350 protein-coding genes, 1 tRNA gene and 1 riboswitch (1 of these 352 only partly in view) are annotated in these 397,097 nt (G+C 36.0%); of the genes, 209 read left to right on the forward strand and 142 right to left on the reverse strand.

Annotated elements, in window-relative coordinates; translation table 11 throughout:
* From folP to ilvA, 7 genes are all read left to right on the forward strand, one after another.
* Positions 1-407 carry the 3' portion of a dihydropteroate synthase gene (gene folP / locus SCA31_RS02530; protein ID WP_410695601.1) on the forward strand. Its footprint begins 364 nt before the window's first position, so the window shows 407 of its 771 coding nt (coding positions 365-771); its start codon lies off the left edge, out of view; it ends in the stop codon at positions 405-407.
* Positions 408-773: 366 nt separating this feature from the next.
* A complete protein-coding gene (gene ilvE / locus SCA31_RS02535; RefSeq protein WP_410695270.1) occupies positions 774-1,646 on the forward strand; it encodes a branched-chain-amino-acid transaminase in 873 nt (290 codons plus the stop codon).
* A 211-nt stretch (positions 1,647-1,857) separates the two neighbouring features.
* On the forward strand, positions 1,858-3,534 hold the full coding sequence (gene ilvD / locus SCA31_RS02540; protein ID WP_410695272.1) for a dihydroxy-acid dehydratase: 1,677 nt from the start codon (positions 1,858-1,860) through the stop codon (positions 3,532-3,534).
* Between the two features lie 11 nt (positions 3,535-3,545).
* Positions 3,546-5,270, forward strand: coding sequence for a biosynthetic-type acetolactate synthase large subunit (ilvB, locus tag SCA31_RS02545; RefSeq protein ID WP_410695602.1), 1,725 nt, complete (start codon positions 3,546-3,548; stop codon positions 5,268-5,270).
* A 14-nt stretch (positions 5,271-5,284) separates the two neighbouring features.
* Positions 5,285-5,566: a hypothetical protein gene (locus SCA31_RS02550; RefSeq protein ID WP_410695273.1), complete on the forward strand. Its 282-nt coding sequence runs from the start codon at positions 5,285-5,287 to the stop codon at positions 5,564-5,566.
* Between the two features lie 42 nt (positions 5,567-5,608).
* Positions 5,609-6,655, forward strand: coding sequence for a ketol-acid reductoisomerase (ilvC, locus tag SCA31_RS02555; protein ID WP_284464536.1), 1,047 nt, complete (start codon positions 5,609-5,611; stop codon positions 6,653-6,655).
* A 14-nt stretch (positions 6,656-6,669) separates the two neighbouring features.
* Complete coding sequence (gene ilvA, locus SCA31_RS02560; protein WP_410695275.1) at positions 6,670-7,932, forward strand: threonine ammonia-lyase IlvA; 1,263 nt, start codon at positions 6,670-6,672, stop codon at positions 7,930-7,932.
* Between the two features lie 63 nt (positions 7,933-7,995).
* Here ilvA and SCA31_RS02565 read toward each other — a convergent pair whose 3' ends face one another.
* From SCA31_RS02565 to alaS, 4 genes are all read right to left on the reverse strand, one after another.
* Positions 7,996-9,465: a M20/M25/M40 family metallo-hydrolase gene (locus SCA31_RS02565; RefSeq protein WP_410695277.1), complete on the reverse strand. Its 1,470-nt coding sequence runs from the start codon at positions 9,463-9,465 to the stop codon at positions 7,996-7,998.
* A gap of 6 nt (positions 9,466-9,471) precedes the next feature.
* On the reverse strand, positions 9,472-9,708 hold the full coding sequence (locus SCA31_RS02570) for a hypothetical protein (RefSeq protein WP_410695278.1): 237 nt from the start codon (positions 9,706-9,708) through the stop codon (positions 9,472-9,474).
* 39 nt (positions 9,709-9,747) lie between these two features.
* Positions 9,748-12,144 carry a hypothetical protein gene (locus SCA31_RS02575; RefSeq protein ID WP_410695280.1) on the reverse strand — a complete coding sequence of 799 codons (2,397 nt, stop codon included), beginning with the start codon at positions 12,142-12,144 and terminating at the stop codon, positions 9,748-9,750.
* 217 nt (positions 12,145-12,361) lie between these two features.
* Positions 12,362-14,965: an alanine--tRNA ligase gene (gene alaS, locus SCA31_RS02580; RefSeq protein WP_410695281.1), complete on the reverse strand. Its 2,604-nt coding sequence runs from the start codon at positions 14,963-14,965 to the stop codon at positions 12,362-12,364.
* A 349-nt stretch (positions 14,966-15,314) separates the two neighbouring features.
* On the opposite strand from alaS, the gene SCA31_RS02585 reads away from it, so the two are divergent.
* From SCA31_RS02585 to msrB, 4 genes are all read left to right on the forward strand, one after another.
* Positions 15,315-15,866: a sigma-70 family RNA polymerase sigma factor gene (locus SCA31_RS02585; protein ID WP_410695283.1), complete on the forward strand. Its 552-nt coding sequence runs from the start codon at positions 15,315-15,317 to the stop codon at positions 15,864-15,866.
* 1 nt (position 15,867) lies between these two features.
* Positions 15,868-16,137, forward strand: a complete 270-nt coding sequence (locus SCA31_RS02590) for a hypothetical protein (protein WP_410695285.1) — start codon at positions 15,868-15,870, stop codon at positions 16,135-16,137.
* Positions 16,138-16,217: 80 nt separating this feature from the next.
* The gene (locus SCA31_RS02595; RefSeq protein WP_410695287.1) at positions 16,218-16,667 is read left to right on the forward strand and encodes a DUF417 family protein; all 450 of its coding nucleotides are present in this window, start codon (positions 16,218-16,220) and stop codon (positions 16,665-16,667) included.
* 17 nt (positions 16,668-16,684) lie between these two features.
* Positions 16,685-17,785 carry a peptide-methionine (R)-S-oxide reductase MsrB gene (gene msrB, locus SCA31_RS02600; RefSeq protein ID WP_410695289.1) on the forward strand — a complete coding sequence of 367 codons (1,101 nt, stop codon included), beginning with the start codon at positions 16,685-16,687 and terminating at the stop codon, positions 17,783-17,785.
* Positions 17,786-17,846: 61 nt separating this feature from the next.
* On the opposite strand, the gene SCA31_RS02605 is transcribed toward msrB, so the two are convergent.
* Both SCA31_RS02605 and SCA31_RS02610 read right to left on the reverse strand, forming a co-directional pair.
* Positions 17,847-18,692 carry an ABC transporter permease gene (locus SCA31_RS02605; protein ID WP_410695290.1) on the reverse strand — a complete coding sequence of 282 codons (846 nt, stop codon included), beginning with the start codon at positions 18,690-18,692 and terminating at the stop codon, positions 17,847-17,849.
* A gap of 2 nt (positions 18,693-18,694) precedes the next feature.
* Positions 18,695-19,597 carry an ABC transporter ATP-binding protein gene (locus SCA31_RS02610; protein ID WP_410695291.1) on the reverse strand — a complete coding sequence of 301 codons (903 nt, stop codon included), beginning with the start codon at positions 19,595-19,597 and terminating at the stop codon, positions 18,695-18,697.
* Between the two features lie 116 nt (positions 19,598-19,713).
* Here SCA31_RS02610 and SCA31_RS02615 point away from each other — a divergent pair, with 116 nt between their 5' ends.
* From SCA31_RS02615 to SCA31_RS02635, 5 genes are all read left to right on the forward strand, one after another.
* On the forward strand, positions 19,714-21,063 hold the full coding sequence (locus SCA31_RS02615; RefSeq protein WP_410695292.1) for an ATP-binding protein: 1,350 nt from the start codon (positions 19,714-19,716) through the stop codon (positions 21,061-21,063).
* A 93-nt stretch (positions 21,064-21,156) separates the two neighbouring features.
* Positions 21,157-22,263 carry an NAD(P)/FAD-dependent oxidoreductase gene (locus SCA31_RS02620; protein ID WP_410695293.1) on the forward strand — a complete coding sequence of 369 codons (1,107 nt, stop codon included), beginning with the start codon at positions 21,157-21,159 and terminating at the stop codon, positions 22,261-22,263.
* A gap of 18 nt (positions 22,264-22,281) precedes the next feature.
* Positions 22,282-22,779, forward strand: coding sequence for a hypothetical protein (locus tag SCA31_RS02625; RefSeq protein ID WP_410695294.1), 498 nt, complete (start codon positions 22,282-22,284; stop codon positions 22,777-22,779).
* Positions 22,780-22,931: 152 nt separating this feature from the next.
* Complete coding sequence (gene prfB / locus SCA31_RS02630; protein WP_410695295.1) at positions 22,932-24,044, forward strand: peptide chain release factor 2; 1,113 nt, start codon at positions 22,932-22,934, stop codon at positions 24,042-24,044.
* Between the two features lie 85 nt (positions 24,045-24,129).
* Complete coding sequence (locus SCA31_RS02635; protein ID WP_410695296.1) at positions 24,130-24,831, forward strand: DedA family protein; 702 nt, start codon at positions 24,130-24,132, stop codon at positions 24,829-24,831.
* Between the two features lie 41 nt (positions 24,832-24,872).
* Here the strand turns inward: SCA31_RS02635 and SCA31_RS02640 are convergent, their stop codons facing one another.
* Together SCA31_RS02640 and SCA31_RS02645 are read right to left on the reverse strand one after the other, a co-directional pair.
* On the reverse strand, positions 24,873-25,742 hold the full coding sequence (locus SCA31_RS02640; protein ID WP_410695297.1) for an alpha/beta hydrolase: 870 nt from the start codon (positions 25,740-25,742) through the stop codon (positions 24,873-24,875).
* Positions 25,743-25,767: 25 nt separating this feature from the next.
* On the reverse strand, positions 25,768-26,259 hold the full coding sequence (locus SCA31_RS02645) for a tetratricopeptide repeat protein (RefSeq protein ID WP_410695298.1): 492 nt from the start codon (positions 26,257-26,259) through the stop codon (positions 25,768-25,770).
* A gap of 145 nt (positions 26,260-26,404) precedes the next feature.
* On the opposite strand from SCA31_RS02645, the gene SCA31_RS02650 reads away from it, so the two are divergent.
* The gene (locus SCA31_RS02650) at positions 26,405-27,286 is read left to right on the forward strand and encodes a DUF808 domain-containing protein (protein ID WP_410695299.1); all 882 of its coding nucleotides are present in this window, start codon (positions 26,405-26,407) and stop codon (positions 27,284-27,286) included.
* 175 nt (positions 27,287-27,461) lie between these two features.
* Here SCA31_RS02650 and dnaJ read toward each other — a convergent pair whose 3' ends face one another.
* The 5 genes from dnaJ to proS form a co-directional block, all read right to left on the reverse strand.
* On the reverse strand, positions 27,462-28,580 hold the full coding sequence (gene dnaJ, locus SCA31_RS02655; RefSeq protein WP_106916500.1) for a molecular chaperone DnaJ: 1,119 nt from the start codon (positions 28,578-28,580) through the stop codon (positions 27,462-27,464).
* Positions 28,581-28,690: 110 nt separating this feature from the next.
* Entirely contained in the window at positions 28,691-29,230 is a 540-nt protein-coding gene (locus SCA31_RS02660; protein WP_410695603.1) for a nucleotide exchange factor GrpE, read from the reverse strand.
* A 147-nt stretch (positions 29,231-29,377) separates the two neighbouring features.
* Complete coding sequence (locus tag SCA31_RS02665; protein WP_410695301.1) at positions 29,378-30,712, reverse strand: Nramp family divalent metal transporter; 1,335 nt, start codon at positions 30,710-30,712, stop codon at positions 29,378-29,380.
* Between the two features lie 113 nt (positions 30,713-30,825).
* Positions 30,826-32,148, reverse strand: coding sequence for a DUF937 domain-containing protein (locus tag SCA31_RS02670; protein ID WP_410695303.1), 1,323 nt, complete (start codon positions 32,146-32,148; stop codon positions 30,826-30,828).
* A 116-nt stretch (positions 32,149-32,264) separates the two neighbouring features.
* Complete coding sequence (gene proS, locus SCA31_RS02675; protein ID WP_410695305.1) at positions 32,265-33,740, reverse strand: proline--tRNA ligase; 1,476 nt, start codon at positions 33,738-33,740, stop codon at positions 32,265-32,267.
* Between the two features lie 142 nt (positions 33,741-33,882).
* Here proS and SCA31_RS02680 point away from each other — a divergent pair, with 142 nt between their 5' ends.
* Positions 33,883-34,989, forward strand: coding sequence for a prolyl-tRNA synthetase (locus tag SCA31_RS02680; protein WP_410695307.1), 1,107 nt, complete (start codon positions 33,883-33,885; stop codon positions 34,987-34,989).
* 54 nt (positions 34,990-35,043) lie between these two features.
* Positions 35,044-36,447 (forward strand): OmpP1/FadL family transporter, encoded by a 1,404-nt coding sequence (locus SCA31_RS02685; protein WP_410695309.1) that lies wholly within the window; start codon positions 35,044-35,046, stop codon positions 36,445-36,447.
* A gap of 81 nt (positions 36,448-36,528) precedes the next feature.
* On the opposite strand, the gene SCA31_RS02690 is transcribed toward SCA31_RS02685, so the two are convergent.
* Both SCA31_RS02690 and SCA31_RS02695 read right to left on the reverse strand, forming a co-directional pair.
* Positions 36,529-37,257 (reverse strand): ZIP family metal transporter, encoded by a 729-nt coding sequence (locus SCA31_RS02690; RefSeq protein WP_109620646.1) that lies wholly within the window; start codon positions 37,255-37,257, stop codon positions 36,529-36,531.
* Positions 37,258-37,259: 2 nt separating this feature from the next.
* Positions 37,260-37,985 carry a class I SAM-dependent DNA methyltransferase gene (locus tag SCA31_RS02695; protein WP_410695310.1) on the reverse strand — a complete coding sequence of 242 codons (726 nt, stop codon included), beginning with the start codon at positions 37,983-37,985 and terminating at the stop codon, positions 37,260-37,262.
* 138 nt (positions 37,986-38,123) lie between these two features.
* Between SCA31_RS02695 and SCA31_RS02700 the strand changes: the two genes are divergently transcribed.
* The 3 genes from SCA31_RS02700 (at position 38,124) to SCA31_RS02710 (ending at position 40,794) form a co-directional block, all read left to right on the forward strand.
* On the forward strand, positions 38,124-39,290 hold the full coding sequence (locus SCA31_RS02700; protein ID WP_410695312.1) for a class I SAM-dependent RNA methyltransferase: 1,167 nt from the start codon (positions 38,124-38,126) through the stop codon (positions 39,288-39,290).
* Positions 39,291-39,302: 12 nt separating this feature from the next.
* Positions 39,303-39,704, forward strand: a complete 402-nt coding sequence (locus SCA31_RS02705; RefSeq protein ID WP_410695313.1) for a branched-chain amino acid ABC transporter substrate-binding protein — start codon at positions 39,303-39,305, stop codon at positions 39,702-39,704.
* 85 nt (positions 39,705-39,789) lie between these two features.
* Complete coding sequence (locus SCA31_RS02710; RefSeq protein WP_109620150.1) at positions 39,790-40,794, forward strand: glycosyltransferase; 1,005 nt, start codon at positions 39,790-39,792, stop codon at positions 40,792-40,794.
* A 101-nt stretch (positions 40,795-40,895) separates the two neighbouring features.
* Here the strand turns inward: SCA31_RS02710 and SCA31_RS02715 are convergent, their stop codons facing one another.
* The gene (locus SCA31_RS02715; RefSeq protein WP_410695314.1) at positions 40,896-42,122 is read right to left on the reverse strand and encodes an aminotransferase class I/II-fold pyridoxal phosphate-dependent enzyme; all 1,227 of its coding nucleotides are present in this window, start codon (positions 42,120-42,122) and stop codon (positions 40,896-40,898) included.
* A gap of 157 nt (positions 42,123-42,279) precedes the next feature.
* Here SCA31_RS02715 and SCA31_RS02720 point away from each other — a divergent pair, with 157 nt between their 5' ends.
* A complete protein-coding gene (locus SCA31_RS02720; protein WP_109620148.1) occupies positions 42,280-42,738 on the forward strand; it encodes an Lrp/AsnC family transcriptional regulator in 459 nt (152 codons plus the stop codon).
* 56 nt (positions 42,739-42,794) lie between these two features.
* Here the strand turns inward: SCA31_RS02720 and SCA31_RS02725 are convergent, their stop codons facing one another.
* From SCA31_RS02725 to SCA31_RS02740, 4 genes are all read right to left on the reverse strand, one after another.
* Positions 42,795-43,823, reverse strand: a complete 1,029-nt coding sequence (locus SCA31_RS02725; RefSeq protein WP_410695315.1) for a bestrophin family protein — start codon at positions 43,821-43,823, stop codon at positions 42,795-42,797.
* Positions 43,824-44,027: 204 nt separating this feature from the next.
* Positions 44,028-46,100, reverse strand: a complete 2,073-nt coding sequence (locus tag SCA31_RS02730) for a thiamine pyrophosphate-dependent enzyme (protein ID WP_410695317.1) — start codon at positions 46,098-46,100, stop codon at positions 44,028-44,030.
* Positions 46,101-46,175: 75 nt separating this feature from the next.
* Positions 46,176-48,347: a S8 family peptidase gene (locus SCA31_RS02735; protein WP_410695318.1), complete on the reverse strand. Its 2,172-nt coding sequence runs from the start codon at positions 48,345-48,347 to the stop codon at positions 46,176-46,178.
* Positions 48,348-48,671: 324 nt separating this feature from the next.
* Entirely contained in the window at positions 48,672-50,804 is a 2,133-nt protein-coding gene (locus SCA31_RS02740; RefSeq protein WP_410695319.1) for a S8 family peptidase, read from the reverse strand.
* Between the two features lie 270 nt (positions 50,805-51,074).
* On the opposite strand from SCA31_RS02740, the gene dnaE reads away from it, so the two are divergent.
* The 3 genes from dnaE (at position 51,075) to SCA31_RS02755 (ending at position 62,488) form a co-directional block, all read left to right on the forward strand.
* Positions 51,075-55,742, forward strand: coding sequence for a DNA polymerase III subunit alpha (gene dnaE, locus SCA31_RS02745; protein ID WP_410695320.1), 4,668 nt, complete (start codon positions 51,075-51,077; stop codon positions 55,740-55,742).
* 332 nt (positions 55,743-56,074) lie between these two features.
* Positions 56,075-59,572, forward strand: a complete 3,498-nt coding sequence (locus tag SCA31_RS02750) for a T9SS type A sorting domain-containing protein (RefSeq protein ID WP_410695321.1) — start codon at positions 56,075-56,077, stop codon at positions 59,570-59,572.
* Positions 59,573-59,698: 126 nt separating this feature from the next.
* Positions 59,699-62,488 (forward strand): T9SS type A sorting domain-containing protein, encoded by a 2,790-nt coding sequence (locus tag SCA31_RS02755; RefSeq protein ID WP_410695322.1) that lies wholly within the window; start codon positions 59,699-59,701, stop codon positions 62,486-62,488.
* A gap of 385 nt (positions 62,489-62,873) precedes the next feature.
* Here the strand turns inward: SCA31_RS02755 and SCA31_RS02760 are convergent, their stop codons facing one another.
* Positions 62,874-63,701: an ion transporter gene (locus SCA31_RS02760; protein ID WP_410695323.1), complete on the reverse strand. Its 828-nt coding sequence runs from the start codon at positions 63,699-63,701 to the stop codon at positions 62,874-62,876.
* 249 nt (positions 63,702-63,950) lie between these two features.
* On the opposite strand from SCA31_RS02760, the gene SCA31_RS02765 reads away from it, so the two are divergent.
* The 3 genes from SCA31_RS02765 (at position 63,951) to SCA31_RS02775 (ending at position 66,801) form a co-directional block, all read left to right on the forward strand.
* Positions 63,951-64,799, forward strand: coding sequence for a hypothetical protein (locus tag SCA31_RS02765; RefSeq protein ID WP_410695325.1), 849 nt, complete (start codon positions 63,951-63,953; stop codon positions 64,797-64,799).
* Positions 64,800-64,924: 125 nt separating this feature from the next.
* Entirely contained in the window at positions 64,925-66,022 is a 1,098-nt protein-coding gene (locus SCA31_RS02770) for a Nif3-like dinuclear metal center hexameric protein (protein ID WP_410695326.1), read from the forward strand.
* A gap of 2 nt (positions 66,023-66,024) precedes the next feature.
* Positions 66,025-66,801: a zinc ribbon domain-containing protein gene (locus SCA31_RS02775; RefSeq protein ID WP_109620131.1), complete on the forward strand. Its 777-nt coding sequence runs from the start codon at positions 66,025-66,027 to the stop codon at positions 66,799-66,801.
* Positions 66,802-66,986: 185 nt separating this feature from the next.
* Here the strand turns inward: SCA31_RS02775 and SCA31_RS02780 are convergent, their stop codons facing one another.
* Positions 66,987-68,765, reverse strand: coding sequence for an AMP-dependent synthetase/ligase (locus SCA31_RS02780; protein ID WP_410695327.1), 1,779 nt, complete (start codon positions 68,763-68,765; stop codon positions 66,987-66,989).
* Between the two features lie 356 nt (positions 68,766-69,121).
* Here SCA31_RS02780 and SCA31_RS02785 point away from each other — a divergent pair, with 356 nt between their 5' ends.
* Positions 69,122-70,261 (forward strand): acyl-CoA dehydrogenase, encoded by a 1,140-nt coding sequence (locus SCA31_RS02785; RefSeq protein ID WP_076353842.1) that lies wholly within the window; start codon positions 69,122-69,124, stop codon positions 70,259-70,261.
* A gap of 21 nt (positions 70,262-70,282) precedes the next feature.
* Positions 70,283-70,648 carry a hypothetical protein gene (locus SCA31_RS02790; RefSeq protein WP_047485689.1) on the forward strand — a complete coding sequence of 122 codons (366 nt, stop codon included), beginning with the start codon at positions 70,283-70,285 and terminating at the stop codon, positions 70,646-70,648.
* A gap of 166 nt (positions 70,649-70,814) precedes the next feature.
* On the opposite strand, the gene SCA31_RS02795 is transcribed toward SCA31_RS02790, so the two are convergent.
* The 3 genes from SCA31_RS02795 to SCA31_RS02805 form a co-directional block, all read right to left on the reverse strand.
* Positions 70,815-71,762 (reverse strand): DUF4349 domain-containing protein, encoded by a 948-nt coding sequence (locus SCA31_RS02795; protein WP_410695328.1) that lies wholly within the window; start codon positions 71,760-71,762, stop codon positions 70,815-70,817.
* Between the two features lie 341 nt (positions 71,763-72,103).
* A complete protein-coding gene (locus SCA31_RS02800) occupies positions 72,104-73,699 on the reverse strand; it encodes a peptide chain release factor 3 (RefSeq protein WP_410695330.1) in 1,596 nt (531 codons plus the stop codon).
* A 257-nt stretch (positions 73,700-73,956) separates the two neighbouring features.
* Positions 73,957-74,673 (reverse strand): hypothetical protein, encoded by a 717-nt coding sequence (locus SCA31_RS02805; RefSeq protein ID WP_410695332.1) that lies wholly within the window; start codon positions 74,671-74,673, stop codon positions 73,957-73,959.
* A gap of 228 nt (positions 74,674-74,901) precedes the next feature.
* Between SCA31_RS02805 and SCA31_RS02810 the strand changes: the two genes are divergently transcribed.
* The 8 genes from SCA31_RS02810 to SCA31_RS02845 all read left to right on the forward strand — a co-directional run bounded on the left by SCA31_RS02810 (position 74,902) and on the right by SCA31_RS02845 (position 87,702).
* A complete protein-coding gene (locus tag SCA31_RS02810) occupies positions 74,902-75,732 on the forward strand; it encodes a CPBP family intramembrane glutamic endopeptidase (RefSeq protein WP_410695334.1) in 831 nt (276 codons plus the stop codon).
* Between the two features lie 29 nt (positions 75,733-75,761).
* On the forward strand, positions 75,762-76,349 hold the full coding sequence (gene rdgB, locus SCA31_RS02815; protein WP_410695335.1) for an RdgB/HAM1 family non-canonical purine NTP pyrophosphatase: 588 nt from the start codon (positions 75,762-75,764) through the stop codon (positions 76,347-76,349).
* Positions 76,350-76,482: 133 nt separating this feature from the next.
* Positions 76,483-77,397 carry a ribonuclease Z gene (locus SCA31_RS02820; RefSeq protein ID WP_410695337.1) on the forward strand — a complete coding sequence of 305 codons (915 nt, stop codon included), beginning with the start codon at positions 76,483-76,485 and terminating at the stop codon, positions 77,395-77,397.
* Between the two features lie 6 nt (positions 77,398-77,403).
* Positions 77,404-78,174, forward strand: coding sequence for a TIGR02757 family protein (locus tag SCA31_RS02825; RefSeq protein ID WP_410695339.1), 771 nt, complete (start codon positions 77,404-77,406; stop codon positions 78,172-78,174).
* A gap of 11 nt (positions 78,175-78,185) precedes the next feature.
* Positions 78,186-78,743 carry a hypothetical protein gene (locus tag SCA31_RS02830; protein ID WP_410695341.1) on the forward strand — a complete coding sequence of 186 codons (558 nt, stop codon included), beginning with the start codon at positions 78,186-78,188 and terminating at the stop codon, positions 78,741-78,743.
* 207 nt (positions 78,744-78,950) lie between these two features.
* Positions 78,951-81,311, forward strand: coding sequence for a choice-of-anchor L domain-containing protein (locus SCA31_RS02835; RefSeq protein WP_410695343.1), 2,361 nt, complete (start codon positions 78,951-78,953; stop codon positions 81,309-81,311).
* A gap of 169 nt (positions 81,312-81,480) precedes the next feature.
* Positions 81,481-85,068 carry a choice-of-anchor L domain-containing protein gene (locus SCA31_RS02840; RefSeq protein ID WP_410695345.1) on the forward strand — a complete coding sequence of 1,196 codons (3,588 nt, stop codon included), beginning with the start codon at positions 81,481-81,483 and terminating at the stop codon, positions 85,066-85,068.
* 276 nt (positions 85,069-85,344) lie between these two features.
* Positions 85,345-87,702, forward strand: a complete 2,358-nt coding sequence (locus SCA31_RS02845) for a choice-of-anchor L domain-containing protein (protein WP_410695346.1) — start codon at positions 85,345-85,347, stop codon at positions 87,700-87,702.
* 87 nt (positions 87,703-87,789) lie between these two features.
* On the opposite strand, the gene rsmA is transcribed toward SCA31_RS02845, so the two are convergent.
* The gene (rsmA, locus tag SCA31_RS02850; RefSeq protein ID WP_410695347.1) at positions 87,790-88,560 is read right to left on the reverse strand and encodes a 16S rRNA (adenine(1518)-N(6)/adenine(1519)-N(6))-dimethyltransferase RsmA; all 771 of its coding nucleotides are present in this window, start codon (positions 88,558-88,560) and stop codon (positions 87,790-87,792) included.
* A 91-nt stretch (positions 88,561-88,651) separates the two neighbouring features.
* Between rsmA and SCA31_RS02855 the strand changes: the two genes are divergently transcribed.
* The 6 genes from SCA31_RS02855 to SCA31_RS02880 all read left to right on the forward strand — a co-directional run bounded on the left by SCA31_RS02855 (position 88,652) and on the right by SCA31_RS02880 (position 93,897).
* A complete protein-coding gene (locus tag SCA31_RS02855; RefSeq protein WP_410695348.1) occupies positions 88,652-89,551 on the forward strand; it encodes a cell division protein FtsX in 900 nt (299 codons plus the stop codon).
* 2 nt (positions 89,552-89,553) lie between these two features.
* Positions 89,554-89,850: a DUF3098 domain-containing protein gene (locus tag SCA31_RS02860; protein WP_410695349.1), complete on the forward strand. Its 297-nt coding sequence runs from the start codon at positions 89,554-89,556 to the stop codon at positions 89,848-89,850.
* Between the two features lie 93 nt (positions 89,851-89,943).
* Positions 89,944-90,762, forward strand: coding sequence for an undecaprenyl-diphosphate phosphatase (locus SCA31_RS02865; protein WP_410695350.1), 819 nt, complete (start codon positions 89,944-89,946; stop codon positions 90,760-90,762).
* A 20-nt stretch (positions 90,763-90,782) separates the two neighbouring features.
* On the forward strand, positions 90,783-91,481 hold the full coding sequence (gene truB, locus SCA31_RS02870; RefSeq protein WP_410695351.1) for a tRNA pseudouridine(55) synthase TruB: 699 nt from the start codon (positions 90,783-90,785) through the stop codon (positions 91,479-91,481).
* Positions 91,482-91,780: 299 nt separating this feature from the next.
* On the forward strand, positions 91,781-92,503 hold the full coding sequence (rluF, locus tag SCA31_RS02875; protein WP_332560421.1) for a 23S rRNA pseudouridine(2604) synthase RluF: 723 nt from the start codon (positions 91,781-91,783) through the stop codon (positions 92,501-92,503).
* A gap of 170 nt (positions 92,504-92,673) precedes the next feature.
* Positions 92,674-93,897, forward strand: a complete 1,224-nt coding sequence (locus SCA31_RS02880; protein WP_410695352.1) for a hypothetical protein — start codon at positions 92,674-92,676, stop codon at positions 93,895-93,897.
* Positions 93,898-94,011: 114 nt separating this feature from the next.
* On the opposite strand, the gene SCA31_RS02885 is transcribed toward SCA31_RS02880, so the two are convergent.
* Both SCA31_RS02885 and SCA31_RS02890 read right to left on the reverse strand, forming a co-directional pair.
* On the reverse strand, positions 94,012-95,280 hold the full coding sequence (locus tag SCA31_RS02885; protein WP_410695353.1) for a hypothetical protein: 1,269 nt from the start codon (positions 95,278-95,280) through the stop codon (positions 94,012-94,014).
* A gap of 187 nt (positions 95,281-95,467) precedes the next feature.
* Entirely contained in the window at positions 95,468-95,812 is a 345-nt protein-coding gene (locus tag SCA31_RS02890; protein WP_076353881.1) for a MerR family transcriptional regulator, read from the reverse strand.
* 179 nt (positions 95,813-95,991) lie between these two features.
* Here SCA31_RS02890 and SCA31_RS02895 point away from each other — a divergent pair, with 179 nt between their 5' ends.
* Both SCA31_RS02895 and SCA31_RS02900 read left to right on the forward strand, forming a co-directional pair.
* On the forward strand, positions 95,992-98,667 hold the full coding sequence (locus SCA31_RS02895) for a reprolysin-like metallopeptidase (protein WP_410695354.1): 2,676 nt from the start codon (positions 95,992-95,994) through the stop codon (positions 98,665-98,667).
* Positions 98,668-98,798: 131 nt separating this feature from the next.
* A complete protein-coding gene (locus tag SCA31_RS02900) occupies positions 98,799-99,680 on the forward strand; it encodes an AraC family transcriptional regulator (protein ID WP_410695355.1) in 882 nt (293 codons plus the stop codon).
* A 29-nt stretch (positions 99,681-99,709) separates the two neighbouring features.
* Here SCA31_RS02900 and ccoG read toward each other — a convergent pair whose 3' ends face one another.
* A complete protein-coding gene (gene ccoG, locus SCA31_RS02905) occupies positions 99,710-101,152 on the reverse strand; it encodes a cytochrome c oxidase accessory protein CcoG (RefSeq protein ID WP_410695356.1) in 1,443 nt (480 codons plus the stop codon).
* 257 nt (positions 101,153-101,409) lie between these two features.
* On the opposite strand from ccoG, the gene SCA31_RS02910 reads away from it, so the two are divergent.
* On the forward strand, positions 101,410-102,303 hold the full coding sequence (locus SCA31_RS02910; protein WP_410695357.1) for an SMP-30/gluconolactonase/LRE family protein: 894 nt from the start codon (positions 101,410-101,412) through the stop codon (positions 102,301-102,303).
* Positions 102,304-102,389: 86 nt separating this feature from the next.
* On the opposite strand, the gene SCA31_RS02915 is transcribed toward SCA31_RS02910, so the two are convergent.
* Entirely contained in the window at positions 102,390-103,697 is a 1,308-nt protein-coding gene (locus SCA31_RS02915) for a DEAD/DEAH box helicase (RefSeq protein WP_410695358.1), read from the reverse strand.
* Between the two features lie 83 nt (positions 103,698-103,780).
* On the reverse strand, positions 103,781-105,061 hold the full coding sequence (locus SCA31_RS02920) for a carcinine hydrolase/isopenicillin-N N-acyltransferase family protein (protein ID WP_410695359.1): 1,281 nt from the start codon (positions 105,059-105,061) through the stop codon (positions 103,781-103,783).
* Positions 105,062-105,338: 277 nt separating this feature from the next.
* On the opposite strand from SCA31_RS02920, the gene rpsA reads away from it, so the two are divergent.
* The 11 genes from rpsA to SCA31_RS02975 all read left to right on the forward strand — a co-directional run bounded on the left by rpsA (position 105,339) and on the right by SCA31_RS02975 (position 119,529).
* A complete protein-coding gene (gene rpsA / locus SCA31_RS02925) occupies positions 105,339-107,129 on the forward strand; it encodes a 30S ribosomal protein S1 (protein ID WP_076353893.1) in 1,791 nt (596 codons plus the stop codon).
* A 428-nt stretch (positions 107,130-107,557) separates the two neighbouring features.
* Positions 107,558-110,194 (forward strand): T9SS-dependent M36 family metallopeptidase, encoded by a 2,637-nt coding sequence (locus SCA31_RS02930; RefSeq protein WP_410695360.1) that lies wholly within the window; start codon positions 107,558-107,560, stop codon positions 110,192-110,194.
* A 128-nt stretch (positions 110,195-110,322) separates the two neighbouring features.
* Entirely contained in the window at positions 110,323-111,309 is a 987-nt protein-coding gene (locus SCA31_RS02935) for an EamA family transporter (RefSeq protein ID WP_410695361.1), read from the forward strand.
* Between the two features lie 83 nt (positions 111,310-111,392).
* Positions 111,393-112,388: an alpha/beta fold hydrolase gene (locus SCA31_RS02940; protein ID WP_410695362.1), complete on the forward strand. Its 996-nt coding sequence runs from the start codon at positions 111,393-111,395 to the stop codon at positions 112,386-112,388.
* Positions 112,389-112,505: 117 nt separating this feature from the next.
* Complete coding sequence (locus tag SCA31_RS02945; RefSeq protein ID WP_410695363.1) at positions 112,506-113,495, forward strand: hypothetical protein; 990 nt, start codon at positions 112,506-112,508, stop codon at positions 113,493-113,495.
* Positions 113,496-113,543: 48 nt separating this feature from the next.
* Positions 113,544-114,020, forward strand: a complete 477-nt coding sequence (locus tag SCA31_RS02950; RefSeq protein ID WP_410695364.1) for a DUF4280 domain-containing protein — start codon at positions 113,544-113,546, stop codon at positions 114,018-114,020.
* 2 nt (positions 114,021-114,022) lie between these two features.
* The gene (locus tag SCA31_RS02955; RefSeq protein WP_410695365.1) at positions 114,023-116,764 is read left to right on the forward strand and encodes a hypothetical protein; all 2,742 of its coding nucleotides are present in this window, start codon (positions 114,023-114,025) and stop codon (positions 116,762-116,764) included.
* On the forward strand, positions 116,748-117,440 hold the full coding sequence (locus SCA31_RS02960) for a hypothetical protein (RefSeq protein WP_410695366.1): 693 nt from the start codon (positions 116,748-116,750) through the stop codon (positions 117,438-117,440). Before SCA31_RS02955 ends, SCA31_RS02960 begins: the two co-directional genes overlap by 17 nt.
* A 2-nt stretch (positions 117,441-117,442) precedes the next feature.
* On the forward strand, positions 117,443-118,228 hold the full coding sequence (locus tag SCA31_RS02965; RefSeq protein WP_410695367.1) for a hypothetical protein: 786 nt from the start codon (positions 117,443-117,445) through the stop codon (positions 118,226-118,228).
* Between the two features lie 71 nt (positions 118,229-118,299).
* On the forward strand, positions 118,300-119,010 hold the full coding sequence (locus tag SCA31_RS02970; protein WP_410695368.1) for a hypothetical protein: 711 nt from the start codon (positions 118,300-118,302) through the stop codon (positions 119,008-119,010).
* Between the two features lie 27 nt (positions 119,011-119,037).
* The gene (locus SCA31_RS02975) at positions 119,038-119,529 is read left to right on the forward strand and encodes a DUF3592 domain-containing protein (RefSeq protein WP_410695369.1); all 492 of its coding nucleotides are present in this window, start codon (positions 119,038-119,040) and stop codon (positions 119,527-119,529) included.
* Here the strand turns inward: SCA31_RS02975 and SCA31_RS02980 are convergent, their stop codons facing one another.
* Positions 119,530-120,675, reverse strand: coding sequence for an MFS transporter (locus tag SCA31_RS02980; protein ID WP_410695370.1), 1,146 nt, complete (start codon positions 120,673-120,675; stop codon positions 119,530-119,532).
* 75 nt (positions 120,676-120,750) lie between these two features.
* On the opposite strand from SCA31_RS02980, the gene SCA31_RS02985 reads away from it, so the two are divergent.
* Together SCA31_RS02985 and SCA31_RS02990 are read left to right on the forward strand one after the other, a co-directional pair.
* Positions 120,751-121,533 carry an AraC family transcriptional regulator gene (locus tag SCA31_RS02985; protein ID WP_410695371.1) on the forward strand — a complete coding sequence of 261 codons (783 nt, stop codon included), beginning with the start codon at positions 120,751-120,753 and terminating at the stop codon, positions 121,531-121,533.
* A 101-nt stretch (positions 121,534-121,634) separates the two neighbouring features.
* A complete protein-coding gene (locus tag SCA31_RS02990) occupies positions 121,635-122,078 on the forward strand; it encodes an SRPBCC family protein (protein ID WP_410695372.1) in 444 nt (147 codons plus the stop codon).
* Positions 122,079-122,158: 80 nt separating this feature from the next.
* Here SCA31_RS02990 and rplS read toward each other — a convergent pair whose 3' ends face one another.
* Entirely contained in the window at positions 122,159-122,515 is a 357-nt protein-coding gene (gene rplS, locus SCA31_RS02995; protein ID WP_002980648.1) for a 50S ribosomal protein L19, read from the reverse strand.
* A 292-nt stretch (positions 122,516-122,807) separates the two neighbouring features.
* On the opposite strand from rplS, the gene SCA31_RS03000 reads away from it, so the two are divergent.
* Positions 122,808-125,546, forward strand: a complete 2,739-nt coding sequence (locus SCA31_RS03000; protein WP_410695373.1) for a fibronectin type III domain-containing protein — start codon at positions 122,808-122,810, stop codon at positions 125,544-125,546.
* A 277-nt stretch (positions 125,547-125,823) separates the two neighbouring features.
* Here SCA31_RS03000 and SCA31_RS03005 read toward each other — a convergent pair whose 3' ends face one another.
* Positions 125,824-127,371 (reverse strand): hypothetical protein, encoded by a 1,548-nt coding sequence (locus SCA31_RS03005; RefSeq protein WP_410695374.1) that lies wholly within the window; start codon positions 127,369-127,371, stop codon positions 125,824-125,826.
* 381 nt (positions 127,372-127,752) lie between these two features.
* Between SCA31_RS03005 and SCA31_RS03010 the strand changes: the two genes are divergently transcribed.
* Both SCA31_RS03010 and SCA31_RS03015 read left to right on the forward strand, forming a co-directional pair.
* Positions 127,753-128,451: a CoA transferase subunit A gene (locus SCA31_RS03010; RefSeq protein ID WP_109620056.1), complete on the forward strand. Its 699-nt coding sequence runs from the start codon at positions 127,753-127,755 to the stop codon at positions 128,449-128,451.
* Positions 128,452-128,456: 5 nt separating this feature from the next.
* Complete coding sequence (locus SCA31_RS03015) at positions 128,457-129,110, forward strand: CoA transferase subunit B (protein ID WP_410695375.1); 654 nt, start codon at positions 128,457-128,459, stop codon at positions 129,108-129,110.
* Positions 129,111-129,283: 173 nt separating this feature from the next.
* On the opposite strand, the gene SCA31_RS03020 is transcribed toward SCA31_RS03015, so the two are convergent.
* Positions 129,284-130,099: a DUF4197 domain-containing protein gene (locus SCA31_RS03020; RefSeq protein WP_410695376.1), complete on the reverse strand. Its 816-nt coding sequence runs from the start codon at positions 130,097-130,099 to the stop codon at positions 129,284-129,286.
* A gap of 242 nt (positions 130,100-130,341) precedes the next feature.
* Between SCA31_RS03020 and SCA31_RS03025 the strand changes: the two genes are divergently transcribed.
* The 5 genes from SCA31_RS03025 (at position 130,342) to SCA31_RS03045 (ending at position 136,027) form a co-directional block, all read left to right on the forward strand.
* Positions 130,342-132,591 (forward strand): beta-N-acetylhexosaminidase, encoded by a 2,250-nt coding sequence (locus SCA31_RS03025; RefSeq protein ID WP_410695377.1) that lies wholly within the window; start codon positions 130,342-130,344, stop codon positions 132,589-132,591.
* A 20-nt stretch (positions 132,592-132,611) separates the two neighbouring features.
* Positions 132,612-133,253: a Crp/Fnr family transcriptional regulator gene (locus SCA31_RS03030; RefSeq protein ID WP_410695378.1), complete on the forward strand. Its 642-nt coding sequence runs from the start codon at positions 132,612-132,614 to the stop codon at positions 133,251-133,253.
* A 262-nt stretch (positions 133,254-133,515) separates the two neighbouring features.
* On the forward strand, positions 133,516-134,928 hold the full coding sequence (locus SCA31_RS03035; protein WP_410695379.1) for an MBL fold metallo-hydrolase: 1,413 nt from the start codon (positions 133,516-133,518) through the stop codon (positions 134,926-134,928).
* A 20-nt stretch (positions 134,929-134,948) separates the two neighbouring features.
* The gene (locus tag SCA31_RS03040) at positions 134,949-135,512 is read left to right on the forward strand and encodes a YeeE/YedE family protein (RefSeq protein WP_410695380.1); all 564 of its coding nucleotides are present in this window, start codon (positions 134,949-134,951) and stop codon (positions 135,510-135,512) included.
* Positions 135,513-135,538: 26 nt separating this feature from the next.
* Positions 135,539-136,027 (forward strand): DUF6691 family protein, encoded by a 489-nt coding sequence (locus tag SCA31_RS03045; protein ID WP_410695604.1) that lies wholly within the window; start codon positions 135,539-135,541, stop codon positions 136,025-136,027.
* 142 nt (positions 136,028-136,169) lie between these two features.
* Here SCA31_RS03045 and SCA31_RS03050 read toward each other — a convergent pair whose 3' ends face one another.
* The 4 genes from SCA31_RS03050 to SCA31_RS03065 form a co-directional block, all read right to left on the reverse strand.
* Positions 136,170-137,570 (reverse strand): TolC family protein, encoded by a 1,401-nt coding sequence (locus SCA31_RS03050; protein ID WP_410695381.1) that lies wholly within the window; start codon positions 137,568-137,570, stop codon positions 136,170-136,172.
* Position 137,571: 1 nt separating this feature from the next.
* Positions 137,572-138,729, reverse strand: coding sequence for an HlyD family secretion protein (locus SCA31_RS03055; protein WP_410695382.1), 1,158 nt, complete (start codon positions 138,727-138,729; stop codon positions 137,572-137,574).
* Complete coding sequence (locus SCA31_RS03060) at positions 138,723-139,091, reverse strand: DUF3302 domain-containing protein (protein WP_410695383.1); 369 nt, start codon at positions 139,089-139,091, stop codon at positions 138,723-138,725. The genes SCA31_RS03055 and SCA31_RS03060 overlap by 7 nt, the downstream gene beginning before the upstream one ends.
* A 206-nt stretch (positions 139,092-139,297) precedes the next feature.
* Positions 139,298-139,903, reverse strand: coding sequence for a Crp/Fnr family transcriptional regulator (locus SCA31_RS03065; protein WP_410695384.1), 606 nt, complete (start codon positions 139,901-139,903; stop codon positions 139,298-139,300).
* Positions 139,904-140,015: 112 nt separating this feature from the next.
* On the opposite strand from SCA31_RS03065, the gene SCA31_RS03070 reads away from it, so the two are divergent.
* From SCA31_RS03070 to SCA31_RS03090, 5 genes are all read left to right on the forward strand, one after another.
* Positions 140,016-141,011, forward strand: coding sequence for an isoaspartyl peptidase/L-asparaginase family protein (locus tag SCA31_RS03070; RefSeq protein WP_410695385.1), 996 nt, complete (start codon positions 140,016-140,018; stop codon positions 141,009-141,011).
* A 169-nt stretch (positions 141,012-141,180) separates the two neighbouring features.
* Positions 141,181-141,741: a hypothetical protein gene (locus SCA31_RS03075; RefSeq protein WP_410695386.1), complete on the forward strand. Its 561-nt coding sequence runs from the start codon at positions 141,181-141,183 to the stop codon at positions 141,739-141,741.
* A 28-nt stretch (positions 141,742-141,769) separates the two neighbouring features.
* Complete coding sequence (locus SCA31_RS03080) at positions 141,770-142,432, forward strand: copper homeostasis protein CutC (protein WP_410695387.1); 663 nt, start codon at positions 141,770-141,772, stop codon at positions 142,430-142,432.
* Between the two features lie 143 nt (positions 142,433-142,575).
* Positions 142,576-145,056: a beta-mannosidase gene (locus SCA31_RS03085; protein ID WP_410695388.1), complete on the forward strand. Its 2,481-nt coding sequence runs from the start codon at positions 142,576-142,578 to the stop codon at positions 145,054-145,056.
* A gap of 147 nt (positions 145,057-145,203) precedes the next feature.
* Complete coding sequence (locus SCA31_RS03090; protein ID WP_410695389.1) at positions 145,204-146,112, forward strand: AEC family transporter; 909 nt, start codon at positions 145,204-145,206, stop codon at positions 146,110-146,112.
* A gap of 10 nt (positions 146,113-146,122) precedes the next feature.
* Here the strand turns inward: SCA31_RS03090 and SCA31_RS03095 are convergent, their stop codons facing one another.
* Positions 146,123-146,911 carry a sulfite exporter TauE/SafE family protein gene (locus SCA31_RS03095; protein WP_410695390.1) on the reverse strand — a complete coding sequence of 263 codons (789 nt, stop codon included), beginning with the start codon at positions 146,909-146,911 and terminating at the stop codon, positions 146,123-146,125.
* A gap of 62 nt (positions 146,912-146,973) precedes the next feature.
* Here SCA31_RS03095 and priA point away from each other — a divergent pair, with 62 nt between their 5' ends.
* From priA to SCA31_RS03110, 3 genes are all read left to right on the forward strand, one after another.
* On the forward strand, positions 146,974-149,421 hold the full coding sequence (priA, locus tag SCA31_RS03100; RefSeq protein WP_410695391.1) for a primosomal protein N': 2,448 nt from the start codon (positions 146,974-146,976) through the stop codon (positions 149,419-149,421).
* 161 nt (positions 149,422-149,582) lie between these two features.
* The gene (gene dacB / locus SCA31_RS03105; protein WP_410695392.1) at positions 149,583-151,052 is read left to right on the forward strand and encodes a D-alanyl-D-alanine carboxypeptidase/D-alanyl-D-alanine-endopeptidase; all 1,470 of its coding nucleotides are present in this window, start codon (positions 149,583-149,585) and stop codon (positions 151,050-151,052) included.
* Between the two features lie 87 nt (positions 151,053-151,139).
* On the forward strand, positions 151,140-153,071 hold the full coding sequence (locus SCA31_RS03110; RefSeq protein ID WP_410695393.1) for a M1 family aminopeptidase: 1,932 nt from the start codon (positions 151,140-151,142) through the stop codon (positions 153,069-153,071).
* Positions 153,072-153,110: 39 nt separating this feature from the next.
* On the opposite strand, the gene SCA31_RS03115 is transcribed toward SCA31_RS03110, so the two are convergent.
* The gene (locus tag SCA31_RS03115; RefSeq protein ID WP_410695394.1) at positions 153,111-153,989 is read right to left on the reverse strand and encodes a cupin-like domain-containing protein; all 879 of its coding nucleotides are present in this window, start codon (positions 153,987-153,989) and stop codon (positions 153,111-153,113) included.
* Between the two features lie 158 nt (positions 153,990-154,147).
* Here SCA31_RS03115 and kbl point away from each other — a divergent pair, with 158 nt between their 5' ends.
* From kbl to gldG, 4 genes are all read left to right on the forward strand, one after another.
* The gene (gene kbl, locus SCA31_RS03120) at positions 154,148-155,344 is read left to right on the forward strand and encodes a glycine C-acetyltransferase (protein WP_332560389.1); all 1,197 of its coding nucleotides are present in this window, start codon (positions 154,148-154,150) and stop codon (positions 155,342-155,344) included.
* A 172-nt stretch (positions 155,345-155,516) separates the two neighbouring features.
* Complete coding sequence (locus tag SCA31_RS03125; protein ID WP_410695395.1) at positions 155,517-156,068, forward strand: CopD family protein; 552 nt, start codon at positions 155,517-155,519, stop codon at positions 156,066-156,068.
* 60 nt (positions 156,069-156,128) lie between these two features.
* Complete coding sequence (locus SCA31_RS03130; protein ID WP_410695396.1) at positions 156,129-156,857, forward strand: ABC transporter permease subunit; 729 nt, start codon at positions 156,129-156,131, stop codon at positions 156,855-156,857.
* 4 nt (positions 156,858-156,861) lie between these two features.
* The gene (gene gldG / locus SCA31_RS03135; RefSeq protein WP_410695397.1) at positions 156,862-158,532 is read left to right on the forward strand and encodes a gliding motility-associated ABC transporter substrate-binding protein GldG; all 1,671 of its coding nucleotides are present in this window, start codon (positions 156,862-156,864) and stop codon (positions 158,530-158,532) included.
* 119 nt (positions 158,533-158,651) lie between these two features.
* Here gldG and SCA31_RS03140 read toward each other — a convergent pair whose 3' ends face one another.
* The 3 genes from SCA31_RS03140 to SCA31_RS03150 all read right to left on the reverse strand — a co-directional run bounded on the left by SCA31_RS03140 (position 158,652) and on the right by SCA31_RS03150 (position 160,700).
* Positions 158,652-159,467 (reverse strand): DUF2314 domain-containing protein, encoded by an 816-nt coding sequence (locus SCA31_RS03140; RefSeq protein ID WP_410695398.1) that lies wholly within the window; start codon positions 159,465-159,467, stop codon positions 158,652-158,654.
* 53 nt (positions 159,468-159,520) lie between these two features.
* Positions 159,521-160,159, reverse strand: a complete 639-nt coding sequence (locus tag SCA31_RS03145) for a hypothetical protein (RefSeq protein ID WP_410695399.1) — start codon at positions 160,157-160,159, stop codon at positions 159,521-159,523.
* A gap of 112 nt (positions 160,160-160,271) precedes the next feature.
* Positions 160,272-160,700, reverse strand: a complete 429-nt coding sequence (locus SCA31_RS03150) for a DUF4268 domain-containing protein (RefSeq protein ID WP_410695400.1) — start codon at positions 160,698-160,700, stop codon at positions 160,272-160,274.
* A 143-nt stretch (positions 160,701-160,843) separates the two neighbouring features.
* Between SCA31_RS03150 and SCA31_RS03155 the strand changes: the two genes are divergently transcribed.
* The 4 genes from SCA31_RS03155 to SCA31_RS03170 all read left to right on the forward strand — a co-directional run bounded on the left by SCA31_RS03155 (position 160,844) and on the right by SCA31_RS03170 (position 162,731).
* Positions 160,844-161,251 carry an RrF2 family transcriptional regulator gene (locus tag SCA31_RS03155; RefSeq protein WP_109620007.1) on the forward strand — a complete coding sequence of 136 codons (408 nt, stop codon included), beginning with the start codon at positions 160,844-160,846 and terminating at the stop codon, positions 161,249-161,251.
* Positions 161,252-161,339: 88 nt separating this feature from the next.
* A complete protein-coding gene (locus tag SCA31_RS03160; protein ID WP_410695401.1) occupies positions 161,340-161,462 on the forward strand; it encodes a hypothetical protein in 123 nt (40 codons plus the stop codon).
* 1 nt (position 161,463) lies between these two features.
* A complete protein-coding gene (locus SCA31_RS03165; RefSeq protein WP_410695402.1) occupies positions 161,464-162,351 on the forward strand; it encodes a sulfite exporter TauE/SafE family protein in 888 nt (295 codons plus the stop codon).
* Between the two features lie 89 nt (positions 162,352-162,440).
* On the forward strand, positions 162,441-162,731 hold the full coding sequence (locus tag SCA31_RS03170) for a putative quinol monooxygenase (RefSeq protein WP_076353985.1): 291 nt from the start codon (positions 162,441-162,443) through the stop codon (positions 162,729-162,731).
* A 134-nt stretch (positions 162,732-162,865) separates the two neighbouring features.
* Here SCA31_RS03170 and SCA31_RS03175 read toward each other — a convergent pair whose 3' ends face one another.
* Positions 162,866-164,182, reverse strand: coding sequence for a T9SS type A sorting domain-containing protein (locus tag SCA31_RS03175; protein ID WP_410695403.1), 1,317 nt, complete (start codon positions 164,180-164,182; stop codon positions 162,866-162,868).
* Positions 164,183-164,358: 176 nt separating this feature from the next.
* The gene (locus tag SCA31_RS03180) at positions 164,359-165,171 is read right to left on the reverse strand and encodes a choice-of-anchor J domain-containing protein (RefSeq protein WP_410695404.1); all 813 of its coding nucleotides are present in this window, start codon (positions 165,169-165,171) and stop codon (positions 164,359-164,361) included.
* Positions 165,172-165,267: 96 nt separating this feature from the next.
* Here SCA31_RS03180 and SCA31_RS03185 point away from each other — a divergent pair, with 96 nt between their 5' ends.
* From SCA31_RS03185 to SCA31_RS03225, 9 genes are all read left to right on the forward strand, one after another.
* Entirely contained in the window at positions 165,268-167,382 is a 2,115-nt protein-coding gene (locus SCA31_RS03185; protein ID WP_410695405.1) for a TonB-dependent receptor plug domain-containing protein, read from the forward strand.
* Between the two features lie 13 nt (positions 167,383-167,395).
* Positions 167,396-168,529: an HmuY family protein gene (locus SCA31_RS03190; RefSeq protein ID WP_410695406.1), complete on the forward strand. Its 1,134-nt coding sequence runs from the start codon at positions 167,396-167,398 to the stop codon at positions 168,527-168,529.
* A 22-nt stretch (positions 168,530-168,551) separates the two neighbouring features.
* On the forward strand, positions 168,552-169,430 hold the full coding sequence (locus SCA31_RS03195; protein WP_410695407.1) for a hemin ABC transporter substrate-binding protein: 879 nt from the start codon (positions 168,552-168,554) through the stop codon (positions 169,428-169,430).
* The gene (locus SCA31_RS03200) at positions 169,414-170,454 is read left to right on the forward strand and encodes a FecCD family ABC transporter permease (RefSeq protein WP_410695408.1); all 1,041 of its coding nucleotides are present in this window, start codon (positions 169,414-169,416) and stop codon (positions 170,452-170,454) included. Before SCA31_RS03195 ends, SCA31_RS03200 begins: the two co-directional genes overlap by 17 nt.
* Positions 170,454-171,227, forward strand: a complete 774-nt coding sequence (locus SCA31_RS03205; RefSeq protein ID WP_410695409.1) for a heme ABC transporter ATP-binding protein — start codon at positions 170,454-170,456, stop codon at positions 171,225-171,227. The genes SCA31_RS03200 and SCA31_RS03205 overlap by 1 nt, the downstream gene beginning before the upstream one ends.
* A 2-nt stretch (positions 171,228-171,229) precedes the next feature.
* Complete coding sequence (locus SCA31_RS03210; RefSeq protein ID WP_410695410.1) at positions 171,230-171,880, forward strand: class I SAM-dependent methyltransferase; 651 nt, start codon at positions 171,230-171,232, stop codon at positions 171,878-171,880.
* A gap of 4 nt (positions 171,881-171,884) precedes the next feature.
* Positions 171,885-172,913: a hemin-degrading factor gene (locus tag SCA31_RS03215; protein WP_410695411.1), complete on the forward strand. Its 1,029-nt coding sequence runs from the start codon at positions 171,885-171,887 to the stop codon at positions 172,911-172,913.
* A gap of 127 nt (positions 172,914-173,040) precedes the next feature.
* Positions 173,041-173,913, forward strand: a complete 873-nt coding sequence (locus tag SCA31_RS03220; RefSeq protein WP_410695412.1) for a ChaN family lipoprotein — start codon at positions 173,041-173,043, stop codon at positions 173,911-173,913.
* 174 nt (positions 173,914-174,087) lie between these two features.
* Complete coding sequence (locus SCA31_RS03225; RefSeq protein ID WP_410695413.1) at positions 174,088-174,717, forward strand: peptide deformylase; 630 nt, start codon at positions 174,088-174,090, stop codon at positions 174,715-174,717.
* Positions 174,718-174,799: 82 nt separating this feature from the next.
* On the opposite strand, the gene SCA31_RS03230 is transcribed toward SCA31_RS03225, so the two are convergent.
* Genes SCA31_RS03230 through SCA31_RS03240 form a run of 3 tightly spaced genes read right to left on the reverse strand, consistent with a single transcriptional unit; the run spans position 174,800 to position 176,322 of the window.
* A complete protein-coding gene (locus SCA31_RS03230) occupies positions 174,800-175,225 on the reverse strand; it encodes an organic hydroperoxide resistance protein (RefSeq protein ID WP_410695414.1) in 426 nt (141 codons plus the stop codon).
* Positions 175,226-175,660 (reverse strand): MarR family winged helix-turn-helix transcriptional regulator, encoded by a 435-nt coding sequence (locus SCA31_RS03235; RefSeq protein WP_410695415.1) that lies wholly within the window; start codon positions 175,658-175,660, stop codon positions 175,226-175,228. It abuts the gene before it with no gap.
* A 29-nt stretch (positions 175,661-175,689) separates the two neighbouring features.
* Positions 175,690-176,322 carry an NAD(P)H-dependent oxidoreductase gene (locus SCA31_RS03240; protein WP_106916399.1) on the reverse strand — a complete coding sequence of 211 codons (633 nt, stop codon included), beginning with the start codon at positions 176,320-176,322 and terminating at the stop codon, positions 175,690-175,692.
* A gap of 297 nt (positions 176,323-176,619) precedes the next feature.
* Here SCA31_RS03240 and SCA31_RS03245 point away from each other — a divergent pair, with 297 nt between their 5' ends.
* The gene (locus SCA31_RS03245; RefSeq protein ID WP_410695416.1) at positions 176,620-177,387 is read left to right on the forward strand and encodes an SDR family oxidoreductase; all 768 of its coding nucleotides are present in this window, start codon (positions 176,620-176,622) and stop codon (positions 177,385-177,387) included.
* A gap of 16 nt (positions 177,388-177,403) precedes the next feature.
* Here SCA31_RS03245 and SCA31_RS03250 read toward each other — a convergent pair whose 3' ends face one another.
* The 13 genes from SCA31_RS03250 to SCA31_RS03310 all read right to left on the reverse strand — a co-directional run bounded on the left by SCA31_RS03250 (position 177,404) and on the right by SCA31_RS03310 (position 188,569).
* Positions 177,404-177,715, reverse strand: coding sequence for a hypothetical protein (locus SCA31_RS03250; RefSeq protein ID WP_410695417.1), 312 nt, complete (start codon positions 177,713-177,715; stop codon positions 177,404-177,406).
* Between the two features lie 69 nt (positions 177,716-177,784).
* Positions 177,785-178,735 carry a protein-glutamine glutaminase gene (locus SCA31_RS03255; RefSeq protein ID WP_410695418.1) on the reverse strand — a complete coding sequence of 317 codons (951 nt, stop codon included), beginning with the start codon at positions 178,733-178,735 and terminating at the stop codon, positions 177,785-177,787.
* 294 nt (positions 178,736-179,029) lie between these two features.
* Entirely contained in the window at positions 179,030-179,758 is a 729-nt protein-coding gene (lipB, locus tag SCA31_RS03260; RefSeq protein WP_410695605.1) for a lipoyl(octanoyl) transferase LipB, read from the reverse strand.
* A gap of 31 nt (positions 179,759-179,789) precedes the next feature.
* Positions 179,790-180,524: a tryptophan synthase subunit alpha gene (trpA, locus tag SCA31_RS03265; protein WP_410695419.1), complete on the reverse strand. Its 735-nt coding sequence runs from the start codon at positions 180,522-180,524 to the stop codon at positions 179,790-179,792.
* An 85-nt stretch (positions 180,525-180,609) separates the two neighbouring features.
* Entirely contained in the window at positions 180,610-181,788 is a 1,179-nt protein-coding gene (trpB, locus tag SCA31_RS03270; protein WP_410695420.1) for a tryptophan synthase subunit beta, read from the reverse strand.
* A gap of 4 nt (positions 181,789-181,792) precedes the next feature.
* Positions 181,793-182,338, reverse strand: a complete 546-nt coding sequence (locus tag SCA31_RS03275) for a GNAT family N-acetyltransferase (RefSeq protein ID WP_410695421.1) — start codon at positions 182,336-182,338, stop codon at positions 181,793-181,795.
* A gap of 34 nt (positions 182,339-182,372) precedes the next feature.
* On the reverse strand, positions 182,373-183,056 hold the full coding sequence (locus tag SCA31_RS03280; protein WP_410695422.1) for a phosphoribosylanthranilate isomerase: 684 nt from the start codon (positions 183,054-183,056) through the stop codon (positions 182,373-182,375).
* 59 nt (positions 183,057-183,115) lie between these two features.
* Positions 183,116-183,889, reverse strand: coding sequence for an indole-3-glycerol phosphate synthase TrpC (trpC, locus tag SCA31_RS03285; protein WP_410695423.1), 774 nt, complete (start codon positions 183,887-183,889; stop codon positions 183,116-183,118).
* A 39-nt stretch (positions 183,890-183,928) separates the two neighbouring features.
* On the reverse strand, positions 183,929-184,915 hold the full coding sequence (gene trpD / locus SCA31_RS03290; protein ID WP_410695424.1) for an anthranilate phosphoribosyltransferase: 987 nt from the start codon (positions 184,913-184,915) through the stop codon (positions 183,929-183,931).
* A gap of 101 nt (positions 184,916-185,016) precedes the next feature.
* Entirely contained in the window at positions 185,017-185,625 is a 609-nt protein-coding gene (locus SCA31_RS03295; protein ID WP_410695425.1) for an anthranilate synthase component II, read from the reverse strand.
* Positions 185,626-185,666: 41 nt separating this feature from the next.
* Entirely contained in the window at positions 185,667-187,091 is a 1,425-nt protein-coding gene (locus tag SCA31_RS03300; protein ID WP_410695426.1) for an anthranilate synthase component I family protein, read from the reverse strand.
* A gap of 247 nt (positions 187,092-187,338) precedes the next feature.
* The gene (locus SCA31_RS03305) at positions 187,339-187,980 is read right to left on the reverse strand and encodes a hypothetical protein (protein WP_410695427.1); all 642 of its coding nucleotides are present in this window, start codon (positions 187,978-187,980) and stop codon (positions 187,339-187,341) included.
* A 133-nt stretch (positions 187,981-188,113) separates the two neighbouring features.
* Positions 188,114-188,569, reverse strand: a complete 456-nt coding sequence (locus tag SCA31_RS03310; RefSeq protein ID WP_410695428.1) for a cupin domain-containing protein — start codon at positions 188,567-188,569, stop codon at positions 188,114-188,116.
* Positions 188,570-188,768: 199 nt separating this feature from the next.
* Here SCA31_RS03310 and SCA31_RS03315 point away from each other — a divergent pair, with 199 nt between their 5' ends.
* The 5 genes from SCA31_RS03315 (at position 188,769) to SCA31_RS03335 (ending at position 193,738) form a co-directional block, all read left to right on the forward strand.
* Entirely contained in the window at positions 188,769-188,987 is a 219-nt protein-coding gene (locus SCA31_RS03315; RefSeq protein ID WP_076354041.1) for a hypothetical protein, read from the forward strand.
* Positions 188,987-189,358, forward strand: a complete 372-nt coding sequence (locus tag SCA31_RS03320) for a c-type cytochrome (protein ID WP_410695429.1) — start codon at positions 188,987-188,989, stop codon at positions 189,356-189,358. Before SCA31_RS03315 ends, SCA31_RS03320 begins: the two co-directional genes overlap by 1 nt.
* Before the next feature lie 3 nt (positions 189,359-189,361).
* The gene (gene rlmF / locus SCA31_RS03325) at positions 189,362-190,288 is read left to right on the forward strand and encodes a 23S rRNA (adenine(1618)-N(6))-methyltransferase RlmF (protein WP_410695430.1); all 927 of its coding nucleotides are present in this window, start codon (positions 189,362-189,364) and stop codon (positions 190,286-190,288) included.
* Between the two features lie 238 nt (positions 190,289-190,526).
* Positions 190,527-192,224 carry a lysine--tRNA ligase gene (gene lysS / locus SCA31_RS03330; RefSeq protein ID WP_410695431.1) on the forward strand — a complete coding sequence of 566 codons (1,698 nt, stop codon included), beginning with the start codon at positions 190,527-190,529 and terminating at the stop codon, positions 192,222-192,224.
* A 107-nt stretch (positions 192,225-192,331) separates the two neighbouring features.
* Positions 192,332-193,738: a T9SS type A sorting domain-containing protein gene (locus SCA31_RS03335; protein ID WP_410695432.1), complete on the forward strand. Its 1,407-nt coding sequence runs from the start codon at positions 192,332-192,334 to the stop codon at positions 193,736-193,738.
* A gap of 35 nt (positions 193,739-193,773) precedes the next feature.
* Here the strand turns inward: SCA31_RS03335 and SCA31_RS03340 are convergent, their stop codons facing one another.
* The 3 genes from SCA31_RS03340 to SCA31_RS03350 are packed head-to-tail and all read right to left on the reverse strand — an operon-like array spanning position 193,774 to position 196,640.
* Positions 193,774-194,289, reverse strand: a complete 516-nt coding sequence (locus SCA31_RS03340) for a ClbS/DfsB family four-helix bundle protein (RefSeq protein ID WP_410695433.1) — start codon at positions 194,287-194,289, stop codon at positions 193,774-193,776.
* 6 nt (positions 194,290-194,295) lie between these two features.
* Positions 194,296-195,300, reverse strand: a complete 1,005-nt coding sequence (locus SCA31_RS03345) for a cytochrome d ubiquinol oxidase subunit II (protein ID WP_410695434.1) — start codon at positions 195,298-195,300, stop codon at positions 194,296-194,298.
* Positions 195,297-196,640, reverse strand: coding sequence for a cytochrome ubiquinol oxidase subunit I (locus SCA31_RS03350; protein ID WP_410695435.1), 1,344 nt, complete (start codon positions 196,638-196,640; stop codon positions 195,297-195,299). Before SCA31_RS03350 ends, SCA31_RS03345 begins: the two co-directional genes overlap by 4 nt.
* 233 nt (positions 196,641-196,873) lie before the next feature.
* Between SCA31_RS03350 and gyrB the strand changes: the two genes are divergently transcribed.
* From gyrB to SCA31_RS03380, 6 genes are all read left to right on the forward strand, one after another.
* A complete protein-coding gene (gene gyrB / locus SCA31_RS03355) occupies positions 196,874-198,808 on the forward strand; it encodes a DNA topoisomerase (ATP-hydrolyzing) subunit B (RefSeq protein ID WP_410695436.1) in 1,935 nt (644 codons plus the stop codon).
* A gap of 82 nt (positions 198,809-198,890) precedes the next feature.
* Entirely contained in the window at positions 198,891-199,313 is a 423-nt protein-coding gene (locus SCA31_RS03360) for a DUF5684 domain-containing protein (protein ID WP_410695437.1), read from the forward strand.
* Positions 199,314-199,651: 338 nt separating this feature from the next.
* Positions 199,652-201,544: a DUF3857 domain-containing transglutaminase family protein gene (locus SCA31_RS03365; protein ID WP_410695438.1), complete on the forward strand. Its 1,893-nt coding sequence runs from the start codon at positions 199,652-199,654 to the stop codon at positions 201,542-201,544.
* A gap of 2 nt (positions 201,545-201,546) precedes the next feature.
* Positions 201,547-203,487: a transglutaminase-like domain-containing protein gene (locus tag SCA31_RS03370; protein WP_410695439.1), complete on the forward strand. Its 1,941-nt coding sequence runs from the start codon at positions 201,547-201,549 to the stop codon at positions 203,485-203,487.
* A 98-nt stretch (positions 203,488-203,585) separates the two neighbouring features.
* Complete coding sequence (locus tag SCA31_RS03375; protein WP_410695440.1) at positions 203,586-204,416, forward strand: RsiV family protein; 831 nt, start codon at positions 203,586-203,588, stop codon at positions 204,414-204,416.
* Between the two features lie 44 nt (positions 204,417-204,460).
* Complete coding sequence (locus SCA31_RS03380; RefSeq protein ID WP_410695441.1) at positions 204,461-205,312, forward strand: diacylglycerol/lipid kinase family protein; 852 nt, start codon at positions 204,461-204,463, stop codon at positions 205,310-205,312.
* Positions 205,313-205,495: 183 nt separating this feature from the next.
* Here the strand turns inward: SCA31_RS03380 and SCA31_RS03385 are convergent, their stop codons facing one another.
* Together SCA31_RS03385 and ggt are read right to left on the reverse strand one after the other, a co-directional pair.
* Positions 205,496-206,776, reverse strand: a complete 1,281-nt coding sequence (locus SCA31_RS03385) for a dicarboxylate/amino acid:cation symporter (protein WP_410695442.1) — start codon at positions 206,774-206,776, stop codon at positions 205,496-205,498.
* A 165-nt stretch (positions 206,777-206,941) separates the two neighbouring features.
* A complete protein-coding gene (gene ggt / locus SCA31_RS03390) occupies positions 206,942-208,630 on the reverse strand; it encodes a gamma-glutamyltransferase (protein WP_410695443.1) in 1,689 nt (562 codons plus the stop codon).
* 210 nt (positions 208,631-208,840) lie between these two features.
* Between ggt and SCA31_RS03395 the strand changes: the two genes are divergently transcribed.
* Positions 208,841-209,806 carry an NAD-dependent epimerase/dehydratase family protein gene (locus SCA31_RS03395; protein WP_410695444.1) on the forward strand — a complete coding sequence of 322 codons (966 nt, stop codon included), beginning with the start codon at positions 208,841-208,843 and terminating at the stop codon, positions 209,804-209,806.
* 84 nt (positions 209,807-209,890) lie between these two features.
* Positions 209,891-210,643, forward strand: a complete 753-nt coding sequence (locus SCA31_RS03400; RefSeq protein ID WP_410695445.1) for a polysaccharide deacetylase — start codon at positions 209,891-209,893, stop codon at positions 210,641-210,643.
* A gap of 151 nt (positions 210,644-210,794) precedes the next feature.
* Here the strand turns inward: SCA31_RS03400 and SCA31_RS03405 are convergent, their stop codons facing one another.
* On the reverse strand, positions 210,795-212,000 hold the full coding sequence (locus tag SCA31_RS03405; protein WP_410695446.1) for a metallophosphoesterase: 1,206 nt from the start codon (positions 211,998-212,000) through the stop codon (positions 210,795-210,797).
* Between the two features lie 69 nt (positions 212,001-212,069).
* Positions 212,070-213,137, reverse strand: coding sequence for a 3-oxoacyl-ACP synthase III family protein (locus SCA31_RS03410; RefSeq protein WP_410695447.1), 1,068 nt, complete (start codon positions 213,135-213,137; stop codon positions 212,070-212,072).
* Between the two features lie 101 nt (positions 213,138-213,238).
* Here SCA31_RS03410 and SCA31_RS03415 point away from each other — a divergent pair, with 101 nt between their 5' ends.
* From SCA31_RS03415 to SCA31_RS03450, 8 genes are all read left to right on the forward strand, one after another.
* A complete protein-coding gene (locus tag SCA31_RS03415; protein ID WP_076354080.1) occupies positions 213,239-213,808 on the forward strand; it encodes a hypothetical protein in 570 nt (189 codons plus the stop codon).
* 3 nt (positions 213,809-213,811) lie between these two features.
* Complete coding sequence (gene ubiE, locus SCA31_RS03420; RefSeq protein WP_076354082.1) at positions 213,812-214,543, forward strand: bifunctional demethylmenaquinone methyltransferase/2-methoxy-6-polyprenyl-1,4-benzoquinol methylase UbiE; 732 nt, start codon at positions 213,812-213,814, stop codon at positions 214,541-214,543.
* Positions 214,544-214,546: 3 nt separating this feature from the next.
* The gene (locus SCA31_RS03425; protein WP_410695448.1) at positions 214,547-215,329 is read left to right on the forward strand and encodes a porin family protein; all 783 of its coding nucleotides are present in this window, start codon (positions 214,547-214,549) and stop codon (positions 215,327-215,329) included.
* A gap of 139 nt (positions 215,330-215,468) precedes the next feature.
* A complete protein-coding gene (locus SCA31_RS03430; RefSeq protein ID WP_410695449.1) occupies positions 215,469-215,771 on the forward strand; it encodes a hypothetical protein in 303 nt (100 codons plus the stop codon).
* On the forward strand, positions 215,771-216,058 hold the full coding sequence (locus SCA31_RS03435) for a cell division protein ZapA (RefSeq protein WP_076354088.1): 288 nt from the start codon (positions 215,771-215,773) through the stop codon (positions 216,056-216,058). The genes SCA31_RS03430 and SCA31_RS03435 overlap by 1 nt, the downstream gene beginning before the upstream one ends.
* A 230-nt stretch (positions 216,059-216,288) precedes the next feature.
* Positions 216,289-217,854 carry a ribonuclease Y gene (gene rny, locus SCA31_RS03440; RefSeq protein ID WP_410695450.1) on the forward strand — a complete coding sequence of 522 codons (1,566 nt, stop codon included), beginning with the start codon at positions 216,289-216,291 and terminating at the stop codon, positions 217,852-217,854.
* A gap of 73 nt (positions 217,855-217,927) precedes the next feature.
* Positions 217,928-219,169 carry an MFS transporter gene (locus tag SCA31_RS03445; protein WP_410695451.1) on the forward strand — a complete coding sequence of 414 codons (1,242 nt, stop codon included), beginning with the start codon at positions 217,928-217,930 and terminating at the stop codon, positions 219,167-219,169.
* A 171-nt stretch (positions 219,170-219,340) separates the two neighbouring features.
* A complete protein-coding gene (locus tag SCA31_RS03450; RefSeq protein WP_410695452.1) occupies positions 219,341-219,529 on the forward strand; it encodes a hypothetical protein in 189 nt (62 codons plus the stop codon).
* A 93-nt stretch (positions 219,530-219,622) separates the two neighbouring features.
* On the opposite strand, the gene SCA31_RS03455 is transcribed toward SCA31_RS03450, so the two are convergent.
* The 5 genes from SCA31_RS03455 to SCA31_RS03475 form a co-directional block, all read right to left on the reverse strand.
* Positions 219,623-220,558: a YeiH family protein gene (locus SCA31_RS03455; RefSeq protein ID WP_410695453.1), complete on the reverse strand. Its 936-nt coding sequence runs from the start codon at positions 220,556-220,558 to the stop codon at positions 219,623-219,625.
* A gap of 184 nt (positions 220,559-220,742) precedes the next feature.
* Positions 220,743-221,618, reverse strand: coding sequence for a LysR family transcriptional regulator (locus SCA31_RS03460; RefSeq protein WP_076354098.1), 876 nt, complete (start codon positions 221,616-221,618; stop codon positions 220,743-220,745).
* Between the two features lie 169 nt (positions 221,619-221,787).
* Complete coding sequence (locus tag SCA31_RS03465) at positions 221,788-223,095, reverse strand: voltage-gated chloride channel family protein (protein WP_410695454.1); 1,308 nt, start codon at positions 223,093-223,095, stop codon at positions 221,788-221,790.
* Between the two features lie 31 nt (positions 223,096-223,126).
* Positions 223,127-223,194: riboswitch (Fluoride riboswitch) on the reverse strand.
* A 156-nt stretch (positions 223,195-223,350) separates the two neighbouring features.
* Positions 223,351-224,190: a GLPGLI family protein gene (locus SCA31_RS03470; RefSeq protein WP_410695455.1), complete on the reverse strand. Its 840-nt coding sequence runs from the start codon at positions 224,188-224,190 to the stop codon at positions 223,351-223,353.
* Between the two features lie 80 nt (positions 224,191-224,270).
* Positions 224,271-224,738: an acyl-CoA thioesterase gene (locus SCA31_RS03475; protein WP_410695456.1), complete on the reverse strand. Its 468-nt coding sequence runs from the start codon at positions 224,736-224,738 to the stop codon at positions 224,271-224,273.
* 120 nt (positions 224,739-224,858) lie between these two features.
* On the opposite strand from SCA31_RS03475, the gene SCA31_RS03480 reads away from it, so the two are divergent.
* Positions 224,859-225,215, forward strand: a complete 357-nt coding sequence (locus SCA31_RS03480; RefSeq protein WP_410695457.1) for an arsenate reductase family protein — start codon at positions 224,859-224,861, stop codon at positions 225,213-225,215.
* Between the two features lie 119 nt (positions 225,216-225,334).
* The gene (locus SCA31_RS03485) at positions 225,335-225,523 is read left to right on the forward strand and encodes a hypothetical protein (RefSeq protein WP_410695458.1); all 189 of its coding nucleotides are present in this window, start codon (positions 225,335-225,337) and stop codon (positions 225,521-225,523) included.
* A 56-nt stretch (positions 225,524-225,579) separates the two neighbouring features.
* Here the strand turns inward: SCA31_RS03485 and gcvT are convergent, their stop codons facing one another.
* From gcvT to idi, 3 genes are read right to left on the reverse strand one after another with little or no spacing between them, the layout of a single operon-like run.
* A complete protein-coding gene (gene gcvT, locus SCA31_RS03490; RefSeq protein WP_410695459.1) occupies positions 225,580-226,656 on the reverse strand; it encodes a glycine cleavage system aminomethyltransferase GcvT in 1,077 nt (358 codons plus the stop codon).
* A 9-nt stretch (positions 226,657-226,665) separates the two neighbouring features.
* A complete protein-coding gene (locus tag SCA31_RS03495; RefSeq protein ID WP_410695460.1) occupies positions 226,666-227,139 on the reverse strand; it encodes a hypothetical protein in 474 nt (157 codons plus the stop codon).
* A complete protein-coding gene (idi, locus tag SCA31_RS03500; protein ID WP_410695461.1) occupies positions 227,139-227,648 on the reverse strand; it encodes an isopentenyl-diphosphate Delta-isomerase in 510 nt (169 codons plus the stop codon). The genes SCA31_RS03495 and idi overlap by 1 nt, the downstream gene beginning before the upstream one ends.
* 350 nt (positions 227,649-227,998) lie before the next feature.
* Here idi and SCA31_RS03505 point away from each other — a divergent pair, with 350 nt between their 5' ends.
* Positions 227,999-228,409 (forward strand): phosphoheptose isomerase, encoded by a 411-nt coding sequence (locus SCA31_RS03505; protein ID WP_410695462.1) that lies wholly within the window; start codon positions 227,999-228,001, stop codon positions 228,407-228,409.
* Positions 228,410-228,492: 83 nt separating this feature from the next.
* Complete coding sequence (locus SCA31_RS03510) at positions 228,493-229,452, forward strand: D-2-hydroxyacid dehydrogenase (protein ID WP_410695463.1); 960 nt, start codon at positions 228,493-228,495, stop codon at positions 229,450-229,452.
* 78 nt (positions 229,453-229,530) lie between these two features.
* On the opposite strand, the gene mscL is transcribed toward SCA31_RS03510, so the two are convergent.
* On the reverse strand, positions 229,531-229,911 hold the full coding sequence (mscL, locus tag SCA31_RS03515; protein WP_410695464.1) for a large conductance mechanosensitive channel protein MscL: 381 nt from the start codon (positions 229,909-229,911) through the stop codon (positions 229,531-229,533).
* Between the two features lie 233 nt (positions 229,912-230,144).
* On the opposite strand from mscL, the gene SCA31_RS03520 reads away from it, so the two are divergent.
* The gene (locus SCA31_RS03520) at positions 230,145-231,662 is read left to right on the forward strand and encodes an NAD(P)H-hydrate dehydratase (protein WP_410695465.1); all 1,518 of its coding nucleotides are present in this window, start codon (positions 230,145-230,147) and stop codon (positions 231,660-231,662) included.
* A gap of 110 nt (positions 231,663-231,772) precedes the next feature.
* Here the strand turns inward: SCA31_RS03520 and lgt are convergent, their stop codons facing one another.
* Positions 231,773-232,621, reverse strand: coding sequence for a prolipoprotein diacylglyceryl transferase (lgt, locus tag SCA31_RS03525; RefSeq protein WP_410695606.1), 849 nt, complete (start codon positions 232,619-232,621; stop codon positions 231,773-231,775).
* A gap of 444 nt (positions 232,622-233,065) precedes the next feature.
* Complete coding sequence (yidD, locus tag SCA31_RS03530) at positions 233,066-233,317, reverse strand: membrane protein insertion efficiency factor YidD (protein WP_410695466.1); 252 nt, start codon at positions 233,315-233,317, stop codon at positions 233,066-233,068.
* Between the two features lie 101 nt (positions 233,318-233,418).
* Between yidD and SCA31_RS03535 the strand changes: the two genes are divergently transcribed.
* Entirely contained in the window at positions 233,419-234,696 is a 1,278-nt protein-coding gene (locus tag SCA31_RS03535; protein ID WP_410695467.1) for a replication-associated recombination protein A, read from the forward strand.
* A gap of 52 nt (positions 234,697-234,748) precedes the next feature.
* On the opposite strand, the gene SCA31_RS03540 is transcribed toward SCA31_RS03535, so the two are convergent.
* From SCA31_RS03540 to SCA31_RS03560, 5 genes are all read right to left on the reverse strand, one after another.
* A complete protein-coding gene (locus SCA31_RS03540) occupies positions 234,749-235,171 on the reverse strand; it encodes a hypothetical protein (RefSeq protein ID WP_410695468.1) in 423 nt (140 codons plus the stop codon).
* Positions 235,172-235,284: 113 nt separating this feature from the next.
* Positions 235,285-237,510, reverse strand: coding sequence for a DUF2339 domain-containing protein (locus SCA31_RS03545; RefSeq protein WP_410695469.1), 2,226 nt, complete (start codon positions 237,508-237,510; stop codon positions 235,285-235,287).
* Between the two features lie 110 nt (positions 237,511-237,620).
* Positions 237,621-238,331: a hypothetical protein gene (locus SCA31_RS03550; RefSeq protein ID WP_410695470.1), complete on the reverse strand. Its 711-nt coding sequence runs from the start codon at positions 238,329-238,331 to the stop codon at positions 237,621-237,623.
* A 371-nt stretch (positions 238,332-238,702) separates the two neighbouring features.
* Entirely contained in the window at positions 238,703-239,551 is an 849-nt protein-coding gene (gene pheA / locus SCA31_RS03555; protein ID WP_410695471.1) for a prephenate dehydratase, read from the reverse strand.
* A 143-nt stretch (positions 239,552-239,694) separates the two neighbouring features.
* Positions 239,695-240,102, reverse strand: coding sequence for an acyl-CoA thioesterase (locus tag SCA31_RS03560; protein ID WP_410695607.1), 408 nt, complete (start codon positions 240,100-240,102; stop codon positions 239,695-239,697).
* Positions 240,103-240,238: 136 nt separating this feature from the next.
* Here SCA31_RS03560 and dnaA point away from each other — a divergent pair, with 136 nt between their 5' ends.
* The 4 genes from dnaA to SCA31_RS03580 all read left to right on the forward strand — a co-directional run bounded on the left by dnaA (position 240,239) and on the right by SCA31_RS03580 (position 245,283).
* The gene (gene dnaA, locus SCA31_RS03565; RefSeq protein WP_076354134.1) at positions 240,239-241,693 is read left to right on the forward strand and encodes a chromosomal replication initiator protein DnaA; all 1,455 of its coding nucleotides are present in this window, start codon (positions 240,239-240,241) and stop codon (positions 241,691-241,693) included.
* 110 nt (positions 241,694-241,803) lie between these two features.
* A complete protein-coding gene (locus tag SCA31_RS03570) occupies positions 241,804-242,274 on the forward strand; it encodes a low molecular weight protein-tyrosine-phosphatase (protein ID WP_410695472.1) in 471 nt (156 codons plus the stop codon).
* 17 nt (positions 242,275-242,291) lie between these two features.
* Positions 242,292-242,990 (forward strand): SAM-dependent methyltransferase, encoded by a 699-nt coding sequence (locus SCA31_RS03575; protein WP_410695473.1) that lies wholly within the window; start codon positions 242,292-242,294, stop codon positions 242,988-242,990.
* Positions 242,991-243,483: 493 nt separating this feature from the next.
* Positions 243,484-245,283, forward strand: a complete 1,800-nt coding sequence (locus SCA31_RS03580) for a lytic polysaccharide monooxygenase (protein WP_410695474.1) — start codon at positions 243,484-243,486, stop codon at positions 245,281-245,283.
* Between the two features lie 139 nt (positions 245,284-245,422).
* On the opposite strand, the gene SCA31_RS03585 is transcribed toward SCA31_RS03580, so the two are convergent.
* Positions 245,423-246,316 (reverse strand): DUF4349 domain-containing protein, encoded by an 894-nt coding sequence (locus tag SCA31_RS03585; protein ID WP_410695475.1) that lies wholly within the window; start codon positions 246,314-246,316, stop codon positions 245,423-245,425.
* Positions 246,317-246,453: 137 nt separating this feature from the next.
* On the opposite strand from SCA31_RS03585, the gene SCA31_RS03590 reads away from it, so the two are divergent.
* Positions 246,454-247,521, forward strand: a complete 1,068-nt coding sequence (locus SCA31_RS03590) for a DUF2891 domain-containing protein (RefSeq protein WP_410695476.1) — start codon at positions 246,454-246,456, stop codon at positions 247,519-247,521.
* Here the strand turns inward: SCA31_RS03590 and SCA31_RS03595 are convergent.
* A complete protein-coding gene (locus SCA31_RS03595; protein ID WP_410695477.1) occupies positions 247,518-247,991 on the reverse strand; it encodes a DUF962 domain-containing protein in 474 nt (157 codons plus the stop codon). The genes SCA31_RS03590 and SCA31_RS03595 overlap by 4 nt on opposite strands.
* Before the next feature lie 72 nt (positions 247,992-248,063).
* Between SCA31_RS03595 and SCA31_RS03600 the strand changes: the two genes are divergently transcribed.
* The 7 genes from SCA31_RS03600 (at position 248,064) to SCA31_RS03630 (ending at position 257,263) form a co-directional block, all read left to right on the forward strand.
* Positions 248,064-248,909 (forward strand): helix-turn-helix domain-containing protein, encoded by an 846-nt coding sequence (locus SCA31_RS03600; RefSeq protein ID WP_410695478.1) that lies wholly within the window; start codon positions 248,064-248,066, stop codon positions 248,907-248,909.
* Positions 248,910-248,998: 89 nt separating this feature from the next.
* Positions 248,999-250,309 carry a TolC family protein gene (locus SCA31_RS03605; RefSeq protein WP_410695479.1) on the forward strand — a complete coding sequence of 437 codons (1,311 nt, stop codon included), beginning with the start codon at positions 248,999-249,001 and terminating at the stop codon, positions 250,307-250,309.
* 24 nt (positions 250,310-250,333) lie between these two features.
* A complete protein-coding gene (locus tag SCA31_RS03610; protein ID WP_410695480.1) occupies positions 250,334-251,440 on the forward strand; it encodes an HlyD family secretion protein in 1,107 nt (368 codons plus the stop codon).
* Positions 251,441-251,562: 122 nt separating this feature from the next.
* Positions 251,563-253,155 (forward strand): MFS transporter, encoded by a 1,593-nt coding sequence (locus SCA31_RS03615; RefSeq protein WP_410695481.1) that lies wholly within the window; start codon positions 251,563-251,565, stop codon positions 253,153-253,155.
* A 178-nt stretch (positions 253,156-253,333) separates the two neighbouring features.
* Complete coding sequence (locus SCA31_RS03620; protein WP_410695482.1) at positions 253,334-255,547, forward strand: TonB-dependent receptor; 2,214 nt, start codon at positions 253,334-253,336, stop codon at positions 255,545-255,547.
* A gap of 104 nt (positions 255,548-255,651) precedes the next feature.
* The gene (locus SCA31_RS03625; protein WP_410695483.1) at positions 255,652-256,464 is read left to right on the forward strand and encodes a siderophore-interacting protein; all 813 of its coding nucleotides are present in this window, start codon (positions 255,652-255,654) and stop codon (positions 256,462-256,464) included.
* Between the two features lie 94 nt (positions 256,465-256,558).
* On the forward strand, positions 256,559-257,263 hold the full coding sequence (locus SCA31_RS03630; protein WP_410695484.1) for a class I SAM-dependent methyltransferase: 705 nt from the start codon (positions 256,559-256,561) through the stop codon (positions 257,261-257,263).
* 191 nt (positions 257,264-257,454) lie between these two features.
* Here the strand turns inward: SCA31_RS03630 and metG are convergent, their stop codons facing one another.
* Entirely contained in the window at positions 257,455-259,491 is a 2,037-nt protein-coding gene (metG, locus tag SCA31_RS03635; protein WP_410695485.1) for a methionine--tRNA ligase, read from the reverse strand.
* Positions 259,492-259,824: 333 nt separating this feature from the next.
* Here metG and SCA31_RS03640 point away from each other — a divergent pair, with 333 nt between their 5' ends.
* The 4 genes from SCA31_RS03640 (at position 259,825) to SCA31_RS03655 (ending at position 267,539) form a co-directional block, all read left to right on the forward strand.
* Positions 259,825-262,557 (forward strand): SusC/RagA family TonB-linked outer membrane protein, encoded by a 2,733-nt coding sequence (locus SCA31_RS03640; RefSeq protein ID WP_410695486.1) that lies wholly within the window; start codon positions 259,825-259,827, stop codon positions 262,555-262,557.
* Positions 262,558-262,569: 12 nt separating this feature from the next.
* Complete coding sequence (locus SCA31_RS03645) at positions 262,570-264,183, forward strand: RagB/SusD family nutrient uptake outer membrane protein (protein WP_410695487.1); 1,614 nt, start codon at positions 262,570-262,572, stop codon at positions 264,181-264,183.
* Between the two features lie 15 nt (positions 264,184-264,198).
* A complete protein-coding gene (locus tag SCA31_RS03650) occupies positions 264,199-265,305 on the forward strand; it encodes a SusE domain-containing protein (RefSeq protein WP_410695488.1) in 1,107 nt (368 codons plus the stop codon).
* Between the two features lie 80 nt (positions 265,306-265,385).
* A complete protein-coding gene (locus SCA31_RS03655; protein ID WP_410695489.1) occupies positions 265,386-267,539 on the forward strand; it encodes a glycoside hydrolase family 97 protein in 2,154 nt (717 codons plus the stop codon).
* A gap of 88 nt (positions 267,540-267,627) precedes the next feature.
* Here the strand turns inward: SCA31_RS03655 and SCA31_RS03660 are convergent, their stop codons facing one another.
* Positions 267,628-268,602: a sterol desaturase family protein gene (locus SCA31_RS03660; protein WP_410695490.1), complete on the reverse strand. Its 975-nt coding sequence runs from the start codon at positions 268,600-268,602 to the stop codon at positions 267,628-267,630.
* Positions 268,603-268,975: 373 nt separating this feature from the next.
* On the opposite strand from SCA31_RS03660, the gene SCA31_RS03665 reads away from it, so the two are divergent.
* The 12 genes from SCA31_RS03665 (at position 268,976) to SCA31_RS03720 (ending at position 283,025) form a co-directional block, all read left to right on the forward strand.
* Complete coding sequence (locus tag SCA31_RS03665; RefSeq protein WP_410695491.1) at positions 268,976-270,838, forward strand: glycoside hydrolase family 13 protein; 1,863 nt, start codon at positions 268,976-268,978, stop codon at positions 270,836-270,838.
* Positions 270,839-270,847: 9 nt separating this feature from the next.
* Complete coding sequence (locus SCA31_RS03670) at positions 270,848-271,366, forward strand: nuclear transport factor 2 family protein (protein WP_410695492.1); 519 nt, start codon at positions 270,848-270,850, stop codon at positions 271,364-271,366.
* Positions 271,366-272,784: an MFS transporter gene (locus SCA31_RS03675; protein ID WP_410695493.1), complete on the forward strand. Its 1,419-nt coding sequence runs from the start codon at positions 271,366-271,368 to the stop codon at positions 272,782-272,784. The genes SCA31_RS03670 and SCA31_RS03675 overlap by 1 nt, the downstream gene beginning before the upstream one ends.
* 157 nt (positions 272,785-272,941) lie before the next feature.
* Positions 272,942-273,454, forward strand: coding sequence for a hypothetical protein (locus SCA31_RS03680; protein ID WP_410695494.1), 513 nt, complete (start codon positions 272,942-272,944; stop codon positions 273,452-273,454).
* Between the two features lie 339 nt (positions 273,455-273,793).
* Positions 273,794-274,522, forward strand: coding sequence for a pirin family protein (locus SCA31_RS03685; protein WP_410695495.1), 729 nt, complete (start codon positions 273,794-273,796; stop codon positions 274,520-274,522).
* 103 nt (positions 274,523-274,625) lie between these two features.
* Complete coding sequence (locus tag SCA31_RS03690) at positions 274,626-275,177, forward strand: NADPH-dependent FMN reductase (RefSeq protein WP_410695496.1); 552 nt, start codon at positions 274,626-274,628, stop codon at positions 275,175-275,177.
* Positions 275,178-275,460: 283 nt separating this feature from the next.
* Complete coding sequence (gene purM, locus SCA31_RS03695) at positions 275,461-276,453, forward strand: phosphoribosylformylglycinamidine cyclo-ligase (RefSeq protein WP_410695497.1); 993 nt, start codon at positions 275,461-275,463, stop codon at positions 276,451-276,453.
* Between the two features lie 83 nt (positions 276,454-276,536).
* A complete protein-coding gene (gene purN, locus SCA31_RS03700; RefSeq protein ID WP_410695498.1) occupies positions 276,537-277,103 on the forward strand; it encodes a phosphoribosylglycinamide formyltransferase in 567 nt (188 codons plus the stop codon).
* Positions 277,104-277,274: 171 nt separating this feature from the next.
* Entirely contained in the window at positions 277,275-278,792 is a 1,518-nt protein-coding gene (gene purH, locus SCA31_RS03705; RefSeq protein WP_410695499.1) for a bifunctional phosphoribosylaminoimidazolecarboxamide formyltransferase/IMP cyclohydrolase, read from the forward strand.
* A gap of 89 nt (positions 278,793-278,881) precedes the next feature.
* On the forward strand, positions 278,882-280,120 hold the full coding sequence (gene purD, locus SCA31_RS03710; protein ID WP_410695500.1) for a phosphoribosylamine--glycine ligase: 1,239 nt from the start codon (positions 278,882-278,884) through the stop codon (positions 280,118-280,120).
* A gap of 160 nt (positions 280,121-280,280) precedes the next feature.
* Positions 280,281-281,810 (forward strand): glutamine-hydrolyzing GMP synthase, encoded by a 1,530-nt coding sequence (gene guaA, locus SCA31_RS03715; protein WP_410695501.1) that lies wholly within the window; start codon positions 280,281-280,283, stop codon positions 281,808-281,810.
* A gap of 168 nt (positions 281,811-281,978) precedes the next feature.
* Positions 281,979-283,025, forward strand: a complete 1,047-nt coding sequence (locus SCA31_RS03720) for a hypothetical protein (RefSeq protein ID WP_410695502.1) — start codon at positions 281,979-281,981, stop codon at positions 283,023-283,025.
* Between the two features lie 324 nt (positions 283,026-283,349).
* Here the strand turns inward: SCA31_RS03720 and SCA31_RS03725 are convergent, their stop codons facing one another.
* Positions 283,350-283,526, reverse strand: coding sequence for a hypothetical protein (locus SCA31_RS03725; RefSeq protein ID WP_410695503.1), 177 nt, complete (start codon positions 283,524-283,526; stop codon positions 283,350-283,352).
* 248 nt (positions 283,527-283,774) lie between these two features.
* On the opposite strand from SCA31_RS03725, the gene SCA31_RS03730 reads away from it, so the two are divergent.
* The gene (locus SCA31_RS03730; RefSeq protein ID WP_410695504.1) at positions 283,775-285,283 is read left to right on the forward strand and encodes a nitrilase-related carbon-nitrogen hydrolase; all 1,509 of its coding nucleotides are present in this window, start codon (positions 283,775-283,777) and stop codon (positions 285,281-285,283) included.
* Positions 285,284-285,339: 56 nt separating this feature from the next.
* On the opposite strand, the gene SCA31_RS03735 is transcribed toward SCA31_RS03730, so the two are convergent.
* On the reverse strand, positions 285,340-285,507 hold the full coding sequence (locus SCA31_RS03735; protein ID WP_164463030.1) for a hypothetical protein: 168 nt from the start codon (positions 285,505-285,507) through the stop codon (positions 285,340-285,342).
* Positions 285,508-285,840: 333 nt separating this feature from the next.
* Between SCA31_RS03735 and SCA31_RS03740 the strand changes: the two genes are divergently transcribed.
* From SCA31_RS03740 to SCA31_RS03750, 3 genes are all read left to right on the forward strand, one after another.
* A complete protein-coding gene (locus SCA31_RS03740; protein WP_410695505.1) occupies positions 285,841-286,047 on the forward strand; it encodes a cold-shock protein in 207 nt (68 codons plus the stop codon).
* 34 nt (positions 286,048-286,081) lie between these two features.
* Positions 286,082-287,815, forward strand: coding sequence for an ABC1 kinase family protein (locus SCA31_RS03745; protein ID WP_410695506.1), 1,734 nt, complete (start codon positions 286,082-286,084; stop codon positions 287,813-287,815).
* Between the two features lie 125 nt (positions 287,816-287,940).
* The gene (locus SCA31_RS03750) at positions 287,941-289,293 is read left to right on the forward strand and encodes a DEAD/DEAH box helicase (protein ID WP_410695507.1); all 1,353 of its coding nucleotides are present in this window, start codon (positions 287,941-287,943) and stop codon (positions 289,291-289,293) included.
* A gap of 51 nt (positions 289,294-289,344) precedes the next feature.
* On the opposite strand, the gene SCA31_RS03755 is transcribed toward SCA31_RS03750, so the two are convergent.
* The 4 genes from SCA31_RS03755 to SCA31_RS03770 form a co-directional block, all read right to left on the reverse strand.
* Positions 289,345-290,001, reverse strand: coding sequence for a GDSL-type esterase/lipase family protein (locus SCA31_RS03755; protein WP_410695508.1), 657 nt, complete (start codon positions 289,999-290,001; stop codon positions 289,345-289,347).
* A 65-nt stretch (positions 290,002-290,066) separates the two neighbouring features.
* A complete protein-coding gene (locus tag SCA31_RS03760; protein ID WP_410695509.1) occupies positions 290,067-290,528 on the reverse strand; it encodes a lipocalin family protein in 462 nt (153 codons plus the stop codon).
* 209 nt (positions 290,529-290,737) lie between these two features.
* Positions 290,738-291,901: an iron-containing alcohol dehydrogenase gene (locus tag SCA31_RS03765; protein WP_410695510.1), complete on the reverse strand. Its 1,164-nt coding sequence runs from the start codon at positions 291,899-291,901 to the stop codon at positions 290,738-290,740.
* A gap of 156 nt (positions 291,902-292,057) precedes the next feature.
* On the reverse strand, positions 292,058-292,465 hold the full coding sequence (locus tag SCA31_RS03770) for a winged helix-turn-helix transcriptional regulator (RefSeq protein WP_410695511.1): 408 nt from the start codon (positions 292,463-292,465) through the stop codon (positions 292,058-292,060).
* Between the two features lie 100 nt (positions 292,466-292,565).
* Here SCA31_RS03770 and lpdA point away from each other — a divergent pair, with 100 nt between their 5' ends.
* On the forward strand, positions 292,566-293,966 hold the full coding sequence (gene lpdA / locus SCA31_RS03775; RefSeq protein WP_410695512.1) for a dihydrolipoyl dehydrogenase: 1,401 nt from the start codon (positions 292,566-292,568) through the stop codon (positions 293,964-293,966).
* Between the two features lie 170 nt (positions 293,967-294,136).
* Here the strand turns inward: lpdA and SCA31_RS03780 are convergent, their stop codons facing one another.
* The 3 genes from SCA31_RS03780 to SCA31_RS03790 are packed head-to-tail and all read right to left on the reverse strand — an operon-like array spanning position 294,137 to position 295,997.
* Positions 294,137-294,742 (reverse strand): hypothetical protein, encoded by a 606-nt coding sequence (locus tag SCA31_RS03780; protein ID WP_410695513.1) that lies wholly within the window; start codon positions 294,740-294,742, stop codon positions 294,137-294,139.
* A 50-nt stretch (positions 294,743-294,792) separates the two neighbouring features.
* Positions 294,793-295,374, reverse strand: a complete 582-nt coding sequence (gene def, locus SCA31_RS03785) for a peptide deformylase (protein WP_410695514.1) — start codon at positions 295,372-295,374, stop codon at positions 294,793-294,795.
* Positions 295,375-295,430: 56 nt separating this feature from the next.
* Positions 295,431-295,997: a Crp/Fnr family transcriptional regulator gene (locus SCA31_RS03790; RefSeq protein WP_332560315.1), complete on the reverse strand. Its 567-nt coding sequence runs from the start codon at positions 295,995-295,997 to the stop codon at positions 295,431-295,433.
* Positions 295,998-296,198: 201 nt separating this feature from the next.
* Between SCA31_RS03790 and SCA31_RS03795 the strand changes: the two genes are divergently transcribed.
* Complete coding sequence (locus SCA31_RS03795; RefSeq protein ID WP_410695515.1) at positions 296,199-298,733, forward strand: phosphoenolpyruvate carboxylase; 2,535 nt, start codon at positions 296,199-296,201, stop codon at positions 298,731-298,733.
* A gap of 213 nt (positions 298,734-298,946) precedes the next feature.
* Here the strand turns inward: SCA31_RS03795 and SCA31_RS03800 are convergent, their stop codons facing one another.
* The gene (locus tag SCA31_RS03800) at positions 298,947-300,551 is read right to left on the reverse strand and encodes a S8 family peptidase (RefSeq protein ID WP_410695516.1); all 1,605 of its coding nucleotides are present in this window, start codon (positions 300,549-300,551) and stop codon (positions 298,947-298,949) included.
* Positions 300,552-300,638: 87 nt separating this feature from the next.
* Here SCA31_RS03800 and SCA31_RS03805 point away from each other — a divergent pair, with 87 nt between their 5' ends.
* The 5 genes from SCA31_RS03805 to SCA31_RS03825 are packed head-to-tail and all read left to right on the forward strand — an operon-like array spanning position 300,639 to position 304,443.
* The gene (locus SCA31_RS03805; protein WP_410695517.1) at positions 300,639-301,763 is read left to right on the forward strand and encodes a DegT/DnrJ/EryC1/StrS family aminotransferase; all 1,125 of its coding nucleotides are present in this window, start codon (positions 300,639-300,641) and stop codon (positions 301,761-301,763) included.
* Complete coding sequence (locus SCA31_RS03810; protein WP_410695518.1) at positions 301,763-302,173, forward strand: hypothetical protein; 411 nt, start codon at positions 301,763-301,765, stop codon at positions 302,171-302,173. Before SCA31_RS03805 ends, SCA31_RS03810 begins: the two co-directional genes overlap by 1 nt.
* A gap of 9 nt (positions 302,174-302,182) precedes the next feature.
* The gene (gene galE / locus SCA31_RS03815; RefSeq protein WP_410695519.1) at positions 302,183-303,205 is read left to right on the forward strand and encodes a UDP-glucose 4-epimerase GalE; all 1,023 of its coding nucleotides are present in this window, start codon (positions 302,183-302,185) and stop codon (positions 303,203-303,205) included.
* A 9-nt stretch (positions 303,206-303,214) separates the two neighbouring features.
* Positions 303,215-303,979: a methyltransferase domain-containing protein gene (locus SCA31_RS03820; RefSeq protein WP_410695520.1), complete on the forward strand. Its 765-nt coding sequence runs from the start codon at positions 303,215-303,217 to the stop codon at positions 303,977-303,979.
* Between the two features lie 11 nt (positions 303,980-303,990).
* Positions 303,991-304,443: an adenylyltransferase/cytidyltransferase family protein gene (locus SCA31_RS03825; protein ID WP_076354225.1), complete on the forward strand. Its 453-nt coding sequence runs from the start codon at positions 303,991-303,993 to the stop codon at positions 304,441-304,443.
* Between the two features lie 46 nt (positions 304,444-304,489).
* Here the strand turns inward: SCA31_RS03825 and SCA31_RS03830 are convergent, their stop codons facing one another.
* The 5 genes from SCA31_RS03830 to pnuC form a co-directional block, all read right to left on the reverse strand.
* Positions 304,490-307,099 carry a TonB-dependent receptor domain-containing protein gene (locus tag SCA31_RS03830; protein ID WP_410695521.1) on the reverse strand — a complete coding sequence of 870 codons (2,610 nt, stop codon included), beginning with the start codon at positions 307,097-307,099 and terminating at the stop codon, positions 304,490-304,492.
* A gap of 131 nt (positions 307,100-307,230) precedes the next feature.
* A complete protein-coding gene (gene mltG, locus SCA31_RS03835) occupies positions 307,231-308,256 on the reverse strand; it encodes an endolytic transglycosylase MltG (protein WP_410695522.1) in 1,026 nt (341 codons plus the stop codon).
* Positions 308,257-308,289: 33 nt separating this feature from the next.
* Positions 308,290-309,057, reverse strand: coding sequence for a diaminopimelate epimerase (gene dapF / locus SCA31_RS03840; protein WP_410695523.1), 768 nt, complete (start codon positions 309,055-309,057; stop codon positions 308,290-308,292).
* Positions 309,058-309,148: 91 nt separating this feature from the next.
* Complete coding sequence (locus SCA31_RS03845) at positions 309,149-309,829, reverse strand: hypothetical protein (RefSeq protein WP_410695524.1); 681 nt, start codon at positions 309,827-309,829, stop codon at positions 309,149-309,151.
* A gap of 4 nt (positions 309,830-309,833) precedes the next feature.
* Positions 309,834-310,505, reverse strand: coding sequence for a nicotinamide riboside transporter PnuC (gene pnuC / locus SCA31_RS03850; RefSeq protein WP_410695525.1), 672 nt, complete (start codon positions 310,503-310,505; stop codon positions 309,834-309,836).
* A gap of 164 nt (positions 310,506-310,669) precedes the next feature.
* On the opposite strand from pnuC, the gene SCA31_RS03855 reads away from it, so the two are divergent.
* The 3 genes from SCA31_RS03855 to hemN all read left to right on the forward strand — a co-directional run bounded on the left by SCA31_RS03855 (position 310,670) and on the right by hemN (position 314,797).
* Positions 310,670-312,187, forward strand: a complete 1,518-nt coding sequence (locus tag SCA31_RS03855; RefSeq protein ID WP_410695526.1) for an amino acid permease — start codon at positions 310,670-310,672, stop codon at positions 312,185-312,187.
* A gap of 43 nt (positions 312,188-312,230) precedes the next feature.
* Positions 312,231-313,241, forward strand: a complete 1,011-nt coding sequence (locus SCA31_RS03860) for a WD40/YVTN/BNR-like repeat-containing protein (protein ID WP_410695527.1) — start codon at positions 312,231-312,233, stop codon at positions 313,239-313,241.
* Positions 313,242-313,438: 197 nt separating this feature from the next.
* Entirely contained in the window at positions 313,439-314,797 is a 1,359-nt protein-coding gene (gene hemN / locus SCA31_RS03865) for an oxygen-independent coproporphyrinogen III oxidase (protein WP_410695528.1), read from the forward strand.
* 114 nt (positions 314,798-314,911) lie between these two features.
* On the opposite strand, the gene SCA31_RS03870 is transcribed toward hemN, so the two are convergent.
* On the reverse strand, positions 314,912-316,285 hold the full coding sequence (locus tag SCA31_RS03870; protein ID WP_410695529.1) for a PQQ-dependent sugar dehydrogenase: 1,374 nt from the start codon (positions 316,283-316,285) through the stop codon (positions 314,912-314,914).
* Between the two features lie 216 nt (positions 316,286-316,501).
* On the opposite strand from SCA31_RS03870, the gene secD reads away from it, so the two are divergent.
* Positions 316,502-319,396: a protein translocase subunit SecD gene (gene secD / locus SCA31_RS03875; RefSeq protein WP_410695530.1), complete on the forward strand. Its 2,895-nt coding sequence runs from the start codon at positions 316,502-316,504 to the stop codon at positions 319,394-319,396.
* A 229-nt stretch (positions 319,397-319,625) separates the two neighbouring features.
* Positions 319,626-320,846 (forward strand): TCR/Tet family MFS transporter, encoded by a 1,221-nt coding sequence (locus SCA31_RS03880; RefSeq protein ID WP_410695531.1) that lies wholly within the window; start codon positions 319,626-319,628, stop codon positions 320,844-320,846.
* A gap of 169 nt (positions 320,847-321,015) precedes the next feature.
* Here SCA31_RS03880 and SCA31_RS03885 read toward each other — a convergent pair whose 3' ends face one another.
* On the reverse strand, positions 321,016-321,963 hold the full coding sequence (locus SCA31_RS03885) for a hypothetical protein (RefSeq protein ID WP_410695532.1): 948 nt from the start codon (positions 321,961-321,963) through the stop codon (positions 321,016-321,018).
* 270 nt (positions 321,964-322,233) lie between these two features.
* Here SCA31_RS03885 and SCA31_RS03890 point away from each other — a divergent pair, with 270 nt between their 5' ends.
* The 4 genes from SCA31_RS03890 (at position 322,234) to SCA31_RS03905 (ending at position 324,546) form a co-directional block, all read left to right on the forward strand.
* Positions 322,234-322,572 carry a twin-arginine translocase TatA/TatE family subunit gene (locus SCA31_RS03890; protein ID WP_410695533.1) on the forward strand — a complete coding sequence of 113 codons (339 nt, stop codon included), beginning with the start codon at positions 322,234-322,236 and terminating at the stop codon, positions 322,570-322,572.
* 3 nt (positions 322,573-322,575) lie between these two features.
* Positions 322,576-323,142 carry a phosphatase PAP2 family protein gene (locus SCA31_RS03895; protein ID WP_106916188.1) on the forward strand — a complete coding sequence of 189 codons (567 nt, stop codon included), beginning with the start codon at positions 322,576-322,578 and terminating at the stop codon, positions 323,140-323,142.
* A complete protein-coding gene (locus SCA31_RS03900; protein ID WP_410695534.1) occupies positions 323,139-323,954 on the forward strand; it encodes a tetratricopeptide repeat protein in 816 nt (271 codons plus the stop codon). Before SCA31_RS03895 ends, SCA31_RS03900 begins: the two co-directional genes overlap by 4 nt.
* Positions 323,955-324,090: 136 nt before the next feature.
* On the forward strand, positions 324,091-324,546 hold the full coding sequence (locus SCA31_RS03905) for a tRNA (cytidine(34)-2'-O)-methyltransferase (protein ID WP_410695535.1): 456 nt from the start codon (positions 324,091-324,093) through the stop codon (positions 324,544-324,546).
* Positions 324,547-324,618: 72 nt separating this feature from the next.
* Here the strand turns inward: SCA31_RS03905 and rlmH are convergent, their stop codons facing one another.
* On the reverse strand, positions 324,619-325,092 hold the full coding sequence (rlmH, locus tag SCA31_RS03910; protein ID WP_410695536.1) for a 23S rRNA (pseudouridine(1915)-N(3))-methyltransferase RlmH: 474 nt from the start codon (positions 325,090-325,092) through the stop codon (positions 324,619-324,621).
* 364 nt (positions 325,093-325,456) lie between these two features.
* On the opposite strand from rlmH, the gene SCA31_RS03915 reads away from it, so the two are divergent.
* Positions 325,457-326,470, forward strand: coding sequence for a YihY/virulence factor BrkB family protein (locus SCA31_RS03915; RefSeq protein ID WP_410695537.1), 1,014 nt, complete (start codon positions 325,457-325,459; stop codon positions 326,468-326,470).
* On the opposite strand, the gene nhaA is transcribed toward SCA31_RS03915, so the two are convergent.
* From nhaA to SCA31_RS03975, 12 genes are all read right to left on the reverse strand, one after another.
* A complete protein-coding gene (gene nhaA, locus SCA31_RS03920) occupies positions 326,467-327,645 on the reverse strand; it encodes a Na+/H+ antiporter NhaA (protein WP_410695538.1) in 1,179 nt (392 codons plus the stop codon). The two genes, SCA31_RS03915 and nhaA, sit on opposite strands and share 4 nt — an antisense overlap.
* A gap of 2 nt (positions 327,646-327,647) precedes the next feature.
* Entirely contained in the window at positions 327,648-329,858 is a 2,211-nt protein-coding gene (locus SCA31_RS03925; protein WP_273005445.1) for a RelA/SpoT family protein, read from the reverse strand.
* A gap of 108 nt (positions 329,859-329,966) precedes the next feature.
* Complete coding sequence (locus tag SCA31_RS03930) at positions 329,967-330,332, reverse strand: hypothetical protein (protein WP_410695539.1); 366 nt, start codon at positions 330,330-330,332, stop codon at positions 329,967-329,969.
* 340 nt (positions 330,333-330,672) lie between these two features.
* Positions 330,673-332,601 (reverse strand): acetate--CoA ligase, encoded by a 1,929-nt coding sequence (acs, locus tag SCA31_RS03935; protein ID WP_410695608.1) that lies wholly within the window; start codon positions 332,599-332,601, stop codon positions 330,673-330,675.
* A 164-nt stretch (positions 332,602-332,765) separates the two neighbouring features.
* Positions 332,766-334,652: an AMP-binding protein gene (locus SCA31_RS03940; protein WP_410695540.1), complete on the reverse strand. Its 1,887-nt coding sequence runs from the start codon at positions 334,650-334,652 to the stop codon at positions 332,766-332,768.
* A gap of 50 nt (positions 334,653-334,702) precedes the next feature.
* On the reverse strand, positions 334,703-335,068 hold the full coding sequence (locus SCA31_RS03945) for a response regulator transcription factor (RefSeq protein ID WP_410695541.1): 366 nt from the start codon (positions 335,066-335,068) through the stop codon (positions 334,703-334,705).
* 9 nt (positions 335,069-335,077) lie between these two features.
* Positions 335,078-337,780 (reverse strand): ATP-binding protein, encoded by a 2,703-nt coding sequence (locus SCA31_RS03950; protein ID WP_410695609.1) that lies wholly within the window; start codon positions 337,778-337,780, stop codon positions 335,078-335,080.
* Entirely contained in the window at positions 337,773-337,967 is a 195-nt protein-coding gene (locus SCA31_RS03955; RefSeq protein ID WP_076354255.1) for a hypothetical protein, read from the reverse strand. The genes SCA31_RS03950 and SCA31_RS03955 overlap by 8 nt, the downstream gene beginning before the upstream one ends.
* A gap of 75 nt (positions 337,968-338,042) precedes the next feature.
* Complete coding sequence (locus tag SCA31_RS03960; RefSeq protein WP_410695542.1) at positions 338,043-338,270, reverse strand: DUF6814 family protein; 228 nt, start codon at positions 338,268-338,270, stop codon at positions 338,043-338,045.
* 43 nt (positions 338,271-338,313) lie between these two features.
* Positions 338,314-339,894, reverse strand: coding sequence for an MFS transporter (locus tag SCA31_RS03965; protein WP_410695543.1), 1,581 nt, complete (start codon positions 339,892-339,894; stop codon positions 338,314-338,316).
* A gap of 51 nt (positions 339,895-339,945) precedes the next feature.
* Complete coding sequence (locus SCA31_RS03970; protein ID WP_410695544.1) at positions 339,946-341,325, reverse strand: porin; 1,380 nt, start codon at positions 341,323-341,325, stop codon at positions 339,946-339,948.
* Between the two features lie 165 nt (positions 341,326-341,490).
* Positions 341,491-341,907, reverse strand: a complete 417-nt coding sequence (locus SCA31_RS03975; RefSeq protein ID WP_076354259.1) for a helix-turn-helix domain-containing protein — start codon at positions 341,905-341,907, stop codon at positions 341,491-341,493.
* Positions 341,908-342,067: 160 nt separating this feature from the next.
* Between SCA31_RS03975 and SCA31_RS03980 the strand changes: the two genes are divergently transcribed.
* The 8 genes from SCA31_RS03980 to argH all read left to right on the forward strand — a co-directional run bounded on the left by SCA31_RS03980 (position 342,068) and on the right by argH (position 350,837).
* The gene (locus SCA31_RS03980) at positions 342,068-342,664 is read left to right on the forward strand and encodes a GNAT family N-acetyltransferase (RefSeq protein WP_410695545.1); all 597 of its coding nucleotides are present in this window, start codon (positions 342,068-342,070) and stop codon (positions 342,662-342,664) included.
* Positions 342,636-343,832, forward strand: coding sequence for an argininosuccinate synthase (locus SCA31_RS03985; protein WP_410695546.1), 1,197 nt, complete (start codon positions 342,636-342,638; stop codon positions 343,830-343,832). Before SCA31_RS03980 ends, SCA31_RS03985 begins: the two co-directional genes overlap by 29 nt.
* 52 nt (positions 343,833-343,884) lie before the next feature.
* Entirely contained in the window at positions 343,885-344,850 is a 966-nt protein-coding gene (gene argC, locus SCA31_RS03990; protein ID WP_410695547.1) for an N-acetyl-gamma-glutamyl-phosphate reductase, read from the forward strand.
* A gap of 264 nt (positions 344,851-345,114) precedes the next feature.
* Positions 345,115-346,254 carry an aspartate aminotransferase family protein gene (locus SCA31_RS03995; RefSeq protein ID WP_410695548.1) on the forward strand — a complete coding sequence of 380 codons (1,140 nt, stop codon included), beginning with the start codon at positions 345,115-345,117 and terminating at the stop codon, positions 346,252-346,254.
* A 113-nt stretch (positions 346,255-346,367) separates the two neighbouring features.
* Positions 346,368-347,321, forward strand: coding sequence for an N-acetylornithine carbamoyltransferase (locus tag SCA31_RS04000; RefSeq protein WP_410695549.1), 954 nt, complete (start codon positions 346,368-346,370; stop codon positions 347,319-347,321).
* Between the two features lie 92 nt (positions 347,322-347,413).
* Positions 347,414-348,208 carry an acetylglutamate kinase gene (gene argB / locus SCA31_RS04005; protein ID WP_410695550.1) on the forward strand — a complete coding sequence of 265 codons (795 nt, stop codon included), beginning with the start codon at positions 347,414-347,416 and terminating at the stop codon, positions 348,206-348,208.
* Positions 348,183-349,265, forward strand: a complete 1,083-nt coding sequence (locus SCA31_RS04010; protein WP_410695551.1) for a M20 family metallo-hydrolase — start codon at positions 348,183-348,185, stop codon at positions 349,263-349,265. The genes argB and SCA31_RS04010 overlap by 26 nt, the downstream gene beginning before the upstream one ends.
* 267 nt (positions 349,266-349,532) lie before the next feature.
* Positions 349,533-350,837 (forward strand): argininosuccinate lyase, encoded by a 1,305-nt coding sequence (argH, locus tag SCA31_RS04015; protein ID WP_410695552.1) that lies wholly within the window; start codon positions 349,533-349,535, stop codon positions 350,835-350,837.
* A 374-nt stretch (positions 350,838-351,211) separates the two neighbouring features.
* Here argH and SCA31_RS04020 read toward each other — a convergent pair whose 3' ends face one another.
* On the reverse strand, positions 351,212-351,673 hold the full coding sequence (locus tag SCA31_RS04020) for an Lrp/AsnC family transcriptional regulator (RefSeq protein WP_106916142.1): 462 nt from the start codon (positions 351,671-351,673) through the stop codon (positions 351,212-351,214).
* 240 nt (positions 351,674-351,913) lie between these two features.
* Here SCA31_RS04020 and SCA31_RS04025 point away from each other — a divergent pair, with 240 nt between their 5' ends.
* From SCA31_RS04025 to SCA31_RS04065, 9 genes are all read left to right on the forward strand, one after another.
* The gene (locus tag SCA31_RS04025; RefSeq protein ID WP_410695553.1) at positions 351,914-352,804 is read left to right on the forward strand and encodes an aspartate carbamoyltransferase catalytic subunit; all 891 of its coding nucleotides are present in this window, start codon (positions 351,914-351,916) and stop codon (positions 352,802-352,804) included.
* Between the two features lie 147 nt (positions 352,805-352,951).
* A complete protein-coding gene (locus tag SCA31_RS04030) occupies positions 352,952-354,034 on the forward strand; it encodes a carbamoyl phosphate synthase small subunit (RefSeq protein WP_410695554.1) in 1,083 nt (360 codons plus the stop codon).
* An 11-nt stretch (positions 354,035-354,045) separates the two neighbouring features.
* A complete protein-coding gene (locus tag SCA31_RS04035) occupies positions 354,046-354,408 on the forward strand; it encodes a four helix bundle protein (protein ID WP_273005408.1) in 363 nt (120 codons plus the stop codon).
* A gap of 47 nt (positions 354,409-354,455) precedes the next feature.
* Positions 354,456-357,635 carry a carbamoyl-phosphate synthase large subunit gene (carB, locus tag SCA31_RS04040; protein WP_410695555.1) on the forward strand — a complete coding sequence of 1,060 codons (3,180 nt, stop codon included), beginning with the start codon at positions 354,456-354,458 and terminating at the stop codon, positions 357,633-357,635.
* A gap of 128 nt (positions 357,636-357,763) precedes the next feature.
* The gene (locus SCA31_RS04045) at positions 357,764-358,135 is read left to right on the forward strand and encodes a hypothetical protein (protein ID WP_410695556.1); all 372 of its coding nucleotides are present in this window, start codon (positions 357,764-357,766) and stop codon (positions 358,133-358,135) included.
* 156 nt (positions 358,136-358,291) lie between these two features.
* Positions 358,292-358,792: a hypothetical protein gene (locus SCA31_RS04050; protein ID WP_410695557.1), complete on the forward strand. Its 501-nt coding sequence runs from the start codon at positions 358,292-358,294 to the stop codon at positions 358,790-358,792.
* 212 nt (positions 358,793-359,004) lie between these two features.
* Positions 359,005-361,179 (forward strand): TonB-dependent siderophore receptor, encoded by a 2,175-nt coding sequence (locus SCA31_RS04055; RefSeq protein WP_410695558.1) that lies wholly within the window; start codon positions 359,005-359,007, stop codon positions 361,177-361,179.
* A gap of 267 nt (positions 361,180-361,446) precedes the next feature.
* Positions 361,447-362,715, forward strand: coding sequence for a PepSY-associated TM helix domain-containing protein (locus tag SCA31_RS04060; protein WP_410695559.1), 1,269 nt, complete (start codon positions 361,447-361,449; stop codon positions 362,713-362,715).
* Positions 362,699-363,754, forward strand: coding sequence for an alpha/beta hydrolase (locus SCA31_RS04065; RefSeq protein WP_410695560.1), 1,056 nt, complete (start codon positions 362,699-362,701; stop codon positions 363,752-363,754). Before SCA31_RS04060 ends, SCA31_RS04065 begins: the two co-directional genes overlap by 17 nt.
* 188 nt (positions 363,755-363,942) lie before the next feature.
* Here the strand turns inward: SCA31_RS04065 and SCA31_RS04070 are convergent, their stop codons facing one another.
* The gene (locus SCA31_RS04070; protein ID WP_410695561.1) at positions 363,943-364,950 is read right to left on the reverse strand and encodes a hypothetical protein; all 1,008 of its coding nucleotides are present in this window, start codon (positions 364,948-364,950) and stop codon (positions 363,943-363,945) included.
* 29 nt (positions 364,951-364,979) lie between these two features.
* Positions 364,980-365,834 carry a hypothetical protein gene (locus tag SCA31_RS04075; RefSeq protein ID WP_410695562.1) on the reverse strand — a complete coding sequence of 285 codons (855 nt, stop codon included), beginning with the start codon at positions 365,832-365,834 and terminating at the stop codon, positions 364,980-364,982.
* Between the two features lie 68 nt (positions 365,835-365,902).
* On the opposite strand from SCA31_RS04075, the gene SCA31_RS04080 reads away from it, so the two are divergent.
* The 11 genes from SCA31_RS04080 to SCA31_RS04130 all read left to right on the forward strand — a co-directional run bounded on the left by SCA31_RS04080 (position 365,903) and on the right by SCA31_RS04130 (position 371,886).
* Positions 365,903-366,421, forward strand: a complete 519-nt coding sequence (locus tag SCA31_RS04080) for a Crp/Fnr family transcriptional regulator (RefSeq protein ID WP_410695563.1) — start codon at positions 365,903-365,905, stop codon at positions 366,419-366,421.
* Between the two features lie 123 nt (positions 366,422-366,544).
* On the forward strand, positions 366,545-367,093 hold the full coding sequence (locus SCA31_RS04085; protein ID WP_410695564.1) for a DinB family protein: 549 nt from the start codon (positions 366,545-366,547) through the stop codon (positions 367,091-367,093).
* A gap of 42 nt (positions 367,094-367,135) precedes the next feature.
* On the forward strand, positions 367,136-367,648 hold the full coding sequence (locus SCA31_RS04090; protein ID WP_410695565.1) for a methylated-DNA--[protein]-cysteine S-methyltransferase: 513 nt from the start codon (positions 367,136-367,138) through the stop codon (positions 367,646-367,648).
* An 89-nt stretch (positions 367,649-367,737) separates the two neighbouring features.
* Positions 367,738-368,502 carry an isocitrate lyase/phosphoenolpyruvate mutase family protein gene (locus SCA31_RS04095; protein WP_410695566.1) on the forward strand — a complete coding sequence of 255 codons (765 nt, stop codon included), beginning with the start codon at positions 367,738-367,740 and terminating at the stop codon, positions 368,500-368,502.
* A 2-nt stretch (positions 368,503-368,504) separates the two neighbouring features.
* Positions 368,505-369,548 (forward strand): bifunctional transcriptional activator/DNA repair enzyme AdaA, encoded by a 1,044-nt coding sequence (locus SCA31_RS04100; RefSeq protein ID WP_410695567.1) that lies wholly within the window; start codon positions 368,505-368,507, stop codon positions 369,546-369,548.
* Between the two features lie 29 nt (positions 369,549-369,577).
* Positions 369,578-370,180 (forward strand): DUF2911 domain-containing protein, encoded by a 603-nt coding sequence (locus SCA31_RS04105; RefSeq protein ID WP_410695568.1) that lies wholly within the window; start codon positions 369,578-369,580, stop codon positions 370,178-370,180.
* 3 nt (positions 370,181-370,183) lie between these two features.
* Positions 370,184-370,711, forward strand: coding sequence for a GNAT family N-acetyltransferase (locus tag SCA31_RS04110; RefSeq protein ID WP_410695569.1), 528 nt, complete (start codon positions 370,184-370,186; stop codon positions 370,709-370,711).
* On the forward strand, positions 370,708-371,079 hold the full coding sequence (locus SCA31_RS04115) for a cupin domain-containing protein (RefSeq protein WP_410695570.1): 372 nt from the start codon (positions 370,708-370,710) through the stop codon (positions 371,077-371,079). Before SCA31_RS04110 ends, SCA31_RS04115 begins: the two co-directional genes overlap by 4 nt.
* Before the next feature lie 7 nt (positions 371,080-371,086).
* On the forward strand, positions 371,087-371,311 hold the full coding sequence (locus SCA31_RS04120) for a hypothetical protein (protein WP_410695571.1): 225 nt from the start codon (positions 371,087-371,089) through the stop codon (positions 371,309-371,311).
* Between the two features lie 193 nt (positions 371,312-371,504).
* Entirely contained in the window at positions 371,505-371,696 is a 192-nt protein-coding gene (locus tag SCA31_RS04125) for a hypothetical protein (RefSeq protein WP_410695572.1), read from the forward strand.
* On the forward strand, positions 371,689-371,886 hold the full coding sequence (locus SCA31_RS04130; protein ID WP_410695573.1) for a hypothetical protein: 198 nt from the start codon (positions 371,689-371,691) through the stop codon (positions 371,884-371,886). Before SCA31_RS04125 ends, SCA31_RS04130 begins: the two co-directional genes overlap by 8 nt.
* A 95-nt stretch (positions 371,887-371,981) precedes the next feature.
* Here SCA31_RS04130 and SCA31_RS04135 read toward each other — a convergent pair whose 3' ends face one another.
* From SCA31_RS04135 to SCA31_RS04155, 5 genes are all read right to left on the reverse strand, one after another.
* Positions 371,982-372,725 (reverse strand): dienelactone hydrolase family protein, encoded by a 744-nt coding sequence (locus tag SCA31_RS04135; RefSeq protein WP_410695574.1) that lies wholly within the window; start codon positions 372,723-372,725, stop codon positions 371,982-371,984.
* A gap of 6 nt (positions 372,726-372,731) precedes the next feature.
* Positions 372,732-373,067: a hypothetical protein gene (locus tag SCA31_RS04140; RefSeq protein ID WP_410695575.1), complete on the reverse strand. Its 336-nt coding sequence runs from the start codon at positions 373,065-373,067 to the stop codon at positions 372,732-372,734.
* Positions 373,068-373,141: 74 nt separating this feature from the next.
* Positions 373,142-373,753: an HAD family hydrolase gene (locus SCA31_RS04145; protein WP_410695576.1), complete on the reverse strand. Its 612-nt coding sequence runs from the start codon at positions 373,751-373,753 to the stop codon at positions 373,142-373,144.
* 39 nt (positions 373,754-373,792) lie between these two features.
* Complete coding sequence (locus SCA31_RS04150) at positions 373,793-374,098, reverse strand: hypothetical protein (protein ID WP_410695577.1); 306 nt, start codon at positions 374,096-374,098, stop codon at positions 373,793-373,795.
* 181 nt (positions 374,099-374,279) lie between these two features.
* On the reverse strand, positions 374,280-374,711 hold the full coding sequence (locus tag SCA31_RS04155) for a type I restriction enzyme HsdR N-terminal domain-containing protein (RefSeq protein WP_089733520.1): 432 nt from the start codon (positions 374,709-374,711) through the stop codon (positions 374,280-374,282).
* 7 nt (positions 374,712-374,718) lie between these two features.
* Here SCA31_RS04155 and holA point away from each other — a divergent pair, with 7 nt between their 5' ends.
* The 4 genes from holA to SCA31_RS04175 all read left to right on the forward strand — a co-directional run bounded on the left by holA (position 374,719) and on the right by SCA31_RS04175 (position 378,685).
* Positions 374,719-375,756 carry a DNA polymerase III subunit delta gene (holA, locus tag SCA31_RS04160; protein WP_410695578.1) on the forward strand — a complete coding sequence of 346 codons (1,038 nt, stop codon included), beginning with the start codon at positions 374,719-374,721 and terminating at the stop codon, positions 375,754-375,756.
* A gap of 85 nt (positions 375,757-375,841) precedes the next feature.
* Entirely contained in the window at positions 375,842-376,732 is an 891-nt protein-coding gene (locus SCA31_RS04165; RefSeq protein WP_410695579.1) for a hypothetical protein, read from the forward strand.
* 201 nt (positions 376,733-376,933) lie between these two features.
* Entirely contained in the window at positions 376,934-377,875 is a 942-nt protein-coding gene (gene trxB / locus SCA31_RS04170; protein ID WP_410695580.1) for a thioredoxin-disulfide reductase, read from the forward strand.
* 432 nt (positions 377,876-378,307) lie between these two features.
* Entirely contained in the window at positions 378,308-378,685 is a 378-nt protein-coding gene (locus SCA31_RS04175; RefSeq protein WP_410695581.1) for a VOC family protein, read from the forward strand.
* A 67-nt stretch (positions 378,686-378,752) separates the two neighbouring features.
* Here the strand turns inward: SCA31_RS04175 and SCA31_RS04180 are convergent, their stop codons facing one another.
* Positions 378,753-379,607 carry a hypothetical protein gene (locus SCA31_RS04180; protein ID WP_410695582.1) on the reverse strand — a complete coding sequence of 285 codons (855 nt, stop codon included), beginning with the start codon at positions 379,605-379,607 and terminating at the stop codon, positions 378,753-378,755.
* A gap of 319 nt (positions 379,608-379,926) precedes the next feature.
* Here SCA31_RS04180 and SCA31_RS04185 point away from each other — a divergent pair.
* Positions 379,927-380,011: transfer RNA gene (locus tag SCA31_RS04185), tRNA-Ser, on the forward strand.
* Positions 380,012-380,285: 274 nt separating this feature from the next.
* Positions 380,286-381,668: a site-specific integrase gene (locus SCA31_RS04190; RefSeq protein WP_410695583.1), complete on the forward strand. Its 1,383-nt coding sequence runs from the start codon at positions 380,286-380,288 to the stop codon at positions 381,666-381,668.
* A 316-nt stretch (positions 381,669-381,984) separates the two neighbouring features.
* Here the strand turns inward: SCA31_RS04190 and SCA31_RS04195 are convergent, their stop codons facing one another.
* Positions 381,985-382,254, reverse strand: coding sequence for a helix-turn-helix domain-containing protein (locus tag SCA31_RS04195; RefSeq protein ID WP_410695584.1), 270 nt, complete (start codon positions 382,252-382,254; stop codon positions 381,985-381,987).
* Between the two features lie 454 nt (positions 382,255-382,708).
* Between SCA31_RS04195 and SCA31_RS04200 the strand changes: the two genes are divergently transcribed.
* Entirely contained in the window at positions 382,709-383,152 is a 444-nt protein-coding gene (locus SCA31_RS04200) for a JAB domain-containing protein (RefSeq protein WP_410695585.1), read from the forward strand.
* Positions 383,153-383,386: 234 nt separating this feature from the next.
* On the opposite strand, the gene traN is transcribed toward SCA31_RS04200, so the two are convergent.
* The 12 genes from traN to SCA31_RS04260 form a co-directional block, all read right to left on the reverse strand.
* On the reverse strand, positions 383,387-384,280 hold the full coding sequence (gene traN / locus SCA31_RS04205; RefSeq protein ID WP_410695586.1) for a conjugative transposon protein TraN: 894 nt from the start codon (positions 384,278-384,280) through the stop codon (positions 383,387-383,389).
* A 17-nt stretch (positions 384,281-384,297) separates the two neighbouring features.
* Complete coding sequence (gene traM, locus SCA31_RS04210; RefSeq protein ID WP_410695587.1) at positions 384,298-385,617, reverse strand: conjugative transposon protein TraM; 1,320 nt, start codon at positions 385,615-385,617, stop codon at positions 384,298-384,300.
* 11 nt (positions 385,618-385,628) lie between these two features.
* On the reverse strand, positions 385,629-385,880 hold the full coding sequence (locus tag SCA31_RS04215; protein WP_410695588.1) for a hypothetical protein: 252 nt from the start codon (positions 385,878-385,880) through the stop codon (positions 385,629-385,631).
* 11 nt (positions 385,881-385,891) lie between these two features.
* On the reverse strand, positions 385,892-386,515 hold the full coding sequence (traK, locus tag SCA31_RS04220; RefSeq protein ID WP_072923271.1) for a conjugative transposon protein TraK: 624 nt from the start codon (positions 386,513-386,515) through the stop codon (positions 385,892-385,894).
* A 16-nt stretch (positions 386,516-386,531) separates the two neighbouring features.
* Positions 386,532-387,524, reverse strand: coding sequence for a conjugative transposon protein TraJ (gene traJ / locus SCA31_RS04225; RefSeq protein ID WP_410695589.1), 993 nt, complete (start codon positions 387,522-387,524; stop codon positions 386,532-386,534).
* Position 387,525: 1 nt separating this feature from the next.
* Complete coding sequence (locus SCA31_RS04230; protein WP_410695610.1) at positions 387,526-388,131, reverse strand: DUF4141 domain-containing protein; 606 nt, start codon at positions 388,129-388,131, stop codon at positions 387,526-387,528.
* Positions 388,132-388,180: 49 nt separating this feature from the next.
* Entirely contained in the window at positions 388,181-390,688 is a 2,508-nt protein-coding gene (locus SCA31_RS04235) for a TraG family conjugative transposon ATPase (protein ID WP_410695590.1), read from the reverse strand.
* Entirely contained in the window at positions 390,685-391,017 is a 333-nt protein-coding gene (locus SCA31_RS04240) for a DUF4133 domain-containing protein (RefSeq protein WP_410695591.1), read from the reverse strand. Before SCA31_RS04240 ends, SCA31_RS04235 begins: the two co-directional genes overlap by 4 nt.
* Positions 391,018-391,028: 11 nt before the next feature.
* A complete protein-coding gene (locus tag SCA31_RS04245) occupies positions 391,029-391,334 on the reverse strand; it encodes a DUF4134 domain-containing protein (protein ID WP_410695592.1) in 306 nt (101 codons plus the stop codon).
* Positions 391,335-392,069: 735 nt separating this feature from the next.
* The gene (locus SCA31_RS04250; RefSeq protein WP_410695593.1) at positions 392,070-392,705 is read right to left on the reverse strand and encodes a conjugal transfer protein TraD; all 636 of its coding nucleotides are present in this window, start codon (positions 392,703-392,705) and stop codon (positions 392,070-392,072) included.
* Between the two features lie 3 nt (positions 392,706-392,708).
* Positions 392,709-393,110, reverse strand: a complete 402-nt coding sequence (locus SCA31_RS04255; protein ID WP_410695594.1) for a DUF3408 domain-containing protein — start codon at positions 393,108-393,110, stop codon at positions 392,709-392,711.
* 12 nt (positions 393,111-393,122) lie between these two features.
* Complete coding sequence (locus SCA31_RS04260) at positions 393,123-393,890, reverse strand: ParA family protein (RefSeq protein ID WP_410695595.1); 768 nt, start codon at positions 393,888-393,890, stop codon at positions 393,123-393,125.
* 455 nt (positions 393,891-394,345) lie between these two features.
* On the opposite strand from SCA31_RS04260, the gene SCA31_RS04265 reads away from it, so the two are divergent.
* Genes SCA31_RS04265 through mobB form a run of 3 tightly spaced genes read left to right on the forward strand, consistent with a single transcriptional unit; the run spans position 394,346 to position 396,270 of the window.
* A complete protein-coding gene (locus tag SCA31_RS04265; protein ID WP_410695596.1) occupies positions 394,346-394,501 on the forward strand; it encodes a hypothetical protein in 156 nt (51 codons plus the stop codon).
* Positions 394,502-394,553: 52 nt separating this feature from the next.
* Positions 394,554-394,985, forward strand: coding sequence for a conjugal transfer protein MobA (gene mobA / locus SCA31_RS04270; protein ID WP_410695597.1), 432 nt, complete (start codon positions 394,554-394,556; stop codon positions 394,983-394,985).
* A 7-nt stretch (positions 394,986-394,992) separates the two neighbouring features.
* Positions 394,993-396,270, forward strand: coding sequence for a conjugal transfer protein MobB (gene mobB, locus SCA31_RS04275; protein WP_410695598.1), 1,278 nt, complete (start codon positions 394,993-394,995; stop codon positions 396,268-396,270).
* Between the two features lie 27 nt (positions 396,271-396,297).
* Here mobB and SCA31_RS04280 read toward each other — a convergent pair whose 3' ends face one another.
* Entirely contained in the window at positions 396,298-397,011 is a 714-nt protein-coding gene (locus SCA31_RS04280) for a PDDEXK nuclease domain-containing protein (protein ID WP_410695599.1), read from the reverse strand.
* Positions 397,012-397,097: the final 86 nt, after the last annotated feature.

Genomic DNA, 397,097 nt, shown 5'->3' on the forward strand with positions numbered 1-397,097 from the left:
TTTTGATGCACGTTAACCCATCCTACGAAACGATGCACGATAAAATTAAGTTTGAAGATATAACGCTGGAAGTAAACCGATATTTTTCCGAAAAAACCAATGAACTTTTACAAAAAGGAGTACATGACATTATTCTTGATCCCGGTTTTGGCTTCGGAAAAACAGTAGAAGATCAGATGAAGATGATTCATGAAGTAGACTTTCTTGGTTTTGGGAAATTTCCTTTGTTGATAGGGATTTCCAGAAAGTCATTTATCTATAAACCTCTCGGGAAATCTCCTCTTGATATCAATGAAGAAACACAAAAACTTCATATGAAAGTTTTAGCGCAGGGAGCAAAAATTTTGAGGGTTCATGATGTGGCAGAAGCAAAGGAAACACTCGATCAGTTTTTACAGAAAAAATAAAAAGTTTCAAAAAAACTTGCGAGTAATTAAAAAGTTTATACATTTGCAGTATGAATTTTACGAATCAGAAAAATATTATTGTCATTTCTATTGTTGCTGTTGTCATTTACAACAGTAAGGAAACGGCATTTTAGAATAAATTTTTCTTTAAATTATACAAGCCGTTTCATTGTTGAAACGGCTTTTTTTATTTTAATTTTTTTATAGTCAAGAATATGTATCAGTTATTCGCAGTAATTATTATCGTCATTATTATTCCCTTGCGTCTGTGAGATGGAAGATGTATGACTGTACATATATTTTAGCCCTCTCACACTGTGAGAGGGCTTTTTTTATTCCCTTTTGTTAATTTTTAACCCCTATAACATGTATTACAACAACGACACGGTCATCTATTTTGATGGAAACTTTATGAAAGCAAAAGAGGCCGGTATGGATCTTTACGGACAATCTCTTCACTACGGATATTCTGTTTTTGAAGGAATCAAATCTTACAGTACTGCCCACGGAACAAGGATCTTTAAGGCAAAAGAACATTACGAAAGATTAAAAAGATCAGCAGAACTGATGCATATTCCTTTCAATTATTCAGCAGAACAACTTACAGAACTCTCCTATGAACTTCTAGAACTAAATGGCTTCACGGATGCTTATATCCGCCCATTGGTTACCTGTTCCCCCAATATGTCTCTTTCAAAAGGGAAAGAATCTTACTTGTCCCTGCTGGCTTGGGAATGGAATAATGGTTATCTGGCAGATAAAATGAAGATTATGACCTCGGGTTTTCAACGCCCCAATCCTAAAGCATTTAAAGTGGAAGCCAAGGTGGGCGGACATTATGTGAACTCTATTCTTGCCTGTCAGGATGCCAAGGACAAAGGATATGATGAAGCCTTGGTATTGGACGAAAATGGCAATGTTGCAGAAAGCTCGGGCGCCAATGTTTTTTATGAAAAAGACGGAACCCTCTTTACCCCCGCAAAAGGAAGCATTCTACCCGGGATAACCCGACAAACTGTTTTTGAAATATGCAGAGAACTTCATATCCCTGTTAAGGAAACTTTTTTTAAACCCGAAGAAATGAGAGGTGCTGATGCTGCTTTTTTCTGTGGTACCGCTGCTGAAATTGTTGCATTGGATTCCCTTGATGATATTCCTTTTGCAAGAAATTGGGAAGATACAGCAAGTCAAAAGGTACAACAAGCTTATTTGAAATTAGTGAGAGTTCTGTCATTGTAAAAACAATGGATTTAATTAGTTGATTATTAGGATATTGCGATCATTTTCTAAACAATTGAATATTGTAGTTTTTAGAAAATTTGAAGATTAAAAAATATTACAAGGTGTAGTTTTGGACCAAAATTAAGTAAAACCTCATTAGTGAATTTCAAAAAAAATGAAATTTTGATACCACACCAAGAGATAAGAAAAACAGGAAAAGAAGGATAATATGTTAAATAAATATTCAAAAACATTCACACAAAATAGCGAACAGCCTGCTGCAAAGGCAATGCTTTACGGAATAGGCTTTACAGAAGAAGATATGCACAAGGCTCAGATCGGGATTGCCAGTATGGGATATGACGGAAACACCTGCAATATGCACCTAAACGATCTGGCCCGAATTGTAAAAAAAGGAACATGGGATACAGGACTGGCAGGGTTGATTTTTAATACAATTGGGGTGAGCGATGGGATGAGTAATGGTACAGATGGGATGCGTTATTCTCTGGTAAGCCGCGATGTTATTGCAGACAGTATTGAGGCAATTTGTGGGGCACAGTATTATGACGGACTTATTGCTCTACCGGGCTGCGACAAGAATATGCCGGGAACCATTATCGCGATGGGAAGATTGAACAGACCATCGCTTATGGTATATGGTGGAACTATTGCACCGGGATGCTACAAAGGAGAGGCATTGAATATCGTCTCGGCTTTTGAGGCTTTAGGTAAAAAAATTGCCGGCGAAATTTCTGAAGAAGATTTTGATGGAGTTATTAAAAATTCCTGTCCGGGAGCAGGAGCATGCGGCGGAATGTATACAGCCAATACCATGGCCTCAGCAATAGAAGCCTTAGGAATGAGTCTTCCGTACTCGTCTTCCAATCCGGCCTTAAGCAAAGAAAAACAAAATGAATGTCTGCAAGCAGGAGAGTATCTGAAAATACTATTGGAAAGAGATATCAAACCTTCAGACATTATGACTAGAAAAGCCTTTGAAAATGCACTTCGTCTGATTGTTATTTTAGGAGGGAGTACCAATGCGGTTCTGCATTTTATAGCAATGGCGAAAAGCGTAGGAGTATCTATTACACAAAATGATTTTCAAAAAATGAGCGATTGTACACCTGTATTGGCAGACCTTAAGCCAAGTGGTAAATACCTGATGCAGGACTTACATGATCATGGAGGAACGCCGGCTGTAATGAAATACCTGTTGGAAGAGGGGCTGCTGCATGGTGACTGCTTAACAGTTACAGGAAAAACATTAGCTGAAAATCTGGAAAATATCCCGACGTTGGATTTTAATACACAGAAAATTATCAAACCATTATCAAACCCGATAAAACCCACAGGGCATCTTAGAATATTGTATGGAAACCTTGCAGAAAAAGGAAGTGTTGCCAAGATAACAGGAAAAGAGGGAGAAAGGTTTGTAGGAAAGGCCCGTGTTTTTGATGGAGAAAAGAACCTGATAAGAGGCATTGAAGATGGAACAGTACAACATGGAGATGTTATTGTTATCCGCTATGAAGGTCCCAGAGGAGCACCGGGTATGCCGGAAATGCTGAAACCTACCAGTGCCTTGATTGGTGTGGGACTGGGAAGTAGTGTTGCCTTAATTACAGATGGCAGATTCAGTGGAGGAACGCATGGCTTTGTAGTGGGTCATATTACGCCCGAAGCTCATGAAGGTGGCCTGATTGCCTTTGTAAAAGATGACGACCTCATTGAAATAGATGCCGTAAATAATACAATACAGCTTAAAGTTTCGGATGAAGAAATTGAAAAAAGGAAAGAAGGCTGGCAAAAACCTGCTCTCAAGGTAAAGAAAGGGTTGCTTTATAAATATGCATTAACAGTATCATCTGCCGCCGAGGGCTGTGTAACGGATGAAATTTAAAATAAAACATGATGAACAACCTAAATCTATCAATAGAAACAGAACTGAGCGGAAGCCGGATTATACTTGAAGCATTCCTTCAGGAAGGTATACAGACTGTTTTTGGATATCCCGGAGGCGCCATTATTCCGATCTATGATGCGCTTTATGACTATAAAGAACAGCTAGAACATATTCTTGTACGCCACGAACAAGCTGCAGTACATGCCGCACAAGGATTGGCAAGAGTATCAGGAAAAGTAGGAGTGGTAATGGCAACCAGTGGTCCCGGTGCCACCAATCTCGTGACAGGGCTGGCTGATGCCTTACTGGATAATACACCTATTGTATGCATTACAGGACAGGTCTTTGAACATCTCCTAGGAACAGATGCTTTTCAGGAAATAGATGTAATGAATGTAACTAGCCCTGTTACCAAATGGAATTATCAGGTTACAGATGCCAATGAATTGCCTGAAGTGCTCGCCAAGGCTTTCTATATCGCAAGATCAGGCCGTCCGGGACCCGTACTCATTGATGTTACAAAAAATGCTCAGCTACAGAAAGTTCAATATAAAGGATATTCACCCTGTCGTTCATTGAGAAGTTATAAACCGGATCCGGTTCCATCCATGGAATGCATTGAACAAGCTGCAGATTTAATTAATAAGGCAGAACGTCCATTCATTATTGCTGGTCAGGGGATTATGTTGGGGGAAGCTGAGGGAGAGTTCCTGCAGTTTGCCGAAAAATCAGGAATTCCGATTGCATGGACTGTCTTGGGAATGGGTGCTGTTCCTACAGATCACTTTCAGGCGGTAGGAATGGTGGGAATGCATGGAAACTATGGTCCCAATATTCTTACCAACCAATGTGATGTGCTTATTGCTGTGGGAATGCGCTTTGACGACCGTGTTACAGGAAGACTGGATCAATATGCGAAACAGGCAAAGATCATTCATCTGGATATTGATAAGGCAGAGATCAACAAAAATGTAAAAGTGGATGTGCCAATTCTTGGAAACTGTAAGGAGACGCTGCCACTTATTACAACATTTATCAATAAAAGAGAACATTCGGATTGGCATCAAAAATTTAAAGATTGTCTGGAAGTTGAAAGTATTAACCTTATTAATGATGAATTATATCCTACAGAAGAAGAAATCACAATGGGGGAAGTGATCAGATGCCTCAACGAAATAACAAAAGGAGAAGCGGTTATTGTAACCGATGTGGGACAACATCAGATGGTAACCTGTAGATATTCAAACTTTAAAAATCCGAGAACGAATATTACAAGCGGCGGACTGGGTACCATGGGATTTTGTCTTCCTGCAGCAATAGGAGCAGCTTATGGGGAACATAATCTTCCTGTAATTGCTGTAATGGGTGATGGAGGTGCCCAGATGAATATTCAGGAGTTGGGAACAGTGATGCAGTATCATCCGGATATTAAAATTTTAATTCTTAATAACAGCTATCTGGGAATGGTAAGGCAATGGCAGGAGCTTTTTCATGAAGAACGATATTCATTTGTGGATATTCAAAGCCCTGATTTTGTACAGGTTGCGAAAGGTTATGGCATTTCTGGAAATAAAGTGGCCCAAAGGAAAGATCTGGAGAGTGCGCTCCGTGAAATGCTTGATCATAAAGGAGCATTTCTCCTTGAAGTGATGACAGGAAAGAAGCACAATGTATTTCCTATGATTCCACAAGGGAAATGCGTTTCAGAGATTGTATTGAATGGTAAACAATAACATAAACATAAAAAATGAAAACAGAAAATAAAGAATATACCATAACAGCCTATACAGAGGATTGTTTGGGATTGATGACCAGGATCAATGCTATTTTTTCAAGAAGAAGGATTGCAATTATGAATTTCAATATGGGACCTTCCGAAATAGAGAAGATAAAAAAGTTTGTCATTACTATCAGGGAAACAGAAGAATCTGTTCAGAAGATTACCCGACAAATGGAAAAACAGATAGATGTACTGGAAGTTCATTATCATAAAAATCCACATCTGACTGTGGTAGAATATGCAAGTTAGACAGAAAATAAAAATCATATATAACAAATAAAATTAAAAGAAATGGCAAAATTGAATTTTGGAGGAGTAGAAGAAAACGTAGTAACAAGAGAAGAGTTTCCATTGAAAAAGGCTCAGGAAGTATTAAAAGATGAAGTGGTAGCCGTAATCGGATACGGTGTACAGGGACCTGGACAGGCACTTAATCAAAAAGACAACGGTATTAATGTCATTGTAGGCCAGAGAAAAAATTCAAAATCATGGGATAAGGCTGTTGCAGATGGGTTTGTTCCGGGTGAAACGCTTTTCGAAATAGAGGAAGCTCTGCAAAAGGGAACTATCATCTGCTATCTTCTGAGCGATGCCGCACAAATAGAATACTGGCCAAAAGTAAAGCAACATCTTACTGCTGGAAAGGCCCTATATTTTTCCCATGGATTCGGGATTACCTTTAATGAGCGTACAGGAATTGTTCCACCTGCAGATGTAGATGTGTTCCTCGTAGCTCCCAAGGGATCAGGAACTTCATTAAGAAGAATGTTTCTTCAGGATAGAGGATTGAACAGTAGTTTTGCCGTGTATCAGGATGCCACAGGAAAAGCCAGGGAAAGAGTTACTGCCCTTGGAATTGCCATAGGAAGCGGGTATTTATTTGAAACCAATTTTAAAAAAGAAGTTTACAGTGATCTTGCCGGGGAAAGAGGAACATTGATGGGTGCTGTACAGGGAATATTCGCTGCCCAATATGATGTATTAAGAAAAAACGGACACAGCCCTTCTGAAGCATTTAACGAAACCGTAGAAGAACTTACCCAATCATTAATGCCTTTGGTCGCAGAAAACGGAATGGATTGGATGTACGCCAATTGCAGTACAACAGCTCAAAGAGGAGCTTTGGATTGGTGGAAACGTTTCAGAGATGCTACTTCTCCATTATTTGAAGAGTTGTATGATAGCGTTGCCCAAGGAAATGAAGCCCAAAGATCCATAGACAGCAACAGTAAGCCGGATTACAGAGAGAAACTGGAGGTAGAGTTAACTGAATTAAGAGAAAGCGAAATGTGGAGAGCCGGAAAAACGGTCCGCAGTCTCAGACCCGAGAATAATTAATACAAAAAATAAAAATGAGGAAGGGAGAAACCTATCTATCCATATTGGATAATGTTTATAGCGCTGCAGAAAGACTTAAAAATGTATGTGTCAGAACTCCTTTGGCTATTAATAATAATCTGTCAACGGTGTATAATGCGAAAATAAGCTTTAAAAGAGAAGATCTTCAAAGAGTAAGATCCTATAAAATTCGGGGAGCCTACAATAAAATGGCAACAATGTCTCAGGAAGAACTTTCCCGGGGTGTTGTTTGTGCCAGCGCTGGAAATCATGCTCAGGGAGTTGCCTTTGCCTGCAATTCTATGAAGGTGAAAGGAACTATTTTTATGCCTTTACCAACGCCGGGACAAAAACTGGAGCAGGTGAAAATGTTTGGTGGAAATTATATTGAAGTCATTTTATTCGGAGATACCTTTGACGAAGCCAAAGATGCTGCGATGAGGTTCTGTAATGAAAAAGACGGAATATTTATTCATCCGTTTGATGATCCTGCGATTATTGAGGGACAGGCCACTACGGCATTAGAAATTCTTGAACAGGCCGAAGAACCTATTGATTATCTTTTTGTACCGATAGGAGGTGGGGGATTGGCTGCAGGCCTATGTTCTGTTTTTCATGAGCTATCTCCCCAGACAAAAATCATTGGAGTAGAACCATCGGCAGCAGCAAGTATGAAAAAAGCCCTGGAAAATGGAAAGCCTGTACTTCTTGAAAAAATCAGTCGCTTTGTAGATGGAGCAGCCGTACAGCAGGTAGGAAATCTCACTTTTGAGCTTTGCAAAAATGTTTTGCATGACATGGCAACCGTAGAAGAAGGGTTGGTATGCGAAACCATACTTTCATTGTATAACAAAGATGCCATTGTTGTAGAACCTGCAGGAGCGCTTTCCGTTGCCGCATTGGAAAAATATAAAGATCAGATCGAAGGAAAAAATGTAGTATGTATTATCAGTGGAAGCAATAATGATATCACCCGAATGGAGGAAATCAAGGAAAAAGCCTTGTTGCATGCCAACTTAAAGCACTATTTTCTGGTAAGATTTCCGCAACGTCCGGGAGCTTTGAAAACCTTTGTAATGGAAGTCTTGGGGCAAAACGATGATATTACTTTTTTTGAATACACTCAAAAAAATTCAAAGGAAAAAGGAATAGCAGTGGTGGGAATTGCTCTAAAGCAAAAAGAAGATTTTACACCATTAATAGATAACATGAAAAAACACGATTTCTTCGTCAATTATCTGAACAATGATCCGTCCTTAATGAATTTACTTATATAATCAGGCAATTACTAAAAACACGATGATGAAAAAAGCTTCACAATTTGTGAAGCTTTTTGTTATTTATCTTTCAAGGGTAAAATTTGAAATAATTTTCGGACGTTCAGCTTCATTAGCTACTTTCCAGGAAGTTCTGTACATCCATTCAGTCATTTTATACAACTTTTTGTAATTGATGTTTTCGGATTCATCCTGTGGGGTGTGGTACTGATCATGCAGGACACTGGTGAAAAATATGGCAGGAATCCCAACTTTAGCATAAGGAAGATGGTCACTACGGAAATAAAAGAATTCTGCATGACTAGGAGAGTCCCAATCTTTCAGATACTTGAATTTAGTACTTTCATTATTGGCTTCCTCTGCCATTTTTACCAATTCCTCAGAGTTTTTATGTGGAGCATTTCCTCCTAATAAAGCGGCTTCATCATTGCTGTTTCTTCCGATCATATCTCCATTAAGGACTGCTACAATTTTCTCTTTTGGAACTACAGGATGGGCTGCATGCCATCTTGATCCAAGTAAACCCCTTTCTTCAGCACCATGGAAAACAAACAGCATGCTTCTTTTTCCAGGTTGTTTTCTATAGGCTCTTGCCATTGCTAACATCGCTACGCAGGTACTGGCATTATCATCAGCTCCGTTGTAGATGGTATCATTCTTTACAGGATGTCTGATCCCGTCGTGGTCCTGATGTCCGCTAAGCAGAACATATTCATCCTTAAGGGAAGGATCTGTTCCTTCAATTTTTCCGATGATATTTACGGATGGATATTTATAGGTTTCTGTTATAAGGTTAAGAGAAACTTTCGGGTTGTTCTTTACCCAGCCTGCATTTTCTTTTTTGATCCAAAGAACAGGAATGTTGTTCGTTATTTTTTCTCTTAATCCCTCTACGCCATAGCTTCCTCTTGTCATTTGGGGAAGAACTTCCGGCCAGCTTTGCTCCGACAGATCATCAGTGATAAAGATGATTGCCTTAGCTCCAAGTTCATAGGCTTTATTGTAGTATTTGGTTCTTACAAATCCGGGATATCTTCTTACAAAAAGAGTCATTTCCTTGTCTATGTTTTTATCAGAAGCATTTACTGCCAATACTTTTCCTTTGATATTCAATGTAGAAAGCTCCTCAGGCTCTGCATTTCCTGCGTATACAACTTCAGCATCCAGAGAAGCATTTACAGGCTCTGCCACAAGATAGTCTTTCCATAGCTTTAAACTATTGTCTCCAATTTTCAGGCTGCTTTGAGGGATTACCTGATGTCTGTACATATCAAAGAACTGGAAAAAGGTACCATGATCACCGGCAGGCTTCATTCCTGCTTCCTTGGCTTTGTCGGCAAGCCACATGGAAACCTTTAATTCATCGAGGGTTCCGGCCTCACGTCCCCAAAATTGGTCTGCTGCCAATTCATACATATCTTTTCTAAGATCAGACTCCTTGATAGCAGAAACCAGGGGCTTCTTATAACTTTGAGCATTCCCGATACTGAATACAAGAATACTCAACAGGGAAAAAATATAATTTCTATTCATCTGATTTTAATTTAAATGATCTAGTTTATCAGCAAATTGCTTTGAAAACTCCTTTCTGTCCTCTTCCAGTTTCTCTGGATTAGATGGTAAAACATAATTGAAGAGAATTTTATCTTCATTATCCAAAAATATAATTTCTTTTTCTTCTCCGTTAATCATTTGTGAGAATATTTCCCACATGGAAGTATCTTTTAATTTTAATAATTCAAAAAATGCTTCCGCTTTTATTTCTATTCTCTGCATGGTAGCTTATATATATGATGTATTGTATAATGATTGTAATTAAAATTCCAGGAACTTTAATTTGAACTGGATGGCGAAATTTTCCTTGAAGTGTGGCGTTGCATAATAACCCACTCTGTAGAATAATCCCAGATTGAAATAGCTCGAAAGGAAATTGTTCCATTCCAAACCAACCTCCTGATACAGGTGGTCGAGCTTCTTGAATCTAAACTGATGATACTCCGGATGCTTCATATCTCCAATGGTTCCACGCAGTACAAAATCAAAGCTGGAAACATTATGTCCAAAGCTTTTGAAGTAAAAAGGCAGTTTATGCGTGAAATAATAGGCAACGAACTTATCATTATAAAACTTACCACCTTCCAGGGTTGCAAACCCAAGGAATGAAGTAAGGTTAAAATTGAAATCCTTACCAGGAGAGGCTAGTCCGTTCATGGTAAAGTTCTTCCATATTGGAGCTTCACCCAAAACTACCCCTCCATACAATCTGAAACCTGTAGTTCCGATCGGAGTCTTGAAATTATGTACAAAAAGGGCATCAAAACGGGAGTAATTGAAACTTCCACCCGCTATTTTATAGCTTTGTTCATAGTTAAAATAAAGCTCCGGATACTTCTGGTCAATCAGGGATTTCCCCTGTGGAGTCATAATATTGGTAGAATTGGGAGAATACTTTAACGTAAATAAGGTGTTGAAATTCTTAAACGAAGATCCACCCTCTCTAAACTGGTAATCAAACTCAGCCTCTTCAATATTTCTTCTTACAGCAAAAGCAAGAGTAAGCCCGTTGGTAACATCGTTCAGATAAGACAATGACGCACCCTTGAAGTGGAAATACTTATCATTATTAAGGTTATTTCCAAAGTTCATCATCCTCATTTTGAAATTCCAAAGTCGTCTGTAAAACTCCCCTGAAGCCGTGACATCATCATAAAATTCAAACCTGAAGAATGAGTTTTTTCTTAATGTAGTCTTTACGTCTATACCCATTCCGTATTTCCACCTTCTGTCCTTTACACCATAGGCAAAATAGTAATCAGGAGAAAAATAAGGGTTGAAATTTTCATTGATCTTGGCCTTTAATCCAAGCCTGAACCCCTCATACGAGTTATAGTTAGCAATCTCATCCACTGCAAAATCTACCGCTTTTACTCTGATTTGCCCATTAAGCAAGCCTGAAATGATCTGTGCCTTACTATCAATTTTATATTTCTTACCAAGGCTGTCAATTGTTTTATAGGTATTTTGTTCTCTTTCAGTAAGCGGATCTGTTCTATATCGGTCCAGAGAATGCCCGTCGATACTTTTCACAGAGAATGTATACCCCTTGAAGTCCTGAGCTTTTTCCTCAATGGGAGATTCAAAGTCAAAGTATTTGGACGTGAGGAAAGCATAGGTACCAAAGCTTTTTTTGTCCTTTTTATTTACGTGTTCCTTGTCATCCATTGCCATTTTGCCCATTTTAAGCTTGGTTTTTTCATGGGCAAGGAACCATTTATTATTATAAAACACCCAGGTACTGGTGATAATTCCGTCGTTCTTGTTTTTACTAAAATTTTCAATTTTTTTAATTCCGTAGGTCTCAGTATCTATATAAATAGAGCCGTTATATTTTCTTTTTCTGTCCGGATTTTTGTAGTTCACTTCACGGAAACGAATCACAAAGCTTTTTCTTCCATCAAGTTCAATGGTATCCGAAAGAAAGAATCTGTAAAGACCTCTATTCTCCGGTTTTACCTGTTCCGGTACAACATCTCTGTTACTTTGCTGGAGGGCAATCATCTCATAAACAGGCTGCTTTAAACCTGAGATTCTGTTGTCCAGAATATTGATCTTTTCTCCATATTTTTTGGAATATAAAAACTCCTGTGCTCTTTCCCAGAGGAAGAGTTTACTTTTTGCAAAGATCTTTCTTGCATTGATGTTATTCAGAGAGTCTTTTTCTCTTTTTTTCTTGAAAATGTTGAGGTCATTAAAATATTGATTAAACTGAGAGAGACTATCCTCGTCAATATCCAGTGAGATTTTTTCGTAGGATTTGTAAGCATAGGAACCTAAACTTTTAGGAGAGTTCTCATTGAACATTTTGTTCACCTTTTTAAGGATTTCCAATGCTCTTGGATCACTTTTATCCTCAATTACAACTGCTTCAATGGCTGTTGTCTTTGATGACTTTTTGGTAAGAGAAACCTCCATGCTGCTTTCCACAGATGTTGTTTCCTTTTTATAGGATTCCGCTTCTACTTCTATATTCCTGCATGCTGTTTTAAATTCTAAAACCCCTTGTGCATCGGTATAACCAAGGATTTTATCATCACAGTAAACCTTAGCATTAGAGACAGGTTTTTGATTGGTGTCATCCACTACTTTTATTTTCAGTTGCGAATAACCCAAAAGATATATCAGAAAAAATAATAATTGTAAACCCCTTTTCATGTAAAAAAACTATGTCAAAATTAATGATATTTATTCTTGTAGAAAAGTTTTTTAACAGAGTATAACATTGATTTAATCTAATGAGTAAATGCATATTTCCTACAGAGTGAATATTAAGCTTGGGGGTAGATCATCTTTCTGTAATTCTTTGAAATTTCCAATAAAAAAACTCCTGAACAAATTAAATTCAGGAGTCTTCTATATTTTAAAATATTGTTTAAATATTCAATGCTTTTTGATAAGCATTTTCCAATCCGGAAAGGTTTTTCCCCCCTGCTGTTGCAAAGCCCGGGTTTCCACCACCTCCGCCTTGGATTTCTTTTGCCAGATCCTTTACAATAGCTCCGGCCTGATAATCTGCGGCCAGATCATCAGAAACTCCTACAGTGATCATTGGTTTTCCATCTGCGTCAGAAAGAATGATCGTTACCGAAGTAGGGATTTCTCTCTTCAACTGAAATACAATATCCTTAACAGAACCTGCATCCAAAGAAGTCTTCTTCACTAGCAATTGCTTATTGCCTTTCTGCTCGTAGGCTGTCTTCCAATCACCGATTTCTCCTTTTGCCTTTTCCTTTTTAAGGGCATCTACCTCAGCTTTTAACGAAGTATTTTCCTCAATAAGTTTTTCGATGGATCTTACTACATCTTTAGATTTCAGTAATTGTGAAAGCTCAATGATCTGCTTTTCAAGATTATTGAAGTATTCTTCAGATTTATCACCGGAAATAGCTTCAATTCTTCTGATTCCTGCTGCTGCAGAACCTTCAGATGTAATCTTGAAATGACCGATTTCGCTGGTGTTTTTTACGTGAGTTCCCCCGCAAAGTTCTCTTGAACTTCCGAACTGTATCATTCTCACACTGTCACCGTATTTTTCTCCAAATAAAGCCATTGCCCCTTTGTCCAAAGCCTCCTGAATAGGAATATTTCTGAACTCCTGTAAAGCAATGCTTTCTTTGATCTTATGATTTACTTTTTCTTCAATTAAAGCCAATTCCTCCTCAGTCATTTTATTGAAGTGAGAGAAGTCAAAACGAAGATAATCCGGACCTACGTAAGAACCTTTCTGTTCAACGTGCGTTCCTAAAACATCTCTCAATGCCTCATGTAAAAGGTGGGTTACAGAGTGGTTAGCCTGAGAGTTCTTTCTGTCAGTAGCATTTACCTTAGCATAGAAAACAGCTCCTGCATCCTTTGGAAGACCATCAATCAATGAAACGATTAATCCGTTCTCCTTTTTAGTTTCCAGAACTTCAAAGCTTTCTGAAGCATTTTCTAGAAGACCTTTGTCTCCAACCTGTCCACCTCCTTCAGGGTAGAAAGGAGAGCTGCTCAGTACTACCTGATAAAATTCCCCGTCTTTATTTTCTACCTTTCTGTATCTTGTAATATACGTTTCAGATTCAATCTGATCATATCCTACGAATGATTCCGGTTTTTCTTCCAAAACTACCCAATCATAAACCTTTTGAGCAGAATCTGACTTGGAACGTTGCTTTTGCTTTTCCATTTCAGCCTTGAAGCCCTCCTCATCAATGGTTAATCCTTTTTCCTCAGCAATAATTCTTGTTAAGTCATCGGGGAAACCGTAAGTATCATATAATTCAAAAACTTCTTCACTTGGTAATACCTTTAGATGATCCGTAATGGTCTGTTGAATTAATTTTTCAACTCTGATCAATCCGTTTTCAATGGTTTTTAGGAAAGATTCCTCTTCACTTTTAATAACTTCAGAAACTAGTTTTCCTTGTTTTTCAAGTTCAGGGAAGAAAGATCCCATTTGCTCCTGTAGAACCGAAACCAATTTATAAAGGAAAGGTTCTTTCATCCCAAGGAATCGGTAAGAATAAGAAATACCTCTTCTTAAAATTCTTCTGATTACATAACCTGCTCCTCCGTTAGAAGGAAGCTGTCCGTCTGCAATAGCAAAAGAAACCGCTCTGATGTGGTCTACCACAACACGGATGGCAATATCTTTTTCGTCCTCTAAAATTCCTGTATATTTTTTACCTGAAAGTTCTTCAACCTTAGAAATAAGCGGAGTGAAAACATCTGTATCATAGTTGGAAGATTTCCCTTGAAGTGCCATACAAAGACGCTCAAATCCCATTCCTGTGTCTACATGTTGGGCAGGAAGTTTTTCCAGAGATTTGTCAGCCTTTCTGTTGAATTCCATGAAAACCAGATTCCATACCTCAACAACCTGAGGATGATCATTATTCACCAATTCAAGTCCTGAAACCCGAGCTTTTTCTTCAGGGGTTCTTAAGTCAACATGGATTTCTGAACACGGTCCACATGGTCCGCTTTCACCCATTTCCCAGAAATTATCCTTTTTATTTCCGTTGATAATTCTGTCCTCAGAAATGTGAGATTTCCAGAAATCATACGCGTCCTGATCTCTTTCAAGGTTTTCAGATGAGTCTCCTTCGAAAATAGTTACATATAAATTTTCTTTTGGAATTCCGTATACTTCAGTCAGTAATTCCCAGGCAAAAGCAATAGCCTCTTTTTTGAAGTAATCCCCGAAAGACCAGTTTCCTAACATTTCAAACATGGTGTGGTGGTAAGTATCTCTACCTACATCATCCAAATCATTGTGCTTTCCTGAAACTCTCAGACACTTCTGTGTATCGGCAATTCTTGGGGCCGTAGGTGTTTTGTAGCCTAGGAAGAAATCCTTGAACTGCGTCATTCCGGAGTTGGAAAACATAAGGGTAGGGTCGTCTTTCAGCACAATAGGAGCCGAAGGAACGATAAGGTGCTCCTTACTTTTAAAATAGTCTAAAAATTTTTGACGTATCTCTTGTGATGTCATAGTATTGCTTTTGCTTTTTTTAATATCAAATTTTGATAAGATGCAAATTTAAGATTTTTAGGTGATTTAATATCTAATATTAGATTTTTTCAAGGATGTTTTATCAAATGTCAGACATAATATTGGGAATAACTTCGATTTGTTCTTTTAAAAATGGGATAGGATGCTGAAGAAATTTATCATTTAATATACATCATACTCAATAATTACCATTAGAATATACAGTCTAAAATTTTATTAAGAATAAAGCTCTTTGTATGCTTGCCATATCCTGCACTAATTATTTTTTCTTTCCATTTAACTTATTATCTTCGCTATGATCTGAATAAGATAAAACAGCCCTGCAATAATGAAAAATGAAATCCTGAAAAGCTGGATAGAACAATATTCCGGACCCCTTTTGAAGCGGGCATTGTATGTACTTTCGAATAAGGAAGACGCTCAGGATGTAGTTCAGGATGTCTTTATAGCTGCATTTTCAAATTATGATTCATTTGCGGGGAAAAGCCAGCCTTTAACCTGGCTGATGGCGATCCTTAATAGAAAAATTGCTGATTTCTACCGGAATAAATATAAATCAGAACCTACTATAAAGCTAGATCATTTCTTTGATGAAACAGGATCATGGAAAGATAAAAATGTCATCAATGACTGGAATGTGTCAACAGAATCGGAACTTTTGGATAATCAGGAATTCAACAAAACCCTTGAAGAATGTATTGAAGAATTGCCTGCCAGATGGAAGATTTTATTAAAGATGTATTACCTGGAAGAAAAAAAAGCGCCCGAAGTAAGTCAGGAATTGAATGTTTCTACGACTAACCTTTGGAAGATTCTTCAACGAAGCCGGGTACAACTTAGGGAATGTCTGGAGTTTAACTGGTTTTCAAGATTATATTAAAATGCTAAAAAAATTATTACATACCTTATTTCTACCATGCAGTGAAGCAACTCTGCTTATGGAAAAACGAAATGCCGGATCTATTTCTACCAAAGAAAACAGAAAGCTGGGTGCCCATTTAATGATTTGTAAATGGTGCAGGATGTACAATGAAAAGCTGGCTCTATTGGATAAGGTGTTTAAAAAGACAATTTCTCAGAAGTCTGTAGAAATTAATGAGTCTGAAATTCAGGATTTTAAAAATAAAATGATTGATAAATTAAATTTCTAGAAAAATTTTTGTCAGGATTTTGAAATAGCTCCGACTATACTTTTGAAAACAATAAAAGTATTAATTCAAAATCTTAAAAAATGGTCGGAACAACAAATAAAACGGGTAATTATCAATCAACGTACAATCTGGGATACTACATTTCCCTCTTCGGAGCTGCTCTTATTTTGCTCTGGATCGGTATTTTCAAATTTACTCCCACGGAAGCTGCTGCAATAAAACCTTTGGTTGAAAACCATTTCCTAACTTTTTTCGTATATAAGATTATGAGCGTTCAGACTGTGTCAAATCTTATCGGAGCGATAGAAATTATCATTGCCTTACTACTCCTATTTAGTGCGAAATTTGCATGGGTAAGAAAGTACGCAGGACTAGGAATGATTGTTACTTTCCTCGTCACTTTAAGTTATCTGTTTACCACTCCGGGAATGTGGAAAGTAGTAGATGGAGTGCCGGTCACAGACTTTTTTATCTTGAAGGACCTTATGCTTTTAGGATTTGGATTAATGATGGTTCAAAATAATAAATAATAAATAAAAAGCTAAATATGAAAAATATATTAATAGTACTTGGAATTATTCTGGGTATCGCAGTTTTTGCTGCAGAATCCGGGCTTTTTAAAAAGAACAAGCCCAATGAAGTAGAGATAAAGAAAGAAAAACAAGAAATTATGGATAATAAAAACATCAGAGAGATTTATTTTGCCGGTGGATGCTTCTGGGGAACAGAGCATTTCTTTCAACAGATTCGTGGAGTTGTAGGAACAGAGGTTGGGTATGCAAACGGAAATACTCAAAATCCTACCTACGAGGAAGTGGTAAGTCATACAACAGGTTTTGCAGAGACTGTAAAAGTGAAGTATGATCCGGAGCAGGTAGATCTGAAACTATTGATTGATCTGTATTTTAAGACTATTGACCCTACAAGTATTGATAAGCAAGGCAATGACCGTGGAAACCAATATAGAACGGGAATTTATTTCACGGATAAAAACGATGAAACTGTGGTAAAAGGAGAAGTTCAGATGCTGGCTAAAAATTATAGTAATCCGTTAGTGGTAGAAACTGTTCCATTGAAAAATTTCTACAAGGCAGAAGATTATCATCAGGATTATTTAGATAAAAACCCTGGAGGTTACTGCCATATTGAACCAGGCCTTTTTGAAATGGCAAAGAAAGCAAACCCGCTTCCAAAGGCTACAACGTATCAAAAACAGGATAAAAAGGTTTTAAAGGAAAAGTTAAGTGCAGAACAATATAACGTAACTCAGGAAAACGGAACAGAAAGACCTTTCCAAAATGAATACTGGAACGAAACAAGAGAGGGAATTTATGTGGATATTACCACCGGTGAACCTTTATTTATATCAACCGATAAATTTGAATCAGGATGTGGATGGCCAAGCTTTTCAAAACCCATTACAAAAAGTATGATTGATGAAAAACTGGATCGTACCCATGGAATGACCAGAGTAGAAGTAAGAAGTAAAATTGGAGACGCTCACTTAGGACATGTCTTTACTGACGGACCTACAGATAAAGGAGGACTTCGCTACTGTATCAACAGTGCTTCTCTGAAGTTTATTCCAAAAGCTGAGATGGAGAAAAAAGGATACGGAAAATATCTTCCGTTGTTAGATAAAAAGTAATGTGAAAGGAAGGCTGCCATTGGGCAGCCTTTTATTTTTGAGTTAATAATGCAATTGAAATCTACCAATCTCTTTTCTTCAAAATCCAGTATGATCCAAATATGAAAACAGCAGACCAGATCAGACAGGCAATAAGGCTTTCTGTAGGGTAGTGGAATTCATACTTTACGCCCATCATTTTAGCCATATTTAATCTCATCATCGGATTAGGAATAAGGCTGGACATACTTTCCAATGGTAAAAGATGTGTTATAAAAAAATCATTCTGAAGAGCATCATTTCTTTGTGGACCCTGCATTCCTTTTACTTTTGAATATACTTCGAACGCTGTTAAAATTCCCTCACCAATCCAGAAAACAAAAAGAGCAAGAAATACAAAAATCGATTTTCTCAGTAAAATGGAAAGAAACATTAGAAAACAGAAGAATGTAAAGAGTTTAACCAGGTAATTTCCAATAAAGAAAACCTCTGCAAAAACCTTTGTGGATTCTGTTGTATTGGAGTATTGATATCCAAGAAATAAAGTAATTCCCAATACAACTATCGTGGAAACAATTGTGAAAATACTTATCGTCAGCAATTTTGAAATGATAAATTCCTGTCTGCTTAATCCATCAATCGTATTCTGCTTGAACATCCGGTTGCTGAATTCCTGCGAAATAGAGAAAACAATAATCAATCCCAGGAAAATTTTAAGTAAAGCAACAATCCATGTGGTGAAATTCCAGATTTCCGGGAAATTATAAATTCCTTGTTCTTTTAAGTTAATTGTTCCTCCGAAAAGGTCAAAATCTACCAATCCAATGAAAAGCAAGGCAATAAGAATGGCGAAATATAGTATCGTGAAAACCTTAAACGGTTTATAGTTCAGGTTTTTGTAGTATTCCAGTTTTAATAATTTTATCATGACTAATGGGTGTTTTTTACAAGTTCAAGGAATTGAGATTCAAGAGATAATTTTTTCTTGGTCAAATGAGAAAGATAGATCCCCCTTTCAGCCAGTTTCTGATTCATAGCCGACGCTGAAATTGAGGCATCATCACGAATCTGTGCTTTGATAAGATCACCTTCCTGATTGATGGATGAGAACCATTGAAGCTCATTTAAAGCATTTAAAAGCAACGTATTATTGTCTGCTTTTAACTCAAAATACCCATTGTTGGAAGTCATTTCATCCACTCTTCCACAGTAGATAGAATTTCCTTCTTTTAATACAATTACATGGCTGCATATTTTTTCAATTTCATCCAAAAGATGACTGGCAATGATAATGGTGATTCCCTGTTTGGCAATATCGCTGATGATTTCTCTGATCTGAATAATTCCTTCAGGGTCCAATCCATTGGTTGGTTCGTCTAATATCATCACTTCAGGATTGTTCAGCATAGCTGAAGCTATGGCCAAACGTTGTTTCATTCCTAAAGAAAAGGTTTTGAAAGGATCTTTTTTCCTTTCGTACAGCTTAACGATCTTCAGAACTTCATCAATTCTTGAATAAGGAGCATTTTTAATTTCTGCCACAATTTTCAGGTTCGTTTCCGCACTTAAATAAGGGTAGAAGTTGGGTTGTTCGATAATAGCTCCTATCTTTTTTAAAGTTTCAGAATCTGTACCTTTTTTACCAAACCAAAACCAGTCTCCGCTGGTAGGGTTGATGGTTGAAAGCAGCATCCCGAAAGTTGTGGATTTCCCGCTTCCATTCGGGCCCAAAAGCCCATATACATTTCCTTTTTCGACATCAAAAGAAATATTGTTGACTACAACTCTTTTAAACTTTTTTGTCAAATTTTTTACTGATAAAATCTTTTCCATGTAATTTGTTTTACATAGTAGTAGTCTATCTAAACTAGATATTGTTACAAAATTATCATAAATCAATATAAATTTAAATGTAAATACATTAAATTTGATTGAACTAATAGGGAATTATGAAGTTAATTGAACTCGCAGAAGAACTCAATGTTTCTGCAGAAGCCATAAAGCAGTTTATACAGGATTTCGACCTAGAATTGGTAGATTGCGTTAGTACAAACTTTGATGTAAAGGAAGATTTTGAAAAATTTGCTCGTGAAAACGTAGATTTTTTAAGATTATATGAAAAGGATCTGGACAAGAATAAAACCTTGGAACAGATTGCAGAAGTAATTAATCAGCCTAAAGACAAAGTGGAAAAAGCCATAAAGGATAATAATCCTAATATCTTCGACAATGGTTTTTTCAAATCTTCTATTTCAAGTTATGGTATCGATAACAAGATGGGAGGGAACTATAAGTTCGTATATGACTACTTTGGCCATAAGACCCGTTTACAGCAAAGAGATTTTATAGGATACAGAGACTTATTTTTCTATACTTCTGCAGTATTAGAACCATTTTTAAATCCCCAGCAGATCAAGGATTGGGGAATCAATAAACCCGCAGGAATTATTTTATATGGACCTCCGGGAAGTGGAAAGATTTTTTGGGCCAATAAAATTGCTGAGATCATAGGATATCAGTTTAAAGAAGTTAAAAAACACTATCTGGGAACTTCATTTATTGATGGAAATGAAATTAATTTTAGTGACTTTCTGCAAACCATGATGAAAGAGAATAAAATGTTGCTTTTCCTTGAGGATTTTGATGAAATTATGATGCAGAGAAAAGCAGAAAAAGATATTGCTTCTTGTAATCTTGAGGTTCAGGAATTGATTCTACATTATATTGGTAAGTTTGAAAAAGAAGGAGTATTAATGGTAGGTTCTGCCAATTCTGTTTCAGAAATTGATGAAGAAATTCTGGCGCCGGGAAGATTTGATGTGATGATTCCCATATTCCCGCCCAATGCTTCAGAACGTTCCGAGATTATATTATATGCAATGACGAGAGGACTTGAAGAAGATTCTTTACTTTACATGATTCTTAAAAATAATAAAGCAGATAAACTTCCTTTCTGGCATGATGTTTCTTCAAGAATGAAAGCTTTTAGCAACACCATGCTGATTGACTTTACCCAAAGTTTAAAAAAACGTATTAAAAACCTCTACCAAAGAACGCGAAATGAAAAGCTTAAAATTGACAAGAATCTTTTGAATGGAGCTTTAAGAGATGCCACAGCAAAACTTACTGAAGAATATCTGGATCAGGTAGCAAGATTTCTGGCTGATGCAATCATTAATAATTTGGAAGAATTTCATTTTAGAATTCAGGCTTTGAAGAGTGAATTGGAGACTTATAAGATCGTTGAGGAACCAAGGCGTGCCATTGGATTCCATCATAATGGAGAAAAAGACGAGTAGCTTTTAGAGTTTTAGGATAAGAGTGTTCTATTTTTAGACTCTGATCTACTGTGCACTATCCAATATTTTATACATTGTACAAAAATATTACTCATGATCAGTATCTGGGAATTGGAAACCTTTTACCGTAAAAGAGATGTCATTATCATTGGGGCCGGGTTTTCCGGGCTTTGGACTGCCATATCCATCAAAGAGAAATATCCTGAAAAGTCTGTATTGATTATAGAACGGAATTCAATTCCATTGGGAGCTTCAACGAGGAATGCCGGATTTGCCTGCTTTGGAAGCCTTACAGAAGTGATTGCAGATTCCCAAAATATGGGTTGGGAAAAAACACTGGATCTTGTTCAGATGAGGTTTGATGGACTTCAAAAGATCAGACAATATTTTAAAAGTGATGAAATAGATTTTGAATTTAGCGGCGGTTATGAGATATTAAATAATGACGAACCCTTATCACACCTGGATGAGGTGAATATTCAACTGAAATTTGTAACAGGACTCGAGCAGACCTATTCCTTGAAACAGAATAAAATAAAGGAATTTGGACTAGGAAAATCTCGGTTTTTACTTGAAAATCCTTGCGAGGGAAGCCTGCACTCAGGGAAGTTATTACAAAAGCTTACAGAGAAGTGTCATGAACTGAAGATTGAATTTTTATTGGGAACAGAAGTGAAAAATATTGAGGAAACCTCAGACGAGGTTGAAATTTATCTATCAGAAGATCTCTCTGTGAAAGCTGACGCGCTGATATATTGTACCAATGCTTTCAGTTCAAAATTTCTTGAAAACGAAAATATAATTCCTGCTCGCGGACAGATCCTATTAACAGAACCTATAGAAAATTTAAAACTAAAGGGAACTTTTCATTATGATGAGGGATTCTATTACTTTAGAAATTTAGGAAATCGAATACTACTTGGTGGCGGGCGAAATCAGGATTTTAAAACTGAAGAAACTACTGCCTTTGAAACTACAGAATTTCTCCAACGACATTTGGAAACCTTTTTGAGGGAAGTTGTTCTACCCAATCATGAATTCAAGATTGCCCTCCGATGGTCCGGAATTATGGCTATGGGTGCAGAAAAGACCCCTATCGTAAAACGGGTTTCTGAAAAACAGTTTTGTGCAGTGAGACTTTCAGGGATGGGAGTTGCTTTAGCTCCGAAGATTGGTGAGTTGGTCGCAGAAATGATATAAATACAACGTTGTGTACGCATGAAATATTTACCTTTTGAACGCATTACATATAGAACGAATTTATCTGAGCAGGAAGTGCTTACAAAACTTTCCAGCTTTGTTGAACCAAGAAAATTCGGTTTGGGAAGAAATCAAATAAAGGAATACGAGGGTTACATAGATAATTACAGTTTTGAAATCAGTAGAGTTATCAAATATAGAAATTCTTTTCTCCCTGAAATAAGTGGTAGACTCCAAAAAAACAATTTAAATTTAGGAACACAAATAGAAGTGACCATGAAGTTGAATTTGTTTGTACTCTTTTTTTTGTTAGTTTGGTGTTCATTTGCCCTATTTTTTTTCCTAGGAATATCTATGAAAAGTATAAGAGATAAAGAAATATCTGTAGAATTTTTTATTCCTCTATTGATGCTATTATTTATTTATGCTTTAACAATATTGAGTTTCAAAATGGAAAGTAAAAGGACAAAAGAGTATCTGAAAAAAAGCTTTCAAGCGGAAATAATAAAGGAATAGTCACTCATTAATTATTTTCCAACCAATCAAAAATATCCTTTACCAACTTTTCTTTATGAAAACTCCAAAATCCCCATTCCAAAACGTGGAACTTTTATCCCAAAATGCTCCACTCTAAAAGAATTCCTTATTTTTGTAAAAAAGAAAACCTCGTGATTAACAACGACCAGATAAAACAAGTTCAATCCAGGATTGAAGACCTGCACAGATACCTTCAGATTGAAAAAAAGAAGATAGAAATAGCCAACGATGATGAAAAAACAGCCGCTCCTGAGTTTTGGGATAATCCTAAGACTGCAGAAGCTTTTCTGAAACAGCTTCGATCCAAGAAAAAATGGGTGGAAGGGTATGATGAAATTCAGACACAGTTTGAAGACCTACAGGTTTTAGTTGACTTTGCCAAGGAAGATCCTGATTCTGAAAAAGAATTGGATGAGACTTTCCCACAGCTGGTTGAAAAAATAGAGGACCTTGAATTCAAGAATATGCTTTCCAATGAGGGTGACGAGCTTTCTGCTGTTCTTCAGATTACGGCAGGAGCAGGAGGTACAGAAAGTTGTGATTGGGCATCTATGCTGATGAGAATGTACACCATGTGGGCAGAAAAGCAGGGCTATAAGATCCGTGAACTGAATTTTCAGGAAGGTGAGGTAGCCGGAGTGAAAACCGTTACTCTTGAAATTGAAGGTGAATATGCCTTTGGATACCTGAAAGGAGAGAACGGGGTACACCGTTTGGTAAGAATTTCACCCTTTGACAGTAATGCTAAACGTCATACCAGCTTCGTTTCCGTGTATGTTTATCCGTTGGTGGATGATACCATTGAAATTAATATCAATCCTGCCGATATATCATTTGAAACAATGAGATCTTCCGGAGCAGGAGGACAGAACGTCAACAAGGTTGAAACCGCAGTACGTCTTCGTCACGCACCTACCGGAATTATCATTGAAAACTCAGAATCCCGTTCACAGCTTCAGAATAAAGAAAAGGCAATGCAGCTCCTTCGTTCCAGACTATATGAAATGGAACTGGAAGAACGTATGAGAGCCAGAAATGAAATTGAAGCCAATAAAATGAAGATCGAGTGGGGAAGCCAGATCAGAAATTATGTGATGCACCCTTACAAATTGGTAAAAGATGTACGTTCAGGTCATGAAACATCAGATGTGGATGCGGTGATGAACGGAAATATCACCTCTTTCCTTAAAGCTTTTCTAATGGCTGATGGTACGGCGGTTTCCGATGATGATATGGAGCTATAAAATATCATATGATTTTTAGTTAAAATCTTATAATTAATTTTTGTTTCAGACATTTTAGACTTATTTTTGTTGTTCATCGATATATATGGAAGATTTCAATAGCTGGAAGGATTTATTAAACCCGGAGTTTTATATTAAAATGGGAGGGTTTTGGCTTATTTTGTTCATTGTTTTTGCTGAAACAGGTCTTTTTGTAGGATTTTTTCTACCTGGGGACTCATTACTGTTCGTTTCAGGAATTTATGCCGTTGAAATCATCAAGGAGACTTTCGGCTCCACGGGGAGTGATTTCTTAGATACAACACTTTTAGCTTCCGGTGTAGCTATAGCTGCTATTATTGGAAATGAAGTAGGTTACTATTTTGGACGTAAAGCAGGTCCGGCTCTGTATAAGAGACCAGATTCAATGCTTTTTAAGAAAAAATATTTATATCAGGCTCATGATTTCTTTGAAAAACATGGAGCATTAGCTATTATTATGGCTAGATTTTTACCTGTGGTAAGAACCTTTACCCCGATTGTTGCAGGAATTGTAAAAATGGATAAGAAAGAATTCCTAAGGGATAATGTTATCGGAGCTATCTTGTGGTCATTTATTTTGATCTTTGCAGGGCATTACCTGGATAAATTATTCATGGAGCAATTTGGAATCAACTTAAAGGAGAAATTAGAGTATATCATCATTGTGATTGTATTGGTAACAACACTTCCGGTGATTATCAAATTTGTTTTTGGTAAAAAAGAAGACTTTTCAAAATATGAAAACAATGATTCCGACCCTGAATAGGAATCATAAAAATATAAAAAAATAACCTGCTTTTTAGTAGGTTATTTTTTTATCCATTCCAGAATATTCGGATAGATAATACTATCTCTTTTTGTTTTACTGAAAAACCTCGGAACATGGCCTGTTTTCTCCATAAAGATAAACTTATGGGGAACATTCATATGGGTGAGCGCAGAGTCCATTGCCTGCCCTTGATGATGGTTAACCAGAAAATCATTGTTCCCCTGAAATAATAGGGTAGGAACATGGGTGATGTTGGCAATAGGGCTGGCTTCCTTAAAGGCTTCAGAAATATTGTTACGATCAAACTTAGTACCCACTACTTTTTGAAAAGTAGGAGAAGTATATTTAGAATAAAATGAATTCAGATATTCCTGGCTGTAGAAATCTGTCGGTCCACTTAGAGAAATGATCTTTTTGATGTGATCAGGATGCTGATATCCATATAATAAAGCAAGATGCCCACCGGCACTTTCACCCAAAAGAATATAATTATTGGGTAGAAGTTCTGCTTTTTCAGCCAGAGAATTAAACTTTTCGATGGCCAGGCCAATATCCTCCAGTTGCTGCTTATAGGTAATATTTTTCTTCTTAGATACCAATCGGTAGTTCATATTGATACTGGGAATCTTATTTTCAAAAAGCATTTTCTGAATTTGGATCATATGTTCTTTTTTACCGAGCGTCCAGGCCCCACCATGTACAATCAAAACAACAGGAGCGTCTTGGACATAATCTTTTGGAAGGAAGACATCCATTTTTTGTTTTTTATGCTCTCCGTATTTTAAGTTATAGATTTTTTGCTGGCTATCCGTACCTACCCAAACCCTGAACTTTGTATTACAAGACTGCAACAGGAAGCTGATGCTTCCCATAGCGAAAAAATGATATCTGAGAATGAGCTTTTTCATAAATTAGAATCAAGAAATAGTAACTTTAAAAAGATTCTTTATATAGTGCGTCTGCATAATTAGACAAAGATTGATTGTATCTGGGTAAATGTAGGGAAATTGCTTTTAAGGTTAATGATAGTGCTTCTTTATATTCTCCTGCTGAGGAAAGGGAAAGTGCTAAAAAAGAATCTACCGCATCATTCAGTTCATCTGAGTAATTTGCTTTTTCTTCTCTTAAAATATGGATGCTTTCTTCTATTTTTCCATTATTCCTTAATGTACTTGCCAGTTGGATTCTTGCTCTCCTTCTTCGTAAGCCGGATAATCCCTGGGCCAATGCAGATCTGTATAAAGGTTCAGCCTCCTTTTCATGTCCGGTTGAGTCAAAAGTACACGCCATTTCAAAATCAGCAATAGCTTGTGAATCTGTAATTAATATGATATGGTCTTTGATTTGTTGAATAAATTCTTCATTGCTTATTGTTCCAAGCTTCTGCCAAATCCTCTGTAATTGGATTTCCCAGTTTTCATCCATGATATAATTTTAAACAAAGATATAAAATATTGAAAACGAAATATTGCTTTATAATTCTTGAAATAATTGTCGTGTTATGAATCATAAAATGGAATTAAATATTTATTTTTGCTGAACTTAACAAAGATTAAAAAAAAATTAAAATATGGCATCAGGCTTTTTTGCGATTTTAGATGATATTGCAGCATTGATGGATGATGTGGCAGTTACCAGTAAAATAGCTACACAGAAAACAGCAGGAATTTTAGGAGATGACCTGGCTGTAAATGCAGAAAAAGCCACCGGCTTTCTTTCTTCAAGGGAACTTCCTGTTTTGTGGGCAATCACAAAAGGCTCATTTATCAATAAGCTTATTATTCTTCCCATTGCTTTTCTGCTCAATTGGTTGTACAAACCAGCCATTGAGATGATTCTTATTTTGGGAGGATTATATCTAGCCTTTGAAGGGGTAGAGAAAATCATTGAATTCCTGTTTCATCGTTCCAAAAAAGGACATGAAGTAGTGCAGGAAGGTAATGAAAGTGAAGATTCGGAGGTTTCTGAAAAAACAAAAATAAACTCGGCAATCAGAACAGATTTTATTCTTTCTATTGAAATTGTAATTATTGCATTGGGAACGGTAATTCAGGAAAATCACCCACTTCTTACACAGATTCTTACCGTAACATTTGTTTCATTTATTGCTACAGTAGGGGTTTATGGAATCGTTGCCCTTATTGTGAGAATGGATGATGCAGGTTTTAAATTAATCAAAAAAAGCCACGACAAGGGATTTTTTTCCAAGTTGGGTCATTTGTTGGTAAAAGCATTGCCGATCATTATTAAGATTTTAGGAGTAGTAGGAACCATCGCTCTTATCTTGGTTTCAGGTGGTATTTTTGCCCATAATATTCATTATTTACACGAGTTATTACCAACATGGCCAGGTATGCTTAAAGAGTTTACATTCGGTATTGTAGGAGGTCTTGGTGCAGTTGCTTTGTTTACAATTGGTAAAGCAATATATTCTTTGGCTACAAAAAAATAAGATATATTTTAAATAATAAGAGAATCCTGTACTTGAAATAATAGTACAGGATTTTTTATTTAAAGTCACTGATTACAGTATCAATTTTCTTTTATTATTTTTCTACCCTAATGCTTTTAATGGAATTGTAGTACAGATTGATACAATAAAAAAGAGACCCTAAGGCCTCTTTATATTAATTGAATAAATCTTTTACTTTATCAAAAAAAGTTTTTTCCTTTCCGGATGGTTCTGCAACCATTTCTCCGCTGGACATCTGCTTTTCAAAGAAGTCTTTTTGCTCCTTGTTAAGCTTCTGTGGAGTCCAGACATTGATGTGAATAAACATGTCTCCTTTTCCATAACTGTCGATGCTTGGAAGTCCTTTTCCTGCAAGTCTTAAGATTTTTCCAGATTGTGTTCCCGGATCAACAGTAATTTTCACTTTTCCGCCAACGGTAGGAATCTCTTTTTTAGTTCCTAAAGCAGCTTCAGCAAATGAAATATAGAGTTCCTGGTGAAGATTATCTCCCTCTCTCTTGATCGTTTGATCTACTTCCTCTTCAATGATCACCAATAAGTCACCCGGAGTTCCGCCAAATGGAGCATCATTTCCTTTTCCTCTTACATTAAGCTGGATTCCGTCTCTTGCTCCGGCAGGAATATTAATTGTAATTTCCTCTTCATCTTTCACAAGACCTTGTGCATTAGCTCCTGTAGGAATTTTATCTGCAACTTTCCCAATTCCCTGGCAAGTACCACAAGTGGTTTGGGTTTGCATTTGACCGAACATGGTATTCATTACTTTAAGCTGAACACCAGACCCGTTACAGGTAGGACAGGTTTTTGAAGTAGCACCTTCTGCCATCTTCATTTTTTTAACCTTAATGGTTTTGTGGGTTCCGTTTACCATTTCCTCAAGGTTCAGCTTGATTCGGATTCTTAAATTAGAACCTCTTACCTGCTGGCGACCACCGCCACCGCCGCCGAATCCTCCGAAACCACCACCGAAAATATCTCCAAACTGACTGAAAATATCCTCCATGTTCATTCCGCCTCCGAAGCCTCCGCCTCCGAAACCTCCATTTCCTCCCATTCCGGCATGTCCGAACTGGTCATATCTGGCACGTTTCTGATCGTCGCTTAGTACTTCGTAAGCTTCAGCAGCTTCTTTGAATTTTTCTTCAGCCTCCTTATCTCCTGGATTTTTATCCGGGTGAAATTTGATGGCCATTTTTCGGTATGCTTTTTTTATTTCGTCGGCCGATGCAGATTTGCTGATCTCAAGAACCTCGTAATAATCTCTTTTTGACATGACTTTCTATTCTATAATTGATGATTGATAAATGATAAAAGATATTTAAAATTTAGTAATAAAAGTATAGCGGTCTATCCATTATCACTCATCATTTATCATTAATAATATTAGTTTCCTGTTACTACTTTTGCAAAACGGATTACTTTATCACTTAAAGTATATCCTGTTTCAATAACATCTACGATTTTTCCTTTCAGATCTTCCGATGGAGCAGGAATTTGAGTGATAGCTTCATGGAAATCTACATTGAAACTGTCTCCAGCTCTCACTTCCATTGGTTTTAAACCTTTTTCGGTAAGTTTATTTTTGAATTTTTGATAGATCAATTCTACACCCTGCAGATCAGCTGGATTTCCGTTTTTAGCAATTTCCTTTAATGCTCTTTCGAAGTCATCCAAAACGCCTAACATAGAAACCATCATTTCCTGATTAGCATATTGGAAGAACTCCATTTTTTCCTTAGATGTTCTTTTTTTATAGTTTTCGAATTCAGCATACAATCTGATGTAACGGTCTTTCTCTTCTGCCAAAAGTTCCTCTGCAGAAGGAGTCGCTGTCACATTGTCCTGAGACGCTGTGTCATTCTGAACATTGTTATCTTCCTGATTATTGATGCTTTCTTCGTTAATATCCTGATTTTCCATAATTCAATATTTATTTACTCAATTGTTTGACAAAGACTCTGCCAAAGGAGAAAACAAGACATTAAGGCAGAAAAGTACCACTCATACAACCCGTAAATGATGATGAATTGTCAATGAGATACTAGATTTAGACAGTTATGCTTTTGGCTGTTATTCCCCTGCGAATGTCTGATACAATAAATAGAGATTTAAAACAATAATAATAATGGAAATGATCCATACACAAACCTTAAGAAACGGCTTGTTGACAAATTCTCCCATTTTAGCCTTATCATTGGTAAACATAACCAGCGGAACAACAGCAAAGCTGAGCTGCATAGATAGAATAACCTGGCTTAAAACCAACAATTCAGTTGTTCCCTGTTCCCCATAAAGAATAGCTACAATCAAGGCAGGAATAACTGCAATAAGCCTTGTGATCAATCTTCGTAACCAAGGTTTTAATCTGATATTCAAAAAGCCTTCCATAACGATTTGCCCTGCAAGGGTTCCGGTAAGCGTCGAGTTTTGTCCAGATGCCAATAAGGCAATAGCAAACGCAATACTTGCCATGGAAGCTCCCAAAATAGGAGTCAACATTTTATAAGCGTCATGAATATCCGCAACATGCTCATTTCCTGTAGTGTGGAAAGTAGCTGCAGCAAGGATTAAAATGGCTGCATTGATAAAAAAAGCCAGCATCAAAGAAACTGTACTATCTAATGTTGCGAACTTTATTGCTTCTTTTTTTCCTTCCCTGTCACGGTTATAATCCCTTGTCTGTACAATACTGCTGTGCAGATATAAATTGTGAGGCATCACGGTGGCACCTAAAATCCCAATGGCAATATAAAGCATTGCTGGATTCTGAATAATTTCTTTTTGTGGAACCAATCCACCCAAAATTTCATTAAAGGCTGGCTGAGAGATAACAATTTCATAGATAAAACAGGCGAGAATAATAAAAATAAGTCCTCCTACAATACTTTCTATCCATCGGAATCCTTTTGCCTGAAGTAAAAGAATAATTAAAACATCTACAGTAGTAATCACAATTCCCCAGGTCAGCGGAATATGGAATAGTAAATTCAAGGCAATGGCTGAACCAATGACCTCTGCGAGATCACAGGCGGCAATGGCTATTTCACAAAATACCCAAAGAATAAAATTGGTGGTAGGACTGAAGTGATCTCTACAAGCCTGTGCTAGATCTCTTTCTGTGACAACTCCTAATTTAACGGATAGGTGTTGTAACACCATCGCGAAAATGTTGGAAATAAGAATCACCGAAAGCAATGTGTAGCCAAACTGCGCTCCTCCTGCAATATCCGTTGCCCAGTTTCCGGGGTCCATATATCCTACTGCAATCATAAGTCCGGGTCCTGCAAAAGCAAGATATTTCCTCCAAAAACCAGCCTTTTTAGGAACTTTGATGGAAGAATAAACTTCTGATAAAGAGTGAGATGTTTTATCTTTACGCCAAGCGCTTTTTAAATTGAAACTCATAAATGTTAGAAATGACTAACAAATTTAATTAAATAAATGTAAACACAAAAATTAGGGGATGAAAAAATCCCGGAAATAACTTTCCGGGACTTAATTTTTATTGATTCTAAAGATTATTTTGCAAATCTTACAGACATTTTTCTATCAGCAGCTCTTTCTGCATCAGAAGCTTTTGCATCTACTGTAGCAAACTTGCTTCCGTAACCTTCAGCTCCAAGAACCTGGTCTCCAACTCCTGCTTTTCCTAAAGCGGCTTTGATATAATCAGCTCTTGCCTGAGATAATTTTACATTAGAAGCTTCATTTCCTGTTTTATCAGTATAGCCTCCGATTTTGATTTTTGAATCAGGGAAAGCTTTAAGGATAGCTACTAAGTTATCCAATTGTCCTTGTGATCCTGTCTCTAATTCTGTAGAACTTCCTATTTTGAAGTTAACATGGTCAAAGTCATACCACTTGTCTTTCAATGCTGAATCATCAGCAGCACTCTTGTATCCGCCAGATTTCAGGAATCCAATCATTTGGTCTTCCATTCCTCCTTTGTAACCTTTCAACATTACACCGTTTAGGTCAATGTTTTCATCAGTTTTAGCTGCTGGTGTTGCAGGGGTAGCCGGTGTAGTTGCAGAAGCTGTATCTGCAGGTGTTCCTGTAGAATCTGTGGAAGAAGCCATCGTAGTGGTGGTCTGTTTTTTCTCACACTGCTTCCATAGGAAATACCCAGCTGCAATTAATAATAAAAGCGGAAGCAACCATTTCCAGATTGAGCCTCCGCCTTGATTATTATTGTTATTATTAAATTGCTCTCTTATTTCTCTAGCGCCCTCGTTAACATTTTCTCTAGCTGTAGCAACACCCTCAGCAAGGTTGTCTTTAGCAGTAGATGTTACTGAAGAAACTGTTTCTTTAGCCTGGCCAAACCAATTTTCAGCTCCTAATCCAAAGGAAGCCAAAGAAAGGCCTGCTGGCAATAAAGAAGAAATAATGCCTTTCTGATCATTCAGTAAGCTGGAAATACCCGAAGCACCCAAGTTATTGTCTGCTGCGTATTTTCCAACAGTGCCTACTGTAGCCCCGGTAACCAAGTTTAGCAAAGAACCTGCAGAATTGTTGCTGATTCCTGAAAAACTGGCAATGGAATTTACTAACCCGCCAATCTTATCTCCGAAAAGTGAAGATAATAAAGTAGTAATAATAGGGTTACTAGACGATCCGCCTAATAGATTTCCTAAAATTCCACTAGAAGAGGCTTTTGTAATAGCATCCACAACACCCGGGTTGTCTGCGTTATTGGCTAATCCACCTACTACGGCAGGTAATAAGCCACCAATTGCTTTAGAAATACCAGATTCGCTTTCTCCAAACTGTGAAGCAGCTTGTGAAACCAAAGCGGGACCTAATTGCCCTTTAATTAAATCAATGACATTTAAAGACATAATAAATTTTTTTAGATTAATGTTGTGATAAATTTAAACAAAAATCTGTCCAGATGTCATTTTTTTTTGAGTATTTCTTTAAAAATTAACGTTTTTTTTAAAAATTGTTAAAATTATTAATACGCTTTTGCGAATAATACACGTCTCTTAGATGGTTTTCCAGAAATTAGAGAGATCCCTTCTTCTACATCATCATCTAAAGGAATACATCTAATGGTAGCCTTGGTTTCATCTTTAATTTGTTCTTCTTCTTCAGCAGTACCATCCCAATGAGCGTAAATGAAACCTCCTTTTTCTTCTAAAACCTTTTTGAAATCTTCATAAGTATCAACTTTTGTTAGGTTATCCTGTCTGAAGTCCAGGGCTTTGTTGTAAAGATCTTCCTGAATAGTCTTTAATAGCTCTTCAATATAAGTATCCAGTCCGTCTATAGAACGAACTTCCTTGGTAAGATTGTCTCTTCTTGCAATTTCAACAGATTTGTTTTCCAGATCTCTTGGACCCATTGCGATTCTTACTGGTACACCTTTCAATTCGTACTCAGCGAATTTCCATCCTGGTTTGTTTTGGGTATCGTTATCGAATTTCACAGAAATACCTTTAGCCTTTAACTTAGCTTGGATATCTAAAGCAACTTCGCTAATCTGTGCCAATTGTTCTTCTCCCTTAAAGATTGGAACAATTACTACCTGAATAGGGGCCAAAGTTGGAGGTAATACCAATCCAAAGTCATCAGAGTGCGTCATGATTAGAGCGCCCATAAGACGGGTTGAAGTTCCCCATGATGTTGCCCATGCATGTTCTATCTTTCCCTCTTTGTTGGTGAATTTTACGTCAAATGCTTTAGCAAAATTCTGTCCTAAAAAGTGAGAAGTTCCAGCTTGAAGTGCTTTTCCATCCTGCATCAATGCTTCGATACAGTACGTTTCGTCTGCTCCTGCAAATCTTTCGGATGGCGTTTTCAATCCCTGGATAACAGGCATTGCCATAAAGTTTTCTGCAAAATCAGCATATACTTTGTTCATTTTTTCAGCTTCTTCTACTGCTTCGTCTTTTGTGGCGTGAGCGGTATGCCCTTCCTGCCATAAGAATTCTGCAGTTCTAAGGAATAAACGGGTTCTCATTTCCCAACGTACAACGTTTGCCCATTGGTTAATAAGTATTGGTAAATCTCTGTAAGACTGGATCCAGTTTTTGTAGGTATTCCAGATAATTGCTTCTGAAGTAGGACGAACGATCAATTCTTCTTCCAGTTTTGCATCTGGATCTACAATAAGTTTTGAAGGGTTGTTAGGATCTGTTTTTAATCTGTAGTGAGTTACTACAGCACATTCTTTTGCAAAACCTTCTGCATTCTTTTCTTCAGCCTCAAATAAGCTCTTGGGCACAAAAAGCGGGAAGTATGCGTTCACGTGACCTGTCTCCTTGAATTTTCTATCCATTTCATCACGCATTTTTTCCCAGATTGCATAGCCATACGGTTTGATTACCATACATCCACGCACTCCTGAGTTTTCAGCTAAATCAGCTTTTACAACCAGCTCATTATACCATTTGCTGTAATCTTCGCTTCTTGAGGTTAATTTTGCCATTATCTTTTAAAATTTTTTTAACTTTTGCACATTATTGTTATCTAAAAATAAAAATCTATTTTTGATAGATTTTTTAATCAGTATTGGTACATTTTTGGTACTGATTGCAAATATAATTTAAATTAAAAATTTTTACGTTATCATGAAAAGAAATATACATAAAAATTTGCTTGGTCTGCTAAAATCCAAAGGGATCTTGGCAATATCAGGTGGATTATTGCTTATGTCTTGTGGTGCTCAGATGGGAGGGTATAGCGAGACGGATGGGGTATATTATGACCCTAATAAGGATACGCTGCCAGAAGGAGTTATCATTAATGGTAGCGAAAATAGAGTAGGCGAATATTATGACTACTATCAGGATTCTAACGTGATTCAAAATGCACAGACGAATTCAAGAGAACAACAGAATAAATATAACGAATGGAGTGGTACCAATGCCAATTGGACCTCCAATGCTACAGACTCTGATTGGGGAATGTATGCAGGTTCCCAAACTAATTACTATGATAATTCATGGGGTTGGGGATCTCCTTGGGGCTGGTATGGAGGCTATAGTCCATATTGGGGCTTTAATCGCGGCTGGGGCTGGGGTGGAAGCATGTCCTGGGGTTGGGGCGGATCATTCGGTTGGGGCTGGGGAGGCTCTATCGGATGGGGAAGTCCATACTGGGGCTACGGATATTCTCCTTACTGGGGTGGATACTATGATCCATTCTGGGGCGGATATTATGGTAACTCATGGGGTTACGGAGGAGGTTATTGGGGTGGTAATTACTACAACAGACCTTACAAAAGAAGTGGTGCCAGCGGATATGGATTCCAGAATTCTGGTATAAACAATGCTGTGTACAGAACCAATACGGCTTCTGGTTTTAGAAATAGCAATAATGGCTTCAGAAATAGCAACAGTGGGTTTAGAAATACAAACGACGGCTTTAGAAATGGAAACTCTGGTGGTTTCAGACAACAGGGGAATTCAGGAGGCTTTAGAAATGGAAATTCCGGTGGATTCAGAAATTCAAACTCTGGAGGATTCCGTAATTCAACACCTCAGGCAAGACCTAACTATAACTATCAACCACAATCTCAGCCAAGATATAACAATAGTGGAGGCTTCAGATCTGGTGATTCCGGAGGCTTTAGATCTAGTGGAGGTTTCAACTCTGGTGGCGGAGGCGGCTTTAGAGGTGGCTCTTCAGGCGGCGGAGGCGGCATGAGATCCGGAGGTAGTGGTGGCTTCAGATAATTTTCAACTTCATAAACTATTAAATAAATAATGTTAAAAAAATCTTTAGTATTAATGAGTATTTCTGCTGCATTTTTTGCGCAGGCTCAAGATATATCAGTGATTAGAAACTCTGTTGAGATTTATTCAAATTCCCCTAATATTGGTTCATCCAAGTTTAATGCAATGGCAGGATCCAATGGAGCGTTAGGAGGAGATGCAAGTTCACTTTTGACTAACCCCGCTGGTTTAGGGGTAGCCATTTCCGGAGATGTTTCGGGAACATTATCGATAAACAGTAATAAAAATACAAGTTCATTAGCAGGATCTTCTGTAAAATATACCGTTAATAAGACAGATCTTGGAAATGCTGGTGGGATCGTAGCAATTCCGCTTATGTCAAAAACGGGATGGAAGTTTATTAATATTGGTGTTAATTACTCCAATCAGTCTATTGAAAACTATGTAGAATCTCCAGGAAACGGAAATATAATTATTCCTAAAAAGCTTGTAGATCAAAATGGCAATGATGTTAATGGGAATTTATCATATCTGGGACATAATTATGACCGATATGGTAACCAGTCTAAAATGAACATTGGGGTGGGTGCAAACTATGAAAATCGTTTGTATCTGGGAGCAGGATTAAATTTCCACTATGCGAGCATTGATCAAAGTGAAACGGCCAGATTCGGATTGGATTTAGATAATTCTGTAGATAGCTTTACTAAACAATATACGCCTAATTCTGAACGCTCCAACGGTTTTTCTGCGAGTGTCGGGGTTATAGGTAAGCTAAGTAATGAGTTCCGACTTGGGGCTTCCATAGAAACTCCAACATGGTGGACTATTGACAGAGCATTTAGTGAGTATTATACAGGGGAAGACGGATCCATCTATTACAAAAACTTTGGAGAAGACAGAACATTTACGTCTCCAATGAAGGCTACAGTGAGTGCCGCTTTTGTTCCTAGTAAGAACTTCTCTTTAAACGTAGATTATACATTAGGTTTAACTAAACCAAAATATAAAGTACAAGGTGATGCAGAAAGTGAACTGAATTCTTTCTTCAGTGACAAGTATAAGAATCTTTCTGAGGTAAGAGTAGGGGCAGAATATAGAATTAAAAGCTTCAGACTAAGAGGTGGATATTCCTATGCTTCAAGTCCTTTTGATGCATTCACAATTAGTGCTTATTCTAATGCGGGAGCTGCAACAAATACCAATTATAGCGATCTGATTCTGGGTTCAAGAAATACGATTGGTGCTGGTATCGGGTATGACTTTGGACAGTTTTATCTAGATGCTGCTTATCAAAATATCAGTTCTAATTATAAGAATCCTTTTCTACAGAGCAATGCTGATTATGGAACAGGATATTACTCTGGTAACTTTGATGTTTCACCAACTTCTTCTGCAGTATCGGAAGTTAAGAATAACAGAAGTAACTTCTTCCTTACATTTGGTTGGAAATTTTAATTTTCATACCACTTGAAGAATAGTAAAAATTAAAAGCTCCGAATTGAAAAATTCGGAGCTTTTTTATGAGTAAAAATAAGTTTAATGATGATGAACAGGGCTAGGGTGATGATGGAAAATATGCATAAGCAATGCCAGGGAAACTCCTAAAACCACAAGCCCTATTTTAAGCCAGTCAATATTATGATTTTTGTTGCTCTCAAAAATGATCACTGATGAAATGTGAAGGAAAATACCCCCTACAATCGCCAGAAAATAAGGCTGAAGATCCGGATTGAAATAATTCCCCAATAACATTCCCATAGGTGAAGCCAATGCAAAAAGGGCAACAATTAAGAGGGATGGGTAAGATGATGAACTTTTTGACTCACCTTTTCTATTAAATAAAAATGCCCCCAAAATAAAGGAAATAGGAAGATTATGGAATACAATTCCCAGAAGGTAAGGAGATAACTCATGTTCTTCATTGGCTAGAGGAATACCCTCAATAAATGCATGAATGAAAAGCCCTACCATTAATGCCATAGGAAGGATATTATGTTCACCATGATGATGAAAATGACCATGCTCAAAACCTTTGGTCAGAGCTTCCAGAATCATTTGCAAAAGAACTCCTGCAATGACAAATATCCCAAGATTACTGCTTTCTGTGGAAGTGTATACCTGAGGAAAAACCTCATTCAAACAAATGGTAATCAGGAATCCGGCACTTAATATCAGTAGATTTTTGGCCAGTTTCTCTTTTTTTCCAAAATGTTTTCCAAGAAATACTCCTGTAATTACACTTAAAATCAGTAAAAGTACTGTTATCATTATTTTTTCTTAAATAAATTGATGCAACGTGGGGAACTTTCTTTATTAAATTCATTGAGCTGATAATCTCCCCAGATTTTTATTCTTTCAAAGCCACATTCTGAAGCATAGGCATGTATGGCTTCCAATGTATGAAGCTTTACTTTTTCAAAAAAATGAAAAGGCTTGCCATCTGTTTCAAAACGAATGTCCTTGATAATATGCCTGCCCTCAATTTTCTTAAGAATCTTAAAATCTATATCACCGCGGGTAACTAAGGTTTCAGGAACCATGGTATTTCTTACATATTCCTCATTCAGATAATCCAAAACAAAATATCCTCCCGGTTTCAAAGCGTTGTAAACCGACTGAAAAACTTTTTTATCGTCATTTTCATTATCAAAATATCCGAAACTTGTAAACAAATTGAAAACAGCATCCATAGGATCCGCATCAATGGGATTTCGCATATCATGAACCTCAAAAATTAAAGTTTGATTTTCATATTGTTTATCAGACTCAATGCTTTGTCTTGAAAGATCCAATCCTAAAACGTCATAGCCCAATTTATTAAGGAAAACAGAGTGTCTTCCTTTACCACAGGCAAGATCTATAATCTTGGATTGAGGCGGAAGCTGTAGGTCCGCAGTAAGTTTTGTAATGAAGTTTTCGGCTTCAGTATAGTCTCTGTTGCTATAAAGCAAATGATAATAAGGGGTATCAAACCAAGATTCAAACCATTCCATAATGCAAAAATAACTAAATTTGTGCGGTTAAAAGCAAAGTATTTTACAACATTAAGAGATTGAAAAATTCAATTGGTCAATAAGTTGGATAGCTAATCTTTTAATTATTAATCCTTTAAATCTTTTAATTAATTACTTATGGATATAGAAAATCTACAAATACAGATAAAAACATTCTTCGGACTAGAGCAGATTCTGGCGGAAGAAATCAAAAAATTGGGTGGTAGAAATGTTGAAATCAAAAATAGAGCGGTAAACTGCGAAGGAGATTTGGGCTTTCTTTATAAGATCAATTATTCGGCAAGAACAGCATTAAAAATTTTAGTGCCGATTCATCAGTTTAAGGCTTTTAATCAACATCAGTTCTATGACAGATTGTTCAAGTTTGAATGGGATGAATTTATGGATGTAGATCAGTCTTTCTCTATTGACGCTACGGTAAATTCTGAAACATTTAAGCATTCTCAGTTTGTAACTTTGAAAATGAAAGACGCCATCGTAGATTATTTTCAGGAAAAACACAGAAGACGTCCCAATGTAGAAACCAAAAACCCGGATATTAAATTCCACCTTCACATTGACAGGGAGCTGGTCATGATTTCTATGGATTCTTCAGGAGATGCATTGTTTAAAAGAGGATACAGAAAAGAACAGGGTGAGGCACCGATTAATGAAGTTCTTGCAAGTGGAATGCTTCAGCTTGCCGGATGGGACGGAAAAGGTAACTTCCTGGATCCGATGTGTGGTTCCGGTACATTGTTGATTGAAGCAGCAATGATTGCAATGGATCTTCCGGCTCAAATCTTCAGAAAAAGATTTGGATTCCAGAACTGGAAAAACTATGATGCAGATTTGTTCTCAAAAATTAAAGAGTTCAGAATTAATAGAGTGAGACAGTTTGATGGAAAGATCGTTGGATATGATATTGATTCAAGAATGCTGAATGCTGCGAGAATGAATGTAGAAGCTGCAGAAATGGAAGATGTTATCGAGATCACAAAGCAAGATTTCTTTGAATCTAAAAAAGAACTTTTCCCTTTATTGATGGTATTTAATCCTCCGTATGATGAGAGAATTTCCATTAATGATGATGATTTCTATAAAAAGATAGGAGACACCTTTAAAACGCACTACCCAAATACTCTTGCTTGGTTAATTTCATCGGACCTTGAAGCGGTGAAGAAGATTGGATTGCGTCCTTCTAGAAAAATAAAGCTTTTCAACGGAAAATTGGAAACAAGATTCTTACAGTATGAAATGTATGAAGGAACGAAGAAAGTGCATAAATTAGAAGATAAGTCTTAATTAATATTAGTTATGCCCTGGAATTTTTTTGATGGATTGGAAATGATGGCAGATGTATTCTCTGCTACAGGAACTCATCCTATTAAAGATTCCAAAGCTCGTACCCGTAAGAAAGGTAAAGAAAAAGATAAATATTTTACAGAGAAAGTCAGCGCAGGATTTATTCTTGCGTCTGTCATTCTCTTTGTAATTGCTTTTAAAGATCCATTACCAGTGGAAAATTATATACAGACTTTAGTTGTAATCTCATTAATTGGTTTTGCAATTTCATGTGTGTTGTTTTTTGTTCTGAATTTGATGGAGCTTTATTACTTTAAAAATGTTTTCAAGCTTCTTCTTTTTAGCTGTTCTGTAATTGCATTTTTTATTGCCTTGGTAATGTGTGTTTATTTTCAATCAGGAGTTTTTATATAAACTTATAAAAGTTAATTTCTCCGAATAACCTGTTAAACTGTTTGCGGTTTCTTCTGCGAATAAGTAATTTTGAAAAATTTTCAATTTGAAACCTACGATTTCTATTATTGTTGCTATTTACAACCGAAAGGATGAACTTTTCGAGTTACTGACCTCATTGACCCAGCAGACCGATAAAGAGTTTGAAATCATTATTGTGGATGACGGTTCTCTGATAGACTTGAAACCTACAATAAAGAACTTTGAGGAAAGCCTGGATATTAAATATTTCAGAAAGGATAATTCCGGACCTGGGCTTACGAGAAATTATGGGGCGAAAAGAGCAGCCAATGAATGGTTGGTATTTGTAGACAGTGATGTAATTGTAGAGAAAGACTATATAGAGCATATTAAAAATGATATACTGACCATTCCATGTGATGCATTTGGAGGTGCAGATAAGGCTCATAAAGGCTTTAATCTGATGCAAAAGGCCATTTCATACTCTATGACTTCTGTATTTACGACAGGAGGAATCAGAGGGAATAAAAAAGCGGTTTCGAAATTTCAGCCAAGAAGTTTTAATATGGGAGTGAAAAAAGCTGTTTTTGAGAAAGTAGGCGGCTTTTCTGAGATGAGAATAGGAGAGGATCCTGATTTGTCTATGACCCTTTGGGAAAATGGGTTTACCACTGCTTTTTTTGATGATATTGCTGTATATCATAAGCGTAGGGTGGATTTTGGGAAATTCTCCAAGCAAGTCTTTCAGTTTGGCTGTGCCCGACCGATTCTTAATCAGAGACATCCTAATTATGTGAAGATCTCTTTTGCGTTTCCTACCTTATTTATGTTGGGGTACATTATGGGCTTTTTTGAATATTTCTTTTTAGGAAGAGGAATTATTCTTACATTTTATGGGTTGTATACCTTTTTGGTATTATTTCATGCCCTGCTATTGACTAAAAATATAAGTATTGCCGGTATGGCAGTAATTTCCACCTATATTCAGATGCTTTCCTATGGCTATGGTTTCCTTAAGTCATGGGTTCTTTTAAATGTTTTCAAAATGAAGCCTGAAGAAGCATTTCCGCATCATTATCATAAAAAATAATACATTGATTAAGTTTGTATTACTTGTGAAAATATTGGTGTTTACCTATAAAAAATAAAGAAGGCTGTTTCAATTAAGACAGCCTTCTTTTTACAATAAATTTAGGATATAGAAATGTTTTCATGGTTAAGAACACCTGCTTTCAGCATACATTCTTTCATTTTATGATAGGTTCTTTTAATATCGTGATCTAAACCGATAGAGAATCTGATTAATCCGTCAGAAATACCGATTGATGCACGTTCTTCTTCAGGAATTTCAGAAGAGGTAGATTTTCCTGAGCAGGAGAATAGGGTTTTATAAAAACCAAGACTTACTGCCAGATAACCCAAGTTGGCTTCCTGCATCATTTCCATCAGTTCATTGGCCTTTTCCGTAGTTCCTGCATCCAGTGTCAATAATCCTCCAAATCCGTATTCCTCATCAATCATACTTTTCATTAATTCATGATTTTTATGGGATGGTAATCCTGGATAAGAGACTTTTAAGCCATCTTTTTCAAATCTTTCGGCAAGGTATAAGGCATTATGGCTGTGTTGCTTTATTCTGATATGAAGGGTTCTCAGGTTTTTCAGGATACTTGAAGCTCTTAAGCTATCCATGGTAGGTCCAAGAAGCATACAAGCTCCGGAATTTACATTTTTTGTATCATCAATAAATGCCTGTGTTCCACAATATACCCCACCAACGGTATCGCTGCTTCCATTGATGAACTTTGTCAGACTATGGATAACGATGTCTGCTCCAAATAGTTGCGGAGAAATGGAAAGGGGGGAGAATGTATTGTCTACAATCAGTTTTAAGTTGTGTTTTTTACAAATCTCAGAAAGTTTTCTAAGGTCTGCAACTTCAAGCAAGGGATTACTTACACTTTCGCAGTAGATTACTTTTGTATTGGAGGTTATAGCGTTTTCTATGGAATCAAAATTATTGATATCCACAAAAGAAGTTGCTACATTAAACTGGGGTAAAAAGTTTTTAAGAAAAGCATAGGTTCCCCCATAAATGGTTCTGCTGGAAATGATATGGTCTCCACTTTTGCATACCTGCATTAAAACGGAAGTGATGGCTCCCATTCCTGATGCTGTAACGTTGGCAGACTCTGTATTTTCCATTTTTGCCAGAGCTTGTGCCAGGTAAAGATTCATTGGGGATGAATGTCTTGAATATAAATAACATCCTTCTGCATTGCCCTCAAAGGTATCAAACATAGTCTTTGCGGAAAGGAAAGTATAGGTGGAACTGTCTGAAATAGATGGGTTTACTCCTCCAAACTCACCAAAATACTGAAGATCCTGAATCTCGTTGGCTGCGTTAAAGTTTTCCATAAGCGTTGTTTTTATTTTATGGGCCTAATTTGGGTTATTTTCCTAATTATTACAACATAAAATTGAATTTATAGAATATAAAACTGAAAAATATTGATTATTTAGAAAATATAATGGGTATATTCGGGGATATTAAATTTTCACCAAAAAATTATCTATGGAACTTGACGAAACGGATAAAAAACTGCTGCTGTTTTTGCAGGAAGACTGTAAGCAAACCACCAAAGAGCTTTCCGGTAAGCTTGGATTATCGGTTACAGCTATTTATGAACGAATAAAGAAACTGGAAAATGCCGGTGTTATTTCAAAATATGTTGCCTTGCTGGATAAGAACAAGGTTAAGCGAAACTTTATCGTTTTATGCCATGTAAAATTAACACAGCACAAGAAAGAATTTGTACTGCAGTTTGAAAAAGAGGTGATGAATCTTCAGGAAGTCACAGAGTGCTTTCATGTGAGTGGAGATTATGACTATATCCTTAAAATAGGAGTGAGGGATATTGAAGACTATCGAAATTTTATGCTGACAAAGCTTACGACGCTTCAACACATCGCAAGCACGCACAGCTCATTTATGATTTCTGAAGTAAAGAATACCACAGCAATTGTATTGTAAGAGCATAAAAACTAGGAATGACGCATCCATTATCAGTGTCATTCATTGCTTATCATTTAAACCAGCACTCCATTTTTGGATGCTATTGGGTCAGGTAGTTCTGTTTCTCCAGTCATTTGAAGCAGATCAATCTCTATAGTTCTACAGATGGAAAGCATGGGAACATCAAACATTAATCCGGCAAAAGGATTTTCAGAATAATCTCCAACGAGTTCCATGATAATATAAATCCATCCAATGATGATACAGAAAGGAATCGAGGTCCAGATTCCCCAATCACCCAGTTTGGCAAATTCATTTACCAGCCCCAGTGGAAGTAAAGTGATGAACAGGATGTTAAAGACAAATGCTGTGCTGGCAAATTGTCTTGGTGAAGGAAATTTTTTGATTCTTTCTGCCTGGCCCTGAAAACCATAAAACTCATTCAGGCAGTTCTGTAACTGGGTTTGATTAAAGTCTGTAATGGCGTTCATGTTTTTAAGTTCATTAATGTCTTTTGCCTGCTGAGAGATCAGATAGGTGGCAAAATTTTTATATTCACTTTTTCGGTCATATTCTTCTTCTGAAAGATATTTATGAAGGAAGATTGGAGCTCTTCCATAATCCGGAAATCCAGCTTTGATTAATCTGTTTCTTCTCAAATTGATATTGCCGAACTTGTTTTCGGTACTGATGTGCTCCCATTCTGTAGGAACCAACAGCTGCTCACGGAAAGTATATAACCATGCAATATGACGGTAAATGATTCTTTTTTTTCGGTCTTCGAGATCAAATGCGCCAATCTCTTCATTTTTTGTATCGAAAGCCTGCACCATAGATGCAAAGGAGCGGCTGGAGTTTACAATTCCGCCCCATATTTTGCGGGCTTCCCAAAGTCTATCATAGGCCTGGTTGTTCTTAAAACCTACCAGAAATGCTTCTGCTGTACCAATTAATGCTACAGGAACCCATGGAATAGTCATCCAGTGCCAATTGAAGAAATAAAAAAGTACAGCAATTAGGGTACACCATATTGAAATTAAGATAAGATGTACTCCAGATAGATTGAGAACTTGTTTATAATTAACGTATTTTGTAGTGATCATAATGAGGGATGTGTTTTTCTGTGCAGACAAAATAAATACCAAACTTTATAAAAGCTTGTTCCATGATGTCGGTTGCCTATTGGTTTTTCAAGTTTTCTTTAGTTATAATGTCTTAAGATTGAGGTTAATAATCTTAAATAAAAGTAATGAAAAAAAAGCATAAAAAAACCTCTAAAAATTTTTAGAGGTTTTATTGATATCAATTTAATATTGTAGTATTTCTTCTATCTTTTTGGAAAGCTTTTCAGCATTTGGAAGCATTTCCTTTTCCAGTACAAGGTTAATAGGAACAGCCGGTACATCCAGGGATCCTATTGTTTCTACCGGAGCATCCAGATATTTGAAGCAGTTCTTGGAGATTCTGTGTGCAAAAGCCTCTGCAAAGGAGTTATTAAGTTGTTCTTCCGTTAGAACTATACATTTACCGTGAGCTTTTACCCTTTCAAAAACAAGTTCTTCATCCAAAGGAATTAAAGTTCTTAAATCAATGACTTCAACTCTTCCATTGAAATTCTTAACAGCTTCTTTCGCCCAATAAACTCCCATTCCATAGGTAACTACTAATAGAGTCCTTCCTTTTTCAGTTTCGTTTTTGTCTGCCTCAATCACTATTTTGCCTTTTCCAAATGGAAGAACATAATCTTCGGCAGGTTCAATTGTTTTGGCATCCTCGGTTCCCGGAACTTTGCTCCAGTATAATCCTTTGTGCTCAAGCATAATCACCGGATTTGGATCATAGTAAGCTGCTTTCAATAATCCCTTAAAATCTGCAGCATTGCTCGGGTAGGCTATTTTAATCCCTTTTATATTGGCTAAAATACTTTCTACACTTCCGCTATGATAAGGACCACCTCCGCCGTAAGCTCCGATTGGAACACGGATAATATTGCTTACAGGGAATTTACCTTGGCTTAAATAGCTTGATTTTGAGATTTCTGTAATTAACTGATTAATTCCCGGATAAATATAATCTGCAAACTGAACTTCAACAATAGGTTTTAATCCTACAGCACTCATTCCTGCTGTAGAACCTATTATGTAAGCTTCCTGAATTGCCGTATTGAAAACCCTTTTGCTTCCAAATTTTTTACCCAAGGTAACGGTTTCACGGAAAACTCCGCCGATTCTTTCCCCTACATCCTGGCCATAAAGAATAGCTTCAGGATGTTTCCACATCAATTCCTGTATAGCATGGATGGCTGCGTCTACCATTACAATCTTTTCTCCGTTTGCCGGCTCACGTGTTCCTGCTTCCTCAGTAATTGGAGTAGGAGCAAAAATGTGCTGCATTACAGTGTCTGGTTTTGGGTCTTCAGCATTTTTAGCTCTTTCAAAAGCTTCTTCAGCCTCAAGACGTGCTTTCTTTGTAATTTGTTTCAAAAGATCTTCGTCAGCTCCTGCTTCCAGCAATTGCTTTCTAAGGATTTCTCCCGGATCCTTTGCTCTATGTTTAATTAGGTCTTCCTCATCTCTGTAGAACTCTCTTCTTACTCCTGAAGTGTGGTGGCCGATCAATACTGTTTTTGCACAGACAACTAAGGGTTTTCTCTCTGTTCTTACAAAGTCTACCGCTTTTTTCATGGCTTCAAAACTTTCTACAAAATCAGTTCCGTCAACTCTCATTCTGCTTAATCCCGTAAACCCTGCTACAAAATCGTAGGCATCACAGGTTCTGGCTTCTTCCTTGGTTACGGAAATTCCCCATTCATTGTCCTGAACAAGAAATATGATAGGTAGTTGATGTAGTGCGGCAAATTGTAATGCCTCACTTACTTCTCCTTCAGTTACAGAATTATCACCAAGGCTACAGATTACAACAGGATTGTTTTCGAAATTCTGAAGTTTAAATTCCTGAATGTATTTTATTCCCTGTGCAACTCCAGTGGTAGGAATAGTCTGCATTCCTGTTGCTGAGCTTTGGTGGATGATCTTTGGTTTATTTTCATCTCGGCTTGATGGATGAGAATAATAAGATCTACCTCCTGAAAAAGGATCTTCAGCTTTAGCCAATAATTGAAGCATAAGTTGGTACGGTTCAAAACCAATTCCTAAAAGAATACTTTCATCTCTGTAGTAAGGAGATATCCAGTCTTCTTTTTTTAATTGGTAAGCGGTTGCTAACTGAATGGCTTCGTGGCCTCTTGAAGTACTATGAACGTATTTACAGATATTTCTGTTTTCTTCGTAAATATCTGCCATGGCTTTGGTAAGCATCATGTGATTGTACGCCTTAAGTAAAATATCCTGAGAAACTTTTTCGTGAAGTGTATTTTCCATAGAAAGCAAATATACATAAAAAAACAAAATACTAACAACTGTTAGTATTTTGTAAGAAATTTATGAAATCGCTGATTATTCCTTAATTACTTTTTTAGAAATTACATCCCTGTTTGTTTTTACTTCGATGATGTAGATTCCTTTTGAATAGGCGGATAAATTGATGGTTTCTTTATCGCTATTGATGGTTCCGCTCTGTAATTTTTTTCCAGTCATATCATAAAGGGTGAATGTTGATTTTTTAGGAGCCTTTAGTATATTGGTTATGTCTTTGGTAATAGAAGGGGCAATGGCAAAAGCACTTAAAGTTTCTGCTTTTGACTCATGAGTTCCTAATATTCCGCTATGACCTGTTACAATAATTGAATAGTTTTGTGGAGATGTAATCCCGTTATCATTGACTAATGTTCCTTTGTTACCTATTTCAATTCTATAATTTCTTCCTGCTGTTGGGGTGTTAATGACTACTTGTTCAACATTATCCACCGTATTGTCTGCTTTTGTGGCAGGAGACATTGGATTGTTGGCGTCAAGTTTCCATGGCATGTAAACGGTGTTGTTTTCTGTGTCTATGATTCTTAAATCCAAGTCATTGATTAATCTTGAAGCTCTGATGTTATACCCTGCCAAATCAGTTCCTGGTAGGTTTGTAAAGGCGGGATCAATCCATGATATGGTGACTTTCAAAGGCTCTGTTCCTGATGCTGTCACCGTTTTTGTATTTTGTATACCATTATTTAAAATTTCGTTATTGAAAATCACATTATTATTTGATTTTCCTACGAGAAGCTCGGCTCCTTTTTTGGCGTCAATCAATCCCCATCCGTACCATGGGTCTGGTCCTACATTTCCGGCTTCAAGTGCAGAGTGAATCATTAAGTTTTTTGCAGAAGCTGCATTGAGTTCTGAGTTATCGAAAAGTTGTTTATGAATCTGTGTCCATAAACCGATGATTCCAGTAACGATAGGACCGGAATATGAAGTCCCGCTTCCATATTCATAAGAAGGTTGGTTATTGGATTTTACACTTGCAGATACAACATCGGTTCCTGTAGCTGTAATATCGGGTTTGATTCCTCCATCATCTCTTGGTCCTGCACTGCTATAAGATGAGTGAACAACATCAGTAGAAGTGATATATCTTCCTTCATTGGCTGTGATGATATCATTGGCTCCCACTACGATGATGTTTTTCGCTAAAGATCCGGCACCAATACAATCATAGCCATTAGAACAGTTTTGAGGGGGTAAGGTATCTGTATTTGTAAAAAATTTCCAAAAAGCATTTGTTGATCCGGATGGTAAGTTTGGATTATAATTCGGATTTGGATAAAGTTTATAATCATTAGCTTCTGGTTGATCACCGAAAGAATTTCCTGCAGACTTTACAATGATATAGGATGGGTTACTGTAGACAATTTTATCATATTCACGGTCATTTTCCTGGTAGGTCCCTTCCAATGATGTTGGTGTAGCTGGGCTTGTAAAAGTTCCTCGCCAATACCAGGCTCCATTATTGGGATTTTGCCACCATCCCTGAGGAACTCCGTAGGAGTGATTGGAGATTTTGGGTTGTGATAATAATATTTTTTGATACACTGAACTTTGGGTAGTGTTTCCAGGAAGAGTAGTCTCATTGTATGAATAGGAATCCATTGTTGAGTTTTGGGCAACACCCTGAAGGTTAAGATTGGTGAATTGGGCTATAACTACCCCTGAATTTGTGGTCCACGATCCTGTAAAGTTGTAGTTTTTGGCTCCAACGAAACCTGCAACAGCAGTTGAATGGAAATGATAGTCTACAGAGTCTGCATTTTCCTTATTGGCGATTCGGTTGGGTAAGTTGTCAAATAGTTGATGTGTTTCCAGTACCCTTCCACCATCGAAAATAGTGTATTTAATATTTTCTCCATTGAATGAACCGGATAAACCATTTACTTGTCCGTTTTGAAGGTAGTCGGCATTAGAGTTTTTAGGTTGCCTAGAGTCTTGAGAGGAATAAAATAATGGTATTCCACTTGGGGTAAATCCTGCCAATTGACTTCTTTGGCTTTTAAAATCCAATAAGACTTTTTCTAAAGGATTATTGCTTTTTTCGTTGGGAGTTTGTTTTTTAATACGAGCTTCAAATTTTTTGCTATTTTCCACTCTTTGTTTTTCAAACTCTTTCATTAAGGTTTCGTTACTCTTTTGCGCATATGCTAATGAAATAGCCAAGATGCTGATCGAAATAAAGATTTTCTTCATAAAAATTGTAAAATGTTAAAGATTTGTTGTGTTTTTCAAATGTATGAATAAAGTTGATTATTTCTAATTTTAATGATTATAATTTGTGTTTTCGTTCGTTTTATTATTTTTTGAACGTTTTTATGTTTAAAAAATTAAATATTTTATAAATTTTATAGTTTTATTTTTTGTTTAATTGGGGATAAAGAATAATGAAATAGGCTGCCTTAATGTTTTTTTTCTATGAGAATCGACTTGATATCTGGATGTCAATGTTTTTTTATGTAAAAAAAATGGGGTACTGACAAGTGTCGGTACCCCATATAGATTTTATGTGTCTTAGGATTACTCCTTGATTACTTTTTTAGTAACTACATCTTTTTCGGTTTTTATTTCGATGATGTACACCCCTTTTGTATATGATGACAAGTTAATTGCTTCCTTATCACTATTGATATTTCCGCTCTGTAATTTTTTACCAGAAACGTCATATATATTGAATACTGATTTTTTAGGAGCATTTAAAATGTTTGTCACATCTTTAGTAATGGATGGTGCTACAGCAAGGTTGCTTAAAGCATTTGCAGCAGACTCTTTAGTTCCTAATACTTCGTTGTATCCTGTTACAATGATTGAATAGTTCTGTGGAGTAGTCGCAGCCGGAATAGCATTGTTTAATAACGTTCCTTTATGAGAGATTTCAATTTTATAAGTTCTTCCTGCTATTGGGTTGTCAATAACAATTTGTTCTACATTGTCTACTGTGTTGTCTCCTTTGGTAGCAAGTGCCATTGGGTTTTCAACATTAAGCTTCCACGGAAGGTTTGTAGTATTGGTCGTTAAATCTGTTACTCTTACATCCAGGTCATTTATTAATCTTGAAACTCTGTTATTGTAAAGATTATCCCACATATTGGTAATATTGGTGAATTCCGGATCTATCCAGGAAATCGTTACCTTAAGTGGTGTGCCTCCAGTTGCTTTAACAAATTTGGTATTGGTTGTACCATTTGTTAATGTTTCATTGTTAAAAATAACAGTATTGTTAGATTTTCCTACCAATAATTCTGCTCCTTTTTTAGCATCAATGAATCCCCATCCGTACCATACATCTGGACCTACATTTCCTGCTTCAAGTGCTGAATGAACCATTAGAGTTTTTGAAGCGGCAGCGTTTAGTTCTGCGTTGTTGAATAATGTTTTGTGTATTTGTGACCAAAGACCGATAATTCCTGCAACTTGAGGAGCGGCCATTGATGTACCACTGTTAATTTGCCATGATAAGCTGCCAGCTGTTGTTTCAGCAGTTGAAGCCATCCATATGTCTGTTCCAGGAGCTGAAATATCTGGTTTAATACCTCCATCATCTCTAGGTCCTGCATTACTATATTCTGCTTTTACCACATCAGTAGCTGCTGTATATTTATAGTTATTTGTAGTAATAACATTAGTTGCTCCTACTACAATGATATTTTTGGCTAAAGAGCCATATCCAATACAGTCAAACCCTTGTGCACAGTTTGCTGCTGGTGCAGTACCAGCTGGGTATAATTGAAAACCTGTAGCTGTTTGATAATAGCTGGTTGTTGTTGTTCCCTGATAACCGGGCCCGTAGTTATAGTAATTACCGGCTGATTTTACAATTGTATAGGCTGGGTTATTGTAAACAATCGCATCATATTGCTTATCATTTAGGTTATAAGTACCCATTTGATCGTAGTTATTTCCTGAGATATAATTTCCATTCCAATACCATGCGGTAACAGGATAACCTGCAGACGTCGTACCATAGGTCCAACCTGGATTTACGCCATAGGAGTGATTTGAAATTTTAGGTTGTGCAATTAATATTTTGGCAAAGACATCGGTTGGGGTAGTAGATCCAGGCAATGTTGTTTGAGCAAACCTATATGAATCCATTGTTGAATTAAGTGCAATACCCATTGCATTACCTTGTGCTACGATATTGCCATTTTGATCTTTGCTTGTTAACGGTGAGCTTTTTGCGCCAATAATACTAGCCACCCCTGTTGCATGGCCACTATGTATATTTGTATCTGCTTCTTTGTTTGTAATTCTTCCTGGCAGGTTATTAAATGCTTCGTGAGCAGCGTAAATTCTTCCTCCATCAAATATTGTGTACTTAATTCCGTCTCCATTAAATGCTGTAGTAAGACCATTTACTCCTCCGGCTGTAGTAAGTGCATCAACATTATTGTTTTTGATTTGATTTTGATCATCAGTCTCGTAGAAATTAGGAATATCACCACTGAAACCTGCAAGGTTTGCTCTAAGTTCTGTGATTAATTTTTGAGTTTCAGCATTTCTCTGATTTCCGAATCTTTTTGCAACATAAGAGTCAAACTTTGCGTTGTTCTCCTTGTTTTGTTTTTCAAACTCTCTTTTTAATCCTTCGTTGTTTTGTGCACTTAGCATTGAAATGGCTAAAGTGCCAACCAAAAGTAAATGTTTCTTCATAATGGTTAGTAAAATATTAAAAATTGTAATTGGTCAAATATATGGTAAAATAATTAAATAAGTGGAGTTATTAATGATTAAACATTGTTTTTGATTGAAATTTTTCATATTATTCGTTTGTGTTGGTTGTTTTTGTGTATTGCTTTAATTTGTTTTTATTTGCGAATTGTTAAAACGATATCTGTTGTTTGTGTTGTTGTTTTAGATGGGTTTTTGGAAAAAATGAAGTAACTTTACATTCTCTTTTTTATAAAAAAGTTAGAAAATTATATGTATTTAATTTTTGACACAGAAACAACCGGTTTACCTAAAAATTTTAACGCACCACTTTCAGATTCAGATAACTGGCCGAGAATGGTACAGATTGCATGGCAGGTGCATGATGATAATGGTAATTTAATTGAGAATCAGGATTATATAATAAAACCTGAGGGGTATGATATTCCCTTTAATGCTGCAAGGATTCACGGGATTACCACTAAAATTGCTAATGAAGAAGGACGAGATCTTCAGGAGATTTTGGAAGAATTTTCTAAAGTTCTTGAAAGGGTAAGGGTGGTTTCCGGACATAATGTTGAGTTTGACTACAATATCGTAGGAGCAGAATTTTATAGGAAAAATTTAAAAGATAATCTTCAGGAAAAGCCAAAGGCTGATACCATGATTCTGGGAACCGACTACTGTAAGTTGGGCGGTGGAAGAGGAGGGAGATATAAGTCTCCAAAACTTGAAGAACTCTACGAAAAACTTTATGGGACTAAATTTGATGAAGCTCACAATGCTGCTGCAGACGTAAATGCTACAGCAAGGGTTTTCTTTGAAATGATGAGAATTGGAATAGTTCCTGCAGAAATTCTGAAGATATCGGAAGATCAGCTGAGTTATTTTAAGAGTCTTTATCCTGATCCCATTAAACCTTTTGGAATTGTTATCCGTAGGCAGGTTGCAGATTTTAATAATAAGAAAAAGCAGCAGGATTTTGGAAGTATTGATGAGATTGATCTCGGTAAATACTTCAATTTTGACAATCATAGTGTTTTCTCAACATTAACGGCTACCTCGAGTATTAATGATTTGATTAAAAAGGCTTCTGATGAAAACTTTCCGGCTGTCGGTATGGTAGATTTGGGAAACATGATGGGAGCTTTCAAGTTTGTTTCTGCCGTAGAGGGAGCGAATGGAGACAGAGCAAAAAAACATAAAGAATATTTAGCAAAAAAACAGGAGGCAGAAGAAAATGGAACAGAATTTAATGACGTAGAGCCTGTTTCAGAACCATTGATTCCTGTTGTGGGATGTGAATTTTATATTTCAGACCGTTATGAGCAAAAGCAGTTTACCAAGGATGATCCGGATAGAAGGACGCAGGTTGTACTTTTAGCAAAGGATTTTAACGGCTATAAAAACCTGGCAAAACTTTCGAGTATTGGATTTTTGAAAGGATTTTACTTTGGGGTTCCTAGGATAAGTCGTGAATTAATAGCTCAGTACAAGGAGGGAATTATTGCTTTAACTTCAGGGATTCTTGGAGATATTCCTGATGCTATCTTAAATACGGGTGAGCAAAAAGGTGAGGAGCTTTTTAAATGGTGGAAAGATACCTTTGAAGATGATTTTTATGTTCAGCTTCAGAATCATAAATTACCGGAGGAAGAGCATTTGAATGAGGTGCTTCTCTATTTTGCAGATAAATATAATGTAAAGATTCTAGCTCAAAACCAAACTTTTTATAGCAATAAAGATGATGCCAATATTCAGGATATTGTAAGTTGTATTAAAGATGGTGAAAAACTTTCCACTCCTATTGGAAAAGGATTTGGTAAGAGGAGAGGGCTTTCAACCGGAGAATATTATATTAAGAACTCTCATGAAATAAAAGAGACCTTTTTAGCATATCCTGATGCATTTGAAGCTTACGATGAATTTTTTGCAAAATTTAAACCTTATACATTAAAAAGGGATGTGCTTCTTCCAAAGTTTGATATTCCGCAAGAGTTTATTCACGCTGAAGATGAGGTAGATGGCGGGAAGCGCGGTGAGATGGCTTATCTTACCCATTTGACTTATGAAGGGGCAAGAAAAAGATATGCAGAAACGGGAATTACAGATGAGATAAAAGAACGTCTTGACTTTGAGTTGGAGGTAATTGCCAATACCGGTTATCCGGGATACTTCCTTATTGTACAGGATTTCTGTAATGAGGCCCGTAACATGGGAGTTTGGGTAGGTCCCGGAAGAGGATCTGCTGCCGGATCTGCGGTAGCTTATTGTATTGGAATTACGAATGTGGACCCAATTAAATATGATCTCCTTTTTGAGAGATTCTTGAATCCGGAAAGGGTTTCGATGCCCGATATTGATATTGACTTCGATGATGAGGGAAGGGATAGAGTTATTAAATGGGTAATTGATAAATACGGTCAAAGTCAGGTAGCGCAGATTATTACCTATTCTGTATTAGGTGGTAAATCTGCCATTAAAGATGCAGGAAGGGTATTGGATGTGCCTATCCCGGATACCAATAATATTGCCAAGCTGATTCCTTCAACACCAGGAATGAACATTGCGAAAGCATTGGCAAAATATGATAAATTAAAACCTGAAGAACAAATGCTTGTCGATGAGATGAGGTATGTTCTTGAAAGCCCTGATGATTCACGCCACGGAGTTTTGGCAAGTGCTAAAAAAATGGAGGGCTGTATCAGAAATACAGGAATTCATGCCTGTGGGGTAATTATTACGCCGGAGGATGTGAGTAATCTGGTACCTGTGACTATTGCAGCCAAGGATGCCGATATTTTGGTATCTCAGTTTGATAACTCAGTAGCAGAAAGCGCCGGTCTTTTGAAAATGGACTTCCTTGGGCTTAGAACATTAACGATCATTAAGGATGCTCTAAAGCTTGTAAAAGCAAGGTATGGTGTGGATATTGATCCTGATGACATTCCATTGGACGACACGAAGACCTATCAGTTATTTAAAGAGGGAAGAACAGTTGGTATTTTCCAGTATGAAAGCCCCGGGATGCAAAAGTACATGAGGGAGCTTAAGCCTACGGTTTTTGCTGACCTTATTGCCATGAATGCATTATATCGTCCAGGTCCAATCAAGTATATTCCAAACTTTATTAACAGAAAGCATGGTGTTGAAGAGATTGTATATGACTTACCGGAAACAGAAGAATATTTAAAGGAAACCTACGGAATTACTGTTTATCAAGAGCAGGTAATGCTTTTGTCTCAAAAACTGGCCAACTTTACAAAAGGTGAGGCAGATACCCTGAGAAAGGCAATGGGTAAAAAGCAGATTGATGTTCTTAATAAAATGTATCCTAAATTTATAGAAGGTGGTAGAAAAAATAATCTGAATGAAGAAAGGCTTGAAAAAATTTGGAACGACTGGAAAGCCTTTGCGGAATATGCATTCAACAAATCTCACTCTACCTGTTATGCTTTTATTGCCTATCAAACTGCCTATTTAAAAGCGAATTACCCTGCTGAATATATGGCAAGTGTAATGAGTAATAACATTAACAATACGGATTCGATTACCATGTTCATGGAGGATTGTAAAAGTATGGGAGTTGATGTTTTAGGTCCTGATGTGAATGAATCTCAATATAAATTTTCAGTAAACGAAAAAGGACAGATCCGTTTTGGATTAGGGGCTATCAAGGGAATTGGTGAAGGGCCAAGTGAAGCGATTACCAGGGAGCGAGGAAATGGAAGATTTAAAAATATCTACGATTTTTTTGAAAGAATAATGCCTTCTCATATGAATAAAAGGGTAGCGGAAAGCTTGGTACTGGCTGGTGCTTTTGATGAATTAGGTTCTTTCCACAGAGGTCAGTATTTTGATATTGATATGGCAGGTAGAACTAATTTGGAAAGACTAATCAGATATGGACAAAGTTTTCAGGAAAGTAAAAATGAGATGGAACATTCTCTATTTGCTGACTTTGCAGATGAGGTACAGATTGAACAGCCCAAATTAGCACCTTGTCCTGAATGGCCAAATATGCATAAATTAAACAAAGAAAAAGAAACTATCGGATTCTATCTTTCTGCTCATCCATTAGATGAATTTAAATACCAGTTTCAGTTTATGCAGGGGCGACTTTCTAAGAAATCTGTTCTGGAAAAAGAAGAAGAGGAAAAAGTAACTACAGATGAAGCTCCTGTATTGGAACAAGATTCACAAGATGAAACTGCAGATCTTACAGAGATTGTTTCTGATGAATTGTCTGTGGGAGATGAAGAGGTAATAGAAGAAGTAACAAAAAAAGCAGAACCAAAGGGAACTTTTGGATTCTTGAATCTTGATGAGGTAGATGCTTATAAGGAGCAGGCATTTGCCAATAAACCTGAAGAATTATTTGAGGAAAAAAAGAAAGACTGGAAAACACTTCAAAAAGAAAGAGAAAATGGCGGCGGTGGAAAAGAGTATACTGTTGCAGGTTTGATTACAGAATATAGAGTTCAGGATGGTTTCAGAAGTGGTGAAAAAGTAGCTTTTGTAACCTTGGAGGATTATTCAGGGTCCTATTCCTTTAGATTAGGGGATAGGGATTATATGAGATTGAAAGAAAAACTTGAGGTTCAGAGATTTGTTATATTCAAAATAAAATTTGCCCAGGTAAAGGATGGACGTGTTTTCGTGAATGTAAATGATGTGATAGAGCTTCAGGAAGCTTTTGAAAGATTTGCTAAAAGTATTTCTCTTGTAATGGATGTGATGGATGTAAGACCGGAAGATTTGGACTTTTTCAGAACAGTGCTGGATCGAAATAAAGGAAGTCAAAAATTGAAATTCTTTATTAAAAATATTGATGATGACTCCCATATTGAAGTTCAGTCTATGAAGCATTCCGTAGATTTAAATGGCGATTTGATCAAAGAAATACAACTACTTAATAAGTATGAATTCTATTTGAATTAAAATTGCTGATACAGTTGATTAAAAAGTGGCTTTTTGCCACTTTTTTTGTTTTTATTAATCAATGTTATGTTTTTTTAGATAAATATATTTTTATGTTAAATGGTATTTTATGTATAGGTAGGAATTAGTTTATTTTTATTTAATCAGCTGATATTTAATTAGTTGAATTATTTTTATTTATTTTTAAATATGTGTTAAAATTAAATAAATATTTAGTTTTTTAATAAAAATAAAAGGATTTTGTCTTTTATTAAATAATATTTTTTAATAATTTATGATATTTATTTAAATATTATTTACTTTTACCGTCCTAACTATTATTATTACTATTTATGAAAAAAATTCTACTGATGTGTATGATGGCCCTCGGTGTAGGGGCCTCTGCACAGATTCTCGTTAATGAGGGATTTGAAGGATCGTCCCTGCCTGCCGGGTGGACCTCATCTGCGCTACCCTCAACAGCAACACAATCCTTATCAATAGGAATGTGGTCTGGTTCTGGTCCTGCTTGTGCAGGATCAAATATGGCGTATAGAAATCTTTATAACAATGTAACGTCTTATAATCTTGTTTATTCTTCTCTCAATTCGAATGGCTTGGCTCTTGATTATTCATTCCAGTATGCGGCCAAAGGATATTTGAGTACAGGAGCTATCAAGGGGAATTTTACAGCGGAGTATTCTCTTGATGCGGGAGCAAACTGGACTACATTGGTTGCTCCTGTTAATCTTGATAGTCCAAATGCGACTCCAATTCCTTGTACTACTGTTTCAGGAACAATTCCCGCAGGAACAATTCCTGCAGGGGCGGATTTTAAATTCAGGATTACGGCAAACTATGTTTCTCCGTCAGATTTCTATTTAGGATTTGATGAGATCAAGTTGAATCAGCCAATCACTACTCCTCCTGGATGTACGGTATTGGTAGCACCTGCAGCAGCAGAAACAGCAGTTTCCAGAAACCCTACACTGAAATGGAATAGTGCGGCCGGAGCTACAGGATATTTACTTAACATAGGAACTACTCCTGGAGGAACAGATGTATTGAATAATGTAAATGTGGGAAATACTCTTAGCTATATCATTCCTACTGCAAATACTTTGAATTATTCAACACCATACTATGTAAAGGTAATTCCTACTAATAATCTTGGGAATAACACCGGATGTTCAGAGAGCTCTTTCATGACTTTGAATATTGGCTGTCCTACTGTTTCTTCGCCTAGTTCAGCAGCAACAGGTGTGTCAGCACTTCCTGCTATTAGCTGGTCATCGGTATCGGGAGCTACGGGTTATAAGATTTCAATAGGAAGTACAGCAGGTGGTACAGATGTTATGAATAATGCAGATGTAGGAAATGTTACCACGTATACACTTACGACCCCATTGTTGTTTAATACAAAATATTATTATACAGTTAATAGTTATAGCCCTACCTCTACAAGTGCAGGGTGTACAGAGAGAACGTTTACAACGGCTATTTTATGTCCTACTGTTTCAGCACCTAGTTCAGCCGCAAGCGGAGTATCTGTGCTTCCAACTATTACTTGGACTGCAATGGCTGGAGTTACAGGATATAGAATTACGATGGGAACTACCGCAGGCGGAAATAATATCATGGATAATGTAGATGTAGGAAATGTAGCAACCTATACATTGGCTACTCCTTTGTCTTTCAATACCAAGTATTACTATAAAGTGATTGCCTACTCAGGAAGTGTAGAGGGGGCAACTTGTACAGAGAGAAATTTTACAACAAATACTTTATGTCCTTCTGTTTCTGCGCCTAGTACTGCAGCAACTGGGGTATCTGTACTTCCAACGATCACCTGGGGGGCAATACCTGGGGTTACAGGATACAGATTAACGATGTCAACTACTCCTGGAGGAAATGATATCATGGATAATGTGGATATAGGAAATGTAGCTACTTACACTCTTACTACGCCTTTAGCATTCAATACCAAGTATTATTATAAGGTGATTGCTTATTCAGGAAGTACAATGGGGCCAGCTTGTTCAGAAAGAAACTTTACAACAAATTCTTTATGTCCTACTGTTTCGGCACCAAGTTCAGCTGCAACCGGCGTATCTGTGCTTCCAACTATTACCTGGGGGGCAATAATCGGAGTTACAGGATATAGAATTACGATGGGAACTACTGCGGGAGGAAATGATATCATGGATAATGTGGATGTAGGAAATGTAGCTACCTATACTTTTACTACCCCATTAGCATTCGGCACGAAATATTATTATAAGGTGATTGCTTATTCGGGAAGTACAGTAGGAACAGCTTGTACAGAAAAAAACTTTACAACATCTACTTTGTGTCCTTCCGTTTCTGCACCTAGTGCTTCAGCAACAGGCGTTTCAATATTGCCTACCATTACCTGGGGTGCAATACCTGGGGTTACAGGATATAGAATCACGATGGGAACCACTGCAGGTGGAAATGATATCATGGATAACGTAGATGTAGGAAATGCAGCTACTTATACCCTTACTACGTCTTTAGCATTTGGTACGAAATATTATTATAAAGTGATCGCTTATTCAGGAAGTACAGTAGGAACTGCTTGTACGGAGAGAAGTTTTACAACATCTACTTTGTGTCCTTCCGTTTCTTCACCTAGCTCAGGCGCAACTGGTGTATCTCTGCTGCCTACTATTACCTGGGGAGCAATTACAGGAGTTACAGGATATAGAATTTCTATGGGAACTACCTCTGGAGGAACAGATATTTTAAATAATGTAGATATAGGAAATGTTACTTCATATACTCTTACTGCGTCTTTAGCATTTACAACTAAATATTATTATACAGTAACAGGATATGCCGGAGCACTTACAGGAACTGCTTGCTCAACAAATAACTTTACAACTCAGGGAGCATGCCCAGTTGTGACATATCCTGCGGATGCTGCAACGCTTCAACCGATAAATCCTATCATAAAATGGAATGCAATGCCAGCAGCAGCATATTATAACTTAACTATTGGTACAACGGCAGGTGGATCTGATATTATGAATAATGTAAATATTGGAAATGTTTCTTCATACACCGTTACAGCTCCATTAACATTAGGAACTAAATATTATTACAAGGTAAATACCGATACTTCAACAGCATGTGCTGAAAGAACATTCACCGTAAATGCGAATCCTGCACCAGCAAATGATAACTGTTCAGGAGCATTGCTTGCGGCATCTTTCCCATATGCTTACTCGCAGACTAATGGAACGGGTGCTACTAACGGAACTGGATTTATTACGACTTGCTCAGGATCCAATGATGGAATGTGGTTTAAATTTACAGGAAATGGAGGAGAGATGACTGTTTCTGCAAAGAGTACTACAGCCTGGGATCATAGAGTATCTGTATATACTGGAAGTTGTGGAGCTTTTGCTTGTGTAGGTACAGCAGACGAAAAAGCTTCAGGGGTTGGGAATATTGAAACCCTTACTTTCAGTTCTGTTGCAGGAACTGTATATTATGTGAATGTGGGATATTATTCCGTAATAACAGACGATTTGGAAGGAAACTTTGACATCAATATTACGAGTACTATATTAGCAACATCTGAAGTTGTTACTGAGAAAATAAAAGATATTAAAGTTTATCCTAATCCTTTTGCTGATATTCTGAATATCTCAGACATAACTAAAGTACAGTCTATTTCTGTTATTGATCTTGCTGGAAGAGTAGTGAAGACAATAGAAAAACCTTCTTCAGTTCTTCAACTGGGAGACTTGAAACAAGGGATGTATTTAATAGCATTAAATATGAAAGACGGATCAAGACAAATAATTAAGGCAATTAAGAAATAAGCCGAATAATATACGTATTTGAAGCAGTAACCAAATGGTTGCTGCTTTTTTTTAATATTTTTTTAAGGTTGTATTTAAATTATTATTAATTTGGCAAATACAATAACCCCCTTAAAAAAATTAAATATGAAGAAAATCTTACTCTTGTGCTTACTTGCCGTAAGCATGATTCTGAGTGCTCAAATCACATTGGGTGAGGGTAGTACAACCGTCGGAAATGCTCCGGTCAATACCTATTATGGGTATTCCTATACCCAACAAATTTTCACAAAGCAGGAAATTAATGCAAATGCCGCAGGAAATATTACAGGTCTTAAATTTTACCTGGATCCTGCTGGTACTATAGACAATTCATCCGATTGGGTTGTTTATCTTGGTCATACCACAAAGACTAACTTTACATCTGGTAGCAGCTGGGTTCCTGTTGCAGAGATGACAGAAGTTTTTTCTGGAACTGTTTCAAGTTCAAACGGAGTCGTAGAAATTACTTTCGCTACACCATTTGCGTATAATAATACTCAGAACCTAGTGCTTGCAATAGACGAGAATATGTCTGATTATGATGATGAGGAAGTATTTCATGTTTATAATACAGTGCAGGATAGAGCTATTGCCTATTCAAGTGACTTTGAGGATCCGGATCCCTCCAATCCTCCAGTTGGGACATCTTTAGGATACAGATCAGTTGTAAGTTTTATGGGACTTACTCCAAGCACATTACCAGTGTGTGCTTCAGTAATGTATCCTGCAAATAATGCAGTCTTAGTACCATTGTCTCCTGCTATTACTTGGTATGCGTCACAAGGGGCTACAAGTTACAAAGTTTCTCTAGGAACAACTCCGGGAGGAACAGATATCGTGAATCAGCAAGCGGTAACTACAACCAGCTTCACGCCGGCAGCTCCTCTTTCCCTTAATACTACTTATTACCTTAGAGTGAGTTCAGTTGGGACAGGTGGTGAGTCATCAGGTTGTACTGATGTAAAGTTTAAAACGATACCTCCACCTCCGGCCAATGATGATTGTGCAGCTGCTGTAAACCTTACAGTAAATCCAGACATGAACTGTGGAAGTGTTACTGCTGGAACAACGGTTTCGGCAACGGATTCCGGATTGAGTCCAGATCCTTGTTCTGGTACTCCAGATGACGATGTATGGTATAAATTTACAGCTACTGCGTCAAATCATGTGATTTCACTTAAGAATATTGTTGCTGCGGGAACGACCCCAAGTACAGATACGTACTTCCAGGTTTTCAGTGGTGATTGTGCTGTCTTGAACAGTGTTTTATGTTCAGATGCAGAAGTATCTACTGCAACCGGACTTACTGTAGGAGGAATTTATTATATAAGAGTTTATAGCTATGGTGACGGAGGAAGTGCTCAAAGCTTCAATATATGTGTAGGAACATTGCCTCCACCTCCGGCTAATGATGATTGTGCTGCAGCAATTAACCTAACGGTAAACCCTGATATGAATTGTGGTGCTGTTACCGCTGGGACAACCCTTTCAGCAACAGATTCTGGCTTGGACCCAGATCCTTGTTTTGGTAATCCTGATGATGATGTATGGTATAAATTTACAGCAACTGCATCATCTCATGTTATTTCACTTAGAAATATTGTTGGGGTAGGAACAGGAAGTACAAGTACAGATACCTATTTCCAGGTTTTCAGCGGAAGCTGTGGAGGTTTGACAAGCATTTTATGTTCAGATCCTGATTCATCAATTGCTTCTGGCCTTAACGCAGGTGAAACTTATTATGTAAGAGTTTATAGTTATGGAGGAGCGGGAAGAGCTCAAAGTTTCAACATCTGTGTAGGAACATTACCACCGCCGCCAACAAATGATGATTGTGCAAGTGCTGTTACTCTGACAGTAAATCCAAATATGAATTGTGGAGCAGTTACTGCTGGTCATACACTTGGAGCAACAGATTCAGGTATGGCTCCGGATCCTTGTAGTGGTACTCCTGATGATGATGTATGGTTTAAATTTACGGCAACTTCAGGTAGTCATACCATTACATTAAGTGATGTTGTTTCTCTTGGTACAAGCCAGACTACAGATAGTTATTTCCAGGTTTTCAGTGGAAGTTGTGATGCCTTAGTAAGTGTTCTATGTTCAGATCCTCTATCAGGTGTTGCTTCTGGTCTTACGGTAGGAAGTACTTATTATGTAAGAGTTTTCACGTACGGTGGAACAGAAACGGCCATTGGCTTTAAGATATGTGTAGGAACCTTGCCTCCTCCTCCAGCAAATGATGCTTGTGCTGGTGCATTGGTAGCAACTGTGTTCCCTTATAGCTATACTCAGGCCGATGCGGCTGGAGCTACTAATAACGGTGGATTCATTACTACTTGCTCAAATAATCCAATGAATGATGGTACTTGGTTTACTTTCACAGGAGATGGTACGGCTCACGAAATTGCGGTGTCAATGCCTGCAGGAAGTAGCTTCGATCCTCAAATTGGAGTTTTCAGCGGAAGCTGTGATAATTTAACTTGTGTAGCTACTGCTGATAACGGTGGTGGGGGTACTGCTGAAACAGTATCAGTGGCAACGGTTGCAGGAACTGTGTACTATGTGAATGTAGGACATTATTCTGATGATGAAGATAAACTGGAAGAGACCTTTACGATTACTATCAATAAAGAAAATCTAGGAACTTCAGAAACAGCTAAAGCTAAGAATGATATTAAGGTATATCCAAACCCGTTTGCAGAAGTATTGAATATTTCAAAAGCAGATGAGGTAAAATCTATTTCTGTTCTGGAAATTTCAGGCAGATTGGTGAAAACTATTGAAAGCCCTTCTTCTGTTCTTCATTTAGGAGACTTAAAACAAGGGATGTATTTAGTAGTTCTGAATATGAAAGATGGAACTAAGCAGACGGTTAAAGCAATTAAGAAATAATTGAAAAATTATTGAAATAAAGAAGCGGATCATTTGATCCGCTTTTTTTTGCGGAAAAATATTGAGAATAATTTGATTTAAGGAACTGATAAGATTCTTAGAGCTAAAAAAGAAGAGTGGAAATTTCCGCTCTTCTTTTTATTTAAAACAGATTATAATCTGTAATTTATTTGTTGTTATTCATTACTTGTCAGGTACTGGCTGTATATCTCCCGTATTCATAAGATCAAAAATAGTTGGGAAGAACATAACGAGAATGAAATAAATGATAATCATCAGCGCAATGAGTGCGAAAAGAATAATCACTAAACTATTGGGTCTATTTTTCTTTTTTGGTTCCATGATTTTGTGGTATTTGGTGAATAGATTAAACTGATATTCAATATCAAGCTAATTTCTTGCCACACTGCTTACAATATCTTGCATCATCATCAATATCTTCATTGCCACAGCGGTCACAGATCATTTCCAGGTTTTGTCTTTTATTTCGCATTTCTGCTGTTACAATTCCCGTAGGAACAGCAATAATGGAGTAACCTGCAAGCATCAGAATGACTGCAAAAAACTTTCCCATCGGAGTAATAGGAGATACATCTCCATATCCTACGGTAGTTACTGTTACTACCGCCCAATAAATAGACTGAGGGATGGTTTCAAAACCTTGGCGGCCACCCTCCACCATAAACATCAGTGAACCTACAATAACCGAAAATATGATCAGAAACAGAAGAAATATATAAATCTTTCTTGAACTGTTTTTTAATGCCCTTACAATCAAATAGCCATCGTTCATGAAATCCAGTAAATTGAAAATCCTGAAGATTCTCAGCATTCTCAGCATTCTGAAGATCAGGAAATATTTGGTGATCGGGAAGAAAAAGCTAAGGAAGAAAGGAACCAACGCAAGAAAATCAATAATACCAAAGAAACTGAAGATATAGTTACGTTTATTTTTGATTACTGCAATCCGCATGGTGTACTCGGCAGTGAAAAAAATGGAAATAACCCATTCAAGAACCAGAAAAGTATAATGAAATCTTTTATCCAGCTGAGGTACACTTTCCATCATAATAATGGCAGTACTTGCAAGGATTAAGGATAATAATATAATATCAAAGAGTTTTCCGAGCCTCGTATCGGAGCGATAAATTATTCGGTAAAGGAATCTTTTCCAAAGTTTGTCTTCAGGAACAAGGTTGTGTTCTCTTTCCATGTACATTCAGTTATTTCACAGCGAAGTTAATAATTTTCATGAAGTATAGGCTATATATATGATTGTTAAAAGAAAGTTTAAAATGTTAACGGTTTTTCTTTCATTTAAAAGTGAATTATTACAGTTTAATATAATGGTTTACAGTGACTTGTGTATTTTAAATTACGAAAAACATATGACATATAAAAATTTATTTTTTAACATATTGTTAACTATAGTTTGTAATTTTATTCAACAAAACGTAAGATCATGAGAAAATTTTTAACTTTGTTCATTCCACTTTGTGTAGGTACTCTTATGTTTGCACAGGTGGGTATTAATACATCGAATCCCAATGAAGCAACAGTGCTTGATGTTGTCTCCAATCAGAAAGGTATTCTTATTCCCCGACTTACAGATACGGACAGAAATACTTACTTAGCTGATAATGATGCTTTAACAGTGCCTCCTGCAGGTGTTGTAAATGCTAATCTTACTGCAGGAACTCTTATTTTTAATACGACAACGAATAATTTCCAGTATTGGGATGGTACCCTCTGGAGACAGCTTTTTGTTCCCACATCTTCTCAGGCTGGTAATGATGGTGTCGTTAAAGTGAATTCTGGAAACGCAAATGTAAAACCCTCTCTTAATTTAAATGCTTCAGGAAATGGTTATGGAGCAAGACAACAGGTGACGTATACAACACCATTGGTCTTTGCTGCCAGTCCTACCACAAGCTGGCCGGAAACTACAGTTCCCTTTCCGGGGGTCACAGCTAATATTTATATTGCAGCAACAGGTAAATGGAGAGAAAATGAAATCTATGGTCAGGTACATCTTTGGAGGCTTATTGCTAATATAACTCCGGGATCCAATTCTTCCGGATCTGTAAAAGCAACTTTCAAAAATCCTGATTCCGGTTTTGAAATTAATTCTATTCAATTGGTCCCAAGTGGCTCAAGTGGAGTAGGTAACCTTCTAACCTTTTATTTCTACACCATTGCAGATCCTGCCAGCCTGGATCCGGGTAGAGGATATCAGCTTTTCATGGAGTCAGATATATCCTGTGGGGTAGTGGTGGATTCCTTTACAAGGGTATCCCTCTTCAAAGACTAAAAATAATATTTAAAAACACAAATTTAAGTCGGTCCGAAAAGTCCGGCTTTTTTATGGGCAGATAAATTTTTTTCGGAATCCTAGGGAAATTAATATCTTCGCTGTAACTGTAAAAATATAGACGAATGAAGTTAAGAACTGTAATTTCAAAAATAGAAGAAGAAATAAGCATCAGACAGGCAGAGGATTTTGATAACGTAGGGTTGCTGTGCGGGGTTCCGGATCGTGATGTTTCCGGAATTCTGGTTTGTCATGATGCCTTGGAAAATGTAGTAGAAGAAGCAATTGAAAAAAACTGTAATCTTATTGTATGCTTTCATCCTATTATATTTTCAGGCTTAAAGTCCTTAACAGGAAAAAATTATGTAGAAAGAGCCGTTTTAAAGGCTATTGAAAATAAAATTGCTATTTATGCCATTCATACCGCATTTGATAATGATTTCTTTGGGGTAAATCATGGAATATGCAGCCAATTGGGATTAAAGAACATGAAAATTCTTCAGCCAAAGGAAAAGAACCTAAAACAACTGACGGTCTTCGTTCCAAAGGAGCATTCTGATAAAGTAAGGGAAGCCATGTTTGCTGCTGGAGCCGGAAACATAGGATTTTATGATGAATGCAGCTTTACAATCAATGGAAACGGGACATTTAGGCCAATAGAAGGCTCAAACCCTTTTTCCGGACAGCAAAATATACGTGAGAAAGCTGATGAAGATATGATTTCTGTGATTTTTGAAAACTATAAGGAAGGCCAGATCATCGGAGCAATGAAAAATGCCCATCCATATGAGGAAGTAGCCCATCAGGTATATAGCCTGGATAACAAAAATCATCATACCGGACTGGGAATGTATGGTGAGCTGGAAGAAGAGATGAATGAAAAGGATTTCTTAAGATTTGTAAAGGAAAAGTTCAGTCTTGAAGTCATAAAACATTCTTCTTTCAACAACAAAAAAATTAAAAGAGTAGGGGTTCTGGGAGGTTCTGGAGCCAGCGGAATCCGATCTGCAGTTTCCAAGAAATGTGATGCTTACCTTACCGGAGATATCAAATACCACGACTATTTCTTGGCAGAGTCCAAAATGTTGATTTGTGATATAGGACATTATGAATCAGAACAATTTGTAACTCAACAATTATTTGAAATTTTATCACAAAAATTTAGTACATTTGCAATTTCAAAATCTATTGAAAAAACAAACCCAGTAAATTATTTCATTTAAATATGGCAAAAACCAACGATATTTCAGTTGAAGAAAAATTAAGAGCTTTATACGATTTACAGATCATTGATTCAAGATTGGATGAAATCCGAAATACTAGAGGAGAATTGCCAATTGAAGTTGAAGATCTTGAAATCGAGATTGAAGGTCTTGAAAAAAGAGCTGAAAAATTTCATGCAGACATTAAAGATCAGGACGATCAGATCAAAACAAAGCATGAAGTTATTAACCATGCAAAAACTTTAATTGAGAAGTATAAATCTCAACAGGATAATGTAAGAAACAATAAAGAGTTTGAAGCATTAGGGAAAGAAATTGAATTCCAGGATTTGGAAATTCAACTTGCTGAAAAGAGAATTAAGGAATTCGGAGTTAAAATTGCTCACAAAAACGAAACTTTAAGTGAACTAACTTCAAAGATCGACGATTTAAAAAATCACTTGAAATTCAAAAAAGAAGAATTAGATGGTTTGATCTCTGAAACTCAGAAAGAAGAAGAATACTTAATAGAGCAATCTAAAGAATTCGCTGGTAAAATTGACGAAAGATTATTGGCTTCTTACAACAGAATCAGAACAAGCTCTATCAACGGTCTTGCTGTAGTAGGATTAGAAAGAGGAGCTCCAAAAGGATCATTCTTTACTATTCCTCCACAAAAGCAAATGGAAATCGCTCAGAGAAAGAAAATCATTATTGATGAGCATTCTGGAAAAATCCTTGTTGACGATGAGTTGGTAATGGAAGAAAACGACAAAATGAAATCAGTAATTAAATTCTAATTATTAGATTTTACATAATACAAAAGCTGTTTCAGAAATGAAGCAGCTTTTTTTATTTCAATAATTAAAGTCTTTTGAGGAATCTGAGCTTTCACCAAAATCTGTGAAAATCGATACTTTCAATAGCATTGGGTTTTACCAAAATCATAAAAAGACCGCTTCAATTATGAAGCGGTCTTTTTATTTTATTCCTGATGATCATACATCTTATTGTACAGAGCAATAAACTTTTCTTTTACTGCTTTTCTTTTAAGTTTCAGTGTTGGCGTCAGAAGTCCGGATTCAATGCTCCAGATTTCAGGAGTCAATTCAATCTTTTTGATTTTCTCCCAGTTTCCAAGGTGCTCATTGATTCCCTCCATTTCTTTTTCAATTCTTTGCTTCAGCTCGTTGCTTTTAGCAATTTCTTCCGGTGTGGAGCCTATGTTGAGATTATTTCTCATGGCCCAGTTCTTTGCAAATTCAAAGTCAGGCTGCACCAATGCACATGGCATTTTTTCACCATCACCTACAACCATGATTTGTTCAATGAATTTTGAAGCTTTAGCAAGGTTCTCAATGGTTTGGGGAGCAATATATTTACCACCGGATGTTTTGAACATTTCTTTTTTACGGTCTGTGATCTGTAAAAACCCCTCACTATCAATATGGCCAATATCGCCAGTCTTGAAAAATCCATCTTCAGTAAAAGCTTCTCTGGTCATTTCATCGTTTTGGAAATAACCTTTAAATACAGATGGCCCTTTTACGGTAATCTCACCATCTTCCTGAATCTTTACTTTTAGATTGTCCAATGGTATACCTACGGTTCCTACTTTCATTTTGCTGAAACTGTTTACAGAAATTACAGGAGACGTCTCTGTTAGGCCATATCCCTCCAAAATGGGAATCCCTGCATTCTGAAACATGAGGTTCAGTCTTGTAGACAATGCTGCAGATCCGGAAACCAGAGTAACAATTTCACCCCCCAGACCTTCTCTCCATTTGGAAAAAACCAGTTTATCAGCAATCATTTCCTGAATTCCTGACGGTTTGGAAATGACTTTCTTTTTGGAAATAAGATTTAAAGCCCAGAAAAAAATCTTTGACTTTAATCCACCTGCAGAAGATCCTGTATTATAGATTTTATCATATACCTTTTCGATCAATCTAGGTACCACAGTCATATAGTGGGGCTTCACTTCTTTTACATTTTCACCCATTTTTTCAATGCTCTCTGCGAAGTAAAGAGAAAAACCGTTGTATTGATACAGATAAAAAAGCATTCTTTCAAAAATGTGACAGATAGGAAGGAAACTCAAGGCTCTTGTTTCTTTATAGTCAAGGCTTTTTTTCTTAGGAATTCTTGGGATGGATCCTAATACATTGGATACGATATTATTATGGGTAAGCATCACCCCTTTAGGTCTTCCTGTAGTGCCGGAAGTATAAATAATAGTTGCGAGATCTTCAGTATTGATGGCGTTGGAAAGATCCTCAACCTCTATTTGTGTGGATTCATCTTCACCCAAATCCAAAATTTCTTTCCAATTGGCAGCTCCACTTATATTATCAAAAGTAAAAATTCCCTGTAAACTCGGGATATTGTGCTTTACCTTCATTACCTTATTAAGAAGTTCCTTGTCAGAAACAAAACAATACTGTATTTCTGCATTGTTGAAGATAAATTCGTAATCCTCTGAGGAAATACTTGGGTAAACCGGTACTGAAACAACACCGATCTGTGAAAGTCCAAAATCCATAATAGCCCATTCCGTTCGGGAATTGGTGGTTATCAAAGCGATCTTATCACCAGGTTTTATACCTAGCTTCAATAATCCTCTGGATATCTTATTTCCCTCATTGATAAACTCCTGCGTAGAAGTTTTTTTCCATTCACCATGATACTTCGTAACAAACATATCCATTTTAGGATATTTTTCTAAAGCATAGTGCGGAATATCGAATAATCTTTTGATCGTCATGATTTTTTAAATAATTTATAAAGAAATTTAAATATAAGCATTTTTTTTAATTGTAGGCCTCTCAATTTAATAATTGAAATTTAGTTAAATGCTTACCATAATATTTTTTATCAAAAAGGAGGCCGTAAGTATGATAGAGACTGCTTTGCTGTTGAATTACTCCACTAATGCCGCTTTTTAAAAATGCATAGTTTTTATTTTATTTCCTTTTGAGATTTTGATGGTTTTCCATTTTTCACTACCTGAATCCAAAAGCTCTCCCAGTCGTCTTTATTCCAGCCTTTTTCACCATTCCAATTTATTTTTTCAGATTTGCTTAAAAAGTGTAAATTTACGGCTATCTAATTATTTTTTTTATGGACTTTAATTTATCGGAAGAACAGCTGATGATTCAGCAGGCAGCAAGAGATTTTGCACAAAACGAATTATTACCTGAAGTTATTGAAAGAGACCGTGACCAGAAGTTCCCTGTAGAGCAGGTGAAGAAAATGGGTGAAATGGGGCTTTTAGGAATGATGGTTGACCCAAAATACGGAGGAGCAGGTATGGACAGCGTTTCCTACGTGCTGGCAATGGAGGAGATTGCAAAAATAGATGCATCTGCAGCTGTTGTAATGTCTGTAAATAATTCATTGGTTTGTGCCGGTCTTGAAAAGTTTGCTTCTGAAGAACAAAAAGTAAAATATCTTACTCCTTTGGCAAGTGGAAAAGTAATCGGAGCATTTGCTTTATCTGAGCCGGAAGCTGGTTCTGATGCCACTTCTCAGAAAACAACTGCTGAAGACAAAGGAGATTACTATCTATTAAACGGAATCAAAAACTGGATTACAAACGGAGGAACTGCTTCTTACTATATCGTAATTGCACAAACAGATCCTGAGAAAAAACATAAGGGCATCAATGCTTTCATCGTAGAAAGAGGATGGGAAGGTTTTGAAATCGGACCAAAAGAAGATAAACTGGGAATCAGAGGAAGTGATACACACTCTTTGATCTTCAACAATGTAAAAGTTCCAAAGGAAAACAGAATTGGTGAGGATGGATTCGGATTCAACTTTGCTATGGCTGTATTGAATGGTGGAAGAATCGGTATTGCTTCTCAAGCTTTAGGTATCGCTTCAGGAGCTTATGAAATGGCTTTGAAATATGCTAAAACAAGAAAAGCATTCAAAACGGAGATCATCAACCATCAGGCAATTGCATTCAAATTAGCAGATATGGCTACTCAGATTACTGCAGCAAGAATGCTATGCTTCAAGGCAGCATGTGAAAAAGATGCAGGAAAAGATATCTCTGAAAGCGGAGCAATGGCAAAATTATACTCTTCTCAAGTAGCAATGGATACTACTATTGAAGCTGTACAGATCCACGGTGGATATGGATATGTGAAAGAATACCACGTAGAAAGACTAATGAGAGATGCAAAAATCACTCAGATCTACGAAGGAACTTCTGAAATTCAGAAAATCGTGATCTCCAGAAGTATCGCAAAATAATTTTAATAAAACACACTACCTATGAAAAAATCTTTGTGGATCACCCTAGGCGTCGTACTGCTATTGTTAGGAGTATTTGTATGGTATAAGTACTTCTTCGTTTTCGGAGAAGGAGTAAAATCCGGATATCTGAATTATGCCATGAAAAAAGGCTATGTATTCAAGACCTATGAAGGTAAACTGATTCAGGAAGGTTTCGGAAAAGGAAAAGCAGGAGGTATTACAAGCTATGAGTTTGAGTTTTCTGTAGATGATCCTGAAGTTTTCAAGCAATTGGAAACCAACAGTGGTAAAACCTTTGACCTCCATTACAAGGAATACAATGGTGCTCTTCCGTGGAGAGGAAACACAAAGTTTGTTGTAGATAAAGTAGTGAATATGAAATAATTTAAAAGGCTTCCGATTGGGAGGCCTTTTTTCTTTTCAGAAGCTTTTTTTCGCTTAAAAAATAAATAAACCATGTTTACCCGGCCTTAGCTAAAACTTAAAATATCAATCTATCCTCATACGTATTTAAAATAAAAAATCCATCCCTGAGGATGGACTTTAAAATCTATTGAGAATCTTTATTAGGAGTGTTTTTGTTTTTCTTTTTATAAAAATAGTATCCAATACCACCAATTAGGAATACAGGCCACAATGGAAGAAGAAACAGGAAAATGGAAGTAATGACATCCCAGCCTGACTCTATCGCTGCCAATGATTTTCCACCGAAAGTTGTAGGTTCTTTTTCAGCCTCCGTTTTATCCGTAATGTTTATATTAATGCTGCAGATGGTATTGTCAGCATAATTACGCCCTGAAACCTGAATATCTTTAGTCTCAATATCTCCTATATTGGTGTTGAGAGCCTCCATTAAGCCATCAAAATGCTGGATAGGAACTTTGATATCTATACTGTATATTTTTTGGTTTTCTTCACGATGATTGGCTGATTCTGAATAGGAAAGATTTTCACTTTTAATATAACCGTTGTTTTTAATGGCTTCTTCTCGGATAATTTCCTTTACAGTTTCTGCATTATCTGCCTTTATAACGAGATATCCTGTTTTTACCATTTTATCTTTTGGTATATTCAGTTCATAGCTATCATTTTTAGGCTTGTCTTTATAAATAATCTTCGTTTCCTTGATGACCTTTGGAGCAGGAACGTTCACCACGATCTTTTCAGATTTCTTTGCAGAAGAATCCTTTTTCTCAATTTTTGATTCCAGTTTTGTAGAAGCAATTTTATCTGATAAAGAATCTACCATCTTGGAAGTATTTTCTATTTTCTGCTGAATGTCGTTTTTAGTGTTTTCAATATCTTTTATTCTTATGCTTGCAGAGTCCAGAGCTTGGCTGGCTGTTGTATTGGCATTATCAATGGCTTCTGTAGCAACAGTGGCAGCGCTGTCTATACTCTGTACAGCTTCCCCAATCTTAGATGATGAAATCTCACCTTTTTTACCACACATAATGAATGTACCTGATACAACTGCTAGTAAAATGAATTTTTTCATAACATTAATTTTTTGATGAAGTAAAATTAGTCATGAAGCTTTCGAAGTCCTTGTAAATGGAATGTATTGTATTCGTAAAATTATAATTATTAGATTTTCAATATGTTGTATTTGTTTTACAAAAGATTTACAAAGAGTTTTTCTGCGTTTGAAACATGAAATTGCTTGAAAATTTTATCTTTTCTCCAAATATTAAATTGGAAATCTAAAAATTCCCCTCATTCGGAGGGGTGGTGAAAATTCAAAGAATTTTTGACGGGGTGGTTTTTAGAAAGTATATCATAAAAAAATCCGCAGAAGTTATCTGCGGATCTATATTTTTGGTGATTTTACTCTCTTACTTAGTGATCTCGGAACTCACTGATGAAATGTAGCTTTACATTCGGGAATTTCTCCTGTGTCATATGAATAGTGAATGATGAGTCTGCCAAAAATACCAACTGGTCGTATTTATCTCTGGCAAGGAATCTCTGTTTTAATCTTGCAAATTCCTTAAACTCTTCAGATTTTTCATCTGCTTCTACCCAGCATGCCTTATGCATGGATAATGGTTCATAGGTACATTTTGCCCCATACTCGTGCTCCAGACGGTATTGGATAACTTCGTACTGAAGTGCACCCACAGTTCCGATGATTTTTCTGTTGTTCATTTCCAGGGTAAATAGCTGTGCAACTCCCTCATCCATCAACTGATCAATACCTTTTGCCAATTGCTTAGCCTTAAGCGGATCATTATTGTTGATATAACGGAAATGTTCAGGAGAGAAGCTTGGAATACCCTTGAAGCTTAGCTTTTCACCACCTGTTAAGGTATCACCAATTCTGAAACTTCCCGTATCATGAAGACCCACAATATCACCAGGGAAACTTTCCTCTACCACCTCTTTTTTATCAGCAAAGAATGCATTGGGTGAAGAAAACTTCATTTTTTTGCCCTCTCTTACCAATAGATAGTTTTCATTTCTTTTGAATGTTCCGGAAACAATCTTTACGAATGCAAGTCTGTCTCTGTGCTTAGGGTCCATGTTAGCGTGGATCTTAAAAACAAATCCTGTGAAATTATTTTCTTCCGGCTTTACCATACGAAGATCACTCTCTTTAGGCTGTGGCATTGGAGCAATTTCGATGAATGCATTCAATAATTCACGTACCCCAAAGTTGTTTAAGGCAGAACCAAAGAAAACCGGTTGTAGATCACCGTTCATGTAATCCTCACGGCTGAATTCAGGATATACAGATTGGATAAGTTCTAACTCCTCTCTCAATGTTTGAGCCGCTTTTGGTCCTATTGCCTCATCAATGGATGGGTCGTTAATATCATCAAAAGTAATAGATTCACCTACCTTTTGCTTTCTCTCTTCAAGGAATAACTGGATATTGTTTTCCCAGATATTATAAATTCCCTGGAAGTCACTACCCATACCAATTGGAAGGGAAAGCGGAACAACTCTTAATCCCAATTTCTGTTCTACTTCATCCAACAAATCGAATGCATCCTTACCCTCACGGTCAAGTTTATTGATGAATACCAGCATCGGAATGTTTCTCATTCTACAAACCTTAACCAATTTTTCAGTTTGTTCCTCAACCCCTTTTGCAACGTCAATTACAACAATTACAGAATCTACGGCAGTTAATGTTCTATAGGTATCCTCAGCAAAATCCTTGTGACCAGGAGTATCAAGGATATTAATTTTATGGTCTTTATATTCAAAAGCCAATACGGAAGTGGCTACAGAGATCCCTCTCTGTCTTTCAATTTCCATAAAGTCGGAGGTAGCTCCTTTTTTTATTTTATTGGACTTTACCGCACCTGCTTCCTGAATGGCACCCCCGAAAAGTAATAGTTTTTCCGTAAGAGTAGTTTTTCCAGCATCCGGGTGCGAAATGATCCCGAAGGTCTTTCTTTTTTGTATTTCTTTGATTAAGTCTGACATATCGTATTTTGAAGTCGCAAAAATCGTGATTTTTTATGAGGGTTTCAAATAATTTGATAAATAAATTATTGAGGGATGATGAGCGGGTAGTTTGTAGGTTTTACTATGAAAGGATTTAAGAGTTTTAGAGTGGAAGAATGGATATGTTTAAGGGGATCGGAGCATGAGTGTAAATCTACCGAGAAAGCCAGGCTGCCCGGATTTTAATAATAAATAAAATTTCTGTTATTAAATATCTGATGTCGAAAATCTAACCTCTACACCAGAAAATTAATAACAAGTACAATGGAATACAATAAGCCAAAGATAAGGGCAAGTAAAATAATCATTATAAAAAATTCAAATTCTGCCGATTTTTGCACCGGATGTGTTTTTTCAGAAAGATTGTACTCTTCTAGTGTGTGTTGTCCTATTTTTAGATCCGGTCTGAAATTTTGAATACCCTGTAAAAAGTGCCTGTATAGTTCATATTTATTTTTAAAAATGTAAAAACCATGATTGAAATCAATCGCAGTTTCCTGTATCTGTCCAGTTTCATTTTTCTTAAAAATCTTTATTGATTTCGTGAAGGAAGGCTGTGTATTTGTTACACTTCTTACATCGGGAAGAAAAGAATCGTCAGAGCTGAAGAGTTCTGTGTATAAAGTCTGGGTAATGATCTCATTACCGTAATTGTAGATACAAAGTCCTTTTTCATTGATGACCACCCTTTGAAATTCTTTTTGTCTGATGTTAATCATATAAGGAATCAAAAAGATAGAGATGATAATGCATACGATTTCTGTAATAAAAATAATGAAAAATCGATCCAGATGATATAAGTAGTAATCATTGAAACTATGACTGAAAAGTTCATAAAAAAGCAACAGAATCAAAGCTGCTATTACAGTAGTCACCAACCATGCTGCACACAAGACAATATAAGTTATAGGCCAGTTAACCTCAGATTCTATCATTTGAAATTTTTTCTCCATTCACATGATCTTTAGATAAATGCTATATCCCAGGGCAGAGTTATGATTCAACAGATTAAGCTGCTGTTGTTGCCAGATAAAATGGTAAAACAAAAATTAAAAACGGTAAATAAGTGTTCATTTTGTGGTTTTATGCAATTAAGGCGAAAATAAGTATTTTCCTTTTTAGTTGTCTGTAGCATTCAAAAAAATTATCTTTGTTTTTATAAATTTTTACAGAGAAAAAGAATGGAAAATAGCAGGTATCCGAAGTTTACTTTCACATGGCTGGGTGGTGTTACCTTAGTAGTTGGATTGTTTGTGGGAACAATGGCTGTTTCTCTATTCAGTACCTTTTGGAAAGTGGCTTTCAAGGAAAATTTAGAACTTAAGGACTGGTTTCTTATGGTGGCAAATTCTGTAGGTTTCCTTACGGCTATTGCCTTTTTTGATTTTTTTATTGTAAGACGTACCACCCAAAAGAAGCTTAGCTTTAATTTGTCTTCTGTTAATTTCTCTACCTATCTTCTCATCTTTCCAATGATGGCGGGGATGATGTTTATTTCAGAATTTATTGCAGCTCAGATCCCAACAACAGGACTTTTCTTTGGCGATTTTTATGAATATTTTACCCAATTAATGAGTCAATTGACCGATAATCAGGTAGTTATGATTATCATGACCGTGATTATGGCTCCTGTTTTTGAGGAAATTATATTCCGGGGGATCATCCAAAAAGGATTGATTAATAAAGGAGTAGAACCATGGAAAGCAATTTTGTACGCTTCCATCATTTTTGGGGTGGTTCATGGGAATCCGTGGCAGTTTATCAGTGCAGTGATGCTGGGCTGTGTGCTGGGATTGGTATATCATAAAACAAAGTCTTTACTGATGCCGATATTGTTGCATGCGTTTAATAATTTAACCCTGTCGCTACTGGTGCTTTACGGTAAAGATGAAAGTTTTGCAAAGGTTCTTAATGTTTCAGAATGGCTTATTCTAGCTGTAGGAATTGTACTTTTTTCTTTATTCTATTATCTTTTTATGAAAAAGTATAAAGTACATTATACTGAAATGTAATGAACCGGGTTAAAAAAGTAAAATTGAAAATGAATATAGAGATGGAATTATTGGTAGCAACACATAACGAACATAAAAAAGAAGAAATTCAGCAGATTCTTGGGAATGAATGTACGGTTAAAAGCCTTACAGATTATAATATTCACGAAGAAATTGTAGAAGATGGAGATTCTTTTCATGCCAATGCATTAATTAAAGCAAAGTATTGTTTTGAAAAGACGGGAGTTCCCAGTTTAGGTGATGACAGCGGTCTGGTAGTAGAATCTTTGGATGGAAGACCTGGGATATTCTCTGCCCGTTATGCAGGAGATCATGATTTTGCAAAGAATATTGAAAAAGTATTGGAAGAGCTGCAGGGAATAGAAAACCGAAAGGCTTACTTCGTTACTGTTTTATGCTATTATGATGAAAACGGGGCTCAATACTTTGAAGGAAGAGTTCATGGGAATTTATTGACTGAAAATAAAGGGTTCAAAGGATTTGGTTATGACCCTATCTTTGTTCCTGAAGGACACGAAAGAACCTTTGCAGAAATGGATCCTGAAGATAAAAATAAAATCAGCCACCGTAAGCAGGCACTAGACTTGTTTATGGATTTTTTAAAAGTGACTGATTAAAATATAACAAGCTAATAGAAGAACCATTTCTCTTTTCCAGTGGAATGGTTCACTATGCTTTTCCTTTTAAATTTGACGGTAAAATATACGTTTTCAATTTTCTGTCGTACATTTGTTTCAATAAACTATTGATTTGAGTACTTATTTAACAATATTAGGTTTTAACTCGGCGATTCCGACTATTAATACTTCACCAACGGCCCAGTTGCTGGAAATGGAAGAAAGACTCTTCCTGATCGATTGTGGTGAGGGAACACAGGTACAGCTGAGGAAAGCAAAAGCCAGATTTTCAAAAATCAACCATATTTTTATTTCTCATCTTCATGGAGATCATTGCTTTGGTCTTCCCGGTCTTATTGCTTCTTTCCGTCTTTTGGGAAGAGATAATCCATTGCATGTCTATGGACCCAAAGGGATTAAGAAGATGATGGAAACTATTTTTCAGATTACAGAAACCCACCGTGGTTTTGAGGTGGTTTATCATGAACTGGATAAGGACTATTCTGAGAAAATTTATGAAGATAATAGAGTAGAGGTATATACTATTCCTTTAGATCACAGAATTTACTGTAACGGTTATCTTTTTAAAGAGAAACCCAAAGACAGGCATCTTAATATGCAGGAAATTGCTAAATACAGTGAAATTGAAACCTGTGATTATCATAATATAAAAGCAGGAAAAGATTTTGTATTAAGTGATGGCTATGTCCTTAAAAATGAAGTTTTAACTGTTGAGCCGGCTCCACCAGTGTCCTATGCGTTCTGTAGTGATACCCGATATCTTGAATCTGTAATTCCGATTATTAAAAATGTAACGGTTTTATACCACGAATCTACCTTTTTGCATGATTTGAAAGAAATGGCAGATTATACGGGACATACTACAGCGTTGGAAGCTGCTACCATTGCTCAAAAAGCCCAGGTAGGAAAACTGATTCTGGGGCATTTTTCCAACAGGTATGCCGATTTGACAGTGTTTACAGATGAAGCCAGAAATGTTTTTCCCAATTCATTCTTACCAAAGGCCTTGGAAAGTGTAAAAATTTAAATGAATATGCTGAATTTTGAAGAACTCAGAAGTTTTCTGGATGAAAAAGCAGATCAGTATAACACTCCCGATTTTATTGAAAATGATCCGATACAGATTCCGCATCGTTTTTCATTAAAACAGGATATTGAGATTGCTGGTTTTCTGGCCGCAACAATTTCCTGGGGAAATAGGAAGTCGATTATAAATTCTGCCAATAAAATGCTAGATATTATGGGGAACTCTCCCTATGATTTCGTGCTGAACCACTCCGAAAAAGAGTTGGAAAGCATTCAGGATAAAAGTATTCACAGAACATTTAACGGGCAGGATTTTTCCTATTTTATTAAGCAATTTAATAGAATCTATAAGGAAAATGAAAGTCTGGAGGATTTATTCAAAGTAAAAGATTCTGAAATAAATTTTTTGTATGCTATAGAAAGATTCAGAAATAGTTTTTTGGAACCGGAAAAGCACAGAAGTCACAAGCATATCAGTTCACCGCACAAAAATTCATCAGCTAAAAGAATTATTATGTTTTTGAGATGGATGGTAAGAAAAGATAAGCGAGGTGTAGACTTTGGAATCTGGAAAGATATAGATCAGAAATACCTGTCTATTCCTCTGGATGTACATACCGGAAATATTTCAAGAAAACTGGGTTTGGTTTCAAGAACACAGAATGACTGGAAAACGGTGGAAGAACTGGATGGAGCAATTAGAAAATTTGATGAAAAAGATCCGGCAAAATATGATTATGCATTGTTTGGATTGGGAGTCACCAAGGAACTCTTGTAAAAAATGAAATGATGAAAAAATATAATGAAAAAACAGAAGTTCTAGAGAAGATAGCAGACCGTGTTACCTCATGGATTGGATCCATTCAATCCCTGATTGTGCATACTTTGCTTTTTCTTACATCGTTTTTGCTTCCGATGATGAATCTGGTAGAATTTGATCAGATGCTGCTGATTCTTACTACAGTTCTCTCTCTGGAGGCTATTTATCTGGCAATCTTTATTCAGATGTCTGTCAATAAAAGCCACGAAAAAATTGAAGACATTCAGGAAGATATTGAGGAAATTAGTGAAGATATAGAAGATATTCAGGAGGACATTGAGGAGATTAGCGAAGATATTGAGGAGATTAATGAAGATATAGAGGATATTCAGGAAGACATTGAAGAGATCAGTGAGGATATCGAAGAGATTAATGATGAAGAGGAAGAAGAGGATCACATTGAAAGAGCAAAAAATGTAATTCTAAAAAGTAATGTAAGTTCCAATAAAAACGAAATAAAAGCTTTGAAAGATATTATTATTCAACTCCAAAGTGAAATTCAACAATTAAAAAAGGATGAAGAATAGGTGTTGAAATATGATATCTAAGAAAATAACTAACCAGATCAGTCTTTATTGATCTGGTTTTTTTATGATTGAAATTCAATGTTTATTTACGTAAACTGTAATGATAATAGGTATTTGTTGTGATTTTTGTATTAAATATTAATATTGGAAGCTGAAGTAATGATTTGTTGTCAATATTTTTGCTACATTTGAACAAATGAATTTAAAATGTTGAATTATAGATTAAAAAATTACTTTTTTATTTTAACGTTTTTATTGGCTTCTGTCTCTGTTTTTTCTCAAGCTACCTCTGAACGAAAAAAGATAAGACACAGGCCATCTTCCGAAAGTTTGAGGGCAGGAAACTTTATAGATGTAAACGATCCTAATTATGCAGCCTCAGTGTATTCTCCTGAACAGTTGGTAAAAGATATTTTGATTAATGGCGGATCCACTTGTACGACCGCTAATGTAACCAATGTTACAGTGAGCCCTGACCATGCCGTTGATAATGAGACTAGATTTTGGGGATACTTCAATAAAGGAACGGCAACTTTTCCGTTTACAGATGGAATTGTTCTAACAACAGGACATGCAAGAGATGCAGGGAATGGTTTTATAGGATTATTAAGCAAGACCATAGGTACCGGAAGTGATCCTGATCTTGTAACAGCAACCAATCCTATTGTTGAGTTGAAAGATGCCGTAGCCCTTGAGTTCGACTTTGTCCCTAATTCTACACAGGTAAAATTCAATTATATCTTTGCTTCAGAAGAATATGATTCAGATTTTCCTTGTTCAGGCGGATTTTCAGATGCTTTTGCGCTTTTGCTAAAAAAGGTGGGAGACCCAACTTATACCAATCTTGCAGTATTGCCAGGTGGAGCAGGCCCGGTAAGTGCAACTAATATTGTGCCTGCAGGTAACGGCTTTAGCTGTGGTCCTATCAATGAGGTTTACTTCGGAGGGATGAATACCCCACATGTAGGTATTAATTATTATGGAAAAACAGTTCCGTTAACTGCGGTTGCAGATGTAATCCCCGGGCAAACCTATCATTTTAAAATGGTACTGGCGGATGCAAAGGATAATGGTCATGATTCTGCGGTCTTTCTTGAAGGAGGATCCTTTGATATAGGTATTAAAATAGTAGATGAAACCGGAACAAATTTACCGGGAACCATCAATATGTGTGATAATACACCAAAGACATTAAAGGCCCAACTGGCTATAATTCCGGGAATGACTTTTCAGTGGTATAAAGATGGAGTCTTAATTCCCGGTGCTACCAATGCTGCTTATATTGCTAACCAGCCTGGGGTGTATACTATAAAAGTAATGATTCCGGGAAATCAGTGCCCGGGAGAAGCTACTATTAAGATTATTGGAGGTACAAGCCCTACCGTACAAAATGCGGTACTTAAGCTTTGTACCACTCCTACGCTTAGTACTTTTGATTTATTGGCTGCCCAGTCTATGATTAGTACAACACCGGGCTCTATCTTCCGTTTTTATCTTAATCAGGCAGATGCGTTGGCTCAAAACAACAGTTATATCCCCAATCTTACAAACTATAATGGAACAGATGGTCAGATATTATATGTTCTTGTTTCCAATGGGGCATTTTGCAGTAAAATTGCAACCCTTACCTTAAGAAAAGAAGAAACTCCTGTCGCAAAATTAAATGCCGCAAAATTAAAGATTTGTGTAGGAGAGTCAGTCCTGTTAACAGCATCTGGCGGAGTAACTTATGATTGGAGTGATAATCCAACTACAGGAGGTACCAGAACGGTAAGCCCAATTAAAACAACTACCTATACGGTGTATGCTGTTGGAGCGCAAGGTTGTAAATCATTGCAACCCGCGCAGGTTACCATTGAAGTGGTGCCAGCTATTGTTTCAATATTAAAAGGTGGACATATCTGTCAGGGAGATAGGATTTTATTAGATGCCGGTTCAGGACCGGGATATACCTATGAATGGAGTACAGGGCAAACCAGCCAGACCATTACCGTAGATAAACCTGGAGAATATAAAGTGACAATAAGCAACGGAGTGTGTTCCAAGGAATTCAAGACAGACGTGATTAAGGCCGTTATTCCTGAGATCATCAATGTTGATTATAATGATAAGGGAACCATTATCCTTACAGCAAGTAATCCAAGCAATGGTGTACTGGAGTATTCAATAGATAACGGCATTACTTGGCAGGCTTCCAATGTATTTACGAATGTTCCTAAGAATAAGGTAATCACTATACGGGTAAGAGTTAAGCACACCAGCTGTGAAGGCTATTTGGAGTTCTTTACCTTTGTTATGAAAAATGTAATTACTCCGAACGGGGATAATATTAATGATATTATAGATTTCAGAGGAGTGAGCGGGTATAAGGATTTCAGTGGTAAGGTTTTCGACCGATATGGAAAAGAGGTATTCAAAGCCGAGAAAATCAGGCCTTATTGGGATGGCTATTTCCAAGGAAAACGACTGCCAACAGCATCTTATTGGTATCAAATTACTTATGAAGATCCTGCCAGTAAGCTCCTTACCGTAAAAACCGGATGGATATTGCTCAAGAATATAGAATAATTTTAAACGATAATTAAAAGACTGGCTGTTTTGTCAGTCTTTTTTTATTGTTTTTAAATAAATAGAGTTGATATTCTATCATAAATAAATTTGAATTAGTAATAATGTAAATTGTGTTAAACTGAATTTCAATCAAAAAAAATAGTATTTTTGTTTAAAATAATATAAAATGTTAAATAGGAGGACCGGGAATTTATTTTTGGCGTTATTTTTTGCTTTTATGGGAAGCTTTATTTTTGCTCAGAACAGAGGAAAGGTAGGGCAATTCAGAAAGCCCAGCGCAGCTACTTTAAGAGCGGGTGCTTTTATAGACGTAAATACTCCCGCCTATCCTGAGTCCGGTTATAGCATTACGCAGTTGGTAAAAGATGTTCTTATATCGGGAGGAGGATGTGCCAGTGCTAATGTGAGTAACGTTGTTGTTTCTCCTAATTTGCAGCCGAGTAATCAGAACCGAAGCTGGGGATTTTTTAATAAAGCAGGAACTAATTTTCCATTCAATAGAGGAATTATCCTTTCTACAGGGTATGCGAATAAAGCAGGAAACTCTTTTCTTGGCGATCTGAGTGATGATCTTGCAACAGGAGGGGATATGGATTTGGCCACTGCCCTGAATATTGATAATACTTTTCTTACAAATGCTACCTATATAGAATTCGACTTTGTAGCTGTTTCTTCAGAAGTTACCTTTAAATATTTATTTGCATCCAAGGAATATCAGCAGACATTTCCATGTAATATTACAGATGGTTTCGCCTTACTACTGAAAAAAGTAGGAGATCCTACTTATACCAATATGGCGGTACTTCCCGGAGGAGCTGGACCCGTGAGTGTAACCAATATTCACCCAGCGATTTTTCCTACTTGTGGTCCTAAAAATGAAGCCTATTATGGCGGAACAAATACAGCTCAGATAGAAACCAACTTTAACGGCCGTACAATTCCTTTGACTGCAAAGGCGGCTGTAATTCCGGGGCAGACCTATCATTTTAAAATGGTCTTGGCAGATTTTCAGGATCCTAATTTCGATTCGGCAGTGTTTTTAGAAGCCGGATCATTTGATATCGGAGTAAAGATTCTAGGCCCTGGAGGAGTACAGCTTCCGGCTTCTGTGAATATGTGTGATAATGCACCACAGACCTTTACGGCATCTGTTCAGGAACCTAATGTAACCTATCAGTGGTTCTTGAATAATAACCCTATTCCTGGAGCAGATGATCCAAGTTATACAGCAACTCAGCCTGGTGTGTATACCGTTAAGGTATATATTCTGGGAAGCTCTTGCCCGGGAGAGGCTACAATTACTGTTGTGGGTGGAACTTCTCCTACCGTACAAAATTCTACACTCACAGCCTGTTATACAGCAGGAAATGCTACGTTTAATTTACCACTAGCACAGCCCTCAATAAGCACAACACCAGGAGCTGTTTTTTCATATTACGCCACGCAGACAGATGCTAATGCAGGGAATGCCAATACAATTCCTACTCCTGCAGCCTATGCTAGCCCTGGCGGACAAACGGTCTATGTAAGAGTGGCAAATGGATTTTGTGCTAAAGTTGCGGAACTGCAATTGATAAAAGCTCCGCAGATGACTGTATCTATTGTACCTCCAATCCCTTTAACTTGTACCAATTCCCAGATTACGCTGGATGCTACGGCTTCAGTTTATCCTTCAGGAGCTACATTCAATTGGGTGACGACAGGAGGAAACATTGTTTCAGGCGGAAATACACTGAATCCTGTTATCAATGCACCCGGAACATATACATTAACTATATCACAAGTTTATCAACCCGGAAATATTAGCTGTACGGCAGTTGGAAATGTGGTGGTTACCGGAAACAGTGCGCCGCCAAATCCATTACTTACAGCCACTAAGGTTAAAATATGTAAAGGAGAGTCTGTCACATTAACCGCTTCAGGAGGAGCTACCTACAATTGGGGTGGTGGTCTCCCAGGAAACGGAAATACACAGGTGGTATCACCTACAGTTACTACTACTTATACAGTGACTGCAGTGGGTTCCAATGGATGTGTATCCCCAAATCCGGCTACTTTAACCATTGAAGTTTCAGAGCCGTTTACAGCACAAAATGCAATCCTGCATAAGTGTTATCAACCTGGGTTGACTTTTAACCTTACAGAGGCTCAGGGTCAGATCACCAGCGCTGCGGGAGTTACATTTACCTATTATGTAAATCAAACCGATGCCAATGCAGCCAATGGTAATTTTATCACAGGTGCTACAGCCTATACGCCTCTTTCGGCTAACCAGACAATTTATGTATTGGTGAGCAACGGAGGATGTAGCTATGTAGTTTCTCTTCAATTGCTGAGAACTGCTGAAACAACATTAACAATTGCTAACCCACCAACTGTTACCTGTACAACACCTCAGGTTACCCTTAATGCTTCCACTTCTGTAGTACCAACAGGTTCTACAATTGCTTGGACTACAGTGGGAGGAAATATCGTGTCAGGAGCCAATACACTTACGCCTGTTGTAAGTGCCGGAGGTACATATACATTAACAGTTACTAATATTTCACAACCAGGAAACTTAAGCTGTCCTTATACGGCAACGGTTACGGTAACGCAAGATACAACAGCACCTGTTGCGGCACTTGTATCATCACAGCCTCGTATATGTATTGGAGAGTCTGTAACATTAACGGCTTCAGGAGGAACAACCTATCAATGGGGGAATGGTCTTACTGGAACCGGAAATACTCAGGTAGTATCACCAACGCTTACCACAGTTTATACAGTGTATGCAGTAGGAGCTAATGGGTGTGTTTCTACCACCCCTGCAACGGTTACTGTTCAGGTAGGACCACCTATTGCAGGATTATCAGCTTCAAAATTAAAAATATGTGCCGGAGAATCGGTAACCCTTACTGCTACCGGAGGATTTACCTATAATTGGGTTGGTCTTACAGGAAATGGTAACACCCAGGTGGTGACCCCTACAGTTACTACTATCTATTCTGTATATGCATTGGGTGGAAATGGTTGTAGCTCTGTGAAAGCTGCTGAGGTAACTATTGATGTAGTTCCTGCCATAGTTTCTACATTGGAAAATGTGTATGTATGTGCCGGAGATAATGGAACCTTGGATGCGGGAGCTGGACCTAATTATACCTATCTATGGAATACAGGAGCAACGACCCGAACAATAACAACAAATGTGGCCGGTACCTATTCTGTAACTATTAGTAATGGAGTTTGTTCTAAAGTGTTTACGGCGCAGTTGGTTAATCCTGATCTTCCTCAGTTTACGAATGTGGTTCATGAAAAAACTACTCTCATCCTTACAGCAAGTAATCCGACTGGAGGAACTTTGGAATATTCTATTGATGGAGGGTTGACATGGCAGAGCTCAAACGTGTTTACCGGTATTTTAAATAATACAACCTATCATTTAATGGTAAGAGTGAAAAACGCTAAGTGCGGTACTTCGTTAGATTACTTCACATTTGTACTTAACAATGCCATTACTCCTAACATGGATGGGATTAATGATACCATAGATTTTACCGGGATCAGCGGGTATAAAGATTTTTCAGCGTCAATCTTTGATAGGTATGGAGCAGAAGTTTTCAAGGCTTCAAAAGGAGATGTGATTTGGAGAGGATCATTAAAAGGAATCAACCTGCCAACCGGTACTTATTGGTATCAAGTTCAGTGGGAAAATCCGGCAAATAAGAAATTAGAACAACGCTCAGGATGGATACTTTTGAAAAATAGAAACTAAATCCTTTGATAAATAGAAAATAATTAACAAAACCTTTCAGAAACGAAAGGTTTTGTTTTTTTTTAATAATAAAGGCTAATCATCTTTGTGATTTATTTCAGGAAAGATATAAATTTGATAAAATAGGTTTTAGTGTTTATTATCATTTATTTACAGGGGTTGATTAATGAAAAATTGATTACAGGATGTGATGTTTTTATTCTTTTTGTTATAAAAAATATAAATATGTGTATGGTATATTTAAAAAAAAATTAAATTTGTTGAAACAAAAATATTATGAGAAGACATCTACCGCTTTGTTTATTTTTTTTAGTCATTTCGACTTTTTTATTTTCACAAACCCAATATCCCAGAAAGCCAGTAAGGGAGCAAAGTACTGCTCAATCCAGAAGAGCAGGAGCCTTTATTGATGTGAATGCCGCAGGGTATTTGGAAACCAATTTCACTATTGAAAAACTAGTAAAAGATGTATTAATCTCATCAGGAACTAATACCTGCGTAACCCCCAATGTAACGAATGTAAAAATTACACCTAACCACGCCGTAGGTGAAGCTGATAGAGCTTGGGGATATTTTCATAAAGCAACCACTAATTTCCCTTTCAAGGATGGAATCATACTTACTACAGGATTTGCAAGAAGAGCCGGTAATAATTTTGAAGGAGGTCTTAGTGATGTCAATGGAGGTGGGTCTGATGCTGACTTGGCACAGATTATTGGTGTAGTGGAAAACAGACTCAATGATGCGGTACTTTTGGAGTTCGATTTTGTACCTACCACTTCCCAGATTAAATTCAACTACCTAATAGCATCTGAAGAATACACAGGTTCATTCCCTTGTACCTTTGCAGATGCCTTTGCTATATTACTGAAACCTACCTCAGGTGGACCTTACGTAAATATGGCTGTATTACCGGGAGGAGCAGGACCAGTGAGTATTACCAATATTCACCCTGCAATTGGATCAAGCTGTGGGGCTGTTAATGCCCAGTATTTTGGTGGATACAATACAACGAACGTTGAAACGAATTTTAACGGAAGAACAGTTCCGCTTACAGCTGTTGCGGATGTAGTGGCAGGACAGCAATATCATTTTAAAATGGTAATTGCCGATTATAGTGACCATAGCTATGATACTGCCGTATTCTTGGAAGGAGGATCTTTCAATATTGGAGTAGATCTATTAGGTCCTGGAGGCGCAAAATTACCTTCTGATATTAATGTGTGTGATAATGTACCTCAGGTAATTACGGCTTCTGTAAGTGATCCTAACTTAATTTACCAATGGTATTACAATGGTGCTCTAGTACCAAATGCTACTACCAATACAATTACAGCGTTGCAACCAGGAACTTACACCATTGAGGTGAGTGTACCAGGAAACCCATGTCCAGGGAAAGCTTCAATTGAAATTCATGGAGGAACAACTCCACAGGCGAACGATGCAACATTGCTGCTTTGTACTACTCCGGATATTACGACCTTTGATTTAAGTACAATCAAGCCGTCTATCAGTCCAACTCCTGGTGCCATTTTCAAATTTTATGAACAACAGGCAGACGCTGTTGCACAAAATAATAATTACATCCAAAATATCTTGAATTACAACGGTAATGATGGTCAGATTTTGTATGTAGTGGTTTCAAATGGTGGCTTCTGTAGCAAGATGGTTGAATTGAAACTTTTAAAAGAAGCAACGCCAACAACAAAGGTGAAAGCTTCAAGTATAAAAGTATGCCCTGGTGAAACGGTAACACTTACTGCAGAAGGTGGAGATACGTATTTGTGGAGTAACTTCCCGGGAACAGGCAATATGCAGGATGTTACTTTATATCAAAGTACCACATTTACAGTATATGCCATTGGAGCAAAAGGATGTAAATCTCTGAACCCGGCAACCATAAGAATAGAAGTAACTCCTGAAATCACGACACCTTTAACAGACGTTGAAATGTGTGTTGGAGATCAGGTTACTCTTGATGCCGGAGCAGGTCCTAACTATAAATATCTATGGAGTACGGGAGCAACCACTCAAAAAATTAACGTAAATCAGTGGGGAATTTATACTGTTGAGATTGATAACGGATTCTGTAAAAAGAGTTTTCCTGTTCAAGTAATGGGAGCTGCAACCCCTTATGTAATTGGATTAGACTACGAGAGTACGAAAAAGACATTGACAGTGATGGCAGAAAACCCACCAATGAACAATACCCCAAGTAGTCTTGAATATTCTATTGATACCGGAATTACATGGCAGCAGTCCAATACATTTACAGGTCTTTTAGATAATACAAACTATACGATTCTGGTAAGAAGAGTGGGAACTCATTGTGTAGGAACCTTTGAATTCTTTACATTACAGATTAATAATATCATTACCCCTAATGATGACGGTATTAATGATGTATTGGATCTGAAAGCTCTTGGTCAGTTTAAAAACTTCACAGGATCTATTTATGACAGATATGGAGTGGAAATGTTCAAGTTTTCAAAAGAAAATCCAACGTGGAATGGAACAGTAGCAGGTAAAAGATTACCTTCTGCAACCTATTGGTATAAGTTCAATTTTGAATATCCAAAATCAAAAACTCAGATGAACTGGTCCGGATGGATCATGTTGAAAAACAGAGAATAAAAAAGTAAAGCCTTTCAAGTGAAAGGCTTTCTTTATAAAATTACCATTAAAAAAAGCTCCTGATAAAGGAGCTTTTTTGTTACATTTCTATTGGTTTTCTTTCCAAAGATTTGCAAAATGAATGAAATCAGATACGCTGAGTTCTTCTGCTCTTTTGTCTAGAAATTCGTGACCTTTTAAAGCCTCGGGAATCATTAAGGACTTCAATGCATTAGAAAGTTTTTTTCTTCTCTGGTTGAATCCTGTTTTTACAATTTGCTTAAAGAGAATTTCATTGCCTGCCAAGCCCTCCTTAGGATTTCTTGTTAGTCTGATAACACCAGACTTTACCTTTGGTGGCGGATTGAATACATTCTCATGAACAGTAAACATATAAGATACGTCGTAGTAAGCCTGGATAAGAACCGTAAGAATACCGTAATCTTTAGTTCTGGGTACTGCGGCTGTTCTTTGCGCAACCTCTTTCTGGAACATTCCTACCATTTCAGGAATCAGCTTGTAGTGATCCACAATCTGGAATAATATCTGCGATGAAATATTATACGGGAAATTACCAATAATGGCAATCTGTTCATCCTTGATAAAATTAAAATCCTGTTTCAAAAAATCTCCTACGAAGGTACTTTCCGTAACCTTAGAATAGTTGTTTTTTAGATATTCGATGGATTCAGTATCAATTTCTGCAAGGTAAATGGTTTGATCCTTTTCAAGAAGATATTTGGTAAGAACCCCCATTCCGGGACCTACTTCCATAATATTATTATAGTTCTCAAAACTAAGACCTTCTACGATTTTTCTTGCGATATTTTCATCTGTCAGGAAGTGCTGGCCAAGATGTTTTTTTGCTTTTACACTCAAAGTTTTTTATGATTTTATTAACAATGATTTTCTTTATTTCGTCCCAAATTTCGGAAGATTTTTTCTATTTTAGCCAAAAATTTTAATATTAATGGCTAAATCTGTAGATGAATTTAATAAGAAAAGGCTTCGGTCCAGCAATATTACAGTAGTGATAAGTATTGCCTTAGTGTTATTTTTGTTGGGATTAATGGGACTTATTTTAATCAATGCCCAGAAATATTCCGACTATATCAAGGAGCAATTGGTGGTGAACGCCTACTTTGATGAAAACTATGATGCTAAAGACTCTGTGAAAATTGCAAAACTAGAGGAGGAAACTTTTAAAAAAGTACAGACCTTAGCTCCTGTAAAAAAAGCGACCTATATTTCAAGAAGTATGGCTGCCAAGGAAGCCAAAAAAAGTATGGGAATTGATAGTGATGCCTTGTTTGAGGAAAATATTTTCCCTTCATCCATAGAAGTTGCTTTAAAACCTGAATATGTAGATCCGGCAAAAATTGATGAAGCAATCAAGGTGATCAAATCTGTTCCAGGGATTATTGATGTTAAAAACGATAGTACCCTAATGGTAGATGTTTACAACAACCTGAGTAGGATCTTAAAGTGGATTCTTGGATTTTCAGTGTTGTTTTTAGTATTGGCTGTTGTATTGATTAACAACTCAATTCGTCTGAAAATATTCTCCAAGAGATTTATTATTAAAACCATGCAGCTGGTAGGGGCAAAAAGAAGATTTATCCTTAAGCCGTTTATCATTGAAGCAATTATTTTAGGTACCATTGGTTCTGTGATTGGTCTTCTTGCATTAGGTGGTGTCTGGTATTATTTCACAAGCCAGATTGGCTCAGCTTTCGTACAGGACAACAATCAGTACTTCTGGTTAGTTATCTTAGTATTAGGAGTAGGAATCTTTATTTCCGTCTTAAGTACTATTTTCGCTACATGGAGATTCTTAAAATCAAACGTTGACGATTTATATTACTCTTAAAAATGAGCAAAAAAATAAATAAACTTTCCGCTTCAGATTTCGGAAACGAAGCAGAAACAACACAAGAAAATGCGTTCTATTTTGGACAGCAGAATTTCAAATGGATGTTGATAGGATTAGCATTTATTGTTGTTGGATTTCTCCTGATGATGGGACCGGATGCTAATACTGTAGATGGTAAATTTGATCCAAATTCATGGAATGACGATATTTTCTCCATCAGAAGAATCAGAATAGCACCGCTGTTTATTGTGATAGGTTTCGCAATAGAAGTATACGCTATTTTAAAAAGAAAATAAATACAAGTTATATTTAGAGATTAAGAGATTAGGAAATTTAGAATACATATTCTGAAGATCCGAATCTCTTAATCTTTTAATTTTTTAAAGATTATGGATTTAATCAAAGCAATTATTATTGCCATTGTGGAGGGTTTAACAGAATATCTTCCAATTTCTTCTACAGCACACATGGGATTTACAGCAAATCTTATGGGGCTGGAAGAAACAGAATTTTTAAAGATGTTTCAGGTTTCCATTCAGTTTGGAGCAATCTTATCCGTTGTTGTTGCCTACTGGAAAAAGTTTTTCGATTTAAATAATATCCAGTTTTACTTTAAGTTAGCCTTTGCGGTAGTTCCTGCATTGGTGTTGGGATATTTATTCGATGATAAAATTGAAGCTGTTCTTGGAAATCAAATTGCTATTTCTTCAGTTTTAGTACTGGGTGGTGTCGTATTACTATTTGCCGACAAATGGTTTAAGAATCCTAAAATTGATGACGAAAAAGGAATTACAATAAGAAAAGCTATAACCATAGGATTTTGGCAATGTCTTGCAATGATGCCGGGAACAAGCCGTAGTGCAGCATCCATTATTGGTGGGATGACACAGGGGCTTACCAGAAAAGCAGCTGCAGAATTTTCCTTTTTCCTTGCTGTTCCTACCATGCTGGCTGTAACTGTATACTCTGTTTTTGTGAAAACATGGGGAAAGGAAACTGCCAACCCACAGAAAGGATATGAAATGATTATGGCTTCACAGGATCACATTATGATCTTTGTAATAGGAAATGTAGTCGCATTTATTGTTGCACTTATTGCGATCAAGGCTTTCATTGGTGTACTTAATAAATATGGTTTCAAACCTTGGGGCTGGTACCGTATTTTTGTTGGAATAGCTTTACTAATCTATTTTTATTTCTTTAAATAAAACATTCATTATATCCATTCATGACTGCTGAAGAACTGAAATCAGGACATATATTTTTATTGGATAAGCCTTTGGACTGGACTTCTTTCCAGGCTGTCAATAAAATGAAATATAAACTTAAAAGGGAATTTGATCTTCCCAAAAAATTCAAGATCGGGCATGCCGGAACTCTAGATCCAAGAGCAACAGGTCTTCTGATCGTATGCTGTGGAAAATTCACTAAAAAGATCCCTGAAATTCAGGATGCTCCTAAAGAATATTGGACAGAAATCAAAATAGGAGTACAGACAGAGTCCTATGATACTGAAAAACCGGAAATTCTTCATCAGGATATTTCACATATCACCGAAGATCAGGTAAAGGAAACTTTGGAAAAGTTTGTGGGTGAAATTGAACAGAAACCACCCATTTATTCTGCAATAAAGATTGATGGTGAAAGAGCCTATAATCTGGCAAGGGCAGGAGAGGAAGTGGAGATGAAGTCCAGAAAGACAACAATTCACTATCTTAAAGATATTACAATAGATTTTCCTTTGATAAGTTTTACCGTAGGCTGTTCAAAGGGAACCTACATCAGAAGTCTGGCTCATGATATTGGGCAGGAACTGAGAGTAGGAGCCTATCTGACCCAATTGAGACGAACAAAAATTGGCGATTACAAGATTGAAGATGCTACAGATCAGTTTTTAAACAATGATTTTAGATTTCTGGAATCATGAAAATGAAACAACCTTCTCTCTTATTAGTAGTTACATTTTTTTAGTATTTTCTCAAGATACAGAAACTGGAAAGGCAAAAATGGATTTTATTTCAATCCATCCCGAAATGTTGGCTTTATTTAATATTAATAATAAGATTGAGGCTGGTAATTCGCAATACATTGAACCCCAATCAACATGAGGTAAATCCACAGCTATAGGAGGATGTAATTTTCTTCCTAACTTTGTCATAGAAACCGAATTAAGCTATGGGTTACTATTTTCAGTAATAAAAATTATACCGTTTACGGGAAAAACTAATGGAAAAGACACGTATCAATAAATATTTATCAGAAGTAGGTTACTGTTCAAGAAGAGCAGCAGATAAACTGTTGGAAGAAGGCCGAATAAAAATTAACGGTAAAATTCCTGAACTGGGAACTAAGGTTTCTGATGATGACTTGGTGGAAGTAGACGGGAAACCCGTCAGAGAACCTCAGGATAAACCAGTTTATATTGCATTCAACAAACCTGTGGGGATTGTTTGTACTACAGATACTAAACGCGAAAAGAATAATATCGTAGATTATATTAACTATCCAAAAAGAATTTTTCCGATCGGGAGGCTAGATAAACCAAGTGAGGGGCTTATTCTTTTAACCAATGATGGTGACATTGTAAATAAAATTCTACGTGCCAGAAATAATCACGAAAAAGAATATCTGGTGCGTGTAGACAAGCCAATTACTCCGAAGTTTTTGGATAAAATGAGAAACGGAGTTCCTATCCTTGATACGGTGACCAAAAAATGTGAGGTAGAGAAGATTGATGAAATGAATTTCAGGATTATTCTTACCCAAGGACTCAACAGACAGATCCGTAGAATGTGCGAATATCTTGGCTACGAAGTAAAAAAGCTAAAGAGAATTCGTATTATGAATATGAAGTTGGATCTCCCGATAGGAAAATGGAGAGATCTTACAGATGAAGAACTTAATACTCTCAATGATTTGCTGGAAGATTCTAGCAAAACAATCGACTAAGACAAATAATAAACCTTTACGTTTTCACCTTCATACTTTCTAGTACAAACCACTGGAAATGTAACTAAATTGGTGTTGTTTGATGATTTTTCACGTATCAGTGTAATATATTTTATTTTTCAAAGAAATTATATTACATTTACAATAGACACAACTATAACCTGAAAATCATGAAATTAAAATTTAATACAGTTCTTTTGTTTGCTGTTTTAGCAATTTTTACCAATTGTCAAAATGATAACCACAATGGAGAACAACCCCATGACTCCTCCTTTTACATTGACTACAGAAGTTTAAATGGATTATCAGATGGAATCGCTGTAATAGAGCTAGATCCCGAAGCTCCAAATTTTGGAAATATTAGCAGCAAGCTAGAATTAGGCATTGGTGTTTTGCCCCATCACCTTTATTATAATAATAGTGCAAAAAAATTATATACAACTGCTTTGGGAGGCAGCTATCTCTATGAGGTGAAAACGGGAGTAGATCAAAATGGGCTGCCAAAATTAATGAATGCCACACCTATTGATACAGGTGAGAATACCGTAGGAGAAAATTTATTTTTCACCAATGACGGAAGATATTTCATGACCTTTATGGGAGGGGCAGGAGGTCCAAAAGATGGCAGTATTGGTGTTTTTAATGCCAATAATAATCAGCTTATCAAAACGATTAAAGCACCAATTCAAGACAATCCCAATAAGTTTATCATGTATCCGCATGGTATTTCAATTAATGAGGATAAAGGATTAATGATGGTAACTTCAACCATTCACCCGGATCTTACTACCGGAGTAGGAAATACCTGTACTTTATTAGATCTAAATACCTATGAAATAAAGGAAACGTATCAGGTAGCAGACTCACCAACAGATATGTCCGCTCCTGTTGAGACTTTACTATTACGCGGGAAATTTCCACAATATGCTCTTGCTACCACAATGCTTGGAGGTGATATCTGGATTGCTCCATACAATACTACAACCAAAAAGTATGATGCTTTTAGTAAAGTGTTTGACGGAAGCACACAAGGTTTAGGCTGGACGCTTGAAATGTATATTGATGATACAAACAAACTTTATGTGAGTTTTGCAGATCCCGGAAAAGTACTTGTCTTTGATTTAAGTAATCTTCCTCAATTAAAGCTGTTGAAGACTTTTAATGCAGACAAAGGAGCGCATCATATGGCTTTCTTTAAAACCAAATCAGGAAAAGAGGTAGTAGCTGTACAAAATAATTTACTCAATATACCTAACTTGAATTCCGGAACTATTAATATAATTGATATCAACACAGGGCAAAATTTAGGTACCGTTAATTTACGTACCCGATACGGAATACTTCCAGAATCAATTGAAGGAACCAATGGTCCCAGCAATTATATGCATCACTAAAACTTAAAACAGGACACCAAACCATAAGCTATTCCAAAAGATCAGATGTTTTTTGGAATAGCTTTTACGCAGACAAATTAATTTTTCAAATTCAAAGTTCTATTTGTAATCAAATTATTTTACATATAATTTCATCCTTTCCTCATATTCCGGTTTCAATTTTAGAAACTTCCAGATCTTTCTGTCATCTGGATAGGTGATTCTGTAGAATATTATTTTATCAGCAGAATACTTAAAATAAGGATGATCTTTCAGCCATTCTTCGGGAGCTTCAGTTAAAGAATATTTGGGGACTGCTGAAGTATCTAATGGTGCAATGGAGATTAACTTTTGGACCAGATCCTTATCAATATTATAAGTATCTAAAATCTGTTGCTTATTCACAAAACCTCTCAGTTTTTTTCTAAAACCAATAATTGAGCCTGCACTTTTTTCATCCAACCCAAATTCTATAAGTTGTTTAAAGGTAATCGTATTAAGATCTGTTTTTGAAAAATCTGTTTTTTCCTGTTTCACTTCCACAGGATTAAGCTTAATATAAGGTTTTAGTTCCTGGAATTTTTCTGTAGAAATAACAAAACATTTCTGTATATCCTCTAGGTTTTTAAAGCTTCCATGTAAATTTCTGTCACGGTAGTTCACAATTGTATTGGCCTGCTTTTCTGAAAATCCCAATTTTTTCCAGCCTTCAATATTTATACTATTCGGATCGAAAGATTGATATTGTATCTTTATTTTTTCAGAATACTTTATTCCGGAAGCCTGAAATTTTTTAGGAGTTTTTAAAGGTAACAGCAGATAAGGCTCCAGCTTGCTGTAGTTTTCCGGAGAAATAATAAAACATTCCTTAAACTTCTCTTTGCTGACAAAGCTTCCTCCCAGGTAATTTTTGTATTTTAAAATAGCTTCCGACTGCCGTTCACTGAATCCTATTTTTATCCAGTCACGAGAGGAAAATGCATCAGGATTAAATTTTCCGGAAACAGAAATTTCTTTCTTTTCAAAGTGACCAGAATAGTTGGGGTTATTTACTTTACCGGCATCAGGAAGAAGAATAAAGGACTCTAGTTCCTTAAATTTTTCCTCCGAAATTGCATAGCATTTTTTCAATTGTTCTTTGGAGATAAATGTTCCACCCACCACTTCCTTATATTTAAGAATAGTGATGGTCTGTTTTTCAGAAAATCCAAGCTTCTCCCATTGTTCCTGATCTAAAATATTCGGATCAAAATCTGATGTATTCTTAGGAATTGAAGATCCTGCAATAAACTTTATATCAGGTAAAGGATCTTTGTTTTTACGGGTGTATTTCTGGAATGCCAATAAGATAGCCAGTACAATAACCATAAAAGCCAATTTTTGGTAATAGTTTTTTCTCATCATATGGTAAACATATTGATAAAAACAAAACGGGGCAATGGTGAAAGGAGAACTGGTTAATTTTAGGATATAAAATATAGGTAATTCATTTAAAATTACACTTTTATATCCTTATTTTAGAATTGTTTAAAGGTGATCTGGACTAAAAAAATCAAAGAATATCCTTTTTTGAATGATTTGACTAAACAAATTATTCAGAATCTCTTTCTCCTAAAGATTCTTTCAATTTTAAAAGTTCAGCTTTTACAAATTCAAGACGATCAATAATGGTAATTGTTTCAGAAATTTTACTGTTGGTTGTTAAAGCAACACGCGCTCCATCCAGAGTATATCCTTTTTCTTTCACCAAATGGTAGATCATTTGCAGGTTTTTGATATCTTCAGGAGTGAAGTACCGATTTCCTTTTCTGTTTTTTTTAGGTTTAATGATAGGAAATTCCTGTTCCCAATACCGTATTAATGAAGTATTTACATCGAATGCTTTCGCCACTTCTCCTATAGAGTAATACAGTTTGTCAGGTAAGTTTATTTTCATTTTAATGACTCCTAAAGTTCAAAGATAAAAATTTTTTAAACCATCATCCAAATATATCTTTCAAAGTATTAGAAAGGATTTGGATTGAAATATTGAATTTTTTATTCATAATTATGTGAAAAAAACTCAATATTTGTTTTTTTTATGTAATTTCGTGAAACACAAAAACTTATTATGATATGAAACATTATTTCTTTATTCTAACATTGATGATTCCATTTTTAGGATTTTCACAGTGGACAAGAACCGAGCTTAGGTCTCAGAAAGTTAAAAAATCACAAGAAAAGTTAGAATTTGCAGGGCTTTATTCGCTGAATACAGATCAGCTTAAACAAGCCTTAAAAAATGCACCAGCACGTTTTTCAAATGACAAAGGAGTAGTCGTTACTCTTCCTGTGGCTAATGGAAGGCTGGAAAAATTCCAGGTTTGGGAGTTTTCCAATATGGCTCCGGAGTTACAGGCCAAGTTTCCCGATATTAAATCTTATGTAGGAACAGCGTTAGAAGATCCTACAGTATATTTAAGATTTAGTTTATCTCCGGTTGGGTTTTCTTCCATGATAACTCGTTCCGGTATTTCAGAATTTATTGAACCTTATACAGAGGACAGAACCGTTTATGCTGTTTTTGATTCTAATGCAAGAAGAGGACAGGATAAAGAGCCTTTTGAATGTTCTACTATTGAAAAGATAGAAAAGAATGCTGCGGAAAAAAAAAACGATGCTGCCAATAGAAGAACAGCGGGGTTTAATATTTTCAGAATGGCATTGTCTTGTACAGGAGAGTATGCACAATATCATTTGACCGCTGCAGGAACGCCTGCAACAGCTACAGATGATGTTAAGAAAGGAGTAATTCTTGCTGCAATGAACGCTACTCTAACAAGATTAAATGGTGTTTTCGAAAGAGAATTATCATTGCATTTTAATCTGATTGCCAATAATGATGCTCTTATATTTTTAAATGCAGCTTCAGATCCTTATCCAAATGGTGCAGGTCCGGATGCTGCCAATACAGGTATCACCTCTGTAGTTAGCGCTGCAAATTTTGACATGGGACATCTACTGGATAAAAAAAATGGTAATGGAGCAGCTTATCTGGATGCTTTATGCGGAACCCAGCCAGGAAGAGGATGGACGGCACATAATTTTCCTGAGGGAGATAAATTTGACATTGATTACGTAGCTCATGAAATGGGACATCAAATGGGAGCTAATCATACCTTTTCTTATTATTTAGATGGTAACGGAACATCAGAAGTAGAGCCTGGAGGAGGAAGTACGATCATGGCTTATACAGGAATTATGGGTGGAGTTTATGATATTCAGTTTAATTCTAATGATTATTACCATACCTATAATTTAACAGAAATTAAAAACAGAATAAACAATATAAGCTGTGGTACAACCACTCCTTTTGGAGTTCCTGCACCTACGGTGAATGCGGGCGCAGATTATACGATACCCAAATCAACAGCCTATATATTAAAAGGAAATACGGAAGACAACAACAATGCATCATATACTTATGTATGGGAGCAAATGGATGTTGCTACAAACTCCCAAACAGATCTGAATTCTCTTGCCTATATTGCAAAACCGTCTGGGCCTAACTTTAGATCTGTTCCTCCAACCAATACTCCTGTAAGATATCTACCTGATTTTAATAAAGTATTATCAGGAGCCTTATCAACCCGTTGGGAGTCTGTTTCAAGTGTGGCAAGAAACCTGAACTTTAGACTGACAGTAAGAAATAACAACCCGTTGGCACCGCAGACCAATAAGGATGAGATGATCGTATCGGTAAATGCCGGTGCAGGTCCCTTTCAGGTAACAGCTCCTACTTTTGGACAGTCTGTTAGTTCAGGAAATATGGTGAATGTAGCATGGGATGTAGCTAATACCAATCAGGCACCGATTAATACTGCAAATGTTAATATTAAATTATCTACGGACGGAGGTCAAACATTTACAGTGCTTGCAGCCAATACTCCAAATGATGGGAGTGAACAAGTTGCAATTCCTGCAGGATCAACTTCTGCAAATGCTTTTATTATGATAGAAGCGGTAGGAAATATTTATTATACTGTGAGCCCAAGTTTTGTTATTGATTATAGTGTTACCGGTGAAAACTGTACAACCTATACTTATAATGACGGAGCAATAGCAATTCCTGACGGACCAGGAGGATCAAATATATCTTCTCCTAGGGTAACAATCCCATTAATGGTCAACAATAATGGAACAATTACTAAAATCAAAGTTACGCCAGCAGTGACCCATCCAAATGTAAGCCATTTAGCTATAGGAATTGAAAGCCCTGTAGGAACTTCAGCACTTATCTGGAACAGGCAATGCTCTGGGAAATCAAATATTACAGCGACGTTCAGTGATGCGGGAACTGCTGTGTCTTGTGCTTCTTCTCCTATTCAAGGGGAAACTAAATCTCACGAATTGTTAAGTGTATTTAAAGGTCATAAAGCCCAAGGTCAGTGGAAATTATTTGCTTCAGATAATAACGCTGGTAGTGCTGGAACAATTACCGGCTGGTCTCTTGAAGTATGTACACAGGAAACACAAAATCTGGGAGCAAAAGAAGTTTCTTCTCCTTTAGCAGATGATATTAAGATTTATCCTAACCCAACTGATGGCAAATTCTTCATTAAATCTCAAAATATAAAAGGAGAATTGAAAGTAGTAATGTTTGACTCAAGTGGAAGATTAATTTATTCTTCAGCGTATCAAAGTGAGGGTAACAATACCAAAGAATTTAATGTAAATGTACCTAAAGGAGTATATGTAATTAGCATCAACTCTTCAAAAGGAATATATAACAGTAAACTGATTGTAAAATAATAATCATTAAATATTATAAAAAAGGATCGGCAGCTGTTGGTCCTTTTTTTATGTTGAAACTTGTTATTTGACTTTATTTATAGTACTTTTATGCATCGTTTAATCAATTACTTTCCTTATTAAAACATAGGATGAACTCTATTTCCGTTCTTCATATTGATCTTTTTCAGAGTGGTAAGAATCCTTCGGATTTTTATTTTAATACCATGAAAAACCACCTTGTTGTGGGACATAGACACATAGAAAGACCTCACAGGCACGATTTTTATGCTGCAGTTCTTTTTACAGACGGGAATGGTGTTCATGAAATTGATTTTCAAAAATATGACGTTTCAGAAGGGAGTCTTTTCTTTTTGTCACCGGGACAAATTCATAGTTGGGAGCTCTCCGCAGATATTGAAGGGTATATTTTCTTTTGTTCACAAGAGTTTTATGAAATGCATTACGTAAATCAGAAGCTGAGGAATTTCCCTTTCTTCGGATCTGTGTCTTTTCCAAGGAAACTTCAACTGAATGCTGTAGAATTGAAAGAAAACATTCATCTGTTTCAGGAGCTGGGAAAAGAACATCTTTCTAAAAATATCATGAAAAATGGTCTTATCTTGTCACTGATGTCACAGATCTTTATTCATGCGACACGATTGTTTTCAAGAGATTTTGATACATTGGCATCTACGGCGGGACTTTCTTATTTTAAACATTATCAGGATTTTGAAAACCTTGTAGAACAACATTTTACAGAACATAAATCAATAGCTTACTATGCAGATTTATTAGGGATTTCATCGAAACATTTGAACAGAATTGTACAGACGGTAGTTCAGAAAACAGCTACAGAAGTCATCACAGAAAGAGTAGTGCTGGAAGCTAAAAGAATGTTGATGTACCTGGATGAAAGTCTTGTTGAAATCGCTTTTAGATTAGGATATGAAGAATATTCCTACTTTGTAAGAGTCTTCCGGAAAAGTTCCGGAATGACCCCTACTCAGTTTATGAGGAAATATAAGGCTTAAGGTTTTAATGGTTAAAGTTTCTATCCGGTCTATAGTACTAATTTAAATGGCCCTTCAAAAGTAGTTTCAAACGAATCCACCAGTTTTCCCTGTTCGTCAAAAACACCAATGACCATATTTTGCTTAGAGAATTTAATCTTTTCTTCCGGGAAAGAGATATTGATATTTCCTTTCAGGATCTGATCTCCTTTCAAAATAATTTTTTCAGAACCAAAATAGGTAATCTCTGCATCTTCAGGACTAACGACTTTAATTGTCAATACCTTTTTCTCATTAGATTTATTCAGAAGAGTGTAGATAAAAGTATTGGTGATTTTACCATTTTTAATAAAGAATGTAGAGCCTGCAGGCTTAATGAACTTAGCTTCCATAGATCCACGGTCATACATTAAAAATCCAAGGAATCCTATCAGTAGAGCTAGAATTAATGTGGTAGCTTTCATTCTTGGCGTAAAACTGAATTTCTCACGATTTTCAATTTCAGCTTCCGTTGCGTATCGGATAAGACCTTTAGGCATCCCTACTTTTTCCATTACTTCATCGCAGGCATCAATACATGCGGTACAGTTAACGCATTCCAACTGCTGTCCGTGTCTGATATCAATTCCGGTAGGGCATACTACAACACATTGGTTACAATCAATACAATCTCCTTTTCCCGTCGCCTTTCTATCTTCATTATTTCTCCATTTTGAACGGTTTTCTCCTCTTTTAAAGTCATAATATACATTAATCGTCTGCTTGTCGATAAGTACCCCTTGAAGTCTTCCGTACGGGCAGACCAAAGTACAAACCTGCTCACGAAGCCATGCAAATACAAAATAGAATGTCATGGTAAAAAATATCATGGCTGTAAACTTAAGGGAATGTTCAGCCGGACCCTGCTGCATAATACGGAAAACGTCCTCATATCCTACAATGTACATAAACATGAAGTGAGAAATGATAAGTGAGATCAAAAGAAAAACAGACCATTTTGTCAATCTTTTTCTTATTTTTTCAGCATCCCATTCCTGTCTGTCCAGCTTCATCTGCTTGTTTCTATCTCCTTCGATCCAATATTCTATCTTACGGAATACCATCTCCATAAATAAAGTTTGCGGGCAAAGCCAGCCACAGAATATTCTTCCGAAAACCACAGTAAAAAGCATCACGAAGATTACTGACGTTACAGCTCCTAATGCAAGAATAAAAAAGTCCTGCAGATAAAAGGATTGTCCAAGGATAAAGAACCTCCCGTCAATAACATTAATGAGCAGAAAAGGATTATTGTTGATCTTTACAAAAGGCAATACAAAGAATAAAGCAAGTAAAGCATAGCTGGTGTAATTTCTGTAATTGGTATATTTACCTTTGGGTTTTCTGGGGAATATCCATTTTCTTTTTCCATTCTCATCCATTGTTCCCACTGAATTTCTGAAATCTTCATTTTCAATTTCCAAGGATTTGGTGTTGTTGGACTCTGCGCTCATTATCGTATGCTATAAAAGTATTTTGGTAATATTTTTCATCCAGATCAATATCTTTTTTACAACTGTTTCTATATGAAAAAAAAGTACTGATTCTGTTACTGCAAAGCTCAGAATTATATTAATAAACTACTAATATGATCTACTTCAAAAATAGTACAATTGGGACATTGATTATTTTGAAGATTAATGTTTCAAAATGAGAAAATATTTTTGAAACCCATTAGGCATGTCGTAAATTGCAGGTTTAAAAATGAAGTATGAAGAATATCTGTAAAATGGGACTGATTGGTTTGGTTTTCGCATTAGTAAACTGCCAATCAGTAAAAAGTAGTAAAATGTTTTATGGAGGAGTAAAACCGGAAATGGTTTCGGATAAGTTTAGCTTTACAGAAGGTCCATCAACGGATAAAGAGGGGAATGTCTATTTTACGGATCAGCCCAACGATAAAATCTATTATTGGGACTGGAAAACCAATAAGGTAATAGAATTTTTAAACAAAACAGGACGTGCCAACGGAACCCATTTTGATAAGGATGATTTTCTGATTACCTGTTCGGATGATCAGGGAGAAATCTGGAAAATATCAAAGGATAAAAAAGTAGAAGTTTTGTTCAAAGGCTTTGAGGGGAAAAGACTAAACGGTCCCAATGATGTTTGGAATGATTCCTTTGGTGGAATGTATTTTACAGATCCTTTATATGAGAGGGATTATTGGGTAGATTTTAAGCAGGAGACCCCAAACAAAAGTCTCTATTACAGAAATAAAGATAGTAAAATTACTAAGCTTGAAACATTCACACAACCCAATGGAATTGTAGGAAGTGAAACCCTGAAAAAATTATATGTATCCGATATTGATGCCGGAAAAACTTACGTTTATGATATTATAGGAGAAGGAAAGCTATCGGAGAAAAAACTATTCTGTGAAATGGGTTCAGATGGAATGACCCTGGATAAACACGGAAACCTTTATTTAACCGGAGATGGAGTGCATGTTTTTAATCGTTTCGGAAAGAAGATCTATCATATTTCTATTCCTGAAAAATGGACCTCTAATGTCACTTTCGGAGGAGAAAAGAACGATATTTTATTCATCACTGCTTCAAAGTCTGTTTATACTTTTCCGACTAAAGTAAGAGGAGTGAAGTAAATAGGTAGAAACATCAATCACAAAAGCCACAAAAATGTTTAAACACTTTTGTGGCTTTTGTGATTGATATAGGTGTTGTTACAATTCTAATAAGCAACTTCCATTTTTATTTTCTTGCCTTTCAGTTTTTCATTCTGAAGCTTTCTCAAAAGAGCGTTCACCTTATTTCTGGAAACGGCAACATATGAGGTAGTATCTTTCACTTCGATAACGCCAACATCTTCTTTCTGTAGTTCTCCCTTTTTAAGCAGGTACCCTACAATGTCAACCTTATTTACCTTATCTTTTTTTCCGGCACTGATATAAATGGTTTGAAAAGGTGTTTTCTCAGGAGCTTTATTGAACCCTGCAACACTTTCTTCAGGTGTATTGTTTTTAATGAATGGGAAATTTTCTTCCGCAGTCATGATCAGGTAAGCAAAACCTTTTGCATTCATTCTGGCTGTACGTCCATTTCTATGGATGAAAGCATCTTCTTTGGGTGGCAGTTGATAATGAACTATGGATTCAACTTCAGGAACATCTAAACCTCTTGATGCCAGATCTGTTGTAATTAAAATCCTTGCAGAATCATTTCTGAATTTCAGTAAGGCACGCTCTCTTTCGTCTTGCTCCATTCCGCCATGAAATGTTTCTCTATCAATTCCTTTTTCACGTAGAAGTTCAGAGATCCTGTCAACGGCTTCACGATGATTACAGAAAATCAGTGTTCTTTTGTTTCCTATTTTACAGATCAAATTAAAAAGAGTGTCCAGTTTCTCTTCAGAAATAGTCATTACTTTTCGCAATTGAATATCTGGTTTTACTTCACTTAATTTTAAAAAATCAACAAGTTTTTCATTTTTTAAGCCGGTAAACTTTGGAATTTCATCCATCGTTGTTGCAGAAGTTAGAATGCGTTGCGACAAACCTTTCAGAGAGTTAGAAATGTATTCCATATCTTCATGGAAACCTAATTCTAAAGCCTTATCGAATTCGTCTAAAACTAAAGTCTGAATCGTTTTCGGATCAAAGTTATTATTTCTTAAATGATATACAACCCTCCCAGGAGTTCCTATTAAAACTGCAGGAGCTTCTATTAGATTATTAACCTCAATCTTTTTATCATGTCCACCATAACAAACAGAAACCTTAAAGTCTGATCCCATGGCTTTGAAAACCTGTTCAATCTGTAAGGCTAGCTCTCTTGCAGGGACTAAAATTAAAGCCTGGATTCCTGAGGCATCTTTTTTCAGATTTCTAAGAACAGGAAATAAAAAAGCAAGTGTTTTTCCTGAACCGGTAGGAGAGAGCAGGACAACGTCTTGTTGGTTTTCTGTAGCTTTATAGGTAGATTTCTGCATTTGATTCATATCCTGAATCTGCAGTTTTTGATAGATTGATTGTAGTTCCATGGTGCAAAGATAATGATTTTAGGCGGTAGGTTGCAGGATGGAAGTGGCAAGTAAGAGAGTTTGATTGCTGTGTGGCTCTTGATTTACTTCTGCTTTAAAGTATTTATTCTGTTAAGCATTTCTTTTCCCCGGACTATAGTCACGTTATAGGCTTGATCAGGATGAGCTGTTGCTTTCTCATAAAATTTTTTTGCCAAACTTTTATTTCCTTGCACGAGGTTGACATAACCCATCATTTCATACATGAAATTCTGGAGTTTGGGATCCGTAGTTTCCGTACTTGATAAATATTTTAAAATTTTTTCGGCCGATACAAATTTGGTGTCCTGATAATTCTTTACATTGTATCCATTGGGTTTACTGAACCAATAATCCCACATACTACCACTATTGTGCTCGTTCCAGGAATATTTAATGAGTTGGAGTGATGCTTCCAGTAAGGCTGAATTTAATTTTTCATTTTTTGGCGATAATTTTTCACTTTCTGCAATATATCGGGCAATTGTTGTATCTATACCTTTATCGTTCATTTCCTGGAAAATAGATTCTTTGAGATATAAAGAATGATTTTTTGAGAAATTCTCATAAGCAAATGAGGTGGGAAAATGATCGGCAAGATTTTCTATTCGGTACCCTTTTTTTAATTCAGATTTTAAATCAATTGTATAAACCGTATTGTAATCATGGAAAAGATATACATAAATGATTCCTCTTTTTAAATCGCAGATTGTAGAATATAATGTATTCAGTTCTCCCTCCTGGTGGGTTTTGTCCAGAATTTTTTTCAGAAAATCTACATTGTTCTCTTTGGATCCGGAGAGCATCTCATTGGTTATTTCCGGTCGTCTGCAGGATAATTTTCCATTGATCATATTACAGTTTGAATTAATTTGAAAATCTCCGCTTTTTTCAGTGATGCCTTTAGGGGTGACCAGAACAGAATTACCCTCCTTATCCGTTAATAAAGCTTGAGAATAAGATATGTAATCATACTTTTCTAAGATGGTTATTGCTTCTTTTACATTTTTGCATTTTCCTAATATTTCCCACATGATGTCTCCCGGATATGGGTTGGTAAGATTTAGCTTACTGAGATCATAATTAGCTGCTGCATAATCAAAAAATAACCCATGTTCATTCATTGCAGACGCAATCTGCATATCCGGAGCTCCGAAGCAAACAGAAGCATAGCGGTCTTTTGTGCTTGGGTTATACCAGATTCTGGTAAATGGAGTGGTATCATCTTCATTAGCAGCAACAAGTACTTCCCCTGCTCTGGAGCATGAAAAAATAGTACAGGCTCTTACGGTATCGATACTACAGAATAGTATACCGATTAAAATAAAAAGAAGATTTCTTTGCATGGTATATTTTATTTAATGGAGAATGCCTAGCATAATGTTCTTATATTAAAACAACTTTGTTAATAAATGTATTACATTAAAGTTAGATTTTCTATTGATTTCCAATGAAAATAGGATGGAATATATTGTTTATTTTAAATAAAGAATGTATCTTTGCACCCACTTTTGTGGCGAAAAGGTTTGATGAGTAAAATACTTATAATTAATTACTTCCGTATTTTTTAATCCGCATTTATTCAAACCGTTAAAAAAGAAGGAATACAAATTTTATTAGAAAATGTCAAAAGAGACAAATTCAGCAGAGGTTTTATTAAACCAAAACGTAACTCCAGAACAATTTGATTGGGATTCATTTGAATCAGGTCTTGATGCAGATGCGAGAAAAGAAAAAAGTGATTTAGAAGAAATCTATAACGGATCTCTTAACAGCCTAAACGATAATGACGTTTTAGTTGGTAGAGTGGTAAGATTAACTGACAAAGAAGCTATCGTAGACATCAACTTCAAATCTGAAGGAGTTATCTCTCTAAACGAATTCCGTTACAACCAAGGCCTAAAAGTAGGTGACGAGGTAGAAGTAATGGTTGACAAGAGAGAAGACAAAACTGGTCAATTACAATTATCTCACAGAAAAGCTAGAACGCTTAAAGCTTGGGATAAAGTAAACGAACTTCACGAAACTGGAGAAATCGTTAACGGTTTTGTTAAATCTAGAACTAAAGGTGGTATGATCGTTGACGTTCACGGAATCGAAGCATTCTTACCTGGTTCTCAAATTGACGTTAAGCCAATTAAAGATTACGATCAGTTCGTAGGAAAAACTATGGAGTTCAAAGTTGTGAAAATCAACCCTGAGTTCAAAAACGTAGTGGTATCTCACAAAGCATTGATCGAAGCAGATATCGAAGGTCAGAAAAAAGAAATCATCGCTCAACTTGAAAAAGGTCAGGTTCTTGAAGGTACTGTTAAGAACATCACTTCTTACGGTGTATTCATTGACTTAGGAGGTGTAGATGGATTGATCCACATTACAGACCTTTCTTGGTCTAGAGTGAACCACCCATCTGAAATCCTAGAGGACGGACAAACTGTAAAAGTTGTAATCCTTGATTTCGATGATGAGAAAACAAGAATCCAATTAGGTATGAAGCAATTAGAAGCTCATCCTTGGGATGCTCTTTCTGCTGACATGAAAGTAGGAGACAAAGTAAAAGGAAAAGTAGTAGTTCTTGCTGACTATGGTGCATTCGTAGAAATTGCTCCAGGTGTAGAAGGATTAATCCACGTTTCTGAAATGTCTTGGTCTACTCACTTAAGATCTGCTGGAGATTTCGTAAAAGTAGGTGATGAAGTAGAAGCTGAAGTATTAACTTTAGATAGAGAAGAAAGAAAAATTTCTCTTGGTATCAAGCAATTGTCTAAAGATCCATGGGAAAACATCGAAACTAAGTATCCTGTAGGATCTCAGCATGTAGGAACTGTAAGAAACTTCACTAACTTTGGTGTATTCGTAGAGTTAGAAGAAGGTATCGACGGATTAATCTACATCTCTGATCTTTCTTGGACTAAGAAAATCAAGCACCCATCTGAGTTCTGTGCAGTAGGTGATAAATTAGATGTTGTAGTTCTTGAATTAGATATCCAAGCTAGAAGATTATCTCTAGGTCACAAGCAATTGACTGAAAACCCATGGGATAAATTCGAAACTAAATATGCTGAGGGAACTATCCACGCTGGTAAAGCTGTAGAAGTTCACGATAAAGGAGCTTCTGTACAATTCGAAGATGCTGAGGTTGAAGCTTTCTGTCCTTCAAGATTATTAGAGAAAGAAGATGGATCTAAAATCAAGAAAGGTGAAGATGCTCAATTCAAAGTAATTGAATTCAACAAAGAATTCAAGAGAGTTGTAGTTTCTCACACAGGTATCTTCAGAGACGAAGAAAAGAAAAACGTTAAAGAATCTTCTTCTAGAAACGTATCTTCTTCTTCAAACAACGAAGAAAGATCTACTCTTGGAGACATCGATGCATTAGCAGAGTTGAAAAGAAAAATGGAAGAAGGTAAATAATCCTTAAACCATTTATAAATAGGGAGCCGCTCAAATGAGCGGCTCTTTTTTTTGTTTTGTGAGAAAAAAATAATGGATTAGAAAATGGCTGCTGTTTGCAGGCAGACCTGTAGGTCAAAATTCAAAATTTTAAACCTGAAATAAAGTAAATGAACTGAAATAAGACTTGAAATTGAAACAAAATATTGTCAAAACTTTATTTTTTTATTCTGTAGAGATACTAAGATTAAAAAAATAAGTAAAATTAAAATTGTTGTTAAACATCCTGCTGTAGGTGTTTTACCAATCTTCTCTTCTTTTAATTGTGAAATATTAAATTACTAATAATGGTGTGTAAGTTTATTTATTTGATTTATTTTTAAATTTAAGTTAATGGAATGTGTTTTTTTTTGTTAATTATTTGTAGATTAGCGGCTTTAATAATGGATATGAAAAATAAAACTCTACCTCTTTTGTTTGCCGTATTTTCTGCTTTTCCAACTTTATTGTTTGGACAAGATAATGAAAGGCTCGTTAAGGATTATATTTCTCAAAATAAAATAAGAGAATATAAGAAGTCTGATCTTAACAATATTATTTTAGATAATGTTGATTATTCAAAATCATTGAATGGAAATGTAGTGAAGTTTGTACAGCTTTATAATGGTTTGCCAGTATATAGTACTTCAGCAACTGCACTTATTCGAGATAATAAGGTTGTATATTATGTAGATAATTTTGTAAAGGATTATTCAAAATCAACACCCGCTACTGCAGCCATCAATAAGGCTACTGCTCTTCAAAAAATAGCGGAAGACCTGAAGAAACCGGAAATTGCTAATTTTACCATTTTAGAACGTTCTGAAAAGTCTGAAAATAGATCAGGATCAGCAAAGCAAAGGCTGGTTTATACAAATGATGCTAACGGAGACCTGCGTCTGGCTTACGAATATACTGTGATGGAGCCAAAATCTCCAAATCATTGGTTGATCGTGGTTGATGCTAATAATGGGAAAATTCTGGATAAAAATAACTTAACGTTATCATGTGATTTCCATCCTGATGCTTATTCTTCGGATCCAGGACACGATCATTCCAATCATTTTGCAAATGTGAATATTGGACCAGAAAACAATGTTACAAGCAGTAACCTTGCATTGTTTGCTCCTGATAATGCTACCTATAATGTGTTTCCTTTGCCTATAGAAGCGCCTACATTTGGATCGAGATCAATCATTACCAACCCTTGGATTCTTAATGCGTCTCCTGAGGGATGGCATTCTGATGGAGTAAATACATACACGGTTACAAGAGGAAATAATGTTTTTGCCTATGAAGATGTTGCAGGAACAGCCTTAACTATAGCACCGGACTATTTACCAGGAACTCCTGCAGAGGGTGGAGCAAACAGAAATTTTGATTTCCCTTTTGATATCAATGGAACTCCTGTTAATAATAGAAATGCAGCGATCACTAATTTATTTTATCTGAATAATAGAATCCACGATGTTTTTTATCAGTTTGGATTTACTGAGACTGCAAGAAATTTCCAACAAAATAATTTTGGAAAAACTCCAGTGGGAGTAGGAGATGATGATTCAGTATATGCAGAAGCTCAAGATGGTGGTGGACTTAATAATGCCAACTTTGGTACTCCTCCGGATGGAGGTAATCCTAGAATGCAGATGTACCTTTGGTCACCTGTAGGAAGAGCATTTTATTATAATGCACCAGCTGCAGCTATTCCTCGTGCACCAGGAGCAGGAACTGCACAGTTTGGACCTCCTTTACCTATGGCAGGAACTACAGGTGATGTAATGTTATCGCCTGTCTTGGACGGATGTACTGCTTTACCGGCAGCATCTCTTACTGAGAAAATAGGTTTGGTGGAAAGAGGGAACTGTGCTTTTGCCATTAAAACAAAAAATCTTCAGGATGCCGGTGCTAAGGCGGTTATTATTTATAACAATGCAGTCAACGGTGCTAATTTGAGTAATATGTCCGGAGATGATCCAACCATTACGATTTCTTCAGTGCTTATTACCAATGCAGAAGGAGAATATATAAAAACTCAGCTTGCTGCCAATACAACAGTAAATGTTACATTAAAAGGTAATAAAACTCCGGATGGAAGTTTTGATAACGGAATTGTAATCCATGAATATGGCCACGGAATATCTAACAGAATGACAGGAACAGGATACGGATGTCTAAGTTCAAGTTCAAGTAAAGAGCAAATGGGTGAGGGATGGTCTGATTTCTTTGCTCTAATGTTAACCAATAAGTTAGGAGATAATGCTACAGTAGCAAGAGGTATGGGGACTTACGCAGGAGGAGAAGGAATTGATGGAGATGGTATAAGACCTAAAAAATACTCTCCGAGTTTTGCTGTTAATGCTTATACCTATGGAGATACTAACGGAATGGAATATCTTAATACAAGTAATGTTTTAGTTCCAGATTCGCACTCTATTGGTTTCGTTTGGGCTACAATGCTATGGGATCTTCATTGGAAGTATGTTGAGAAATATGGCTATTCTTCAGATGTATTGGCTAATACGACAAACGGAAGTACAAGAGTATTGCAATTGGTTACAGATGCATTGAAACTTCAGCCTTGTAATCCTAGCTTTATTGAGGGTAGAGATGCAATATTGGCTGCAGATGTGGCAAAAAACAACGGACAGGATAAATGTATGATTTGGGGGGTATTTGCAAAAAGAGGTCTGGGTACAGGTGCTTCAGCAGGGGTAAAAACAAATATTAATGACCAGGAAGAAAGCTTTAATGTACCTGCAGATTGTATACTGGCTACTAGCGAAGTTACTTCTATCAAGGACAACAAAATTTCTATCTATCCGAATCCTGCAAGAGATGAGTTTTATATTACATTCCCAAGTAAGACTCTTGGTAAAGTAAGTGTAGAACTTTATGATATGTCTGGTAAACTAGTATCTTCTGAAGATAAAATTTCACCGGAAGCTAAAAAAGCAATTTCTACAAACCGTTTAGTTAACGGTACCTATATGGTGAAAGTGAAAGGACTTGGTTTTGAAGCAAATTCAAAAGTGATTGTTAAAAAATAATTAGCTTATATAATCAATTTTAAAAATCGCCACAAGCACTGCTTGTGGCGATTTTATTTATCTATCATGTTGACTCCTTAAGGCAATTTAATTTATATATTGTAACTTTGCAGGCTGTTAAAAAAATTATGAAGAAGAAAAATATACTAAAAGGTGTTTTATTTGTAGGGATTGGAGCTAGTATATACGGTATGTTGGCCACTTTTGTGAAAATGGCCTATCATGATGGCTTTACAACCTCTGAAGTTACCACATCCCAATTCGTTTTAGGTCTTGCAGGTCTTTTAATCCTGAATTTTATCCAGACTTTAACCTCAAGGCAGAAACTATCACTACCCAATTCTAAGGAGCTGAGAATGCTTATGCTTGCAGGAACTTCATTGGGAGGAACAAGTTTGTTTTATTATATTGCAGTGCAGTACATCAATGTTTCCATTGCTATTGTGTTGCTGATGCAGTCGGTATGGTTCAGTGTTGTGGTAGAAAGTATTCTGACCAGAAAGCTGCCTAATGCAAGAAAAGTGGTTTCTGTTGTTATTGTATTGGCAGGGACGATCTTGGCAACCAATCTTATCAATATGGATATAGAGCTGGATTGGCATGGGGTATTCTGGGGACTAATGGCAGCTGCATCATATACATTAACGATGTTTACTTCAAATACACTGGCTACCCATCTGCCTGTGTTCAGGAAGAGTCTTATTATGCTGACAGGTGGTTCCATTGTTGTTTTTGCATTTTTATTCTTTGCACAGATAGGACCGATGTATTTTGATGGATTAAAAGCATTTTATCTGAATTTTACAAACAATACGGAGCATATTCACCCTTTTAATTATTCTATTTTCCTTACCTACGGGTTTGTTTTAGCACTGTTTGGAACGATCATACCTCCAATTTTATTCAATATTGGTTTCCCGAATGCAGGATTAGGTCTGGGAAGTATTGTTTCGTCGCTTGAACTTCCGGTTTCCGTAACGATGGCTTTCGTTTTATTAGGTGAGAAAGTACTCTTAATACAATGGGTAGGAATTATTTTAATTCTTTTTGCTATTGTTTTAATGAATCTTCCGTCTAAAAAAGAGAAAGAAGTTTCAATGGCAGAATTATCTTAGAAAAATATTTAACTAAAAATAACAGTTGAAAACCGTTCCCTTTGGAGCGGTTTTTTTAATTTTAGGAGCGTAAAGAAAATTCCATGAAGTACTTTAAAAATGTAGTGGCCGCAATACTATTAGGAATAGCGCCGGGATTTATGTATTCGCAGATAAGACCTTTGGATGCGATGCTTTCAGATTATCAATATCCTTTTGAGGTTCATTTTTTAGATTTAAAATCGCAGGATAATAATCTGAAGATGGCTTATATGGATGTAAAACCACAAAAACCTAATGGGAAAACCATCATGCTTCTTCATGGAAAAAACTTTAATGGTGCCTATTGGGAAAGAACAGCCAGGGATTTGTCAGTAAAAGGATTCAGGGTAATTATTCCGGATCAGATTGGGTTTGGAAAGTCTTCAAAACCTCATAACTATCAATTTTCTTTTTCACAGTTGGCAGAAAATACAAAATCCATTTTGGATGAGCTGAAGATTGAAAAAGCTATTGTTTTAGGTCATTCAATGGGAGGGATGGTTGCGACAAGATTTACATTGCTTTATCCGGAAAAAGTTCAGCAACTTATCTTGGAAAACCCCATTGGACTGGAGGACTATAAAACTTTTGCGGGGTACCAAAATATAGATCAGGCCTACCAGTCTGAGCTTAAAAATACAGCAGAAACATATAAAAACTACCAGTTAAAATTCTACTATGATAACAAATGGAGAGAAGAGTACCAACCATGGCTTGATCTGATTGCCGGATGGACTCTTCATAAGGATTATCCGCAGGTGGCGTGGGATGCAGCCCTTACTACTGATATGATCTATAATCAACCTGTCTGTTATGAATTTAAAAATATAAAAACACCCACCTTACTTATCATTGGAACAAGAGATAGAACAGCTATAGGAAAGGATAGAGCCCCGAAAGAACTTCAACCAAAAATGGGGCAATATCAGGAGCTGGGGAAGAAGATCCAACATGAAATTACCGGTGCTCAATTGGTAGAGCTTGAAAATGTAGGCCATCTTCCCCATATAGAAGTCTATTCTAATTTTTTTGACGCTTTATATAATTTTATTAAATAGTTGATTTCTATAGTAAATAATTAATATTATCTTGTTCTTTGTATTTATTTTTCAAAATATTGAGATAAAACAGAAATTTATTAACTTTGAGGATATTAAAAACACAAGGAGTTAATAATGTCAGAAATAAAATTATCCAAAAAAGAAATATTAGGCAGGCTGAATACCATCAAAATAAAACCCTCTGGACTCCAACAGAGAAGATATGGTGTGTCTGTGAAATACTTTTCTGGTAATGAAGACAGTCCATCCAAAAGAATAGATTATACCGTAACAGCCAATCTAAACATAGAATATGGTAGAGGTACGTTAAGTCTTAATAAAGAAAATATATTTTATAACCAGCATGAGGCTGATCAAATCAGTGAGATCATTTCGTCTGCATTATCAACAACAGTTTATCCAGTTGAAATAGATCTCAATGAAAAAGGAACAGGAACGGGGGAAATTACCAATTACGATAAAATTGTAGAAAGATGGAATATTCAGAAGTTTAAGCTATCCGAAAAGTATAGCAGTAATGATTTGGATGTTTTTTTTACAAACTTTGAAAAGAAGCTTCAAAATAAATCCATTATTGAACAAAGTCTACGCTATGATTGGTATTGGAATCTTTTTTTTCATCCTAAATTTATCCATTATGGAGATGCCAGAAGCGTAGCTAAAGATTTGTATCTGGCCGTTATTCCCTATCAGGAACCATTGAAGTTTTCAGGAACACAGACCATCAACAAATTTCCTACAGATTACCATTCTTTTGTGATAGAATTTGAAAGTCTGGAAATATTGGCTCCAGATTACTTTTATCCCAAAGATTATCCCAGAGAAAATCCATTATTCATGACACTGAAAGTGATTTTTGATCATGATCTGTATCATCATTTTCCTATGCATACCAGAGCTTATTTTGAAGTGTTCTCTAAGGATCGTGCAGGAGTAAAAAGTTTTATCAAAAAAATACATTATACCCAATATCAGATTGGGGTAGATGAGTACAAAAATAAAGTACTGGATGAGAGCAGTCCCTTTATTACAGGAGGTCTGGTAAAGGTACCACCGAATAAATGGGGATTTGATAATTTCGAAAGAATAGAAAATGACTGGTAGAAGCCACCAGTTCAATAAAAAGGTTTATTTTTACAAAAACACACCAAAATGTCACTAAAAGAAAAAGTAGTACAGGGAGCACTCTGCAAATGCAATTTTGGCACTGCACCAGATAAGCTAAAGGTACTTACGCAAACCAAATATTATGTGAATGACCATGAGAGCAGCAGTAAACTGGCAGCTACTCATAAAGATATTGGAGCCACTTTTGAAAAGAATACTTTCGGCTCATGCTCCAAAAAGAATAATACCCCCTGTTCTGCTGTTGTTACACAATGGAGCGGTTATTATGAAAAAGAACTCTACGACCCGCCCGGAGGTTATATTTTACTGGAAGACAGTAAAGCAACCTGCCCAATAGGTGGTACCGACTGTATTACCATCATCAAGACAGGACAAATGGGGGAACCTACCAAAAAGAATATACAGAAAGCTGATAGTGAACTGCAGTCCCATGTGAACCCAATGATGGATCTGAAAAATATTGACAAAAAAGATCCTTACAAATTTCTAAATGCTGAATAATTATGGCAGAAAATATTGAAAATAAAGTTGGGCTACAGGGGTGTTACTGGAAAGAAAATGAGAAGCTATTTTCTGTTTCTAAAGGAGGAACCTTTATATTATATACAAATAATCTCAACGAGTTTAGTGTTGATGAAAGATGTGTTGGTGGAAAGACCAAGAACCCTAAGGAAACTGTTAGTAAGGCCAGATGGGCTTTTATCTATGACTTTTTCTTCCAGAAACTAGAAAAAGCAAAACAAGAAGATATCTCTGAAAATTTATGGGGACCCCTTAGTGGAGGTACGGATAATGTAGCTAAATATGGTTTGGGTACCCAATATAAACAAGGGAGCAAACTTATTTTTAAACCTGAAAGCTATAGCTATTATTATGGATATAAACAAAGGGTTGAACTTTTCACCGAAAGCCCGGGAACAGGTTTTTATTTTTATATTATTCCGGTGGATAAGCCCCAGATATCCTTTGCTTATTTTACAAAAAGTGAGGAAATAAAACATTATGGAGATAGTGTTTCACTGCAGATTATGCTGCATGCCTATAATCTGGACAAGAAAAATAAATATAAGGCAAAATTATATTTATTAGAAGAGACTGTTGCTAAAGGTCTTACAGAAACCGACGATTTTAAAGATAATAATCTTTGGAAAGAGCCTCGTATATATAATATTGCAAACAGTGTAAGTGGAGATAATTGGAATTCTTACATCAATCTTAATTTTCCAATAGACATTGAATGGAAAAAGGATCAGAAATCAGAGAAAAACTTTACGGTTGTACTCGAAGTATATAAGTTTTGGGAAGAACCTGGCGTAATCTATGGAACTAATCATAAAGAAGAAAGGGTTAATTATAAAAACTATGCAGATGATCCAACAACTGATCTCGTAGAATATGATCCTGAAATACTGGGTTTAAAAGATATAGATAATAAAAAATCAGTTTCCAGCAGGTTTATAGTTTCTGAGGAACTAATGGGTGACTACCTTAAACGTATTGAACAGGATAAAAACAATATGATCCAATATATCGGCGATATTGAATATAACCAAAGAGAATTTGATCCGTGTGGGTATTCAAAGATTACGGTAAAGGATGAAGATGATAAGGATAGAGAATCATTTGTCATATTTGATGAAACAGCGGCTGTAGGAGCAATAGATAAGACCAAGCAAAGCTTTGCGATTATAACGGGAGATACCCGAAAGAATATTTCCATTACCCTGGATCAGCTTACTACGCAGGATACCTTCTGTCAGGGATTATTGTTGGATGATGGGCAAAAGCATTCTGTGAAAAAGAATGTTTTTCAGGTAGATAAGGTATATGCAGCCTTAAAAAATGGAAATAATCATGTAAGACAGGCAGATAGCACCCATCAGCAGCAACAGAAAAATGCAGGAGTTGCAACTACTGATGAAAATAAAAATGATACGGATGTTGTAAAAACAAACAATTCATATAATGCATCTGTGGCTCAGCAGTGGAGAGAGGGGGTTGATTACAAGATAAACAGCAATGAGAAGATCACCCTGATGCTGAGATATATGTATAATAAGACGGCTTTTGAGAGTTTTCAAAACCCTGATAATAAGAATATAAATGCTGGAGTAAATCTATTATGGATCTTCAGGTATTTTTGGTTCACCGATGATACTGCTCAAACTTATTTTTTACCCGTATCTACCTGTAGATATCCAAATCAATTAGTCAAAATAAATGTTTGGCCGGACATTGAATGGGAAGTATCATTCATTATTTCAACCAACGAAACGCACACCTTGAGTTTTGGGAAAAAAGAGGATCTAAACAATTATCCTGCGGGACAAGGGTTGAGATTCTCGGATAAATTTAAAACTAAAAGCGAATATAAAGGCTTTAGTTTTTCTACAGATATTTCCGCAAAGATCAACGGGAATGTTCATAAACTTGGATTTGAGAAGATTGAAAATATTATAAAAAAGCTTGCTGATCTGAAAGAGTTTTTAGATAAATTCAATAGTGATAATTCTGCAAATGCTAGTACAGGAGGCTTTAAAGAGTATTTTAGTTTTAAACTTGTTTCCCCAAATATAGTATTAGCTTTTAAGTGGAACATGGGCAGCGTTGTTGAAACGGAGAATAACCATAGAGCTGTAACAATGCTTAACGGAGCCTTTAAATTGGCGCCACTTATCGGAATAAACTTTGAAGTGGACCTGTTTGTTATCACAGATAGTATTAAAGTGTATGGAATTGGTGATATAACTAAATTTATTAGAAAAGCTATTGAATGGGTTACCGAAACAGATATATATTTAATTGCTTATGTAAATATTGAATTAAATGGTGAGTTTACAATAGTATATAACTCAATAAATGGTATAGATAATAAAAAGTCTAACAAGAAAGCTATTTTAAGTATTCCTTTTGGAGTAAAAGGGGGAATAAAAAGTAATGAAGAAAATGTAATCATCTTACCTACAGGTGAAAAGAAAGAAAAATTTGAAGCTGAAATTTCTATAAATTCAGGAATTGAAATTACAGAAGAATTAGGGACTGATAATACAGGACCTTATAAAAAGAATAGTTATGTTTTTAAAGGACTAAACGTTAAAGTAGTTATCATCGAAAATGTATTTAGTAGAAATAAACTCTCAGTTATCCCAAAAATTGATGAAACATTCGAAGTAATGAAAGAGGATAAAATCTGTCCTGAAAGTATAGAATATTTAAATAATAAAAAAGATGAAAAGCAAAATTAAGTATATAATTGTTATTATTCTTAATCTAAGCCTAATGATGGTTTCTTGTCAATCTAAATCGGATAAAGTTAATCTAAGTATTTTGGCTGAACCTTACCAAAATATGGTTAAGGATAAGCAGATCAATCCTCTAAGATATCGTGACTATGTTGATGATTTGCACAATCGGGTGGTGTTGCAAGAAAATCAAATCCAGGAAAAATGGCAGCCTTTTAAGATCAGTAATACATTGGATTACATGGATGTCTATTTTAGTAAAGAAAAAATAATAGGATTTAAAGGATATTTTGAAGAGGGAGCTAAAAATAATGCAGATGAAATATATAAAGCCTTAATTAAAAGTATATCAAATGACAAAGATTATTCTCAGATTGAATTAAAGAACAATGATTCAAATATCTTAATGAATGAATGGGAGTCAAAAGAAAATATACTAGGATTAAAATACGAGAAAGTTAATAAGAGTATTGCCATAATTGTAGTAAATAAGAATGAACTGCCTTTCTTTTTTGATAAAGTCTTTTACAGTGAATTTTTAAACTTAACCCAATTGAGAAGTAATCATTCAGAAATTCATTTAAAAGAGTTAAAAACTCAGTCATCAAATAATGATAAAAGTTTTTATAAGGAAAAATTCAAGGAATTAAAAGGAGAATATAACCAAAAAACAAAATAAGAATGAGTCAGCAGCCCATGTATAAAGTGGAAGTAAAAGCATATTTATGTTCAATCGAAATTGAAGTGAATGGTATTCCTTGCTTTTCTTATTTTAATGAACCTCAAATTGCAACGGATATTCCTATCAATAATCTGATGTTTTCTTCAGGAGAGCAAGACGTTAAATTTAGAATTACCCCACTTTTTAATAATAAAAACTTTCATAAAGACACTACAATTGAAGTAAATATCTATGTAAAGGAAGCAAACGATTTCTATTTGAAAAAACAGGTTATTAACTCCTATACACTCGATGAATCTCTGGAAAATAAATCATTCTTTGAGAATATTTTAAACTTTGATGCAGCGTTTCCTTATAACCTAGATGTCAGCGATATAAAATATGATTTCTCCAGAGAGGAAGAAGATCTTCTGCTTTCTGAGGTATATAAACAATATGATCTGTTAGCCAGCTATATTAAGAATGATGATTTAAAAAAATATAACGAGTTTACTAGCCTTCGATTTAATGACTTTATGACAGCTCATTATCTAGATGAGAATAAAAAACAATATTATTTAAATAAGGCTCTTTTTTCGTACAAAGACTATGATTTAACTTTAGTTTCAAAAGAAGAATATATTTTAAGGTTTTGCTTTAATAACAGATTAGTGTATTTGGCAAAATTGAATAATGCCCCAGGATTAATATTGGAAGACCTGAATTCTCAGGAAGAAGGGCTGCACTTTATTGAAAGTGCCATTTTCTATAGGGATCAGAAAGGTGATTTGACATTATTTAGATAGGAAATGACAAATTATTTTCAGGTAGAAAAATAATTTCACGATACAAATGACAGCATTTAAATACATAAACTTTGAAAAGTAGAGTACAGGGCGTTTTAAATTTTTTAGTAAGAAACTTTTTGCTGTTTTTTCAGATTTATGCCATCGTATATGTTTTTATAAACTCCTATATTGATCTATGGTTTTCCTTGAATAGGGAAGCCTTTTTTGAGTTTGAAAAGGTCATTGTAATCAACTTTTTTCAGGCTGAAGTGTTATTCTTATATATATTGTATAATAAGATTAAGAATAATAAAAATGAAAAAATTGCAGGGCTAAAAGTTATGTATTCGAAATATCTGGAAGATATGCAAAGTCAGGGAGTGAGTAAGCGTAAAGCATCCATATCTATGCTGGTGGCGGTTGTTATTTTGGCATTTCTTTTTATTGTCTTGATCTTAAAATCTCCTTTTGGAGACTTTTTAAAACTGATCATAGGACTTAATGAAGTAATGATAAAGAATGTTGAAATACTAATACCTTGCTTGCTGTTGGTTATATTTCTTTATTATCAATTAAAGCATGAAGCAAAAGACATGATGTTTAATGCAGCCAATAGGTTGAGTACCATAATGAATAGTTTTAAAATCTCAATACCCATATTTATCATTTTATATGCAGTACGAATCTATTTTTCGGGAAAAACTGAAGAATCTTTTGTGCCGGCAGCTTTACTGGCGGTTAACTTATCTTTTTTAATGATGATTATCAGGGAAAAAAAAATAATTTTTCAGAGTAAATAAATATACATTGATCATTAAAATCCAAATATGAAATTCAATAAGGAAAAGAAAGGCGATAGTTTTTGGGTAGTTTTTTTCTCTATTATATTCATGCTTTTACTTCTGGGAATGGGAGGTGGTGGAGTCTACTATAGCTACAGTAAATTTTCCATACATATAGATTTGGTCTCCAATGGGATCAAGACAGGGGGAAACATTACAGGTTACGAAGAAAGTTGGTCAAAGGATGATGATGGTGGATATACAAAAATGTATTCTCCAATAATCAGATACTATGATACATCCAATCAGTCTCATGAACTCTACGCTGATTACAGCTCAAGCAATAGAGCGTGGTCCAATGAAGTAACTGTATATTTTGATAAGGATAACCCATCAAAAGCCATTCGCGGGGGATTTTGGCACTTATGGTTTTGGCCATTTATCATTCTTTGTTTATCAATGATCCCGCTAGGAATAGGATTATTTGTCCTTAAATATTATATCGACCTATTATTTAAAAGAAAAGACCGTTTATAGCTAAACGGTCTTCCTTTTTAACTGAATCAATAAAGCTAAAATACCAATGCCGGAAAAAATGATGCATGAAATACCCAGATTTTGAATCAATCCAATACTTACCAATCCAATACCGATTAATACATAGTAAATGAGCCCTAATAATGCCCCTGCGCTTCCCGTTTCATTTTTATAATGAATTAAGGCAGTGCTTAAAATATTAGGAATAGCCATACTGAATGCCATAACAATAAAAAAGTAAGGAATTAAAAAATAGACTCCATAATCCATTACTATCCAGACAAAAACAGAAGCTGCAAATGCTCCCAATGTACTTCCGTTAACTAAAGCCTTAGGCGAAATATTTCTTAATAACAGAAATCTGTTAAGCTTAGCTCCTGTAAAAGTACCAGCAGCCAATATGATACTGCTGTATCCAAAAATATAGGATGAATACTGTTGCTCCTTAAAAATAAATGGAGCTAGTGAATAATACGAAAATAACAGAACATTAAAACTCATAATGAGCAGGCAGCATCTGATAATCTCCCGATCGCTAAGCATTTTTTTTAATAAACTGAAAAGAGTACGAACATTTATTTCTTTTCCTGAATGATTGGTTTCAGAGACCCTTTTTCTCGCAAGAATATAAAATAGTACAGACAGCAGATATAAAGTGATAAAAACACCCTGATGTCCGGTAGAAGAAGCAAGCACAGAACCGGTGGTCATCCCAATAATCGGACTGATGGATAATCCGATCCCAATCCAGGAAAATACCTTACTGATGTGGTCCTTGTCATAAGTGTCCCGTAGGATAGTCTGGGTAACGATTGAGCCCACGGCAATTCCAAAGGCTGAAACTATTCTTGCAGCAAGCAGGATGATGAAGCTAGGAGCAAAGACCGCTGCAAAAGTTCCGATTCCGTAAGTGATCAATCCATATTCTAATGATTTTTTTCTTCCGATTCTGTCACATTGTACTCCCCAAAATGCAACTCCCAGAGCAAAAGCTATAAAATATAAACTGATGGTTAAGGTAGTAGATTCTTCATTCACTTCAAATTTTTCCTGAACCATTGGTAAAACAGGGCTGTAGATGGTTTCTACAAACTGAGGAAGCATTACCAGCAAGGTAAGTAGCCAAAGTGGGTTTGTCTTTTTCATTTTTTTCTGCAAAGTTTTGAAAATTTCAGTGTATATTTATAATGATATAAAAACAAAAAATATCAAAAATAGGACATGGCTATACTCCAGCAAAATGAAGAATTTGATGCTGATTCTATTCAAGAGAAAGTAATTGGAATTGTTTCTGATATGGTGATGCATGATTCTGGCTTTCATTTCCATACTGCCAAGGCTCAGTTGCTGTATGCTCCATCAGGCTGTATGACGGTTACTACATCTGATAGGCAGTTTGTGCTGCCTCCGTTCAGAATGCTTTGGATCCCGGCTAATGAAATTCATCGGGTGAATTTCCGAAATATGGTAGCGTACAGATCCATTTATTTTGATGAGGAATATGCAGAAAAGCACATCAATTCCAGCCTTAAGGTTTTACAAGTAAACCCATTGTTGAAAGAGATGATTGAAAGAATCTGTTTCTGGGACTGGGTTGCCCTTAATAATAATCAGGAGAATATTCTAAAAGTATTTTGGAATGAAATGGATGATGCTCCTGAAGAAAAGCTAGAGCTTAAAATGCCAGAGGACAGACGGTTTAAGAATAGGATAGAGGAATGGACAAAACGGTTGTCTATACCACCTATGCTGAAAAAACTGGCAGAGGAAACTGGGGCTGTAGAAAAAACAATTACCCGTATTTTTAAAAAGGAAACCGGTCTGTCTTATCAGGAATGGAGGCAGCAATGGCGTCTTCAGAGATCCATTGAGCTTTTGGTGGAGGGTAACTCAATAGGAGAGGTCTCTTATATTCTTGACTTCTCTTCAGACAGCGCATTTATAGAGTTTTTCAAAAAGCATACAGGATCTACACCATTACAATATCTAATGAAAAATGAGTAGGAGGGTATAGATACTATTTTCTTGAAAGATTTCCTGCCTTATGGAAAGATACCGGAAAAATAATTTATATAAAATTGTATTACCAAATAAGAATGGATTTTATGAACAATTATAGCAGTACAATCGAGATTAAAACTACGGCCGATAAAGTATATGACGCTCTGACTCATAAAATTCCTCTTTGGTGGACTGAAATGTTTGAAGGATCATCAGGGAAAAACGGTGACGTTTTCACGGTACGGTTTGGAAATCATATTCACAAAACAATACAAGTAAAAGAGACCGAAGTCAGTTCAAAGATTATCTGGCATATTGAAGATTCGTTGATCGCTATTCCTGAATTGAAAAATCAATCAGAATGGATGGGTACAACCGTGGTTTGGGAAATAGAGAAGAAAGAAAATATAACGATACTGAAGCTTACCCATATAGGCTTACCTCCGCTTATTGAATGCTATGGCATATGTTCTAATGGCTGGGTACAATTTATCAATAGCCTGAAACTATTTGTGGAAACAGGAACAGGAATTCCGTATAAAGAATAATAGGATAAGCTAAGGTATATAAAAAGAAAAGAGACTGTTTACTTGTAAACAGTCTCTTTTTGTATGTATTGTTGTCTGAATTATTTCTTCTTGTAAGCAGCGTCTTTAATTCTCGCTTTTTTACCTCTAAGATCTCTGAAGTAATAGATTCTAGCTCTTCTAACTCTACCTCTTCTGTCAACCTCGATTTTTTGAAGTGCAGGCATGTTGATAGGGAATACTCTTTCTACACCTACATCACCACTCATTTTTCTGATTGTGAAAGTTTTTGTAGAACCAGTACCTCTTAATTGGATAACTGTTCCTTTGAAGAACTGAGTTCTTGTCTTTTGTCCTTCTTTAATTTCGTAATACACAGTAATTGTATCACCTGCTTTGAATTCAGGGAATTCTTTTTTCGCAATGTACTTGTCTTGTACGTACTTTAATAAATCCATTATTATAAAATAAAATGTTAAAGCTAAGCAACTTACACGTTTATCGTCAGAGGTTGAATAACAGGTTGCAAATGTACAAAATAGTTTTTGAATACACCAAATAATTAATGTAGCAAAAACTATAATTTTTTCATTTTGATTTTGCTTAAAAATTAACAGTTTCTTTAAAATACCATCAGCCAGAGTTTACATGGGAAATCTACTTTTGCCCGAAATTAAAATCTGAGATACAGATTTTAAATTCCTGATTTACAAATTAAAACTCAATATGTCATTTTAAAACTAAACTATTATGAAACACTATTTCTTCTTTTTTTGTTTCGTAGCACAAATGGCGTTCGGGCAGGTTTTGTTCCCCTATCTGCAAAACCCGACTCCGAATTCCATGATCGTCAATTGGAAGACCGCTTCCGATAACGAAACAACTGTGATCTACGGGAACTCACCTTCCAATCTGAATGTTACCGTAACAGGGACTACCAATATCTTTTCAGATACCGGATATAATAATAATTATTATTATCACACCGCAAAAATTACAAACCTGCAGCCTAATACCAAGTATTATTATAAAATAAAGACCGGAGCCAACGAGTCTGCAGTCTACAATTTCAGAACACTTCCATTACCAGGGCAGGCTGTAACAAATGATGGAAAAATCAGGTTTCTTATTATGGGAGATAACCAGATTAAGGCAGAGCCAAGATATGACAGTCTTACTTTAAATGCCTTCAAAAAGTTGAAGCAAAAATTTGGAGCCAATTCAGATCCATCCGATAATATTGCTCTTACCTTTATGGTAGGAGACCAGGTAGATGTGGGAACACTGGATCACTATGAGAATGTTCACTTCAAAAAGAATGTGAAGCTATCCCCTTATCTGCCTATTCAGACAACGGTAGGAAACCATGAAACCTATGGAACTTTGGGGATGAATTCCTATTATGCTCATTTCTATATAGATGAAATAAAATACAAGAACATCAGCTCAGGAAATGAAAACTATTATGCTCAGCAGGCTGGGAATGTATTATTTATCAGCTTAAGCTCCGAGCATACAGGATCAGCACAGCAGACATGGCTACAGCAGGTTCTAACGGCGGCGAATAGTGATTCTACTGTAGACTGGATTATTTCTTTAAGTCACAGGCCTTATCAGGCAGAGCAGTATGTAGGAGATATTTCCACTTGGGTAAGAAATAATGCTGTACCACTTTTGGTAACTTCTGATAAATATCTGATGCACGTAGGTGCTCACCACCACTTGTATCACAGAGGGCAGTTGAAAAATACACCCAATTATCAGATTATTTCCGGAGGTACGGCTTGGGATCAGTATTGGGGAATGTCTAATGAACAAGATTTTGATGATGTTCAGAAAACATTAACAGACTGGACGTATCAAATTGTTGAAGTAGATATCCCAACAGGAAAAGTAGATATAGAATGTTACTCGATTGGCGGAATTTATACCAAGAAAAATAATGAGCTGGTAGATTCTTTCCACCGATATAAAAACCAGCCTAAACCGGCAAAACCATCTATTAACAATGCTTTCACCGGTCCGATTACATTGCCGTTAACATTGAATGGAAGTGCCTTTTCATCTTCAAATGGAGAACAGCTAAACACGACTCAATTCCTAATAAGCAAGGCTCCTGATTTTTCTGTAGTAGAAAAAGAAGTGTATCGTGATTTTGAAAACTGGTTTGGGAAAGACGGAAACGGAAATCCTGATAAAGCTAAAAACTTAAACGAAGGAGTAGATATTACAAAGGTAATACTGGCCGCCAATTCTATTCCGAATGGTATTTATTACGCGAAAACCCGTTACAGAGATAGAAATCTTGAATGGAGCGACTGGAGCGACGTAAAGCAGTTTGAGATTACAGGAAGTGTTGTTTCAAACCCAACATTTACTCTAGATAAAACTGAATATGCTCAAAATGAACCCATCGTAGGTACCTTTACCGGAGGACCTGGAAACCAGCAGGACTGGGTAGGGCTTTATAAAAAAGGACAGACGCCAACCACTACCACTTCCCAGGGTTTCATTTATACGAACGGACAAACAGCAGGAACAGTTACATTTAATAATGGATTGGCTAATAAAGGTCAATACTTTGCAGGGTTCTTTGCTAACGGAGGATACACAGAAATCACACCAAGAAAAAATTTCTATGTAGGACCTAAAGTTCAATTGCAGGCTACAGCTGATACTTATCCTGTAGGAGGAACTGTTGTTATTAATTATACCAATGGTCCGAATTTGCAGAAAGACTGGATCGGAATTTATAAAATGGGCCAAACTCCGGGAACTACTGCCGCGATAAAATGGAACTATGTAACAACAGCAGCCGGAACTCTTAACTTTACAGGTCTTCCAAAAGGATATTACTATGCACAATATTTACTGGAAGATGGGTATAACGGAATCGGAGACAAAGTCTTCTTTAAAGTTGGAGATATTGTTACCGAATTATGGATCAACAAACCTGTTTATTCATTGGGAGAGAATATTACTGCTTCATGGACGGATTCTCCGGGGATTATAAAAGACTGGTTAGGAATCTATCCTCAAAATATTCAGACACCGGATGATAATTTTGTTTCCTACACTTACTTCGACGGAGTGACACAAGGGACTAAGACCATTCAGGGGACGGCAATTCCTACTACACCGGGTAATTACTATATGGTAATGTTTACAAACGATTCTTATACAGAAGTTTCAAACAGAGTACAGTTTCAGGTAAGCTCAGGAACTTTAGGAGTAGATGAGGTAAAAAGTACAGAGAAAAATGTAATTCTGTATCCGAATCCTACAAAACCAGGGGAGCCAACCTTTATTAAGAGTGATTATCCAATTGAAAAAATTGAATTGGTTTCCGCTTCGGGAGAGCTATTGTATGAATCTAAGAATATTCACAACCAACGTTTCTCTTTAGTGAATGAAAATCTTCCAAAAGGAGTATACTTTGTAAAAGTTCACGCAAGAAAATTATTTACTTTAAAGCTGATCATTCAGTAATAAATAAAATCAATCATAAAAATAAGGAGGTCGTCAGCAATGATGACCTCTTTTTATATACTGTAGTTTTAAGTTTTTTCCACAGATTCTGCAGATTTTACACAAACATCTGATTTATCCGTGAAATCTGGGAACTATAAAAATTTCCCATGAAATCTATGTCAATTGATTCCAAATTTTAGCCTCTTTATAATAACCAAGGATGAAGAAATTTCACATAAAAAAAGCAGCCTCAAAAAACTGAGGCTGCCTTTATTATCGTAAAATAATTTAAATATTATTCAAAATCCGCAGATAAATAATCTTCCTGAATAAAAGTCTGATTCTCTCCGGATAAATAATCATCACCGGTATCCGCAAGAATCTTGGTCTCCTGAACAAGTTTTCCTTCCGGATTGTACGCTTTTAATAAGATCCATTTTCCGCTGCGTTCAAGTTCCTTTATTCCACTGATCATTCTTATCTTGATTTTTCCACTTTGGAGAATTCCTTCTTTTACAGACGCTTTGTTGGCTGGTTTCCCCTTTACATATTGAACAATTTGTGCTGTGAAGTTATAACTATAGCCATAAGCATAGTTTACCTCCTCATCCAAGGGTTGGTTATACGTGAATAAAATGGTCCCTTTATTATCATAGATTGTCGCATCATAAGCTGTCTTCTTGGAGTTTAATTTCTTCTCAGATTTCAACTTATTTTCTTCAGAATATGTTTTTGTGCTTATTAAAACCCCGTCCTTATATTGAATTTCGCTCAATCCTTCATATGCTGTACCATTGTAAGGCATCTCATCCTGATAGGTTAATATTGATTTCAGTTTTCCGTCCGGAGCATAATATTTGATCTCTTGGGTAACATCCTCTTTCGATATTTTTTCTGTTGCAAGTTTTCCGTTTTCGTCGAATACTTTATTCAATATCACAGAACCATTTTTGTAAACATCAATGGATGAAGTGTTGGCGTAGTCATAGCTTAGCTGATAATCCTCACCATCCATAGGTTTGTAGTTGTCATTTTCTTTATCATATTGATAAATAAGATGCCCTATTTTTTTTCCAGACTCATCATAGGTTGTTTTATAACCATCTTTTTTATTTCTTTTTTGCTCCTGCAGAATCTTCCCGTTTTTAGAATAGATAACGCTTTCCTTTATACTGCCATCACTTTTATATTTTTCAAATTTGGAAAGCCTCATCGGATTATAGTAATAATCTGCAAATGAATTTTCACCGGATTCAGAGGTTGAATTGCCTAGGTATTTACCCTTTTCACCATAATATTTATTCTCATAGCTGCCATCCTTGCCCATAAGGGTTTCGGTTCTGATTCCCTTGATATCTTCATCATAGATAATCGTCTGGGATGGGGTAGAATTCTCATATACAGTAAGGCTGTTATAATAATATTCATTTTCCGGGTCCTTATAACTGAACATTTTTCCGGAGAAAGTACCATCTGCCTTATAGACCATGTCTTCCAACAATCTGCCTTTATCATCATAAGACTGAGACGGTCCTACCTGCTTTCCGTTAGAATAGGTTACCAAGCTCATTACCTTTCCTTCAGGTGTATACCATGTTACTTTTCCATCGAAAACCTCACTGCTTGGAGTAGTATCAGAAGCCAGTCCTTCCATTTGAAGAGTTCCGTTTTTGTAAAAATCCTTGATTAAGGTAAGCTTGCCCTTTGCAGAAGTTTCACGGTAATATTCCATGTTCTCCTTTGTCGTTTTTTCCCAATTCTCATCGAAATAAGTTTTTTCCTGAGCATATACATTGATGCTGAGTACCAATGCAAGTAACGCTGACGTAAATAATTTTTTCATGTTTTTATTAAGGTTTGATTTTTTGTTTAAGGTTAGTTAGCTTTTGTGTACTAATGAAAGTAAGAAGTTAAAAGCTCTTGAAGAGGCAGATTTGAATCTGTCTGAAATAATTTTCATGGAAATTGTGTTTAAATATATAAAGCCCGGGGGCTATAAAATAGATGGTGTTTTTTGATTTAAGACCCCAAATATAAATCAATTTGACGAGATTTGTAAATAAAATGAACCGATTTGTTCGCTTTTGCTTGTAAAAAACTGATTATAATTATTTTAAATATATGAAAATACCATTCAGGAAATCATGAAACCTCCGATTATTTCTAAGCATCGGATATACGATAAAATTTATTAAATTTAGCCAACAGAAAAATCTAATATTTCATGATAGATAAAAGAGTAAAAAATGCAAAGGAGGCCATCGACGGAATTAAGGATGGAATGACACTGATGCTGGGAGGGTTTGGACTTTGCGGAATCCCTGAAAATTCAATTAATGCTTTGGTAGAAAGTGATGTGAAAGATTTAACATGCATTTCAAACAATGCAGGAGTAGATGATTTCGGATTGGGATTACTCCTTCACAAAAGACAGATAAAAAAAATGATCTCGTCCTATGTAGGAGAAAATGCTGAATTTGAGAGACAAATGCTTTCAGGAGAACTGGATGTTGAACTGACTCCACAAGGAACTTTGGCAGAAAAATGCAGAGCAGCACAGGCCGGAATTCCTGCTTTTTATACCCCTGCAGGCTACGGAACTGAGATAGCAGAAGGAAAAGAAGTGAAAGAATTCCACGGAAAACCTCATATTCTGGAACATGCCTACGAAGCAGACTATTCTATTGTAAAAGCATGGAAAGGAGATCACGCCGGAAACCTTATTTTCAAAGGATCTGCAAGAAACTTCAATCACCCAATGGCTGGAGCAGCAAAAATTACGATTGCTGAAGTGGAAGAATTGGTAGAACCAGGACAATTAGATCCTAACCAGATCCACATTCCAGGAATCATGATCCAGAGAATTTTTCAAGGGGAGAAATTTGAAAAAAGAATAGAACAACGTACAACCAGAAAAAAATAAGAAGAATGTTATCAAAAGAAGATATCGCAAGACGTATTTCCAAAGAAGTTAAGGATGGTTATTACGTAAACCTAGGAATAGGAATTCCAACTCTGGTTGCCAATTACGTTTCAGAAAATATTTCTGTAGAATTCCAAAGTGAAAATGGAGTGCTGGGAATGGGACCTTTCCCTTTTGAAGGAGAAGAAGATGCAGACATTATCAATGCTGGAAAACAAACCATCACTATTTTACCAGGTGGTTCATTCTTCGATTCAGCATTTAGTTTCGGAATGATTCGCGGACAAAAAGTTGACCTTACCATTCTTGGTGCGATGGAAGTTTCAGAGAATGGAGACATTGCCAACTGGAAAATTCCCGGAAAAATGGTAAAAGGAATGGGAGGGGCAATGGATTTGGTGGCTTCTGCAGAAAATATTATCGTAGCAATGATGCACGTAAACAAGGCAGGAGAAAGCAAGATTCTTAAAAAATGTACACTGCCTTTAACAGGAGTAAACTGTGTAAAAAGAGTGGTTACTGAATTAGCCGTATTGGACGTAACTCCGAACGGATTTAAATTGGTGGAAAGAGCTCCGGGGGTTTCAGTAGAAGATATTATCAAAGCTACAGAAGCAGATCTGATTATTGAAGGTGAAATTCCTGAAATGCAGCTCTAGATAAAATACAAAACCTTGCCCACAGTAAGGTTTTGTATTGAATAAGGTTTAGCTTGTGCTGAAATAATACAAGGAGCTGAAACATTAAAAAATAAAGACTGTCTCATTCATGAAACAGTCTTTATTTTATTCAGTAAGATTCATAAGCTTGTTATATAATCAAACTTATCTTTTTATTTATTATCCTGTGCCCCGAAAACTTTCTGCAATATGCTTGTCGTTCTCATAGCAGGAGTATTTCTGATTCCGCTTTCTTTATCAGCTACCATTTTGAAAACCCCATTGATGGTTTCAGTGGTAACATACTCATTAAGATCAGTTGTTACAGATTGTCCTGTAAATGTATTATATTTTGAGATAAGGTTTTTCCAGACAGTATCTGCACCTACTTTTCCTAGTGAAGCTTTTACTTTGGGCTGGAAAGCTGTAAATAACTGACTTTGAGTTTTGCCTTGTAAATAATTGGTAGCAGCATTATCCGTTCCCAATAAGATATTCTTAGCATCCGTAATCGTCATAGAGGTGATTGCATTGGTGAAAATAGGAGCAGCTTCTGTTACTGCATCCTCAGCAGCTCTGTTAAGCAACTTTACTCCCTCATCTGCAAGGCTTCCCATACCAATGGAACGCAGCGTAGTATCAATCTTTCTCAGCTTTTCAGGCATTAGGATTTTTACCGCTTCATTTTTTAGAAAACCATCTGTTAAAGCCAATTTTTTTACTCCATCCGTTACCCCAATACTTAAGGCTTCCTTTAATCCCGAAGAGATTTGGGTTGAGGTAAGGTTTCCAAGGTTGGCCGGAGAACTTTTAGTAGGTGTAGCAGTTGTTGTGCTTGTCGTAGTTGTTGTGGAACCTTTGGTAGCTGGAGGTGTATTAAGGTCAATACCCGTTTTATCCTTAACGGTAGACTTGATCATATCAAGAAGCTGAGCTTGTGTAGATATTGAAAATAATAATCCTGCTGCTATAAAAATGCTTTTTCTCATTGTATTTTTTTACAAATTTAGATGTTTAATCTTTTAAGTGACGTAAGCTTATCAAAAAATAAACCATAAAATTTAATAAATTTAAATAATGATGCTTTTTTTAGTTCAAATTTCTGATTTATAGCTGCTTAATAAATGAAAATATTCATTGAATTGTAAATTTTAAAAGAAACTTGTCAAGCATTTAATCATTTAAAAGTTTTAGAAAATAAGTATCTTAGCTATACTCATAATTCCATCCCATGACTCGTAGTTTTTTAGCATTTTTTATGATGATTTCAAGTCTTGTTTTTTCACAAAATAAATTGAACCTTATTCCTTACCCTCAAAATATTGAGATAAAAGAAGGAAACTTTATCATTCCTGACGTGTTGAATATCAGCAATGACTTGCCAAAAAAAGAAACAGATTATTTCAGGAAGCGCATGGGTTCTATGATAAAGCTGAAAGAATCTAAAAAATCAGATGCTCAATTGGTTTACTCTCCATTGGCAAACACTCCTGCAGGAAAGGAAGAATTTTATAGTATAGAAATTTCATCCCAACAAATTCATATTCAATCTTATACCCCGCAAGGATATTTTATGGCGCTTCAAACCTTAATTCAGTTATTTGAAAACGAGAATACTAAAAAGAAAATTCCGGCCATGAAGATTGTAGACCAACCCAAGTTTGCATGGCGGGGAATGCATCTCGATGTGTGCCGTCACTTTTTTACCGTTGATGAGGTAAAGCAATACATTGATTATCTGGCGATGTACAAATTGAATACCTTTCATTGGCATTTAACGGACGATCAAGGCTGGAGAATCGAAATAAAAAAATACCCAAAGCTGACACAGGTAGGTTCAAAACGTAAAGAATCTATGATAGGGGCTTACGTTGATAATACTTTTGACGGAAAACCCTATGGACCTTACTTTTATACTCAGGAGCAGATAAGGGATGTAGTGAAATATGCTCAGGAAAGGTATATAACGATTGTCCCTGAAATTGAAATGCCAGGGCATGCCTTGGCTGCATTATCAGCTTATCCAGAGCTGGCATGTACTAAAGGGCCTTTTGAGGCCGCTACAAAATGGGGCGTTTTTGATGATGTATTTTGTCCTAAAGATGAAACCTTTCAATTTCTGGAAAACGTTTTGGATGAGGTTATTCAGCTATTTCCATCACAGTATATACACATTGGCGGGGATGAGTGCCCCAAGACAAGATGGAAAGAATGTGCCCATTGTCAGGAATTAATCAAAAAAAATAATTTGAAGGATGAACATGGACTGCAAAGTTATTTTATCCAAAGAATCGAAAAATACGTCAATAGTAAAGGGAGAAAGATCATTGGCTGGGATGAAATTTTGGAAGGCGGATTGGCGCCTAATGCAGCGGTCATGAGCTGGACAGGAGTAAACGGAGGCATTGAAGCAGCAAAGTCAAAGCATTTTGCAGTAATGACACCCGGTGCCTATTGTTACTTTGACCATTATCAAGGTGATCCACAGACAGAACCCAATGCTTTTGGTGGTTTTACACCACTGGAAAAAGTTTATTCCTATAATCCAATTCCTGATGAATTGAATACGGAGCAGGCAAAGTATATTTTGGGGGTTCAGGCCAATTTATGGACAGAATATATTCTTGATTTTAAGCAGGTTCAGTATATGATTTTTCCAAGACTGATGGCACTTTCGGAAGTAGGATGGGGAACTTCAGATCCTAAGAATTATAAAGAATTTGAAAACAGAGTGATACACCAGTTTAAGATTTTGGATAAGATGGATGTAAATTATTCCAAAAGTATTTATAATATTTTCGGAAAGGTAATTCCGGCCAATAAAGGTATTGCCTACGAACTTTCAACCTCACAAAATTCAAACGGAATAAAGTATACTCTGGATGGAACCGTTCCTACAATACATTCTAAAACGTATCAGGGACCCGTTTCAATACCCCAATCTTTAACTCTAAAATCGGCTTATTTTGAAGATGGACAGCTTAAAAGTGCAGTTTCTTCACAGCAATTTATCATTTCAAAAGCGACAGGAAAAGATATCACTCTTGAACAACAGCCCAGCGAAAATTATTCTTTTGGTGGCGCTTTTACTCTTGTAGACGGAATTATTGGTAATCCAAAGCAGCTAGGTAAAACATGGTTGGGCTTTATGGGGAAAGATGTGGTCGCAACAATAGATTTCGGACAGAAAACAGGTTTTTCAGAGCTTTATTTTAATACATTGGAAAATAAAGGAAGCTGGATTCACCTTGCAAAATCTGCCCAAATTTTAGGATCTGATGACAATAAAAACTTTAAACTCATCAAGGAAATAGGAAAGGAGGAAATTCAAAATGCCCATGGAAAAATACAATTGAATCTAGGGTCTCAAAACTCAAGATATTTGAAACTGAGAATAGAAAATGCAGGAATTATTCCGGCTGGAAATCCGGGTGCTGATTCAAAAGCTTGGCTGTTTGTTGATGAAATTGGCGTAAATTAGCAACTATTGAACTTTACAAGATGCAAGACACGATACTTTCCTCAGAGTTTTCATCATCACCGGAACTGGTTGAAAAACTATACCAGAATGGGATTACTAAAAATTACAATCAGGGAGATATTATTTTAGACGAAAATGCTTCCATACGCTCTATTCCTATTGTAATGAAAGGAATGTTGAAAGTAATCAGAACTGAAGAAGACGGACGTGAAATCCTGCTATACTACATCAAGGCAGGAGAAAGTTGCATCATGTCTTTTCTGGGTGGAATGCACAATGAAAAAAGCATTGTAAAAGCAGAAATAGAAGAAGATGCAGAGATTCTCTTTCTTCCCGTAGATAAGGTTTCTTTATTCATCAAGGAACATCCCGAATGGCTGGATTATATTTTCAGGCTTTATCACAAGCGTTTTGAAGAATTGCTGGATATCATCAATGCCATTGCCTTTAAAAAAGTAGATGAAAGATTACTGAATCTTCTTCATAAAAAGGTAGAAATTACCGGCGTAAATACTATTAATACCACCCATGAGCAGCTTGCCAATGAACTGGGAACAGCCAGAGTGGTAGTCTCCAGACTCCTAAAGCAACTTGAAGACGAAGGAAAAGTGAAGCTCGGAAGAAACAAAATTATTCTTCTGGAAATCCTCAATGAGTTGTAAAAGATCATATTCCGCTCCGCTGGAGGGGCGGCAAATCAAAGATTTGACGGGGTGGTTCTTTTCACAAGATGAAAATCTTTGATTTTCATCTTGAAATATCCTAAGAAAATAAACACAAAAATTTCTATAATCAAATAAAGCTGGTTTATGTAATTCGTGACACAACTTGTGCTAAAAAAATTCCTTATGTAACAAAAGTAACTGTGGCAGAAAATGGAAAGCAGGAGATTTGTACCAGATAACAGAATCAAAATATTTAAAAATGAAAATAGAACAGATTTATACAGGATGTTTGGCTCAAGGTGCTTATTACATTATTTCAGAAGGAGAAGCCGCAATTATTGATCCCTTACGGGAGACAAAACCCTATATAGAAAAGCTGAAAAAAGACGGAGTACATTTAAAATACATTTTTGAAACTCATTTCCATGCTGATTTTGTAAGTGGGCACATGGACTTAAGCAAGAAAACAGGCGCTCCAATTGTATATGGTCCTACTGCGAAACCTGACTTTGATGCTGTTATTGCTCAAGATCACCAGATATTTGAAGTGGGAAAGATTAAAATTAAAGTTCTTCATACACCGGGACATACGATGGAAAGTTCTTGCTATTTGTTGATGGATGAACATGGAAAAGAAAAAGCCCTGTTTAGTGGGGATACTCTGTTTTTGGGAGATGTAGGACGTCCGGATCTCGCTCAGAAAGCCACAGATATGACTCAGGATAAGCTTGCAGGACTATTATATGAAAGTCTATATAGCAAAATTTTACCATTGGCAGATGATATTATGGTGTATCCCGCTCATGGAGCAGGTTCTGCCTGTGGAAAAAATATGCAGAAAGAAACAATGGATACCCTTGGGAACCAAAAGAAAACCAATTATGCCTTGAATCAAAAAAACAAAGAGAACTTTATCAAAGAGGTAACAGATGGACTTTTACCGCCGCCTGCTTATTTCGGGATGAATGTAATGATGAACAAAAAAGGGTGTCACAGCTTTGATGAGGTCTTATCACAAGGATTACAGCCTCTTGTTCCTGAACAGTTTGAGGAAATAGCAGAAGCTTCCGGAGCTTTAGTTCTGGATGTGAGAAACAGTAGTACATTTGTTCAGGGTTTTATTCCGCAGTCTGTAAATATAGGATTGAATGGTGACTTTGCCCCTTGGGTGGGTGCTTTAATTGCAGATGTGAATCAGCCTATTCTGCTAGTAGTAGAAAAAGGAGAGGAGGAAGAAACCATAACGAGATTAAGCAGAGTAGGATTTGATCAGGTTTTAGGATACTTGGATGGAGGCTTTGATGCATGGAAGAAAAGTGGAAAAGAAACAGATCATATCCATCGTATTTCTGCCGGACAATTTGAAAGGGAAATCAAAGAAAGAAAAGCGAAAATTATAGACATCAGAAGAGAAAATGAATACAATGCAGAACACATCCATGAAGCCTACAGTAAGCCGTTAGCATTTATCAATGAATGGATTCATACTTTAGATCCGGACGAGCATTTTTATTTGCATTGTGGAAGCGGTTACAGAAGTACAATGGCTGCAAGTATTCTTCAGGCAAGAGGATACCAGAATTTTACAGAAATTGAGGGTGGTTTTAAAGCCATAGCTTCTACCGGGATTAAGAAAAGTGACTTTGTGTGTCAGACTAAAATTTTAAAATAAATTAGATTAAAAAAGAATATATGTTGGAGATTATAAAAGAACCGTGGCCATGGTATATTGCGGGCCCTTTAATCGGGTTAACCGTCCCCGCACTGCTTATTATGGGAAATAAATCCTTTGGAATAAGTTCCTCACTAAGACATATTTGTGCTGCCTGTATACCAGCCAATGTCAATTTTTTTAAATATGACTGGAAAAAAGAAGCATGGAACCTGTTTTTCGTATTGGGAATTTTTTTCGGCGGAATGATTGCTGCCAATTTTATGCTCAATCCAACCGAAATTACGGTCAATCCTAATCTGAAAACCGAATTGACAAGCTATGGAATTACAGATTACAGCAACCTTGTTCCTGTTCAGCTGATGAATTTTCAAAGTCTTTTTACGCTTAGAGGTTTTATCATGATGGTTGTCGGCGGTTTTTTAGTAGGTTTCGGAACACGATATGCCGGAGGCTGTACCAGCGGCCATGCCATCATGGGACTTTCTCACCTTCAGTGGCCATCATTGGTAGCAACCGTATGTTTTATGATAGGAGGATTTGTAATGGCAAATCTTATCCTGCCCATAATCCTTTCCCTATAAGTCTAATTTTAAACTGAATGAAAGAAATGATAAAAGATAAAGAACAGGACGTTCGTCATCAGGATGCCGTTTGTGTAAATGAAAGCAGCCTTCAGCATAAATGGTATCACCATCTGAAATACCTCGCTGCAGGAATCATATTTGGAATTATTTTCGTAAAAGCTGAGGTGATTAGTTGGTTCAGAATTCAGGAAATGTTCCGCCTGCAGTCTTTTCACATGTATGGAATTATCGGAAGTGCGGTATTGGTAGGAATGATTTCAGTGTTTTTGATTAAAAAATTCAATATCAAAACAATCTATGGAGAACCCATTACCTTAACCCCGAAAAAATTCAATAAAGGTCAGATCTATGGAGGATTAATCTTCGGTTTTGGCTGGGCTATTACAGGAGCCTGCCCCGGACCTCTCTTTGCTCAGATTGGAACAGGAGCTCTGGCAGTGTCTGTTACCTTATTGAGTGCAATAGCCGGAACCTGGGTATACGGATACTTCAGAGATCAATTGCCTCATTGATACTTTATACAAGAAATAATTAAAGAACCATTTCCATATAACAATTTTGTATTGTAGAAATTCAGATTGAAAAATTGGAGGAGGGTTTTAGCCCAAATAAAAAAGACTACGAATAATAATCCGTAGTCTTTTTTGTATAAAATTATGAAGATATGAAGTGCTCTGCTCCCAAGGCCATATAAAGATTAATGCGTTCTATTCTGTACTGAAGATCCAGATTAATCAGGTTCATCTCATTTTTAAGAAGATCCCTTTGTTTTCGAATCAGAACAAAACTGTTATTAGCACCTACCTTTATTTGTTTTTGGGTGAGACTAATGTTGTTTTTCAATTCATTGACCGCTTTAGTACTATAGGTGATCTGCTTCTCAATGGAATGTAAATTGGCTAAAGAAGATTCAACTTCATTCAGTGCATTCAACACTGTTTTTGAATACTCTTCTACAATTTGTTTTTGCTGAGAATCCTTTATTTCTACATTCTTTTTTAGTTTTCCATTATTGAATAAGGGGGAAACTAATCCGCTGCCAACCTTTAATAACGGATTGGAAAATAAAGAATTAAGAGATTCTACATTACTTCCGGCAGTTCCCAGGGAAGAGCTTATGCTAATTGATGGCAGCCTTGCCGCTTTGGCCTGCTGCACCTCATAAAAAGCTTTTTCTATTTGAAAATGATTCGCCTGTATATCCGATCTGTTTTCTAAAAGTGGTAACGGGAAAGATTCAGGGATCTCATTTTTTACAGGATTAAAAAAATTCTGTGTGGCTAACTTTCCCTCAGGATATTTTCCTGTAAGCAATTCAAGAGATCTTCTGGACTGAATATTCGCGTTTTTAACCTTTTCAAGATATCCTTCCAGAGAAATAATTTCCGCGGTTATATTCGAAATATCCAAAGAATTGGCCGTTCCCACCTTTTTTTGGAGAGTGTACAGCTTTTCCAGATCCTTAGACTTCTGAATATAGCTTTCAATCTTATCCTCCTGAATATTTCCTGCAATATTTAAAAAATAGGCTTTGGCAATCATACCGGCAATAGACTGATGCAACAGGGTATTTTGATGCTTTGCAGAAAAATAATTGCTTGTACTCGCCATTTGCGAAGACTTATTCTTTCCCCAAAGATCTATTTCCCAGCTAGCTTTCAATGCAAGACGTCGAAGCTGGGTTTCGCTCACCAGATTATTGGAGGTATTGGCAACGGCACTTACACTTGGGTACAGATCACTTCCTGCAATTTCCATAGCAATTTCCACCTGATTAAGCTTTTCCCTGGCGATAATAATGTCCGCATTGTATTGCATTCCCTCATTAATCAGAGTTTCCAGCTGCTGGTCTTTAAGATCTGTGATCCATTCATAAGAAAATGATTCAGAATCAGTTTTCCGGTCAAAGATCCAGTCATCAGGAATTTGAAGGTGAGAAATAATTTCGCTTTTTTCTTTGAGCTGATCCATATTTTCTTTTGTAGGCTCCTTATATCCAATACAAGAACTTAGGCTTAAAGAAAGAACTCCCAATACAATTAATTTTTTATACATCTTAATGAAGTTTAGGGATCAGGAAGTTTATTTTACTGCTAATGCGCACCATTACCTTTCGGATAAGATGAAGCGGCTTAATGTGATCAGAATAAATCACTGCTGTTCCTCTTGCTCCCACAGTAAGTTGCTTTTGTTCATCTACCAATACAAACTTGGCAATAAGCTTTCCATCTGTCTCAGGAAGTTGTCTGGCTGTATCCGGTAGCCCTGCGGTAGATCCATTTCCTCCCAGCATTCCTCCTGCATTGTTCATAATACCCTGGCTAGTGGCATCAATAACATATTCAAGCTTGGCTTTTACAACTTTCCCAGGTTCTGTTTTAAGTGCAATTTCAACCTCATTTCCATTTTTTACGGATTCAAGCTCATTTTGTGCAAAGAACCCAATAACAGATTGCTGTTTTTGAATTAATACAAAGGCAGATTTGAATGGAGCCATGATAGCCCCCTCATTCAGCTGAACATTGGGAATAATACCATCAGTAGGTGCCAGAACAACCGTTTGGGAAAGATTCCATTTCGCTTGATCCAGTTTCGCCTGAATCTCAGAAACAGATGAATTTTCTCCACCATAGGAAGCGTTGGACTTTGTTTCCAAAGACTGTTGCTGTGATTGCGCAGCACTGATTCGGGATTGAAGATCGCGTACATTGGTTATCGCCTGTTCCAGATCAAATTTGTTCGCAGCGCCTGCCTCTACCAATTCCTGATACTGTGCAACCCTTTTGTTGGCAAGATCCAGTTGAGACTGTAATCCCGCAATATTTTTTCTGGAGGCTGAAATATCTGTATCATAAGAATTTACAGTAGCTTTCATATTGCTGAGTTTTGCCTCCAGTGATTTAATTTCCTGTACATAAGGTTCTCTGTCCAGAACAAATAATGTATCTCCTTTCTTTACTTCCTGATTGGTGCTTACGTAGACCTTTTTTACCTTTCCCAAAACCTGAGTAGTGATGTCAACACTTCTGTTTCCCACCTTTACATCAGAAGTAATAGGACAAAAGTAGTTAAGGCTCAGGATTAAAGCGATACTCCCGAAAATGGGCAGAGAATATACAACAACCTGAGTAGTAAACGTCCAGGGAATAAGTTTAAATTTTTTGATAAGCAGCCAGCAGATTCCGGCATATATGGCAACAAGTAATTCTAGCATTGGTTTTGATTTTCAATTGTGTTAAGTTCTTCTTCAGGTTGATCTATTTCTTTTTTCTGACCCTTTTGATCACCATAATCATAATTGGCCCAGATGAGAGCAACCGGCCATAAAAGGCCTCCAAAAATTAGGGAAAGGAGGCACATGCTTTTTATGGCTTTCAGCTGAGGATGGTTCTTTTCCTCAGCAACCTTTTCAGGATAGATGTGAACTTTCCAGAAAAGGTAGATGCCGGCGATTGGTAAAACAAGTAAAATGAACCATGAAGCGGCATTTGCTATATTGTCTTCTACATGACCTGTTGATGCTTGTACAAAATTGCATGATAATAACAGGCAGAGAAGTAAGGATATTCTTTGCATAATATAATTGTATAAGGTAATAATGAAATGTAAAACAAGGGGCTAACTGCTCTATAATAGGGACAGCTGCCTTAGATTAAAGATAATTCTATAATAGATAATGTTTAGTGAATGATATTTTTCTCATTTTGCTTTTAATAAATTGTGTAACAGTATTTTGAGTAAGCAAAAATAGAGTGAATAAAGTGAGAAAAAGTATTCCTAAGTTATTTTTTTCTTTCGTTCCTTTTTTTATGAATGCGTGCAGTCATTCGGGAAAGAGAGTTGGGAGTAATGCCTAGAAAATTAGCAATATACTTTCTGTTGGCATTTTGAGAAGTAAAAGGACGGCTTTCCAAAAACTCTTCATATCGGGAATGCGGAGAAGTAGAACAGAACTGTTCAGTACGTACTTTTAAAATGCTGATAATCTGTTTCAGAGATTTCAGGTACATATTATAAATACCTCTATGCTGAAATGCAATCTCTTCAAACTCAGTCTTGTTAAATAGGAAAATCTGGCTTTCAATAACAGCTTCTATAGTATATTTTCTTTCAATTTCACCAGAGTATGATTCTGGGCTTTCCATAATAGCCGCTTCCTTTTCCGAGGGTAAAAAAAGATTGGTCTCAATACCATTTTCATCATCAAAGAAAAACCTCAATAAGCCATTAGAAAGAATAAATAAATGATTAAAAGATTGACCCGGTACTGTCAGCTTTTCTTTTTTGCGAAGAAGTTTCGGCGTACTGATACTCACCAAAACATTAATCTCCTCATCAGTTAATTCCTGAAAGAAAACAATATTTCTGAAAATTTTAAATGGGTCCATTACAGTGGTAAAGATAAATAAAAATAAGATATACTTTTAGGGTAAGCAGTCTTGGGGTTTTCATTGAACTTTTTTTAAGATATTTGCTAGGTATTATATAATTTGAAATACAATGAACAATAACCGAAGAAGTTTTATCAAAAAGCTGGGGATCGCAACAGCAGCACTTGCTGTAAATCCGTTAGACCTAATGGCTGCGGAATTACCCCAAAATAATAAAGCCGTAAATAAGCCCATTGTTCTTTCTACCTGGAATTTCGGGTTAAAAGCAAATGAAGAAGCCTGGAAAATTCTTGGAAAGGGTGGAAAAGCTCTGGATGCTGTGGAAAGAGGTGTCCGTCTGGTAGAGCTGGATCCTAAAGAAAGAAGCGTAGGGTATGGCGGACGCCCGGATAGAGATGGAAGAGTAACGCTGGATGCCTGTATCATGGATGAAAACTATAATATCGGTTCTGTGGCATGTCTGGAAAACATTAAAAATCCAATTTCTGTTGCCAGAGCGATAATGGAAAAAACACCTCACGTAATGTTGGTAGGTGATGGAGCATTGCAGTTTGCCCTTTCACAAGGCTTTAAAAAAGAAAATCTTCTCACTCCGGAATCAGAAAAAGAATGGAAAGAATGGCTGAAGACAAGTAAGTATAAACCCATTGCCAATATTGAAAATCATGACACTATAGGAATGATCGCATTGGATGCCCAGGGAAATCTTTCAGGTGCTTGTACTACCAGTGGAATGGCGTTTAAAATGCATGGCAGGGTCGGAGATTCTCCAATCATTGGGGCCGGTTTGTTTGTAGATAATGAAGTAGGGGCAGCAACCGCAACCGGTCATGGGGAAGAAGTTATCAGAACAGTGGGAACCCATCTGGTGGTTGAATTGATGAGACAAGGAAGAAGCCCGCAGGAAGCCTGCAAAGAAGCAGTAGAAAGAATTGTAAAGATCAATCAGAGAAGAAATAAAAATGTAAAAGATATTCAGGTAGGTTTTATTGCCATCAACAAGAATGGAGAATATGGATCTTATTGTATTCAGGATGGATTCAACTTTGCGGTATATGATCAAAAAGGAAATCGCCTTGAAAAACCTGAATTTGCCTTAAAATAATTTAATTAATAGATAATTTAAGGAAAGACCAATGATTTTATTTTTGATAAAATACGATACGAATGTTTTGGAAATATTTGATACCTATGGCATCGGATTGCATCGTCGCATAATCCCACAATTTTAACACTGAAAAGGTTCAGCCAAAATGTAAATATATAGAAAGAATATGAAAAGAATAATGATAGCATCCCTGTTTTTAATAATAGGATGTAAGGAAGAAAAGAAAGAGACAAGCGTACCAACAGAAGCGCAGGTAAATCAGGTAAAGGAAAATGTTGTTGAAAAGACTGAAGCTGCTACTCTTGTAAATGAATCTCAGGAAGCACAACAGTGGCTGGAAAAAAATGTGGTAGGCTATTTTAAGGCTGATCTTGGTAATCTGGATAAGGAAATGCAGAAAATAACAACCAAGGATTACTATGAATACAAAACCGATGCAATGGGTGTGGATATGGATGTAGACGGAAGTCTTACAGAAAAGGAATTCACTGAAAAATGGAAATCCAGGTTTGATACCCAAAAGGCAGGAACTGGTATTGGATTTCTTATTTCCGGACAGGACTGGGATAATATCACCGTTAAAAGCTGTGAACTCAAATCATCTTCAAAAGATGCATATATTTTCAATGTAGTATTGGCAGATGATAATTTGAAAGCGAAATATCCCTCTGTTGTAAAAGTAGTAAAAGAAAACGGTTCCTTTCTGATTGCAGATGTATTGCAGTAAGAATCAAATATTAATTAAAAAAAAGAAAATGTCAAAAATAGAAATTGCATGCTTCAATCCGGAATCCGCAATCATTGCCTTTGAAAATGGAGCAGACAGAATAGAATTATGTGACGGACTAAGCGAAGGAGGTACAACTCCTGATTTTGAAACAACAAAAAAACTTCGGGAGAAAATAAATACCCCCATCTTCGTGATGATCCGCCCAAGAGGAGGTGATTTTACCTACTCCGATGTCGAATTTGAACAGATGAAGACTGATTTAATCGCTCTTAAGTCATTAAATGTAGACGGCTTTGTATTCGGTATTCTGGATGAAAATGATGAGGTAAACCGAGAACAGAATAAGATCCTGGTAGAACTGGCTTCACCGCTTCCTTGTACATTCCATCGTGCTTTCGACAGGGCTAATGGTTTGGATAATTCTCTGGAAAAAGTAATTGAATGTGGCTTTACTACCATTCTTACTTCAGGCCAAAAACCTAACGTTTCTGAAGGAAAGGAAAATTTGAAAAAGCTGGTAGAACTTGCAGATGGAAGACTGGAAATTCTTGTAGGCGGAGGCCTTCGCTCCTCAAATATTGAAGAAATACGAGCATGTACAAAAGCGCAGTATTTCCATTCTTCAGCCATTACTGATGGTGGAGCATTTGCCAATGCTGATGAGGTGGTAACCCTGAAAAATAAATAAAGCCAGAGCTTTTTGTTTGGGGTATCCTAAACGCAGAGTCTTTAAATGAAATCGTTTGATATTAAGTGAGTAAGGAATGAAAGGTAGTAATTTTTTACTCACTTAAACAAACTGCACTCCATTACACTCCAGAAAAACCATTCATGAATAAATCTCTCCTTATTGCTTTCCTTTTCATTCAGAATATCCTTTTAGCACAGTTTTCTGAAAGAAATTTATCCTCTGAGAAATGGCAGTTCAGAAATACCAAAGATAAAAACTGGCTGCCTGCAAAAGTACCGGGAACCGTTCATCTGGATCTGATGACGAATAAACTTATTCCGGATCCTTTCAAAGATGAAAATGAAAAGAAAGTACAATGGGTAGAGGATGAAGACTGGGAGTACCAGACTAGTTTTAAAATTTCCTCAAAAGAATTTGAATATGGTAATATTGATCTTATTTTTAACGGATTAGATACATTTTCTGAAATTTATCTTAACGGAAAACTGCTTAGAAAGACAGATAATATGTTCAGAAAGTGGGAAATTTCGGTGAAGCAGAACCTGAAAATAGGCGATAATATAATGCAGGTCAGATTCAAATCGGCAGTCAATACCGGAAAGGAACTGGCAAAAAAAGTCCCTTTTACCATGCCGGAAACACCCAGAAGCTTTGTAAGAAAAGCACAATATCAGTTCGGATGGGACTGGGGGCCAAGGCTTGTTACTGCTGGAATATGGAAAGATGTGAAGCTAGAATTTTGGAATAACGCAAAGGTTAATAATGTTCAGGTTCAGCAGAAAAAAATAACGGATACATTAGCTGAGGTTTCCTTTAATATGAAAATCTTTGCTGAAGAAGATGGAGAATACTTTACCTGGTTTAATCTGAACAGGGGAATGCATCGTTTTCACCTTAAAAAAGGTTCAAATGCCATTGTACTTCCCTATAAAATTAAGAACCCCAAAATATGGCAACCCAATGGAATAGGAAAACCCGACCGATATACTACGAAGATCACATTGTATAAAAAAGGAGGACGGTTTATTCGGGATATCGGCGTTACCTATGGTTTAAAGAATGTTGAACTTATTCAGGAAAAAGATGAAAAAGGTAAATCATTTTATTTTAAGGTAAATGGAAATCCTCTATACATCAAAGGAACCAATTGGATCCCTGCCGATAGTTTTTCACCAAGAATTACAAAAGAAAAATACCAAAGACTCATCAGGGCCGCAAAAGAAGCCAATATGAATATGATCCGAATCTGGGGTGGCGGTATTTATGAAGACGAAGAATTTTATAAGGCTTGTGATGAAAACGGAATCTTGGTGTGGCAGGACTTTATGTTTGCAGGAAGTTTCTATCCCGCAGATGAAGACTTCCTGAATAACGTAAAAGAAGAAGTAAAAGATCAGGTCAACAGGCTTCAGAATCATCCGTCTATAGCTTTATGGTGCGGAAATAATGAAATTGATGAAGCCATTGTCAACTGGGGCTATCAGAAGCAGTTTAAATATTCAAAAAATGACTCGTTACAGGTTTGGAAAGATTATAAAAAACTTTTTCATGAAGTAATTCCCAATACATTAAAAGAAAATCTTACACCGGATAAAAATATCTATTGGCCAAGCTCACCTTCCATAGGGTGGGGACATAAAGAGAGTCTTACCGAGGGAGATTCTCATTATTGGGGAGTTTGGTGGGGAGAACAACCCTTTGAAATGTACAACGAAAAAGTAGGCCGTTTTATGTCTGAATATGGTTTTCAGGGAATGCCTACCCTGGGAACTACTAAAACTATGTTTTCAGGTGTTCCGGATCTTAACCTGCAGAACCCCAGTATTAAGGCTCACGAAAAACATGCAAGAGGCTGGGAAATCATCAATGAATATATGAAACGGGATTATAAAATTCCAACAGACTTTGTGAAATATAACTATGTTTCACAACTCTTACAGGCAAGAGGAATGCAAATAGCAATAGAGGCCCACCGCCGTGCGAAACCCTACAATATGGGAACCTTATATTGGCAGCTTAATGACTGTTGGCCGGTGGTTTCATGGTCTTCCATAGATTATTTAGGAAACTGGAAAGCCTTTCACTATCAGGCAAAAAGAAGTTTTGAACCCATATTGCTTTCTATGGCAGAAAAAAATAAGACTTATGAGATTTACGGAGTCAATGATTTATTAAAAGAGATAACGGTAAATGCAAAATTTGAATTAATAGATTTTGACGGAAAACAACTTTGGAAATCCAATAAGATCAAAAAAATTGATGGGAATGTCAGTGAGAATATTTTTAGCATTAATAAATCTGAACTTTCCAAATTTGACTTATCAAAAGCTTTTCTAAAGATCACTTCAGACAATGACCCAACAAAGCTGGAGAAACTTTTCTTTTTTGTAAAACCCAAGGATTTAAAGCTTTTAAAACCTAATATCACCATTAAAAAAATATCCCCGACAGAGATTGAAGTCTCTACAGATGTATTGGCAAAGGATGTTTATCTGATAGGAGACACTCATTTCAGTGACAACTTTTTTGATCTTTTACCCAAGACCTCCAAAAGAATCACTCTTTCCAAATCCTTTGACAAAGTTGAAGTAATAAGCTTAGTAGATGCTTTGAATGAATAATTAATCTGCAAAATCCGCAAGATCTGTGAGAGGCTGCTCAACAATAAATCTTATTATTTTCAGAAAGTAACCCATCCAAAAAAATAGAAATTTTCCATTCCCAACTCAAAAATCAGCCGTAAATTTGTACCATATTTCTTTATAGTTATGGTAAATTTTGTTCTGATTGCAGTGTGCATTATTGCAGGAATGGTATTCAAAGCAACAAAATCTATCCACCCGGATGCCCATAAGGGGATCAATACCTGGATTCTTTATCTTGCTCTACCGGCAGTTTCTTTTAAATATCTGCCAAAAGTACACTGGACAACGGAGATGCTTTTTCCGATTGCAGCTACTTTTTTAATCTCTGTATTTTGCTTCATCTATATGATGTTTTATAGTAAAAGCCGGGGCTATTCAAGGCGTTCCAGAAGTACATTAGAGCTTGCGAGTGGGTACAGTAATACGTCATTCATCGGATTCCCTCTAATTAGTGCCTTTTATGGAGAAGGTCTTTTAAGCATTGCTATTATCTGTGACCAAACTATGTTCTTTGCCCTTTCAACATTAGGAATTATTGCTGCTGTAAAAGGAGGGAGCAGGTCCGGTAAAGTAAGTGCAATATTTATTCTGAAACGTCTGATCACATTTCCACCGTTAATTGGATGCATCTCGGCTTTGGTATTATCTCAATTCATAGATTTTACTTTTGCAGAACCATTTTTTGATAAGCTCGCAGCCACAGTAAGTCCGTTGGCATTATTTTCAGTGGGGTTGCAGTTGAAGTTTAACGGCTGGAAAAAATTAATTCCACAAATGTCTGCTTCCATGCTTTATAAATTGATTTTGGCACCGGCAATTGTTTTAGGAATGGCTTTATTATTCGGAATAAAAGGAGATGTTGCAAAAATTACGGTGTTTGAAGCAGCAATGCCTACATTAGTCACTTCAAGTATCATTGCAGAACAGTTCAGGTTAAATACAAAACTGACCAATCTTATCATTGGAGTTAGTATTATTGCCGGATTTTTGACTACTGCTGTTTGGTATAAAATAATAGAAATTGTTTTTTAGATAAATTTATCTAAATATAGGTTTTGATAAAGAAAACAGTAGTAATTATGAAATTGAAAATCACAATTCCGGTTCTTAACTTCACATGATCAATTTTTTTAGTAAAATGTGCTCCAAAATAACCACCTAAAATTGTTGCTGTCATCATGGTACACGTTTCTGGCCAATATATTTTCCCTGCTGAAATAAATAAAATAACAGCAGCAGCATTTGCTATTCCTGTAAAAAGAGTTTTATTAGCATTAATCACTTTAATATCTGATAATCCAAATAATGACCATACTGCCATCATCATAATCCCTACTGCTCCGCCAAAATAACCACCATATATTCCTAAAATAAATTGAGCTCCTAATACCAATCCAGAGCCAATATGTATTTTCTGTCTAAGCCAATTGCCCATTTGTTTCCCAAAGGCAAAAGCAAGTGAGCCTAGTAAAAGAAGCCATGGAACAATTAAATTAAAACCATCTGAAGGAGTATATAAAAGCAATAAACCACCTACGAACCCGCCTAATAAAGTAGGGATAAGCATTGTTTGTATTGATATACTAGGAAAAGGCTTAATATATTCCCTGAATTTCCATGCGCTGGCCAGACTACCGGGAAATAATGCTACTGTACTTGAGGCATTGGCTTGAATAGGAGGAACTCCTGCATAAATGAATGCTGGAAAAGTAATGAAAGATCCACCACCTGCCGCTGCATTAAGTGCTCCAGCAATAAGGCCAATTAAAAATAATAAATATAGTTTTCCATGAAAAAGAATCGTAAATAAAGTTAGGTCAAAAAAAGGCAATCATTAATAAAAGATTGCAGTTCTCTAAAGAAAAATTTAATTTTACACTTTAAATATTTCCCTTGCAATACACTCAGATTGTTTTACCATTGAATTTAAAAGGATCCTTTACCTATAGGGTTCCTGAAGAACTAATGTCTGAAATTCAGCTGGGGATGCGGGTTTTGGTGCCATTTGGAGGGAAAAAGATTTATACGGGAATTGTTTTTGAACTTCATGATCTTGCTCCGGAGAATTTTGTAGCTAAGGACGTTATCAGTATTTTAGATGATAAACCAATACTTCCCGAAGAGCAGATCAGCTTTTGGAACTGGCTTTCCGAGTATTATTTATGCAATCTTGGGGAGATTTACAGGCTTGCTTTTCCATCTTCTCTAAAATTGGAAAGTGAAACCTATTTAAAATTAAAACCAGGAGTTGTTGTTGATTTTGAAAACCTTGATGTCAATGAAATGTATCTGGTTCAAGCGTTGGAAGTAAGACAGCTGGTGAACCTTACAGATATTGAGGCATTTATTCCTAAGAAAGAAATTATTAAAACCATCAATTCACTTATTGATCTGCAATATATTGAGATCGACGAGAAAATTGCTGAGAAATATAAGGCAAAAGAAGTTGCCTATGTGAAAATTAACGGAGATATTCTGAACAACCAGAATCTTACGGAAATTCTTTTAAAGCTAAATAAAGCTCCCAAGCAGAAAGATTTGTTTCTTCTTATTTTGGAAAAACAAACCGAAAAACCTGATCTTCATATCAAGAAAGCTGATTTGTTTGAAGATGGCTATTTCGGAAGTTCCCATTTCAAGGCATTGGCAGACAAAGGTCTTGTTGAGGAATATTATATGCAGAAAGACAGGATTGAAAGCTACGAGGGGGAAATTGAGGAACTTGAGGAGCTTTCTGAGCAACAAAAAATAGCAAAATCCGAAATTGATGAAGCCTTTGAAGAGAAAAAGAATGTTTTGCTTCATGGTGTAACATCATCAGGAAAAACTCATATTTATTTAGAGAAAATAGAGGAATGTGTGAGAAATGGACAAAATGTTCTGTTTCTGCTTCCTGAAATTTCATTAACTAAGCAAATTACCCAAAGACTAGAAAAGAAATATGGCAGGCAGTTAGGTTTTTACCATCAAAAGCTGACTGATTTTGAAAGGGTAGAGGTATGGAGAAGAGTTAAGCAGAATGACATCCGCATCCTTGTCGGAACCAGAAATGCCTTGTTTTTACCTTATCAGAATCTTGGGCTGATCGTGGTGGATGAAGAGCATGATTCTGCTTATAAACCAAGAGAAGTTTCCCCGTATTTTAATGCTAAGGACGCTGCCTTGGTACTGGGTGGTTTATATGAAGCGGGAGTAATTCTCGGATCTGCAACGCCATCTGTGGAAAGCTATTACAGGGCCAGAAAAGATAAAATGAAATACATCTTCCTGGATGCAAGGTTTGGGAATGTTAATCTGCCGGAATATGAACTGATCAATTTTAAGGAAGCTCAGGAATCTAAAAAAGTTTCCGGAAATTTTTCTTTAAGACTAATTGATGAGATTAAGAAAACGGTAGATGAAAAAAATCAGGCAATTGTTCTTCATAACAGACGCGGCTATGCTAATGTTGTGGAATGTGAAACATGCGGTTACGTTAATTACTGTTCCAATTGTGATGTGGTAATGACCTATCACAAGGCTGCCAATGAAATGAAATGCCATTATTGCGGACAAAGAGCCTCAAAACCCAAAACCTGCCCGAAATGTAATTCTGAAAAACTGAACGAAAGAGGAGTAGGGGTAGAGCAGATTCATGAAGAAGTTTCCAAAATATTTCCCGAAAATGAGGTGGATAGAATGGATGTAGATTCTATGCGTAAAAAATTTGCCTACGAAAAATTATATGAAAAAATTGAAGAAGGAGAAACAGATATTGTGGTAGGGACGCAGATGATTTCCAAAGGGCTGGATTTTGATCATATAGAATTGGTGGCCATTCCTAAGGCTGATTCCTTATTATATGTACAGGATTTCAGAGCTGAGGAAAGAGCCTATCAATTAATAACGCAGGTTTCCGGAAGAGCTGGAAGAGTTTCCGGAAAAGGAAGAATCCTTATTCAGACCTATAATCCTGATCATTCTGTATTCCAGCTGATCAAGATGAATAACCCGGCAAAGATTTATAAGTATATCCTGACAGAACGCCAGAAATTTAATTATCCGCCGTTTACCAAGCTGATTATGATTGAACTGAAGCACAGAAGAGATGATAAAGTAGATCGTGCTTCTCAGTTTTTAGGCTCAATTCTTAGAAAATACCTTCCTGAGGATTGTATTTTAGGTCCGGAAAGGGCACAAATTGCAAGGCTAAATAATTTATATCAATTCCAAATTCTATTAAAGTTACCCCGTGGAAAAAACTATGAAAGGTTTAAGGGGTTGGTTTTGATAAGTTTGAAAGAATTTGATGAAATCACTGCTTATCAAAGCATTAAAAAAGATGTTTTTGTTGATTTTTAACAATTTTTAACAAACTTTACACTCTTTTATAAGACGGCTATGGTCCGTTATATAACAATAATTTCTACTTTTGGACGTTGATTAAGTGTTTGGCTCTTTAATTGAATGATTTAACTTATCATTTTTTATAGCGTCCAAACTATAGAACAAAAAGAAGATAGATGGTAAATTTCAGAAAATATATTTCAAGCGCAGCGGTATTGGCTTCTGGTTTTTTCATGGCTCAATCTACCGTTTCTACTGTTCTTTACTCCCAAAATTATGACAATCAGAAAAGCAGCTTAAACCTGCCGTCACCTGTTAGTACAATGGTGGAGAAGACTGTATTGTCTGCTAAAGAACTTGTAGATATTAATGTAAACACAATGATGGCGGATCCCGTGCTGAAAAATGCAACCTGGGGATTCGTAGTGTATGACCCGAAAACGAAGAAAGTAATCTCTTCGTACAATGAGAGTACTCCGTTGGTGCCGGCTTCCACTACAAAGCTTTTAACTACAGAAACAGCTTTAAACCTTTTGGGTGAAAATTATCGCTGGATGACTCAGCTGGAGTATTCAGGGACTGTTGATGAGAACGGAGTTTTAAATGGAAACCTGTATGTTATAGGAAGCGGTGATCCGTCCCTAGGAACAAATAAGGCAGGAGCAGGATCCTACAGAGATATTATCTCAGATTTCATAGGTGGTGTTTCACGTGAGGGAATCAAAAAGGTAAATGGTGATATTATTATTCAGACAGCGCTTTTCAAAGGCAATATTTCAATGCTTCCGGAAAATGTTGTATGGCTAGAAAATAATAATTACTATCTGCCTGCAGGAACAACCCAAGGGATTAACCCGGCTAATGAAAAACTGATCGTAAAGAAAGGGGGTTTCTCTACAGAAAAGAAATTTTTCTATGTTTCGCCTTATGCCCATCAGATGGTATATGCGGAAAAGTATGAGGGAGATGGGATTTTAACAACAAAAATTCCTGATGCACCAGCTTATCTGGCCAATTCATTCAGAACAACACTGGTAAAAAGCGGAATTCCTGTTACCGGAAAAGTAACTCCTAAAATGACAGATGCTGTTCCTGAGAGTAGAAAAATGATCTCAGCCTACAAATCTCCAACCTTGAGTGATATTGTATACTATACCAACCAGCATAGTGATAATTCATTGGCAGAGGCTTTATTAAGAACAGTAGGATTCCAGAAAATGGGAGATCAGACCTCAGAATCAGGTAGAATTGTAGTAACAGATCACTTAAAAGATGCCGGTTTTGATATGATAGGACTCAATTATATGGATGGAAGCGGACTTTCCAGAAGTAATAATGTAACTCCAATTTCTCAGGTGAAGTTTTTAACTTCTTTGATGGATGAGAAATATTACAGATCATATTTAACTTCTCTGCCCATTGGCGGACAATCCGGAACTTTGAAAAGAATGTTTATCGGAGGGGGAAATGGACAAATTTTTGCTAAAACGGGAACTTTAAATAAAGTGAAAACATTAGCAGGATATCTGAAGACCAATTCTGGTAAAACATTAGTATTTTCATTAATGGTAAATAACTATTCAGGATCTGTGGATATGGTGAAGAAAAGAATGGAAAAAATCCTGGAACCCGCTCTGGAACTTTAATACGTATTTATTTTATATATTATAAAGGCCTTTTAATCAATGATTAAAAGGTTTTTTTTATATTTGAATTCTATAATATTTTCATCTATGAAAAAAGTTTACCTCCTGATGTTGGGTTTTCTGGTATCTCAACAGTTGTATGCACAAACACAGGACCAGAATATTGAAATGAAAGGATTGATTAAAAAGGAAAAGAAATCCTTTGCCAATAGAATGGTTGTAGGTAATGTCAATCCTAATACACTCAACTATGATCTTCGGTATCAAAGAATGGATGTGAGTTTAAACCCTGCTGTTAAAAATATTTCCGGTTCGGTAACTTCCCATTTTAAGCCTAACCAGAATATGGGAAGTATTTATTTTGACTTTACCAATCTGTTATCAGTGTCTCAGGTACAATATCATGGAAACAGTATTCCTTTTCAGCAGTTGCCTAGCAAGGAAATTAAAATAGATTTTCCGGCTGCCATTGCAGCCAATACATTAGATTCACTTACGATTCATTATGCCGGTACTCCGGATCCGTATTATAATACTGTGATGACAGGAACCCAGGGAGGAACCCCTGTTTTTTCTACTTTAAATGAACCTTATGGAGCACAGGATTGGTTTCCCACCAAGCAAAGTCTGAATGATAAAATTGAAAGAGTTGATTTTAAAATTACGACCCCATCACAATACAATGTGGCAGCAAATGGTAAATTGATGTCTGAAACCAATCTCCCTGCAACTTCACAGAAGCTTACTTTTTGGAGAACCATGTATCCTACTCCTGCTTATCTGATTGCATTGGGAATTACCAATTATACAAAGCTGAACAGCACCATCGGAAACCCGCCATTTCCTTTTGTAAACTATGTTTATCCCGGAACAGCAGGTAATCCTACATTGGTGTCCAATATTGAATGGACAAAGCAGATCATGGAGGTTTATGAGACATATTTTGGTCTTTATCCTTTCCGTGATGAAAAATATGGACATATGGAATACCTTAATGGAGGAGGTATGGAGCACCAGACGATGTCTTCTATGAGTGGTTGGGGTAAAGGACTTATCGCTCATGAGCTTGCTCACCAGTGGTTTGGAGATAAAGTGACTTGCGGTGCCTGGAATGACATCTGGCTGAATGAGGGATTTGCAACCTTTGGAGAGCATGTAACCAATGAAAAACTTTTGATGACCAATGCAGAGTTTATGAACTATTTGGCGAATCAGACCAGCTATATTACCGGTACAGCAGGAGGAACCGTGTATGTTCCTGACGCCAGCCTTACCAATGTTAACAGGATTTTTGACAGCAGACTTTCTTATGCCAAAGGAGGTTATGTTTTAAGAATGTTGAAATGGATTTTAGGAGATACAGCTTTTTATCAGGCTATTAGAGACTATCACGGAAGACCGGCCTTGGCTTATAATTATGTGCGAACTTCAGATTTTAATGCATCGTTACTTCAGTCTACAGGAAAAGATTTTACAGGATTTTTTAACGACTGGGTATATGGAGAAGGATATCCTACTTACAATATAAAATGGAGACAGCTTGGAAATCAAGTACTGTTTAATGTTTCCCAAACGCAGAGTATGCCGTCTGTAAGTTTTTTTGAGTTGCCTTTACCCATTAAAGTGACCGGAACCGGAGGGCAAACCACTTATTTGGTGCTGAATAATACCTCAAATAATCAAAACTTTACGGAAGCTATCACTTTCCCGATTGCAAGTATTCAGTTTAATTATGAGTATCAGATTCTACAAAAGAATTCAACAGTAATTCAGGATGCTAATCTGAGTGTTTCCTCTGTAGAGAAAGAAAAATTTGGTTTATATCCTAACCCTGCAAAAAATGAACTTTACCTTAACGGGGTTGATAAAGCAACAGACTACACAATTTATGCTATAGATGGAAAACTGATCAGAAAAGATATCTATCAGCCTGGTAAAGCAATAGGAATTTCAGAATTGGTTCCTGGTACTTATATTTTCACCGTAAATGAAAAACATATTAAATTTATTAAGCATTAAAAAATCTATGCCCAATTAGGTCCTAATAAAAAGAAGCTTTCAGATTTGAAAGCTTCTTTGTTTTCTGGAAGCTTTAGCCCCTCTTTCTCTGGCAATTTTCACTTTATATCTAAACCATTTTTCCTTAAAGACATAGCGCATAGCATTGTCGAAATTCCTTATAATAACCAAATTTTTAAAACCATACCATTTTTCAAGAAAACTTGAAGGAAGTGCCCGGACAGATATAGAATATCCTCCGGTTTCATACTGTATGTAATGCCACCATCCGGCGGGAATGTAAAGGGTTTCACCAGGTTGAAGAATAGCCTCATAACCATTTAAGTAGAGGAGTGCCGGATACTCCCTATAATCAGGATTCTTAATATGAGTCAAACTATGGAAGTTATAGGGTAGTCTATACAGTAAATCAGACTGTTCAGGGGGAAAGAGCCAGATTCTTTTGATTCCTTGGAATTGAGTGATAAAAACATGAGACATATCAATGTCAATATGATTTCGGGTAGCAGAACCTTGTCCTCCAAAGAACATAAAGGGGAGCCATTTCAATATTTTACCGTTGGTAACATCATTATAAAAAATATCATTCTTAAGTTCGGGCTTAATGTTTAATAAATTAAATAAAAAAAGACGGTGTTCCGTGGGAGTAGAATCTATCAAATTCAGATATTCCGAAAAAGAAGTCTGCATAATAGGATCACTTGCTACTCTGTCCATGGAATCCAGTTCACTGCCATATATATCTACCTGATGATTTCCTGCTATTTCTTTAAAATATTCATAATTCCACTTTTTAAAGGCCGGACTTTCGGGATCTACAAAATCTTCAAGAATAACAGGAGTCTTGGGCTTCATATATTCATTTATAAAGGTTTTTGAAACTATTTTCTTTATTTTCTGTACCGGAATCAATTGCATATTCTGAATTTTAAAACAAATATAAATATTATCCTACTAATTTTGTAGACTAATTATGTTAAAAACTCATTCTTGAATCAAATTTTAGAATTAAGCCTATAAAAGGTTTTATTTTACTGCCTTTTTAGTAAATTAGCACATCTAAAAAATTACTAAAAATGATTTCTGAAAAATACCTACAACATTTACAGAACGAACTTCAAAATATTGAAAATGATGGACTTTTCAAAAAAGAAAGAATCATCACTTCTCAACAAAGTGCGGAAATTGAAGCTAACGGAAAAAAGCTTTTGAACTTTTGTGCCAATAATTATTTAGGATTATCCAACAATCCGGAGGTAATGAAAGCTTCTCAGGATATGATTGAATCCCACGGATATGGAATGTCATCTGTACGTTTTATCTGTGGAACACAGGATATTCATAAGGAATTAGAGACAAAGATTGCAAACTTCCTTGGTCTTGAAGATACTATTCTTTATGCTGCAGCTTTTGATGCTAACGGAGGTGTTTTTGAGCCACTATTTACTGAAGAGGATGCTATTATTTCAGATGAACTAAACCATGCTTCCATCATTGACGGTGTTCGTCTTTGTAAGGCTGCAAGATACCGTTATAAGAACAATAATATGGCTGATCTTGAGGCTCAATTAATTGCTGCTTCAGAAAAGAATCACCGTTTCAAAATTATTGTTACTGACGGAGTTTTCTCAATGGATGGTATCGTTGCTGATCTAAAAGGTGTTTGTGACCTTGCAGACAAGTATGATGCTTTGGTAATGGTGGATGATTCTCATGCTACCGGTTTTATCGGAAAAACAGGTCGTGGAACTCATGAAGCTAACGAAGTAATGGGTAGAGTAGATATTATTACCTCTACATTAGGAAAAGCTCTTGGTGGTGCTTTAGGAGGATTTACCTCTGGTAAAAAAGAAATCATCGATATGTTGAGACAACGTTCTCGTCCTTACTTATTCTCCAATTCATTGGCTCCCGGGATTGTAGGGGCTGCCTTGAAGGTATTGGATATGATTTCAGATGATACTTCATTACGTGATAAAGTAATGGAAAATGCAGAATATTTCAGAACAGAAATGAAGGCCAAAGGTTTTGATATCCCTGAAGGAGATGCTGCCATTGTTCCTGTAATGCTTTATGACGCGCCTCTTTCTCAAAAAATGGCGGAAAAATTAATGGATGAGGGTATTTATGTAATTGGATTCTTCTATCCTGTAGTACCAAAAGGAAAGGCAAGAATCAGAGTTCAATTATCTGCAGCTCATACTAAGGAGCATCTTGATAAGGCCATTGCTGCTTTTGAAAAGGTAGGAAAAGAATTGGGTGTGATTTCTTAATTTTTGAAGTGAACATTATCCATACAATATAATCTTCGGCTCGGGGCAGCTTTGCTGCCCCGAGCCGAAGTGTTTTCTATATAAATACAGTTTAATTATATTTTCCTGATCAAAAGAAAAATATTTTTAACAATTACATAATAAGCTTATCTTTGCTGTTAATTTTTTCTGAATGCTTTATACAATAATCAAAGCGCTGCATATTATTTTTATGGTAAGCTATTTTGCAGGGATTTTCTATCTCGTAAGAATCTTCGTTTACTATAAGGATACCGATGAATTTCCGGAAGAAAAAAAGAAAATTTTGAGGGAGCAGTATACCTTTATGGCCCGCAGACTGTGGAATATCATCACGGTTCCGGCCGGAGTTATTATGGCGGTATGTGGATTGGTCATGATCTTTTTAAATCCGGGATTAATGAAGATGGGTTGGTTTCATTTAAAACTGACATTCCTGATCGGGCTTGCCATTTATCACTACTGGTGTTGGAAGAAAGTACTTCATTTAAAAGTGCTTAACGGAAATACTTTGGAAACTGCCAACATCAAATTGAGACAAGCCAACGAAATTGCTACATTCATTTTGTTTCTTGTTGTATTTACTGTGATTTTAAAATCTATGGCAATTACATATTGGTGGCAATTAATTATAGGATTTTTCGTTCTTGTATTTCTGATCATGATGACTGTAAAACTTGTTAATAAGAATAAAAAAAAGAAATAATTGTGAAAGTAGGAGATGTGTCCTAATGCATTACTACTTATTACATTCTACTAAAAAACTATGATTGCAATTTTAAAGAAAGAACTTTGGAGTTACTTTGGAAACTGGAGCGCATGGGTAATTATTGCTGCATTCAGTTTGATCGCAACTCTTTTCCTGTTCTTTTTCGACAACGATTCTAATATTTTTGAGATCGGGGCAGCATCGCTGCAGAGTTATTTTGTTTTGGTTCCGTGGCTGTTGATGTTTATCATTCCGGCACTTTCAATGAAGACTTTTGCCGAAGAGCAACAAACCGGAACACTGAACTGGCTCTTTTCACAACCGTTAAAGGTTTCAGATCTTGTAACAGGAAAGTTCCTTTCAGTATGGATTGTTGGGATTTTATGCCTGATTCCGTCATTGATTTATCTGTATACCGTCTATGTTTTAGGAGTTCCGGAGGGAAATATTGACCTGGGAATGACTTTCGGAAGCTATATCGGACTGATTATTCTAATTGCTGCTTTTTCAGGAGTAGGAATTTTAGCCTCTTCATTATCACAAAACCAGATCATGGCTTATCTGCTGGGCGTTTTCATGTGCTTTATTATGTATTTTGGAATCGAGCAGCTGGCGAGCTATAAATTATTAGGAGGAGCAGATTTTATTCTTCAGAATATAGGGTTCTATCAACATTTTCTTGGCTTTACAAGAGGTCTCATAGATTTGAAGGATGTCGCCTACTTTATTCTGGTGATCGGTGCTTCATTAGTATTATCTAATCATTTTATTAACAAAAAGAAGTAGAATTATGAAGAAGATCAATGCTAAATCTCCATTTGGGATTCTCTTATTTGCTATTGTTCCTTTGGTTATTATTCTGACCTATTCAGGGATCAGACTGGATTTGACAAAGGAAAAAAGATACACCCTTTCTGAAAGTACCATTAAGGTACTGAAATCCGTTAAGAAGCCTTTAACCGTTGAGGTTTACCTTGAAGGGGACTTTCCTGCAAGCTTTAAACAGCTTCAGGGAGAAACAAAGTTTATGCTGGAAGAATTCAGAAAGATTAATTCAAAGATCGATTTTAAATTCATCGATCCGGTGAAGTCTAAAATACCTGCAGATAGCTTGGCAGCAATGGGAATGCAGCCATCATACCTTCCAGATTCCAAGGACGGAAAATTCTCACAGATTACTATTTTCCCATATGCTGTTATTAAATATGACAAAGCAGGAGTTTCCATTCCTTTAATTGTTCAGCAAACAGGGATAGATGCTGATCAGCAACTTACAAGGTCTGTTGAGGGGTTAGAATACAGCCTTGTTTCAAATATTAAAAATATTGCTGCTGATAAAAGAAAGAAAGTAGGAATTTTGGTTAATCAGGATGAATTAAGCCCTGATGAATTCCAGGGATTCGTACAATTGGCAATGGAAAATTATGATGCAGGCCCCGTTATTCCTAAAAATCAAACAGAGCTTAGTCTTGAAGATCTTCCTTTATTGAAGCAGATGAGTGCTTTGGTCATTGCAAAGCCAAGAAAAGCCTTTACAGATAATGAAAAAGTGATTCTTGACCAATATATTATGAATGGCGGAAAAACACTTTGGATGATTGATGCAGTGAATGCTGAAATGGATACTTTAACAAGATCTAAAAAAGTAATGCCTTTTCCAATTGATGTTAATATGACCGATTTCTTCTTCAATTATGGAATAAGAATCAATACTGCATTGGTAAAGGATGTGAAGAAGTTTGCCTTGCTGAAACTGGTAACAGGAGAGGTCAGTGGAAATCCTCAATTTACAAGCCTGCCTTGGCCTTACTTTCCACTGGGGATTGCTGAAAATAATAATCCGATCACCAAAAACATTAACCCTGTAAAATTTGAATTCCCTACTTCCATAGATACATTGGGAGGAAGAAAGAATATTAAAACAAAGGTGCTTTTTGAATCCAGTGAAAGAACATTATTGAAGCAGGTTCCTAATTATGTGGATCTAAAAGAAATTGCCAGCGTAGATAGTCTTGGACAAATGGAAAAGCCAAGTACCCCAAAGATCTTCGCGGTAGCACTGGAAGGGAAATTTAATTCGGCTTATGCTTCAAGGATTGAAAGAAAATCTTATCCTGGCTTTAAGGCAGAAAGCCCTGAAAATAAGATGATCGTGATTGCAGATGGTGATATAGGAAGAAATAAGGTAATTAAAGGAAAGCCACTTCCTTTGGGTGCAGATATGCTAACCAATGAACAATTCGGAAATGAACAGTTCCTTAGAAACGCTTTAGATTATCTATTGGATGACAGCAATCTGATGGAACTACGAAACAGAAACATCGAAGAAAGACTTCTTGACAGACATAGAATAGAAGAAGAGAAAACCAACTGGCAGTGGCTGAATTTACTGCTTCCTCTGGCTGTTATCGGGCTAATTGGAGGTTTGTTCTTCTGGTTAAGAAAGAAGAAATTTGGATAGAACATAAAAAGAGAAGCAAGATGCTTCTCTTTTTTTATTTCGGAAAATGATGCTAAAAAAAAATAGGCTGCTTCATGAATTGAGGCAGCCTATTTTTATTTGATTTTAAGTCTTGTATTTTAATTTTCTAGTACCGGAATAATATGTTCCCAGTTTAGCTGTTTTGCATAGTCCAGGGCTGTTTTACCAGCTTTTGATTGAATATTTTTATCGGCTCCGGACTCTAAAAGCACCTTTAGGATAGTTAGATTTCCGGCAATTGTTTCCTTATGTAGAAGACTAAGCCCGTCTTCATCTATATATTGAATGTCATCAGGATTTTGTTGTAAAAACTCGACAAATTTTTCTCTCATGTTTTTACTCATCGGGTGCTCAATAAGATTTTCAGGTTCTTCTTTCTGCTTATTGACGATCAGGATATCATTAAAGTCTCCAAAGTCCATCTGCCATGCGTTATCATGTTCTTTTCTTTCTGCATCAGACATATCTGAACGCATCTTTTGGATACTAAACCCGCCATATGTTTTCGGAAGAGGTTCTGTGGAGGAAAAAAATAATTTAGAAAGTCCCTTAGGTTTCTGTACACTTGGGGTAATCGCAAAAAGCCAGTCGCTGATATCTGTTAAAGGAATTTCAAAATAGCCTCCCACTTCTACACTTTTAAGATCATTAGGCTCATTAATCAGGTATCCTTTTACAGTGTCCCCATCAAAATTAATGTCATTGATCCACATATGCTCTACAATGGTTTCTCCAGCTTCATTTTTTTCTGAAAATGCTGCTTTTACGCATGAAACATTCAATCCGGGGATAATTCTCTTGTATTCCCAAGATTGTTCCCTCCAGAAATATTTAAAGGTTTCCTGTGCTTTTTTGAATGCTTTTGTCATTTCAGGGTCATTCCCGTCAGCAAAAAAAATTGGATTGTCTTCCATATACTAATTTGGTGTGTGTTTGGTGTAAATAGCTGTAATCGTACCTTTAAATTCTAGTTTTGATAAGCTTCCTTGGGGAGCAATGTGGCGGTTTTATAATAACTTAGGTCTGTTGAGCGTTGTTCCTGAAGCTGCTGGAATGTTTCAAATTCATAATGGGCCCAATTTTGTTCATTATCAGGATCCGATGTTTTATCAATGGCAAGTTCCAGATTTCCATCTTCTTGATAGCTGCATTCTATGGCTGCATATTTTTCGCCGTTTTCATCCGTAGTATACCAACACTTTACTGTTTTTTCAAGCTGTGGTTCCTGTGTTTCATTATCAATAACCTGTGAACAGAGAAAATTTTCAGGATCATCAGTTTTAAAAACAGTCTTGGAGATTAAAGGTTGATCATCTACAGACAAGGAATAAAGTTTGTTTGTAGAAATAATAAATCCGTCAGCAGATTCTCTTTTTTCGATGTCAAAGAAGTCTGACTTTTCTTTCAGATAATTAAGAACTTCATCCTCATTTTCATTATCACTTAGAAAGTAATTGATATTATATATACTGTCATCGTTGATAAATTCAATCTCTTTCAGTACATCCGAGTCACCATCATAATAATACAGATGATATTCATTAAGCTTTACGGCATTGCTTTTGGAGATGACTTCTCCAAAAATGTTTTTGTACACTTTTCTCATTTTTAATCATGTTATTTAGTTTCATCTATTAGTTTAAGTGGTAGGTGACAAAGATAGGTTTTCTTTTTTATCTTAGCCTAAAGTGTAAAACGGTATTTATTTCATAAGTATATTAGATGTCCTTTATAAAATCCTCATATTCGTAATAGAACCTTTCAAATCCGTCCATTTTGTCGACAAAGAATTCAAAAATTTCTTGCCATGTATTTCTGTTGAAAATTGAAACTTCATGCTTCTCTATCCAGATTCTGCTGATTACTTTTCCATTTTCCAGAGTATAATATTCATCTTTTTGAAAATCTCCGATGAAATCTTTTAAAATATCTTCCAGAGACCAGATTTTTTCATAGTAAGCATTACGGAAAATTTCATCTTTCATTTCGATATCCAGAGAAACCTCTGCTTTTTTATTGTCTGCGGAAAACTTAAAGGCCATATCCTTGACCTTAGTGTCATATAGGAGCCATTTTCTGGGGAATGATTTTCCAAAAGCTGTCCAAAACTCCTTTTTTAATTGCTGTGCTTCTTGTTTACTGAACATAGGAGCAAACTTAATGATTTAATAGCAAAAAGGCAAAAAACTAAGGATGTACAATAGGGAAGAAGGATAAATTTGCCGGGTCGCTTTTTTCAATTTTCCCTTTTCATTTAAACATGTTAAACAATTTTCTTACTTTTGCTGTGATGCTTTCAAAAAAATCTCAATATGCGTTTAAGGCACTTTCATATCTTGTAGAAAAGAGAAATGAAGGCCCAATTCTTATTTCCGAAATTGCGGAACATAAAAAGATCCCTTTAAAGTTTTTAGAAAATATTTTGCTTGAACTAAAAAAAGCAGAAATCCTTGACAGTAAAAAAGGAAAAGGAGGAGGGTATTTTTTAAAGGAAAAACCTGAAAATGTAAAATTAGCCAAGATTATTCGTCTTGTAAATGGTCCCATTGCAATGCTTCCCTGCGTAAGTTTAAACTTTTATGAAAAGTGTGAGGACTGTAATGAAGATCACTGCGGATTGCATGATGTATTGATCGAAGTTCGGGATGCCTCATTGAATATTCTTGAGAAAAAAACTTTAATGGATCTGGTCGACTGACCTGATCCTTTTTTTTGAATTATTAGTCCACTTGTTTGGTAGGATAATATTTTTATTGGATATTTGTAGAACTTCAAATGAATAAACTATGATTCCAAAAGAAGATACAAATAGGGTGAAACAGGCTAGAATAGAGGCGTGGAGCAGTACTGCTGCTACGGCTTATGATACAAGCAAGAATATCGAAGCAGCTAAACCAACAATTTTGTAGTATGGTTATTTCACGGAAAATTCAGATACGGCTTAATGTCCTTTTTGTCACCATTGCAGTTTTGCTGATTACATTTTTTTCAATGTACGAATTGGGATATTTGGATGAACTTTTCAGTATTCTGGCCAAGGATAACCATATCTTTTACTGGATGCTTCTGGTGGGCGTTTTTGCAGAAATTGTAGCCGGATCAATGGGAATGGGATATGGAGTGATTTGTACCACTACACTTTTGTTACTGAACATTCCACCGCATATTGTAAGTGCGAGTATTCATTCCGCAGAAAGTTTTACAACAGCAGCAGGAAGTATAAGCCATATTAAACTTAAAAATGTAAGTAAAAGTCTGGTAAAGAAGCTTGCGATTCCGGCGGTGATTGGCGCGGTGATTGGCGCTGTCAGTTTAACCTATCTGGGAGAATATTATGCTAAGATTACCAAGACTATTATTGCATTTTATACCCTATATCTTGGAATTCAAATTCTATCCAATGCTTTTAAGGAAAAACAAAGCAAGGCTCTTAAAAGAAAAACAAATCTTACCAGGCTGGGAGTGATTGGAGGTTTTATAGATTCCTTTGCTGGAGGTGGATGGGGACCGCTCGTAACAGGAACATTGATAAAAAATGCCTTTACCCCAAGATTTGCAGTCGGAAGTTCTACAGTAGCGAAATTTATCCTCACTCTTACCGCTGCCATTACCTTTTTTCTTACCCTTGGAATTCAGCACTGGAATATTATTCTTGGGCTGCTAATCGGTGGAATTATTACTGCCCCTTTTTCTGCTATGCTTACGGCAAAGCTTCCTGTGAAGAAAATGTTTCTGGTAATAGGAATTCTGGTGATTGTAATGAGTTCTATAACTATTTATAAATCAGTATTCAGTTAAAAAATATTGATCTATATTGAAAAATAAAGGAGATAAAAATATATTTGACTTCGAAAATATTCTACTTTTACAACACTAAATATTAAAACATGAATTTACATATCATTGCACTTTTTAAGTTTAATGAAAATTATTTGATGGAAGCAGTAGAGCTGTTTCAGAATCTTGTAAAAGAAACCAGAAAAGAAGAAGGCTGCCTGCAGTATGACCTTGTTGAGGATAAAGACAATAAAGGAACTTTCTTTCTAATTGAACTTTGGGAAAGTGTTGAACATCACAACAGACATAACGGACAGGATCATTTGCTTGATTTCCGTAAGGATGCTTCCAAGATCATGGAAAGCTCTGCTCAGGTTTATAAGGGATTCAAGATCTATTAGAAGCAAGTGATTAAGGTATTTTACCTGATTATTAATCTCAAAATTTTTTGGTCTATAAAATACAAAAGGCGATTTCAGAATACTGAAATCGCCCTTTTATTAGAAAAAATAGAAAGTATTAGAAATAAAATATTTTATTTTACGATAAGCTTTTTCGTCTCAGAATTGCCTCCGTAGGTGATTTTTACCAGATAGTTTCCTGATGGAAGATGAGATAAATTCATATCCTGTCTGTAGAATCCAGCTTGATTGCTTAGCTCTGCAGAATGTACCTTTTTTCCTGTAAGATCATATACTTCTACACTGCCTTTATTATTTGTTTTTTCCTTTACATCAAAAAGAACGGTAACTCTTTTATCGGCTGTAGTAGGGTTGGGGTAAATTCCAAAAGAAGCCTTTTTACTTACCTCAGTAATTCCCAGAGTTTCTGTGATTTTTTTGTATTTAAAATACATATTACCAGTCTGGGTACCTCCATTGGAAATAAAATACATTCTGTAATAATCTGATCCTTGCTTTACGTAATAAACAGCATCAGAATGAACTCCCATTGTAGGCTTCCAAGAGTGACCAATAGTAGTGATATTAGTGGAAAATGCAGAATTTGCCGGAATATTAGATGTTGCTGTTTCCTGCACTTCAGGTCTTACCTTTGCTACAGAAATATTCGAATTTTGAATTACTCCTGCCATCTTGTATTTCATTGTTTGTGGATTCCCTTGTGGATCTACATAAGGATAATCTGTATAATATCTTGTAAACATTAGATTCCATGCAGATCTAGGTGGCTCTTGATTAGGCACTGTTGTCCCGGATGTAAAAGAGAAATAGTTAAAGTAGGAATCATCTGTTCCGTTAGGAAGTGTTCTTGTCTCCGTTGGTCCCCAAGCAGAACCATTCCACTTAGAATATTTAAAAGTATATCCTGCATATGCATCTTCAATCGCAAATTTGATATATTCGTCTGAAGGGTATTTTAAAACAAAGATTGCTTTTCCTATAATATGATGGTTGCCTGGGTTATATACTCCCCAACCTGTTGAAGGGACGTTAGGGTTAGGGCCTGTGACAGGTCCCTGTTCAAAAGCTCCCTGGCTTAAATCAGTGGTCTGATCCGGGTTATAAAGAGGTTCTCCCCAAGATGCTTCATTACTAAGGCTGATGTTATCCCAGTCGGCCATATTGACTGATGCAGTGTATACTTCGATACCATGGGCGTCATTAATTCTTGAGCCAATAGAATACATTGAGTTTCTGTAAAAAGCTACATCCCATGTGCTAGCAGGCTTTGCTACGATATTATTGGAAGCAAAGTCAAAAAATACACGGTTCTGATAGCTATTTCCCATAGAGAGATTAACCGTTGTATATCCGTTAGCATCTGTTTGTGCCAATACTGTTTGTTGAACAGAAAGGGCAAACAAAGAAGATAAAAGTAATTTTGTTCTCATAACTTATTTTTTTCAAGTCCTTATTTAGAATGATTCCACAAAAATATATAATTATTTTTAATCAGTCTAAATAAAAACATGATTTTTATCGTGTTTTATTTGAATTAGGAGCATAAATAAGCCGAAAGGAATACTCCTCTCGGCCTTATTAAAAGTATGTAATAGTCTAATAAACCTTATTTTTTAACGAATTTCGATTGAACGGTTTTTCCATCAGCGGTTTCAATAGCGATGAAGTAAATACCAGTCTGAAGTCCATTGATATTAAATTTTTGTCCTTTCAATTTCCCCTCTGCTACTTTCTGTCCTGCAGAAGAATAGATTTGAATGTTTTTAGGATCTTTTTTCACGACAAAGTCAAGAGATGTATGGTCTGCATTGACAACGAATTTAACTTCATCTTTTGAAATTGCCTTGTCAGCAACTCCTAATGAAGCTGTTGTATCATAAATAACATCATCAATTTGTGCAGCTACGTGCATTGCTGTAGGAGTAAATTTAAAGACAATATAAGACGATGCAGATGCAGGGATCGGTACACTTATATTCAGGATAGCTCCAATGGTACTTACTGTAATTGGATCTCCTACTGGAACAAAGGTTGACATGTCTGTAGGATTGGATGCTAATCCTATTTGAATGGTTGCAGGGCCAGGTGATGGAGTTATTAATGTTGTCGTAAACTTTAAGGTCTTGTCTCCCGCAGGAGCCTGAATTTGTGGAGAGATTAAATAAGACGAATCTGAAGGGTTAGTTCCTGAATAGGATTGAACAGCTTTGTTCGCAGTATTGGTTACTAACATTCTTGGCGGAACAGGAAATGGAGCTGTATTGGCAACCATAGGGGCTACTACTGCAGACCAGCCAAACTGAGGGAAAGTTGTATTCCCGGCAGTGAAGTTATTGAAGTTTTCATTGATGGTGGGAACTTGTGCCTTAGCGGTAAACGCTGTAAAAATCAATGCCCCTAAAAGTAATTTTAGTTTCATACTCTTATATTTATTTAGAATTATTACACAAAAGTATATATTTATTTTTAATGATTCTAAATAAAGTTTTATATTTGTCGAAAATTTTAAAGCCTTATGCAGAAGAAAGTGCTTTCCATTCTATCATTATCCATTGCCTTTTGGATGAATGCACAAACAAAGGATTCTCTTAATCAAAAGAAAATTGAAGAAGTTGTCATTACAGGACAATACATGCAACGATCTATCAGCAAATCTATCTATAAGGTTGAAGTAATAGATGCACAGCAGATCAAAAACATGGCTGCAACCAATGTTGCGGATGTTTTAAATCAAAGTCTTAATATACAAATCACACCAGATACCCGCTCCGGAAACTCAACAGCCAATATGATGGGGCTGGATGGCAGCTATGTTAAAATCCTGATTGATAATATTCCCGTAGTAGGAGATACAGGCCTAGGAAGTAATATTGACCTTACCAAACTATCATTGAATAATATCGAAAGAATCGAGATAGTAAAGGGAAGTATGGGGGTAGAATATGGAAATGGCGCACTTGCAGGAGTAATCAATATCATTACGAAGAAAGGAAGTTCAAAAAAGATCAGTGTAAGAGCTTCGCTTCAGGAAGAAACCGTAAGGAATAACTATGATATTAAGAAAAAAGGAAACGGAAGACACATTCAGAATGTAAACGTAGACTATAATATCGACGATAACTGGTTTGCCAATATTAACTTCAACCATAACCAGTTTATGGGCTATGAGGGAAATAAAATGGGTTATAAATACCTAGAACGTGATCTGAAAAGAGGATATGAATGGAACCCTAAAGACCAGTACGATGCCTCTGCTTTGATCCGATATTCAAAGAATAAAACTTCTTTCTATTATAAGCTTTCCTATTTGAATGAGAAATTTAATTTCTATAACCCTGAAGTGAATGTAGATCCTCTAAATGATGGAAATGGCGGGGCTTTATATAGAAGTGTAGATAGAAAATATAATACGAACCGATGGATACATCAGTTTAATATTCAGACCAATCTGGGACATATTCAGTATATGGGAGATTTTTCTTACCAAAGTCAGGATAGAAAGTTCCAGGATTATAATTATGATATTCCTAACAGGTCTATCATAAACAAAGATGAAGAGCTGTCTTATTATAAAACCAATGTCATGTATTCAAGAGGGATGTTCAGTAATTTCCTTGATAATAAAACCTTTGATTTTCAATTGGGGTATGAGTTAGACTACACGGATGGCTACGCTTCATTAATTGCCGGTAAATTTTTCACGGAGGCTATCAAAAGAACTCTTTTTACGTATTCAAACTTCATTTCTGCAGAATGGAATATTTCTGATAAGTTTTCTGTAAGACCGGGAGCCAGACTTTCGGTAAGTGAAAAATTCAGTAATCAGTTTAATTATTCCCTTTCTGCGAGATACAAAACTTCTGAGAACTCCAACTTGAGATTGGTAGCCGGTACAGCAAATCGTTTTCCTACCTATGAGGAGCTTTATACATTTTTCGTCAATCTTAACCATGATATTCAGGGAAATCCTGATCTGAGCCCTGAAAAAGGATTCTCTACAGGGGCATTCTGGGATCAAAATTTTACCACAGGAAATGATTGGAAGATTGCCTACAGTGTAAGCGGATTATATCTTGATGTAAGAGACAAAATAGAAATGCTTCTTATCAAAGATCCTTCTACTTACCAGTTTAGAAACATGGACAAATATAGAAATATGTTGTTTTCAGCAAATGTGGATTTCAAAAAAGACCAGCTGGCCATTGGCTTAAGAGGGGCATTGGGAGGAACCTCGGTTGCTATGAAATCAATGTATCACACTTCACCTACAGATTATCAGTTTCAGGCACAGGCAGGGGCTACTGTTAACTATAAACTGCAAAACCCGGGAACTTCATTTGCCCTTTATTATAAATATACAGGTCCGGGAAGATTATATGTGTTTGAAAATGAAACAAATGGATTCAAGCTTGGAAAAACTGACGGTTTCCATATGATGGACTTTATTGTAAGTCAGCCTTTCTGGAACGACCATGTGGAGCTTTCTGCGGGAGTGAAAAACATCTTTGATGTTACCAGTATCAATTCTACGGCTATGAAAGCAGACGCTCATGCTACCACAGCTCCTACTGGTATTGTGAATTTATATTATGGCAGAAGCTATTTTGCCAGATTAACATTTCAATTTTAAATAATAAGTTACTATGAAATATGTAAAAATATTTTCTATTCTTTCCGTAATGTTAGCGGCACAGTCTTGTGTTTCTGCTGATGAGGACAGGGTTCCTGCACCACCTATTACAGGTTCTTCAGTGAATGTACCCATAGGAGGAGCTACTGAGCCTAATCAGGTGTGGATTGACCTGAGTGATATGGTTAAAGATGAAAATGAGCCCAGAAAAACCATTAATAAGAGAACAGATTGGGATCTTGGATTTTATAGTGGTGATGATTTCAGGGTAATTATAAACGGATCACTGGCAATGACAGTAATCAAAATACCTAATGCTACGGATATCAGCAAGGTGAAAGAAGCAGACATAGAAAGTTTAAAAGACATTGCTCAGGTAGGAACATTTGACGCTGAGAATATGAAGTACATCGATAACCCGAATGGTCAATTCTTAACTCAAACTTCAGGAATTGAAGCGATAAAGGCAAATGATGCTGAAAACCCTATCTATTTAGTTAATTTAGGAAGAGAGATTCCTTCTGCTAATAATATCGGTGCGGGTTCTGTTTCATTATCAGGTGATCCTAGAGGATGGATGAAAGTACAGATTCTAAGAGCTGCTAACGGGTATAAAATTCGTTACGCGGATATTAATGCCGGAAGTGAGGGGGTTAAGGAACATATTATAACAAAAGATCCTGAATATAATTTTGCTTTTTTCAATCTTAAAACAGGTACCCCTGCAAAGATTCAGCCTAAGAAAAAAAGCTGGGATATAGCCTTTACAACATTTACCAATGAAGTATTTATGGGACCTGGAAGCAGTGCCGGCAGTTACTTTTATGCAGACTTTATAACCACCAATACTCTTGACGGAGTGGGAGCCTATCAGGTAAATGTTACGGGTAACCTTGAGCAGGCCTATGCTGCATTTAAATTAAAGGATGTAGATGCAAGCAAATTTGTGTTTAATGATCATAGAGCCATTGGAGATAAATGGAGAACCACTACCGGTACGCCGGATAATCCTGTTCCATTTGTATATGCAAATCGTTTCTTTATTCTGAAAGATACAAATGGCTTTTATTTTAAACTGAAATTCAGTTCCATGAAGAATGTAAAAGGAGAACGTGGCTTTACAGGCTTTGCATTCGATCCATTATAAATAAATCAAATAATAGTATATCATGAAGAAATTTATCCTTGCAGCTTCTGTTCTTGTAGCAGTGTATTCGTGCAAAAAAGAAGAAGGTGCTAAAAAAGAAAATACTACAGAAACTACTTCTGAAGCTCCAAAAACCAATAATAAAATTGTAACCCTAAACGGTGGTATTACTGAAATTGTAAGCGCTTTGGGTCACGAAAAAGAAATTGTTGGAACTGATGTTACCAGTACTTATCCTGAAAGCTTAAAAGCGACAGCTAAAGATTTAGGCCACGTAAGATCAATGACCATTGAGCCGATTATGGCAGTAAGTCCTACTTTGATTCTTGCTTCTGACAAAGACATCAACCCTGAATTATTAGGAAAAATCAAAACTTCAGGAATCAAAACTGAGGTTTTCAAGCAGGAATATACCGTTGAAGGAACTAAAAAGCTGATTGAAAGCGTAGCAAAGGCTATTGGAAATACAGACTATCAAAAATTAAATGATAAAATAGATGCTGATCTGAAGCAAGTACAGCCATTAACTAAAAAAACAAAGGTATTGTTCATCTATGCCAGAGGAAATATGCTGATGGTTGCCGGTAAAAATACACCAATGGCATCATTAATCAACCTTGCAGGAGCAGAAAATGCAGTAACTGACTTTGAGGATTTCAAACCATTAACTCCGGAAGCCGTTGTAAAGGCTAATCCTGATGTATTGTTCTTCTTTGAAACAGGATTACAGGGAGCAGGTGGAAACGAAGGAGCGCTTAAAATGCCGGGAGTTTCACAAACCAATGCCGGAAAAAATAAAAAGATCATCGCAATGGATGGAGGGTTAGTTTCAGGTTTTGGACCGAGACTAGGAGAAGCAGTAGTAGGATTAAACAAACTTTTAATTGAAAACACAAAGTAAACTATACTTTTATCTTAGCATAAGTGCCATATTGTTGGTTATTCTGGCAATTGTGGCACTCAATATTGGCGTTTATGATTTCAATGGGGTATCACCCTTCAAGATGTTAGGCCAGTTTATAAAAGGAGATCCCAATTTATCGTTAAGTGACAAATATGTGATCTGGGAGGTAAGAACATCCAGAATTATTATGGCAATTTTGATAGGAAGTATGCTTGCCGTTTCCGGAACTACATTGCAAGGGTTATTTAAAAACCCATTGGCTACAGGGGAAGCAATAGGTTTAACATCTGGAGCAACACTATTAGCCGCATTTGCAATTGTCTTGGGAGGTTATTTCAAGCAATATCTGCCAGAGATCATCCAGTTTTCATTAGTAGGTATTTCTGCTTTTCTGGGAGCTTTAATGGCGATGATGCTTGTATACAGAATTTCCACAAGCGCAGGAAAAACAAATGTTGTCATGATGCTGTTAAGTGGTGTAGCCATTACATCGATCGGATTTTCAATTACAGGATTTCTGATTTATATCTCAAAGGATGAACAGCTAAGAGACCTTTCATTCTGGAATATGGGAAGCCTGGCAGCCGCAACATGGACAAAAAATATTGTCTTAACAGTGGTGATCATTATTTCCTATATCATCTTACTTCCGAAAGGAAAGGCATTGAATGCCATGATGCTGGGTGAAAGAGATGCTCAGCATTTAGGAATAAACGTTGAACGACTGAAAAAGCAGATTGTAATTATCACTTCCCTAATGATAGGAACCTGTGTGGCATTTTCAGGAACCATTGGTTTTGTAGGTCTTATTGTACCTTATATTTTAAGACTCTTATTTAAATCAAACTATGTTTTTATTTTGCCGCTGTCAGCAGTTTTAGGAAGTATTTTACTTTTGATTGCAGATACCATCAGCAGAAGCATTGTGGCTCCATCTGAACTGCCGATTGGTATTTTAACCTCTTTGATCGGAGGACCTATTTTTATTGCTATTTTAATTAAATTTAAAAAATCACTCTAATGATAAAAGCACATCAGATCAATTATCTTCACAAGGATTTTAAAATTCTTGATAGTGTGGATGTCTCTTTAGAGTACGGAGAGTTTTTAGCAATCGTAGGGCCCAATGGAGCAGGAAAGTCGAGTCTTTTAAGTATTTTGGCCAATGAAGTAAAAGAAAGAAAGTCTAATATTCTATTTAAGGAAAAGCCCATGGCAGATTGGGAGGTAAAGGAATTATCTCAGCATAAATCCAAATTTTCTCAGCACAATTCCAATGAAATTCCCTTACAGGTAAAAGATGTTGTTATGATGGGAAGATATCCCTATTTTGATGCACAGCCCGGAAAGGAAGACTTGGAAGCCATGAACAATATGATGTATGAAACGGACATCTTTCATCTAAAAGACAGAGACTATAACACGCTGTCAGGAGGAGAAAAACAACGTGTTCATCTTTCAAGAGTAATGGCTCAGCTACAGAATAAAATAGCCCACAAGCTGGTTTTTTTGGATGAACCTTTGAATAATCTGGATATAAAACATCAGTATAAAGCACTGGAAATTATTAAAAATTTTACCCAAAAAGCCAATAGTGCTATTGTTGTTTTACATGACCTTAATCTTGCAGCACAATTTGCAGACAAGATCTTATTAATGAAATCAGGAAAGGTGGACGCCTATGGAACCCCAGAGGAAGTTTTTACCGCAGATATTATAAGTAAGGCCTATAACTTTCCCTGTACCATTTGCGAACACCCCATTACCAATAACCCAATGATCATTTTTGGATAACCATGGAAAAAGAAGAACTCAAAATCCTCGCACAGAATCTTGCCAACCCTCAGGGCGAAAAAGGCATAGAAATCGGTGAAATGATGAATGCCACAAACATCGGTATGACGCTGGAAAGTATCAGAACACTTCTGATAGAAGACGATCAGCATATTCTTGAAATAGGACATGGAAATGCCGGCCATCTGAAAAGCCTTTTAAATCTGGCTCAGGATCTGAAATATACAGGAGTAGACATCTCCGAAACCATGCACAACGAAGCCAAAAAATTGAATAAAGAATTCGAAACTAAGGCAGATTTTGTTTTGTATGAAGGAAAAAAACTTCCTTTTGAGGATCAGACCTTTGATAAAATATTTACAGTTAATACCGTTTATTTTTGGGAAAATCCCATCGAGTTTTTAAATGAGATCTATAGGGTATTGAAAGATAACGGAACATTCGTTCTTACATTCGGGCAAAGGGACTTCATGGAAAAACTGCCGTTTACAGCCTATGATTTTAGGCTTTACAACAATGATGAAATGGAAGAACTGGTTTCCAAAAGCCATTTTAAAAGAATGAAAACTTCCGAAAAAGAAGAAGAGATAAAAAGCAAAACTGGAAACGAAACAATACAAAGAATTTATACAATTTTAACAATAAAAAAATAAAATAATGAGCACATTAGTTAATGATTTAAAAGGAAAATGGGACGCTCTGAAAGCAGAAAATCCTCATGTAAGAATAAGAAATGCTGCTGCTCAATTAGGAGTAAGCGAAGCTGAACTATTGGTAACGAGCATAGGAGAAGAAGTAACCGTTTTGAATCCGGACTTTCCAGGAATTCTGACTGAAGCAGAGCAATTGGGAAAAGTAATGGCTCTTACCCGTAATGACGAATGTGTTCATGAAAGAAAAGGGACTTATCAGAATGGAGATTTCAGCAGCCCGCATGCACAACTTTTCGTAGGTGAAGATATTGACCTTAGAATTTTCCTTAACCATTGGAAATTTGCTTTTGCAGTGGTAGAAGGAGATAAGAAAAGTCTTCAGTTCTTCGGAAAAGACGGTTTGGCTTTGCACAAAATCTACCTGACAAAAAATAGTAATGAAGCAGCTTTTGATGCTATTGTAGAAAAATTCAAGGCAGAAGACGAGAACCAGGCATTTGCTTTTGAAGCAGTAGCTCCAAAACAGGCAGAAAAAGCAGATACTGAAATAGATGTTGATGGATTCAAAAAAGCATGGACAGAATTAAAGGATACTCACGATTTCTTTATGATGACCAGAAAATATGGGGTAAGCAGAACTCAGGCATTAAGATTGGCTCCGGAAGGATTTGCTAAAAAAATTGATAACGCTAAAGTCGTTAACATCCTTGAAGATGCTTCTGAAAAAAATACTCCTATCATGGTTTTCGTTGGAAACAGAGGAATTATTCAGATCCACACAGGAAATGTAAAGAAAACACTTTGGCACCAGCAGTGGTTCAATGTAATGGATCCGGATTTCAACCTGCACTTGGATGTAACGAAGATTGCAGAAGCATGGATCGTTAAAAAACCAACTGAAGATGGGGAAGTTACGGCTATCGAAGTATTCAATAAGGAAGGTGATTTCATCGTTCAGTTCTTTGGAAAAAGAAAACCTGGAATCCCTGAACTTCAGGAATGGAAAGATTTAGTGGCAGCACTAGATAATTAATAATTAGATGATTTTTATGAGACCGTTTTGTCTGCAAAGCTCAAAGCGGTCTTTTTTATGGTAGAAAAGTGAAAAGCAAAACCCACTTTCTACTTAAAATTAATTAATTTGTGATTAAATATATAGTATGAAAAATATTCTCATAGCGATGTTGCTTGTAGGTTTCTGTTCATTACATGCGCAGAATCTTAAAGCATATCAATTTTATGATCAGAAAGGAAAAGAAGTAAAGACCGATAAATTAGTTAAAGAACTGGCTGATTATGATGTTGTTTTTTTTGGAGAAAATCATAACAGTTCCATCAATCACTGGCTTCAGCTTAAAATTACCGAAGCTTTGTATGAAAAGAAAAATGGACAGCTTATCTTAGGAGCAGAGATGTTTGAAAGAGATAATCAGTCTCAGCTAAACCAATATTTAAATGGAAAGTTTGATGCCAAGACACTCAAAGATTCTGCTCGTTTATGGAATAACTATGCCACAGACTATAAGCCTTTGGTAGATTTTGCCAAAAACAAAAAACTAAATTTCATAGCAACGAATATCCCAAGAAGATATGCTTCCCAAACCGCTAAAGAAGGCCTTGAATCCTTAAATAAATTAACCGAAAAGGAAAAGACATATATTGCTCAATTACCAATTAAAGTGACACTGGATACTCCCGGTTACCAGGAAATGAAAGCCATGATGGGAGATCATGCGGAGGGAACAAAGGTGATGAACTTTATTTCAGCACAAGCAACAAAGGATGCAACCATGGCAGAATCTATCCTGAAAAATATTCAGTCAGGAAAGACCTTTATCCACTATAACGGTAACTATCACAGTAAAGAATTTGGAGGAACTTATTGGTACATCAAACAGAAAAATCCCAATCTGAAAATGGCCGTGATCTCTGTTTTTGAATCTGAAGATCAGGAATTGAAAGTTCCTGCAAAGGATTACATTCCCACAGAATTTAATCTGATTATCCCAAGTGATATGACCAAGACTTTTTAAATGCTTATTTATCTGTATAATTATTCAGCAGAAAAATATCAAATTCAATAGAAACGGGCTTTAGCCCGTTTTTTTATACCAAAAATCACGATGGCTTTAGCTGAAGTCTAATTAACATGAACAAATGCTTATGTTTACCTTACAATTTTTACCTTTGTACTACATTCAATTCATATGAGAAAATTATCCGTTCTGTTTATCTTTTTTATAGGATTATTCAACGCTCAAAAACTTACCTCTGATGAACTATCAATTATCAATCAGGGAGATGTAAATACTGCATTGCCGATTTATCAGACAACAGATGCTCATCAACATAAGACATTGTTGAGCTTTTCCACAGAGATTGATCCGATTGATCCCAATACCACTGTTTTGGTAAAAAGAATGAAAGAATCTCTTCTTTCAACCGATGGAGGAGTAGGGATTGCTGCCCCACAGGTTGGAATCAACAGAAAAATAATCTGGGTACAGCGTTTTGATAAAGAGGGAAATCCATTAGAATATTTTATCAATCCGGTAATTGTCTGGAGATCAGATTTACAGAACCTTGGTCCGGAGGGAGATCTTTCCATTCCTGATTTTAGAGATCAGTTTTACAGAAGCAAAGTCATTCAATTAGAATATGTAGATCTGAAGGGCCAGAGATATTCGGAAATAGTGGAAGGATTTACCGCAGTTATTTTTCAGCATGAGATTGACCATCTTTTCGGCATCTTAATTTCTGATAAAAAAGAGAAAGAGAAGAATAATGCTTATAAAAAGGTAGATGCTTATCAGAAAAGTGATCTGAATAAAAGATAAATAACCAATATCTTAAAATAAAAATGAGCTGTTTTGATTTCAAAACAGCTCATTTCATTACTATGATTGTAAAAAAATTGGATTAATCATTATTCGTTACAGAAAGCTTTACCTCAATATTATTTCGGGTTGCATTAGAATAGGGGCAAATCTGATGAGCTTTATCCGTTAAAGATTGCGCTTCCTCAATAGAAACACCAGGAATATTTACATCCAATTCCACTGCTAATCCGAAACCTCCATTTTCAATTTGGCCTATGCTTACCTGTGCTGTAACAGTAGTTTCACCGGTTTGTGCTTTACCCAAGCTGATTACTCTGTTCAATGCACTATCAAAACAAGCAGAATATCCGGCTGCAAAAAGCATTTCAGGATTCGTGAAGTCATCATTAGCTCCTCCTAGTGCCTTAGGCATTTTTACTTCAAGGTCCAACACTCCGTTTTCACTTTTAACATGCCCGTTTCTTCCTCCTGTAGCGGTTACCTTTGTTGTATATAATGTTTTCATTTATTTTTCTATTTTGTTTAATATTTTTAGAACTATTTCTTTAAGTTCCAACAGTTCTTCCGGTTGTATACCCAATCTTTCCTGAATTTTTCCCGGAATCGCACAGGCCTTTTTCTGTAATTCTTTTCCAGCCTCTGCCAAAAATACTTCAACCACTCTTTCGTCCTCTTTTTTTCGTTTTCTTAGGATAAATCCTTTAGTCTCCAGTCTTTTAAGAAGAGGAGTCAAGGTTCCACTGTCCAGAAACAGTTTTTCTCCGATATGGTTTACCGGAAGCCCATCATTTTCCCACAATATCATCATTACGAGATATTGAGGATAGGTAATGTCAAGCTCATCAAGAAAAGGACGGTAAAGGCCTGTAATCTCCTTGGCAATGGCATATAACGGGAAACAGATTTGGTTGGCTAGTTTAGGTGTTTTAGAATTTTCCATAAGTTGGTACGAAAGATTCGATGAAGGTATTACTTTTTAATGATAAACTCATCCATTGGGACACGGACTTTTTTCATAGAAGCCAGCCAGTCATTAGCTTCGTCACGGTATCCAAGGTATAAAAGGCTTACACTTTTCAGTCCTAACTCTTTCAATCCAAGTACTTCATCCACTATAGCATTGCTAAATCCTTCAGCAGGAGTACTGTCTATTTTAAGCTCAGCAGCCTGTGCTAAAGCAATACCCAATGCAATATAAGTCTGGCGGGCTGTGTGAGCAAAATGTTCCTCTGGAGTTTGTGCTCCGTACATTTCCTTGATTTTATCAGTATAACTTCCGAATCTACCTCTTGGAAGATCCCTTACATCAGTATGGTGATCATATACTTTGTCAATTTTTTCATTGGAGTAGCTGTCCCATGCAGCAAAAACCAAAACGTGGGATGAATCTCTCATCACCTCCGGATTTAAAGCTCCAGCAACCATTTTATCTTTCAATTCCTGATTTTCCACTACAATAACACGGAAAGGTTGCAACCCTGATGATGTAGGGGCAAGCCTTGTTGCTTCCAGAATTGTATGCAAATCTTCTTGTGATACTTTTTTTGCAGGATTATATGCTTTTACTGCGTGTCTCCAATTAAGGTCTTCTAATAATGACATTTTCTTTTTATTTTAAATTAAAATTACTTGGTGATGATCTATTTCCAAGTATTACTTTGTGAAATTATTGATGCAAATATAAAGCCAATTAAATTGTGTGCAATTTAATTTTGAAAGATTTTATTAATGATGGTTATTTATTTTATAAAATAGTACTGCATATATATTTAAACAACAAAAGCGTATACTTAAATTTTCACTAGTCTCCCATTGTATACTTTAGTTTTTCCACAAGATTCGGATTTTTTCCTGCGTCTGGTATTCCAATCTTTGCATTATAATTTTAAACTAAAAACAATGCAGAAATTTAAAAACAAAACAGCTTTAATTACAGGTGGAACCAATGGAATGGGTCTGGCCACAGCAGAAGAGTTTATCAAGCAGGGAGGAAGTGCCATTATCACCGGAAGAAGTCAGGAAACAATAAATAATGCTCTGAAAAGATTAGGCGGGAATGCTTTCGGAATTGTATCAAATGCCGGAAATATTGAGGATCTCATGAAACTGCAGGAAGAAGTAAGAAAGTATACAGAGAATATTGATGTCCTCTTTGTGAATGCAGGGTACGGAAAATTTGCACCCATAGAAAATGTTGAGGAAGAACATTTTGATGAACTCTTTAATGTATTGGTAAAAGGACCGTTTTTTACAGTTCAGCAGCTATTACCTTTAATGGAAAAGGGGAGTTCCGTTATTTTCAATACTTCTGTGGCAACAGATATTGCGATGCATAACTTTTCGGTGTATTCGGCGGCAAAATCTGCGGTACAGTCTTTTATCAAAACATTTGCTGTTGAACTTACAGAACGAGAAATTCGCGTGAATGGAGTAAGTCCGGGACATATCAATACCAATATTTTTAACAATACGGGGTTGACACCGAAGCAAATAGAGGGAGCTGTTCAGGATATTATTCCAACAATACCTTTCAAAAGACAGGGAGAACCATCAGAGATCGCCAATGTAGTTCTGTTTCTTGCATCAGAAGAAGCTTCCTATATCCATGGGGCAGAGATAAAAGTGGATGCAGGTATTTCTGTAATCAGATCAGGCTGTACATCTTGAAAATAAAATTCAAGGATTATTTTACTTCATTGATCTGTTTGATGATATTGGTATTATTTTCAACACCTATATTATAAATGTTACCTTTTTTAAAACTTAGATTAACCTTTTCCATCAATACTTTATAGTCGGAAGATTTTTTAGAAAGGTAAAAGACCTGGGCACTTATACCAATGGCTACCCGTACAACTTCTTCCGGTTTATCCGGATCTTCAAGAATATTGGTGATGGTTGCTTTATTATACCAGGTTAGTTTCTGGGATTCAGAATTAGAAGAACAGGATGTAATCATGGTAAACAGTAATAATAAATAAGTCCAGGCTTTCATAATAATAAATTTGTGAGTAAAAAGCTCCTGCAATATATAAATAAATGCAGGAGCTCTATAAAAAGTTAGTTAGAATCCGCAATGTGCTGTACTAGGTACCGGAGCAGAACAGCCCGAAAGAGCTGAGAATGCTGTTAATGTACAATTGGTATTCACCAGATTATTATCATATAATAAAGATCCTGATGGGCTTCTGTAGTAAACATTCCCTGCTGTATTAGCAAAAGATGAAACAGAAGTAGATCCACAAGTTGAGTTGGTACATGCAGCTCTCCATGCAGTATCCGTAATAGGACCCGTTGAGTTTAGAGACGGGTCAATAATTCTTTTTTCAACCACGCCAGATGCATTTTTAAAGCTTACAAGGATGGCTACGTGATATACCCATGATACGCAGCAGGTACCGGTAGAGGCTCTTAAATTACCATATACAAATTGTTTTTCACACTCATATCCGGCATTATTTAAGATCTGTCTCATCTTGTGCGCTCTTGCATAGCATCCATCTACAGGATATCTGAATGTAATACAAGGAGATGAGGCTGTAGAAGTTCCGCAAGACTGGTTTTTAATTTGAGTAAATAGACTGTTTAAAGTAGCAAGATTAGGAATAACACTCGTTAATCTATCGGTTGTTCCTCTCTCTTCCTTAGTTAGGGTAGACTTGAAGAATCTTACATCCTCTGCGGTAGCCTTTTCAACTTTCGCAATTTCATTGGAATTAGCCTTAAGGAAAATATGAACCGGAGATTCATTTTTTACAGCCTGGCTGATCATGGAAATATACGCTTCGTTTTCCTTAGTGTCTTTAATTTCATAAGGCTGAGCTGAAAGAATAAAGGAAACTTTATATTTTCCGTCTTCCTTATCGAGTCCTGTTGGAACAGTTCTTCCGAACTCTTTCAATGCAACTTCTTTAGATTGCGGGTTTACGGTTTCCTGATTCGCATTAGAATCTGAACAGGCATTGAATGACAGCGCTGCCACAAATACCATCATGGATAGCAAAAATTTTTTCATAGTTCTTATATTTTGGTGGTTAATGATTTTCCTAAATAGTTCACTATTTAGTGATAATAAAATTATAAAAAATTATAATACTGGCAATATTTTTTTTAAAAAATAAAAAACTATCAAATTTTAAATTGAATTGTTGATGAAAATAATGATATATGTGTTTAATACTATTGAAAGCAATGGTTTTTGATTCTTAAAAACTAAAAACCCAGTTTCAATTATTGAAACTGGGTTTGTTTTATTAATAATGAAGAGACTTACCCATAAGTGAGCAAAGGCTCTTCATTGATTTAAAAATTATTTGTAGATCAGTTCAGCCTGAAAAACATCAGCAAAGTGTTTTCTGATATTGGTCTTTACACTTTCCACTTCTTCGGAGGTCAATTCTCTTTCAAGTTCTCTTTGTAATGATGTAACCTGTTTATCTTTTATCCCACACGGAATAATGTATTCAAAATAACGCATATCCGTATTCACATTCAATGCAAAACCATGAAGTGTTACCCATCTTGAAGCTTTTACTCCCATAGCACAGATCTTTCTGGCATAAGGTTTCCCAACATCCAGCCAAACACCGGTTTCTCCTTGGGAACGTTCTCCTTTAAGACCGAATTCACCAATGGTTCTGATGATTACTTCTTCCAGATTTCTCATATAAAGATGAATATCGGTAAAGAAGTTTTCAAGATCTAAAACAGGATATCCAACGATCTGGCCATAACCATGATAGGTAATATCTCCGCCACGATTGGTTTTCACATAGGTAGCTTCAATTTCTTTCAATTTATCAATGCCGGCAAGCATATTTTCCTCATGTCCGCTTTTTCCCAATGTATAAACGTGTGGGTGTTCTACTAAAAGGAGATGGTTAGATGTTGTAATGTGTTGCTCTTCAGGAAGATCTCTGTTTTTTATTTTGGTATCAATAATAGCTTTCATCAGTTGCTCCTGATAATCCCAGGCGGGTTGATATTCTTTGATTCCTAAATCTTCAAATTCTACTGCTTTATTCTGATTTGTATTCATTTCAATTTTTGACATACAAATTTAGTGAATTTTAAGCTTTTATGGAATGGATAAAATCTATGGCACTTTTCTTCCAATCTTTATCCTGAAGTAAAATGTTTACAAAAGCTGTTCCTATGATCCCTCCATCTGCTTTTTCGGTTACATTTTCAAAATCTTCTTTTGATTTTATTCCGAAACCAATCATGACAGGATTCTTTAATGGAAGATCTGCTAATCTGCTTAAATAATTTTCATTCTTTAACACGGCATTTTCATTTCCTGTGGTAGAGGAAGAACTTACTGCATATAGAAATCCGGAGCTTAAGGAATCAAGATACTGTATTCTTTCGTCTGAAGTTTCCGGAGTAACCAAGAATGTAAAATTGAGGTTATATTGCTTTAAAATATGCTGATAATTTTTTTCAAATTCAATAGGAGGGAGATCGGGAAGTATCAGCCCGGAAACTCCACTCTCTGAACATTCCTTGCAAAATTTTTCAAATCCAAAACTTAAAACAGGATTGATGTATCCCATCAAAATAATAGGAATTCTAATCTCATTTTTTATTGTTTTTAACTGAGAAAGAAGCTTTTCAATGGTCATCCCATTCTGTAAGGCCAGTTCATGAGCTTTTTGAATAACAGGCCCGTCTGCCACAGGATCAGAATAGGGCATTCCGATCTCAATCATGTCTGCTCCCGAATCCTGAATCAGTTTTATAATGTCTGTAGTATCTTCCAGTTGCGGAATTCCTGCAGTGAAATATATATTTAGTTTTTTCATGTTTTTCTTTATTGTATTACTATGTTCATGTAAAATGTATTCATGATGCAACTTTATGTGCTGAAATCATTTAGAGCAATATATTTTACAGATTTTTCAAATACGTTTCCATATCCTTATCTCCACGGCCACTCAGGCAAATGACTACAATATCCTCTTCATTAAATTTCTTTTTATCTAAAACAGCCAGAGCATGGGAGCTTTCCAAAGCCGGTATAATTCCTTCCAGTTTTGTTAGCTCAAAGGCGCATTTTAAAGCTTCATCATCATTAATACTGAAAAACTCAGCTCTGTTTTCTTTGAATAAATTAGCATGAAATGGTCCGATGCCCGGATAGTCAAGTCCTGCAGAAATAGAATGAGGCTCAATAACCTGCCCGTCTGCAGTCTGCATCACAAGGCTTTTACTTCCGTGAAGTACTCCCAATGTTCCCAGAAATGTAGTAGCGGCTGATTTACCGGAATCCACTCCCAGACCGCCAGCTTCTGCCGCGATGATTTTTACTTCTTTTTCATTTACAAAATGATAGAATGTTCCTGCAGCATTGCTTCCTCCACCTACGCAGGCAATAACATAATCCGGATTTTCTCTTCCTATTTTTTCTTTAAGCTGTTCCTTGATCTCCTTTGAAATGATACTTTGAAACCTTGCCACAAGATCAGGAAAAGGATGAGGGCCCACCACACTTCCAATTACATAATGAGTGGTTACAGGATTATTGATCCAATCTCTTAATGCTTCGTTTACCGCATCTTTCAACGTTTTGGAACCTGAAGTAGCGGCTATCACTTCTGCACCCAGCATTTTCATTCTTGCTACATTCGGGGCCTGTCTCTGGATATCAATTTCTCCCATGTACACGATACATTCAAGGCCAAGCAGCGCGCAAGCTGTTGCAGTGGCTACGCCATGTTGTCCGGCACCTGTTTCAGCAATGATCCTTGTTTTTCCAAGGCGTTTTGCCAATAGAACCTGTCCTAAGGCATTATTAATTTTGTGAGCTCCGGTATGGTTAAGGTCTTCTCTTTTTAAGTAGATTTTGGTTTTATATTTTTCACTCAGATTTTTTGCAAAATAAAGTGGAGTAGCTCTTCCTACATAGTTTGTAAGTAAATCCTGATATTCGCTCTGGAAGTCTTCAGATTCTATGATCTCAAGATAGTTTTTTTGTAATTCTTCTACGTTAGGATAGAGCATTTCAGGGATAAAAGCGCCGCCAAACTCTCCATAATATCCGTTTTCATCGGGGTTTTTATAATTCATTTCTTTATTCTTTAGTAATTAAATAAGCGTTATTTTTTGTACTCAGCTGACTGAGCAATTTTTTTCTTTCATCTGATACTTTGAAAATTAAAATATCATCATCATCAGAATTGATCCATTCAGAACCTCTATTTTCTTTTATCATTTTGGCCTTGTCGTAAAGAATTTCGATCTCATGTTTTTCATAAAACGGGCGAAGTTCGGAATGACAAAAACCAATAGTTTCCCTATTTCTTTCTTTTACATTTTCAGTAAAATATTGAATTAACCTGGATCCATATCCTTTTTTTCTAAGGGTAGCAACAAATCCTACAACCTCTGCAAAGGAGTATTCTTCTTCAAGGATTTTCAGGGTAAAATCGAAATTAACCCGAATAATGGCCAATATTTCTGACGTGTCATCCAATAGCAAATGAAACTCTGAATCTTTAAAAAAAACACGGAAATAATCTGGTTTCATCATATTCCATTCCGTTACCTCCCAAAGTTGAAGAATATGCTCTATCTCCTTTTCTGTTAATTCGTTGGCTTTTTTTATTTGGTATTTCATAATTTTCAATCGTAATTAAAGGTAATGAAGATGATCAAATACTGGTTTTAAATTGTTTTATCCTTTCAATATCCTTATCACCGGGCTTTATTTCAAATTTTGAATTGATATCAATGGCAAAAGGTTTTTGATGTAAAAATTCAATGTTTTCAATATTTTCTTCTGAAATGCCGCCACTCAGAAAATAGGGTAGAGGAATTTCAAATTCATTCAATAATTTCCAATCAAACTGTTGTCCCGTTCCTCCGAAAGCCTTGCTGTCTGTATCAAACAGGTAATAGCTGATAGGCTGCTGGGAGTCTTTTGAGCGATTATTGAAAGTGTGTTCTATTTTATTTTTGTTTTCAATTGTATTATTTCCAATTCTTATAACCTTGATGATTTTAACTTCAGGATTTAGTTTCTTTCTTATATCAATAATAAAATCTTCATTTTCATCACCGTGCAATTGGATATGATTGAGTTTTCCTTTTTCAACTATTTCAATAATTCTCTCCATACTTTCATTTACAAAAACCGCAACTTTTCCCAAATGATTAAATTTGGCAATATCATCTAAACTCAAATGATTCAGAACATATCTTGGTGATTTTTCATAGAAGATAAAGCCCAGAAAATCTACTTTCATATTGATCAATTCCTGAATCTGTTCAAATTTTGTCAAGCCACAGACTTTGAGAAAGGGAGAGATCGTGTTGGTTGTCGGTTGTTGATTCATTATTTGTATTGCGTGTTAATCGTTGATAGGATAATGTTAAGGCAAGGGAAATGTCAATTCTAAATTGTCAGGGAAAACTCTTCAAAGGCCTTTGCAGGATCTGTATTTCTCATAAAATATTCTCCCATCAGGAATCCGTCAAACCCTTTTTCTTTTAAATATTTAAAATCTTCGATGGTATAAATACCGCTTTCAGCAATGGATAAAGTCTCTTTTGGAAGTTGGTCTTTGAGCTGAACAGAATGTTGTAAATCAACCTTGAAGTCTTTTAAGTTCCTATTATTAATTCCTACTAAATCAATTTTTGAGTTAAAATGCTTTAGTTCTTCCTCGGTATGAATTTCAAGTAAAACTTCCAGATCCAATTCATGAGCAAGTTCTGTAAACTCCTGAACCTGATTGGGGGAAAGACAGGAGGCGATCAGTAAAATGACATCTGCACCCATACTTTTTGCCTCATAAAATTGATATTCATCAATCATAAAATCCTTTCGCAGAACCGGAATGTTGATCTGATTTCTTACGCCTAAAATATCATCAAAGTTTCCTCCGAAAAAATCCTTATCCGTTAAGATGGAAATTCCGCTTGCCCCAAATTGTTCATAGGCAGAAGTAACATCCAAAGGAGTAGCATTGTTATTGATAATTCCCTTTGATGGAGATTGTCTTTTAAATTCAGCAATGATGCCGTTTCTATTTTTAATGGATTCTTTCAGAGAATGGTTCTTCCTCTCAAAAAATTTGGAGTTTTTCAATTTATCAATGGAAATTTTGGATTTTGAAACCGCTATTTCTTCTTTTTTTCTTTCAATAATTTTATCTAGTATGGTCATGTTGGGAGTAGAGATGAGAAGTTAGAAACTACGGGCTTTTTAGTTAATAAGGAGTTCGAAAGTTCTTAGTGCTTTTCCGTTTTCCAGACTTTCTTTAGCTAAAAGAAGGCAGTCATTATAGGAACCGAATTTTCGGGTATGGTAAAGTGCTACAGCTGCATTGGCCAAAACCACTGCATTTTGCTGCTCAGTTCCTTTTCCTTCCAAAATATTCATGAAGATTTTTGCTGTCTCCTGAATGGTATCTCCCGCTTTAATATCTTCAAGGGTTAGGGGATTGAAACCAAGGTCTTCAGCAGAGTAAATTTCTTCTCCATTCTTCGTAATAATTTTACTGTCATGGGTTAAACTAATCTCATCATAACCATCCAGTCCATGTACAAGAATAAATTCCTGTTCTTCTTTTTGCAGAAGATATTGATAGATTCTTGCAATTTCCAGATTGTATACACCAATCATTGAATATTGAGGCTTTGCAGGATTCACCAATGGCCCCAAAAGATTAAAGAAGGTTCTTAATCCCAATGATTTTCTCAATAATCCAACCGACTGAAGGGCGGGGTGAAAGTAGGGAGCATGCAGGAAGCAGATATTTGCTCTCTCAAGGTCTTCATTTAATTGTTCCGATGTATTTTTGAACTGATAACCGAGTTCTTCCAGTACATTGGAAGAGCCTGTGGTCGTTGAAGCACCATAATTTCCATGTTTTGTTACCTTCTGCCCGGCTCCGGCCACCACAAAGCTGGCCAATGTTGATATATTGATTGTGTTCTTTCCGTCACCTCCCGTTCCTACGATATCAATGGCATCACTAGCATCAATATCTACACGAACAGCCATTTGTAATAAGGCTTCTCTGAAACCTTCCAATTCTTTCAATGTAATATTTCGCATCAGAAAAACACTGATGAATGAAGTCACTTCTGCGGCATTGAATTTATTCTGAGCAATTTCAATCATCATGGCCTTTGCCTCAGATTTTGACAAAGTATTATGATTAAACAGGTATTGCAGTATTTCTTTCATTTGAGGAGTTTTTATGGTTGAGGGATTTTGTATGATTGCTTTCATATTGAGTATGCTTTGTTAAACCTTTTAGCAAGTTGGGATAAAAGCTCTGGTTTATTTTAATGATTTAAAAAGTTCCTGATAATTACTTCTCCCTCGGGAGTCAAAATACTTTCAGGATGAAACTGTACTCCGTGTACATCATAAGTTTTATGCTGTAGGGCCATGATCATTCCGTCTTTATCAACTGCGGTAATTTCCAGTTCTGCAGGGAAGTTGTCTGGGTTTACTGCCCAGCTGTGATATCTTCCAACTTCTAATCCTGATGCCAGATCCTTGAAAAGCTTAGTATTTTCTTTTACCAACTCAGTAGTGGTGGCTACTCCGTGAAAAATTTCTGAAAGATTGATAAGACTTCCGCCAAACGCTTCTGCAATGGCCTGCTGACCTAAGCATACCCCCAAAATACTCTTGGTAGGGGCGTATCCTTTAATTAGATCCAGTAAAATTCCTGCCTCTTCCGGAATTCCCGGGCCGGGAGAAAGAATAATCTTGTCATATTTCCCGATTTCTTCCAGCGTAATTTGATCATTTCTTACTACATCTACTTTCTGATTCAAAATTCTTTCAATGATCTGGACCAAATTATAGGTGAAGCTGTCATAATTATCAAAAACGAGAACTTTTGATGGCTGGTTTTCGGTTGCTGGTGTTATATTGTTGTTCATTTTTTTATTTTTTGCTAGTTGCTGGGATGGACATTGTTTTATTAATCCTGAACGATCTTTTCTGCTTTTTCTACTGCTTTTTTCAGGGCATTTAGTTTATTATTAACCTCCTGCAGTTCATTTTCAGGGACCGATTTTGCAACAAGACCAGCGCCCGCCTGATAATAAAGTGTATTGTTTTTACTTAAAAAGGTTCTGATCATAATGGCTTGATTACATGTTCCATTTAAACCAACAATCCCGATACATCCTCCATAATAGCCACGGGAATCTTTCTCATATTGGTTGATCAGTTGAAGTGCTTTATGTTTAGGCGCGCCACTTAGTGTTCCCTGAGGGAATGTTGCGGAAATCATTTCCAGAGGATTAATCTGTTCAGGCAACTCTGCCGTTACTTCGCTTACCATATGAATAACGTGAGAGAAAAGCTGAATTTCTTTAAGTTTGGTAACAGTTACATTTTTTCCCAGTTTTCCCAGATCATTACGCGCTAAGTCTACCAGCATAGTGTGTTCTGCATTTTCCTTTGGATCCTTTTTTAATTCTTCAATAGCCTGAAGATCGATATCCAGATTTCCTGTTCTTTTAGAAGTTCCTGCAATGGGATGAATAATGGCCTTATGGTCTTTAATGATCAACTGGCTTTCAGGACTTGATCCGAATAATTTATAGTTTCCGTAATCAAAATAGAATAGGTAAGGAGAAGGATTGATATTTCTTAAGGCTCTGTAAACATTAAATTCATCTCCTTTGAATTTCTGTTCAAATCTTCTGCTTAGTACAAGTTGAAATACATCACCTCTCATACAGTGTTTCTGAGCCGTTTTTACCAGTTCAAGATAATCTTCATTCGTAATATTGGAAGTTTCCTGTCCATTCTTTTCAAAAGGATAAACCGGAGTGTTCTGGTTTTTGATAAGATTTTCCAAAAGATGTAACTCAGATTTTACACCGTTCATTTGGTTTTCAATAATATACATTTCATCATTGAAGTGGTTGATGGCAATTACATATTGGTATAATCTGTATCTGAGAATAGGGATTTCCACTTCAGGGCTTTGTGGCTTTAAGTTGATACTTTCAAAAAACTGTACTGCTTCAAAACTTGTATATCCAAATAGGCTTTGAGCCGTCTGTTCAATGGGGTCATCAGTCTTTTCACAATCAAAAATAGTACGAAAATTTTCAAATATATCGATGATATTGCGTTCATTAATTAATTGTTTTACCGGAGCAGAGTCGGGAAGTTTAATTTCAAATTGATGTAAGCTTTTCACTTCAATTCCTGCAACAGCGTTGATGGCAATAAAGGAAAAATTATTGTCAATACTTTTAGAATCCGAACTTTCCAAAAGAATAGTATCTCTGAATTTGTCCCTGATTTTAAGGTAAATATTCATGGGAGTATGAAGATCCCCAAGAGTTTTTTTCGAAACGGTTTTTATTTTGATTTTTTGAGTAAACATCTGCTGTTGTATTTTTTTTAGATTTAGGAATAAAAAAAAGGCTTTAACGGAATCCGTCAAAGCCTTGTATATTGTTTGTTTGTATCTGCTGTTGGGTTAACAACATGACAATAACTTCAGACCCGACGAAGAGTTTGAAAGCCACCACCAAATATTGTTGCTATTATTAAACATGGGACAAATTTAGAAATTTTTTTAATACAAAAAACAAAAAATTCAAAAAAATAAAAACTTATTTTGAAATATGTTACTTCAACTGCTTGAGTTCTTTCCTGAGTTCTTCAATCTTTAGTTTAGAACTTTCATCATCATAAGAATCTGTATAATCTCCTAAGGCTGAGATGTATTCCATAATAAATTCCTTGTTGGTTCTGTCTGCTTCGTACTTTATTCTTGCAGAATTGACAGGAGCGAGTTTTTCATTTTGTAATAAAATTTTTCCTTCCCTGGATTGGTCATAAAGGATGACAATGTTTTTTTCATATCCTGGAATGTATTTTATAGGAAGATCCTTTTCACTAGGGATTCTAATTGAATTTCTGATAGGATAGATCGCTGCAGTAGTAGTTGAAAAAAAAGTAGTCGTGTATTTTCCGTCCTGTTTCTTTACTATGGCTTCATAATCATGAATGTACATATCATTAAGAGTGGAGTTGGTTTCCACATCTGAAGTGATGATGGCTGTACTTTCCTCCCCATAGGTATTCAGAAACCAGGCATTAAGGAACTGCCCGCAAAACCCATTTAAAATGGCCAAAGGAATAATTGGGATTAAGAACCATGCTTTTTTAGTAAGGTATGATAATAATCCAAAGAATATAAAGAGCAGTATCACAGTATAAAAACCATGATGGCTGATGAAAAACAGAATTTTAGAAATTAAAACCATAGATTAAATGTACTACTATCTTTTCAATGTAATTTTTTTTGATGTATTAAATTTATAGAAGCTCATTTTATCCTTAAATAGAAAAGCAGCAAAGCCATGCCAATCGGAAAAGGCTTTACTTTCCTAAAATACATTAATGTACCGGTTCTGAAAGTGGAATATCCGGACTTCCGCTGTAGAAAACGATCAGTGTCGCTCCTTTATCCCCGGTTTTGCCTCTGTGAGCAATGTTAACCATTTCTGGAAGTACCTGCCCTTGTTTTACCCATTGTGTTTTACCATCTTCTTTTCTTTCAATCTGAATTTCTCCTTTTTCTATATAAGCGGCATTAATAACCGGGTGTTTGTGCCAATCCAATGCCTTATTGGGAGGAACAGAAATCTTAAGCACTGATATTTCAGGCTGTCCGCTTGGGTAGGCTGGGTACAACGTTCCGTCCCATGATTTTGTTGTTTTTAATAATGTTACAGATTCAATTTTATCAGAATATTCTGAGGGGTGATCATTCGACGAAGAATTATCACAAGACAAATTGAGGGTAGAAAGTACAACGAATAAAGCTGTACAGAATAATTTTTTTTTATTCATATTGAATTCAAATTAATAATGTTCTTGATTTAGGTGATTGTCTAAAACAAAAATACGAATCATATTTAAAATTCTCTAATGTTTGAATTATGTTTATTTGATTATAAATTTTTAGGCGCTAAAAATATTTTTCAAAGAAAACATTTGTCATAAGTTTAAAACTTTATTTTTTATATTTTTGCTTCCAAATTAGAAAAAAATGAAAAAAGTATTAGCAATCGCATTTATCGGAGGTTTATTATTAGCAAGCTGCTCAAAAAAAGTAGATCACTCTTTACAGGATAGCAACACAATGCTTGAAGAACCAGAAGCAACTACAGTTGTAGATTCTACTGCTAAAACTGCTGCTCCAGCTGCTGCAACTCCGGCTGCACCTGCACCTGAAGCTGCTAAAACAGATTCTACAGCGAAGAAATAATGAAAAAAATGCTTTTGGCAGGAACTTTAGGTCTTATGATCATTTCCTGTTCTAAAAAAGAAAATACAACAGAAGTTGCATCATCTGATGCTGCACCAGTGTCAGCACCGGCAAAATCTAATCTTTCTGGTGATCAAATCATGGAGACATTGGACTGCTCAGGATGTCACTCTGTTAATGAGAGAATGATAGGACCATCTTATAAGGAAATAGCAGCTAAATATTCTGAAAAGGATATAGATTTGCTTGCTTCCAAGATTATAGATGGCGGGAGTGGAGTTTGGGGAGGAGTCCCTATGGCGGCCCATCCACAGGTATCTAAGGAGGATGCTAAAAAAATGGTGGAATATATTTTAAGTCAGAAGAAATAAAATATGTCCACCGAAAAATCCAGTCTGCACACAAGAAATCTGCATCGTAATCCCTATGATTTTGATCAGCTCATTTCTTGTGTGCCAGAACTGAAGCACTATGTCTTTGAGAATGCTTATCAGACAAGAACCATTAACTTCAGCATTCCTAAAGCAGTTAAACTTCTGAATAAGGCTTTACTCCTACACTTTTATAATGTTAAGGATTGGGATATTCCTGATACCAATTTATGTCCCCCCATTCCGGGAAGGGCAGATTACGTGCATTATATTGCTGATCTGCTAGCTGAACAACAAAAAGGAATTCCGAACGGAGCTTCTGTGAAAGGGCTGGACATAGGAGTAGGAGCTAATCTTGTTTATCCTTTAATTGCTCATAAATCCTATGGTTGGAAAATGTTGGGTACAGACATCAATCAGGACTCACTGAAGAATGCTCAGCATATTTTAGATCAAAATTTAGATCTTTCATCCGTTATTAGATTAAAGCAGCAACCGAACTCTGATTGTATATTTAAAAATATTATTGAGGGGGAGGGCCAATTTACATTTTCCATGTGTAATCCTCCGTTTCATGATTCTGAGGAGGCTGCAATGAAAGGAAATATCAGGAAAACAAAAAATATTAAGAAAACAAAATCCAAACAACCATTGCTTAATTTTGGCGGAAAGCAGTCAGAGTTATGGTGTGAGGGTGGTGAACTAGCTTTTATCACCAAGATGGTTAATGAGAGTGCGTTGTACCCAACCAAGGTTCTTTGGTTTACGTGTTTGGTTTCCAAAAAAGATAATCTGCCTAAGCTGAATTCACTTTTAAAAAAGGTAAAAGCAGTAGATTTCAAGACGATTGACATGGCTCAGGGGCAAAAAATAAGCAGAATGCTTGCCTGGACATTTATTCCTCAACAGGACAGGAGAGGATGGTTTTGAATGAGGTAATCGTTAACAAAGTTTTTTGTTACCCGTTGATTACGAAAGAAATTGATCATTTATTTTCTGTAAATAGTCAATATCATTACATAAATCAATAGACAATAAAAGATAATAATATTCAATTCATTGTGTGGGAAATTCACAATTCACGATTCGCATTTAAAAATTTCTGAAAAAACTCATTGACGGTCAACGCAAAAATGCCTAAATTTGTACGCTTTTAGAAAAATAAGAAATGCAATTATCAGAACAAGAAATCATTAGAAGAGAAAAGCTGAATAAGCTTACTGAAATGGGGATTAATGCGTTCCCTGCGGATGAGTATACCATTACAGATACTACAGAATCTATAAAACAGGATTTTTCTGAAAATAAACAGGTGAAGATCGCTGGTAGATTAATGTCCCGCAGAATTCAGGGAAAAGCTTCTTTTGCTGAGTTGCAGGATTCTACAGGTAAAATTCAGGTATATTTCAACAGAGACGAAATCTGTACAGGAGACGATAAAACTTTATATAATGAAGTATATAAGCACCTTTTGGATATCGGGGATATTATCGGTATCGAAGGAACTTTATTTACAACTCAGGTAGGAGAGATGACGGTTTTAGTAAAGAACTTTACGCTTCTTACTAAGGCTTTACGTCCACTTCCTCAAGCTAAAACGGATGAAAATGGTGTGGTACATGACGGATTTACAGATCCTGAATTAAGATACAGACAGCGTTATGTAGATTTAACGGTAAACCCGCAGGTGAAAGAAATCTTTGTGAAGAGAACAAAATTGTTCAATGCTATGAGAACTTTCTTTAATGATGCAGGATATTTTGAAGTAGAAACACCTATTCTACAATCTATTCCAGGAGGAGCAGCAGCAAAGCCGTTTATCACGCACCACAATGCATTGGATATTCCATTATACTTAAGAATTGCAAACGAATTATATCTGAAAAGACTTATCGTAGGTGGTTTTGATGGGGTATATGAGTTCTCTAAAAACTTCAGAAATGAAGGAATGGACAGAACCCACAACCCGGAATTTACGGCAATGGAAATCTATGTAGCTTATAAAGATTACAACTGGATGATGGATTTCACTGAGAAGTTATTGGAATTCTGTGCTATTCAGGTAAACGGAACTACAACAGCTACATTTGGAGAGCATAATGTAGATTTCAAAGCTCCATATCCAAGAGTTTCCATGACGGAAGCGATCCTGAAATTCACAGGTTTTGATATTACAGGAAAAACGGAGAAAGAATTATACGATTTCGCGAAGTCTATCGGAATTGAGGTGAATGAAACAATGGGTAAAGGAAAATTAATTGATGAAATCTTTGGTGAGAAATGTGAAGGAAACTTCATTCAGCCAACGTTCATTACAGATTATCCGATTGAAATGTCTCCATTGACTAAAAAACATAGAAGCAAGGACGGGTTAACAGAGCGTTTTGAATTAATGGTTTGCGGAAAAGAAATCGCAAACGCTTATTCAGAGCTTAACGATCCAATTGATCAGAGAGAGCGTTTTGAAGCACAAATGGCTTTATCTGAAAGAGGGGATGATGAAGCAATGTTCATTGATCAGGACTTCTTAAGAGCATTGGAATATGGGATGCCTCCAACATCAGGATTAGGGATTGGTATGGATAGACTGATTATGTTCTTAACGAACAATGCATCTATCCAGGAAGTATTATTCTTCCCTCAGATGAGACCTGAAAAAGCGGTTCCTCAAATTGAGTTAGGAGAGGATGAAAAAGTAATCCTTGAAATCCTTAATTCTCAGGAAGAAGCAATGTCTTTAGCTGAAGTAAAAGAAAGAAGCCAGCTATCCGGTAAAAAATGGGATAAAGCTTCCAAGACTTTAACAAAAAATAATCTTGTGAAAGTGGAAAAAATTGATGAAAATCTTTTGATGAAACTAGCTTAAGATTTATAATATTATAAGTTTAAAAGAGTGAACGTTATGTTCACTCTTTTTTATTTATAGATGAGAGAAAAATACTATATTAGCCCATAATAAAAACATAAATTATCGTGAAAAAAAAAATTATCACAGGCATATTACTCTATGCATGTAACCTAATCAATGCACAAGTTACTCTTACGAAAGACCTTTCTTATGGCAATAATGGAGAATATGTTTATAATGATGCCGGTGGCTATTCAGCGCATACATTTATTGGAGACAAATTATTAGTTGCCCATACTTACCTTAATATTTCAGGAAATAATAAGTATATAAAGTATACAAGGCTGAATTCGAATGGTACTCATGATCTAAGTTTTGGAATTAATGGTTCTTTTGTAGATTCTGGAAGTTTAGGCTCTGCATCAAGTTTATTGGATGCAAATACAGACTATTTAATCAATTATAGCGATGATAAATATTTTATTACGGGACAATATGACTCTGCATTTCAAATGAATTGGGCGGAGAACGGTATTACAGGAAAAAAATATATAAACATATTACCTAATGGGAATCTACTATTTCGCAAAGACGATCATTTTACAAGAATTTTAGCTAATGGAACTCTGGATCCTAGTTATGGGACTAATGGGAAATTATCTACACTAAGTTATTCTACAGCTTTTATTTATGGTATTGTTAGTAATGATTTTGCATATGAATTCGGTTCCGGCGATTATTCCAATGTCAATAATTATGGGATAAGAAAACTAAATATTCTTACTGGTAGTTTAGATTCTGGCTATGGTAATTCTGGTTTGGGGGAGACTTCAATTGTACCAACGACGATAAGAAATTCTATATATAATGAGGCGGATGGTTCTATGCTGAACATGTTGAATGGAAATTCATCAAATAATAATCAATATTCAATTTCTAAAACAATGTCTAGTGGATTTCTTGATGCTGGTTTTGGAACCAATGGTGTTTTTACTTTGAATAATGAAATAAATTCTATAAACTACACTCCTTATTCTAATTTTTATGAAGATAATGCCAGTCGGATATTCTTCTTATTAAAATCTGATGTTGGAGATATTGCTATTACTTCCTATTCCTCATCGGGTGTGCTGAGAAATATTAATGACCAGCCTGTTTTTAATACCGGAGATAATATTTATACTAATTATAACTATGGAGACTATCCCAACTTTCAAGTGGTAGAAAATTATTTATACTTTTTCAGCCCTAAAAAAATTACACGTTATATTATTAGTGAGCAAACTCTTTCTGTTGCAGAAGATTTAACTAAAAATAAGAAAATTAGCTTTGTAAACCCATTTAAGAATGAATTGATCTTGAATACTAAAGAAAAAATCAAAAATATTGAGGTTTATAGTGAAAGTGGACATTTGGTGCTGGTATCTAAAGAATTGAGATTGAATACAGCTTCTCTTTTAAAAGGAATATATTTTATAAAAATTACAACAGCTTCAAACCAGATAATATCTGAGAAAGCAATTAAGAATTAAGTGAATATTTTAGATAATAAAAAGCCGATACAAAATTAACTTGTACCGGTTTCTTTTTTCCATTTCCGTAGCTGAATTCTGAAATTTTTAAATGGAGCAATGGTATTGATATGTATCCACTTCCAAACCGGCCATTTTGCAGGTGTTGTTGCCCATTTTCTCTGCTCTGCAACAAATAAGGTTTTATCATCAAGCTTTTCAATCCATTCTATAATTTCATTGACCTGATTGTGGAGCATTTCTCTTTGCTCATGCAAGCTATAAGAACCAAATTGCTCATAAAAAGACCCATATAATCCTTTTAAATTATTCCATTTGTATTCAGAAGTAGGTGTTTTTACTTCAATTCCTTTCTTTTCATCAGATTCCCATTGAAGCAGTAAATGGGTCCAGCCAATTTGATAGGATATATTTTGCGATGGTGTTTTGTCAACACCAGCCTTTATCATATCCTTTTCGTCTTCCTTGATGCCGTCAAATTCCTCATCATACAGGATATATCTTTTTTTTATTTCTTCAATAAGCTCAGTCTTATCCTTATAACTCTGCATATTGTTCTATTTTCTCAATTTACTGAATGAAGCCATTAAATAAAATAAAAACGGAAGAATAAATAATGAACCTAGCATCAGTGCCCATCCCAAGGCAGAAATTGTTTTTGGAGGAGCCATATGTTCGAAAAGTGAAAGATGCTGTCCGTTTCCTAATAAAATAATATCAGGATTATGCTGGTAGGTTGCTGCCACAAGGATCATTACAATTTGAAAACCGGCAAGCGCACGTACAGGAAGTAGTTTCTGTACGTTCATAGCCCTAAGAATAAGCAGTAAAGCAATAGTAGCAAAAGCAATAGACATAATGCCCAGAGGTTTTGAGAATATCCACTTTAAAAGAGGGATGTCTGAAATATATGCTGTTAAAAATACAAGAAGTCCGGTAATAACTACGAAGATCATGGTTTGCTTAGATTTTCTGATCATTAAAAGCAAATCGGCTTTATCACGAGTTTCTCTTAATGAAAAAATGGAAGCAAGATAAGCGCAAAGTGCTACCGTAAATAAACCTACAGAAACTCCGAACCAGTTTAGCCAACTATAAATATACAGATCCAGAAAAGTGGTCGCATCAGGATTAATGGATTGCGAAACGGTCGCCGCTGCTATTAATCCTAGAAAAAAAGGTGTTAAAAGGCTGGCGTAGTAAAATATCTGAGTATATAATACCTGCCAGTTATCTTTTACGGCATCATAATGTCTAAATGTAAAGGCTGTACCTCTTGCAATAATACCAAGCAGCATTAGTACCAGAGGGATGTGCAGATATGTAGACATTGTAGTATAAATTTCAGGGAAACCCACAAAAAGAATAACAATGGCAATGATTAACCACATATGATTGGCCTCCCACACAGGAGCAATGGATTCATACATGATTTCCTCTGTTTTGTGACGGGCTTTTTTGTGAGTAAAAAGTTCTACAATACCGGCCCCAAAGTCAGCCCCGCCCAAAATAACATAAAGACAGATAGAAAGCCAGAGAAAACCTATTACAATATAGATCATGATTTTTTATTTTTATCGTTAAACTGTGCGTCTGTAGGGTCATAAAGCTTCGGAACCATTTGTATCTGTCTTTTTAAAAGGAAGATAAGAATAAGTGATAATGAAATGAAAATGGCTGTGAAGAAATAGAATGAATACTGTATTCCCGGCATTGGTGTTACTGCGTCTATTGTTCTCATGATACCATAAATAATCCATGGTTGTCTTCCTACTTCAGTAACCGTCCATCCTGCTTCCAGCGCAATGTATCCAAAAGGAGTTGCAATTAAAAATGTTTTTAAAAGCCAGTTTTTAGTAAGCCATTCTTTTTTGAAAAAGAAAGCATATAAATAGATTGCTCCAATACAAATCATCACTACACCAAAGAAGATCATAATCTGAAAAGCATAATGAGTAACAGCAATTGGAGGCCATTCATCCTTTGGAAAATCTTTAAGTCCCTTTACTTCAGCATTGAAATCATTACTGACAAGGAAACTTAGCACTTTAGGAATCTTAACGGCATACTTTATTTCTTCCTTTTCTTCATCAGGAATTCCACCAATAACAAAGGCTGCTCCTTTTTCTGTTTCAAAGTGAGCTTCCATAGCTGCTAGCTTAATAGGTTGTCTTTCTGCAACAGATTTTGCTGCGATATCACCACTTAAAGGTGCTCCAAAGGCTCCAATAAGGGCAAAACCTACCGCAATTCTAAAAGCTTTGGTATGAAATTCAACATTCTTTTTTCGCATAATCAAGAAAGCGTGAACTCCGGCTACTGCAAAGCCTGTAGCACAAAATGCAGCAACTGTCATGTGAAGTGCCTGTGGAAACCATGCATCATTAAGCATAGCTTTAATAGGATCTATATTAAGGTATTGGCCATTGATATAATCAAAACCGGTAGGAGAGTTCATCCATGCATTGGCGGCAACTACTAAAATTCCAGATGCTAGTCCGCTTACTCCTACAAGAAAACCACAGAACCAATGAAACCACTTATTAAATTTATCCCATCCATATAAAAAGAATCCAATGGCAATAGCTTCAATAAAAAATGCAGTTCCCTCCAGTGAAAAAGGCATCCCGAAGATAGGACCTGCATGTTTCATAAATCCGGGCCATAAAAGCCCCAATTCGAAAGAAAGCATTGTTCCGGAAACAGCTCCTGTAGCAAATAAGATAGCAACCCCCTTGCTCCAAGCCTTTGTGAGTCCTTTATATACTTCATTGTTGGTCTTTAAGTACTTCCAGTGGGCAAATGCCATTAAGAAAGGCATTACCATACCCACGCAGGAGAAAATAATATGAAACCCCAAAGAGAGGGCCATCTGCGCGCGGGCAGCAATAAAATCATCCATAATATCAACTTTTGAGTAAATAAATTTACGGATAAATTATTGATGTTGAGTATGATTTAAAACAGTAGGTATTTCGGGTATACCATTTAATTTTGAATCTTTTATTGTTCAGCTATTATTTATGCTTACTCTAAGAAAACTCTACATTTTTTTGACATTTTTTAACTTTCATACCTCGAAAAAAATCACGATATTTGTAAGTCTTTGCATATAGCAAGATTTTAATATTTAATATGAGTCAAAAACAATATACAGCTAGTAGTATTCAGGCATTGGAAGGAATGGAGCACGTTCGTATGCGTCCTTCGATGTACATTGGTGATGTAGGGACAAGAGGTCTTCACCATTTGGTTTATGAAGTAGTAGATAACTCTATTGACGAAGCGTTGGCAGGGTACTGCGATACAATCTTTGTTGCCATTAAAGAAGGAAACGGAATTGAGGTAAGTGACAATGGTAGAGGTATTCCCGTTGATTTCCATGAGAAAGAGCAAAAATCTGCCCTTGAGGTTGTAATGACAAAGATTGGAGCCGGAGGTAAGTTCGATAAAGATTCTTATAAGGTTTCTGGAGGTCTTCACGGGGTAGGAGTTTCGTGTGTAAATGCACTTTCCAACGAAATGATCACTACTGTTTACAGAGACGGGAACGTTTACCAGCAAGTGTATTCAAAAGGTAAAGCTCAAACAGGAGTTGAAGAAATTGGTAATAGTGACAAAAGAGGGACAAAACAGTTCTTCCAGCCGGATGATACTATTTTTACAGAATTAGTTTATAACTATGATACGTTAGCAAGCCGTTTAAGAGAGCTTTCTTACCTTAATAAAGGGATTACAGTTACTCTTACAGACGAAAGAGAAAGACTGGAAGACGGTTCTTTCAGAACTGAAGTTTTTCACTCTGAGGGAGGATTAAAGGAATTTGTTGCCTACATTGACGGAAACCGTGAGTCTATTATGGAACACGTAATCTTCATGGAAGGTGAAAGAGACGATATTCCTGTAGAAGTAGCAATGCGTTACAATACTTCTTTCAACGAAAATCTTCACTCTTACGTAAATAATATCAATACTCATGAGGGAGGTACTCACCTTGCAGGTTTCAGAAGAGCTTTAACAAGAACTTTAAAGAAATATGCAGATGAATTGGGGCTTCCTGCAAAAGAAAAAGTTGAAATTACAGGGGATGACTTCCGTGAAGGATTAACAGCTGTAATTTCTGTAAAAGTAATGGAACCTCAGTTTGAGGGACAGACCAAAACGAAATTAGGAAACTCTGAAGTTTCTGGTGCTGTAGATAAAATTGTAGGGGAGATGCTTACTAACTTCTTGGAAGAGAACCCTAACGAAGCTAAGATTATTGTTCAGAAAGTTGTTCTGGCTGCAAAAGCAAGACAAGCAGCGAAAAAAGCTCGTGAGATGGTTCAGAGAAAATCTCCGATGGGAGGTTCTGGTCTTCCTGGAAAGCTATCTGACTGTTCATCTAAAGACCCGGCAGAATCTGAATTGTTCCTTGTGGAGGGAGATTCCGCAGGGGGAACGGCTAAGCAAGGACGTGACAGACACTTTCAGGCTATTCTTCCATTAAGAGGTAAGATCTTGAACGTAGAAAAATCTATGCTTCATAAAGTATATGATAATGAAGAGATCAGAAATATATATACAGCCCTTGGTGTTTCTGTAGGAACAGAAGAAGACAGCAAAGCATTGAATATGGTTAAGCTTAGATATCATAAGGTTGTAATCATGACCGATGCCGATATTGATGGGTCTCACATTTCTACCCTGATTCTTACATTCTTCTTCAGATATATGAAAGAACTTATTGAGAATGGATATATTTATATTGCTCAGCCGCCTTTATATCTACTAAAAAGAGGAAACAAAAAAGTGTATGCTTATAATGAAAAAGAACGTGAAGAGTTTACATTAGAAATGTCTCCGGATGGAAAAGGTGTTGAAGTACAACGTTACAAAGGTCTTGGGGAAATGAACCCTGAACAGCTTTGGGAAACAACCCTTAACCCTGAGCACAGAATCTTGAAGCAGGTAACTATTGATAACGCTGTGGAAGCAGACAGTGTTTTCTCAATGTTGATGGGTGATGAGGTTCCACCAAGAAGAGAATTTATTGAGAAAAATGCAAAGTATGCAAAAATTGATGCATAATCATTTTTAAAAATATATAAAAAAAGCTCCTAAATATTAGGAGCTTTTTCTATATTTGGGGGTAACCAAAAAAAATAATAATATGTTAACTCTTTTACAAACAGACCCCTATAGTGGGGCAGATGCAGTTTCTGGAGCCGCTGCTGCAGGATTAGGGCTCGGGACCATGTTCATGAGTCTTATATTCTACCTATTTTATGGATATTGTATGTACAAAATATTCAAAAAAGCTGGTAGAGAAGATGCATGGGCTGCCTTTGTTCCAATTTATAATATCATTGTATTGCTGGATATTGTAAAGAAACCAATTTGGTGGATCATCTTATTCTGTATTCCTTTTGTAAACTTATATGCTTCATGGGTCATCAATGACAGATTGGCTAAAGGTTTTTCAAAAGAAACTCCTCTTTACACAATTTTGTTGTTTTTCCTAGGATTTATTTTTATTCCGGTACTGGGGCTTGGAAGTGATACTTTCAACAATAAAAATATTCCAAATGATTAAAAAAGGCTAAAAAATAGTAAAGGCTCCTAAAAAGGAGTCTTTTTTGTTATAATAGAGAGTCATTTTTTTAAAATAATGTTTCATATTCTAAATGTTTTTATCTTACACCATAAGTATGAATATCATTTAAGTCAGCCCTATTTTTGTTATTGTATCAAAAGAATATTTAACTATTTACATCCTTAACGGTAAAATATAAAATAAGATCTCACATTCTGGGGTCTTTTGTCTTGAATGTAATTGATTGATTATTAATTTATTATATTAATTTTTTATTTTTTTTAAGTTATTGTTAACAGTTATTAAGATTTTGTTATTTTTGTGTAATTTTAATAACCATGATGAAAATATTATTTCTCGGGGCTTTATCTACAGCCTCAATTTACTTTGCTCAAACCTATCCTGTATCTTCAATTCCCGAAGATTTAAAGAAAAATGCAAATATTGTTATCCGAAAAGACTTTACAACTGTTCAGATCAATAAAATTGATGAAATAAAATATCAATATAATACGGTGACGACAGTTCTTAATAAAGATGGTAATGATAAAGCTGTGGCTTATATCCATTATGACAAGTCAAAAAGTATTTCAGATATAAAAGTGACCATATATGATGAATTTGGAAAGAAAATAAAAAGCTATTCCAAATCTGACTTTGGTGACTTTGCCAATAATAGACAAGGAGTGTTTTATTCTGATAACAGAATTTTAGTGTTTTCATATACCCCTGTTCAATATCCTTATACCATTGATTTTTCATATCAGTCAGAAAATAAAAATACAGTTTTTATTCCTGATTTTGTGCCATTTTACTCTACTAATACCTCTTTGGAAGATGGGCAGATGAAGATCATTAATACCTCAGGGATTGATCTGCGGACTAAGGTTTATCCATCAAAGTACAACTATGCTTCAGTAATAGAAAGCGGGAGTGGAAATGATAAAACATATGCCTACAAAAATGTTCCTGCAATTGATGATGCTCCTTTGATTCCGCAACCCGTTAAAATATTACCGAGTGTAAATTTTGCTCTAACGAAATTCAATCTGGCAGGAAGACAGGGAACTTTGAACAATTGGACAGATTTCGGAACATGGTATTACAATAACCTTGTAGAACCTGTTTCTGTATCTACTCCTGCCATTAAAGCAGAGGTTGCAGCCTTGCAGCTTCAGGGTTCTGTAGAAGATAAAGTAAAGAAGATCTATCAGTATATGCAAAATAAAACCAGATATATATTTGTTGGATTAGGAATAGGAGGATGGCTGCCTATGATGCCGGAAGAAGTACATCAAAAAGGCTATGGTGACTGTAAAGGTCTTACCAATTATATGAAAACTCTCTTGAATGAAGCAGGAATACCCTCTTACTATTGTGTAATCAATTCTGGATCCTCGCAGGTATCTTTTGATCCGGAATTTCCAACGATGGGAGGAAACCATGCTATTTTAATGGTTCCAACTGAGAAAGGAAATATTTGGCTTGAAAATACTTCGCAGCAAACCGCATTTAATCATTTGGGATATTCCACAACAGATAGAAATGTACTTTCTGTACAGAAAACCGGAATAGAACTTATTAATACACCTACCTATACCGCTGAACAAAACAAGGAAATCCAGAAACTGAAGATAAAAGTTGGTGAAGATAATGGGATTACAGGAGAGGGGAATTTTTTCTATACTGGAAACCAATATGATTACAATCTTGGGTTTGTAAGTCTTAATCCAAAGGAAAAAAGTGATGCGTTGAAAAGAAGATTTGACGTTTTAAACTTTGAAAAAGTTGAGATGAAGAACTTTGTCAATGATAAGGATAAGGCTGTTATTACTTATGATATAGACTTTAAAACTAATAATTATTGTAAAAATGCAGGAAATAGTCTCATATTCAGAGCTGTTCCCATTTACTCAGACAATATTTATAAAACAGAAGAAAACCGTACGCTTCCTTTTGAGATCGGACAGTCTTTTGAGGATGAGTATGAAATAGGCTTTAGCATCCCTAAGGGATATAAAATTGATGAAACTCCTAATGATATTACTATTAATTCAGAATTTGGGTATTATAAACTAAGCTTTGTTAAAAATGGAGAAGAGCTAAAAGTGTTGAGGAAAATACAGATTAATAAAGGAACCTATCCAAAAGAAAAATACAATGAATATGTAAGTTTCAGAAAAAAAACAATAAACATGGACAATTCAAAAATTTTAATTACTAAAATATAAAGATGAAAAAAGTAGTATTAGTACTTATTTGCTCAGCAAATTTGGCTTTTGTAAAAGCGCAGAAACATGAGTTTTTAAATCCACCTAAATTTTCCGATGCAGATTTATCCAAAGCAAAATCATTATTAGATGAGAATGCTCCGGCTGAAATTCTGTATAAATCTGTTCATTATAGAATTGATGCATCTACAGGAGACTTGCACAAAGAATATGTGTATAGAATTAAGATCTACAACAAGGATAAAGCTGAAGATTGGTTAAACGTTGAGGTTCCTCTTCGTCAGAGTGGGAGTGATCTTGAAACCCTGCATAAGTTTAAGGCATTTACGTATAACCTGGAAGATGGAAAAACGGTTCCAGTAAAAGTAGAGAAAAGTTCAAAATATAAAAGTAAAGAAAGCAAGTACATTACCGTAAACAAGTTTGCTTTTCCTAATGTAAAGGATGGTTCAATATTAGAATATCAATATGAAGTATTATCTCCATTTGCATTCCTGTATTTAGTTCCTGAGGTTTTAATAGAATTGGATACCCCATCTCTCTATACGGAATACGTTCTGGATTCTCCGGCCAATATTGCCTACAATATAAACTATACCGGAGAACTGCTCCCTAAGCATAGAGAAGTTGCAGACAGAACACTGTATGGTACCCAGTACAAAACATATAGATTTGGTTTCGAAAATGTAAAAGGCTTCAAAACGGAAAAACATGTAAGAAACGACAGAAACTTCCGAACAAAAATTAGTGCTGAACTGCATTCTACTCATTTTAGAGAACTTAGGCTTTACTCATCTTCATGGGATCAGATTAGTAAAAGACTGAGTGAGAATGAAGATTTTGGTGGTGAACTGAAAAAGACGAGGTTGGCAAAAGAAAATATGCCGACAGGTGTTTTAGAAATGAAAACTGATTTTGAAAAAGCTAATGCTATCCTTTCATATGTTCAAAAAACATTTACCTGGAACAAAGACAGAGGAATTTATACCGATAATGGAATCAAAAAGCTTCTGGAAACTAAAGTAGGTAATGCTGCTGAAATTAACCTATTCCTTGTTATGCTTTTCCGTGAAGCAGGAATTAAATCTGATCCGTTAATCATTTCTACCGTTGATAATGGTTTAATCAATATGGTATCTCCAAACCTTACAAAAACAAATTTGGTATTGGCATCTGTAGAAATAAATAACCAGCTTCATATCTATGACGCTACCTCCAAGCAGTCTTCAATGGATGAACTTCCTTTGAAAGATTGGAACCAATACGGAGTTTTATTAGCTAAAAATAATGTTTCACAGATTCAGATGACCAATATGAAGTCAAGCAATACCTACCTGACTGTTGATGCAAAGATCAATGATGATGGCAGTATTTCAGGATCTTATTCTGATAAAGATACTGGAGCCTATGCGATGTATGTGAAAGATAGTTATGATGAAAATGCTGAAAAATATAAAAAACAATATAAAGAAAACTTTTCAATAGATTTCACCGGAATTGATTCAAAAGTTTTAGAAAATGGTGAATTTGAAAGTACAATGAAGTTCTCTTCATCAAACTTAATTGATAGAATAGGGAAGAAGATGATCATCAATCCGATGTTGTTTTTAAGTAAAACATCGAATGAATTTGACCAGACAGAAACCCGAAAATATCCCATTGATTTTGGAGCACCTACTACCAAGGTGAAAAAAGTAATCCTTGAAATTCCGGCAGGATACGTAATTGAAGAAATGCCTAAGAATAAAAAGATTGTTACAGAAGATAAAGAAATAGAATACAGCTACGCAATAGAACAAAAAGGGAATAAGCTGGAAGTTACCAGCACTACAAAAATTTCCAGTGCAGATTATCCTAAGGAATATTACCCTGCATTTAAGCAAATCTGGGGGGTAGCTTCAAAACAGGAAAATCAGGTGATTAGCTTAATTAAAAAATCATAACCTGCAGATTTCAACTTTATGTTGTAAAAAAGAATAATTTTCTAAAAAACCATTCATCTTTTGAATGGTTTTTGTATTCAATAGCAAAAATTAAAATTATGAAAAACATCATTGCCGTTCTGGCGCTTTCTTCATTCTTTGTTTTTTCTGCCTGCAATAAAAAGGATGCAGTAGCAGAAGTACTAACGGAGAAAACAGAAGATAAAAAGTCCAATGAATTTATTGTAGATTCCGTTACTGTAAAAGACTCTACAAGAGTTAGCGATTCATTAAAGCTAGCCTTTACTTCAAAGTTATTGACATTTCCCACTTTAAAAGATAAAGCACTTTTGGACAGCATCTATTTTCAACATGAAAAAATAAAGGATTTTTCAAAGGCCGGATTGCAAGCTTATCTGGAGAATAAAAAAAATGATTATTTCAGTACCATGAAAAATGACAATAAAGATTGGTATTCAGATATAACCTATGCTCAGGAATGGTATTCAAGTTCTTATATGAACCTGAAATCCAATGTCAATGGGTATATGCATATTCAGTATGCTGGAAGTGCATACATAGGAGGTGCCCATGAGGAATATGGATTTTCAGAAAGAGTTTTTGACCTTAAGAATAATAAAAAGTTAGAATTAAAGGATATTACTTCAATACCTGAAAATAAGCTTGAGACATTGCTAATGAAGAATCTTGATAAGATCAATAGTGGAGCAATGGATGGTAACGGAGAGGTAAAGAATTCGGAAATGCTGTTAGTAGAAAGAATTCCAGTATCAGATAACTTCTATTTTGATGAAAAAAATCTGTATTTCCATTACAGTCCGTATGAAATTACAGCTTTTGCGGCCGGAGATATCACGATTCCTGTTTCCTGGGAAGAGCTAAAAGGCACAATAAATGCAGAATTTAAAGAAAGAATGAAAATTAAGTAAATTAATGCTTCCGGGTTCAGGAAGCATTTTCTATTTTTGCGGTAATGGAAAAAGTAGCTTTTATCATCAATCCTTTTTCGGCCAAAAAGAATTATCAGCCGTTTCTGAATGAACTTAAAAATAAGGTTGGTAATCCTCTGTATTATGTCTCCGAATCTATTCCGGGAACAGATGAGTTTATCAAAACCCATTTTGATGAGGTAGATATCTTTGTAGCCATTGGGGGAGATGGGACCATTTCTACCGTTGCTAAAAATTTGATCTCTACAGATAAGATTCTGGCTATTTTTCCGGCAGGTTCCGGTAATGGATTTTCCAATGAAACCCGTTTCAGTAAGAACCTGGACGAGCTTTTAGAGAAAATAAAAGCAAAACAATCCAGAAAGATTGATACTTTTACGGTGAATGGCAGGCTTTCCATCAATGTTTCAGGAACAGGGTTTGATGGTAAGGTAGTTAAAGAATTTGAAAAAACCAGCCGTGGCTTCAAAAACTATATCAAGGTTTCCCTAAAGACCTTCTTTAACTATAGGCCGATCAAAGTAACTTTCCTCGATCAAGAACATCAGCAGTACAACGGCAGATACCTTATGCTAAACGTTGCCAATACCCGCCAGTTTGGAAATAATGCCTATATCGCACCTAAAGCTAGTAAAAGTGATGGCTTGGTTGATATGGTTTTGGTGAAAAAATTTCCTCTGACTTATTCTGCTTTGTTTGCTTTCAGAATGTTTACCAAAAGACTAAAGGACGATGAATACGTTACTTATCTTCCGGTTTCAGAAATATCATTCAAGGTAAATACCAAAAACTGGCATCTTGACGGGGAATTTAATAAAATAGAATCTCCCATTCATGTTAAAGTGCAGCCGGCTAGCCTGAATATTTTGATTTAAAGTTTCAATGAACAAAAGTTTGGGTGTAGGAGTTTTTTAGGGTTGTCATGTTTGATGTAGAATGCAAATTATAGCAGGAAATTCACCATTGAAATCCAAGGTTCAAAGTTTGATAATAAAGAGAAGTATTCTTCCCTATTACCCAACATCTAATCCCTGTTACCTGTAATTTACCTGCACCAATCACATTTCCAATTGTTTTTCAATTTCTTCCGGATGGTTCAGGCAATAATGAAACTGTTCTTTATCAAGCTGTTTTTCCCAATTTGCCACAACAACAGTTGCGACAGAATTCCCAATAACATTCGTTAATGCACGGCATTCACTCATAAACTTATCAATTCCAAGAATTAATGTCATTCCGGCAATAGGAATCTCCGGAACAACTGCCAATGTAGCGGCTAAGGTTACAAAACCTGCACCGGTAACACCTGCAGCACCTTTTGAACTTAACATGGCCACTAAAAGAAGCATTAGTTGCTTTTCAATAGGAAGATGAATATTAAGTGCCTGGGCTATGAATAAAGAAGCAAGAGTCATGTAAATATTAGTTCCATCGAGATTAAAAGAATATCCGGTAGGGACTACCAGACCTACTATTGCTCGTGAACAGCCTGCTTTTTCCAACTTTTCCATAATTCCGGGAAGCGCAGATTCTGAAGAACTCGTTCCCAATACCAAAAGAAGCTCTTCCTTAAGGTAAATCAATAGCTTGAAAATATTAAATCCGTTATACCAAGCCACAGCCCCTAAAACCAACACCACAAAAAGGAAGGAGGTGATATAGAATGTGCCTACCAAAAAAATCAGATTTAATACAGAGTGAAGCCCATATTTTCCTATAGTAAAAGCCATAGCCCCAAAAGCTCCTATTGGTGCAAGCTTCATCAGCATATGAACAATCTTGAATATAGGAGTAGATAGATCCTGAAGAAAATCAGTCACTTTCTGGCTTTTTTCCTTTGTTAAAACTAATGCAACACCCATTAAAATAGCTACAAGAAGGACCTGAAGGATATTATCGCCAACCAAAGGACTGAAAAGTGTTTCGGGAATAATATTCATGATAAACCCTGTAAGTGTAGACTCGTGGGCTTTCTCCTGATATTGAGCTACATCTCCTGAAAGAGTAGCCGGATCAATATTTAAACCCTGGCCGGGCTGTAAAATATTTCCAACAAACAGACCGATAATAAGGGCTAGGGTAGAGAATGTGAAAAAATAGATCATTGCCTTTATTGCAATTCTCCCCACCTTTTTAAGATCGGTCATATGAGCAATCCCTAATGTAAGAGTGATGAAAATGACCGGAGCGATGATCATCTTTACCAATTTGATAAAGCCATCCCCTAAAGGTTTCATCTTTTCTCCTAATTCAGGATAGAATCTTCCCAGAATAATACCTGCAACTATAGCTATAATAACCTGAAAATAAAGTTGATTGTGTATTTTTTTTGCTTTCAAAGAATAGTCGTTTTATTTTTTTAAGGCCGAAAATTAAGAAATTTTATCTAGAAACATGATAAAAGTCATTGAAATTACACTGCAGTACCAATATTGATGAATATAAAAGTTCGGCTTCATTTTAAATGAAGCCGAACTTTTATTGATTGTATTTGATAATAGAGATTATTCCACAGCAACGGAGTCATCTCCGCGGCCGTCTGCTACTGCATGGATATTCCCATTCTCGTCAATGACAATTATTTCTGTTTTTCCGATGTATTTTGTCTTTTCAATAACATAGTTTTTGCTTTTTAGCTCAGCAATAGTACTTTCAGGGAAATCGTTTTCTACCGTTATGGTTTCCGGAAGCCATTGGTGATGGAATTTAGGAGCATTCACTGAAATATTGGCATTTAATTTAAAGTCTACCACATTTACAATAGATTGATACACTGAAGTTGGAATCGTAGTTCCTCCCGGAGTTCCCACTACCATATAAGGTTTCCCATTTTTAAGCAGAATTGTTGGAGTCATGGAAGAAAGCATTCTTTTATTAGGCTGGATAGAATTTGCCTCACCACCTACCGCTCCAAACATATTTGGAACACCTGGTTTTATGGAGAAATCATCCATTTCGTTATTTAAAAAGAAGCCTGCTCCGGAAACCAATACCTTGCTTCCGTAATAACCATTAAGAGTAGTGGTTACAGAAGCCGCATTTCCATCCTTATCAAGTACAGAAATATGGGTAGTCTGTGTAGATTCCTTGGGTTGGGCTATGATTTTACCAACTTCTGCACTTGGAGTGGCTTTGTCGAAGCTGAAGTTTTTCCATCTATTCTTCAGGTATTCATCTGAAATAAGGTAAGACGTTTTATCCTGAATAAAGTCAGGGTCACCCATATATTCTGCTCTGTCTGCAAATGCTCTTCTTTCTGCTTCAGCCATAATCTGAACAGCTTTTGTAGAGTTCTGCTGGTATTTTTCAAGGTTTTCAAAACTTGCCATTCTCAGCATTTGGGCTAAAAGAAGTCCGCCACTTGAAGGTAAAGGCATTGAAACAACATTATTTCCTTTGTACTCAAATTCCAGAGCTTTTCTTTCCGCAACCTTATAGTTTTTAAGATCTTCCAGAGTAATGATTCCGTTTCCTCTTTTCATTTCTGCGACAAGAAGATCAGCTGTTTTTCCTTCATAAAACCCTTTTGATCCTAATTTCTGGATCAGTTTTAAAGTTTCTGCCAAATCTTTTTGAACTAAAATATCTCCTGCTTTCCAAGGGGTATCTTTTACAAAAACAATAGAAGATTTATTATGTTTCTGAAATTTTTCTTTGTTGTTATTCAACATGTCTGCTTCCTTGTTCGTAATGGCAAATCCTTGCTCTGCGAGATCAATGGCAGGTTGAATAATCTTTTCCATGGGTAGTTTGCAGTACTTCAGGGTCGCAAAAAAACCGGCAATACTTCCGGGAATACCTACTGCCAGTCTTCCGTTTTGAGATAAATCTGTATCTGCTTTTCCTTTTTTATCAAGATACATGTCTCTGGAAGCTTTTTTAGGAGCCGTTTCCCTGTAGTCCAGTGTGAATTTTTCACCATTATTTTTAACACCTACTAAGAAACCACCACCACCAATATTTCCGGCTTGTGGATATACAACAGCCAATGCATATTGGGTAGCAGTAATTGCGTCATAGGCATTTCCTCCCATTCTAAGGATTTTAGCGCCTGCCTCACTGGCTAATGGGTGGGCAGATACCACTACACCTTTATTTTTTACCTGTACTTCTTTTACAATATTGAAGTCTGTAAACTGAGCCCATCCAAGTTGGCTCATTAATAGGACCGAAGCAATTAAAATCTTCTTCATATGATTGTTTCTTTGAAACAAAATTATAGAAATTTATGCAAACCATTTGCAGATGATCTTATAATCTTTGAAAGAATAAAATATACCAAATCTCAAGAAAATTCTCAACTATTTTTTGCAAAAATCCATAGAGGCATTTTTAAATCCACCTTTTTTATTATGGTTGACATGTTTTTTTTACTTTTGTACAATTCTAAAAAAATCTGAAAAATGGAATCCTATACGGAAAGAATACTTATTACAGGTGCCCTGGGACAAATAGGCACGGAACTTACCAATAGACTTGTGGAAATCCACGGAGCGGAAAATGTAGTGGCTTCAGGGCTGGACAGATGGCAGGAAGGAATTACTTCTGCCGGACACTATGAGAGAATGGATGTTACCAACACACAATTGGTAAGACAGGTGATTCATGATTACGAGATCACTACAGTGTATCACTTGGCATCTCTTTTATCCGGAACCTCGGAAAAGCAGCCTATTTTTGCTTGGAAATTGAATCTTGAACCTCTTCTTCACTTTTGTGAAATGGCTAAGGAGGGGCTTCTTAAAAAGATCTTCTGGCCAAGCTCAATTGCAGTGTTTGGAAAAGGAATCCCTAAACATGACGTTGGTCAGGATGTAGTTTTGAACCCAACGACTGTATACGGGATCTCTAAAATGGCAGGGGAGAAGTGGTGTGAATACTACTTCGACAAATATGGAGTAGATGTAAGAAGCATCAGATATCCTGGATTGATCTCTTGGAAAACTCCTGCAGGTGGTGGTACTACTGACTACGCTGTTGAGATTTTCTACAAAGCAATTGAAGAAAGAAAATATACAAGCTTCATTTCTGAAGATACAGGAATGCCGATGTTGTATATGGATGATGCCATTAATGCAACCTTGAAATTAATGGATGCTCCGAAGGAAAGTTTAACCGTTCGTTCTTCTTATAACTTAGGTGGAATGTCATTTACTCCAAAAGAATTGGCCGCAGAAATTAAGAAAGAAATTCCTGATTTTGCGATCGATTATAATCCAGATTTCAGACAGGCAATTGCTGATTCATGGCCTGCATCTATTGATGATTCTGTCGCTAAAAAAGACTGGGGATTGACTTACGATTTCGGAATTTCTGAAATGACGAAAGATATGATCAAAAATCTAAAAGTAAAATTAGCTAAGCATTAATGATGTAAAGTAATTATTTAATTAAATAATACTTTAACATCTGATTTTTAATTTATTATAATTTTTATCTAAAATTTAATTTAAATGATATTATTGACTTTCAACATTACAAATATTGAAGCTGAAGCAAAAACCGGCTCACCAATTACTAGTGAAGAAAGGTTGAAAATTATAGAAGAGAATACAAAAGCTATTCTTAGAATTTTAGATATTCATGATACAAAAGCGAGCTTTTTTGTGGAGATTTCTCTTACTGAAAAGCTCCAAAATCTTATAAAGGCAATTTCATCCAAAGGGCATGAAATTGCCTTCTATAATAGAGATTCAAATCTTGCAGAAATTGAAAATGCAAAGAAGAATATTCAGGACCTTCTGGAAAAACAAATAAGGGGAATTCGTCAAAAAGACATTAAGATTCCACAAGAGAATCTGAAGCTGATGGAGTTTAATTATGTCTCCAATATTGATAATGCCAATATTCTTTTTCCTTTCAAACGTCTTAAAAGAGATACCGAAATTACAGAAGAAGACGGACTTAGTATTGTTCCGGAAAGTATCTCTCCTTACAGCCAGTTGCCGTACAATGATTTTGTATTTCAGATTTTGCCAATGCAATATTATCAGAACATGGTATTGGAAACATTACAGAATGAAGAATTTGTTTTGATTTACCTTAATGCCTGGCAGTTTACGGATTTCAAAAAATACCCTTTTGATATTCCGTTTTATAGAAGCTTGTTTTCAGGCAGAAAAATGGAGGACAAATTAGATGCCCTCCTTAGTTTTATCAATGAGAAAGATATGGCTACCTCTCGCATGAAAGATTATATTTTTTAGGGTGCAGATGGTAGGTTGCAGGGATTAGGTGCTGGGTAGCATGGAGGAGTATTTCTCTTTACTCTCAAATTTTGAATCTTGTATCTCAATGGTGAATTTCCTTCGATCATTTATACTCTAAAACACTCTTACACTCCAGCCTGTAATCCTGTTAGCTCAACTCAAAAAGAGTAATTTCAGGCAATACCCCAACTCTTCCAGGGTATCCTAGTACCCCAAATCCTCTGTTTACATAGAGTAATTTACCCTCACTTTCGTATAGATCTGCCCATTTTGGGTAACGATACTGAACTGGCGACCATTTTATATTTTTAAGATCTAAACCAAACTGCATTCCATGGGTATGGCCCGAAAGGGTCAGATGGATGTTTCCTGGGTGTTTTTTTACTACATAATCAAAGTGGGTAGGGTCATGGCTCATCAGGATCTTTGTAGCGGATTCCGGTACGTTTTTTAAAGCTTTATCAATTTTTCCAAACTGCGGAAAAGGTTTTAATCCCCAGTTTTCAACGCCTAGAATGTATAGTTTCTCTCCGTTTCTCTCAATAACCCTGTTTTCATTTCTCAGCATATCAAAACCTGCCTGCTTTTCATAGTCGATCAGGGTGTCCAGATTTTTCTTTTTAGCCTCCGGAGATTCCCAGTTTACATAGTCTCCATAGTCGTGATTTCCCAGTACTGCAAACTTGCCGTCTTTAGCCTTGATTTGTGAAAATAAAGGAATAAAAGGCTTGAATTCATCTGCGACATTATTTACCATGTCTCCGGTAAATAGGACAAGGTCAGGTTTCTGCTCGTTGATGAGGTCTACAGCGTGCTGCAGCTTGCCTGGGTCTGCAAAGCTTCCACTGTGAACATCTGAAATCTGAATGATTTTATATCCTTTAAAGACTTTCGGGAGATTCGGAAATTTTACCTTTACCTTTCTTACTTTATGTCTGTATTTCCCGAAAGTAATTCCATCAATGAATAGGGCAGAAAGGACTCCGCTCATTCCAAGTCCGACGAGACTCAGGAATTTTCTTCGCTCGGGGAAGAAGTTTTCAGATGGTTTTGTAAAGCCAATCAGATAGCCTCCAATTCTGATAATGTCATCAATTAATAAAAATAAAACCACAAATATTTTAGGAAGAATAAATATCAGAAATAGGGAAATCATGATTTGGGCTTTCATCATGCTTCGGTCTGATCTCTGATAATGAGTGACCTCGTAGGCAAAAATTCCATAAACAATTAAAGACACTGTCCAGTAGCCAATTCTTACCCAAAGATTATCTGTAAGTGTTCTTATGGCTTGATAAATGTAAACTTCCAAAAACAGGAAGATCCCGGCAATAATTAAAAGATTTTTTTGCATGTTCTGATTCAAAAAAAGCACAAAGAATGACTTCCCTGTGCTTTTATATTTTTTATTGTTTAAAATATTTTAAGGAAATCTATAAACGATAGCATTGATGTTCATTCCGGCACCTACCGAAGTCATTACAATGTTACCTTTTTCTTTAAACGATTGACCTTCCATTTTTCCTTTAATTATTAAATCATACATGGTAGGAATGGTTGCAACAGATGTATTTCCAAGGTCTTGAATTGTCATAGGAGAGATCGCGTGATCGTATTCCTTGATGTCATAAAGTCTGTGAAGTCTTTCAATCATCGCGTAATCCATCTTGGCATTTGCCTGGTGAATTAAGATTTTATCGATATCTTCAATAGAAAGTCCGGCATCTGTAATGGTATCCTTGATTGCAATAGGAACGTTTTTAAGAGCGTATTCGTAGATTTTTCTACCCAACATTCTTACGTAAAGGCGTTTTTGATCTGCTTCCTTATTGATAGAAGGTTGGTTTTCAAGGTAGTTTAATTCCGGGCCATTATCACAAATGGTATTGTGGGCAATGATTCCTACATTTTCCTCATCTGTTGCCTTTACTACTACAGCACCTGCACCATCAGCAAAAATCATTCTGTTTCTGTCATATGGATCCGTTACACGGCTTAAAGTTTCACCTCCAATCACTAAAACTGTTTTTGCAACTTTGGCTTTAATTAGATTGTCAGCTAAAATCATAGCTTCCACCCATCCAGGACATCCGAAAAGCATATCATATGTTACGCATTTTCTGTTTTTGATCCCTAGTTTATTCTTTACCCTCGCTGCCATTGTCGGCATGAAGTCAGCATATCCGTTCTCAGTAACTTCCCCGAAATTACTCGCGTAAATAATATAATCCAGTTCTTCGCCGTCTACCTTTGCATCCTCAAGGGCAATTTTTGCGGCTTCATAACCGATCTGTGAATTGGAAAGACCATCTTCAATGAATCTCCTGTTTTCGATTTCTGTAATTTCTACAAACTTCGCAATGGTTTCTTCCACAGGTTTTTCAATTTTCACTCCGTCTTCAGTATAGAATTCGGAATTCATGAAGTAATCTCTACCAATAACTCTGTTCGGGATATAACATCCAGAGCCAATAATGATCGTATTCGGCATTCGTTTATATGATTTTTTTAAAGATGCAAAGTTAATAATTAATATTAATAACCGAGAATTAAAAATATTATTAAATTTGCAAAAATTGTACTTTACAATCTATGAAAAACAACTCATCCTTAAAAGGCTTACTCATTGCAGCTGTGGCGTTTATCGGTGCCTTTGGGATCTACTTCCTTTTTTTAGCCAAGAAGAATTATTATGTTGTAGATAATCCTACCCCCAATACGTATTACTTTAAAATCAATAACGGTTCTGAAGGGATCATTTCGGCGGGGCAGTATGTGCATGTGGATTTGAATAAGGGAAAAAACTCTATTCAGGTTTTCGACCAAAATAAAAAAATGCTTTACGATTCGGCATTTGAAGTAAATAAGCTTCGTGGTCTGCTTAATATTGCGCACCAGGATTACTATGTGAATGACCAGTACTACGGGTATAACCTTAAAAAAGATTCGTTATTGATGGCACTTGATAAGACTGTCATAGACGGAAAGGAATACCTCGGAGGAGCAAAGCGTTTCAATAAGCTTTACACAGAAGAATTTTATTACAATGTAGACGAAGATTATGATAAACTGATCAAGAACATTCAGAAAGTGGAGTCGAGATCAAAGATCTTCAGAAAGCAGGATTACCTAAATTATTACAAAGAATATTACAAGTTTTAAGTTTTGACAAAAGATATCACCAAAGTTACTCCCTACAATTCGGAGGCTACAAAGAAAAGCCAGGTAGAGGATATGTTCGACAATATTGCACCGAAGTATGACCTTTTAAACAGAGTTTTATCCATGAAAATTGATATTTTATGGAGAAACAAACTGGTAAAATGGATGAAAAATGATAATCCGCAGGAAGTGCTGGATGTGGCTACAGGAACGGGAGATCTGGCAATTACCATTGAAAAAGGAACCGGTTCAAAAGTAGTTGGTTTAGATTTATCACAACAAATGCTGAATGTTGGCGTTATTAAAATAAAAAAACTTAAATTAGACGGCAAAATTTCCATGCAAAAAGGGGATGCAGAAAATTTACCTTTCGAGGACAATAGATTTGATGCTGTTTCCGTTGCATTTGGAGTGAGGAATTTTGAGAACCTTACCAAAGGTTTGGCAGAGTTAAGAAGAGTAGTTAAAGATAACAAGAGTGTTTATATACTGGAGTTTTCAAAGGTTGAGGGTTTTTTAGGGCCATTTTATATGTTTTATTTCAAAAATATATTGCCTGCCATTGGTAGATTGGTTTCTAAAGATAATAGGGCGTATACATACCTTCCGGATTCTGTAAATGCTTTTCCTTTCGGGGAGAAGATGAAGCAAATTCTTTTAGATACGGGATTTAAGAAAGTAGAATATAAAAAATTAAGTTTAGGTATAGCCACAATTTATAAAGCAACAAAGTAACCTATGAATAAATTTCTATTAAAAGCACTGGTTTTGACCTCAGTAAATGTTGCCGTTTTTGCAAACGCGCAATTTAGAACCCGAAACAGAATGGACAAGTTGGAAGATTTCGACGAGCAGAAATTCAGTTGGGGGTTTTATTTGAACGGGAATAGACTAGATTACCGAATTGTATTGCATCCAAGATACGGGATGAATGAAAACGAAAACCTTGTTTCCTCTAAGGAAAGTTACAGTTTCGGTGCTGGGCTTATTGCAAAATGGAGACTGAATGACTATCTGGATGTAAGGATAGAACCAGGTCTACAGTTTGCACAAAGACAGTTGACTTTTAATACGCAATCCAATGATGTCTATGCGGGTGGATCATTAACCAATCCTCCGTTTATGCCTTTTCCTTTAACAGATAAAGATAAAGTAAGAGAAATTAAGTCTACATTGGTTGATATTCCGGTACTTTTGGAACTTCACGGGCGAAGATGGTATAATTCAAGACCATACGTGGCTGCTGGGGTAAATTATATTGTAAACCTACAATCCAACTCAGGGTCTACTGATGATAACATGCAGCAGATCTTCAGGTCTACAACGCATAATTTTGCTTGGTCTGCAGAAATGGGGATCCAGTTTTACTTCAATAAGTTTAAACTGACTCCTGGTGTAAGAGGAACATTCTTCATGAATAATGAAAAAGTGGCTGATAATGCAACGACACCTCCTTATTGGGCATCTGCAGTTTCTACATTACAGACTAGAGCAATCATGTTTGTATTGAAATTTGAATAAGAAAATATCACATTGAAAATACAAAGGAGATGCATCTGCATCTCCTTTTTTGTTGAGATTACAAAATATAGGACGTTTTATTTTTGTTAGTGTTATTATTTTTTTATTTTTGCTTCTAGTTAGAATATACAAAACTTAAATGCTTCAAGATTTAGAAAACAATTTTTCAGAATTAGAGAGAAAGATTTTGACTCTTCAAAAGAATTACAAAAATCTTGCTGAAAATTTATCAGAATTAAGTATTGAGCATGAAGACCTGAAGAAGAAGTATGATGAGGAGAGAAGAAGAAATCAGGTATTAGCAGAAGAACAAAAAAATATAAAACTTTATTCAGCAATATCAGGAAATCCTGAACACAATAGGTTAATGAAAAATCACATCAACAGATTGGTAAAAGAAATAGATTTCTGTATTGCTCAGCTTCAAAACAGTGGATTATAATGGAGGTAAGGAGAATAACCGTCAACATTGCAGGAAGAGTGTATCCGCTGAACGTACCGGCAGCAGAGGAAGAAACTTTGCGTAAAGTAGGGAAGCAGATTGAGAATATGATTAAAGATTTTGAACAGAACTTCGATGTAAGAGATAAACAAGACGCTTTGGCCATGTGTGCCCTTAAACTGGGAACTAATGCAGAAGTAGTGTCTCTTAACTACGAGAAAAATATTAATTCAAGCAACGAAAGATTAAAACAAATTAATCAATCGTTGAATGAAATCGGGAAATAGATTTTTTTTCCTGAACAAGCTGCCTACAATGATTCTAACACATTAAAGGTAAACTCAACGCTAAACAATTACCGAACAAATGTCCATCGAATGGCGTGCCGGTCTTCCGGATTACAGACAGTGGAAATCAGTTCAAATCGTGTTGATTAGGAGTTTACTCTCAATCCCTGGATTATTGTGGGCTTTTTTTATTTAAAGGATATGAATACAATTAAAACTCAATATAAATTATGATAGAAGTTATAGTCGGTGTTGTTTGTTTAGTAATTGGTGCTGTCGTGGGAATGTTTTTTTCCAAAAGCTCACTGAATACTAAGGCAAAATTTATCATAGATGATGCAACTAAAAATGCCGAAAACCTTATAGAAAAAGCTAACGTACAAGCTGAATCCATAAAGAAAGAAAAGAATCTTCAAGCTAAGGAAAAATTCCTTGAACTAAAATCTCAGCATGATGCAGACATCCAATCTCGCGAGAAAAAGATGCAAGAAGCTGAAAAAAGAACGAAAGACAAGGAACACAAACTGAATGATGAGCTTAGCAAGACAGGAAAACTTGAAAAGGATTTAGACAGACAGATTGCAGATTACGCTAAGAAGAACGAAATTCTGGACAGAAAACAGCAGGAATTAGATATAGCTACCGCTAAGAAAGTTGAAATACTTGAAAAGATCTCTAATTACACGGTTGAAGAAGCTAAGGCAGAATTGGTAGAAACCATGAAGGCTGAAGCGAAGACAAGAGCACAGGCACACGTTCAGGGCATCATGGAGGAAGCTCAGATGAATGCTAAGAACGAAGCCAGAAAAATTGTTATTCAAACGATCCAAAGAATCGGAACAGAGCAGGCTATCGAAAACTCAGTATCAGTATTCAACATTGAATCTGATGAAGTAAAAGGTAGGATTATTGGTAGAGAAGGTAGAAACATCCGTGCATTAGAAGCGATAACAGGAGTTGAGATCATCGTTGATGATACTCCGGAAGCTATTCTTCTTTCATGTTTTGATCCGGTAAGAAGAGAGATTGCAAGACTATCCCTTCACAGATTGGTTACAGACGGTAGAATCCACCCTGCAAGAATCGAAGAAGTAGTAGAAAAGACTAGAAAGCAAATTGAAGAGGAGATCATTGAAGTAGGAAAAAGAACGATTATTGACCTAGGGATCCACGGATTACACCCAGAGTTAATTAAGATTGTTGGTAGAATGAAGTACCGTTCTTCATATGGACAAAACTTACTACAGCACTCAAGAGAAGTAGCAAACATTGCTGCAACGATGGCTGCTGAATTAGGCTTAAACGTAAAACTGGCTAAGAGAGCAGGTCTATTGCATGATATTGGTAAAGTCCCTGAGCAGGAATCTGAATTACCACACGCTTTATTAGGAATGCAGTGGGCTGAGAAATACGGTGAAAACCCAGAAGTAGTAAATGCCATTGGAGCTCACCACGACGAAATTGAAATGAAGTCATTATTATCTCCAATCATTCAGGTAGCTGATGCTATTTCAGGAGCAAGACCAGGAGCAAGACGACAAGTATTGGAATCTTACATCCAGAGATTGAAAGACCTTGAATCTGCAGCGTTAAGCTTCGATGGAGTATCAAGTGCTTATGCAATCCAGGCAGGTAGAGAATTAAGAGTAATGGTAGAGAGTGGAAAAGTAAATGATGAAGTAGCTTCTCAACTATCTTACGATATCTCTGAAAAGATTCAGAATGAACTTACTTATCCGGGGCAGGTAAAAGTAACAGTAATCAGAGAAACGAGAGCTGTGAATATTGCAAGATAATAATCAGATTAAGATATTTTATAAAAACCTTTCAAGAAATTGAAAGGTTTTTTATTTTTATCAAAATTTAACAATGCAAGAACTGTCACTATCTTCGAAACTAAAGTACATTTTTTCGATTCCCGTTATTATTTCTGCCTTAGGCTATTTCGTAGACATCTATGACCTCCTCTTATTTGGGATTGTAAGGATCCCCAGTTTAAAAGCCTTAGGGCTTAATCCGGATGCAGACGGAACCTTTATCCTGAATTGCCAGATGGTAGGACTTCTTATCGGAGGAGTCTTCTGGGGTATTTTCGGGGATAAAAAGGGAAGGCTTTCCGTACTCTTCGGTTCCATTTTAGTGTATTCCCTTGCCAATATTGCCTGTGGTTTTTTACCCTATTTTCCAAAAGAGCATTTAGTATATCAATATGCGGGTCTAAGGTTTATTGCGGGAATAGGTTTAGCTGGAGAGCTTGGAGCTGGAATTACACTGGTTTCTGAGAGTCTGCCGAAGAATTTAAGAGCTATTGGAACCTCCGTTGTGGCGGGTTTTGGATTAATGGGGGCTGTCGTTGCCCAGCTTACGGTAGAATTAGCCGGAGGGTGGAATATCTCTTACATTATTGGCGGGATTATGGGGGTTCTGTTATTGATTTTGAGAATAAGCGTATCAGAATCAGGGATATATAAGAATATTGAGCATGAAAATGTCTCCAAAGGAAATTTTCTATCCTTTTTCACGAATAAGGACAGGCTGGTGAGATACTTAAAATGTATTGCCGTAGGATTACCTACATGGTATTGTATTGGGATTCTCGCTGTTTTGGCTAATCAATTTGCTCCTGAGTTCGGAATAAAAGATCTCAGCCCCGGAAAAGCAATCATGTGGGCTTATGTGGGGATTTCTGTCGGTGACTTGATGAGTGGTTTTATTTCTCATGCCTTACAATCACGAAAAATGGCAATATTTTATATGTTGGTTTTCACTATTATTGGGGTTGCATTTATGTTGTTCGGGAATACAGATACAGAAACAAAATACTATCTGTTCTGTGTCTGGCTGGGATTGGGGACAGGATACTGGGCAATGTTTGTCACCCTTGCCGCGGAGCAGTTTGGTACGAATATCAGAAATACAGCAACCACAACCGTTCCTAATATGGTAAGGGGGTTGGTACCGGTGATGATTCTTGCCTTTGATCTTCTTAAAGGTAATTTTTCTGTAATCATAAGTGCTGCCATTGTTGGAGTAGTGGTATTTGGACTTGCATTTTATTCGTCACTTACGATCTCGGAAACCCATGATAAGGACCTTGAATTTACAGAGTGATTTAATTTGTTTAATAATTCTGAGAGTTGCTATCCTGTTTTTTGATATCTTAATTATAATATAATCAATGTATTGTTTAATTTTATATTAAATTATGTTGTGAGTAATTAATATTTGTTTAACTTTGGGAAGTAACCAAACTATATTGTTTAATCCCAAAAAACAAATCACATGAACATTATTAAAAATGCTAAAAAATTAAGAAAAGAAGACCTGAAGAAGATTTCAGGAGGGATCGGAGGTTCTGGAAATATTGGAACTCCGGATGCATCACTTTGCGGATGCAGTTGTACAGGAGCTGTAACAGGGCCTAAATACTGCGTTCAGCTTATCTCTTGCCCACAGGTTATGACTTGTTAATCGGGTTGGCTGCAGAGATTATTTCAATATGAAATAAACATTTCCACATTTAATAGGCAGCACCCTCTTGATTTCAGGAGGGTGCTGCTGCTTTTAATGAATAATATAAAGTAAACTTCCTATACTGATGGTTACCCAGAGCAGTACAGCGGTTAACAAAGGCTTAAAACCAATCGTTTTTAAGGTTTGTAGAGAAAGAGTAGAACCAATGAAAAATAAGGTAAGATTCAGACCTGATTTGGCTACTGAGGTAATGATAGTACTAAAGTTATCCATAAAAGGGAAATAAGTATTCAATAGAATCGCTAATATGAAGTATCCGATAAACCATGGGATTTTTATTTTCGAATCCTTACTTTTAAAAATGAACATGGTAATCAACGAAACGGGTATGATCCATAAAGCACGGGCTAATTTCACAGTGGTGGCAATTTTTAAAGCTTCATCTCCATATTTGCTTGCGGCACCCACTACAGAACTTGTATCATGAATCCCAACCGCACACCAAAGCCCAAACTGTTCCTGTGAAAGATTCAGCAAGTGTCCAATAGCCGGATAAACGAATAAAGCAATGGAGTTTAACGTAAAAACAATGGCTAATGCCAGGGAAATTTGTTTTGTGCTGGGTTTAATAATAGGAGAAACAGCAGCAATGGCACTTCCTCCACAAATTGCGGTACCGGCAGAAATAAGATAAGAAAGAGGTCTTTCAAGTTTAAATACTTTTCCTAAAATGTATCCCAAAAGCATTACTGTAACAATACTTACCACTGTTAGCATCAATCCTGTTTTTCCGGCGTGAAGAGCTTCATCCAGTTTTAAGCCGAAGCCCAGCCCAACAATGGAAACTTGCAGTAGTAAATGAATATAGTGGTGAAGGTGTTTTTCAAAAGGGTTTCCCATAAAAACTGCCAGGGCAAAACCTAATATTAGGGCAATCGGGGATGATACCAACGGAGTTAAGGATAAGACAGCTAATCCAATAAAAATTACTTTCCGTGTTGCTTCATTTTGAATGAAATCTTTCATATTGCGAACGTTTAAAATCTGGAACAAAATTCCGCAATATATTATTACAAAGTAAATTGTATTTTGTTATATTGAATAACTAGAAGTTATAATTAATATGAAATGTGTTTCAGATAATCAACTATAGAAGCAGCTGAATCATTAGTATTTTTTACATTAATACTTTATACATCGTACAAATCAATTACTCTGCAAATTTCAGGAAAAGCTTGATCAGTTCAGATTGTTCACCTTTTGGAAGAATAAAATGAAAATCCCTTTCGATACTAAAGTTTTTAATGTCAATAACCGTAAGAATGTTGTTTTTCAATTCGTTCAAAATCGTACTTATAGAAAGAAAAGCCATGCAATCCGAATGAAGAAGGTAGTTTTTAATACTTTCACTGCTTCCCAGTTGAATAACGGTATTCAATTCATTGATGTTGATTTCCTTTTCCTTTAAACGGTTTTGAATAAACTCCAGCGTTCCGGAGCCTTGTTCACGGAAAATAAGATCCAGTTGGTATAGATCTTTTAAGTTTAAGGTTTTATTTGCCAGAAGATGATCTGATTTTGCAGCCAGTACAATTTCATCAGGTTTAAAGGTTTTATATTCAAAATAAGAAGACTGTGATTCTCCTTCAATAATGCCCAGATCAATCTTTTCTTCTTTTAAAAGAGAGGAAATAGCTTCTGTATTTCCGGTAAGAAGCTCTATTTTGATGTCTTTGTAATATGCATTGAATTTTGCAAGAATTTCAGGTAAAATGTATTGAGCAACGGTGGTGCTGGCTCCAATAATAAGTTTTCCTTTATGCTGTTGATTAATCTGGTTGATTTCAAATTCCAGATCACGGTAAATATTTCTGATCTTTTCAGCATATTCATACAGAATCTTTCCACTTTGCGTCAATTGGATGGAAGTCCCTTTTCTGTCAAATAATTTAGTTTCCAGCTGAACTTCAATTTCCTTAATATGTTTGGTAACTGCTGGCTGCGAAATATGAAGCTCCTCAGAAGCTTTAGTAAAACTTAGCCTGGAAGCCACGGTATGGAATACTTTTAACCTGTAATCGAACATGGGGCAAAAATACGGATTATAGTTGTAAGATTTGGGGTTTTAGCGTTTGAGAATCGGAGTGTTTGAGAGTCTTAGCGTTTGGGGGCTATTGTTCAGAAAATAGAAGACAAGGAATAATTTGAAATCCAATATTCAAAATCATCTTGATTATGGCCTACCAACGGTACATTTATAAAAAGTCTGAAATAGACTGATCCTGCTGGTTTTCATATCTTCTGTTCTTGGCGACTCCAATTTTTTGCTTGGTATAAATACTATTGTGTCCTGACAGAAGATAGGAAACAATGCAAGCAATGGCTATATAAGCACCACATTCTGCCCCAAATAATTCAATTCCCATCAGTATACACGCCAGCGGAGTATTGGTTGCTCCTGCAAATACAGCTACAAACCCCATCCCGGCCAATAAACCAAACGGTAAGGGGATAAACAGAGATAATGCACTACCCAGAGTTGCTCCGATAAAGAACAAAGGAGTGACTTCGCCTCCTTTAAATCCTGCGGAAAGTGTAACGATAGTAAAAATCATTTTCAAGGCAAAATCATATAAAGGAAGCTGCTTTTCAAAGGATTCTACGATGACGGGAACTCCTAATCCAATATAGCGGGTTGTGCCCATCGCCAGAACAGCTAAAGCAATGATAGTTCCTCCAATTACAGGACGAAGTGGTGGATATTTAATTTTTGATTTAAAAAGAGAGCCAGCCCAATGAATAATTTTACTGAATGCAGCAGCACAAATCCCAAAGGCAATACCTGCTAAAATGCTGCACAGGATTGGTAAAAATTCTAATTTTGGAATGATGTCAATATGATAATGAGTATGCTTTACATTCCATAGAGTAGTGGCGTAATTTGCTAAGATAGCCGAAGCAAAGGCTGGAAATATTGCATTGTACCGTATTCTTCCAATCAGGAAAACCTCAAGTCCAAAAACTGCTCCAGCCAGAGGAGTTCCGAAAATAGATCCGAATCCGGCGGCAATTGCGGAAATAATTAATATTTTTCTTTCACTTTTATCAAGCTCGAATGGCTTGGTAAGCTGATCTGCAATAGCACCGGCCATCTGAAGTGCTGTTCCCTCACGTCCTGCAGAACCTCCAAATAGATGAGTTGCAATAGTTCCCAGATAAACAAAGGGAGCCATTTTGAGCGGAATAATTTCTTTCGGATCATGAATATTATCAATCAGGAGGTTATTTCCTGCCTCAACATCTTTTCCAAAGTAATAATATAAAAGTCCAATCAGGAAACCGGCAACAGGAAGTAGTGTAATTAACCATAAATGATTTTCCCTGAAATTGGTGGCCCATTCTAACGATTGTAAAAATCCCGCAGAAGCTGTTCCTACCAGTAGGCCAAGAATCATACTAATGAACAGCCACTTTAAAATATAAGGTAGTGCCGGGAATTTTCTTAAAAAAAATTGGGTGTGAAAAATTACTTTCTTACTAAATGTCCATTGATGTTTTGACATAATAATCCTGATTAGTTATTGGTTAATAATCTATTAATCAGGCGTCATCAGCTTTTGTAAAGCGGTTGGGTAAGGAAGAACACCATTTCCTTTTGATAGCGCAAATATAGGAATTAAGGTTATAAGATAAAATATTTTGTCGTTAAACTTTAATATCTGCCTGACTGGATCAACAGGGTGGGCTTTGGCCCACCCCAATAAATGAAATACAAATTCCATAGGCTCTAGCTAAAAACAAAAATCAAAGGAATGGTATTAATATATTGGATAATGAATCACTTTATCAACTTCAATCGGATTATTGTATTTTCTGATAACCTCCTGCATGCTTTTGGTTTGGGTATTCAGCTCATCTACAGTATGAATTTCTTTTCCGTTGATATTAATTTTTAAATTGTTGTTGGTTTTGCTGAAGTTATTTCTTTCAAAGGCAAAAGGATCATTATAAAACTCCACGATCAGTTTGTATTTTTGCTTTTCATTGATGAGAATGGCTTTATTTCCAAAATTAGACTCCAGAAAGTCTTCTGTAGAAAAGTCTTCCGGAAGTTTTTGACTTTTTGCCAGATTGTAAATAAAGTTTTTCCCGGCATCTGATAACTCAAAAACTAAACCCGGCAGTCCACGGAACTTAAAGGGTCCCTCGCTAAAGGGAATATCTTTACAAAACCAGGCAGTCCAGTTTCTTCCTCCAAATCGGGTAGTGGCCTTTTGTAATGTATAAGTTTCTACTTTTTTGGTTTCATTTGAAATAGTCCAGTTGATTTTGTCTGTTGTCTTAAAAGAGTAATATCCGTTTTTGATATTGATGAAATTTTCGTTGTCAAAAGAATTGATTTTTCTTTTCACTCCCTGCCCAGACATATCCATATAGCTGGAATTCATTCCAAACTTTTTGTTTAGAGAATCTGTAATAGCCAGATTTTGACCGTAGAACTTCACTTCTTTTGGGCCAATATCCAAAATCATATTGAGTTTTTCATACCCTGCTTCTGTCGAATCCATTTTATATTGCAACTCATAGATAAACTGATGGGTTTGTGCTTGAATTAAAGCAACCACCAGCAATGCGGATAATGTAAAAATGTTTTTCATAGGTTTATTGAAAGTGTGTTGGCATTTTTTTGTTGATCTTTCAAACTATATTATCCTCCATCCTCCAACTCAATGAATCTTTACAAAAAAGGTTTCATCTCATCCTCAATCTGCGTTCTCAGGTCCATTAGGCGCTTGGCATATTGTTCCTTTTGTCTTTCTTCTTCAGTTTCAGGTACCCATTTTGGAACAGGCAGCTTTTTACCATTTTCGTCTACTGCTACAAAAACAATAATGCAGTGTGTCTTTTTATCAAAAGTAGGTTGTTTCAGATTTCGTGAAAAGACATTGATGGAAATATGCATACTGGAAGATCCCGTATAGATCACCTGTGCATCCACTTTTACCACTTCACCTATCTTGATAGGCTCATAAAAGCGAATTCCTCCCACATATACAGTTACAGAATAATTTCCGCTCCAGGTGGTGGCACACGCATAGCCTGCCTGATCAATCCATTTCATAACGCTTCCGCCATGTACATTTCCACCATAGTTAACATCTGACGGCTCTGAAATAAACTGAAAAGTAATAGGTTTGTTCTGCATCTTTATAAAATTTGAATAAAGTTATTTAATAATTTCCAAAGTTTTAGATTAAATCCTACTTTTGAAAGACGAAATGGGTATAAAACCGAATTTTAACAAATAACAGACTTAAAGATAATAATGAAGAAAGTATTTTACCTTAACACATGTGATACCTGTAGAAAAATTTTAGCACAGTTTGATCTTACCGACTGGGAACTTCGTGAGATCAAAAAACAACCTATCACCAAAGAGGAACTAGAAGAAATGCATAAAATGACTAAATCTTATGATGCGTTATTCAGTAGAAAATCTACTCAGATCAAGTTGAGAGGCTTGGATGTGAAGTCTTTGGGAGAAAAAGATTTTAAAGAATTACTATTGGATCATTATACTTTCCTGAAACGTCCTGTTTTCATTACTGATAAGGAGATTTTTGTAGGAAACGATAAAAAAAATATTGAAGCTTTGAGAGCGTTCTTTGGAATCAATGAATAAAATTCCTGATTTCCCTACCTCTTTGACTTATTGTTTTGTCTATATCTTATGATTTATTTTTAATGGTTTAATTATTAATTACTAATTACTTATATTTATAAGTACCAAAAAATAAAATCATGACAAAAAACTTTTTAAAAACAAAGAATCTTAACAGATCATCATTGAAAGAGATTAACGGAGGGCTAAAACCTATTATTGTTAATTGCTATACTTTATGTGGACCTGGTGGTGGAGTACCATCCAATACACCTGGAGTAGGTGATGCCTGCTCGCCGGACAGAAAGGTCTGCTGTATCTGCTATTAAAGAAAAAAAAGAGGCTGGAAATAAATTCCAGCCTCTTTTTATATAGTATCAAACGATTATACAAAAGGAGCTTTCACTACTTTTGCAGGGATGTTTTTGTTTCTTACCTGAATAAATATTTCAGAACCTAATTTGAAGTGAGGCTTGTCTACATAAGCAAGACCTAAACCGATCTTTCTCATGGGAGATTGTGTTCCGGAAGTTACTTTTCCGATTACATTTCCTTCAGCATCTACAACAGGATAGTCATGTCTTGGAACTCCTTTGTCTGTAAGTTCGAAAGCAATTAATTTTCTGCTTACCCCTTCTTCTTTTTGCTTGGCGAAAGTATCTTTGGAAACAAAATCCTTATCAAATTTTGTAATCCATCCTAAACCAGCTTCAATTGGAGAAGTTGTATCGTCAATATCATTTCCGTAAAGACAGAATCCTTTTTCAAGTCTTAAAGTATCTCTGGAAGCCAATCCACATGGAATGATACCCTCAGTTTCGCCAGCTTTCATTATTTCGTCCCAAAGTTTCTCCGCACTTTCGTTGTTGAAATAAATTTCAAAACCACCGCTTCCTGTATATCCTGTATTCGAAATAATCACATCGCTTACTCCTGCTACACTTCCTACAGTGAAGTTATAGTAAGGAATTTCAGAAAGGTTTACATCAGTAAGTTTCTGAAGAATTTCAGTTGCTCTAGGACCCTGAACAGCCAACAATGACATGTCATCAGAAGCATTGGTCATTGTTGCCCCAAATGTGTTGAATTTTGAAATATGGTTCCAGTCCTTGTCAATATTAGAAGCATTTACTACCACAAAGTATTTGTCATCCTCCATTTTGTAAACGATAAGATCATCCACAATTCCTCCGTTTTCGTTAGGAAGACATGAATATTGAGCTTTTCCGTTTTCAAGAGCATCTACATTATTGGTCGTTACAAATTGTAAAAGATCTTTTGAACCCGGACCTTCGATGAAAAACTGTCCCATGTGGGAAACATCAAATAATCCTGCTTTCTCTCTTACTGCGAAATGTTCTTCCGTTACTCCTGAATACTGTACAGGCATTTCAAAACCTGCGAAAGGTACGATCTTAGCTCCCAAGGAAACATGTTTGTCGTACAAGGCTGTTTTCTTCATATTTAATTTTTATTTCTTTATTTTAAAACTGTTGAAAGTCTCATTGAATAGGGTCATATAGTTTCCATTCCAGAATTTCTGGCCACAATTGATAGTTACCAGAAACAAGTCCTTGTCTTTTTGAAAGGCCCTGGTAATCCAGAAGAGGTTATCTTTTTGATCAAAATATTCGTAGTAATATTCCGTATATCCTTTTTTGCTTTTACTCTCTTTTACCTTATTTTCCGCATCTTCTGATTTATAAAGAGCCAGAATAAATTTCTTTGTTTCGGTCTTGGGAAGATTAAGGTCATGATATTCGGAAATAGTAATGGCTCCGATTTCATTGGTAGGAAAAATATTGACAATATCACTATCGTTGGTAGATTTCCAGCCATCCGGAACATTGATGGTGTAGTTGGGGCTTTCATAAGTCTTTGCTTTTTGAGCAAAAAACAAACTTCCTGATACAAAAGCAGAAACAAGCAATATTCTTTTCATCATTAAAAATGGTGTTTATATTCTTCAAGGATGATTTTAAACCATTCAGTAAAGTTTTCAGGATTTTCAGAAATCTCCTTATCCAAATCTTCAGGGGAAACGAATCTTACCTCTTCCACTTCTTCCTTATTCAAATTAAAATCAGATTCATGATTTCCTACAAAAACATGGTCAAGTTCATGTTCCCAAAGACCTCCGCCTACATCTGCCTTATAGATAAAGCTGAATTTTTCTGAAAGCTCTGCTTCAATACCCAGTTCTTCTTTCAGCCTGCGTTTAGCGCCCGCTAAATAAGTCTCTCCATCTCTGGGATGAGAGCATACTGCGTTGGTCCATTGATTGGGAGAATGATATTTTACCGAGGCTCTTTTTTGAAGAAGCATTTCGCCTTTACTGTTAAAAAGAAATACAGAAAAAGCGCGGTGCAACAGGCCATTGATGTGAGCCTGTTGTTTTTCCATCAAACCCAGAACTTCGTCCTCAGGATTTACTAAAACTACAAATTCTTCCATTTCTACAAATGTAAGAGTAATAAATGTATTTTGGAAATTTTTCGATAAACATCATGCTTTTGTAAACTGAAAAGTAAATAAGGTTAAGAAAGATATAAGAGGTTAGGGTCGTTATACCATTTTATATACTATAATGAATGATTCTTTATCTGAGCATTAAAAAAAATCCTCATTTTTACTATCGAAGGAAATCCTCAAATGAAAATTTTTAATCATAATGCAGTAAATGATGGATAAAATGTTTATATTATTTATTAAATAGTGATTTTTGTAGTAAATTTTTAACATAAACTAAGATTAATACATCTGATAGTTGTAAAAGCTGTAACTTTGTTACTCAAATTGTAACGATGGAATTAGAATACATAGAGCATATAAGTCCTATTCTAAAGGATGGAGTTAAAAACTACCTAATCGATATAGACGGAACCATTACAGAGGATGTTCCCAATGAAGAACCAGAAAGAATGGTTACCTGTGAGCCTTATCCGGATGCACTGGAAACCGTTAATAAGTGGTATGATGAAGGTCATCAGATCTGTTTCTTTACCTCAAGAACCGAAAATCTAAAGCAAATCACTATAGATTGGCTGGATAAGCATGGTTTTAAATACCACAGTGTACTCTGCGGAAAACCGAGAGGTGGAAACTATCACTGGATAGATAACCACTTGGTAAGAGCTACAAGATATAAGGGCAGATTTACAGACTTGGTAGAAAAACAAGTGACTATTGAAGTGTTCAAAGAAGACGGAGAATAAAAAATATAATTAAAGATTTAAAAATTGAATGGAGCTTTTCCTTTAATTTTTAAATCTTTTCAATTTTAAATATAGTTGTATTTATGAAAGTTTTAGCAAATGACGGCCTAGACCAATCTGGAATTGATGCATTAACAGAGAAAGGGTTTGAGGTCATTACAGCAAAGGTTCCACAGGAATTTTTGGTGGATTATATTAACGAGCACAAGATCCGTACGTTATTGGTAAGAAGTGCTACACAGGTAAGAAAAGATATCATTGACGGTTGCCCATCCATCGATATCATTGGAAGAGGTGGTGTAGGAATGGATAATATTGATGTGGACTATGCCAGAGAAAAGGGTATTCATGTAATCAATACCCCTGCAGCTTCTTCAGAATCAGTTGCTGAACTTGTTTTTGCACACCTATTTTCGGGGGCAAGATTTCTTCAGGATTCGAACAGAAAAATGCCTTTGGTAGGAGATACAGAATTTGCAGGACTTAAAAAAGCATATACTGCCGGTATTGAATTGAGAGGTAAGACGATCGGTATTGTGGGTATGGGAAGAATAGGACAGGAGGTTGCAAGAATTGCCCTTGGACTTGGTATGAGAGTGGTTGCTGCAGATAATAATGTAGGAAGAGCGAGTATTAAGGTAAAATTCTACAACAATCAGTTTATCAATGTTGATATAGAAACAGAACCCCTGCAAGATGTTTTAAAGCATTCAGACTTTATTACTCTTCATGTTCCGGCTCAGAAAGACGGATATATGATTGGTAAGAATGAATTTGAGATCATGAAGGATGGAGTAGCCATTGTTAACTGTTCCAGAGGAGGTGTGATTGATGAAGGAGCTTTAATAGAAGCTTTGGATTCCGGTAAAGTGAAGTTCGCAGGACTGGACGTTTTCATTAATGAACCTACCCCTTCCAAGGGAATTCTTACTCATTCAAAAATCTCCTTAACACCACATACGGGTGCTTCTACTTTGGAAGCTCAGGATAGAATAGGACTTTCCCTGGCAGAGCAGATTTCAAGTATTCTACAGATCCAGTAATTGGAAAATTAAGATATAAAACTAAAAGCACCTTTTCTAAAAAGGTGCTTTTTTTTATTTACATTGCTGAATAGCAGATTATATATTGTTTTTACTTTTCAATAAATCTCTGATCTCTGTTAATAATTTTTGATCATCTGTAGGTCCTGCAGGAGCCGGAGCATCTTTTTTGTTAACCTTATTAGCTCCTTTAATGATCCAGAAAAGAACCATGGCAATACACAGGAAGCTGATTACTGCAGAAAGGAAGTTTCCATAGGCAACACCATTCCAGGTCAGTTTAGCAATATTTTCTGCTCCCGCTGCTTTTAATGCCGGGTTCAGTATCAAAGGTGTAATTACATCTTCCACTAAAGATGAAACAATTTTACCAAATGCTGCACCAATGATTACACCGACAGCTAAATCGAGAACATTTCCTTTAAAGGCAAAGTCTTTAAATTCTTTAACAAATCCCATAATTTATATTTTTTAATTAGTATACACACAAAAATATAATTTAAAAATGTAAAAACATTACTTTTTATAAGTTTTTGTTCCGTAAAAGTTGATTTTTACATCATTTATTTTAATGAAAATAATGAATTTGTATTCATCTTTTATTTCATTAATGAAGTCTCTCTATTTTTATTGCTGAGGTTACTACCGTAATGAAAAATCTTTTGTAATTTGCTTAAAAGTTAGATTTACCCATGAAAATCTTTACCACAGAACAAATTCGCAGCTGGGACCAGTTTACCATTTCACAGGAACCTATTTCTTCTGTTCAATTGATGGAAAGGGCCTCGATGGCTGTTGGCAACTGGATTTCCGAACATTGTAAAAATCATAAAAAAATGGTGGTGTTTTGTGGTAATGGGAATAATGGCGGAGATGGATTGGCTGTTGCAAGAATACTCTATCTGAAAGGTTTTGATGTAGATGTATTTGTAAACGATCCCAAAGCAAAATTTTCAGAAGATGCAACAATAAACCTTAAAAGACTTCGAGATATTTCAGGTGTTTCTGTCCGAAAGTTTAGTCAGGTTGAGCAATATAGCTTTGATGACAAGACAATCATCATTGATGCACTTTTTGGAACAGGATTATCCAGGCCTTTGGATGGGGAATATAAAGAACTTGTTGAGCTATTAAATACAAAAGATAATATAAAAGTATCAATAGATATTCCCTCCGGATTGTCTGCTGATGGATTACTTCATGAAGATTCTATTGTTTTGAAAACGGACTACACGCTGAGTTTTGAATGTTGGAAACGAAGCTTTCTTCATCCGGAAACAGGAAGATATGCAGGAATAATAAAGGTTTTAAATATTGGCTTACATAAGGAATATGCAGAAGTAGCAAAAACGAATTACTTTGTAATAGATGATGAGCTTGCTGAATCTGTTTTTAAGCCCAGAAATGATTTTGCCCACAAGGGAAATTATGGCAGAGCTTTTATTGTTGGCGGAAGTTACGGTAAAATAGGAGCTGCAGTATTGGCAACAAAATCGGCTTTGAGAACAGGTGCCGGACTCACTTTCACTCTAGCTCCTCAATGTGGTTATGAGGTATTACAAACCTCATGTCCGGAAGCTATGTTTGTGAAAGGAGGTGAGCAATGGGTGGATCATTTTGATATTGATAATGAGCAGACTGTCGGAATTGGCCCTGGCTTAGGAATCCATGAAGATACAAGAAAAGGGCTTTTGAATTTTCTGAAAAATTATTCTACGCCATTGGTATTGGATGCCGATGCGCTGAATATCATTTCTGAAGATGAGAAGAACCTTGGCTTTATTCCGGAAAAATCAATCATTACCCCTCACCCAAAAGAATTTGAAAGGTTGTTTGGAAAAACAAAAGACTCTTTTAAAAGATTAAAACTAGCCGTGGAAAAAGCCGGAGAACTTACTATTTATATCATATTAAAGGATCATCATACACAGATTATTACTCCTGACGGAAAAGTATTCTATAACATTACCGGAAATGCTGGGCTTGCAAAAGGGGGAAGCGGAGATATTCTTACCGGAATTCTTACCTCTCTTTTAGCGCAGGGATATTCAGGAGAAGATGCCTGTGCTTTGGGAGTTTGGCTGCATGGAAAAGCAGGAGATCTTGCTGCTGAAAAATATTCAAAAGAATCCATGCTCCCTACGGATGTTATTGATGAATTGGGAAGTGTATTTACAGAATTGAATGTAAGGACAAATAAGAAACTGTAAAAAAGATATCCATTGAAATAATCCATATTTGGAAAACTTAAAATAAAAAAGGCAAATTTACGGATCTGTAAATTTGCCTTTTCGCTGTTTTGCGATTTTATCTTTCTAATCTATTCCGGCTTTTCGTTTTCTGCCTCTGTGATTTTAAATTTCTTAGAGATAATCATAATGATAACCCCTGCAATCATAAATGGAATGGAAAGAACCTGCCCTGTATTGAGACCTCCAATCTGAATGAATTCATCACCTTGTGGTTCTTTCAGGAATTCAACAAAGAATCTGATGGCCCAAAGGATGATAAAGAACAATCCAAATAACCATCCCTGCTGATATTTTTTATTTGTTTTTCTGTACAATATCCATAGTAAAATGAAAAGAGCAATATAGCCTACAGCTTCAAATAACTGGCTTGGGTAACGAGGAACGGTAAGGCCGTATTCACTGCTCTGTTGAGGGAAAAGTAATGCAAACGGAGAATTTGGATCAGCAGGCTTTCCAACAATCTCGGAATTGAAGAAATTTCCCATTCTTACAAATGCACCTCCCAAGGCAACTACAATACCCAATCTGTCATATACCCAGAAAGGATTTTTCTTAATTACCTTGAATGAATAATAAAGAGTGGTAAGAATAATTGCAATGGTTGCCCCGTGACTTGCCAGCCCTGAGAATCCTGTGAATTTCAACCCATTTTTTGTGCTGATGGGTAGAAATACACTCCAAAAGTCTTCTTTAAATAACTCAGGCTGATAGAAAATAACGTGACCAAGTCTTGCCCCAAGAATCGTTCCTATCAATGTCCAGGTGAAAAGAGGCTCCAGATATTTTTGATTAACATTATCAAATTTAAAGATTCTGGTCATTAAGATATAACCAAATCCAAATGCAAAAACAAACATTAAGCTGTAGAAATGTAGTGTAAAAGACCCAAGCTGGATTCCTTTTGACGGATCCCAGATTTTAAAAGATGTTTCAAGTTCTACTTTATCTGATGCAGCGATGGGTTTTGCAGATTTTACTGCATATTTGAAAGTCGTAATATTGTCCTTAGTGACTGGAGAATCAATTAATTTAAAGTTCTTATCGAAAAATTGATACTTTGAATCCTTGAATCTTGCTAAAGTAGAAGCACTGTAATTATAGTACGCAGGCTCAAAATTAGAATCATTAAGGATAACCAGAACATTATTGTTGATGACCCTGCCAGGAAAAGCATTAAGGTCTCCTAGTTCTGTGGTAGAATAGATTTTTACGGGAACATTGCTTCCGTTGATGTCTAAAGCTCCGTCAGATAAACCTCCAGGGTATTCCTGTGCAAAAAAACATTGGGTAATCAATGCAAATATTACTAGGTAAATTCTGAAAAAAATATTACTCATTTTTCTGTTGATTTAATAGTTTGTTTATTGATCTTTATGCTTGGGTGGAACAGGATCGTAACCGCTTCCTCCCCAAGGATGGCACCTTAAAATTCTTTTGAATCCCAGCCAGAACCCTTTAAATACACCATGAACCTGTAGCGACTCTATCATATAATGAGAGCATGTAGGTTCGTAACGGCAATTTTTAGGAAGTAGGGGCGAGATGAACCACTGGTAAAATTTTATCAAAATTACCAACGGAAATGTAATGATTTTATTGAATGTAAGTTTCAAAACAATGCAAAAATAGGGTAAAAAAATGAAAATTAGTTTAATTTTGTTATAAGTTTCAGAGCATAGAAATCTGAAATATTGATCTTAAAAATAAGAATACCTTGAATCAAAATATTCCATTAGCCGAAATATTAAGACCCAAAACTCTGGAGGAGATGTTGGGGCAGGAGCATCTAACCGGCGAAAAAGGGACGATCAGGAAAATGATCGAGAACAATTCTCTAAACTCTCTGATTTTTTGGGGACCTCCGGGAACAGGAAAAACCACTTTGGCAGAAATTATTTCTGAGCAATCGGGCAGGAAGTTTTATAAACTTTCGGCAGTTTCTTCAGGAGTGAAGGATGTGCGGGATGTGATTGAAGATGCAAAGAAGCAGAATTTGTTTTCTGGAAAATCTCCAATTTTATTTATTGATGAAATTCACCGATTCAATAAATCTCAGCAGGATTCTTTATTACATGCTGTAGAAAAGGGATGGATCGTTTTAATAGGAGCGACCACGGAAAACCCTAGTTTTGAAGTAGTTTCAGCCCTGCTTTCCAGAAGTCAGGTGTATGTTCTAAAAGCATTGAGCTATGAAAAACTTGAGGAACTTATTGATATTTCCTCTGAAAGATATAATAAAGAAGAGGGAACAGATTTCAAAATTCTTGAGAAAGAGGCCTTTATTCAATATTCCGGTGGTGATGCCAGAAAACTAATTAATTCGGTAGAACTGGTTTTAAATCAATATAAAAATTCAGATACCACGGAAATCATCAATTCGGATGTTTTGGAAGTTCTTCAGGAAACAATGGCTCTCTATGACAAAAATGGAGAACAGCATTATGATATTATTTCAGCCTTTATCAAATCCATGCGTGGGAGTGATCCCAACGGAGCGGTGTATTGGCTGGCAAGAATGATTGCGGGAGGAGAGGATATTAAGTTTATCGCAAGAAGAATGCTTATTCTGGCGGCAGAAGATATTGGACTGGCAAATCCTAATGCATTGGTGATTGCTAATAGTTGCTTTCAGGCGGTAAATGTGATCGGGAACCCTGAGGCAAGGATCATATTAAGTGAAACGGCGGTTTATCTGGCGGTGTCTCCAAAGAGTAATTCGGCGTATATGGCTATCAATGAGGCTTTGGCATTGGTAAAGCAGACAGGGAATCTTCCTGTGCCGCTTCATTTGAGAAATGCTCCTACAAAGCTGATGAAAGATCTTGATTATGGGAAAGAATATAAATATGCCCATTCCTATGAGGGGAATTTTGTAGATCAGGATTTTCTGCCTCAAGAGATCAGAAATGTGAAATTGTATGAACCCGGAAATAACTCAACGGAAAAGAAAATCTACGAAGAGCTGAAGAAGAAGTGGAATAATAAATATTAAAATAAAAAAAGGATACTATACTATAGTATCCTTTTTTTATATCGTGTAGAAATTACTTCGTGGTGTAAATGTAGTATGTTGTTTTTCCGTTGTAATCTTTTTTCTCTGATTTTGCTACAATCTCAGGGAATATTTTAGTTGCTGAATCTGTAAACTCATATCCGTCAATAAAAACAAGGTTATCCTCAGGAATACCATGCTGCTTGTTGATTTGAGCCAGTGTCATTATATCTAATACGTTATGTCCGTTTTTGAATTTGTATTCAGTAACCCCATTAGTGAAAACAGAGCTGTATTTTTTCAAGGCTGCAGGAAGGCTTGCTGCACTGTTGTACACCTTTGAAACTTGCATTAAAGATTTTTTTGCATTGAACAGATCTACTGTTCCAATAGTATTATCAGCAACGGCAAGTTTTTTCTGTGCAAATAAGGTTGCAGATGACAGTATTAAAAAAGAATAGAGTAATTTTTTCATAATCGGAATATATAACTGTTAAAAACGTGATAAATATAGTTATTTTTTATAAAATGTGAATCAGATCTTGAGATGTTTTAGGTTTTATTTACAAATAAGAGCTTTTGTGTTAATTATAGGTCTGTATTTCCTTCGTTTTTATCTTTTTTATCAACCAGGTTTTTGATGACATTTTTAAGGCGTTGGAACATAAATGAACTTAATAACAATAGTATTCCCAATGCAATAAATGCACTGATTCTTGAAATGTTATCCATTTGCCATACATCATAGCCATAAAGTTTTAGAACCATAATTCCTACAAGCACAAATCCTATCTTGCTGTACTCCTGAATGTCTTTTTTAAGTCCGATATAAATAAATAGACTGGCAAGAATAGTCCAAATGATCGGTAAATAAAGAATGTTGAAATGTCTCTTTGCTATATAAGAGCTCATGACATCTTGAGAAACAGCTAAAACATAGGAATGATGAAGCTCACAGCTTACCGAAGTAATAAGTACTAATGAAATGATCCAGAAAGAAATTTTGGATTTGTGAAACCCTGTGTTCGGAATGATTTTAAAAAGCACATAGATGAGGGGGATCCATTGAAGTAGGTGTAATAAATAAAAACTAGACTTAAGTTCCTTTGAGAGGATATCCTCAACTACTTCTGATGTAGAAGCGGAAATGTTGATTGTCATCAAAAAGCAAAGAATAATAACCAGGCTCGTTTGGATATCATTGCTGATTTTCAGTTGTTTTCTTAATACCAATAATACAAAAATATAATAGATGGTGAATAATAGCCCTACATTGCTAATAGGTCCCCATGGCATATCATACATGTGGTAGGTGATCTCAAGAAGCAAGGCAGTATAGATTGTCCCATGACTTATTATAGCAGTAAGGTCTTCAAAAAAGTTATTCTTTTCTGTTTTATTCTCTGTATTCCTTAATAAATATAAATTAATTATTATTGCAATGATTGTCACCAGGCTGGTTAAAAATACAGGATTAAATATTATTTTGAGGTTTTCTGCATTGAAATATTCGCTCCAGGTAACGATTTGGGCAAAGATCACCAATGGAAAAAGGAGATGAAAGCAGGCTTTGAAGATTTTGTGATCTGTTTTTTTCCAAATAAAAAGAAGCAGGGTGCTTTCTATGGCCCATATACTTGTGATGACGTGGGCTTTAAACTGCAGGGCAATGGCTATGGTAACCAAACTAACTGCTATTCCTGCAAAAACAGAAAAGGGAGTTCCTGTACTTTTTCTTGCAAGTTCCCTAAAGAAAAGGATAGCATTCACTATTGCGAAAACAATAGGGAAAATAATAACAGGTTCGTATTGTAATTGATCAAAGATATAATAGAGACCTATGACGCTTGAACAATTAATCAAGACAAGCATTAAAATATCAAGGGTGGAAAGCTCCTTTTTTCTGAAATAGTCAAGCAAAGCAAATACGTAGAAAATAATATAACTGATCATGTAAAAAGTAACACTCAACAGCTGCGGTTTTTCTTCAGTCCAATAAAAAAGATAAATTGTGGTGAAGATATAAGCTGTCCATCCCACGCTTTTCCAATGCTGAAGAAAAGTTATTGAAAGCATTCCTATATTTAAAAGCGTAAGATAAATGAATAGGAAAGGGTAGTTACTTTGTCCTGTGCTGATCATCAATGGTGCTGTAAAACCACCAATCAATGAAATAATAATCAGTACCTCGCTTTTATAGTAATAAGATAAAATAATGGAAATAGCTGTAATCACCGAAGTGATCATGAAAGCTGTATTTTGGGAGAATAAATGATACTCCCTAAAAGCTATAGTGGCGGTAAAATATAAAATGGCAATTCCGCCTCCCGTTATAATGGATGCAAATGTTTTATAATTTTTTCGGAGAAAATGTCCGATGAGTATTATTCCGGCTGCTGTACAGAAACCTATTCCGGCTCTTGCTGTTTCTCCTATCCAGTTTTTATCAATAGCATATTTTACAAAGTAGCCTATTCCTAATACAAGTGTGAAAATACCAATAATGGTAAGAATATTCTGCTTTAAGAATTCAAATACCGGACTTAGCCAATCCTTTTGTTCGGTGGGAGGTAAATTCTTATTCTCATGAGGTTTTATGTCCTCCCTAGGAGATTCCTGTGGATGTATTTGTTGAGCAATGATGATTTCTTCAGTCGGAGTTACTTCTGGAGTTATTTCAGATTGTAATGTTGTTTTATTGACCCTGGAATTGAGATCTGATATTTCTTTTTCAAGTTTTCGGATCTTCGTGTTCAGGGTATTGAAGACAATGGCAATAACTACAATTAGTATAACAGCAAAGTATTCATTCATTATATAGTTTTTATCAAATATAAAGAAATTTGAATTGAGGTGTCAAAAAATTAGCCCATTACAGTTGTTGTAATGGGCTAACGGTATAGATAACTAACAATATGTTTATATTAATTTGATACTTTATAGATGTAGAATGAAGCAATACTCGATCCTAATAATCCGGCATTAATAACCCCGGAATCTGTAAGGCCGAAAGAAACTTTATCATTTGCCTGGAATGAATATAAGGAGTTAATGCTTGAATCAGAAAGGGTAAGATTGATTGCTAAGGCAAGATTGATACCGCTAAAAGGACGAGTGTCTATTAGGGTAGATACTCCTGCTCTTGTTCTTAATACTCCGATCCCTGGAGCTCCGGATAGTAAAGATGCCTGTAATCCTGATCCATATCTGAATGCAAAGCCAACAGCATATACTCCTGCAGAGGGTATATTGTAAGAACCATCAGCATTTGTAAATAAGGCAGCACTACCTATATTTCGGTCTGTTACTAAAAAGTTGACAGGCTGGAAAGATGATGGGAGAATTCCAAGACTTAAAAGAGTGATTCCTGTGGTTTTCTTAGCCGCATAAATACTTGGGTTAACATTAGAAGCAGCAATCAATAATTGCGGATCCATTGAATAAACTTCTTGAGAACCTGTGTCCTGAGCTAAAATATTGTATCCAGTTACTGTAGCTGCCGCAGGGGTGTTCCGAACTCTCATTGTTCCGTTGACATCTAAGGTTTGTGTAGGGTTGTCAGTGTTGATACCAACTTGTGAAAAGAGGGGCAAGGTGGCACAAGCTAATACTAAGCTGTAAATTTTAGTTTTCATGATCAAGATTTTTATTTAGTTGCTAACAAATATACAATAAAAATTATACTCAACATTGTGAATTTTTTATTTTTTATTCAATTATGATATGATATTTTTAAACGTATGTTTATTTTTCATTAAATATTAACGCATAATGCATTTACGGGTTATTGATGACTTATTCGTAATAAATAGATGGATCTGAGGGGGTTAAAAAAGATAAATCTCCCTTTTGTGTGGGTTATTCTATAGGGTATAAGCTTTTGTTGATGAGGTGTTTATTGTTATGTTTTTTATTGTTTTTTTGTTTTTTTTGATCAAAATAACCCATAAAAAAACACTGTCATTTAAAATAACAGTGTTTTTCTAAGCAGATTTGCTGATCTATTTTAGCTTTCCAGAAGGAATTCTTTATAATTTCCAAGGAAATCAATGTCCGCATTGATGGATTCAAGTTCTTTAAGAGCGTTTCCGTGAAGAACATCATTCCAAGAACCTTCCACATTGATAAAGAAGAAGTAGTTTCCTAATCCAGTTTTTAAAGTTCTTGATTCAATTTTACTGAGGTTCATTTTTCTCCAAGCAAAAACTGATAAAACCTGATGCAGCCCTCCAGGATGGTCCTCGGGAAGGGTAATAAGCATACCGGATTTCTCCCCAAGAGTCTGTAGGGTTTCATTTTCATACTTATCCTGTAGCTTTGATATGATGATAAACCGGGTATGGTTCTGCTCAAAATCCTGTATATTACGGTTAATGATTTTCAATCCATATAAATTGGCTGCGTACTGATTGGCTACAGCCGCAATTTTAATGTCCTTGTTTTCAGAAACGTATTTAGCTGCTGCTGCTGTAGAAGAGAAATCCTGTTTTGGAATACCCTTATAATGAGTGTCTAGGAAATGAAAGCTTTGTGCCAATGCCTGGGGATGCGAGTAAATGCTCTCTATATCCTCAATAGAATTGTCCGGATGAATCATAAGGTGATGGGCAATAGGCATCACTGCTTCTGCTTCAATTTTAATAGACGGTGTCTTATACAAATAATCCAGCGTCATGGAAACAGTTCCTTCTATGGAATTTTCTAAGGGTACAACTGCCTTTGCTACATCTCCGTTTTCCACTGCACTGAAACAATCCAGAATACTGGCTTGTGGTAATAACTCATCATTAGGAAAGAGCTGCGCAGTAGCAAGCTGGGTAAAGCTGGCATGAGGCCCCAAAAATGCAATCTTCATAAATATTGATATAAGGTATGATTAAAAAAATAAAGGTACAAAGGTGCGAATTAAATCACAAATAGGATAACGTTTAAGGTTCAATGTTTATGGCTGTGCCTATTATTAGGAATTGTATTTTCTTCTATAACCTATAACCTGACTTACTTCCAATTGGATTCAATAAGTTCCATCAGAAAATCCGGACACTTAATTACCTTGTTTGTTTTTGCATCCAGAAAGAAGAGAGTAGTGGAAGCCTCTGTAATTTTAATATGCTCTTCATTGTAAATTTCATATTCAAAATCAATTCTTACCCCCGGAATTTTTTTTACATACGTATGAATTTCTAATTTTTGATCATACAAAGCTGGTCGAATATACTTAATTTTATACTCTGAAACAGGTAACCAAATTCCTTGGTTTTCAATTTCATCGTATGAAATTCCTATGCTTCGGAAGAGCTCAACCCGGCCCACTTCAAAGTATTCTGCATAGTTACCGTAGTATACATATTTCATAGGATCTGTCTCTGCGTAACGTACTCGTATTGAGTGTGTTGTGTGTATCATTTTAGGCGTTAAATTATACATACAAATATATTTTTAAATAATCAATACCTGCAATATTTTTTTTTGAAAAGAAAATATTGGACCTTTGTCTTCCTTCTAAAAAACAGTACAAACAAAGAATAATCAGGGCATAATAATGGATGACAATTTAATGATGATATGGCAGAAGTGCCTTCAGTTTATGCGCGATAACTTGAACGCAGCTGAAGATAATTCTGACCTGAAGAAACTTGAAAAATCTTTCGATATGTTATTTGATAAGGTACAGCCACTTTCATTAGTTGCTAATAACCTTACACTTATCGTACCGAGTGATTTTTACAAGGAATACATTGAGGATAATTACTTATCCCTGCTTTCTGCTGCCCTGAAGAAAAATGTTGGAAAAGGAGTTAAACTATGGTATTCCGTAATGGAGAATAGACCCAAAGGAGAGGAAAAACCGGTTACCATGAATATGAAGGGACAAAGTGTTCCTACTCCAAAAACGCAAGAAACAATGCCACAAGGATTTTCAGCTAATATTGTAAACCCTTTCGTGGTCCCTGGAATAAGAAAAGTAAATATTGACTCTAATCTGAAGCCGGATTATTCATTTGATAGCTATGTAGAAGGAGAAAGCAATAAATTTGCAGCTACTGTGGCCAGATCCATTGCCAAAAGACCGGGAGCTACAGCATTTAATCCACTATTTTTATACGGTGGTTATGGAGTTGGAAAAACTCACTTAGGTCAGGCAGTTGGTCTTGAAGTAAAGAACCAGTTTCCGGATAAGGTAGTACTTTACCTATCTTCAGAAAAATTCATCCAGCAGTTTATTTCAGCTGCAAAAGCTCATAAGCAGACAGAATTTGCAAACTTCTATCAAATGGTAGATGTACTGATTATAGATGATATTCAGTTCTTATCAGGAAAATCTGCAACTCAGGATAGCTTCTTCCATATCTTCGATCACCTGCATCAAAATGGAAAGCAAATCATCCTTACTTCAGATAAAGCTCCGGCAGATATTATGGATATTCAGGATAGAATTGTTTCCCGTTTCAAATGGGGGCTTTCTGCAGAAATAAAATCTCCGGATTTATCTACAAGAAGACAGATTATTGAAGACAAATTAAGCAGAGACGGAATTGTTCTTCCAGGAGATATGCTTGACTTCCTTGCTGCAGAAGCAAAAACTAACGTAAGAGAGCTAATCGGGGTTATCAACTCAGTAATTGCATATTCTACCGTATATAAGAGAGACTTAAGCCTTGAGCTATTAAAGGAAACCATCAACAGAATTGCTGCCAACCAAAAGAAAGTAATCAATATTCCTTACATTCAGGAAGTGGTATGCGACTATTTTGGAATCAAAAAAGAACAGCTTCTTTCCAAAACAAGAAAAAGAGAGATCGCATTACCAAGACAGCTGGCGATGTACTTCTCAAAAGCATTTACTAATTCTACATTTACTAAGATTGGTGAAGAAATGGGAGGTAAGGATCACTCAACAGTAATGTATGCTTGTGATACCATCAAGGATGTTTCAAAAATTGATAAAGAAATTAAGAAATACGTTAAGGATCTTACTGAAAGAATCAAACAGTAATCACTCTTAAGCCAAAATAATTTAAAATGGAGAATCGTTGTATTCTTCATTTTTTATTTAGTTTTGTCACATAAAATAAAATATCTTTTAACCCTTTCAATTATAGAATTATGAAAATTTTGATGGTCTGTCTGGGGAACATATGCAGAAGCCCTTTAGCAGAGGGGATTATGAAATCAAAACTCCCGCAGAATTTTTTGGTAGACTCTGCCGGAACGATTTCTATGCATGAGGGTGAACATCCTGATAAAAGAGCCGTGAAAACCGCAGCTCATCATAATATTGATATATCCAAGCAGAAGTCAAGACCTATTACAAAAACAGATTTTGAGATTTTTGATCAAATCTACTGCATGGATGCCAGTGTATACAAAGATGTTATTTCCAAGGCTAGAAATGAAGAAGAACGACAAAAAGTATCGTTGTTTTTAGAGGCCGCCGGAGAATATGAAAATACTGAAGTTCCAGATCCGTATTGGGGTGGAATGGAAGACTTCGAAAAAGTCTTTCAGTTATTGGATGCCGGTTGTAACAAAATAGCGGCCCATCTGACCAATCAAACTCATCATTTAAACTCATAATTTTTAATAGAAATCATATGCTTTTTTTACTTCCAGCTTACCTGTCTGAAAATACTTCTATCACCCATTTTTCACCTGTTATAAAGGATTACATCATGCAAACTGATTACTTCTTTGTAGAAAATGAAAAAACAGCCAGAAAAGTCGTTAAATTCTTTGCTCCGGAAAAGAAACAGGCAGATCTGAAGCTATTCCTATTGGATAAGTATACAGAGAATGCAGATATTAAGGAAGCTCAGGAGTTGATGATGAAAGGGCAGGACTTTGGCTTGCTATCTGAGGCGGGGCTGCCGTGTATTGCAGATCCGGGGAATTTGATTGTAAAATGGTGTCATGAAAAGAACATCAGAGTGATTCCTATTTCAGGACCATCATCCATTATTTTAGCATTGATTTCCAGTGGTTTTAACGGGCAGGAGTTTACATTTCACGGGTATCTTCCCATTGATAAAGGTGAGAAAAAGAAACAAATCCAACATCTGGAAGGCATGGTTCAGAAAACCGGTTATTCACAGATTTTTATGGAAACTCCTTACCGAAATAATGCCCTTTTTGAAGACCTTACAAAGTTTTTATCACCTAATACAAAGCTTTGTATTGCTGCCAATATTAATGATCCGGAACATGAGTTTATCAGTACCAAAACAATAAAAGACTGGCAAAAACAAAAGCCGGAGTTGCATAAAGTTCCAGCTGTATTTGTACTTGGGAAATAAGTTTTACTCCATTAGTTTATAAACTTTGGAGATAAAAGTCTTTAAGATATAGAGGCTGAGAGAATGATCAATTCTCCCAGCTTTTTTTTTGCCTTTAAAAAAGAAATTTCTTTAATTCCTTAAAAATCACAGAACTAATAGTGCCTTATGTTTTCATTTTCTATCTTCATTCTGTTTAGCATTGATTCGTGTTGATTTTATTTCAATAATATGTGATTAATTTATTTAATTTTTATATATTTATGTTTTTATATTATAGTAAATATATGCTAATGATAATATATTATGGATTATTATTGTTTGTTTTAAATTTAAATATTAACACATATGTGTTGTTTAATTGAAGTTTTATTGAATATTTTATAAATTGTTTTTTTTATGTATTTCAGCTAATATCCTTTGTGTTTCTTTAATTATTTAGAATACAATAGTTTAAAAATTCAGTTGTATGTACAATTGATCTGATAAAATCGACACCAAAAATTTAAATATGATGACACGCAAAATTTTTTTTCCGGTATTGCTGATCTTGGCCCTACTGGTACCTTCCTTAATTCATTTGTCTGCACACGGATATGTAATGAGTCCGGCCTCACGAGGATATCAGGGAAGTCTGGATAAGGCTACACTCGGTTATTCTACAGCATTTAGCATCTATGGATCCATTATTAATGAACCCGGATCTCTGGAAGCTCCAAAAGGCTTCCCTGCTTTGGGTCCGGCAGATGGGAAAATTGCCTCTGCTAATGGAAGTATAGGTGGAGATACTACGCTGGATATCCAAAATGCTAATCGATGGAAGAAAACCAATATCACAACGGGTGTGAATGCCTTTATCTGGAAATATCTGGCTTATCATGCAACTGCTAAATGGCATTATTACATGACAAAGCAAGGCTGGGACCCCAATAAACCTCTTTCCCGCCAGGATCTTGAACTTATTGGTACAATCACGCATAATGGTACTCCACCGCAGGATAATGTTTCTCATCAGATTACTGTTCCTGCTAACCGTACAGGTTATCATATAATTTTAGCAGTTTGGGATGTAGCAGATACCACCAATGCATTTTATAATGTAATTGATGTTAATGTAACGTCTGGAACAGGGGTTTCTGCACCTGCCACTCCTACAGGATTATCACAGGTTGGAGTAACCAGTTCTTCTGCTAAAATAAGCTGGAATCCGCAGTCAGATGCTGTATCTTACAATGTTTTCCGCAATGGACAAAATATTCAGCAGGTAAGCGGAGCGTCATTTGAAGATACTGGTTTAACTGCTAATACGGTTTATACATATGAGGTACAGGCTAAAGGTTCTTCGGGGCTTACTTCAGGAAAAAGTACGCCACTCAATGTGAAAACAAATACTGAAGGGACACTTGAAAAACCTACGGCACCATCCAACCTCCATTCAATGGCGGTTACTGAAAACTCAGTTTCACTCATGTGGATGGCTTCTACCCACTCCCAGGGAATTAAAAATTACCAGATTTTTGAAAATGGAATCAAGGTAGGAGAAACGGTACAAACAAGCTTTTTACGAACAAGTTTGGCGCAGGACACAGAATATCTTTATACAGTTAAATCTGTTGCCATGAACAATCAGCTCTCTGATATGAGTAATGAATTAAAAGTCAGAACGAAGAAAGTTACATCAGGGAATGGTCAATCCTATTGCGGAGCAGAGCAGTATAATGCTGTCAATGCATATCCTACAGCTGGAGTAAAAGTTTTTTATTCTTGTAAAATATGGAAAAATAAATGGTATGCGAATCCGGGAGAAATGCCGGGAACCAATATGGTATGGGAAGAAGTAAGTGCATGCACAGAAGGACCAGGTTGTGAATCAAACGGTCCGGTGATTTATTGTGGAGCACAAGAATATAACCCGGCAAAAACTTATCCAACAGTAGGAACAAAAGTATTCCATGCTTGCAAAATCTGGGAAAACAAATGGTATGCTAATCCGGGAGAAGCACCAGCAAGTAATGCTGTTTGGAAAATTGTAAGCGACTGTAATGAAAGTCAGAGCTGTAAAACATTAGCTCTTGCAAATAAGGAGAATGATCTTTCGGTGATCATATCCGGGCATATGATCAATTTTGTACCTGAAAGCTACTATGGTAAAATAAGTAGAGTAGATGTTATTACTCCTCACGGACTTCAGTTAATGACTTTTATGAATCCAGGAAAGAACAATATGGATATCCACCGTCTTCAGTCTGGAATCTATTTTGTGAAAATCCTTTATAAAGATGGCAGTAGTATCACCAAAACCATTAGAAAATAATAAAAGAATATAGAAAATAAAAGCCACCTTGTCATAAAGGTGGCTTTTTATTGTTTTAGCTATTTTTAAATTCTCTTTTTTTGAAAAATATTTAATAGCTGCTAACAGGATTATTGCATTGTTATTGATTTTTAATAGATCAATTTTTATCTTTTTTCTTTGATCTCCATTTTCTCCAAAGAACGATAATGATTGGAATAAGCAAAAAGAAAGGCCATAATGAAACCATTCCCAGTAGAAAACCTACAAAACTATTCCAACCCTCAGTTAAAGAATCCACAAAACGGCTTCCAAAACCAATCTTTGAAGTAGCGGAACTTCTCACTTTTTCTTTATACAGATTCAAATTTAGAGTGCTGTAATTCACTCGGTCATCAATAAATCGGAGTCTGCCCTCAGAGACATCAATTTCATCCTCTAGTTCCCTGATATTTTCCTGAATCTCAAGCATATCTTTTGTAGTAGCTGCATTTCTAAGCATATCCCGATACTTCTCAAGATAAATTTTCTTGTTGGCTAATTTGATGGAAACATCCGTATATTCCTCCGTAACATCATCAGAAGAGATGTTTTTTGATAAGATAGAACCCAAGCCATCGGAAAAGGAACTAACAAGCGCATCAAAGTTTTTGTGGGGAACCCGAATAGTAAGATCCAGATTTTCATCCGCATCTGTATTTTTAAATTCTTCATTTTGGATATAGGCTTTATTGTTTTTCAGGATGTTATTAACCTGTATTTGAGCTTTTTTAATATCTCCAACCTGAATTCGCATATCTCCGTTTTTAATAATCTTTCGGGAAATAGTATCTATTTTTTTTGGTGATGTAGATTCTATAACGGACGTTTTTGTTAAAGATGCCGCTTCCATTGGTGGAGGCGGGGGGAGAGGTTCAGAAGAAACGTCCAAAGCCATCATGGGAGCCTCATTCTTAGATTGAGCTATTTCAGTATTTACAGAATGTTTATCTGAAGCGGATTTACTGCAATTGGTCAGAAAAAGGCAGTATAATAATAAAAGGGTGTTTTTCATGAATTATTTTTAAAAATATTATCAAAAAGCATGCTTAAATAAGTTGAAATCTTAAAATCACTTCGGTTTATATAATAATGATGCTTTAATTTCAATAAAAGTTGGAAAGGGCTTACATTATTTTCTATTTTTAATACATGAGAAAAAGTCTTTTAGTATTTGTGTTTTCACCATTTTTGATGTACGCTCAGGAAATTCCGAAGCTTACGGACGAAATTGCTCTAAAATTGGCAGATAAACCACTTCATTGTATCAATCAGGAATATCCCAATAAAACAGCGCATATCATCAATAATGCAGGAGAAGTTCCTTTAACACCTAAAGATCTTCATCCGAGTTTTTATGGTTGCTTTGATTGGCATAGCTCTGTTCATGGACATTGGATGCTGACGAGACTTTTGAAGATAAAGTCCAATTTATCTAATGCAAAGGAGATTGAAAAAATTCTCGATGAGTCATTTCAAAAAGAAAGGCTTCAAATAGAAGCAGATTATTTCACGAAATATCAGCTGACAGGTACATTTGAAAGAACATACGGCTGGGCGTGGATTCTAAAATTGGATGAAGAGCTTACCCATTGGGAACATCCGAAAGCTAAAATCTGGCATCAAAATTTGAAGCCGTTAACAGATCAAATTCTTACATCATGGAAAGCTTATCTTCCAAAACAAACCTATCCAAACAGAATCGGTGTTCACCCAAATACAGCTTTTGCAATGGCTTTTGCCATCGATTGGGCAAGAGCAAATAAAGATAAGGAGTTTGAAAATCAACTGATGGAAAAGGCAAAGTATTTTTTCCTGAAAGATCAGAAAACACCAGCGTATCTGGAGCCTGATGGTTCAGATTTCTTTTCGCCAAGCCTTGAAATTGCTGATCTTATGCGGAGAGTCCTGCCCCAAAAAGAATTTGTATTATGGCTAAATAATTTCTATGAAAAAAGAAGCCTGGAGAATATAGAACAAATACCTGTTGTAAGTGATTTAAGCGATTATCAGACGGTTCACCTTGTAGGATTATCCTTTTCAAAGGCCTGGTGCATGAAAGGAATAGCAAAAGCGCTTCCTGCTAACCATCCATTGAAAAAAGACTTTCAGAAAACAGCAGACGTTTTTTTAGCCAATGGGCTTCCTCTATTATTTCAAGGGAACTATGGCGGGGACCACTGGCTGGCAAGTTTTGCTGTTTATGCTTTGGAAGATTAGTATCTAATCCCTATTTTTTTGAGAATAAACCCCAAAAGCCATATAGGTCCGATTAACAAGAACTGAAGATCTTTAAGAAATGACGGTTTCTTTCCCTCAATTTTATGTCCTATGAACTGGAAGATCCAGGTCATCACAAAAACACTGAGGTAAGCGATCCAGGATTGCTTACCAAGGTGGATATTGGTCAGATAGATGGAATGTTCCATCAGAAGCATTATCACAACCATCACGACAGCAATTAACAGGGAGAGTCTGATATAGAACAGACTGATCAGGATAATGGCAATTAAACTCACAATACTGATACATCCGAAGTAGGATAAACAGAAATGGGGTGATGGGATAAGGGAAATAAAGCCAAGAATAGTACAGAAAATCAGAGGAACGCAAATCCAATGAATGAACTTATTGGTGGGGTTTCTATGGCTTTTACTATATTCTACAAATAATAAATCAACCTTTCTCATAATGAAGGAATTGGATATATGCTAAAATAATAAAATTTTGTAATCGGTGATAAGATTGCTTACATTTGTGATATGTCTGCCTTAGAAAAATTCGGAGTTGAAATTTTTACGCAACGTAATATTTTCGAGAGAATCGCTGTCGATAAGCCTTTCCGTCCTGATAATCCGGCATTTATTTTTATAAAATCCGGAACCATAAAGCTTCGTCAGCACTTCAGTGATCTTGAGGTTTCGGCCAATATGTTTATGGTAACCGATCCGCAGACAATTTATGAAGTGGTGGCAGTGAGTGACGACTTTCAGTCCAGGATGGTTTCCTATAAAAGAGAATTTATCTCAGCTCTATCCTTAAAATTTAACAGATTAATTACTTACCGTTATTTCAGACAGCAGATGAACAGAGGAGTTCCTTTTCCTGAAAGTGAAATGGAAGTAGTCTGGAAAAGTGTTAATTTCCTGAAATATATTCTTGACTCTGAAACTGAAATGCTGTATAAAAAAGAAATGGTAGAACATCTCTTTTCTGTTTTCTGCTATCAAATGGCAGGAATCATTTCTAAGGAAGACAATAATTCTATGAATCAGATGTCTAGGCAGGAAGAGATTGTTTTTGTATTTCTTACTGACCTTTCCGAATATCACCTTACAGAAAGAACCGTGGAGTTCTATGCCGAACGGCAATCGATTACAACCAGACATCTTTCTTCAGTGGTGAAAGAAGTGACAGGAAAAACAGCGAGCCATATTATTGCTTTAATTGTAATTAATGAAGCAAAAGTGCTTTTAAACTCTTCCAGTAAGCCGGTTTCGGAGATTTCTTCAATCCTTGGTTTTAGTGATCAGTATGCATTTTCTCACTTTTTTAAAAAACACCTTGAAGTAAGTCCCAGACAATATAGACATCAGTTCGAAAGTTAAAATCCTACATTTGAACATCTTTTTCCAATAATCAAACATTTGATTGATTTTGTTGTTCTCCTAACTTTGCATCTGTAAAACAAGGTAAAATGACAAAGAAAATAAAAACAGCACTATCAGTTCTGATAGCGGCTTTTCCTGCGCTGTTTTTTTCACAACAGATTAAACAGATGACCGCAGGTGAGGTGGCCGAATTGGCTATACAAAATCATCAGCAGTTGAAAGTTTCGGCTCAAAATATTGATATTGCAAAGCAGAATACCAATGTTGTAAAGCTTCAGAAACTGCCTACGATCACCGCTTCTACAAGCCAATTCTATTTAGGAGATGCAGTAGCCATTGATAAAGACTTTTCAAATTCTACAAAGGTTCCGATGCCTCATTATGGAAGTTCTTATGCCGTACAGGCAACACAGCTGATCTTTAAGGGAGGATTGGTAAACAAATCTATTGAAATGGCGGGACTTCGTGAACAGCTTTCTGAGTTGGATCTGGAGAAAAATAAACAGGATGTGAAATTTTTAGTGATTTCAAATTATTTGGATGTATATAAGATTATCAATCAGGAAGTGGTTTTTCAGAATAATAAAAAGCTAGCTCAGGAACGTCTTAAAAATATCCAGAAGTTCTATCAGCAGGGAATGGTAACCAGAAACGAAGTCATTCGTGGTGAGCTGGCCCTTAAAAACCTGGATCAGGGTATTCTGACTCTTTCAAACAATAAAAAAATCCTTAATTATAATTTAAATGTTGCCTTAGGTTTATCTTCTGATACAGAAATTGTTCCTACTGAAAATTTAAATAATAAAGAAGCCGGAATCGGAATGGACTATTATGTGAGTCTTGCTCATGATAGTAATCCAATGCTGAAGTCTGCACAAAAGAACATAGATGTTGCTGATAAGAACATTGAAATTATAAGAACCGACAATATGCCTACTGTAGCGGGATTCGGGGGATATACCTTACAAAGACCAATTACTACGAGAAATCCTGTCTTGGATATGTATTCAGGAGGATGGCAGACAGGTGTTTCTCTTAGTTACAATATAGATAACCTGTATAAAACAAAGGAAAAAGTAAAACTGGGTGAGCTGCAAAAGAATCAGGCCAGTAATGCTATGACTCTGGTACAGCAGAATATAGATATGGGAGTGAATGCAGCCTACACAAAATATCAGGAAGCGATGCAGCAGGCGGATATTCTGAACGATTCTAAAAGACTGGCAGAGGAAAACTACAAGATCACCGAAGCCAAATATCTGAATCAACTGGCTGTACAGGCGGAAATGATTGATGCCCAGAACCAGAAACTGCAATCAGAGCTGGATTATGCCAATGCAGAGATCAATGTTTTGTATCAATACTATAACCTTTTGAAATCTACAGGAACTCTTTAATTTTTAAAACTGAAAATCAACACAATGGAAAACAAGGAACAAACAACTCAAAATACAACTCCGGCAACACCAAGCGGAGACAACAAAAAAAAGCAGAATAAGACCAATAAAATCAGAGCGATCATTTCTAATATTATCGTTTTTCTGATCATTGGCTTTGGATTGTTTTGGTTAATACGTGAATACTTCCATATCGGAAATAAAACATATACAGAAGCGGCACAGGTAGAAGAATTTATCAATCCTATTAACACAAGGGTGTCTGCTTATATTAAAGACATAAAGTTCATAGAACACCAAAGAGTAAAAAAAGGGGATACCTTGGTTATTCTTGATAATCGTGAGATTTTAACCCAACTGGGACAGGCTGAAGCGGCTTATCAAAACGCAATGGCTCAAAAGTCTGCTACAAGTTCTTCTGTGAATACAGTATCCAACAATATCAATGTGATGCAGTCTAATATTGCAGGAGCAAAAGCAAGACTTTGGAATGCTGAACAAAACTTAAACCGATATAAAAATCTTTTGACGGCAGAAGCGGTGACAAGACAACAATACGATCAGGTAAAAACAGAATATGATGCTCAAAAGGCAGCTTATGAAATGCTGGTAAACCAAAAGCAATCGGCTAATCTTTCCACTACAGAAGTAAAAAGCAGATTAGGAATTAATGATGCTGAGATTAACAGAACAAAATCTGCCTTGGATATGGCAAAAATTAATCTTTCTTATACAGTAATTACCGCTCCTTATGATGGGATAATGGGGAGAAGAACTATTTCTGAAGGGCAATTGATTCAACCAGGACAACAAGTAGCCACCATTGTTCTAAACGGTCAGAAATGGGTGACTGCTAATTTTCTGGAAAGTCAGATGCCCCACATTAAAGTAGGTGAAAAAATAACGATGACAGCGGATGCTTTAGGAGGACAAAAATTTGAAGGGGTAGTAACAGCTATTTCCGCCGCAACAGGATCAAGATATTCAAGTGTACCAACGGATAACTCAACAGGAAACTTCATTAAGGTACAGCAAAGAATTCCCGTGAGAATAGAGTTTACTGCTTCCAATAAAAAGGAAAGTCTGGAAAAACTGAGTGCCGGGATGAACATGAATGTAAATATTAACTAAGTCAAAAGGTACTAGATTTCAGACATCAGATTTCAGGCTTAATGCAGGGGATTGATTATAAAATGATGATGTAAAGTCTGTGATCTGAAATCTGTTATCTCTAATCTATTATCTAAAAAAACATGTACAACAAAGGATTATATAGCGATTGGGTGCCAAAACCCGTACAGCTGCTGCTGATTGTATTACTGCTTGCAGTGGTAATGCCTTTGGGTGGTGTGTATACGGGAAACATCAGTTATCTGGTGAGTGGTACCGGCGCAATGACAGAATATTTTATGTGGGCAAACTATGCTACTACGATAGGGATGGGTGCCTGTATGCCAATTGTCATCAGAATGAAGATGAGATTCAAGGTGAGAGATAAAATGGTGGCTTTACTGGTAATTTTAGGATTGTTAAGTTACATCAATGCGACTACTTTACAACCTATGGTTTTTGTATTCAGTTCCCTGCTTATCGGGTTCATGAAAATGATGGTGACCATAGAGCTGTTTTTACCACTTATGATGATGATTGGAAACCGTGGAATGTTCTATGGAGTATTCTATACGTTCGTTCTTGTAATGAATCAGGTAGCTGTTTATTATTCTGCTCAATTTGCTCTTCTTTATAACTGGCAGCAATTTTACATACTGACATCTGTTTTATGCTTTATTCTGGCTCTTATACATTGGATTTTTATGCATGATAAGTATTTTGCACTGAAGGTACCCTTACATTATATTGATTGGCTGAGTATCATCCTTTTCATTTCTGCATTTATGTTTTCTGCCTATGTATATTCTTTCGGAAGGCAGCAGGACTGGCTGAACTCAAAGAATATTATCAGTGCCAGTATTGCCGCTTTTGTAAGCTTTGCACTGCTTACCATCCGGCAGTTAACATTAAAGAGACCCTATCTCTCATTCAAGATTTTCACAAGGAATAATGTGCTGCACGGACTGTTTATGCTATTCTGGTTGGGGATGTTTTTAGGGACAGCTTCACTTCAGAATACTTTTGCAGTAGGAGTTTTGGGATATGATCTATTAACAAATGCCTGGTTAAGTATGCTGATGATTCCCGGGATTATTATAGCGGGAATTATGGCAATCTTCTGGTTTAAAAAAGAAAAACCATTGAAGATGTACATATTTTCAGGGTTTTCAGCCATGATGGGATATGTCATTATTATGTATTTCTCCATGGTTCTGGAGTTCAATTATGAAAACTGGTACCTCCCCATGTTCCTGAAAGGTTACGGAATGTGTTCCCTGTTTATTTCAGTATGGTTTTATACACTGGATAAGCTTGAGATGAATGACATGCTTGCGGCAATCGGATTAGTATTGGTATGGAGAACCTTTTTGGCTGTAGGAATCTTCTCAGCAATATATTCATGGTTTCAATATCATTTTCAGGTGATTGCTATAGGAGATCTTGCTGTTTATATGGATGGGATGACTGTTTCTCCCCAAAATGTTGCTGCCAATATGAAAGCCATTCAGCTGAACGCCATCATCATTGCCAGTAAAAAGATATTCGGATATATTATTCTGGCAGGCTTTGGAGTGATGCTTTATGTGATCACTCACCATTTTGGAGCAAAACGATTCAAATATTTCAGATTTGTAAGAGTTCTTGGCGGTAAGTCTGTTATTGCAAGAAGAAGACTTCGTGAACGAAAAAAATTATTAGAAGAAATAAAAGACGCAGCTGGGCCTGCGATGTAAAAATACCTTGTTTTTCACTAGTAAAATCCTGGATCTTTCTTAGACCGGGATTTTACGTTTTATAGGCGGTACTACCATAATTTTTTATTAAAATCCTGAAAAATTTCATCTTTTGTTGTTTTTATTACTTCTAAATAAAAATTACCTTTGCCGGATTATAAAACTTTGATTTGAAGGAATGAAAAAGCAGTACGCATTCATAGGTCTGTTAGCATCGGGATTATTCTTTTCCCAAACAGTAAAAGACTCTATAGCCTCTAAAGGTATTGATGACGTTGTCATTGTAGCATCTAGAAAACCTACAAAAATCTCTGAAATTCCAGGTACGGTTTGGGTAGTACAGAAAGAAAAAATTCAGGAACAAGCCAAAAGTGGAGTCCCTATCAAGGAAATGCTTTCTATTCTTATTCCAAGTATGGATATTGGCCCTCAGGGAAGAACCAACTACGGACAAAATATGAGAGGCCGTTCAGCCTTGGTAATGATTGATGGGGTTTCATTGAACAGTATCCGCGCCATCAGCCGTCAGCTGGACGCCATTGATCCTTTTAATATTGAAAGAATTGAGGTGCTTTCCGGAGCCAGTTCTATTTATGGAGGAAATGCAACCGGTGGTATCATCAATATTATTACAAAAACACCATCCAAAAAAGGAATCAGCGGCGAAACCGAACTTGGAGTACGTACAGGTTTTATGGGAAAAGATGACCATGATTTCCGTGCTGCACAATCCATTGCCGGAAAAGGAGAAAAATTCTTCGGGCGATTGGGAGTGGCCTACCAACAAAATGGTGGAGTATACGGAGCCGATCAGAAACAGCTTTTTACAGATATTACACAAACCGATCTTCAGTATAACCAATCCATCGATATCTTGGCAACCGGAGGATATCAGTTTAATAATAAACATAAAATAACAGCTTCACTTCAGTATTACAACTCTAAGTTTAATGGGGATAAAAGCTTGTATTTGGGAGAAAACCTAAGCGCTTTCACCACAAAAAAAGGAAGCTTGCTGGAAATGAGAGATGGCTTTTCCTCCGATAAAAATGTAGGAACAGAACGTTATATGGGAACCGTTACCTATAACGGAAACGGAATTCTTGGCGGACAGGATTTATACGTTCAATTTGCCACACGAGGTGAGAAACTTGGATTTTACCCTTTCCCAGGTAATGTAGCCATCAACGCTACAGACAAAATCGCGTATATGTCTTCCTCACAGCAAGATACCTATTATTCAGGAATAAAGGCTTTATTATCAAAATCATGGAGAGGATTAAACGTTACCTATGGAACAGACATAGATTTTGAAAGATTTGAGGGAAATCAATCTGTTTATAATATTGCTAAAACAATGTCCAGTGGCGGATTGATTAATGAAACACAATACCGATTAGGAAGATATCCTACCAACCGTTCACAAAGTTATGCAGGATATGTTCAGGCAAAATATAACATTCTTCCTAAATTACAGATTAATGCCGGAGTTCGTTATCAGCACATGAATGTGAAAATGGATGATTTCGTAGGATCCGAGCAGCAAACACAGGTAGCAATGGGATACGGAAAATCTGCATCTGCCATCCCAGGAGGTGAAAGCTCTTATAATGTAACATTGGCCAATGCCGGATTGCTATATAAAATCAATGAGCAGCACCAGGTTTGGGGAACATTTTCGCAAGGAGCAAGCCTTGCAGATCCTGCTAAATTCTATGGAATTGGAAAGTATGCATTGAATGGAGGAAACTGGGATGTTATCTCAAGTATCAACGTAAAAGAACAACCTTTACAAGCCATCAAGACCAATCAGTTTGAAATGGGATACCGTGTGAATAAAGGCGGCTTAAGAGCACAGGTTGCTGGATTTTTAAGTACTTCGGATAAGACGGTTGCCGTAGACAGAAAGACATTCCAAATCCTGGTCAACGATTTAAAATTAAGAAATATGGGAATTGAGGCAGAGATCTCTTATTCCTTAAATAATGGTGTTTATTTCGGGGCAAGCGGACTTTTAATCAAGTCTGAGGTAGACAACAAAGGAGAATGGCAGAAGCAAGATATTTCCAGCGCTTCACCATCAAAATTGGTCACTTATATCGGGTATAATGTGAAAAACTGGTCGTTCAGGTTCCAGTCATTGCAAAACTTCAAACAAAAAGATGAACTTAATAACGTAGTTGAAGGGTACAATACTTCAGACCTTATGATGGGATACCGATTCAATTGGGGGAAATTCAATCTGGGCATTCAGAATGTATTCAATACAGATTACCAAACGATCTGGAGCAAGCGTTCACAGGTTTTATATTCCAGCTACGGAATTCCTGAACTGTTCAACTACAAAGGAAGAGGCAGAACATTCAACCTGTCTTATACCTTTGAATTTTAAAAAAAATAAGGTTAGGGTGAAGCCTTAATTTGAATTCAATACTTTCTACAAATCCGGTTCTGATATTAATCGGAACCGGATTTTAACTTTTAAAAATTTCAGTTATGGCCAAAATTCCAACAGGGCAGATTATTGCCGAGGTAACCAGAAAAGAATATATCACTGATCACTTTATCAGGGTTTATTTGTACGCTCCGGAAGTTCAGATATTTAAAAATACTACGGTAGGAGATAATAATAAAATTGCAGTTCCTCCGATAGGTTTGAACGAAATTCATTTTCCGATTCTTGATGAAAACCATCAATGGGTATACCCGTCTAAAGAGGTAGCTCCATCCATCAGAACTTACACGCACAGAGGGATTGATCTGGAGAAAAATGAACTGATGATTGATTTTGTAGACCACGGAGATGGCGGTCCGGCCTCAAGATGGGTGAGAGAAGCAGAAGCAGGCTCAAAACTAGGTGTAATGATGCGTCTGGATGGAAAAGAGCTATACCCAAAAGCTGAATGGTATTTATTGGCAGGTGATGCCACTGCAATTCCTATTTTGAGTGCTATTTTGGAAACACTTCCTGAAACTGCAAAAGGAGTCTGCATCCTTGAAGTTCATGGGAAAGAAGATGAACAAGCATTGCCCACCAAGGCTGATATTGAATTTAAATGGCTTCATAATGCCCAGCCACAAATCAGTAGTGAAATTGCTGATGCTGTAAAAAAAATTCAAATTCCTGAGTCTTCCAAATTTGGATATGTTGCCTGTGAATTTTCAAGTGTGAAAGAAATCCGTACTTATCTACGAAAAGAAAAAAACTGGACTTCGCAGGAGTTATACGCCTATTCTTATTGGAAAGCGGGGGTTGCTGAAAATGAATCCCAGGCAGATAGACATCAGGAAAAAGATTCGATGGGATAGAGTGACGTTATGGATAGAAATTAGGCAATTTCAAACCCCAAACTCCGAACCTAAAACTTTGAACTTTTGCTCCTGAAGCTGTATCTTTGCCACTATGAAAGATTTAATGGGCAGAGCAATCTGGGATTACTATCACAACGAAAATCCTGAAGACCTGCAGACTGAAACATCAATTTCTGAACTGGATGAACTTCCTGTTGACTATTTATTCAGAGATTTTGAGGAAATGAATGCTATTGAGCAAAAGGCTCTCCAGCTATCCAAAGGAAAGATATTGGATATTGGAGCAGGAGCCGGTTCTCACGCATTGTATCTTCAAAATGAGGGAAATCTTGATGTTCTGGCATTGGATATCTCTCCAAAATCTATTGAAGTTTGTCAATTAAGAGGAATTAAAAGAGCTGTTTGTGAAAATATCCTGGACTTTTCAGGAGAAACTTTTGATACCATTTTATTACTGATGAATGGTACCGGAGTTTTTGAAAGCCTTGCTAAAATTGATACTTATCTTCAGAAACTGCATACTTTATTGAATGATGGCGGACAGGTTTTAATTGACAGTACAGATATCCTTTATATGTTCGACCGTGATAAAGATGGTGGAGTATATATTCCTGCAGGTGGATATTATGGAGAACTGGAGTATATCGTTCATTATAAAGGGGAGTCTGAGGCTCCAATCACATGGCTGTATTTGGATTTCAATACGTTGAAGAATGCCGCTGAAAATAATGGGTTTACAATAGAAAGAATACTTAAGGATGAGGATGCCTATCTGGCAAAACTGACTAAGAGATAATTTAAAAATAATCCCTGATCGTTTATGATAATCAAAAAGGTTATGATAACACAGATAAAGGTAGAAAAAATAGATGAAGCTGTTCTGTAGGGCAGCTTTTTATGTATAAAACAATATTTTCCTTTTAAATATAATTGATAAAAAAAGAGACCACCCAAAGGCAGTCTCATTATATATTAAATCATAAATGATTATCCGATCTCAATACCGTTTTCAACATTGCTGTCATCCGGTGTTACGAAAGATAGTTTTCCATCCGGTTTAGTTGTTAATAACAACATTCCCTGAGATTCAATTCCTCTGATCTTTCTTGGAGCAAGGTTCAATAAAATCATTACCTGCTTGCCAATAAGTTCTTCAGGAGTAAAGCTTTCTGCAATTCCTGAAACCACAGTTCTTACGTCTACCCCTGTATCTACAGTAAGTTTTAGTAATTTGTCTGCTTTTTCTACTTTTTCAGCTTCCAGAATAGTAGCTGTTCTAAGATCTATTTTAGTAAAATCATCAAAAGTGATCTCGTCTTTCATTGGGTTTGCGTTAGGGTTTGTTTTTTTATTGTTTTGTTTAGTGTCTTCAAGCTTTTGAATCTGAGCTTCGATAACGTTGTCTTCAATTTTTGAGAAAAGAAGAGAAGCTTCATTGATTTTGTGACCTGTTTCAATTAAAACAGATTGATTTTCAACATCATTCCAGCTTTTCTTTTCAACATTGAACATATTCAATAACTTCTCAGAGCTGAAAGGCATGAATGGTTCACATAACTGAGCCAAAGCAACTGCAATTTGTGCTCCTACAAATAAAGACTGCGCTGCTTTCTCAGGGCTATCCTTAATGGTCTTCCAAGGCTCTTCTGTCTGAAGATACTGGTTTCCGAATCTTGCAAGGTTCATTAATGCAGATAATGCGTTTCTGAACTCGTAGTTGTCTAAGAATCCTGAAATTCCTTTTGCTGCTTTATTTATTTCTTTTAATTCCGGACTGTTTACATCTCCCTGAGGAATAACTCCATCATAGTATTTATGAACAAGAACAGCCACTCTATTGATGAAGTTTCCGAAGATTCCTACCAATTCAGAATTATTCTTCGTCTGGAAATCTTTCCATGTAAAATTATTATCCTTTGTTTCAGGAGCTGATGAAAGAAGTGCATATCTTAAAACATCTTGTTGGCCTGGGAAATCTTCCACATATTCGTGCGCCCAAACTGCCCAGTTTCTTGAAGTTGAGATTTTGTCATTCTCAAGGTTTAGGAATTCAAAAGCAGGAACATTTTTCGGCATGATGTAGTCTCCGTGTGCTTTCATCATGGCCGGGAAGATAATACAGTGGAATACAATATTGTCTTTTCCGATGAAATGTACAAGGTCACTACTTTCACTTTGCCAGTAATCTTTCCAGTCTTTTCCGTTTTTCTCAGCCCATTCTTTAGTAAAGGAAATATATCCGATAGGTGCATCAAACCACACATAAAGTACTTTTCCTTCAGCATTTGGAAGTGGAACCGGAACTCCCCAGTTCAGGTCTCTTGTCATGGCACGAGGCTTCAGACCATCGTTCAGCCAAGATTTTACCTGTCCGTAAACATTCGGTTTCCAGTCGTCCTTATGACCCTCAATGATCCATTCATTTAAGAAGTCTTCATATTCATTTAAAGGTAAGTACCAGTTTTTGGTTTCCTTAAGGATAGGAACATTTCCGCTTAGCATTGACTTCGGGTTGATCAACTCTGACGGAGATAGGGTAGAACCACACTTCTCGCACTGATCACCATAAGCATTCTCGTTACCACAGTTTGGACAGGTTCCTACAATATATCGGTCTGCAAGAAATTCTCCCGCCTGTTCATCAAAATACTGCTCAGAAACTTCTTCAGTAAATTTTCCTTTTTCATATAAAACTTTGAAGAAATCCTGACTGGTCTCATAATGATTCTTAGAAGTTGTTCTTGAATATTCATCGAATGAAATTCCAAGATCAGAAAAAGATTTTTTAATGATCCCGTGGTATTTGTCAACGATATCCTGAGGAGTAACTCCCTCTTTTTTAGCTCTTATAGTAATAGGAATACCATGTTCATCTGAGCCACAGATAAACGCTACATCTTTTCCTAATCTTCTTTGAAATCTTGCGTAAACATCCGCAGGAATATAGACACCTGCCAAATGCCCTATATGAACCGGTCCGTTTGCATAAGGCAAAGCTGCCGTAATCATCTTTCTGTTTGACATTTATAGTAAAGTTTTGACTGCAAAGATAAGGATTATCTCTTGAATACCGCTCTTTGAGGTGTTATTATGACCAATGTTCCTGTTTTTTAGCTTTGAATATGAATTTAAGTTAAACGGTTGTTTAACTTATTGTGAACTCAAAACAAATGTTATGCAATGCATAGTATCGTGTAAGCTATTGATGGATAAAAAACTAACTAAAATGCGTTTCGTAATATACATAATTTTATCTTAAATTATATTAAAATTATGATAATTCTAATTTTTTTTTAAATTGCAACGCTGGCCAAGGGCTAGAAACAAGACTGAAAACGAAACTATAAAAATAAGATTGTGAAGAATTTTACAACGGTATTAAAAATAGCGCCTGCTTTTTTACTGGCAAGTACAGTAATGCATGCGCAGACCAAGGACTCTATTCCTCAGGAAAAAAAAATTGAGGAAGTTGTACTAATAGGGTATGGTAAGCAGAAGAAAACAGACCTTACGGGATCTATTACTGCTTTGACCACCGCAGATTTTAATAAAGGCGCTGTAACTACCGCCGAGGGATTAATCAATGGTAGATCCTCGGGATTGGTAATTACTCAGTCTGGTACACCAGGAAATGAGGCGACGATTAGAATTCGAGGAGGTTCTTCTTTAAATGCTAGTAATGATCCATTATTAGTAGTAGATGGTTTGCCTTTAGATGGGGTTTCTTTATCAACAATTAACCCTAATGATATTGAATCATTTTCTATTTTGAAAGATGCAGCTTCTACTGCAATTTATGGTTCACGAGGATCTAACGGGGTAATTTTAATTACTACAAAAAAAGGAAGTAAAAGACTTCGAGTATCTTTAAATACATTCACTACGGTTAATACACTAGCAAAAAAAGTTAAAGTGTATTCGGGGGATGAATTCAGAGGGATCATTAATCAGTTTGCACCTGAAAAGGCGGGTAAGTTAGGTACAGCGAATACGGATTGGCAGGATGAAATATTTAGAACTTCTGTGACTTCTGATATCAATGCTTCCGTATCGGGGAGTTTATTTGGTAAAGTACCTGCTCGTTTTTCTGTAGATAATATGGATAACTCGGGACTACTAATAACGTCAAGATATAGAAGAACAACGGCAAATATTTCATTAAGTCCAAGCTTTTTCGACGATCATTTAAAATTTAATATTACCGGTACATACTCTTATACGTTCCAGAATAAGGCTAATGAAGATGCTATAAAAAATGCTCTTTCATATGATCCTACAAAATCTGTGTATGATTCAAGCTCTCCATTTGACGGGTATACAGAATGGACTAGATATGATAATGAAAATGGGCAACAGGTGCTGAAAGCATATGGAGTTTCAAACCCCGTGAGTATGCTTAGAAATAAGCATGATGTTCAGAATTTCAAAAGATTTTTTGGAAACATCAGTATGGATTATAAATTTCATTTCCTCCCTGAATTAAGATTAATTGTAAATGCAGGTCTGGATAGTAAAGAACTAGACGGACATGTGGTTACCAATAAATACTCCAGAAACGGATATTATTCTGTGAAAAATGTTTTTGGTTTCTATGGAGAAGACTCTTATTCTGATGAAAGCATCTTAAACAAAAATGCAAATGCCCAGTTTAATTATGCCAAATCTTTTGGTAAGTTTAATTTAGAGGCAATGGCAGGATATGAATATCAAAATTACCATAAAGTAAGTTCAGCATCAGGAAATACCTTGCTTTATGCTTTAGATCCAACTAATAATTTTTATAATCCAGATTCTAAACCTGATGTAAATCTACAGGCGTTCTTTGGAAGATTAAATTTAGGTTTTGCAAATAAATACTTACTTACTATTAATTATAGAAAGGATGGATCGTCCAGATTCAGTAAAGATAACAGATGGGGTGATTTTGGGGGAGTTGCTGCTGCTTGGAAAATTTCCGAAGAGGATTTCTTAAAAGGAAATAGCAGTATTTCAGATTTAAAATTAAGAGCGAGTGTAGGGAAGACAGGTCAACAAGATATTGGAATTTACAGATATGACTATTTCAAAACTTATAATGTTTCATCAACGCTTTACTATCAGTTTGGAAACCAGTTTTATGAAATTGCAAAAGCGAATGGATATAACCAAAACTTAAAGTGGGAAGAAAGTTTAAAATATAACGTAGGATTAGATTTTGGATTCCTAAATAACAGAATTAAAGGGACTTTAGATTTCTATCTTGCAGATACAAAAGATCTTTTGTCAATTGTGCCTGAGGGACCTCTTGAAAATCTGAGAATCATTGGCCCTAAAAATATTGGTAAACTTCAGTCCAAAGGGATCGATCTTGGATTGGATATAAAGGCAATACAAAAAGAGAACTTTACATTGAATTTCAACTATAATCTATCATATAATAAAATTAACATTCAACAGCTTGAAGTGAATGGAATTGATAGAGGAGGAGTTGGTTTAGGTGGGTTTGTACAGACCTTTAGAGAGGGATATTCTCCATATGCATTTTGGGTGTATCAACAAGTGTATGATAAAAGCGGTATGCCTGTAGAGGGAGCTTATGTAGATAGAAATGGTGATGGGGTAATTACTTCTGCAGATAAATACAATTATAAAAAGCCTCAGGCAGATGTTACAATGGGACTAATGACTAATGCAACACTTGGAAAGAATTGGGATTTCTCAATGGCTTGGAGAGCAAGTATTGGAAACTATGTATATGACCAGATCTCTGCAGACAGAGCACACTTGGGGAATATTAATAATACAGTAGATAATACGATTAATAATGCACCTATAGACTTCAATTCAACACATTTTATATCAGCCAATAAAATGTCAGATTACTATCTTAAAAATGGTAGTTTCCTGAAGCTTGATAACGTTACGGTAGGATATACATTCAATAAATTTATCGGAGAGAATGCTTCTCTGAGAATGTATGTTGCAGCGCAGAATGTTTTGGTTATCACCAAATACAAAAACCTAGATCCTGAAATATTTAATAATGGAATAGATAATTCGATTTATCCAAGAGCGAGGATGTTCACTTTAGGTGTTAGTGCTAACTTTTAATCCGTTTTAACAATGAAATTTAATAAGATAAAAATATTCAAATTAAGAAATTTAGCTATTGCAGGTATTTTTCTTTTCAGTACATCATCATGTTTAAATGATCTTGATGTTAAAGTTAATGATGATGAATTATATACATCAGAGCAATTTTATGCTAATCCAGCTTCTTATAAGCAGTTTTTGGCTAAAATATATGCCGGACTTGCGGTAACAGGGCAAAAAGCAGGAAATGGAGATTCTGACCTTGGCGCCGAAGATGATGGTGGTCCAAATGAGGGTTTTTCGCAGTACCTTAGAGGGTATTGGCAATTACAAGAACTGACTACTGATGAAGCTTTGATCGCTTGGGGAGAAAGTGATAATCCCACAATCAGAGATCTGAACTTTAATACGTGGAATGCTGATAATATCTTTAATGAAGCTTTTTTTGCAAGAGTTTTCTTCCAGATAGGATTGGTTAATGAGTATTTAAGAGAAACAACCGATGAGAAACTTGCCTCAAGAGGAGTTGCAGAAGATTTAAAAGCACAAATCAAAACTTTCAGAGCAGAAGCTAGATTTTTAAGAGCTTTATCTTTTTATCACGCTATTGATATTTATGGAAAAATGCCATTTATCACAGAAAATGATCCTTTAGGAACAAAGCCGGTAATGCAGTCCAGAGAATTTATGTTCAATTACGTGATCAGTGAGCTTAATGCCATTGAAGGGGAACTTCCTGCGCCTAGGATGAATGAATACGGAAGAGCAGATAAAGCAGCTATATGGATGCTAAAAGCAAAGTTATATCTTAATGCTAAGGTGTATACAGGAGCTGATAAAAGTACTGAAGCTCTTGCAGAAGTTGAAAAAGTAATTGGTTCAAGCTACAAAGTGGCGCAAATTCCTTTTAACAATTTATTTAAAGCTGATAATAATAGTAATGGTGCTCAGGAGGAAATTATTTTTCCGATAGCTTTTGATGGAATCAGAACAAGAACTTACGGAGGTACTACATTTCTTGTTCATGCAAACTGTACCAATGAAGTAGGAGTGGCTTTAGGTATTGATTTTGGATGGCAGGGGTACAGAGTGAGACAGGAGTTTATGGAGTCAGTGGGTAATACAGACCCAAGGGTGATGAAAGTTCCTGGAAATACTGATCCTGCTTCTATTTCAGATTATTTGAAATTTGATCAGGGTGCAAAGCTTATTAAATTTTCTAATAAGACTTCAACTGGATCCAATGGAAGTGATGCTAATTTTGTAGATGCAGATTTCCCTTTATTTAGAATGGCAGATGCTTATTTAATGTATGCTGAACTTGCTGTAGTAAATGGAAAAGGAAGTATAGCTTCTGCTTTAAATTACATCAATGCGCTAAGAACCAGAGCCGGAGCCCCTATTGTAACGCAGTCTTCTTTAACTCCGGATTTTATATTGAATGAAAGAGGAAGAGAACTTTATTGGGAAGGTTACAGACGTCAGGATCTTATCCGTTTCGGAAAATTTGCTTCCGGCTATACATGGCAGTGGAAAGGAGGAAGTATGAATGGATCAGATCTTACCAGCAATAAATTGCTTTTCCCTATTCCTAACAAGTATCTTAACCTAAACAGTAATCTTTCTCAGAATCCTGGATACTAATATAAAATAGCAAACATGAAAAATTTCTTTAAAATATTTGTAGCTCTTGTTATAGGAGTTCTTGTTATATCTTGTGAAAAAGATGAGGATCAGGCGGTTTTAGGAGAAGGTACCAACCCTTCACTGGCAGCTGATGCGAAAGTATTGATACTGGATAAAGATCATGAAAATGATAAAGCCATAAAATTTGATTGGGTAAACCCTAAATTTAATATTCAGGTTGCTTTCAATAATGCATTTGAAATTGCTAAAGCAGGTACCAATTTTAAGGATGCAAAAAGTGTTGATGTAGTTGCTAAAGATCAGACTGTAACATATACCATTCGTGATTTTAATAAAATGATGTTAAGTGCTGGGATCTTACCTGGTGTAGCTAGTCAAATTGAAATCAGAATGAGATCAAAAGTGGGGAATGTAACATTATATTCTAATCCCGTTGCTATTACAGTAACACCATATTTGACAGAATTTCCATCTTTTTATCTTGTAGGAGAAGCCTCTGTTGTGGGTTGGAATGCGTCAAGTGCACAGCTTGTTTATAAAAATGATAACATCTCTACTATATATACTTATTTGGAAAGTGGAAAAGCATTTAGATTTTTAGGACAGCAGGATTGGAATCCTATAAATTACAGTTTGGATGCAGCAGGAATAAAAACTGAAAATAAGTATTTTAAAACCTGGTCTCCTAATTTGGTGGCTGCTCCGGCTGAAAATATTCAGTTCAATGGGCCTACAGGGATGTATAAAATAGTTATTGATGCTGATGCTATGCAAAAGTCAATTACAGTTTCTCCATCTCCACTTAATAATTGGAATCCTGCTAATTTATATATTGTAGGTACGGTTAATGGTTGGGATTCAGGTACAGCCATTCCAATGAGTAATTTAGGAAATGGAAAATTTGAGTACACGGTTGCTCTTCCGGCAGCTTCTGAATTTAAATTTCTAGGTCAGCAGAGCTGGGGAGAATTAGATTGGGGGAATATAACCACAGATGGAAACACAGGATATATTGGACCGAAAGGAAGCAATGGAAATATCAAATTTGATGGTACGGGAGGTATCTATAAAATTACTGTAGATTTAAAACTAGGAGTCTACACAATAAAACCATTATAATACATTAAGTTTAATTATAAAAGCAAAGTGCTGCTTTACCGCAGCACTTTATCTATTTTTTAAGTTAATAAATAGTCATTATGAAGAAAATTACAGTTGGAGCCCTTTTGCTCTCAATGATGTTAGGTGTGAAAGCCCAATCTTTAAAATCGCCGGACGGTAAGTTTGAAATGAACTTCCAGTTAAAAGATGGAGTTCCTTTCTATAATCTGAAATACAACGGTGCGGTGGTCGTTGAAGATTCAAAATTGGGACTGAGATTATTTAAAGACACAGCCATAAAATTTGCTTCCGGAATTGCAAAGCCGGAGGATGCAAAATTCGATTTGAATAACGGTTTTGCTAAGGTAGATGAAAAAAGAGACTCCAAAAATGAGACCTGGCAGCCGGTTCTTGGAGAAAAGAAAAATTATATCAATCACTACAACGAGTTGGCACTTACGCTGAATCAGGCTTCTACGGACAGAAGTATTGTGGTGAAATTCAGATTGTTCAATGATGGTCTTGGATTCAGATATGAATTCCCACAGCAGAAAAACCTTAATTATTTCGTAATCAGAGAAGAAGATTCAGAAATTGATTTCCCTACAGATATGAAAGCATGGTGGCTTGTAGCAGACTATGATTCTCAGGAATATCAATATCAGGAGTCAAAGGTTTCTGAAATTCCTGCAAAATGGGATAAAGCTTACGATGCCAATGCCTCCCAAACTTTAGTGAAGAATGCCGTTCAGTCTCCTTTAATGCTTAAAAAAGAAGGAAAAGAACCTTTGTATATTAACGTTGCTGAAGCAGCGGTATTGGATTATCCGGCTTCCCATTTGGAAGTAGATGCGCAGAACTTCAAGTTTAAAACGCATTTAACAGCAGACAGACAAGGTGCAAAAGGATACATTCAGACTCCGTCAGTAACCCCATGGAGAACCATTATCGTTGCTCCAAAGGCAGAACAGGTGATGGATTCAAAAATGATCTTTAACCTTAACGAGCCTACGAAATATACGGATACCTCTTACATTCACCCTACAAAATACATGGGTGTTTGGTGGGAAATGATCATCGGGAAATCCCAGTGGGCTTATTCTACAGCAGAAAACGTGCATGTAGACAAAACTGACTTTACCAAGTTAACTCCGAACGGAAAACATGCAGCTAATAATACTAAAGTTAAAGAGTATATCGACTTTGCAGCAGAAAATGGATTCCAGGGATTGTTAATTGAAGGTTGGAATATCGGTTGGGAAGACTGGTTCGGACATTCTAAAGAATTTGTTTTTGACTTCATTACTCCTTATCCGGATTTTGATATCAAAATGTTGAATGAATATGCGCACTCCAAAGGAATTAAGTTAATCATGCACCATGAAACTTCAGGTTCTGCAACGAACTACGAAAGATGGGCAGACAAAGCTTTCCAGACCATGAATAAATATGGGTATGATGCGGTGAAAACAGGATATGTAGGAGATATAATCCCTAGAGGAGAACATCATTATTCTCAATGGACAATTAACCATTACTATAGAATTGCTGAAAAAGCTAATGAATATAAAATCATGGTGAATTCTCACGAATCTGTACGTCCTACAGGAGAAAGCCGTACGTATCCGAACTACATTTCTGCAGAAGCTGCTCGTGGAACAGAGTATGAAGCTTTTGGAGGTAATAAACCGGATCACCAAACTGTACTTCCATTTACAAGATGGATGGGTGGTTCTATGGATTACACGCCAGGAATTTTCCAAACGAAGCTAGATTATTATTTCCCTGGAGATAAGCGTTTTGTAAAAACTACATTAGCAAAACAACTTGCATTGTATGTAACAATGTATATGCCTCTTCAGATGGCAGCGGATCTTCCTGAGAACTACAAAAAACATATGGATGCATTCCAGTTTATCAAGGATGTCGCAGCAGATTGGGATGATACCAAAATCTTATCTGCAGAACCTGGTGATTACGTAATTACAGCAAGAAAAGCAAAAGGTACTGAAAATTGGTTTGTAGGAGGTATTACCGATGAGAACAAACGTGAATATACAGTAGATTTCTCATTCTTAGACAAAGGAAAGAAATATGAAGCAACCATCTATGAAGATGGAAAAGATGCTGATTATATTGATAATCCTCAAAGCTATAACATCTACAAAAAAGAGATTAACAGCAAATCAAAAATTAATTTTAAAATGGTAAGAAGTGGCGGGTTCGCAATTTCTATTAAACCGGTGAAATAATTTTAAAAGCAATAGTAAAATCGCCCCAATCACGATCGTGATTGGGGCGATTTGTTTTTAAGCAGATAACCTAACGTTCTCTATAGGTTTATTTATCGGAATATTCATATTTTGGTTCTGAAGTCAATTCTTTTGTTACAACCGAAGCATTCTTCATCGCCTTTTCTTTGTATTCCTTTTGATACTGTTTTACCGTCTTTCCCGTGCCATCATGTCTCCATCCCGGAGAGTAAAAGAGGTATTGAATTCGATTCTTGAAAGATAGCCCGGGTTGTCTCAGATCTTTCCCTATTCTTCGCCATTCATAAAACAGAACTGTTGCGGGGTCCTTAGACTTCATTTTTGGATAAATACCGTATTTCACAGGAACTTCAGGATCTTCCTTTTCAAATGTTCCAAAGATTTTATCCCAGATAATTAATCCCATTCCCATATTCCGGTCAAGATATTTGATATTGCAGGCGTGATGTACGCGGTGATGCGAAGGGGTTACTAAAAAATATTCCAGAAAACCCATGCTCTTAATAGATTGTGTGTGTACAAAAGTACCATAGATCTGGATGGAGGAATAAGCAACCATAACATGCAATGGATGGAAGCCTACAAATGCTAGCGGAGAAAAGAACAGATATCGGTACAAAGGCTGAAATACAGGACTTCTGAAACCTGTCGTGATATTGAAATAATCAGAATTATGATGAGTAATGTGTACCGCCCAGAAAACACGGGAGTGATGGTCTACATAATGGTGAACATAATAAGCAAAGTCCTGAGCGAGAAATACCGCAATCCAGTACCATATTCCAACTTCCCAGTCGAAAATACGATAATGATAAAAGAACATCATGACAAACATGGAAAATCCTTTCATGATAATGTCCAGGCTATAGTTTAAAAGGGCAAAAAGAACATTAGTAGCAACATCTTTGGTTTCGTAAAGCTTCTCTTTATTAAAATGACTATAAGCCATCTCTATAAAAATAATGGCTGCAAATACAGGAATAGTCCAAGTATAAACAATATCCGGCCCATCGCTTTCAAAGATTTTACTAAAATCAAACATTTTTTCTGTAAAATTAAAAATTAAATAGATAAAAAGTGTTATTTTTAGATTAAATATTCTTTTAAACGAACTGTTTTTTAGGATATCGATAAAAAAGACAGACATGATTGTGAAATATTATTATTTTCTTCAATATATTCTAGTCTCAATATCCATCACTCAACAGATCTAGAATACCGATGAATAAAAGAAAATTCTAACAATTATTTTGTGAAAACTCTTAGATTTTTTTCGTAATTTGCTCCTAAGTTGTTCATTGTTAAATTGTTGTAAAATACAACATAACAATCTGTTTTTCAGTGTAATGTGTGCTGTTTTTAATGCAGTATCATGATATACAACTGATTATTAAATTGAAGAAGAAGACTAAGTTATGAGAAAAATATATGTGTTTTTGGCCCTTTCAGCTGCTTCAATAGCTTTTTCACAATCCAAAGTATTGGAAAAAGTAGAACCGGCTTTCTGGTGGAAAGGAATGAAAAATCCTGAACTTCAAATCCTTGTTTACGGAAAAGGGATTGCTAATAATGAAATCAGTCTGTCAGACGGAATTCAAATTAAAGATATTCAAAAGGTGGAAAATTCGAACTATGTTTTTATCACGGTTAATACCAATGAAATCAACGTTCCGAAGTTTACAATTAATATTAAAAAAGATAAAAAAAATCTGGGCTCCTATACGTATGAGCTGAAACAGAGAAATCCAGGGTCTGCAGACCGCGAATCTTATACCTCAAAAGATGTAATGTATTTGATTATGCCGGATCGTTTTGCCAATGGAGATGAAAAAAATGATTCCACTCCGGAGCTTATAGAAAAGGTTGATCGTAGTTTGCCCAACGGCAGACATGGTGGTGATTTGCGCGGGATCATGAATAATCTTGATTATATCCAAAATCTGGGAGCTACAGCAGTTTGGTTAACTCCTGTAAACGAGGATAATGAAAAAGTATATTCTTATCATGGGTATGCTCAAACAGATCTGTATAAAATTGATGCCCGCTACGGAACCAACGAAGATTACAAACGGCTTTCCAAAGAATTAAATAAAAGAAATATGAAGCTAGTGATGGATTATGTAACCAATCACTGGGGGATTTCTCACTGGATGATCAAGGATCTCCCTACAAAAGACTGGATTCATTGGTTTAAAGAGGGTGAGAATGGTTTCAAAAGATCCAATTACAAAACATCATCGCAGTTTGATACCAACGCTTCAGAAATTGATAAAAAATATGCACTGGATGGATGGTTTGATTCTACAATGCCTGATATCAACCAAAAAAATCCATTGGTTTTAAAATATTTAACTCAAAATGCAATCTGGTGGATAGAGTATGCTGAATTGGGAGGTTTCCGTGTAGATACCTATCCCTACAATGATAAAGAAGCAATGGCAAAATGGGCCAAGGCGATTACCAATGAATACCCTAAATTCAATATTGTAGGGGAGTCATGGTTATATACTGCAGGACAAATTTCAGCGTGGCAAAAGAATTCCAAGACAGGAGAAGCAGCAGGATACAATTCTAATCTACCGTCTGTAATGGATTTTATGCTGTTTGGAGACATGCCTAAAGCTTTTAAAGAAAAACAAGATTGGGATACCGGTTTAATAAGGCTTTATGACTCCTTTAGCAGCGACTTCCTTTATCCGGATATTAATAATGTGATGGTTTTCTTTGAGAATCATGACACTGAGAGATGGAATGAAATCTTCAATGCAGATCCGAGCGTTTATAAAATGGGGTTAACTTTGATTTCAACTGTTCGTGGAATTCCACAGATCTATTACGGATCGGAAGTAGGAATGCGGGGCGATAAGAAAAAAGGAGGCGATGCTGATATCCGCAGAGATTTTCCAGGAGGTTGGAAATCAGATAAACAAAGCGCATTCAATCCATCAGCACAAACTGCTGAGCAGAAAGAATTTTATCAATTTACACAGAAATTACTGAACTGGAGAAAAGGTAAAGAAGTAATTCATACCGGGAAAACTAAAAATTTCGTTCCTAAGGATGGAGTCTTCACTTATTTCAGATATAATGATAAGGAAAGTGTAATGGTTGTCATCAACAATAATACAAAAGATCAGACGTTAGACTTAAAATATTTTGAAGAGTCATTAAAAGGATTCTCCAAAGGAAAAGAGGTTATTTCAGGAAAAGAATTCATATTACAGAATAACATGACAATTCCTGCGAAGACCTCATTGATCATCGAACTTGAAAAATAAATAATACCTATGAGAAAATTAATAACGGTTCATACATTCATCCTGTTTTTATTAGGATTTTCAATGCTCTCGGCACAATCAGGTAAGGCATTTGAAAAAGAAAAATCAGAGATCAGTACAATGCTGGATGCTTTTAACGTAGCGGCTGCGAAAGCAGACTATACTAATTATTTCAATTATTTTGCTGATGAATCTACATTTATAGGAACAGACGCCACTGAAATCTGGAATAAAAAAGAATTCATGGTTTGGGCAAAACCTTATTTCGATAAAAAGAAAACCTGGAATTTCACCTCTCTTAAAAGAAATATCTATTTCAGTAAAGATGGAAAACTGGCTTGGTTTGATGAATTATTAGATACCCAAATGAAAATCTGCCGTGGTTCAGGTGTTGTAGAAAAAATTAATGGACAATGGAAAGTAAAACAATATGTTCTTTCTGTGACCGTTCCAAATGAAATAGTAGATAAAGTTGTCGTTGAAAAAGCACCGATAGAAGATGTACTAATCCAAAAACTGAAGTTGTAATGGCAGTAATGGACGGGAGATATGCAGATGGTGCATCTGGGAAGAGAATAAAACCTAATCTTTCCATGCTTCAAATCATTAATATGAGCATGGGGTTTCTAGGAATCCAAATGGCATTTGGGTTGCAAAACGGAAATGCAAGCCGTATTCTGGCTAATTTAGGGGCAGATGTTCATGAGTTATCGTGGTTTTGGTTGGTGGCTCCCATTACCGGGTTAATCGTTCAGCCTATTATCGGGCATATGGGAGATAATACCTGGAGCCCGTTGGGAAGAAGAAAACCTTATTTCTTAATTGGCGCTGTTTTGTGTGCCATAGGATTGGTTTTACTTCCAAATGCTGCTTCCGTTACTCAAATGTTTGCTGCAAATGCCTTGTTATTGGCCGTCATTTTCCTAGCTATGATGGATGCATCTGTAAACATTGCTATGGAGCCTTTCAGAGCTTTGGTTGGTGATATGCTTCCGAAGCATCAGGGAACAATTGGATTTTCAGTGCAAACCATTTTGATAGGAATAGGAGCCGTGCTGGGTTCTTATTTGCCGGATTGGTTGACAAAGCTTGGGATTTCTAATGAAGCCCCCAAAGGCTTTGTTGCAGATAACGTAATTTATTCCTTTTATGTGGGAGCTGTATTGCTGATAATATCCATTTTATATACCATCATTACGACCAGAGAATATTCTCCACAAGAATTTGCTGAGTTTGAAGACGGAAAAGAAGCAGAACATGAAAAATCAAAATTCTCAGATATCTTCAAAGATTTTGCGACCATCCCTGTTCAAATGAAAAAATTGGGAATTGTTCAGTTCTTCTCCTGGTTTGCATTATTTACCATGTGGGTATTTACCACCAGTGCGCTGGCAACCCATCATATGGGACTTTCTCCGGAGGATACACACTCCAAGGCATTCAATGACGCTGGAGATTTAACAGGTAAGCTCTTTGGGATGTATAATCTTTGGGCAATTCCATTTGCATTTTTATTAACTCCTATAGCGAAGTGGATTGGTAAAAAGCAAACCCATGCTTTAGCCTTATTATGTGGTGGTTTGGGACTGATCTCCATGTATTTCATCAAAGATGTAAACAATCTATGGATTTCAATGATCGGACTGGGATTTGCCTGGGCGAGTATTCTGGCAATGCCTTATGCAATGCTTATTGAAGTGATTCCACAAAGAAAAATGGGTGTTTACATGGGAATATTTAATTTCTTTATTGTTATTCCGCAGATCATTAATGGTTTATTCGGAGGACCCATAGTAAGTGGTGTTTTTGGTAAACAGGCAATGGATTATGTAGTTGTAGGTGGAGTTTGTATGTTGATAGGAGCTTTAGTCACCATGATTTTCGTTACATCAGAAAACGAAACCCCTAAAGAAATTGCAGAAGAGATTAAACAAGTGCACTTTTAGTTAAAAGTATTAAAGCATCTAGAAAATAAAATAATAGAATTAATATTCAATAGGAGCGGGTTTTAGCCCGCTTTTGTATTTCAAAAAAAATCCATTGGCTTTAGCCAAAACTTATCTATTTTTGTATAAGAATAGAACCAATTTTTTACATAAATTAATGAATTTTAGTATTTTGAATAAAATTTTTTCCTTACAAAAGAAAAAAGAGAAACCAAAAAATGAGAATGTTACTAATGATAGATGGTTCACTGAAGAAGAATTACTTCAGGAAAAAATGCTTCAATACGATAAACACGTAGATTTCTATTATGCCAATATCATCAACTCATTGATTCTTTATACTTATAATGTAAACCAATTGGATGAAATGGCTCCCATTTTAATAGATCCATTGACGGAACTGTATGAGGAGCTTGATTATGCATTCATCCCGGTTTTGTTTGATTCTGTCTTTAGAAATAAACGGATTGATGAATCATTTAAAGAAGATTTGCTGCAATTTAAAAAGAAAGTAGATGATATCCCTGTGGAAATTTGGGACTGGGACTTTTTAGACCAACATGAAACATGGAAAAATATAAGACTTGAAGCCGAAATACTTTTAAATAAACTCAATATAGAAACAAGAACTTATAATACGGATTATACTACAATACTATTTAAAAAATAATAACAATAAAATTCAATAGGAGCTGGCTTTAGCCCAAACTTAAATCTATAATTACTGTTCGGAATCTATTAGTCTCCCACAGATTTCACGGATAAAACAGATGTTTACGTTTATTTATATCTGCTCGATCTTCGGAAAAAAGGATATTCGTGGCATGAAATTTTATCGCAGATAAAATCCTTGCGTCTTAAAGCATAAAGAATAAATCAATTGCATCTTTGCTAAATCTAATTTATCAGCAATTTTATCCTTTCGCAAACCGTTCATTCCTTTCTTAACCTACATCAACTTTTTTTCACCATCACATCCCGTACATTTGTACCATAAATAATCACAGAAATGAAAACAGTATATCATAAAGCAGATTCTAGAGGCCACGCTAATCATGGCTGGTTAAACTCTTATCACACATTCAGTTTTGCAAACTATCAAAACAATGACAGAATGAACTTTGGTGTTTTAAGAGTATTGAACGACGATACCGTTTCTCAGGGAATGGGATTCGGGACACACCCACACAGAGATATGGAAATTATATCCATTCCTTTAGAGGGAGATTTGGAACACAAAGATTCAATGGGTACTGCTGCGGTAATTAAGAAAGGTGAAATTCAGGTGATGAGCGCCGGAACCGGAGTAATGCATAGCGAATACAATAAGAATAAAGATGAAGAAGTAAAATTCTTACAGATCTGGGTTTTTCCTAAAGAATTAAATGTTGAACCAAGATATGACCAGAAAAGCATCAAAGAAGGAGAAAAAATAAATGGATTCCAACAGATTTTATCCCCTAATAAAAATGATGACGGCGTTTGGATTCATCAGGATGCCTGGTTCAATTTGGCCAACTTCAAAAAAGGGAATGGTAAAAACTATATGCTGAACAAAAAAGGAAACGGAGTCTATGCTTTTGTTTTAAAAGGATCAGCAAAAGTAGGAGACCGTATCCTTAATGAAAGAGACGGTTTGGGAATCTGGGATACACAAAGTTTTAATATTGAAGCGGTGGAAGATGCGGAAATATTATTAATGGAAGTCCCAATGGAATTGCCATCTTATCTTAAATAAAAAATTAAATTTGCATTCTTAAAAATTAGAAATAGTATCCAATCACCATCAACGGTATCCTTGTGGATGATGATTGGATATAACTTAAAAATAAATACTACATATGAAAATTTTAGCAATAGCAGGAAGTAACTCAGACGTTTCAATGAACAAGCAGTTGGTAGCCTATGCATCAACATTATTTGAAAATGCAGAAGTAGAAGTAGTGGATCTGAATCCTTTCGAAATGCCAATCTATAAACATGAAAGAGAATTAGCAGGGGGGGTGCCTCAGGAAGCTCATGACTTTGCGGCTAAAATCGATGGGGCAAACCTATTGTTGGTTGCTTTAGCAGAGCATAACGGAACCTATTCTACAGCATTCAAAAATGTGTTCGACTGGGTATCCAGAATCAAGGACAGAACGGTTTGGAATGAAGTGCCAATGCTATTGATGGCTACATCTCCGGGAGGTAGAGGTGGTGCAGGAGTTTTAGATGCAGCATCAAAACGTTTCCCTTTCCACGGTGGAAATGTGGTAGAAACTTTCTCACTTCCTTTCTTTAACGACAACTTTGATAAAGCTGAACAAAAAATTTCTAATGAAGAGAAAAACAGTGAATTAAAGGAAAAAATCAAGAAGATTGCAGCCATTGAAACCATCCTTGAAAAATAGAATTTGAATATTCATTTAAAATTACTATTTTTGCAAAAAGAAAAGAGATGAAAATTCAGACCTCCTATAAACAATGTTTTTCTCATAAAGGGAAAATTATGGACTCTGAAATTCTGAGATAAAATAACGGCCGATAATCTGAAAAGATTGTCGGCTTTTTTGTTTTCTAAAATCGAGTATAAAAGTAATTGAAATATTAAAAGATAAGAAGACACAAGACGTCAGATGTAAGACAATTAATCATCTGAAATCTGAAATCTGAAATCTAAAAATCTAAGCAGACATGAGCAACACTTACAAATCAGCAGGAGTAGACAAAGAAGAAGGATACAAAACGGTTGACAAGATCAAAAAAGCGGTCGGTGAAACCCATAATTCCAATGTATTGAACCACTTGGGAAGTTTTGGTGCTTTCTATGAGATCGGAGGATATAAAAATCCGGTTCTTGTTTCAGGAACAGATGGAGTAGGAACAAAGCTGAAAGTAGCTTTGGATACTAAAAAATACGACTCTATTGGTGTAGACTGTTTCGCCATGTGTGCCAATGATATTCTTTGTCACGGTGCTAAACCATTATTCTTTTTAGATTACTTAGCTTGTGGTAAACTAGATTCTGAAATTGCAGCTGAGATCGTTTTAGGAATGGTGAAAGCTTGTAAGGATAACAACTGTGCATTAATTGGTGGAGAAACTGCTGAAATGCCGGGAATGTATCAGCCGGGAGATTATGATGTTGCAGGATTCTGTGTAGGAATCGTAGAAAAAGACCAAATCATTGATGGTTCCAACATTAAGCCAGGTAATAAAATTATTGCATTACCAAGCTCAGGATTCCATTCAAACGGTTTCTCTTTAGTAAGAAAAGTATTCCCGAATTTTGAAGAAGAGTTTGAAGGAAAACCTTTATATGAAACGCTTTTAGTTCCAACAAGATTATATTTCAAAGATATTCACAAAGTATTGGAAGAAGTAAAAGTAGGTGGAATTGCTCATATTACAGGGGGCGGACTTTACGAAAACGTTCCAAGAATCATTCCTGAAGGACTTTGTGCTTCTATAGACGGTTCAAAAATCAGAATTCCAAGTGTAATGCTTGAACTGGAGAAAAGAGGTGGAGTAACTCGTGAAGAAATGTTTGGAACATTCAATATGGGGGTTGGGATGATCATTGTAGTAGATGCTGAGCATGCTGAAAAAATATTACACCTTTTAGATGATGCTTACGAAATTGGTGAGATCACAGAAGGAGCAGAGAAAATCAATTTATCACTATAATAATATAACAATATAACGATGTACCAGTGTACCAATTAAATCATTGTTACATTGCTAAACTGATACATTGTTACATTAATAGAATGAAGAATATCGTTGTACTCGTATCCGGTTCAGGAACCAATCTGCAGAGAATCATTGATACTATTGAAGCTGGAGAAATTCAGAATGCAAAAGTAAATTTGGTGGTTGCTGACAGAGAGTGTTTCGGATTAGAAAGAGCAAAGAATCACAATATAGAAAACATACTCATTCCAAGAGGAAAGAACTTCAGCACTGAATTGGCTAAAGTAATCCCACAAAATACAGATCTGATCGTATTGGCAGGATTTTTATCCATTTTAAAATCTGAGTTCTGCGAAAACTGGAATGGTAAGATAATCAATATTCATCCTGCATTGCTTCCGAAGTTCGGTGGAAAAGGAATGTGGGGAATGAACGTTCATAATGCAGTCATTGAAGCAAAAGAAGTAGAAAGTGGGGCAACAGTGCATTTTGTAACTTCTGGAATTGATGAAGGAGAAGCTATTCTTCAAAAATCTTTTGAAGTAACAGCTGATGATACTCCTGAAACATTAGCACAGAAAGTTCATCAGATAGAATATGAAATATTTCCCTTAGCGATCAATAAGGTCCTGGGAAATAAATAAATTTTACAATGTACTAATGTAACAACCAGTATTGAAGGTATTGTTACATTGCTAGACTGATACATTGTTAAATTAATAAAAAAAAATCTAAGTAAAATAAAAGTAAGTTCGGAGGTGAAAGACCCGGACACAGTTTGAAATAGCTGTAAAAAGTAAAAAATTGAAAGTAAAATGAGTAAAAAGAGAGTTTTAATCAGCGTTTCTGACAAGAGTGGATTAATTGAGTTCGCACAGTTTTTAGAAGCTCAGAACTATGAGTTGATCTCTACAGGAGGAACGTTCAAACATTTGAAAGACGCTGGTTTAAATCCCATTCAGATTGATGAGGTTACCGATTTCCCTGAAATGTTGGACGGAAGAGTGAAAACTCTACACCCAAAAGTTCACGGTGGATTGTTAGCTGTTCGTAACAACGAAGAGCACATGAAAACCGTTCAGGAGCACGGAATTGGTCTGATTGACATGGTTATCGTAAACCTTTATCCTTTCTTTGAAAATGTAAATAAAAATATTTCATTACACGAGAAAGTAGAGTTTATCGATATCGGTGGACCATCAATGCTTCGTTCTGCAGCAAAAAACTTTGACTCTGTGACGGTAATTACTGATGTAGAAGATTATACAACAGTAAAACTGGAAATGGAACAAAATGGGGATACGTACATTGAAACCCGTAAAAAGCTTGCAGGCAAAGTATTCAACCTTACCTCTGCTTATGATGCAGCTATTTCAAGAATGCTTTTAGATGAGGAATATCCTACCTATTTAAATGCTTCTTACAAAAAGGTTTCTGACCTAAGATACGGCGAAAATCCTCACCAGACAGCGGCTTACTATGTTTCTACTTTCGAGAATGGAGCAATGAAAGACTTTGAACAGCTTGGAGGTAAAGAACTTTCTTTCAACAATCTTCGTGATATGGACCTTTGTTGGAAAGTGGTTACTGAATTCAAAGAAGAAATGGCTTGTTGTGCCGTAAAACACTCTACTCCTTGTGGTGTAGCTATCGGTACTTCAGCATTGGAAACCTACCAAAAAACATTCGAATGTGATCCGGTATCTATCTTTGGCGGAATTGTTGCTATGAACTATAAAATTGATGCAGCTACAGCCGAAGAATTAAACAAAACATTCCTTGAGATTGTAATGGCATCAGATTTCGATGAAGAAGCTCTTGAAGTTTTAAGAAAAAAGAAAAACCTAAGAATCATCAAAATTGTAAACCCTGTTTCAGATAAGCAGACGTGGGTGAAAGTGGATGGTGGTATCTTGGTTCAGGATAACGATACTCATTTCTCTGATGATATTAAGGTGGTAACAGAAGTTCAGCCTACAGAAGAGCAGAAAAAAGCATTGCTTTTCTCTCAAAGAGTTGTAAAATATGTGAAATCAAACGCTATTGTAGTTTCCAACGGAATCCAGGCTTTCGGAATTGGAGGTGGACAGGTTAACAGAATCTGGGCTACACAGCAGGCTATTGAAAGAGCAAAAGAAAAATTTACAGGAGATTTAGTATTGGCTTCAGATGCGTTTTTCCCTTTCCGTGATGTAGTTGATTTCTGCGCTCAGGAAGGTATTAAGGCTATCATTCAGCCGGGTGGAAGTGTAAAAGATCAGGATAGTGTAGAAGCTGCAAATGAGCACGGTATCCCAATGATGTTTACAGGTGTTAGACACTTTTTTCACTAATTAAAATAGAATTAAAAAATAATTAGGGATTGTATTTTTAGCATTCAAAATTATATATTTGTAAAATAAGACTAGATAATAAATAAAGTATGAGAATATTAATCATAGGTGAAGGCGGTAGAGAATCTGCTTTAGCGGCAAAGCTTCAGAATGACTCAAGAATTTCTAAAATGTTTTTTGCTAACGGGAATGCTACTACCGATGTAATAGGGAAAAATGTTCATTTATCAGAAATCAAAGAACTTAGAGATTTCGCTATTAAAGAAAAGGTTGATCTTACGATTGTAGGTCCTGAGGCTCCACTAGTTGCAGGCTTAAAGGATGAGTTTAAAAAACACGATCTTAAAGTTTTCGGACCCACGCAGAAAGTGGCAAGCCTTGAAGGAAGTAAGGCTTTCTCTAAGAAATTTATGCAGACCTATGATATCAAAACGGCAAAAGCTGTAGTATTTGATTCATATAATGATGCTAAAGAATATGTACAGACACAGGAGTATCCTTTAGTAATCAAGGCAAGCGGTTTAGCAGGTGGGAAAGGTGTTGTTATTTGTGACACTCTTGAAGAAGCTGAAGCTACCATCCATGATTTCATGATCAGAAGAATCTATGGAGATGCTGGTATCCGTTTAGTTATCGAAGAATATTTACAAGGTTTTGAAGCTTCTATTATCGCTTTTTCAAATGGTGATAAGCTGTTCCCTTGTGTAGCTGCAAAAGATTATAAAAAAGCTGGAAACGGGGATACAGGACCAAACACAGGAGGTATGGGTTCAGTAGCACCAAGTCCGGAATTTACTCAGGAGCACTATGCTGATTTCGAGAAAAATATCTTAGAACCAACCATTACAGGTCTTAAGGCTGAGGGCTTCGGATTTAAAGGAATCATCTTCTTCGGATTGATGGTAACTAAAAATGGAGCTTATCTTCTGGAGTATAACATGAGATTCGGAGATCCTGAAACTCAGGTATTGATGGCTCTTATGGAAAACAACCTTCTGGATGTGATCCAAGACTGTATGGAAGGGAAAGACATTGAGCTTAAGTTTAAGGACGAAAAAGCAGTTTGTCTTGTAATGTGTTCAGGAGGATATCCTAGAAACATTGAAACAGGGTTTGCAATTACAGGTGAAGATAAAGTAAACCACAGTAAACTATTATATGCAGGAGCTATCAGAAAAGGAGACAAAGTGGTTTCCAACGGTGGTAGAGTATTGAACATTGTAGCAACAGGAGCTACTTTCGAAGATGCCCGCAAGAAAGTTTATGAAGACGCAGGTCATGTGCATTTCGATTACGGCTTCTACAGAGAAGACATCGGAAAGTTTTAATAAAAATCGCGAAAAAAGATTTGGAGAAATTCCAAGTCTTTTTTTGTAACACAGTTAATATTAGAAATAAGAGTCAGATGCTAGATTCCAGACTTCAGACCAATAATCTGAAATCTGATGTCCGAAATCTGATATCTTTCAAACAAATCAATTATCAAAAATGAACAACGGTATTATTATTTTAGATTTCGGATCCCAGTACAACCAACTTATCGGAAGAAGAATCCGTGAGATGGGTGTGTACTCTGAAATCCTACCTTACAATACACCTTTACAAGATATTTTAGCAAAACAGCCAAAAGGAATTATCCTTTCCGGTGGACCAAGCTCTGTAAATGCAGAAAACGCTCACCTGGTTGAAAAGGAATTATACGAACAGGGAGTTCCTGTTTTAGGAATTTGCTACGGAATGCAGATGACAGCTCACCTTTTAGGCGGGAAAGTAGACAAGGGAGAAAAGGGAGAATATGGTAAAGCAAACCTTGAAATCATTAAAGAAAGCTCTTTATTAAAAGGAGTAACTCAAAACTCTGTTGTTTGGATGAGTCACTTTGATGAAGTAGGAGAATTACCTGCAGGCTTTGAATTAAACGCAAAATCAGGAGTAATTGCTTCCATTTCCAACGAAGATAAAAAAATATTCTGTGTTCAGTTCCACCCGGAAGTTTCTCATACAGAAGAAGGTGGGAAAATGCTTGAAAATTTTGTTTTCGGAATCTGTAATGCAGATAAAAACTGGAAACTGACTAATTATATTGAAAAAACAGTTGAAGAAATTCGTGAAAAAGTAGGAGATAACAAAGTAATCCTTGGTCTTTCCGGAGGGGTTGACTCTTCTGTAGCAGCCGTTTTGATTCACAAGGCTATTGGTGATCAGTTGACTTGTATCTTTGTAGATACAGGACTATTGAGAAAAAATGAAGGTAAGAAAGTAATGGACCAATATGGAGAGCATTTCCATATGAACATTAAAATGGTTGATGCTCAAGAAAGATTCCTTTCAAAACTTGCCGGAGTAGATGATCCTGAAGCGAAGAGAAAAATCATCGGAAACGAGTTTATCCATGTTTTTGATGAAGAATCCCACAAAATTGAAGGAGCTAAATTCTTGGCACAAGGAACAATTTATCCTGACGTTATCGAAAGCCAGTCTGTAAACGGACCATCTGCAGTGATTAAGTCTCACCACAACGTTGGAGGACTTCCTGAAGATATGGAATTCGAATTATTAGAGCCATTAAGAGAGCTTTTCAAGGATGAAGTAAGAAGAGTAGGTGAAGAATTAGGAATTCCTCATCACATGGTATACAGACACCCTTTCCCAGGTCCTGGACTTGGAATCAGAATATTGGGCGCTGTGGATGCTGAAAAAGTAAGAATCCTTCAAGAAGCTGATGATATCTTCATTGAAGAATTATATAAAAACGATCTTTACGAAAAAGTATCTCAGGCTTTCGTAGTATTGCTTCCTGTAAAATCTGTAGGAGTAATGGGTGACGAGAGAACTTACGAATATACAGCTGTAGTGCGTTCTGCTAACACCATCGACTTTATGACGGCAACGTGGAGCAGACTTCCTTACGAGTTCTTAGATACTGTTTCCAGCAGAATCATCAATGAAGTAAGAGGAATCAACAGAGTAGCTTATGATATTTCAAGCAAACCACCTGCAACCATTGAGTGGGAATAATTTTTGACTTGAATTTAAAATATAAATCCTGCCCATTTTTGGGTGGGATTTTTTGTTAAATGTTTTTATTATTTCTGAGAAAAACCTTTATTTAGCATAGAATAATCATGAAACACTAATCAGATGGATAATGTTAAATAATCATATCCATTGGTCTACAAATTATATATGAGAAACACGTTAACATTCTTACTGATTCTAACAGTCACTTCCATCTTTGCACAGTCTAAAAAGTTTATTATTGAAGAGCTAAATCTGCCAGATCCTACGCAGGCAATTTCCAACTCCAATTATAATAAGATCCAACTTCAGGATGTAAGGCCTGATCCTGAAAATTTCGGGATCGTAATGAAAGGAGTGTCTGATAGAAAAGCTAAGGTCAGATTCAGCCCGAGCTTTGAAGAACAGCTCACCAAAATGTTTGATAAAGGAATTGATAAAAGCTCTGCAAAAGATCAGGAGCTATTTTTCCAGTTGAGAGATTTGAATTATCTGGAAGTAACCATTGATTTTACTCAGTACGGATATTTTGATTTTAAAGGATTGATCTTTGGAGGTAAGGATAATCAGTACCAACTGATCAAGAAGGTTGACACTACATTGGTTTTGTATAAAATGGATGTTACAAAAGAAATGGAAAAACAGTCTTTGAACTATATCAAAAATTCTATATTCGAAAGCGTTTCTGCCAGTCCTATTGATAGCAGGGTTTATACTTTAGAAGATATTAATAATTATGATAAAATAGCGAAATCACGATTGCCTTTGTATACTAACCAAAAGCTTATAGATGGGATTTATCTGAATTATAAATCATTCAGTATGCAAACTCCTGATCAGCCGATTGATGAAATAAAAATGGAGCAAGGAATGATTGCCAAGATAACTTATATGGATGATAAAGGAAAGAAGAAAAATGCAAAAACAGATTCTTACGCTGTTGTTTATCAGGGAAGACCTTTTGTGCTTTATGCCGGTGAGTTGTATCCAATGAGAAAAACACCGGAAGATTTTTATTTCATTTCAAAACTTCATGAGCTGCCAAATGGTAAAAGACAGTTTTCTGGAGGAATAACAGTACAATTGATAAGCGGAGTAGTGGGCGGAGTAATTGGGATTTTGATAAAAACGGGAAAGGCAAAACAATATGAATGCCGGTTGGACTATTTTAATGGCAAGTATGAGATCATTAGAGAGATCAGTTCAAAGAAATAAGATAATTGAGCTTAAAATATAAATCCTACCATTTTTGGTGGGATTTTTTATTACCAATCTTGTCTTAAAATAATTCCAATGCTTAAAAAATAAATTAATATTAAGAATGTAATGCCATTAATAAGGTATAAGATTGCTTTTTTACTATGCTGATGAATTATATAAAAATTAATAATTAAAATAAGGAGAACTACTGGAATAAATTCAAGGAAAAAGTCTGACTGAAAATATGTTGATAATACTAAGTAAATCAATGATATAATTAAATTAACTATTGAGAGTTTTTTCATGCCTAGTTTTTGTTTAACATTAGATTAAGGTTTGCTAGGCTGCATTATAAAAATAAAAATCCTCTGCAGAAAAAGCATTCAGATTTTCCATATAATCAAAATAAGAATTATAAATATCAGTATCTACAGATAAATATTGATGTGATATCATATCAACAATAATATATTCTACATCATTAAATGTATGTAGAACATTTCTTACTTGTGACACGTACTTATTTTCCAGAACTATAACAGCAATTTTTTCTGAGTCAATTTTTATATCAATGTCATAGTGAGATGATCATGTCTCCATTACAGAGGTGAAATCAGAATGTTTCCAGTAATTATTTGAATGAACTACTTTTCGTAAAGTTTCAGTGATATTCATTGTTAAATTTTGTCTTAATGGTTGGAAAGTACTTTTCTATAAGGATTTAAGTAAAATATTTTCACTAAATTTAAGTAAAATTACATCAAATGCAAATAGATACAAGAAACCTGACGCTTCAGGATTATAATGAATTGGCGGAAACAATGAAAAGGGCTTATCCACAGATGTCGGAATCCATTTGGTCCAAAAAAAGTATTGAAAAACTGACAAAAATGTTTCCCAATGGGCAAATCTGCATTACCGTAGACGGAAAACTAGCTGCCGTGGCACTTTCCATTATTGTTAATTATGATGAATTTGGAGACGATCATACCTATAGTGACATAACAGGGAACTATACTTTTAATACCCATTTATCTACAGGGAATGTTTTATATGGAATAGAAGTCTTTGTAGATCCGGAATTCCGTGAACTTCGTCTCGGAAGAAGGTTGTATGATGCCCGAAAAGAACTTTGTGAATTATTAAACTTAAAATCGATTGTTCTTGGTGGAAGAATCCCAAATTATCACAAATACAGCCACGAACTTTCTCCAAGAGAATATATACGAAGAGTAAGAGATAAGGAGATTTATGATCCCGTTTTATCTTTTCAGCTTTCTAATAATTTTCTTCCGATCAGAGTTCTGAAAAAGTATCTTCCCGAAGATGAAGCTTCACATGAAAACGCTGTTCTTTTGCAGTGGAATAATATTTACTATAGCAAAAGTCCTAATACCATGCAGGATAGTATCATTCGCCTCGGTTTGGTACAGTGGCAAATGCGACATTTTAAAGATATAGAAGCATTTTATGAACAGGTCGAGTTCTTTGTGAATGTAATGGGAGACTACAAATCGGATTTTGTGCTTTTCCCAGAGTTGTTCAATACACCGTTACTGGCTCCTTTCAACAAACTTTCAGAAAGAGATAGTATGATAGAACTGGCTAAACTTACTGAAGATATCAAAAAGAAAATTTCAGAATTGGCCATCAGTTATAATGTGAACATTATCTCCGGAAGCATGCCTGTTTTTGATAACGATAATAATGATTTGTATAACGTAAGCTATCTTTTGCACCGTGATGGACGTATAGATGAATACCGAAAAATTCACATTACTCCCAATGAAAAGAGGTATTATGGAATGAAAGGAGGTAATGAAATAAAGGTCTTTGATACAGATTGTGGTAAGATAGGCCTTGTCATATGCTACGACGTAGAATTTCCTGAATTACCAAGGATTTTGGCAGATCAGGGAATGAAGATCTTGTTTGTTCCTTACCTTACGGATACACAGAATGCTTACATGAGAGTACGCCACTGTGCCGCGGCTAGAGCCATAGAAAATGAATGCTATGTAGCAATCGCAGGCTGTGTGGGTAACCTTCCGAAAGTAAATAATATGGATATTCAGTTTGGGCAGGCTGCAGTATTTACGCCGTCAGATTTTGCCTTTCCTTCCAATGCTGTGAAAGGAGAAGCTACACCCAATACAGAAATGACATTGATTGTAGATGTAGACTTGAACTTATTGAAAGATCTCCATCACAACGGTTCCGTTCAGGTGATGAAAGACCGAAGAAAAGACCTTTATGAAACCTATCTTAAATAGCAAAACAGAATGCGAAAGCATTCTGTTTTTATTTTACCTAAAATTTATTGAGCGTATTATTTATACTGTGGGCAAACCACTGCAGGACAAATTAAGCCCGGGCATTGTGGAAGTCCGTCAGTAGGGCAGCACTGATGTGAGCACTTACCACCGATAATGATTCCACTTCCTGAAACGTTCTTTAATTGTTCTCTTGAAAGTTTGCTGTTACGTAAATTTTTCATAGTGTAATACTTTTATTGGTTTGTTTTGATATTTGTACGATGTAAATATAGAAAAATATATTAAGTTTTATCACTAATGGTGGATTTTTGTGTTTATGATTATTTTTTATTTTGTAATATGTTGATTATGTGTTTGATTTTTCAATAAATTATTTTGAAATCATTATATTTAGTCATTAATAAAAAACTAAAAGCTATACAAAAATGAATTGTAAAATGGTATAACACTGAAAAAATACTATGGCTTTATCACTCCGGGTAGAAATATGAGAGTAGTAAGTGAACCCTAAAATAGGTTGAATTAAAAAAAATACTAATATTTAATATAAAAATATGACAGGTACAGTTAAATGGTATAATGAATCAAAGGGATATGGATTTATTTCTCCTGATGATGGCAGTGTAGATATTTTTGTTCATTATTCTGCATTAAAAGCAGTAGGAATAACAACTTTATCCGAGGGACAAAAAGTTTCATTTGATCTTGTTAGAGCAAAAACAGGAAAATTAGAAGCAAGTAATATGAAATTATCATCATAGATCTTAAGGATTAATTATATGAAAAACTATCAGTGTGCTGGTAGTTTTTTTAGTAAGCACTTTTATAAAAGTAGAGTTGGGAACAGTTTTTGGAGTAAATTGCACCTACTATACATACACTATGTTTGACAAGCAGCAAAGAAAATTGAAAAGATCCGCCAGACTTATTTCCGTATTAAGCAAATATGGTTTTAAGGATATGCTGGCAAGAATGAACGGAGGGAATAAGCAGGAAGAAACCTCAAATTCGGATGAGATTATTTCAAAAGGGACCGTTTATGAAAGAATCAGGCTGGCTCTTGAAGAGCTGGGGCCTACCTTTGTAAAACTTGGTCAAACATTCAGTAATAGGGAAGATTTACTCCCACCGGAACTGATTCAAGAGTTACAGAAATTACAGGACAAGGTAGAAACGGTAGACATGGATGTGGAAGAAGCACTGGAGAGCGAATTCAATATCTCAGTGAAAGACCATTTCCTGGAAATTCAAAAAAAGCCATTGGCTACGGCTTCCATCGCACAAGTTTATAAGGCGGTTTTGCTGGATGGCAGTCCGGTAATTTTAAAATTGAGAAAACCAGATGTACAGTCTGTTATTGAAGATGATTTACTTTTAATAAAGGATATTGAAAAATTAATATCTGCCTATTCAGAAATAGGCGAAAAACTTAATCTGAAACAGGCCATTTCAACTTTCGAAAGATCATTATTGGAAGAAGTATCCCTGATCAACGAAAAGAATAATATTCAACAGTTTCGTCTTAATTTTAAAAATAATAAAGAAACCTATGTCCCTAAAGTATATGATGAATTTTCCAACAATAATATTCTTTGTATGGAATTCATTGATGGAATTAAGGTGACGGATAAATCAGTTCTTTTAGCAAATAATATTGACCCTGTAAAAGTTTCTGAAACAGGATTAAGACTTTTTGTTTCTCAGATTCTGGATTATGGTTTCTTTCACGCAGATCCGCATGCTGGAAATATTCTCGTGAAAAAAGACGGTAAGATTGTCTTTATAGATTTTGGTGCCGTAGGAAAGATTCAGCCTAATGATAAGGAAATTCTTGAAAACCTGATTGTAAGCTTTGTTGCCAAAAATCCACATAAAATAGTTCGTTATCTTAAAAAAATGGCCGTAAGCTATGAAATTCCGGATGAAAGGAGGTTTGAAAATGATGTGGAAGACATCCTGAATTTTGTTCACAGTTCCTCATTGCAGGAAATCAATGTTCAGGTGATCATCAATAAGATGAAGGATATTTTAAAAGATAACAGACTTTATATGCCTGATTATTTTTATCTTTTATTTAAAGGAATCAGCCTGATAGAGGGAGTAGGAAGAAATATTAATCCGGATCTGGACATTGTAAAAAGTCTTCATCCCTATACCCGAAAAATATTTACAAAAAAAATCAGCCCAAAGAACCTTTTAAAAACTGGAATGGACAGGATGATGAATTTTACAGATAATGTAGATGAAATCCCCAAGGAACTTCGTTCTGTGCTCCAAAAGCTCGATGAAAATAAGTTCACAGTCTCCAGTGAAATAAAAAATATAGAAAAGACTAACCAACTTATAAAGTCCAGTGTTGTCAATTTAATTTTAGCCATGATACTGGGGGCAAATATCATAGCAACCTCTATAGTATTTACTTCAGAATCAGGTCCAAGAATTGGTGAGTTGTCTGTTGTTGCAGTTTTAGGATTTGTTTTTTCAGTTATTTTAGTTTTGATACTCTTGTTGAGGGTAACCAGAAAGTAGAAAAGATAAAAGTTAAAAAAGTGATTATGCCAATCTAAGGGTTGGTAATGGGAGCCTGTAACCTATCATCTGGCCCCTTTTAAACCTGATTTTAAATTCTACATATTAATACCTATCTTTGCAAAATGGAAAAACTCACTTTTGCAGATTTTGACCTGCCGGTTAAGATTCTTGATGTTTTAGCGGATTTAGAATTATTTGAGCCTACCCCTATTCAGGAGAAAAGTTTAAAGCCTATCCTTTCCGGGCGAGATGTAATGGGAATTGCACAGACAGGAACGGGGAAAACATTGGCCTATCTTTTACCTGTTCTAAAGACTTGGAAGTATAATAAAACAGGAAATCCAACTGTTTTAGTACTTGTTCCTACAAGAGAATTGGTGGTACAGGTAACCGAAATCATTGAGAAACTGACAGAAAATATTACAGCAAGAGTAATTGGAATATACGGTGGGAAAAATATCAATACCCAGAAATTATTATTTAATGATGGTTGTGATATTTTAGTAGGAACTCCTGGTAGAGTGATGGACCTTTCCATAGACAATGCAATTTCCCTGAAAGAAGTTCAGAAGCTTATCATTGACGAGTTTGATGAAATGCTTAACCTTGGTTTCAGACCACAGTTGACTCACATTTTTGAAATGATGAAAGGGAAGAGACAAAATATTCTTTTTTCTGCAACCATGACAGAAGCTGTAGATGATATGTTGGATGAATATTTTGCAAGTCCGATAGAAATTTCATTGGCAAAATCAGGGACACCGCTTGAAAAAATAGAACAGACTGCCTATAAAGTTGAAAACTTCAATACTAAAATCAATTTACTTGAGCATTTATTGAAGAATAATACAGACATGTCCAAGGTGTTGATTTTTAATAACAATAAAAAGCATGCAGACTTGCTTTTTACGAAGATTGATGAGCTTTTTCCAGAGCAGTTTGACGTGATTCACTCCAATAAGTCTCAAAACTATAGACTTAAAGCGATGAAGAGCTTTGAAAATGAAGAAATCAGAGGGCTAATCACTACGGATGTAATGGCAAGAGGTCTGGATATCTCAAATATTACCCACGTTATCAACTTTGAGACACCTGATATCCCTGAACAGTATATTCACAGAATCGGTAGAACTGGTAGAGCGGATAAAGAAGGTAAGGCCGTGACTTTTGTAACTAAAAAGGAAGAGCCTTTAATTCTTGATATTGAACTATTGATGGACAAGGAATTAAAGTTTAACGAGTTCCCGGAGGGTGTGAAAATCAATCCTAATAAAATTGCTTCTGAGAAAGATGAGGTGGTGATGAAAAATCCGGTTCAGGTAAAACTGAATGATGGAGGAGGAGCTTTCCACGATAAAAAGGCGAAGAATACTAAAGAGAACTGGGGTGGTCCATCAAAAAGAAAGGCACCTAAGAAATTTGGAGCCAACAGATCACAACAAAAAGCGATATCTAAATCGAAAAGAAAGAAATAATACAAAAAAAGACTCCCACTCGGGAGTCTTTTTTTATTTCATGATTATAGATTATTTCATATAAGGATTCATTACCTTAGTCCAGATTTGGTAGCCCTCAGGCTTAAAATGGAGCATATCTTCCACGAAAATGTCTTTTCTAACATTTCCGTTGGCATCTTCCATTGCCTTGGTAACATCAATAAACTCAGCATTAGGTTCCTTTTTCATGAAAGCGGAAATCCTTTTATTGGCTTCTTTCATTTGTGGCCAAAGCTTCTCTCTGCTCGGAGAATATTTTATAGAGATGTAGTCTACTTCAATATTAGGAAATCTTTCACGGATCTTTCTGTAAAGGGTTTTATATCTTTTAACAACTTTTTGAGCTTTCAACTGATGGTTGTCTGCAAAGTCATTTTCCCCACAATATATAATAATCTGTTTAGGCTGATAAGGCGCTAAAAGATCATCAGCAAAATAATTGAGATCGGTAAGCCTTGAACCACCGAAGCCTCTGTTGATAATTGTCTTAGTTGGGAAATAATCAGCAACATCTGTCCATTTGGTAAAGGAAGAGCTTCCTAAAAATAAAATGGCATCTCGGGATGGTGGATTCTGCTGATCCTGTTTTTTGAACTCTTGAATGTCCTGCCAGAACATGGGCTTTTTTTCCTGAGAAAAGGCAATAGTAAAACACAGCAATAGAAAGGCTGTTAGAATCTTCTTCATTATTTTCAGATTTAAAATTTGAGATAAAAGTAATAAAAAACTCCCGATCATCGGGAGTTTAGAGTTTATCTTTTGTAAGTAATATACGTGACATCCGGTATTTTATCCCCATCTCGATCATAATTGCCAAATTGTTGTGCCAGTCTAAGATCTTGACCTGTCAAAATATCAACCTTGTATTTCATATTTTCTTCTTTGTCAAACTTGATGCCTAAAAGCTTGGTTTCTTGGTCATAGGTATATTCCCCTTCGCTTTTTGCAAGGATCTGACAATCTGCACCAGTTCCTACATAACCCGTGTAGCTGATATAAAAATCTGTTCTGAAGAAAAGAGTATTTTTTGTTGCACATCCTGTCAAAACATCGGTTTGAAGAACTGTTTTATTATCCTTTCCGGAAATTACTTCTCTCTTCACTTCTTTCCAATCTCCCTTCATTATGTCCATTTCATAGGCTTGAAGGTTATCATCATTACAAGAAGTCAATGCCAAAGCAGAAAAGGCAAATAAAAGTAGTTGTTTTTTCATTTTCACAAATTTTAAGAATATGCTAAAATATAAATAAATTTGAAATATTTGTAATGAAATAATGATTTTTTAAACAAATGTTTGTAAATAAGATAATTTGAAACACCCTGAGATAGGGTAGGCATAAATTATTAAAAAGATTCTGTTAGTAAGCATTAAAAAAAGCGAACCTTGGTCCGCTTTTATATATTATTTTATTCAAGAAGTTATTAATAACTCATTTCCACAATTTTGGAAGCATCCTGAGGGGTCAATTTCTTGTACTCTCCAAGACCTAGCCAATTTCTGTCTGTAAAGGCTTTTTCTACTCTTTCTGCAGTGCCTTTGAAATCTTCTGTATATTCTGAAAGCTTGGTTTTGATATGCAGGCTGTGGAAGAATTCTTCCAGTTTTTTAATTCCCAGTTCAGCTTTTTCCTCTACAGTTCCATCCTTAATTCCCCATACTCTTTCTGCATACTGAGCCAATTTTCCTTTTTTGTCTTCAAAATTGTAACGGTAGTGAGATGGAGCAATGATAGCCAATGTTCTGGCATGGTCTATACCAAAATAAGCTGTCAGCTCATGGCCCATGGCGTGTACAGCCCAGTCTGTGATGACTCCTTTCTGAATCAATCCGTTTAAAGCCATTGTACAACACCACATAAAGTTTCCTGCTGCATCATAATTGAAATCATCTGCCAATACTTTCGGAGCTGTTTCCTGAATACTTATTAAGATACTTTCTGCAATTCTTTCCTGAAGATCAGCAGAAGATGGAGCTGTCATATATTGTTCCAACACATGGGTATAGGCATCTGTAAGGCCATTTACAATTTGATTTTTAGGAATAGATTTGATTACTTCAGGATCTAAAACCGAAAACTGGGGGAAAAGTCCGGGACCACCCGAAGATAGCTTCTCATTGGTTTCTCTTCTTGAAATTACATATCCCGAATTCATCTCAGAACCTGTTGCCGGAAGCGTTAAAATAGTTCCGAAAGGCATTCCTTCTCCTTCAAAAGTTCTTACTTGCTTGGTTAGAATTTCCCAAGGCTCACCATTGTAATTGGCTGCTGCAGAGATAAATTTAGTGCCATCAATCACAGATCCACCACCTACAGCAAGAAGATAATTGATGTTGTTTTCCTTAATGAAGCTTAATGCGTTGATCAACACTTCATATTCAGGGTTGGCAGGGACTCCACCGAACTCATACAGATCATGATCCTTTAAAGCTTCCTTTACCTGATCATACACTCCATTGTTTTTGATGCTTCCACCACCATAGATCATTAATATTTTAGCATCCTGAGGAATTTCCTTTGAAATTTTAGCAATTTCACCTTTCCCGAAAAGTATTTTTGTTGGATTTTTAAGTTCGAAATTAAGCATTGTTCTAAATTTATTTTAACCCAAATTTACGGAATGAAAAAGGAAAATTGAGTTAATGAAATTTTAAAATAGCTATCATTACGTTTCATGAAAGCTATTGAGAGTTTATTTTACAGCAAAGTCACGGCAATTGTCTGTCATACACAATGGTAAGATTTAATGATTACCGGAAAGATAGACCTTTGCTCTTTTTATAAAATCTACCTTGTCTTTTTTAATATCCTCCAATAATTTCTTTCTGTCATCCGGAATGGTTAGATACTGGTCTCCCCAAAGGTTGATTTCTACAATAACCGGAACCAGATCAATCCCTTTTTCGGTAAGATGATAGAGGATTTTCAATTTATTGTCTGGATGATCCTTTTTATCTATAATTCCGTTTTCCAATAGTGTTTGAAGCCTGGTTGCCAAAATATTGGTGGCAATTTTTTCATCCGCTTTTAAGAATTCTCCATAGGTACATTCTTTTTTAATCATCAGGTCACGAATGATTAAGAGTGACCATTTATCACCCCATATTTCCAAGGAGCAACTGATGGGGCAGTCTGATCTTTTTTTACCCATTATTTTAATTTTAAAAATATTACTTGCAAAATGAAAGTATTTATCTTAATTTTACTTTTATTTTGCAAGTAAATTTAATCATAAAAAATTAATAAATCAAATGGAAAATTATGATGTTGCCGTGATCGGCTCGGGACCTGGAGGATATGTTGCAGCCATAAGAAGCGCACAGCTTGGTTACAAAACAGTGATTATAGAAAAGTATGATACTCTGGGAGGCACCTGTACCAACGTAGGGTGTATTCCTACAAAGGCTTTGCTGGATAGTACGCATCATTATGCAGATGCTCATCATAAATTTAAAGATCACGGAATTAAACTAGATAGAGTAGAACTCGATTTTTCCCAGATGTACCACCGAAAATCTGAAGTTGTTGGAAAAAATACCAGTGGTCTTGACTTTTTAATGAATAAAAATAAAATTACCCGTTTGAAAGGTACAGCAAGCTTCATCAATAATTCTGTTATAAAAATTATTAATGAAACAGAATCTAAGGAGATTACTGCCAATAATTACATTATAGCAACAGGTTCAAAGCCATCAACCATTCCCGGGGTAGTAATTGATAAGAAAAGGATCATTACTTCTACTGAGGCATTATCTTTAAAAGAAAAACCTGAAACCATGATTATTATTGGTGGTGGTGTGATCGGAGTGGAAATGGCGTCTATCTTCAGTCGTATCGGAACACAGGTAATAATTCTTGAATATGGAGATCACCTGATTGCCGCAATGGATCATGAATTGGGAAAAAATCTTCAAAAAATACTTAAAAAAGAGGGAATTGATATTCGTCTCAATCAGGCTGTTTATAAAGCTGAAAGTTCAGATTCTGTTGCCAGAGTATTTTTTAAGGATAAAAATGGAGATGATCATGAACTGGAAGCGGACTATATTTTGGTAGCAGTCGGAAGAAGTCCTTATGTAAAAGGATTAGGCCTGGACAATACAGATGTAAAGTTAGATGAGCGAGGATTTATTAAGGTAGATGAAAATAACCGGACCTCTGTTTCTACCATCTATGCTATTGGAGATGTAATTGGTGGTGCTATGCTGGCTCATAAAGCAGAAGAAGAGGGTGTTCTGGTGGCAGAGACTATTAATGGGCAGAAGCATCATATTCATTATGATAGAATTCCTTCTGTTGTATATACCTGGCCTGAGGTGGCATCCGTTGGATATACCGAAGAATATCTGAAAAAGAATAATATAGCCTATAATGTAGGAAAGTTTCCGTTTTCTGCGAGTGCCAGAGCAAGGGCTTCAATGGATACGGACGGTTTTGCCAAAGTGCTTGTTGACCCGAAATATGGTGAGGTACTAGGGGTGCATATTATTGGTGCAAGGGCTGCTGACCTTATTGCACAAGGGGTAATTGCTCAGGAGTATGAGGTGACAGCAGAAGATATGTTCCGTATGTCTTATGCACATCCTACTTATTCTGAAACCTTAAAAGAAGCTTACTTGATAGCATCCGGACAAGGTGCTGTAAATATTTAAACTTAATCTTGTTGAAAATCGTAAAGACATAAAAAAATGACCTTTATACTACAATGCTTTTAAGGTAACGACTCATAAATTTTATCAGTGATAAAATCCTTGAGTCCTAAAACATGAAGTTTGTGAAATTTTTTGCGTCCTTGCGATTTTCCAACAAATGACAGCTTTTACTATAAAGCTGAGCAATCTTCATTTTTGGAATAAATCCCATTGCTTTTAGCTTCCAGTTTTCCGGTTTCTCTGTTGATGGTAATTAAAAAAGATTCTTTGGTAACAGGGCATCCTTTAGACTGCAGAGCATACATGGAAATACGATTGTCTTCAATTTTATAAGAACCGGTAAATTTGTTTTTGGGATCAATTGAGTAGCCATAGGTTTTAGCCAATAAAATAGCTTCCGGAAGATTATCAATCTTACCAATAAAATCTCTTAACTGTTGCTCATTGGAAAAATAAACAGATCTGTCTTTTTTACACGCAAGAATATAGGTGAAGCAATTGTTGCCCATGCATTTCTGAAAAAAGCCTCTTTCAGGAACAGGTTCATTGATGGTCATAAAATCTGGTGCCTGACTTTCATATACGATTGCCTTTTCAAAGTCAATGTCATTGGTTAGCACTATCCAGTATTCATATTCTTTATCGGGCACAATAAAAGGGTAGAGATAGTCTGTAGTATCCAGAATGTCTGGGATTTTCTTATAATCATCAGGAACCTTGATCTGTGCACAAAACAGATTGGATAGGATCAGGGAAAGAGTGATGACTATTTTCATAAAGAAAGTGTTTTCAGAGGCAAATTTACAAAAACTTAATGATTCCGGATTTAAATAAACTTCATTGGATAGCTTGTTGAAACATTTCCGTTGATAATCTTTTTCAATTTTGATTCTATCAGTTTTCTTGTAAGAGGTTTCAACCGATCAGTATATAAAATTCCCTGGGTATGATCGTATTCATGTTGGATGATTCTGGCCGTTAATCCGGTAAAGGTTTTTGTTTGCAGGGTGAAATCCTGATTCTGATACTCAATGGTGATTTCCCAGGGTCTTGTTACTTTTTGAGATAATCCGGGGATACTTAAGCATCCCTCATAATCATCCCATCTTTCCTCAGAACTGTTAATGATTCTGGCGTTGATAAAAGTTTCCACAATTCCCTTGTCGTTCTTTTCAAAGTACAGGATTTTATCTTCAGAATCAAGATTTTCAAAAGCAACCTTACTATCCACAACAAAGAGTTGTAAAGGTTTTCCAATTTGAGAAGAGGAGAGACCACAGCCATTAGCCAGATTCATGGTGTCCCACATATCCGCAATGAGAGTCTGTATTTCAGGCGTATTCTCCTTAACCTCTATACATTTTTGTTTTAAAATACGGTTGCCATAGGCTATAATAGATAAATTCATTAAATTATTTTCCTGCAAAGTTCCTCAGAAAGGGAAAGATATGCAATGAACCTATGTTAATTAATCTGCCTTCGAATTCTGCTTAAAGCCTGCGGAGTAATGCCAATATAAGACGCTATATATTTCAAGGGAACACGTTGAAGTAGTTCAGGTTGTTCTGTAAATAGTTTCAGGTAGCGCTGCTTGGCTGTAAGTTTTAAAAGAGAAAGTTCTCTTTTACTTTTAGCTAAAAACAATTTTTCAGAAGCGAAACGTCCCAAATGGTTTCCCACATTCGTCTGATTGTAAATCTTCTGTAGGTCGTCATAAGAAATTTGCCATACTAAAGTTTCTGTGAGAGCCTGCATTTCATATTCCGATGGGGTTTGGGTAAGAAAAGAGTCATAGGCACAGGTGAATTCTTTCTCAAAGCTGAAGCTGAAAGTATAGCCATGTTCATCATCAGGAATATAAAACCTTACCAACCCTGATTCTATAAAGGATAGGTAGTTTTCTGTATCACCTTGTTGGGTAATGATATCATTTTTTGCGTAGACTTTTCTTTGGAAATGACCTGCAATAAAAGCCCATTCTGATTCCTGCAGCTTTACAATTTGTTCGTAATATTCTCTGATGTACCCCATAGAAACGTATTTGAATAATTCTTAATATAACTTCAGAGATTGTGATGATTATATTTATGAATTAATTTAAAAATCAAAGTTACAAAATGTTTAATTGAGGAAAACGACTGTAAAAAAACATTCTAATATTTTTTGCTTTTAGCCCTTAATTTTTGTCATTTGTCAATTCAACTCATTCTAAAATCACTTACATTTGTTACTATGAGACACGACCAACGCACAGAAAAATTCAGGCAGATCGTGGAGAACAAATTCCAGATCTACAATTCATTATTTATGAGCCTGCCCTATGATAAAATGACGAATATCGGAATGCTTCTCCCGTTCCTGTATGAGGAAAGCAAAACAGGCTATGACGCAGGAAAAACCCCTGAAGAAATCGTCGAAGAATTTTTTAAAAACCATACTGATCTTCAGACCGAAGAACAAAAACTTGAGCTGCTTTTTAAGATTATCCAGTATATAGAAAGACAGGTAGTTTTGTTCGATAGTATTGAAGATGCTGCATTTCCAAATCTGCATTCAGAAAGTGACAGCGGAACAGTGACTAATCTTTTCGAACGTTCTTTTCAGGATCATAAAATTGAAAAAGTACGTGAAAAATTAAAAGATTTTAGCGTTAAGGTTGTATTTACGGCCCATCCAACTCAGTTTTATCCAAGCTCAGTACAAAGGATTATTCAGGATCTGAGAGGAGCCATTACCAGTGATTCCGTTACACAGATTGATATGCTTTTGCAACAGTTAGGGAAAACCCCTTTTGTGAACAAAGAAAAGCCCACTCCTGTTGATGAAGCATTAAGCATTATTTCCTATCTGAGGTATGTCTATTATGATACCATTGGAGAATTGTTTACGAAGATAAAAAAGACCTTTGGAAACGATCATTTCCATTTGCATGAAGATATTATTCAGCTTGGTTTCTGGCCGGGAGGAGACCGAGATGGAAATCCTTTTGTGACAGCAGATGTTACCAAAAGAGTAGCAGAAGAACTTCGTTCAGCGATACTGAAATCTTATTACAGCCATTTAAAATTCATCAGAAGAAGATTAAGCTTCAGAGGAGTTTCAGAGGTTTTAACACAATTAAGTGAAGAATTGTATGCTGCGATTTTTGATGGGAAAAGTATTACAGCAGAAGCAATCTTAAAGAAAACTGATGAAGCCGAAAAAATATTGATCAATGAGCATAATTCCTTGTTTTTAGATCTTTTGGCTAATTTCAGAGATCGAGTGAAGATTTTTGGGACTCACTTTGCTACATTGGATATCCGACAGGACAGCAGGATTCATCAACAGGTAATTGATACGGTATTTGCAAAAGTATACGGAACCGAGAATGCCGATGATGAGGAGAAATTTAATAAATTGATTCAAGTTTCACACGCTGTACATGCTGATGATTTTGAAGATATTGTAAAAGATACATTGCTGACGGTTTCACAAGTTTCTAAAATTCAGGATTTAAATGGATTGAGGGGGATGAACCGCTATATTATTTCCAATTCCGATGCTGTAAAAGATGTGATGAATGTGTATGCATTCTTTAAAATCTGCGGCTATCAGGATGAGGCAATCAATATGGATATTGTTCCGCTTTTTGAAACCATGGAAGGGCTTGCCAATGCTGAAAATGTGATGAATGAATTGTATCACAATCCTATTTATAAAAAACACCTTGAGAAAAGAGGAAATCAGCAGACTATAATGCTTGGCTTCTCCGATGGAACCAAGGATGGTGGATATTTAAAAGCAAACTGGGAAATCTATAAAGCTAAGGAAGTTTTAACTCAACTTTCAGAGCAGAATAACATCAAGGTCGTATTCTTTGATGGTAGAGGAGGCCCACCGGCAAGAGGAGGGGGTAAAACTCACGATTTCTATGCTTCACAAGGGAAAACAATTGCCAATAATAAGATTGAACTAACAATTCAGGGGCAGACGATTACCAGTATTTTCGGAAATAAAGAGCAGGCAAAATATAATTTTGAACAGCTTTTGACAGCCGGAGTTGAAAACGATGTTTTTAAAAATGCTAAAAAAGATCTCACTGAAAAAGAAAGAGCATTAATTATTGAATTGGCAAATATCAGTTACCAAAAATATTCGGACCTAAAAGCTCACCCAATGTTTGTTCCTTATCTTCAGGAGATGAGTACACTGGAATATTATGGAAAAACAAATATCGGAAGTCGCCCATCCAAAAGAGGAAATGGAAGCGAATTGAAGTTTGAAGACTTACGGGCAATTCCTTTTGTGGGTTCATGGTCGCAATTGAAGCAGAATGTACCCGGATTTTTCGGTTTTGGATATGCGATGCAGAAAATGAAAGAGCAGGGAAGGTTTGAAGAAGTAAGAGAACTGTACAAAGGTTCAGATTTCTTTAAAACCTTAGTTTTGAACTCTATGATGAGCATGAACAAGTCTTATTTTCCTCTGACTTATTATATCAGAAATAATCCGAAGTTCGGAGCTTTCTGGAACGTTCTTTTCAGTGAATATGAACTTTCAAGAGAAATTATGCTGGAACTTACAGGCTTTAAAATGCTTCAGGAAGAAGATCCTCTATCAAGAAAATCAGTAAAGATCCGTGAGAAAATTGTACTTCCATTGTTAAGTATTCAGCAATATGCTTTAATGAAGATTCAAAAAGGAGAAGGGAATAAAGAAGCCTATGAAAAGCTGGTGACGCGTTCTTTATTCGGAAATATTAATGCGAGCAGAAACTCAGCTTAAGTTATTTTTAAAACAGGAATAACTTCAGTAACAAAATAATAATTACTATCAATAGAAACGGGCTAGGGCCCGTTTTTTTATTCTAAACAACCCACAAGCTTTCGCTCATAATTATTAAAAACCATAATTTCTCTCGCAGATTATACAGATTCAGTAGACTTAATTCTATATAAGTATCTGCATGATCTGCTTAATTTGCAAGAGACAAAAAAATTATTCCTTTAAGAATTTCTCATAATATACCTTATCGCTGGTTTGAATTTTTAGGTAGTAGGTTCCTTTCGCAAAATCATCCACTTTGACGGATTTTTGACTGTTAACCTTTCTGATGAGCCTTCCCAAATTATCATATATCTCCAATGATTTTACCTCAAATTCCGATGCAATAGTCAGAATGTTTTTAGTCGGATTGGGGAATATGGCGAATTTTTCTTTTTTTACAATTTCAGAAGTATTTAAAACAGTATTGAACAGGCTTCCGAAATTAAGGATACCAAAGCCCATTTGATCCGTATGATTAGGAAAAAGAGAAGCCGTTTGCCTTAATTTTATTCTTATCTGCTCCCTGTTCATAGTAGGGAATGCCTGAATGAAGCATGCTACACCTCCTGCAGCAATTGGGGTGGCAATGGAAGTTCCATTGGTCGTAAAAGCTACATCACCTATAACCGTAGCTGTTGCTGTTCCCTGTGCACTCCCGTCAGGTTTTACCACATTAAGCGAATTGGGACCAAAAGATGAAAATACTGAAGAATTTCCTGATGAATCTACTGCCCCGATAGAGAATACCTTGGCATTGTCTGCCGGAGTCAAAAGATAGTGCCATGGCTTATCTCCCGAGTTTCCTGTTGCTGCCAGTACAAAGATTCCTTTTTCCGAAGCTATTTGCGCTCCACGGGCAACGAATGAAGTGGTTCCATTCATATCAGCATAGGTATAGTTATACTGAGGGTTATCAAAAACATTATACCCTAGTGATGTAGTAATGATTTCAACTCCTTTTCTGTCTGCCTCTTCAGCTGCTTCAATCCAGTAGATTTCCTCTTCAGGGATCTCAACGGTAGCATCTTCGCTTCTGTAGAGGTAAAAATCTGCATCAGGAGCTGAACCTACAAATACGTTTTCCAGGTAACCGCCAATAGCTCCCAAAACTACTGATCCATGGATATTTAAAGACGTATTGTAAATATTGTTGGTCTTGGTAACAAAATCATAACCTGCCTTTATCCTGTTATTGGCTCTCATTCTTAAAAAAGCATTTCCAGTATCTACCGTAGGAAAACCATTGTCGATAACAGCAATGGAAACCCCTGTTCCTGTATACCCTGCAAGATGAAGCGGCCTGATGTTTACCTGGTCAATTTGGCCGGTTCCAGAGCCATAATCAAAGGTGGTGAGATTTTTATTGGTAGTTATCTGATCTTTCCATTTATTAACAGAAACTTTGTTGCCTCCGGTTGAGTTGTTTCGTACAAAACTTTCTACAGACAGTACAAAAGGTTGTGCCTGTAAAATTATTATTTGAGCAGGGGTGGCATTCACAGCAGCACCGTTAAGCCATTTAGAATAATCCGTCACCGTAAATCCCAGGTTTTGAAGGTTTTGGATGTAAGTTTGCTCCACAGGAGCATCCTGGTCATTAAGCGGTATTCCTAATGCAGTACGTCTGTTAAGTGATTTTTGTGAAAGCTCTGAAAGTGGATTGGCAAAGAATACAGCTTTGTTGGGCTTGTCCTTGAAATATACAAACACAAGCTGCGTTTGTGCAGATACATAAGCACAGCCTGCAAGGAAACAAAAGAGTAAAATTTTTTTCATAAAATTATTTTTATAAAGATAAAAACAAAAACCAATAAAATTTTTGATAGGATTTTAAAATCCTTATTTTTACAGAAATATTTATTTATGAAAAAAATTCAGATGGTTGACTTGCAAAGTCAGTATTACAAAATAAAGAATGATGTAGACAATGCAGTTTTAAATGTAATGGATTCGGCGGCATTTATCAACGGTCCTGAAGTAAAGTCTTTCCAGAATGAATTGGAGTCTTATTTAGACGTAAAGCACGTAATTCCATGTGCTAATGGAACTGATGCATTACAGATTGCCCTTATGGCATTGGATCTGAAAGAAGGAGATGAGGTTATTACTGCTGATTTTACCTTTGCTGCAACAGTAGAAGTGATCCATTTGCTTAAATTAAAATCTGTTTTGGTAGATGTTGACTATGATACATTTACAATCTCAACAGATGATTTAAGAAAAGCAATTACTCCAAAAACAAAGGCAATTATTCCTGTACATTTATTTGGACAATGTGCCAATATGGAAGAAATCCTTAAAATTGCTGAAGAGCACAATTTATATGTAATTGAAGACAATGCACAGGCAATAGGTGCAGAATATACATTTTCTGACGGAACGGTAAAATTTGCCGGAACAATGTCTACTGTGGGAACAACCTCTTTCTTCCCATCAAAAAACCTGGGATGCTATGGTGATGGTGGTGCTATTTTTACCAATAATGACGAATTGGCTCACCGTTTAAGAGGAATTGTAAACCATGGAATGTATGAAAGATATTACCATGATGAAGTAGGAGTGAACTCGCGTTTAGATAGTATTCAAGCAGCAGTTTTAAGAAAAAAACTTCCTCACTTGGATTCTTACAATGAGGCAAGAAGAAAGGCTGCAGATTACTACGATGAAGCATTTGCAGGTCATCCAAATATCCTGACTCCAAAAAGATCTGAGAGTTCTACTCACGTATTCCACCAATATACCCTAAGAATCCTGAACGGGAAGCGTAATGAACTTCAGAAATTCCTTACAGAAAAAGAAATTCCTGCAATGATTTACTACCCAGTGGCTTTAAGAAAACAGAAAGCTTACTTCCAGGAAAGTAATGATGCAGATTTTGTGAATACAGACAAACTTCTGGATCAGGTAGTTTCTCTGCCAATGCATACAGAATTAGACGAAGAGCAGTTGAAGTATATTACAGATGCGGTGCTTGAGTTTATGAAATAATGAAAAGAAAGATATTTAAACATAGGCTGGTTTATTACGTAGCTGTAATTACCAGCTTACTGCTTTTTATAATATCTGCACTTTCAATTTTGAAATTATTTAATAATTTCAGCATATTTAAAACATTGGTTATCTGTATTTCACTTGTTATTAATGCATTTGCATTCATTAATTTGATTGAAAAATATGATAAAGCTGTCTTGTTTCTAAACCTTAGTTTATATTTATCCATAATTATTTTAGGATATCCCTTACTGTTGGGATTTTTAAATGGATATTATGTTTTAGAACATTTTAGTTTTAAACTTTCAGTTTCATTCATATTAATTTTGATTATTGTTAATGTGTTTAAAGTGAAAGAATATGAGGTAGCTAACGAAATAGAAAACATAGGAAAAAAGGAAGCTTAAAAAATAAAAATGGCAATACTTGTTACAGGAGGACTTGGATACATTGGTTCTCATACGGTAGTAGAACTTCTTAATAACGGCTTTGAAGTGGTTATTGTAGATGATTTATCCAATTCAGAAAGATTTATTTTAAAAAATATTGAGGAAATTTCAGGTAAAAAGCCGGTTTTTTATCCCTTTGATCTAAAGCGAAAAGAATTGCTTAATCAGGTTTTTGATGCACACCAGATTGATGGCTGTATTAATTTTGCTGCTTTAAAAGCAGTAGGAGAGAGCCAGATAAAGCCAGTGGACTACTATGAAAATAATCTGTTTTCCCTTATCAATATTTTACAGGAGTTTAAGGAAAGAGGAATTTCCAACTTTATTTTCAGCTCATCATGTACTGTATATGGACAAGCTGAGGTGATGCCGATTGATGAAAATACTCCTTTGAAAATGCCTGAAAGCGTTTATGGAAAGACCAAACAAATGGGAGAAGAGATCCTTATTGATTTTGCCAAAGCATACAACCGAAAAATTTCGTTATTAAGATATTTTAATCCCATTGGAGCACATCCATCTGCAAAACTTGGAGAATTACCAGTTGGTATTCCTAATAATCTGGTTCCTTACGTAATGCAGACTGCTGCAGGAATACGTGAAAAATTAAGTATTTGGGGAGATGATTATCCCACAGTAGACGGAACCGCTGTTCGTGATTATATTTATGTGGTGGATCTGGCAAAAGCCCATGTTGCTGCCCTGAAAAAACTTATGAACGACCAGTCTGAAGAAGCATTGATTGATACTTATAATTTGGGAACAGGAAAGGGATCTTCTGTTTTGGAAGTAGTTAAAGCTTTTGAGAAAGCAAATAATGTAGAGGTACCTTATCAGGTCTGTGGAAGAAGAGAAGGGGATATTACCATTGCCTATGCCAATCCCGGTAAAGCTGAAACCGAGCTTGGATGGAAGTCCGAAACCTCACTTGAAGAATCCTTAAGAACAACTTGGGAGTGGCAAAAGTATCTCAACTCTAGAAACTCATAAAAAAATAATATGGCTTGGAATCCTGAAGTATACGACCAGTTTAAAGAAGAGCGCTCAGCTCCATTCTTTGATTTATTAAACCTTGTTGAATCAAGGACAGATATATCTGTGATAGATCTGGGATGTGGAACCGGAGAATTAACTTCTAAGCTTTTAGACTATCTGGAAGACTCCAGGGTTTTAGGGATAGACTCTTCTGAAGAAATGCTTGAGAAAGCGGCTCAGTTCAAAACAAGCAGATTAACTTTCGAAAAAAGGAGTATAGAAGAGCAGCTTCATTTGGGAGATACCTATGATTTGATTATTTCAAATGCAGCAATCCAATGGTGTAATAACCATAAAGAACTTTTCCCAAGAATAATCAATAAGGTAAATGAAGGGGGACAATTAGCGGTGCAAATTCCTTCCAATCACGAATATGTTGTACACCAACTGTTAAGGAAAATAGCAGGTACAGAGCCTTATAAAACTGCTTATCATTCATGGGAAAGAGAGTCTCCTGTTTTGAAGATAGAAGACTATGCCCAAATATTATTTGACAATAAAGGAAGAGAAATTACCGTTTATGAGAAAGTATTCCCTCATGTTCTTGAAAATGCCGAAGCAGTATTTACTTGGGCTTCAGGAACAGCAATGCTTCCTTATATCGAGAAACTTTCTGATGATTTGAAAGAAAAATTTAAAAAAGACTATAAACAAGAATTACAAAACATCTTCCCTGAATCACCTGTCTTTTATCCATTTAAAAGAACATTTATTTCAGCGAAATTTTAACCAAATTTAATATGAAGACACAAAGAATAGGTATTACATTTTCCTCATTTGACCTCCTGCATGCAGGACATATCAAGATGCTTGAAGAAGCTAAAACAGTGTGCGATTATTTAATCGTTGGGTTACAAATTGATCCATCACATGACCGTCCGAACAAAAACAAGCCAAGCCAGACTATCGTTGAGAGATATATTCAGCTTAAGGCTGTAAATGCTGTGGATGAAATCATTCCTTACTATACAGAAGAAGATCTACTGGATATTCTAAAATCTTTTGTAATTGATGTAAGAATCATTGGTGATGATTATATGGACCGAGATTTTACAGGGAAGCAATATTGTGAAGAAAAGGGCATTGAAATTTTTTATAATAAAAGAGATCACCGTTTTTCTACCAGTGATTTAAGAAAAAGAATCTATGAAGCTGAAAAAGAAAAAGCTTCCCAAAAAGAACCCGTAAAATAAAAGAATAAAAAAATCCCGAAATTAATTTTCGGGATTTTTTGCTTTATTACATTGGACCACCTTGTTGATCGTCACCTGTTTCATTGGAGTTAATATCCTTTTTCTTCTTAGGTTGCTCTACTTTCTCACCTTGTTTAAACCTGTAGGTTAAGGCAATAGAGAACTGTCTTGGCTGCCATTGCATATAGCTGCTACGTGTATAGTCATTGCTATAGTTGGTTACCTCCATACCTCTTGTATTAAAGATATCCTGTATATTGAATGAAAGTGTTCCGTTTCCTTTCCAGATTGTTTTAGATGCTCCAAAGTTGATGGCATACATATCCTTTCTGTCCTGGCTGGCTGTTTTTTGTCCTCCTCTATAGAATCCTTGCAATTGTACACTTAATGTTTTATCAAGCTTAAAAGTTGTATTAAGACGTAATCTTGTAGAAAAACCACTTCCTGTAAAATCTAATGAACGCACCTGAGTCAATCCGTCTACATCTATTGTTTTATAGGAAGCAATTCCGGAAGTTTTGTATCCGAATAAATCTACACTACCCATGATTTTGAACCATGCAAAAGGATCATAGGTGAAGTTCAGATCCAAACCGTATCGGTCATCATTACCAAGGTTTTCAGGTTTTGTATAGAATACCTTTTGTCTTTCATCAGGCCTGTACACCAACATTTTAGTATCATCGGTTGCATGTCTGTAATATAAAGTAGGGTTGATGGTAAACTTCTTTCTAGTAATGTTATAACCTACTTCATAGGAATCTACATAAGATGGGTTCAGGTCAATATTTCCTTCAAAAATATTCTGGTTATTCGTATAATTGGGGAAGGGAACCATAAAGAATGATCTCGGCCTGTCTATCCTACGGGAATAGTTTACTAAGATCTGGTTATTCTTCGATATATCATAGCTTAAGAATACACTTGGAAATAAGTTGTTATAATTCTTCGTTTTATTTAAAGGCTCCTTATCAGGGTTCTGACTAATATAATTGATCTTAACATTCGAAATTTCGTCTCTTAATCCTAACTGATAACCAAAGTTTCCTATTTTACTTCTAAACTGAAGATAGAATGCATTGAACATTTCCTTATAATCCGTGTTATTGTTATAATTGGGAATAAGAGGATTGTTAGAAGTACTGCTTACAAAATTATCATAAGTATTGTCATTGATATCCAATCTGTAACCGGCTTCAATCTTGGAATTTTCTCCTATAGGCAATTCATAATCAGCTTTTCCGATTATAGTTTTACTTACAGAATGTCTTCTGGTGATATCTTGTACAGAGGGTATATTGTCAACACTTTCCAGAATGTCAGCATTATTGTTACTTCTGTTTCTCTGTAAACTTAATGATAAGGATAAATTTTGTCCATTGTCATCAAATTTATGATCTAAACCTAAATCTCCCTGAAATGCCAGATTGTTAAAGACACTTTTAGAATCTCTCAGTGTATAAGGGTTCAATAATTTCCACGGTTCAGATGTTGCTCCTGTATATTTATAAAAAGAATCGTAGGTATTTACAAGCTCATTTCCATCTCCTTCAAATGTTCTCACCAATCCTGTTAAATTGATTGATGTTTTATCAGAAATATCATACACAAAACCAGCACTTACATTATAGTTTTTACTATATGTTTTATTTTCAGAATTTTGAGACTGATGAACCGGGACATTAGGTACTTCTGCTATCTCTGCTGGTGTTGTTGGGATTGGATCTAGCTTTGGAAATTTAATATCATGGTAGGTTGTTTCAGAATTATTTTTGGTTTTGTTTTCTGTATAACCACCACCACCGTTCACAAACCATGTCCAGTTATTCTTTCTCCAGCTTAAATTGGCATTAAGAGCTGTTCTTGGAAAATATCCCAAAGTTCCAACCACACTACCATTAAAGCCTATTTTCTTATTTTTTTTAAGAATGATGTTCAAAATACCGGAAGTTCCGCTTGCTTCAAACTTTGAAGAAGGGTTGGTAATCACCTCGATTCTTTCAATCTGATCAGCAGGAATACTTTGAAGCGCATTTGCTCCATCATCAATTCCTAAAAGAGAAGATGGTTTTCCGTTAATCAGGAATTTTACATTTGTACTTCCTCTCATGGAAACTGTTCCATCCGTATCTACTGAAACAGAAGGGACATTACTCAAAACATCCTGAAGATTTCCTCCTTTGCTGACAATATCCTGGGATGGATCATAAGTTCTTTTGTCCAGTTCTACTTTATAAGGCTTGGCTGCAGAGGCAGTAATCACAACACCTTGTAATTCCTTTGTTGTTCCATCCAGGGTAGAGATAGCTTCAGCTTCTATGGATAATGCTCCAATATTACCGGCTCCGGTAATATTCTTATTGACTATACTTTTTTTGTAATCAATAGCCTCCACAGTAATGTCATAAGCTCCGGGGGTAAGCTGTAATTGGTATTGCCCTTTTTCATCGGTAAGTACGGCATCACTTAATGCAGTATTGGCTTTATTGCTAAAAGTTACAGATGCATAAGGAACCGGTTGGTTCTTCTTGTTGACAATGATCCCTGAAACCCCTGCTTTTTCCTGTGCGAAAGCCATTGCCGCCGCCGAAAGCACTAAAGTAAGTCCTAGTGTTTTTCTTGTGAAAATATTGACAATTTCTGTCTTATTCTTCATAGGTTATTTTTTTGTATAAAATCGTGAAAGGATAACCCTTAATATTTTAAAAGTCTTTATCTATTTGATTCTTAAAATATTATGATTTATTTATTGTTTTTAGCTGTATAAATTTTAGATGCCTGTTTAGCCTATTTTATATTTTTTGAATTGAGCCAATTTTGATAGGCTTTTGCATTCACAGCATGCTCTTCAGCGCTTGCTGTAAACTTATGATACCCAAATCTTGCAGGATCTGCACACATAAATATATAATTGTTGTTTTCTGCACTCAAAACAGCATCTACAGAGTTCTTATCTACCACACAGATGGGGCCCGGAGGGATACCTGCATTGGCATACGTATTATAAGGGGACGGAGTAGACAAATGTTTATATAATACTCTTTTAATAGGTTCTTTAAAATTGGTCTGTTTATTAATTGCATAGATCACCGTAGGATCAGACTGAAGTTTCATGCCTTTTCTGTAACGGTTTAAATATAATCCTGCAATGGTTTTCATTTCATCTTTTTTTCCTCCGGATTCCTTATAAACAATAGAAGCAAGGGCATAGATTTGATCTCTTGTTAGCCCAGACTGCTGTTCTTTATTTTTTCTTTCGCTCGTCCAGAATTCATTGTACTGATCTTCAAATTTTGCAAAGAATTCTCTTGGACTTACTGTCCAGAAGAAATTATAGGTATCAATGAAGAAATATTTCTTTAAATCTTCAACACCTTTATACCCTTTTTCCTGAGCAACTCCATCCAGATCATTCACAAAGTGTAAGGAATCTAGCTCCGTTTTTTTGGTAACTTTACCAATCATTTGGTACATATCTCCAAAATCTCCGATTCTGAAAGAATTTGCTGTTTGATTACCAGCCTTAATCATGTTCACAAGGTCGGTATTTCCTTTACCACTTTCAATATGATAACGCCCGGCTTTAAAGTTTGTAGTAAGACCTTTGTCCTTAGCTACAGCCTCAAAAGATTCGCGGTCTTTAATGTATGGTGCAATAGAGTCCAGGATCTGCTTAAATTCTGCCTTATGAGGGATCAAAATATAGCCGTCCTTTTCTACATTGTTTCCAAAGTATTTATTATAAAATCTCAAACCAAAAAATCCTGCGACTACAAAAACCAGCAGAATGATAATGAGAATAGCTTTTTTCATTCTTAAATAATGTTGATTAAAAGTTTTCTGATTTTAAAGGATATCTACTTTTCCTTTAAAAACTTGCTTTGCGGGACCTTCCAGCCAAATATTACAGAATGAGTCTCCACTTTTTTCAGCATACACCTTAAGATTTCCTCCCAGGGTTTTAACTTTTACGGAAGTTAGATTGTCTTTTTGAAGAAAAGTTAAAGCCGAAGCTGTAACTCCTGTACCACAACTATAAGTTTCGTTCTCAACGCCTCGTTCATAGGTTCTTACAAAAATTTCATTGTCGGAAATTTTTTCAACAAAATTGACATTGATTCCTTTTTCTTTATAATTTTCCGAATTTCTGATGCCGTGCCCCTCTGTATAAACATCATAGTCTTTCAGATTTTCTACATATTTTACATAATGAGGAGAACCGGTATTAAGAACTGCGTCGTTTCCGTCATGTGAAATGGTGTTTACATCAATCATTTTTAGTTTAATGATCCCGTTATGGATTTCAGCATCATGCTCACCGTCTATTGCGATGAACTTACATTTGTCTTCAAAAACGTCTAGAAAAAATGCGAAGGCGACAAGACATCTTCCTCCATTTCCGCACATGGTACTTTCGCCACCGTCAGAATTATAGTAAACCATTTTAAAATCGTAATCAGAATCGTTCTCCAAAAGGATAAGCCCATCGGCACCTATTCCGAAACGTCTGTCACATAATTTTTCAATGATATTTTTGTCTTTAGGAAACTGTAGATCACGGTTGTCTACCATTACAAAATCATTCCCAGTTCCCTGATATTTATAAAATTCCATATATTTTTGTCTAAATTGAAGAGACAAAATTAATATATTTTAAATGAAAAACGAACAGTGTTAACTGTTCGTTTCCTTATTTATAATCGTTTTATCTAAAGCCTCCGCCACTGCTGTTCTGTCTGCTTGAGTTACCAGAACTGCTGCTTTGGGTGCCTGAGCTATTTCTAAACCCGCCACTATTGGAAGATTCTGATCTACTGGAGCTGTTGCTGCTGCTTTCAGTACTTCTAAATCCGCTGTTTTGGCTTCTGGATCCACTGCTGTTTTGGTTGTACTGAGTTCCCTGAGAACTGTTGCTCTGATTTCTGAATCCACTATTGTTTTGGTTTCCTTGGTTACCACTACTTTGGTTTCTGAATCCGCTATTGTTATTTCTCCCGCTGTTGGAGTTTCTATTGGAGCTGCCATTATTATAGTAGCCTCCATTGTTATAGGAACCTCCATTATCTCGGAAGCCGTTGTTTGGTCTTTGAGAAGTCACCGTAGTCTTTCTTTCTACATATACTTTTCTTCTGGAGTTATTGTAATTATCGTAATAGTAAGGAATACCATTATCATAATAATAATTAACGTTATTTCTATAATAATAGCCATCATTACCATAGTATCCTCCATTTCCATAATATCCGGAAGGTGCATAATAATATCCATTATTATAGTATGGGTCTCCATAACCACTATTACTACCGTATCCGTCTGTATATGCTAAACAAGATGTTAAACTGGTAATAGCAAAAATACTGACTGCTATTTTAAATAAATTTTTCATGACTTTATTGTACTTTTTTTTCTTTAAAACTTTTTTTCCAACTAAGGTATCCTAAGATAGCCATTATAGTAAATACCAAATATTGAACCGAAGTGATACCAAGACCCTTAAAAATCATCATTGGGATGCAAATAAAATCTCCGATAATCCAGAAAATCCAGTTCTCAATGCGTTGTTTGGCCATAAACCACATTCCTACTAAAAATATTGAAGTGGTAAAAATATCCATCCAATTGGCCCAATCTAAATGATATAATCCAAGATTTGTACCTTCCATGGAAAACTTATTATCTATATAAGGTTTATAATAATAAATAAGAGTGACCAGTAAAAGGCTTAAAATAAAAAGAATGACGGCATAATACCATTCTTTTCTCGTCGCCCAGGTAACTTCCACATGAACGTGATCTTCAGCGTTTTTTGCCCACAAAACCCAGCCATAAACACTCATTACAGAATAATATACATTGATAAGGCAGTCTCCCAATAAACCAAAGTTGAAAAGAATGTAAACATAGATCAGGGTAGAGATGATGCCGGTAGGGTATACCCATATATTTTTTTTAATGGAAAAATATACGCTCAGAGTTCCGAAAATAGCACCCGAAGCTTCAAGCATAATCTGTAAAGAATCATAGCTTTCATAAGGCTTTACAAAAAGATCATATAAATTCATGCGATCAAAAATAAACAAAAATATGGACTTTTTAAAATGAATTAAATAATGTGTTGTTTGAGTTTTGGAGGCTTTAATGTAAAATAAATGATGAAAGTTTAACGATAAACGTGGGAGTTCCTAAATTTTTTATATTTTCGTAAATCCTTAATAAATAAAAAAACATGTCGAAAATTTGGGTTAAGAAACCACTAAGTGCCTATGAGGCAGATATGAAGAAAAGTGAGCTGAAAAAAGTCCTTGGAAAATGGAGTTTAACAGCAATTGGAGTAGGTGCTATCATTGGAGGTGGAATCTTTGTTCTTACGGGAACGGGAGCCTATTACCATGCAGGACCAGCGCTTGCAATCTCCTTTATTATAGCAGGTATTGCCTGCGTTTTTGCAGCATTGTGTTATGCGGAATTTGCCTCCATCATCCCGGTTGAAGGCTCAGCTTATGCCTATGCTTACGGAACTGTAGGAGAAATTTTTGCATGGGCTATGGGGTGGTGTCTCATCCTGGAGTATGCCATGGCCAGTATGGCTGTTTCCGTGAGTTGGTCCGGATATTTTACCAAATTTTTAAAGATTTTTGGGGTTCATCTGCCGGGATATCTTACCTCAGATCCGTCAAGTTATACAGGAGACGGTTTCTCTATGAACTTACCTGCATTTATCCTTGTTTTACTTATTACTGCATTGTTGGTAAAAGGAACAAAAGAAGCAGCAGGAGCAAATAATTTAATTGTTTTGATGAAGACTTCTGCCGTTATTTTTGTAATTATTGCCGGAGTTTATATTATTTTTTCTAATACTGATCTTTATAACGCTGTTGATGGTGTTAAAAACTGGAATCCTTTTATTCCGGATCAGGTAAAAATTAAGAATTCAGAAGGAGATATGGTTTCCGCCTATGGTATTAAAGGAATTATTTCCGGAGCTGCGGCTATCTTCTTTGCTTATATTGGTTTCGATGCTGTTTCTACACAAGCAGGTGAAGCTATTAATCCTAAGAAAGATGTTCCTTTTGCTATTATTGTTTCATTATTAGTTTGTACAGCATTATACATCTGTGTATCACTTGTACTAACAGGGATGATGCACTATACAGACTTTAATCCAGAGGGAAAATATCCTGATGCAATTAAAGCTCCTGTAGCCTATGCTTTTGAAATTGCTGGAAAACACTGGGCAAGTAATGTAGTAACAATTGCTGCCACTGTAGGATTGATTTCTGTAGTAATGGTAATGATGATGGGGCAGTCCAGAATCTTTATCGGAATGGCAAAAGATGGATTGATTCCTAAGTTCTTCGGAGAACTTCACCCAAAAACAAGAACTCCTTACAAAGGAATTATCCTGTTAGGAATAGTAGTCGCATTTATTGCTGCATTTACACCAATTTCTACCTTAGCAGATATGACAAGTTTCGGAACTCTGTTCGCATTTACATTGGTTTGTATTGCAGTTTGGGTAATGAGAAAGAAAGAACCTAACTTGATCAGACCTTTCAAAGTTCCTGCGTACAAAATTGTTGTAGCGTTAGGCGTATTTATTAATGTCTATTTAATATTTAACTTAAGTGCTCACGCATTGGAACTTTCAGCTGTATGGCTTTTCTTGGGAGGATTAGTATATTTCCTTTATGGAAAATCAAACAGTAAACTTAACAATCCTGAAAAATACAAGGAAATAGATTAATAGTAATATAAACCGCTTCGGCGGTTTTTTTGTTGAATATAGTATGAAAAAGATTTTGTCCATGGTATTCCTATCCGTAGGAATGATTGCATTTTCTCAAGAGGTAGAAAATATAGAAACAATTCTTAATGATAAAATAAGCATCAGAGCCCTTGAACTTTATAATCATAAAGTTTGGTATAGCGGAACAGATTCCAAGTTTGGATTTGTGGATCTTAAGGAGCATAGAAATCAAAAACAGATCAGGCTTTCTGAAGAAAAGCTTCAGTTCAGAACGCTGGCGCAGGATAAAAATTCCTTTTATGCCATCAATATTGAAAGTCCGGGCCGTTTCTTTAAGATTGATAAAAAAGATTTAAAATCAAAGATTATTTTTACAGATACCACAAAGACTGCATTCTATGATGCTTTACATTTTGTGAATGATAAGCTTGCCTATACATTCAGTGACGCAGAAAAAGATCATTTACTAAAATTGGCCGTGTACAAGGATGGAAAATGGGGGATGTTTAAAAATAATGTCTTATTATATGACGGTGAAGCTGCTTTTGCTGCGAGCAATACCAATATATCTTCCACCAAAAAATATGTGTGGATTGCTACAGGAGGGAAAGCCTCAAGGATTTTAAGGTTAAATTTAAAAACTGAAAAACTGGAGATTTTCAAAACCCCTTTTGTTCAGGGTGAATCTTCACAAGGAATGTATTCCATTGATTTCAATAACGATCAGTTCGGAATTGCAGTAGGGGGTGATTACATAAAGCAGGATGCTAACAACAATAATATTGCAACCACTAATGATGGTGGAGAAACCTGGCAGATTCAGGCTTCGGGACAAAATGCGGGATATATGACATGCGTTAAAATAAAGCCCGGCTCAAAAGGAAAAGAGATAATTGCGGTTGGAGATCAGCACATTAGTTATTCTTCAGATTTTGGAAAGACATGGAAGAAAATTTCCGATGAAAAAGGCTTGTATGTCTGCCAATGGATTGATGGAAATAGAGTAGTTCTTGCAGGAAAAGATAGAGTGATACTGTTGAAGTTGAAATAAAAGAGATACTTAAGATCAATAAAACAAATAGAATTTATCATTATCGCTGTAATAGCTTTAAACAGTGTATTTAGACTCATTCTAAACTATGACCTAATATAATTCATAGGTAAAAATTCATAACTAATGGTTAATTTTGTAGGATGGAATTTTAATTATGTTAAATTTCCTCACCTTATAAAATTTTATTTTTCAAAATGAATTCTTTAATAGATAAGTATAATATTCCCGGACCGCGTTACACTTCTTATCCTACCGTTCCGTATTGGGATGAATCAACATTTTCACCAGAAGGATGGAAGGAGAGCGTAATCAGGTCTTTTCATGAAAGCAATGCAGAGGAGGGAATTTCTATTTATATCCATTTGCCTTTCTGCGAGGCGTTGTGTACGTTCTGTGCATGTCATAAGCGTATAACGAAACAGCATAGTGTTGAAGTTCCTTATTTGGAAAGCGTACTCAAGGAATGGAAGCTTTATCTTGATCTTTTTAAAGAAAGACCAAAGCTGAAAGAATTGCATTTGGGAGGAGGTACACCAACATTTTTCTCTCCGGAAAATTTAAAAATACTTCTGGAAGGAATTTTTGCGACCGTAGATATTGCAGAACATCCAGAGTTTTCATTTGAAGGACACCCTAATAATACCACAAGAGATCATCTGCAGACTTTATATGATCTGGGTTTCAGAAGAGTAAGCTTTGGAGTGCAGGATTATGATCCTAAAGTACAAAAGGCAATCAACAGAATCCAGCCTTTTGAAAATGTGAAAAATGTAACAGAGTGGGCTAAGGAAATTGGGTACAGAGGAATTAGCCATGACTTGGTTTTTGGTCTTCCTCACCAAACTTGGGAAGCAATGGAACACACAATTAGAAAAACAATGGAATTGAAGCCGGATAGACTGGCATTTTATTCCTATGCACACGTTCCGTGGGTAAAAGGTGTGGGGCAGAGAGGATTTGATGAAAATGACCTGCCGAGTGGTGAAGAGAAGCGCCGCTTGTATGAAGATGGGAAAAAATTACTTCAGGATCTGGGATATATTGAAGTCGGAATGGATCATTTCTCTTTGGAACATGATGATTTGTACCAGTCTCTGATTCATAAAAAACTTCACAGAAACTTTATGGGATACACTTCAAGCAATACCCAATTGATGGTAGGACTTGGAATGTCCGCTATTTCAGATTCATGGTATGCGTTTGCCCAAAATGTAAAAACAGTTGAAGACTATCAGAAAATGGTTGAAGAGGGAGAGATTCCTGTGGTGAAAGGACATATTTTGAATGAAGAAGATCTAACGGTAAGAAGACATATTCTGAATCTAATGTGTCAGCTGGAAACGACATTTAACATACATAATTCTTTCCCTGAGCTGGAAAATGCCCTGGAAATGTTGAAAGAAATGGAAAATGACGGGTTGGTTGAGATTAACGGCCACGAAATTAAAATTACTGAAGCCGGCAGAGCATTTACCCGAAATGTAGCAATGGTATTTGACCTTAGAATGATGAGAAATAAACCCGAAACGAGGATTTTCTCAATGACAATATAAAGAAAAAGCGGTTCAGTCTTGAACCGCTTTTTTATTTCACTTAAAATTTTAGTTTAGACATCTATGCCAGAATTATGTGTTGAATACAATACACTCCTGTATAAAAAATAGAACTTACTCAATAACAAGTTTTTGACTAAAAGATTTTAAATTTCCGGACTTTAGATTGATAAAATAAACCCCAGTTGGAATTTTGGAAATATCTATTCTTTGATTCTCCGTAATTACGTCCATTTCCAATACTTTTCGTCCATCTGTACTGATAATTTCTGCGGTTGCTTTTTTATTTTTAATTCCATTCACAAAAACCTCTTTTGAAGCAGGATTAGGATAAATTTTTATGGCTCCTAAGTGACTGTCCTCTTGTGTACTCAAGGTTCCGGTTGTGATTTTAAAAATCTTTCCACTATTAACGGCTGCCACATACAGTTCTTTTTGTGAGCTCTGCCCAAAAGTTGAAAAATTATTTCCGCTGTAGGGAGTAGTCCATACGATGGAATTATCAGGATTTAGAATCCCGATCTGCGTAGAGCAGTAGTCTGCAAAGAAATATTTCCCCTGAAGCGACGGATATTGTGTACCTCTATAAACATACCCTCCCGTAATAGAACATTTTCCTCCGGAATGGTCATACACGGCAATAGGAAAGGTCATAGACGACGCACTGGGACATCCTACCGTTGTATTGTAGGGCGTGTTACCTTCATAGCAGCGCCAGCCATAATTAAGCCCAGCTTGAGAGATAGGCATTTTATTGATTTCCTCAATTGCACCTTGTCCTACATCAGCGATCCATGCATTTCCTGTATTGAGATCAAAGGAAAACTTCCATGCGTTTCTGAGTCCATAAGCCCATACTTCATCTGCTCCGTCTACTGTGGTTCCTACAAAAGGGTTGTCTGCAGGAATGTTATAGGGGCCGGTAGCATCTACATCAATTCTCAACATTTTTCCCAGAAGCTCATTTTTATTTTGAGCATTGTTGTTGGGATCTCCGCCGCTTCCTCCATCGCCGGTGATGATCCACAGCTTTCCGTCAGGAGCAAAATGAATGCTTCCGCCATTGTGATTACTGAATGGTTTTGGAATATTCATTAAAATCTTTTCAGAATTAGGGTTTGCGAGATTAGGATCAGAAGTACTTACATTATATCTTGCTACAATAATATTTCCCGCTGTGTTGTTATAATACACAAAAAAATACCCATTGGTAGAGTATTGCGGGTGAAATGCAAGTCCTAGAAGTCCTCTTTCTCCACCATAAAGAATTTTTGTTGAAATATTCAGAAAATTAGTTGCATTAATGGCTCCATTGGGTTGAAGAATCTTTATAATTCCGTCTTGTTGTACAACAAACAATCTGCTGTCGTTGGCATTCGTAATCTCTACAGGACTGGTAAGTCCACTGGCAAATTCTTCCAAATTAACGCTTTGAGAATTAACAATTAAGGAAGAAAAAATACTGATGATAAAAAAGTGTTTTTTCATAATATTTTGATAGTTAGTGCGTTGATATAGGAATGAAAATTTTATACCAATTAATTTTTGAAAATTTCACTAGGATACGGTGAAAAAATTGTTAAATCTTAAATGTAAATCAGAATGCTGATATATCTGAAAATAAACCATTTCTGTTGTTAAAAATTCATAAAATACAAGAAAATCATTATATTTGCCGACTTAATTTAACGTAGTTATAACAAAATGCAAGGAAAAGGACTTATTACAATTGTTGCTATTGTCCTGGGGTTGATTTGCTTAAACGAGCTATTACCAACCTGGTACGCCAGCAAAATTGAATCGCAGATCGAAGCTGCGAAAGGAAACGAGAAAGAGATCAAACGAATCAAGGAGGATACTCTTAATCTTGGGTATACAAAGCTTTATTATTCAAAAGCTAAAGACAAGGAAATGAAACTTGGTCTTGACTTAAAAGGAGGGATCAACGTTCTATTGGAAATCAACCAGAGAGATTTGGTTAATGATTTAACCAATTATTCAACAAATCCTGTTCTTATTGATGCTTTGAACAAGACTGATGAAGCTCAGAAAAACTCAACAAAATCTTACATCGACAACTTCTTTGAACAGTTCGATGCGGTTAACAAAGCAAAAGGGACCAACCTTAAGCTTGCTGATCCGGAACTTTTCGGAAACACAAACTTATCTGAAATCAAGTACAACACGACTGATGAGCAGGTAAAAAGTATTGTGAAAAGAAGAATTGATCTTTCTGTAGGAACAGCTTTCGAGGTAATCAGAACGAGAATTGATAAGCTTGGAGCAATCCAGCCAAACGTTCAGAGAGTACCTGGTACAGCTAGAATTTCTGTAGAAATGCCTGGTATGAAAGATATCGATAAGGTAAAGAAAATGCTTCAGACTTCTGCAAAGCTTCAGTTCTGGGAAGTACAACAGGTTCCTGAAATTGCACCTTATTTCCAAACATTAACCACTATGGTTGCTGCAAAAGGAGATTCTATGGGAGTTGCAAAAAATGTGAACTTCATCAACCTTTTACAGTTTGACAAATTAAGAACAAATGGTGTTGCCAATGTAAAATTATCTGATACTGCTGTAGTAAATAAAATTTTAAACAGCAAGGTAGGTTTAGCTTTACGTCCTGCAAACATTAAATATACTCAGTTTATGTGGGGTTACAAACCTGAGGCTACAAGTCCTGACGATTTGGTATTGTATGCAATCAGAAGTAACATCAACCAAAAAGCTCCGGTAGACGGTGCCGTAGAAACAGCTAGCATCAGCTACGATGAACTTGGAAGAGTAGTAGTAGACATGCAGATGGATTCTAAAGGTGCGAAAGACTGGAAAACTTTAACTGAGAAAAACGTAGGGAAGCCAGTTGCTGTTACACTTGATAACAGAGTATATACTGCACCAAACGTTGTAAATGCTATTCCTAACGGTAGAACTCAAATCTCTGGTAACTTCTCTCAGGAGGAAGCTAAAGAATTGGTAGACGTTTTAGGAGCAGGTAAATTACCTGCAGGTGCAAAAGTAGTACAGGCAACTCAGGTAGGTCCGTCCCTTGGGCAGGAATCTATCAACGCAGGTATGATCTCATTTGCAATCGCATTCTTGATTATTATTGTTTATATCATTTTCTATTATGGTGGTGCCGGTGTGTACGCTGTAATTGCGATGGTAATCAACTTATTCTATATTTTCGGAATTATGGATTCCGGTGACTTTACGTTGACGCTTCCTGGTATCGCAGGTATCGTACTGACGATGGCGATGGCGGTAGATACAAACGTAATTATCTACGAAAGAACGAAAGAAGAATTATTTGCAGGTAAGAGTATTCTTGAAGCTTATAAAGACGGTTTCAAGCATGCATTAAGCGCGATTATCGATGGTCACTCAACTACTTTATTAACAGCAGTTGTGTTGTTCTTCTTCGGAACAGGGCCTATTAAAGGATTTGCTTTGACATTGATGATTGGTATCGTGATGACATTGTTTACTTCTGTATTGCTTTCAAGAGTAATGATCTTTAGTAGATTAAATAAAGGGAAACAACTTTCTGTATGGACTCCGCCAACGAAAAACCTATTCAGAAATACTTGGATCGACTTTATTGGTAAGAGAAAATATGCTTATATCGTTTCTGCTGTATTAACAGTGATCTGTGTATTCTCAATGGTTACCCACGGATTCAAATATGGTATTGACTTCACAGGAGGTAGAAACTACGTGGTAAGATTTGATAAAGAAGTTAATGCTAATGATGTTGAAGAGAAATTAGTAAAACTATTCAAAACTGAAGACGGTAAAAATTCTTCTGTAGAAGCTAAAACTTTTGGAAATGCTAATCAATTGAAAATCTCTACAGATTACCTAATTGAAGATGAGTCTTTAAAAGCTGACCAGACGATTGAGCAGAAATTATATGAGGGGTTAAAAGGAGATCTTCCTGCTAACATCACATTACATGATTTCAAATCTGCAGATAAAGATCACGCGGGTATCATTTCTTCTGAAAAAGTAGGTCCTACAGTGGCAGACGATATTCAGACCCATGGTATTCTTGCTGTAGTGGCTGCTTTAGGAGGTATTTTCTTATACATCTTATTCAGATTTAGAAAGTGGCAGTTCTCTTTAGGTGCTGTAGCAGCTCTATTCCACGATGCGGTTATTATTTTAGGAACGTATTCATTACTTCATAAATATATGCCGTTCAACATGGAGATCAACCAGGATTTCATCGCTGCAATCCTTACAGTATTAGGGTATTCAATTAACGATACAGTAATTATCTTCGACAGAATTAGAGAATATCTAAGAGAGAAGAAATCATTAACATTAGCAGGATTATTTGATGACTCTATCTCAAGTACGTTAGGTAGAACATTTAACACATCATTTACTACAATCTTGGTAATCCTTGCGATCTTCATCTTTGGAGGTGATAACCTTAGAGGATTTATGTTTGCAATGCTAATTGGTATTGGATTCGGTACTTACTCCTCTATCTTTATTGCATCGGCAATTGCTTATGACTTCCTTAAGAAAGGAAAAGAAGATGGAGTACATGGAAAAACTACTTCAGATAAAGAAGTACTTGCTTCAAAGTAAAACAAACTACAATAAATTAGTAAAAGCCTTTCGAAAGAAAGGCTTTTTTGTTATCTGAATTTAAGATGTGTTTCAAGTATTTTTGAACAGGTTGTTTTTGAGGTTTTTATTGTATATACCATTAAAATAAATTGTTTTTTAATAGTATTCTGTTACTCAATATTATACTTCTTTAATATAATGAAATTTAGAATCATTATTTTTAAGATTTGATTAATTTTGCACCATCATGGAAAATTCAAAGAAAAAAGCGGCTATAGGCTTTATATTTATAACCTTACTGATTGATATTACGGGATGGGGAATCATTATCCCTGTTGTTCCCAAATTGATTGAAGAATTGATTCATGCAGATATCAGTGAAGCAGCAAAATACGGTGGCTGGTTAGGATTTGCCTATGCCTTTACACAGTTTATCTTTTCACCGCTTGTAGGGAATCTAAGTGATAAGTACGGACGAAGACCCGTTATTTTGATTTCACTTTTCGGATTTGCAGTAGATTATATTTTCCTGGCATTGGCTCCTACAATCTGGTGGCTGTTTTTAGGAAGAGTTATTGCAGGGATTACCGGAGCAAGTGTGACCACAGCAAGTGCTTATATTGCAGATATTTCAAATGATGAAGACCGGGCAAAGAACTTTGGGCTGATTGGGGCAGCATTTGGATTAGGATTTATTATAGGACCCGTTTTAGGTGGTGTTCTGGGACATTATGGTGCCAGGGTTCCTTTCTATGCAGCAGCAGGTTTATGTTTGCTTAACTTCCTTTATGGATACTTCATTCTTCCCGAAAGTTTAGATAAAGATAAAAGAAGAGAATTTAACTGGAAGAGAGCTAATCCTGTAGGTTCTTTTAAATTTTTAGGAAAGCACCCTGAGATTTCAGGGCTTATTGCTGCATTAATACTAATTTATATTGCAGGGCATGCTGTACAGAGTAACTGGAGTTTCTTTACCATGTATAAATTTAGCTGGACAGAAAGAATGGTAGGAATTTCTTTGGGAGTTGTTGGCTTGTTGGTTGGTTTGGTACAAGGGCTTTTGATTAGATGGACAACGCCAAGATTGGGTGAGCAAAAAAGTATTTATTACGGACTTGCACTGTATGCGCTAGGACTCTTATTATTCGCATTTGCTTCTGAGGGATGGATGATGTTTGCCTTTTTGGTACCCTATTGTTTAGGAGGAATCTGTGGGCCGGCTTTGCAATCTGTTATTACGAAGAGTGTTCCTTCCAATGAACAAGGAGAGCTACAGGGAGCATTAACGAGCTTGATGAGTGCAACCTCCATTATTGGGCCTCCCATGATGACTAATTTATTCTACTTTTTTACACATGATGAAGCGCCATTTAAGTTCTCAGGTGCGCCTTTCTTCCTTGCATTTATTTTAATGGCAATTAGCGTTGTAATTACCTATTCTGCTTTTAAGAAAAAAGGGAAAATTTAGACCATTGCATTCGCAAGGTAAAGAGGAGGGTAAGAGTCAATACCGACAGAATGAAAATAATGTTTTGAATTTAAAACAAATTAGAGAATCATTACTCTACACTGTAAAATATAAAGGGAAGCCCATAGAGGCTTCCCTTACTGTTTGAAAATTTTATATTCTATGAAAATTATGGATATAGAGATTTTACCCCATTATTTACAACATTGCTTCCCAATCCTGAGAAAGAAACGGAGAAATTACTGGCATTGAAGCTTAGAGAACCTGTAGGAGTGCAAAGTCCTAACGCATACCGGCACTGTCCATAGGCGCCAGTATTTTTAGTAATCTTACTCTCACTTTTTGCCTTACCCAAGCTGATATAAGCCCAGTCATTTACATCCGTATTGGATACTGTTGATCCCGTATAATAAACTGTAATCTGATATCCTGCTTCACCTCTTTTAGATCCCCAAAGCCAGCTGGCAGTCCACCATTGCTTATACCATTTGGAAGTAACCCTTGCAGATGCGTTACCAGTGGAGCTTTCGCTGGTTCCTCTTGTATCCATCATAACCAACCCGCCAAGAATATTATCCCAGACAATTCCCGAATCATTATAAAAACAAAATGTTGTGAACTTTTCGTTTTTGCTGCTCCAGATGATTTCCATTACATTAATACCTGTTTTTATTTCTTCAGTACCCATTTCCTTTAACCCGTTTTGGGCAGTAGTAAGATCATCTCCAGCATAAAGATCACCCATTCTTCCCATTTTTACAGAAGACGGATCCAGAACATTTCCAAGCGCAATAAATTGATCTTTGTCAGAAATCAGACTTTGAGAAATTTCAATACCTTTTTGAGTCGAAATTTTTCCAATCACATTGATTCCTGCAACCTGTAGATCACTTTTTAAGTACTTTTCAAGGCTTCTTTGGGATTCATCCAGCTGTGATTGTACAATCTCTGGAACTGCCTGTGAAATAGATGTTGTTTCCTTTTTCAGATCAGCAGCCGTGAGTTTAGTCTGAGTTGTTTCCTGTTGGGAAATTTCATTGTTCTCATCACGACAGCTGTTGAGTGTCAATGCCGATAATACGGCCAGAATTTTAAAGCCAGTAACTAATTTTTTCATAATAAATATTTATTTGATTGTGTGTAGTAAATATGCTTAAATGTTATTTAATTCTCAATGATTTTAACTAATTATTTGTTAATTGGTAAATTTAATGGATGAGTGGTAAAGAGTTGCAGACATTTGAAAAAGCCACTGTTTTATGAGAATGCTTACTATTAAACTCCGGCTTTAAGCCCTGAATTTTGAACATTATATATAAAATCTTAAAATTTGTTTAAATTTTTAGTTTACTGTAAATAAATGTATAATCTTTTGTAATTTTACACCATGGAATTAAGCATTGGAGAAATGGCATTGATTGCAGTGGCAATCGTTGTATTATTCGGTCCGGATAAATTGCCTCAGATTGCGCGTGACTTAGGTGCAGGCGTTAGAAAAATGCGTGGAGCAGTGGAAGATATCAAAACTGAAATAATGAAAGAAACGGATAACCCTGTTTCTGAAATTAAACGTGAAATTGAAAAAGTGAAAGACGCAGCCAAGGATTTCAATCCAATGAAGGATGTTGAAAAAGATATCCTTACAGATCCGGCTTCTACGACTAATGAACCTCCAAAACCAAAGCCTGCCGATGATGAAACCTACGAAGGGCCTGTAAGCAGATAATGTATGGAGGAGATCATTCAGGAAGACAAACAGGTATTTTTATATCTTAATAATTTAGGAGACCCTGCCTTTGACCAGTTTTGGATGCTGATATCCAGTACATGGATCTGGGTACCTCTTTATATTATATTCCTTTATTTTTTATACAAAAACTATAAACTAAAATCCTTAGTTTTTATTCTTATATTTTTAGCACTTGGGGCAACGGTTTCAGATCAGTTGGCAAGTGTTTTCAAATATGGAGTGGCAAGACTAAGACCCTGTCATGACCCCACGTTGGAACATTACATGAGAATTGTAAAATGTGGCGGGCAGTTTGGATTCTACTCCGCTCATGCCTCTAACACGTTCTTTTTGGCATCTTTTTTAAGTATCTTACTGAAAAATAAGCTTAAATGGTTTCCATATGCTATATTTGTGTGGGCTATAGTGGTTTCCTACAGCCGAATATATTTAGGAGTGCATTTTCCAATTGATATTTTGGTGGGGGTGTTTGTTGGATCTTTATTGGGAGTGATATTTGGTGCACTCGCCAAAAAAGTGATCAACAAACAAAATATAACTTCATGAAAAAATCTTTATTACTTTTAGCATCCATCAGTTTTTTTTCGTTGAATATCTACGGGCAGGACAAAAAAAAGGCCGAGGAATGTTTTAAAAAAGCAGACTATAAATGTGCTGAAGAGCAGTATTCCCAATTGGCAGAAAAGGAACAGATTCAAAAATTTAAATCAGAATATTACAATTACCTGGGAACCACTCAAAGAAGGCTTGGGGAAACAGATCTTGCTTTTAAATCATATGAAAAAGCATTAAAGACGGATCCTAGATCTGCTTCAGTATATGTAAATATTGCCTCATTACATAGTCAAAAAGGAAACAAAACGAAAGCATTAGAGTACATTGAAAATGGGCTTAAACTAGATGCGGAAAATCCTGATTTTTACCTCACGCGTTCAAAGATTTACGATAGTCAGGGTAAAAAAGAACTGGCGATGAAAGATCTGAATCAGATATTGAGTTTTGCACCAGATAATATTTTTGCAAAAACCGGGTTAGCCAATCTGAAAAAGACGAATGGTGAGTTTGAGGAAGCTTTAAAAGACTACAATAAACTTATAGCGGAGAAACCGGAATCATTGTTGTATAATGGAAGAGCAGATGTTTACTTAAAACTGAAGAAAACTAAAGAAGCTCTTGCAGATGTTTCCAAAGCTATTTCCATTGATCCTAAATTTTCACAATCCTTTGTTACTAAGGCTATGATTTTATTTGAAATGGCTAAACCTAAGGAAGCTTGTGATAATCTTAATAAAGCAGTGGGGCTAGGGTATGAAAAGGCCTTGTTAGCAGACTATTATGCTAAATGTACGAAGAAATAGTATTCAATTTTCTTTTTAAAATATAGTATCAAAATTATTTTACTGAAAATAATGAGTATAAATCATAAATAAAAAACAGCTAAATACAGCGTAAGCTTCGTTTTAGCTGTTTTTTAAATTCATATAAAAAGTATACATGTTAAATATTGTTCTTGTAGAACCTGAAATACCTAATAATACGGGAAATATCGGACGTCTGTGTGTCGGTACAGAGTCTAAGTTGCATTTAGTTCATCCTTTCGGATTTGTAATTAATGACAAAAACCTGAAAAGATCCGGATTGGATTACTGGGTACATCTTGACGTCTCCGAATATGCAAATGTAGAAGAATGGATAAAAAGTATTCCAGATCCTTCACGCGTTTTCTTAATGAGTTCACATGCAGAAAAATCATACCTGGAAAATGATTTTCAGGATGGGGATTGGCTTGTTTTCGGAAAAGAAAGTGTAGGGTTGAGTAAGGAAGTTTTGGATCAGTTTGAAAATCATTTAACCATTCCCATGTCCAAGTTAATCCGAAGCTTTAATATTGCCAATTCTGTTGCTTTTGTGGTAGGAGAGGCTAAAAGGCAGATAGGATTAAAAATATAGCCTACTACGTACAGTATTTTTGATGGTGTCTGATATTTAGAAAATAAGAATCGATTTTAAAATGAATTCCCATTAATCATTATGATAAGGCTTTCCTTGTAAGATCTGATCAGCACGATAAAGCTGTTCTACAATGAACAATCGAATCATCTGATGGGTAAAGGTCATTTTTGATAATGACATCTTTTCATTGGCTCTGTTATAGATATCTTCTGAAAAACCATAGGCACCTCCAATCAGTATGTGAACCTTTTTTACGGAAGAATTCATCCATGTATCTATTTTTTGGGAAAATTCACGGCTGGTAAACTGTTTTCCTTTTTCATCAAGGATCACAACAAGATCATTTTTATCAATGTGATTAAGAAATAGTTTGGATTCTTCTTTTTTTAGCAAATCAGGAGACAGGTTTTTTGCATTTTTTACATCAGGAATCTCCGTAATTTCGAAATTCCAGTGTTTAGGAAGACGATTAAGGTAGTAATTGATTAAAGAAGTAATTTCCTTGTCGTCTGTTTTTCCGATACAAAGTAAACTGATTCGCATTGATTAAAATTTTCAGTCCGCAAAGATAGCGATTTTTTAACGGTTAAGATTTAGTACAGATAATTCATCGAAGAGATTAATGTAAGAATATCCGGAGATATTGCGTATAGCCAAGCTTGATTTTGATTATTTTAATGGTTTACAATTAATTTGAAAAAGATCATATTGATAAAAGAGAAAACATTAGAATTTTTGTTAATCTTGTCAGTCAGTCTCAATTCTATATAATTTTCAGTAAGAAAGAGGAGAGGGAAAATGTTTATATTTGTAAGAGAGATAGAGAAAATATCGTGAAAAAATGCTCCCCCTGATTGGAGTTATTAGGTGTTTGATCTTGTAGCTAATTACGAAACTACAGCAATAGATGAGTGTAACAGTTCCCAAATTTATCCTGAAAATTCAGGAGTTTTTTGATAACATACATATTCCTGTTTTGGGAATATCGCTTTGGCAGATGTTCCAGATCTATATCTCTGGAATTTTTAAGGGAAAGATAGGACGAAAAGCGGCTGCTATTTCCTGGAGCTTTACCATCAGTTTATTTCCGTTTATTCTGTTTCTGCTTTCTGTATTGCCTTATATGCCACATTACGATAAATTACAGTTTTATATTTTTGATGTATTGATGCATAATGTATTCCCGTCCAATATGGAGGATGATGTAAGAGGCTATATAGAAACCAATATCATTCCTAATATGAAAGGAATCAGTAATCTGACGATTGTGTTGGCGCTTATATTTGCAACGAACGGTACTTTTTCTCTTATCAACGGATTTAATGAAAATACAGAAGAAAAACTAAGTGATGTAAAAGAATTTATTCTCTCATTTTTTATCACGATAGGCTTTATTACGATTGTATTTTTAGCACTTTTCGGGGTTTATTATGTAGAGGTTGTTATGAAGCTGTTTACTCCTGCGTATGATGTCTCATGGTTGGTAGATAACCTTTCCAAAATCATTGGTTTTGTCTCCTTTCCGTTGTTTTATTTTATTCTTTTGACTCTTTTTTATTGGCTGGGAACGGTGAAAATTACCAGATTCAGACAGGCTGTTCCGGGAGCGATTCTTACCACCATATTATTTGTGGTCACCACGTATATCTTTGCTATTTATGTAAAGGATATTGCTCGATATAACGTTCTTTACGGTTCCATTGGAAGTATGATTCTGTTGATGGTTTGGGTAAATGTGAATGTATATCTCCTGTTATTCGGAAATGAACTGAATATGGCTATCAGAAAGCTCAGGATAGAAAAACTGTTGTCTGACGAGATTCAAAAAGAAACCGTACACTACCATTCTCAGATTACAGAACCCAACTTTGACAGTAATGAAGAACATCAAAGAAAGCTGGGTAATCTGAAAAAAGATTAATCTTCTTCCGGTTCTGCATTTCCTTTTGAACTTAAGCTTAAGATGGTAAATCCTAAGATAGCAGCAATAAAGGATGCAATCAGAATGGCAAATTTAGCCTCATCCTGAATAATAATTTCCCCTTTGAAAGATAGTAAAGCGATAAAAATGGACATGGTAAAACCAATTCCGGCAAGTAAACCTACCCCAATCATTTGAAGCCAGTTACTGTTTTGTGGTAAGGAACTCAGCTTTAATTTAATAGCAATTAAGGAGAATAAGTTAATCCCAATCAGTTTTCCAATGATTAATCCGAAAATAATACCTAATCCTAATGTACTTGTAACGCCTGCAACCATTTCACTTGAAAAAGTAATATTGGTATTCGTTAAAGCAAAGATCGGCATAATCAGAAAGCTTACAGGAATATGAAGCTGATGTTCCAGTTTTTCCAGTGGAGAAATTTCCACATGGGAAGCGTTGGTAGGAATTGAAAAGGCCAATAAAACGCCTGCTATTGTTGCATGTATTCCGGAATGATGAAGGAAGTACCATAAAAAGATTCCCGGAATAATGTAGTATATCGTTTTGGTAACTTTTAAAAAGTTTAAAATAAACAGAAGAGCAGTCACTCCTAAAGAGAGCAGAAGATAGCTCCAATGGATCTGTTCAGTATAAAAAATAGCAATTACAAGGATGGCTCCAAGATCATCTACAATTGCTAATGCTGCCAAGAATATCTTAATTGAATTGGGGATTTTCTTACCCAGCATTGAAATAATAGCCAAAGAGAATGCAATATCTGTAGCCATTGGAATTCCCCAACCATTACTGTATTCAGTTCCAGCGTTGAATATCGTGTAAATAACAGCCGGAACAAGCATTCCGCCTACGGCTGCAAAAATAGGGAGAGATGCATTTTTAAAAGATGAAAGCTCGCCTTCTACCAGTTCTCTTTTTATTTCAAGACCTACCAAAAGGAAGAAAACCGCCATAAGACCGTCATTGATCCAGATGCTGACAGGATATTCCAGTTGGAATAGGTGAGTACCCACTTCCTTGTCTAAAAACTGCTGAAAACTTTCTGCAGCAGATGAGTTGGCAATAAGTAATGAAATAAGGACACAGAAAATAAGAATAATTCCTGATGCCTGACTGTTGTTGAAAAATTTTTTAAAATAAAGTGATAAATTCATATTTACGATTGTAGTCGTCTCACCCTCGAGACTCCATTAATATTTTTGAGCTTTTTGAAAGTTTCTTCCAGTTGCCCCTTATTTTTGACTTCGAGGTTGATATTTCCCATGAAGACTCCGTTGTTGGACTCAATAGACATGCTTTTCATATCCATTCCCATACTTCCACTGATGACAGTGGTAATGTCATTAATCATACCCATTCTATCAAGACCTTCAATCTCAATTTTTACTCTGTTCTTGAAGCTTTCTGCGTTCACCCATTTGGCAGGAATGACACGATAGTCATACTGCGCCCTAAGATTAATGGCATTAGGACAGCTGTCACTGTGTACTTTGATTCCGTCAGAAATAGTGATGAATCCGAAGATTTTATCCCCCGGAATTACCGTACAGCATTTTGCATAGCTATAATTCAGTTTTTCCTCATCCTTTCCGAAGACAATCATGTCTAGGTTCTGCTCCTTAGGTTCCTCGAAGCGAAGATTTTTTGTCGGAGACTTTCTGAATCTTGAAAGTAGGTTGTTGAATACGTTCTTACTTTCAATGTATTTCCTTAAACTGCTTGCATCCAGTTCATTGGTCTGGAATTTAAGAAACAGTTCCTGTGAAGATTTTAAATTAAAGAATTTCTGAAGCTTATTAACTTCCTCATCATTGAAATTGATTTTTGCATGACGAAGCTTTCTTTGTAAGGTTTCCTTGCCTTCTTCCACCAGCTGGTTTTTCTGGGAATTCAGGTAACTTTTAATCTTGGATTTGGCCTTTGATGTAACTACAAATTCCAGCCAGTCAGATTTTGGTTTTTGATTCTGCGAAGAAAGGATATCCACTTGATCTCCGTTTTGAAGAATATAGGAAATGGGAACCAATTTTCCATTGATTTTAGCGCCCAAACACTTCATTCCCAAATCGGAGTGAACAGAAAAGGCAAAATCAAGTGCCGTTGCATTGGTTGGTAAAATTTTAATTTCCCCTTTTGGAGTAAAGACAAACACCTCTTTTGAATAAAGATTAAGCTTGATGTTATCCAAAAGCTCGGAAGTTGAAAGATTCTGTTGCTGTTCAAGAACTTCACGAATCTCTGTTACCCATTTTTCAAAATTTCGGTCATCAGAACTTTGCTTATACCCTTCCTTATACTTGTAGTGGGCGGCAACTCCTTTCTCAGCAATCTCGTCCATACGTTCTGAACGGATCTGTACTTCTATCCACTTTCTATCAGGTCCCAGAACGGTTAAGTGTAAACTTTCATATCCTGTAGAACGAGGCTGTGTGATCCAGTCACGCATTCTTGATGGGTTACTGTGGTAAACATCTGTAACAATGGAGTAGATTTTCCATGCAAGGAATTTTTCATTTTTAGCGTCAGATTTATAAATAATTCTGATGGCATAGTTATCAAAAACTTCTTCAAAGGAAACTCCCTGCTTCAGCATTTTTCTGTAAATGGAGGAAATTGCCTTGGCTCGGCCTTTGATTTTAAAGTTTAATCCTTCTTCACGAAGTCTTTCAGAAGCCTCTTTTTTGAATTCCTCAATATACCTTTCGCGGCTTTCCTTAGCTAGTTCTAACTTCTCTGTGATCTCATTATAGACCTCAGGGCTGTTGTACTTTAATGAAAGATCTTCTAATTCGGATTTGATGTTATATAGCCCAAGACGGTGTGCCATTGGGGCATAGATGTAAACGGTTTCCGAAGCAATTTTTTTCTGCTTATCCGGAGCCATGCTTTCCAGCGTCCTCATATTGTGAAGACGATCAGCAATTTTGATAAGAATTACCCTGAAATCTTCGGATAGCGTCAACAGTAACTTTCTGTAATTTTCTGACTGTACAGAGATATTCTGATGATTCATGATGGAGATCTTAGTCAATCCATTCACAATATTGGCAATCTTTTCTCCAAAAATCTTTTTAAGATCCTCATAAGTGTAGTCAGAATCTTCAATCACATCATGCAAAAGCGCACAGGCAATGGAAGTAGCTCCCAAACCAATCTCTGTCGCTACAATTTTGGCTACAGCGATAGGGTGGTAGATGTAGGGTTCGCCAGATTTTCTCCTTTGATCTTTGTGGGCATCCAATGCAATGTCGAATGCCTTTCGAATGAGTTTATTGTTTTCCTCATCCAATGTTCTGTATGTGTTAGAAATCAGGTCCTTATATCTGGCAAGGATCTCTTTATTCTCTTGTTCTAGATCGTAACTCATTTGTGTAGATGCCTATATTTAGACGAAAATACGAAAATTTTTAGTTTTTTCAAACATAAAAATCCGCAGTTTGTACTACGGATTCTCGGTTACTAGATTTTATATCGATTAGAATTTTACTTCTGAATTCATCCCTTCACTCGACGTTTTGATTTTAATGTCAGGGCTATTGTGAATTTCAGCCCTATTTCTTGCGTCGATATATTTTTTAATAGTTTCATAATTGGCCTGATCAATACTCATATTTTCAAATAAATAAGTTTTTATGACTGCATTTTCTGAGAAAACACTCCGAGAAATATCAAGCTGCTCATTATCCTTTACCGCAACACTGGCTAGGTATTGGATATTATTTGTTTCACTATTAAGGTATATGATATAATCTGAATTTTGGAATCCGGAATTCTCCAGATCGCTTTCAAGCTTCTTGTAATCGCTATGGTGCTCAAATAGCCCAGCTAATATATTTGACATAATTAATGGGTTTTAAAGTTCTGATTAAAGTTAGTGAAAAAAAAACCATATTTTTATTATAAAGTCAATAAAATTTATCTATTAATATTTTATCTATATAATAATGTTAAAATATTTGAAGAAATCTATTGAATGGGTGTTTAATTTTTTTGAAATGAATAAATATAACAATCGTTCTGACATCCCTCTGATGAAGAGATATAAAGAGAGGGAATGTTATTTTAACTCTAATTTTTTCTTCGATTCTAATTGAAGCTAATGTGATACCCCTGACTCGAATACCAAAAAAACCTTAGAAATAATTAATTCTAAGGTTTTTATTTGGTATTTTAAAGAGTAATTAAATTCTTTCGTTTTTAATTTCTTCTACAATTTCCGGATTCAATAGTGTACTGATATCTCCAAAGTTGCTGAAATCTCCCTCTGCAATTTTTCTTAATATTCTTCGCATAATCTTACCTGAACGCGTTTTAGGAAGCCCAGAAACGAACTGTATTTTGTCCAGTTTGGCAATAGGTCCAATTTGGTCGGAAATTAACTGGTTTATTTCTTTCTTCAGATTATCCTTGTCACGTCCTTCTCCGGTTTCTTTAAGCGTCACATAGCCATATAAAGCATTTCCTTTGATATCGTGTGGGTAGCCTACAATTGCAGACTCTGCTACGGCAGGGTGCTGGTTAATACTGTCTTCAATAGGAGCTGTTCCTAAATTGTGGCCTGAAACAATAATGACATCATCCACACGTCCTGTAATTCTATAGTAACCTACTTCATCTCTTAAGGCGCCATCACCGGTAAAATATTTTCCGGGGAAAGCTGTAAAATAGGTTTCTTTATATCTTTGGTGATCTCCCCAAATTGTTCGTGCAATTCCCGGCCATGGAAAACGGATACAAAGGTTTCCTGTAACCTGATTTCCTGTAATTTCATTACGTTTATCGTCCATCAATACCGGTTGTATACCAGGTAGAGGCAGGGTAGCATAGGTTGGTTTTGTAGGGGTAACAAAAGGAAGTGGTGAAATCATGATTCCTCCTGTTTCAGTTTGCCACCATGTGTCTACAATAGGGCATTTTTTCTTTCCAACGTGATCATTGAACCAATGCCATGCTTCGTCATTGATAGGTTCTCCCACAGATCCTATTACTTTTAAAGAACTCAGATCGTGTTTGTCTACCCATTCTGTACTTTCCTTGGCTAAGGAGCGAATAGCGGTAGGGGCGGTGTAAAACTGAGTAATTTTGTGTTTTTCAATCACTTCCCAGAAACGATCGGGTTCAGGGTAGGTAGGCACACCCTCAAAAATCACAGTTGTAGCTCCATTCAATAATGGTCCGTAAAGAATGTAGGAGTGTCCTGTAATCCATCCAATATCAGCAGTACACCAATAAATATCATTCTCCTTATAATTGAAAACATTTTTAAAAGTATAAGCGGTGTATACCATATAACCGGCACAGGTATGAAGCATTCCCTTTGGTTTTCCTGTAGAACCGGATGTATACAGAATGAAAAGTGGATCTTCAGAATCCATGATTACCGTAACGAAGTCTGGAGACGCTTTTTCATAAAGATCAGCCAGCCAGTAGTCTCTGCCTTCTTTCATCTTGATTTCGTTGTGGGTTCTCTTTACCACCAAGACTTTTTCAACAGTTGGCGTTTTTTCCAGCGCTTCATCTACGATGCTTTTCAGGTCTAAAACTTTATTTCCTCTGTAGCTTCCATCGGAGGTAATCACCATTTTAGCTTCACAGTCATTCACTCTTGAAGAAACAGCAGAAGCAGAGAATCCGGCAAATATAACAGAATGAACCGCCCCCAGTTTAGCACAAGCCAGCATGGTAACAGCCAGTTCCGGGATCATGGGGAGGTAGATACATACTCTGTCTCCTTTTTCAATTCCCATATCACGCAGAATGTTTGCGGTTTTGTTGACACGGGTGTATAGTTCGTTGTAAGAAATATGCTGAGCTTCCTCTTTGGGATCATTGGGTTCCCAAATGATGGCTGTTTTATCTCCTCGTATGGCAAGATGCCTGTCGATACAGTTTTTTGTGATATTGAGCTTGGCATTTTTGAACCACGTAATCTTCGCTTCATTCATATCATACTTAACAACCTTGCTCCATCTTTGGTACCACACAAAGTTTTGATCGGCTACCTTATCCCAGAATTTCTTTGGGTTTTTGATAGACTTCTTATAATCTTCAAAGTATTGTGGTAAATCTTCTATTAAGTAATTTCTCATATCCCTTTCGTTTTTTGAAATTTGAATTGTATTGATAATTTGTTGATTGTCTTTTATTTATGTAATCTTAAATTTTAAAAGGCTTGCGTTTTAAAAATTAAGTGATAGAAAGTATCTGGAACTTTCCTTTCTTTTGTCATTTGAAAGATTAAAAATGATACTTAAATATATGTTTAATTTTTTGTCTATATCCTATATTCATTGATTTTTTCCTGAATTTCTTCAATGATTTTCTCATCATCAATGGTGGATGGGATCTGAAAATCTTTTCCGTCTAATAATGTTCGGATTAATTTTCTTAAAATCTTTCCGGAACGTGTTTTTGGAAGCCTTTTTACCACCATTACGCTTTTTAAAAAAGCAACAGCTCCTATTTTTTCTCTGACTTTCAGGATAATCTCTTTTTCTACATTTTCTTCTGAAATTTCTGAACCATTTTTTAAAACAACGGTTGCAAAAGGAACTTGTCCCCGCAAGTCATCATCAATGCCTACTACTGCACATTCGGCAACGTCCGGGTGTGAGGAAACAATTTCTTCCATCTCAGAAGTGGAAAGTCTGTGTCCGGCAACGTTAATCACGTCATCCACTCTTCCTGTAATGAAAATATAACCGTCTTCATCCTGTATGGCGCCATCCCCCGAAAAATAGTAGCCTTTATATTGTGATAAATAGCTATTTTCAAAACGGTCATGATCTTTCCATATTCCAAGGAGTGCGCCTGGAGGAAGAGGAAGTTTAATAACCAGATAGCCTTCATGATGTGGATTGAGTTCCAGCCCGTTTTCATCAAAAATTTTAATATCATATCCCGGAATTGGTTTTCCTGCGGAAGCTCTTTTTATTTTGTACTGATCATCAATGGTCATTAATCCCAGCATCGGCCATCCTGATTCGGTTTGCCACCAATGGTCAATCGCGGGAACGCCTATGTGTTGTTCAAACCAATCCAATGTGGCTACATCGCATCTTTCGCCAGCTAAAAATTGTTTTTTGAAATGTGACAGGTCATATTTTTTAACCAATTCTCCGTTGGGATCTTCTTTTTTGATGGCCCTGATCGCTGTAGGAGCAGTAAACATTACAGAAACTTTGTATTCCGAAATAATTCTCCAGAAAGTTCCTGCGTCAGGAGTCATGATGGGTTTTCCTTCAAAAATAATCGTGGTATTTCTGTTAATTAATGGTCCATATACCGAAAAACTATGTCCGACGGCCCATCCAAAGTCTGATGCTGCCCAATAAGTTTCTCCGGAATCCACGCCATATATGTATTTCATGGAATACTTTAATGCGGTGGCATATCCGCCGGTATCACGAACAATTCCTTTAGGTTTGCCTGTAGTACCTGAGGTATAAAGAAGGTAAAGTGGGTGAGTAGACTCAACGGAAATACAGTCTGCGGGTTCTGACTTTTGAACCAGCTCTTCATAGTCAATCAGCCCGTCAAACATTTCATGCTGGTTATCAACTAATTTTCTATTGTAAACAATGATGTTATCCACCTTATCCTGTGCGAGTTCAATTGCTTTTTCTACTAAAGGAAGATAAGGGATTCTTTTTGCAATTTCTATTCCTGCAGTTGCGGTGATTAAAACCTTAGGCTTGCAGTCATCAATTCTTACCACCAGTTCATGAGGGGCAAATCCTCCAAAAACGACATTATGAATCACTCCAATTCTTGCACAAGCTAACATTGCAAAAAGAGTCTGAGGGAGCATGGGCATGTAAATAACCGCTGTATCTCCCTTTTTCAGGCCTAAAGAAGCCAACCCGCCTGCAAATTTTGAAATTTCTTCTTTTGCCTGATTGAAAGTGTAGGTTTTCTTCTGACCCGTTACAGGAGAATCATACACAATCGCATTCTGATCTCCAAAGCCATCTTCAATATGTTTGTCAATGCATAAATAACACATATTAAGCTTGCCATCCGAAAACCATTGTGGGTAATCGTTGGGGTCTTTAGAGAGAATCTGCTGTGGGAATTCAAACCATTGTATTTCTGCGGCTTGTTCTTTCCAGAAAGCCTCCTTGTTTTCTATGCTATGTTTAAATTGAATATCTGCATTCATGTCAATATCGTATTAGTGTTTTTTTATTTGAAAACCTGTTATTTGCTTTCTTATTCTCCAAACATTTCCTCAATCTGCTGTATCAGTTTTTTTATTGAATAGGGCTTTGTTACATAAGCATCAGCACCCATTTCTAATCCTTTTTCAATGTCTCTTGGGTTGTTTTTGGCACTCAGGAAAATAACCTTTACATCTTTTAGTTTTTCATCCTGTCTGATCATGTCTAGTGTACTGTAGCCGTCTAGGTTGGGCATCATGATATCAAGAAGGATGACATCAGGAACCATTGTTTTTAAAAAATCGAGTACCTCTGTTCCGTCTCTGGCAATATATACATCATACCCGTTCTTTTTAAAGCTGTATTCCAGTGACATTAGTATTTTGTGTTCGTCATCTGCAATGATTATCTTTCTCATAAATGCTTTTTAAAGGTGTTCAACTTCATTTTTAATCTCGTTAATTGTTTTTCCAGGAAAGCTGATGGTGAAAGTTACACCAAGACCACTATTCTCAGCTTTTATGCTTCCATTATGAGCCTGTATTATCTTTTTTGAAATAGCCAGCCCAAGCCCGCTTCCTGTTGGTTTTAAAATATTCTGATTTTTGGACTGATAAAACTTGTCGAAGATCATCTCAAGGTCTTCCTCTGGAATATGCTTTCCTGTATTGAAAATGGTAATCATTAACTGATTATCCTTTTCAAACAATTTGGTTTGTATCGTTCCCTGTTCATCTGTAAATTTTAAGGCATTTCCCCAAATATTCTGAAACAGCTGAATCATTCTTGCTTCATCATATTCAAATATAAACTGATTCAAAAGATTAACCTCACTTAAATGAATGTTTTTCTGCTGGATCAGGTGGAGAAGTGGGCTAAGAGCCTTTTTATAGGTTTCAAGAATATTATTTTGTTGAATATTTAACGAGATTTCGCCATGCTGTAACTTGTCAAGATAAAGAATATCATTGATGATTTCGCTTAATCTGTCTGATTCTGTGATGATGTTATTCAAAAATTCCTGCTTAATTTCAAAAGGAATATCATCATCGTCTGCCAAGATTTCTCCTGCTGAACGAATTGCAGTGATCGGGGTCCTCAATTCATGGGCAACGGAATCCAGAAAGTCGTCTTTCTGACGATCTTTAACAATAAGGTTTTCGTTGGCTGTTCTCAGGTCATCGGACAATTTTTGTAATTCTTCAGACTGTTCCGTAAGTTTTTTATTGATGCTGATATTTTCCTTGGATTCTTCAAGGATGTTTAATACTTCTTTTAAGGATATTTTATCTTCCTTGGTTACCCCCTCAATTAAAATCTTGGCTGATGCTGTACCGATTCTTCCTGCCAAAAGGTTTTCGGAAAACTTGATGAATCTTGAATCGGCTGTTTCAGTTTTAGAATCGATATTATATTTTAAATTGAAAATCCTTAAGGCCTGCTCAGTTTTGTTTTTGCCTAAAAATCTTTCCAAAATGTTTTGAATATCAGAAATATAAGCTGTTCCTCGCCATATGAACGCATTTTCGTGGTTTTGAATGTATTTGTCAATATCTACATACAATTCTGCAAAGTTTCTTTCACGATAATTGCCCTTTGTACTGACTGAAATAATGGTAAATAAACCTGTATTCATCAAGAGTGACCAAAAGAAAATCTGTGGGATTTTTGCCAGATAAGGAATTGTGAAGAAGTCAAAGGAATTGTACATATCTCTTAAAACTCCTTTGAATTCTTGATTATACGAGAAATAATACTGTGGAATAATCAATCCGAAATAACAGATTGCTAATCCGGCCGCAAGCCCAACGACAGCGCCTTTGTAGCTTCCTCTTCTCCAGAATATAGCTCCGAAAAATGCGGGTGCCAACTGGGCAATCACCACAAATGAAATCAGTCCTACAGAATCCAGTGACGTTTTCAAAATAAAGTACTTGTAGAAAACAAATGCCATGATGATCAAAGCAAAAATGCTGAATTTTCTAATATTGGTAATGCTTCTTGTATTTTGTTCTTCACTTTCAGACTTAAATTTTCCCAGCAATCCATAGGGAATAATAAGGTTGTTGGAAAGCATGATGGACAATGTAATGGCAGAAATAATAATCATGGAAATGCATGAGCTTAGTCCTCCGAGAAAAACCAAAACAGTAATCAGTGTATTGTCAAAATGCTGTGGAATCAGGATAGAGTAGAACTCCGGATTTACTTTTTGACCATCAAAAATTAATCTTCCTCCCCATGCAATAGGAAAGATAAACACTGTAAATATCAAAAGATAAAGTGGGAAAAACCAGATTGCGGTTTTGATATGCTTTTCCTGTCTGTTTTCAACAATGGCTGTATGGAACTGTCTTGGCAAAATACAAATGGCTGTAGCGGAAATCATGCATAAAACCATCCAGTTCATGGCTCCCTCAATTCCGTTAAATGTATTTTTTTCTTTAAAATCTTCAAACTGACTCGCTTTCTGATAAATGTCTGAGAAGCCATCAAATACATAATAGATTACAAACAGCCCAAGAATAATGATGAAAAACAGCTTTAAAAAACTTTCAAGGGCAATGGCTGAAATAATTCCTAAACGTTTTTCCGAAGCATCTACATAGCGGGTTCCATAGTAAGATGAGAATAATGCAATAAGAACCACAACAAAAGTAGCGTTATCCGTTAAAATATCCTTTGACATTGGGGTTTCTGTCACCAAATGAAAAGTTTCAGATATCGCCTTAATCTGTAGTCCGATGTAAGGAACAATCGCTAAAAGACAGACTATTGTGATAATCGCACTAAGGCTTCTGCTGTTTCCGTATCGCAGAGAGATAAAATCTGCAAGACTACTGATTTTATTGACCCTGGAAATTCTTACAATCCTTGTGTTGATATAAATCCAGGCCGGGATAATCATAATGGGACCAATGTAGATGGGCAGATAGTTTAATCCACTTGTAGCAGCCACACCAATACTTCCGTAATAAGTCCATGCCGTACAATACACAGCCAAAGACAATGCATAAATGTAAGGATTATTGATCCAGAGCTTACTTCTTTTTTTCTCTGCCAGATGAGCAACTAAGAACAGAAGAGCCAGATAAAACAGAACTACGAAAAATAATGCGAAACTACTCATCATATTTTTTTACGATTACAAAAGAAATGATGATGGAGGTCATCCAGACAGCGAACAGGTAGATCAAGATCATTGGATATCCTAAAACTTCCCGATCACTGTTGAAAAGCAATGATATAGGAATACTGAAAGCAATCATCAGTCCGATGCTCAGGATAACCAGTTTTTGTTCGTGTCTTTTTTTCATACATGATGGTTTATAAAAGATAATTGATGAATAGATATTGGTTTATCATTCATCAATTATTACTTATTTTTATAACTATATTTTGTCGTCAGAATATTCTCCTGTTAAAGCATAATACCCAAAGATGGCCATACCGCCTGAGATAATCGGCATCAGTACAAATAAGATAATGATCCCGAAAACCAGATCTTCCTGCTTTCCTGAGGCGATCTTTGGAATTCCTAATACTGTAATTCCGAAATATCCTACAACCACCGCTATTGCGATCCAGAGAATGCCTAATATTTTTTTTAGTCCGTTCATTTTAGTAGTTTTAAAATTAATAAAAATTTGAGTGATTTAATGATTAATCATGAAGATTATTGTTCTTATTTTTAAGATAAAATAACCCGATGATCAAACATACTGCTGCCACTCCAATCGGATACCAAAGTCCCTCAAGGTACCAGGTTGCATGTCCGGCTTCTTTTCCTGTGGTTACAAGATAAGTAGCTACTGCAGGAAGAAGTCCTCCAAACACTCCGTTTCCAATATGATAAGGTAAAGACATTGAGGTGTATCGGATTCTCACAGGGAACATTTCAACAAGAAATGCTGCGATAGGTCCGTAAACCATGGTTACAAATATGACCTGAATAAATACAAGGAACACCAGGTACCATTTTGTATCATCGCTTAGCTTTAAAGACTGAGATACTTTCGGTTCCTCAGCTTTTCCATCTTTCATTACAGGTCCGCTTGGAGACCAGTGAACAATACTGTCTTTTTTGATTAAAGTTCCATCAGTGTAAAGAGTTTCCTTGTGGAAAGTAACGAGACTGTCTGTTGCAATATCATTATGGATTTTAGCAATCCTTTTTTCTGTAATTCCGTTGGAAGCAATCGTTTTATTTTCAAGATTAACACTTTTAAACATGCTGTCGTAAATTGGCCTATACGCCAGGATGGCAATCAGCATTCCTGTCATCATCACAGCTTTTCTTCCGATCTTATCAGACAGCCAGCCGAAAAATACAAAGAATGGTGTCCCTAAAAACAAGGCAGTGGCCATTAAGTAGTCTACTTGCATAGAATCTACGTTCATTACCTTTTGCAGGAAGCTCATGGCGTAGAACTGTCCTGTGTACCAGATTACGCCTTGTCCCATTGCGGCTCCAAACAAAGCCAGAAGAACAAATTTAAAGTTGTATTTATTACCGAAGCTTTCCTTTAAGGGGTTTTTAGAAGTTTTCCCCTCGCTTTTAGCCTTTGCAAAAAGCGGAGATTCTTTCATGTTTTTTCTGATGATGTAAGAAACACCTACCATCAAAATAGAGATCCAGAAAGGAATCCTCCAGCCCCAATTATCAAATTCTTCCGGAGAAAGCGAGGTTTTTGTAATTAAAATAACAATCAGTGAAATAAAAAGTCCAGCTGTAGCCGTAGTTTGGATCCATGAAGTCCAGTATCCTCTTCGATGAGGTTGTGCATATTCTGCAACATAGGTTGCAGCACCTCCGTATTCACCCCCAAGGGCCAATCCTTGTAATAATCTTAGGATTAAAACCAAAACAGGAGCCATAAATCCAATGGTTTTATAGCTTGGGATACATCCGATAAGGAATGTAGAGAATCCCATGATGAGTAAAGTAACAAGGAATGTATATTTCCTTCCGATGATATCTCCCAGTCTTCCGAAGAATAAAGCGCCAAAAGGCCTTACAACAAATCCAGCTGCAAAAGTGGCAAGTGTAGATAAAAATGCTGCCGTCGGATTATCTGCAGGGAAAAATTTTGTAGCTAAAACGATAGCTAAACTTCCAAAAATGTAGAAGTCATACCATTCTATCAGTGTTCCGAGGGATGAAGCAGTGATTACCCCCCAAATGGTACGGTTTTTCTGCTTGTCAGTCATATTCTCGTAGCTTTCGTGATGATTTTCGCTCATATTGATTAGTTTTGATGTTAGTAGAAAATGATAATTGGGTTCATTCCCGGATTATAGGTAAATCTGGAACTGTAGAATGAATTCTCCTTTTGAGGATGGGCTCTCTGTAGGGCTAGTGTAAACCGGTCTTGTGGAATATTGTGTAGTAATTTTTGCGTGATGCCCATCTATAAACCAGTTGGCTCCTATGTCAAACTGTGAAGAAGATTTATCGAATGCTTCAAAGCTTTTATGAGTGTAGGCCGCAAATGGCTGTATCCTGATCTTTGGCTTTTCTGCCTGACTGGGTAATAGTAAACCAGCCTGTGCATAGATAATATTACCTGTTCCAATGGTTGGTTGTAGATTTCCGGCACCTGCTATGGCTTTATTTCCTATAAAATTAGGATCAGAAGCTGCAATATTCATGGTTCCCAGATTTCTTACATAATTAGGTCCGAAATTGTAGTTATAATACCCGGCGTAGGCTGAAACTGCCATTTTATTTTTCGCTTCTCCCAATGGTATGTCTGCAAAAGCATCTACCGCAAAAAGAGTAATGTCGTGCTTTTCAATATTGGAATTAACTGAAGTTCTTGTTCCGTCTGCCTGATGATAAAACCCTGCACCAACATTGAAGACTTTTTTGGTTCCCAGATAGGATCCTACTTTGAATGGGAGTGTATTAGATTCTTCATCAAGGAATTGGTATTCTACATATCCTGCCTTTGAAAAACTAGGATTTCCGTTATTATCTACGGCTACAGCTCTTGATGGGTCAGTTACATTTGCCGGAGTAAGGTCAGTTGCAAAAGGTTTGTTTAAGCTGAAACGATATTCAAGTTTTCCGTATTTACCCTTTGCAAACATTCCGAGCTGTCTTGCAAACTGATCAGAATTATCAATTAATGGCCATGAAAAAACAGGAGAATCAACCGTGAGGAAATTAAGTGTGGAAGCCATGGTCATACGGGAAAGTCCCATGTAATAATGAAGCCCGGCTCCTAAAGATAAACTGAATTTTCCCGCTTCTCCAGGTAAAATAACTGCATACTCATTCCAGGCATCATGAAAAAACAGTTGGGTTTTCTTTCCGTTTCCATAGCCTCCTGTTCCTGAAGTTCCCGTAGCACCACCATTGATGAAAGTCTGATTGTTGATTCCAAAATGAAGAAGAATCATGTATCTTTTGGAGATCTGTGCATACGTTAAAGCCCGTAATCTTCTGTTTCCTATACTCCAGGAATTGTCTGTAGGCTCACTTCCAACCATGCTTCCGGGGTTCATGGAGGTATTTCTTAACCATAGTTGATCCCATAAAATAAATCTGATGAATTTGTCTCCCTCAGGATTGAGGTTTACTTTCAGTCCGCTGCCGTAATCAGGAGAGCCTTGTGAATACATTGATCCACTGATTAAGGCTAATCCAATAAATGTAAGTAATTTCTTCATAAATTATCAATTTTTGGCGTTGTTTTTTGTGAAAGCCAAATTGGAATTAATAATTTATTTATGAAAATTTAATATATATTAGTGCTAATAGTATAGTTATATTGATATTGTTCTTGATTACCAGTTGATTATTGTAATGATTTGAATTCTAAATCTGTTTTATATCTATTTTTTAAATCTTTCCCACTTGATCAGCATGTACTTATCAGCGAATTGAGTAATGATGATCCCTGAATTTTTGATGTTTTCTTCCTGAGCGATATATTCAATTAACTCATTTTGCTTTAATATCTTATAAACAGGATGAAACTCGGAATGAGGTGGTCTTGTGATGTTGTATTTTTTGATCCATGAACTTATAGTAACGTGTGAAACACCAATGATTCTTTCAATTTCACGATAACTCAGGCCTTCCAGATAGAGTTGAAGTGCCTTGGTTACATAATAATCATCAATTTGTTTCCCTAGTTTTTTAACGGTAAAATAATAGTTGCAGTTCTTGCAGTGGAAGCGTTGTTTTTCATTGATAATGCCGCTTTTAACTACTTTGTCGCTCTGGCATTTAGGACATGTATTTTCCATAACTATATTATTTTAGCAAATATATAATAAATTAGCAAATGTATATTTTCTAATAAAGATAATTTTACCTGTATAAATTTAAAAAACAAAAAAAATATCTTTTTTATTTGGTTTTTAAAGTAATTATATTTTAAATTTGCCAAAAAAATTAGATAAATAAATGGAAATAGAAGTTTCCTCATGCGAACATCTAATGTATGTGAGTGAAATACAGCAGGAAATGTATGATTCTGCACAGCGTAGAGGAACGGGAATCGCAAAACGTTCTATCGAATATTTGAGTAAAAAGATTTCAGAGGGCAATGCTGTGGTAGCCACTGAAAACGGGGAGTGGGTAGGTTTCTGCTATATAGAGACGTGGTCACACGGGAAGTTTGTTGCCAATTCGGGATTGATTGTTTCTCCCAAATTCAGGAACGGAGGTATTGCTACTCAAATTAAGCATAAGGTTTTCCAGTTATCTAGAGAAAAATATCCGGAAGCAAAAGTATTCGGATTAACAACAGGGCTTGCGGTAATGAAAATCAATAGTGATTTGGGATATAAGCCGGTTATTTATTCAGAACTTACTCAGGACGAGGAATTCTGGAGTGGCTGCAAGAACTGTGTGAACTATGAAATATTAATGAATAAGGAACGTAAAAACTGTCTTTGTACAGCTATGTTATTTGTTCCGGACAATATAAAAGAAAATGAGGCTGTCAACAATCAGCCTGAAAATAAATATTATGAAGAAAAAAGTCATCTTAGCGTTTAGTGGAGGTTTGGATACTTCCTATTGTGCTAAATATCTTAGTGAAACACTAGGGTATGATGTGTATGCCGTTACTGTAAATACCGGAGGTTTTTCTAAGGAAGAGGAAAAAGAGTTGGAGAGAAAAGCTTTACATCTTGGGGTAAAAGAGTATAGGTGTGTAGACGCTCAGGAAGACTACTACAATTCTTGTGTGAAGTATTTAATTTTCGGGAATGTGTTGAAAAATAATACTTATCCTCTTTCTGTAAGTGCTGAACGTACGATTCAGGCGCAGGAAATTGCAAAATATGCCATTGAAGTAAAGGCTGATGCCATTGCGCACGGAAGTACAGGTGCAGGAAACGATCAGGTCCGTTTTGACTTAATTTTCCAGGTGATGTGTCCTAATATTGAGATCATTACGCCCATTCGTGATATGGCATTATCTCGAGAGGAAGAAATTGAGTTCCTGAAAGATCATGGGTACGAAATGGAATTCCATAAAGCACAATATTCAGTGAATAAAGGACTTTGGGGAACTTCAGTAGGAGGAAAAGAAACCTTAACTTCAAGAAATTACCTGCCAGAAGAAGCCTTTCCGTCACAAATTAAAGAGACGCAGCCTTCGGAACTGGAGATTGAATTTAAAAATGGAGAAGTGGTTGCTGTAAACGGAGAAAGTTTTGAACATTCCGTATATGCTATTCAAAAAATAGAAGAATTGGCTTCTGCTTATGGTATTGGTCGTGATATTCATGTAGGAGATACCATTGTAGGTATTAAAGGAAGAGTAGGATTTGAAGCGGCAGCGGCCTCAGTGATTATCAAAGCACACCATTTATTGGAAAAACATACGCTTTCAAAATATCAGCAAATGATGAAGTCTCAACTATCAGACTGGTATGGAAACTGGCTTCACGAAGCACTTTTCCTGGATCCTGTGATGAGAAATATCGAATCTTTCTTAGGAGATTCCCAGAAAACGGTAAGTGGAAAAGTATTCGTAACCCTTCACCCGTACCGATTTATCTTAAACGGAATTGAATCTGATCACGACCTGATGTCTGATAAATTCGGAAGTTACGGCGAGGCGAACAGAGCATGGACAGGAGATGATGTGAAAGGATATACAAAAATTGTAAGCAATTCCTTAAATATATATCATCAGATTAACCAAAATATCAACTAGTTCCTAAGGAACAATCTAATAAAAGATAGGATATGATCCTATTGCTTAAAATATGAAGAAAACAGTAGGAATTGTAGGAGCCAATGGCTATACAGGAAGTGAGTTGATACGCTTACTGGCTTTTCATCCCCATGTGACATTGAGTTTTTTATATAGTCGTTCAAATTCGGGAACAAAAATATCGGACTTGTACCCGGATTTAACGACGGTTTGTGAAAAAGTATTAACGGATAAACCTGAAGAGGTAGATATTCTATTTCTATGTCTTCCTCATAAGGAAAGTCAGAATTGGTTAACCCAAAATCCTGTTAAAGATGAAACGGTGGTAATTGATTTAGGAAATGATTTCCGTTTGGATGGAAATTTTGAAAACAGAGATTTTATCTACGGACTGCCGGAAATTAATAAAAAACAACTGAAAGGTTCAAAGAGTATTGCAAACCCGGGATGTTTCGCAACAGCTATTCAGTTAGCATTGCTTCCATTGGCGGAAAAAGGGTTGTTGGGTGAGGTTTTCACCACAGGGATCACGGGTTCTACAGGAGCCGGACAATCTCTGCAGCCAACCACTCATTTTACCTGGAGAAATGATAATATCTCGGCTTATAAAACTTTAACACATCAGCATGTGGATGAGATCTTGCAGCAGTTGATTTCATTTAATAATAAAGAAGTAAACCTGAATTTTGTTCCATGGAGAGGAGATTTTGCAAGAGGGATTTTTACAAGCTCTACCGTGAAAATAGATTTGGAACTAAAAGAAATAGAGCAATTATATCAGGATTTTTATGCAGAGGAGCCTTTTGTTACGCTAAGTGAAAGGGCAATGGACCTAAAGCAGGTTGTCAATACCAATCGCTGTGTGATTCAAATTGAAAAGAGTGGAAATGTTGTAGTTATTCACTCGGCGATTGACAATTTGTTAAAAGGAGCTTCAGGACAGGCAGTACAGAATATGAATATTGCGATGAACTGGGAAGAAAACTCAGGATTAAACTTAAAACCTATTGCATTTTAAAAGAAAACTTAAAAGTCAATTGTCAATAAGCTAATCGTGAATTTTTAAAGCTTAATCACAACCGACCTAGGAAAATGGAGCGTTAAGAAAAATAATTTTGTGAACGTTAAGAAAATTCTACTGTTCGAAGTGCGATACAAATGCCGATTTCGCACAAGTTTTAGAATTTTTAGAGAACAAAAATATTTTTTAGCGAAAGTTTCCACGTCTTAAACTTTTGTTTCTTTTGTTTCAAGACAAAAGAAAAATATAAAAAAATAAGAAATGAATTTATTCAACGTATATCCATTATTTAATATCAATCCGGTTAAAGCTCAAGGATCTTTTCTTTGGGATGATAAAGGAGAACAATATCTTGATTTTTATGGTGGTCATGCTGTGATTTCCATTGGGCACAATCATCCGCATTATCAGAATAAACTTAAAGAGCAATTAGAAAAAATTTCTTTCTATTCCAACTCTGTTCAGAATGAATTGCAGACTGAGCTGGCTGAGAAATTGGGAAAACTATCAGGATATGAAGAGTATAGTCTTTTCCTTTGTAACTCCGGAGCTGAGGCCAATGAAAATGCCTTAAAGCTGGCTTCTTTTCATAACGGAAAAAGTAAAGTTCTTTACTTTTCAGGCTCATTCCACGGAAGAACTTCTGCTGCAGTTTCTGTAACGGATAATCCGAAAATTGTTGCTCCGGTGAATTTTTCAGAAAGATTTATCAAATCCGAATGGAATAATATTGAACAGCTTGAAGAAACTTTTGCAGCACATGGAAATGAAATTTCGTCCATCATCATTGAGGGAATTCAGGGAGTGGGAGGAATCATGATTCCTACGGTAGCATTTTTATCTAAGATTAAAGAACTGTGTGAAAAATATGATGTTGTTTTGATCTTAGACGAAGTACAGTCCGGATACGGAAGAAGCGGATATTTCTTTGCTCATCAGGAATTCGGAATAGAAGCAGATATTATTACCACAGCAAAAGGAATGGGGAATGGTTTTCCGGTTGGCGGAGTGCTAATCAGTCCAAAATTTCAGGCAAGCAATGGCTTGTTAGGAACTACTTTTGGAGGAAATCATCTGGCATGTGCGGCTTCAATTGCTGTGCTGGATGTGATGAAAGATGAAAATCTCATCGAAAATGCTCAGAAAATGGGCGAATATATTGAAAATGAAATTAAAGATTTACCACATATTAAATCAATTCGAAGGAAAGGATTGATGATCGGGATAGAACTTGACAGGGACTGTTCGGAAGTAAGGAGCAGCTTGCTTTACGATCATCATATTTTCACAGGAAACTCTAATGATAAAAGTGTTTTAAGGATTCTTCCGGCACTTAATATCCAAAAAGAGGAAACAGATCTTTTCATCAATGCCCTGAAAGTGGTGTTGGAAAAAATTTAAACCACAAAATCCCAAAATATTTTACACTTAAGTGTTCTAAAGTGTTTAAATAAAAACTTTTACGGTTAGATCAACAGTTAATGTGTAAACAAAATCTTTAAAATCAATTTAAAATGAAAAATTTTACCGCTGTAAGTGATGTTGAAAACTTACAGGAAATCATAAAAAAAGCTTTACAAATAAAAGAGAATCCTCTTTCCGAAACAGAAAAAGGAAAAGGAAAAACAATAGGTCTGGTATTCTTAAACTCAAGTCTAAGAACCCGTTTAAGCAGCCAGATTGCAGCACAAAACTTAGGACTGAATGTATTGACGTTAAATGCAGCGCAGGAAGCCTGGAATCTTGAATTTGCTGATGGAGCCGTGATGAACGGAGATACAGTAGAACACATCAAAGATGCTATTGAGGTATTGAACCAATACTGTGATATCATTGCAGTTCGTTGTTTTGCAGGAATGAAGAGCAAAGAAGATGATGTAAATGAAAGCATCCTAAGTCAATTTGAAAAACACGCAAAAGTTCCTGTCGTTTCCCTGGAGTCAGCAACCCGTCACCCGTTGCAAAGTTTGGCAGATTGTATCACCATTACAGAAAACTGGAAGAAAGATCATAAGCCCAAAGTGGTTTTAACCTGGGCACCACATATTAAACCCATTGCTCATGCTGTAGGAAATTCATTTGCAGAATGGATGCAGGAAATGGACGTTGAATTGGTGATCACTAATCCTGAGGGATATGATCTGGATAAAAACTTTACAAAAGATGTACAAGTAATTTACGATCAGGATGAGGCATTAAAAGATGCAGACTTTATCTATGTGAAAAATTGGTCTTCATTTGATGATTATGCCGCAATGCCGGAAGTAAAAGGAGACTGGATGCTGACGAATGAAAAACTGGCTAATACCAATCAGGCAAAGGTGATGCACTGCCTTCCTGTTCGTCGTAATGTTGAATTAAGCGATGAGGTTATGGACGGGGAGAATTCAATCATCTATCAGCAGGCAAAGAATCGTATTTTCTCAGCACAGGCAGTGTTCAGCGAAATATTAGAGAATATAAAATAGTAATTGAATCAGGTGGTAACCATTTAATCCATTGTATAAAAAGCGTTTTTGAATCGTAAAATAAGACGCAAGTAATCAAATCCTTTAATCTTATGAAAAATAAAATGTACATCATAAAAATAGGCGGAGCGCTCATTGATGATGAACGATTACTGGATCAGTTTTTAGATCAGTTTTCCCAAATAAAAGAAAAGAAAATCCTTGTTCATGGCGGAGGAAAATTAGCTACGGAATTGGCAGCTAGGCTTGGCGTGGAGCAAAAGATGATTAACGGAAGGAGGATTACAGATAAAGATACACTGGATATTGTAACAATGGTGTATGCAGGAGGAATCAACAAAAATGTGGTTGAAAAATTACAGCAAAAAAAATGCAATGCCATAGGGTTTTCCGGTGCAGACGGAAACTTAATCAAGGCTAAGAAAAGAGAGCATCCGGAAATAGATTTTGGATTTGTAGGAGATATTGATAAAAAAAGCGTGAATAAGAAACTGCTTTCAAAATTAATTAAACTTAACCTTGTTCCTGTATTTTCTGCGATTACCCACGATAAAAAGGGAAATCTTTTCAATACCAATGCAGATACCATTGCATCAGTGATGGCACAGGCCTTATCATCCAAGTATGAAGTAGAGCTCTTGTATTGTTTTGATAAGCTGGGAGTATTGGAAAATGTTGACGATCCCAAATCCCTTATTAAAAGTATTTCCGAGGAGGATTTTACTGCTTTAAAAAAAGAAGGAAAGCTGCACAAGGGGATTTTGCCCAAACTTGAAAATGCTCTTGGAGCGATAAAGAATAATGTAAATAAAGTGTTTCTCATTAAAGAAACCGAATTGAAAAACCATATAGAGAGTCATCATGCAGGAACTGAAATCTGTTTATAATAAAGAAGAATTGTTGAATAATGCAGTTGGATTGCTTAAGAATTTGATTGAAATTCCTTCCTTCAGTAAAGATGAATTCAATACATCTGTAGAGATTGAAAATTTTTTCAAAAAGCATCAGATCCCGACAAAGCGTTTCAAGAATAATATTTGGGCGGTCAATAAGAACTTTGATGTCTTTAAACCCTCTGTTTTGCTGAATACGCACCATGATACTGTAAAACCTAATAAGGCTTATACCCTGGATCCGTTTGTTCCCATAGAAAAAGACGGAAAGCTGTACGGGCTGGGAAGTAATGATGCCGGAGCCTCTTTGGTTTCTATGGCGCAGGTTTTTCTGCACTTTTATGATAAAGAAGATTTAAAATATAATTTAGTGATTGCTTTGACGGCAGAGGAGGAGATTTCAGGTTTTGACGGAATTGAGGCCTTGTTTCCACAACTACCCAATATAGAATTCGCCATTGTAGGAGAACCCACGCAGATGAATCTGGCGATTGCAGAAAAAGGGTTGCTTGTGATAGACGGGGAAATGAAAGGAACTCCTTCTCATGCTGCTCATCCCAATGAGGATAATTCGATTGTAAAATGTATGCAGGATCTTCAGAGTATCTTAGACTTTAAATTTCCAAAGGTTTCAGAATATCTGGGTGAAGTTAAAATTACCCTGTCAGGAATTCATGCCGGAGTACAGCATAACGTAGTGCCTGAGGCGTGTAATTTCACACTGGATGTAAGGGTAACAGATGCATATTCCAATAAAGAAGCCTTTGAAATTATTCAGTCGCAAATGAAGTCAGCACTTACGGCAAGGTCTTTCAGGCTGAATTCTTCAAAAATAGAAATGGATCATCCTTTTGTAAAAGCAGGTCTTGAATTGGGAAGGACCACCTATGGCTCTCCAACCTCTTCAGATCAGGCCATTATTCCATGCACATCAGTGAAAATGGGGCCTGGAGACAGTAGGCGCTCCCATACTGCGGATGAATTCATCTATATTAATGAAATAGAAGAAGGGATTGATATCTACATCCAAATTTTGGAAAAAGTGTTATAAAAGAGGACTTAGAAACTTTTAATAGCTAACCTCTGAAATATATTTTTGACTACGCTCAGCAGGCGCTAAAGTTTACGTTTTTAATAAGGATTTATGCAAAAAAGAATAATTAGAAACAACGACTTTACATTAGGGACATGTTTTTTTATAGTTAATAGTAATAAGGATCGCCTTGCTGGGCATGTCAAAATCAATCAAATATTTTAAATCAGATCATTGTGAAACTACCATAAGGTGGTGTATGATCTCATAAAAATCGATAATTATATGAAAAAGATATGGCAAAAGGATGACCTGGCCACCAATATATTAGTCAACAACTTTACAGTAGGAAAGGATCTTGACTTTGATGAACGTTTGGCAAAATATGATGTCAAAGGTTCCATGGCACACTGTAAAATGCTTGCAGAAACCGGAATTATTTCCAACGAAGAATCAGAACAGATGCTATCTGTACTAAACGATATTTTAAATAAAATTGAAGATGGGAGTTTTGAAATTGATAAAGAAGCTGAGGATATCCATTCTCAGGTAGAAGCAATCCTAATTGCAGAATTAGGAGATACAGGAAAGAAAATCCATACTGCAAGATCAAGAAATGATCAGGTTTTGTTGGATATTAAACTGTACCTATTAGATGAAATTCGTGAAATAACCGCACTTACCGACGAGTTTTTCCAAATTTTAATTCAATTGGCAGACCAGCATAAAAATGTTCTGCTTCCGGGATATACCCATTTGCAGATTGCCATGCCTTCATCCTTTGGATTGTGGTTTGGAGCGTATGCAGAAGCCCTTTTGGATGATGTGGAAATGCTGTTTTCAATAAAGAATATCATTAATAAAAACCCATTGGGATCCGCGGCAGGATATGGTTCATCTTTCCCTATCAATCGTGAAAGTACTACCTATAACCTGGGATTTCAGTCGATGAATTATAATTCGGTATATGCTCAGATGACCCGTGGAAAGTCAGAAAAACTACTGGCAATGTCAATGGCTACCTTAGCAGGAACACTCGGTAAATTTGCCTATGATGTATGTTTATATTTGAATCAAAACTTTGATTTTATAAGCTTTCCAAAGGAATTTACAACAGGAAGCAGTATAATGCCGCACAAAAAGAACCCGGATATTTTTGAGTTGGTTCGTGCGCGGTGCAACAGAATCCAGTCCTTACCGAATGAGTTAATTCTATTGACCAACAATCTTCCGTCAGGATATCACAGAGATGTACAATTGACCAAGGAAATTCTTTTCCCTGCAATAGATTCCCTGAAAGAATGTCTTGAGATTTTAAGCTATACGTTGCCGAATATTCAGGTAAAGGATGGTATTCTGGAGGATGAAAAGTATAAATATCTTTTCAGCGTAGAGAAGATTAATGAAGAAGTGAAAAATGGAAGTTCTTTCCGTGATGCTTATGTAAAGATAGGACAGGAGATTGAGAACAATGCGTTTGATTTTGAGTTAGGAAACTTAGATCATACCCACCAGGGAAGCATAGGGAATCTTTGTCTGGATAAAATAGAATATCAGTTCAATAAGTTGAAAAATAAATTATTGGGCTAAAATATAAACCATTAAGATAATAAAAAGTCTGAGTAGATATAGAATCTAAAATTACTTTTAGATCACGCCTTATTTTTTTATCGTTTGTAAATCCTTAATCTTATTTACTTGGACTGTCTTAATGGTTTTTTATTCCGCTCTTTGAATTTGATGATTGATTTTGAAACTATGGAGTATAGTTGAAAATTGAGATTAAATAGATAATCAAAATTTTATCCAAGATAAAATCTTTGCGTCTTATCACATAAAGCTTGGGAATTTCCTTTGTGCCTTTGCATATTTTAATAAATAGGAGATGGATAAGCACAAAGGTGTAAGAAAATCAAAAATTTTCAACAAAAATCTAAACCGGTTTTGGGGTATAGTGAAAAGAATTATTCCAGATCAATCTTGAACTTGGTCGATTTTTTTACCTCATGTAAAACTATGGAACTGTGGTATTGCCCAATGTTAGGAAGATTGGAAATCACATTAACGGCGAATTCGTTATAAGAGTTGATATCTTTGGCAATAATCTTTAACATATAATCGTACTCTCCGGAAAGGCTGATGATTTCCTGTACTTCATCATGATTTCCAATATGTTTTTCAAAGGTTTCCAATACTTTCTTGGATTGTTCCTTGAGACGAACATTACAGTAGACTACAATATTTAAACCCAATTTTTCACGGTTTAAGAGGCCAACATACTTTTCAATGATCCCATGCTTCTCCAATTGTTTGATTCTTTCATACGTTGGAGTAAAGGTAAGACCTATCTTTTCTGAAATTTCCTTAACAGATAAAGTGGAGTCTTCCTGTATAATGCTGAGAATCATTTTGTCTTTTAAATCCATAAAACTAATTTGAGTTTTAACAAAAATATCATTTTTAAATGAGAATAAGAAAATACCAAAGGTTTTAATTTATTTGAAACTTTGTTTTTGTAGATTCATAAAATTTCTGTATCTTTGCACCTAATGAATAAAAAAGCATTTATATCATTAGATTTACCGGGCGAAAGCGCCCTTTACGATATTTATTGTTATTAGCGAAGATTGTTGTCTTCGCTTTTTTTATGCCCAAAAATTAGAATTATGTTTACGATTACAGAACTAAGTACCGAGAGAATCAACAGTATACTGACAGAAGCATTAGCTTTTGCAAACGGAAAAACTGCTAAAATTGAAGGAGAAGTTTTTTGCTCAAACCTTTTCTTTGAAGACAGCACAAGAACAAAGACAAGCTTTGATATTGCAGAAAGAAAATTGGGACTTCAGATTGTTCCATTTGATGCTTCACACAGTTCTGTAAATAAAGGAGAGAGTCTGTATGATACGGTGAAGACCATTGAAAGTTTGGGAGTAAATCTGGTTGTGATCCGAGATAAAAAGGACAGATACTTCGAGGAATTAAAGAATATTAAGATTCCTGTGATCAATGGAGGAGACGGAACAGGAAATCACCCATCACAATGTATGTTGGATCTGATGACAATCTATCAGGAGTTTGGAAAGTTTGAGGGATTAAAAGTAGGAATTGTAGGTGATGTAAAACACAGCCGTGTAGCGAATTCAAATGCTGAGGCTTTAAGAAGATTGGGTGCTAAGGTATACTTCTCAGGACCCGAACATTGGTTCGATGAGGGAGCCTTAATCAACGGAACTTATCTTGCACTTGATGAGCTTATTGCTGAAGTAGATGTTCTGATGCTATTAAGAATCCAACATGAGAGACATGATGCGGCAATGAGTTTTACTGCATCTGAATATCATAAAAGATATGGCCTGACTAAAGAAAGAGAGCAGGCTATGAAGAAAGAAGCCATTATCATGCATCCGGCACCTATCAACAGAGGGGTAGAAATAGATTCTGATCTGGTAGAATGTGAACGTTCAAGAGTTTTCAAGCAAATGGAAAACGGGGTCTTTGCAAGAATGGCAATCTTGAAAGAAGCGTTAGAAGAAAAAGGGTTTACGTTTAAGTAAATTGTAGAAAGTATAATGTATATGATAGGGTATACCCGACATTATACAAATAAGAAAAAGTAAAAAGTACAAATCGTAAGTCAAATTATAATACATTTTGCAGCTGACATTGTACAAAAAAAATAATAGAAAATCTAATTTTTAAAAATGAAGAAAAAATTAATACTGGAGTCTGGTGAAGTGTTTCATGGAGAAGGTTTCGGAGCAGAATTGGAAACTGCAGGAGAAGTAGTTTTCAATACCGGAATGACAGGGTATCAGGAATTGATTTCTGACCCATCGTATTGCGGTCAGATAGTTTGTATGACCTATCCGCTTATCGGAAATTATGGTATTAACCGTGATGATTATGAAAGTATCGAGCCGGCAATCAAGGGGCTTATCGTAAAAGAATTGTGCGATCTTCCTTCCAATTTCCGTACTCAGATTACTTTAGATGAATTATTTAAAAAGAAAAACCTTTCAGGAATTTCAGGAATTGATACGAGAAGACTGACAAGAATTCTTCGCAATTCCGGAGTGGTAAAAGGAAAAATTGTAAACGCTGATGCTGATGAAAATGCAACAGTTTCAGAATTGAAATCTACAAGCTTCCCAACCAATCAGGTAGAGGAGGTTTCTACGAAAACACCTTATGCAAACCCAAACAGAGGTTTCAAGGTAGTATTGGTAGACTTCGGTGCAAAACTGGGAATCATCAGAGAATTGTCACAAAGAAACTGTGATATCATTGTAGTGTCTCATGATACGACAGCAGAAGAAATTCTACTGATGAATCCTGATGGAATCATGCTTTCAAACGGTCCTGGAGATCCGGAAGATGTACCACATGCTTTAGATATGATTAGAGGATTACTAGGAAAAGTTCCCATTTTCGGAATCTGTTTAGGGCACCAGTTAATTGGTCTTGCTTGTGGAGCAAAAACTTTCAAATTGAAATTCGGACACAGAGGAGGAAACCACCCGGTATTGGATCTGGAAAAAAATACAGTAGCTATTACTTCCCAAAACCACGGTTACGCAGTAGATCAGGAAAGTTTGAAAGGAACAGACCTTATCGAAACTCACATCGCATTGAACGACAGAACAAACGAAGGGTTAAAACATAAGATCCATCCTTGCTTCTCTGTTCAGTATCACCCTGAAGCTAGCCCAGGCCCAGAGGACGCAAACTACCTGTTTGATGAGTTTATTGATCTAATGTACCAATTTAAAAATGTACCAGTTTAACAATAATTAAAATGATCAATTTCGAAAACAATCCTTTAATTGAAAAAACAGTTAAATTCTCTTTAGATATTATAGAGTTCTGTGAATTATTGGAAAGTAAAAAGAAATTTGTTATTGCTAAACAATTATTACGTTCGGGCACAAGTATAGGTGCAAATTCTTTTGAAGCACAAAATCCTTACAGTAAAAAAGACTTTGTGAATAAAATGAAAATTGCTGCCAAAGAACTTGAAGAAACAAAATATTGGTTATATCTGTGTAAGCATTCTCAAAGTTACCCATTTGAAGAAAAATTAGAAGCGCAGATTATAGAAATTGGAAAAATTATTTATAAAATTTTAAGCACAAGTTTATCAAAAGAGAACGGTTTGTAAATATTGTTACACTGTTAAATTGATAAATTGTTACATTTTAAAACCCTATGAAAAGAAACGATATAAAAACAATTTTAGTAATCGGTTCAGGACCTATCATCATTGGTCAGGCAGCTGAATTTGATTACGCAGGAACGCAGGCTTGTCTGTCTTTAAAGGAAGAAGGCTACAAGGTAATTTTGATCAATTCAAACCCTGCAACAATCATGACGGATGTGGAAATCGCTGATAAAGTATATATCGAGCCGATTTCATTACAGTTTGTAAGCCACATCATCAGAAAAGAACGTCCGGATGCATTATTACCAACACTTGGAGGTCAAACAGGACTGAACATGGCAGTAGAGTTGGAAAAATCAGGAATTCTTGAAGAATGTAAAGTGGAAGTATTAGGAACGACGCTTTCTGCCATCAACAGAGCAGAAGACAGAGACCTTTTCCGTGAATTGATGAGAGAGTTGAACGAACCGGTTCCTGAGTCTGATATTGTAAATACAGTAGAAGGAGCTATTGCTTTTGCTGATGAAATTGGTTATCCTGTAATTGTTCGTCCTGCCTTTACAATGGGAGGTACCGGAGGTGGTATTGCTTCCACAGAAGCAGAACTAAAGGAAATTGCTGAACTTGGTTTGAAATATAGCCCGGTAACACAGTGTCTTATTGAAAAATCAATTGCAGGTTTCAAGGAAATTGAATACGAAGTAATGCGTGATGCAAACGACAACGCGATTGTGGTTTGTAACATGGAAAATATAGATCCTGTAGGAGTTCATACAGGAGACTCAATTGTAGTGGCACCCTCTCAAACCCTTTCAGACAGAGAGTATCAGTTACTGAGAAATGCTTCTCTTAAAATCATCAGAGCTCTTGGAATTGAGGGTGGATGTAACGTACAGCTGGCTTTAGACCCACACTCTTTCGAGTATTACATCATTGAGGTGAATCCAAGAGTTTCCCGTTCATCAGCGTTAGCGAGTAAGGCAACAGGGTATCCGATTGCAAAGATCGCGGCAAAAATTGCAGTAGGATTAACACTGGATGAAATAATGAACCCGGTAACAGGAAAAACATACGCATGTTTCGAACCTGCTCTGGATTATGTGGTCACTAAGTTTCCAAGATTCCCATTCGATAAATTCGAAACTGCAGACAGAAGACTTTCTACCCAGATGAAAGCAACGGGTGAAGTAATGGCGATTGGAAGAAACTTCGAGGAGTCTTTACAAAAAGCAATCCGTTCTTTAGAAACTGGAATTAAGCACTTAGGATTAAAAACAAAACAAGCTCAGGCACTTACTGCTGAAGAAATTGAAAGAAGAATCAGAGTTTGTGATGATGAGAGATTATTCATCATTGGTGATGCTTTAAGAAGAGGTTACGATTGGGAACAGATTGTAGAATGGAGTAAAATTGATAAGTTCTTCATCTGGAAAATGAAGAAACTAGTTGACTTCGAAAAAGTAATTGCTGAAAATAAATTCGATAAAGAAACTCTTATCCAGGCTAAAAAATTAGGATTTGCAGATATCAATATTGCTGTTCTTTGGGAGGTAAAAGAACGTGAGATTTTCAACTTCAGAAAAGAAAACGGAGTGATGCCGGTTTACAAAATGGTAGACACTTGTGCTGCTGAGTTCGAAAGTGAAACACCATACTTCTACGGAACCTATGAAGAAGAAAATGAAAGTGTAGTTTCAGATAAAGAAAAAATCATTGTACTAGGTTCAGGACCTATCAGAATCGGACAAGGTGTTGAATTTGACTATGCAACTGTTCACTCAGTTTGGGCCATCAAAGAAATGGGATACGAAGCGATCATCATCAATAACAACCCTGAAACGGTTTCCACAGACTTCTCAATCTCAGATAAATTATACTTCGAGCCTCTTACAGAGGAAGATGTAATGAATATCATTGATCTTGAAAAACCAAAAGGAGTAGTCGTTCAGTTTGGAGGGCAGACAGCAATTAACCTTGCAGATAAATTAGCTTCTCACGGAGTACAAATCCTGGGAACTTCTCTGGAAGACCTTGACAGAGCTGAAAACAGAGACAAATTTGAAAAAGCTCTACAGGAGATGGGGATTCCTCAACCAAAAGGAAGAACGTCAACATCTAAGGAAGAAGCAATAGAAATTGCCAACGAAATCGGTTATCCGGTATTGGTTCGTCCAAGCTACGTTCTTGGAGGTAGAGCAATGGAAATTGTATATGCTGAAGCAGAACTGGCTCACTATATGGAGAACGCGGTAGACGCAAGCCCTGAACATCCTGTTTTGGTTGACAAATACATGGTAGGAAAGGAAATTGAAGTAGATGCAATCTGTGACGGTGAAACAGTGGTAATCCCTGGGATTATGGAGCATATTGAAAGAGCGGGAGTACACTCCGGAGACTCAATCGCAGTATATCCACCACAGAATATTTTACAAAGCGAAATTGATACCTTAGTAGATTATACAAAAAGATTGGCAAAAGGTCTTAAGGTTATTGGATTGATGAACATTCAATACGTACTTTTCGAAGGAAATGTATATGTGATCGAGGTGAATCCTCGTTCTTCAAGAACAGTTCCTTTCTTATCCAAAATTACAGAGGTTCCAATGGCTAACCTTGCTACAAAAGCAATCTTAGGTCAGAAACTAACGGATCTAGGGTATAAAGATGGCCTAGTTCCAAACAAAGAAGGAGTCTTTGTAAAAGTACCGGTATTCTCTTTCTCAAAACTAACAAAGGTTGATATCTCTTTAGGACCGGAAATGAAGTCTACAGGAGAAGTTATGGGGAAAGATACAACTCTTGAAAAAGCTCTTTACAAAGGTCTTGTAGCAGCAGGAAGAAAAGTTCCTATGCATGGATCTATCCTTTTCACAGTAGCAGATAAGCACAAAGAAGAAGCAGCTGACTTAGCAGCAAGATTCCATGAAGTAGGATTCAGAATCTGGGCTACAGAAGGAACTGCGAAATTCTTTGGCGAAAAAGGAATCCCTTGTAAAATCGGATACAAAATCGGAGAAGAAAGTGTAAACCTTATCGATCTGATCCAGAAAGGAAAAGTTCAGTATGTTGTAAATACCACTACAAAAGGGAAACAAGCTGAAAGAGACGGATTCCAAATCAGAAGAATGAGCGTTGAAAACGGTGTCCCTTGTCTAACATCAATGGATACAGTAGAAGCGATCTTAAAAGTAATCGAAAGCATGAGCTTCAAAATGGAGACGATGTAATTTCGAATACAAAATAAATATTGTAAACCCCGTAAGTTTTCTTGCGGGGTTTTTTCTATATAAATTCTATAATTTAGGGCAGTAAATATTTCGATTAAAAAGAATATCGTGGCATTATTAATTATTCTATGAAAAAAATACTTTTTGCACTCACTTTTGTATTAGGAGTTGTATTTATTCTCAATATCAATTTTCCATTAAAAAAGCAGTATATCTATGGAAAATATATTAACATGAATTTTGATGAGCCAATTTGCTGTGTGGAAGCTCCTCATACCGCTGATACTTTAGTTTTATATGAAGACAATACATTTAAAAGTAAATTTTATGGAATGGGTACATATAAATTATATAATGGATTAAATCCTGAAATAGAACTTCATTATACAGATTTTGGTCAGCCAGCTGTTTATAAAACCTATTTTTTAAATGGGTTTTTTGAAAAACCTAAGATTATTCTAAATGCAGATTCAAATCATTATTATGAAAAACTTGATTGAAAAAGCATAACTCCCAACTCATTATCAAGTATTTTTATCACACCAGCTTAAAAATACATTTATTTTTACCGAATTATTTATAAATTAGAGCGTTAAAATTCAGGCTGTTATTATTTTTAAAGACTAATAAAAATTCCACCAAATTAAAATATAACCATGGCAGAATATTATGCAAAATCAAACAATTCCTTAAATTTTGAAGTTACGAAAGACGACAAATTAATAGGGACACTTTCTTATAAGAATTGGTTTAAGTTTAATGCAATCATTGATATTGCAGATCATCAAAGCTATCAGGTAGAGCCAAAGGGATTTTGGGGAACAACAATAGAATTAAAGGAAGATGATAAAGTACTCTTGAAATTCAGGATGAACTGGAATGGCGAAATTATTGTACAGACCTATTTTGATGGAGTAAAAGAAAGTTGTGTTTTTAAACATAGGGGAATTTTTAAAGAGTCATTTGTTCTTACAGACAAAATTGGATCAGAATTGTTGATTATGAAGCCAAGCTTAAAATGGAATTTAATGGATTACGAATATCAGATGATAAGTTCCGATGCTTTTGAAAGATTTTCTAAGAAAGAAATATTAATGATGGTTTCACTGCATTGTGCCAACTACTATATGTCTATGATGAGCGCTGCAATAATGTAAAAAAATATAATAATTTTATGAAAAATGTAAAGAAGCTAGGTAAATATTTAGCCTAAAGCATATCATACTCTCAGTAAATAAAGGGTTTTCGATTATTCGGAAACCCTTTATTTATGGTCTTTTTTTATTAACAAATTTTATGATTTGTATCATATTTTTATTTAGAATTAATAAAAATAAATTAATTTTGCGACACTAGCTTAATTATAAAAATGAAAAAAACGATTATTTCTGCATCTTTATTGGCAGTAACCATGCTCTATGGACAGGAAAGTGACACCCTAAAAGTGGCTGAGATCCAGTCCGTATCACTTCAGGGAACTCATAACTACAGAACCAAAAAATCCGAATCCGTGGCAAGGCTTCCTCTGGAAAACCTTGAAAATCCAACCGTTTACAATCTTGTTCCAAAAGAAATCATCAGCGAAATGGGCGCTACCGATTTCAATACGGCAATGGCTTCAGCGCCGGGTGTAGTAGTAAGTAATAGTGTGAACGACAGTGGAAATGATGTCTTTCTGAGGGGGTTTAGTTCTAATGCCAGCTTCAGAAACGGATTGACTCAAAACCCAAGAGTACAGTCGGAAATTGCCAATATTGAAAGAGTGGAAGTAATCAAAGGACCATCAGGAACCTTATTTGGAGGAACCTTGGCAAACTATGGTGGTGTTGTAAATGTGGTGACTAAAAAGCCACAGGAGAACTTCGGTGGAATCATCAACTATACCACCGGAAGCTGGGGAATGAACAGAATTACAGCAGACGTAAACACTCCTTTAAATAAAGAAAAAACAGCTTTAGCGAGATTTAATGTAGCAGCCTATTCTCAAGACTCTTTCCAGGATGCAGGATATAACAAAGGTCTGTTTTTCTCAGGAAGTATTTTATATAAGGTAAGCGACAAAACAACGGTAACATTGGATACAGAATTCCATTCACCGGAAAAAACACTGAATGCCTATGTAAGACAATCTGAGAAATTGACACTGCATTCTATGAAAGACCTTGCAGGAGCCCATGACAGGTCATTTACAAGTAACGACATTGGATCAAAAAGAACCAATTTTGTAACGATGGCTGAAGTTACCCATAAATTCAATGATCAATGGACTTCCAGAACATCTTATCAAAGAGGTGAAGCTAATGAAAACGGATCAATATTTCTTGTTTTAAGCTATATCGATAATAATACGGTAAGCAGAGGAATTCGTCCTTTTGACAGCTATAAAATTACAACAGATAATATTCAGCAGAACTTTATTGGAGACTTTAAAATAGGAAACCTTAGAAACCGTTTGGTGGTGGGATTAGATTATTATCAGCAGACCACTAAAAATCAGTATGGGATGTTTAAGACCTCAAAAGATGATACAAAAGGGTCAGTTTTTGCTCCCTACGATATCATTAAGCTCAATGAATCTTCACCATGGCAGCCAATATCCAGAAGTTTAGTAGAAAACCTGGAAAGAATTCCCAACGATCCAAACAGTATGATAAAACCTACAAACTACGATGTTACCCAATCCAGAACATTCAGTGTATATGCCTCTGACGTTCTTAATATTACAGATAATCTATTGGTGATGGCGAGTTTAAGAATGGACAACTATAAAAATAACAATATCATTACCAATGGAGTGGAAGGTAAGGGTGAATATACACAGACTCAATTTGCTCCGAAATTTGGTTTAGTTTATGAGATCGTTAAAAATGAAATTTCATTCTTTGCAAACTATGTAAACGGTTTTAAAAATGTAGCTCCTACAAGGGATTCAAGAGATAAATCAGGAAATACTTTCATCGAGTATAAGCCTGAACAAGGAAATCAGTTTGAAGCAGGTTTTAAAGTTGATTTATTTGGGAAAAAACTTTTAACAACGGTGAGTTATTATAACATGAGAATTAAAAATCGTCTAATTGCTGATCCATCAGGAATTACCGGACTTTATATTCAAGATGGTAATATCAAGAACCAAGGTTTTGAGATAGATCTTGTAGCAAATCCATTTAAGGGATGGAATATTGTTGCCGGTTATGGGTATAACGACAATAAATTTGATGACAGAAGCAAAGACGCGGGAAAAAGAAGTGCATGGACTCCTAAGCATGTAGCCAACTTCTGGACGAGCTATAAAGTTATGAATGGAGCTTTTGAAGGACTTGGGTTTGGAGCTGGATTTAATTTTGTAGATAAAACGTATATCAATATTACAAACCATTTTCTGGCACCATCATACACTTCAGTGGGAGCCACTATTTTCTATGACAAGAAAAAATACAGAATTGGTTTGAAGATGAACAATGCCTTGAATCAAATGTACTGGAACTTCTACGGCCAGCCACAGAAGCCGAGAGAAATTCTTGCCAATTTCGCTTTCAAATTTTAAAAAACTTAAAAACAAAAAATATTTTTTCAAAATAACTATGGGCTGGAGAACGCAAAGCCGTTGAGACGATTATAACGTTTTTAAGGGGTGAGAAAATCATATATTTAATAATTAGATTTTTAACACGCATTCATAAATTTGATCAATTTCAGATTCTTACATCTTATAACTCAAACTTACTAATCCTTTTTTTCGTCTTTGCGTATATCCGGCATACATCAATCTTTTAGTGATCGGTTACTTTTGAAATCATTTACAAAACTGGATATGGAAAACAAAAAAACTAATACAAAGAAAAAGCAGGGAAAATCCCTCACCAAAAGAATCACAGGATGGCTGCATCTCTGGCTCGGACTCGTTTCCGGAATCATTGTACTTACGGTCACACTTTCAGGAACTGTATTTGTCTTCTGTGATGAAATTATTGACCTGTGCGGTGGAAGCGCAAAATATGTTCAGGCTCCGGCCAACGCAAAAAAAATGTCACCCGAACAGCTGTTGGCACAATTTCATCAGCAGGTTCCGGATAGAAAAGCATTTTATTTCGATACTTACAAAGAAGCAGACAGAACTTTTAGGGTAGCATCAGCAACCAAACCTCCTAAGGAAAAAAATACAGATAAAGCAGCAAAACCAAAAGGCCGTGGTCCAAGAGGGGTATTCGCTTATCATTATCTAGATCCGTACACAGGAAAAGTCATGGGCTCTACGAAAAGCTATGAATTCTTCTATGTGGTAGCCCATATTCATGCTCAATTGTTGGCGGGTAAATTCGGGAAAACAGTGGTGGGAATAGCGTCCATCATCTTTTTTGTTCAATTGATTGGTGGTCTCATTCTTTGGTGGCCAAAAAAATGGAACAAAACAACAAGAACTACTGCATTTAAAATTAAATCAGGAACAAAATGGCGTAGAAAAAACTATGATTTTCATAATGTTTTTGGGTTCTATTCATTATTACCTGCAGTATTTATTACCATTACAGGATTAATTATGGCCTATAAGGTTTTAACAGATCTTACTCAGGAAGTTTTCGGAGGAGTTGCAGATCCTCATAAGATTGCAGAAAAGTATGAGCCTACATTCGATCCTGATAAAAAAGCATTGTCTTTTACCGACTTTATTGACAGAAATTTTAAAGAAATTCCTCAGGCAAAGCAGATCAGAATGAGTGTCCCACGAAAGGATTCTACGACGGTTTACAACGTAATTGCTGCTAAGTTTATAGGCTTAAAAAGCATTTCTGATGGGAAAAGTAAAGAAGTCAGTAAATATACAGGAGATGAAATCAACTATCCGAAAGAAGTTCAGATGCATGAAGTGATTGAACACATGAATTTCGATCTGCATGTAGGCTATTGGGGCGGAATGTTTGGAAAGATCTTCACTTTCGTCATCGGAATTATCTGTACCAGTCTTCCCGTTACTGGATTCCTGATTTGGTGGGGAAGACGAAATAAGTCCACCAAAAAAGGCAAAGAAATTAATAATATTCATCAACACAGAAAAGAATCGCACCATGAACAATTGGTTTAAAATTTTATATCTATCTCTATTTTCATTCTTTACACTTGGGAAGGCTCAGGAAAAGATGGTAATAGGAGAGAAACAGACCCTATTTTCAAAGGCTTTAAATGAAAACAGGGAAATCTCAGTTCACCTTCCAAAAACCTATAATGATCATACAATCAGCCCCGCAAAGTATCCCGTAATCTATCTTTTAGACGGAGAAATCAACTTTGAATATTATACAGGGATGGCAGATTTTATAGCGAGAACTCCCTATGCAGATATTCCGGAATGTATTGTTGTAGGAATTAAAAATACAGAGCGAACAAGAGATCTTACCCCTACAAAGGCTGGAAAGAAAAGTCCTGTGAATCCTAATATAACCCTTTTTGCTGACAGCGGGGGAAGTGAGAATTTTGTAAAATTCATGCAGGAAGAACTAAAACCGTTTATCAGTAAAAACTATAGAACTCAGGATTATTCTGTATTGGTGGGACACTCATTCGGTGGTCTTTTTGCCATCAATGTTTTTCTTTCTCATCCGGATTACTTCAATGCCTATGTGGCCAATGATCCAAGCTTATGGTGGGATAATAAGGTTACCCTCTCCAGAACAAAAGATTATTTGGAAAAGAATAAGAAATTTCCTGCCAATAAATCCCTCTATGTTTCTCAGGCCGACAATGAAGAACAACAGAAAAACTGGAACTCTGATATGACACAGGCCATTGAAGAATTTAAAGGAATTGTAGAGAAAAACGGAACTCTGAACTACAAGCACCGCTTTTTTGAAGGAGAAGTACATGGAACAGTTTCGTATCCTGGAAATTATGAAGCTTTAAAATTTATATTTAAAGGGTTCAGAACAGATATTAAGCAGCTTACCAAAAATCCGGGCTTACTGGAAGAAGACTATAAAAAGTTTTCTGAGAAAATGGGTGTCAAATTTACTCCGTCAGAAGCCTATCTGAATGTAGTTCTTAAGTTCATGAAAAGCAATGACTTTAAAGAGTCTGAAACTTATTTTATGAACCTGAAAAACAAGCTTTATCCTAAGATTAAATAATTGAAATGCTATAAATAGGATGGAAAGTGGGGTAGATTGGTATTATTCAATCTGCCTCATAATTTTTAAAGCTAAAATAAAAAAGCAAATCTGTAAATAGTACAGATTTGCTTTTTTTGATATGTTTTAAGAAAAAAGTATAGATTTTAGCTGAGTAGTTAAAGCCCACTCATGATCTTTCTTTTTGACTAGTGTCTATTGTCACAATTGATACTCAGCTCGGTCTTATCCTTATCTATCAATGTAATGGCAGGACAGCCAAAAGATGGAGAAATAAAGCCAAAAACTACAGGAGCCTTTCCTTTAAAAAGATGACCGGTCCATTGTGCATAATTATGGGCTTCATCATTTTCCATTTTCTCAAGAGGATTGAATTCTGTGCCATCATCCATGGAAAAGGTTTTTTCAAATATTTTTTCATTCTGATCATTAATGACCAATAGTTTGCGTTCCTGGGTTCCATACTCTTCAAGAAGATCCTGTACATAATAGGTCATGTTATCATATTTGGCCTGGAAAGTACCTCCATATCTAAGCTTTGAACCGGAGAAATATTTTTTCTGAACATCAGTCCTTGCTTTTTCCCATTTAATCATCTTCATCTTATTTTCTACAAATGGATTCTTGTTTCCAAAATAAGCAACAACATTCGCATACTTATCAAAAATCTCATTGCTTTTCTGATTGTCAATCTGGAAGCCAAGCATATAAGAACCTGCATCAATTTCTTCCCCTTCAGTGGTATAAGGAGATAAATAGGCAACGGCTTTTAACTGGCGTACCGGAAATTTTTGCAGCTTATTAGTCCCATAGTTGTAAAGATACAAAGAGTCATTTTCAGTGAGGTGAATTCCCGTAAGCATCTTTTGTTTGTACTGTTCATCAAGCTCAAGATAGGATAGCTTATCAAAAGGAAGTTCTTTTTGTTTTTTAAGGATATCTGCCGGAACAGAGTTAGAATCACTGTAAATGTCAGATACAGAGATAAAGGTATCCATCAGCTCATTACGCTGCATGGTAGAAACATTGAAAATGTGAAAATTCTTAAAATCTATTTCATCTTCTGTCTTTACTACTGTTTTTATAGAATCACCCGGTACATTGGTTTGATTCTGAACAGGTTGTTTTTCATCTTTTTTACAGCTTATAATCATCAGTTGTAATGATAAAAGCACTAAGGCTGTATTAAATTTCATTATTAAGATTTTTTTGAATATCGTAAGTTTTAATTTATCTTATAATAGGGTTCCGAATAGTATTTACTTGGTTTAATATAGGCAATTTCTTTATCTGCATCAAAGATCCAGATAAATCGGCGGAGCATATCAGCTCCAAAATAACTGGTGCTTTGTGTTTTCAACTCTCCGGCAAAAAATCCTACCGATGCATCTTTAAAAACAAAATTACCAAGCTTAAAAAAAGGAAGAGTTGCCTGTTTGATTACCAGCTTTTCTGCACTTGAATTTTTTAGTGTTTTTTCTCCGGAAATCTTTAGTTTATCATTTAATTGATGTATTTCGGCAAATTCATTACTGTATAAAACTCCTCCAGAATATCCGGATTGGAGTAAAAAATAAGCTTCCTGTTGTTGATCTCCGTCAATGATATTATCCCCTGAAATATAAAAAGCCTGTTCATTCAGGAGAATTTTAATAGGTTGAAATCCTGTAAGATCAGGGATCTTATCATAAATAACAAACTGGTTGTTATCATAATCAATCTTGAAAATCTTTCCTTCAAAAAGCCCTGTTCCAATCTTTCCATCTGCTTCATGGCCGGTTAATTCATTATCTGTAAAACGGATATCTTTCCAGCCTAGAGTTCCAATATTAATCGTATTATGATCACTTATTTTCTCCTTATTGAAAATAATATGATCTGCTTTTTGCTTTCGTTCAGGAGAAATAGAAGCATCTTTCATGGCAATCTGAAACATAAGATTCAAAGAATCTTTTTTGTTAACAAGAGCTTTTACAATAATATTATTATATTTTGTCATCCGGAAAGGGATGGTTTTTTGAGCTTTAACATTGGAAAATCCTATGGAAAGCAGAAGTAAAAGACTTATCTTTTTGAGCATTATTCGTGATGAGTGTTTAAACCATTAAAATTACCCATTATCTTTGGAACACCAAATAATAAACTGAAATGATTGAAAAATTACTTCAAAGTGGCATTCATTGGGAATCTAAGGAATTCAGGCGAAATGAATTTCTGAAGATTTCAGGAAGTACAGATACTTCTATTTATTTTATAGAAAAAGGAAGTGTAAGGATCTTCATGACAGATGAAAATGAAGAAAGAATCATCCGTTTTGGATATACCGGAAATATAATTGTTTCCCTGGATTCTTTTCTTTCAGGAAAACCATCGGATCTTTATATTCAGGCAATAAAGAAAACGACAGTAAAAGTGGCTTCAAAAAAGGATTTCTATGAATTTATTCAATCTCATGAAGAGCATATGAAATTCTGGATGCACACTTTAGAAGACCTGGTATTACAACAGCTTGAAAGAGAGAAAGACCTTCTGATCAATTCACCAAAAGAACGCTATGAAAGAGTATTAAAGCGAAGCCCAAAGCTGTTTCAGGAAGTACCCAATAAATATATTGCCAATTATCTCAGGATGTCACCGGAAACCTTGTCAAGGCTCAAAAAATCTTGAGTTCAATCAATATTTAAGAATCAACTTATCCTGAAATTTGCATAAAAAGTGATACTGGAACGGTATACCGTAATAATCAGACGTGCTGTTCCATCTACCCTTTAAAAATGTAAAAATAAACAGATGAAAATTTCAACCTCGCAATTATTAGAAGAGCTAAAAGATAGAACAGGAAATCACTTAAAATATACTCAAACACTCTTGCTAAAGTCGGAAAATGAATTAAACTTTAGAATCTCTACAGACAGCTGGAGTGTATTGGAATGCCTGGAACACCTTAACCGCTATGGAGACTTTTACATTCCGGAAATCAGTCATAAAATATCTTCTTCTGCAACTTCTCCCCAAGCCATTTTCAAACCAGGGTTTTTAGGAAATTATTTTGCCAAAAGTATGCTTCCCAAGAAAAAACTGAACAAGATGAAGACTCTAAAAGCAATGAATCCTATCCATAGTCAATTGAATAAGGATGTTTTGAATAAATTTATTCAACAGCAGCAACTTTTACTGGAACTATTAGAAAAATCTCAGCACATTGATCTGGAAAAAATAAAAACAGCAATCAGTATTTCTAAGTTGATAACCTTAAAATTGGGTGATACTTTTCGTTTTGTTATTTATCATAATGCGAGGCATATGGCTCAGGTAGAAAGAATTTTGAAGAATATTTAAAAGCAGGGAATATGAGTTCCAAAAAATACTAATTTTATATTAATGGAAATCATATACCAAAAAACGATACAAACTCCACTGGGGGAGATGATAGCTTGTGCCATGGATCAGGGCATTTGCCTTCTGGAATTTACAGATCGGAAGAATATGGAGAAACAATTCAAATCTTTATCAAAGGCATTGAACGCTAAAATTTTAGAAAAAGAACATCTTCATTTTAAGCAGTTGGAAGAAGAATTGACAGAATATTTTGAAGGAAAGAGAGAGCATTTTGAAGTCCCGTTATTTACTACAGGAACAGAATTTCAGGAAAAGGTATGGCAGCTTCTTCGTGAAATTCCTATGGGGGAGACCAGAACCTATAAACAACAATCAGAATTTCTGGGAAATCCTAAAGCAATACGCGCTGTAGGAACCGCCAATGGGATTAATAAGATTGCTATTTTAATTCCGTGTCATCGTGTGATTGGGTCAAATGGTGAATTGGTGGGCTATGCAGGCGGAATCTGGAGAAAACAAAAACTATTGGAGCTGGAGAAAGCGATCTTATTTTAATCATTCCTCATTTGTTTTTCAAAAATACTTGTTCATTTTTCGGTTGCATACACCTGAACAAGATGTCTACTTTTGAATAAAAAAATAAAATGATCAGTTTCAAAAGTTTACATCAAGAAGACGAGCCGCTATTATTAGGCAACGTATGGAACGTGCAAAGTGCAAAAGCATATGAAAAATCGGGCTACAAAGCTTTGGCAACTTCAAGCTCAGCAGTAGCAATGAGTTTAGGGTACGAAGACGGAGAACAAATGAGTTTCGAAGAGTATTTTTATATCATTAAAAGAATCAAGGAATCCGTTTCCATACCTTTGTCTGCGGATTTGGAAGGAGGATATGGAAGTACAAATGAAATCATAGTTTCTCATATTATAAAATTACTTGAAATAGGGGTTGTAGGGATAAACCTTGAAGATTCCTATGTTTGCGATGGAGTGAGACAGCTTTTAAACAGAGATATATTTTTTGACAAGCTAAAAGAAATTCTGATCCTATTAAAGGAAAGAAGATGTGAAGTCTTTATCAATGTAAGAACAGATCCTTTTTTACTAGAAATGGAAAATGCATTGGAAGAAACCTTGGAGAGAATTGAGTTGTTTGAAAAACTTCATGTTGACGGAATATTTGTTCCTTGTATGACTTATGAAAGTGATATCAAATCAGTTGTGAGTGCTACATCACTTCCGGTTAATGTAATGTGTTTGCAGGATCTTCCGGATTTTGAAACATTGAAAGCAATTGGTGTAAAAAGAATTACCTCAGGAGCCTTTTTAAACAGACATACTTATCATGAACTGGAAACAATCAGCGAAACAATTATAAACAATAAAAGCTTTAAGGCTCTTTTCATTTGATCATGGAACTTACAGAAAAAATAATGTACGAAGCTTCCTTTCAAAAAGATTCTTCCTTTGAAGGAATATTCTGGATGGGGGTAAAGACTACCGGAATCTTCTGTCGTCCAACTTGTACTGCCCGAAAACCGAAATTCAAGAATGTGGAATTTTTTTCCAATACAAAAGATGCTATGTTGAAAGGATACCGTCCATGTAAGGTTTGTAAACCTTTGGAAACCCTGAATGTAACCCCTTTGTATATTAAAGAGTTATTGCAGGAAATTTCTGAGGATCCCTCTTTGAAACTAAAAGATTATGATCTGGTGAAAAGAGGACTAGAACCGTCAACAGTGCGAAGATGGTTTCTGAAACATCATGGAGTGACATTTCATGCCTTTCAGAGAATGTCTAAACTGAATATTGCATTTAAAAAGCTCCAGCAAGGTGAACTTGTTACAGAAGTAGCATTTGATACAGGCTATGAAAGCCTTAGCGGGTTTAATGAAAGTTTTAAAAATGTTTTTGGAGTCTCTCCCCGAAATAACAAAATGGAAAAAATCATTGATCTGAAAAGAATCGAAACAATATTGGGGACAATGGTTGCCTGTGCCGATGAATATGGAATTTGTCTTCTGGAGTTTTCCGACAGGAAAGCGCTTCCTACAGAGCTTAAAAATATTTCAAAACACTTTAATGCTAATATTGTACAGGGAGAAAATTCTCATTTTATAACCTTGGAAAAAGAACTCTCAGAATATTTTGAGGGAAAGCTAACTCAGTTTACAGTTCCTCTTTCTCCTGTAGGAACTACTTTTCAGAAACAAGTCTGGGATATTTTACAGAAAATTCCTTATGGGACAACAAGAAGCTATCAGGAACAGTCGGATATTTTAGGAGCTCCTAAATCCATTCGGGCAGTAGCGAATGCTAACGGTCTAAATAAAATATCCATTTTGATTCCCTGTCATAGAGTCATTGGAAGCAACGGGCAGTTAACGGGGTATGGTGGCGGAATCTGGAGAAAACAAAAATTATTAGAGTTAGAGAAAGCTATTTTGTTTTGATTTTTGTAATTTTAAACAAAAATTTACACGTGAGAAAGTTATTAGCAGCAGTTTGCATTTCAGTTTCAGCATTCAGTTTTGCTCAGGATTATTCTGTACCGGCAGCAAGTCCGCGTCAGAAAGTTGAGCAGCAGTTTTCAATGTCTAAAATCTCTATCGACTATGGAAGACCGGGAGTGAAAGGACGTAAGATCTTCGGAGAATTGGTTCCTTATGGTCAGGTTTGGAGAGCCGGAGCTAACTCGTCTACGAAAATTACATTCGGGCAAGCCATTAATTTCGGTGGGAAAACAGTTCCTGCAGGAACATACGGATTATTCATCATTCCTACAGAAAAAGAATGGAAAGTAATCTTGAACAAGGATTTCCAACAGTGGGGAGCTTATACTTACGATCCTAAACAGGACGTAGTAGATGTTACCGTACCGGTTAATAAACTAACCGACAAACAGGAGTGGTTTGAAATTACCCTGAATCCTATGGACGAAAACACAGGAAACTTAGTGATCAAATGGGATATGGCTCAGGCAGAAGTTCCTTTGAAGCCATCAAAATTAGACACTGTTATCAAGATTTCGGATAAATTGAAAGAAATCAAGAAAATAGAATCCGATTCTACTAAAAAGAGCTAAATAATGAATTTTTCTGTTCAGTCCGTTTTAGAGAATGAAGAATTTCAATTAATCCCCTTACAGCAAGGGGATTTTGAATCTTTATATGAAGTAGCATCCGATCCTAAAGTATGGGAACAGCACCCTAACAAAGATCGTTATCAGAGAGAAGTTTTTGAAAACTTTTTTAGAGGAGCCATCGAAAGTGGGGGAGCTTTTAAAATCATTGAAAAAGCAACCGGAGATGTTCTAGGAAGTAGCCGTTATTATAACTTTGATGAAAATGACAGTCATATTTTCATTGGGTATACATTCTATGGAACCAAATCATGGGGGAAAGGAATTAATCCAAAAGTTAAAAAGCTGATGTTGGATTATATTTTTCAGTTTGTAAACAAAGTTCATTTTCATATTGGAAAAGAAAATTTCCGTTCGCAGACAGCATTGGAAAGACTTGGAGGAGTGAAAATAGCAGAAGAGGAAGTAGCTTATTTTGCAGAGCCCACAAGAACTAATTTTGTATACGAAATTAAAAAAGAAGACTGGAAATGAAAAAATATAAAATCCAGCAATCTCCATTCGTCGTTCCTACTACAGACGGAAAAGTAATTGAAGAGCATTGGGGAAACTCCACCGGAAATTCTAATGTTTCTATTGCTCATATGGTGGCTCCGCCGGATTGGAGTGAGCCACATCAGACTCCTGAATTTGATGAATTTACTTATATTATTTCAGGAAAAAAACAGTTTGAAATAGATGGAGAGATGGTAATACTGGAAAAAGGGAGCAGCATCCTTATTGAAAAAGGAGCAAGAATCCGTTACAGTAATCCGTTTTCAGAACCATGTGAATATCTTGCCATTTGTCTTCCAGCCTTTTCTATGGAACTGGTGAACAGGGAAGAAGAGCGTGTGGATTAACACATGCATGGCTACACAAATTTGCCCTGAATGCAAGGAAGATTCTTTTACGTGGTATATAGATGATGAATCTTTAACCCATTGGGAATGTAATTCTTGCAGCTACCATGCTTTAGAAAATGAAAACGATGAATGTATTTGTAATCGTTGTGGAAATAAAACAAAAACCAAGCTAAAAGATTTTTTCAAAGAATACTGGTGGTGCTCTAACTGCAATACAATAGGACAATAAAAGAACTATCTCAAAAGTGAGATAGTTTTTTGTTTTAAGACTGAATTCATTAGTATCAAAAAAATATTTTAAATATCAGTCAGTTATATTTTAGATAAAGATATTTTTACCTGTTAATGCCCATTGTCATTAATTATTTTGTAAGTTCGCGCGCCGAAAATTACTTGGCATATTTAGCTTTTTAATAAAATATATGAAGAACAAATTATCAATTGTACTATTGTTAGGCATCGCGCTTTCTACAACTTCTTGTGCTACCATGTTTACCGGAACACAAGACCCAATTACCTTTACCTCCAATCCTGCAGGAGCTACCGTATTTCATAAAGGTATTGAAAAATGTGTAACACCCTGCACTACAAAGATCCCAAAGGTCATTGAGTAAACAAACCATTACATTTCAAAAAGAAGGATTTAACAGTGAAGAAGTTAAGCTGGACAAGAAATTTAATCCGGTAACATTATTGAACATTCTTTTTGGAGGAGCAATAGGGGTGGGAATTGATGCTGCAACAGGTTCTCTGACAAAATATTCTTCTAAAAAATATGAAGTTGAACTAGAAGCAAAACAGTAGTAAAATTGAGTATTTGCCAATATAGAAATGTACCAATGAATGGGTTACACCAAAACATTGGTACATTGTTAAACTGATACATTGTTATATTAAATTTACTTCAGTATTTCTTTCAAAAACAGAAGCGTATGCTTCCATGCTCTTTTAGCCATTATCTCATTATAATCCGGTGATTTGGGATCTGTAAAAGTATGCTTGGAATGAGCATAGGTAATGATCTGCCAATCAGCATTTCCGTCATTCATTTCCTTGATGAGGTTATTATAATCCTCAGGCGTTACACTTTTATCCTCAGCAGGATTTTCAATCAAAATCTTAGCATTTAATTTTTCATTTTTTCTGCTTTGATCTCTTCCCAGACTTCCGTGAATAGAAACTACTCCCGCCACAGGCAAATTACCTCTCGCAGATTCTAAAGCACCTGTTCCCCCAAAACAATATCCAATGACCGCTGTTTTGTCAGAAATAGCACCATTGTTCTTCAATTGCTCCAGGGCAAGAGAAATCCTTTTTTGATATTCCGCGTAATTCTGTTTATAGTATCCTGAACTTTTAGCGGCGCTTTCATTATCAGCAGGAATTTTACCCTCGCCATAAATATCAGCGATAAAAGCGATATATCCTTGTTTTTCAAGTTCCAGAGCAGCGGTTTTTGCTTCCTGGTCAATACCTTTCCATGCCGGTAAAATAAGAACACCCGGTAGTTTTTTTCCTGCATTGGACGTAATTAAACCATTCAGATTTTGTGAGCCATCTTTATAGGAAACCGTTTTAAGATTTTGACCGAATATTGTTCCTGAAGCCATGAGGAATGTGGTTAATAAAATTGAACGTATCATATTTTTTTATTTTGTAATAGAGTTAAGCAATTCTGCGTTGATGATCTGGCCACAGCCTCCCATGGGGTTGGGCTTTCCAACTATATGAACACCGTCTAAGTCAGCTGTTCTTGTTGTATCAATAGGTTTTAATCCTAGTATTGGGCAACCGTTGTTTTGTCTTGTACCTGATTCCTTTGGACAGCGATCAATATAAAAAGGAACTCCATCATGATCTTCATCAGAAGAACAAATTTTCTTACCATATGTTTCACAACACTTTTTTAAAGACTCTTTATCTTTACTATTTTGAGCCTTAAAATTAGCAGTTACCAATAGTAGTAAAAGTAAAATAATCTTCATATCAATAAAAATATCCTCAACTAAATTACGAAAATAACTTAATTGAGGACTTTATATTTTAGATATAGAATATTTTACAGTGTAATACCTAGCCTGGCAAGTGCCAGCTCAAGATTAGTGTCAGGCGTAATCTGAATGGTTTCAAAGCCCAGAGATTGCGCCATTTCAATATTCTTAGGATTATCATCAATAAAAACAGATTCACCTGCCTGAATGTTGTATCTTTCCAGCAATACATACCATATTTTAGGATCAGGCTTAATAAGCTTTTCAGTTCCGGAAACCACAATTTTCCCATCGAAAATCTGGAAGAAATCATAATTTTCTAATGCATAGGGGAACGTTTCTGCAGACCAGTTCGTCAATCCGAATAAATGATAATCCGTATTCTCTAACTTGCGTAAAACTTCAACATTTTGAGGGATATCGCTCTTCAACATGGTGGTCCAGTTATCATAATACGCACGAATTTCCTTTTCCCACTCAGGAAATTTTTTCACCTGAATCTCTGTTCCCTCCGCTAAAGTTCTTCCTCTGTCTTGTTCAATGTTCCATTCGTCCTGTGCAATATTTTCAAGGAAATATTCCATTTTTTCATCATCCTTGAAATAGTCTTTAAAGAAATATCTGGGATTCCAGTCCATCAGAACCCCGCCGAAATCGAATATTATGTTTTTAATTTTCATAATTAATAAAATGTTGTTCAGTTGTTATTTATATTTTGATTATCCTTTTATACATTCTTTCCAGGACAACAATATTGCTTTCCAGTCTTCTAATGGAATTATTTTTTTTGGATGACCTTCCTGCCATAACTCAAAATGGATAGGAGTGATCCTTGCAAACCAATAACTTCCCAAAGCATTGCTTCCATAATCCGGATCGTTGATTTTATGAAAATTACCTGAAGTGGTTAAATCTAAATCAGCTATAAAATCTTCAATATCATCAGGATGTCTAAATCCTGTGATGTAATTGGCAATTGGATCTCCGGAAACAATTCCACAAAATTTTTCTGATGTTTTTTGCATGACTAAGCCATACTTTTGTAATATTATCTTGTTCAATGTCAGAAGAATTTAATTTTGCAATACAAAAATCAAGAAAGTTTTTTATTTAAGCAGTTTGGAACCGATAAGTTTAGAAAAGTTTAACATGATGGAAACAGAAATTTTGTAATCTAATATCTGTTAGATGTTCAGGTTTGAAATGTTATTCAGGTTTATAAAACACATACTGCTCGTTTTCATAATAGGCATGAATGTGCTGTAAACCATTTGTTAAAACAATTTCTTTAGCTCCGATAATGGAATTGTATCGGGCCGTTTGTTCAAATGTTTTTTCCGTTAATTTGATTTGAGGAGCCTTGCATTCAATCAGGATAACAGGCTCTGTTTTTTCAGTAACCAAAAGGTCTATTCTCTTGGTCAAACCATTTAGAACAATCTTTTTTTCGGTGATTAATGCCGATGTAGAGTAGGATTTTACAGTAAGATAGTAATGTATCCAGTGCTGCCTTACCCATTCTTCAGGAGTGAGCAGCAGATAAGTTTTACGAACCAAATCATAAATAAAAAACTTATCTTTGTCTTTCTTGAATTTAAAATCAAAAGTTTCCTGAAAATTCAGTTTTGGAAGTTCCATTAATAAGATGAAAGAATTAGATTTAATCCTCAAAAATATTAAAAATAAAGAAGTTTTACCTATTTATTTTTTCCATGGAGAAGAAGCCTACTTTATTGATGTTGCTGTAAAAGCCCTTGAACACAACTTTTTGGAAGAGGATGAAAAGGCCTTTAATCAGACCGTTACTTACGGAAAAGATACCTCTTATCAGGAAGTTCTTTCCCTGGCGAGGCAGTTTCCGATGATGGGTGATAAGCAGGTAATCATTGTAAAAGAAGCCCAGGATCTGAAATTGAACGAAGATGAAAACAGAATTCTGGAATCCTATGTTGAAAACCCTGTACCTTCCACGGTCTTGGTTTTTGCCCACAAGCATAAAAAACTAGACAGCAGAAAAAAAGCAGCCAAAGCTCTGGATAAAGCCAAAGTTCTTTTCCTAAGTGAATCTGTAAAGGAAAGTAATCTTCCCAAATGGATTGCAGATGAGTGTGTGAAACTTAAAATAAAAACGGCACCCAATATTTCTCATCTTTTGGCAGAATATCTTGGAAATGACCTTTCAAGAATTGCCAATGAACTGAATAAACTGAAGATCATCCTGAGAGAAGGGGAAGTTCTGGACGGAACTATTATTGAAAACCATATCGGAATCAGTAAGGAGTACAATATTTTTGAGCTTCAAAAGGCTTTGGGAACAAAAAATGCCAATGCAGCCTTTAAAATTGCTCATTTTATGGGTAAGAATCCAAAGAACAATCCTTTTGTAATGATGCTGGCAAGTCTTTACAATTATTTTTCAAACGTTATTATTTATCAGACGATGGCAGGGCAGTCGCCACAGACCATTGCCTCTCAAATGGGAGTGAACCCTTATTTCATTAAGGATTATGCAGAAAGCGCAAGACTTTATCCTTTAAAGCATGCGACAAGAGTGATTTCCATTCTAAGAGAATTTGATATGAAAGGGAAAGGCCTTGGAGCGGTAAATATGGGAGAAGCAGAACTGATTAAGGAACTGGTGTATAAGATTATCAATGTAGATAAAATTAAGATGAAAGTTTAAGTAAGCGTGCTGAGATGAGGTTGATAAACCGAAGCTTCTTGGAGAGGAAATAGAGTTGTGTGTTTTTTTATTTAACTATATATTAATGAAAAAAAATATTTTTCTGATTGCTTTATCCGTATTTTTAGTAAGCTGCACAACCAGAAATATAGCGGCAGAATCGGTAAAAAACAATCACTATAAATTAAAACAATCATCTGATCAAAAAGCTGTACTTATTCTATTTCCATGCTTTCCCTGTGATACTGAACACACCCAAACGGAAGCCGGATTTCTCAAAAATATTGAAAATAAAGGCATTACTACTTTACTTTTAAATGATAACCAAAGACTGTTTTTAACCGAATCGGAAAAAGAGGAATATGCAAAGTCTCTCAATACGATTTTGGATCAGAAGAAAATTAAAAAAGAAAACATCTTTATAGGTGGTTTTTCCAGTGGTGGAAACGTTGCTTTATTGCTTTCGGCCTATTTAATTAAAAAGCATAATGCCATTCAGCCCAAAGGACTTTTGGTAGTAGATTCTCCTGTTGATTTGGAACAATTGTATCGCAATGCAGGGAAAGATATCATTGCCAATGCTGATCCAGATGCGGTAGAAGAAGGGAAATTCCTAACTGAGCTTTTTGAAAAAAAATTGGGAAAACCTAATGAAAACCCTGAAAAATATAAAATAGCTTCCCCCTATTTGATCTCTGGTAATTCTATTGAGAATATTCAATACCTAAAAGCTGTAAAAACCCGATTCTATTGTGAACCCGATATTGAGTGGCAACAAAATAACAAAGGCAGAAAATTTGAAGATCTTAATGCCTTTATGCTTAAAAAAGTCAATGAATCACTTGGAAATCTTGGAAATCAAAAATCAGAATATATTGAAACAAAAAACCGTGGTATAAGAGCCAACGGAAAACAACATCCTCATTCATGGAATATTGTGGAACAGGATGAATTGGTGAAATGGATGCTGGATTGAAATTTAAAGTATGAGGAAGTGAATCCTAATTGTGATTTCTAAACCAAAAGTCTTACTGGGCACAGAGTCTGCATGTTATCTATTCATTGACAATCTGCATATCTCATATTGACAACTATCATTAAAATAACTTTAAAAAGACAGTAAAAATTACGAAATTAGCAGTCTTAATTTAATTAAATCTTTTTGAACAAATAGATTATGGAGCAAAACATTTTAGATTGTGTGATCGTTGGATCCGGACCCTCTGGTTTCACAGCTGCCATCTATGCAGCAAGAGCAGACTTGAAACCTGAATTATATACAGGTTTGGAGCCAGGTGGGCAATTAACTACAACTACTGAGGTTGATAACTTTCCAGGGTATCCGGCGGGGATTACAGGTCCTGAAATGATGATGGATCTGCAAAAACAAGCAGAAAGATTTGAAACCAAGGTTCATTATGAAATGATCACTAAAGCTGAATTTTCTAAGGAAGTTGGCGGAGTTCACAAACTTTATGCAGGAAACAAAGAGATCCTTGCTAAATCAGTAATTATTTCTACGGGAGCTACAGCAAAATATCTAGGTCTTGAGGATGAGAAAAAATATGCAGGAGGTGGTGTTTCTGCTTGTGCTACATGTGATGGATTTTTCTACAGAGGGAAAGACGTTGTGGTAGTAGGAGCAGGAGATACAGCAGCTGAAGAAGCTACTTATTTGGCTAAATTATGCAGAAAGGTAACATTGTTGGTGAGAAAAGATGTTTTCAGAGCTTCAAAAGCAATGATTCACAGAGTAGAAAGCACACCGAATATCGAAGTGAAATTCCATCACGAATTGATCGGGATTGAAGGAGAAAATAGTTTAGTAGAAAGAGCCGTGATCATCAATAACCAAACTCAGGAGAAATCTACAGTAGATGTAGAAGGGATCTTTATTGCAATCGGCCACAAACCAAACACGGATATTTTCGTAGGTCAGGTAGATCTTGATGAAAACGGATATATCTTAACTGAAAAAGGTTCCACAAGAACTAATCTTCCAGGAGTATTTGCTGCAGGGGATGTTCAGGACCATATCTACAGACAGGCTATTACAGCTGCAGGAAGCGGATGTATGGCTGCGATGGATGCAGAAAAATACTTGGCTGAATTACACTAATACTCAGTTTTAAACGATATAAAGCGTGCCCAATGGGTGCGCTTTTCTTTTTTAGCTATTTTTTATTGGAGACTCGCAAAGACGTAAGAAAATCAAAGATTTTTAGCCAACGATGTGTAATTAATTTTCTCGCAGATATGGCAGATGACGCGGATTTTCCATAACCATCTACTTAATCTCCAAAATCTGCGAGAGATTCTAACAATACAAAATGTTCAATTTTATTGTAGATACAATCATTACGCTTTAAAGAAATATGTTTTTAAAGCCAATTGCTCCCTTGTGAATTTCCAACTATAGATATGATGTAAGTGTAATTTTTTTTATTGAATTCGTGAAATGTGTTATGGAAACATTGATATATTTGTGAAACTTCAAATTGAAGTAGATTTGCATTCCATTTTATATAAACTGAACAAAAACGAATAAAAAATGAAAAGAGTAACCGCTATTGGGGGAATTTTCTTTAAGTGTAAAGAACCTGAAACCGTAAATGAATGGTATAAAACCCACCTTGGAGTAGAAACCAGTCCGTATGGAGCCAAATTTGATTGGAAAGAAGTAGATTCCAATAAAAAAGGATATACATTATGGAGCCCTTTTAAAGAGTCTACCCAATATTTTGAGCCATCAACTAAAGACTTTATGATTAATTATCATGTAGAGAATATCGAAGCATTGGTGGAAGAATTAAAAAAGGAGGGCGTTACAATTCTGGATGAAATTGCTACCTATGAATACGGGAAATTTGTTCACATCATGGATCCTGAGGGAAATAAAATTGAATTATTCGAGCCGGCAGAAGAGTAGTGTTCAACGTAAACCAAATAAAAACGGCTTCTTTTCAGAAGCAGTTTTTTGATCTTTGGATCAATAATTAATCCAAAATATATATTTTCTTTTCTTTAAGATTAAATCCTATTTTTTTACCAAGCCAGTTAATACTTGTTTTGCCCTCATAAATCAATCCTTCAACAAAAAAAACATTTGGTTTTTCAACTTTTGTAAACGAATTAGAAACAGAAGCTATATTTCCTTTGTAGAATTTATTGGTTATTGTCGGATTAAATTCACTTTTCTTTTCGATAAGCTGTAGATCTTCTTTTTTTATACCCAAAGTACTCATAAGACGCTCACTCAGCCAGAAAGAATCATTACCTGCTCCGGAATCTAAAAGAACATTGATTTTAAATGTATTGTTCACGAGAACATAAGTTGAAATGTCCAATGACTTATCTGCATTCGTAGACAGTTGTATATCCAATACTTTATTTCCGCTCAACTTATCTTTTGGAAAAACAATTTCCTTGTTGGTATAATCTATAATGAATTCCGTATCATAAAGCATTGCCAAAGAAATTAACCCGTCTATTCCCTTTATTTCCATGTTGTGGATAGCATACCAGGTATCTTTAAATTTTTTCCCGTTAAAAATAATTTCTTTTGATTTAAACATGGGAACTGTAATTTCCTCACCGGTAGCCCGAAAAGAGGTTAAAAAATTATAGGAATCTTTTTGATCCAGGTTCTTAGAAAAGTTTTCCAGAAAAAGATTAACACCTCCACCTGTATCAAAAATGAAATTTCCTTTTTTACCTTCCACTTCGGCCTGTACAATCAGGTGTCCGGATGGCAATATGTTTAAGGGACTTTTTTGCGCCAATGCAACAGAAGAATATAGAAATACGGATGCGGTAAGAACCGATCTTTTAATGAATAATTGATTAAACATCTGAAAATATAGTTATTGTTTTTAGTTATGTCCATGAATGATGAACTCTACAAATATAATATATTCATTTGAACCTGTTGGTAAATCAATATGTATGGAGTGCAGGAAAGGGGGAAGTTGTTTTTTATCGAGAAACTCTTTATAGACGGCAGATTTGATTTACTTAATATCTTTCGAATTCAGAATTAATGAAAAATAATTCCCTTGATTTCTAGTCTATTATTAATTTTCGTTAAAATTTGTTCTATAAAAGTTTTGCAGAAATTAAAAATCGTTCTATATTTGCACCACTGAAAACAACGGTATAGCCGGAGTTTAGGGAGAGATGGCAGAGTGGTCGATTGCGATAGTCTTGAAAACTATTGACTGTAACAGGTCCGGGGGTTCGAATCCCTCTCTCTCCGCTGAAAAGCAAGAGTAAAACTCAAAAAATGCTTAAAAAGCTATTAAAACCTGCAATTTTAATTAATTGCAGGTTTTTTGTTTTTGGCCTAAATAGCCATAATTTTTAAAAACACTCAAAAACAATGTGGCAACTTCGTGGCACTTTTAAAATTCCAAAATAATTGCCACAGAAATTGACGTAAAAGCCTGTAGACCAACGGGTAAATAACGTTAACGACTTGACTCAAAGACACTTTAATTCGACATTTACTAATATTTAAAAATTGTTGAATTATGCTGGAAAACAGTTATGGGTTAACCTTCTTTCTGAAGACCCCAAAAAGAAAATCTGATATGATCAGGTACGTTTATTTGAGAGTTACTGTTGATGGAATACCTAAAGAGACTTCCACCAAAAGGAAATGGGATATTAAAAGATGGGATCAGAATACGGAAAGGGCTGTAGGGACAAGAGAGGATGCTAGAAGTCTTAACTTTTTTCTGGATTCATTGGTGAATAATGTCAGTAACTATAGAACTGAATTGATCAATGAAGGAAAGACAATTACGGCACTGCGCATTATTGAATTTGTGAAAGGTAATAATCCGTCAAAATCTAAAGTACTAGAAGAGTTTCAGAAGCATAATGATGAAGTGTTTGCCTTAGTGCCTAACGAATATGCTATTGGTACTCATACGCGTTTTGTGACCGCTCGGGCACATGTACAGGAATTTATTCTTTTTAAATATCAAAAAGAGGACCTTGAGTTTCGAGAACTTAATTATGAATTTATCAAAGAGTATGAAATGTACCTAAAAACCGTAAGGAAATGTGGAACTAATACAACTTTAAAATATATAGCGAATTTCAAAAAGATTGTTCTACGTGCCATTGCTAAAGAAATTATTCCAAAGGATCCGTTCCTATTATTTAAGGGTAAAAAGATCAAAATTTTAAAAGAGCCTTTAACCCGGGCAGAACTTTATTTGCTAGAAACAAAGCAATTTGATAGTGAACGTCTAAGCACGGTAAGAGACATCTTTGTTTTCCAGTGCTATACGGGGCTGGCATATGTTGATGTTAAACAGTTAAAAAAGACTGACATAAAGCGGGGAATTGATGGAGAACTTTGGATTATGAGTAACAGGCAGAAGACAAAATCGAATACCGATATTCCATTGCTTCCAAAGGCTATAGAGATCATCGAAAAATATGAAAATCACCCCGTTTGTGTCGATCGAGGGTTGGTACTTCCTGTAAAATCCAATCAGAAAATGAATGAATATCTCAAAGAAATTGCTGTGCTGAGCAAAGTTTACAGTACGCTCAATACACATAAAGCAAGACGTACATTTGCAAGCACCATCACACTAAACAATGGTGTACCTATTCATGTTGTCAAAGAAATGTTAGGGCACCACTCAATATCACAGACCGAGGATTACGCTATTACAGAGCAGGAGACAATTAGTAGGGAAATGCTTCAGCTCAGGAATAGATTGTCTGGACAACTTAAGGAGGAAAGTAATAATAGATTTTCGTCATTGTTGGAACAATTTGAAAATGATTTGGCAAATTTAAAACGAAGTCATCAATTAGGAGAGCATAACCGTTTTAATGAGAAATTTGCGCAATTTGAAGAAAGATTAATTAAATTCAAGACTGATTTTAATTAAAAATATTTTAACATCCCATCAGAAAAAATAGAGCCTTCAAGGCAATAAAAATTCAACGGTACTACGATATCCAGGGTGATAATTCGGGGTGTATTTTATATAACCAAACTCCTGGATTTGTTTAAAATATTTGTGATAGGTAGGAAGGGTATTGATATGCGAAAGCGACATCAACCTGCTTCTGCTTACCCTTATAATGTTGCATTCATTTTGTAAATAGGCAAGCTGTACTAACGCAAGAAGAAGAGCTATATGCCATACATTTAGTCTGGAATCATTTGATGCCATTTGTATGAAATTTAACCAATAGGCTGCATTATTTACTTCCATCTTCGAATAATTTAAGTAAATCGGTTCTGCTGTAATAATAGGAGCCCATTACTTTACGAAAACGTATTTTCCCCGTTATCCGTAAATTCTGAAGACTAGCAGGAGATATATTCATTATTCGCCTTATAGCTTTGCTACGTAGCCAATCAATATCAAATTCCTGCTTATCAATACCTTTCTTATTTAAGATTTTTTGTAAGTCACATACTATTTCTAATCTTAGTTGTCTTAAGTGATCTTTTGTTATTTGTTCCATTTTTTTATTGTGAATTTGAGAGATTACATTATTGAATATTTATACTGTCAGAGTTTGGAATAGTAAGGCTTTTATTTTCTTTGTTTTAGTATCAAAATTGTATTGTAAAATATCTTGAGAATTAGAGTCTAATATTATTTTTTTAGAAAATTTTTCATCATCAACCGGTAAAAAGGCAGCTAAGGTATAGCGGCCAGCCATCTTCTATTTCCATCCAAAAGACTACAGCATAAACGGTCTCCACCCTAAAGGTACCCTCCAATTATTCCGTTTCCTTTTGGCTTTTCGCATTGTCCGCTTAGATTATCTGCTTTCTTTTTTCCGGTTTTTCTTTTGAAAAACATCTACAGAAGCCTTATGACGGTTTTAATAAAGGAAGGAGAAAAGGTGGAAGAATAAAGACATTAATTAAGTGCGGGAAATATCAGTCTCTGCCGTACTCAGAGCAAAAAAGATGAGATTTAATGTAGTTAATGAAATTAAATTAAGTTATTCCAGAGAAGGGAACTGTGAAAGATTAATAACTGACTCAAGAGATGCTGTTGATGTTTTCAGAGAACATTTTGATAGTGATGAAATTGATTATAGAGAATCATTTTACACGCTCTATCTAAGTCAGGCGAATAAAGTTTTAGGAATAAAGAAAATTTCTGAATCCGGAATTTCCTCAACTATTGTAGATGTTAGAATTATTATGCAGGCTGCTCTTTTATGTAATGCATCATGCATTATTATTGCGCATAATCATCCTTCAGGAAACTTAAAACCGTCAACTGATGATGTAAAAATGACTCAGAGAATAAAAGAAGCTTCAAACTTTCTCAATATACAGTTGCTAGATCATTGTATTCTAACCTCTGCCGAATATCTTTCATTTGCAGATGAAGGGATGTTGTAGTTGTTTTTACATATAAATAATACAAAGAGAACGGCGATTAAAAATTGCCGTTCCTTTGTGAAATTCTCGGACGAAAAGACCAGTCCATCTCTTTGATCAGAAGGGTCTTTTCGTTGTAAAATAAAAAAAGATTTTTTGGTATTGGGCTTCAATAATCAAATAGTATTGATAGGTTTTTCTTGATTAATCCTGTGTTATAGACACTTATTGATGTTGTTATAAACGTGTTTTACTTCATTTTAAATGGACATCCTCAGCAATTTTAGCATTAATCAGATCTTTATTTTTAATCCTGATTTTCTGATGACGGCCACCATTTCTTTCGAATATTTCAATTTCCAATACCTGACCATCCAGCAAGGTAAATTGATCCAAAAGATAAATAGCCTTTATTTCACTCTGATGATTGACAACAGTAATTGGTTCATATGAACGCAGTGGTGTTAGAACTTTATCCTGAACAACTGTGCGTTTCAGTCTTTTTTTATCAGCTATTTTGAAATTGATAAAATCAACATTATAATTGATATTACTTGTGTTTTTTACCTGAATGATAAAATAAAATTTTCCGTCATCTACATACAGAGAATTTAATAAAAACTGAATCCCAAAACTTTTTGTGCTGATATGTTTAGTAGGACGCTTAGTATTTTTATACAGTATTCTCATCATGTCTTCGGTAAGCGACGATGAGCCTCCTGCGAGTTCTTCAAACAGCACGTCGGTAGAATATCCCTTTTCAGTAGTCCTTTGTAGCTTCAAAAGGTCATAATTAAGTGTCTCGGGATAAGAACTGTATAAAACATCAAAGGTGTAGAATTTTCCATCCTGAGTAATCACCGAAAAGTTTGTTTCTTCATCAAAATCTTTTACTGAAGATTTTATTCTAAGGACATTTCCAATTTCATCCGCTTTGCTGGCAATTAGATCATTACTTCCTAAATCCACATAGCGGATCGGAGAAGGAAATAAGAGATGGGTCGTTTTATTGTATGTGATTTCCATTTTGTAAGGTTCTAATCTCGCCTGATTGAGGGAATTAAGACCTGTTGTTTCCTGAGCACTTATTTTATATGCTGATAAAATAATCAGCGCTGATAACAGCCATTTATTTAGTATAAATATCATTGTTTTTTTATTATTGATTAATTATTCTTTGAAACTAAAAAGACCTGATGTCCTGCTTTGATGATAACTTTTGGTAATTTTACTTTTTTCTGAAAATAGCCCGATATCCCTTGAATGACTCCCCGGGTAAGGTCAGCGGCGACCTGCTGTCCTGCAGATTGGGTCATCATGATATTTGTTCCCGAATTCTGACCCATATTACCTACGATATCAGTTATTGCATTTTGTTCAGGGGAGTAGGTAATATACAGTCCCAACTGTCCGTCATTATCATGAACGTTGATTTCAACAGGTTGGATAAATCCATTATATTCTATGACAGATATTTTCAGTTGTAATCTTCCACCCTGAAATTTGCCCATAGCTTTTAAAAGTGTTCCCGGGGGAATTTTAACTTTCCCAATGATTATGGGTTCCAGCAGTCTTAAAGAGAGCGTGCTTTCAGCAGTCATCAATTTTGTTTCATGAATTACCGCGCGGATACTATTCCTATTTTCAAAATTGATTGACTTTTCATTTTGAATTCCTGTAAATCTGTTCTGATGAAGTCTTTCTAAAAATAAACTGTCAGAAGGTTCACGATATAAACTGGAAACAATGCTGCCTCTAACTTGCCTTACTGATGTAATATCTCCTTTGTGATGACCCGAGACTTCTTCGGAGGTTTCTTTCACTCCAACTTTTTCCTGTTGTGCTGGCATCGGAAGATATTTTGCAGCCATCTGATATGATTTTTCCATCAGTTCAAGCTGATCATTGATTCCAACACCCTTGGGCTGCAATTCTTTTTGAGATGCCTCGTTCTTTAGACTACTAATTTCCCGCCTCAGATTATCAACTTCATGCTGATCCCGGCTATAAAAGGAACTAAGTGCCTGCTGTGTGTTTTGATAGCTGTTGATAGCATTCTGATTTGCTGCACCAATATCTTTAGAAGGGGTAGTTGAATTGAGATTGAATACTTTATCATTCAAATTATTCGACGAATTTGAATCATTCCAATAATCAGATAGGGTGGCAAAGGCTTTCTTTTTTTCTTCATTTTTCTGGTCAAACAAATGTTGTTCATAAGCTTTCTGTTTATCAGACTGAAGTTGATCATCAGCTGCCTGGGGAACGACCGCATTAAATCCTGCATTCTCAGCAATGACCTGATCTTTATTCGGTTTAAAGATCAGGTATAAACAGCCGGCACAAGCAATTGCCATTAAAAAAAAGATGAGAGGTTTTTTAAATTTTTCCCGTTGCCACTTTCTGATATCTTGAAATTCTTCTTTACTTGGGGATCCAGAAGATCCTTGTGTAATTCTTATTTTACTCTTGACTGAATCTTTCATTGTAATGTTTTTTAATGCGAATTGAGTCCAGGATTTTTCTTACGATCAGGCACTGAAGGAACGCCTTTAATATATGTTCCTGGAATAATCTTTTGAGTATTTGCTGGTTTTGATCTGATCTGTAGAAATGCAAAAACACTTAACAGCAGATAGGTAGCAAAAAAGATCTTTATAAACATACGCTGTCTATTATCAGGCAGGGCTTTCCACTTTTGCTCTGCCTGATCGATATAACTATCTATGGTTTTTCTTATCTTTTTCATGATACTCGGTTTTATCGGTCAACAGTTTCAATATCCTTGTTCTCAACGACATTAAATTTTTCTATGGTAAATCCCTGGGGATTGCTGTCAGATCTTACTGAGTTAACCAGTGAGCAGTTGGTCACCAGACTTCTTATGGTTAGATTACTTGACCGTATAATGAACTGCCTGGCGAAGGTCTTCACCCCATAAGGGTAGTTGCTGAAACTGGCAACCACACTATCCACTTCAATTCTTTGCTGAATATTTCCGGAAATAATTCTGTTATAATATCCTTTTTCAGAAAGGTCTTTGTAGTAATCAAATGCTGACTGATCAGCCATATTAAAAGCTCTTTTGACATTGCTTTCAATTGCATTTTTATCAGGAGCAATAGTGAAAAGCAGTTCGTGAAAACGTCTGACATGCTCCCTTGCTTCTACAGGACGGTTGATCGACATATCCTGGGATAATGCTACCATGAGAGATTTTCCATTATCCAAAACATAGATCTTTTTTCTTTGCTCTTCAGCGAAGTCATAGGATTGATAGACAACCAGTCCTACAACACCAAAGCATAACAGGGCAAAAACAAAAGTGAATAACCTGATCTGCTTAAAACTGTTTTCAATATTTCTTAAGGTTTTAAATTCCATTAGGGTTTGATTTTAATTATTTCAGTAGTTTACCAGATATATTACCTGTTGCTGATCCTGCCGCCGCTCCTGCAATATTTCCGGATTTCTCAGCAGTCTGATTGACATTGCGTGTAAAGTTTCCTGCTCCTCCTGCCTGAATAACCCAGCCTGTGACCGTTGGAACGGTAAAATATCCTATGATTCCAATAATCATATAAATGATATATACCGTGTTGGAAGTATCGGGGATGAAATCAGGATCAGACAACATTTCAATATCACTTTCCAGAATAAGAGACTGAATCTTCGCCAGTATTGCACTGAATATATCCGCAACCGGAAGCCAAAGATAAACGCTGATGTATCGGGTCAGCCACTGGGTGAGTGTCGTTTGAAAACCATCCCATACAGAAATGGCGAAAGCTATAGGTCCGAGTATGGATAGTACAATGAGAAAGAATGTTCTTATGGTATCAATAACGAGTGCTGCTGCCTGAAAAAGAATCTCCAAAAACTCACGAAAGCCATCACGTATATCTTTTTTGATCGCAAACATTTCCCGCTCCATATACATTCCTGACATCGTAACCAGATCTGAAGGAGACCAACCAAGCTCTTCCAGTTTCTTGTCAAATTCCTCATCAGAGATCAGGTAAGCCATCTCTGGATTTCTGAGCATGGCCTCTCTTTCCAATACATCCTTTTTTTTCTGCAGTTCATTAAGATCCAAAACCTGACCTTCAAGCATAGAATGACTTCCCTGTACAACAGGACTCAGAACCCCATTGATACTACCGAGTACAATGGTTGAAAAAAACATAATGCAGATTCCTACGGCAAAAGGCCGTAACATCGGAAACAGGTCAATGGGTTCTGCGCGGCTTAGTGCCTGCCATACCTTAAGAGAAACATAAAATAATGCTCCTAGTCCCGCAACACCCTTTGCCACTGCTGCCATATCAGCACATAAAGGCAGCATCTCCTCATACACCGAACGGAGTACCTCGTGTAGGTTACCAGATTCCATACTACCAGTATTTTTGATTAGAGGTTCCGTAAAGGTCCAAAACCCTTTGGGTGTTGTTCTGTTTCTTTGCTCTTAAGTAGCTAATAGAAATGTTTTTGTTGGTATAGTATCGTACCAGATTGTGATAATCTTTGACCTCTTTATACACTTTGTCAATCACATCCATACGTTCTTTATCATTCAATGAAAGTTGGGTAGAGGTGACGATTTGCTTCAGCTCTTTAAGAAGTTCAGTGCTCTCCGTTAATAGGGTAGAATAGCCATTGGCAATGGCTGTGAGCTCCTGCGCATTGAAATTGGGGTCATTAAGCATCTTTCCGAAATTCTTCACATACATTTCTGAAACATCGCCAACGAGCAAAACAGTCTGCTGAACTTTCCGGGCGTCTTTAACCAGATTGTTGACTGCTTTCAGCTTGTCATAGTATTCTTTACCCTGTTCATATACTTTCTTGACTTCATTAAAGTTTTTTACTACGTTACTTACCGTATTTGAGGTTTGAACAATTTCATTGGCTGAGTTAAGGATTCCGGATGCAAGATTGGCGGGATCTGTGACCACAAACTGTGCTTTGGCTAAAGTCGTTGTAGAAAGAACTGCTGCCATGAGTGTTGTAATGATTAGATTTTTCATTGCCGTAAATTTTTAAAATGATTTAATTTTCTTTGTTCGTTTTAATCTTTTTAAGAGAGAGCCTCTTAATGGCCTGCTCAACATTTCCGTTGAGTTCCGAGGCCAGGTTCATCACTTCCATTTTTTCAGTTTCCTCAGTCGTATAGGCTAAATATTCTTCATTGGAAACCTCCGTTGCATACACCGCTGAATGAGTTCCTCCCAGTCCAATCCATACCTCTTTATAAAGCCTCTTTGGATCATTGTTCATATTGATCGACAGTACCTGAGATTTTTCTTTATCCGTAAGACCGAGCATGGCCTGAATGTCATCGAATTTATTCATGTACTTACGCTGGTCAAGCAGGATCTTACAGTCAGAATTATTAATAATGCTTTCCTTGACAATAGGAGATTGGATGATGTCATCGACTTCCTGAGTAACCACAATGGCTTCCCCAAAGAATTTTCGGACGGTTTTAAATAAATATTTGATATATTCTGCCATGCCTTCCTTGGCAATGGCTTTCCAGGCTTCTTCAATAAGAATGAGCTTCCTGATTCCTTTCAGTCTCCGCATTTTGTTGATGAAAACTTCCATGATAATGATCGTCACTATAGGGAACAGGATCTTATGATCTTTGATGGCATCTATCTCAAAGACAATAAAACGCTTAGAGAGAAGATCTAACTGTTTATCTGAATTGAGTAAATAGTCATATTCTCCTCCCTTATAGTAAGGTTCCAGTACATTGAGGAAATTAGCGATGTCAAAGTCTTTTTCTCTAACCTGTTTTTCGTTGAGGATCTTTCGGTAGTCATCTCTCACATATTCATAAAATCCATTGAAAGAAGGGTAGGTGTTACTTAACTTAATTTTTTCTATATAACCGCTGACTGCATTAGACAAGGCAACTTCTTCAGAACGGGCAGGAGGTTCATCATCTCTTTTCCAAAGAGTAAGGATCAACGTTTTGATGCTTTCCCGTTTTTCGATATCAAATACACCATCATCCGTATAAAAGGGATTGAATGCAATCGGATGATCTTCAGTGTAGGTAAAGTAAACGCCATCTTCACCTTTAGTTTTCCCTTTGATCAGTTCACATAAGCCCTGATAAGAATTTCCTGTATCTACCAGAAGAACATGGGCTCCCTGTTCGTAATACTGGCGTACCATGTGGTTGGTAAAAAATGATTTTCCGCTTCCTGATGGTCCCAGTATAAATTTATTACGGTTGGTAATGATTCCCTGTTTCATGGGAAGATCTGAAATATCCAAATGAATGGGTTTTCCTGTCAGACGATCAGCCATCTTAATGCCAAATGGGGATGGCGAATTTTGATAGTTGGTTTCTTCGGTGAAAAAGCACAGCGCAGGTTCGATGAAGGTGTAAAAGCTTTCTTCACTCGGAAAATCTCCCGCATTGCCGGGGATTCCTGCCCAATATAAAGTGGCAGCGTCAGTGGTATTATGACGAGGCTTGCATTCCATCAATGCCAGGGCGCTTCCAGTATCATTCTTAAGCTGTTTGAGCTCACTTGGATCATCAGACCATGACATCACATTGAAATGGGCCCGAATAGACTGTAGTCCGAATGAGTGGGCTTCATTGAGATATTTCTCGATCCACTCTTTGTTGATCTGGTTGGCTCTGCTATATCTTGCGAGTGAGTGCATATTGCGGGCAGACTTTTCAAATTTACTAAGGTTTTCATCGCTGTTATCAATAAACAGATATTGATTATACATATGGTTGCAGCTCAATAAAAGGCCAACAGGAGAAGCAAACGACAGGAGACAGTCACTTCTGTCCGTACTCAGTTTTTCATATCGGCTATGTGAAGACACCGTTCCCGGCAGGTCATCAGTATCGGATAAGGTATGCATGCTGATGCGGTTGTTCCCTATTCGCATTTCCTCGGCACCAAGTTGCAGATCCTGAAGTGATGCTCCTGATTCTCTTGATAAGGTTAGGTATTGTTCCAGTAAACCCGATTGATGCTGAGTTCCTGTGATTTCATCTGCCGTCATTTTTTCCAGATGAATATATCCGCTGTCATTGATGATTCTTTCAAACTGGTCGACAGCCTCCATAAACCGGGAAATGGTTTCCTTATCTCTTATATCCCTGGGGATGAGAATACCCTTGCAAAGCGATGAGAAATTGCTTTGCGTTTTCATTCTTTCTTTACTGGTTTGAGTAATAAACAGATAACAGTAATGATTGAGAAAAGCCCTCTCATTGAAGTGCCTTTCAAAAGATTTTGAAAGAAAGCTCTGATCTTCTGCTGACAGATCGGGAGCATAATTTTCTTTGATGAACCAATCCTGTTTGTGAACTATCGTGTAATCAGGGAGTGTTTTTGTGGCTTTGAACCATGCAGAATGTATTGCATCATATTCCACCGAAGCAACGGTAAAGAGTTCAGGTAATCTAACTTTAAAACAAACCGTAACATCAGCGTCTTTTGAAATAATACAGTGATCTTCAACGGCGAGTAAAGGGAATTTACTCTCCAGTGTTGCTGCTTTGGAAGTGTTTCTCATACTGCCTGTCCTTTAGGGATTATTTTGATATACCTCAATAGATTCTTACGGCTGATGATGTATCGTGGATGCTTTTTCTTAGCACCCAGCTTCATGAGGCCGTGTTCTCCATACTTTTTGTTCATTGAGAATGTTTGCCATACAAGAAGACTGCTTGATGATCCTGCTGTAAAGAGGCAGATGTAGTTATTCACTCCTGTCAAATAGAGGATCATTACGAATACAAGTACAGCCAATAATCCGCCTGCAAAAATGAACAGGTACTGTGCTTTGAGTCCTTTGAACTCAACGGTTCTTCCGATTCCTTTATTGATGTGATAGGTATTCATAGTCAATATGTTTAAAGGAAGAATGAGCGAAGAATTGTTGCCGCTACAATAAGAAATATACAGGCTCCGAACCAGCTCGCTGCAGTCTTTGAGGTGTCAGGATCACCACTGCTGAATTTATTATAAACCTTGACTCCTCCAATGAGGCCAACCACAGCGCCGATGGCATAGATGAGTTTTGTGGCCGGATCAAAATAAGAGGTGACCATTTGGGTGGCTTCAGTGATTCCAGCGGTGCCGTTTCCCTGGGCTGATAAATGGATGATTATCAGCAATGCCAATGCTGAAATCAGAAGCTTTTTTCTTTGTTTTTCCATAATGTAAACAGGTTAAATGGTTAGCATTACCCACAGTCTGCGGGCCTTGGAGACAAAGATGATTGGTAAGGTGAAATGGAATTATAGTCTGGCTTTAGGAGAGTTTGTTTGGCAATAAGTGGAAGTTTGCGAGGGTGAATTTTTTACTTCATATTTTTTTTTACACGAAAATCTCTATTAAGAGAGTTTAAATAAAATAGTAATGATGAATACTGAGTGGCTTAACTTAAGACTTTTTAATGGGGATGTTAAAAACAGTTTTGAAGAACTGGTTTGTCATCTTGCAAGAACATAAGAAATTTCAAATCGAAAAAAAATCATTAGAGTTGCAGCTCCAGATGTAGGAGTAGAATCATAGTGCATTTTAAATAATGGGGATGAAGATAGCTGGCAGGCAAAGTATTTTAGTTCAATTGGAGATAAACAGCTTGACCCATTAGAAGATTCTTTTAAAAAGCTCTTGAAAAGCATCCAAAACTTATAAAGTATTACATCTTTACTCCCCTTGATCGACCTGATCCTTGTTTAGAAAAATAAAATATATTTTTATGAGTATAAATCTAAAGGATATTTTCAAAAAAAAACCTAGCCGGAGCTAGGTAAAAACTAATAACCATGAAAACTCAAATTAAACATGAGAATCGCTTCTGTTTGAGGCAATAAAGATGCCTAAAAAAGCTAAAAAAATTATAATTATAGTTATAAAGTGTTAAAAATAGTTTTAAGCATTAGTTATCAGGTAAAATCTCCAATATCAAATCCACCAGGATTGTTATTTTGTAAAAAGGAAGAATTAAAATTCTTTTCTGAAGAAAGGCTCCCGTCCAATAGCTCAGCGATTTGACGGGAGGCACTTTCCATAGAATTTTCCAGTAGATTGAATAATTCGGTTCCATGTATTTTCTGAACAATGGCTGCCGCTGTTTCCTTTTGAGATGGCTCCAAATGATCTTTTTGCAGCATCGTCTCCACGGAGCTTAGTTCTTCAAAAGTAACCCCTTGGGCAAAACCGTTATCCTTGCCGGATATTCTATATTTTTTCCATTCTTCTTCCTCCTCAATATAATCAGGGCTGGTCATTAAAATCGGATCCTGTTCTTTGTGAGAAGACTGAATTTTGAGATTTTCATGAATGTCATATTCTATGTCTAAATTATCATGATTTATTTTTGGTTCGTGAATTTGGCATTTTGAGGAAGTTTCTTGCTTATGATGTCTTCCTGTATTTTTTGGTGGCCCTATAATCTCAGAAAATTTCGGAGTATTTCTTTTTGATATTTTAGTTTTATCAGGCCATGCGTTGAGTGTTATTTTATCCTGCAAGAGTAGTATTATGATGATCAGCAGGCAAGTGATGATAAGTATTTCCATTGCTTATAAAATTGGTTTGAAACGCTGATTGAAATAATGGGTAATTTCATCCCCAAACTCTCTGAAATGATATTCCAGAATATTGTCTATATAAGAGTAGAGGGTTATTTTTTCATCTCTTGTTAACTGAACAAGCCTAAGCAGCCTTTCGTGATATTCGGGACGGATGTAGACTACTTTGCCATTACGCCCCGATGGAAATCTGTTAATTAGAAATGTTTCCTCATAATCTGCTTTTTTTGATGAATTGCTTCTGATCTTTTCTTTTGGTTTATTTTCTTTTGGAAGATCTTGTTGGGTATCAGAAAAGTTAGAATTAGGTTCTTCACCACTGATAATATTCATCAAATATTCCTCATCTACATGGGGTTTCTCAAAATTGTTTCCTTTGTTGTCCTTAGCCATATTCTGATATTTTTAAAGATGAACAATGCTTAAAAATTCCTCGACGAATAAATCCATTCGCGTTGCTTTCATAAGATGAGGTTCAGCAGGCAGCAAACTAGATCTGAACACATAATTACCGCTGTCATCGGACTCTTTTCTGAAACGCTTACTATCCATAATCCTTGTTTTCATAATAGGGATTTGAAGCTCATCAATAACATGTTCATAGTCATTATACAGGCTCGTTTTTTCTCTTCCATCTACCAGATTCCAAAACAACCATAGCGCCTGATTGTGATTGTTTCTACTGCTCTGGGGAAGTCCGAGAAAAGCCTTGGTGAATCCTAATGTACTTTCTACCACAAGACGGTCAGCAGTGATGGGTGAAAAGATAAAGTCCATCGCTTTTAATGTGGTCAGAACACCTTTTGTATTGGCTGTTCCTGGAAGATCAAAAAAAATAACCTCAGGGATAACTTTAGATTGTTGTATGTATTCCTGGGCTTGTTCCAATGCATTTTCAGCTTTGCATTTGATAATAGCGTAAGCTTTCTTTTTAATAGACTGGAACTGCTTCGTCGCTGCTTTTTTGTGATAGTCATTTTCCATGATGGTCTTTTTATCCCGTTCCCTCATATTGCTTAAACTATGCTGGGGAAAATCACAGTCCATAACAAGGACATTGAAACCTAAACGGTAATGCAAAATACTGGCAAGTAAGATGGTCATGGTAGATTTACCCACACCTCCTTTTTGGGTGGAGAAACTGATTTTTAAAGTTTTCTTTATTGTTTCCATTATTTAAAAATTTATAATTGTCTCATTTCTATGTTGCAAAGCAGTGGAGGTATATGTTTTTACATTGTTCTTCCTTTTTGTATTTCTGTGAATATTTGGGGTGGGCTATTTTCAAATAGATGTGTTTTTCTGCTTGCTGGGTTAACTATATTCTTTGGAAAGGTGGAGGTCGGACAAGAGGTAAAATGCTTTACCGCTTTTATGCTTTTAAAATTGTATGCTTTTATAACAAATGAGCCTTATATCTTTCCTTTTTTATTTCTTACCAGAGCTCCCTTTTTACGTCCTGTATTACAACTTTAGGGTAAAGAAAGTGATTGATGGATAAGAGGGATGATCTCTGGTAGATCTTGACATTGAGTGGCACTATTTGACCCTTTTTTAAATGACAATGTTTTGTGATATAGGGCTTTACTTTGTAGGTGAGTTGTTGTGTGGAGCTATATAAATGTTGTGTGAGAAAGATAGAGGGAAAGATAGGAGAAGGTGAAAAGCTTATCGCTTTTCCTATTATATCCAATTTATCTGGTGAGAGGGATTATAGTGTTCACCAGAACACGGCAAGTTGTGTTTTGAGGCACTCAAAACAACTTGCCCCGCAGGGAGCTTAAAAAACACACTCCGAAGTCGGGGTTTTATTGAGTGATTAAAAATTGATGTCTAATGGATGATAAAAAAAGTAATTACAGAAAGAAAGGAGGGAGGAAGCCAAAAACCAATCCAAGTATTCACCGGCATGTATTTAGATTGACGGATGAGGAAAATGACAAGTTAATGTCGCTTTATGAATCATCAGGAATGGTCAACAAAGCCAAATTTATTATCTCTTTATTATTTGCCAGGGAGATAAGAACCGTTATAATTGATAAAGGATCTATAGATTTTTACATGAGGTTAACCTCTTTTTACAGTCAGTTTCGTGCAATTGGAGTGAATTATAACCAGTTGGTTAAGTTGTTATACACTCATTTTTCGGAGAAGAACGCCGCTGTATTTCTGTATAAATTGGAAAAGCAAACAGCTGAAATGGCCGTGTTATGTCAGAAGATTATTAAGATAACTGAGGAATTTGATAGAAATCATTTGAAAAAATAAGAAGAAAATGATTGCAAAAATTGGAAGAGGAAGTAATTTATATGGAGCATTGGCATATAATCATGTGAAAGTTGAACAGGAAAATGGGAAAATTTTGCTAACCAAAAGGATGATTGAAACGCCTGATGGGAAGTATACTGTTTCGCAATTGGCTGAATCTTTTGATCCCTATTTGACGGCTAATAGAAATACTGAAAAGCATACATTGCATATTTCCCTTAACCCTGATCCAAAAGATGAGGTCAGTGATGAACGTTTTGTAAAGATGGCAGAAGATTATATGCGGGAAATGGGTTATGGAGAACAGCCCTATGTCATATTTAAGCATATGGATACGAGTCGTACTCATATCCACATTGTTTCGGTATGTGTGGACGAAGAAGGAAAAAAAATATCTGATCGATTTGAAAGAAAAAGGTCCATGAATATATGCAGGGAACTGGAACAAAAATATGGACTTCTTCCTGCAATTGGAAATAAGGATCAGCAATGGGAAATGATTTTTCATCCGGTTGATTATCAGGCCGGGGATGTTAAAAGCCAGATTGCTTCTGTAATAAGATATCTTCCCCAATATTATAGGTTCCGAACTTTGGGTGAGTACAACTCGCTGCTTTCTCTTTTTAATATAAGTGCTGAAAAAGTTGAGGGCGAACTTTACGGAAAATTGCAGCGGGGGTTATTATATTTTTCATTGAATACAGATGGAGAACGAGCAGGACATTCTTTTAAAGCATCATTATTTGGTAAAAGTAGCGGACTTTCAGCATTGGAATCATACTTTATGCAGTGTAGGGAAGCTTTAAAGAATAGTGAATCAAAGGTGAATATCAAAGCAGCCATTGCTGGTGCGATGCAATCTACACATAATGAAAAAGACTTTAAAAATAAGTTAACAAAGCAGGGAATCAATACCGTAATCCGAAGAAATGATACAGGACTTATGTACGGAATTACCTTTATTGATCATCATTCCAAAACAGTATGGAACGGATCAAGCCTGGGAAAAGAATTTTCTTCTAACTCCTTTAATGAACGATGGACAAAGAATATAAGACTGGAGAAAGAAATACCTGTTGATCAAAAACGAAGAGTTGCAGAGGCAAATGATGTAGAGCTTTTTTCTTTAGAAAAATTGCAGATGAGACAATTGCAAATTCCTGATCAATCTGAGGAAGGTTTAATTGATTCGTTTGGCGGACTGTTCTCTTTTACCAGTGGAGAAGATCAGCAGGAGCTGGATTTTGCTCATCGGATGAAAAAGAGAAAGAAGCGTAAACGCTAAATCAGCACTATACAAGCTCAGATCATTTTAACCTTCTTTTTCCAGAATGGCTTGCACCTTGTTTTGCAGTTCTTTTTTATCAGGCAGGTAGAGCTGGTATTTGGAAACAAAGATTTTATTGGAAATTCCACCGGTAGCATATTCGACCAATACTTCATCTTTTTCTGCAGAGAGAATAATGCCGATAGGCTCATGGTCATCTTCAACGTTTTCTTCTGATTTGAAGTAATTCAGATAAAGATTCATTTGCCCGATATCATAATGCTCTACCTGTTTTATTTTTAAGTCAATCAGTACAAAACATTTTAGAATACGGTGGTAAAAAACAAGATCAATATAAAAATGTCTGTTACGGAGCGAGATTTTATATTGCCTTGCTACAAAAGCAAAACCTTTTCCCAGTTCAAGAAGGAACATTTGAAGATTATCGATGATTTTCTGTTCCAAAGCTTTTTCTGTCACTCTGTGGCTTTGAGGGATTTTAAGAAAATCCAGCACATAAGGATCTTTTATGGCTTCAGATGAATCAGTAATAATATGACCTTTTTCTGCCAATTGTAATACTCCTTTTTTATCTTTACTCAGTGCCAGGCGTTCAAATAGAGAAGAGCTAATTTGTCGCTCGAGCTCACGGTAACCCCAATTCTCAAGTACTGTCTGTTTTTCATAGAACTTTCTGGCAGTATCATCTGAAACCCCAAGTAAGGTGATGATATGGGTCCAGCTTAATTTGGCAGGCACTGCCTGCCATGTATGTCTTCAAAAGAAAATGGACTTTCTCTTAGGGAGTGTTTGTTAGTTTAAAGTTATAATAAAAGTTGATTTCC

The sequence above is a fragment of the Chryseobacterium sp. SIMBA_028 genome (assembly GCF_046535285.1).
Classification (GTDB): Bacteria; Bacteroidota; Bacteroidia; order Flavobacteriales; family Weeksellaceae; genus Chryseobacterium.

Coding starts and splice junctions, on each gene's coding strand:
- mscL (WP_410695464.1), bottom strand. CDS start 229,911: ATGGGATTTGTTAAAGAATTTAAAGACTTTGCCTTTAAAGGAAATGTT.
- SCA31_RS04100 (WP_410695567.1), top strand. CDS start 368,505: ATGGAACTTACAGAAAAAATAATGTACGAAGCTTCCTTTCAAAAAGAT.
- SCA31_RS03305 (WP_410695427.1), bottom strand. CDS start 187,980: ATGGTTTTAATTTCTAAAATTCTGTTTTTCATCAGCCATCATGGTTTT.
- SCA31_RS03000 (WP_410695373.1), top strand. CDS start 122,808: ATGAAACACTATTTCTTCTTTTTTTGTTTCGTAGCACAAATGGCGTTC.
- lysS (WP_410695431.1), top strand. CDS start 190,527: ATGCAATTATCAGAACAAGAAATCATTAGAAGAGAAAAGCTGAATAAG.
- SCA31_RS04035 (WP_273005408.1), top strand. CDS start 354,046: ATGATCAATTTCGAAAACAATCCTTTAATTGAAAAAACAGTTAAATTC.
- SCA31_RS02615 (WP_410695292.1), top strand. CDS start 19,714: ATGAAGTTAATTGAACTCGCAGAAGAACTCAATGTTTCTGCAGAAGCC.
- SCA31_RS03620 (WP_410695482.1), top strand. CDS start 253,334: ATGAAAAAGCAGTACGCATTCATAGGTCTGTTAGCATCGGGATTATTC.
- SCA31_RS04070 (WP_410695561.1), bottom strand. CDS start 364,950: ATGAAATTTAATACAGCCTTAGTGCTTTTATCATTACAACTGATGATT.
- alaS (WP_410695281.1), bottom strand. CDS start 14,965: ATGACATCACAAGAGATACGTCAAAAATTTTTAGACTATTTTAAAAGT.
- secD (WP_410695530.1), top strand. CDS start 316,502: ATGCAAGGAAAAGGACTTATTACAATTGTTGCTATTGTCCTGGGGTTG.
- SCA31_RS02595 (WP_410695287.1), top strand. CDS start 16,218: ATGGTCGGAACAACAAATAAAACGGGTAATTATCAATCAACGTACAAT.
- SCA31_RS03060 (WP_410695383.1), bottom strand. CDS start 139,091: ATGCAAAGAATATCCTTACTTCTCTGCCTGTTATTATCATGCAATTTT.
- SCA31_RS03230 (WP_410695414.1), bottom strand. CDS start 175,225: ATGAAAACATTATATACAACAAAGGTAACCGCTACAGGAGGAAGAAAC.
- SCA31_RS04075 (WP_410695562.1), bottom strand. CDS start 365,834: ATGCTCAAAAAGATAAGTCTTTTACTTCTGCTTTCCATAGGATTTTCC.
- ilvE (WP_410695270.1), top strand. CDS start 774: ATGTATTACAACAACGACACGGTCATCTATTTTGATGGAAACTTTATG.
- SCA31_RS04230 (WP_410695610.1), bottom strand. CDS start 388,131: ATGGCAGCAGTTCTTTCTACAACGACTTTAGCCAAAGCACAGTTTGTG.
- SCA31_RS03365 (WP_410695438.1), top strand. CDS start 199,652: ATGATGAAAATATTATTTCTCGGGGCTTTATCTACAGCCTCAATTTAC.
- SCA31_RS03940 (WP_410695540.1), bottom strand. CDS start 334,652: ATGAATGCAGATATTCAATTTAAACATAGCATAGAAAACAAGGAGGCT.
- guaA (WP_410695501.1), top strand. CDS start 280,281: ATGAACAACGGTATTATTATTTTAGATTTCGGATCCCAGTACAACCAA.
- SCA31_RS02705 (WP_410695313.1), top strand. CDS start 39,303: ATGCCCTGGAATTTTTTTGATGGATTGGAAATGATGGCAGATGTATTC.
- SCA31_RS04120 (WP_410695571.1), top strand. CDS start 371,087: ATGGCTACACAAATTTGCCCTGAATGCAAGGAAGATTCTTTTACGTGG.
- SCA31_RS03735 (WP_164463030.1), bottom strand. CDS start 285,507: ATGAAAAATTTACGTAACAGCAAACTTTCAAGAGAACAATTAAAGAAC.
- SCA31_RS03320 (WP_410695429.1), top strand. CDS start 188,987: ATGAAAAAAATGCTTTTGGCAGGAACTTTAGGTCTTATGATCATTTCC.
- SCA31_RS03520 (WP_410695465.1), top strand. CDS start 230,145: ATGAAAATCTTTACCACAGAACAAATTCGCAGCTGGGACCAGTTTACC.
- SCA31_RS02740 (WP_410695319.1), bottom strand. CDS start 50,804: ATGAAGAAACATTTACTTTTGGTTGGCACTTTAGCCATTTCAATGCTA.
- SCA31_RS03740 (WP_410695505.1), top strand. CDS start 285,841: ATGACAGGTACAGTTAAATGGTATAATGAATCAAAGGGATATGGATTT.
- SCA31_RS02725 (WP_410695315.1), bottom strand. CDS start 43,823: ATGATCACTACAAAATACGTTAATTATAAACAAGTTCTCAATCTATCT.
- lpdA (WP_410695512.1), top strand. CDS start 292,566: ATGGAAAATTATGATGTTGCCGTGATCGGCTCGGGACCTGGAGGATAT.
- SCA31_RS03280 (WP_410695422.1), bottom strand. CDS start 183,056: ATGAATCAACAACCGACAACCAACACGATCTCTCCCTTTCTCAAAGTC.
- SCA31_RS04235 (WP_410695590.1), bottom strand. CDS start 390,688: ATGAGAAACACTTCCAAAGCAGCAACACTGGAGAGTAAATTCCCTTTA.
- SCA31_RS02845 (WP_410695346.1), top strand. CDS start 85,345: ATGAGAAGACATCTACCGCTTTGTTTATTTTTTTTAGTCATTTCGACT.
- SCA31_RS03545 (WP_410695469.1), bottom strand. CDS start 237,510: ATGAATGAATACTTTGCTGTTATACTAATTGTAGTTATTGCCATTGTC.
- SCA31_RS03765 (WP_410695510.1), bottom strand. CDS start 291,901: ATGCTTAATTTCGAACTTAAAAATCCAACAAAAATACTTTTCGGGAAA.
- def (WP_410695514.1), bottom strand. CDS start 295,374: ATGAATTTATCTATTATAGCCTATGGCAACCGTATTTTAAAACAAAAA.
- purN (WP_410695498.1), top strand. CDS start 276,537: ATGAAGAATATCGTTGTACTCGTATCCGGTTCAGGAACCAATCTGCAG.
- SCA31_RS03750 (WP_410695507.1), top strand. CDS start 287,941: ATGGAAAAACTCACTTTTGCAGATTTTGACCTGCCGGTTAAGATTCTT.
- SCA31_RS03065 (WP_410695384.1), bottom strand. CDS start 139,903: ATGGACCCATTTAAAATTTTCAGAAATATTGTTTTCTTTCAGGAATTA.
- SCA31_RS03820 (WP_410695520.1), top strand. CDS start 303,215: ATGGCTTGGAATCCTGAAGTATACGACCAGTTTAAAGAAGAGCGCTCA.
- SCA31_RS02775 (WP_109620131.1), top strand. CDS start 66,025: ATGGCAAAAACCAACGATATTTCAGTTGAAGAAAAATTAAGAGCTTTA.
- SCA31_RS03985 (WP_410695546.1), top strand. CDS start 342,636: ATGAAGAAAAAAGTCATCTTAGCGTTTAGTGGAGGTTTGGATACTTCC.
- SCA31_RS03050 (WP_410695381.1), bottom strand. CDS start 137,570: ATGTATAAAAAATTAATTGTATTGGGAGTTCTTTCTTTAAGCCTAAGT.
- SCA31_RS03575 (WP_410695473.1), top strand. CDS start 242,292: ATGCTTTTTTTACTTCCAGCTTACCTGTCTGAAAATACTTCTATCACC.
- SCA31_RS04135 (WP_410695574.1), bottom strand. CDS start 372,725: ATGATACGTTCAATTTTATTAACCACATTCCTCATGGCTTCAGGAACA.
- SCA31_RS02965 (WP_410695367.1), top strand. CDS start 117,443: ATGAGTCAGCAGCCCATGTATAAAGTGGAAGTAAAAGCATATTTATGT.
- SCA31_RS03360 (WP_410695437.1), top strand. CDS start 198,891: ATGTTAACTCTTTTACAAACAGACCCCTATAGTGGGGCAGATGCAGTT.
- lipB (WP_410695605.1), bottom strand. CDS start 179,758: ATGAATACAAATCAGAATAAAGCAGTAGAATTTGAAGATTTAGGAATC.
- SCA31_RS03730 (WP_410695504.1), top strand. CDS start 283,775: ATGCAAATAGATACAAGAAACCTGACGCTTCAGGATTATAATGAATTG.
- SCA31_RS03870 (WP_410695529.1), bottom strand. CDS start 316,285: ATGAAAAAACACTTTTTTATCATCAGTATTTTTTCTTCCTTAATTGTT.
- SCA31_RS02625 (WP_410695294.1), top strand. CDS start 22,282: ATGAAATATTTACCTTTTGAACGCATTACATATAGAACGAATTTATCT.
- SCA31_RS03245 (WP_410695416.1), top strand. CDS start 176,620: ATGCAGAAATTTAAAAACAAAACAGCTTTAATTACAGGTGGAACCAAT.
- SCA31_RS02930 (WP_410695360.1), top strand. CDS start 107,558: ATGAAAAATAAAACTCTACCTCTTTTGTTTGCCGTATTTTCTGCTTTT.
- SCA31_RS02835 (WP_410695343.1), top strand. CDS start 78,951: ATGTTGAATTATAGATTAAAAAATTACTTTTTTATTTTAACGTTTTTA.
- SCA31_RS03980 (WP_410695545.1), top strand. CDS start 342,068: ATGGAAATAGAAGTTTCCTCATGCGAACATCTAATGTATGTGAGTGAA.
- SCA31_RS04260 (WP_410695595.1), bottom strand. CDS start 393,890: ATGGAAACAATAAAGAAAACTTTAAAAATCAGTTTCTCCACCCAAAAA.
- SCA31_RS03225 (WP_410695413.1), top strand. CDS start 174,088: ATGAGAAAATTATCCGTTCTGTTTATCTTTTTTATAGGATTATTCAAC.
- SCA31_RS03080 (WP_410695387.1), top strand. CDS start 141,770: ATGTCAAAAATAGAAATTGCATGCTTCAATCCGGAATCCGCAATCATT.
- SCA31_RS04080 (WP_410695563.1), top strand. CDS start 365,903: ATGATTGAAAAATTACTTCAAAGTGGCATTCATTGGGAATCTAAGGAA.
- SCA31_RS02790 (WP_047485689.1), top strand. CDS start 70,283: ATGAAAAAATCTTTGTGGATCACCCTAGGCGTCGTACTGCTATTGTTA.
- SCA31_RS03300 (WP_410695426.1), bottom strand. CDS start 187,091: ATGTTTACTCAAAAAATCAAAATAAAAACCGTTTCGAAAAAAACTCTT.
- trxB (WP_410695580.1), top strand. CDS start 376,934: ATGGAGCAAAACATTTTAGATTGTGTGATCGTTGGATCCGGACCCTCT.
- SCA31_RS02950 (WP_410695364.1), top strand. CDS start 113,544: ATGTCACTAAAAGAAAAAGTAGTACAGGGAGCACTCTGCAAATGCAAT.
- SCA31_RS03690 (WP_410695496.1), top strand. CDS start 274,626: ATGAAAATTTTAGCAATAGCAGGAAGTAACTCAGACGTTTCAATGAAC.
- SCA31_RS02620 (WP_410695293.1), top strand. CDS start 21,157: ATGATCAGTATCTGGGAATTGGAAACCTTTTACCGTAAAAGAGATGTC.
- SCA31_RS02795 (WP_410695328.1), bottom strand. CDS start 71,762: ATGAAAAAATTCATTTTACTAGCAGTTGTATCAGGTACATTCATTATG.
- SCA31_RS03125 (WP_410695395.1), top strand. CDS start 155,517: ATGCTTTATACAATAATCAAAGCGCTGCATATTATTTTTATGGTAAGC.
- SCA31_RS03295 (WP_410695425.1), bottom strand. CDS start 185,625: ATGAACAACAATATAACACCAGCAACCGAAAACCAGCCATCAAAAGTT.
- SCA31_RS03340 (WP_410695433.1), bottom strand. CDS start 194,289: ATGCAGAGTTATAAGGATAAGACTGAGCTTATTGAAGAAATAAAAAAA.
- SCA31_RS02810 (WP_410695334.1), top strand. CDS start 74,902: ATGGAAAATAGCAGGTATCCGAAGTTTACTTTCACATGGCTGGGTGGT.
- rplS (WP_002980648.1), bottom strand. CDS start 122,515: ATGGATTTATTAAAGTACGTACAAGACAAGTACATTGCGAAAAAAGAA.
- gcvT (WP_410695459.1), bottom strand. CDS start 226,656: ATGAAGAAAACAGCCTTGTACGACAAACATGTTTCCTTGGGAGCTAAG.
- rlmF (WP_410695430.1), top strand. CDS start 189,362: ATGTCCACCGAAAAATCCAGTCTGCACACAAGAAATCTGCATCGTAAT.
- SCA31_RS02610 (WP_410695291.1), bottom strand. CDS start 19,597: ATGGAAAAGATTTTATCAGTAAAAAATTTGACAAAAAAGTTTAAAAGA.
- SCA31_RS03010 (WP_109620056.1), top strand. CDS start 127,753: ATGATAGATAAAAGAGTAAAAAATGCAAAGGAGGCCATCGACGGAATT.
- SCA31_RS03970 (WP_410695544.1), bottom strand. CDS start 341,325: ATGAAGAAATTACTTACATTTATTGGATTAGCCTTAATCAGTGGATCA.
- SCA31_RS02680 (WP_410695307.1), top strand. CDS start 33,883: ATGAAAAGAAATATACATAAAAATTTGCTTGGTCTGCTAAAATCCAAA.
- traK (WP_072923271.1), bottom strand. CDS start 386,515: ATGGAATTTAAAACCTTAAGAAATATTGAAAACAGTTTTAAGCAGATC.
- SCA31_RS02800 (WP_410695330.1), bottom strand. CDS start 73,699: ATGTCAGACTTAATCAAAGAAATACAAAAAAGAAAGACCTTCGGGATC.
- SCA31_RS02960 (WP_410695366.1), top strand. CDS start 116,748: ATGAAAAGCAAAATTAAGTATATAATTGTTATTATTCTTAATCTAAGC.
- SCA31_RS02945 (WP_410695363.1), top strand. CDS start 112,506: ATGTCAGAAATAAAATTATCCAAAAAAGAAATATTAGGCAGGCTGAAT.
- purH (WP_410695499.1), top strand. CDS start 277,275: ATGAGTAAAAAGAGAGTTTTAATCAGCGTTTCTGACAAGAGTGGATTA.
- SCA31_RS02635 (WP_410695296.1), top strand. CDS start 24,130: ATGGAAGATTTCAATAGCTGGAAGGATTTATTAAACCCGGAGTTTTAT.
- SCA31_RS02640 (WP_410695297.1), bottom strand. CDS start 25,742: ATGAAAAAGCTCATTCTCAGATATCATTTTTTCGCTATGGGAAGCATC.
- SCA31_RS04020 (WP_106916142.1), bottom strand. CDS start 351,673: ATGGATTTAAAAGACAAAATGATTCTCAGCATTATACAGGAAGACTCC.
- SCA31_RS03380 (WP_410695441.1), top strand. CDS start 204,461: ATGGAAAAAGTAGCTTTTATCATCAATCCTTTTTCGGCCAAAAAGAAT.
- SCA31_RS03235 (WP_410695415.1), bottom strand. CDS start 175,660: ATGGAAAATTCTAAAACACCTAAACTAGCCAACCAAATCTGTTTCCCG.
- SCA31_RS02735 (WP_410695318.1), bottom strand. CDS start 48,347: ATGAAGAAAATCTTTATTTCGATCAGCATCTTGGCTATTTCATTAGCA.
- SCA31_RS02695 (WP_410695310.1), bottom strand. CDS start 37,985: ATGGAATGGTTTGAATCTTGGTTTGATACCCCTTATTATCATTTGCTT.
- SCA31_RS03190 (WP_410695406.1), top strand. CDS start 167,396: ATGAAATATGTAAAAATATTTTCTATTCTTTCCGTAATGTTAGCGGCA.
- ilvB (WP_410695602.1), top strand. CDS start 3,546: ATGAACAACCTAAATCTATCAATAGAAACAGAACTGAGCGGAAGCCGG.
- SCA31_RS03035 (WP_410695379.1), top strand. CDS start 133,516: ATGAAAATAGAACAGATTTATACAGGATGTTTGGCTCAAGGTGCTTAT.
- SCA31_RS04175 (WP_410695581.1), top strand. CDS start 378,308: ATGAAAAGAGTAACCGCTATTGGGGGAATTTTCTTTAAGTGTAAAGAA.
- SCA31_RS03720 (WP_410695502.1), top strand. CDS start 281,979: ATGAGAAACACGTTAACATTCTTACTGATTCTAACAGTCACTTCCATC.
- SCA31_RS02860 (WP_410695349.1), top strand. CDS start 89,554: ATGAGCAAAAAAATAAATAAACTTTCCGCTTCAGATTTCGGAAACGAA.
- SCA31_RS02755 (WP_410695322.1), top strand. CDS start 59,699: ATGAAGAAAATCTTACTCTTGTGCTTACTTGCCGTAAGCATGATTCTG.
- SCA31_RS02645 (WP_410695298.1), bottom strand. CDS start 26,259: ATGGATGAAAACTGGGAAATCCAATTACAGAGGATTTGGCAGAAGCTT.
- SCA31_RS03410 (WP_410695447.1), bottom strand. CDS start 213,137: ATGCCGAATACGATCATTATTGGCTCTGGATGTTATATCCCGAACAGA.
- SCA31_RS03155 (WP_109620007.1), top strand. CDS start 160,844: ATGCTTTCAAAAAAATCTCAATATGCGTTTAAGGCACTTTCATATCTT.
- SCA31_RS03900 (WP_410695534.1), top strand. CDS start 323,139: ATGAAAAAATCTTTATTACTTTTAGCATCCATCAGTTTTTTTTCGTTG.
- SCA31_RS03215 (WP_410695411.1), top strand. CDS start 171,885: ATGAGCACATTAGTTAATGATTTAAAAGGAAAATGGGACGCTCTGAAA.
- SCA31_RS04200 (WP_410695585.1), top strand. CDS start 382,709: ATGAGATTTAATGTAGTTAATGAAATTAAATTAAGTTATTCCAGAGAA.
- SCA31_RS03795 (WP_410695515.1), top strand. CDS start 296,199: ATGAGACACGACCAACGCACAGAAAAATTCAGGCAGATCGTGGAGAAC.
- SCA31_RS03070 (WP_410695385.1), top strand. CDS start 140,016: ATGAACAATAACCGAAGAAGTTTTATCAAAAAGCTGGGGATCGCAACA.
- SCA31_RS03810 (WP_410695518.1), top strand. CDS start 301,763: ATGAAAAGAAAGATATTTAAACATAGGCTGGTTTATTACGTAGCTGTA.
- SCA31_RS03660 (WP_410695490.1), bottom strand. CDS start 268,602: ATGTTTGATTTTAGTAAAATCTTTGAAAGCGATGGGCCGGATATTGTT.
- gyrB (WP_410695436.1), top strand. CDS start 196,874: ATGAGTCAAAAACAATATACAGCTAGTAGTATTCAGGCATTGGAAGGA.
- SCA31_RS02605 (WP_410695290.1), bottom strand. CDS start 18,692: ATGATAAAATTATTAAAACTGGAATACTACAAAAACCTGAACTATAAA.
- SCA31_RS03165 (WP_410695402.1), top strand. CDS start 161,464: ATGGTTATTTCACGGAAAATTCAGATACGGCTTAATGTCCTTTTTGTC.
- SCA31_RS04030 (WP_410695554.1), top strand. CDS start 352,952: ATGAAGAAAAAATTAATACTGGAGTCTGGTGAAGTGTTTCATGGAGAA.
- holA (WP_410695578.1), top strand. CDS start 374,719: ATGAAAGAATTAGATTTAATCCTCAAAAATATTAAAAATAAAGAAGTT.
- mobB (WP_410695598.1), top strand. CDS start 394,993: ATGATTGCAAAAATTGGAAGAGGAAGTAATTTATATGGAGCATTGGCA.
- SCA31_RS03915 (WP_410695537.1), top strand. CDS start 325,457: ATGAGTGTAACAGTTCCCAAATTTATCCTGAAAATTCAGGAGTTTTTT.
- SCA31_RS03455 (WP_410695453.1), bottom strand. CDS start 220,558: ATGAAAGATTTCATTCAAAATGAAGCAACACGGAAAGTAATTTTTATT.
- SCA31_RS03460 (WP_076354098.1), bottom strand. CDS start 221,618: ATGTTCGATTACAGGTTAAAAGTATTCCATACCGTGGCTTCCAGGCTA.
- SCA31_RS04050 (WP_410695557.1), top strand. CDS start 358,292: ATGGCAGAATATTATGCAAAATCAAACAATTCCTTAAATTTTGAAGTT.
- SCA31_RS03150 (WP_410695400.1), bottom strand. CDS start 160,700: ATGTTCAGTAAACAAGAAGCACAGCAATTAAAAAAGGAGTTTTGGACA.
- SCA31_RS04240 (WP_410695591.1), bottom strand. CDS start 391,017: ATGAATACCTATCACATCAATAAAGGAATCGGAAGAACCGTTGAGTTC.
- SCA31_RS04065 (WP_410695560.1), top strand. CDS start 362,699: ATGAACAATTGGTTTAAAATTTTATATCTATCTCTATTTTCATTCTTT.
- SCA31_RS03005 (WP_410695374.1), bottom strand. CDS start 127,371: ATGAAAAAATTATTTACGTCAGCGTTACTTGCATTGGTACTCAGCATC.
- SCA31_RS03030 (WP_410695378.1), top strand. CDS start 132,612: ATGCAAGACACGATACTTTCCTCAGAGTTTTCATCATCACCGGAACTG.
- traM (WP_410695587.1), bottom strand. CDS start 385,617: ATGAAAGATTCAGTCAAGAGTAAAATAAGAATTACACAAGGATCTTCT.
- SCA31_RS03790 (WP_332560315.1), bottom strand. CDS start 295,997: ATGGGGTACATCAGAGAATATTACGAACAAATTGTAAAGCTGCAGGAA.
- rdgB (WP_410695335.1), top strand. CDS start 75,762: ATGAATATAGAGATGGAATTATTGGTAGCAACACATAACGAACATAAA.
- SCA31_RS03830 (WP_410695521.1), bottom strand. CDS start 307,099: ATGAAGAATAAGACAGAAATTGTCAATATTTTCACAAGAAAAACACTA.
- SCA31_RS03025 (WP_410695377.1), top strand. CDS start 130,342: ATGACTCGTAGTTTTTTAGCATTTTTTATGATGATTTCAAGTCTTGTT.
- trpD (WP_410695424.1), bottom strand. CDS start 184,915: ATGAAAGAAATACTGCAATACCTGTTTAATCATAATACTTTGTCAAAA.
- SCA31_RS03510 (WP_410695463.1), top strand. CDS start 228,493: ATGAAAGTTTTAGCAAATGACGGCCTAGACCAATCTGGAATTGATGCA.
- SCA31_RS02575 (WP_410695280.1), bottom strand. CDS start 12,144: ATGAAAAGGGGTTTACAATTATTATTTTTTCTGATATATCTTTTGGGT.
- ilvC (WP_284464536.1), top strand. CDS start 5,609: ATGGCAAAATTGAATTTTGGAGGAGTAGAAGAAAACGTAGTAACAAGA.
- SCA31_RS03880 (WP_410695531.1), top strand. CDS start 319,626: ATGGAAAATTCAAAGAAAAAAGCGGCTATAGGCTTTATATTTATAACC.
- ggt (WP_410695443.1), bottom strand. CDS start 208,630: ATGAAGAAGATTTTAATTGCTTCGGTCCTATTAATGAGCCAACTTGGA.
- SCA31_RS02840 (WP_410695345.1), top strand. CDS start 81,481: ATGTTAAATAGGAGGACCGGGAATTTATTTTTGGCGTTATTTTTTGCT.
- argB (WP_410695550.1), top strand. CDS start 347,414: ATGAAAAATAAAATGTACATCATAAAAATAGGCGGAGCGCTCATTGAT.
- SCA31_RS03755 (WP_410695508.1), bottom strand. CDS start 290,001: ATGAAGAAGATTCTAACAGCCTTTCTATTGCTGTGTTTTACTATTGCC.
- SCA31_RS03580 (WP_410695474.1), top strand. CDS start 243,484: ATGACACGCAAAATTTTTTTTCCGGTATTGCTGATCTTGGCCCTACTG.
- SCA31_RS03220 (WP_410695412.1), top strand. CDS start 173,041: ATGAAAAATATTCTCATAGCGATGTTGCTTGTAGGTTTCTGTTCATTA.
- SCA31_RS03805 (WP_410695517.1), top strand. CDS start 300,639: ATGAAAAAAATTCAGATGGTTGACTTGCAAAGTCAGTATTACAAAATA.
- SCA31_RS02890 (WP_076353881.1), bottom strand. CDS start 95,812: ATGAAAATAAACTTACCTGACAAACTGTATTACTCTATAGGAGAAGTG.
- nhaA (WP_410695538.1), bottom strand. CDS start 327,645: ATGAATTTATCACTTTATTTTAAAAAATTTTTCAACAACAGTCAGGCA.
- SCA31_RS03955 (WP_076354255.1), bottom strand. CDS start 337,967: ATGAAAAAAAGACACGAACAAAAACTGGTTATCCTGAGCATCGGACTG.
- SCA31_RS03975 (WP_076354259.1), bottom strand. CDS start 341,907: ATGGAAAATACATGTCCTAAATGCCAGAGCGACAAAGTAGTTAAAAGC.
- rlmH (WP_410695536.1), bottom strand. CDS start 325,092: ATGCGAATCAGTTTACTTTGTATCGGAAAAACAGACGACAAGGAAATT.
- metG (WP_410695485.1), bottom strand. CDS start 259,491: ATGTCAAACAGAAAGATGATTACGGCAGCTTTGCCTTATGCAAACGGA.
- SCA31_RS03435 (WP_076354088.1), top strand. CDS start 215,771: ATGGAGGTAAGGAGAATAACCGTCAACATTGCAGGAAGAGTGTATCCG.
- SCA31_RS03415 (WP_076354080.1), top strand. CDS start 213,239: ATGAAAAACAACTCATCCTTAAAAGGCTTACTCATTGCAGCTGTGGCG.
- SCA31_RS03140 (WP_410695398.1), bottom strand. CDS start 159,467: ATGGAAGACAATCCAATTTTTTTTGCTGACGGGAATGACCCTGAAATG.
- SCA31_RS02990 (WP_410695372.1), top strand. CDS start 121,635: ATGAACAATTATAGCAGTACAATCGAGATTAAAACTACGGCCGATAAA.
- SCA31_RS02585 (WP_410695283.1), top strand. CDS start 15,315: ATGAAAAATGAAATCCTGAAAAGCTGGATAGAACAATATTCCGGACCC.
- SCA31_RS04190 (WP_410695583.1), top strand. CDS start 380,286: ATGCTGGAAAACAGTTATGGGTTAACCTTCTTTCTGAAGACCCCAAAA.
- SCA31_RS03675 (WP_410695493.1), top strand. CDS start 271,366: ATGGCAGTAATGGACGGGAGATATGCAGATGGTGCATCTGGGAAGAGA.
- SCA31_RS02750 (WP_410695321.1), top strand. CDS start 56,075: ATGAAAAAAATTCTACTGATGTGTATGATGGCCCTCGGTGTAGGGGCC.
- SCA31_RS03825 (WP_076354225.1), top strand. CDS start 303,991: ATGAAGACACAAAGAATAGGTATTACATTTTCCTCATTTGACCTCCTG.
- SCA31_RS03180 (WP_410695404.1), bottom strand. CDS start 165,171: ATGAAACTAAAATTACTTTTAGGGGCATTGATTTTTACAGCGTTTACC.
- SCA31_RS03255 (WP_410695418.1), bottom strand. CDS start 178,735: ATGAAAAAATTTTTGCTATCCATGATGGTATTTGTGGCAGCGCTGTCA.
- SCA31_RS03240 (WP_106916399.1), bottom strand. CDS start 176,322: ATGTCATTATTAGAAGACCTTAATTGGAGACACGCAGTAAAAGCATAT.
- SCA31_RS03495 (WP_410695460.1), bottom strand. CDS start 227,139: ATGATGAAAAGAATATTGCTTGTTTCTGCTTTTGTATCAGGAAGTTTG.
- SCA31_RS03275 (WP_410695421.1), bottom strand. CDS start 182,338: ATGAAATACCAAATAAAAAAAGCCAACGAATTAACAGAAAAGGAGATA.
- SCA31_RS04010 (WP_410695551.1), top strand. CDS start 348,183: ATGCAGGAACTGAAATCTGTTTATAATAAAGAAGAATTGTTGAATAAT.
- SCA31_RS04250 (WP_410695593.1), bottom strand. CDS start 392,705: ATGGAAATACTTATCATCACTTGCCTGCTGATCATCATAATACTACTC.
- SCA31_RS02720 (WP_109620148.1), top strand. CDS start 42,280: ATGGAACTTGACGAAACGGATAAAAAACTGCTGCTGTTTTTGCAGGAA.
- SCA31_RS04140 (WP_410695575.1), bottom strand. CDS start 373,067: ATGAAGATTATTTTACTTTTACTACTATTGGTAACTGCTAATTTTAAG.
- dnaA (WP_076354134.1), top strand. CDS start 240,239: ATGGATGACAATTTAATGATGATATGGCAGAAGTGCCTTCAGTTTATG.
- truB (WP_410695351.1), top strand. CDS start 90,783: ATGACTGCTGAAGAACTGAAATCAGGACATATATTTTTATTGGATAAG.
- SCA31_RS03540 (WP_410695468.1), bottom strand. CDS start 235,171: ATGAAAAAATTACTCTATTCTTTTTTAATACTGTCATCTGCAACCTTA.
- SCA31_RS02665 (WP_410695301.1), bottom strand. CDS start 30,712: ATGAGTTTCAATTTAAAAAGCGCTTGGCGTAAAGATAAAACATCTCAC.
- SCA31_RS03175 (WP_410695403.1), bottom strand. CDS start 164,182: ATGAGAACAAAATTACTTTTATCTTCTTTGTTTGCCCTTTCTGTTCAA.
- SCA31_RS02915 (WP_410695358.1), bottom strand. CDS start 103,697: ATGGAACTACAATCAATCTATCAAAAACTGCAGATTCAGGATATGAAT.
- SCA31_RS03625 (WP_410695483.1), top strand. CDS start 255,652: ATGGCCAAAATTCCAACAGGGCAGATTATTGCCGAGGTAACCAGAAAA.
- SCA31_RS03610 (WP_410695480.1), top strand. CDS start 250,334: ATGGAAAACAAGGAACAAACAACTCAAAATACAACTCCGGCAACACCA.
- SCA31_RS03315 (WP_076354041.1), top strand. CDS start 188,769: ATGAAAAAAGTATTAGCAATCGCATTTATCGGAGGTTTATTATTAGCA.
- SCA31_RS03425 (WP_410695448.1), top strand. CDS start 214,547: ATGAATAAATTTCTATTAAAAGCACTGGTTTTGACCTCAGTAAATGTT.
- SCA31_RS03505 (WP_410695462.1), top strand. CDS start 227,999: ATGGAATTAGAATACATAGAGCATATAAGTCCTATTCTAAAGGATGGA.
- ccoG (WP_410695356.1), bottom strand. CDS start 101,152: ATGAGCGCAGAGTCCAACAACACCAAATCCTTGGAAATTGAAAATGAA.
- SCA31_RS02900 (WP_410695355.1), top strand. CDS start 98,799: ATGAACTCTATTTCCGTTCTTCATATTGATCTTTTTCAGAGTGGTAAG.
- SCA31_RS03630 (WP_410695484.1), top strand. CDS start 256,559: ATGAAAGATTTAATGGGCAGAGCAATCTGGGATTACTATCACAACGAA.
- SCA31_RS02955 (WP_410695365.1), top strand. CDS start 114,023: ATGGCAGAAAATATTGAAAATAAAGTTGGGCTACAGGGGTGTTACTGG.
- SCA31_RS04055 (WP_410695558.1), top strand. CDS start 359,005: ATGAAAAAAACGATTATTTCTGCATCTTTATTGGCAGTAACCATGCTC.
- SCA31_RS03760 (WP_410695509.1), bottom strand. CDS start 290,528: ATGAAAAAACAACTACTTTTATTTGCCTTTTCTGCTTTGGCATTGACT.
- SCA31_RS03890 (WP_410695533.1), top strand. CDS start 322,234: ATGGAATTAAGCATTGGAGAAATGGCATTGATTGCAGTGGCAATCGTT.
- SCA31_RS03310 (WP_410695428.1), bottom strand. CDS start 188,569: ATGAATAAAAAAAAATTATTCTGTACAGCTTTATTCGTTGTACTTTCT.
- SCA31_RS02985 (WP_410695371.1), top strand. CDS start 120,751: ATGGCTATACTCCAGCAAAATGAAGAATTTGATGCTGATTCTATTCAA.
- SCA31_RS02855 (WP_410695348.1), top strand. CDS start 88,652: ATGGCTAAATCTGTAGATGAATTTAATAAGAAAAGGCTTCGGTCCAGC.
- SCA31_RS04060 (WP_410695559.1), top strand. CDS start 361,447: ATGGAAAACAAAAAAACTAATACAAAGAAAAAGCAGGGAAAATCCCTC.
- SCA31_RS03110 (WP_410695393.1), top strand. CDS start 151,140: ATGAAAAAAGTTTACCTCCTGATGTTGGGTTTTCTGGTATCTCAACAG.
- SCA31_RS02935 (WP_410695361.1), top strand. CDS start 110,323: ATGAAGAAGAAAAATATACTAAAAGGTGTTTTATTTGTAGGGATTGGA.
- SCA31_RS03090 (WP_410695389.1), top strand. CDS start 145,204: ATGGTAAATTTTGTTCTGATTGCAGTGTGCATTATTGCAGGAATGGTA.
- msrB (WP_410695289.1), top strand. CDS start 16,685: ATGAAAAATATATTAATAGTACTTGGAATTATTCTGGGTATCGCAGTT.
- SCA31_RS03350 (WP_410695435.1), bottom strand. CDS start 196,640: ATGGATGATTTTATTGCTGCCCGCGCGCAGATGGCCCTCTCTTTGGGG.
- SCA31_RS03430 (WP_410695449.1), top strand. CDS start 215,469: ATGCTTCAAGATTTAGAAAACAATTTTTCAGAATTAGAGAGAAAGATT.
- dnaJ (WP_106916500.1), bottom strand. CDS start 28,580: ATGTCAAAAAGAGATTATTACGAGGTTCTTGAGATCAGCAAATCTGCA.
- purD (WP_410695500.1), top strand. CDS start 278,882: ATGAGAATATTAATCATAGGTGAAGGCGGTAGAGAATCTGCTTTAGCG.
- rny (WP_410695450.1), top strand. CDS start 216,289: ATGATAGAAGTTATAGTCGGTGTTGTTTGTTTAGTAATTGGTGCTGTC.
- SCA31_RS03055 (WP_410695382.1), bottom strand. CDS start 138,729: ATGCTAGAATTACTTGTTGCCATATATGCCGGAATCTGCTGGCTGCTT.
- SCA31_RS03480 (WP_410695457.1), top strand. CDS start 224,859: ATGAAGAAAGTATTTTACCTTAACACATGTGATACCTGTAGAAAAATT.
- kbl (WP_332560389.1), top strand. CDS start 154,148: ATGATTTCTGAAAAATACCTACAACATTTACAGAACGAACTTCAAAAT.
- SCA31_RS03770 (WP_410695511.1), bottom strand. CDS start 292,465: ATGGGTAAAAAAAGATCAGACTGCCCCATCAGTTGCTCCTTGGAAATA.
- SCA31_RS04145 (WP_410695576.1), bottom strand. CDS start 373,753: ATGAAAATTAAAAACATAATATTCGATTTCGGCGGGGTTCTGATGGAC.
- SCA31_RS03590 (WP_410695476.1), top strand. CDS start 246,454: ATGAGAAAAAGTCTTTTAGTATTTGTGTTTTCACCATTTTTGATGTAC.
- ilvD (WP_410695272.1), top strand. CDS start 1,858: ATGTTAAATAAATATTCAAAAACATTCACACAAAATAGCGAACAGCCT.
- mobA (WP_410695597.1), top strand. CDS start 394,554: ATGGATGATAAAAAAAGTAATTACAGAAAGAAAGGAGGGAGGAAGCCA.
- proS (WP_410695305.1), bottom strand. CDS start 33,740: ATGGCAAAATTAACCTCAAGAAGCGAAGATTACAGCAAATGGTATAAT.
- SCA31_RS03045 (WP_410695604.1), top strand. CDS start 135,539: ATGATAAAAGATAAAGAACAGGACGTTCGTCATCAGGATGCCGTTTGT.
- SCA31_RS03400 (WP_410695445.1), top strand. CDS start 209,891: ATGATATTATTGACTTTCAACATTACAAATATTGAAGCTGAAGCAAAA.
- dacB (WP_410695392.1), top strand. CDS start 149,583: ATGGTAAATTTCAGAAAATATATTTCAAGCGCAGCGGTATTGGCTTCT.
- SCA31_RS04115 (WP_410695570.1), top strand. CDS start 370,708: ATGAAAAAATATAAAATCCAGCAATCTCCATTCGTCGTTCCTACTACA.
- SCA31_RS03145 (WP_410695399.1), bottom strand. CDS start 160,159: ATGAGAAAAGTGTACAAAAACATTTTTGGAGAAGTCATCTCCAAAAGC.
- SCA31_RS03995 (WP_410695548.1), top strand. CDS start 345,115: ATGAATTTATTCAACGTATATCCATTATTTAATATCAATCCGGTTAAA.
- SCA31_RS03115 (WP_410695394.1), bottom strand. CDS start 153,989: ATGCAATTGATTCCGGTACAGAAAATAAAGAAAATAGTTTCAAAAACC.
- SCA31_RS03655 (WP_410695489.1), top strand. CDS start 265,386: ATGAAGAAAATTACAGTTGGAGCCCTTTTGCTCTCAATGATGTTAGGT.
- pnuC (WP_410695525.1), bottom strand. CDS start 310,505: ATGAATTTATATGATCTTTTTGTAAAGCCTTATGAAAGCTATGATTCT.
- SCA31_RS04245 (WP_410695592.1), bottom strand. CDS start 391,334: ATGGAAAAACAAAGAAAAAAGCTTCTGATTTCAGCATTGGCATTGCTG.
- galE (WP_410695519.1), top strand. CDS start 302,183: ATGGCAATACTTGTTACAGGAGGACTTGGATACATTGGTTCTCATACG.
- SCA31_RS02730 (WP_410695317.1), bottom strand. CDS start 46,100: ATGGAAAATACACTTCACGAAAAAGTTTCTCAGGATATTTTACTTAAG.
- SCA31_RS03160 (WP_410695401.1), top strand. CDS start 161,340: ATGATTCCAAAAGAAGATACAAATAGGGTGAAACAGGCTAGAATAGAG.
- traJ (WP_410695589.1), bottom strand. CDS start 387,524: ATGGAATCTGGTAACCTACACGAGGTACTCCGTTCGGTGTATGAGGAG.
- SCA31_RS03670 (WP_410695492.1), top strand. CDS start 270,848: ATGAGAAAATTAATAACGGTTCATACATTCATCCTGTTTTTATTAGGA.
- SCA31_RS03780 (WP_410695513.1), bottom strand. CDS start 294,742: ATGAAAATAGTCATCACTCTTTCCCTGATCCTATCCAATCTGTTTTGT.
- ilvA (WP_410695275.1), top strand. CDS start 6,670: ATGAGGAAGGGAGAAACCTATCTATCCATATTGGATAATGTTTATAGC.
- SCA31_RS04180 (WP_410695582.1), bottom strand. CDS start 379,607: ATGTTTAATCAATTATTCATTAAAAGATCGGTTCTTACCGCATCCGTA.
- SCA31_RS04215 (WP_410695588.1), bottom strand. CDS start 385,880: ATGAAAAAGATAAGAAAAACCATAGATAGTTATATCGATCAGGCAGAG.
- SCA31_RS03860 (WP_410695527.1), top strand. CDS start 312,231: ATGAAAAAGATTTTGTCCATGGTATTCCTATCCGTAGGAATGATTGCA.
- idi (WP_410695461.1), bottom strand. CDS start 227,648: ATGGAAGAATTTGTAGTTTTAGTAAATCCTGAGGACGAAGTTCTGGGT.
- SCA31_RS03930 (WP_410695539.1), bottom strand. CDS start 330,332: ATGTCAAATATATTAGCTGGGCTATTTGAGCACCATAGCGATTACAAG.
- SCA31_RS02805 (WP_410695332.1), bottom strand. CDS start 74,673: ATGGAGAAAAAATTTCAAATGATAGAATCTGAGGTTAACTGGCCTATA.
- SCA31_RS04150 (WP_410695577.1), bottom strand. CDS start 374,098: ATGCAAAAAACATCAGAAAAATTTTGTGGAATTGTTTCCGGAGATCCA.
- SCA31_RS03345 (WP_410695434.1), bottom strand. CDS start 195,300: ATGATCTATATTGTAATAGGTTTTCTCTGGCTTTCTATCTGTCTTTAT.
- SCA31_RS02760 (WP_410695323.1), bottom strand. CDS start 63,701: ATGGAAAGAGAACACAACCTTGTTCCTGAAGACAAACTTTGGAAAAGA.
- SCA31_RS04155 (WP_089733520.1), bottom strand. CDS start 374,711: ATGGAACTTCCAAAACTGAATTTTCAGGAAACTTTTGATTTTAAATTC.
- SCA31_RS02770 (WP_410695326.1), top strand. CDS start 64,925: ATGAAGTTAAGAACTGTAATTTCAAAAATAGAAGAAGAAATAAGCATC.
- SCA31_RS03800 (WP_410695516.1), bottom strand. CDS start 300,551: ATGAAAAAAATTTTACTCTTTTGTTTCCTTGCAGGCTGTGCTTATGTA.
- SCA31_RS03185 (WP_410695405.1), top strand. CDS start 165,268: ATGCAGAAGAAAGTGCTTTCCATTCTATCATTATCCATTGCCTTTTGG.
- SCA31_RS02980 (WP_410695370.1), bottom strand. CDS start 120,675: ATGAAAAAGACAAACCCACTTTGGCTACTTACCTTGCTGGTAATGCTT.
- SCA31_RS03210 (WP_410695410.1), top strand. CDS start 171,230: ATGGAAAAAGAAGAACTCAAAATCCTCGCACAGAATCTTGCCAACCCT.
- SCA31_RS02590 (WP_410695285.1), top strand. CDS start 15,868: ATGCTAAAAAAATTATTACATACCTTATTTCTACCATGCAGTGAAGCA.
- trpA (WP_410695419.1), bottom strand. CDS start 180,524: ATGAAAAAACTAAATATATATTTCACTGCAGGAATTCCGCAACTGGAA.
- SCA31_RS03375 (WP_410695440.1), top strand. CDS start 203,586: ATGAAAAACATCATTGCCGTTCTGGCGCTTTCTTCATTCTTTGTTTTT.
- SCA31_RS03205 (WP_410695409.1), top strand. CDS start 170,454: ATGATAAAAGCACATCAGATCAATTATCTTCACAAGGATTTTAAAATT.
- SCA31_RS03085 (WP_410695388.1), top strand. CDS start 142,576: ATGAATAAATCTCTCCTTATTGCTTTCCTTTTCATTCAGAATATCCTT.
- SCA31_RS04000 (WP_410695549.1), top strand. CDS start 346,368: ATGAAAAATTTTACCGCTGTAAGTGATGTTGAAAACTTACAGGAAATC.
- SCA31_RS04090 (WP_410695565.1), top strand. CDS start 367,136: ATGGAAATCATATACCAAAAAACGATACAAACTCCACTGGGGGAGATG.
- SCA31_RS03600 (WP_410695478.1), top strand. CDS start 248,064: ATGTCTGCCTTAGAAAAATTCGGAGTTGAAATTTTTACGCAACGTAAT.
- SCA31_RS03445 (WP_410695451.1), top strand. CDS start 217,928: ATGCAAGAACTGTCACTATCTTCGAAACTAAAGTACATTTTTTCGATT.
- SCA31_RS02700 (WP_410695312.1), top strand. CDS start 38,124: ATGGATATAGAAAATCTACAAATACAGATAAAAACATTCTTCGGACTA.
- SCA31_RS03685 (WP_410695495.1), top strand. CDS start 273,794: ATGAAAACAGTATATCATAAAGCAGATTCTAGAGGCCACGCTAATCAT.
- SCA31_RS02785 (WP_076353842.1), top strand. CDS start 69,122: ATGGACTTTAATTTATCGGAAGAACAGCTGATGATTCAGCAGGCAGCA.
- SCA31_RS03405 (WP_410695446.1), bottom strand. CDS start 212,000: ATGCAAAAAAATCTTTTAATTATTGCCGGGATCTTCCTGTTTTTGGAA.
- SCA31_RS02780 (WP_410695327.1), bottom strand. CDS start 68,765: ATGACGATCAAAAGATTATTCGATATTCCGCACTATGCTTTAGAAAAA.
- SCA31_RS03645 (WP_410695487.1), top strand. CDS start 262,570: ATGAAATTTAATAAGATAAAAATATTCAAATTAAGAAATTTAGCTATT.
- SCA31_RS03485 (WP_410695458.1), top strand. CDS start 225,335: ATGACAAAAAACTTTTTAAAAACAAAGAATCTTAACAGATCATCATTG.
- SCA31_RS03595 (WP_410695477.1), bottom strand. CDS start 247,991: ATGAGAAAGGTTGATTTATTATTTGTAGAATATAGTAAAAGCCATAGA.
- SCA31_RS04110 (WP_410695569.1), top strand. CDS start 370,184: ATGAATTTTTCTGTTCAGTCCGTTTTAGAGAATGAAGAATTTCAATTA.
- SCA31_RS03925 (WP_273005445.1), bottom strand. CDS start 329,858: ATGAGTTACGATCTAGAACAAGAGAATAAAGAGATCCTTGCCAGATAT.
- SCA31_RS02565 (WP_410695277.1), bottom strand. CDS start 9,465: ATGAATAGAAATTATATTTTTTCCCTGTTGAGTATTCTTGTATTCAGT.
- argC (WP_410695547.1), top strand. CDS start 343,885: ATGAAGAAAACAGTAGGAATTGTAGGAGCCAATGGCTATACAGGAAGT.
- SCA31_RS03950 (WP_410695609.1), bottom strand. CDS start 337,780: ATGAGTAGTTTCGCATTATTTTTCGTAGTTCTGTTTTATCTGGCTCTT.
- SCA31_RS02830 (WP_410695341.1), top strand. CDS start 78,186: ATGAAAAAATATAATGAAAAAACAGAAGTTCTAGAGAAGATAGCAGAC.
- mltG (WP_410695522.1), bottom strand. CDS start 308,256: ATGAAAAAAGCTATTCTCATTATCATTCTGCTGGTTTTTGTAGTCGCA.
- dnaE (WP_410695320.1), top strand. CDS start 51,075: ATGTATTTAATTTTTGACACAGAAACAACCGGTTTACCTAAAAATTTT.
- SCA31_RS02910 (WP_410695357.1), top strand. CDS start 101,410: ATGAAGAATATCTGTAAAATGGGACTGATTGGTTTGGTTTTCGCATTA.
- SCA31_RS03020 (WP_410695376.1), bottom strand. CDS start 130,099: ATGAGAAAAAGCATTTTTATAGCAGCAGGATTATTATTTTCAATATCT.
- SCA31_RS03960 (WP_410695542.1), bottom strand. CDS start 338,270: ATGAACGGACTAAAAAAAATATTAGGCATTCTCTGGATCGCAATAGCG.
- SCA31_RS03170 (WP_076353985.1), top strand. CDS start 162,441: ATGAATTTACATATCATTGCACTTTTTAAGTTTAATGAAAATTATTTG.
- SCA31_RS02975 (WP_410695369.1), top strand. CDS start 119,038: ATGAAATTCAATAAGGAAAAGAAAGGCGATAGTTTTTGGGTAGTTTTT.
- SCA31_RS03905 (WP_410695535.1), top strand. CDS start 324,091: ATGTTAAATATTGTTCTTGTAGAACCTGAAATACCTAATAATACGGGA.
- SCA31_RS03450 (WP_410695452.1), top strand. CDS start 219,341: ATGAACATTATTAAAAATGCTAAAAAATTAAGAAAAGAAGACCTGAAG.
- SCA31_RS03395 (WP_410695444.1), top strand. CDS start 208,841: ATGGAATCCTATACGGAAAGAATACTTATTACAGGTGCCCTGGGACAA.
- rluF (WP_332560421.1), top strand. CDS start 91,781: ATGGAAAAGACACGTATCAATAAATATTTATCAGAAGTAGGTTACTGT.
- SCA31_RS02880 (WP_410695352.1), top strand. CDS start 92,674: ATGAAATTAAAATTTAATACAGTTCTTTTGTTTGCTGTTTTAGCAATT.
- SCA31_RS03475 (WP_410695456.1), bottom strand. CDS start 224,738: ATGCAGAACAAACCTATTACTTTTCAGTTTATTTCAGAGCCGTCAGAT.
- trpB (WP_410695420.1), bottom strand. CDS start 181,788: ATGAATTATAAAAACCCCGATGAAAACGGATATTATGGAGAGTTTGGC.
- SCA31_RS03680 (WP_410695494.1), top strand. CDS start 272,942: ATGAATTTTAGTATTTTGAATAAAATTTTTTCCTTACAAAAGAAAAAA.
- purM (WP_410695497.1), top strand. CDS start 275,461: ATGAGCAACACTTACAAATCAGCAGGAGTAGACAAAGAAGAAGGATAC.
- SCA31_RS03885 (WP_410695532.1), bottom strand. CDS start 321,963: ATGAAAAAATTAGTTACTGGCTTTAAAATTCTGGCCGTATTATCGGCA.
- SCA31_RS02895 (WP_410695354.1), top strand. CDS start 95,992: ATGAAACATTATTTCTTTATTCTAACATTGATGATTCCATTTTTAGGA.
- SCA31_RS03015 (WP_410695375.1), top strand. CDS start 128,457: ATGTTATCAAAAGAAGATATCGCAAGACGTATTTCCAAAGAAGTTAAG.
- SCA31_RS03570 (WP_410695472.1), top strand. CDS start 241,804: ATGAAAATTTTGATGGTCTGTCTGGGGAACATATGCAGAAGCCCTTTA.
- SCA31_RS03550 (WP_410695470.1), bottom strand. CDS start 238,331: ATGAAAACTAAAATTTACAGCTTAGTATTAGCTTGTGCCACCTTGCCC.
- gldG (WP_410695397.1), top strand. CDS start 156,862: ATGAAGAAGATCAATGCTAAATCTCCATTTGGGATTCTCTTATTTGCT.
- SCA31_RS03370 (WP_410695439.1), top strand. CDS start 201,547: ATGAAAAAAGTAGTATTAGTACTTATTTGCTCAGCAAATTTGGCTTTT.
- SCA31_RS03195 (WP_410695407.1), top strand. CDS start 168,552: ATGAAGAAATTTATCCTTGCAGCTTCTGTTCTTGTAGCAGTGTATTCG.
- SCA31_RS03040 (WP_410695380.1), top strand. CDS start 134,949: ATGTTGGAGATTATAAAAGAACCGTGGCCATGGTATATTGCGGGCCCT.
- rpsA (WP_076353893.1), top strand. CDS start 105,339: ATGTCAAAAGAGACAAATTCAGCAGAGGTTTTATTAAACCAAAACGTA.
- SCA31_RS03075 (WP_410695386.1), top strand. CDS start 141,181: ATGAAAAGAATAATGATAGCATCCCTGTTTTTAATAATAGGATGTAAG.
- SCA31_RS03585 (WP_410695475.1), bottom strand. CDS start 246,316: ATGAAAAACACCCTTTTATTATTATACTGCCTTTTTCTGACCAATTGC.
- SCA31_RS03130 (WP_410695396.1), top strand. CDS start 156,129: ATGATTGCAATTTTAAAGAAAGAACTTTGGAGTTACTTTGGAAACTGG.
- SCA31_RS02825 (WP_410695339.1), top strand. CDS start 77,404: ATGCTGAATTTTGAAGAACTCAGAAGTTTTCTGGATGAAAAAGCAGAT.
- SCA31_RS04045 (WP_410695556.1), top strand. CDS start 357,764: ATGAAAAAAATACTTTTTGCACTCACTTTTGTATTAGGAGTTGTATTT.
- SCA31_RS03845 (WP_410695524.1), bottom strand. CDS start 309,829: ATGAAAAATTTATTTAAAATAGCAGTCAGTATTTTTGCTATTACCAGT.
- SCA31_RS02865 (WP_410695350.1), top strand. CDS start 89,944: ATGGATTTAATCAAAGCAATTATTATTGCCATTGTGGAGGGTTTAACA.
- SCA31_RS04255 (WP_410695594.1), bottom strand. CDS start 393,110: ATGGCTAAGGACAACAAAGGAAACAATTTTGAGAAACCCCATGTAGAT.
- SCA31_RS02940 (WP_410695362.1), top strand. CDS start 111,393: ATGAAGTACTTTAAAAATGTAGTGGCCGCAATACTATTAGGAATAGCG.
- SCA31_RS03470 (WP_410695455.1), bottom strand. CDS start 224,190: ATGAAAAACATTTTTACATTATCCGCATTGCTGGTGGTTGCTTTAATT.
- SCA31_RS02550 (WP_410695273.1), top strand. CDS start 5,285: ATGAAAACAGAAAATAAAGAATATACCATAACAGCCTATACAGAGGAT.
- SCA31_RS03665 (WP_410695491.1), top strand. CDS start 268,976: ATGAGAAAAATATATGTGTTTTTGGCCCTTTCAGCTGCTTCAATAGCT.
- SCA31_RS02570 (WP_410695278.1), bottom strand. CDS start 9,708: ATGCAGAGAATAGAAATAAAAGCGGAAGCATTTTTTGAATTATTAAAA.
- SCA31_RS02765 (WP_410695325.1), top strand. CDS start 63,951: ATGAGAAAATTTTTAACTTTGTTCATTCCACTTTGTGTAGGTACTCTT.
- carB (WP_410695555.1), top strand. CDS start 354,456: ATGAAAAGAAACGATATAAAAACAATTTTAGTAATCGGTTCAGGACCT.
- pheA (WP_410695471.1), bottom strand. CDS start 239,551: ATGAAGATTGCATTTTTGGGGCCTCATGCCAGCTTTACCCAGCTTGCT.
- traN (WP_410695586.1), bottom strand. CDS start 384,280: ATGATATTTATACTAAATAAATGGCTGTTATCAGCGCTGATTATTTTA.
- SCA31_RS03945 (WP_410695541.1), bottom strand. CDS start 335,068: ATGAGAAAGATAATCATTGCAGATGACGAACACAAAATACTAATGTCA.
- SCA31_RS04095 (WP_410695566.1), top strand. CDS start 367,738: ATGATCAGTTTCAAAAGTTTACATCAAGAAGACGAGCCGCTATTATTA.
- hemN (WP_410695528.1), top strand. CDS start 313,439: ATGAATTCTTTAATAGATAAGTATAATATTCCCGGACCGCGTTACACT.
- SCA31_RS02920 (WP_410695359.1), bottom strand. CDS start 105,061: ATGCAAAGAAATCTTCTTTTTATTTTAATCGGTATACTATTCTGTAGT.
- SCA31_RS03650 (WP_410695488.1), top strand. CDS start 264,199: ATGAAAAATTTCTTTAAAATATTTGTAGCTCTTGTTATAGGAGTTCTT.
- SCA31_RS04085 (WP_410695564.1), top strand. CDS start 366,545: ATGAAAATTTCAACCTCGCAATTATTAGAAGAGCTAAAAGATAGAACA.
- SCA31_RS03250 (WP_410695417.1), bottom strand. CDS start 177,715: ATGAAAGCCTGGACTTATTTATTATTACTGTTTACCATGATTACATCC.
- SCA31_RS03560 (WP_410695607.1), bottom strand. CDS start 240,102: ATGATACACACAACACACTCAATACGAGTACGTTACGCAGAGACAGAT.
- SCA31_RS02685 (WP_410695309.1), top strand. CDS start 35,044: ATGAGTATTTCTGCTGCATTTTTTGCGCAGGCTCAAGATATATCAGTG.
- SCA31_RS03965 (WP_410695543.1), bottom strand. CDS start 339,894: ATGAGCGAAAATCATCACGAAAGCTACGAGAATATGACTGACAAGCAG.
- SCA31_RS03615 (WP_410695481.1), top strand. CDS start 251,563: ATGTACAACAAAGGATTATATAGCGATTGGGTGCCAAAACCCGTACAG.
- trpC (WP_410695423.1), bottom strand. CDS start 183,889: ATGACCATACTAGATAAAATTATTGAAAGAAAAAAAGAAGAAATAGCG.
- SCA31_RS02885 (WP_410695353.1), bottom strand. CDS start 95,280: ATGATGAGAAAAAACTATTACCAAAAATTGGCTTTTATGGTTATTGTA.
- SCA31_RS03895 (WP_106916188.1), top strand. CDS start 322,576: ATGGAGGAGATCATTCAGGAAGACAAACAGGTATTTTTATATCTTAAT.
- SCA31_RS02715 (WP_410695314.1), bottom strand. CDS start 42,122: ATGGAAAACTTTAACGCAGCCAACGAGATTCAGGATCTTCAGTATTTT.
- SCA31_RS03855 (WP_410695526.1), top strand. CDS start 310,670: ATGTCGAAAATTTGGGTTAAGAAACCACTAAGTGCCTATGAGGCAGAT.
- dapF (WP_410695523.1), bottom strand. CDS start 309,057: ATGGAATTTTATAAATATCAGGGAACTGGGAATGATTTTGTAATGGTA.
- SCA31_RS02670 (WP_410695303.1), bottom strand. CDS start 32,148: ATGTCTTTAAATGTCATTGATTTAATTAAAGGGCAATTAGGTCCCGCT.
- argH (WP_410695552.1), top strand. CDS start 349,533: ATGAAAAAGATATGGCAAAAGGATGACCTGGCCACCAATATATTAGTC.
- SCA31_RS04025 (WP_410695553.1), top strand. CDS start 351,914: ATGTTTACGATTACAGAACTAAGTACCGAGAGAATCAACAGTATACTG.
- SCA31_RS03605 (WP_410695479.1), top strand. CDS start 248,999: ATGACAAAGAAAATAAAAACAGCACTATCAGTTCTGATAGCGGCTTTT.
- SCA31_RS02650 (WP_410695299.1), top strand. CDS start 26,405: ATGGCATCAGGCTTTTTTGCGATTTTAGATGATATTGCAGCATTGATG.
- SCA31_RS03465 (WP_410695454.1), bottom strand. CDS start 223,095: ATGTCAAAACATCAATGGACATTTAGTAAGAAAGTAATTTTTCACACC.
- SCA31_RS04165 (WP_410695579.1), top strand. CDS start 375,842: ATGAAAAAAAATATTTTTCTGATTGCTTTATCCGTATTTTTAGTAAGC.
- SCA31_RS04195 (WP_410695584.1), bottom strand. CDS start 382,254: ATGGAACAAATAACAAAAGATCACTTAAGACAACTAAGATTAGAAATA.
- SCA31_RS04125 (WP_410695572.1), top strand. CDS start 371,505: ATGAAGAACAAATTATCAATTGTACTATTGTTAGGCATCGCGCTTTCT.